The sequence below is a fragment of the Lentibacillus saliphilus genome, from assembly GCF_019093865.1.
Taxonomy (GTDB): domain Bacteria; phylum Bacillota; class Bacilli; order Bacillales; family Amphibacillaceae; genus Lentibacillus_B; species Lentibacillus_B saliphilus.
The window spans coordinates 115,344-441,201 of sequence record NZ_JABJXD010000002.1; the positions used below are offsets into that span (position 1 = coordinate 115,344).

Genomic DNA, 325,858 nt, shown 5'->3' on the forward strand with positions numbered 1-325,858 from the left:
TAAGTAGTAAAGAATACCGGCCCCTATAAAAGGAATGGCTACAGCCCCAACATACTTAAATACTGGGTCAAAAATAAAGTTCGTTACAGATATAAGTAAAATGATTAGGAAAAAAAGGATCACAAATACCATGCTCTGAAACCAGCGTTTTTCCAACAATGTCATCACACCTTTCAACGGTTACACGTCTCTAAGTCTAGCATAACCAAAATATATATCTTATAGTCTAACATATAGCATGATAAAATTCGCTCGTAGATTCTGCTGAGCTGGTCATGTAGGTCTATCATATGGAAAAGTAGTCTACGTTTTTTATGTAGGTTTTAAAAATACTTGAGTGAGCGTAATAACACTATTGTTAAAAATAGACAAAACGGGCAAAGTGTCACGTGGGAAATTTCGGTTAAATCCTTGACAGAACCCTATGAATCCCTCTCGTAGATTAAATAGACGTAATATGGTACTATTTTACCAAAGAAGACGATTTTTAAGGGGGAATTGTGGGAATGGCTACATGGCGGGAAGCATATCAAAAGTGGCTTACATTTGAGCATCTTGAACCACAGTTAAAAGCCGAGCTCGATCAACTGAATGGTGACGAGACCGCGCTTGAAGAAGCATTTTATAAAGATTTGACGTTTGGAACGGGTGGCATGCGTGGGGTGCTTGGCCCTGGTACAAATCGCATGAACATATATACAGTAAGACGAGCGGTTGAAGGCTTAAAAACGTATCTATTGCAAAACTGCGTTAACGTAAAAGACCGAGGGGTTGTCGTCGCCTATGATTCAAGGTATCAATCAAGAGAATTTGCAGTAGAAACAGCACGAGTACTTGGTGGTCATGGGATCAAAACGTACGTATTTGAAACGTTACGTCCAACCCCAGTTTTATCATTTGCTGTACGCCATCTCGGAACAGTCGCTGGCATCATGATTACAGCCAGTCACAATCCTCCAGAATATAACGGATTCAAGGTATATAATGAAGATGGTGGTCAAATTGTACCGTCAGAAGCAGAAGCGGTTATTGAATGTATCCGCTCAGTTGGTAATGAACTTGCCGTACCTGTTGCAGACGCGGCTGAACTTGAAGCAACTGGTTTATTGAAATGGGTTAATGGAGAAGTAGATCACGCATACTTAGAGAGACTGCTACACGTATCGAAGCTTTCAGAAGAAGAGCTGCAAAAATCAAAAAGCTTGGAAGTTGTTTTTACACCCTTGCATGGAACAGCGCATGACTTGGTGATGGCAGGCTTGAAGCAGTTGAACTTTACAAATGTGACAGTCGTTCAAGAGCAAGCTGTACCGGATCCGGAGTTTTCAACAGTCGCATCCCCAAACCCAGAAGAACATCAAGCCTTTACGATGGCCATTGCGGAGGGACATCGTGTTAATGCTGATATTTTACTCGGTACTGATCCAGATGCTGATCGCCTCGGCGTGGCTGTTAAAAATGCAGCTGGAGACTATTCTGTTCTCACTGGTAATCAGCTCGGCGTACTCATGCTCGACTATATTTTGTCACGTACGGATGACTATGTGCTCAAGAGTGCGCGTGTTCTAAAGACCATTGTTACCACTGAGTTAGGTCGTCAAATTGCAGCTTCGTATGGTGCTGAAACGATCGATACGTTGACCGGATTTAAGTTTATCGGAGAAAAAATTCGTCAATTTGATGCAACCGGTGAGACGTTTGTGTTTGGCTTTGAAGAAAGCTATGGCTATCTCATTCAAAATTTTGCCCGTGATAAAGATGCTGTACAGGCAGCCATGATCGCATGTGAAATGGCATACGAATGGAAAAAGCAAGGTAAAACACTGCTCGAGGCTTTGGAGCTGTTATATGAAAAACACGGATATTATCTTGAGGGAATGTCATCATTAACGCTTAAAGGCCTTAAAGGAACCGATCAGATTCAAGCAATTATGTCTAACGTCCGTACAGCACCGCCATCCGTCATTGGAGGTCTTCAGGTTGAAGCCATAGAGGACTATGAGGTCGGAAACCGGACGTATTTGCAGGGTGACAGAGAAACAGAGCTGATCAACCTACCAAAGGAAAATGTCGTAAAATTCTTGTTGGAGCAAAACAGCTGGGTCTGTTTACGTCCATCAGGCACAGAGCCTAAAATTAAATGCTATTACGGCGTCAATAGCGATGCTAAACAAAAAAGTAATGCCCAATTAGACACTTTAAAACATGAAATGGAAACATTAATGGACACGATTATCCATTCGCATCAATAAAAATAAATGTCATTGTAGTCATCTCAATTATAAATTGTCATGTAAATCAAAAGAGCTCTGCTAAATGACGAACATAGACACAATATATTAGGACAGAATGATTATATAGTGATCTATCTGTTGACATTTTTCGTCAAACGCGGTTTAATAATAATACATTTAAAGGGGAGTAGCTGCACAATCAAAGTCGTCATTACGAGATTTTTTCTCCGGCTTGATTGGCAACACCACGTTGTTTGCGAGACCTTTACCGTTGATGGGTAAGGGTCTTTTTTGATGGCCTTTTCCTGAAACAGTCTATTTACTAAAAGGAGAGACATCAAATTATGGAAATGCAATTACTACTTGAGTATTTATGGGTCGTCGTTGTCCTCATCGGTTTAGAGGGCTTACTCGCTGCTGATAATGCACTTGTTTTGGCGATTATGGTCAAACATCTCCCACCAAAGGAACGGAAAAGAGCATTATTCTACGGCCTGGCAGGGGCTTTCGTACTACGTTTCGGATCACTGTTCATCATTTCGTTTCTTGTTGATATTTGGCAGGTTCAGGCACTTGGTGCGGCATACCTACTATTTATTGCCATTAAGCACTTGGTCGATAAGTACCGTCATAAAGACGAAGTAACAAGTTCAAAAGGAAATGGTTCTGGTTTTTGGATGACGGTTTTGAAGGTTGAATTTGCGGATCTCGCATTTGCGGTTGACTCGATTCTCGCTGCGGTGGCAATTGCCGTCGCGTTGCCGCCTACAGGGATTGGAACAATTGGTAGCCTCGATACAGGACAATTCCTCGTCGTATTTGCTGGCGGTATGATTGGTTTAATCATTATGCGTTTTGCTGCCAATATTTTTGTTGATTTATTGAACAAGCGTCCAGCACTTGAAGTGGCTGCGTTTTATATCGTCGGTTGGGTCGGTGTCAAGCTTGCTGTCATCGTTATGGCACATGAGGACATCGCATGGATTCCACACGACTTCCCACATTCGACAACATGGAAACTCATCTTTTACGGTGTATTGGTTGCGATTGCTGCGACAGGGTGGTTTTGGTCATCAGGGAAGAAGGAACAACGCGACCAACCGTCTGTGTAACGTGTGAAAAAAATAAACAAATAAAGTTGGGCAGACCGTTATGTGCGGCTGCCTGTTTTTTTTGGATATCGTAAAGACTGCAGAAGAAAGCGTGAAGTTTTCAAGCAAATAGGGTATCGTCAGGTATGATTGATTCCCTTTGTAAATTATTTGTAAAAATACCCTTTCAAAGGTCGCAATATGTTAAATTGGTAGAAATATCATGTTTGGGAGGCGACTATGAAACGCACACAATCCTTACTCGACATTTTATGGACATCGCTTAAATTAGGCTTGACGTCATTTGGCGGTCCGGTTGCTCATCTCGGTTATTTTAAAAATGAATATGTAGATAAACGAAAGTGGCTAGACGATCGTACATACGCTGATATCATTGCGTTATGTCAGTTTCTGCCGGGGCCGGCGAGCAGTCAGGTTGGAATTGCTATTGGTATGCTACGCGGTGGGATTACCGGTGGTGTCGTATCTTGGTTTGGCTTTACGATGCCGTCTGTTATCGTGCTCGTGTTATTCGCTTTTTTATATCAATCTTTAACGATACAGGATGCTGCGTGGATTGTCAGTCTTAAGATCGTAGCTGTTGCAGTGGTTGCACATGCCGTTCTTGGTCTTGGGAAAAAACTAACGCCTGACAAGCCGCGGATTGCAATTGCTTTAGCAGCGGCGCTTGTGATGCTCCTATTTCCATCTGTTCAAATTCAAATAGCCGTTATTGTCGTATCTGGCATCATAGGCTGGATCTTTTATTCTAATAAAGTTGAATCCAAGGTCACACCTTTTTCGATATCGATCTCTAAAAAGCTCGGTATTGCATCACTTGCCTTACTCGGTGTTCTCCTTGTTGCATTACCAGTCTTGGCACGAATGACTGAAAACGTATTTGTAGGAATATTTGATACATTTTTCCGAGTTGGTTCACTCGTATTTGGCGGTGGTCATGTCGTGTTGCCGTTATTAGAGCAGGAGGTTGTACCGGCTGGCTTGTTAACGAGCGGTGAATTTTTGTCTGGCTATGGAATGGCTCAGGCTGTACCGGGCCCTCTATTTACGTTTTCCGGTTACCTCGGTACGATGATGCACGGCGTCGCTGGTGCAGCTGTTGCGGTTATTGCCATCTTTTTACCGTCGTTTTTACTCATTATCGGTACATTACCTTTTCTGGAAGCACTCCGAAAGCGTACACGTTTTCAAGGGATATTGACGGGTGTCAATGCTGGGGTTGTTGGCATTTTACTTGCGGCATTTTATAATCCTGTCTTCACGAGTGCCATTGTTGATGGTGTAGACTTTGCGCTTGCTGCAATATTATTTTCGATGCTTTATTTTTGGAAGCTACCAGCCTGGGCCGTTGTCATTGCTGGTGTTGTCCTAGGAACAGGCTTCGCAGCAGTTTTTGGATAGTTTCTTATGCGGCGCTTGTTGTTAATGATGATCCACAGTAGCACTCGCCTTTGCCTACGAACAAGAGGGTGCTACTGTATTTGTCTGTGAACAAAAGAAATTCCATACGCATACGCATATCCGCCCGCCGTGGCGCATATATCGTGAAGGAGCCGCATATCCGCAGGCCGCGCCGCATATATCGTGAAGCGCACGCATATCCGTCCGCCGCGCCGCATATATCGTGAAGCAGCCGCATATCCGCCCGTCGCACCGCATATGTCGTGAAGCGCACGCATATCCGCCCGCCGCACCGCATATGTCGCGAAGCGCACGCATATCCGCCCGCCGTGGCGCATATGTCGTGAAGGAGCCGCATATCCGCAGGCCGCGCCGCATATATGCAAAAGTAGCCGCATATCCGTCAGTCGCACCGCATATATCGTGAACCGCACGCTATCGGACCCTCGCGCCGCATATATCGCGAAGCAGCCGCATATATCGTAAAACAGCCGCATACCCACGCTCCACCCATTCTCAATGTTTATTGAGCAATGAGCTTTTCCAAGGCATCTAAACGCTGATCTGTACCTGCTTTAAAATAATGTGCCCATGGGCATCCCAGTGTTTGAATACGTTTGACGACATTCTTAATGGTGAATTGCTCTGGGCGCAGTTCTTCGTTTAGCTCTTCCCAAAAAAGCGGTGTCGCAACAGTCGCTTCTCCAGTACTACGCGGAGAATAAGGGGCGATAATCGTCTTATCCTTTCCGTGCTGAACATAATCAATGTAAAGTCGACCGTTCCGTTTGTCCTTCATCCTTTCTGTCGTGAACAGGTCAGGCTCAGCTTGTTCAATCGTTTTGGCGAGCGCTTCTGTAAAAATAGCCGTATCATCGTAAGTCAGTCTATTGTCAGGAAGTGGAATATGAATTTGCAAGCCTTTATTGCCTGACGTTTTTACAAATGCCTCGAGTTCAAGGCCATCAATCAAACGTTTGATCAAGTGTGCAGCATATACAGCCAATTGAAAATGCCCACGATTAGGTGGGTCTAAGTCAAACACAATGTCAGATGGTGTTGCTTCATTGAACGTTTGAAAAGGAATATGGTATTCAATGGCTCCATGATTGGCAAACCAAATGAGAGCATCAAGGCCATCGCAAAGAATCACTTTCTTGCCAGCCATTTTACCAGCCGGTATAAATTCGGGTGCATAATCCGGTAAATGCTTTTGGAAAAAGTGCGTTCCATTAACTCCGTCTGGAAAGCGAATGAGCGTTAGCGCACGCTGCTTTAAAAAAGGTAGCATATAAGGGGAAACCTCGCGCATGTACACAAGTAAATCACCTTTTGTGAGATCAGCATCAGGCCAAAATGGTTTATCCGTATTTGAAAGATCAACAGTTTGAGGTAACATCGCTAAATTCAGCTCTAATTGCTGCACCGTACATGCCAGTCGTTCGGTTAACGGTGAAATGAGGACGAATTCAGGCTCGCGTAATTCGGCATCTGTCATATCTAAAGTATGTATGGTCGCTGCAATTGCTGGCGGAAGTTGTAACGCACCGTTCTGATGGATGCCATCTTCTTGAAATAGCATCTGCAACGTCTTTTTTGTCGTGTCATCAAGCCCGTGCTTGCATTTCCCAATAGGAATCCAGCTTTGTTCGTCATTGACGCTGACTGTAAAATAACCATTTGAAGGATCATATGCAGTTAAGACACCGGTAACTGTTCGCCAATTTTTGATTTTAAACCAATCGTAATGCTTCTTTCCCTGATGATAAATGCTTTTTGTTCGTTTCGTAATCATCCCTTCCCCTTTGAAGTCAAAAATTGTATTCCAAAGATTGCGCATGTCCGTTTTCGCTGGTACATAAGCAATGATCTCCGACAATCCTTGTACGGCTTGATTGTTATGCATGTCTGCAATGACAGCTTTGAGCATTTCCTTTCGTTCAAAAAACATCTTATTCGCAAAATCATCTCCGTTGTAGAAGAGAATGTCAAAAGCCATAAAGGTCGCAGGACGTTGTCTAGCAGCTTCCTGAATTACTACTTCAGTTTTCATTCGACCACGTTTTTGTAACAACGAAAAATTTCCTTGATATGGATTGTTCAATATGACCAGCTCCCCGTCAAGGGTTATCGATTTCACATCATCTTTTGCTGCGAAAAACGCATGCATCACTTGGACAACTTCAGGGAATTGCGGTGTTAAGTCTTTGTTATGTTTACTCGTTAAGCTTAATGTTTGCCCATCCCAATCAAGTACACAACGAAAGCCATCATATTTCACTTCATAAACCCACTCATCTCCAACGGGGCTCTCTTGGCGCGCAATCGGCTTCATGACGGACTGTTTCAAGCCCATAACAGTTCCTCCTTCACGCAGAATTCTTTACCGTTATCATGTCCGTCTCAATAGACCTTTAATACAAGTGGATAAAACAAACCTTAAAGAACAAACTAAACATCAATGAATGCTGACTTTATAAAAGGAGGCGATCCGATGCACACGATGTGGAAAGGAACGATCAGCTTCGGTCTCGTAAACATCCCGGTGAAGCTGCATGCTGCTACCGAGGATAAAGATGTGAAGCTCAGACAGCTCCATAAAGAATGCCAATCTCCAATTAAATATGAAAAGGTGTGCCCAGTATGTGATCGTGAAGTGGCAAACGACGAAATTGTAAAAGGATATGAATATGCGAAGAATAAATTTGTCATGCTTGAAGAAAGTGATTTCGCAAAAATAAAAGGCGAAAAGGGCGAACAAGCGGTTGAAATTATTGATTTCGTTAAGCTTGAAGACATAGACCCAATCTATTTTAATAAAAGCTACTATTTATCTCCAAATGAAGGTGGAACAAAGGCATATGGCCTGCTACGCGCAGCCCTTTCTGACACGGGGAAAATAGGCGTTGCTAAAATGATGATACGGTCCAAGGAACAGCTTGCCGTCATTCGAATTTATCAGAATACGCTCGTCGTTGAAACGATTCATTATCCAGATGAAGTTCGCAGCGTGCAAGATGTTCCTAATGTACCTGAAAACATCGAGATGGCAAAAAAAGAAATAGACACAGCAAAACTGTTGATTGATCAGTTAACGACTGAATTCGATCCAGAAAAGTACCATGATGACTATAGAACAGCTCTCCTCGACTTGATACAGGCGAAGAAAAACAATGAACAGATCACAACTGCTCCGAAAGTGCCAGCTCAGGATAACGTTACAGACCTTATGGAAGCGTTGCAGGCATCACTAGAAAAGGCTAAAAAGGACAAGCCAAAGCCAAAACAGGCACAACCTAGACGTCGAAAAACGACAGCTACTGCCAAAAAGAAAACGGCATCGAAATAATATGGGAAAAAGATCGTATGGCCCTGTACGGTCTTTTTTATTTGCATTGTAGCGGTTGGGTGTTTTAACCAAAAGATAAAATGTTAGACAATATGTAAATAATAAAGGAATAAAATACAAAATATAACTAAACTTACAGATAATGATCCTAAAATAACAATTACTTCTCATTAGTTTCATAATCACTACAATTCATTTTCAAAAGGGTTAAATCACTCAGAACCTGTTGTTCTAACGATGTCCAAGGGTATATGCTACTTAAGGAAACAACAACCTATTGTGAATGATAAAGGTGATTGAAAAATGAGAGAAGCATACTTTGACAATGCGCGTGTCCTATTAATATTTCTCGTCGTATTTGGCCACGTTATTCAGCCTTATACAAGTGATTCAGCTGCGTTGAATACACTATACATGTGGATCTATACATTCCATATGCCGGCGTTTATTTTAATCGCAGGTTTTTTTGCGAAAGGCTCTGGTACAAAGCGTTATATCGCTACATTAATTAAAAAGCTTTTGATTCCTTATGTTATTTTTCAACTCATATATACTGGTTACTATTTTATGATTGGTAAAGCTGATTGGCAAGCCAGTCTCGTTCATCCGCAATGGTCACTTTGGTTTTTGCTTAGTTTGTTTAGCTGGCATATATTATTAATCGTTTTTAAAAGGTGGCCAGCACCGCTTGGGCTGCTCATATCTATTCAAATTGGACTTATCGCCGGTTATATTGGCGATATTGGTCATACGTTAAGCTTGTCGCGGACATTGGTGTTTTTTCCTTTCTTTCTAATCGGATATTGGTTGACGAAGCATCAGCTTATGCAATTGAAGCATATTCAAGTTAAGGTGGCAGCGCTTATTGTCATGACAACAGTTGCAATCGCCATAGCGCTCGCTCCAGAATTTAACTCGGGTTGGCTTCTTGCATCAAAGTCTTATGCGACCCTCGGTGAACCGACTTTTGGTGGGGTTGCGAGATTGCTCATTTATATCACGTCAGCCATAATGGTCGTTAGCGTGCTTGCTTGGGTACCACGCAGACGATTTCCGATTACCGAGCTCGGTGTGCGGACGCTATACGTGTATGTATTACATGGATTTATCATTCAGTTTCTACGTGTGACGGACATATCAGTTGCTCAATTTCACGGACCAATGGATGTTGCCATATATGTGTCTTTTTCAGCTTTAATCGTATATATTTTATCTAGCAAACCAATTAGAACACTGACAAAGCCCTTAATTGAAGTGCAGATGTACCATTTCAGAAAAGCAATACATTCCATCACGAAAAACGAATCGAGATCACCAACTTAATTTAAAGGTATCCTCAGTTGTGACACATGATAGAAAAAACGGTATGGTAACTGTAACCGATTTGATTCTGAGCAGAGGCATTTTGTGAACGGTGTCTATATTGTCCGTAGCTCCTTTTGCTCATTCCTAAAAATGATTGCAACCTAATCGCGATTAAAACGTATACTTAATTACCCCCTTAACTTTATAATAGAATCGACAGCAATTAACCATCCCTAACTGGGGGTGGTTTGTTTTTTGGATTTTAGTACTGTTAAATATCTAGGCAAGGTGCATGTTATCATTCGACTGCTTCCTCAGCACAACTTTCAATCAAACATTTGATCAATTGCTTATTAGTCTGAAAACATATATCATTCAGTTTATATAAGTTTGGCAGCAAGACCATGCTGTAGTTTTCCATCTGATTGACAAGATATTTCACAGGTGAGGAGATGAGACCATGCATTTGGCGGTTGAAGACATTTTGGAGTTACCTATTTTAAAAACAGCCACTGTAAAAACAGGCTCAAACGTACTGAGACACCGTCATGTTGAGTGGGTATCCGTAATTGAAGGGACTGTAGAAGACTTCGTACGTCAAAATGAGTTTATCCTAACAATTGGTATGGGCTTTGAAAACACACCTGAACAATTGCTTGAATTTGTAAAAGACATTTATGAGTCTGGTGCTTCTGCCTTAGCAATTGCAACAGGTCGCTACATATTTGAAATTCCGGACAATGTTTTACAGTATACTCGGCAACAGCAATTTGTTTTGATCGAGATCCCGTGGGAAATTCGGTTTGCAGATATTCAACGCACCGTTATGATGAAGTTGAATGAATGGCAGGACGATATATCACGTCACTCGCGGAGAATTCAGAAGCGATTGATTGATCTCGTCGTTCAAGGAAAGGATTTATCAGATATTGTGAAGTATGCTGAGAGAACTCTAGGCTGGTCGATCGTTTTTCGTGATGAGAAAGGACGCATAAAGCCTAACACAGAAAACGCACTGGACATGACACGACTGTGGGCTAATTTGGAATCGAGAGACGGCACACATATTGAAGAACCGGTATCACACCATATTGAAAAAATGGTGGTTAACGAATGTCATTTGATCAAAAAATCAATTTCAGCAGGTGGACTCGACCGAGGGAGCTTCATCATTCTTCTTCCGAAGGGCGTCCGTGTGACAGGTAATGTCCTGCATATTCTTGAGTATTTATCAGCAGCTGCCGCCCTTTGGAGCTCGCGTGAAGACGCCATCATTAAAACTGAAAATCGTCTCCGCAACGACTTTATTTGGAATCTTGCTAAGACCCCCGGATACGTGACAGACCATATACGAAACCGTGCCAAAATATTTGGTTATAACCTTTATTTGTCCTACGTATGTATTGTTGGATTACCGGAAAATATCGATGACCTGTCAGAGGATCGTTACCAAGACACACAATATGGCCTTCAAAGCTTGATCTATTATATGGAAGAAGAAATCCGTTATGCAAGTCAAGTCGTTGAGAAGCAAGTCGCATTTACGTTCGACGAGGATTTACTAATCATTTATTTAGAAGCAGACGATGATACTTTACAGGGGACAGTCCATTATTATCTCGACCTGGTGGAAAAGCGTTTAAATGCCATTATCCCAGGCGTCATATGCTCCTGGGGGATTGGTAAGCATGAGGATGGCGTTATGGTATTTAATGAAAGCTTCAAAAAGGCCCGATCAGCGCTCGATATGGGACGGCAACAGAAAGGTCAAGGACAGAGAGTTCATTATGAAGATACCCAGTTGAACCGATTGATGCTCAGTCTTGCCCATCACGATGAAATTCAGGACATTATGTTTACAACAATTTCCCCTCTTATTGAGTATGATCGTGAACGTGAAGCCAATTTAATTCAGACGTTCAACGTTTACGCCAATCAAAATAGCAATGTCAGCCGTTCTGCAAGACTATTAAATTTACACCGTCAGTCACTGTTGTATCGGCTTCGTAAAATTGAAACGTTGACAGGATTATCACTTGTTAATCCGGATGATATCTTTTTACTACAATTCAGTGTGAAATTATGGCAGACCGGTGTATGGAAAAATAAACTGTTCAATGATTAATGAGGAAATGCTTAAGGAGATGATCAGTCTCTTTCCACACATAAAAGACAACGCTTTCATACACTTTGTATAGAGTTGTTTCTGAAAGTTCATACATTATGTCAATGGTGCTATTTCGTTATAACACATATACTGACATAGAAGACGGTGAATGCCAGAAACACGGAAACAAGGGAGGTATGAATAGTGTTGTTCAGTCACGAAGAATATCAGGAGTACCAGCAGAGGTTTATGAATACAAAAAAACGTATGGAAGAATCAGGGGTAGACGTGTTGCTTATCACGAACCCATCCAACATGTATTATTTAACAGGCTATAACGCATGGTCATTTTACGTTGAGCAGCTCGTTATTGTGATCAACGATCGTGATCAACCGATCTGGTTGGGCAGATATATGGATGCAGCTGGTGCCAAAATGACGACTTGGATGGAAGCTGGTAATATTTTGTCGTACCCAGATGATTATGTGCAATCAATGACTCGGCATCCGATGACGTTTGTAGCCGACTTCTTAATTGACCAAGGTCTGTCACATAAGCATATCGGTGTTGAAATGGATGCGTATTTTTTCAGTGCGCTGTCTTATGAAAAGTTAAAACAGAAACTCCCTGATGCACACTTTAAACACGCTGGTCTTTTAGTGAATGAGCTCAGGATGATTAAATCTGATACAGAAATTGAGCACATGAAAAAGGCTGGTCAAATCGTTCAAAATGCGATGTACACAGCAGAAAAAGCAATTTATCCTGGTGCGCGACAATGTGATGCAGCAGCGGAAATCTACTATGATTTGATTTCAGGTACACCTGAATTTGGTGGTGATTATCCAGCGATTGTGCCGATGCTGCCAACCGGTGAACGCACAGCCGCTCCGCATATCACATGGTCGGATCAGCCGTTTAAAGAAGGTGAACTCGTTATTGTTGAGATGGCTGGCTGTTACAAACGCTATCATGCCCCATTTGCTCGAACGATTTCCCTTGGTAAACCGTCTGAAAAAATAGAGGCATTATCTAAAATCGTCGTTGAAGGCTTAAATGCCGCTCTTGATATTGTGAAGCCCGGTGTTACATGTGAAGAAGTTGAATCGGCTTGGCGTCAAGCGACGTCGCGCTATGGCATTGAAAAAGAAGCACGTCTTGGATATTCGACGGGTTTGAGTTATCCACCCGACTGGGGCGAGCATACGGCGAGCTTACGTCCTGGCGATCAAACCGTTTTACAGCCAAATATGACGTTCCATCTTATACCTGCATTATGGTTTGATTATGAAGGGATTGAAATTAGTGAAACGTTCCGAGTCACCGAGACAGGACACGAAGTCTTGTCACATTATACGAGGGACTTGATTATAAAGGGTGACCTTGATATAGCGCCAGTCATTAGTTAAATCAATACAAGCTCAGACAAACGCTATGCCCATTTTAGGCGAAAGGCACATATCGAGATCAATATTGAGACACATGAGGTGATGTATATGAAGACGAAAACAAAAGGCAGACGCATGTTCATTGGTGGTGAATGGGTGGAGCGTGATCATGTAATTGATATATATGATCCTCAAGACCATTCATTTATTACGACTGTTCCAAAGGCGACCGTGGAGGATGCATTGTTTACTGTTGAAATGGCTAAAAAGGGGGCCGAAACTGCTGCCGCAATCCCCGTGCACGAACGAATGGCCATATTGGAGCGAGCAGCACATTATGTTTCAACGCATCAAAAGCGGTTTGCTGAAACAATCGCCCGCGAAGGGAGTAAAACAATTCGTGAGGCGACAAGTGAAGTGGATCGATGCGTCCAAACATTACGGATTTCCCAAGAAGAGGCGAGACGTATTCATGGTGAAACGATTCCCTTTGACCAAATGCCTGGTCATGAAGATCGCGTAGGCTATTATTATCGTTTTCCAATTGGTATTATTGCGGCGATTACACCGTTTAATGATCCATTAAATCTAGTTGCTCATAAGATTGGTCCTGCCATCGCAGCGGGTAATGCTATTATTATTAAACCATCATCACTGACCCCGCTGAGCGCACTATTGTTGGCTGAAGCGTTTGTTGAGGCAGGCTTACCTAAACATGTATTAAGCGTTATTACAGGTAGTGGAAAGGATGTCGGTGAGACACTTGTGAAACACCCTGCCGTACGTATGGTGTCTTTTACAGGTGGCTTAAAAACGGGAGAACACATTGCACGACAGGCCGGGCTTAAAAAAATTGGCATGGAGCTCGGCTCTAATTGTCCGACCATTGTATTAGAGGATGCTGATATAGATGAAGCTGCTGCCGCTTGCGTATCAGGTGCTTTTTCTGCTGCTGGACAAAACTGTATTGGCGTGCAACGCATTTTCATACAGAAAACGGTTTACGATCAATTTGAAGCCGAGATTGTTAAAAAAGCCCGAACGGTTAAACTTGGTGATAAACAGCTCGAAAGCACAGATATGGGCCCGTTAATTAATGAGACGGAGGCCCGTCGTGTTGAAGCATTGGTTAATGAAGCGGTTGAAAAAGGCGCAACGCTATTAACCGGAGGGGTCCGTGAAGGTGCTTTTTATGCACCGACTGTTCTGTCCAATGTCCCAGATCATTGTCAAATTGCCGATGAAGAAATATTCGGGCCTGTTGTACTGTTGTATCAGGTGATCGATTTACATGAAGCAATTGAAAAAGCAAACAACGTTGATTATGGCTTGCAAGCTGGGATATTTACGAATCGGATTGATGATGCAATGACAGCCGCAAGGTGCCTCCATGTTGGCGGTGTCATGATTAATGACAGCAGTGATTATCGCATTGACGGAATGCCATTTGGTGGTGTAAAAGGATCTGGTCTCGGTCGAGAAGGGATACGATTTGCCATTCAAGATATGACAGAACCGAAAGTTGTGCAGTTTAATTTGAAGAAAGACCGTAATCGTCTATAAGGGGGAGTTATGATGCAGACAGCTTATCAAAATAAGCAACACGTTTATGATGAATTGGTGGCGCTGGATCAAGCGCATTTCCTTCATCCGACATCGTCGATTAAACAGCATCAAGCGGAAGGGCCTAGTCTCATTTTTACAGAAGGTGACGGGATTTATTTAACAGATATAACAGGGAGAAAATTACTCGATGGTTTATCCTCTCTTTGGAATGTGAATATCGGGCATGGACGAAAAGAGCCCGGAGAAGCAGCAGCGAAACAAATGGAAAAGCTCGCCTTCAGCTCAACGTTCTCGAATTGGAGTCATGAGCCAGTCATTCGCTTGGCAGCAAAAATTGCTACACTAACTCCTGGGGATTTAAATACAACATTTTTCACCTCTGGAGGATCAGAAGCAAATGATACGGCATTTAAGACGGTTCGCCATTACTGGAAGCTAAAGGGCAAATCGGGAAAGAAAAAAATAGTTTCACGGAAAAAATCCTATCACGGTGTGGCGATGGGGTCTACAAGTGCAACGGGTATTCAGCCATTTCATGATTTCACAACATCAATGGCATCAGATTTCTATCATGTGGGAAACACGGTTGATGACTTTCGGCAATTTATTGAACGTGAAGGTGCTGACACGATTGCTGCGTTTATAAGTGAGCCTGTTCAAGGGTCTGGTGGGGTCAACCTGCCGCCTGAAGGGTATTTTCAAGAAGTGCGTCAACTTTGTGATGAATATGATATTCTATTAATCATTGATGAGGTCATTACTGGATTTGGACGGACAGGGAAGATGTTTGGTATGGACCACTATGACGTTGTTCCAGATATGATGTGTATCGCTAAGGGGATTACGAGCGGTTATGCACCACTTGGTGGCATGGTAATGACTGATCGGTTACACGAAGAGCTAGCTGAATTGTCTGATGGGAACTTTATGCATGGCTATACGTACAGTGGCCATCCGGTCGGGTGTGTTGTTGCCTTAGAAAATCTCGCTATTATTGAGCGTGAAAATCTTGTTGAGCATGTTCGTGAGATGGGGTTAGAGCTATTAGCAGGGTTTGAATGGTTAAAGCGCGAGCATGAGCTGGTTGCAGACTATCGAGGACTTGGATTACTCGGTGCGATTAGTCTCGCTTCAGATGATCAGTCTGATCCAATTGCTCCAAAAGTTGTTGCTGAAGCGTTAAAGCGTGGCATGATTGGTCGGGCAATTGTATATCATGGTCAGGATACACTTGCCTTTGCACCGCCGTTTGTCATTACAAAGGCGCAAATAAACGACATGATCAACATCGTCCACGAATCATTACGAGTGGTTGAACAATCACTTTAGGAGATGATACGAGAGCATCCGCTTGGATAAGATGAAAGCGAGGCTGGGACATAACTTAAAGGTTAACTCAAAAGACGAACAATGCTCAGCATTAGCTCCGGAAATATACGTAGACTCCTGTGGGAGGAAGGCATAGGTGAGACCCCACAGTGCGGTAGGGGAAGGAAGGCTAAAGTCGCGACGACAATCGCCACGCCTTCATGACCAACGTCCTGTTGCCCCGAGGCTCACCAGCCGCCCACGGAAAGCGTAGTATATTTCCGGAGCGGTAGTATTGTTCGGATTTTCATTTGGTTAAACTCTTTTGTCCTAGCCTAATTTTCATCGTTAGCAGTTTATAGAAAATGCAATAAGATAACGTTCATTAATGAATCTTAAAAAATAATATGTGCACAGAGCACGACGATTGGAAGTGTAATGAGTGTCCGCAATAAGAATATGACGACGAGGTCAAAGAATGATACCGGAACTTTAGAACCGAGTAGTAATCCACCCATTTCAGACATATAAATCAATTGAGTAATTGATAAAGCGGCAATGATAAACCGAGTAATCTCAGCCTCAATTGAACCACCGATAATAGCAGGCAGAAACATGTCCGCAAATCCAACGAGAATTGTTTCAGAAGCTTCAGCAGCATATGGCACTTGCATAAGCTCTAAAAGTGGGACAAACGGGTATCCGAGCCAAGTGAATAAAGGTGTATAAGTAGCGATGATTAAACCAATTAAACCGATCGTCATAACAACAGGAGCGACCCCCATCCACATGTCGAGTACATTTTGGACGCCTTCCTTTAAAAACTTAGAAACACTTTTTTCACCTTTAGCGCGATCTAAAGCTTGTTTGTATCCAAAAGTAAACACGTTTTCGCCAGCAGGTATGGTTTCGTCAATTCCTGTAGCACCTTCAATAGCGTACGTATCTTTTTTTCTTGAGAGGGGTGGAATACGTGGCATAATGAGTGCGGCCACAATTCCGGCGAAAATGACTGTTAAATAGAAGGGGACGAACATGTGAGACAATCCAACTTCTGAAATAACGACAAGTGTGAATGTAATGGAAACGACAGAAAACGTTGTACCTATGACGATGGCCTCACGCTTCGTGTAAAAACCATTTTCATATTGCTTACTTGTTAGAAGGACACCGATCGTGCCATCTCCTATCCATGAAGCGAGTGAATCAACGGATGCACGACCAGGCAATTTGAAGAGTGGACGCATAATTTTCGTCATCATTGTCCCGAAAAGCTCCAAAAGGCCGAAGTTCGTTAACAGTGGCAAAAATATCCCGGCAAATAAAAAGACCGCAAACAAGACATGCAATAACCCATCTTCCCCAATAATAATAGCTCCAGTATCTCCACTATGTACGGCTTCAGGACCAATTTCAAAAACGGTCATCACAGCAAAAACAGCTGCAAGTATACGGGTTACCGTCCAAAATAGACTAACGTGAAATAATTGCTGGAAAAAGGGTGTCTTTTGTAAGCGGTCACGTCCAATAATTCTCGCGATAATTGTTATAATAGCTGTCAAAATAATAATAATCATCATAATAACAGATAATTGATCTGCTAGCAGACCTTGAACCCAATTAGCCATATAGGCAATTGGTATTGTCATACCGTCACCGTCATTTGTACTAATAGGTGTCATAAACAACAGAATTCCGATAAGCGATGGTAAGATAAAGCGTAAATGATCACCTAGCGAGTACGACTTATTTTTCAATGTGACTTCCTCCTTTTTAATAATAATTCCTTTTATTATAATGATGCAGGTATAAAAGTCAATGGTCAAAAACTGTTATTATCTCATGAAAGCGTTTTAATATCCAGTAATACCAAAATTTATATGTAAGCTATAACGTTGATATATAAGCTAAAAAGTAAAAGGCATGCAAAATACGAAAAAAATTTTATCATTATTTAAGTGGTCATATTTCATTAATATGTCTGATACTTTTGTGTTCAAACATTCTAAGAAATGAGTGATAGATCAACTCGGTTATCATTTAAAATCACCGATTATTTTTAGTATAATAAGGTTAAGAGGTACACACATGCGATGCTTTAATTGTGTACGATGGAATAGAAGATGGAAACAGTTCACAAGTCCGTTATGAGCTACGCATTCAATCTTTAGTCTTTGTGTATAACACATATTCAATACTGTTTTTGATGACGTATCTTGATAAAAGGAGGTGTGACCATGAGTGATATATTAAGAAAAGGATTCCTGTTGGGTCTCGGTGTAGCTGTCAGTGGAAAGGAACGGGTTGAAAAGGTACTCAACGACCTAGTGGATAAAAATGAGCTGACTCAAGAACAGGCAAAATCGGTCTTAAATAGTTTAATTGAGAAGGGCGAGGCCAAGGCAAGTGAATGGGATGTTAAACAACATGAACAAACACGAAAGCTCGCAGATGAACTCGGGTTTGCTTTAAAAGAAGACGTAGAAAAGCTAGCTGCTCGAATAAGTGTGCTGGAAGAAAAATTATATGATCATGAATAAATAACCCTTTTATAGACAATCACCAATGAACTCGAGCGATGTTCTTTGGTGATTTTTTATAGTAACTTGAAAAAAAGCGGGTCTTATACAGGAGTATGTCATTATTTGTTAAAATCATTGTCAACTTTTCACTTTATCTGTATTTTTAAAAAACACTATTGATTATCGTACGGGAAAACGCTACAATGGTAGGGGAAACGTATACAAGTCACGTTGTTTCAGGGGGACAAGGTAACGATGGATAACTTTGAGATGATTTATAAGGAGTTTGAATGTGAACTTGGTAGACAATTAAATGATAATGAAGTTGAATTCATTCTTTGGCTGTATGGGCGTTTTCAAGAGGACCAGAAGATAACCGTTTCGTGATCCCTACAACAACATCACGTATTAGTTATCAAACTAAATGTGACCGGCTTTTTCGTTGCGGTCAGATTTTGTTGTGGGTTGAGGATGTAAGTCAATCTCATACTTGTTGGAACTTGTCTTTCAAATAATAAATCAAGTATTAAAGGATACTTTGATTATATAGATTAATTGTGTATGCTCGGTCAATTCATTGCCCGGGATTTTTATATTCACGAGGTCCTTGTATGGGGTGCGCCTTTGTATGGTTCTTCTTATAACCATGTTATAATGATAACAGTTATTGGAAGGGGGTATTGACGTGAATGTGACCCATGAAACGATCATTGAAAAAATGATAGAGGAATTAAAAATTGCCCGTCAAGCCGGCTTAAGTGATAAAGAAGTTATTCAACACGTGGCAAATGTGCGTTTGCTTGGGGATTTACTCATTGGTGATACGCAACCATCAGCAATAAATAAACAACAAGGTGTTTCGCCATCTGACCATAAACAGGGCGCGTCCCAGCATTCTCAAAAAGGACTAACGTTGTCTGATTTTGACTTTGAAGACGATGACGTGTCCGATTCTCTATTAGACTTTTAACTGAAGGGTGTGCAATGATGATGAAGTTATTTCTATTAATAGGTGTCGTAAACGGTTTTTTGGCTGTAGCACTTGGTGCATTTGGCGCGCACGGACTTGAGGGTAAAATCTCTGCAAAGGCGTTAAGCATATGGGAAAAAGCGGTCAATTATCAAATGTTTCATACGATGGCACTGCTCGTTACGGGCATACTAGCTGGTAAAATTCAAAGCACCGGCATTATGTGGGCTGGGGGATTGTTCACAGCGGGGATTGTCTTATTTTCAGGATCACTCTATGCATACGCCATATGGGGAAGTAAATTTTTAGCGATGATTACGCCATTTGGTGGCGTGACGTTCTTAATTGGCTGGATACTGTTGGGCTATGCTGTTGTTAAATACCTATAAATAGCATTGTCGTTATGATAAAGAGCAAAATAGCTCTGGAAAACTGCTTTAACGCATGTGCTTGTTGATGTGTGTACATGGCGACCATGCCGTCAAAGATAAGGCTCGCTGCAATTCCATAAACAGCGATCACCAACAACAAAAAAAATCCTTTTACAATGGCTATAATACTGGTCAATATGACAATGCCCAATGCTGCGAGCTCCAGCTTCATAAATTTTTCAAACGGATGGTTCATATTGATCGCCTCTTTGTCACATGCATGTATTGTTAGGATCACCTTATAGCTGATCGTTACGTTAACAGATAATAAACAACAAATGTGATAAAAAAACGGCACAGCGTATCGTTCACCGTGCCGTTTTTGCTGTGTCTTCGTATATATATCGTTACTGTTTTATAAGTCTCCCAAAGGCGGCTGTGCTACCGTGGCTGGTATAAACTAAGCTGACCTTGTGAATTAAAAGGGTAGCTATAATTAATCTCTTCATCAAATGTAATGTAGTCGAGATAGATCATTAATAAAATGTACCGTTTACCTGTTTCAGGATCGCTAATAATGATATGGTCTCTGCCGGCAGCTTCAATAACACCTTTAAAAATTTTGGCATTCCATTTTTCGTTGTTTTCAAACGTCATGTAAATTGTAGCTACCTTACCTCTGTTCAAACGTAATATGTTTTCGACGTAAGATTGCTCCATTGGTAGCATCCCTGAGACACCACCAGGAATAGTAGGTGTTTGAAATTGTTGCGGCTGTTGCTGTGGCATTTGAGTATATTGGTATGGATAATAAGCTGGAGATGATTGTGGGTAATAGTAATTTGGATAACCGCTCGTATAAGAACCACTCATATATTGCTGCTGCCGACTTTCATTCTGATCTTGTTCACTCATGAAAACCCCTCCTTAATATCTTGTGCTTGTTGCAAGTCTCAACCGCACCACTCTCCTAACGAAAGACAGCGGGGCAGTTGGTTGCAGTGGGTGTATAAAAACAGTGTGCTTTGAATCTGCCACTGTTCCACTGGTTAAACCATTGTGCTGGGCAGCTTCCTTCTGGTCGGAAAAACCATAACGAATTCGAAGCTGGATGAAACCGTTCCCCTCGTATAACCCTTCTTGCTAGTTGTCTATCAGCCTCACGAGCCCGCTGATAAAAATAGCCCTTCTGTGTTGCTTCAAACCCTCCAGGACTTTGAAAAACCATATCATTGATATTTCTAAGGTCCGTAAAATCGAGACAATCTGATAAGACACGGTTGACTCCGACATTACCGACCATGAGCATGCCCAGTTGCCCGTCGCCTTCTGCTTCAGCGCGCATTAATCGTGCAAGCAGGTCAACATCATTATCTGTAGCCGCAACGACAGCCATAACAAACACCTCGTTTCATTAAAACTCAAGACTGCACTCAATTAAACGTATGCGTATGATCACTCTTATATGATAGCTATGTTTCATTTGAAGGAATATACATTAAAGGTCATAAAAACGAGCACTCTGTATTGTGAACAGAATGCTCGTTTTGGCGAATGATATTAAGATTTATACATGGAAATATCTAGGTAATTCCTCTTTGTCTAAATAATGACTAATGAAGAAATATCCAAACTCACCGTATCTTGAACTCACTTCGTCGAATCTCATTTCATAAACGATCTTCTTTAATTCTAGTACGTCATGAGCAAAAAGTGTGACGCCCCATTCCCAGTCATCAAATCCAATTGATCCTGTTATAATTTGCTTCACTTTTCCAGCATATTTGCGACCGGTCATGCTGTGCTCGTATAATAACTTGCCGCGATCAGCTTTTTCTAACGTGTACCAGTTATCATTGCCTTCTCGTCTACGATTCATTGGATAAAACGACATATATTCCCATTTTGGTAAGATAGGCTTAAGGCGTGCTTGTGTTTCTGGTAATGTTTCAGGGTCAACGCCATCTTTTTGTGGGCGATACTTAGCCAATTCAACGACTGACACATAAGAATGGGCGGGCATTAAGAAATCACCCATTTTTGATTTGTTCAGCTCTGTTTCCATTTCTGTTAGTTCTTCCATTGTCGGTCTCAGCAGCATAAACATTAAATCCGCTTTTTGCCCAACCACTTTATACAGCGCGTGGCTACCTTGTTGAGCATTCTCAACGGCTTCCCATTTTGTAAGTATTTTATTGAATTCCGTTAAAGCAGCTTCTCGTTCTTGGTGTGATGCGAGCTTCCAAGATGTCCAATCTATTGTCCGCATGTCATGCAGCGTGTACCAGCCATCCATTGTTTCCACAGCTTCAACCATGATCTATCTGTCTCCTTTATGTATAGTCTTATGTTCTCATTTCACTATAACATAATTGATAATAGGGGCATATCGAAGACGCCTAGACGGCGAAAATTGCTGTCTATTAAAACATATAAAGGATTCTTTGATGTAAGTCGTTGTTTAACAAGAACTTGAGATATGTGTCGTGAATGGGTAAGCGTCAATAGATTGTCACAGTTTCAGTTGTTTCGTGCTGAGAATTATGTATGAATGGTTTATCATGGAATTAGGGCAAACTTATTGTAAAGGTTGCTTAATGGCTTCATGCATTTTTAAAATTTCATCATATGATTACCTTATTGGAGGCATCGATATGGAACATTTAATCAATCATTTAACAGAAAAAGTACGTGGAAGAGAGCGATCGATTGTTTTTCCGGAGGCATTGGATGAACGTATTTTACTGGCGGCTAGTCAATTAAGTGCTGCGAACATTTTGCAGCCGATATTAATCGGTGAACGTGAAGCCGTTTTAGCTGAAGCAGAGCGGGTCAAAGTTGATATCGGTATGTGCAAAATTTTGGATCCACTTAATTATGACGGTTTTGATGATATGGTTTCTGAGTTTGTAAAGCTGAGGAAGGGAAAAGCGACCGACGCTTCGGCAAGAGAGACGTTACGTGATGTAAACTATTTTGGGACAATGCTTGTTCATATGGGTGAAGCGGACGGGCTTGTTAGTGGTGCAACGCATTCGACAGCTGATACGGTTAGACCTGCATTCCAAATTATTAAAACGAAACCAGGTATTCAAAGAACGTCTGGTGCATTTGTCATGATTCGTGAAAAAGAGGCGTACGTTTTTGCCGATTGTGCAATTAACATCGAGCCTGATAGCCAAACGTTAGCTGAAATTGCGATTAAAAGTGCCGAGACGGCGCGCGTGTTTAATATTGAACCTCGTGTTGCTATGCTCAGTTTTTCTTCAAAGGGATCGGCGCATTCTGAGGTGACAGAACGGATTGAGGAAGCATTGACGATTGCACGCGAAAAAGAGCCATCACTCATAATAGATGGCGAGCTGCAGTTCGATGCAGCCTATGTTCCGGAGGTCGCGCAACTAAAAGCGCCTAACTCGGTCATACAAGGCAATGCGACTGTATTCGTTTTTCCAACATTAGACGCCGGCAATATTGCGTACAAAATTACCCAGCGCCTCGGTGGCTTTAATGCACTTGGACCAATTTTGCAAGGACTCAACAAGCCTGTTAATGACTTATCACGCGGCTGTAGTGCGGAAGACGTTTTCAAAATTGCTTTAATTACTGCTGCTCAGGCTGAATAACGGTAAAGTGTAAAAGCTGCGTCACAGCAAGGACCTGTGAGCAGCTTTTATTTTTGTGGAATTGCTTTTAGTAATAGGGATAGAAGACGAAAATGGCTTAACATTGATCCTATCCAATAGCCCTCAGAGGCTGGGACATTACTTAAAGTTTACCTCAAAAGACGAACAATGCTCTATATCAGCTCCGGAAATATACGTGGACTCCGGCGGGAGGAAAGGCATAGGTTAGACCCCGCAGTGCGTTAGGGAAGGAAGGCTAAAGTCGCGACGACAATCGCCACGCCTTCATGACCAACGTCCTGTTGGCCCGAGGCTAACCGAGGGGATGTTCGATTAAATTCGGCGCGTCCTGCGCCAACATCGAACGACTAACCTCCTGTTAGCCCGCGGCCGACTAAGTTCGGTCACGTCCTGTGACCAACGTCGCCACTAAAACATCGTGTTTGTCGGTCGCGAAGTATATTTCCAGAGCGGTCGTATTGTTCGGCTCTTCATTTGATAAAACTTCTTTTGTCCCAGCCTCATAATCAGTCTTGCATCGCCAAAATATCTGCATTTCTTTGACACATTTGTGCATAACGTTTTTCGAAAATTTGACGTTCAAATGCATTGTTTTGCTGAAGGGTTGTCACCGTACCCATTTGTGAGAGCGTGTCTTCCGCGCGTTTTTTAACATCAGCAATTGTTAGATGTATGTTCAGCAGTTCATTGAGCGAAGCCATCACACGTGGATCGATTGCTGGATAAGTAAATGTAGTCGGTGCATCGCTTAGTGCAATGTTATAGAAATCACGAATTAAAGCCGCGCGCTTCAAGCTATCTCCGAAAATGTCCAAATAAATTTGCACAGCAACGGCATTGCGAATTCGACGTTGTGAAATGCCAGAAAACTTCCTCCCTTGAATACTGAGATCATAATCACCTGGACAATAGGATCCAACAATTTCATACGCTTCAATGGCGTCTGTTACATCAGCGAACATATTTTTTACGACCTTAACCATCATGTGATACCCATCGTCTATGGACACGTGCTTGGCATCAGGCAATACAAGCGATATATTCAGCACACCATCATCAAGCGCGACAGCAAGTCCACCTGAATTCCGGACGATGACCTGAAAACCATGCTCATTGAGATGTTTTACTCCTGCGCTAATGTTTGGAAGACGCGCATCAGGAATGCCTAGTACAATCGTATTATCGTGCGCCCATAAGCGCGCTGCTGCGGGTGAAGCGCCTTTACTCACCGCTGTTGCCAATGCATCATCAATGGCAAAAGACGCCAGCGCTGTATTTGGCGTTTCATAAATAGTGTCAACATCCGTATGGTCTAACCAGCGATATGTATGATTGGGTTTAATAGATGAATGTAAATGTACCATCTTATTTTTAGACCTTTCCTGACTCGATAAATAGTTTGTTATAAGAGCCCCTTTTTCTATATGTGTTTCTATTATATACTATATTAAAATCGTCTAAAAGAAACGGGTTGAAACCAATGGCATATAAAGATGAGCAATTGAGTGAAGAAAAAGTATTCAAAGACCCTGTCCATCGTTATATTCATGTGAAAGATCGCGTCATTTGGGATTTGATTGCCACGCCTGAATTTCAACGCTTGCGGCGCATAAAGCAGCTAGGGACGACGAATTTAACATTTCACGGTGCTGAGCATAGCCGGTTTAATCATTCACTCGGTGTCTATGAGATCGTTCGTCGTATCATTTATAATTTCCGTGATCGCCCGCATTGGAACGAAGAAAAAAGGCTGCTCAGTCTTTGTGCCGCGTTACTTCACGATCTCGGGCATGGACCATTTTCCCATTCGTTTGAAAAGGTGTTTAAATTAGATCATGAACAGTTCACCCAAGATATCATATTGGGAGATACATATATTCATGACATTCTTGAGCGTGTTGCACCAGGATTTAGCCAGGATGTCGCTGATGTCATCGCCAAAACGTATTCTGATCAGCTCGTTGTGAGTCTGATTTCGAGCCAAATTGATGCTGACCGGATGGATTATTTACAGCGCGATGCTTATTTTACAGGTGTCAGCTATGGTCATTTTGATATGGAACGGATCTTGCGGGTGATGCGCCCAATCGAAGATCAAGTCGTCATTAAAGCAACGGGTATGCATGCAGTTGAAGATTATATTATGAGTCGTTATCAAATGTATTGGCAAGTGTATTTCCACCCTGTTACGCGCAGTGCGGAAGTCATTTTGTCAAAGATATTTAAGAGAGTTAGGCACTTATATGACATCGGATATACGTTTAAGGTGGCCCCTACTCATTTTATGTCGTTTTTTAAAGGGAAAGCAGATTTGGATGCTTATTTGAAGCTCGACGAAGCCATTGTATATTATTATTTTCAAGTGTGGCAGGATGAGGATGACGCGATTCTAAGTGATCTCTGTGAACGGTTTATGAACCGCCGTTTATTTAAATATATTGAGTTTAATCCGAACAAACAAATGGAAGCATGGATGGAATTACATGCGTTATTCCGTGAGACTGGCATCGATCCAGACTATTATCTCGTAGTTGATTCGTCATCAGATCTGCCGTACGATTTTTATCGCCCTGGTGAAGAAGAGGAGCGTTTACCCATTCATCTCTTGATGCCAACTGGGGATTTGAAGGAATTGTCTCGTCAATCCGACATTGTTGAATCAATTTCAGGGAAGAAGCGGACTGATCATAAGTTATATTTTCCAATGGACATGCTTGATCAAGCAGATCATTCGGAGACGCTACTCCGAATTAAGAACATATTGAATGGACAAGGAGCTGTCACTGATGCTGAGTAATCATGTTAAGTTAATGCAATTTTTTTCAGACATCAAAGTGGTTGCAGGTAGAAAAAAGTTGCAAAAAATGATTTATATTTTACAAGCTTGTGGTGTGCCGTTTGAAGAGAAATTTGCGTTTCATAAATTCGGCCCATACTCTGAAGAACTGTCTCTTAGAATGGAAGAATTATGTAACCTCGGTTTTATTACTGAGGATAAAATGGAGAAAAGTAATTATGTGCAATATCAGTATACAATGACATCAGACGGGGTAGCTTTTCTAGAGCAATTTCCTCTGGACATGCCTGACCTCCACCCTTACGTTGAATTACTCCAAGGAAAAAGCTCGCGTTTTTTAGAGCTTGTAGCAACAATGCTTTATTTCCAAGATCTATCAAGACATGAGGTTCAGCAAAAGGTTCACATTGTAAAACCAAAACAAAAATATAATGACAAAGAATTTGCCGAAGCGTGGTCGTTGATTGATAAATTAGTTCAATAGCTGTCCCTAATGGTTATTTAAATGATATGAGCATATATGTGAATCACATAAATGATATGTGCTACAATAAATGGCAATTAAACGATTGAAGGAGGATCCTTTTATGAGTGCAGATCAATCTTCTGATAAAAAAAAGCGAGCACAGTCATTTACGATTGTAAAGGACGATTCGACTGATGGCCACGGAGGCTATGGCGCTGGATCAATCAGTCTTGAAAATATGTCTTCGGTCATCGTCGACCCTAATGAGAATAAAGCGTATGTAGATATGGCGGCGATGCATGCACGTAGTGAGCTTGAGCGACGTGTGAAATATGTGCAAGACAAGAGTGAGGTGCCTGATCCAAAGCAGTATTGGATCGTGTGGGTAACTGTTGAAACGGGAGAACATGGCCCATATTATGCCGGTGTTGGTGCAAGTGAGCTATTAGTCGATAAACCAAACAAGCGCGCATTTAAATCAATGGCAGAGCACGTCACCAATATGGAGAAATCGTTAAAGGGCAAAATTGTTGTTGACCGCATGGACGATCATTCCAAATCATTGCTCCGGGACTTTTTAGAGGAATTCGATGCGGCCATGTGGCTTAATTCGACGGATGAGTTGAAGCAGGCATTAGCTAAGTAACGTACTGTCCTTATTGAGTTTTAAAGTGTTTGGTCTTACGTTAAACGATGAACGTAAGATTAATTTTGGCTAAATTGTGAACGAATTATGAATAATTATCGAAAATGTTGAAGTTCATGAGAGAACTTTGTAGAATGAACATACATGGGCTACTCATGTTTTACTAGGACACTAAAGAAGCCGACAGAGCTTGTGGACGGACACCACATGCTCGTCGGCTTCTTTACGTTTGATGGAATTGGCTGGTGTATGGGCGGAGTCTCGTCGAAATCGGCAAGTACGCGCTCGTAATCGGCGGAACTGCGTTAAGAATCGGCAATCCCGTGCTTGGAATCGGCGGAACCGCATGAAAAATCGGCGAGCCCGCGCTTGTATTCAGTGGCCTTGCTCCCGCACTATGTGACGTAGCGCACCATAGCACCACGTCCTCCATTACAATCCAAATAGTATATCAAACCATTTTTCAAAAACACCTTTCTTATCATCGTCGACCTCGTCACGTGGATGAGGTATATCAAGCTCATCACTAGGCATATGTTGGGTGCAGTATTGCTGCGGCTCTGTTCCTTTTTCGAAATACATCACGCGACTTGTATCACAGTAAGGTGTGGCACGTAAGCCGCTATTCGGATCAATGTTTAAACTAATGATCCCTTCTGGCTTTTCAAAAGATGCTACAGGCTTACCTTCATGAGCACGCTCCATAAAATTAGCCCAAATGTCTTTTGCATACCCTGATTCTGCGACTCGGTCGATTGTGCGGTTGTCATCGTAACCATTCCAGACACCGGTAACGATATTGGGACTAAACCCAAGCATCCACCGATCTGATTCGGTTGAACCCGATTTGCCCGCATATTCACGTGTTAATTCATGCGCAATATCTGCGCCTGTAACGGTCATATGACCATTTAAACTTGTATCAAACATGCCTGTCATAAGCTGTGTTAAAATAAATGCTTTCTTGGGATCGAGTACAGTAGTAAGAGTATCATCGTTCACGTCCCGTTCGAACACAGTCTTTCCATCCTGAGAGACAATTTTTTGGATTGTATGGGCATCGACAGCTTTTCCACCGTTAGCAAGCCGGCTATAGGCTGTTGTCATATCTGCCATCGATACACTTGCCGTACCAAGTGCGAGTGACGGTACCTCAGGCAGCTCTCGTTCGATACCAAAACGGTGGGCCGCTTCAATTAAGGCATCTGTTCCAATAAATAAATTGGTTTTTACCGCGAAAATGTTGTCAGAGACAGCTAATGCCTGTGCCAGCGTGATTGGCTCATATGCATAGTAATCGTTGAAATTACTCGGCTGATAAACCTCACCGTTATCAAGCTTAAAGGCGGTAGGTTTACTAATGAGACGTGTTTTTGCATTGTAGCCATGCTCGAGTGCAGCATAATATAAAATCGGTTTAAAGGCTGAACCAGGCATTCGCTTCGCCTGAATTGCGCGGTTAAATTGACTATCCTCGTACGAACGACCGCCAACGAGCGCTTGAATGCCTCCTGTTTCCGGAGACATTGCGATAGCACCTACTTCAATATCGCTATCTTTTGCCACTGTGTTTTGAACCGTTGAATCAAGCGTCTTTTGTAACGTCTCTTCAAGTGTGGTGTAGATATGATAGCCCGATGAACGGACAAGCTCCGGATCCATATTTAATATATGTGCGGCTTCTAGTAGGGCTGTGTCAAAAAAGTGGGGGGCAAATCGCTTCTCAACTGTGTCTTGTGAGTCATTAAAAGACAGTTGTGCCCACTTGGCTAAGAATTGATCCTGCTCAGAGATCATCTCTTCATCGTACATATGCTGTAAGATGCGTTGCTGGCGCTGTTTCGCTTTATCAAAATCGTTGAATGGAGAATAGTACGTTGGTCCTTTCGGAATGCCAGCGAGCATGGCTGCCTCAGCTAGTGTAAGCTCTTCGGCTGTTTTGTTGAAAAAATGTTGACTTGCTGCTTCAATACCATAAGCACCATGACCAAAGTAAATCGTATTTAAATACCCTTCAAGAATTGTTTCTTTATCATAATGCATTTCAAGGCGGACCGTGTAAAATGCCTCACTTATTTTTCGCTTCCATGTTTTTTCATGTGATAAAAATAAATTTCGGGCATATTGCTGTGTAATCGTGCTGGCGCCTTCTCTTAAAGACATTGTCTTTAAATCAGTAAGCGCCGCACCGAATATGCGCTTTAAATCAAAGCCACCGTGATCAAAGAAATGCTGATCCTCCGAAGCGATAATGGCATCGATCATATGAGGTGAGATGTCGTCAATTGGAACATAATATCCCTGTTCAAGCCCTTGCTCTTGCCCAATGACATCACCACTTTTACTATAATAAATCGTCGTTTGTGCCTTTGATAGGTCTGGCGGACCGAGTATAAAGCTAAGCAAATAGATACCTGCCATGGCAATAATGCCAATTGAGATCAGTGCTGGAATGAAGAATTTTATGCCTTTGATCAGTATGGATTTCATTGTTATTATCCCCACCAGTTTGTCGTAAAACGAAATGAATTGAATACAAAATCGGTTGTGTTACGAAGCGTTATTTTTTAACAGTATGGGAAAACATCGACATAATTAAACACATCATGCTAAAAATATGAATAGTGATTGATTATAAGAGGGGATTGTCGTTATAATAGGGTATTATACGTATGTAGGAGAGGCTTAAAGATGAAGGTATCCATTGAACTGCGAACAGCGGTAGAGGACCAGGATCAAGTGGAATATCATACGACACACGCAATAGGAGATCTTTATCGAAAAGGTGCAACGGATGTGATTATGTTTGAAGAAAAGACGGATGATGGCACCATCCAAAATATGATGACGATTCAGGCAGATAAAGTGAGCATAAAACGTACGGGCGCCTTAACGATGCACCAGCAGTTCAAACACAAACAATCCACTGAGAATGTGTTGCGTCACCCGTATGTGACGATACATATGGAAACATGGACAGATGCTATCAATTATGACACGGAGCGTGGTCATTTATCCGTTTACTATACTGTTAAATTGAATGGACAGGAACCACGTAAGCAGCAATTGGACGTTTCGATAAAAGATCATCACACATCAGTGACTCACCATTGATGTGTACTGACATAACTAAGGAGGCACCATCATGAATATATTGGCCCAAACAGAAGAAACATTAAAACAAGCAATCGCTCAAGCCGTTCTTAATGCAGGACTGGTTGCTGAGGCAGACATGCCGAGTATTGTACTTGAAACACCAAAGGAAAAAGCGCACGGAGACTTTGCAACGAATATCGCGATGCAGCTTGCGCGTGTTGCTAAAAAAGCGCCACGTCAAATCGCTGAAGATATCGTAAGCCATCTCGATAAGAGTCGTGCGTCAATTCAACAGGTTGATATTGCTGGACCAGGCTTTATTAATTTTTTCATGAAACAGGACTATCTTGGTGATATTGTTGCGACAGTGCTTGAGGCCGGAGAAGATTATGGTCGCACGAATACTGGTGAAGGCCAGCGTGTTCAAGTCGAGTTTGTTTCGGTTAATCCAACTGGTGATTTGCACGTGGCCCATGCGCGTCATGCGGCTTTTGGTGATGTGCTTTGCAACTTATTTGACGCATCAGGCCATAAGGTTGACCGTGAATATTACATTAACGATGCAGGTAACCAAATTGATAACCTTGCCCGTTCAGTCGAAGCTCGTTATTTCCAAGCGCATGGCGTGGATATGGAAATTCCTGAGGATGGCTACCGAGGCGACGACATTATTGATATCGGCAATACGCTTTATCAAGAACATGGTGATAAATGGATTGAAGCTGATCCAGCCGAACGCCTCGCTTTCTTCAAATCTTATGGTTTAAAATTTGAATTGAACAAGCTTAGAGAAGACCTTGCCGAATTTCGTGTTCATTTTGATCGTTGGTTTTCTGAACAAAGCTTATATGATGATGGAAAAATAGAAGCTGCTCTTGACGTATTGAAGGAGCGGGAATATACGTATGAAAAGGATGGCGCTGTTTGGCTGAAATCAACTGAATTCGGTGATGACAAAGACCGCGTGCTCATTAAACAGGACGGTAATTATACGTATTTAACACCTGATATTGCGTATCATCAATATAAATACGACCGTGGTTACGACAAAATTATTAACGTATGGGGCGGAGATCATCACGGCTACATTCCCCGCATGCGTGCTGCCATTCAGGCGCTTGGCTATCCAGTTGAAAAGTTTGACGTCAAAATTATTCAGATGGTCAATCTTGTAGAAAAAGGTGAGCGCGTCAAAATGAGTAAACGTGCTGGTACGGCCGTATCGCTCCGTGAGCTCATTGGTGCCGCAGGAGTTGACGCTGTGCGTTATTATTTTGTGATGCGTTCTAACGAATCTCAGCTTGACTTTGATGTAGAACTGGCACGTTCAGAGTCTAACGAAAACCCAGTTTATTATGTTCAATATGCCCATGCGCGCATATCTACGATGTTGAAGCAGGCTAAGAATAAAGGATTTGAAGTGGATGGCGCTTTTGATGCCTCTCTTTTAACGGCTGATAAGGAGCTTGATTTACTTACAAAGCTAGGTGCGTTTCCACAAGTGATTGCTGAGGCAGCAGAGAAAGCCGCACCACAACGCCTAACCCAGTATGTATTTGATTTAGCATCTGCCTTACACAGCTTCTATAACGCTGAAAAGGTGCTTGACGGTGACAATCTGGAATTGACCAGTGCACGTATTGCCCTTATGAAGGCTGTTAAAATTACAATCGCCAATGCGCTGAAGTTACTCGGTGTTCGCGCACCAGAGCAAATGTAACACTTCTTTCGGGCACTTTTATAAATGAAATGGGAATTAAGTTGTCTGAACCAGTGTACAGCCTTGTGCCTTTTTCTGGTTAAACGTTAAATATTCGTAATATATGACCGACCGGTTTGCTGATCAATATGTCGCTAAACCAGTCGGTCTATTTATTGTATCTTTGTTCAAAAAAAGTGGACCATCTTCCATCATAAAGATAATGTTTGAGTTGACTGAATGATCATTCATCATTTAAAGTAGTACATAGGGGAAAATGAAAAAGTGTTTGTTTTTGTAATAATGAAAGGGCTATCATATCTTTATAACCTTATTGATAGACTGAGTACAAAGGGGGAGCGGGGATGGATACATTTTTAACAGTTAATTTAGGTGCGTTCATTGTCATCGCGCTGTATGGTATTTATTTGTTTGGGAGAGTTATAGCGACAAGACTCGCTTATATGAAGCTTGGACAATCATCTAAGTTTGACGGAGAAATCAAAGAACGATTGATAAAAGTGGGCACGATCGTATTCGGTCAATCAAAGCTGTTAAAGGATAAAAAATCCGGTATCATTCATGTCATGATGTTTTATGGGTTTATCCTTGTGCAATTTGGAGCCATTGATATGATCGTCAAAGGCTTGGCCCCAGGTAAACATTTGCCATTTGGTCCACTTTATCCTGGATTTACATTTTTTCAAGAGCTTGTCACGCTCATGATTCTTGTAGCCGTCGTATGGGCTTTTTACCGTCGTTATATTGAAAAGCTTGTGCGTCTTAAGCGTGGTTTTAAAGCGGGTCTCGTTCTGCTGTTTATCGGAACACTCATGTTATCCGTACTTCTCGGCAATGGGATGGCGCTCATTTGGCACGGGCATGATCCAGCGTGGACAGAGCCAGTGGCTAGTGTTATTGCGATGAGCTTTGGCTGGTTAGGTGAAACGTCTGCAATGGTGATGTTCTTTGTTTTCTGGTGGATACATACTTTGACCCTTTTGGCGTTTCTCGTTTACGTCCCACAATCGAAGCATGCGCATCTCATTGCAGCACCGATTAATGTGTTTTTATCTAAGCGTGTTCCAGGTAAGCTCAAGACGCTTAACTTTGATTTAGATGATATGGAAGACGGAGATGAAGCAGATATTTCATTTGGTGCTGGAAAGGTTGAGGACTTCGAACAATTCCAGATGCTGGACTTTTATGCATGTGTTGAATGTGGAAGATGTACAGATGTCTGTCCAGCATCCGGTACCGGAAAAATGCTGTCACCAATGGACATTATGGTGAAATTACGCGACCATCTAACTGAAAAAGGTGCTGCAATTACGGGGAAATCACCATGGGTTCCGACATATGCCTTCCGTCAAACACAAGGCAACTTAGCGGCAACAGGAACTGGAGAAGCTGCAGCTGGTATGGAAACGATCCAAATGATTGGTGATGTCATCACAGAGGAAGAATTGGCTGGCTGTACAACGTGCCGCAACTGTGAAGACGCTTGCCCGGTCATGAATGAGCATGTCGGAACGATTATTGATATGCGCCGTTATCTCGTTATGACTGAAGGGAAGATGGATTCCGATATTCAACGCGCTGTTATGAATATTGAACGTCAAGGCAACCCTTGGGGGCTTTCGAAAAAAGATCGGATCAAATGGCGTGATGAGGATGAATCAGCTTACATTCCGACTGTCAAAGAACTGAAAAAAGAAGACAAATCTTTCGAGTATTTATTTTGGGTCAGTTCAATGGGGGCCTATGATAGTCGAAGCCAAAAAATTGCCCTAGCATTTGCGAAGTTGCTGAATGAAGCGGGTGTCAGCTTTGCCATTCTCGGTAACAAAGAACAAAACTCCGGTGATACGGCACGCCGAATCGGAAATGAATTTCTTTTTCAAGAAATTGCCGAGAAGAACATTAAGGAATTTAACAAGCATGACGTGAAGAAAATTGTTACGATTGATCCACATGCTTATAACATTTTTAAAAATGAATATCCGGATTTAGGCTTTGAAGCAGAGGTGCTACATCATACGCAGCTTCTCTATGACCTTGTGAAAACTGGTAAGCTGAAGCCGCGGCAGGAGATTAATCAGCGCCTAACGTACCATGACTCATGTTATTTGGGACGCTATAACGGTGTGTATGACCCACCACGCGAGATTCTCACGGCAATACCAGGATTAGAACTTGTTGAGATGGATCGAACAAAGGAAAATGGTATGTGCTGTGGCGCTGGTGGTGGCCTTATGTGGGCCGAAGAAACGACGGGGCATCGGATTAATGTCGCTCGGACTGAGCAGGCGCTCGCTGTAAAGCCACAAATGATATCCAGCGCTTGCCCATTCTGTCTCACGATGCTTAGTGACGGCACAAAGGCTAAAGAAGTAGAAGAAGATATTAGTACGATGGACGTCGCAGAAATTCTCGCCTTATCTGTACTCGTTGAAACGGAAAAACAACCAGCTTAACGATCGTAACTGATTAAAGAAAAATTCAAACTGTTTTTTTGAAACGTAGATTATGGTTGTAAAATCGTTTCTAAAAAGAAATTGGTCATACATTTTCGTTATGATAGAATACAAGAATGAGAGGGGTCACACGTAGCCTCTCATTCTTAAGACCATCACCTGAGCGAACGTTCAATCAGTCTTTCGAAAGCGATTTCATTGGCGGGATGAATACATCTACGGAGATGCTCTTTAAAACGATGCGTGAACAAAAGATATGACATTTGAAAGGATGAGGATGAATGCGTAAAACAGTCATTGTGTCAGGAGCTCGAACCCCATTTGCAAAATTTGGTGGTGCTTTAAAGTCTTTAACAGCAGCCGAGTTAGGTGGAAAGGCAATTGAGGAAGCGGTCAATCGTGCTGAAATCAGTGGCGACAGCGTGAATGAAGTGATTATGGGACATGTGCTACAAGGTGGTCAAGGACAAATAACATCTCGTCAAGCTGCACGTGCTGCAGGTCTCCCATGGTCTGTTAAAACTGAAACGATCAATAAAGTATGTGCGTCAGGCATGCGCAGTCTTACACTGGCTGACCAACTCATCAGACTTGGGGAAGAGGACACGATCGTCGCTGGTGGCATGGAAAGTATGTCTCATGCGCCGTATTTCTTACCTGATGCACGCTGGGGGAACCGTATGGGTGATAAATCTGTCAAAGATATGATGATTCATGACGGATTGACCTGTTCCTTTAACGGTGTGCACATGGGCACATATGGTAACAGCACAGCAGAGGCATTTAATGTATCAAGAGAAGCTCAAGATGATTGGTCTTATCGCAGTCATCAACGGGCGATAAAAGCGATCGCAGACGGGAAATTTGCTGATGAAATCGTCCCAGTATCAGTTCCAAAACGGAAAGGTGATCCAATCGTAGTCGATACGGATGAAGCACCGAGACATGACACGACACCAGAAGCACTAGCTAAATTACGTCCAGCTTTTGATAAGGATGGTACCATTACAGCTGGTAATGCGCCTGGGGTTAATGATGGTGCCTGTGCCTTTGTCGTCATGGGGGATGATGTTGCAGAGAAGCAGGGGAAAACCCCTCTTGCAACAATTATTGGTCACGCTGAGGTGGCTGTGGAGGCAAAGGACTTCCCGCAAACACCAGGACTCGTGATCAACGAATTGTTGAAAAAAACAGGTCATTCCGTTGATCAAATCGATTTGTTTGAAATTAACGAAGCGTTTGCTGCAGTCTCTCTTGCAAGTGGGCAAATTGCCGGTCTAGATCCTGAAAAAATCAACGTTAACGGTGGCGCAGTCGCACTTGGTCATCCAATTGGTGCAAGTGGTGCACGTATCGTTCTAACATTGATTCATGAATTAAAGCGCCGTGGGGGCGGTCTTGGTGTTGCGGCGATTTGTAGTGGTGGTGGCCAAGGGGATGCCATAATGGTCGAAGTGCCTCAGCAGTAAGTCAACATCACACAATAGGGGGTAAATATAAGATGGAGATGAACACAATTATGGTCGTTGGCGCAGGACAAATGGGAGCGGGCATTGCTCAGGTCTGTGCACAATCGGGGTTTAACGTTCTGCTCAACGACATGAATGAAAACGCACTTGAAAAGGGTCTATCTGGTATAGAGAAACGCCTTCTTCGTGCTGTGGAAAAAGGTAAGCTGACGGATCAGGAAAAAAGTGACGCTTTGGAGCGTATTAATGGTTCAACAGCGTTAGAGGATGCTAAAACATGTGATGTGGTTATTGAAGCGATCGTTGAAAAGATTGACGTTAAAACAAAGGTATTTCAGACCTTAGATGAGCACGCGCCACCACATGCGATTTTGGCAACCAATACGTCAGCATTGCCAATTACAGAGATTGCTGCAGTAACACAACGTCCAGAGCAAGTGATTGGTATGCATTTTATGAATCCTGTTCCAGTTATGAAGCTTGTCGAAATTATTCGCGGCTTGCAAACGAGTGATGAAACGTACGCTGCAATTGACCAATTGACACATGCACTCTCCAAAACGCCTGTTGAGGTTAACGATTCACCAGGTTTTGTCTCAAATCGGGTCCTAATGCCGATGATCAACGAAGCGATTTATACGGTGTACGAAGGTGTCGCTACCCCAGAGGATGTGGATACGGTTATGAAGCTCGGCATGAACCATCCGATGGGGCCGCTTACCTTAGCTGATTTTATCGGCCTCGACACATGCCTTTACATTATGGAGGTTTTACATGACGGCTTTGGTGACAGCAAGTACCGACCATGTCCGCTTTTAAGGAAGTATGTTCATGCAGGCTGGCTTGGCAAAAAATCAGGACGCGGATTTTTCCAATATGAAGATTGATTCGACAGAAGCTCAATTATATTCGATATCATTCCTGCTCGATAGGAATAGGAGGCTTATTCATGCAGCTGACATTTACGGATGAACAACAAATGATGCAAAAAATGGTGCGTGATTTTGCGAGACAGGAAGTCGCACCAGAAGTAGAGCGAATGGAACGTGAGGACCGTTTTCCAAAAGAACTCATTCAAAAAATGGGTGACCTTGGTTTAATGGGTATTCCCATTCCTGAAAAGTATGGTGGAAGTGGCATGGATTTTACGTCCTACATCATTGCAATCCACGAGCTTTCAAAAGTAAGTGCTGCCTTAGGTGTCATTTTATCGGTCCATACATCGGTTGGGACAAATCCGATTTTGTATTTTGGGACTGAAGCCCAAAAAGCGCATTACGTCCCAAAGCTCGCGACGGGTGACTATCTCGGTGCCTTTGCATTGACAGAACCTGGTGCAGGATCTGATGCGGCCAATTTAAAGATGCGGGCCAAAAAAGACGGTGATGACTACGTACTATCCGGTTCAAAAGTATTTATTACAAATGGCGGTGTGGCTGATACATACATTACCTTTGCCCGAACGTGTGACATAGCTGGTGGAAAAGGCGTCAGTGCGTTTATTGTAGAAAAGGATACACCAGGCCTTTCTATTGGCAAACAAGAAAAGAAAATGGGGCTACACGGCTCTCAAACTGTACAGCTCACATTTGACGGCTGCCGTGTTCATCAATCGCAAATGCTTGGCTCTGAAGGGGATGGCTTTAAAATTGCGATGGCCAACTTGAATGTTGGGCGAATTGGGATTGCCGCTCAATCATTAGGCATTGCAGAAGCGGCCTTGGAGCATGCTTCAGACTATGCGAAAGAACGAGAACAATTTGGTCAGCCGATCGCTCGTAACCAAGGCATTTTATTTAAGCTTGCAGATTTGGCGACAGAGGTCGAATCGGCAAAACTCTTAACCTATCATGCGGCAACACGGGTGGCTCGCGATATTCCTTCAGGCAAGGAAGCATCAATGGCTAAGATGTTCGCTTCAAAGGTTGCCCGGAAAACAGCGATTGAAGCACTCCAAGTATACGGTGGCTACGGATATACCGAAGACTATCCGATGGAACGTTTTTTCCGCGATGCTAAGGTTTGTGAGATTTATGAGGGTACGAATGAAATCCAACATATTGTGATTGCCAAGCATTTAATGTCTTAGTGGGATGCCAGTCACCAGCATTTAAAAAGGTGTCAATAAAAGGGGGATGGGTCAAATGGATTTTCAATTAAATGATGAACAAGAGATGCTACGTAAAATGGTGCGTGATTTTGCAAAGAATGAAGTTGAGCCGACAGCAGCAGAACGAGATGAAGAAGAACGCTTTGACAGAGATATTTTTGACAAAATGGCGGAGCTCGGTTTAACCGGTATCCCTTGGCCGGAGGAGTACGGGGGGATTGGTTCAGATTACGTCAGCTATGTGATCGCAGTAGAGGAATTGTCCCGTGTCTGTGCGTCAACAGGCGTAACACTATCAGCACATCTCTCGCTCGCAAGTTGGCCAATTTATAAATATGGCAATGAAGCACAGAAAAAGACATTCCTTTATCGACTTGCGACAGGCGAGGCCCTCGGTGCTTATGCGCTATCTGAGCCTGGTGCGGGAAGTGATGTCGCATCCATGAAAACGATCGCGAAAAAAGATGAGGATGACTATGTTTTAAATGGTAGCAAAGTATGGATCACCAATGGCGGTGTGGGCGATATTTATATTGTTTTTGCCAAAACGGATGCTGATGCAAAGCATAGAGGGATTAGTGCCTTCATCGTTGAGAAGGGAACAGAAGGCTTTAGCTTCGGAAAAAAAGAAAAGAAGCTCGGGATCCGGTCATCTCCAACGACAGAGCTGATCTTTGAGAATTGCCGAATTCCAAAGGAGAATTTACTCGGAGCAGAAGGAGACGGCTTTAAAATTGCAATGACGACGCTAGACGGTGGCCGAAATGGCATTGCTGCTCAAGCACTCGGAATTGCGCAAGGGGCACTCGATGCATCCGTAGAATATGCAAAGGAACGTGAACAGTTCGGCAAGCCGATTGCTCATAATCAAGGCATTTCATTTAAGCTTGCTGATATGGCGACAGATATTGAAGCAGCACGTCTATTAACGTATCAAGCGGCATGGCTTGAATCGGAAGGACTTCCGTATGGTAAAGCGTCAGCGATGTCAAAGCTATTTGCTGGTGATGCCGCGATGCGGGTTACAACAGAAGCTGTGCAAGTTTTTGGTGGCTACGGTTATACGAAGGACTATCCAGTGGAACGTTACATGCGTGATGCAAAAATCACCCAGATTTATGAAGGAACCAATGAAATTCAACGCCTCGTCATCGGTCGCATGCTGACGAAATAACATCTTTTATTGAACAAGTGGTTGTCATAATTGAAGAAAGGATGTCGCAATATGCACCCAATCGTGGAACGGATCGCACAAAAAGACATTCGTGCATTAGCAAAAGCCATTACAATGGTCGAAAATGATGTACCTGATAAGTTGGATTTATTAAGTGATGTGTTCCAGCTCAAAGGCCATGCGCGCCTCGTTGGGTTAACGGGCTCACCTGGTGCAGGAAAAAGCTCTCTCGTGAATCGACTCATCACGAGGCTGCGTCAACAAAATAAAACAGTGGCCGTCATTGCTGTCGATCCAACAAGTCCATTTAGCGGTGGTGCTTTGCTCGGCGATCGTGTGCGTATGCATCAACATTTTACCGATGAAGGGGTATTTATTCGTAGTATGGCAACACGCGGGAGTCTTGGTGGCCTAGCACGCGCGACCAAGGATGCGCTTCGATTGTGTGATGCATTCGGGTTTGATGTTGTGATAGTAGAAACGGTTGGCGTCGGTCAATCAGAGCTCGATATTATGAAGATAGTTGATACAACTGCGGTTGTCGTGACACCAAACAGTGGCGATGTCCTGCAAATTTTTAAGGCGGGTATTATGGAAATAGCCGATCTGTTTGTGATTAATAAAGCTGATCTGCCAGGGTTCGGGAAATTAAAAGCGTTATTAAAAGAACTTGTCATGACGACAGCAACAACAGAGCATGAAACAGCAATTATTAAGACGGTTGCGACAGAAAACAAAGGCATTGATCAGCTCATTACAGCGATTGAAGCCCATCACACATTTCTGTACAACACACATACAGGTCAAAAGCGGCGCCTTGATCAATTGTCACTCGAAGTCCATGAATTAATACGCGAAGAAATTTGGCGTGATGTAGGCGCATTTTTAGATACAGAACGGGTTGAGTCCTATTTCAAACAAGAGACAGTAGACCCGTACAAATTAGCACAAGCGCTTTATGAAAAGTGGAAGCATAATGGAGGAAGCGACATATGAACAACAACGAGATGACTGTATCATCTGTTAAAGATGAACACCTTATAAAAAAACGTCGCGCCCAAATGATTAAAGGAGCACTCACGCTTTTCAAGGAAAAGGGATTTCATAAAACAACGACGCGTGAAATTGCCAAAGAAAGTGGTTTTAGCATCGGGACACTTTACGAATATATTCGGACGAAGGAAGATGTTCTTTATTTCGTCTGTGAATCGATTTATGAACAGGTGCATGAACGATTAGAAGCAACGATCGATCTTGAGCATGCATCTTTGAGTCATTTAAAGAGTGTGATGACATCTTACTTTTATTTAATGGATCAGATGCAGGAAGAAATTGTGATTATGTATCAAGAAGCGAAATCATTGTCTAAAGATACAAAATCATATGTGCTTCAAAAAGAGCGTGACATGGTCAGCATGCTTGAACGTGTGATCGTCGCTTCTGTTCCTGATCAGCTACCAAAGCGTGATGTTGCACTTATTGCGAATAATATTTTTATACAAGGACAAATGTGGGGGTTTAGACGGTGGATGCTGCATAATCAATTTACACTCGAGGCGTATATTGATCGGCAAATTCACTATCTTTTTCAGTCGTTAGGCATTGATTCAAAAACCGTCAATTAAAGCGGTGAAGGGACAATATAAAAAAGACGTTTGGAATGGGGAGGGGTTTTCATGCAAGATACGACGATTTATAAGCCGGTTCATCCTGTTCGTTTTGTAACCGCGTCTAGCTTGTTCGATGGACACGATGCATCCATTAACATTATGAGGCGGATTTTGCAATCGAGTGGTGCAGAGGTGATTCATCTAGGGCATAATAGATCTGTTGAAGAGGTTGTTCACGCTGCGATTCAAGAGGATGTACAGGGCATTGCCATTTCATCTTATCAAGGTGGTCATGTGGAATATTTCAAATATATGTATGATCTCCTAAATGAATTAGGCGCAGACCATATTAAAGTGTTTGGTGGTGGCGGTGGTGTCATCATTCCTCGGGAAATTAAAGAACTTCATGACTATGGCATTGCTTGGATCTTTTCGCCTGAAGACGGACGGGAGTTAGGTCTACAGGGAATGATTAATAAGATGCTAAAATTATGTGATTTTCTGCCGCCAGTTGATCTCGAGCGTGATCAGACAAAACTCGCTCAAGGCGACAGACAGACCGTTGCGCGATACATTACGTATATGGAAAATGAAGATACGGATAAAGCACGGCGCGATCAAGTGTTAAAAGAATTGAAAGCGCAATCAAACGATGCGCCAGTTCTTGGCATTACAGGAACTGGGGGTTCAGGTAAAAGTTCATTGACTGACGAAATCATTCGCCGGTTTGTTCATGAAATACCGGATAAAAAAGTGGCGATTATTTCGGTTGATCCAACGAAACGAAAAACAGGTGGGGCTCTTCTAGGTGATCGCATTCGAATGAATGCTATTTTTACTGATCGCGTCTATATGCGATCGCTTGCGACGAGAGACTCGCGCTCTGAATTATCCCGAGCCATTGAGGATGTCATCTCTGTCGTCCGTGCAGCGAATTACGATTTTATCATTGTAGAAACGAGTGGCATCGGACAAGGAGATGCTGCTATTACTGAAATTACGGATTTATCTATGTATGTGATGACAGCAGAATTCGGTGCGCCGACACAGCTTGAAAAAATAGATATGATTGATTTTGCCGATTTTATCGTCATTAATAAATTTGAGCAAAAAGGCTCTGAGGATGCGTTAAATCAAGTACGTAAGCAATATGAACGTAGCCACATGCTGTTCCATCAGGATAAAGCGGCATTTCCTGTTTTCGGTACGATTGCCAGTCAATTTAATGATTCTGGTACAAACGCCTTGTTTGCAAGCATGATTGATACGCTAAATGAACGGTACGGCTGGAAAGAGAAGGTTGACTTTAACAGACATGTCATTGCAGAAAAGCAAAACTTAATTATTACGAATGAGCGTCGTCATTATTTACGCGAAATCGCCCAGCACGTGCGCGCGTATCATAACCATACGAGGACGCAAAGTGAAGTTGCTAGAAAACTGTACCAGCTTAATGGTGCTAAGGAAGCGTTAGATAATGGGGAAGCATCTCAAGCGCTTGACAAGGCGATCGCAACATATGAAGAACAGCTTCATCCGCGTGCTAAAAAATTACTTGAAAGCTGGGATGAAACGAAAGCACGTTATGAACAGGATGAGATGACGTTTAAGGTTCGTAATAAGGACATAACGATGGCGCTCACAACTGAATCGCTAGCCGGATTAAAGATACCAAAAGTTGTATATCCGAAATTTAGTGATTGGGGAGAACGTCTCAGTTGGTTAATGCGGGAAAATGTGCCCGGTGCTTTTCCGTTTACAGCTGGAGTATTTCCATTTAAACGTAAGGGAGAAGATCCTACACGTCAATTTGCTGGTGAGGGGACGCCTGATCGCACGAATCGCCGGTTTCATTATTTGTCAAAAGGAGAACCTGCAAAGCGGCTTTCTACAGCCTTTGATTCCGTTACATTATACGGTGAAGATCCGGCACATCGTCCTGATATTTATGGCAAGGTTGGCGAAAGTGGTGTCAACATTTGCACACTCGAAGATATGAAAAAGCTTTATGCAGGTTTTGATTTGACAGATCCTAAAACATCGGTGTCCATGACGATCAATGGTCCAGCACCTATTATTCTTGCGATGTTTTTTAATACGGCAATTGACCAGCAAGTAGAGACGTTCAAACACGAGCATGATCGTAATCCGACGTCATCAGAATATGACACCATTAAAGCACAAACTATTTCAGTCGTCCGTGGAACTGTGCAGGCAGATATATTGAAAGAGGACCAAGGGCAAAATACATGTATTTTTTCAACTGAATTCGCCCTTCGCATGATGGGAGATATTCAGCAATACTTTATTGATAACGAGGTGCGCAACTATTATTCGGTGTCTATTTCTGGCTATCATATTGCTGAAGCAGGCGCCAACCCTATTACTCAGCTTGCCTTTACTTTAGCGAATGGTTTTACGTATGTGGAATATTACTTAAGTCGAGGAATGGACATTAACAAATTTGCACCAAATCTGTCCTTTTTCTTCTCGAATGGTCTTGATCCAGAGTATACGGTGATTGGACGGGTGGCACGGCGAATTTGGGCGATTACAATGCGAGACAAATATGGCGCTGATGAACGCAGTCAAAAGCTTAAATATCACATTCAAACATCAGGGCGCTCATTACATGCACAGGAAATTGATTTTAACGACATCCGAACAACACTCCAAGCGTTAATTGCCATTCAGGACAACTGTAATTCATTACACACAAACGCCTATGATGAAGCGATTACGACACCAACTGAACACTCTGTTCGGCGCGCGATGGCCATTCAAATGATTATAAATCGCGAGCTCGGTTTAACGAAAAATGAAAACTCGCTTCAAGGTTCATTTATTGTTGAGGAACTAACAGACCTTGTTGAAGAAGCGGTTTTGCAGGAATTTGAGCGGATGAACGATCGAGGTGGTGTTCTTGGCGCTATGGAACGACAATATCAGCGCGGGAAAATTCAAGAAGAATCTTTATACTATGAAGGCAAAAAACATACAGGTGAACTACCGATCATTGGTGTTAACACGTATTTAAATCCAAATCCACCATCAGAAGACGATATTAATGCAATGGAGCTTGCTCGAGCTTCAAAAGAGGAAAAAGAACAACAAATTTATGAACTTAACGTGTTTCAGGAACGACACGCAAAAGACACAGACGCTGCATTGGAGCGTTTAAAAGAAACGGCTTCCTCAGGTGGGAATATTTTTGCTGAACTAATGGAAACCGTTAAGGTCGCCAGTCTCGGTCAAATTACGCGGGCACTTTACGAAGTTGGCGGACAGTACCGCCGGAATATGTAGCAATTACAACTTTATGTTTCAATGTATGACGCATTTGAAGAAGCCTGGAAAGAGATGAATTTTTTCTAGGCTTTTTTTACTGGCATATTCACTTGCTCTTTGTTTATAATGTATGGTATGGTTCTGAACGTCTTATAAACTAAAAGCGATATACAGGTGAACAGATGCCTGAGATTTTATAAGGAAAAGGGAGTGCTTGACCGTGAGCTTAAAAACAGTTGGCCACGAAGAACTAAAGAAATATTCAATGATTGAACTGGCAGAGATGATTTTGCAAGAAGAAGGCAAGGCAATGGATTTTAAAGATGTGTTTGCCAAAATTAAAGCCATAAAAGGTTTTAAGGAAGACGTCAGTAATGATCGTTTGGCGCAATTCTATACGGATTTAAATGTTGATGGTCGCTTTTTAACGATTGGTTCAAATATGTGGGGATTAAAACGCTGGTATCCAGTTGAACAAATTGATGAGATCATAACAACTGAACCTAAGAAAAAGAAAAAGACGAAGAAAAAGAAAGCTGCTGCTAAAGAAGTTGCTCTTATTGAAGAAGATGAGCAGGACTTAGATACAGTAGATGATGATATAGATGAATTAACGCGCAATTTGGCCAAGGGCGATGAAGATGAGGATGAAGACTATGTCGCGCCTTACGATGATGACTACACTGAAGACTACGAAGACGAAGATTTTGACGAAGACTTTGAAGATGACGTAGAGGAAGAAGAAGAGGAAGAAGAAGACAATTAAGCATCTTGACTTTTTGGTGCTTTATGCTACAATTCCTATTGGGCTCTTTAAATTGATACCACTACGGCGTTTCCCCTTCTATGAGGGGGGAGCGCCTTTGTTGTTTGGTAATAGAAGATTTTGTGTACACTATAAAGATGTCGCTCAATTATTACTTTATATAGGAAAGTGAGAGGAATAAACATGACCAAATACATTTTCGTTACAGGCGGCGTCGTATCGTCACTCGGCAAGGGTATTACAGCTGCTTCACTCGGGAGACTTTTAAAAAATCGTGGCCTTAAAGTGACACTGCAAAAATTTGATCCTTATTTAAACGTTGATCCAGGCACAATGAGCCCATACCAGCATGGGGAAGTGTTTGTAACCGAGGACGGTGCAGAAACAGATCTCGATCTTGGTCACTATGAACGATTTATAGATATTAATTTGAACAAATATAGCAACATTACAACAGGTAAAGTATATTCTAGCGTTATTAAAAAGGAACGTCGTGGTGATTACCTTGGTGCAACCGTACAGGTCATTCCCCATATAACGAATGAAATTAAAGAACAAGTCTTTAGGGCTGGGCAAGCAACGAAGGCAGATGTCGTCATTACAGAAATCGGTGGTACGGTTGGTGATATCGAATCACTACCATTTCTTGAAGCTATTAGGCAGATCAAGAGTGATATCGGCAAGGACAACGTCATGTACATTCATTGCACGCTCGTTCCGTTCATTAAAGCTGCTGGTGAAATGAAAACAAAGCCGACACAGCATAGTGTAAAAGAATTGCGATCACTTGGTATTCAGCCTGATACGATCGTACTCCGAACTGAGCAAGAGATTAGTCGCGAAAATAAAGAAAAGATCGCTTTGTTCTGTGACATCAATGAAAATGCCGTTATTGAAATGCGTGATGCAGACACGCTTTACCGTGTGCCACTTGCACTTCAAGAACAAAACCTAGATCAATTAGTTTGTGACCACTTGAATTTAGAGTGCTCTGAAGCTGATATGACAGAGTGGAAGAGCTTGCTTGAAAAAGTGACGCATTTGTCCAAAACGGTCAATATCGGTCTTGTGGGGAAATATGTTGAATTACCAGATGCTTACTTGTCTGTTGTCGAAGCGCTAAAGCATGCAGGTTATCCGTATGATACAGACATCAATGTTCACTGGATTAATGCTGAAACCCTTGATGAAGGTACAATGACAGAAGCACTTTCAAAGGTAGACGGCATTCTCGTTCCTGGTGGATTTGGAGATCGTGGTGTTGAAGGAAAGATCACAGCCATTCGCTATGCGCGTGAACACCGCATTCCATTCCTAGGCATTTGTCTTGGGATGCAGCTGGCAACAGTGGAATTTGCCCGAAATGTACTCGGTCTTGAAGGTGCCCATTCAGGTGAAATTGATCGTCGTACACCACACCCAGTTATTGATCTACTTCCAGAGCAGAAAGCCATTACGGATTTGGGTGGTACGTTGCGTCTTGGCAGCTATCCATGCATGCTCAAGGATCATACGAAAACGAAAGCCGCCTATGGGAATGTAGATATGATTGAAGAGCGTCATCGTCATCGCTACGAGTTTAACAATACGTATAGAGAACAAATGGAAGGAAAAGGTTTTGTCTTTTCTGGAACAAGTCCTGATGGTCGTCTCATTGAAACAATTGAACTGAGTGATCACCCGTGGTTTGTTGCAAGTCAATTCCATCCAGAATTCAAATCACGTCCAACACGTTCGCACCCATTGTTTGCAGGATTTATTGGCGCGATTGTTAACGATAAATAACTATAACGAACGAAAAAGGCCTTGGCAGAATTAAATTGCTAGGGTCTTTTTGCTTAGCTATTTATGCTTATGATCTAGGTTTAGTCTATGTCTTTTGATCTAAAACGGCAAAAATTTCCTTTAAAGCAATAAATGTAGATTATCCCTTAAATGTAAAAACGTTCTTTAAAAAGAAGGTTTTTACATATTGTATCCCGAATAATGATATAATCAATGTATAGAGGGGGTCATATGATATATGTACAAAGATATACTGGTTGTGGATGACCAACCGGGCATACGTCTGCTGCTTCAAGATGTGTTAGCTAATGAAGGTTATAAGGTGGCGACACGAGAAACAGGACAGGAAGCATTAGAGGCACTTCGTAAGACATCGTACGCCCTTGTCATTCTTGACTATAAACTACCAGTTATGGATGGTGTGGAAGTCTTGAAGCAGCTTGAGGCAGAACAAAATAAGACACCTGCAATTTTAATTAGCGGCCTAGCGGAAGAAATGAGCCAAAGCCTGAAAAATATATCTAACTTAAAGGAAATTATTGCAAAGCCCTTTAATGTTCAACATATTTGTACAGTCGTTAATCAGATCATACAGCAATCATATACATAATTTTATCAATGGAATCGTACGATACTTATGGAGAGAGGCTGGGACAAAAGACGCTTAATCAAATGAAAATCCAAATAATACAGCCACGGAAACACACTTCGACCGACAACCAGGACGGTTTAGTGTCGATGTTGGTGCAGGACGCACCGATATTAATCGACCGACAACTAGGACGGTTTAGTGTTTGTGTTGGTAACAGGACGTTGCGATATTAGCCTTTCTCCCAGAAGAGTGTGCGTGTTTTTCTGAAGCTAATGTTGAGCAATGTTCGTCTTTTTACGTTAAACTTTAAGCTATGACACAGGCTCTTTAAACAGAAAACATGTCCATCTTCACAATGTGTACAAATCAATGGTCGAGACGAACGGTAATTTGTTGCCACTTTAATCTTTAGTTGGTATTCTTGTAGTATGAATCACATGAATTCATTATTGCTTTTAACTAAAAGGAGGATGCAGCATGCCATTGGTTTCCATGAAAGAAATGCTTGAAAAAGGTAAAGAAAATGGATATGCAGTCGGACAATTTAATGTGAACAACTTGGAGTATGCTCAAGCGATTCTTCAGGCCGCCGAAAAAGAACAGTCACCAGTCATTCTCGGTGTGTCAGAAGGTGCCGGCAGATATATGGGTGGTTTTAACGTTGTTGTCGCCATGGTAGAAGCTTTGATTGAGGCGTATAAAATAACTGTACCCGTTGCGATTCATCTTGACCATGGATCAAGCTTTAAAACGTGTGCTGAGGCCATTCACGCTGGATTCACATCTGTCATGATTGATGCCTCTGCAGAACCGTTAGAGGATAACATTGCACTTACGAAAAAAGTAGTTGAACTTGCTCATATTCACGGTGTATCTGTCGAAGCAGAATTAGGACGTGTTGGTGGTCAAGAAGATGATCTTATCGTTGATGATGCAGAACAGGCCTATGCCATTCCGTCTGAGTGTGAACGTCTCGTGAAGGAAACCAATGTTGATTGCTTTGCACCTGCACTCGGGTCTGTTCATGGCCCATATAAAGGAGAGCCAAACCTAGGATTTGACCGCATGGAAGAGGTCATGAATTTAACGAATGTGCCACTCGTGCTTCATGGTGGGACAGGCATTCCGACAAAAGACATTCAACGTGCAATCTCTCTAGGGACAGCTAAAATCAATGTTAACACTGAAAACCAAATTAAACAGGCTGAAGCGGTTCGTAAAGTCCTTGAAGAACAGCCTGAACAATATGATCCACGTAAATATCTCGGTCCTGGCCGTGAAGCCATTGAAGAAACAGTGATTGGTAAAATGCGTGAATTTGGTTCATCAAATAAAGCATAAATCGATAGGATATGTGAACGAAAGCGGATATATGTCTGCTTTCGTTCCTTTTCAATGTATAATCCCAACTCAAGAAAGGACGTTTTAACGTATGAAATTTTTCATTGACTCGGCGAATATTGCCGATATTAAAGAAGCAAATGCATTAGGTATTTTAGCTGGTGTGACGACAAATCCAAGTCTCGTTGCAAAAGAAGGTGTCTCCTTCCATGATCGTCTTAGAGAAATTACTGCAGAGGTATCTGGTTCTGTTAGTGCAGAGGTCATTGCTGAAGATGCAGAAGGTATGATTGCAGAAGGTAAAGAACTAGCCGCCATTGCACCGAACATCACGATCAAAGTTCCAATGACGCTTGAAGGGTTAAAGGCAGTAAAAGCATTTAGTGATCTCAATATTAAAACGAATGTGACGTTGATCTTTAATGCGAATCAAGCATTGCTAGCTGCGAGAGCGGGCGCAACATACGTCTCACCATTTCTTGGTCGTCTTGACGACATTGGCCATGACGGAATGGAACTCATTGCAACGATCGCCTCTATATTTGATCGCCACAACATATCAACGGAAATTATTGCAGCATCGATTCGCCATCCATTACACGTTATCGACGCAGCTGTTAATGGTGCGCATATTGCAACAATACCGTTTAATGTTCTTAGTCAGCTTGTTAAACATCCATTAACCGATCAAGGTATTGAAAAGTTCCTTGCAGATTGGAACAGCCAAAAATAACAAGCATATTTTTGGAAAAAACATGCAAACTAATAAATAAATTGAATGTGTGATTTTAAGGTGAAGTGGGGTATTCCAATTGCAAAAAATGTTAATTGAAGGCGGTCGAACATTAAAAGGAAAAGTCCGTATTGGTGGGGCTAAAAATAGTGCAGTCGCACTCTTACCAGCTGCGATTTTGGCTGACTCCGACGTTGTCATCGAAGGGCTGCCGGATATTTCCGACGTCTACACGTTGGGTGAGCTATTGGAGGAAATCGGTGGAACAGTCGACTGGGATGGACAAACCGCTCATATTGATCCTTCAAACATGGTATCAATGCCTTTGCCAAATGGTCAGGTTAAAAAACTCCGGGCCTCATATTATTTTATGGGTGCCATGCTTGGTAAATTTAAAAAAGCAGTCATTGGGTTACCAGGTGGTTGTCATTTGGGGCCGCGTCCAATCGATCAGCATATTAAAGGATTTGAAGCCCTCGGTGCGCAAGTGACGAATGAACATGGTGCGATTTATTTACGTGCTGATGAATTAACTGGCGCTCGGATTTATTTAGATGTTGTTAGTGTTGGTGCCACAATTAATATTATGCTTGCTGCTGTAAGGGCAAAAGGTCAGACGATCATTGAAAACGCAGCAAAAGAGCCTGAAATTATTGATGTCGTCACATTACTCACAAACATGGGTGCGAAAATAAAAGGCGCTGGGACAGATGTCATCCGAATCGAAGGTGTAGATCAGTTAAATGGTTGCAGACATACGATTATTCCAGATAGAATTGAAGCGGGTACATATGTCATCGCTGCAGCAGCAGCTGGTGAAGATGTCACGATTGACAATGTAATCCCCGAACACCTAGAATCGTTATTGGCCAAATTAAGAGAAATGGGCGTTTCCATTGAAGTCGGTGATGAGCATTTGCGCATCAAGCCAGCTCAACCACTGAAAAGCGTAGATATTAAGACGCTTGTTTACCCTGGTTTTCCAACCGATCTTCAACAGCCGTTTACATCTTTGCTTACAAAAGCGGATGATACAGGTGTCATTATCGACACAATATATGCAGCAAGATTAAAACATATTGACGAACTGAGGCGCATGAATGCTATAATAAAAGTTGAAGGTGGTTCAGTCATTGTGTCCGGACCTGTTCAGCTTGAAGGTGCACGTGTGAGTGCAAGTGATTTGCGTGCAGGTGCCGCATTGGTCATTGCAGGTCTCATGGCTGGTGGTATTACAGAAATAACTGGTCTTGAGCATATTGATCGTGGCTATGAGAATCTCATTGAGAAATTGACCAATTTGGGAGCCAATGTTTGGCGTGAAGAAATGACACATGAAGAAATTGAGCAACTACAAAATTCATAACGATGAAAGCGCCTAACGTGAATGTAAATGTGTTGCCCTCCACTTTTTGACATAAAATCTTCTTGGGATGAGGATATATTTGTTGAAAAGGGAGAGGTCTATTATGGAAAGAAGCTTGACGATGGAATTGGTGCGTGTGACTGAAGCGGCAGCACTTTCGTCTGCACGCTGGATGGGTCGTGGAAAAAAGGAAGAAGCAGATGATGCAGCGACGTCAGCCATGCGTAAAGTATTCGATACGATACCAATGCGAGGAACGGTCGTTATTGGTGAAGGTGAAATGGACGAAGCCCCAATGCTATACATCGGTGAAAAGCTAGGTGCAGGCAATGGTCCTGGTGTGGATGTTGCAGTTGACCCTCTTGAAGGCACTAGTATCGTTGCACAAGGGACATGGAATGCGTTGGCTGTCATTGCAATTGCTGACGAAAAAACATTATTGCACGCACCTGATATGTATATGAAAAAAATTGCCGTTGGACCACAGGCAGTCGGAAAAATTGATATTAATGCTTCAACATATGATAATTTAAAAGCAGTAGCCGAAGCAAAAAACAAACAAATAGAAGACCTTGTCGCCATAGTTCTGGATCGCCCGCGTCACACGAAATTGGTTCAAGAGATTCGAAAAGCAGGCGCTCGTATAAAGCTGATACCAGATGGAGATGTCGCCGCTGCAATTAACACAGCCTTTGATGATACAGGTGTCGACATTTTGTTTGGCATAGGTGGTGCTCCTGAAGGTGTTCTCGCAGCCGTTGCGTTAAAATGTCTCGGTGGTGAAATCCAAGGGAAATTAGTACCGTCAAATGATGACGAGCGTATTCGTTGTGAAAAAATGGGTATTAAAGATCTAAACAAAGTTTTCTATATGAATGATTTTTGTAAAGGCGATGATGCAATTTTTGCTGCAACTGGCGTTACTGACGGGGAATTGTTGAAAGGTGTTCAATTTAAGGGCTCCAAAGCGACAACACAAACCGTCGTTATGCGCGCTAAGAGTGGCACCGTCCGTTTTATTGACGGTGAGCACAGTCTACAGAAAAAACCAAATCTCGTTATGGAGTTATAACCTTCCATAATCTTCGAGAAGGGAGTTAAGTTTAACTTCCTTCTCAAATTCTTAAACATCTACTTTGGTGAATATAAACAGCCGTTTAGTATAGAGAGAGATTGGATATAATAATTACGGATATAAAAACCAAAACTTTTATTCTAGCTTCCGATTACTCTTCATATTACCTATAACATGGTGAGTCCCCATCTTTTGGCCAGCAATACCAACCAAAGCATATTGAACTCTTGAATATTGATTCTACAAAAATGAATAGGCATGGTGATAGAATGACTGCATTAACGATATCTAAATTGGAGTCGCTGACGTTAAAAGAACTTTATGCGCTGGCGAAAGAATACAAAGTCTCCTATTATGCAAAACTAACAAAAAGGGAATTAATTTTTTCAATTTTGAAAGGACAAGCCGAAAAAGACGGCTTTTTATTCATGGATGGTGTATTAGAAATTATTCCTTCTGAAGGTTTTGGATTCCTCAGACCGATCAATTACTCTCCAAGTGCAGAGGATATTTACATATCTGCATCGCAAATTAGACGATTTGATCTGCGTAATGGTGATAAAGTGTCTGGTAAAGTACGTCCTCCGAAAGAAAACGAACGGTATTATGGTTTGTTGCATGTGGACGCTGTCAATGGTGATGATCCAGAAGCTGCCAAGGAACGGGTGCATTTTCCTGCCTTGACACCGCTGTATCCAGATCGTTTTATGAATTTAGAACGCGCGTCTAGAAGTTTATCGACACGAATTATTGACCTCATGACACCAGTTGGTTTTGGCCAGCGTGGCCTTATTGTTGCGCCACCTAAAGCAGGTAAAACCGTCTTGATTAAAGAAATTGCCAACAGTATTTCAGAAAATCATCCAGATGCTAAGTTGATTATTTTGCTCGTTGATGAACGTCCCGAAGAAGTAACAGACATTGAGCGGTCAGTTCATCCAGGTGTTGACGTTGTATCTTCAACATTTGACGAAGTACCTGAGAGTCACATTAAGGTATCCGAGCTCGTTCTTGAGCGCGCAATGCGTCTCGTTGAGCATAAGAAAGATGTTATCGTTCTTATGGACAGCATTACCCGCTTAGCTCGTGCCTACAATCTTGTTATTCCACCGAGCGGCCGAACATTATCGGGTGGTATTGACCCTGCAGCCTTTCATCGCCCAAAACGCTTCTTCGGTGCGGCGCGTAATATTGAAGAAGGTGGTAGCTTCACAATTTTAGCTACGGCTTTAATTGATACTGGATCACGCATGGATGATGTGATTTATGAAGAATTCAAGGGTACGGGGAATATGGAGCTACATCTTGATCGCAGCTTGGCTGAACGAAGAATCTTCCCGGCGATTGATATTAAGCGTTCGGGTACGCGAAAAGAAGAATTGCTCGTGCCGAAAAGCCATCTTGATAAAATGTGGGCGATTCGTAAGACGATGCAGGATACACCAGACTTTATCGAACGCTTCTTGAGAAGACTAAGATCTTCTAAGAGCAATGAGGAATTTTTCCAAATGATGGAGGATGAAATGAAACGACGGGGGACGCGTAGCTAAACGCGCACCGAGCTTCATTGCATCATTATATGGCTCTGTTCGGAATGAAAAATCTGAATACGGTTCCCCTGTTGCAATCGATTCGTCAGACTGATATAATCTTTTTATGTGAGTTTAGATAGGTATTTATACCTTTGACGGCTCTTATAATAAACTCTGTTTCCAAAGGACTCAGGGCAAAAAGGAGTGGAAAGACATGAAAAAAGACATTCATCCAGAATATCGAAAAGTTGTATTTCTTGATACGAGCTCAGACTTTAAATTTATGAGTGGCTCAACGCTCGCATCTGATGAAACGATCGAATGGGAAGATGGTAACTCATACCCATTGATTCGTGTGGAAATCAGCTCTGATTCTCACCCATTCTACACTGGTAAGCAAAAAGCTGACAAAGTGGGCGGACGTGTGGATCGCTTCAAGAAGAAATACGGCATGAAATAATAGTGCTGCGATTATTAATTTGTCATTTAGACAATTCGGCTGTTAAGTAGGAGCTATATGTGAATACATGAAGCTATGCTTGACTGTCCTTCTTAAAAACAGGCAAACACGCTTTACTTGCCTGTTTTTAGTTTGTCTTATGTATGTTTGTTCGACGTTTTCTATTGCCCACGCCATGGATAATAGGTCCAATGGCAGAGCGTAACGCTATTTTTATTGATAATATGTAATCTGAAAAAGAATACATATGAACGCGTTTACATCAAAAACTGATGTTAAAATAGGTCGTTCACTCAAAAGTTTATGGCGATTCGGTGTGATAACGAATTGGATCGCTTAACATAAAGATGTGTCTCAATTCTTGAATTAGCATCCATTTAACTTCTTATGTTTATTCTCCTCGATCTTATATAAGTTTTAAATTAGAACTGTCTTGAAGGGAGCCACCTGTAAATGTATGAAATGAAGCAACCCGGCTGGGTAGAAGTCATTAGTGGCAGCATGTTTTCTGGTAAATCCGAAGAATTAATTCGTAGAGTGCGTCGTGCAACATATGGTCATTTAACAGTGCGTGTTTTTAAACCTGCCATTGACAATAGATATAAAAATGATGCCGTCGTTTCTCATAACGGCACGTCAACGATTGCACGTCCTGTGCAAAAAGCGATGGATATACTTGAATTTGTCGATGAACATGTTGATGTTGTCGGTATTGATGAAGCACAATTTTTTGATGATGCAATAGAGGCTATTGCTGAAAAATTAGCTGATTCGGGAATTCGTGTCATTATTGCCGGTTTGGATACAGATTTTCGTGGTGAACCATTTGGTATTATGCCGCGACTCATGGCGATGAGTGAATCAACAACAAAGCTTAATGCAATTTGTACGGTGTGTGGATCTCCTGCAAGTCGTACACAGCGACTCATTAATGATAAGCCGGCTTCTTATAGCGATCCAATCATTCTCGTTGGTGCATCGGAAAGCTATGAACCGAGATGTCGTCATCATCATGACGTACCCAATAAGCCAGCACACCCTCTTCTGCTCAAGGCAACAAACCAATCAAACTAATATCAAAGCACTAACATTACTTATTATTGACGTTTCACCTAGACAATAGCAGCACCATTTCATAATATGAGACAGCCAAATGATTCCCGTTAATGTGGAGGCTTTGGCTGTTTTTTAATTGTTAATACGATAATATGAACGCACTTCAGGTGAGAGACAACCGATAAATTCTATTCCCTTCATTCTTTTATGAAATTTACTTAATCAATGGTCATTATGCTGTAGATGAACATATTGTACAGGGGAGGGGAAATATCATGGGTGTCGTTTTGGCTATTTCATCGGCATTAATGTTCTCATTAAATAATATTATGATCAAAAAAGGGATCGCAAAGAGCAACAATGAGCGAAGTGACAATGGTCTGCTGATCACCGTGTTGATGAATGTGATCATCCTTGGAGTCATTCTCATGATCGTTTGGGAGATAAAAGGTGAGGCGTTGTATTTTTCAAAAGAAGGTGTCTTGTTTTTTATGGTTGCTGGGGTGTGCACCTCGGGGATAGGACGGATGACATTGTTCGCAAGTATTTCTTATATAGGTCCGTCTAAAGCGTCGGCAATACGTAATACGACACCTATATTTACTGCGATATTTGCATTGCTTTTCTTAGGTGAAGTCATTTCATTTTGGCCAGGGATTGGGATGATGCTTATTCTCTGGGCAATTTTGTTTGAAGGGTATCGTTCGTTTCATTATGATCGGCACGCTGGTCTCCGTCATGAGGGAAATTCTTCATATGGATTAGGGTTTGGACTTGCACTAATTTCTGCTTTTATTTTTGGTGTTGGGCAAGGATTTAGGAAGCTTGGTTTATTAGAAACAGATGATGCGTTTTTAGGTGCATGGATCGGGTCGATTACATCATTGCTTTTCGTTATCATATTACAAAGTAGACGGCAGAGCGTGAAAACGGTGATCGATCAGAGTATCCGAATATTTAATCGCTATTATGTAATTGCGGGTGTTTTGACAAGCCTTGGGCCGTTATCGTTTTTTTTAGCTGTTCAATATATGCAGGTATCTTATGTCAGTGTGATCGCTGCAACTGAACCGCTCTTAACTGTCTTCATTAGTGCTTTGTTTCTAAAAGGTCAGGAGAAGATGACAGTACAGACGTGGCTGACAATAGCACTCATTATATCGGGAGCGGTATTTATTGTGCTATTTGGCTAATTAATTGGTTATTGCTTGGCGATATGTTTGAATGAAGTACGTCTTAACGTCGTTATCTTTCACTGCAGGCGGACGCTTTCCACGGGCACGGCCTTAGCCTCGGGCCAACACGATGTTGGTCATGAAGGCGTTGCAACAGGACGTTGCGACCTTAGCATTCCTTCCTTTTAACCTCTGCGGGGTCTTCGGACACGTGCTGTTCCCGCTGGAGGCGCCGTCTTCCGTTCCAGGCAACTCAGCATGTGCGTCTATTTATAAATACACATAAACATTTTGACCTTGATACATGGTTATACTATAATTAGACTGTTAAACAAAAAGAGGTGACAGTGATGCTTGACCGTTTACAATCATTGCAAGATCGTTATCATAAATTAAATGAATTACTAAGTGATCCTGAGGTCATCAGCGACACGACTAAACTACGGGAATATTCAAAGGAACAGTCTGACCTAGAAGATGTGGTCCAGGCGTATAGTGAATATAAAGATGTGACGTCTGAGCTTAAAGATGCAAAAGTGATGCTTGAAGATACGCTCGATGATGACATGGTAGACATGGTAAAAGAGGAAATTTCTGAGCTTTCAAAGAGGCAGGTAGAGCTTGAAGAACAAATGAAGCTGTTGCTGCTTCCAAAAGATCCAAATGACGATAAGAACGTTATTATGGAAATTCGTGGTGCTGCGGGTGGCGATGAAGCCGCTTTATTTGCAGGTGACTTATATCGTATGTACAGCCGCTATGCTGAGAATCGTCGTTGGAAGATCGATGTACTAGAAACCCATTCGACTGGTGTCGGCGGCTACAAAGAAATCATCTTTATGATTAACGGTAAAGGCGCGTATTCTCAGTTGAAGTATGAAAATGGTGCGCACCGTGTACAGCGCGTTCCTGAGACAGAATCAGGTGGTCGAATTCATACATCAACCGCGACTGTTGCTGTATTACCGGAGACGGAAGATGTTGAAGTCGATATTCATGAAAAAGATATTCGTGTCGACACATTTGCATCTAGTGGTCCGGGGGGACAGAGCGTTAACACGACAATGTCCGCCGTTCGACTTACACACGAGCCAACAGGTGTTGTCGTTTCGATTCAAGACGAAAAATCACAAATTAAAAACAAAGAAAAAGCAATGAAGGTGCTCCGGGCAAGAATTTATGATATGTATCAACGGGAGGCACAGGCAGAATACGATGAAACGCGGAAATCAGCCGTCGGTACAGGTGACCGGTCAGAGCGTATTCGTACGTATAACTTCCCACAAAACCGTGTGACAGATCATAGAATCGGCTTAACGATTCAAAAGCTCGACCAAATTTTAGAAGGTAAGCTTGACGACGTTATTGATGCGCTGCTCCTTGAAGAGCAAACGAAAAAGCTTGAACAAATTGGTGAATAATGATGACATCTTCAAATAAACAATATGAAGTCCTTCAACGGGCTTCTCTTTTTTTACAACAGCATAACCGTGAAGAAGCTGTGGCAACAATTCTGTTAAACCACCATCTTGGTGTGTCTAGAAGTGCATTTTACACGATGATGCGTGAGGACGTTTCTGAAGAGATCGTGCGAGCTTTTTGGGATGATGTAATTGCCCATGCGGAATTGGGTGTTCCTGTCCAGCATTTAATGGGATATGCGAACTTCTATGGACGTGATTTTTCAGTGAGTTCGGATGTGCTCATCCCTCGTCCAGAAACAGAAGAATTAGTTCAGCACGTCATTCAATCCGTTGAACGAAACGTGGTCAACGAACCAGTGACAATTATTGATGTAGGGACTGGGAGTGGCATCATTGCGATTACACTTGCTTTGGAATTAAAACATGCCATTGTGCATGCAACCGATATTTCGAAGGAAGCGCTCCAAGTTGCCAAGCTTAATGCGGAACAACTTGGTGCCGATGTGATGTTCCACGAAGGCCATTTTTTGGAGCCAATTATTACAGCATCCGTTGATCCTGATATCATTGTGTCGAACCCACCGTATATTGCTCATTCTGAAAAACAATCACTTGCTGACACGGTGAAACATTTTGATCCACACTTAGCCTTGTTTGCTGATCATGATGGGCTCGCTGCTTATGAGATGATCATCGACCAAGCACAACACCATTTGAGCTCAGTTCATAGCCTTGCTTTTGAAATTGGACACGATCAAGCGATTCCTGTAACAGCTTTGCTTAAAGACGCTTATCCACATGCTCGTGTTGATACAGTAAAAGATATTAACGGTAAGGACCGTATGATATTTGCTTGTCAACAATAAACCCAACGGAAGTGACACCGTCGTTTGTCCACTTCCGACGGGTTTTTTGTTAGAAGCCTTAACTCAGCCAAACGCATAAATCACAATTCAGCCGTATAAAATGTAAAAGCAACGCATAACCCTTCATCCAGCCGCATATATTGAAAAAACGCCCCATAAACGTCACTTCGCACGCATAAATCGCCAAACGCCCGCATAAGGTGTTTACGTTTATCCGTTTGATTTGATTCTCTTCAATACTAAAAAAATGAACCTTTGAAACAGCCATCTATCTATCAATCTTAAATAAAAGTATCCACAATTAATGAAAGTCTTTTGAGATATAAACAAGATTATTGAGATTCATAGTTTAAAAGCGTTCTCTCCTGCCCATACTGTGGATAACACAAAGATAAAAGAGGGATGAGAGATGAAAAAGCTTATGTTTATTGTTATGATGACTGTTATTTTAATTTTTTCATTACCGAATACAGGTGTGAGTCAGGATGCATCCTCAGCATATGATTATGAAGTCATCCCTGATGATGCCATTCGTCTTCGCATCCTGGCGAATAGTGATCAGGATGCCGATCAACAATTGAAGCATGAAATACGTGATGCTGTGAACGCACAAATTACGGAGTGGGTTGAGGAAATGACAGATATTGATGCAGCTCGCAGGTTGATTGAATCAAAAATTCCTGTCATTAAAGAGACAGTTGAACGTGTGTTAGCTGAAAATGGATCTGATCAAGATCATACAGTTGAGTACGGCAGCAATGTGACCTTTCCGGTTAAATTGTACGGCTCTTTCTTATATCCAGCTGGTGAATATGAAGCGGTTTTAATTACACTTGGAGATGGTCAAGGTAGTAATTGGTGGTGTGTATTATTCCCACCTCTTTGTTTTCTCGATTTTTCCAATGGAACGAGCACTGCTGAGAATGATGAAGCCGAGCAACAGGAAGACTTAACAGCAGAATCAGAAGACATTAGCGATGCATCAGATGAAGAAGACGATGAAGAAGGTGGCTTTAAAATTAAATTTTTTCTATTTGATTGGCTCGGATTGTCATAGATTCTCTCCCTTAAGCATAGATTAGTAGAAAGGTGCAATTAAGCACCCATCTTCAGGTGCACGGGCGTGTAATCGGAGATGTACGTCTAGAAAAGGTGGAATCAATGGAAATTATACGAGCTAAAGAAGTAGAAGAGGCTAAAATTGAAACGTTATTAAACTTAAATCAAGCATTGGATAAAGACTTGTTGATAGAATGTGGATATGTTGTGAATATGTCCGGAAAAATCGCTGGCTGCTTTGTCCTCGATCCAATTGACACACAAGAATATTGGTTAAGGCATCTTTACTTAAAACCTGATGCAGCCTATGCGGTCATAGTGTTGTTGGAAACAGCTATTACGTTAGCGCGTCAAAACGACGCGGCAGTCATTTATGTGAATAGCCACCAATCAACAGTTAATACGTTACTAGAGGCGCTGCATTTTAAGCGTTCCCATATGGTACCTCAAATTACTTCTGAAGAAGCAACAGCAGGTATTTGGTGGACGTATCACGTTTCATAGTCTGCATTTAAAATTATACACATTATCCACAGGTACCTGTTGATATCCTGTATAAAAAGTGTGTAAAAACCCATTCATTTGTGCATAAGTTTAATATTTTATTTAAAGAGTATTGTTGTATAAGGATATTTTCCTGTGGACACATGTGGATTGTTTTTTTGAACAATCACATGTTTTTTTGTGTGCTAATTGCTTCTCAATGCGTAAAAAAAATCGTTCGTTTTCATATGAGAAATGATTGGTATATAATGAGTGAAGCTTGATTTTCCCGATAAAGCGTCACTTTAAAGGATAAATAAACATGTGTGACGTGTCCTTTTACAATAGTTAAATGCGTATTGGCGATTAACAGATAGAATATGTATCACATTAAGTTAGAAAGGCTGAAGCAAGATGAAGCAAACAAAAAGATGGATTGTGACACCAGTTCAACCACAATCATATAAAGAAAATGATCAAACCGATATAACAAAAGAGTTAAGCACGACGACGATGTCTAAACAAATGATACAAGAAGCAGCAACAATGCTTCGAGCTGGCTTTACGGTTGCATTTCCGACAGAGACAGTATACGGTCTCGGTGCTGATGCGACGAATGAAACGGCAGTTAACCGTATTTTTGAAGCGAAGGGTCGCCCGGCTGATAATCCCCTCATTGCTCACGTTGCGACAAAGGAACAATTAATGCGCCTTGTAGAGCCGTTGACGCCTTTAGCACAACTCATGATTGACACGTTCGCTCCAGGGCCGATTACGTTTGTGCTTAAAAGTAACGGGACTTGTGCGACGAATGTGACGGCAGGACTCCAAACAATTGGTGTTCGTCTCCCTGAACATCCAATAGCCCATGAGCTGCTCCAAGCATGTGATGTTCCAATAGCCGCTCCAAGTGCAAATACGTCAGGGAAACCGAGTCCAACGGCTGCAGATCATGTTTGGACAGATCTAAATGGTCGGATAGACGGTCTGTTAGACGGCGGCACAACAGGAATCGGTTTAGAATCAACGGTCGTGGACTGCACAGAAGACATTCCGATTATACTCCGGCCCGGCGCAGTAACGCGTGAACAAATTGAAGCTGTAGTTGGTCATGTTATGATTGATCCGGCATTGCTACGGTCTGATTCAAAACCGAAAGCCCCTGGTATGAAATATACCCATTATGCGCCAGATGTACCGCTTTGGCTTGTCGAAGGGTCGGTGAAAGCCATCCAAGACAGTATTAATGAGGCCCGTTTAGTGGGGAAAAAAGTCGGGTTGTTGGCCTGTGATGAAACAGTCCAAATGGTTGAAGCGGATCGCGTTTATCCACTTGGGACAAATATTCAAGAAGTCGCTGCACATTTATATGACGGACTAAGAGATTTTAAAAGAAGCGACGTTGATTTGATCCTCTGTGAAACCTTTTCTGAAGAAGGGCTCGGAGGTGCTGTTATGAATCGGCTCCGTAAAGCAGCGCAACGCGTCATTAATAGCGCAACAGAGTAGCTGGTTTATTAATAAGCTGGTCGTTAATCGCTTTAATGCCATCATTTTAATACCTGATATCATATATGCTCTTTTATGGCCATAGTGGCGTTTACATCACCACGCCTTTTAAATGTTCCCCGTCATATCCTGTCTTGGACATGCATAGAATGAACTAGCTTGTCCAAGGGGGCTTTAAGATGATGGTAAACGATGTAGGAGATTTTGTTTCGTTATTATTTATGGCTGTTGCACTAGGCATGGATGCATTTTCGGTTAGTTTGGGAATTGGAATGCAACGTCTCCGCTTGAAACGAGTTGCACTCATCAGCTTAACGATCGGTTTGTTTCATATTTTAATGCCTGCTTTAGGCATTGTCGCTGGACAAATGCTATCGACTAAAATAGATTCAATTGCGACACTTGCAGGTGGACTCTTGCTCGTTGCCATTGGCGCACAAATGTTTTTTTCAGCATTTAATGCTGAAATGCCAAATTTGATTGCTCCCGTTGGGTTTGGACTTCTAGCGCTTGCCTTTAGTGTGAGCCTTGATAGTTTTTCTGTCGGGCTTGGCCTTGGGATATCAGGCGTCAAAACCGCTATGGCAATAGCCATGTTTGGTTTTTTTAGCATGCTCCTCACGATGATCGGGCTGCTTCTCGGGAGAAAGGTCCGTGGCGTTTTGGGTGTCTATAGTGAGATGCTTGGTGGCAGTATTTTATGTGCATTTGGCTTAAATATCATTTTTGGATAACTATCATGCTTTCGTTTCGAAACACAAATTCCATATTCCAACCGTGCTCAGTATATATACATGAAACGCGTCTAACTGAGCTTGGTACATAACTTATAGTTTAACGCAAAGAACGAACAATGCTAAACTTTAGCTCCGAAAAGCGTAGTATATTTCCGGAGCGGTCGCATTCTTCGTTTTTTTATTTGGTGAAATCTCTTATGTCTCAAGTTCTATTTTTAATGGTTAAATTTCATAGCATCCATACAATGAAAAAGCGCGTTACATATACTGGTAAACCTAATATTTCTGTTACGCATATAGCAACTGTGATATATTATAAATAGTATAACGGATGCATTGAATCATACTCTGGAGGACTCACTATGAATATTCTGTTTATATGTACTGGAAATACGTGTCGCAGTCCAATGGCAGAAGCGCTTCTTAAAGATAAATACCCAGAAGCATCTGTGCAATCAGCTGGCATTTTTGCTGGCGAAAATGAACGAGCAAGCCCATTCGCTCTTCAAGCTTTGGCCAATCGTAATATGGAGCTTAATCATCGTACCCAACCGGTCGATGCCAGCTTGCTAAATTGGGCAGATGTCGTTTTGACCATGACAACGAGCCATAAGCAAACGTTAATTGTTGAATATCCAGAATACCAGGATATCTTTTATACCCTTAAGGAATACGTTTCAACGTCCGATGAAGAAGTATGGGCGGAATTGCGTAAACGATATGCCGACCTTGAGGAAAAGCGCGCAATATTTGTTCGCGATCATAAGCATGAGCTCGATTATACCAAGCTTAATCAAGCATTGCAGGCCCGCTTTAAAGACGATTTAGAACGCATAAAACAACTTGAAACGACATTAATGAGTTATGATATTTCCGATCCATTTGGTGGCAGTCAAGCTGTCTATGAAAAGACACTTGATGAGCTTGATATGTGCATTACGGCACTCGTAGAAAAATTAAAACATCACAATTTAGATATATAGAAAAAACATTGTGGGGGGACTTTTTATGAGGAAGAAATATCGGGCGGGGCTACGCCTCAAATTAATGATATTTACGACGGTCTTGGCAATTATTACATATTCAACGAGTGCGGTTTTTATGTACGTCATCTATGATTACGTGTCGGAATATTTGCAGATTTCATTTCAAGTTTACTCATTTTTAGTGTTAGCTGGTGGAATATTTTGGTCTGGTTTATTGGCTTATTTGGCAGCACGCTTTATTACGAAACCGCTAGAAAGCTTAGAGCAAGTTGCAACACAAGCTGCAGAAGGCGATTTGAATCAAGTTGTTCAAATTCACAAGTCTGACGATGAAATTCGATCGTTAGGAATCGCTTTTGATGCAATGTTGACGAATTTACGGACTATGGTTGATAACATAGATAACCATTTTGAGCATACGAATGAAACCGTTGTCCAAATTAAAACCGCTTCGAGTACCGTTTCACAGCATTCACAACAAATTAGTTCTTCGATTGATGATATTTCAAGAGGGGCAGAAAGCGCTTCTGAAGCAATACAACAAACCGTGGCTGCTGTTGAGAACACAACAGATTTGGCCGAAGATGTTCAAAGAAAAGCAAATGAATCAAAAGAAAAGTCTCAGGCGATGCTTCAAACGCTTAATTACAGTAAGAAAGTGGTTAATGAGTTGGTGCAAGGGATTCAAAAGCTGGCACATGAACAAGAAGCATCTTTGGCAGATGTTGATCATTTAAGAGAAAATGCCGAGCAGGTAGAATCGATTATTACAATGGTTGGAGATATTGCCGAACAAACAAACTTACTTGCTTTAAATGCCTCAATTGAAGCTGCAAGAGCTGGGGAACATGGTAAGGGATTTGCTGTAGTTGCTGAGGAAATTCGAAAATTGGCTGATCAGAGTGCCGGCGCAGTTCAACGCATATCTGATTTAATATTAGCCATACAGCAGGATGTGCATCAAGTTGTTGGCAAAATCAACAATCATGTATCGTATGCTAAACGAGAAGTTGAAAATGGAGAAGGCACAAATAAAACGATCGAGAGTATGTCGGATTCGGTACAAGAGGTTGCGAGTGACATCGACCTTATTACAGATTTGCTAGATCGTCAATTAGAGTCTATTCAAATGACAGCATCGCAATCGCAGGAGGTCGCTGCTGTAGCTGAAGAAACATCTGCAGGAGCAGAAGAAGTAAACGCTGCTGTACATGAACAGTCAAGTACAATTGAAACGGTTGACAGACTAGCCCATGAACTTGAGCAACAAGCTCACAAATTGAATAAGCAAATTAGTGTGTTTAAAGTATAATATAAAGACCATCATGATGATAGACGAAAACAAAAGGAGCGGATTGCTATGAAAGTTATCTTAACGTCTGATCACGCTGGCGTTACGATTCGTAATGAAGTGATTAAGTTGCTTGAAGAAATGGATATTGCCTATGAGGATACCGGCTGTGACTGCAGTACATCAGTTGATTATCCAGATTATGCATTCCCGGCTGCTGAACGTGTCGCATCTGGAGAGTTTGATCGCGGTATTTTTATTTGTGGCACGGGCATCGGCATGTCTATTTCTGCGAACAAAGTCAAAGGTATTCGTTGTGCACTAACACATGATGTATTTAGTGCTAAAGCAACACGTCAGCACAACAACTCAAATGTTTTAGCGATGGGTGAACGCGTTATAGGTCCAAGCCTTGCTAGAGAAATTACCAAAGTATGGCTTGAAACCGAGTTTGAAGGAGGACGCCATCAAAATCGCGTCGGTAAAATTGATGCATATGAAAACAAGTAATTTGGAGCTTTTATCTATAAAAGGGGGACATTCAGATGGAATTCCTAAATAAAGTCGAACAAGACATTGACGTTATCGTCACAAACTGGTTACATGGCGACCATTTAACTGATCAGGATGTATGTGTCATAGGATGTTCTACGAGCGAAGTGATTGGGAAATCTATCGGGACAGCAGGAAGTGAAGACGTCGCAAAGATCATTTTTCAGTCTATATCCAAGCTCGTTCTCCGTAAAGAAGTAAGACTTGCGTTTCAGTGCTGTGAACATTTAAATCGTGCACTTGTTGTTGAAAGAGAGACGATGCGTGCGTTAAATTTAACTGAGGTTACAGCAGTTCCAGTTCCGGAAGCAGGTGGATCAATGGCCACATTCGCCTATCAAAACATGAACGACCCAGTTCTTGTAGAATCAATTTCAGCAGATGCTGGTATTGATATCGGTGAAACGTTGATTGGCATGCATTTAAAGCATGTTGCCGTTCCATTGCGGTTTGGTCAAAATACCGTCGGAGAGGCTCGAGCTTCATTTGCCTTTACACGGCCTCCATTGATCGGTGGTTCACGTGCGCAATATCCCGGAAGAGCAACGTAACATCTTTTTACAAATCCGATGGTGAACATATATAACAGCACCCAAAGCACAACACATCTTTAGCCATAAATACACAATTATTGGAGGTCTCTATATGGAGCATTTACAGCATGCAGATCGAGAACTATTTTCAGCCATCACAAAAGAAAAGAAGCGTCAACAAGATAAAATTGAATTGATTGCCTCCGAAAACTTTGTAACCGAGGCAGTCATGGAAGCAATGGGCTCGGTGCTAACAAATAAGTACGCAGAAGGCTATCCATCCCGTCGTTATTATGGTGGATGTGAGTACGTTGATATCGTAGAAAATCTCGCGCGTGACCGTGCCAAATTATTGTTTGGTGCTGATCATGTCAACGTTCAGCCACACTCAGGTGCCCAAGCCAATATGGCGGTTTACTTTACCGTCCTCGAACCAGGTGATACGGTGCTTGGGATGAATCTAAGTCATGGTGGTCACTTAACCCATGGTAGCCCTGTTAACTTTAGTGGTACGTTATATCAGTTTGTTGACTATGGTGTGGATCCTGAAACAGAGCGGCTCGATTATGAGGCCATCCTGCAAAAGGCTAAAGATGTTAAGCCTAAGTTGATCGTAGCAGGTGCAAGTGCGTATTCACGTGAAATTGATTTTGCGAAGTTCCGTGATATCGCTGATGAAGTCGGTGCGTATTTAATGGTTGATATGGCACATATTGCTGGCCTCGTTGCTGCTGGCTTACATCAAAATCCAGTTCCATATGCTGATTTCGTCACGACAACAACACATAAAACGCTACGCGGACCACGCGGCGGTATGATTTTGTGTAAAGAAGAATATGCGAAGCGCATCGACAAGTCTGTGTTTCCAGGCATGCAGGGTGGTCCACTCATGCATGTGATTGCCGCAAAGGCAGTTTCATTTAAGGAAGCCTTATCAAATGATTTTAAGCTTTATGCTACGCAAGTTATTGAAAATGCTAAAGTGTTAGCAGAGGCACTTGAACAAGAGGGGATTCGGATCGTTTCAGGTGGCACAGACAACCATCTACTCCTCCTTGATGTTAAGCCACTCAATTTAACAGGGAAGATTGCTGAAGAAGTACTTGATGAAATTGGTATTACGACAAATAAGAATACGATCCCATTTGATACTGAGGGTCCTTTTATAACGAGCGGTATTCGCGTTGGCACAGCAGCTGTGACAACGAGAGGCTTCGGGACAGAAGATATGAAGGAGATCGCCGGTATTATATCTCACGCCTTAAAGCATTACGAAGATAAAACACAACTAGACGTTTGTAAAAGTCGTGTTAACGCATTAACCGATAAGTTCCTACTTTATGTGTAAAACAGTCTATAAGGGCATCCATTTAATGGGTGTCTTTTTCGTATACATTGACTGAAACAGCTACACTTGAGATTTTCACTAGTGTATGTGATGGCAAACTACTTTTATTTTAAACAATCATTTAAAAGATAGCTTGAATCAGTGCTTGTTTTTCTGTACAATTTACAGGATGCAAATAAACTAATTGGGAGTGTTGAACGATGGGACACGTACACGTACTTGATCATCCTTTAATCCAGCATAAGCTAACTTATATCCGCGATAAAAATACGGGAACAAAAGAATTTCGTGAACTCGTTGATGAAGTCGCCATGTTAATGGCATTTGAAATCACACGGGATTTGCCAGTAACTGAAAAAACGATTGAAACGCCAGTTATAAATACAGAGGCAAAAGTGCTTGCCGGTAAAAAAATCGGTCTTGTTCCAATTTTGCGTGCAGGCCTAGGCATGGTTGACGGCATGCGCAAGCTCATCCCCGCTGCTCGAGTTGGTCACGTCGGTCTTTACCGTGATCCGGAGACATTACAGCCTACTGAATATTATTTTAAAATGCCTTCTGATATTTCAGAGCGTGAATTGATTGTCATTGATCCTATGCTTGCGACGGGTGGATCAGCAAATGACGCCATTAGTTCCTTGAAAAAACGCGGTGCAAAACATATTCGTCTCATGTGTTTAGTAGCAGCACCTGAAGGGATAGAAGTGATTCAGGAGGCACATCCTGATGTTGATATTTATCTCGCTGCCCTTGACGAAGGTCTCAATGAAAAAGGTTATATCGTCCCAGGTCTCGGTGATGCTGGTGACAGACTGTTTGGCACGAAATAAGTAAGATTTAATGAGTTATATAACGTTTGATATTGGTGAGAAAGGCGTAAGTCGTCTTCCTCACCATACTAAATCAACAGTTGATTGTGTTGAAATCGATGATACATATAAGGAAACAGCATGATTCGTAGGATGATTTTTTGTTAGCGCTTAAGCAGTAGGTGTCTTGATCACGCCCTAATATTATTGAATAATGGAGTGGACAAAAATATGAGCAACCGCATTAAAGTGATGTCAATATTTGGTACGCGACCAGAAGCCATTAAAATGGCACCATTAGTCCTAGAATTAGAGAAGCGATCTGACGAGTTTGAGTCGATTGTAACGGTTACTGCCCAGCATCGGGAAATGCTTGATCAAGTGTTAGATATTTTTAATATTGAGCCGGACTTTGATTTGAATATCATGAAAAGTGGGCAAACGCTAGCTCAAATTCTGACACGAGCTCTTGAAGGATTAGATGCTGTCATGAAAGAAGCACAGCCTGACATTGTTCTTGTACATGGGGATACGAGTACGACCTTCGCAGCCTCGCTTGCGGCTTATTACAATCAAGTTGCTATTGGTCATGTAGAGGCAGGCTTACGCACGTGGAACAAGTATAGTCCATACCCTGAAGAACTGAACCGTCAGCTTACAGGGGTGATGGCAGATCTACATTTTTCACCAACGAATATGGCCAAGCAAAATTTGCTTGATGAAAATAAGGAAGCGAGTACAATTGTCGTGACAGGTAATACAGCAATTGATGCACTGCAAACAACGGTTTCCAAAGATTACAACAATCCGATTCTCGATGACATAGTAGGAAAACGTCTCGTGCTTATGACAGCTCATCGTCGTGAAAATCTCGGAACGAATATGGAGCAAATGTTTCGGGCAATAAAACGTTTAGTGGAAGCGTATGATGATATACATGTCATCTATCCAGTTCATTTAAATCCAGTCGTTCGTCAGACAGCTGATCATATTCTTGGAGATGATGATCGTATTCAATTAATTGATCCATTAAGTGTTGTTGATTTTCATAATTTTGCCGCACGATCACACCTCATCTTAACAGATTCTGGTGGTGTTCAAGAGGAAGCGCCTTCGCTCGGCGTGCCCGTTCTCGTCTTAAGAGATACAACAGAACGCCCTGAGGGGATTGATGCTGGGACACTTAAGCTTGCTGGTACAGATGAAGATACAATTTTTAATTTGGCGAGTGAACTACTATCAAACCAAGAGGCATATGACGCAATGGCTAAAGCCGCTAACCCGTATGGAGATGGTAAAGCATCTCGTCGCATTGCTGATGCCATTACTGATTATTTTAAAACTAAATAACGAACCAGTCTATATACTCAAAACGAAAAACAGCTCTATTCGGGCTGTTTTTCGTTTTGTTTATACATATTTTCACTCGAAACGCAGCATAATAGAAAACAAACTTGTAATAATGGGGACCTTTTAAATAGTTGAGAAAGTCCCCTGTAAGGAGATCAATGAATGCGTTCTTTATATGCTGTTCTCACATTATGCGTCACTAGCATGTTTCTCGGACTCCCGGAAGAACGTGCTGCAATGGCCCCTCATGAGCAAGCGGAACAATCTATGATTTTAGAAGTAGAAGGTAATCCTGTTGAACATGCAAACTACTTGAAAACGTATCACCCATTTATAGAAGTCGTTATGGTTTATGATGATTTGTTTAATGGTATTGCGATCAAAGGGACGATTGAAAAATTGGCGCGTATGGCCTCGCTCGATTTCATTAAAACAATCCATCCGGTTAAAACGTATGCCCATCCGGAAGTCATATCATCGTCCCATCAAAACAAAGCGCTGTATGATCATCAGCGGATGCCATTAAATTTAAAGCCGCCTGAACATCAAAAATTCAAATCAACAGAAGCTCAAATTAGTCCACAAGTGATACCGAATGCGTTAAATCCGACACCATATAAAGGAAGCGGTGTTAAGGTTGGAGTCATTGATACAGGTATTGACTTTAATCACCCAGACTTGGCGTCAAATTATAAAGGCGGTTACGACCTTGTTGACTTGGATGATGAGCCAATGGAAACGACTGTATCAGAGGGTGCGCCAACAATTCACGGAACGCATGTGGCAGGTATTATTGCTGCAAATGGTCAATTACAAGGTGTCGCTCCTGAAGCTGAGTTATATGCTTATAGAGCACTTGGACCAGGGGGACAAGGAACGTCCATTCAAGTCATTGCAGCTTTGGAACAGGCCGTAAAGGATGAGGTCGATATCATTAATTTATCGCTCGGAAATGCAGTCAATGGGCCCGATTACCCAACAAGTCAAGCAGTAAACAAAGCAGCAGAAAAAGGTATAGTGATTGTGATCGCAAGTGGTAATGATGGACCAGGGGATTGGACTGTTGGATCGCCAGCTACGGCTGTTGAAGCATTGTCTGTCGGTGCGACAACACCTCCAACAAAACATCCATATTTATATGCGCCGAGTATAGACAAGCGTATGGACATTGCGCCAATGATTGGTTCAGCATCGTGGGCTTTAAAAACAGATTATCCAATTCAGGCTATGGCTAATACAAAGACTGATTTGACAGGAATGATTGCTCTCGTAAAAAGAGGTGATACGCCGTTTTATGAGTTGGCACAGGATGCCGAAGCACGTGGAGCAGTTGCTGTTCTCATTATGAATAAGGAGGCTGGTCTCTTTCAAGGATCTGTCATCGGTGAAACGCCGTTATCAATTCCTGTAGCGGGTTTATCACAAAAGGATGGGCAACGATTAATAAATCGATTAAATAAGACGCCCCACCTATATGTGGAAACGATGTTTGAAAACAGAGATACAGGTATTGCTTCTTTCAGCTCTAGAGGCCCCGTTACTGTTACTTGGGACATCAAACCTCAACTTGTTGCACCAGGCGCAAATATTTTAAGTACAGTCCCTAAAGGTTATCAACAGCTACAAGGAACGAGCATGGCAGCACCACATGTGGCAGGTGCTGTAGCCGTTATAAAGCAAGCACATCCTGACTGGACACAAGCACAAATTAAAGCAGCATTAACGACAACTGCTCAGCCACTTTTAGATGAGGATGACAATCTTCTTCCGCCGACAAGCCAGGGGGCCGGTCAAATAATGCTTAAAGAAGCGATTCAAACAGAGACAATTGTCCATAATGCTTTTTTAACGTTTGGAAAAGTGACCGCGTATAAGCAAACAGACACGAAGGAAGTTGTCGTAGAGAATTTAAGTGAACAACCACAAACGTACACCTTTAACATTCCTGTAAAACAAAGCGGCTTAACGTGGAGCTTACCTCAAGCATTTACAATCAAAGCAGGTGAAAAAAAGTCTGTTTCAATTGAATTAAGTGTGACACCAATGTTGTTAAAGGAGGGCATTCATGAAGGCTGGCTTGAGCTACAGAATGGCGGGGACTTGTATCGGCTGCCATATTTGTTTATAAATGAGACAGCGGATTATCCAAAAGCAATGGGTCTCGGGATTGCACCGAAGCCGTTGACTCCTTCGACCTACGAATATTCATTTTACGTCCCTAATGATGTAGCTAAAGTAAAAATAGACTTGTACAATCCGTATACTTTAATTCATGATCGGACACTACTGGAATTGAGTGATGTAAGCTCCGGTTTAAATGAAGGAGAGCTGACTCAAAATGAAGTCGGTACACCAGGTGAATATAGGGGGCTGATTACAATGGAGATGGCTGACCGATCAATTGAAACCATGAACGTTGATATCTTTATTCCTCCTATTCAATAAACATGATGACAGACAGGGATAATAGAGGGACTTTTAAACATGTATAGTCATATATTTTTTACAAAAGTTCACAAGTCTGTCATCGTAAATGTTTGTGTTTTGCTTTATAATATTCTAGTATTCAAAATTCAAGCGAGCAATGACACAAGCGCTGATGATTTAGATGTGATGTGACGTCTAAAGTAATTGACAATCTACTATCGCTATTGGTACACTACTAGCGTGTAGGTAGAGGGGCTTGTCAATTCATAATAATGCGTTTTTTTTGTGCATTGTTATAATGTTAAAATAAGCCCTTTTCAAGTCGTACAACTGTGTGAATTTAACGGATTCGCGCGATTGTTTTACTTGAGATTACTGATCGACTTGAACAGCCATTTTAAAATTTACACCGTTTTCATGTGTGAAACGATGGTCGATTTAAGTTGACTTTCGGGGAGAAGAGACGATCATGTCGAATTATGAACGCATGTCTATTCGCCAGCGGAAATGGATGCTTTATCTCATGGCCCTTTTTGTTCTAGGAGCAGGTTTTACGCCGTATTCAACAATTTTTTACGGGCTCGTTCTGGGCAGTGCAGTAAGCTTTTATAATCTGTATCTGTTACAGAAAAAGATTGAGGAATTTACTGGTGCTGTTGTTGCAGAAACAAAAACCCGAGGTATTGGCACCATGTCGAGATTTGCCGCTGCTGCTTTTGCAATCATCATAGCGATTCGATTCGAAGCGCAAATTAATATGATTGCAGTTGTAATTGGATTAATGACGGCTTACATCGTCATTGTCATAGATTTTATCCTATTTAGAACTAAAGACTACGCTTGAAAAGGGGTGAAATAAATGGATCATAAAGCACCATTATGGGAAAATGTTTTTGGTATACCATGGCTTGATTTTAACCCGTCCAACATTCTTATGATACTTATTACGTCTGTGATCGTGTTCGTCTTATCTGTATTAGGCGCACGGAAGCTCGCGATGAAGCCGACTGGTGCTCAAAATGTGATGGAATGGGTTCTCGACTTCGTTAAAGGCATCGTGAATGACACGATGGACTGGAAAACGGGCCGAATATTTTTGCCACTCGCCTTAACGTTGTTTACATATATCCTTGTTGGAAACACGCTTGGCGTTATCATGAACATGTCTTTTGGCGAAGAACATTATATTTGGTGGAAATCACCAACCGCTGACCCAGGTATAACATTAACATTAGCCGGAATGGTTATTATCCTATCGCACTACTATGGGATCAAACTTAAAGGTGGTAAGGAATATTTCAAAGATTATTTCCGCCCCGTAGGATTTATGATGCCAATAAAAATCGTGGAGGAATTTTCCAACACGTTGACGCTTGGTTTGCGTCTTTTTGGGAACCTGTATGCAGGTGAAGTTCTACTCGGTCTATTAGTTAGCTTGGTTTTATCCGGTAGTGTCGTTGGCATTCTTGGATTTTTCCCATTATTGGTATGGCAAGGCTTTAGTTTATTTATTGGGGCAATCCAAGCATTTATCTTTACGATCCTGTCAATGGTGTATCTTTCACATAAAGTGGAATCACATTAAAGATCGTATTACACTATGTATCAATCCTTTTTTAATAGGCAACTATTGAAACAGGAATTTATTAACCAAACATAAACAATTTTTGAGGAGGATTTATATTATGGGAGCTTTAGCAGCTGCAATCGCAGTCGGAATGGGTGCACTTGGTGCAGGTTTAGGTAATGGTATGATCGTTAGTCGCACAGTTGAGGGGATTGCCCGTCAACCAGAATTAAGAGGTCAGTTGCAGACAACGATGTTCATTGGTGTAGGTCTGGTTGAAGCGGTACCAATCATTGGTGTAGTTATCGCATTTATCGCCCTGTTCCAGTAATAAAAACAAAACATCCACTCAAATGGCGAAGCTGATCTTCATAGGGAACCTTCGCCGTTGTTTGTGATGTCACATAGTAAGTGATGAAACAAGATTCTTTTAATTGTACTGAAAGCATTCGGAAGGAGTGACTCGTGTGCATGAATTAGCTAGTATGACAACGCTCTATGCAGTCGGTCGACTAAACGTCGGAGACATGCTCGTTCAGCTTTTCGCTTTTATTGTTCTACTAATTCTCGTCGGCAAGTTTGCTTGGCGACCTGTAGTAGACATGATGAAAAAACGTGAAGATCATGTTGCCAGTGAAATAGATGCTGCTGAACAAAGCCGTGCAGATGCTGAGAAAGATCGTGCAGAAGCAGCAGAACAATTGAAACAAACGAGGCAAGAAGCTCAAAAAATTATTGAAGAAGCTAAAAATGCAGGTGTTAAACAGCAAAAGGACATTGTACTTTCTGCTAGACACGAAGCAGAGCGCATTAAACAGGCTGCTCAAGAAGAAATACAAAATGAAAAAGAAAAAGCACTCCAAGCATTACAGGATAAAGTTGCGTCACTGTCCGTCATGATTGCCAGCAAGGTAATTGAGAAGGAAATCAGTGCACAAGATCAAGAAAAACTCATTGAGGATTATATTAAAGAGGCAGGAGAAGAGCGATGAGTGTCACTGTTGCAGCAAAACGGTACGCAGATGCACTATATCAGCTCGGACTAGAAAAAAACACGTCTGATCAACTCGTGGAAGAATTTCAAGTTGTGAAGACGGTTTTTGAACAAAATGACCAACTACTACCCTTTTTTGAACATCCACGCTTGAGTCTTGATCAAAAAAAGCAATTTGTTGATGACGTGTTTACAAATGTATCTGCTGATGTCGTCAACACAATTAAACTGCTTGTAGAACGTCACCGCACCGATATCATATCATCCATGGTTGATCATTTTACACAGCAGGTCAATGAAGCAAAAGGCAAGGCAGAAGCAACGATATATTCCGTTCGCAAGCTGTCTGATGAAGAATTAACTCATTTGGAAAGAACATTTGCTAAAAAGTTTGGCAAACAATCGATCACCTTTCATACGGTTGTTGATCCTGCAATTCTTGGCGGCATTAAAGTCCAGATGGGTAACACGATAATTGATGGAACGATCAGTGGCAAGCTGCAGCGCATTGAACGCAGCATGAGACTTGCGAACAATTGAGGATAGGGGTGAAATGGTATGAGCATCAAGGCTGAAGAAATCAGTACTCTGATTAAGCAACAAATCGAAAATTACGATTCAGATATAGAAGTCAGCGATGTCGGCACAGTTATTGAAATTGGTGACGGGATTGCACGTGCTCATGGTCTAGATAATGCTATGGCCGGAGAATTACTTGAGTTTTCCAATGGTGTTATGGGTATGGCTCAAAACCTTGAAGAATCAAACGTAGGTATCGTTATCCTTGGCCCATACACAGACATCAAGGAAGGCGATGAAGTGCGTCGTACAGGACGCATTATGCAAGTACCAGTTGGGGAGGAACTGCTTGGACGCGTTGTTAATCCGTTAGGACAACCAGTTGATGGTAGAGGTCCTATTGAAACTTCTAAAACGCGTCCAATTGAAGCACCTGCTCCTGGTGTTATGGACCGTAAATCTGTTGATGAACCTTTACAGACAGGACTCAAAGCAATTGATGCCCTTGTACCAATCGGTCGTGGGCAGCGTGAGTTAATCATTGGTGACCGTCAGACAGGTAAAACAACTGTTGCGGTTGATACGATCTTGAACCAAAAAGGTCAAGATATGATTTGTATTTATGTAGCGATTGGACAGAAGGAATCGACTGTTCGTGGCACTGTTGAAACGTTCCGTCGTTATGGTGCACTTGATTATACAATCGTTGTTACTGCAAGTGCTTCTGAACCAGCTCCATTACAATACTTAGCACCTTATTCAGGCGTATCAATGGGTGAAGAGTTTATGTATAATGGCAAGCACGTGCTTGTTGTTTATGATGACTTGTCAAAACAGGCAGCAGCTTACCGTGAATTATCACTCTTGCTTCGTCGTCCACCAGGTCGTGAAGCTTTCCCTGGTGATGTATTTTACTTACACTCACGTCTGTTGGAACGTGCAGCAAAGTTAAGTGATGCTAAAGGTGGCGGCTCACTAACAGCTTTACCATTCGTTGAAACACAGGCGGGCGATATTTCTGCCTACATCCCAACGAACGTTATTTCGATTACAGATGGTCAGATTTTCTTACAGTCCGATCTATTTTTCTCTGGCGTACGACCAGCTATTAACCCGGGTCTTTCTGTATCTCGTGTTGGTGGTTCGGCTCAAATTAAAGCTATGAAAAAAGTAGCCGGTACATTACGTCTTGACCTCGCATCATTCCGTGAACTCGAAGCGTTTGCTCAGTTCGGTTCTGACTTGGATAAAGCAACACAGTCGAAGTTGAATCGTGGGGAGCGTACAGTCGAAGTTTTGAAGCAAGGGTTGCATGAACCACTCGCAGTCGAAAATCAGGTTATGATTATCTATGCATTGACAAAAGGTCATCTCGATGATATTGCCGTGCCGGATATTACTCGATTTGAAGCAGAGTTTCATGCGTGGCTTGGCGAAAACGCACAAGATTTGCTTGCATCTATTCGTGACACTGGTAAATTACCAGCAGACGAAGACATGGTTCAAGCAATTAACGGATTTAAGGAAACATTCCTGCCAACAGAAAATTAATGGCTCAATGATAGATTTTTTGATAAAAATGCTGGAGCAAGAGGTCACTCGGAGTGTTGGACGCTTCATCAGCGTCTCGACCTCACCTCATGCTTCCGGTATCTGACCTCTGTTCAGGAAGGGCGGTGAAACAGCTTGGCATCACTAAGAGAAATTAAAGGGCGTATCGATTCAACCCAAAAAACGAAACAAATTACGAGCGCAATGGAGATGGTCTCTGCTTCCAAAATGTCAAAGGCAGAGCAAAATGCACGCGCGTTTATCCCATATAGTGATAAGATTCAGGAAGTCGTTGCGAATATCGCGAGCAATTCCGATGCGACACACCCAATGCTGGAAAAACGTGCCGTGAAGAAAACAGGCTACTTGGTCATTACGTCTGATAAAGGGTTGGCTGGCCCTTATAATAGTAGTATTTTAAGGCACTTACTGCATACGATTGAAGACAGACATACGTCAACATCTGAATATACGATTATTGCAATCGGTCGTGTTGGCTATGACTTCTGCAGAAAGCGTAATATGCCAGTTGCCAAAAGCATTATTGGTCTCGATGATCAACCTAATTTTGCCGAAATTAAAGAAATTGCCTCAGAAACGGTACATATGTTCAGTGATGGAGAAATTGATGAATTGAATATTTTCTACAATCACTACGTAAGTGCCATATCACAAAAAGCAACAGAGAAGAAATTGTTGCCTATAACCAATATGCATGATGATGCAGCGAAAAGTGAATATGAATATGAACCGAATGAGGAAGACATTCTTGAAGTTCTATTACCACAATATGCCGAAAGTTTAATATACGGTGCATTGTTGGACGGAAAAGCGAGTGAGCATGCTGCACGAATGACCGCTATGCGTAGTGCGACAGACAATGCGAACGAACTGATAGATGCATTAACATTGTCCTATAACCGTGCCCGTCAAGCAGCCATTACGCAGGAAATCACCGAAATTATCGGTGGCGTCGCTGCACTCGAATAGTTTCGTGTTATTTCCGATAGTCAGTGAGGAGGGAAATTGATGTCGAAAGGACATATTACTCAAGTCATGGGACCTGTTGTCGACGTGAAGTTTGATGACAGCAATCTCCCTGACATTTATAATGCTTTAACAATTAAGACTGATGCTGGTTCCGAAGTTGATATCGAACTTACTTTAGAAGTTGCCCTACACCTTGGTGACAACTCAGTACGTGCCATCGCTATGAATTCCACTGACGGACTTCAGCGTGGTATGGAAGTCACTGACACTGGCAGCCCAATTTCTGTGCCAGTAGGTGAAGTCACTTTAAGTCGCGTATTTAACGTTTTAGGTGAAAGCATCGACCTTGATGAACCATTACCTGAAAACATTCAAAAAGAACCTATTCACCGTGATGCACCAGCATTTGAAGACTTATCAACAGAAACACAAATTCTTGAAACAGGAATTAAAGTTGTTGATTTGCTTGCACCATATATTAAAGGTGGAAAGATTGGCCTATTTGGTGGTGCGGGTGTTGGTAAAACCGTACTTATTCAGGAATTGATCAACAACATCGCTCAGGAGCACGGTGGTATTTCTGTATTTGCCGGTGTTGGTGAGCGTACACGTGAAGGTAACGACTTATATTATGAAATGAAAGACTCCGGTGTTATCGAAAAAACAGCAATGGTGTTCGGTCAGATGAACGAACCACCTGGTGCCCGTATGCGTGTAGCATTAACAGGGCTAACAATGGCTGAATATTTCCGTGATGACCAAGGTGCTGACGTACTCTTGTTCATTGATAACATTTTCCGTTTCACACAGGCTGGTATGGAAATTTCTGCGTTGCTAGGCCGTATGCCATCAGCTGTTGGGTATCAACCAACACTTGCAACTGAAATGGGACAGCTTCAGGAACGTATTACATCAACAAATAAAGGCTCTGTTACATCAATTCAGGCCATTTACGTACCTGCCGATGACTATACAGACCCGGCTCCTGCAACAACATTTGCGCACCTTGATGCGACAACAAACTTGGATCGTAAATTGTCTGAGCAAGGTATTTATCCTGCTGTGGATCCACTTGCATCAACATCTCGTGCCCTTGACCCGGAAATTGTCGGTGAAGAGCATTATGCAGTAGCAAACGAAGTGCAAATGACACTTCAGCGTTACCGCGAGTTGCAAGATATTATCGCTATTTTAGGTATGGATGAGCTTTCTGATGAAGACAAAAAGACGGTTGCACGTGCAAGACGTATTCAGTTCTTCCTGTCACAGAACTTCCACGTGGCAGAACAATTTACAGGTCAGCCTGGTTCATACGTACCAGTTAGCGAAACAGTAAAAGGGTTTAAAGAAATTCTAGAAGGTAAGTATGATGATCTTCCAGAAGATGCCTTCCGTCTCGTTGGACGTATTGAAGAGGTTGTTGAAAAAGCACAAGGTATGGAACAGTAATATAACCTGTTTCATGCTTTATATGAACGACCAGTCTAAGGAGGGGTTTCATTGAAAACACTGACGGTGAGTGTTGTTACTCCTGATGGCCCGGTGTTGGAAGATCAATATGAAATGATCAGTTGTAAAGCAGAAAGTGGCGAATTAGGTATTTTACCAGGACATATTCCGATGGTTGCCCCATTGGCAATTAGTTCAATTCGTCTAAAACGAGACAACGATCAAGATATGGTTGCAGTTAGTGGCGGGTTTTTGGAGGTTCATAAAGACAAAGTTACTGTTTTGGCTCAGTCAGCTGAGCTTCCAAAAGAGATTGACGTCGAGCGTGCCGAGCGTGCAAAAGAGCGTGCCGAACGACGTCTACAGTCAAAACAAGACAACATCGACTTCCACAGGGCAGAAATGGCACTCAAACGTGCACTCAATCGATTGGACATCATCGGCTAAACGTATTTAATTTTGGCTGTTAAAAGCTGATATTTAGCTTAGTTTGGCGTTGTTGACGTCAATATGAGTCCATCATATATGTACCGATACACCACCCAAAAATGTTGCGAAAACAATATTTTTGGGTGGTTTTGATTAGGAGAATTATTGCAGCATGTATGAGACTGTTTAAATATGCCGTTATAAATAAGGAGACACAATCTGTCGATATTTCCCGGGAAATGAAGTGTTATTTTGTCACATTCGACGACATTGCTTCAATTATTTCGTATTCAAAGTCGGATTTTCTAGCTTAATGACATAAGGTACCATTGATTGACAAAGAGATAAAACAGTGGCAGAGTATCTATAGATATAAAAAACGATAACGTATATAAGGTGTGGTTTTGTGGATTCAATTGGAACGTTGGCACTAACAGGTTTACTTTCCCATATGATCTTTATTATAATAACTTGGCGTATCCTCCAAGTCATTAACTTTGAACCTCTACTGAGAAAAGGTCGTGGCACTGAAGCACGATTACTTCTACTGTTTCTCTCAATTGTGATTGGAACAGGAATAAGTCGTTTCTTTTTAGATGTTTTACAGTGGTCTCAAGACCTGCAATATTTACTTTAATTTATTTTAAGCCGTTTATAGCATCTCTTGCTTTAAACGGCTTTTTTTCTGAGCTTTTATGATGTCCTAAAAATGCTTGTAATCAAGTCGAAGCATCCCCGTGAGGACTTGATAAACACGCTTTTAATTGTGCCTTCCTAGTAGAAATCCTATTAATCTATTAAATGATGTATGATCAAGGTCTATTCGGTTAATAATGGGGACAACAAACCGATGAACTAGGGGGAATTGTCTCATGAGGAAGATTGTCGAATCCTGTCTAATGGTTAGCTTGATCATTTTGCCAATCCAAGCAACTGCTGCTATAAATACGTCAGACCCACTTGTTACGCTTGCACAATTTACAAAAGAAGAGCTGGGTGAAGTTGAAAAGTGGGAAGTTACGATGAAAGAAAAGCAACCGCGTGCTGATTTGAAAAAACTTCTAGACACAATCAAACAAAATGATCATAATGTCACTGTTGAAAAAACAAAAAACGCGGTATACTATAAATGGACAAATACACATCCAAAGCAATTTAATAAGGCTTCATTTAAAATCATTATTCCAACTAATCATGCGTATGATGCAGAGCTAATTGTAGCTATTTCAGGTAATTCGTGGAATGATGACGTCGAAGAAGCTTATCTTGCTGATATACGTCACATAAATGAAAACTACTTTACAAAAAATGTCTCTGTGTTTGCTTGTCTGACGACTAAAGAACGTGATATACTAAGTGATATGTATGTGGAGCAGGTTCTAAAAGAAAAGCTGAACTTGACATACATAACTGAGCAAACTGATGTTATACAACAAGGACAAACGAATACGTTCTACGGTTATACAAACATGTTGACGAACCAGATTGATTTAATGGACAAACCAATGAATGTTCAGTTGGTTGTTCATGATGTTTCAAATGATGGGCAACGGCAGAAATTGACTTTAGGCACACCCATCCTCATAAATGAATACTAATATAGAGAAATCGCATTTGAAGGAGAATTTAAATATGGATAAAATCATCGTAAGAGGCGGGAGGCAGCTTAATGGTACTGTTCGAATTGAAGGCGCCAAAAACGCAGTACTTCCGGTTATAGCTGCAAGTATTCTTCCAAGCCAAGGCAAAAGTGTCATTAAAGATGTTCCTGATCTGGCTGATGTTTATACAATTAACGAAGTCATCCGAAATTTGAATGCAGATGTGCAATTTATTAACGATACAATTACAGTTGATGCGACGAGCTCATTAAAAACAGAAGCCCCTTTTGAGTTTGTCCGTAAAATGCGTGCATCCGTCCTCGTTCTTGGACCGCTTTTGGCGCGACACGGGCATGCTAAGGTTGCTATGCCAGGAGGGTGTGCGATTGGATCACGTCCAATTGACTTACACTTGAAAGGTTTCGAAGCGATGGGTGCCTCTGTCCATGTCGGTAATGGGTTTGTTGAAGCCCGAGTACCAAACCGACTCAAGGGTGCCAAAATTTATCTTGATATGCCAAGTGTAGGTGCAACGGAAAATATTATGATGGCTGCTACCCTAGCAGAAGGACGAACAGTTCTTGAAAATTGTGCCAAGGAACCAGAAATTGTTGACTTAGCTAACTTTTTAAATAAAATGGGTGCTAAAGTTGTTGGCGCAGGTACTGAAACGATCAAAATTGATGGTGTTGAAAGTTTGAGTGGGGTCGAGCATGCCATTATTCCAGACCGTGTTGAAGCAGGGACGTTCATGGTTGCTGCTGCAATTACGAACGGAAATGTTCTCATTAATAACATCGAGCGAGAGCATTTAAGATCGGTCGTATCCAAACTAGAAGAAATGGGCGTTACAATTCGTGAAGAAAATGAAGGACTACGTGTTATAGGTCCTGAGCATATTAAGGCAACAGATATAAAAACATTACCTCATCCTGGCTTTCCGACAGATATGCAGGCACAAATGATGGCGCTGATGCTTTATGCCGAAGGGACGAGTGTCATAACTGAGACTGTATTCGAAAATCGCTTTATGCATGTAGAAGAGTTTAGACGAATGAATGCACAGATGAAGATAGAAGGTAGAAGTGTTATTATCGAGGGACCGAGTCGTTTGCAAGGTGCTGAAGTTGCTGCGACTGATTTACGTGCAGCGGCAGCCTTGATTTTAGCTGGCTTACGCGCCGATGGTTTAACGCGCGTCACACACTTACAGCATCTTGATCGCGGTTATGTAAACTTTACTGGAAAATTAGCACAACTTGGCGCTGATATCGAACGCGTTGATGAAAATGGTGATGTTGTGGAAACACAAACACAATCACCTGTGCTTGATGGGCAAGTTGTTGCAGAAATGAAAACACGATAAAGACGTATTCTATAATTTCTTGTATGAGAATTTAATGTAAAATAAATCTTACAAAAGATGCCTGCACCACTTATCGTTAAAAACGCTGATTGGTTAAGAGGGGTGTCCTTTTGTACAGTGCCTAATAAAAGAACCGCACACATACAGTATGCTTGCCGTATGTGTGCGGTTCTTTTGGTGTTTTGTTTACAATACATAAGTTGGAAAAGCTGAGCATACCTATGAACAAGCAGCGAAATATGATGATGTAACATCATCGTAAGGAGGTGGGGCATATTTGCTAAAATATATATTGAAGCGTCTTACCATCATGGGTGTCACACTTTGGATTATTATCACTTTAACATTTGTTCTAATGGTTAGTGTACCCGGTTCCCCCTTTAATGATCAGGATCGCAATACAAACGACATTGTTCAAGAAAACTTGGAGCGGCATTATAACCTCGATAAACCATACATCATCCAATATTTCCTTTATTTAAAATCGATTATAACCTTCGACTTCGGCCCTTCAATTAAACAATCCAATCATACCGTTAATGATTTGCTCAGTAGAGGGTTTCCCATTTCTTTTGAACTTGGAATGGTATCCATTGTTATTGCTGTTATATCGGGGGTTATTCTTGGGATATTTGCTGCCTTAAAACATAATGGCATCATTGACTATGCTGCTATGACGATCGCGGTTCTCGGGATCTCTATTCCGAATTTTGTTCTTGCGACATTGCTTATTCAAAAATTCGCCGTTGATTCGAATATGCTTCCTACAGCGCGTTGGGAAAGTGTCGCTCATATGATACTGCCTATTATTGCTCTTGCAACAGGACCTATGGCGATCATTGCCAGACTCACACGGTCTACTATGCTTGAGGTTTTAACACAGGATTACATTAAAATGGCGCGAGCAAAAGGACTATCCCCATGGAAGATTATCGTTAAGCATGCACTGAAAAATGCCCTCATGCCGGTTGTTACCATTATGGGTACACTCCTAGCGGGCATTCTGACGGGTACGTTCGTAATTGAGAAGATTTTTGCGATTCCTGGCATGGGGCGCTACTTCATCGAAAGCATTAATCATCGTGATTATCCAGTTATTATGGGTACGACCGTATTTTACAGCGCATTTCTCATATGTATGCTATTTCTCGTTGATATTGCATACGGACTCCTTGACCCACGTATTAAAATTCATAAACATGATGGTGATCGCCCATGAAGCAGTCGAAATATCAATCGACATATGATCCTAAGCACGTGCCAGATCGTTGGTTTGCCTGGCAAAAGCAAGACGGGCAATCAGCCGAAACCGTTTCAAGACCATCGCTGTCTTATTGGAAGGATGCGTGGCGCCGTCTATTGAAAAACAAGCTTGCTATGGCTGGGCTCATGTTCTTAATACTTCTTTGTGTTCTGGCAATTATTGGACCAATGCTCACGCCTTATTCTGTTAAGGAAACGTCTTTACCAAATCAATTTCAACCGCCATCTTATGAGCATTGGTTTGGAACGGACAATCTCGGGCGTGATGTGTTTACGCGAACGTGGTATGGCGCTCGGATTTCTTTGTTTGTGGGGATTATGGCTGCACTCATTGACTTTTTCATTGGGGTTATATATGGCGGAATTGCTGGTTATAAAGGCGGTCGCACAGATAATATTATGATGCGCATTATAGAAGTGTTGTATGGACTACCTTATTTACTCGTCGTTATTTTATTGCTCGTCGTGCTGGGGCCTAGTTTGTTAACGATTATTATTGCCTTGTCTGTAACCGGATGGGTCGGAATGGCTCGAATTGTGCGCGGGCAAGTCTTGCAACTAAAAAACAATGAGTTCGTACTCGCCTCTCGGTCGTTCGGTGCGAAAACACCACGTATTATTCGAAAAAATCTTCTTCCGAATACTATGGGACCTATTATCGTACAGATGACGTTAACGGTTCCAAGCGCAATTTTTGCAGAAGCATTTTTAAGCTTCATTGGCTTAGGTATACAAGCCCCTTATGCGAGCTGGGGTGTTATGGCAAATGATGCCCTCGGAGCCATTTTATCAGGGTATTGGTGGACATTGTTTTTCCCAGCATTTTTTATCTCATTTACAATGTTTGCGTTTAATGTGTTAGGTGATGGATTACAGGATGCGCTTGATCCGAAACTGAGAAAGTAGGTGCTCACGTCATGAATATACTTGAAGTCAATCATTTACATGTGTCTTTCTCGACGTACGGGGGTACTGTGGAGGCCGTTAGAGGTATTAATCTCCAATTAGAAAAAGGTGAAACACTAGCGATCGTTGGTGAATCAGGATGCGGAAAAAGTGTGACAGCAAATGCCATTATGCGACTCATTCCACAGCCGCCTGGACGCATTACCGACGGAAGTATTCTATTTAAAGGTCAAAATCTTGTGGATCAGTCCGAGCGCACGATGCGTCATATTCGTGGTCGTGACATATCAATGATCTTTCAAGATCCAATGACAGCATTAAATCCGACGCTAACGATTGGTACGCAATTAATGGAGGGTCTCAAGCAGCACAAGGCCGTATCTAAGGAGGAAGCACGTCAAAAAGCGCTTGATATGTTACGGCTTGTTGGCATACCGAATCCGAAAGAACGGCTCACTCAATATCCACATCAGTTTAGTGGTGGTATGCGTCAGCGTGTTGTGATTGCAATGGCGTTGATTTGTGAACCAGAAATTCTTATTGCAGATGAACCAACAACGGCCTTGGATGTGACCATTCAAGCCCAAATTATTGAATTGTTTGAGCGCATTCAACGTGAAACAGGCGTGGCGATCATATTAATTACGCATGACCTCGGAGTTGTTGCCAAAGTAGCCGATCGTATTGCCGTTATGTATGCGGGACAAATCATTGAAAAGGGTACAAAACGGGATATTTTTTATCATGCAGAGCACCCTTACACGCTCGGATTGCTGAAATCAGTTCCACGACTAGATATTAAGGAAGCACGTCTGACGCCAATAGACGGCACACCACCGGATTTATTTTCACCACCAAAGGGATGTTCGTTCGCACCGAGATGCCCGTATGCAATGGAGGTGTGTCATGAGGTACCACCTATACAAACAGAACTTGAACAGAACCATCATGTTTATTGCTGGCTCCAGGATAAAAGGGGAAAAGCGTTAATGGCTCAAACAGCCACTAAAAAATGAAGGGGGACATAGTCATGTTAAAAAAATGGGTCTTATTAGTTGTATTTGGCGTGATACTGCTAGGTTTAACGGTTGCTTGTACCGCGACAGACGATTCAGAGTTAGAGAATGATGCGTCTAATCAAGCTGGAGAGGATGAAAACGGAGCGAATCATGAGGGGAATAATGATTCAGCTGATGAAAAGGTGCTTCGAATCAATAATGGGAATGAACCGACATCATTTAATCCACCAAAGGGATTTGACTCTGTATCCTATAGTCCATTAAACAATTTGCTGGAAGGTTTAACGAGACTTGGAGAAGATCATACGCCACAGCCAGCAATGGCGGAAAAGTGGGACATCTCTGAGGACGGTACAACATATACATTCACCATTCGAAGTGATGCAAATTGGTCAAATGGTGATCCTGTAACAGCAGATGACTTTGTGTATGCTTGGACAGCATTACTTGATCCAGAAAAAGGCTTCCCTTCTGCCTTTCTAGGATATTTTATAAAAGGAGGAGAAGCATTTAATAGTGGTGAAGGATCTGCTGATGATTTAGGCCTTCAGGCGTTAGACGATAAAACCTTCGAAGTAACACTTGAGGCGCCGGCAGGGTTTTTCCTTAACCTCGTGACCAATCCAGCATTTTTCCCGGTTAATCATCAAGTCGCAAAAGAGAATCCGGATTGGCACGCTGAGGCTGATACGTTTGTTGCAAATGGCCCATTCAAGCTCCAATCTTGGGAGCATGATAATGAATTTGTTATGGTTAAAAATGATCGCTATTGGGATAAAGCGGCTGTTAACCTCGACGAAATACGTTGGTATATGGTGAATGAAACGACGACGGAATATCAAATGTTCGATAATGGAGAGCTAGATATGGCTTCAATTCCATCTGAAATGTCTGATCAGCTCATCAACAATGACAATGTTCAAATTGAAGATCAGGGTGGACTTGAATTTTTCCGGTTTAATTTACAAAAAGAACCGTTTCAAAATAAAAAAATCCGAAAAGCATTTGCATTTGCTGTTGATAAACAGCAAATTGCTGAATATGTCGTGAAAAATAAAGCAAAACCAGCGTTCGGTTTTGTTTCACCTGGGTTCCAATCACCAGAAGGGACGGACTTTCGTGAAGCCAACGGAGATCTCGTTCCGTTTGCACCAGATGAAGCCAAGAAATTGCTAGAAGAAGGCATGGCAGAAGAAGGCTATGATGAGCTTCCAGAGGTTGTTCTCTCTTATAATACGAGTGAAACACATAAGTCTGTTGCAGAAGCGATTCAGAGTATGTATAACGAGCATTTGGGGCTTGATGTGACACTGGAGAACAAGGAATGGCAAGTGTTTTCCGAAGAGCAAAAAGCGCTAGAACTGCAGTTATCACGAAGTTCATTTTTGTTTGATTATGCAGATCCAGTAAACTTTTTGGAAAGCTTTATTACAGATTCATCAATGAATCGGACTGGTTATTCTAATGCTGAATACAATGATTTGATTGAACAAGCCAAAACTGAACCGGAAGAAGAAAAACGCTGGGCGCATATGTATGAGGCCGAGAAAATGCTCGCTGAGAATATGCCAATATTTCCGATACGATACTATAATCAAGTATCGATCCAAAATCCTGATTTAACAGGCGTATTGCGTCATCCAGTAGGTTATTTGGAATTAAAGCATGCGGATATCAAGCAATAATTGTACGCCAACTTAATTTGGTTATGCCGCGTAAAAGAGCAGAAGGCAAGGGAGAATGTGTCATGACGAGACCGATGTTACAAGTGAATGCATTGAAAAAACATTTTCGTGTTGGTAAGAAAGATGTCCTCCAAGCCGTTAATGATGTGACGTTTTCTGTTGATACAGGCGAAACCCTCGGTCTTGTTGGAGAATCGGGGTGTGGGAAGTCAACCGTTGGGCGGACGATCATGGGGTTGTATGAACGTACGAGTGGTGAGGTCGTTTATAATGGGCAGCGGGTTCATGAATTGTCCGCAAAAGACCAGACCATTTTTCATCGCAGCTTGCAAATGATTTTCCAGGATCCGTATGCATCGCTGAACCCACGCTCAACGGTTAGGGAGATTATAGCAGAGCCGATGATCATTCATAAAATGACCATGACAAAAGCCGAACGACTAGAGCGTGTAATTCAGCTACTTGAGGAAGTTGGTTTGAATCGAGATCATGCCAATCGTTATCCACATGAATTTAGTGGTGGACAACGACAGCGAATAGGTATTGCCCGGGCACTTGCGCTTAATCCGGATTTTATAATAGCAGATGAACCGATTTCAGCGCTTGACGTATCTGTTCAAGCTCAAGTTGTAAATTTATTGCAACAACTACAACAGGAAAAACAACTCACATTTCTATTTATTGCTCATGATTTGTCTATGGTGAAGCATATCTCTGATCGAATCGGTGTGATGTATCTCGGGCATCTCGTTGAATTAACCGAAAGTCGCCACCTTTATGAACAACCGCGTCACCCTTATACACAAGCGCTTTTATCAGCGATACCGATTCCAGATCCTGATATTGAAAAAGAACGTGAGCGGATTATTCTTCAAGGCGACTTGCCAAGCCCAATCAATCCCCCGAGCGGTTGTGTATTTAGAACACGTTGCCCAGCGGCTATGGACATATGCAGTGTTCAAAAGCCAATATTCCGTGAGGTAGAACCTGGCCACCATGTTGCCTGTCACTTATATGAATAAGGCATATCGCTCTAAATGGGCGTTCTGTACAGCGCAGTACAGAACGCTTTTTTACGTTTTAATACTCCGAATTACAATTGGATCATTTAATCGTTTAAATTTCTGGCTTCTAATGCCAACTTAATCATATCGTCATAAAAATGCGTTCTATTTTTGCCTGTCCTTGTATATGAATATTAGTAGGGATAATAGAGAAACCGAATCGTTCAATCACCCATGTTGAACAGATTCGGTATATTAAAGTAATCTTAAAGGAGGTATCCGATGCCAAAACCGTACAAACCAAAAATAAAGTCGAAAACATGGCCGAAAAAACACCATAAAGTGAAGCAGCTTCAAAAACATTCTCATAGCCGTCCTCTTGCTAAGGGGCCAAAAAAATGGTCGAATCAGCAATCTTTGAAGCTTGCTAGCGTGTTTTTATTTGCAAGCTTAATGGCTATTATTCTCATTGTCCCGACATTAATCGTCATCCCATTTATGGATTCAGGACCACCACAGACGACAGCTGATGAACAAACAGAACCGATACAATTGTTAGATGGTGATTCACATTTATCAGTGAGTGTAATGCGGAATCAATCAAAAGAAATTGAAGAGATTCCATTAGAGCAATACGTGGCAGGAGTCGTTTCTGCAGAAATGCCAGCAGAGTTCGAAGTTGAAGCGTTAAAAGCTCAAGCACTTGCAGCTCGAACATATATTGTCAACCATCTTCTTCATCAAACAAATGAAGAAAACGCTAATATTACCGATACCGTAGATCATCAAGTGTACAAAAGTGATACAGAGCTTCGTGAACGCTGGGGAAAAGATTACAATTGGAAAATGCGTCGCATACAAGAAGCAGTCGCTGCGACAAAGGGCGAAGTTCTCACTTATGATGATGTTACCATTACACCTGCTTTCTTCTCAACGAGTAACGGGTACACAGAGAACTCAGAAGACTACTGGGAAAATGAGCTTCCGTATTTAAGGAGTGTCGCGAGTCCTTGGGATAAAGCATCTCCAAAATTTCTTGATCAAAAAATTTTCACACTTCAAGAGGTTGAATCAGCATTAGGTATTACGATACCGAATGACGGCAGTATGCAAATGACGATTACACGGACTGAAAGCGGTCGTGTTGAAACACTTAATTTAGGGGCTGTCGATTTTTCAGGGAGAACGATCCGAGAAAAGCTCGGATTGCGATCAAGTGATTTTTCTATTAAACAAAAAAATAATCATTTCATATTTACGACAAAAGGATATGGTCATGGCATTGGAATGAGTCAATATGGTGCAAATGGTATGGCGAAGGAAGGAAAGTCTTATCGTGACATTATTCAATACTATTACAAAGGGGTTGATATTAATCTACTAAGTGAAACGGCACCTACACTTGTCATGTCAGACCAGGAGCGCTCCAAACAATAAGTTAAATAGTTAAAAGCTATGTTAATCTTGTCGCATGTAACCATCTTACTGCGGCAAGATTTTTTTGACTTAAACCTTATACATTCTAGGTTTGAGGGGCGAGTTGAATATATATAGAAATATTTTCCTTTTTATGTATATAATCATTTCTTTTTGATCAGAATGGTTGTTGAGGTGATAACATATGAAGGAAGAACACAATTCAAAGTCCAAATGGACACGTATCTTTCGTAAAAAGTGGTTTTTTCCGGCTGTTTATCTAACAGTAGCTGCATTACTCTTAACGGGTGTTGTCTGGTATCAGAATCTCGACAATCAGATGCCTGGTTTGAATGATGACGAAGACGATATTGCAGACAACTATGTACCGGATCCATTTGACGAAGATGCAGACCCTGTCGTTGACCAGGATGAAATCATCCGAATGCCTGTATCTGAAGATGATCAAGCAGAAATCGTAACTAAATTTTATGATTACAACGCAGAAGAAGCGGATCGACAACAAGCGTTGATCCATCACAACAACAGCTGGTATCAAAGTACAGGTATTGACATTGCAACAAGTGCAGGTGAGTCGTTTGACGTTATGGCATCTTTAAGCGGTACGGTAGAAGGTGTGAAGCAAGATCCGTTGCTTGGTAACGTCGTCACTTTATCACATGGAAATGATGTCAAAACTTATTATGCAAGCTTAGATGACGTCAGTGTTAAAAAAGGTGACAAGCTTGAGCAGGGAGCAGTAATCGGTACAGCGGGTAAAAATTTATTTGGTAAAGAAAATGGCATTCACGTACATTTCGAGCTGCATAAAGGTGAGCAAAAGCTCAATCCAGAAGCATACTTTAATCAGCCGGTCAGTAAAATGGATGTCACACAATCAGATGAAACGGAGTCAGATGATGATACAGAAGCTTCTAGTACGAACGACTCTATGCCCGATACTTCTGATGATGTCGATGATGAACCTGACAATGAAGACAACGATGCAGAATAACTGAGGGATACCATCGATCATTATTATCCACATGATGTTCCCATAATCTACTCCAGCCGATAGAGCTGGAGTTATTTTTTTGTCAGAAGTTGTTGTTATACAAATGAAAAACGTAGTGAAGTTGACCCAATCCCACAACCAGACTAGATCTTTAGAACCATGAATAATGTCGAAAGAATTAAGGTAAATGTCGAACGATTATAGGTCTCTAGTCTGGTTAAGTATGGTACAATTACAATTGTGTGAATTAAGCATCAGATTATACCCACTTGACGTTTACATAGTGCCAGACGATGCGAGCTGGCTTCTTCGCTTTATTGTTTACACAACTTGTGACACCTGAGCCACTTCACAATAAATCCTCATAAATCATTTTTTGAAAGGAGATTGACGTATGGAATCTTCCCGGCCGATTCTAGATGATCCGTTAACGGCCAATGAACATCTCACGTTAGAAATGGTGATGTTTTTATTAACGACACAGCACTCTAAGGGAAAAGCAAATGAGCTGTTACGGCAATATTGCTTACAGTCACCAATTGCTGATGTTCAGAAAAAGGGAATGGAATTTCTCTATATGAACGGCTATACAGATGATTTACAGAAGCTTATACATAAGAATAAGACATCGAATGATCGATCAAAGCAGGAATGGTCAGAAGTTTATCAGTTTATGCTGGATCGTGACCAGCAGCATACGTACCCACTAAAAACGGTCATGCATCGGCTCAATGCAATTCGTACTTCAGAGCCGGAGCTTCAATGCTTATTAAAGTTTGCCCATATATCGATTAGCATGGATTCAGGTGATTACGAGTGTGTCGGTCACTTACTGCAACAACAACATGAGCTTGTTGAAAAAATATCGGATCGAATGTTAATGAATTTTTTTAAAACCCGTTTGTATACAAGCCTTTTTATGTACTATTGGCGAAGGAATGAGTTAATTATCGCCCGTAAGTTTGCTTTTCGAGCGCTCAATCAATCGACAAATTCACGTACAAAAATCGCCCTTCATGTGAACTTAGGCCTTACGTATTTGTTTGATACGTATGAGCAAGGGATGTATCATATGCGGGAAGCGTTAAAGCTAGCAAGAACGTATAAGCATTATGATTTAGAAGCTATCATTAACGAACAGAACATCCCCTTTTTAGCAGCTGAATTCGGTATTTCTGATCAAATCCAAACACAAGACAAAAGTGAACAAGCGCATTTAGCAATGGCTAACGGACATTATGACAAAGCCGAGCGTATTTTAAGCTCCGTTCCTATCAATACCCCTTTTCGATTGTATTATTTAGGGGTCGTTACACAAAATCGCCAATTGCTGTTACAGTCGTACAGTCATTTTATTGAAAAGAATAGTGATTATTTCTTTAGTCGTCTCCCTCTCAGAGCCATGCAGAAGATACATGATTAAAAACTGGTACCCCCTAAACAAGGATGTTTGGGGGGGGTTTTCATATACGCACTTATCTTTAAGAACAGACCATAACCCCTTCAATTTGTCTTCAACCCTTGTCCTTTTAGGCAGAAGCCTTAATTTTAATCATATTTCCTCTACTTTGATAATAAAATGTTACAAATCAATCCATCTTTAATGTCTGAGGTGAGATCATGTGTGGCTTACATGATAGCATGTGATGTCGTAGTTATTACAACACTGTGCAGATAAAAGAATCCTACTTTAATTGTTATACATATCTTTGTCATTCTTATTTTGACTTTCATTATTGGAAGGAGATACGTGCCGTCAGTCGCAGGCGTCCGTATAGACCTTCTAACTATAAAAATCGTCCCTTTTAGCACTACACTCAACCGCATAAATAATTTTAACAAGCCATATGAAAATGTATCACCTTGTCTCGATTCACACCTCGGAAATATCCAACTTAGGGAGGCGAACGGTGTGCACGATTACATCAAAGAAAGAACGATCAAGATAGGGAGGCAAGTCGTGGAGACGAGGAAAACCGTCCGTACGATTGCAAAAGAATTCGGTGTTTCCAAGAGCACGGTTCATAAAGATTTAACCGAACGATTGCCTGAAATCAATCCTGATCTGGCAAATGAGGTAAAAGAAGTGTTGAATTACCACAAATCGATCAGACATATAAGAGGAGGAGAAGCAACGAGGAAGAAGTACAAAGTTAAAACGACACAGGCGAGCTCAATTAAAGGAAAGACGGCAGCTCCCTCTTCAGATCGAGGCGTTAAGCCTGTAGGTTAACCCCACAATTTTTATCCCATATTGGCTTTCTTTAGCGAGCTTGAGTCATACTATGGAATTTCACTCTAAAGATGCGTCATATAGAACATAAGCTCAGGGAATATGCGGACTCCTATAACCAGAAAGGGCTCGTAATTATATTTCCGTAACGTGTCTTGTTGTTCAGAGGTTCTTTAGTTGAAATTCCGTGTGCCAGGCTCGTTTTTTGTTGTGTTCTTCAAGCAATACGATAATCTGATGAAGAGCTGGTACCTATAAAAAAGCAAAGAAACTCTAAACTTTTTTTGTTCTTTGCAGTTAAGCGTTGAATTTTGTGGTAAAATAGATTATTAGTAGAAGTATGCACGAAATGAGTCATAATTTGAAAACTGGGAGGTTTGCCTAAAGATGTTTTCTAGGGATATTGGAATAGACCTTGGGACAGCAAATGTGCTGATCCATGTTAAGGGTAAAGGCATCATTTTAAATGAGCCTGCTGTTGTTGCGATGGATCGTAACACAGGAAAGGTTCTTGAGGTGGGAGAAGCCGCACGTCGTATGGTTGGCCGTACGCCTGGTAATATTGAGGCGGTTCGCCCATTAAAAGATGGTGTTATTGCCGACTTTGACATAACAGAAGCAATGCTTAAGCATTTTATAAATAAAATAAATGTGCGTGGATTTTTAACAAAACCACGGATGCTTATTTGCTGTCCAACGAATATAACAAAAGTAGAACAAAAAGCGATTAAAGAAGCGGCAGAAAAATCAGGCGGTAAAAAGATTTATTTAGAAGAAGAACCGAAAGTCGCTGCAATAGGTTCAGGGATGGAAATATACCAGCCAAGCGGCAATATGGTCGTAGATATCGGTGGTGGAACAACGGATGTAGCCGTTTTATCAATGGGTGACATTGTTACATCTGAATCCGTCAAAATGGCTGGAGATAAGTTTGATATTGAAATTCTTCAGCATATTAAGCGGAAATATAAATTACTCATAGGCGAGCGAACGGCTGAAGATATTAAGATTAATGTTGCGACTGTCTATCCAGGTGCTCGTCATGAAGAGATGGACATTCGTGGTCGTGATCTCGTAACGGGTCTCCCGCGTACAATCACAATTTACTCTGAGGAAATTGAGGAAGCACTTCGTGAATCAGTTGCTTTAATTACCCAAGGCGCTAAATCAGTCTTAGAACGGACCCCACCTGAGTTGTCGGCAGATATTATTGACCGTGGTGTTATTTTAACGGGTGGTGGCGCGTTGATCCACGGTATTGACCAATTGCTCGCGGATGAGTTGAAGGTGCCAGTTTTACTTGCTGAAGAACCAATGAATTGTGTTGCAAAAGGAACAGGTATTATGCTCGAGAACATTGATAAAATTGACCGCAAAGGTATCGTATAAACGATAACCGGTCTTGTAAGAGGTCTAGCATATTCAATAAGTCAGCAATCATAACAGAAGGACCTTGTAAAAGGAGCGTGGACAAATGTTAAGAGGGTTTCATACCGTAGCAAGTGGCATGTATGCTCAGCAGAGACGACAAGAGACGTTAGCCAACAATATTACGAACGCACAAACACCAGGCTACAAAGCAGACGACGCTGCATTAAGAGCATTTCCGGAGATGCTTACATATCACATGGGGAGTCAAACCTTACCGACAACAAGACAATTTAAGCTGCCAATTCAACAACCAATCGGGTCTTTTAATACGGGTGTTTATGTCCAGGAAACGATTCCGAATCACCAACAAGGAGATATTCGCGAAACGAATCTGTCAACAGATCTCGCTCTTGTGAATGGAACGTTGTTAGACGAGACGGGCAGCTTGTTTTTCACGGTGCAAAATGAAGCTGGTGACGTTCGCTATACACGAAATGGTAATTTTACTGTTGATCAAGCTGGCTTTTTAACGACATCAGAAGGCTATTACGTTTTAGATAATAACGGCAATTCAATCCAAACGGGCGGCATGGACTTTTCTGTCTCTGAAAATGGTGTACTTGAAGCCAATGGGATAGCTGCTCAACTCGGAGTTGCTTATGCTGCGAATGTGAACGAGCTCGTAAAAGAAGGAAATGACTTGTTTCAAGGAGATGCAGGGGAGGTTCCAGCTGGAACGACGTTTTCCATTCAGCAGGGTGCACTAGAACGTTCGAATGTTGATTCGTTACAAATGATGACTGAGATGATGGAATCATATCGTCTGTTTGAAACGAATCAACGGGTGTTAAAAGCATATGATGAAAGTATGGGAAAAGCCGTGAGTGATATCGGTCGGATTGGCTAAGGAGGATGACATATGTCACGAACAATGATTCAAGCAGCGGTAACGATGAAGCAGCTTCAACAAAAACTTGATGTGATCGGTCATAATATGGCGAACAGCCAGACGACAGGGTACAAGCATCGTCAAGCGGAATTTTCTTCATTGTTATTTCAACAAATGAACAATATGAGCGATCCTGCTAATGCCCAAGGTCGCTCTACACCTGATGGTATAAGGATTGGTAGTGGTGCTAAGCTTGGAGGAATTAACATTGATTTGTCGCCAGGTGCAATTAAAGAAACAGAACGCGCCCTTGACATCGCCCTTTTAGAAAAAAACCATCTATTACAGTACACTGTTACTGAAAATGGCGTAACAGAAACGCGTTACACGCGAGATGGTGCGTTATATTTAAGTCCTAATGCAACGAACACGTCTATGTTATTGACAACAAAAGATGGACATCCGGTAATTGGTGAAAACGGACCAATTGAAATTGCGGCTGGTTTTGATGATATTTCTATAGCTCCGAATGGACAAATTACTGTTTCAAGACAAGGTGTCGTAGAAAATGTAGGGGCGCTTTCCGTTGTAGAGGCCGTGCGTCCACGGTTACTTGAGGCAACAGGCGAAAACGGCTTTCGCTTGCCTAATGACAATAATCTTGGTTACAATCCAGCAGAAGTGTTGCAGGCTGTCGATGCAACAGGCGATCTTGTGAGAAGTGGCTCTTTGGAGCATTCTAATGTTGACATGGGTAAGCAAATGACCGATCTTGTTATGACACAACGTGCCTATCAATTTAACGCTCGAACCATTTCAATGACAGATCAAATGTCTGGTCTTATTAATCAGTTAAGGTAAGATCGCTACCAATATATACATGTTTTATCTCGATGAACAGAAAAGCAATTCCTGACTTAACCAATTTTTACGTAAGAAGGAGAAACACATGATGTCAAATCATACCGATTCAAATGAAATGAGTAGGCGAACACAGCACATACAGTCTGAAACAGAACAGACTGAAACACATACTGACAAAACGGATGCTTCAGCAAAGACACGAAAGACGTTACGTCAAAAAGAATCTGATTCGCTTCAGGTGTCTCATCCTTCTTCGCGTAAAGAACGTAAAAAACAGAAGAAAAAGCAAAAGGAAGAGAAACGGAAGAACAAGCGACCGATCAGGCGTATTATACCTATATGGTTACGTATTTTGATCGTCCTTTTGCTCATTGCTGTTGCGCTTATATCAGGCCTTGCTGTCGGATATGGTGTTATTGGTGATGGGGTCGTTAAAGATGTGCTCAATTGGGAAACGTGGCAGCACATTCGTGATATTGTTAATAAAGAATAGGTATATCGCGTCAAAGGAGGCATACAATAGTGGATGTTGAACAAATTAAGCAAATCATTCCGCATCGTTATCCATTTTTACTCGTTGATAAGGTTTTAGAAGTAGAAGAAGGAGAACGTGTCGTTGCATTAAAAAACGTAACAGTCAATGAGCCATTCTTTCAAGGGCATTTTCCTGACTATCCAGTTATGCCTGGTGTTCTCATCGTTGAGGCGCTTGCCCAAACAGGTGCAATTGCCGTCCTAGGTCGTGAAGAAAACAAAGGTAAGATTGGTTTTCTCGCTGGAATTGATAAATGTCGTTTTAAACGTCAGGTCAAGCCAGGTGATCAATTGCAGCTAGAAGTGGAAATCACGCGCTTAAAAGGACCTATTGGTAAAGGTAGAGGTAAGGCGACAGTGAATGGCGAAATTGCCTGTGAGGCGGATATTATGTTTGCGATTCAATAAACGGATACGTTAAGTGAAGCTGTAGACGTTCAATCTAAATCAGGTTGAGCGTCTTTTGTCGTTCCCCATTGAGGAACAATATTTATGATAAATTTCCTTGAAAAAAAGGGTATCTATCTGCTTGTGTTGGTTAAACTACACGTGATACCGAATTAAATCAAGGAGGAATATAAATGAAAAGAAAATGGATGTTAAAATTATTTGTTCCATTTATGGCACTGGCATTTGTAACAGCTTGCGGCAACGACAATGATATGGATCCACTTGATGATGATAATGCACCAATGGATCAGAATGACAACGGAGATATGAATGACAACAACAATGATATGTTGGATGACAATGAAGATGGCGACATGAATAACGATAATCAAGACAATAACAATAATGGTACAGACGGAGATATGAACAACAATAATAACAATAATGACATGAATAACAATAACGAGTAATTGATAAAAGAGCTGACATCATCATATAGGTCAGCTCTTTTATCTAAATCCAGAAGTGTGTGGACCTTTATGTATATTAAAGTGAAATGTGGATGAAGCTTTGAAAAAGAGAGAGTGCGCAGGCTTACTCTCTTTCAACACGATTTTCATCTGCTTATACGGAAACATCGATCTGTTTACCAAGATCAGGATGCGGCGCAGGTGTACCAGACTGCTGAAGCATATCAATGAGTTGATTGCCTTGTTGCTCCATTAAGCTTTTTGTACGATTCATAATTAGAACACCAGCATCAGCTTTAACGTGTTGATTAGCCATCATAACAGATAGTGCTGCAATATCCATCGAAATCCCTCCAAAACATATGTGGACTGTTTACTCATGAAAATACCTTCATAAAAATACGATATATTCATCTTAACATAGTATGATTGTGCATTTCGATAAAACCGAAATAAAAGGATTTTATTTGAAATATATTTTATATATAGTAAAATTTAATTAGTTAAAATTAACACACCATTGTTCTATGCTCCAAAATCAATGAAAGAGTTGTGAATAGATGGCACAGTATGGATATTTGATTTCTCGAAATACGAAAGCAATTCTCGCCCATGATTCACCTTATTATAAGGCGCGTATTTTTGAAAGGGAAGAACCAGAAAACGTCATTAAATCCCCTCAAGTCATTTTAGAAGAAAATTGTATTATTTACGGCTCCTCACTACATGGGCGTCGTGAGTCTGTCAAAAAGCTACTTGGTCTTAAATATAAAGTCCCCATTCCCGTAGATCCAAAAAAAGACGTCTTCTTTTTCCCAACAGCTGCTTCCCGAAATAAAGACTGTGTGTGGCTCGCTTACTATCAAATTCAAAATTTCCGTGAAGAAGGTGATCGTTTAAAGGTTCAATTTTTAGACGGCACCTGTCTTTTAATCAACGTATCGTTACATGCTTTTAGCCAGCAGTACTTAAAAACGGCTCAAGTCATAACAATGATGAGTCGCCCCAGCTTCTACGATCATACCCAACCCTTCACATCTGTTAAGCTCGATCTACTCTCTTTTTTTCGAAAAAAATACTGACTAAAATTCACTTTTTAAAACATAACACATCATATAACCTCAGATTAACAGCATGACTAACCGTTCATTTTTACATTTTTTTAACTTGTAAAAAGCAATTCATCTGTATAAAATGGATTGTATGAAATTGCGTATGATTATGACTGACCAGTAAGTATAAAATATTAATGAGAATATGAAACACATGTAAATACATAAACGTAACAGTTAGGGGGATATGACTGATGAAAAATAAAGAGTTGCAGCTTATGAAATATGGCATGAAGTTATTCGCCCAAAAAGGCTATCATAATACGTCTATTCAAGAGATTGCTACAGCAGCAAGTATGTCAAAAGGGTCTTTTTATCTATACTTCCAATCAAAAGAAGATTTTATAACGCGTACAATTCATTATCATTATGAGGAAATCACGCACCGGATCCAAGCCACTAGCTCACGTGATGACTTAAATCCGAAAGAAAGCATGGCCGCTCAAATTGCAATCCTTGTAGATTATGTGTATACATACAAAGATTTTATTATGATGCACGTAAGAGAAAATATTCCTGCTGGACAACATACAGATCAGCTGATGTGGCAAATGAAAGTTGAAAATTTTCATTGGCTTAAAGATAATTTACAGGCGATATACAGGGATACTTTAGGTGAATATTTTATAGATGCGACAATCCAATGCGATGGGCTGCTAAATGGCTATTTTAAATGGATGGTTATGGACGATATCAATATCGATCCACATGTTGCCGGATCATATCTTATCAAGCGAATTGACAATTTAGTGAATGGCATGTTAGCGCAAGAAGATCCACCACTTATAAGCTGGGAGGCACTACCGGATGCTTACAAAATGGAAGAATCCGGTGAAGTGAAAGAGAAACTGATGATTAGGATTGATGAGCTAAAGCAAATGGTTGATCAAGTCGAATTATCGCAGGACAGAAAAGCACAGCTCAACGAAGCCGCTGATATTATTTTGAATGAGCTTCTTAAAGATACGCCCCGTATGATTATGGTCCAAGGCATGCTGGCGCATTTTAGACCGATTGCTGAGCTTGGCCCCTTAACGGAGGAAATTGCGAATCTGCTTGATGTTGAACTGTTGCAATAACTGGTATGACTGTCTTTTAAAAGATAGATCACTTAAGAAGGTTTTGAATCAAAGATATTTAGGAGGCGTTATATATGAAAAAGATTTATATGCTACTTATTGCTGCATTAACCATGAGCATAATGGCCGCATGTAGTAATGAGGATGAGAATACGACTGAACAGGATGATCAACGACCGATTCCTGTCGAAACAACTCAAGCAACAGAGGGCAATCTAATCATTAATCGACATGTCGTCGGTAGAGCTGTCCCATCGAAAACAACACCAATCATGGTGATACAGCCAGGTGAAGTGGATGAGCTTAATGTAGACAATGGCGATACTGTTGAAGAGGATGAACAGATTGCTATTGTTAATGCGCGGACAGGAAAGCAAACATTAAAAGCCCCAACAGCGGGTACAATTATACAATTAGACAAAGCGGAAGGCGATCTCGTTGCGACGGATAGTCCGTTTGCCGTTATCGCTAATCTTGATGAATTAACAATCCAACTGTCTGTAACAGCTAGCGTTCGTGACCTTATTGAAAAAGAGACGACATATGACGCCGTAGTAGACAATGGAACTTATGAAGCGGCTGTTACATCGATTGGTATTATGCCAAATGATCAAGGGCTTTATCCTGTTGAATTGAAGATGCAAAATGAAGATAGAAGCATTTTACCAGGGATGGTTGTGACGGTTAATGTTCCTGAAAAACGAGTCGATCATACGATTCTTGTGCCAACGGCTGCCATCGTTGAAGAAACTGACGGTGCCTTTGTTTACATCGTGTCAGATGGTCGTGTGACAAAAACAAAGGTTGATATTGCCGATGTTCAATCAGATCAAACGGCTATAGAGAGTGGTGTGAAAGCAGGAGACGAGATTGTTGTGAATGGTCAGTTATCGCTTCAAGATAAAAGTGAGGTCAACGTTGTGAAGGAAGGAGCGTCATCGTGAAATTAGTTCAAACATCTGTTAAACGCCCTGTTGGCGTGATCATGATTGTCTTAGCGATTATCGCTTTGGGCATAGTGTCCGTCCGCAGTCTTGCGATAGACTTATTTCCTAAAATAGACTTACCGATCGCTGTTGTTGCGACAAGCTATCCAGATGCTGCACCTGAAGATGTTGAAGAACTGTTGAGTCGCCCAATCGAAGGTGCCATCAGTTCGATCGAAGGTATTGATACCATTCAATCTCAATCACAGCCGGGTGCGTCACTTGTCGTCATGATGTTTAAAAATGGCACCGATCTTGATCAAGCCTTGCTAGATGTCAGAGAAAAAATTGATCAAGTGAAAGGCTTTTTACCAGAGCAAGCGAACGAGCCGAGCATTATTAGGTTTAGCCCTGATCAGCTTCCACTCATGTGGGTGAGCTTAACAGGGCAAGAAGCCGAGCAATTGACGGCAGTCGCGAATAACCAAGTTGTCCCTTATTTTGAACGACAAGGGGGCGTTGCTTCAGTCACTGTTGAGGGCGCGAAACAACGGGAAATTCGCGTCGTTCTTGACGAATCTGCACTACAGCAATATGGGGTAAATGCTCAGTCCATTGCCCAGGCGCTGAACAGCACGAATCAGTCAGCCTCTGTTGGCGTTGTTGAAAAAGGGAGTAAGGATTTACAGCTACGTGTTGTCGGTGAATTCACCTCTGTAAAAGATATTAAACAAACGCTTATCCAGACAGCTACAGGTGCGACAATTCATTTAGAAGATGTTGCGCAAGTATCTGATACATTTAAAAAGACGTCTTCAGAGACATTGGTTAACGGTAAATCGTCCGTTGTATTGTCGATTATGAAAAAGACCGACGGCAATCCAGTCGATGTCGCTCACAACGTCAAGGATGCCATTAATGAGCTACAAAATAATTTATCATCAGATGTCAATCTTGACGTCGTCATCGATACGTCAGAGTTTATCGAGCTATCAATAGACTCAGTCGTTCAAAATATTTTGATCGGTGGCGTTATATCAATTTTTATTTTGCTTTTGTTTTTAAAAAGCATCCGAGCAACAATCGTCATTGGCTTGTCCATTCCGATCGCCATTATTTCAACGTTTACGCTTATGTATTTTACAGGTGAAACATTAAACGTGCTGACCCTCGGTGGCTTGGCGCTTGGTCTCGGTATGATGGTCGATAGTTCAATCGTTATATTAGAGCATATTTATACGTACAGACAACGCGGCTACAATTTAAAGGAGGCTGCGATAAAAGGGGCGTCTGAGCTAGCGCCTGCGGTTATTGCATCCACAACAACGACATTGGTTGTATTCTTGCCAATCATTTATGTTGAGGGCATCGCCTCGGATTTATTTACGCCGCTCGCATTGGCAGTGTCGTTTGCATTAATTACGTCTCTTATTTCAGCGATTACACTTGTCCCGATGCTGTCATCGAAGCTTCTTGCGAAAGCGATGGGAGACGAAGGACGTCGCTATTGGTTCAATCGCTTTCTTGATAAATTAGGTAATGTCTATCAAGGGGGACTGCAGTGGGTGTTAAAGCACCGCAAAACAACCATTGCTGGAACAATTATCGTTATTGTTGGAAGCTTAGCCTTAACGCCAATGATCGGTGCAGAATTTATTCCGTCTGCCGATCAAGGTCAAATGCAAATAACTGTTGAAACAGAAGCAGGCACATCGTTAGAGGATACGCAAAAAGTTGTTGAACAAATTAATGAAAAAGTGATCGCTTATGACTCAGTCATCGAGACCAACTTCGTTACAGTTGGTGGTGGCGATCAGTTCGGTGGCAGTATGGTGGGAAGTGGCAATACAGCTTCGTTTATGCTGCAGCTGATACCAGCAGGAGAACGCGACCGTTCAACGACAGATATCGCGACAGCACTTGATGAAGATGTGCAAGACATCCCAGGAGCCGAAATAACTGTGAGTGCAATGGATGGCGGCATGAGTATGGGCGATCCGATTCAAATTCAGTTGAATGGTCCTGAACATAGTGTCTTACGTGAACTGGCAGCGGAAGTCGTTGAAGAGATTCAAACGGTAGACGGTGTGTATAATCCGCAAAGTGGTGCCTCAGAAGGTATTCCACAAATGACGATTAAAGTCGATGAAGCAGCTGCAGCGGCTTATGGACTTACAGAGCAACAGATTACAGCTCAAATCCAAATGACCTTGAATGGTCAAACAGCAACACGTTATCGTGAGGCAGGTCAAGAAATTGACGTTGTTATGATGTATCCTGAGGAGAATTACCGCACGATTAGCGATCTACAAGACTTGAAAATACAATCGCCAACTGGCGCAGCAATTCCATTACAGGATGTCGCAGAGCTTGTCCAAACTCAAGGACCAGCGACCTTGCTTAGGCAAAATCAACAACCACAGTTGAACATTACGAGTAGTGTGGTTGACCGTGATCTCGGAAGTGTTGTGAACGACATCGAAGCGACGCTTGATGACATGGCATTTCCTGAAGGCTACTCCTACGAAATGGGTGGGCAGGCAGAGGATATGCAAAAGTCATTCGCTGATTTAGCACTCGCACTCGTGTTCTCAATTTTTCTCGTATATGCGGTCATGGCTATTCAATTTGAGAATTTCTTGTTTCCGTTCATTATCATGTTCGCAATGCCTACGACCGTTGTAGGTGTCTTGCTAGGGCTATTCATTACCGGATTACCGCTCAGCATACCTGGCTTTATAGGTATCATCATGCTCGCTGGTATTGTGGTGAACAACTCGATTGTACTCGTTGACTACATCAACATTTTGCGTCGCAGAGGTATGGATCGCTATGAAGCCATATTAGAAGCAGGTCGCAGTCGTTTGCGCCCAATCATGATGACCACTTTAACGACAATATTGGCCTTGATTCCATTGGCACTTGCACTAGGTGAAGGTGCAGAAACACAGCAGCCGCTCGCCGTTACAATTATTTTTGGACTGAGTGTGTCTAGTTTATTTACATTGCTGCTCGTTCCAGTTATCTACTCATTGTTTGATGACTTAACAGCCAAACTAACAAGAAGAAACAAAAAGAAACGCGAAGCATAGATATTATTGATTAAACCCTCTGTTCAGTCAGAGGGTTTTTTGCATTTTTAAATTGGACAACAATTTAGATCGTTTTATCGTGAGAACGACGTTTTAAACGAACATAGAACGGGTATTCAAAAAAGAGTATTTTTATACGCATTAAGGTGAGGGAGGCATCCATATTTCATATGTAGCTCAAGTAGACGTCTAATAAGTACATCAGAACAAAAGGCATCAAATTCTTTTACCAAACATCAGACGAACAACTCAATATGAAGGAGATTAAGCATGAAACAACGAACAACACTGAAACAGACGCTGAAGCCTCATTGGGTTTGGGCAATTGCTCTTGGATCCTCTATCGGTTGGGGGGCTTTCGTACAGCCCACTGATTGGATGGCGACTGCTGGGCCGCTTGGCGTCATACTCGGCTTTATCATTGGTGCACTACTCATGATGCTCATCGGAGTCAGCTATGGATTTTTAATCAAAAGCTTTCCTGTATCAGGTGGGGAGTTCGCTTATGCATTCATTAGTCTAGGACGCTTGCACGCCTTTATTTGTGGATGGTTTTTAACGCTTGGCTACATATGTATCGTAGCGCTTAACGCATCTGCGTTTGCACTAATGTTTAAATTTGTATTACCATTTCTTATGGAGAACATTCACCTCTATACAATTGCAAACTGGGACGTATATTTAATGGAAATCATGATTGCATCAGTCACACTCTCTATATTTGGTTATTTAAATGTTAAAGGGACTGGAATATCTGGCCGTATGCAATTTATATTTTGCTTGATCATGATTTTTGGTGTTGTAGGTGTGTCGATATTGGTCGGTGTGCAGCCTACAACGACACTTTCGCATATCGCACCTAGTTTTCCAGCTGAAACATCTGCATTTGCAGCAATCATCTCCATTGTTGCGATCGCACCGTGGGCATATGTTGGATTTGATAATATCCCACAAGCAGCAGAGGAATTTCACTTTTCATCTAAAAAGGCCTTTTCTCTTATTATCCTCGCAATTTCTGTGGCGGCTGGCCTGTACAGTCTCATGATCGTGACGGTTGCGATGATCGAACCGTGGCAAAGCCTTGTCGCAAGCAATGCGGTATGGGGAACAGGTGCAGCGATTCAAGATCTTCTCGGTCCACTTGGTCTCAGTATTATTGTTGTCGCCCTTTCCATGGGGATATTTACTGGACTAAACGGATTTATCATTTCATCTAGTCGTTTATTGTTTGCGATGTCACGCGCAAAAATTTTGCCAGAAGCATTTTCTAAACTGCACCCAAAGCATAAAACACCTTATATTGGAATCATCTTCACGGTTATTCTAGCCATGTTTGCACCATGGTTTGGTCGCCAAGCCTTACTTTGGGTAGTCGACATGTCTTCAATTGGTGTGACGATCGCTTATTTTTATACGTGTTATACCGCTTTTACCTTGTTTAAGTGGTCACCTAAAGCGCCATTCAATCCGAAGATGCATGTTGTGGCACCTGTTAAAAAGACAATTGCCGGGTTTGGCATGTGTGCCAGCATTATTTTCCTCGGGCTGTTGCTCATTCCAGCATCTCCAGCTGCATTGGGGTTTGAGTCACGGCTAGCCCTTATCATATGGGTGTTAATAGGGACTGTATTTTACTTTTTGAAGCGAACAGAATTTAACAGCATTCCAAAAGAAGAGTTAAACTATTTAATTCTCGGAAATAAACAGATTGAAGCACAAAATCGTGGATAAGCTTTGGTGGTGTATGTCATAAAAACGGCTTTGAAAGGCTCAATCACCTTGTACATTGCTGCATGGTGATTGAGCTTGTATGTGTGCAAAGTCAGTGCAAAGTCATTACAAATAAAGTGGTGTTTTTCCACCAATATGTTCACATCGTAAACGCATCGTTCGAAGTCTCTCATAAGGTATTTTACCGACTGATTTTTCTGCGAGCTCTTGTCTCAATCGTCTGCATAACTTGATTGACGACCTCAGAAAACATAAGACCAATTGCAATGCCTCCGGACAGTAGTATCACTTTGGCCGACAGTTGAACACCTGTGAAATAATTATTTTCCACAAAGTGCCGCATTGCATCATAGGCAATGCCACCCGGAACGAGCGGAATAATACCAGATACATTGAAAATGATCACAGGGGTTTTATACTGTTTGGCAGCTAACCGACTTAATACGGCCACAAGCATAGCAGCAAGAATCGTTGCTGGGACAACGTCCAGCTCTTGCTTCACAAGACTGTCATATACAATCCACCCTGACATACCTATAAGACCACACATCACTAGTCTAGCCCTCGGCGCATTAAATAAAATCCCGAACCCCGCTGCTGCAATAAAACTCGTTATAAGCTGTATGATAATTGTCATCTATAAGTCCTCCATTTAAAAAGCTTACTGCTATGTAAGGCCCTGTATGGTGATTCACTGTTTCAAAACACATATAATCTGTAAGCGCCGCATACCTGCCGTTCCAGCCGCATAAATCGAAGAAGCACCGCATATCTGCCATTCCAGCCGCATAAACCGAAGAAGCGCCGCATACCTGCCGTTCCAGCCGCATAAACCGAAGAACCGCCGCATACCTGCCGTTCCAGCCGCATAAATCGAAGAACCGCCGCATACCTGCCATTCCAGCCGCATAAACCGAAGAAGCGCCGCATATCTGCCGTTCCAGTCGCATAAACCGAAGAAGCGCCGCATACCTGCCGTTCCAGCCGCATAAACCGAAGAAGCGCCGCATACCTGCCGTTCCAGACGCATAAATCGAAGAAGCGCCGCATACCTGCCGTTCCAGCCGTATAAACCGAAGAAGCGCCGCATATCTGCCATTCCAGCCGCATAAACCAAAAAGTGGCGTCTATAGTGAACGCACGTTATGAATAATACAGAGATCACCCTACATAAAGGCTATTGGCACAGCAACCCCCGCCCCAATTGCAAATGCAGTAAGTGTCGCTTCCATCCCTTTTGATACACCAGCGACAAGGTGTCCAGCTAATAGATCTCGCACTGCATTAGTAATATGGAGACCCGGTACAAGTGGCATAACTGCACCTATAATGACTTTCTCAAGACTTGCTCCCAAACCATAGTGAATCATAAAAATGGCCAAGGCTCCAATCACGACAGATGAAAAAAAGTCCGCGACAAATCGCATACGTACAACCTCATTAACAATGAGCATCGCCCCGTAACCAACTCCGCCTGCAATAAGAGCTGGAAGAAAGTCTTCGCCGCCTCCACCAAACATAATCGCGAACGCACCGCTTACGAGAGCGGCTGCCAGTATTTGCGTCCAATAGGAAAAAGTCATATCATGATGTTCCACTTTATGAAGTAGGTCTAATGCTTCTTCTAATGTTAAAGTTCCGGCTGTAAATTGCCTTGAAATATGGTTGACGTCAGCAATTTTTTGTAAATCGTTAGATCGGTTTGAGATTCTCATGAAGTGTGCCGCAGCTGAACGATCAGTTGAAAAATGAATTGCGGTAGGCGCTGCATAGCTTTGCACATCCATAAGTCCGTAAACGTGAGCCATTCTGTTCATTGTGTCTTCTACTCTATACGTTTCTGCACCACTCTCTAACATGATTTTGCCCGCCAACATACATACCTGTACGAGCTTGTCCTGATTTGTCATAGCATCACCAACTTATCCAATCTAACTGTATTGTGTAAAAAGATCCTTGAAATATAATACCATATATGAGCGATACATGTTTGTCCAGTTGGAGGGATTCAATTCATTAATAAAGATTGTTAACGTGAAGCGCTAAAATAATGCAGATACGTTTTATTTTTTATGAGCTCACCACTCGCACTATGTTTTGCTTATCATCAATTCTGTCCATACAAAATCGTTTGTGCAATGCCAATAAAATACTCAGACTCATCAACGATATGATCAATGACGACCTTTGCCGTATGATTATTAACGACAGCTTGACTTTCAGATTTAATTTTTCGACAAAATTGAATGAACGCAACACTTTCTTGCAAGCTGAAAGATACAAGCTCGAGTACTTGATTGTATAATTGTGGAGATAGCTGTTGATCACTCCGAATAACAGATTCTACATAGCGTTTTACATGCTGGTGTGTTGTCGTTAACACGTCCTCCCAATTTTTTAAAGCCTCAACGTACACGTCTTCCAAATTCGGTAAAAGTTCGCGCAGCACAACCGTATGCTCTGCTTCCTGCATCTTCCAAAACTCCGTCTCATCCAGTACTCTGAGCGGCATTTGACTCCCGTAATAAAATTGCATTCTAATAGCCCCCTCGAAAATAATATGTCCCAGTAAAATGTATGCAAGCTGGTGACATAAAATGCAATGCGCAAAAGTAGCATACGTTACATAATTGATGACCATCATAATAATTCTTTACATATAAAAATAGATCGGTTAATATATAAGTGAGTAATCACTCACTTTGCGGAAAGACGTATACACTGACCACGATTAGATGTATGTAGGTGAAATAATTATCGAACGTTATAAAAATAAATGTACATCATAATTAAAAAAAGACTGATGCCATATGAGGGAGGGCTATCTATGACTTATATAGAACTAAGCGATATTCAACATTATTATAAGCAGGAGCAGGTACTTAGAAATGTAGCGCTAGAAATCCCAAAAGGTCAATTATTTGGACTACTGGGTCCTTCAGGTTCAGGAAAAACGACATTGGTTAAAATTATGATTGGGTTGCTAGAGCCTAAAAAAGGAGAAGTATTGGTCAATCAAGTACCAATGCCGTCACTTGAAGCAATGCAGCATATTGGTTATATGGCACAATCAGATGCCCTTTACAATGAACTAACTGCTCGAGAAAACCTAGATTTCTTTGCCAGTCTATACAAAATGAAAAAGAAGGATCGCTCTAAACGCATAGAAGAAGTTGCTGCAATGGTTGATTTAACGAAGCACCTGGACAAAACAGTGGAGCATTTTTCTGGTGGGATGAAGCGACGGATGTCACTTGCCGTAGCATTAATCCATGAACCTGACTTACTGATTCTTGATGAACCGACCGTGGGCATTGACCCTGTTTTACGCGATTCAATTTGGAGCGATTTGAAAAAATTGCAACAGCAAGGTACAACCATCGTCATTACAACACATGTCATGGACGAAGCAGAAAAATGTAATCAACTTGGTTTATTGAGAGATGGCTATATCATTGCACAAGGTAGCCCTGATGAGCTTCGCAAGCAAAGTGAAACGTCCACATTGGAAGCCGCATTTTTGTATTATGGCCAACAAAAGAGTGAGGTGTAACGCATGAACGTTCAAGCGATTGTTAAACGCATTATTAAACAATTGGTCCGTGATAAACGCAGTATGGCCCTGATGCTCATGGCACCAATTTTTGTCATAACATTACTTTGGCTTGTGCTCGATATGGACGCATATGAACCGACCATTGCTGTCACGGATATTCCCGAGCACATGTCCATAGCTTTAGAAGATGGCGATGCTGAAATTCTTGAGATGACTGAGACTGGCGGTAAGGAAGCTCTCGAGAATGAAACGGCAGATGCTCATATAATACTAGAAGGTGAAACGCTACATGTTACAATGGAAGGTAGTGATTCACTAGCAACTACAGCCGTTCAACGTATTATTAATCAAGCTACAGAAGGTATCAACAAACAACCATTTTCATTAGAAATAGACTTTTTACATGGCTCAACAGATTTAAATATGTTTGATCATGTCGGTCCAGTTTTGATCGGATTCTTCGTATTCTTTTTTACATTTATAATCGGTGGGGTTTCATTCTTGCGCGAACGTACTCAAGGCACTCTAGAACGCCTACTCGCCACCCCACTAAAACGCTGGCAAATTGTCATCGGCTATCTCATCGGATTCGGTTTGTTTATATTATTACAATCCGTTTTAGTCACTATTTACTCAGTGTACGTCCTTGGTATGTATATGGAGGGCGCAATCATAGAGGTGCTCATAATAGCTTTACTTTTGGCAGTGTCAGCACTCAGTCTCGGTACATTACTATCGGCTTATGCTAAAAATGAGTTCCAAATGATTCAATTCATTCCAATTATTATTGTGCCACAAGTGTTTTTTGCTGGTATCTTTCACGTAGAATCGGTTGCCTGGATGGAGGCAATCGGTAAAATCATGCCACTTTATTATGGCGGAAATGCTCTATCAGAAATTATGCTAAGAGGGGGACACCTAGTAGACATCTGGTCTGATATCGCTGTTTTAGCAGCATTTTCCTTCGTGTTTATCTTGTTAAATATTTTTGCCTTGAAGCGACACAGAGCATTATGACGTTGAAATGGGAGATTTTATAGGTCCGAAATAAATAGTTGGCACCTAAATTTGTATATGCAGGAGGTTGGAGCGTGACACACGCAGATCAATCAATTTTCAATAACCTAACTGACACATTAAAACAGACGTCTATGACACCAAAGCAAGTAGATATTATAAAAGCAGCAATCGAATTAATCGCAGAAAAAGGCTATTACAACACATCAACAAGTGAAATTGCTAAAAGAGCGGGTGTTGCGGAAGGGACGATATTTCGGCATTATAAAACGAAAAAAGACCTTCTCGTTGCAATTGTGACACCTGTCATTACAGAGGTCTCAGCACCACTGTTCGCTGAAAAATTAGTAGAACAAGTCTTTAGTAAAACATACGGATCACTAGAAGAATTATTGTATGCATTCATTAAAAACCGTGTTGAATTTGCGAGAGCCAATCTACCGTTAATTAAAATTTTGCTACAAGAGCTGGCGTTTCATCCTGAAATCCAGGAAAATTATAAACAAACATTTTCTCGAAATATTCAACCGGCCCTTGACCAAACAATTGACTTCTTCAAGCAAAAAAGAGAGATTGACCCAACACTTCCAAATGAAGCAGTCATTCGAATGACCATTACAGCGGTTCTCGGTCTTATTATTACGAGGTTTATGATACAGCCAGATAAAGAGTGGGATGAAGAGGTAGAAATCAAACGCACCACCGACTTTATCGTGAAGGGACTTAGAGGAAGCGGATTGCCTTCTTAGGGTGTTCACCGATATAAGGGCTGTAAACGCGCTCTAATGCTGTGCTGGAAATCGGCAGGATCAGACTCACAATCGGCGGGAATGCTCCTGAAATCGGCAACCCTAGGTTCATAATCGGCGACTCGAGCTCAGAAATCGGCAATCCTGGGCTCATAATCGGCGACTTGTGCTCAGAAATCGGCAAGAGCGCGGGGTTAATTAACGAAAGCTAAGCTGAGATCTCTATAAAATAATAATCATATAACATGAATTGAGACTTTTAATGAATGATGTACTTCCTTCCTCTATTTTTCCCGACGGCTTTAAATTGAGTTTTTCTAAAAAGATGTTTCATTATATTTTCTGAAGTTACTCCTAAAAATTTGCGAGCCTCTTTATTCGTTATTTCCGGACCAAAAAGAAGGCTGTATTCATTGAGTGCATTTAGAAGTACCGTTTTATTCCTCATATTACAGCTAGGACAACGCCAGTGTGATTTTACTTGATTCATTATTTCGTTGCTGCATTCTGGACACCAGACACCATCCTTGATTTGAGAGCGCCGTATTTGTAGTTTGTCAATTATACGTGTCTGGTCAGGCTGATGTGCGTTAGCTAAAAATTTGCCGAGTTTTCTAAGTTCACTCATACTTACATGTTCTTCCTTGTACGATTTTTGTAATGAAGGCACTCGTTTTAAAAGCCCTTCTGCTAAAATAATATCAGTCGTTAATGGTTGATCAAGTTGTAAAATGACGTTTGAATTCGAAAATACGATTAAAGTGTGAATTGGAGCAGTTGGGAGATTATTGATTTTGAGGAAGTCAGATAAATGATGACGTTGGACACTCGCCTGTAATAAAGGATCTTTAAATCGCTCAAGTTTGCCGCTCTCAAGTTCTCTAACCATCTGCCCTAAATCAGATTGATACGTGATGACACCTGTATGATTTTTTACTTCTACGATAAGATAAAAATTAGGTAAGAGAAACAGAGAATCAATTTGAAAGAAGTGGTTGTTATGATGTAAGCGGAGACCATGTAGCGTAGGGAAATCGGTTATCTTTAATAGATTAAAATAATAATCTAATGATTTTTCACCTAAGTAACCTGATCGCTCACGATGAAGTCTATCAGCTAAACGTTGATATAATGGATCGTATTGGTTCAAACGCGGTAGTAAAACCTCAAGTTGTTGAAGAGAAGGTGTTTTTTGACGGGGTAGTAGAAGCAATGGCAAAACTCCTTGTTATTTTTATAATATTATAAAACATTATTATAGATAAAGCAAATAAGGCATCGATAAAAAATCTATACATTACAAAAAAACGAGATGACTCGACACTTATCTGCTAGTCTCAAAAATCGACAAGAAGCGTACCATAATCATTGAGAAAGGTATCGTAATTGGTGAAACCGTCCTCATAATCGGCAGGAATGCTCCTGAAATCGGCAGGATCGGCCTCACAATCGGCGGGAGTGCTCCTGAAATCGGCAGGATCGGCCTCACAATCGGCAGGAATGCTCCTGAAATCGGCAGGATCGGCCTCACAATCGGCGAAAACGCCCATGAAATCGGCAGGATCAGCCTCACAATCGGCGAAACCGTCCTCACAATCGGGAAGACCGCACTCCGACTAAGAGCACCACCCACTTAACTACTTAAAGCGACACCATAAAAAAACACGTTGAGCCAAATCGCTCAACGTGTTTTGTCTTAAGTTTTAACGTGTTCCCTTGATGTAAGGGATACCGTTTGCTTTTGGTGCATCGGCTCGACCAATTAAGCCAGCAAGTGCCAGAATGGTCAAGACGTACGGTGCAACCAATAGGAAGACCTGTGGTACATCTTGAAGAAGTGGCACACTTGAGCTTACAACACTTAGACTTTGTGCAAGTCCGAAGAAGATCGCAGCGCCCATAGCACCGAGTGGGTGCCATTTCCCAAAGATAACAGCAGCTAAGGACATAAAGCCTTGCCCTGCAATTGTTGCATGTGAGAAGTTTGATGCAATCGTTAAGGCGTAAACTGAGCCGCCGAGTCCACCAAGCGCACCCGATAAGATAACGGCGATGTAACGCATTTTATAAACATTAACACCGTTTGTATCAGCAGCCATTGGATGTTCACCAACGGCACGTAACCGCAGGCCGAATGGTGTTTTGAATAAAACGAACCAAGATGCAATCGCTAGGAAAATCGCCAAGTACGTCGTCATATACATACTTTGGAAAAACATCGGTCCAATTACAGGTATGTCTGATAAGAATGGGACATCTGTTGTGTAAAAAGGCTTGCTGACCATTTCAGTTTGCCCTTTTCCGTACCATTCTTTTGTTAAAAAGATACCAATGCCGAGTGCAAGCATGTTGATGGCAACACCACTAACAACTTGGTTAGCCCGAAGTGATACCGATGCAACAGCATGAATGATTGAGAAAATTCCTGAGACAATCATTGCTACAAATATCGAAACCCATGGGGTCCAATCGCCGAACACATCAGCAAATGTCAGGTTAAAGACGATTCCGACGAAAGCCCCCATAATCATTAAACCTTCAAGACCAATGTTAATGACCCCGGAACGTTCACTGAACACGCCACCCAAAGCTGTGAAAATGAGGGGGGCCGAGAAAAACAGAGCAGTAGGTATGATGGATTGTAAAATCTCCATTATTTACGTCCCTCCTTTGAGAAGCGAAGAATGACCCAGCGAATCATATAACTGGCTGCGACAAAGAATATAATCAATGCAATAATAATATCGACGAGTTCGTTTGGCACGCCAGCCTGTAATGGCATACTTAATGCACCGATCTTTAAGCCACCGAATAAGAAGGCTGCGAGAATAACGCCAGGTGCAGTGTTGGCACCAAGTAAGGCAACAGCGATTCCGTCAAATCCGAGGTTTGAGAATCCAGACTGTGTTGACATGTAACCAAATGTGCCGAGACCTTCCATTGCACCAGCTAGACCAGCAAAAGCGCCAGAAATAACCATCGCTAAAATGATGTTCTTTTTAACATTCATACCAGCGTATCTTGATGCATGTTGGTTAAATCCAACAGATCGCATTTCATACCCCATCGTTGTGCGGTTAATAACGACCCACATGACAAGTGCTGCGAAGAGTGCAATTAAAATACCATAGTGCAGACGTGAGCCTGTTGTCATCGTTGTGATCCAATCTGCTCTTAATGATACAGAATCAGGTATGGTATCAGTTGAATCACGACTGTCCGTTAAGACATATCGGATGACAGCGTTCGTACTGTACAGAGCGATATAGTTCATCATAATCGTCACGATAACTTCGTGTACGCCACGTGTTGCTTTGAGTAATCCAGGGATAAAGCCCCAAAGCGCACCAGCAACAGCAGCTGCAATGACAGCAAGAGGGATATGAATAAATGCAGGTGCATCAATTGCAAGACCAACCCATACAGCTGCAAGCCAGCCGATGAACACTTGACCTTCTGCACCGATGTTAAATAGCCCTGTTCGGAAAGCAAATGCAACAGCTAAACCGGTTAAAATGAGCGGTGTGACCTGTCTCAGCGTTTCGCCGAATACATAGGCATCACCGAATATACCATTCAAGAGCGCACCGTAGCCTTCGATTGGATTATAGCCAAAACCAATCATTAAGAATGCGCCTGCAATGAGGCCGAGAATGACTGATATGATTGGCACGAGTATATTGAACATACGATTTGACATCATTGCGTATCACCAACCTTTTCAGAAGAACTTCCAGCCATTAAGAGCCCGAGTTCATTTTCATCTGTTTCTTCAGGTTTGCGGCTTGCAACAATTTTACCGTCGAACATCACGACAATCCGGTCACTGACGTCAAGAATTTCATCAAGTTCAAATGAAACAAGGAGAACGGCTTTTCCTTTATCGCGTTCTTCAATGAGCTTTTGATGGATGAATTCAATGGCACCGACGTCAAGTCCACGCGTTGGCTGTGCAGCAATCAGTAGGTTTGGAGATCTGTCTACTTCACGCGCAATAATAGCCTTTTGCTGGTTACCACCTGACATTGAGCCAGCAGTTGCGTGTAGGCCAGACGTACGAACGTCATATTGTTCAACAAGCTCGCCAGCCTTTTTGTAGATGTTTTTGAAATTTAACATACCGTATTTTGAATTAGGATTTTGGTAATACGTTTGTAAAGCAATATTTTCGCCTACTGAGAAGTCTAGAACGAGTCCGAATTTGTGGCGGTCCTGTGGAATATGGCCGATACCACTTTCTGTTACTTTACGTGGTGATAGATTCGTAATGTCTTTGCCAGTTAGCTTAATTGAGCCTGATTGTGCTTTGGTTAGTCCGGTAATCGCTTCGATTAGCTCTGATTGGCCATTTCCGTCAACACCAGCGATACCAACAATCTCACCCGCGCGAATATCAAGATCTAAACCTTTAACCATGTCCACTTTACGGCTATCCTGAACGACGAGATTTTTCACTTCAAGTACCGTTTCTTTTGGTTCAGCTGGTTTTTTTTCAGTCGTAAAGCTAACTTCACGACCGACCATAAGTGAAGCGAGTTCATCGACGGTTGTATCAGGGACATTCACAGTACCGATACCTTTACCACGACGAATGACGGTACAACGGTCACACATGTTCATAATTTCTTTCAATTTATGTGTGATTAAAATAATTGATTTACCTTCGGCGATAAGAGACTTAAGAATATCACCCAACTCATCAATTTCTTGAGGTGTTAAAACAGCAGTTGGTTCATCTAAAATAAGGACATCAGCGCCACGATAAAGTGTTTTTAAGATTTCTACACGCTGCTGCATACCAACAGAGATATCGCGAATTTTAGCGCGAGGATCAACAGCCAAGCCATAGCGATCAGAAAGCTCTTGAATCTCTTTTTCCGCTTTTCGTAAATTAATATGACCTTTTGATGTTGGCTCACTGCCAAGAATAATATTTTGAGTAACACTAAACGTGTCAACGAGCATAAAGTGCTGGTGCACCATTCCGATTCCCAAACGATTTGCATCATTTGGCCCGTTAATATTGGCTTTTTCACCTTTAACGCGAATCTCACCTTGCTCCGGCTGATAGAGTCCGAACAACACATTCATCAGTGTTGACTTACCGGCACCATTTTCACCCAGCAAGGCATGGATTTCACCCTTTTTCAATTGAATTGTAATATCGTCATTCGCAACGACGCCCGGAAATTCCTTGCGTATGTTGAGCATTTCGATGACGTAATCCATGATATAAGTTCACTCCTTCTTATAAACATTGGTGTGAGAAAGAAAATCACCAAATGAAGAGGCCGGACGCTCAAGCTCTTAATTTAATGATTTTCGGGGATCAATCAAACCGAGTTGCCAGGGTGTTGTAAATGAGAGGAGGCCGGCTAGGCCAGCCTCCTCCGGACAACTTTTTTATTTTACAGGCTTTCCTCGTATTCTTCAAGGCCGTCGTACTTACTTGGTACTTCGATTTCGCCTGAAATGATTTTTTCTTTCCAGCTTTCAACTTCATCAATAATGTCTTGAGTCATAGCATCTTCGTTCGTTGTGGTATAACCAACACCTTCACTTTTAAGGTCGAACTTAAGGATTTCGCCACCTGGGAAGTTTCCATCCATTGCCATGTTGCTCACTTCATGAACAGCATTGTCAACACGCTTAACAGCAGATGTCAATGTGATGTTGTGGTCATCAATTTTACCTTCTTCATGCTGGTCACGGTCAACACCGATCGCCCAGATTTCACGGTCAGGATCGTTTTTCTTCAAGTCTTTTGCTTGGTTGAAAAGACCATTACCTGTACCACCAGCTGCGTGGAAAATAACGTCACGATCTTCGTTGTACATGCTTGAAGCGATCAATTTACCTTCATCAGCTTTATCAAATCCACCAGCATATTGTACTTTAATGTCAATGTCTGGGTTAACAGACATTGCGCCTGCGCGGAAACCAACTTCAAAGGCTTCAATGATATCAGATTCCATACCACCGATGAAACCAATTTTGTTTGTATTTGTCTTCAAAGCAGCTGCAACACCAACGAGGAATGAGCTTTCGTTGTCAGCAAATCCGATGCTTACGACGTTGTCTGCATCAACAACAGAGTCAACAATACCGAAATGCTTGTCAGGGAATTGCTTTGCAATATCAGCAATGCCTTTTTCAAGTTTAAAGCCAATTCCATAAATCAAGTCAAAATCAGCACGAGCTAATTGCTGTAGGTTAGGAATGTAATCAGCATCTGTGTTGGACTGTAAATAGTCAAAACCTTCACCTTTAGCAAGGCCGTGTTCTTCGCCCCATGCTGTAATACCTTCCCAAGCAGACTGGTTGAATGATTTGTCATCAACGCCACCTACGTCAGTAACCATGGCAACTGTATAGTCTGTGTCGCCACCTGCTTCACCTTCATCATTACCACTTGCATTATCGTTACCGTTTTGTTCCGTATCTGTACCATTGTCATTGCCATCTGCTGCATTGTTGTCGTCGTTATTGCCACATGCGGCAACAATTAAGCCTAATGTGAGTAGCATAACGAGAAGTAAAAAACGTTTTTTCATTTTGAAACCCCCTAAAAATAATTTTAATTGAAGTTAAGTACTGAAAATGGGCGACAATCCGTTATGAACTATTTATTGTCGAAACCACCTCCCTAAAGGCTTATGTATCGCCTGAGTCATTTTGAAACCCCTTACATGCGTTTTCGGACCAAATGGAAATCGACCATATCCGTCCGGAAATAGTTAACCGAGTAGAGAACTGGTTCGTCGTAATCTGTGTAATGCATCTGCTTTAAAAGCAGTAGGGGTTGGCTGCTTGGACAGTCGAGGACATTGTATATGTTTGGTTCATAACCGATTGCATCGATATGCGAGACTGCATAAGCAATCTGTTTATCGGCATATACATCCATAAGTTCAAATAAAGACTCTTCCCGACCTGCAACTTCAAGATCAATAAGATCACTCGGGATTTTATCGATACAAAAGACGACAGGTTTATTATTGGCTGTTCTAACGCGTTCAATTTGAATTAAGTTGCCAACGAGACGTGGTGCGAACTCTGCACAGTCTTCATCTGCTTGAACGATATGCTCTGCTTTTAAAATAGTTGAGCCTGCTTTTTTGCCAGATTGTTCGATCAGGGATGTAATACTGGTCAACTGTTCAATGCCTGATGAAAATAAAGGCTGCGGATGAACGAACGTCCCAACACCATGCTTGCGTTTGACGATATTTTCTTCTTCAAGAACACGGAGCGCTTCCCGTAACGTCGCTCGAGACACGCCCATCATTTTAGCGAGCTCGTTCTCGGAAGGAAGTCGTTCATTTTCCTTAAAGTGACCACATTTGATCTCCTGCTTTATTCTATCAATAACTTGTAAATACAACAAGCGTGAATCGACTTTAATAGACATGGCATTCCTCCCGCCCTTCAGACATCAGACCTCTGACGTTTATCAACCAAATTATAACACGTCTCTCTTGAATATGTAAGCGTTTTGTTAAATGAAAAGGGACGAATTATTGAACATATCTTTAGGCCTTATGGTATAGGCCTTTTGGTGAGTCCTGTTGTAACGTAATATATTCGTTTTTTCATTTGTATGACGTGATCTAAATGTTTTCTTATATCAACGTAAAATATTGGGCAATCTAAACACAAGTATCATTCGGTAAGAACGGGACAATAGTTGCTTAATGCGCCTTCCCTTAGATATAATAACGAATATACGTCTTATGGGACGATTTATTTTAAAAAACTCCATAAGCAGATTACATTCAAGTCGTTAATGTCTAGTTTAATTTTAAGCGGTCTGAACTGCACGATTTACAAATCATCAGTTTAATGGTCTCGCGATAGGGAGAAAAACATGTTTAATGAAGTACATCTCATCGTTTCCTTTGGTATTGCATTTTTATCAACACTGCTTTTAACATATCCTGTTAAGGCATTTTCAATAAGAATTGGAGCAGTTGATTTTCCGAACCATCGTAAAATCCATACGAAAATCACACCGAGACTGGGCGGTATAGCCATTTTCCTCGGTGCTCTTTTAGGTGCATTGGTTTTGCAGCCACATCATGAACACCTACCAGAAATACTGCTCGGAGCAATCGTCATCGTCATCACGGGTGCGCTTGATGATCGTTTCGGCTTGAGACCGGTTGTTAAACTGACAGGTCAACTTATTGCAGCTTCCTTTTTAGTGTCAGATGGTTTAATTATCGAACATATAACAATACCGCTATTTGGCCAAATCGAACTGGGCTTTTTGAGTGTTCTTGTCACAGTCTTTTGGATTGTCGGTATTACGAATGCGATTAATTTAATTGATGGACTTGATGGGCTGGCAACAGGCGTCTCCACCATTGCTTTAACAAGTATGTTAATCATGGCGTTTATCGACGGGCAAGTTGCAGCGGCATACCTATGTATTGTGCTCATTGGTGCGAATCTCGGGTTTTTATTTCACAATTTTTACCCCGCGAAAATATATATGGGTGATGCTGGGTCAAATTTCCTCGGGTTTATGATTGCGGTTGTGTCGATTATCGGTTTATTTAAAAACATCACGTTGTTCAGTTTTATTATTCCAGTTATCGTGCTAGCGGTTCCTATATTTGATACATTGTTTGCCATCCTAAGAAGAGCATGGAATAAGGAAGGGATTATGACGGCAGACAATAAGCATATTCATTACCAATTACTTGCAGCTGGCTATAGTCATCGCACAACCGTCTTAATTATATATGGTTTCAGTGCCATATTTGGTGGTTTGGCCATATTATTTTCCAACGCTAGTCAAACGGTGGCGCTTATTGTGACGATCCTTGTCTTATTTTTGCTACATATCTTTGCGGAGGTCGCTGGTATTATTATGGGAGGAAAGCGCCCTGTATTAGAATTTATCGGTAAATTACTTCGCATAAAACGTCTTAGAAAGCGTGATGATTAAAAAACGCATGGATCAGCTAAAGCCTTGATTATATTCAAGCATACTCTTAAATTGAACAGATTTCTTTACCATTTAAACAAAATCGTTCAATATAGAAAGAGAGCTCATCTGAAAAATACATGCGTTTTAACGAAAGGAACGAACATACATGACAAAACAACAAATTGGCGTCATCGGCATGGCTGTTATGGGGAGAAATCTTGCTCTTAACATTGAGTCCAGAGGTTATTCTGTATCCGTCTATAACCGTTCATCAGCTAAAACAGATGAAATGCTGGAAGAAGCACAAGGTAAAAATGTAAAAGGTACATACAGTATAGAAGCTTTTGTTGAATCTCTTGAAGCACCTCGTAAAATTATGCTAATGGTCAAAGCTGGTTCTGCAACAGATGCAACAATCGCAGCATTGCTACCTCATTTAGAAGAAGGCGACATATTAATTGATGGTGGCAACACGAATTTCCGAGATACACAGCGTCGAAGTGAGGAACTTGCCACAAAAGGCATTCATTTTATTGGGACAGGTGTATCAGGAGGCGAGGAAGGTGCTTTGAAGGGACCATCTATTATGCCAGGTGGACCGAAAGAAGCCCACGATCTCGTGAAACCGATTTTTGAAAGCATTTCTGCTAAAGTTGATGGTGCTCCATGTACAACATACATTGGACCCGATGGTGCAGGACATTACGTGAAAATGGTTCACAACGGTATTGAATATGGTGATATGCAGCTTATCTCTGAAGCATATGCCCTACTCGAGCATGTTATCGGTTTAGATGCAACAGAGCTTCACAACGTTTTTGCGGAGTGGAATCAAGGAGAGTTAGACAGCTATTTAATAGAAATCACAGCGGATATTTTTACGAAGGTCGATGAAGAAACGGGGCGTCCATTGATTGATGTGATCCTAGATACAGCAGGCCAAAAGGGCACAGGAAAATGGACGAGCCAGAACGCACTTGATTTAGGCATTCCTTTGCCAATTATTACCGAATCAGTATTTGCCCGCTTTATCTCAGCAATGAAGGAAGAACGAGTATACGCGAGCACGATGCTGACAGGTCCTGTCGTTAAGCCACTTGTCGGTGATAAGCTAGAGCTGATTGAAGCTATTCGTAAAGCATTGTATATGAGTAAAATTGTTTCATATGCTCAAGGCTTTGCTCAAATGCGGGCTGCGAGTGATGAATATGAATGGAACTTGCAATACGGTGACATCGCTATGATTTTCCGCGGCGGTTGTATCATCCGTGCTGCATTTCTACAGAAAATTAAAGACGCCTATGACCGTAATCCAGCGCTTGCTAACCTAATGCTAGATCCTTACTTTAAGGAAATCGTTGAAACGTATCAGGAAGCGTTGCGCAAAGTTGTTGTGCTTGCTGTTGAAAATGGCATCCCTGTTCCTGGCTTCTCAGCGGCACTATCCTATTACGATAGTTATCGCAGTGCCCGATTGCCAGCAAACTTGCTTCAAGCTCAACGCGACTATTTCGGTGCCCATACTTATGAACGCATCGACCGCGAAGGTACATTCCACACGGCGTGGATGGAAGATAATAATTAAGTGATTGTCTATATAAACACTGCATCTTAATCGGTGCAGTGTTTTTGTTTTGGTTTGAAAGTGAGGGAGGATGCCCAAAACCAAGTGCACATTGCGTAAAAGAAGGTGCTTATTGCGTAAAAAGGAGTGCATATTGCGAAAAAGAGGGTGCTGATTGCGTAAAAAAGAGATCACATTGCGAAAAAGGAGATGCTTATTGCGTAAAAAGGAGTGCATATTGCGAAAAAGTGGGTGCTGATTGCGTAAAAAGGAGTTCACATTGCGAAAAACGAGGTATGCATTGCGCAAAAACGAGTGCACATTGCGTAAAGAGTGGTACACATTGCGTAAAATCGAGTGCTTATTGCGTAAAAGTAAGTGCTTGTTACGTGAGCGTTGCTTGCTTAAAGTCAGTCGCTACATACAAAGATGGGAGCTCTTTATGAAAAGACAAAAGACATCCATTCATCCAGCGCTGCATATGAAGCGGTTTTTGGATGAACAGATGCCCTCGCCTGGCCATAATGAAAAATAATTAAAATACCGATATGCCTTCAAGCAATAGCACGCGTGCAGGTGATGCGTCGGTGCCTTCTATACGGAGCGGTGCTGCGACCATAAAGTATTCACCTTCATCAACTGCTGCAAGTCTTAAACCTTCAATGATAATAACATCGCGCTGGAATAAAGCACGGTGGGTCGGATGTCCAGGTTGACTCCGCTCAATGCCGAGTGCATCAACTCCAACGCCTTTTATACCAACCTCCGCCAAGTAAGCAGCTGCATCTTCAGCTAAAAAAATAAAATTTAAGTCAAACTCATCGACTAAGGAGTTTTTGGTTTTGAATAAAATGAAATCGCCTCGCTCAATTCCGAAGCCATCGATATCATCTTTCGTTATTCGATCCTCAATATGTGTCATGTCATACAATTTCACCTTGCCAACAAGACGTTCGATGTTAATGGATTCAAATGTCTTCCCGTTGTTCACCATATGCAGTGGTGCATCAACATGCGTTCCGCTATGCAAGTCCATGGAAATACGTGATTCAGTTACATGGCCATTGGTAACCGTTTCGATTTGAGGCTGCTTTTCCGGTTTATTTTTATAAACGGGCATTCCTTCATAAATCGGTGCTGAAATATCATATACATTCATTCATCATACACTCCTCAAATGATCATTATCTTGGTGTTCTATCGTCTAGTAGTTGTTCTCTCAAATTGGTTTCTAATTGACAAGCTCTTAATCGTTATCGACCAATGAACCAATCATATTATATGTTAATGCCATCTATTTCAAACGAGAACAGTTGCATCCGGCAAAGCCTACTTCTCGTTCTTACCGGTTACGTGCCACCAATGAAACCCATCCTCCTCAAGCAATCGTTCTGCTGCATCAGGTCCCATTGAGCCAGCTGAATAATTTGGAAAATCTACAGTCTGGTTCTTCCAAGCTTGAGATATGGAGTCAATGAAGGCCCATGACAGTGCAACTTCATCCCAGTGTGTGAAGTTCGTTGCATCGCCTAGCATGCAGTCATATAAGAGCTTTTCATAAGCTTCTGGTGTATTAATCGCATTATCGGCATCATGCGTATAAGCGAGCTGAATCGGTTTTGATTCGGGCTTTGTACCTGGTTTTTTTGCATTTAAATGAAGCGTCACGCCTTCATCCGGATGAATCGTAATGACGAGCAGATTCGGCTGTTTTTTTGCGCCGTTTGCATGGTATAAATTCATTGGAATGTCTTTAAATTCAACGACAATTTTTGTGACTTTCGCTTTCATACGTTTGCCTGTTCGTATATAAAATGGCACACCAGCCCAGCGATAGTTATCGATCATCAGCTTGGCAGCAACAAATGTCTCTGTATTCGACGCTTCGCCAAGTTCTTCCGCATAGCCGGGAACCTCTCGATCATTCATTTCACCGGCACCGTATTGTCCTCGAACAAAATAATCGTCTACTTGTTCAGGCTTCACAGGTCTGAGTGCTCGTAAAACCTTTACTTTCTCAGAACGAATCTCATCTGTCGTTAATTTTATTGGCGGCTCCATTGCAAGCAACGCAATCATTTGGAGCATATGGTTTTGGACCATATCACGAACGGCGCCTGCCTGATCGTAATAACGTGCCCGTTCCTCCACGCCGACGGTTTCACTGGAGGTGACTTGAATGTTTGCAATAAAACGGTTGTTCCACAAATGCTCAAAAATTCCGTTGGCAAAGCGAATGACTTCAATATTTTGCACCATTTCTTTACCTAAGTAATGGTCAATTCGGTAGATTTGTTCCTCATTGAACGCTGCGCGAATGTCTTCATTAAGTGCAATTGCTGATTTTAAATCGTGCCCAAACGGCTTCTCGATAACAAGTCGCGTCCAACCAGGCGATTCCTTTAAATCATGTGCTTGTAAATTTTCCGCGATGGTCCCAAAAAATTCTGGAGCCATAGCGAGATAAAACATCCGATTACCCTCTGTCTTGTAGGTCGCTTCCAGCTGACCTAAGAGGTGATTGAGATTTTGGTATGAAGTCGTATCTGTTACATCAAACGGTTGATAGAAGAAGTGTGATGTGAAACGATCACAAACGTCTTCAGGAGAACCAGCTTCGACGATGGATTCACACACCTTCTCACGAAACATATCATTCGTCCATTGACGTCGTGCAACACCGACGACTGCAAAATCGTTTCCAATTCTTCCGTTCTGATAAAGCTGATAAATAGAAGGGAACAACTTGCGTTTTGCCAAATCGCCAGTTGCTCCGAATATAACAATAATCGCTTTAGGTAGTTGATCGTGATTGTCCATTAAATGTACCCCACTTTTTCTCATAAATAAATCCGTGTATCTGCTTCTATCATTTTAAGCCTTACATGCATGTAAAGCAAATACAGTGATTTAAGGGGGAAGAGAACATACATTGATCTAATAAAAAGACGGAAAGCTTTAAAATATACAATCCAACCTAAGGGATTGATACTAATTATGTTTATCAACCTGTTCTAGCGCTTTGACAATATGTGCTTTTAAAGGTTCTGCAAGTGTCTTAGAATACAAAGTGCTAATATGATGTTGATCACGATAAACCAAAACATTTCCAATAACAGAGTGACAAGTGTCGTCATCACAGAAATAGTCAGATAGATCGGCGAAATACACGTTTTTCAGTGGTTCTTTTAAATTTTCCCAAGGAGGTATATCAGATAACCCCTCAGATCTCGGCACTCCGCAAGCTTCGGGTCCGTGTAATTCGACGCACGTTGGGGTATCTTCTTTCATTCTAGGGTTGTCACGAATAGCAAAGATTGTTGATATTCCTTCGAACTTTTTCCACATATCAAGATAACCCTGAGGTACATTCGGCTCACGATTAAGAGTAGCTGTTGTAAAAATTAAATCAGGCGGATCAGTCATTAACGAGTTAACGACTTTTTCATTCCATTCCATACATGTATCTGACAAGTTCCCATTAAAATCATCATTGGAAAACCTGCATGCATCTTTATTATATACATCTATTTTTAAATTTAGGTCTTCTGCAAATTGTTCTAAAGCTGGAAACCAATGTCCAGAATGTGATCCGCCCACAAGAGCGATCGTATAGTCTGGATTTTCTGTTTCTCCATATGAACAAACTTTTAAGCCGCTTTTATCCATAGGCACAAAACAATCATCTTCGTAAAACGAAGGTAATGGGCTGTTTGCATTTATAGGCGATGCTATTGGTGTGATTTCAGCTGTGGCCTCGACCGATTCATCATACAGTACACGTGCACCTGGATAGTCAAGAATATCAATTTGTTGTTGGAAAGCTTCTTGTGCTCTCTCGTGATATTGACTCCAAAATGTATTCATTGTTAAAAGGGGAATCATGAACAAGAGCAATATAATGGCTAATTTTTTCTTTGATTCTTTTATAGATAACTTTCTAATTGGTGATTCTATAACTTTCGTTGAAACAAAAGATAATATGAACGTTAATAAAAGGATGATTAGACCGTCACGAAATGAAACCTCGTCTACATTAAAGATAGCGTAATAGAAGATAAGTAGCGGCCAATGCCATAAATAAAAACCATATGAAATGCTACCAAAGAATAAAAAAGGCTTAGATCCAACAAACCGTTTTACGTTAAACTGACTCACGTTTTCTGCTGCAATAATAATGAGGATTACACCTGTAGTTGGAAGTAGTGCAGCATACCCTGGGAATACAGTAGAGACAGGAAGTAGAATGCCTGTAAATAAAATGATTCCTAATCCGATCCAACCTATAACCGTATTTACCATCTTATTAAAAACCAAATATGGAATAGTAAGCGCTAAAATACCACCTAAGCTAAACTCCCACACCCGGGCAAATGTATCGAAATAAGCCCAAGGCTGATTCGTTGTAGTGATGTAAATAGAATAGGTAAGAGAAGCTACGAAAATAGAACCTAATACAGCTAAGAGAGTTTTGCGAAAAGGTGTTTTAAATAATTTTCGGGCTAATACAAATGTCAAGCTTATAATAAGGGGCCAAGTCACATAAAATTGACCTTGTATGGAAAGTGCCCAAAAATGTTGTAAAGGTGTTGCTGCGTTATTTTGAGCTAAATAATCAACAGCATTAGCTGCTAACTGCCAATTTTGAAAGTAAAAGGCCGATGCAAAAACCTCGGCGATAATTTGTTTCCATTGAGTTTGCGCTAAAAGGAAATACGAGAAAATAATAGAAAATATAAGAACGATAAAAGCTATTGGAAATAGGCGTCTCCCTAAACCTAATATATATTCAAAAAAGTGTATTTTTCCTTGTTTTCCAATTCTTGATATCAATGATGTTGTAATTAAATACCCAGAAACGATAAAGAAGACATCTACTCCACCAGATACAGAACCTAGCCATATATGATAAATGGCGACTAATAATGCAGCTACTGCACGCACACCTTCTAATTCTGGACGAAATTTCTTTTCTGGTATGTTTAAATCTGACATATTTAGAGCTCCTTTTCTTCTCTACAAATTGGTGGATTTTAGAAATTTATAGCTCATAATCCATATGTGTATCATGCAATATAGTGTTTTTTAAATCAACTATAAATACATTAAAAAAATAAAATTAACATAAACTTTAATTCTATTCTGATTATCACTTTTTATTATTTGCCAAAAAATGGTACTTGTAAGTTGCATTCTATAAAAACAAGGTTATAATGATGAAAGAATGGTTATCATACTACTGTAACAAATAAGAATATTTCATTCAGTGAAACTCATTGATCTACTTTTCGTCTAATAACATAGTAGATTAATATATGGAGGACAATACATATGATGTATGTAGGTGCATTTGCTTTGTGTTTCATCGTTTCGGTGCTGTTAACGCCTTTGGTTAAGAAGTTTGCAATTAAAATTGGGGCGGTTGATTATCCGAACGGACGTAAGATTCATCAAGGACTCATGCCCCGTTTAGGTGGTTTGGCTATAGTTGGTACGTTTATGCTAGGTTTCATGATTTTTAGACCTGATTTACCTTGGGTATGGCCAGTGATAGTTGGTGGCTTTATAATAGCCTCTGTTGGTTTTTTGGATGATCGGTATGATGTGTCTCCGAAATTCAAACTGGTAGGTCAAATCGTGGCTGCTAGCATAGCTGTATTTGGAGGCGTACAAATTGATTTTATTACAATGCCTTCTGGTAATGAGATACAGTTCGGTTATTTCGCGATACCACTAACGATAATATGGATAGTCGGTATTACAAATGCGATTAATTTAATTGACGGTTTAGATGGCCTTGCAGCAGGTGTGTCAACGATCGTATTAATGACGATATCTGGTCTCGCTGTATCAATGGGAGCGCCATTAATTGCTTTGATGGGTTTACTCTTGTTAGGAAGCACCTTAGGATTTTTGTTGTATAATTTTTATCCTGCCAAAATTTTTATGGGAGATACAGGATCTTTATTCCTTGGCTATATGATTGCGGTTCTGTCTGTTGCAGGACTGTTTAAAAATGTAGCGATCTTCTCTCTCGCCATTCCAGTGCTAATTTTAGCAATACCAATTTTAGATACGTTCTTAGCGATTATACGCCGGTTTGTTAACAAGCAGCCTTTAACAGCGCCTGATAAACTACATTTACATCATTGTCTAATTAACATGGGTTACTCACATCGACAAACGGTTATATTAATTTATGGTATGAGTGGCTTTTTTAGTGTTGCAGCTATTGTACTTACCCGTGCAACATTATGGGGATCAACGTTATTGATTATTGGGCTATTAATACTTGTTGAATTATTTATTGAGTTGGCTGGGATTATTAGTTATAAATATCGCCCCCTTTTAAATTTATTTGACAAAAGCAGATAAATCCCTGTATGAAACAAAAGAGTGAGTTCAACTTTGAACTCACTCTTTTGTTTACATCGTTTTTATTTACATTAATATTGTATAATATTTACATTAAACTCATTAGAAAAGGTTGTCTAATAATTAAAAATCAATTAATATAAGTGAATAACATATTTTTACATTTATCATCAAAATACAGATAAGGGGTTTCTCTATGGAAGATATTTGCGTGATAGGGTTAGGGTACATCGGACTGCCGACATCAGGACATTTATCTAGCAAAGGGTATAACGTTTTAGGTGTAGATACGAATAGGGATATCATTGAGGCACTTAAGAATGGTCATGTACTTATTGAAGAACCTGATTTAAAGACGTTGATTAAAGATTCAATTCATCGGGGCAAGTTATCATTCTCTCTCGAACCGCAAAAATCAGATGCGTTTATTATTGCTGTACCGACGCCGATATTCGAGAATCATACGGCTAACCTAGATTATGTTAAACAAGCGATCAGAAATATTCTTCCATACCTTGAGAAAGGTAATTTAATTATTGTGGAATCGACAATTCCACCGCGAACGATTGATGATGTTGTCGTACCACTTCTTCAAGAAGGCGGTTTTTCACCTCAACTTGATGAAGTATTCGTGGCCCATTGTCCTGAAAGGGTCATACCAGGGCGGATTCTCGTTGAATTAAATGAAAATACGCGCGTCGTAGGTGGCTACACAGAACAAGCTACGCGTAAGGCTGCTAATTTATATCGAGACGTGATTCAAGGCGATGTCTATGAAACGAGTGCTGTAACAGCCGAGATGGTAAAGCTTATGGAAAATACGTATCGAGATGTCAATATTGCTCTCGCAAATGAATTAGCAAAGATCAGTCACCATTTAGGTGTAAATGCACATGACGTTGTCGAACTCGCGAATATGCATCCGCGTGTGAACTTGCATCAGCCGGGGCCGGGTGTTGGAGGACATTGTATCTCAGTAGATCCATATTTCATTATAGAAAAAGCCCAAGACTTATCTCCATTAATGCAAACGGCACGCAAGGTCAATTTGTCAATGCCTGATTTTGTCGTGGAGCAGATAGAGAATATGATTCATAAGAATAAACAGTCAACGATTTCAGTATTGGGACTAACATATAAAGGCAATACAGATGATTTGCGTGAGAGCCCAGCATTGATTATTGTAGATAAATTGATTTCCAAAGGCTATCACGTTAAATGTCATGATCCACATGTGAAGCAGAATATGACAGATTTAGACTTATTTTCATTAGAAGAAAGTTTGACTGGAGCAGATATCGCCGTCATTTTAGCTGATCATAATGCGTTTAAACGTATAGAATCAAGTATCTTCACAAAACATATGGGTACCCCGACAATTTTTGATACAAAAAGCTGTTTACAAGAGCTTAATGGGGTAAAGCTGTATCAAATTGGTGATTTAAGTGAATATAGTGATTCAAAATACATTAATCGGGTGAGTTCATGAAAGAAAGCTATCTAGGGGTAGATGTTTGTAATCATTCATATGTTTCTTTAACACATTTAATAAAAGATGATATTGATCGTAACAGACAATCGTGCATCGTTGCTGTTAATCCTGAGAAAGTTTTAAAAGCTCAAGCGGATGATAATTTACGTCAATTACTTAATCAAGCGACATACCAAATCCCTGATGGTGTAGGGATTCTAATCGCATCAAAATTCAAAAAAGGATTAATTAAGGAAAGAGTCACAGGGATTGACATGCTTTTGGCACTCTGCGAAATGGCAGAGAAGCATGATAAAACGGTTTTTTTGTATGGTGCTAAACCAGGTGTGGGAGAAAAAGCGCGAGAAAATTTGCTGAAGACATTTCCGAGTTTGCGCGTTGTAGGGGTCATGGATGGTTATGAAAAGAATCATCAAAAAATATTAGATACCATTAATCTTGCCAAACCAGATATTCTTTTTGTTGGATTAGGCAGTCCACGACAAGAATACTGGATTTTGGAGAACATGCCTCAATTGAACGTTCGTATATTCCAAGGGGTGGGGGGCTCATTTGATGTGTTGTCTGGTAACATTAAAAGAGCACCACGCTTCTTTCGAAAAAGTGGCTTAGAATGGTTGTATCGATTAGGGAAAGAGCCCTATCGGATCAAGCGTCAACTTAAGCTGCCATTATTTTTATTCAAGGTTTTGACAAAAGGATAGCAGCATGATCTCTTGTGCGATATTCGTTGATTAAATAGAACTTATATTTTTTTAGCTGATTTTTTCTGAAATTATTAAATTAAAAAACAGTGCAGATATAGAAGTCTCTTTAAGCTTGATAGCCTCATAGATAAATAGACGATAAGAGTTGAAGGAGGAAATAAGTTTATGACGTTCTCTCAGCCCTTGGTGAAAAAAGTGTTATATTTTGCGACGACGTATATTTTAGCTATGTTAATGCTTGCTTCACATCATAGTTATGCAGAAGATAAGACAGAATTTTTCTTTAAACAAGGTACTCATGATAAGCAGTTGACCGAAGATAAAACAGTCGCTGTATCTAACGCTTCTCCAAATTCAAAACTCTCAATCAAGCAAAGTGGGCGAGAGGTTTTCGCCAAACATTTGCAGTTGGTTCACGTTACGCACATAAAGACAATGGTTATAGATACACAAGAATATGCGGTTGTTGTTTATCGCCACTCTGGTTCTTCAAATGCGATTCAGTTTGATGTTTTAAAATTAACCAAATCTGGTGTAGAACTGCTCTATTCATCAAGTGCTTATGAGCGTGCACAAATTGATCTAGACAACCGTATCATTTCCATTAAATATCCGGAGTATGCAAGCAATGATGCTATGACAGAGCCATCAAAATTAGTGAGTCAGGATTTTACGATCACACATGATGGTATACAAATTGGTAAAGAAGTTACTGAGCCTGCTAAAATTGCTCAACCGCATTTTAGAAATCAACTCATGTCCATCAATGAGGATAATCCAACATATTCAGAAGTGAATAGAATTTTAACTGAAGAAGCTATAAAGGCAGGTATTTCACCAGAAATTTTGAAAGCTATTGCATCGCAGGAGAGCAGCTGGGAACAGTACTGGACAACCGTTCCTGAGCCAATTAAGCGCTGTGAAAAGGATGAAAATAGAGGAACACTTGCATATGACGGTACCAAGGTGAAGCTTGGCTATGATTGTATTGGTGTTGGCATTATGCAAATTTCTAATCATATGTACATGACAGAAGGTCCAGAAAAAGAAGCGTATATTGATCGCCTTAAAACAGATATGCGTTTTAACATTCAAGAAGGAATCAAAATCTTAAAGCAAAAGTGGAACTACGGCCAAACGGGTCTGATTCCGACTGTCAACGACAACGATCCGATGGTCATTGAAAATTGGTATTTCGCAATTATGGCTTATAACGGATTACTACCGCGTAATAATCCGTTGGAGAAGCCGTATGATGCTTATCAAGAACGTGTATTCAAACGGATGAAAGATTACAGTTTAATAGATTTAACGCCGTTTCCAACTCATACATTAAACCCTTATGTGCGTGAGGATGGCATTCTTTTGTTTGAAAATGATAATGTGACGATAAATGGTCCCGTTCATCTGTCTAGTCAGTCTCTTAAAACGGGTGATACAGCTTATGTAACAGTAAACGGTTTAAGACTAAGAAATGGTCCAGGTGGCGACGTCGTTGGTTCGATCGCTAAGGGAACTCAAGTAACCGTTACAGGTCAATATGCTGGAAACAATTCACGAACGAGTCAATATTTATGGTTCCCAATTCAAACAGATGATGGGCGAACAGGTTGGGTCGCGTCAAGCTATTTAGACAGAAATGACTATATAAAATCCTATTCATTAGAAGGGAAAACGCGGTACAACACAGCTGTTAGCGTTGCGAATCATGGCTGGCATATGGATCAACCTGATTCGATTATAATAGGGCGTGGGGATTTGCCAATAGATTCATTGACTGGTAGTGTTCTTGCTTCGAGCTTTACGTCTCCATTGTTATTAACGCAAAAAGACAAGTTAACTGCTTCTACAGCGAAAGAAATTGCGCGTTTACATCCAGGAAATATTTTCCTTCTTGGCGGAGAAAAAGGGGCGATTTCAGCTGATGTTGAACTTGAGCTGGAAGAAAGGTTTGGGCAGGAAGCAAATATAATTAGAATTGCCGGTAAAACAAGATATGAGACCGCCTATCATATTGCTGAAAAAGTGATGGAAAAGAGTAAGGCTAAAGAAATTTTTATTACAACCGGTGATGAAACATCATCAGATCCATTAGCAATTGCACCGTATGCCGGTGAAAATAAGACACCAATTTTATTAACTAGAAAAGATAAACTGAATGACCATATTAAAACGTTTATCCGTGATCATAATATTTCGAAGGCGACCATTATTGGAGGGGCGCGTCCGGTCTCTGAAGCGGTTGAAACGGAGTTGAGATCTATACTTGGCCACAACAACGTTGACCGGATAAAAGGGGCAACGAGATATGAAACAAATATGGCCATAGTGGACAAGTACTATAATCTTCAGGACACTAGTAATTTATTAATCGCTCAAGGTCTTAATACTATTGATGCTCTAGCTGGTGCTCCATATGCGTCTAAGCTTATGTCACCGATCATTTTGACACGAACGAATTCAGTTCCAACTGAAATTGAACAATTGCTAATAAACAAGGTCAAAGCTAAGCCAAATTTATATTTTTTAGGTGGATCAATGGCGATTGCAGATGATACGAGGCGTCAGTTTATTCGCTTGGTTGAATAGACTATGACACTACTATTAAAGGATTAGGATGAATAAACGATGAAACGATTCTACCAAAGTTATTTCGTGTTTTTTTCCATAGCTATCTTTTTGAAGGTTATATTGCTCCGTTACCTTCTCTTTAATGACTTTAGCTTAATGAATATTTTTTGGTATGAAATGAGTTTCATTCTAATGGTATTGCTTTTAATTGAATCTGTTTCAATTAAATTAAAATTCATCGCTTATTTTTTATTCGATTTTACGATATCGGTTTTTTTCTTTTCATTAGTGCTTTATGAGAGGTACTTTGGTGTAATCCCGACATACCATGATCTAGGACAGCTAGATCAAGCGGGGTCTATTAGTGAAAGCGCGATGATGATGATCTCTAAAATTGATGTATTGTTTTTTGTTGATTTATTAATGGTAATAATGATAGTGGTTATTCAATCTCTTAGTAAGAGGCGTTTCATTTCAGGGCATAAACTTATCAATAGCAAGTTATCTGTTGGTGTGATTGTTGTATGTGTAGCAGTATCATATGTGCATTTTTGGACAAGCAGAGATGAGTCAATATTGGACCATACGTTATTCGCGAAGCAAAATGGTGTATTTAATGCTCAATTAGTTAAATTATATCAAGATGAAGCGGTTAATGTGATAGCTGAGACGAACATCTCTCAAATGACTTCTAAAGATATTATTGAATTAAAAGGTAACGATTATATTCCTTTTTCACGGCATAATGATCATGGTATTGCGGAAGGGAAAAATTTAATAAACATTCAAATTGAGTCACTTCAAAATTTTGTTATTGGTATGTCGTTAAATGGGCAAGAGATTACACCAAATATCAATGATTTAATTGAAGACAGTATTTATTTTAATAACGTCTATCAGCAAATTGGTGCGGGAAATACATCTGATGCTGAATTTATCATGAATACATCTATTTATCCAATTGGTGATATACCGTCAACAAAACATGTTGGAAATAAAACGATTCCTAGCATGCCTCGCATTTTGAGTGAAGCAGGGTATACGACTGCTACGTTTCACGCACATGATATCACTTATTGGGACCGAAATATTTTATATCCTGCTCTAGGCTTTGATGAATGGTATGCAATGGATTACTATGATGAAGAGGATGTTGTAGGTTTTGGTCCATCAGATGGCTACTTTTTTAATAAAACAATGGATCAACTTAAAGCTTACCACCAAAAAAATGAACCGTTTTATGCACATTTATTAACCTTAACGAGTCACAGCCCTTTTGAACTACCGAGTGATAAAATCGCATTTGATTTGCCTAGTGAATATGAAGATACACTGATCGGCCATTATATACAATCCATTCATTATACGGATCATGAGTTGGGGTTGTTTATTAAAGGCCTGAAAGAAAATAACATGTGGAAAGACAGTGTGGTAGCTTTGTATGGAGATCATTCTGGTGTTCATGGACAGCTCATAACTGATCAAGATGTTGAGCTTTTAAAAAAGGTGCTTGGGCATCCATATTCATTGCTCGATCGGTTTAATATCCCTTTTATTGTGTCTGTTCCTGAGGAAATGTCAGTTTCCCAAGGTGAAATTGATACAATCGGAGGCCAGCTAGATATGATGCCGACATTATTAAATTTGTTGGGGATGGAGCCACCTGAGCTATATTTTGGGCAAGACTTGCTGCAATACGAGCATAACTTGTTCGGAATGAGGTATTACTTACCGACAGGGAGCCTTTTTAATGATGAAGCTTTATATATTCCTGAAACGAGTAAGAGAGAGACAAGGATATATGACTTAACGAGAAAAGATCGATTTAATAATTTAAGTGATCCTAAAGCTTATTTTAATGAGGATATAGAGAAAATGCTTCAAATATATGAATGGTCTGATGCTTATTTTGAAACGCTAGAGTGATGGTAGGGACGTTAGCAGTACCTATACTGTACAAATATGTAGTGACAACGAAAGAGCATGAGACAGGTCATATCAACAGAGACTAATACGATTATTCAGCGTAGAAAGAGGTTTTTCTTTGAAAACCAAACTTGGCTTAGCAAGCATCTTGTTTATAGGAACAGCTTTGCTTTTAAAACTATCCGGTTTGTTGCGTGATATTGTTATTGCATATTATTTTGGTGATAGCTATGTAGCAGAAGCATACCTTGCTGCATTTATCATCCCTAATATGTTTATTTTGCTACTGACAACTGGTATGAAGGATGCTTTCATACCTAGTTATATTAAAGCTTTTGAACAGCATCGAGGACAGGCGCATTTTGGACAGGTGTTTAAAGGTATTCTCATAGCAAGCTTAGCTATTTCTCTTATTGGGTTTGCTTTAGCCCCTGTTTATGTTCCAGTTTTTTATCCGGAATTTTCCGTTGAAGCTTCTCAGATAGCTGTCACAACGGCAATGATTTTTTTTGGTGCGATTGTTTTTGTTGGTATGAACTCTGTTCTTGAAGCTTTTCTTGACGCTGAGAATAAATTTTCGCTATCACAAGTGTCACAAATTATCGTTTTAATGACTTCAATTGCAGGTGCTGTTTTATTTGCAGATGATTTAGGAATTTATTCATTAGCTGTTGGTTATTTCGTTGGGGCCATCATATCACTGCTTTTTAAATTATTTTTAATCATTCCTCGAAATGTACTTAGTCTCAAAGGAAAAATTAATTGGTCTGAAATTAAACAGTTCTACTTAATATTTATCCCAGTAGGATTAACTGTTGCTGTTGGGCAAATTAATTTAATGATTGGTATGATGTTTGCGAGTCATTATGAGGAAGGTGCTATTACATACATTAATTATGCAAAAAACCTTGTTCATATGCCACAGGGGATTTTCGGTGTGACAATTGGTATGATTATATTCCCGCTTCTTTCAAAAGCCATTGCTACCAACAATATGTCATTATTTAGAAAAGGTATTGAGCGAGGCTTTACTTTGATGTATTTTATTTTGCTTCCAGCCATCTTTGGGATGCTCATTTTAATGCCAAACTTAGTTGAATTACTTTATGAACGTGGCGCATTCACCTCAAATGCAACGAAATCAACGACACAAGTCGCGTATTTATACTTTGGCTCTGTTTTGTTTTATAGCTTAAATAATATTACAAATAAGGGTTTTTATTCTTTAAAAAAGGGTCACATTATTTTAATTATAAGTGGTATATCGATTGTCATTAATATTATATTCAATTTTCTATTCACGAAACTCTTTGGTTATGAAGGCATTCCATTGGCGGCTTCAATAAATGGTCTATTTTGTGCGGGTGTTTCTTTTATTGTTTTTCGTAAATTAATGAAGGATTTAAACATGAAAGCCTTAGTAACGGAGTTTCTAAAAATTACATGTGCATCACTGATTATGGTTGGTGCCTTATATATTGTGTTGCCTTTATTCGATGGCATTGCTAATATCACACAAATAATTATTGTAGCGGTTTTAGGTGCTGCTTTGTATTTAGTAAGTGCGTATTTACTAAAAGCAAACTCTCTTAGTATATTATTTGATATATTTGTAAACAGAGAGCGTAAGAAAAACTGATTCAACGTGAATAACTCTACTACATTATTTAAGTAAAAGGCTAAAGAACTCAAAGGTGGTTGAATAAATGAATTATCCTAAAAGTCTATACACGCTCACTATAGCCACAATCATTATATTAAGCATATGTGTATTTATGCCGCCATCAATAACAGTATTGGTCTCAAGCCTATCATTTGCAATCATTGTTTGGAAAAAACCTAAGTGGATTATTCCTTTACTCATCATGTATTTTTCTGTGAGGCCATTTCTGCTTGAAATAAACGATGGTCTTAAACTCGCCGGTGATGCTGCAATCATAACGCTTTTTATAAGGGTGACTTGGGATGCTGTAAAGAAAAAGAACTTTAAACAGCTGTATCAGTTAGAGTGGTATGAATGGGCGTATATTCTATTCTGTACTGTAGGTGCCATTTCTGCTTTATTTACGGATGTTATGCTGGTTGCAATCATTTTTCAACTACGTAAGTTTTTAATTATGTATGTGCTTTTTTACGGTGTTAAACGCTTGGAATGGCAGCAACAAGACTTTTTTGCAATTATGAAGCTAACAGTGGGGGTCGCACTGGTTCTGATAGCGCACGGTTTTGTAGAGAAGCTGTCACAACGTCAATGGCTCTTACCAGAAACATGGGTCGATATGTTTTTATCTCCAGCAAATGCTGATCGAATTTATGGGTTACTTGGTAATCCAAATTCAATGGCAATGTATTTGTTTATAGCAATGGTTGCAAGCTTAATCTTATTAAACATAACAAAGCAAAAAATATGGTACATACCGGCAATATTAGGTTTTGGGACATTTTTGATGACGTATTCGAGAGGTAGCATGATTGCTATTTTCGCTGTAGTGGCATTTTATCTCTTAGTTACAAAAAGTAAGCAATTCCTAAAACAATTTATCATTATAGGCATATTAGGTTATGTTTGTGTGTTTACACCAGTTGAATTTATCGACAACGAGATTGAGAACATTCAGGGTACCGTTGAACAAGGAGATGAGAATTCCAACCAAAATTCTACAATTGGAGACCGTTTCGGCTCCTCATTCAGTGAGGAAAATATTTCACTTAGTGGTAATACAGGGCGCCTCTTTTTTGTGAAAAAGGGATTCGAAATTCTTTCAAGTCACCTTGTAATAGGGACAGGCTTTGGAACATTTGGCGACTCTGCTGCCCTAGTCTATTCGTCACCAATATATGAGGAATACGGTTTAAAGGGGATATACTCATATATAGGTAGGGATTTCTATTCTGACAATCAATATATACAAATTATTGTTCAAACAGGCATCGTAGGAACGCTTCTTTTTGCATTGTTTATGCTTAATATGCTCTGGCATATGTGGCAAACACGTAAAGAAAATGTTGCTTTTGCGAATATATTAATGTCATTATGGGTTTTCGTTGCGATTGTAGGAATCGTTTATAATGTATGGGAAAATCAAATGTTCACCTTCTGTTATTTTACGCTTTTAGCGTGGATGGAGATCGTTAGGAGAGGAAAGCTGAAGGGAATTACGAGAACCGACCACTAAGTTGTCTTTAATAAAGGAACGTCGTGAAAAGGAATGATACCGTTGGATGAAATAAAAACAAAGAACGTCCTTATATTAAGCAACATGTACCCTTCAAAACACTCTAAGACATATGGTGTTTTTGTTAAGAATCAAGCTGATGCATTATCAAAACGCGGGTTGGACATCGACGTTATTGCAATTACAGATCCCCGTAAAGGGAAGTTTAGGTTGTTACGTAAATACGGATGGTTTTTTCTCAAGAACGCTTGGCACCTTATCGTGCACGGTCGTAAGTATGATGTTGTCCACGTCCATTATATTTTTCCAACAGGATTGATCGGGATACTGTATAAAAAACTATTAAAGAAAAAGCTGATCGTTACGTCGCACGGTGGTGATATTGATCAAATGATAAAAAAAGCCGGTCTGGCAAGACGCATCACAGCAAACATCCTCGAAAAGTCTGATCATATTATTGCGGTAGGCGAGCGGCTGAAAGAAGATATGGTGAAGGAATTCCAAATTGCTGATGGCAAGGTTTCAGTCATTAATATGGGTGTTAATCGCGATATATTTCATGTTGGTGATCAATATGAAGCAAGAAAATCTTTACGTTTATCCACACAAAACCAAATTCTCTTGTTCGTTGGAAATTTAATCCGAGCAAAAGGTTTGGATGACTTAATTCAAGCATATCAAACAATAACGGACACTGAAAAGAACATTGAGCTTCATTTAATTGGTGAGCCAAAAGATCCTAATTATTATCAAACGATCATAAAGCGATTACCAGAACTCCAATCTGCACATATACACAATTCTATGCCACAAAAAGAAATTGTAAAATGGATGAATGCAGCAGATGTATTTGTACTCCCATCACATATGGAAGGCTTTGGACTTGTCGCATTAGAAGCAATGGCATGTGGCCTTCCGGTAGTCGGAACAGATGTAGGTGGGTTACATTATTTACTTAAAGACGAAACAGGCCTTTTAGTTCAGCCGCATAATCCTGATGAATTGGCTGAAAACATTAAAACGCTGCTTGTGGATGAGCAATTACGGTCTCGAATTATAAAAAAAGGCCACACTAAAGCCGAGGCTTATGATCAAGTTGTCCAAACCGATAAAGTCATGAAACTTTATTATAAATAAACATTTATAAAACCTCATGTGTGTTCTCTAAACCTGACTCTATTAAATGTGTCAGGTTTTTTAGTGTTAAATAGTGCTTATGATTTAAAGGAGGTAGGTATATTCTATCATTCTGAATTTTGTGTCACAAACAACACTCTGTGCAAGGATTTTATGTTATATTATTAACAATATTTTAAATAAAACTATTAAAGTGAATAGGAGGAATGTAATAGTGATGCAAAGGTATAGGGTTAAGTTATTATCATGCGCATTATCCGTATTAATGTTGCTAAGTATGATTGTTCCACACCTTGCGATTGCTGCACAATCATTTGATGAAACTGGCAGTACACTAACGAAAATACATCCTAGATTACATGAAGCATTTGAAGAACAGGAAGAAGTCAGGTACCTCGTGGTCTTAAATGAGCAAGTGAATACAAATGAAGTAGCGAGACAAGTTGAAGAAAAAGGCTACCGCCAAAGTCTCTCGAAACAGGATATCTCCAAAAATAAGCAAAAAGCTGTTGTATCAGCTCTAATGGATTCAGCAGAAAAAACACAAAAAAATATTATGGAACACCTTGACCTAAAAAAGAGGAAGGGTGAGATTCATTCATTCAAAAGTTTTTATATCGTTAACGCTTTAGCGGTAAAAGGTGATCTGGATTCAGCGGAAGACATTGCTGCCCGTCCTGAAGTCAAATCTGTTCTTCTTGATGAAAAGCAGTATGTCGTCCCTATGGAAGAAACAAACGACCAAAATGAGACAGACAGTGAAGTTGAATGGAATGTTGATCGAGTAGGTGCGCCATATTTATGGGAAGAAGGTATTGACGGTGAAGGCACTGTTGTAGCAAGTCTGGATTCTGGCGTTAACTGGCGACATCCAGCTGTAAAACGACAATACCGTGGATATAAATCTGATGACCCTGACAATCCAACGCATGAGTTTAACTGGTTTGATGCCGTTTCAGGTTTAGGAATGCCAATGGATTCTGATGGTCATGGCACACATACTGTGGGAACGATGGTGGGCCAAGAAGCGGATGGTACGAATAAAATAGGTGTTGCTCCTGGAGCAGAGTGGATTGCTACACGTGCATTTTATATGGGAGAAGGCTATGATTCATACATCCTAGCAGCTGCCCAATGGTTATTGGCTCCAACTGATGAAGAGGGTGTTCCACATCCTGAGAAAGCACCAGACGTTATTAATAATTCATGGGGAGGAAATCCAATAAACAACGATTGGTTCCGTCCCATGGTACAAGCATGGAGAAATGCAGGGATCGTGCCCGTGTTCTCAGTTGGAAATGCTGGGTTATTCATGGGACCAGATCCAGGAACTGCGTCTGCTCCCGCGAATTATCCGGAGTCCATTGCAGTAGGTGCAACGGATGGAAATGATCAATTAGCTGGTTTTTCATTAAGGGGACCATCGGAAACAGGTGTAATGAAACCCGATCTTACGGCACCGGGGGTATCGGTTCGTTCTTCTGTACCTGGAGAAACTTGGGACACCTACGAATATGCTGTTGCGAACGGGACATCAATGGCTGCTCCACACGTTGCAGCTACTGTTGCGCTGATGAAGCAAGTCAATAATGAACTGACTGTCGATCAAATTGATTCAATATTAAAATATACTGCTACAGCTAAAACGGACGATCAATACACAAATCATCCAAATAACGGTTTTGGTTATGGACTACTTGACTCAAAAGCAGCCGTTGATTTTGTGGAACAAGGCTTTGGAACGATTTCAGGTGAAGTAACTGGGGTGGGAACGGACACAGAAGCTCCTCGTTTCGAACATCATCCACGGAGAACAGTGTTTATTGGTGAAGATGAGGCATTCTCAATCAGAGCTATGGACAATATAAGTGTAAACAGTGTAACGTTAACGATTATCAATGAAGATCAAGTTGAAAAAACATATACAGCTGAACGTGTTAAAGGAGATCACCTTGATGGCGTATATGAAACAATCGTCCCGTCTGCTGATATACTAGGTTCAAGTTTACAATATGTTTGGAAGATAGAAGACTATAGCGGCAATATCGTTTCAACAGATGCGCATTCCGTTGAAATAAAAGAAGGCATCAGCGCTGGACATATTGAGGATTTTGAAAATAATCCAGACGGCTGGTATTCATTTGGAATATATGATTCATGGGAGTGGGGCGTTCCAGAATACGGCCCTGACCAAGCAACATCTGGACAAAAAGTAATGGGTACAGAATTACGCGCAAAATACCAGGCAAATGCGGATATGACATTGGTGACACCTCCGATTTTAGCTGAAGAGGGCCTGCAACTCAGATTTAAAAATTGGTATAGCTTAGGATGGTTTGGTGATCAAGGAACCATTTACGCTTCTGTTGATGGAGAGAACTGGGATCAAATCTATCAAATTACGCGTCAGAACAAAGAATGGCATGAGGTTGGTTTAGATTTATCTGATTATGCTGGACAGAAAGTATACATTGCTTTTAATTTAATGTCGATCGATAATCAATCTCAAGGCTGGTATATCGATGACGTACAACTGGTTCAAAATAGTCCCCAAGAGGCTAACAATCAATACAAAAGTCAACAAAAGGCATTCAGTGTGTCGAAAGCTCAAAATAAGACAAACCAAACAACATCTCATCAAATGACATCTAATGAATTGCCTTTAGATGCAACAATCACTGTTGAAGAAACTGGTTGGACAACAAAAGCAAATCCACAAGATGGAACGTTTATTATCTATCATCCGCCGGGTGAATATACGCTGAAAATTGAAGCTTATGGATATGAAACGACGACTGAAGTAGTCATTTTGCCAAATAATGAAACTGTAAATTCGAAAATAAACCTTAACAACCAATCAAAACAAACCATCTCTGGTGGCGTGAAGGATATATTAGGAAATCAAATATCCAACGCAAATGTTAGATTGCTAGAAGATGATAAGGTTGCACCAGTTTATACAGATGATCAAGGAGATTACCAGCTCCATGCACTAACAGGGGAGTATACTGTGGTTGTATCAGCTGAAGGGTATCAAACAACAGAACAAACGATTACAGTTGTAGAAGGTGAAGATCAGACGCTTGATGTTGTATTACAACCATTTTATAGAAATGAGTCAACAGAAATTAAATATGACAATGGATCATGGAGTAAGAACTTGGTGATGGGTAAAAAAAATAATGGGTTTGCAGTAAGAATGAGTTTGGAGGAAGATCAATCTTCTGCGTTGCTCACAGGCGCTAAGCTACAATTTTGGGCATCTCATATACCTGATCCAGGTGGCGACGATATCAACATTTCGGTTTATGATGCGACTGGAGAGGATGGAGCTCCAGGTCATAAAATCGCAGGTCCAATTGCCGCTAAGGCAGAGCGTGATTTATATTCTTGGACTGAAGTGGATTTATCTGAACATGGGATAACAGTCACTGGAGATTTCTACATTGTCTACACACAAGCAGATGATTATCCTCATGTACCAGGTTTCGTAGCAGACGGAGACGCAAAAAATGCTACCGGGAGAAGTTGGGATTATTTTGGCGGTCAATGGTTCCAGGCAAACACACGTTATGGTAATTATATGATTCGGGCAGTAGTTGACTATGGGAAAGATGTACCGGATATGTCAAAGCCGATCATATCATCTCCAGAACCAAATACGTTTACGAACGAGTCGAATATTACGGTAGAAGGAACAGCAAGTCCAGAAGTAGACCTTCAACTTAGAAACAATGGAGTTGAACAAGCACGAGCGGTTTCAGATGAAGATGGAACGTTCTCGTTTTCTACTTCAATTGAAGAAGGTGAAAATGCGCTGACTGTCGTATCACTCTATGAAGGAGCACCTGTTAACGCATCTGAAGTGACAACCATTATTAAGGATACCACTTTACCTGCACTTAATATTGAGTCGCCTGTAGATGGACAGATTACGAATAAAGAATCGGTGATTGTAAGCGGAACCGTCGGAGATGATCATCTTGAGGTTTTAAAAGTAAATGGTGAACAGACGGTTATAGAGAACAATCAATTCGAAAAACGCGTCTTGTTAGATGAAGGTGAGAATGTTGTTCATGTTATGGCCCAAGATAAAGCTGGAAACATGACAGAAGAAACAATTACCGTTCATGCTCAATTTGGAGATCCCCTTATTGAACATATTGAACCAAGTGATGATCAATACGTGCTGCCAGGAGATGAGGTATTGATCTCGTTTACAAGTTCTACAACAGGTGGAATAGCTAAATATAGTATTAAGTTTCCGGAATTAAACCAAGCCCAGGCGGAATCAGATGCTAACATGAACGAAGTAGAACCAGGGGTATATACTGGAAGCTGGACAGTGCCAAAGGGTATAAACTTAGAAGGAGCTATTATCGAGGTCCAGCTAACAGATCAAGCCGGTAATACAACAGTTACAGAAGCTCCTGGGAGATTGTATATCCATTCTCAACAATTAGAGAGAATTTCAGGGGAAAATAGATATGAAACAGCAATTGAAATTAGCGAGAATGGATGGAAATCAACAGATACTGTAATTCTTGCCCGTGGTAATGATTATGCCGATGCGCTTTCCGGCGTACCGTTAGCATATCAATACGATGCACCAATTTTATTAACATCAAGTGCTCAACTCAATCCACGGGTATTGGATGAAATTACAAGACTTAATGCCCAACACATCATTATTTTGGGGGGCACACAAGCTGTTAGTGAGGATATTGAACAAACTTTAGAAGATGAGGGATTAACAGTTGATCGTTTATCTGGTCAATCTCGATATGAAACAGCGAGCGCTATTGCAGAACATATCGCACCTAATGGTGTTGAAAAGGCCGTTGTTGTAAATGGCATGAATTTTCCAGATGCATTATCAGTTGCATCATATGCGGCTCAAGATCAAATGCCAATTTTGCTTACGAGAACAGACACTTTGCCTGAAGCGACTACGTCAATCATATCGTCACTTGGAATAGAGGAAACGATAATTGTTGGTGGGACGGTAGCTGTGTCTAATGAAGTAGCAGAAGTATTACCTCATGCTCAGCGCATTGAAGGTCATAATCGGTATGCGACAAATATAGCATTAGCAAACCACTTTGAGGTAAGTAATCCACATATGTATATCGCAACTGGTCGTGATTACGCAGATGCGTTATCAGGTGCTGTATTAGCCGCGAAGGAAGATAGTGCGATATTATTGACGGGATCAAATGTTCCCGATGAGCTTTCTGCTTATCTAGTAGAGCAAGACGTTCATCGTGTATCAGTTTTAGGTGGGAAGGTAGCTGTTAGCGATAATGTAGCTAATGAAATACTCGCCTTGATAAAATAAATTGAATTGATAGAACTCATCCTCATTAGAGGGTGAGTTCTATTTTGGTACTTAGCGAACAGCTCGTTCAATATAAGGCACATTTATATATAAGGTGAATTTTTACTATAGTTTCTTGGTTTATTTATAGTATACTTAGAAATAACAGAAAATTTATTATGGGTGGGAGATCTATGAAAAAAATTAGTCTTAGTATTGTTTTAATACTAGTTACCGTGCTCACACTAGTTATAACAATGACTTCTAATGTCGGCCCAAAAGAACATAGTCAAAAGCAAATAGATACTATTGGAAAGGATGATAACGAAATGAGAAAAAAGAAGATTATTAAACAAAAATTCAACCCTGGAGAAAACTCAAGTGGTCAAAACCTTGATTTGGATTTTAATTTAAATCTATTGGATGGCCAAACAAAAGCTCTATATTCTATTGAAAATACGGGTAATAATACAATCACACTTCATTTTACTACGAGTCAATTATATGACTATGAAATAACAGATGCTAATCAAAATCTAGTTTATAAATACTCAGATGGTAAGCGTTTTTTGCAGGTTTTAAAGGATGAGCGTATAGAGCCTGGAGAAAGCTTGGAATATGAGATTATGCTTCCAAAGCTAGAAAAAGGACGGTATACACTAGTTGTTTATTCAGCTGCCAAGGATCTAGCAAATTCAAGGGAAACCTTAGAACTAGAATATTAACTCGTGTCAGATTAGATTTTTGATTTTAAATCAAATAAATAGTTTGACCATTATAACTGTAAATATTATACTATACTGTATATATATGGAAGGGGGACGGTAGAATTATAGTTATCAGAATAGAACGAACACAAAGGGGAGGTAAGACGAGTTGAAAATTAAAAGAATACTAGTATTATTACTGGCGTTTATGCTCGTTTTTTCCAACAGCGCGATTGCGGCAACAGCACCCATATCTAAAGGGAATGTCCAATCAGGGGATATCATAAATAACAAAGAAAAATTCACTAAAGAAACGATCGAAAAGTCGACGTATAAAGCTGATGAAGAAGTAAGAGTAATTGTTGAAGTTGAAGGTGCGCCTGCAATTACATACGCAACTAAGAAAGGGAAAAAGTTCAGTGATTTATCTGAATCCCAAAAAACAAATTTGCAGAGTGACGCACTTAAGACACAACAAGCTGTAAAAAAAGATCTTGCAAACAAAAAGATTAACGTTGAATATAAAGAAAGCTTCACAACTGTTTTCAACGGGTTCAGCGGTATTGTTGAATTTGGCCAAGTTGACAGCATTAAGAAACTACCTAATGTTGTAAACGTAACGGTTGCGAACAAATATGAAAGACCTAAACAAGAGCCACAAATGAAGTATAGTAAAGATCTCATTGAGGCTAAGCGTACTTGGGATGAATACGGCTATGATGGAGAAGGTATGATCGTTGGTGTTATCGATACAGGGGTTGACCCTTCACATAGAGATATGGTATTAACAAATCCTGAAGAAGCTGCCTTAACTGAAGATGATGTAGCGAATGGCGACTATCCAGGAACGTACTTCACAGAAAAAGTCCCATACGGATACAATTATATGGATGAAAATGATGAAATTCTTGATCTTGGGCCTCAAGCAACGATGCATGGTATGCACGTAGCTGGGACTGTTGGTGCGAATGGTGATGAAGAAAATGGTGGTATAAAAGGTGTTGCACCTGAAGCACAAATATTAGCTCTAAAAGTCTTCGGAAATGATCCGATGATGCCGTCGACTTGGGGTGATATTTATATTAAAGCCATAGATGATTCAATTGAGATGGGTGCAGACGTCCTGAACATGAGTCTAGGCTCAACAGCAGCATTTGTTGACGCTGAATCACCTGAACAACAAGCGATTAAAAGAGCTGTTGATAATGGTGTACTGATGTCGATATCTGCAGGCAACTCAGCACATTTAGGAAATGGCTTTTTTAACCCTTACACAAGTAATCCTGATATTGGCGTTGTCGGAGCACCTGGCTTGTCATATGACTCTTTGCAGGTAGCATCCATTGATAACAGTCATATCGAGTTGGATGGTTTAACGTATAGCTATGGTGAAGAAACTGGAGAATCCGGTTATTTATCTGCTAGTAGCGTTCATCCACATGACGTTGAGCAAAAAACGTTTGAACTCGAGTATGCAGCATTAGGCGCGCCTGAAGACTTTGAAGGAAAAGACTTCGATGGCAAATATGCGCTTATTCAGCGTGGTGCATACGCATTTACTGAAAAGGCTTTGAACGCTCAAGCAGCTGGTGCAGCTGGTGTTATTATTTACAACAATACAGATGGTGTTGTAAGCATGGCAACAGATGATGCCATTATCATTCCACAATTGTTTATGCTAAAAGCTGATGGTGAGCGCTTAGCGGAGCAGTTAATGAATGAAGTAGCTGTATCAATAGAGTTTGGTGAAGAAAAGGTCACGATTGAAAATCCAACGAATGGTCAAATGTCTGCCTTTACGTCTTGGGGTGTTACGCCAAACTTAGATTTCAAGCCAGAAATAACTGCACCTGGTGGAAACATTTATTCAACCTTCCAGGATGATCAATATGGTGTCATGAGTGGAACTTCAATGGCCGCACCTCATGTGGCTGGTGGTGCTGCACTTATGATGCAGCGCGTAGATGAAGAGCTTAATTTGGAAAATCGCGATCGTGTTGAAATGGCGAAAAATATTTTAATGAATACGTCGCGTCCAGTAGTTGATAAGGGTGCTGCTCAAGCCATCTTAGGACAGGAGAATCCATACTCTCCACGTCGCCAAGGCTCAGGCATCATGCAACTTCACTCAGCTATGAGTACACCTGTCGTTGTAACTGAAAGCGAGACGGGCGAAGCAAAAGTTGCTCTGAAGGAAGTCGAGGATCAGTTCAGTATGACACTGACAGCGACGAATTTGAGTGATGAAGCCGTGACGTATGATGTAGATGCAAATGTTCAGACTGACTTTGCATTCTTAGGCTTGATCGGTAATGCGTACAAGACATTCTCTCTAGATGAACTCGAAGCTCAAGGCCTAGTAGGCGCAGCAGTGACGATTAACAACGGCGAATCAACTGTTGAAGTCCCAGCGAATGGCACTGCAACAATTGAAGTCGATGTTGATTTGTCAGAAGCGACAGTTTATAGCGAGGATGCAGAAGGAAATGCGATTGCTGTATCGCCAAATGAGATATTTGAAAACGGATATTTTGTCGAAGGATATGTGACATTAACTGATCCGACAGACGAAAATCCACAGCTTTCAGTTCCGTATGTAGGATTTAACGGTGACTGGAATGCACCTCCTGTATTGGATGAACTCGCATACGATGACAATAATTCGTTTTATGAAGAAGCAGCAATGTTGTATGAAGCTGAAGATGGTTACTATTATTTAGGATTTGATCCGATTAGTGAAGGGCGCTATACAGACCGCATAGCGATTTCACCTAACGGAGACGGTGAGCACGACCAAATCATACCACTTCTATCATACTTGCGTAATGCTAAGTCAGTTGAATATAACATCTTAGATGCCGATAAAAATGCTTTACGTAAATTAAAATCTGAAAACAACGTCAGAAAGAATTATTTTGACGGTGGAGCAGGTGGCGCATTACCATACAGACTAGATCCATCTATCCGATGGGATGGTACCATTGATGGGGACGTTGCTGAGGATGGTCAATATTATCTTGAAATAAAGACGGCAATTGACTACCCAGGAAAAGAAGCTCAGTCTTTACAAGTTCCTGTGTTTGTAGATACGACACCACCTAGTGTAGAGGCTTCATTAGATGGCAATATGCTAAGTGTTACAACAGAAGATGCTGTTTCTGGCGTTTCATACTTTAGCGTGTTGTTAGATGGGGAACCTTTAGATGAGATTTACGGACCTGACACAACAGAAGTAGGGTTGGATGGATCCCTTATTTCTGATGATACTGAGGTCGCAGTTGTAGCTTTCGATAATGCAGCTAACTCAGTCGTTCACGTTGTTGGTGACGGCGAAGGTCCGGTTATTGAAGTATATACACCGGAAACCTTTGAAATTTTAAATGACAATCTCGTTTATGTATTAGGTCTAGTGTCTGACGATACTGGTGTCGCTGAAGTGACTGTTGAAGGACAGCCAGTAGAATTGGAACCATTTGGTGGCGGAGAGTATCTGTTTGAAGCAGAAGTTGAATTTGAAGATGGCGTTCACCCAATTAATATCAAAGCAACCGATATTAATGGGAACACAACGTCACTCGCAAACAGCAGAAGTATTTTTGTTGATAGCACTGGACCTACACTAGAAGTAGAAGCTCCGGGATATGTTGGATATGATACAACCGAAGTTAATCTTAAGTCCTTTATATCAGATAACTTCGAAGAGCTTCGACTCAAAATTAATGATAGTGAAGTGTTCTATCATGAAATGCCAGGCTATGAAATGAATCAATATAGTACAACTGTTGATACAAGTGTATCTCTTGATCCAGGCGAAAACGTCTTTAACCTTGAACTAACGGATTTAGCTGGTAATGTCGCAACTAAAGAAGTGACAATCTATCGCGCTGAGTCAGGTGAGAATCGTGTGTCACGTGTATCTGGCGAAAGCAGATATGATACAGCTGTTGAAGTCAGTTCAAAAGGTTGGGACCAAGCTGATACAGTCGTCCTTGCGAGAGGAGACGATTATGCAGATGCATTAGCAGGTGTGCCATTAGCTAAGCAGCATGATGCACCATTGTTGCTAACGCATACAGATTCATTAACAGCGGCAACAAAGGCTGAAATTGAGCGATTGGGTGCCAAAACAGTTTATCTTCTTGGTGGTAAAGCTGCTATTAGTGGCGATGTTGCTACAGAGCTGAAAGAACTGGGCGTCTCAGTCAAGCGTCTTTCTGGTAAGGGACGGACGGAAACGGCTGCTGTAATTGCTAATGAGATAACCGGTGGTCAATCATCAGAGGTTGTCTTGGTTAATGGCTTCAATTTCCCTGATGCGTTATCTGTCGCTTCACATGCAGCAGAAAAAGGATTACCAATCCTACTCACAAAAGATGATCAGTTGTCACAGGCGACTGAAAAAGCGTTATATGATCTTAATGTGAATAAAACATTAGTAATAGGTGGTACAGTAGCTGTTTCAGAAGCTGTATTTGCTGAATTGCCAAATGCATACCGCGTATCTGGAAAGGATCGCTATGAAACAGCGGTAGCAGTTGCTAATCATTTCGGAGTGACGACGAAGCATTATAATGTTACAACCGGAAAAGACTTCCCTGACGCATTGTCAGCTGCAGCTCTAGCAGCTAAAGAGGGAACTGGTATTGTACTAGTAGGAAGTGATGTTCCTCAATCAGTTCACGACTTTGTATCTGAGCATGGTTTTGATACATTGTCCATTATTGGTGGTACAGTTGCCATTGACACAGAAATCGAGCATGAGCTTAATGAACTATTAAAATAGTAAGCTCTTGCCAAAATACAAAGAAGGCTGTCGTTTATATCGGCAGCCTTCTTTGTGTGTCTTTAAAGAACAAATAGGTAATATTTGTAATAATTAAATATGTGATTGATGTCAATCTACTAATCTGCCATAATGTGTGTATTAACTAGTTAATAAGACACAGAACTTTTGTCATGGGTTGTTTAAATCTAACATCCTATGGTGCAAAAGGTAGAAAGGTAACGATAATGAAAAAAATAATAATGAGTAGTTTGATTGGCATCTTTTTCTTTTATTCACTGTTTGCTGCTCCATCACAAGCAGCAGCTTTTTCAAATGTAAATGAATACATAGATAACAATTTACAAGAAACAGCACAAATTGAATACAATCATTTAACCCATTTACCAATTTTGAATTATCGCGGAGGCGTTGGAGCTGTAGAAGGCGTCGTTGCACATGAGACGGCAAACGACAATTCCACAATACTAGGCGAAATAGGTTGGATGTCTAAAAACTGGCAAAATGCCTTCGTTCATGCTTTCGTAGACGATGAAAGAATTATAGAAGTTCATCCGACAGATTATAAGGCATGGGGGGCTGGAAGATATGCCAATGAACGTTTTATCCATGTTGAGTTAGTTCGTACACATTCTTTTGAGGAATTCGCGCGTTCAATTAATAACTATGCCTACTATATTGCTCGAAAGCTTAATGCATATGATTTAAAGGTTATCAATGCGGAGACAACGGGCGTTGGGAGTCTGTGGTCGCATTACGCTGTTACAAGACATCTTGGTGGGACAACCCATGTTGATCCACATGGCTATTTCGCGAAGTATGGTTATAATTGGAACGCGTTTGTTGAACTTGTTAATAATAAATACCACGCACTTCAAATTGATCGGATATCAGGTAAAACACGTTATGCTACGGCAGTGGCTGTTAGTCAAAGAGGGTGGCATCAATCTGATACAGTTATTTTAACGCGTGGCGATGATTATGCTGATGCATTGGCAGGTGTTCCGTTAGCTAAAAAATATGATGCACCATTGCTTTTAACAAAGTCTGATCAATTAACGGATGTCACACAAGCCGAAATCAAGAGACTTGGCGCTCAAACTGTCTATATTCTTGGTGGGGAAAAAGCTATTAGTTCTTCTGTTGAAGCCACATTAAAGAAGATGAACATTAACGTACAAAGGTTAAGTGGGCAATCACGAACTGATACTGCAATAGCAATTGCGGAAAAGCTAGTGGCAGGTGCTCCCGTTGAAAAAGCCGTTGTTGTTAATGGATATAATTTTCCCGATGCCTTGTCTGTTGCCGCCTACGCAGCTGCTGAAGGCATGCCAATTCTATTGACAGAAGGGAAGACGATTTCCCGTGCTACCAGTGCATTAATCGATAGACTACATGTGAATCAGACATATGTCATAGGTGGACCTCTCGCAGTTCCAAAATCTATTGTTGAAAGTCTACCTGGTGCCGTTAGAATATCAGGCCCAACGCGTTATGATACGTCAATAGAAGTCGCTGAATACTTTAATTTAAATACTGCTCAAGTCTATGTCACAACCGGCACGCAATACCCAGATGCGATTTCCGGTGCAGCCCTCGCTGCAAAAGAAGGATCAGGTGTGGTCTTAGTTGGCAACCATATATCGGAATCCTTTAAAACACACATGAGAACACATGGGATAACAGATCCTAAAATCGTAGGAGGTAAGTCCTCTGTCGGTAAGCAATTGGAAGAAGAGCTCATTGATTTAGTGAAGTAATGATGAAAACAAAAGTGACAGGGGGGAGTTCCTCCTTCCTGTCACTTTTGTTTTTTTATTCATATCTACATTAATTTATGAGTAAGTGATCTTTTAAGGTTAGCTTCGTTTCATTTAAAGCTGTTTCATCGAGTTGGTATAAATACATGCCGCCTGGACCAGTTGCATCATGGCCTTTTAAAGAAAGCGCCTCTAGGTCTGGCCCGCCACCTTTCATACCGTATGAGAGGAACTTTTGCATTTCAGAGAACTCCATATTTGTTTCCATGTTCGAACCGATGCTTTCAATGATCTCACCGTACTTAAAAACCGATCCAAGAGAGAGAGACTTTTTCATGATCGCTTTAATAATATCCTGCTGCCGTTTTCCGCGTTCAATATCGTTATCATACTTTCGAGTTCTGGCTAGCGCTAATGCTTCTTCACCGTTCAATTCTTGTTCACCAGGTAAAAGGTGAATGGCGTTTTGTCGATCCTTTGAATCCTGTTCCCACAATTCATATGGTACATCAACATTAATGCCATTAATCGCTTCAACGACTTGAATAAAAGCTTCAAAATTAAGGGTAACATAATAATCGACTGGTATTTCAAGTAGCTCTTCTACTGTGTCCATTGCGGCCTTTGGACCGCCATAAGCAAGGGCATGATTAATTCTTGTTCTCTTATCATTGTAAGGAATGTAAACATAGGAATCTCTAGGTATACTGAGCAATTTAACACTTTTTTCCTTTTTATTTAAAGTTGCCAGCATCATTGTATCTGATCTCGGATTACCATTATTTTTCCTTTTCTCACTCATGTCAACGCCCATGATTAGAATGGATACATTGTCTTTTCCGGGGTCAACGGCTTTATCCCTCAACTCCGATTTATCTCTGTCAATATCTCGGACTGAATCTGAGAGAACTGCATCGGCCTTCAACCATAATGAGGCAGCATAGACAGCTACACCTATGAACGCAATAAGAAAAGGCATAAGAACAATTAATATTTTCCTTTTTTTTCGACGTTGTTTATCACGTCTCGCCATACGGGCATTCGCATGCTGTGACATGTTATTTCCCCTTTTCACACTTAAAGATCAAGATTTGCGCCTTGATGTCAAGTTATTTAATGATATTGTTGATGACTGAATATATACAGACGTTATCCAAGAACAAAAGGTTTCAATACGGTTGCTTTAAGTTATACTTCATTAAGTTTGACATTACCTTGCAACAGATTGACTCTCGGTATCAGAATGAATTAAAGTAGCGACATTCATGCTTGAAGCGCCTTTTGAGTAACGATTCCACATATTCGCAAAGCGCTTAATTGCTGCTTGGTCAAACTTCTGATTCTTAATCCAGTGGATAATATCGTCCGTATTCTGTACGATAGGGCCAGGAATTTCTTGTTCAAAGTTTGGAAGTAGACCACTTTTTTTCTTGTAGCTTTGTAAATCATACGCGTAAAAAATCATCGGTTTATCTAATAAAGCATACTCACATGGAATAGATGAGTAGTCAGATATTAGTATGTCCGTTAGTAATAGGATATGATTCGCGTCGTAATAATTAGATACATCAACTACAAATGATGAAAACTTTTGATCCAAGTTATATGTTACTGCGGGGTGGTTTTTTATAAACAGCACATACTCTTCACCTAGCTCACGATACATTTGTTCAATATCCAATTGAATCTGAAAATGGTTCAATTCTTCACTACGAAAGGTCGGCGCATATAATATTACTTTTTTATTTTTGATTATAGGCCATTTTTGCGCTAGATCTGTTTGGAGTCTTTTCTTTTCCATTTCGTTATAAAACATATCGGTTCTTGGAATGCCCGTGCGAACAATACGATCTGGATCCAGTGAGAAGCTTTGGCGAAAAATTTCCGCCATTTTCTCTGAACCAACCGTAACATAGTTGAACGTACTATACACACGTTTAAATCGATCGATTGCTCGATCGCTTCTTTTTGAAATAGACGGTTCCATTAATCCAAACTGTTTTAATGCACCAACGGCATGCCACAATTGCACACACGTCGTTTTAGATCGAAATTCAACAGCTGCTAGAAAACCAAAATAGTTATCTACCATTACGGTTGAAGCAGTAGCCAAATGATAGATTGATTGAAAATATGCAAACGGATGTCTAATATCAAAGGGAATCACCTTGTCTATTGTGCTGTCAAACGGATAGTTACATTGACGATCTTTTAAAACGATGATGTCCTCATTCGATACTTCCTTCAAGGCACGCGCTGTATAAAAAACATTGTCCCCAAAAGAAACGACACAAACGGTCTTTTTCTCTTGGGGGAACAATTTAAAAAAGGTAAAGATTATGCGAAAAAAAACAAGATATATAGAAATGAGTGTTTCTCTAACCATGGTTTTTTTGATTGAGGTCGTGTTTAATTTTTGTTGTAGAGATACCTATAGTACGTGGGAGATAAATGACCTCACAATAAGGTTTGAGAAAATCAAATTTCCCTTCCCAATCGTCCCCCATAACAAAAACATCAATATCGTGCGCTTGCACATCCGTGATTTTTTGATCCCATGTTTGCTCAGGAATTACTTCATCAACATAACGGATAGCCTCTAATATCATTTTTCTGTTTTCATAAGAATGATAAGACTTTTTATTTTTCAAAGCATTAAACTCATCTGTGGATAATGCGACAGTTAAATGATCTCCGTATTCCTTGGCGCGACGTAAAATATTTATATGACCTGAATGGAGCAAATCAAAGGTACCGTAAGTGATAACCTTCTTCATTTTATCTCAGTTCTCCTTTTTATATAGTACTTAAATACATCCCTATTATAATAACATAAGTTTGCATGAAGTTAACATTAAATTTACGATTGTGTTAAGGGAAAAGTTTTATTAAAAGTATTTGTCTTTAACTCTATACAGGTTATAGAATATAAAAATTAGCAGTTATTGATTTTCGCTAAGTTTATTATGCTGATTTTATGGTTGATAAGTATAATCATTATTTTTTAAATCTATTGTTGTTAGCAATAGTTACTATATAACTCCCGAATGGTAGTCTATTTATTAATCTAACAATAACTACGGAAATTGCTAAAACAAATACATACATTATTGGTAGAAATAAAGTATGATTATAAAAGAAATTAAAATAATCATATGTTCTTAAAAAAAAGAGTATCATTGGGTGCACCAAGTATATGCCCATTGATAAGTTCCCAAGTTCAATTATCACATTACGTACTTTATTTGTAGTAGATAACTTATGATAAACACCAATTAATGCTATAAATAAAAAAGGTAGATTTATCATATTAATACTTCTATTTGAGGTTACCCAACCCGAAAGGTTATATTCAATAATACCGCTTATTATTATAATAACACCTAAAGTAAGGCTGAAATTTTGATTTTTTTTAATCCAATTAATTAGTCTGTCCCAAAATAAAACTAGCACTCCTCCAAACAAAAAATAGAATATCCAATGTAATAAGAAAACCTTGTCATTAATGAATTCGTTTAATAATCCTTCACCAATATCAATATTAAAATTCACAAAAAAGTAGTTTACGAAAAAAGCTATGAATGTAAAGAATACAATTTTGTCCTTGGATTTTATAGTCTGTATAAAAGGAAACAATAAATAAAACTGTATGACAATACATATGAAATATAGATGATAATTACTTTGTCCAGTAAGAAAAAAATATAAGAAATCTAGTATATCATTTTTTGTAGATAACTTTGGAAATCTATATAAGCCATAAAGGGATTTAAGGAATAAATATAAAAAGCTCCAAACCAAGAAGGGAATGACTATCTTTGTAAAACGTGATTTAATAAACTTTCTTATATTGAAGTTTTTATTTATTGATTGATTAAATAACAGGAATCCACCAATTATTGCAAAAGCTGGTGTCCCATATCTAGTTATTTGATTTAAGAATCGAGTAAACAAATCGAAAGTATTTCCGTTTTCATGATAATATCCTGCAGTTACGTGTACCATAACTATACATAAACTAGCCACTGATCTGATGAAACTAATCTCTTGAAAAATCTTTCTTTTTTGGTGTAGAGTATTTGGATTTGTATTCATTTATGGGTTTTCCTTTCGTTGTGTTATTATGCATACAGTTAAGTCTTAAATAAGAAATTGAGAAAACCTTCCCATAGTATTGAGTTCTAAATAGGAGGATAATTTTCAAACATGATGCTTAATATGAATGACAACCCATTCATTGTGTTGAAGGTTGAATTATTCGACTATACCGCGTTTAGTATAATCGGTACTTAATGTAATGCTACTGTAGCATAAATTGGTATTTATTTCCTTTTAAATGTGATAAGGATCTATTTACAATAGAGTGAATAGATAATTCCAAAATATAGAAAACGTGTATTCTATTAACCTATATATTATTAATTTAATGTGGAAATAATTAATAGGAATCAATATACTTGTACTATGGCATCCAAAATATCATTAAAAGAGGTGATAAGATAAACATTTGCACTAAAAAAGTCGATACAAAAAGAAAAAGGGTGAAAATCAATTTTGCTTAAATCAAAAACAATATTATTATTATCTCTACTCTATATAATGTTTCTAATTGCTCCCGTTAATATAATCGAGGCAGCTTACGATAACTGGGAGGCCACCTTTTATCCTTCTGATAACTTTACCGGTGTACCTGTGAAAAAAAAGTATAAAGAAATTAATTTTAATTGGGGAAGTGGGTCACCTGACTCTAAAATACCAAGTGATTATTTTTCGGCTAAGTTTAATAAGGAATTTATTTTAGATGAGGGTGTGTACAATTTAAGAGTTTGGGCAAATGATGGAGTTAGAGTTTATGTTGACGGAAAACTTTATATTAATCAATGGAATGCCAAAAGTTTAAACTTTTTTGCTGAGCCAGTTTATTTAAAATCTGGCAAGCATGAAATAAGAATTGAATATAGAGAATTATCGGGTGTAGCGGAACTTCGTTTTGAAATAGATGATTTATTAAGGGATAATCGATGGTATGGCATGGCTTTTTCAAATCCGGATTTAACAGGAGATACTAGATTACTAGGTTATAAACCACAAATCCCAGAACTAGACTTTAATTGGGGTTGGGGTTCTCCTGCCAATAATATTCCAAACGATTATTTTTCAACAATATTTCAAAGAGAAATAAAGGTAGATGAAGGAATTTATAATTTAAGAGTATGGGCGAACGATGGTGTACAAGTTTATGTTGACGGGAAATTGTATATAGATGAATGGGATAATAATCAAGGACTAAAATTTTTTGCCAAACCAGTGTATTTAGAAAAAGGTACCCATAGTATAATGATAAAACATAAAGAGTTAGTAGGTGTAGCAGAACTTCGTTTTGAAATAGATGATTTATTAAGGGATAATCGATGGTATGGCATGGCTTTTTCAAATCCGGATTTAACAGGAGATACTAGATTACTAGGTTATAAACCACAAATCCCAGAACTAGACTTTAATTGGGGTTGGGGTTCTCCTGCCAATAATATTCCAAACGATTATTTTTCAACAATATTTCAAAGAGAAATAAAGGTAGATGAAGGAATTTATAATTTAAGAGTATGGGCGAACGATGGTGTACAAGTTTATGTTGACGGGAAATTATATATAGATGAATGGGATAATAATCAAGGACTAAAAAATTTTGCTAAACCAGTTTATTTAGAAAAAGGTACCCATAGTATAATGATAAAGCATAAAGAGTTAGTGGGTGTGGCAGAACTTCGTTTTGGATTGAACGAAGTTAATACTCAAAATAATTGGTATGGTTTAGCTTATTCTAATTTGAATTTTAATGGCCCTCCGACACCTATTGATGAAAAGTTATCAACAGAAAGTCTTTCTATTGATTGGGGCGATTCTTCTCCAGCAAATGATATACCTTCAGACAACTTTTCAGTTGTTTTACAAAAAGAAATTAATATAGAAAAAGGTGGACTTTATAACATTAAAGTTAAATCAGATGATGAGTTTCAATTATACGTAGATGGTGAACTGAAATTGGATAAGTTGAATAATAACAGTTCAGAACCACTACACGAAAAGATAATTCCTATTCAGCGAGGAAAACATAAGTTAGTAATTAAGTACAAGCATATCGAGGGTTTAGCGAAGTTGGATTTTGAGATTTTTGAAAAAATTCCAGAGGATTACTGGTACGGTTTAGCATATCCTTCTACTGATCTTACAGGTAGTCCACAAAAAATACGTGAAGAACCTAAAGATATAAGTTTTAATTTTAATTGGGGCTGGGGTTCGCCAGCTGATAAAATACCAAATGACTATTTTTCAACATCATTTCAAAGAAATATCAATGTAGATGAAGGTATATATAATCTAGAAGTTTGGGCAAATGATGGTGTACGTGTATATGTTGATGGAGAATTGTATATAGATGAGTGGGAAAATAACCAGGGTTTAAAGTATTTTAATAATCCTGTCCATTTAACTGGTGGTTCTCACAGTATTTTAATAATGTATAAGGAAGTTGTAGGTGTTGCAGAACTTCGTTTTGATATGACTCCAGTAAACATTGGTGATAAGTGGTATGGTTTAGCGTATCCCAATAGTAACCTTTCTGGTGTGCCGCAAAAAATAGGAGAAATTCAAAGTGTTGATTTCCACTATAATTGGGGCTGGGGTTCACCAGCCAATAAAATACCCAATGATCACTTTTCAACTTCATTTCAGAGAAATATAAATGTAGATGAAGGAATTTATAATTTAAAAACCTGGGCAAATGATGGTGTGCGAGTTTATGTTGACGGAAACTTATATATAGACGAATGGACAAATAACCAAGGTTTACAATACTATGACGAACCAGTTTTTTTAAAGAAAGGTACTCACAGGATAACTGTAGAGCATAGGGAAATTATTGGAGTAGCAGAGTTGCGTTTTCAATTGGAACAAATGAATTCAGAAACTAACTGGATTGGTCTAGCATATCCTACAAGTGATCTTACGGGGATTCCTCATAAGATAAACGAAGAACCAAAAAGTGTTAATTTTCACTTTAATTGGGGTTGGGGTTCAGCGGCAGGTGGTATACCCAGCGATAATTTTTCTACAATATTTCAAAGGGATATTAATTTATCTGAAGGAATTTATAATTTAAGAACGTGGGCAAATGATGGTATACGTGTATATGTTGATGGAGAGCTTTATATAGATGAGTGGGATAATGATCAAGGTTTAAAGTTTTATGCAAAGCCTATACTATATATCTTAAATCTGGTAAGCATAGAATTATGATTCAGCATAAAGAACTATTAGGTCTAGCTGAGCTTCGTTTTGAACTAGATGATCTATTGCGAGATAATCGTTGGTACGGTGTGGCATTTCCAAAAAATGATTTTTCGGGTGATCCAAAATTATTGGGGTACAAACCACAGATACCTGAACTAAACTTTGACTGGGGTTTTGGATCACCGATAGCAGGTATTCCAAATGATAATTTTTCAACATTATTTCAAAGATACTTAGTTACTGGGAATGGTGATTACCAGTTAAATGTTTCTGCGAATGATGGTGTACGTGTATATATAGATGGTAAAATAGTCTTAGACCAATGGAATAATAGAAGTAATGGTAGTTGGTCAAAAAAAATCAATTTAACATCTGGAAAGCATCATATTTTGGTTAAGAACTTTGAGTTGACAGGAGTTGCAAACTTGAATGTTAGCATAACTCCTAGTATTGTAGATACATTTATAAATTATAATTTATCATTAAAACAGATGGTTGATATACAAAGTAATGCAGGCCCACAAACTGATAAAAGGTATAAATTATGGCTTCGTGAAGACGGGTTTCAAAGTATAAATGAAGGGGAAGGTGTAGTTAAACCTGAGACTTGGAATTTAAGGAGAGGTCCGGGAACCAACTATATGGTTGGCGGAACAGTTAATGGTGGTGTCCTTCCTTTATATGACAGTGCTGAAGGAACAGGAGGATATACCTGGTATCATGTGAAAAATACATCAGGATGGGTAAGACCAGACGAAAGTGATTTACGTTATTATCTAAATCCTAGAAACTTTACGGATAACTTCAGGAATAAACTTCAATTTTTGAAACTTTCTCAATCGACTGGCATAAATGCGAAAGAAGTAAATGAAAAAGTATTGCTTAATAAAGGGATTTTGACTGGTAAGGCTGAAAGTTTCATAGATGCAGGGAAGGAAAATGGGATAAACGAAATCTACTTAATGGCTCATGCATTACTTGAAACGGGAAACGGACAATCTAAATTAGCAAACGGTATTGTGGTTGATGGTAACAAAGGTAAAAAAACTGTTTATAATATGTACGGAATAGGAGCCAAGGATAGCTGTCCACTAACATGTGGTGCCCAATACGCATATGATGCGGGGTGGTTTACCCCCGAAGCTGCTATTAAAGGCGGTGCAGCTTTTATTGGTAACGGCTATGTTCAAAAAGGGCAGGATACTCTTTATAAGATGCGATGGAATCCTGGGTTTGCAGAGAAATATAATTATGCCTCCCATCAATACGCTTCAGATATAGGATGGGCTTTTAAACAAACTGCTAAAATGAATGAGTTATACAACTTAATTGATCTATATTCACTTACCTTTGAAATACCAATTTATAGGTGAAACAAAAAACTGAGAGGGGAAACGACCTCTCAGTTTTTATTTTTAATGAGAATTTTATGTGCCTTATCCAATAATACCTTTAATAGGTTAACTTTTTTTAAATAAATACTTCCTTCATTTGTTTTTAAACCGAACTGAAACTTTATAAATGTAATAGGGAACTCTAATGTAAAACCGGAATATTTGTAATCCCTAACTGTAATATCCCATATTCTTAATTGTTTGTTGTAGTTGCGTTTTTTAGCGCGGTAACTTCGGCTTGAATCTTGAATGAAAATATAGTCATCTTTTTTCATTACATAATTATCGTCTGTAAAGTAGCCTTTTAAAACAATCTTTAGACCTTTAACTCTTCGTTGTGTTATTCTAATTGATGTTTCAGTGTTAACTTTCTTCAAACATTCTATGGGGTATGTTTGATTATATTTGATACTCATAAGAAATTCTTTATGAATATTTTTTGTGTTTTGTTCTAAAATATACTTGTCATCAATCTCTTGTAACAAGTTTTTTATATCAGTTAAAAACTCCTTTACTTCACTTTCGTTTAGAACATCCATTAAAATGGAACTGTACTTCTGAAAGGTATATAACTTTAAATGATAAATAATAAGATATTTCACATATGGAATCACATAACCAAAAACATCTATGGAGTAATTAATTAATGCGTAATATCCGTTGTGAACCAAATCGCTATAGCGAGACTTATTATACCATGCAGTATTTACTAAGGATTTTTCTGTTAGTCTCTGCCTATATAAATACCCAGTATCACTGATAACGCCGTAACATCCCTCTTTTACAATAATTCTGTTTACAAATAAGGCATCTTCCCAAAATGATAACTTTTCGTCAAAATAAAATGAGTTGCTTTTAATTTGATTAACATTTATGGTAACTCCACCAATATAAAATTGTGGGGACATATACTCATTAACAATATGTATGATGCGTGAACCGTTTTGGAATCTGCTATTTAATTTATGTTCACCAGTTTTTTGTTCGAAATAATAGACAGGTAAAACAGCAATGTTGATGGAATTAAAATCATGAAAGAATTTTTTTATTTTCTCCATAGCATTAATTTTAAGTTTATCATCAGAGTCTAAAAAGGTGACATATGTTGAATGTTTGGGAATCATTTGTATGCCGATGTTTCTAGCTCTAGAAGGTCCTAGGTTATGTGTTTTTTTATAAATAATGTTTTGGGGATAAATATGCATATATTTCAAGCAAATTTCTTCGCTTGAGTCTGTAGAGCCATCATTTATTAAGACTATGGTAATGTTTTCTTTGAAAAATAGAGTTTGATTAATAACGGAAAGTATGCATTCCTCTAAATAGTGTTCAGCGTTGTAAACTGGAATTATAATAGTGAATTTCAAGTTCAAGCTCTCCTTACAAAGATATACTTTATAGCAAATTTTAATACATGTATAAAAAAAGAGTGCATACCTAAGGTCGGGCATCGCTATTATAACATGTACTATCTAGATGTGCGGCTAACTGTAAAACTCTATTTTAGTTCAGTTGCCGACATAATGATTATACGTTAAATTTTTATTTATACAAATTTACTAACGTTCTCAAAGGGTTTGTTATGTCGGTGATGTACTACAAGTACTTCATATTATAGGTAATATCTGATATAATCATTCCATGTCAGATTGTGTTGTTTTTTGTAGAAAACTTGAGCCAGACTACATGCTAAGGTGAGGATTATTATGATATACGATATTTCGGTTGTTATTCCCACATATAATGCAGAATTATATATAACAGATGCACTTACCTCTATACTTAATCAAACATTTCAAGGATCGATTGAGGTATTAATTATAGATGATTGTTCTTCTGATGCTACTTTAGAAAAAGTAGATTATTTTATATCACAGCATCCTAATTTAAATGTTTTAGTATTAAAGCAAGAAAAGAACATGAGGCAAGGAACAGCAAGGAATAGAGGAATTGGCGAAGCAAGAGGTAAATATGTATTCTTTTTAGATGCAGATGATTTCATAGATCCAAACACTTTTGATAAGCTATTTGCAAAAGCTGAACTTCATTCATGTGATTTTGTATTGTGTGATTGGGCTTATTATTATAAAGATAAGGGCTTAGTATATGTTAATAATGATGATTTTTTGTTTGATGATATCTTATTGGGTGAAGAGGTCGAGTCTTTATTAAAAGCTAATACTTATTTTAGTGTAAATAAACTTTATAACAGAGATTTCCTTGTAGATAATCATATACGTTTTGGTGAAGGATATATATATGAAGATTTTGAGTTTTACATCCAGGTTGCTCAATTAGCAAACAATGTTGGAGTTGTGCAAAACCCTTATTATAGGGTTAGGGTAAATGAACATTCAACAACAAAAACAAATACAAAAACAAAATTACATGTTGAATCACTCTTAAAGTCGATAAATAGTACCGTTGCTGTTTTTTTACCTAGAGATGAATATTCTTATTATCATGTATACAAATACCTTATAAGAAAAACGCTTTATTATTTAGATCATAGGGCACCTAGAGGATATAAAAGAAATACATTAAAGAGGATACTTCATATTTTAAATAATAAAAGAACTAAGTATCCTGTTCCAAAGAAAGTGGTTCCACTTTATCATTTTTTATTTCGTAGGAAATATATTCAAAACTCAAGGGTAAGCTTAATACTTTTAGTTTGGTGGCTGCATTCTGTTGGGAAACTTAATCCAATTTTTTCTTTCGTTTTAAAGATTAAATGGAAAATTTTAGATTCAAAAATCGCTTTGAAAGTAAGAAAGAAAGCACGCATTAAAAAAATACAATCATTTTACAAAAAACCAATTAAGAAAAACATGGTACTTTTTATGGGTTTCGATTATAGATATGCAGGCAATTCTAAATACTTTTTTGACTATCTAATAACTAATGAGCGGTTGGATGTTTTCTTTGTGACAAAGGATCAAAATGTTCCCTCAGATTATAGAATTCCTCCTAGAAGTTTAAAATTTTATAAAAAACTTGCTCAATCAAAAATAGTTATTTTTGAAAGTTGGATGCCGCTTGCTTTTAAAAAGAGAGAAGGATCTATTTGGATCCAATTATGGCACGGTACTCCATTTAAGAAATTGTTCTTTGATAGTCATGAGTACTATATATCGAGTTTTAACAAAAATCATAAAAAGAAAAAACAAGAAGATATTAGACGTTGGGATTACTTATTGGCAGATTCAAAAGGGGGAGCAGATAAACTTTCTTCTGCATTCGCCTTCGATAAACAAGACATACTAACGTTAGGGTATCCAAGAGTGCAGTGGTTAAAAGATAATATTAAAAATAATACATTGAAACACCAAATTAAGAATGATTTAATGCTTACTGATAAACAGAAAATAATATTGTATACACCAACTTGGAGAGACTATAATTACAAGAGTTCAAACCCCGATTTGGATTATCTAATCGATATGGATAAATTGGTGGAATATTTACCTAATGATTATGTGATTTTATATAAAGAGCATAGTATGGGTAAATATCAAAGGTACAATAATCGAGTGATTATACCAAGTAATGATATAGAATTGCAACATTTAATCCTTATATCTGATATTATAGTAAGTGATTTTTCTTCAATTATTTTTGATGCAATGTCTGTTGATATTCCATTTTATCTTTTTATCAACGATTTCGAAAAGTATGCAAATGCAAGAGGGGTATATGACGATTTAAATGAGTTATTAAAGCCATTCTATGTTCATAGTGAGGAAGAACTCAGTAATAAAATTATTAATGATTATCTAGATGCTTCTTACAGAGAAGTAAAAAATACTTTTGCACAACATACAAATAAATCTAATTCTAACTTCTTATTGGAAAAATTCTTGCTTGAAAGTGTAGAGGATGAATAATATAAGGACGGGTTAAGTATATGCTTTTAAAGATAATGAAGACCGTTATTTTTAAACTATATAGATATATGTTCAAAATTTTTGGCTATCTACTACCGAAGAAACCAAATTTAATAATATTGGAGAGTTTTTTAGGTAAGCAATATAGTGACAATCCTCGAGCTATTTATGAGTATTTAATGAAATACTATCCGAAATATGATATGTATTGGAGTGTAGACGGTAGATATGTAAAAACGTTTAAGGAAAAAAATATAAAATATGTAAAAAGATTTTCTATCAGGTGGCTCTTTTTAATGACTAGAGCTACCTATTGGATTTCTAATAGCAGATTGCCATTATGGATATCAAAGCCGAGAAATACTGTTTATGTTCAAACATGGCATGGAACACCTTTAAAGTTGTTAGCAGCAGATATGGAAGAAGTTCATATGCCTAATACAAATACTGAAACATATAAGCAAAACTTTTTAAAAGAGTCGAGTAAATGGGATTTTTTGATTGCACCTAATGCATATTCTCGAGAAATTTTTAAGAGAGCATTTCAGTTTGACAAGAAAATGATTAATTCGGGTTATCCAAGAAATGATTATTTGATAAATGCAAACAACATAGAAAATATAAATGCTATAAAAAGATTATTGAAGTTACCTCCGGATAAAAAAATAATTTTTTATGCTCCAACTTGGAGAGATAATCAGTTTTACTCAAAAGGTAAATATAAGTTTGAGTTACAGATGGATCTGGATTTATTGAAAAAAGAGTTAGGTACCGAATATATAGTTGTCTTACGTTTACATTATTTAGTGGCAGAAACTCTTGATTTAAAAGCTTTTCAAGGTTTTGTATATGACTTTTCGAGTCATGAAGATATAAGGGATTTGTATTTGATTTCAGATATACTTATAACCGACTACTCTTCCGTATTCTTTGATTATGCAAATTTGAAGCGACCGATAATTTTCTTTGTGTATGACATAGAGGATTATAGGGATCAAATTCGTGGATTTTATTTTAATTTAGAAGAGAGAGCTCCTGGACCATTAGTAAAAACAACTAAAGAAATAATTGATGAAATAAAAAATATTAATAAGTATGGCTATATACTTACGCAAGAAATCGAAGACTTTTATAACACATTCTGCTACTTGGAAGATGGAAAAGCAACAAAACGAGTGGTTGATGCACTCTTCAAAGAGTAAGTTAAAGTATGGAAGTTGTCTTTAGCTAAGCCTATTTATATTGTTATTTTAAGCCTTTCCTTGTATAATTTTAGTTATAGAATGCTCTTTTTTATGAAAGGAATCACTTATGAAATCAGCCATAGTAATCGTTAAAGAACAAATACAAAATCTTTATTTGATAAGAAGGTTATCTTTATATGAATTAAAAAACCAAAATAAAAACAATTATTTAGGTATGGCATGGGAAGTCATCAACCCAGCTATTCAAATACTTATTTACTGGTTTGTTTTTGGTACATTAAGAGAGAGAGAGCCAGTTCAATTGCAGGGAGTCGAAGTTCCGTTTTTTAGTTGGCTTCTCTCTGCATTCTTTTTATGGTTATTTTTTTATCAATCCACAATACAAGGTTCTAAGTCAATATATAGTAGGTTACTTATGTTATCAAAAATGAATTTTCCTATGAGTGTTATACCAAGTTATGTTATATTTTCGAAGTTTTATGTCCATGTAGCGATGTTGATGTTGTCGACTTTGATATATCAATTTAGTGGGTTTAGTATAACTGTATATTATATTCAATTGGTGTATTTTGTCTTTGCTACGTTATGCTTGATATTTGCCATATCTTTAATTACATCTACGTTATCAACTATAATTAGGGATGTACATATGTTTCTGAATTCCATATTACGTATGTTCCTTTATTTATCTGGTGTATTGTGGCCAATATCAATTCTTAGTAAGGACCTTCCTTTTATTATGTCCTTATTGAAGTTAAATCCTTTAATTTATTTAATTGAAGGCTATCGAGCAGCTTTTTTTGGGACTGAGTGGTATTTTATAACTCAATGGGAGTATACTCTTTATTTTTGGGGTGTAGTTCTTGTTTTATTCATCTTTGGTTCTATGTTACATGTAAAATTTAGAAGACACTTCATCGACTACTTGTAAAGGTTTGTGAAAACAATGGCAAAGGCAATTATTGCGAAAAATATTACTAAAAGATATAAGTTATATAACGGCATGAAAGAGCGTCTTTTGGATCTGATTAGTCCTAAAAGCTATGGTGAGAATTTTTATGCATTAGAGAATGTTACTTTTGAGGCCAATAAAGGTGATGTTGTCGGTTTTGTTGGAATTAATGGATCTGGAAAATCTACTTTATCTAATATTATTGCTGGTATCGTACCAGAAACTTCTGGTTCAATACAAATAAATGGACAGGTATCGTTAATTGCTGTTGCTTCAGGTTTAAAAGGTGATCTTTCTGGCAGAGATAATATTGAATTGAAATTATTAATGCTTGGCTTTAATAAAAAAGAAATAAAAAAGTTAGAACCGAATATAATAGCTTTTTCCGAACTAGAAAAGTTTATAGATCAGCCAGTAAAGTCATACTCAAGTGGTATGAAGTCACGTCTTGGTTTTGCTATATCAGTAAATGTTGATCCAGATATTTTAGTTATAGATGAGGCTTTATCTGTAGGGGATAAGGCGTTTGCTGAAAAAAGTTTAGATAAAATGAAAGAGTTTAAGACAAAAGGGAAAACTATGATCTTTGTTAGTCATTCAATCGCTCAAATGAAGGAGTTTTGTGACAAGATATTATGGCTTGAATTTGGTATGGTAAAGAAATATGGAACTGTTGAAGAAGTTATTCCAGAGTATGAGCAATTTGTGAGTAAATGGAAAAACATGAATAGAGTAGAGCGCCAGAAGTATATTGATCAGTTGAAATGAATTTATTGAAAGCAGTAAATATTAATTAAAAATTAAATTTCTATATTAAAATATTCCTTATTTATAGTGAAAAACTGCAACCACTAAGGTTGCAGTTTTTGCTGATTAATACACACTATCTTCTTCTTCAGGCTGCGCTATCTCTTGATCGTACGTAGTACTGGGACTATCAGATACAATTGGTTCTAATTCCAAATGATTTTGAAGTTCTTGTTTTGTTTGGTCAAGTGCTAACGCATCTAGTTCCCAGTAGTAAGCTTTTTGGGGCTCATAAACCCATAAATCATTACCTTCCAATGACATTGTATCAAAGTTGAGGTTTCCTTTTGTTCCATAAGAAATGAAATTCTTCATTTCACTGAATGTCATGTTTGTCGTCATATTCTTTCCTACAGCCTCAATGATATCATCAAATTTCAAAAAAGAATTTAGGGATGCAGACTTTTTGACAACCGCTTTAATAATTTCCTGTTGTCTTTTACCACGTTCGATATCATTGTCCAACTTCCTTGTTCTGGAAAGTGCTAATGCTTCCTCGCCATCGAGTAGTTGTCTACCTGGCAACAAGTGAATGGCATTCGCAACATCCTGTGAGTTTTGTTCATATAACTCGTACGGTACGTCTATTGTGACACCATTTATTGCATCTACAACATCAATAAATGCATCGAAGTTTACTTTAGCCCAGTAGTCTACAGGTATATCTAGAAGCTGCTCGACAGTTTCAATTGTAGCCTGTGTTCCACCATATGCATGTGCATGGTTAATCTTTGTTTTTCGTCCTACCTCAGGGACGTACACGTATGAGTCCCTTGGAATACTAACCATTTTCACGCTATGATCTGATTTATTTAGCGTTGCCAGAATGAGAGTATCAGATCGAGCGTGGTCAGAATTGTCCCGAATTTCGCTCGCATCTACACCGATAAGAAGTATGGAAACATGATCTTCACTTGGATCTACAAGGTCCTGTCTGAGTTCTGATTTATCCCTTCCATCATTTACATGAGAATCAGATAAAACATCTTCAGCTTTCTTATATAGGCTTGTGAAGTATACGAGCCCCGCAGCACATATTAATAAAATTGGAACTAAGACTATTGCAATTCTTTTTTTTGCAAGTCGCTTTTTCTTTCTTTTTACGATGCGTTTACGTCCGTTATGTTCAGCCATTTCAATCTCCTTTTTACCAGAACTTAACAATGAATATAATAAACACTTAATTCAAGTGTAATATGAAAAAAGTAACAAACGTGGTATTATAGTTGAAAACTATTCACTATGTTACTATGAAAATGCCGTGAAGTAAATTAAATTTTTACAATGTATTCGAATTGTAAAGAAAGCAAATTGAACCAGTTGTTTTACGATATAAAAAGGTTCATATATAAGATATTATAACGAAGGGTTGCCTTTATTAATGGATACTACCAAGAGAATCCCAATCATGAATATACATTTTTTGAATACAACTAAAGCGAAGTTCATAACTGATTTTATATTCCCGCGCCTAGAAAGCAATGAAAAGTGTTTTATCGTAACTGCTAATCCAGAAATCGTGATGAAAGCACAGGAAGATTCATCTTATATGGATGTGATACAATCTGCTGACTATGTTATACCTGATGGCTCAGGCATTATTCTAGCATCAAAGTTAATCAATAAGCCACTACCGGAACGTATTCCGGGCTTTGAAATCATGATGGAGTTGCTTGCATTAGCTGAAAAAAAGGGGAAAAGTGTTTATTTACTTGGTGCAAAAAAACATGTGAATGAACAGGCGGTTAGAGAGGCGAAGACCGCTTTCCCAGAGCTGAAAATTGCGGGTCATATGCATGGTTTCTTTGATCTTGATGATGAAGCCGTTGCACATGAAGTGGTCCGTTCGGGAGCGGATATTATATTTGTTGCGCTCGGAATGCCTAGACAAGAGAAGTGGATTGCAGCGCATAAGGATAAATTTAACCACGGTGTGTTTATGGGAGTAGGCGGAAGCTTTGATGTATTAGCCGGAGAGGTCAAGCGAGCGCCCAAAAAATGGATTGATCTTAATCTAGAATGGCTATACAGGCTTCTTAAACAACCATTCAGAATAAAGCGGATCTTTAAGGTGGTTGAATTTATGGTGCGTATTATTTTTACAGGAAAGAAGCAGAGAGATTATCATGTCTAATACATTCAAATATGCTGTACCTACCATTTTGTTTACATTGCTTGTATATAATGCTGCTATTCATACCTATCTTCCGTTCAAAGAATCAGCATATACAACGTTATCATGGACATTTAATATAAGTTTTTTTGTAATGGTTGTTCTTATGTTGAGGAAAAAAGACATTTTGTTAAATACCCAGTACACCCTTTTTCATCTTGGGGTATCCATGTTTTTGATTGGTGTAGCAGTTATTGACCTTACAAAATCCCATGATCATAATAGTCTATTATTAATGATATTATATATAAGTTTTTTTGTGGCTATTTCATACATTAGTTGGCGTCCGAAACAACTCCAAATATTTGGTGTTTTAGCTGTAGTTTTTTTACTGTGGATTGTGTTTCAGTGGAGCCAAGCAGGGTATATAGATAATCGTTATTCAGGTTACTTTTACAATACAAATGTAAAAGGTATTTTTGTTGCGTCTTTAATTTTTTTCCCAATAGCAGCCTATCGCAACGCTCCAATATACCTAAGGATATTTTATACAGTGGGAATAATCGGTGGACTTGTGATGACTTATGTCTCGACTGCCCGCTCTGCTATGCTTTTACTGGTAGTTGCTATAGGAGCTTGGCTTGTTTTAAGATTTAGCAACAAACTGTTTTTTTATTTGTTTCATATCATTTTGCTTTGTAGTGCTTTATTTGTACTCGTTTATCATTTATTAGCAATGTCACGGTTTGCAACGGGCTTGAATGAGTGGTCCTTAGAGCAGTTTGGAAAGTCATTTTTTTCGGGTCGCCAGCATATTTGGGGAGAGTCTGTTCAATATGCGCTAAATGCCCCAATTTTGGGACATAAAGTGGGGATTGCCCCTAAAGATTTTATGGAAGGAACCCATTATGTTCATACTCATAATCAATATATCCAAATTTTCCTTGAAAGTGGCATTGTTGGTTTGGGCCTATTTGTTTTAATGCTTTATGGCATATGGGTTGTATTGCAAAAAAACCTTCAGTCGTCTGTCGTTCAATGGTCAGCCTGCTTTTTCCTTGGTATTTTAGTATATCAAACGGTTGAGATTTCTTTGTTTTTTAATATGAAGCCAATCGGACTCTTTCACTGGTTTATGATAGGCTTAGGCGTTAGTGGTGTTCTGTTTCACCAAAAACAATCAAATAGACGTATACGACAACACTATAAATGATTTATGTTTATATCCAGTAGGAGAGTGATACTATTGAAAACCATCACGATAACAGGTTATAAACCAATGGAATTAAATATCTTTAAGGAAGATGACCCACGCATTCAATTTATTAAAAAGGCACTTGAGAAAAGGCTCATCGCATTCATTGAAGAAGGCTTGGAATGGGTATTGATTTCTGGGCAAATGGGTGTGGAGCTTTGGGCAGCTGATGTCGTTATGGCGCTTAAAGATGAGTATGACATCAATGTGGCGATTGTGCCGCCATTTGAGAATCAAGATGCACGGTGGCCTGATGCTCTTAAAGAAAAATATGAAGAAATGACGATGTTGGCTGATTTTTTCCAACCGCTTTATAAGGGAGAATATAAAGCACCGTACCAATTTAGGGCAAAGGATACTTGGTTAATCGACAAAAGCGATGGAGTTCTTTTGCTTGTTGACGAAGATTATCCCGCAAGTGTCCAGTATTTCTTGGCAATTGCTCAATCGACAGAAAACTATCCCATTTTCACAATAACGCCAGCTGATATAGACGATGTTGTAGAAGAGATGCGTATGAGTGATCCGGCTTATTGGGATGAATCCTACTAATAGATTGAAGTCGTCCATGACTCGACAGTATTTCCCGGGAAATGACATATTTGCAATATCAGCCGCTTATTGAAATACACTTCGACATATTCATAACTTCTACTATACTGCCACAATTTTTCCACCATGTGAAAAGATGCTCCAACATTCTGAAGTGAAAAGTCATCTATACTTTTTGGCATACTTTCATAATGAACATGGTATACATGTTCTAAATGGTTGTTTTCTTTCTACCTAAAAAGGAGTGGATGGAATGACAGAGTTTATGGCTGAAGTGATTGGCACGATGATCCTAATGATACTTGGATCAGGCGTCGTAGCAGGTGTTACGTTAAAGCGTAATAAGTCAGAAGGTGCAGGATGGATTGTTGTGACGGTCGCATGGGGTTTGGCGGTTGCGATGGCGGTATATGCCGTCGGAAGTGTCTCAGGTGCTCATATTAATCCAGCGGTTACAGTTGGACTAGCTTCTGCTGGTGAGTTTCCGTGGGAAAAGGTACCGATGTATGTGATTGCGCAGATGATTGGGGCGTTTTTAGGAGCATTCATTGCTTATCTGAATTATTTACCTCACTGGCGCAAAACAGAAGATCCGGCTGTTAAGCTGGGCGTTTTTTCTACGGCGCCTGCTATTCGTCATCCGTTATCGAATTTGCTAACAGAGATTATTGCAACATTTATCTTGTTATTAGGCATTATGTTTATCGGAGCAAATGAATATACAGAGGGCTGGAATCCGTTATTAATCGGATTGTTAATCGTTTCAATTGGCATGTCGCTAGGTGGACCTACAGGGTTTGCGATTAATCCTGCGCGTGACTTAGCACCGAGACTTGCTCATGCGTTTTTGCCGATTCCTGGTAAGGGTGGCTCTGATTGGGGCTATGCATGGATTCCTGTTGTTGGTCCTATCATTGGTGGTGTCTATGGCACGCTTTTTTATCAGTCCATTTTTCAGAATTCGTATACAACACTGTTTTGGATCATGAGTGCGATCGTAGGCGTGATTGTTGTGATTGCAGTGATGAGCCAGATGTCGCATAATGGTGCAAAACAAACAGGGAAAAATGGCGTGGCTTAAATGCCTACTTCCATATAAGGGTACATCAGTATTGAAACACGAAAGATATAAAGGGAGGTTATATACATGAGTAAACGGTATATTTTAGCCTTGGATCAAGGAACAACAAGCTCGCGAGCGATCATATTCAACCACAATGGTGACATTGTCGGTACAGCTCAAAGAGAGTTCGAGCAATTCTTTCCCCAACCAGGCTGGGTTGAACACGATGCGAATGAAATTTGGACATCCGTTCTAGCTTGTATTGCAGAAGCGTTGCGCATCGCCGATGTTGCACCTGTGGATATCGCTGGAATCGGCATCACAAATCAGCGGGAAACGACGGTTATTTGGGATCGACATACCGGAAGACCGATCCATAAAGCAGTTGTTTGGCAGTCGCGGCAAACAGAGGATATTTGTGAGGCGTTACGTCAAGAAGGATACAATGAATTGTTCCGGAGCAAAACAGGGCTTTTGCTTGATCCGTATTTTTCCGGTACAAAGGTTAAATGGATTCTTGATCATGTAGATGGTGCTCGGGAAAAAGCTGAACGTGGCGATTTAATGTTCGGTACGATTGATACGTGGCTCGTCTATAAGCTATCTGGTGGCAAAGCCCATGTAACTGATTATTCCAATGCATCACGTACACTTATGTACAATATTCATGAGCTTAAGTGGGATGATGAACTGCTTGATATTTTAGGTGTTCCAAAAAGCATGCTTCCAGACGTGAGACCTTCCTCCGAAGTGTATGCGCATACAATTCAGTACCACTTTTTTGGACATGAAGTTCCGATAGCTGGAATGGCTGGTGATCAGCAGGCAGCCTTATTTGGACAAGGGTGTTTTGAAAAGGGTATGGCGAAGAACACGTATGGTACGGGTTGTTTTATGTTAATGAATACAGGTGATGAAGGGGTAACATCAGAGCACGGGCTGTTAACGACACTTGCCTGGGGAATTGATGGTAAAGTGGAATATGCACTGGAGGGAAGTATATTTGTTGCCGGGTCTGCCATTCAATGGTTACGTGACGGACTTAAGCTTATAGAGGATGCACCAGAGAGCGAATTGTTTGCGACGCAGGTCTCTTCTACAGACGGTGTTTATATGGTGCCGGCTTTTGTTGGCCTCGGTGCACCACATTGGGATAGTAATGCGCGGGGTGCGATATTCGGCTTAACGCGCGGTACGTCGAAGTCTCACTTTATTCGGGCAACGTTAGAGTCACTCGCATATCAAACGAAAGATGTCGTCGATGCGATGAGTGCCGATTCTGGTATTAACTTAAAGACACTCCGAGTAGATGGTGGCGCTGTAAAAAATGATTTTCTTATGCAATTCCAAAGTGACTTGCTAGGTGTACCGGTTGAACGCCCAGTTATACAAGAGACAACAGCGTTAGGTGCTGCTTACTTAGCCGGACTTGCGGTTGGGTTTTGGGAAAGTAAAGAGGACATTGCAGGACAGTGGAAAAACGAAAAAACATTTGAACATACGATGACAGATGACATACGTGATGACTTATATAAAGGCTGGCAAAAAGCAGTAGAGGCGACACGGGTTTTTAAATAAATGAAGTAAAATATAATTGAGCAAAGTTGTGTGAGTATTTAACTCGGTGTAGTTGACCCAGCTTATATTGTGTGACCATATCTTTATCGGAGGGGCTAATGTGAAGTTGGCTCCTTTCGTGTGTCTTCTGAGTTGTCATATAATCTATTTGGTCTATTGACATAAATAATAGATAAATTATAACTAGATTTTCTCATTTATGTTATAATTTCTTGTATAATGTCGAAATAAAGAGTAGGGCATTTTTTACATAAAATAAGCATCTTTTCATCTATCAATATGATATACTCATAGTTATTGTTAAAAGATGGCATAAGTTGAAGAAACAAAACGGAGGTACATTCATGGAAGAAACGATTTCATTGCAGGAGATATTTGTCGTCATAAAGAAACGGCTGCTCCTCATAATTAGTTTAGTGATTGGTGCAGGGCTGATTGCTGCTGGGATTAGTTATTTTGTATTAACACCAACCTATCAGTCTACCTCTCAATTTATTGTAAATCAAGGGCAACAAGATCCAACAGCACAATATAATGTTAATGATATTCGAACGAACTTAGAACTGATTAGTACATATAATGTCATTATTAAAAGCCCCGCTGTTCTTGATGATGTCGTTGCTGATTTAGACCTACCTTATTCATCAGGGGTTTTGGGAGAGAAAATTCAAGTCTCTAGTGAGCAAAACTCTCAAGTGGTCACGGTAACTGCGACAGACCCGAGCAGTTCGATGGCGACAGAAATAGCTAATACAGTTGTAGAAGTTTTCCAAGAAAAAATCCCTGTTTTAATGAATGGGGTTGATAATGTTAGTGTTCTGTCAGAAGCAAAGACAGCAGCCGATCCGACCCCAGTATCACCAAAGCCGCTATTAAACATTGCGATTGCAATTGTGCTCGGTGGCATGGTCGGTGTAGGACTCGCATTCCTTCTTGAATACCTTGATACAACCGTTAAAACTGAACAAGATATTGAAAAGCATTTAAAATTACCTGTGTTAGGTATTGTTACCCATGTGTCAGAAAGTGAATTAAGAGGTAATATTCCGTCTGCCAATAGACGTGAGAGGGGGAAAGGGCATGTTCCGCAAAAAAGATCGGTTTAAAAATAATAAAACGGCACGCGCCCTCATTACCAAATTAAACCCGCGTTCACCTGTTAGCGAACAATACCGAACGATCCGGACAAATTTACAGTTTTCATCTGTTGATGAAAACATGCAAACGATTATGCTAACATCATCAGGACCAGGTGAAGGTAAGTCAATGACAGCCGCAAATCTTGCAGTTGTTTATGCCAAGCAAGATAAAAAAGTTTTGCTCATTGATGCCGATTTGCGTAAGCCAACTGTTCACTACACATTTGGTTTGAACAATTTATCAGGTTTGAGCAACGTCTTGGTTGGTGAATCGAACTTGGAAGATGCGATTAGTATGACAGACGTGCCGGGTTTAGAAGTCATGTCTTGTGGTCCAATTCCGCCGAATCCTTCTGAGTTACTCGGCTCAAAGCGTATGAAGGCATTGATTCAGCACGCTAGACAGTCATATGATATGATTATTTTTGATACACCACCAGTTCTGGCGGTTACGGACGCACAAATTCTTGCAAACCAATGTGATGGTGCATTACTCGTTGTAAGAAGTAAAGTAACAGACACAGAAGGTGCTAAAAAAGCTGTTGAGCTGCTTAGTGCAGGCGACACGAAAATACTTGGAACGGTATTAAACGATGTAGAGGCTAAGAATTCAAACTACTACTATTACTACGGAACATAATAGAAACTATTAAAGGCAGCTTGCGTCTCATGATTTTTGAGGCTTAAGCTGCTTTTTTATTTTGTGTGCGCTTATCAAAACGTCCACATCTAATATGTTAATTATAAATGACAGAAAAAATAAACATCGTTTGACAAGAGAGCTCATGTAGTTGTATAATTTAACAAAATTAATTTAACTAATTATCTAATTCTGTTATTAGTGATCGTGGTCGATATAAGAACTTAGTTATATGGCGTTATAAGGCTAACATATCTTTTTATATATCCTTGTTTTTCTTGTTAATCATTTTGAACGCGGTTACATGTCTAAAAATTTAAAAGGTATCATATGATTAGCCATTATACATTAATTAACTTAAGTAACATATATATTTAAAACTATAGGAGGATCACAATGAGAAAGCCAAACATTCTACTGATAACAAGTGATCAGCAGCATTTTGATACGATCGGTGCGTTTAACGAGGAAATTTCATCGCCAAATTTAGATCGGCTTGTTCAAGAAGGCACAACTTTTTCCCGTGCTTATTGTCCCAATCCAACGTGTACACCATCACGTGCTTCAATCATTACTGGGTTATATCCGAGTCAACATGGGGCATGGACCTTGGGGACAAAGCTTATGGAAGATCGGCATACAGTAGGTGAGGACTTCAGTGAAAATGGTTATCGAACCGCTCTTATTGGTAAAGCCCATTTTCAGCCCCTACGTGCAACTGAGGAGTATCCATCATTGGAATCATATCCATTATTACAAGATCTCGAATTTTGGAAGCGTTTTAATGAACCGTTTTATGGGTTTGAACATACCGAATTGGCACGAAATCATACAAATGAAGCCCATGTAGGTCAGCACTATGCTCTTTGGTTGGAAGAAAAAGGGTGCATGAATTGGCGTGATTATTTTGTTAGTCCGACTGGCACAATGGATCGAACGATCGAACATAAATGGCCAATCCCTGAAGAATACCACTATAATACGTGGATTGCAGAACGAACAAATCTCAAAATGGAATCCTACGTTCAGAATGACGAGTCGTTTTTTATGTGGGCAAGCTTTTTTGATCCACATCCACCATACTTAATACCAGAACCTTGGGATACGATGTATGATCCGGAACAATTGACAATCCCTCAAGGTGTTGATGGTGAGCACGATAAAAATCCACCACATTTCCAGATGACGCAAGAAGAAGATCCAGATTTCTCTTATTACAATGAAACAAAAAAAGGCGCCCATGGTTATCATTCTCACAAAATATCAGAGGAACGCCATAAACGCATTACTGCAACCTACTACGGAATGGTTAGCATGATGGACAAATACATCGGAAAAATACTCGATAAGCTGGATGAGCTAGGGATAGCGGATGAAACAATTGTCGTCTTTACGACTGATCACGGTCACTTTTTTGGACAACACGGATTGCAGGCAAAGGGCGGCTTTCACTATGAGGATTTAATTAAATTACCATTCATTGTCCGCTATCCTGGAAACGTGCCAGCTGGTCGCATTTCGACTGCAATGCAGTCACTTGTTGATTTAGCTCCGACATTTTTAACGTTGGCGGGTATCCATGTTCCCCACCATATGACAGGCGTTGATCAAAGTAGTGTTTGGTTAGGAAATAAAGATGCTGCTAGAGATCATGTTATTTGTGAATTCCGCCATGAGCCTACCGCCATTCATCAAAAGACATATGTTGATGAACGGTATAAGATCACCGTATATTACAACGAAACATACGGTGAGATATTTGATTTGCAAGAGGACCCGGGTGAATTTGATAATTTATGGGACAATCCCGATTATCAGGCGTTAAAGCAAGACCTATTACTCAAATACATTTGGGCTGAGCTTGGTAAAGAGTCTATGCCTATGCCGAGAATTTGGGGGGCTTAGGTAAGAGAATCAAGTGATGAAATCCAGAAAGTCTTTATAAATGAAGAATATGTAAAGGCTTTCTTTTGGATAAAAAAGCGCAGCATTGAAAGGGGGCGTTGCGGTCAACACAAGTGAGCTATGCTAGGACACTGTTGTAACAACGTTGGTATAAAAAAATGGGGGAAATATTTCAAAAAAGGGGGAGATTTCTATGAAGTATGTAAAGCTTCTATTAGTAAGTATGCTCGTATTCATTTTGTTAGCAGCTTGTGGAAAGAAAGCTACGGAAGAGTACTCCGGTCCAACGGAAGAAGAATTAGAAAACCTTAATAAAGCTAATTTCCCTATTGTAAAGGATGAAATTACGTTAGACTTTTTCGCTGGCCAAGCTCCTGCAACGAACCCGAACTGGAATGACGTTATGATATTCAATGAATATGAAGACATGACCAATATTAAAGTCAACTGGAAGATGGTTCCTCACGAAACGTTAGCAGAACAAAGGAATCTAGCCTTTGGTGGAGGCAACTTACCCAATGCCTTTCATAGTGCATCAATAGGCGCTTCAGATTTAATGAAATATGGTGAGCAAGGGGTTCTCATTCCTCTTAATGATTTAATTGATGAGTTTGCTCCTAATTTTAAAAAGATATTAGAGGACTATCCAGAAGTAAAGAATTCTATAACGATGCCTGATGGTAATATCTACTCACTCCCATTAATGAGTGATCCAAACTTTTTATCGTATCGAATGGGACCTAAGCCTTTTATTAATAAAGAATGGCTAGATGAGCTAGGTATGGAAATGCCAGAAACAATTGAAGACTATTACACTTATTTAAAAGCAGTAAAGAATGAATCTCCAAGCAATGGTACCGTAGATGAAGTTCCATTTGGCGGTCCTTCTATAACATCGCTATATCAGTATTTATTGGGGTCATTTGGACTTGCAAACAAGGGCTCATCGGGTGGGCTACTCGACATTGATCCGGAAACGAACGACTATCGGTTCTTCCCAATTGCTGATCAGTACAAAGACCTTCTCGTATATATGAACAAGCTGTATAGTGAAGGATTGATCGAACAAAACATTTTTACAATTGACCACCATCAATACTTAGCGAATTCAGCTGCTGGAAAATATGGCAGCATTGTATGGTATAGCCCAACGCAAATCATGGGTAAAGAGGTTGGAAGTCAATATGTAGGTATGCCTGCACTTGAAGGTCCATATGGCGATAAAATGTGGACGACGTTGTATGATACTGTATTGAATCCAGGTGCCTTTGCTATTACGAGTGAAAATGAAAATCCAGCAGCAACTGTTAGATGGGTTGACTATTTTTACGGTGATGAAGGACTTAAGTTTTTCTTCATGGGTATTGAGGGAGAAACGTACGAAGAAGATGAAGACGGCAATATTGCTTATAAGGACCACATAATGAATAGTAAAGAAGGGCTTTCCTTTGAGGAGGAGCTTGCAAAGTATCTTACCTTTCCAGGTGGTGGCTTTCCGTCCATGACGAGTCAGAAATACTTTTTAGGTGCCGAAAGTTCACCAGAATCATTAGCTGTTGCTGAAAAGCTAGGTCAAAATTTGGCTGAGGACCGTTGGATTCGTATGCCACATACAAAAGAAGAAAATGATCAACTCAGAGGATTCGGTACGGACATTGAGAAATATGTAAGTGAAATGAGGGAGAAATTCATATCAGGTGCTGAGCCGATTTCAGAGTGGGACAACTATGTCAATGAACTAGAAAAAATGGGCTTAGAAGAGTATATGGACATTAAGATTGATGCGATTGAAAGGCAGTATGATGAATAAATTACAACAAAGAATGGAGCGGATTAACTATGAAACAACTAAAATTCTTACTCATAATCTTAGTTGCAAGTTCCATAATGCTATCAGCCTGTAGCAAAGAGGCTAATACGGAGTTCACAGGTCCGAGCGATGAGGAACTGGAAAATCTAAATGAAACTGATCTTCCAATTGTGAAGGAAAAGATTACCCTTGAGTTCTTTGCGCGACATGATCCTGCTTCGAATTCAAATTGGAATGACGTTATGATCTTTAACGAGTACGAGGATATGACAAATATTGATATTAACTGGAAGATGGTGCCACATGAATCGGTTAATGAACAGCTGAACCTAGCGTTTGGTGGCGGTAATTTACCGGATGCTTTTCATAGTACATTTATGGGCAGCTCGACGTTAATGAAATACGGTGATCAAGGTGTATTGATTCCACTTAATGATTTAATTGAAGACTACGCACCGAACTTCAAGGCGTTAATGGAAGAATATCCTGAGATCGAACAATCAATTACAATGCCTGATGGTAACATATATGCATTTCCGACGATGGGTGATCCAGATTTCCTAGCCTATCGTACAGCCCCAATGCTTTATATTCATGAAGAATGGTTAAATGAGCTAGGGATGGATATGCCCGAAACAACAGAGGAGTTTTATCAGTATTTGAAAGCGGTTAAAGAGCAGGGACCAAGCAATGGCGAGGTAGAAGAGGTGCCATTTAGCGCACCTACAATGGATCATTTTTACGCGAACCTAAGAGGTGCCTTTGGGGTTGCGAATAAAGGATCTCAGAGTGGCTACGTTGATTTAGATCCAGATACAAATGACTATCGTTTTTACCCAGTATCGAATGATTATAAAGCGTTGTTAGAGTACTTGAATAAACTGTATAGTGAAGGCTTAATTGAACAAAATATCTTCTCCATTGAGCATGATCAGTATCTAGCCAATTCTTCAGAAGGCAGATACGGTAGTACAGTTTGGTACAGCCCAACACAGGTAATGGGAGAAGAAGTCGGTAGTAAATATACGGGTGTTCCTGCTTTAGAAGGCCCGGACGGAGATAAGATGTTTGTGAATCTAAAAGGTGCTGTCAGAAGTCTAGGAGCGTTTGCCATCACAAATGAAAATGAATACCCAGCCTCTACGGTGAGATGGATTGACCATTTCTATGGGGAAGACGGGATCAGAATGTATTTCATGGGGATTGAAGGCGAAACGTTCGAGTATAATGCAGATGGAGAAGTCGAATATACTGATAAAGTTTTAGGAGATAAAGACTTATCATTTTCCGAACAGGTTTCAAGATTTTTAACATTCCCTGGTGGCGGATTTCCGACCATGTTAAAGGAAAATTACTTTAGAGGTGCTGAAAGCTCAGACATATCAGTCGAAGCAGCGGAAAAAGTAAAGCCTGACTTAGTTGAGGATCCTTGGCCATCGATTCTTCATACTGAGGAAGAAAATAAAGATCTGCAAGGATTTGGAGCCGACATCGAAAAATACGTTGCTGAAATGCGCGATAAATTCATTTCAGGTACTGAGCCATTTTCTAAATGGGACGCATATATAGGCGAACTGGAAAAAATGGGACTAGACGATTATATGGATATTAAGGTTACCGCAATCGAAAGACAAGTTGAACAGTAATTGAATGTAGGGGGGATCTTCCTCCCTTTTTTTATCATCCACTAAATGTTAAAAACCATTAAAAGATATTATTGACTTTAAAAGATGTACTTGCTAATATAAAAGTAAGTTAATTTAATAAAGTACACACAGAAGGTGCTTTTGAAGTTTTTTGATTATTAGTAATGGTGTTGTAGTAAGCCCTTCCAATGATCAGTTTACATTAGGTGTTTGCAATAACAGGGTATTACGTAATCGATTTAATGTAAACGTTTTTATCAGTGAATTTTCAGACAAGCGCAATCGTATAAGCGCATGGTTGAAACTATCGACGAATAAAGGAGTGTACGCAAAATGAAACAAGTCAGAATAGGTGTCATAGGTGCCGGACTTAGAAGTAACATTGCCAAACACTGGCATAATCCTGACGGAGATTCAATTGTAACAGGTGTAGCTGAGATTAAGCGTGATCGGTTGACGAAGTTTAAAGAAACGATTGCACCTGATTGCTTTACAACGACGGACTACAAAGAATTACTCGAAAGGGACGATGTTGACGCTGTAGCCATATTGTCACCTGATCATTTACATGAAGAACATGCCGTTGCTGCATTGAAAGCTGGAAAGCATGTGTATTGCGAAAAACCACTGGCCATTACAGATGAAGGCTGTGACCACATTATTAAAACAGCAGAAGAAACTGGAAAACATTTGATGGTCGGATTCAACATGAGATATATGCGTATGTTTCAGACGATGAAAGGCATTGTTGACTCCGGCATCATCGGTGATATTAAAGCTGTTTGGGTCCGCCACTTTGTAGGCTACGGTGGTTATTTTTATTATCACGATTGGCATGCGCTCAAAGAAAATACAACATCTCTATTGCTGCAAAAAGGCTCACATGACATTGATATTATTCATTGGATTACAGGGTCATATACGAAGCGTGTCTCTGCATTCGGAAGCTTGGACTTCTTTGGGGGGAACAAACCGAATGATTTAACGTGTCCGACGTGTGACGTGCGAGATACATGTACTGAAGCCAGCCCTCATACATTAATTGAATGCGCATACAGAGACGAAATAGATGTAGAGGACAATAATGTGGTCATTATGGAATTAGAGAATGGCATTAAAGCATCTTATTTGCAATGTCATTTCACACCTGACTATCACCGTAACTATACATTTATTGGAACAAAAGGTCGTATGGAAAATTCCGAGCCAGATGGAAAAGTATATGTTAAAACGAGAAAGTCAAATTCGTGGGAAGAATTTTCCGATCAAGTCTATGATATTAAACCGGCTGAAGGTGGTCATAGTGGGGCTGATCCAGTTATATGCCAAGACTTTATTGATCTCGTACTCTATGATAAACAACCTATCCCGACGCCTTTAGATGGTCGTATGAGTGTCGCTACAGGATGTGCGGCAACTGAATCCATTCGAAACAATGGACAGGTCGTTGATGTAAGCCGTCCTGAATAATTCTGCACGTTGTTTGCGAAATTAATCGATATTTGTCTTTCTCTTTCATTCATATACAAATTTGGGGGGTATTCAATGAGAGTTACAAGATTATTAATGATCATCATTGTATTTGGGGTGTTTTTAACAGCATGTGGTAAAGCAGAACAGCAAAGCTTTGAGGGGCCAACTGATGAAGAATTAGAGAATTTAAATGAAACAGGGATGCCGATCGTTGAAGAGCAGATTAGTTTGGAATTTTTTGCTGGTCAGGCACCCGCGACGAATCCCGATTGGAATGATGTGTTAGTTTTTAATGAATATGAAGAACGCACCAATATGGATATCAAGTGGAAAATGGTGCCGCATGATTCCATTGCTGAACAACGTAACTTAGCTCTAGGAAGTGGCTCCTTACCCGATGCATTTCATAGCGCTCAACTAGGCTTATCTGATATTGCGAAGTATGGGGAACAAGGTGTGTTTATTCCGTTAAATGATTTAATCGACAAATACGCCCCTAACTTCAAGAAGATTTTAGATGATCACCCCGTGATTAGAAATGCGATTACGATGCCTGATGGCAACATATATTCTTTCCCGCTCATCAGTGACCCCGAGTTTGCGTCACATCGGATTCAAGCCCGTCCATTTATTAATAAAAAATGGCTTGATGAATTAGGGATGGATATGCCGCAAACGACGGATGAATTCTATCAATTTTTGACAGCCGTAAAAAATGATTTAGGTGAGGTTCCGTTTGGTGGACCTTATATTAGTACATTAACACAGTATTTGTTAGGATCATTTGGTTTAGCAACCCGAGGTGGGTCCAACTCATATATCGATGAAGATCCCGAAACAGGTGATATCCGCTTTTACCCTGTATCAGATGACTATAAAGAGATGCTCGAATACGTCCACAAGCTATACGACGAGGAGTTAATCGAGAACAACATTTTCTCTATCGATCATCACCAATTTATTACAAACTTAGGTGATGGCAAATATGGAAGCGTTGTCTGGTTTGCACCTGAGGAAGTGGCCTCCAAAGAAAATGGTGGCAACTATATCGGGATGCCGACTTTAGAAGGACCGCATGGTGACAAGCTCTTAACGAAAATAGGCGATCCTGTACAAAGTCCAGGTGCATTCGTCATTACAAATGAAAATGAAAATCCAGCTTCAACAGTGAGATGGATTGACTATTTCTACGGCGAAGAAGGAATGGAACTATTCTTTATGGGCGTAGAAGGAGAAACGTTTGAAAAGGCTGATGATGGCAGCATTCAATTTATGGACCATATTACACAAAGCGAAGATGGTTTAACATTTGAAGAGGAAATTGCGAAATATTTAACGTTCCCTGGCGGTGGCTTCCCATCAATGGTTAACGAGAAATTCTTCCAGGGTGTAGCAAATGCACCACAATCACTTGAGGCGTCCGATAAATTGGAGCCTGATATGATTGATGACGATAAAATTTGGCCGACATTAACGTATACGAAAGAAGAAATCAATCAGCTGCAAGGCTTCGGTACAGATATTGAAAAGTATGTTGGTGAGATGACGGATAAATTTATCTCTGGTGCTGAACCGTTGTCCAAATGGGATGCGTATGTCGCTGAAATTGAGAACATGGGATTGGAGGATTATTTAGAGATTAAAGAAGCAGCACTTGAAAGACAACTTAAATAATCATTGACGGGTATGAGGGGGCGTTGTGCCCCTTTGTACCGGTACTGTCCAAGGAGGGGAAGTTATGGCTACGAAAAACGCAGCTGACCACGCTTTAACGACAAGCAGACGGCAAAATTTCAAAAAGCACTTTGGAGCAAATTGGCAAGTATATGCACTTTTAATGCCAGCAATAACGTATTTTATCATATTTAACTATATACCGATGTATGGGGTACAAATTGCCTTTAAAGATTATATCGCCAACCTAGGATTCTGGGGCAGCCCTTTTGTTGGTTTTGAGCATTTTGAGCGATTTTTTGATTCATATTACTTTTGGCGATTGCTTAAAAACACATTGATCTTAAGTCTTTATGAACTGTTATTATTCCCGCTACCAATTATCTTTGCCCTCGCTTTACATGAACTGAGCTATGGTAAATTCAAGCGTTGGTCTCAGACGTTAACATATGCGCCGCACTTCATATCTGTAGTTGTTGTTGTAGGTATGATTGTCGCATTTTTGGATCCGATTACAGGTCTTGTAAACCACATTATTGAATTCTTTGGTGGGACGTCACAGAACTTCTTGACAGATCCTAACTGGTTCCGACATATTTTCGTATGGTCAGGCCAATGGCAATCATTAGGCTGGGGAACGATTATTTACTTAGCGGCTTTAGCTGGTGTTAACCCAGAATTGTTAGAGGCAGCTAAAGTAGATGGGGCTTCAAGGCTCCAACGGATTATGCACATTAATATTCCAGCTATAATGCCGACAATCGTTGTGTTATTCATCTTGAACATGGGTAACTTTATGGCGATCGGCTTCCAAAAAGTCTTACTTTTACAGAATAACTTAAACTCAGAAACATCCGATATTATCGCAACATTTGTCTATGAAACAGGTATTCTAGAAGGACAGTATAGTTTTTCAACAGCTGTAGGACTATTTGAATCAGCTATTAACATCATCGTCCTCGTTTCAGCGAACTATTTAGCCAGAAAAGTTAGTGACAATAGCTTATGGTAAGGGGGAGAGCACATGTCCGATAAAACGTTTGATATACTTAATAAGATATTTGTTAGTATCATTGTGCTTATTATCGTTTATCCGTTGATATTCGTAATAAGTGCATCCATTAGTGATCCGGCTGCAGTCAGCACGGGGAAGATGTGGTTATGGCCGGTTGATATTACGTTAGACGGGTTTAAGATGGTCTTTCAAAACAAAGACATATGGATGGGGTACCGCAACACAATTATATATGTTGTTGTCGGAATTCTAGTGCATTTAGTGCTCTTACTTCCTTGTGCGTATGCACTGTCTAGACCTGAAGTGAGATGGAAAACAGGAATTTTGTGGTTCATTTTGTTCACAATGCTCTTTAATGGCGGCATGATCCCAACGTACCTGGTCGTCAAAAATCTTGGCATGCTCGATACGATGTGGGCTATTGTTATTCCTGGTGCACTAGGTGCCTGGTCTGTTCTTGTTGCACGTGCTTTCTTTCAACAGAATATACCGAATCAGTTGGTTGAAGCCGCGAAGATAGACGGCGCCTCTGATTTCTATATATTTTATAAAATTGCTTTGCCTTTATCGGTGCCAATTATCGCGGTTATGGCGTTGTTCCACGGTGTTGGATTATGGAATCAGTACTTCTCCGCTTTAATTTATTTATCTGATAGAAATCTATTTCCGTTACAGTTAATTCTGCGAGAGATTTTAGTTCTTAACGAGATGAGTACGGGTGAAGGTGTACAAGAAATCGCTGGAAGTGCCGGCTCGTTTGCTGATCAGGTCAAAATCGCTGCGCAGATCAAATATGCGGTTATGATTGTATCAACGTTACCGCTCATTATGGTTTATCCATTTGTACAACGATTCTTTGTACAAGGTGTTTTAATCGGTTCTGTTAAAGAATAAATGAGCTTGAGAAAATAAATTAAATGTTCATCTATCCTAAGGAGGTTTTTACGACATGAATGGATTTGCAAATGGATTTTATCGGGTCGCAGAATGGATTACACGCCTGGCATATATCAATCTCCTTTGGATAGCATTCACCCTTGCTGGCTTGATCATCTTTGGCTTTGCACCAGCAACAGCAGCGATGTTTGGTGTTGTCAGGAAGTGGGTTTCTGGTGATGACGACATCCCAGTATTTAAAACATTTTGGACGATCTATAAAAAAGAGTTTTGGAAAGTCATGGGGTTAGGCTTTATTTTAGCAGCGGTCGGTTACATCATCTATATTGAGTTCAGCATTTTAAGAACACAGGAAAGCGTCGTTTATTATATTGCGAGCTTCGGTGTGATCGCTCAATTTTTATTATATTTTATCGTTGCGATGTATGTTTTTCCGATATATGCCCATTTTGACTTGAAGTCATTTTCCTATATCAAGTGGGCCTTCGCCATTGGAATGAGTCATCCGATTTTAACAGTGTTTTTGGCTGTCGTGACAAATGTTTTGTTATACGTGGCGACGATGACGGTTCCAGTTCTGGTGTTTTTCTTTGGTGGTAGTGTGACAGCTTTTATTTTAACGTGGGGGATTTCGAAAACATTCCCAGCTTATGAGGAAGTTAGTGCTTGAGTTAAATTAAATACATGCACATAAATGACAAAGGGGGAAAATTGGTTGTCTAAACTGACCGTACAAGGTAAAGAATTATTTCTTAACGATGAACCAATACAACTCATTTCGGGAGCGATACACTATTTTCGGGTTGTACCAGAGTACTGGGAAGATCGTTTATTAAAAATGAAGGCATGTGGTTTTAACTGTGTTGAGACGTATGTGCCTTGGAATCTCCATGAACCAAAAGAAGGGGAATTTAACTTCTCAGGAATTGCTGATATAGAACGGTTTATTGACATTGCAAGTCAAGTTGGCTTGCACGTTATTATTCGTCCGAGCCCTTATATATGTGCAGAGTGGGAATTTGGGGGCTTACCAGCATGGTTGCTTGCCGATCGTAATATGCGTGTCCGTTCTCATTATAAACCGTATTTGGATAAAGTAGATCGCTATTATGATGTGCTGTTGGAAAAGCTGCGTCCTCTGTTGTCGACGAATGGTGGTCCAATTATAGCGATGCAAGTTGAAAACGAATATGGCAGCTTCGGGAATGATAAAGCCTATTTAAAACATCTGCGAGATGGCATGATTGCACGAGGAATTGATGTTTTACTATTTACATCTGATGGTCCTACCGACTTGATGCTTGAAGGTGGTACGGTTGAGGATGTGCTTGCAACGATTAATTTCGGATCGAGGCCACAATTGGCTTTTGACAAATTACAACAGCATTTTCCTAACACCCCTAATATCGTGATGGAGTATTGGAATGGATGGTTTGATCATTGGGGCGAGGAGCACCATAGACGTGATTCACAAGATGCTGCACAAACCTTTTCGAATATGCTTGAAAACGGTGATTCCGTTAACTTCTATATGTTTCATGGTGGAACCAACTTTGGATTTTACAATGGCGCAAACCATGGAAAGCAATATGAACCGACCATTACAAGCTATGACTATGACTGCCCACTTAGTGAAGCAGGGGACCTTACACCAAAATTCTATGCGGTCCGAGATGTTGTCGCAAAGCATAAAGATCTAGGTGAACTCGTTTTGCCAGAGCCAATTCCCAAAATAAACTATGGAGCTGTCAAGCTGAATCAGTCTGTCCGTTTATTTGATGTACTAGACGAGATTGGTCAATGTGTACATAGAGCGAATCCTGAAACGATGGAAGAATTGGGGCAGAACTACGGTTTCACATTGTATCGTACGTTTATAAAAGGTCCGAAAGAAAAAACACCATTAACGATTCAGGACGTGAGAGATCGTGCCTTGGTGTTTGTAAACCGCCAGTATGTAGGTGTTATCGATCGGTGGGACAATCACACGGTTGATATTGAAGTGCCTGAAGAAGGTGCAACACTAGAACTTCTTGTTGAGAACATGGGACGTATCAATTACGGGGCTCAGCTCTACGATGTTAAGGGTATCACGCGTGGTGTTCGTCTCCACTATCAATTTTTATTTGATTGGACAATTTATACGTTGCCGTTAGACAATATTGACCAGCTCAGCTTCAAACCATCGGATGTTGCTCAGAGCCATTCTCCAAGGTTTTACCGTGGAACGTTTGAAGTAGACAAGGTCGGCGATACATTCGTTGATTTACCCGGTTGGAAAAAAGGGGTCGTCTTTATAAATGGCTTTAACCTAGGAAGGTACTGGGAAATTGGTCCACAGGAAACCCTTTACTTGCCTGGTCCATTATTGAAGCAAGGCGAAAACGAGCTTGTTATATTTGAACTACATGATCATGACAACGACACGGTTGCGTTAATTGATGAACATAAGCTAGGCTAAATAAAACACTATGAGATCGCATTTTAAAGCGGTTTCATAGTGTTATTGAGTATGCTCTAAAATTTTAAGAGACATGTACGAGAAAGAAAAGGAGTGTAATCGAAATGAAACCGAATGTTTTGCTCATCATGGTCGATCAAATGCGAGCTGATTGCTTAAGCATATTAGATCATCCTGTCGTCGATACGCCAAATCTAGATCAATTAGCACGTGACGGAGTTTTATTCAGCAATGCTTATTCTGCGACGCCTTCCTGCGTCCCAGCACGGGCTTCAGTTCTAACAGGTATGTCACAGGCGAAGACAGGTAGGGTTGGTTATCAGGATAAAGTCCCGTGGCAGTATAAACATACGATTGCAGGTGAATTTACGAAAGCAGGCTACCATACACAAAGTATCGGAAAAATGCATGTGTATCCGACAAGAAATTTATGTGGTTTTCATAATGTCCAATTACATGACGGGTATATGCATTACAGCCGTTTTAAACATCATACGACGACGCTGGAGTCACAAGGCTATACAGATGATTACTTAAACTGGCTAAGAGAAAAGGCTGGTAGTCACGTAGACTTAACGGATTTAGGACTTGATTGTAATTCGTCAACTGTTGCCCGGCCGTGGCATTTACCCGAAGAACTTCATCCGACAAATTGGGTAACGACCCAGTCCATTGATTTTTTACGGCGGCGTGATTCAACAAAGCCATTCTTTTTGAAGATGTCTTATGTGCGCCCACACCCACCATTTGATCCGCCGGAAGTGTTTTATGACATGTATAAAGACCTCGAAATGCCAGAGCCGCCAGTGGGGGATTGGGCTGATCAAACTGATGATAGCCGGTCTGGTTTAAGCCCGATCACGTCAAAAGGTATTGTTCCGAAGCACCGCCTTACACGGGCGCAGGCAGCGTATTATGCGTTAATTACCCACATTGACCATCAAATAGGGCGCTTTATCAATGCCATGCAGGAATACGGTGTGTATCACAACACGGTCATATTGTTTGCGTCGGATCATGGCGAATTGCTCGGAGACCATCATTTATTCCGTAAGTCACTACCATATGAGGGGAGTGCTAACGTCCCATTCATTCTTGCAGATCCTGGCAATAACGTGCACCTACAAAAAAATTCGACTGCTGACCATGTAACAGAAATGCGGGATATTATGCCAACACTCCTCGATGCAGCAGACATCTCTATTCCGGATACGGTTGATGGCAAAAGTGTTATACCGCTCTGTAAGGGGGATAACGACATACCCCATTGGCGCTCTTATATTCATGGTGAACATGCCTTCGGAAAGGAATCCTTTCACTATATTACTGATGGAAAGGATAAATATATTTGGTTCTCACAAACAGGAAGAGAGCAATTTTTTGATTTAACAAACGATCCACAAGAAACATATGACGCCATTGCCGACCCAAACTATGCCAAGAAAATCGACGAGCGGCGTCAACAGCTCATATATGAAACAAAGGACCGAGAAGAAGGCTACTCTGATGGAACATCACTCATCGTAGGCCAACCTGTCAAAGCAACACTTAGTCATATTGGATCTTAAAGGAGACGTGAAAATGGAGCAGTCTGAACATCGTTTTAAAGCATTTAATCCGATTAGCGACAAAACCCCTTTCTTACTGCACGGAGCGGATTATAACCCGGAGCAATGGTTAAAATCACCTGACATTCTTGAAGAAGACATTCGATTAATGAAACAAGCTCATTGTAACGTCATGTCTATTGGCATGTTTTCCTGGTCAACATTAGAGCCGCAAGAAGGTCAATTTGAGTTTGATTGGCTCGACCACATCCTAAATCGACTTTCAGAAAACGGTATTTTTGTATTTCTTGCTACGCCAAGTGGCGCGAGACCAGCTTGGATGTCAGAAAAGTATCCTGAAGTGTTGCGAGTCAGTTCTAATAGAGTTCGTAATCTGCACGGACATCGCCACAATCATTGCTTGACATCACCTATTTATCGAAAGAAGATCGGCCTGATAAATGAAAAGCTGGCCAATAGATATTCAAACCATCCAGCAGTTATTGGCTGGCATATATCAAATGAGTACGGTGGTGATTGTCATTGTGAGGCCTGTCAACATGCCTTCAGAAACTGGTTACAGGATACGTATCAAGAACTGGATGCGTTAAACGAAGCATGGTGGACGACTTTTTGGAGCCATACGTATACAAGCTGGTCGCAAATTGAATCGCCTGCCCCACATGGAGAAATGATGGTCCATGGTTTGAATTTAGATTGGAAGCGATTTGTGACCGATCAGACAATTGATTTCTTTCGTCATGAGATCAAACCATTTAAAGCAGTGGATCCAAACATTCCAGTTAATACGAACTTCATGATGCTGTTCGATGGCTTAAATTATGCCAAATTTGCTAAAGAAGTTGATTTCGTTTCTTGGGATGCTTATCCGACGTGGCATGACAACACGGATTACAAGCAGGTGGCGGCTCATACGGCGATGAATCATGACTGGTTCCGTACATTAAAAAATGGTCAACCGTTTTTATTAATGGAAAGCACGCCGAGCGCTACAAACTGGCAGGAGGTTAGCAGGCTAAAAAAACCAGGCATGCACGTATTGGCTTCATTACAAGCGGTCGCCCACGGGTCAGATTCTGTCCAGTATTTTCAGTGGAGAAAGAGCAGAGGGGCGAGTGAGAAGCTTCATGGCGCAGTGGTTGATCACGTAGGGCATGAACATACACGTGTTTTTAAGGACGTCACACAAGTTGGTACTATCCTCGAGCAATTAGACGATATCGTCGGCACAACGGTTGAAGCCGAGGTGGCGATTGTTTTTGATACCGAAAACAGATGGGCGATCAATGATGCACAAGGTCCTCGGAATATCGGTATTAAATATGAAGAAACGGTTAGAACGCATTACCAAGCGTTTTGGGAACGGGGCATATCTGTTGATATGATCGATATGGAGCAAGATTTATCAAAGTACAAGCTCGTCGTTGCACCGATGCTTTATATGGTGAAGGCAGGCGTCGGTGAAAAAATAGAACGGTTTGTCGAACAAGGTAGCACGTTTGTCACAACGTATTGGTCTGGGATCGTTAATGAACATGATCTATGTTTTTTAGGCGGTTTTCCAGGACCTCTCCGGAAAACACTCGGGATATGGTCAGAAGAAATTGATGGCTTACATGATGGTCAAACGAATTCGATTCATATGGCACCAGACAATCACTTGGAACTGGCAGGTGACTACACAGCATATGAGCTTTGCGATTTAATCCATTCGGAAGGCGCTGATGTGTTGGCCGCATATCAATCAGACTTTTATGCTGGTAGACCAGCAGTGACCGTTAATCAATTTGGCAAAGGCAAAGCATATTATATTGCTTCAAGAAATAAGCCATCATTTCATAGTGATTTCTACGGGAAATTGATCAAAGAAATCGATATAAAAGGTGTCGTCAATGCTAGCCTTCCTGAAGGTGTGACAGCACAAAAACGAACTGATGGACAGAACAATTATATTTTCTTATTGAATTTCAGCGAAGAAAACAAACTAGTAGAATTGGATAATGGGAGTTATATAAATGTGTTGAGTGGCGCAGTTGTCAATGCAGCAATCGAGCTTTCACCATTCGGTGTTTCGATACTGAAGAGCCCTATTAATTGATGAAAAGGGAGTGAAGGAACTTGAAACAAAAGAGCAAGAAGCCGAATATCGTATTTATGCTATCAGATGATCAAGGCGCCTGGGCAATGGGGTGTGCTGGAAACGACGAGATTCGCACGCCAAATTTAGATCGCCTGGCCGAATCAGGCATCCGTTTTGAAAATTTCTTCTGTACGTCTCCAGTTTGTTCACCAGCAAGGGCATCGTTATTTACAGGGAAGATGCCATCGCAACACGGTGTTCACGACTGGATAAGCGGGGGGAATACGGGGGAACATGCGATTGAATATTTAGCAGGACAAACAGGTTTGACAGATATTTTAGCAGAACATGGCTATGAGTGCGGCATAAGTGGCAAATGGCATTTAGGCGATAGTCAAACACCACAGAAAAGCTTTAAGCATTGGTTCGTACATGAAAAAGGTGGTGGGCCTTATTATGGCGCAAGGATGGTTAGAAATGGAGAACTGGTCGTAGAGGAGGACTATTTAACGGACGTCATTACAGATGATGGGATTCAATTTATTAAGGAACATGCTCACGGAGAAAATCCATTTTACCTCAGTGTGCATTATACAGCACCACATGACCCGTGGATTGGCCAACATCCGGAAGACATTGTCGCATTATATGATGACTGTTTGTTTGAGTCCTGTCCACAGGAGCCCCTGCATCCCTGGACAATTCCTACAGCACCTGGACGTGATCAGCCGAGAGAGCATTTGAAAGGCTATTTTGCTGCTGTTACAGCTATGGACGCTAACATTGGCCGTATTATTGACACATTGGAAGAGGAGGGCATACGTAACGATACACTGATTGTCTTTTTAAGCGACAATGGCTTTAATTGTGGCCATCATGGCATATGGGGGAAAGGGAATGGTACGTTTCCGCAAAATATGTATGATACGTCAGTGAAAGTACCTGCGATCATGAGCCACCCTGGAACGATTGTTGAGCATATCGTGAGTGACGAACTCGTGAGCGGTTATGATGTACTGCCAACATTATTGGACTATTTAGGTTTAATGCATTTCACCCCAGAACACTTGCCTGGTCGAAGCATTTCACCAGTACTTCAAGGTGATGCTATAGAGGAGAGAGACAATGTTGTGATTTACGATGAGTATGGACCCGTTCGGATGATTCGAACGAAGGAATGGAAGTACATCCATCGATATCCATATGGCCCGCATGAGCTGTATGACTTAATAGACGATCCGGGTGAAAGGCATAATCGCATTGATGACACAGACTGTGAACAGATTGTAAAACAAATGAGAGGCGATCTTGAAGAATGGTTTTACACCTATGCTGACGCTGCAATTGATGGCACACGTCAACCAGTCTCAGGGCTAGGTCAAATTGGCCTTGCAGGTATTAACGGAAAGGGCAAAAAAGCGTTTGTAGATCCTAAATAAATGAGTAGGAAAAGGAGGATGAGGATGGCAATTCAAGCTCAGTTAGAAACGACATGCCTGAGTTCATTAACAAAGGTATTTCCAGATCAAGATCTATATGAATCGCCTTATATTAAGGGGTCTGCCCTCTTAGGAGAACGTTTTTCGTTTCAAATTGCTTATCGGGTAACGGGCCCCTTAATGAAGCACATTCAAGTGACGGCTCAATCAGATTTAAAAGAAGCGATTCAGATTAGAACCGTCGGCCTTGTTCCATCAGAATTTCCGTGTTATCACGATCATGATGACGATGTATTGCGGTCGACACCCGGGCTCTACCCCGATCCGCTTTATCCGATAACCGAGGAAGGAATAACAGCCTTCTCTAATCAATGGCGTTCATTATGGGTTACAGTTTCTGTTAATGAATACGTAACGCCAGGTGTCCATAACATTGATGTTCATTTTACATCACCGTCAGGACACCATTTGGCAACAGAAACGTTTTCACTAACGATTATTCCACTGAAGCTACCTGAGCAACAGCTGATTCATACACAATGGTTCCATACAGATTGCTTAGCCGATCAATATGACGTTGATATTTTTAGCGAACAACATTGGCAATTAATTGATCAATACGTTCAAACAGCGGTTGATAATGGGATTAATATGATTTTAACACCGTTATTTACCCCACCTTTAGACACGGCAATTGGAGCGGAACGGCCAACCGTTCAATTAGTTGACATCGAGAAGAAGGGTGAAAACTACCATTTTTCTTTTGATAGATTGCTACGCTGGATCGACATGTGCACCGAGCGAGGGATCCAATACTTTGAGTTCTCTCACCTGTTTACACAATGGGGCGCTTACCATGCACCTAAAATTATCGCCGTTGAGGACGGCGTTAGAAAACAAATTTTCGGTTGGGATACAGATACTGCCAGAGAAAGTTATCGAACCTTTTTAAATCAATTTTTACCAGAGCTTGTTACATTTATTAAACAACAAAAGCTTGATAACAGAGTCTATTTTCATGTGTCTGATGAACCGAGTGCTGATCATTTAACGTCTTATCAAAGTGCGCGTGACATCATCCAAACCCATCTCGGGGCATATCCAATTATGGATGCGTTGTCTGACTATGCGTTTTATGAAAAAGGCATCGTCAAGCAACCGATTCCTGCCAACGATCATATTGAACCGTTTTTGGCGCATGATGTTCCTGATCTATGGACTTATTATTGCTGTGTACAATATAAAGATGTGTCCAATCGCTTCTTCGCATTTCCTTCTTACCGTAATCGCGTTATCGGGATCCAACTTTATAAATTTGATATTAAAGGGTTTCTCCATTGGGGCTATAACTTTTGGTATACACAGTTCTCTAAAAAGTCTATTGATCCCTTTCGCCATACAGATGCTGGACATGGTTTTCCTTCGGGTGATGCGTTTCTTGTCTACCCAGGAGAGGATGGGCCCATTGAATCGCTCAGAATGGCAGTGTTTTATGAAGGCCTCCAAGATTTAAGAGCACTTCAGCTGCTGGAAGGAATGATTGGAAAAGAAAACGTTGTTGCCTTGTTAGAAGAAGATATCGACACGCCATTAACATTTAAAAACTATCCAAGACAACAAGACTGGCTATTAAACAAACGCGACGTCATCAATCATAAAATTGCAGAGCATATCACAGTATAAGGTGCGTTAGGTAGTATGTTACAAGAAAAATCCGAATCCGATTCATTAATAAAAATCGGTTCGGATTTTTTACGTTTGAGCCGTAACGACTTCATCTAATTCATGCTAGCAGCACTTTTCGTTGATGCGATCGTGTCTTAATGATCGGTATAACGGTTGTACGCATTTTGCTGAACGTCCATGTACTCATCAAGCCCCATCGATTCTATTTCATTCACATAGTCATCCCACTGGGAAAAAGGAACGTCACCGACAATAAACTTGTCTCGCATTTCTTCAACATATTTCTCAATGTCCGAGCCAACAGATGATAGCACACGATTTTCATCCTCTGTATAGGTGAATCTTGGCCACGACTCTTCAGATAAATAAGGTTTAAGCTTTTCAGTTGCATCTAACGACGATTGTGATGTTTCAGATCCCATAAAATAGTCTTGGCGCATAATTCCAGGAGGCCATAAGCCAACCCATGCAAGACGCTTCCTCAGTTCTTCATCTAAGGTAAGACCATTAGGGCTATTCGTGATTTCCTCAACATATTCATAGCCATCTTCAGTTTCAACATACGTTTCGCCTTCTACACCCATATATTGAAATCTAGAACCTTCTTCAGTGTAAAAGTAGTCTTGCCATTTCACTAACGCTCCAGGATTTTGAGCATCCTTCGTAATGACGAGCCCATCCATTCTTCCGACAGAATTGCTTTTACTGAATGATTGATAGCTTTTTGGACCTTTGAGTGGTAAGCCGCCTACGAAGACACCAGCCTCTGTTCCAAACGTATCATCGGGACTGTAAAAAACAGTGCTGCCATACATACCATTTGCACCATTTGCGAGAAATTGATCATTTTCTATCGTGAAGATATTTTGGTTAATCAATTTCTCTTCATACAACTTATTAATATACTCAAGCATTGCTTTATAGTCTTCGGATATTGGATTAAATCTTAAATCACCATTTTCCGGATCTAAATCAATGTAAGTGTGGCCTTGTTCACTGAGACCAAAGGACCCTCTAAGCCAACGAATTAACTCGGTAATATAGCGACCGCCATATGGAATTTCTTCAATAGCATCGCCGCCAGGATTGTTTTCTTTAACAGCTGTTAAATAATCATAGTATTCTTCAGTCGTTTCAGGTATGTCCATTCCGAGTTCGTCCAACCATTCTTGATTGAACCAAGGTCGTGCACCTACGAGAAGCGATAAAAACTTTGGATCCTGTATAGTAGGCAACGCATATATATTACCGTCAGGAAAGGTAATTGCTTTACGTACTTCAGGATATTGTTCAAACACCTTTTGCAAGTTTGGTGCGTAATCTTCAATTAAATCGTTTAATGGAATAAAAGTGCCTTGTTTACCATATTTAAATAAATCGAGTGTATTAATTCCAGAAGCATAAAAGGCATCAGGCAGATCCTTACTTGCTAGCGTGAGATTCCTTTTTTCTTCGAGCGTCGAGCTAGGTACTTGCTCCCATTCAACCTTTATGTTCGTCATCTCTTCATATTCATTCCAGATGAATATGTCATTCCAGTCGCCCTGATTGGGATTTGAAGCGGAGAACATGCTAACCGTTATGGGATCTTTTACAACCGGGAATTGGGTATCCGTCAAATTATCTATGGCTTCCTTGTCCATAATGGGTTGATCTGAATCGGTCTTAGTATCATTACAAGCTGCCAAAGTGATTAACGCCACAATCAATAATAACCATATAGATGCTTTTTTCATGTTTAAATTTGTCACTCCTTTTTAATCTGGATACTTACATAACGTCATAAAGCTCAGTCGATAGAAGCGTGGGTCGTACAGTTTTTTAATGACACAAACACGATCACCAATAATGTCATATCGTGACGCCTGAAAACACCCCCTCTCAGTGATGCATCGTTCTAATGATGAACCCCTCTTCATCATTAGATGTAGCGTGCAAAACCATTGATTTTATGTCTACACAGCAATGCAAAACGCTTTCATTTTAAGGTCATAAATGTTATAGTTTATTAAATTAATTATCTAACTAAGTCTACCATGTGAGGTGTATGTTGTAAACGCTTATATTTACAAAAGAAAGATAATTCAATGTGTTTCGGCTGATTTCGTAGAGTATACAAAGACTTTAAAAGCATGTAGATCAAAAAAAGATTAGTGAGGTGTGTCAGGTGATAAGCATAGGACTATTAGGTTCAGGAAAGCAGCTTGAACAACGTTTTGAAGCATGGACGAAGATCAATCATGTTAACATTGTTGCGATTGTTAAAAGTGATGATCAAGATGACGTACCAAAACAGATGAAAGACGTTAAGGTTAAGAACTTTGAAGATTTAAAAAGTGGTGAAATAGATCTCATCGATATTTGTGTTCCATTAGATGAACGAGCAGCACTCATTAGACAAGCAGCACAATTTAGCGTCAATGTAGCATGTGATATACCGATCGCACAGAGTATTGAGGAAATGATCTCTGTTATAAAGGTATGTCAGGCAAATGACGTTCACCTTTTCCCTGTGGGGACACTAAGGTTTTCACCCGTTTATCAAAATGCAACACAACAGGTGTTAGACGGTGCCATCGGTCAGCCAGGTGTGATGCGGTTAGCCTATGGTGATCAGCATCCAGGTCATGCAGCAGATATTTTCCTAGAGCTCGGTTGGCACCAATTGGACTGGCTGTTGGCGACGTTTGGAGATGTCGATCATGTCATTGCAAAGCAGGTTAAAACAACGCGTGCATCTGGCCAGTCGGTTGAGTATGCCGTCATGACAGTTCGCATGGCGGACAATTCAATTGCGCATGTGGAGTTGTCTTGGGCTGAAACCCAGCGGACATATTCATTTGAGTTTACCGGAGATGCTGGCATGCTTGAATTTGATTCATGTGCTAGTCAGCCGATTACCATTCATACAGATAAACCAGTATTGTCGAAGCGATCAAGTGATGCGACATTGACGGTGTCCATATTAGAGCGCCAGTTAGCGCACATTGTTAATGGCCTAACGGGTGTCGAAGCGCCGTTGGTAACGCCTGACGCTCTGTTGAAAGTGATGCGAGTCGCAATGGCAGCACGACAATCTGTGGAAACAGGGAAGCCTGTTTACATCGAAAGAGGTGGTTCAGTATGAAAATCGGAGTAATTAGTTTTGCGCATTTACATGCATATGCTTATGCGGACGTTGTAGCCAATCATCCTAATGCAGAGCTGACAGCAATATGGGATGATGATGCAACACGTGGTCAAGAAGCAGCAGCCCAATTTAATGCTCATTTTTATCAGGACTTGGATACGTTACTCACACAAGACATCGACGCTGTTATCGTATGCTCGGAAAATGCGCGTCATAAAGAACATGTTCTGAAGGCTGCTCAACAGAAGAAGCACATTTTATGTGAAAAGCCGATTGCGACAGAGGTTGCAGATGCATTAGAGATGATTCAAGCTTGTGAAGATCATAGTGTCACCTTACAGGTTGCTTACCCAGTTCGCTTTATTCCAGCAATACGTGAGACGAAGGACATCATCCAATCAGGTGAAATGGGTGAGATCATTGCCGTAAATGCAACGAATCACGGACAAATGCCAGGCGGGTGGTTTGTCGAAAAGGAATTATCAGGCGGCGGTTCTGCGACAGACCATATCGTTCATATTATGGATGCGCTTCGTTGGATGTTTCAGGATGAAGCGAAAAGTGTTTACGCTGAATTTGATACGCGCTTTTACGATATTGCTGTTGAGGATTGTGGTTCTGTACTTCTCGAGATGGAATCTGGGATGGTTGTATCGATAGATCCAAGCTGGTCCAGACCTAACGTCTACCCAACGTGGGGAAATGTGACGATGAAACTCATTGGAACTGAGGGAACATTATATGTAGATGCCTTCAAGCAGCATGCGCTTTATTACAATGACAAGGAAGGGAAGCTGTCTGAGCAGCCTTGGGCAGATGACATGAATGAGCAACTGATTAGCGATTTTATTGACTGTGTGAAGACAGGTCGGAAGCCATCGATCTCTGGTGTGGATGGATTGCGCACACTTGAAGTTGTCAAAGGTGCTTACGCATCCAATGACATCAAGAAACCCGTTCAGATTGAACACACATAAACGATTACTAATTTTAGGAGGGACACATAATGAAGCTAGGGATGAGTAGCTATAGCTTAGTTGGTGCACTGAATTCTGGAGACATGTCAATTTTGGATGTGATTGATTGGACAGCCGATCATGGAGGTGAGCATGTTGAGCTTGTTCCAATGGGCTATACGTTGACAGACAATCCTGATCTCGTTAAGGCGATTGTACAAAAAGCACAGGCGAAGAACATCGTAATATCGAATTATGCCATTGGTGCGGACTTTTTACCCGATACAGAAGAAGCCTTTGAACAAGAAATTGAACGTGTGAAAAAAGAAGTAGATATAGCCAATCAACTCGGAGCAAAGCGAATGCGGCATGACGTATCATTTAAACCGTCCGACCAAGCGTCTTATCGACAATTTGAAAAAGACCTCCCAAGACTGGTTGAAGCATGTCAGCGCATAGCTGATTATGCCAAGCAATACGATATCGTGACAAGCATTGAAAATCATGGTTTCTATATCCAAGCAAGCGAACGGATTCAGCGCATCATTCATGAGGTGGACCGTCCTAATTTCAAAACAACTTTAGACACAGGTAATTTTTTATGTGTGGATGAAGATCCGATAGCGGCTGTGAAACAAAATATTCATGAAGCGTCAATGATCCATATTAAAGATTTCTATTATCGCCCATCATCATGGTACAACCCTGGTGCTGGTTGGCTCGTAACGACTGCAGGTAACTATATAAGGGGTGCGATTACCGGTCACGGCGATATTGATTTGCGAGAAGTGATCAAAGTGATTAAAGCATCCGGATATGATGGCTATATATCAATCGAATTTGAAGGCCTGGAGCCGTGCCAAAAAGCAGCTCAGCTGAGCATGGAAAACGTCCGCAAAATTTGGGAAAGCGTGTAAGACAATAACATAATACGAAAATGGAGGGACTTTTAATGGGGACAATTAAAGTTGGTATTATTGGAGCAGGCTCTATTTCGGAATTTCATTTTGAAGCTTATAAGCACAATAACGAAGTGGATATCGTTGCAGTATGTGATTTAAATGAACAACGTGCCAAGGATAAAGCAGGCAAATACGGTGCAACGAAGCATTTTACCGATTACAATGAATTGCTGGCGCTGTCTGAAATCGATGCGGTCAGCATATGTACTTGGAATAATTCCCATGCGGAAATTGCAATCGCTGCCTTGAATGCTGGTAAGCACGTTCTGGTTGAAAAGCCTTTATGTAAAACGGTTGAAGAAGCACGACATATTGAAGCGGCTGCTAACGCGCATCATAATCAAATTTTCCAAGTCGGCTTCGTGCGACGTCATGGGACTAACGCGAAGGTATTAAAAAAATTTATTGATGCCGGTGACTTAGGAGACATTTATTACGCAAAAGCATCTTATATTCGGGCTTTAGGGAACCCGGGTGGTTGGTTTGCGGATAAAGAACGATCAGGCGGAGGCCCACTAATCGATATCGGTGTGCACGTCATTGACTTGTCCTGGTATCTTATGGGTAAACCGAAAGTTAAATCTGTAAGCGGTAATACGTATAACCGTCTCGGCAATCGCTCTCATATCGAGCATAAGTCATTTTATAAGGCGGCCGACTATGATCCAGATCAAAATGGTGTCGAGGATATGGTCAATGCACTCATTCGTTTTGAAAATGGCGCATCTATTTTGGTGGATGCGAGCTTCACGCTCCATGCCAAAGGAGATTCAGGCGAGCTTAAGATTTTTGGTGAAAAAGGTGGCGCAGAAATTGATCCAAGTCTTCATTTGACAGCAGAAAAACATAACACGATACTCAATGTCACACCTGAAATTGACGCTGTATCCTTTGATATGATGGACGGCTTTCAAAATGAAATTGATCACTACATTTCATGCATAAAAGGTGAAGCAGAAACAATCGCCCCTGCTGAAGATGGACTAGAAATTATGAAAATACTAGCAGGGATCTATGAATCTGCCGAAACAGGCAAAGAAGTTTACTTGAATTAATCGGGCTATTAGACTGGAATATAAGCTTGTAATTTCATAAATACCGAACACTACGACGGCTCTGGAAATATACTTTTCGACCGACAAACATGACGTTTTAATGGTAACGTTGGTCACAGAACACGACCGAACTCAGTTGGTCAAGCACTGCGTAGACTCACAGACCCCTTGAGTCCCTTTATATTTCCGGAGCTCATGTTGTGTATTGCTCGTTTTATTGAATTTTTAATTTATGTCCCAGCCACTTCAATTTTAGAGTTTAAGGGGTGAAAAACGTATGAGATCAAAGCATATTATTAAACCAACATTGAAACAGCTTGAATTTCAAAATTGGGGATTTGGCCTGTTTATTCATTTCGGGTTACGTACATTTTATGAAGGATATACGGACTTTGATGAGCGACCAATGTCACCTGACACCTTTTGTCCGATACAATTGAATTGTGAACAATGGATCGAAACAGCAAAAAAAGCCGGCATGAAATATGCTGTTCTCACAGCCAAGCATCATGATGGTTTCTCAAATTGGCCGTCTGCGTATACAACATTCTCTGTAAAACAATCGCCATGGAAACAAGGAAAAGGCGATGTTGTTCGTGAATTTGTAGATGCATGCAGAAAATTCGATATGAAGCCAGGTTTATATTACTCACCCTACGATGGAGCGGCTGATTTCTACACCAAGGATGCCAAAGCCTATGACGATTATTTTATTAATCAAATGACAGAGCTGTTAACCCAATATGGTGAGATTGATATTCTTTGGTTTGATGGCGCCGGCTCTGAAGGACATGAATATGATTGGCATCGAATTGTTTCACGTATTCGGTCGCTACAGCCGAATATCCTTATTTTTAATAGTGCTGATCCTGATATTCGCTGGATCGGAAATGAGGATGGGATTGCGCCCATTGAATGCTCCAATGTTGTTGATGCATTGGACTTTTCCATTTATACTGACGACCAACAACTATTAGAAGAAAAGCTATGGTTACCTGCTGAATGTGACGTGCAAATAAGAGATCGTTGGTTTTATAGTGACCATAATGAACATACGCTGAAAAGCTTAAAAGAATTGATGGGGATATATGACCATTCAATTGGTCGTGGCACAAACCTTTTATTAAACATTGGTCCTGACAGGAACGGATTGCTTCCTGAATTGGATGTAAAGCGTATTTTGGAGATGGGGGCAGCCATACGAAAACGTTATTGTCATCCGCTTGCGACTATGTGTGACTTTGTCGAGGAAAATGGGGCGTGGGTGTTCGAAACAGACGTACCTATACTCATTAATCACATCACCATTCAGGAAGATTTGACGGAAGGCGAAAGAGTGCGTATGTTTAAGATTGAAGTGATGACGGCAAAGACGGGAAAATACGTCACAGTGCATACGGGGACGTATATCGGGTCAAAACGTATCATATCAATTCCATTAATAAACGTACGGGGTGTTAAACTGACCATTTTAAAACGTCAAGGGAATCCATTGATAAAAGCGATATCGGTATATAATATAAATGAGTGACAGAGAGATACATACATATAAAAGCAACAGGGGGAAGTTTAGGTGAATGAAGTCGTTCGAATAGGGGTTATTGGTGCGGGCGCAATTGCAAGAGACGTCCACATACCAAATTATTTAAAGCTAGGAAATAAGGTGCAAATTGTAGCGATAGCAGACATTGTCCAAGAGCATGCGACACGTTTAGCCGATCAGTATCACATTCCGCATGTGTATACCAATTATCAAGACATGCTCCGAGACGTCCCGTTAGATGCCGTGAGCGTTTGTACACCGAATAAATTTCATGCTGAAGCAACGATCGCCGCTTTAAAAGCAGGCTGCCATGCCATCTGTGAAAAACCTCCTGCAATGACGGTTGCTGAAGCGGAGCAAATGGCTGAAGCGGCAACGAAAGCAGGAAAACAGTTAACCTATGGCTTATGCTATCGCTATACGTCAGAAGTGCAAGCATTGAAACGATTTATTGATGGTGGTGAGCTTGGAACGATTTATGCTGCGCGTGTCCACGCCATTCGCCGGCGCGGCATTCCTGGCTGGGGTGTTTTTACGAATAAGGCATTGCAGGGGGGAGGCCCGCTAATTGACATAGGTGTTCATATGCTTGATACAGCGCTTTATTTAATGGGATACCCCGAACCTGATACGATATTCGGTGTAACGTATCAAAAGCTCGGTACGAAAAAAGGAGTTGGCATGCTCGGTGACTGGGATTGGGATAATTTCTCAGTAGAGGATATGGCTCGTGGGATGATCACGTTTAAAAATGGGGCATCCATGATGCTGGAGACGGCTTTTGCAGCGAATATTGAGGATCACGATGACATGTCGATTGCGTTAATGAGGGATAACGGAGGGGCAGACGTATTTCCGTTGAAAATCTATCAGGAGAAATATGAGACACTCGTTGATATCACGCCGTCATTTCTACCAGATGTTAATAAATTCGAACAGCAATTTAGCCACTTTGTCGACAGCTGTTCTTCTGGCAATGCGCTTGACCCCATGAAGTCTGAAGGCATCAAACTGCAGAAAATCATTAACGGTTTATATGAATCTGCTGAAAAAGGTGTACCAATCAAGCTTTGATTTCAGGTGTCGCTTACAGCTGGTAACCGTAAAAAGTTGCTTATCGGAATGGTAGCTGAATGTGTATATATGGCACAGCATATGTGAAGGATGATTCATATGATATGTATGCGTATGGATACCGTTGAAACACACACAACAGCATGACGAGTCGAATCTATGAAGGCTAAAAAGGTTGTTTAAGCTAGAAAGAATCAAGTATAAACATGGTATAATAGATACAAGAGTTCATTGTAACGGAGGAATATTATGAAACGTGGTACGTTCCAGCTCATGAAATCAGTTAACAAATCACTCATTTTAAATACAATTCGTACGAGCGAACCAATATCTCGAGCGCAAATTGCTAAAAAAACCGAGCTTACGCCACCAACTGTTAGTAGTATTGTCAAGGAGCTACTAGAAGAGGAATTGGTTGTGGAAAGTGATCTTGGTGAGTCACAGGGTGGCCGAAAGCCGACGATGCTTTTAATTAATCATGATGCGTTTTATGTGATCGGAGTAGACGTTAGTCCAGATTCGATTAAATGCATTGCTGGTAGTTTGTCGGGTAAAGTCATTGTTAGAGCTGAACCGAAAGAGATCTCAAAACGCATTTCAAGTGAACAATTTTTAGATGAATTAATTGATACGATTCGGTCTGTACTCGATACACTCTCAACACCTGATAAAGTGATGGGCATCGGTGTTGCTATGCATGGTGTTGTTGATGTTGAAAATGGATTGTCACTTGTGGCACCGAACCTAGGATTAACAGACATCCCGATTAAAGATGTATTAGAGAAGGAATTCGATACAATTGTAAAGGTCGAAAATGATGTACGTGCAATGGCACTTGGCGAATCATGGTTTAGCACAAATGGTCATATTGGAAGTATGCTCACTGTTAATATGGGCAGCGGTGTTGGCGCAGGGCTTGTTATTGATGGCAAGCTATATCACGGCGCAGCAGATTTAGCTGGAGAGGTTGGGCATATGACGATCGATCTGCACGGTGAGGTCTGTACGTGTGGAAATAGAGGGTGTTTTCAAACGTTCGCCACATGTGATGCCATCATTAAACGTGCCAAGGCTGCTTTAATTGAAGCTGATGAGAAAGCAGGCATGGCAAAAGGTGAAGCAGAGCATCTTGTTCATGACCAGATCGGCTATCAGAACCTTACAATAGAAGACATATATCATATGGCGACAGCAGGAAATGAGATCCTCGCCAACGTATTACAGGAAACGGGCGAGGTCATTGGCATTGCTTTAACGAACTTGATCCACGTAATCAACCCTGAAAAAATCGTCCTTGGTGGAGAAGTTTGTAAAATGAGTGCGTTTATACTTCCTGTTATTAAAGACACGATCGTCCAGCGAGGACTGACCGCTGATGCGAAGCAAACGAAAGTAGACCTTATTAAATTAGGTCATGATGCCACACTAAAAGGCGCGCTGGCACTATTGCTTGTTGAAATATTTGAATAGGCAGGAAAGCCATGACGGCATATCCCTCATAGCGAGATAAATGGTCATGTTCGCTCAGAATATTCAAAAGCACATAACCATTTAATCATAGCAGCTAAATGAGAATACGGTTTCCGTTTTATAAGGTTCATCAGGACTGATCATAATAGACGGGAAGCCATCATAATGAAGTGCAGCGGGATGTGCCTGAGTTTCAAAACAAACACCTAAATGCTTACGTCCTGGTCCCCCATTCAGGACAAGCACTTCTTCAAGTGCATTTGCGGTGTACATCACAGCGCCAGGCTGGTTCGTTGAAATTGTTAGTAAGCGTCCACTCGATTCCTCCCGAACGCTAATTTGTTTTTTCTCTTGTTTTCGAAATAAAAAATAATGGTCATACCCACCACCTACTATGTCGTTTTGGTGGTAATCAGTTGTGTTTAAATTGCTGTCTTGGACAAGGCCATATTTGAGTGGCCGTTCACAGTTAAAATCAAAAGGCGTTGCTTTGACTGGTAGAAGGCGCCCTGTTGGTAATAGACTCGTATCCAATTCAGCAAAATGATCGCTTGACATCTTTACAATATGATCGTGAACCGTTTCCTTTAAGTCACCTGATAAATTGAAATATGAGTGGTTTGTTAAAGTGAGCACGGTTGGTTGATCTGTCGTAGCCTCATAAGAAACGCTGAGTGAATTGTCATTGTGTAACGTGTAGGTGACGGTTACGTCTACCTCGCCAGGATAGCCAGATGTCCCGTCTGGGCTTGTATGATGTAATGCCACCCCAACCGTTGAATCAGTTTGAAAAGGCGTTGTCTCCCAAATGACTTGATGAAATCCACTTGACCCACCGTGCAAGTGATTGGTATCCTCATTTTCTTCCAAATGGTGTACGGTGTTTTGGAGGTTGAAGGAAGCCCCTTTAATCCGACCAGCCACCCGACCAACAATCGCACCGAAATAATTCGGATTATCACGATAATCGGCAATATTTTCAAATCCAAGCACAACGTTTTCTATATGACCGTTTCGATCGGGTACTTTAATGTGGCGTATAATACCACCATAATTAAGGATGCCGACGACCATTCCGTTATCGTTTGTCAGGTTAAATAGTTTCCAGTTATTTTCAATAATATCCGTTGATATATTCATAATGTCATCTCACAATCTCGTTTTTTATGATCAACTTGAAGCGGTTATATCCGAGACCATCTTGGGTTGATTCTTACAGATAATATTAGTTAGCTGTGAGTTCTTTTGCCCCGTCTCCAATTGAAGCGGTATAAAATGTCGCTTCATAACCAACTGTTTTCTTATAGTGATCATTAACGCTCTGTTTAAATGATGTGACATGGTCGTTAGCCACGATGGCAATCGCACAGCCGCCAAAACCAGCCCCCGTCATCCGTGCTCCGATCACACCTGGCTGCTCCCACGCTGCATGTACGACAGTATCCAGTTCAAGTCCCGTCACTTCATAATCCAATGCAAGTGATTGGTGTGACGCGTTCATTAATGTGCCAAAACCTTCGAGATCGCCTTCATTTAAACGATTTAAGGCGTCTAACGTGCGGGCGTTTTCAGTTATAGCGTGCTTTGCGCGCTTTCGATTCGTACTGCTTCTAATGAGATGACTGTACGTGTCAAACTCTGCCGGTGTTAATTGACCGAGGCTGATGATGTCAAGCTCTGTTTGTAAATCTGCGAGTGCTTCTTCACATTCATTCCGTCGTTCGTTATATTTTGATCCAGCTAGTGTGCGTTGCTTATTCGTGTTTATAATGATAATCGTGTAGCCGTCAAGTGTAATCGGTGCGTATTGATACACCATGGATTCTGTATCAAGCAGTATCGCATGGTCTTGCTTTCCCATGCTGATGGCAAATTGATCCATAATGCCACTATTCACCCCTATAAAGACGCTTTCGACTTTTTGTCCAATATGGGCTAGGTCAATCCGATCAACGGTTAAATCAAATAGGCTTTCTAGCGCAACCCCTGTAACGAGTTCGATTGAGGCAGAAGAAGAAAGTCCAGCTCCATTAGGTATGTCCCCATAAAAAAGGATATCCATTCCTGAGGTAATGGCGTGTCCAGCCTCGACCATATACTGTATCATCCCTTTTGGATAATTCGCCCACCCATCATGATCATCGTAGACGAGGTGTGAGAGGTCGCACTCGATCATGCCATCGTCGGGAAAATTTAACGAATAAAAACGTAATACATTATCAGGGCGCCTTTTAACAGCTGCATATGTTCCAAAAGAAATGGCAGCAGGAAAAACGTGACCACCGTTATAATCTGTATGTTCACCAATTAAATTGATTCTCCCAGGTGCAAAAAACAGTTGAGGCTGTTCGTTAGACTGAAATATATGTTGAAACTGACGAATTAGATCATGATGTTTCATAGTAACCTCCTAGTAGGTCTGAATTTAAAATAATTCATATTTTGTAACCGCTTTATAATTGGAAGATGATAGATAGTGAGTCGTCGCGACACCTTATGAGAAGATTTAAATCTACAATATTTCTATTTCACGACAAGTTATTAGGGGAAATGCGCATACAGAAATCTGTATACGTCTTTACAGCGATACATACCGAATGTTAATTCGAGATCATAATGGTCGCTTCTAAGAGCGTATGTAGTTTAATTAATTAACTTAACTAAATAAAATTATAAAGGGGATTAGGGGAATAATCAAGTAAAATCCTTATAATCTATAGAGTGGCGGCTAGGATATAACTTAAAGTTTAGTCGATTAATGAACAATGCCCACATGAGCTCGGGAAATATACGTAGACTCCAGCGGGAAGAGCGGCATAGGTTAGGCCTTCCTTCATCAAACCTCTGCGGGGTCTTCGGACGTGTGCTGTTCCCGCTAGAGTCGCCGCTTTCGGTTTCAGGTAACTATAACTGGTCCAATTCTAAGTGGTCGTATGGCTCACTTTCCAATTGCAATCAACTTTATGCAGAGTGATAAAACAAAAAATTAAAATTAGTGTGAATTTATATTGATGCTATAACATAATTGTGATAATTTTGGAATAGGTGGATATGCTGACGTTGGGGTGGTTAAATTGAGTCGTAACAGAGCGACAAATGGTATTTACCGATATTCTGTAAATGACCGTAAAATGACGAGTTATCAATATGTAAATTCTGATTATGTTGGTCAATCTGTTGCGAAAACTGGTGCAACAACTTATGTAACTAGTGGGGAAATTGAAAAAAGAAACTGGAATGGTCATGTTAGAGATTCAGACGGAACGCGTCATTACTATCGTTATTTGAGAGAAGCCTCCTATAAGTCTGATGGAGGAGATAGTGGAGGAACCGTATATTGGGGGAACGAACTCCGAGGTATACACACTGCATCAAATGGAATATTTAGTCATATCCATTATGTGAATTCAAAAACTCCTGGAGCACCTAAAATAAATTAAACGAGAATCTTCAAAGGTTCTTAACTATTAGGAGGAATGCTTTTGTTAAAAAGGAACCTTTTTGCTGCCGCCATTCTGGTTTTAGGGATCATTTGGGTCGTCGGCTGTTCAGATAATAGCGATAACCATAATGAGAAAACGAGAGCTAATGAATCAATAGATGAAGAGAAAGCGAAAGAAATTGCTTTAAATGATGTTCCTAATTTCAAGTCTAACAATAGTAACTTTGAAGTCTATAGTGTAGAACGAACAGAGATGGGTTATCGCAATTCTAAGGTAACGTATGATTCATGGGTGGTTGTTATCAGCTCACAAGAACCGAATGAGGATAGCCCTTCTCCTAATATTTTATACCAAATTAACGCTAAAGATGGCACAATTATTGACAAAACAAATCATGCATTGGCAGAATAGTGCTTGATTGAAGACACCTCATATCCAATTTGGAAAAGATTTTGTCCGCATGCCAAAGTGTTCGAAACTATTTGACGGTTACAGAAGTATGTTGTTATTTGGTATTATGTTATGCCAAAGACACTTTGAGATATCATAATGACATGCACAAAATATCTTAACTGCTTACGTGATATAATATGTTTAGAAACAAAGTAAATAACCGTGGAACGGCCTAAACTTTAGCGGAGAAACTTCCACTAAAGTTTGTTTTTTTATGTTATCTAAATGCTAGGAGGGTGAAATAATGTCAAACATAGATGTTATCAGAAAATAAAAGATTATAGAGCAGATTTTCAAGTGCTATATAGAAGGAGAAAGCTCCATAAAGAATCCAGGACATGTATGGAAGATGTTATTACTTCGAACCTTTAACAGATTTTATCGTATGACTGGTTAGTTTAGTGCTGCTGTTTTTTGATAAATTGAACCCTAATCACTTCATACGTGTTTATTTTGACATATCACCGCAGGTCTTTTTGCCCGAACTGTTTTTATTTGGTTGGGAAGAGAATTGCCATACGTTTCGGCTTTTAAAACATTGAATTAGGGTGTTGTTTCATGTATAATCTTAATTAAGTTAATTTACCATAAAGTTACAACACCATTTATGTGCTTATTATTAATAATAGAAGGGGACTGTAAATATGTCATTTCAGGATTTGGAGAATTTAGAAATGCTCCAGCGCAATCGTGTTAACAGCCGTTCCTATTTTTTTCCGTTTACAAGTAAAAAGAAAGCGCTATCTTATGATCAGAATGTATCTGAGCGGTTTCAATCGCTGAATGGGGTGTGGAAGTTCAATTATTCAGAGAACCCGCATCAAGCTCCAATCGTTTCTTCAGAAGAGGCGCACGACTTTACAGATTGGCATGAGATTGAAGTGCCACATCATTGGCAATTACAAGGCTATGATGTACCACATTACACAAATGTGAATTTCCCATTTCCAGTTAATCCGCCCCATGTTCCGACCGTGAATCCGACCGGGTCATATTACCGGGAATTCTACATTCCACAGAATTGGGACGGGCATGAGGTGTTTTTGCGTTTTGAAGGTGTCGATAATTGTTTTCATGTGTGGGTAAATGGCCAGGAAGTCGGTTACAGTGAAGGAAGTCGTTTACCTTCTGAATTTAATATTACAAAGCACCTGAAACAAGGACAGAATACGTTAGATGTCCGGGTGTATAAATGGTCCGTTTCCAGCTATATTGAAGACCAAGATATGTGGTGGATGAGCGGTATTTTTCGCGATGTGTATGTATTGGCGCGACCATCTGCTTATGTTGAGGATGTCTTTATTCGCTCCTATTTAGATGATGCTTACCGAGATGCTTCAATGACTGTAGAGGTTGATCTTGCTTCAGCAAGTCAAAAAGCTCATGGACCAGTAAGCTTAGAATATTGTCTGCTTGATGCTCAATATAAAGAAGTGATGACTGGGGTACAAGAGGGGCTTGAGATTGCCCAAGATGGATCGAAAGTTGTCATTCAAAGGGATGTCGCCAATCCGCATAAATGGTCGGCAGAGGATCCGTATTTATACCACTTACTATTAACATTAAAGGATGGCAATGGCGACATTGTTGAGGTGATTCCACAGAAGGTTGGCTTTAGAAGCGTAGCCATTAAAGATGGCCTTTTACTTATAAATGGGGTAGCCGTCAAATTTAAAGGTGTTAACCGACATGACAATCACCCTGATTTAGGGCGAGCTGTCAGGCGGGAACATATGGAACAAGACATCATACTCATGAAGCAAAGTAACGTTAACGCCGTCCGGTGCGCTCATTATCCGAACGATTCACAGTTCTATGATTTATGTGATGAATATGGTCTTTACGTCATTGATGAAGCTGATTTAGAGACGCATGGCTTTGAAGTGACAGGCAATATTCATGAATTAAGTGATAACCCGAAATGGGAAGCAGCTTATGTTGATCGTATGGAAAGAATGGTAGAACGCAGTAAAAACCATCCATCCATTATTATGTGGTCTTTAGGAAACGAATCAGGCTATGGCTGTAATCATGATGCGATGTACGAGTGGGCACATAACCGTGATGATACAAGGCTTGTTCATTATGAAGGTGAGTGTCGTACGATTCCTTATTGGGAAGCTGATTCAACGGAAGAACCCGTTGCCTCTGACATATTCTCGTCTATGTATACGCCAATTGAACGCCTAGAAACACTTGGCAAGCGAACAGATTATAAGCGGCCGCACATCATATGTGAATATGCGCATGCAATGGGTAATGGGCCAGGCTCATTCAAAGATTATTGGGAGACATTTTATACATATGACCGCCTTCAAGGGGGATTTGTATGGGAATGGGCTGATCATGGCTTACGTGCACATACAGACGAAGGCAGTGAATACTTTGCTTACGGTGGGGATTTTGGGGACGAGCCAAACGATTATAATTTCGTCATTGATGGTCTCGTTATGCCAGATCGCACGCCTTCGCCAGGATACTTTGAGCATAAAAAAGTGATTGAACCGATTAAAGTGGCACACGTAGATGTCGCTAAAGGACAATTTGACATCATTAATCGTTATGACTTTATCAGCCTTGCGCATGTGCACGCATCGTGGAATGTAGAAGTAGAAGGCGATATTATCCAAAATGGGACATTGTCTGTTTCAGAAATTGCACCGGGATCTCGTCAGCGCGTCACGATTCCATTTCAAATACCAGAGGATGTGACATCAGACAGAGAATGTGTGGTTAACATTCGCTTTACTTTGGCAAAGGATACAAAGTGGGCAAAAACAGGTCATGAAATCGCCTGGGCACAATTTAAATTGCCCGAAACAAATGAAGTCCCTGTCGTAGATCACGCAGCCTCGGTTAAGGCACCGATAGCGGTATCAGAGGTGAATCATGTCCTCCACGTAGATGGGTACAACTTTGCGGTCACATTCAACACAATTACTGGCCAAATGCAGTCTTGGCACCATGAAGGACGCGCGCTCTTAACGACGGGACCAAAGCTGCAATTTTGGCGGGCGATGACGAACAATGATCATCGTTCAGAGCATGTATGGAAGAAGGTGGGTGTCCATTGGCTCCAGCAAAGAACAAAAGATGTGCAGTGGGACGTAGATGCAACACACTCAAGCGTCACTGTAACGGTGCGACAACGTATTGCACCGCCTATCCTTGCTTGGGGCATCGATGTCACGCTCGTGTACGTGATCGATGGCAACGGGGAGGTTATGATTGAGGTGACTGGTCAACCAGAAGGATCTGTGCCACGTACGCTTCCACGAATCGGTCTAGAAATGACCGTACCGAAAGCGCTAGATCAGGTAAAATGGTACGGAAGAGGTCCTGGTGAAGCTTATGCTGACACGAAGGAAGCCGCACGATTCGGTGTTTATACGAAAACGGTTGATCAGCTCATGACGCATTACATTTATCCTCAAGAAAATGGCAATCGCACAGATGTTAAATGGGTATCATTCCAAAATATATCTGGCATGGGCTATACAGTACAAGGTCAACCAGCTTTGAACTTCAGTGCACACCGATACAGTGTAGAAGATCTTGATCAGGCGCAGCATACGTATGAACTGAAGGAACGAGACGATATCACCATTCATCTTGACTATAAGCAGCACGGAATTGGTAGTGCGAGCTGTGGGCCTGATGTCCGACCTGAATATGAGTTATTAACAGAACCATTTCATTTTAAAGTGCGCTTTAATCCAGTGCAATAATGTGAAATATGACTTGCATACCGATATGGATAGGGGAAATCCAAGATGACTGATTTTGCAGCAACGACCGAGCCATTAAACCGTCCACACATCAATGGTGTCATGTGGAAAACAGTATCGGAGGCGTGTAACCTAGCATGTGACTATTGCTATTATAGTAGATGCAACGGAAAACCAGGCAAGATTAATCGTATTGCTGATGATGTATTAGAGAAGTTTATGCGTGAATATATGGAGCTAAAAAGGGGCATAGTGCCATTTGCTTGGCAGGGGGGCGAGCCATTATTGGCAGGCTTGGACTTTTTTAAAAAAGTCGTCTCGCTTCAGGCAAAGCATGCCCCTAAGAATACGATTATTAGTAACTCGATTCAAACGAACGGGATTTTAATTAATGAAGAATGGGCCGAGTTTTTTAAGACGTATAACTTCTTAGTCGGTGTGAGCTTAGATGGCCCAAAAGACATCAATGATGCCAGGCGTGTGACAGGATCAGGTAAAGGGAGCTTTGATCTCATTACGCGGGGCATTGATCATCTTCGCAATGCTGGCGTTGAGTTTAACATTTTGACAGTTATTCATGAAAATAACGTCGGAAAAGCAGCTGAGCTAATGGCGTTTTACGAACAAGAAGGCTATACACACGTGCAGTTCATACCGTGTATGGAATTTCAATCGCAGGATACATCTCAGCCAGGGCGCTATTTAATCTCACCAGAGCAATATGGCACATTTTTATGTGAGGCATTTGATCATTGGTATCGTGATGGTTCACCAACGATTTCGATCAGGTTTTTCGATAATATATTAAGTGTTTACTCAGGCTATTCAGCTGAAATGTGTGCGCATATGGAGACGTGCCCACGAACGATCATTTTCGAGCAAAATGGTGATGCCTATCCGTGTGATTTTTTCATAGACGATGACTTTAGGCTTGGTAATATTGCCCACGATTCTCTAGCACGTATGCTCCAAAGCGAGAAGATGGATCAGTTTCTGGCGATGAAGCCTGAGCTCAATGAGGCGTGCAAGTCATGTGAGTTTCTTCATCTTTGTCACGGTGGCTGTCCACGTAATCGCATTCAAGATGACGGTTCACGTGATGTGGAGTATTTTTGCGAAAGCTATAAGATGATATACCATCATGCACACAAGCGGATGGAACAACTCGGACAGACGATCAAAAAGAATCGATTGTTAGAATTGATTCATACAGGGCAGCCCCTACCAGGGCGGAATGATCTATGTATCTGTAACAGTGGTAAGAAGTTTAAGAAATGCTGTGAGCCGCTTTTGTAAGACTACAATAATAGCGTATTAGATTAAAAGTCTATTGAGGAGTTGAGCGTAAATGGGGAAACACAAACAACCGAATGTACTTTTCATTATGAGTGATGATCATGCGGCACATGCGATGAGCTGCTATGACAGCAAAATTAATGAGACACCGAATTTAGATCGAATTGCCAATGAAGGGATGCGCTTTGACAATTGCTTTTGTACAAACTCTATCTGTGCGCCTAGTCGGGCGACCATTTTAACAGGATTGTACAATCATAAAAATGGTGTCAAAACGCTAGGAGACAAATTTGACAGCCGTCAGCCAACCGTTCAAAAGACGATGAAGGAAAATGGCTATCAAACAGCTCTAATTGGCAAGTGGCATCTCGGATACGGCGGACATAGTAATCCATCTGGATTCGATTATTGGAATGTGTTCCCAAATCAGGGTGAGTATCATGATCCTGTGATGTATGACATGGGAGAAGAAAAGGTTTATAAAGGGTATGCGACAGACATTGTTACAGATCTGTCTCTTGACTGGTTGAAAAATAGAGATACAGAAAAGCCATTTATGCTAATGTGTCATCATAAAGCGCCACATCGTCCGTGGGATCCTGATGAAAAGCATATGCACATGTATGAGGATGTTGATATTCCTGAGCCACCGACTTTTCATGATGACTACAGCAATCGTGCGGAAGCGGCTAAGGAAGCACAAATGCGCATTGAACGAGATCTCAGAGAGCGTGACGTGAAGGCTAAGCCACCTGAGAATCTATCAGCTGGAGAGCTGAAAAGCTGGTATTATCAACGCTATATAAAAGACTATTTACGCTGTGTGGCGTCCATTGATGACAATGTTGGTCGCATGCTGGATTATCTCGATGAAGAAGGGTTAGCTGAGGATACAATCGTTGTGTATACATCAGATCAAGGCTTTTTCCTCGGTGATCATGGTTGGTACGATAAACGCTTTATGTATGAAGAATCATTGCGCATGCCTTTTGTGATTCGTTATCCACGAGCCATTAAGGCTGGATCTGTTACGAAGGATTTTGCACTTAATGTTGATTTTCCGGAAACGTTTCTTGACTATGCGGGCATCGACATTCCTGAGTTTATGCAAGGTAGGAGCTTGCGTCCTGTTCTCGAGAATAACACACCGGATGATTGGCAAACATCGATGTATTATCGCTACTGGGAGCACTTAAGCATTGAGCATCGTGTGGGCGCACACTACGGCTTGCGCACACACCAACATAAACTCATTTACTATTATGGGGAAGCGCTTGGAAGTGCTGATTCAATGGATGAGCCTAGAACACCTGAATGGGAATTGTTCGATTTGGAAAAAGACCCGTATGAGATGCATAACGTCTATCATGATCCAGAATATGCAGATACAGTTGAAGCGTTGAAGAAAGAGCTGTATCAATTAAAAGAAAAAGTTGGCGATCACGAATAACGGTTGAACCTAGTTTTGAAGGTGAAAGCTCTAGGTCATTTTTAAGAGCTCAATGAGAAGAACAAGATTAAACTTAGTTCAGAAGCACACGTGGGCTCAGGTTGAGGAAAGCGTGGAATTGGAACACCGAACACTAAGGAGGTCTGTTTGGTCAAGTGCCAAGCGGACCTTCTTCTTTATTGATGTGGCCGTGGAGATAGGCGATAGTGCGTGTTGAATCGGCAGTTGCGTGTTGAGAATCGGCGAGAATGCATGTTGAATCGGCAGTTCCGCAGAAAGCAGTCATAGGAATCAGACTTATACAGAACTGTCATTCTTTTGTTCTAGTCTATTTTAAAATCCTGATGTTTGATTGACACGTTCAAGTGAACTTGATATAATTTAATCAACTTAATTAGTTAGTTTAATTAAGTTAAAGTTTGAAAGCGTTGTCTTTCAAGGGTTCTAACCATATTTAGGAAAGGATTGAGGACAAAGACCGCTTAAAAGCTGTATATAAAGCGTGCTTAGAGACAAATACGAGGAGGGTCTTACAATGAAAATGAATAAACTATTAGTTACCTTCATGCTGCTCGCCTTAATTGGTTTACTTGCTGCATGTGGAGGCGATGATGATGCAGGTAAGCAAAAGGAACTCGATCAGGAAGCGTTAGACAATGTAAATGATAGCGGTTTCCCAATCGTTAAAGAGGAAATGACACTTAAAATGTTTACAGCTAAATCAGATGTCAATGCACCGATCGATTGGAATGAACTACCTGTTTGGAATGAATATGAAGAAATGACCAATATTGATCTTGATTGGGTTGAACAGGTAACGATGGACAGTCTCGCTGAGAAGCGTAATCTTGCGATCGGTGGTGGCGGGCTACCAGATGCCTTCTTTGCTTCAACACTATCGAACTCTGATTTATTTAAATACGGCGAGCAAGGTATCTTTGTTCGTTTGAACGACTTAATTGATGACTATGCACCAAATTTAAAAGCGATCATGGAGAATGACCCGAATATCGAGAAAGGGATGACGTTCCCGGATGGCAACATTTACTCGATGCCTGGTATAAGAGATAGCGACTTTTTATCAGTTAGAATTGGTGCACGTCCATGGATTGCCCAATCATGGCTTGATAAGCTTGATATGGATATGCCTGAGACGACGGATGAGTTTTATGACTTTTTAACAGCAGTAAAAGCAGCGGATGAAGATGTCATTCCATATAGCGGTGTGAATATGAATAACCTCATTTCATGGCTACGTGGTTCCTTTGGTTTAAACAATACAGGAGCCGACAACATTGATAAAGATCCTAACGGTGATGGATTACGTTTTATTCCAACATCAGATGAATACAGAGAAATGCTTGAGTACGTACGTAAGTTATATGAGGAAGAGCTTATTGAACAAAATATTTTCTCAATTGAATGGGGCCAGTATATGGCGAATGCCGGTGAAGGCAAGTATGCCAGCACAGTATTTTATGATCCATCATTAACATTTGGTAGTGATGACTTTGTTAGTGTCTCTGCTCTAAAGGGACCAAATGGTGATCAGCTTTATACAGGTGTTTTACCACCACTATTTAACAATGGACAATTTGTTGTGACAAGTGAAAACCCGAATCCTGCAGCAACAGTGAGATGGATGGACCACTTCTATAGTGATGAAGGTGCCAGACTAATGTATATGGGCATCGAAGGCGAATCCTATATAGAAGATAACGGTGAGTATAAGTATGTCGATGAAATCGAGAATGCAGAGCATAGAGAGCAGAAGATGTCTGAATATGTGCCATGGGTAGGGGTTAACCCTCCAGGTCTTGTTACATCAGACTACTTTAGTGGATCAGAAGCATCAGAAGCATCTGTAGAGGCAGCAGAAAAAATTAAGCCTTATGTTCCAAACGAAATTTGGTCCAAATTCACATACACAAAAGATGAAAACAAATTTATGAACTCAACAGGAACCGATATTGAAAAGTATGTTGGTGAAATGCGTGACAAATTTATTTCTGGCTCTGAATCTCTTGATGATGCCGGTTGGGAAAACTATGTAAAAACCATTGAAAATATGGGACTTGAAGAATATATGAACGTACAGACAGAAGCTTACGAGCGATACAGCAACTAAGTAATTTAAGCTGAGGCTGGGACAAACAGAAACGGTTAACTTCAAAGACGAACATTGCACTACACGTGCTCCGGAAATGGATCGAAGAAAAGGTGGCAAGCCTATTGCGGCAAAAAGCTTTAATTGCGCACCTTTTGATCTGTTTTCACCGAGCGCATATTTATCGCACAGTTCGGATGTTACTTTGATGAACCACGTTTGTCTCGAGCCTCCTTTTATAATCACATACATAAGCGCTAACAAAATATACTGGAAGGATGATCACCTTGACAGATGTTAATTCACAGGCAACGATCGCTTCACTTAATGAAATTGAGTCGCTAACCTATCATACTCAAACGATGAAGCTGCAAATTCCTGCCGCTCGCTTCGGTGTCATTGAGATAAAAGGGAGCAGCGCATTGCCGGTGATAGACCTTGATGGAAACGTATATGAGCCTTTGCACGACAAAGAGGTCAATATCACATTGCAGCTCACAAAAGATGGCAATCAGCATGAGATGAAGCAATTCCAAGTTTGTGTGACGGGGACATATGACAATGGCGGAGAGAACACTAAGCCAAAGGTCATTCCAGAATTAGCAGAGTGGTATGGGCTTGATGGTGTTATGCCAATAAATGCTGCAACAAAAGTCGTTGTAAAAGATGATCAATGGCTTGAAGCAGCGCTCATGTTGATCGCCGACTTAAAGGACATCGGCATTCATCTGTCTATGGGAGATGCGTCAGAAAGGCGTGATTCCGATGTGATCATCTTTGATGCGGACCATGAGCATGGGTTACAAAAAGAAGGCTACAGCATTTCCATTGCTAACAATAAAGTGGTTATTTATGCAGCACATCATATCGGTGCTTTTTATGCCACACGATCCTTACATCAAATGCTCAAAAACAGCGCAGATCATTGTCTCCCGAATGGCTATGCCCGTGATTATCCAAAATATCCAATAAGAGGATTTATGCTTGATGTCGGGCGTAAATTTACGAAGCTCGATCAAATTTATGATATGATTAAAACATTAAGCTACTACAAAATGAATGATTTTCAAATTCATTTAAATGACAATGCTATTTTTTTAGAGCATTTTTCTGATGCAAAAGAGGCGTTAGAAAAGGCATATACTGGCTTCAGACTGGAATCAGACTTGGAAGGTCATGGTCATACGTTAACAGCTCAGGATGGCTTTTACACGAAAGCAGCATTTCGACAATTGATTACGGATGCACAAAAGCTTGGCATCACAATTGTACCGGAGTTTGATACCCCTGGACATGCCATGTCGTTTGTTAAAATCCGACCTGAATTGATGTATCAAGGCAGTATTGTGAATGGCAAGATTGATCAGGAAAGAGCCGCCATGTTAAATTTGGAGCATCCTGAAACCTTACCATTCATCAAATCGATGTACAACGAATTTCTTGATGGTGACGATCCTGTTATTGGCAATGTTCCCGTCCACATCGGCAGTGATGAATATTATGGTGATGCCGAGGTTTATCGTGCTTATGTGAATGATTTATTAGCATTTATACGAGACGATAAAAAGAGAACGGCTCGTGTATGGGGCAGCCTATCAATCAAAACCGGAACTACACCTGTAACATCAAAAGGCATTCAAATGGACGTTTGGAACACGAATTGGGCAGACCCTAAGGAAATGCTTGATCAAGGCTTTGATATTATTAATATAGAAGACCATCAAGTATATATGGTACCTGGTGCTGATTATTATCAAGACTATCTTGATACAGAGGTTCTATTCCGAACGTATCAGCCGAACACATTTAATAACGGCTGTGTCATTCCAGAATCACACCCACAATTGTTAGGTGGTGCTTTTGCCTTGTGGAATGACCAAATAGACAAGCTGGAAAATGGCATTACATGCTACGACATGTTTGATCGTATATTTGACGCACTTCCAATTATTGCACAGCGGAATTGGGGTACGGATTCAACTATGACATACGAGGCGTTTCGCGCATTAAGTAAAAGCTTGGCTTACGCACCGAATACGAATCCACGCTTTCAAGTCCCATCAAAAACAGCAACCATTGTGCATTATGATTTTCACAAAGGTCTAAACGATCTTAGTGGAAACGAATATGACGTCATACAAGCGCATCAGGCTACACAAAAAAATGGCATGATGTTTAATGGCGAGGACGCTTTTTTAGAAACGCCGCTGACAGCTATCGGACCTGATGCCCAGTTGGATATTGAACTTGAATTAACGGACGTTTATGACAAGCAAGTTCTTTTGGAAGCCGATGATGGTGGTATCATCTATGCCGTGAATGCTGATGGGTATATCGGTTATGAGTTTGAGGCAAATACGTATTCATTTGATTATAAGCTGAAGCCGAATCAAAAGGTATTGTTAAGCTTTGTCACAACATTGCACCAAACGAAGCTCTTTGTAAATGATCAAGAGGTTAGGCTTACAGATGATACAATGAAGCCGTTCAACACACTTATTTTACCTCTGCAACGCATAGGAAGCTCACAAGACTCGCTTCATGGGACGATTTCGATGCTTAAATTAACAGTCAAATAGCATTGTTTTAATTTCAACTGTTGCGCGCTGTTCGGTTTTCTTATATGAACGACGAAACAGAAACGGATATGCGCAACAGATGATTTGCATATGAAACAGAACATTGAACAGCTTAATGTATCATGAGCTGTTCTTAAATTTTTTAATGAACAAACAGCTTAGGAGGTCGGACATCATTGCTTTACTATACTTAATTATCGGTTTAACGGCCTCTGTTTTCGGGGCGCTCGCCGGACTTGGCGGTGGCATCATTATTAAGCCTGTCCTCGATTTAATAGGACAGTATGATGTGGCAAGCGTTGGGATATTATCTGCTGCGACTGTATTTTCAATGTCGTGTGTATCTCTGTTTAATTCAACAAAACTAGACGTTAAAATAAATGTAAAATCAAGCCTCGTCATTGCGGCTGGATCTATTATCGGCGGCGTTCTCGGAAAATGGTTATTTAACATACTCGTTCACGAAATTAATGCCCCTGATAAAGTCAAGCTCATTCAAGCGATTATGATTGGGCTTTTGATGGTCATCATTTACATGTTTGTAAAAAACAAACAAAATATCAAAACGTATCATTTAAGCAATGCATTCGTCATATTTGCAATCGGACTGTGCTTAGGTAATCTCGCCGCTTTTTTAGGGATTGGGGGCGGACCACTTAATGTGGCTATTTTAGCGTTTTGTTTTTCGATGAGTGCGAGGGAGTCCGCACTCAATTCGATCTTTATCATTTTCTTTTCTCAGCTGTCAGCACTAATTTTCACAGCATTTTCAACTGGGTTTTCCCAATTTGATTTGTCTATGCTTCCTTATATGATTATCGGTGGTGTGTCTGGTGGGTTAATTGGAAGTAAGCTTGCACGGAAAGTGAAAGACGCTCACGTAGAAAAGATATTTACAGTGGGGATTGTCCTCATTATTTTAATTAATGTTGCCAATGTCGTTGGGTATTTTTATTGATAAATAGATAAGGTTTATTTTAGAGGAGGGATCGTGTGAAAGGGCATCAACAAAAGGGGTGTTGTGCGGCGTCACGATCTGTTGCGGAGATGACAGACAAGAAGGAGCTTGTTCAGCCAAAAACGCAGCTTGATCAATCGGCTAATCACGTTCATCATAATATGGTTTATATACCTGGTGGCGATTTTTTGATGGGAACCAATGACAAGAGTGGCTTTCCGGCTGATGGAGAAGGACCGATTCGCAAAGTGACAGTCAAGCCATTTTATATGGATGTACATACTGTAACGAATCAACAGTTTCAAGCGTTTATTGAGGATACAGGTTATGTTACAGAAGCTGAACAATTTGGGTGGTCATTTGTGTTTCATGTATTGATCGATCAAACGAATGCGCAATTTGTGCGTCAGCGTGTTCAGCAAACGCCATGGTGGCTCGTCGTTGAAGGGGCGACATGGGCACATCCTGAGGGACCTAACTCTTGTATCTCTGATCGGATGGATCACCCTGTTACTCATGTGTCTTGGCATGATGCCGATGCATACTGTCAATGGGCAGGTCTGCGTCTCCCGACAGAGGCTGAATGGGAATATGCAGCCCGTGGGGGACTTGAGCAAAAAACGTACGCATGGGGGGACGAACTAACGCCCAACGGTGAGCATTACTGTAATATTTGGCAAGGGCAATTTCCGACAACAAACACAGTTGCGGACGGTTATGTAAGTACTGCACCAGCAAAGAGCTTTCCTGAAAATGGTTATGGTCTGTTCAATGTTGCTGGGAACGTCTGGGAATGGTGCTCTGATTGGTTTGCAACGAACATTCATAAACGTGGCGGTCGAGAAAACCCAACTGGTCCGGTTTCTGGCACCTCACGTGTGATGCGCGGTGGCTCTTATTTATGCCATCATTCCTACTGCAATCGATACAGAGTAGCTGCCCGGACATCTAATACGCCAGATAGCTCAACAGGAAATATCGGCTTTCGATGTGTAAAAGATGTGTGACTGGCTCATGCTATGTCTTAAAGATTTAAATAAAATAAAGTAAATCTATAAGCGTGTAAGAAATTCGTAGCATATACGGTTTTTTACACGTTTATTAAAAGCCGGTTCCTGTTTATAAGAAGTACCTTAATTTTGTTTACGCCCTAACGTATCCATGCTATACTCGACTTATTAAAGTAAATATAAAAAGAGAGCTTGAATTAATTTAATTATCGGTGTATGAAGATGGTTATATTTGGTTTTATGGAGAGGAATAATCATCTTTTAAAAATATGATTAATAAGTTGCGAGTGACCATATTGATGGTGTGGAAGAAAGTAGAATTTTAAAATACATTTTTAGAAAAGGAAGAGGCGCGATGGTTTACGCAATAGGCATTGATATAGGTGGTACGAAAATTGCCATGGCCGTAGTCGATCAAACTGGCGCAGTAATAGACCAGAAGATCATCAAGACAGACATAACGGTTGAACCTGAGCAGGTGATGGAGCAGATTCATTCAGAGGTAAGTGGGTTGATTGCCAAGCATCCGGATAAGCCAATCAAAGGTATCGGCATCGGTGCACCAGGACCTTTAGACAGTCAGAAGGGCGAGATCACGTGCCCACCAAATCTCCCGTTATGGAAAGATGTCCCAATCGTTCAGTTAGTAGAGGGTCATTTTGAAATGCCCGTTAAGCTAGAAAATGATGCGAACGCCGCAACAATTGCCGAAAAATGGATTGGTGCCGGACGGGATTTCAACCATTTTATTTACTTAACGGTTAGCACTGGTATTGGTGCTGGGGTAGTCGTTGAAGGCACGCTCCTTCGTGGGCAAAACGGCAATGCGGGTGATGTTGGTCACACCGTTGTTGACCCTTCATTTGGCACATGTGCATGTGGCCAAGAAGGCTGTCTGGAGGTTGTTGCATCCGGTACAGCGATCGCGAAAAAGGGCTCAGAGATTATGGGCCAGACATTAACGACTGAAGACGTATTCAACCTATATCACGATGGACATCCACAAATTGTTGATTTAATTGACCGGGTCATGCAGCGTCTCGGCGCAGGCTGTGTTTCTTTAATTAATACGTTTGATACGGAAGCCATTGTTATTGGCGGGGGCGTTTCAAAAGTAGGTGCCCCATTATTCCAAGCACTGCAAGACTATGTTAAGAAATATGCGCTTAATCCGAAAGGACGTCAAACTAAAATCATACCAGCAAAGCTTGAGCAAAATCCCGGTGTCATTGGCGCAGCGGCGTTGATGTTTGACGTTTAATGTCTTAGGCGATCTGGCGCATGTTGTCATGATGTGCAAGGTTAGCTTCTGTTCACAAACGATGGTTTAATTTAACAGCGTCATCATACATGATATATACAAAGGAGCCATGATTCATGCAAAAGAACATACCTCAATCCATGCAAGCCTTGATTGAAAAGGTTGACACACATTTCCAACATGATGAAAAAATTAAAACGATGTTTAGAAATTGCTTATCAAACACATATGAAACGACATTACGCCCTCAAGATGACGGTACAACGTTTGTCATTACTGGTGATATTCCTGCCATGTGGCTCCGTGATTCCGCAGCTCAAGTTAGACCGTATCTCATGCTTGCGGAAACAGACGCCGACATGGCCGACTTGGTACAAGGCGTCATTCAAAAACAATTTGAATACATTGTTCACGATCCGTATGCCAATGCATTTAACGAGACAGCTAACGGCAACCGCTATCACGATGATATAACAGACATGACCCCGTTAATGTGGGAGCGCAAATATGAAGTCGATTCGCTCTGCTACCCCATTCAGCTCGCATATTTATTTTGGAAGGCAACAGGTCGGACGACACATTTTAATGACACATTTAAAGAAGCTGTAGCTGCCATTCTTAAAACGTGGAAAATTGAGCAACATCATGCCACACAATCAACGTATCACTTCGTTCGGGAAGGCTGCCCAGCCCAGGATACATTATCTCACGACGGATACGGCGCACCGGTTGACTATACTGGCATGACGTGGTCTGGCTTCCGTCCAAGTGATGATGCTTGCACATACGGATATTTAGTGCCGTCTAATATGTTTGCAGTTGTCGTGTTGAACGATTTGAGTGAAATCGCAACAGACATTTTAGCGGATGAGCAATTGGCGCAAGCAGCACGTGACTTGGCGAAAGAAATTGATCATGGCATTCAAACGTATGGTAAAGTCGAGCACCCTGAATTCGGAACAATCTATGCATATGAAACCGATGGCCTTGGCAACCACATTTTAATGGATGACGCAAACGTCCCAAGCCTATTGGCTATGCCGTATTTAGGCTACTGTGATGTCAATGATCCCGTGTATCAAAACACGCGACGCTTCGTTTTAAGTGAAGCCAACCCGTATTATTACAAAGGAAAAGTGGCGGCTGGCGTCGGTAGTCCCCACACACCTGAGCACTATATTTGGCATATCGCCTTAGCCATTCAAGGCATGACCGCAACGACCGAAGCCGAAAAAGCAGACATACTCGAAACATTCAAGGCAACCGATGCAGATACGAATTTCATGCACGAAGGCTTTCATGTCGATGACCCAGCTCAATTTACACGCCCATGGTTCTCGTGGGCAAACTCGATGTTCAGTGAATTCGTCCTTAGCCAATGTGGTCTACAAGTGAAAGCAAGCCCTTTGTCTAAATAAAATCAAAGCCAGAAGGAAGTGACCGAACATTTGTCTACTTCCTTCTGGCTTTTTTGTGTTTGAGGAATGCTCGTGTGGGAGCGGGTGCGCGGGGCGGGTGCTGGTGCGTAGGCTTGAGGCGGATGCACTGCCAGGAGCGGGTGCACAGGTCGGGGGCGGGTGCACAGGCCAAGGGACGCATATAATCGGTATTAGCCGCATATATTATCGTTCGCGCGCATATATCGCCAAGCGTCCGCATATCCTCAAAAGTGGCCGCATATATGATGGATGAGCCGAATATCGCGTGGTCCGCATGCATAAATCGAAAAAGCGCCGCATATCCGATCCGCGCTCAAACCGAAAACAAGAAGGAAGTGATCGAAGGTTGACCACTTCCTTCTATATCTTTAGCGTGTTGATGCCCAGTTGAGCTGAATCACTCACCATGTATGCGGCTTCCAGATGACATATGCGTCTGAATTTTAACATATGCGCCTCGCTCACGACATATGCGTCGCGCACCAAACATATGCACCTCGCTCACGAGATATGCGTCGCGCCCCAAACATATGCGCCTCCCTCACGAGATATGCGTCGCGCCCCAAACATATGCGCCTCCCTCACGAGATATGCGTCGCGCCCCAAACATATGCGCCTCCCTCACGAGATATGCGTCGCGCCCCAAACATATGCGCCTCCCTCACGAGATATGCGTCGCGCACCAAACATATGCGCCTCCCTCACGATATATGCGTCCCGATCCAAATATATCCGGTCCGCCCGCGTCCCCATGCGCAGCTAGCTCCAAGCAACAGCCAATCGTCAATCCATACGTTCAAAAATACGAAAGCCAAGCCCAGGCACGTCCACATTCACATCGCAACTCCCCATCGGACATTTTTCCAGCTGCCAGTCCTTGCTAAACCGCCACTCGGACCACGTTCCAATACAAAGGCGATCAAGATTGATGGTCAAATCATCTTCACCATTGTTAATGACGAACACCAACGTCTGCGCAGCGGCATCACCGTTTTCAAATGCCGCTGCTTGCCCGCCAGCATACGTGCTTTTTTCGTAAACGATGTAATCATCTTTCTCAGGTGCATCAAGTATTCTAAACGCACCGCGATTACCGAATGCAGGTTCCTCTTTGCGCAGTCGAATAAGTGCTTGTACGAACTGGAACATGTCGCGATCTTGTTTCGCCTCATTCCATTCCATGCAGGCGCGGCATCCAGGATCTTGTCCGCCATCCATTCCAATTTCGTCCCCATAATAGATACAAGGTGTGCCAGTATATGAGAGCTGGAACATGTATAAAAGCCGCACTCGATCACGCTTGCCGCCTGCCAATGTTAAAATACGCGGCGTATCATGGCTGTCGAGCAGATTAAAGGCGACTTCGTTGATATGATCCGGATACATAACTTGAACCTGTGTCATCGCATTGGCAAAATCAGAACTGCTCATCGCATGCTTAGCAAAAAAATCAATCGCATTGTTTGTAAACGGATAGTTCATTACAGCGTCGAACTGATCGCCCTGGAGCCAAGGCATGGCATCATGCCAAATTTCACCGAGAATATATACATCAGGCTTGATTGCTTTAACGACTTCTCGGAAATCACGCCAAAAGGCATGGTCCACTTCATTTGCCACATCTAGTCGCCAGCCGTCAATATCAAATTCCTCTACCCAATACCGGGCCACATCCAATAAATAGCGCTTTACGTCAGGATTTTCAGTATTCAGCTTTGGCATCCAACCACCAAAGGCAAATGTATCATAATTTGGTCGTGGTTCAGATACGACTGGAAAATCCCAAATGTGGAACCAATCTTTATATTTGGATGCCTCACCGTTCTCCAACACATCTTGAAAAGGTGGAAAATAAAAGCCACTATGATTGAACACTGCATCGAGCATAACGCGAATGCCGCGTGCATGACACGCCTCTACGAATGTCCGAAAGGTCTCTTTGTCCCCAAATTGCGGATCAATTTCCATATAATCAATCGTATCGTACTTATGATTTGAATAGGCTTTGAAAATCGGTGTTAAATAAATACCATTGATCCCGAGGTCGACCAAATCATCTAAATGGTCGATGATTCCTTGTAAATCACCACCAAAAAAGTTGTCAGGCTCAGGTGTAGCAGAGCCCCACTCCAAAGCCCCTTCTGGATCATTTTCCCGATCACCATTAGCAAAGCGCTCTGGGAAAATTTGATACCAAACTGTGTCTTTTACCCATTCGGGAGCTTTGAAGACGTCGATAGAGTTTAAAAAAGGAAAACAAAAATAAAACGCTGTATCCCGAGGTGCTTCCGTGTAAAAGCCGCGTTCTGTGTAATAAACAGTTTCTACTTCATCTGTACATGCAAAGCCGTAGCGCATCCGGCGGAAATTAGGCGTCACAGCAGCTTTCCAAAAGTCATGCAAAAGCGTTGAACCAACTTTTTCCATCGGTAATGTTTGAAATACCCATTGGCCCTCGTCCCAATCATAGGGGTCCCCGTAAATTAAGTTGACCGCTTGCACGTCATCTTTTTGAGATTGCAGCATGATATGTAACGTTTTGTCATCGTAAGCATAGGCGAAGTTATTTTTCGGACGGTGATAAATGGCTGCTTTTTGCAATTTAGACACTCCTTTTATGTACAAACGTTTGCGTAAAATGTCGTTTTAATTCATTTTACAAGGTTATATAACAAGAGTATATCAAGCATATTCATAAAATGAAAGCGTTTAATCATCTGAAAATAACTAAAAAGGCGATCAAAAATGGTTGATTTTAGAAAAAAATGGTGTATACTTTAGTCAAGGTGAATGTGCAAACGTTTGCCTAAAAGATGAAAACAAATCTGGGAGGGTAATTAAGATGAAAAAATGGCTCGGCGTACTTGCTGCTTTAATGTTGCTTGTCGGTGTGCTCGCTGCATGTGGACCTGATGATGCTGAAGGTACATCTGGAGATGCAAATGACAACGGTAATTCAGAAGAAAATGGCGACGCGAACGGTGAGGCTACGGAAATGCCAGCGAAGCCTGATAGCTTGACGCTTTGGGTGAACGCAGAAGAAAAACAAGAAAATGCTGTCAAAGAAATTGTCGCGAAATATACAGAAGAGACGGGGATTGATGTTGAACTCGTTCCTGTAGATATGCTTGATCAGGTTGAAAAGCTTGATGTAGAAGGACCTGCAGGCAATGGCCCGGACATTATTTTCCAGCCGCATGATCGAATTGGCGATTTAGCGATGAGAGGGCTCATTGAAGCAGTAGACTTGAGCGAATATGAAAGCGAATACACCGATATTTCTCTTGATGCGATGACATATGAAGGCAGTCATTGGGGATTCCCAGCTGTCATGGAAACATATACGATGTTCTACAATAAAGCGTTAATGGATGCACCAGAAACGATGGAAGATATTATGACGATTGCTAGTGATTATACAGATCCTAGTGCGGATGAATATGGCTTTTTAATGGAAGCAGCCAACTTCTATTTTGTTTATCCGTTTTTCTCAGGAAATGGTGCTTACGTATTTAATTTTGACGGAAGCGGATACGACATCAATGATATCGGCTTGGCGAATGACGGTTCTGTAGAAGGTGGTAACCTTGTTCAGTCATGGTTCGATGAAGGATATATTCCACAAGATTTAACGCCAGACATTATGAACGGTTTATTTAAAGAAGGTAAAGTGGCGTCTGTCGTGAACGGCCCTTGGATGGTACGTGAATATCAGGAGGCGCTTGGCGATGATCTTGGTGTTGTGACTATGCCAGTACTTGACAATGGTGATCATCCTAAGACATTCGTTGGCGTGAAGTCATACTTGCTATCAAGCTTCTCCAAAAATAAGGAATGGGCACAAGACTTAATGGCGTTTATTACGAATGAAGAGAATTCAATGACGTATTATGATATCGCTGGTGAAATTCCACCACGTCATGATGCGGTTGAAAATCCGATCATTGCTGATGACCCAATTTATTCTGTGTTTGCCGAACAAACGACGTATGGTGAACCAATGCCGAACGTACCGGCGATGCAGCAGGTTTGGGAACCAATTAACGATGCATTGAGCTTTATTTCAAAAGGTGAGCCTGTTGACGAAGTGCTTCAGGAAGCTGTCGATTTAATTGAAAGTAATATTGCAACATCAGGTGCTGGAGAGTAACACACATCTGAACGTGATACATGGGAGCTCATCAGTAGCTCCCATATCATCTTGTTCGTTTCATTATATGGTTGATCAACAACCGCCGTTTTTAGTGTTTATTCGGTTAGTTAGGAGGAACAGACATGGCACATAAAAAGAAGAAGGAAAGCCCCGGTCTTAAACGTCCACGTCATCTTGCCACACTGTTATCAGTCCTTGTTCCGGGACTGGGTCAGCTCTACAACCGTCGTATTTTAAAAGGAATTCTCTTGATGGTCATTACAGTTTCTTTTTTGATCACGACTTGGAACTACATCGATATTGGAATCTGGGGACTATTTACGTTAGGCACCGTTCCATTTGAACATCATTCGATTCAACTGTTATTGCAAGGATTAATTGCGCTTATTGTACTCATATTCGGACTAACCATCTATGCCTATAACATTATGGACGCCAGACGTGATGCAATTGCTAGAGAAGACGGGATGCCTAATCCGCCACTTTTAAAAGCAACTGCCGATTTTTATGACAGAGGCTTCCCGTATTTTATGATCTTACCAGGCTTAGTGATGCTGATCTTTATCGTCGTTTTGCCATTACTTTTCATGGTATCACTCGCTTTTACAGACTATAACCAATATAACGCACCACCACGAAATCTATTAAACTGGGTTGGGTTTGATAACTTTGTTAATCTTTTCAAGCTTGATATTTGGAAAGACACATTTTTTAATGTCTTTACGTGGACGATCGTCTGGACGGTCGTTGCGACATCATTACAAATTGGGCTCGGCTTTTTCTTAGCCTTATTGGTGAATGATAAACGGATAAAATTCAAACGAACGATTCGTACAGTGCTCATATTACCTTGGGCGGTACCTGCATTTGTATCAATTTTAATTTTTTCAGCACTGTTCAATCCGACGTTTGGGGCGATTAATCGTGATATTTTGAGTCAATTTGAACTGATGATTCCGTGGCTGTCTGATCCCTTTTGGGCAAAGATTGCTTTAATTATGATTCAGACATGGCTTGGATTCCCATTCGTTTTTGCGCTGTTTACCGGCGTGCTTCAAAGTGTGCCGGCCGATATGTACGAAGCGGCAGATGTGGATGGAGGAACGCGCTGGCAGAAATTAAAGCATATTACACTGCCACACGTGTTGTTTGCGACAGCACCGCTATTAATCATGCAGTATGCTGGAAACTTTAATAACTTTAACATTATCTATCTATTTAACGAAGGTGGCCCAGCCGTGCGCGGACAAAGTGCTGGCGGGACAGATATCCTTATTTCTTGGGTGTATAAGCTAACCTTCGAAACGAACAACTATAATATGGCTGCAGCGATTACGATTATTATGGGCATACTCGTCATGGGCTTTGCATTCTTCCAATTCAGAAAGACAGCAGCCTTTAAAGAAGAGGGGGAACGTTACTAATGGCTATGAAACCGCAAATGAAATCAAGAATTGAAGTGACGTTCATCTATATCTTTTTCGCGATTATGTTTGTCGTCATTGGCTATCCGCTCTTTTGGGCCATTATGATGAGCGTGAACCCGGGGACGAACATGCTCGTAACCGATCTTTTTCCTGACAATCCGACCTTAGAGCATTATAAATGGTTGTTTACCAGTCCTTCCAGTGATTATTTAATTTGGTATAAAAACAGTTTATTCGTTGCGATTTTGAATTCCGTTGGCTCGGTTGTTATCACATCGCTCGTTGCTTATGCGTTTTCACGGTATAAGTTTTACGGGCGTAAGTACGGCTTATACATGTTTTTATTACTTCAAATGTTCCCGGCTTTAATGGGGATGGTCGCGTTGTATATCCTGCTTAATACGATCGGTCTGACAGATTCGCTTTGGGGGCTATTGCTTATTTATCTCGGTGGGCAAATTCCATTTAACGCCTGGCTCGTAAAAGGCTACTTTGACACAATTCCGAAAGAGCTGGATGAATCAGCGAAGATCGACGGTGCGGGGCATTTGAAAATCTTTTGGACGATCATGCTGCCACTTGCTAAGCCGATATTGGCTGTTGTTGCGCTGTTTAACTTTATGGCGCCGTTTATGGACTTTTTACTGCCACGAATCGTGTTGACGAGTCCGGAAAACTTTACACTCGCACTGGGCTTATTCAACTTTATTAACGATCAGTTTTCAACGAACTTCACCCGTTTTGCTGCCGGAGCAATTTTAATTGCTGTGCCGATTGCGCTCGTCTTTTTACTACTCCAGCGTTTTCTCATATCGGGTCTAACGTCTGGTGCAACGAAAGGCTAACGTTTAGTGAAATGTTGCAATTTCAGCATTGGAGTAAGGCTCGTAGCGTCTTAACGGTTAGATTGTCCATCGGCACGCTTGTACACATATAACTTTTCATAGGAGGTACATCTATGCTACAGGATACGAGTTTTGCCATTCATCCAGGTCATGATCAGCAATCACGACCAATGATATATAAAGATATTGGAGCATTGATCACGAAAGAACAGTCTGGAAATCGTCATCAATTCACTTGTGAAAATGGCTTTGTTTCCACTGTATTTTACACAGATACGATCGTGAGGGTTGTCATGAATCCGAACGATACCCCTTCATTAACAGGTTCAAGAGCAGTCATTACAGAGACGGTGGACGTCGCTGTGACGGAAGAAGAGTCGGACACGGAGCTCATTTTAAAAACGAGTCGACTTGCGCTTCACATTACTAAAACCCCTTTTCGAGTGACTGTTAAGGATGCAGAAGGCTATGAACTCGTTGGTGAAGGTGAACGGGGCATGTCCTTCCAGGCAAATGGCGTGGTTGCGGCGTTTAAAACGATGCATCCTGCTGACCATTTCTACGGCTTTGGAGAAAAAACGGGTCATTTAGACAAGCGTGGTGAATCGTATGAGATGTGGAACTCCGACGTGTACGCGCCACACAACCCGGAGACCGATCCCTTGTATGAATCGATCCCATATTTCATGACGCTTCGAGAGGGGCGGGCCCATGGCGTCTTTTTCGACAATACGTTCCGAACGACATTTGATATGAAGTCATCAGAAGAGATGTATACCTTTTCGGCTGAAGGTGGCCAGCTCGATTATTATATATTCGCCGGGCCAGATCCGAAATCTGTTCTGGAACAATATACGTATTTAACCGGACGTATTCCACTTCCATCAAAATGGTCGCTTGGCTATCACCAATCACGTTATAGCTATGAGACGGAAGAAGAGGTGCGTGCTCTGGCACAACAATTTGTGGAAAAGGATATCCCAGTTGATGTGATTCATCTCGATATTCATTACATGGACGGATACCGCGTATTCACCTTTGATAAGGAACGCTTCCCAAATCCAGAGAAACTCATTGCCGATTTACGTGATATGGGCATCCGCGTTGTCCCAATTGTGGACCCAGGTGTTAAAAAAGACAGTGAGTATGCGGTTTACCAAGAAGGTGTTCGCGAAGATCATTTTTGTAAATATATAGAAGGCGATATTTATTTTGGTGAAGTATGGCCAGGTATCAGTGCATTTCCAGACTTTACGGACGAAAAAGTACGCAGCTGGTGGGGCGATCAACATGCGTTTTATACCGATATCGGTGTAGAAGGCATTTGGAACGACATGAACGAACCGGCTGTGTTTAACGAAACAAAGACGATGGATGTTACGGTCATGCATGGAAATGATGGCCGTCCAACAACACACCGTGAGCTCCATAACGTCTATGGCCTACTTATGGGTGAAGCAACGTATGAAGGCATGAAAAAACAGTTAAACGGCAAGCGTCCATTTTTATTGACGCGAGCAGGTTACGCTGGTGTTCAGCGCTATGCCTCTGTTTGGACAGGAGATAATCGGAGCTTCTGGGAGCATTTGCAAATGTCATTACCAATGGTGATGAATCTCGGATTGTCCGGTGTCGCATTCACTGGTCCGGATGTTGGCGGCTTTGCCCATGACACGAACGCTGAGCTTCTTACACGCTGGACACAGGTCGGTGCTTTCACACCATTTTTTCGCAACCATTCAGCGATTGGATTCCGTTACCAAGAGCCATGGCAATTCGGTGAAAAATACGAACAGATTATTAAAAAATACATTCAAATGCGCTATCAGTGGTTGCCGCAGCTTTATTCATTATTTTATGAAGCAAGCGTCACCGGCCTTCCAGTGATGCGTCCATTGTTAATGGAATTTCCGCATGATGAAAAGACATACAACTTAAATGATCAATTTATGATTGGCGACAACGTCATGATTGCACCGATTATGCAACCGTCAGTGACAGATCGTGCGGTATATATGCCTGAAGGAACGTGGGTTGAGCTTGCGACGGGAGAAGTGTATGAAGGCGGAATGACCCATCTCGTTCATGCCGAGCTTGAGGACTTACCGATTTTTGTAAAACAAGGGACAGCCTTCATGCAAGGGGATTGGACTTCGAACGTTGATAAACAGCCGCAAAACGTCACGTTGCATGTTGTTCCAGGGCAGCCGGGAGACACGTATCAAATGGTGTATTATGATGATGACGGGGAAACATTTGCCTACGAAACAGGTGTCTATATGCGACTTGATATTGAAGTCAGGACGACAGAAGATGGCGTTGATGTACGTGTCTTGAGCAAACAAGGGGCTTTCACACCTGCTTATAAAGCGATCAAAGTAGCTACTGTCGGACAAAATCCTGTTAAACATGTTATGATCAATGGTAGTGTTTCAAACGAACCAGTAATTGACCTGTAGTTTGATGTGCACACGGCCAAAACGGTTGAAAAAGGATTGCTGGACGTGTCATCATAGAACATGCAGCACTGTAATATATTGAATGTCATGAGGGGTGGGACATAACATAGAGTTTAGTCCAAACGACGAACAATGCTCATCACTAGCTCCGGAAATACACGCAGACTCCTGTGGGAGGAGGGCTTAGGTGAGACCCCACAGTGCGTAGGGAAGGAAGGCTAAGACCGCGACGTCCTGTCGCAACGCCTTCATGACCAACATCCTGTTGGCCCGAGGCTCACCAGCCGCCCACGGAAAGCGAAGTGTATTTCCGGAGCGGTCGTATTGTTCGAAATTTTATTTGGTTAAACCTCCTTTGTCCCAGTCGCCTGTCATTTACAATCCTCCAAGATCACACGAATATCCACCCTAAAACAAGAGGACTGAGAGGTTAAGAGCATGGTAACGATAAAAGATGTCGCAAAAGCGAGCGGTGTGTCACCGTCTACCGTTTCGAGAGTGATCGCCGACAATCCCCGAATTAGTGAGGAAACGAAGAAAAGTGTCCGAAAAGCGATGAAGGCACTCGGATATCATCCGAACATTAGTGCGCGAAACCTCGTCGCCAAATCAACAAAAGCCATTGCCGCTATTATGCCGTCGTCAGCAAACACGGCATTACAAAATCCATTTTTCCCAGAAGTTCTACGTGGCATCGGATCAGTTATCCATGACGCCCAATATTCGATGCTTCTATCTACTGGTCAAACAGATGAGGAAATTTTAGAAGAGGTGAAGCGCCTCGTATATGGCCGTTATGTTGATGGTGTCATCCTTCTTTATTCTCGACTCGATGATGCTGTAACACACTTTTTAGTCGAGCATGACTTCCCATTTGTCATCGTCGGAAAGCCATTTGAATATGAAAGTGAAGCCACTTATGTGAACAACGATAACGTAAAGGCTGGCAGGGAAATTACCAGCTATTTAATCGAGCAAGGTCATGAACATATCGCCTTTGTTGGCGGATCAACGGACTTGATTGTAACTCAGGATCGTGAAGCTGGATACGAGCAAGCCCTAAAGGCAGCTGGCATTGATCATGATGATACTTATAAAATCCATACAGAGTTTTTGAAATCAGGCGGACGTGGCGCCGTCGAATATATAATGTCTTTAGAAAAACGACCAACCGGCCTCGTCGTCAGTGACGATCTAATCAGTCTTGGAATTTTAAACCGTCTTGAAGAAGCTGGCATTCGTGTACCAGATGACATTTCAGTCGTTAGCTTCAACAACGTTTATTTATCCGAAATCACCCGCCCAGCCCTAACAACAGTTGACATTCACATTTATGAGCTCGGCATCCAATCGGCCAAAGCATTGCTGGAAAAAGCGAACAACGAGAACGAACCCGCCAAACGCATCATCATCCCACACACAATCGTCCACCGTGACTCCGTACAACCGAGGTGAGACGGCGAGGAAGTATTTATAAAAAATCATCCACCGCAATCTGGTGGGTGATTTTTTTTGTGTGGTTGGAATTTCGCAATGTGGGGCGGAATTCCGCAATGATGAGGTATTATTCCGCAATACGGGGGCGGAATTCCGCAATGCGCGCCCGAAATTCCGCAATGCGTGCTCGAAATTCCGCAATGAGGCGGTGTTATGCCGCAATACGTGCTCGAAATTCCGCAATGAGGAGGGATTATTCCGCAATACGTGCTCGAAACTCCGCAATGCGGGGGCGGAATTCCGCAATGAGTGGGCGTTATTCCGCAATACGTGCTCGAAATTCCGCAATGCGGGGGCGGAATTCCGCAATGAGTGGGCGTAATTCCGCAATACGGGCTCGAAATTCCGCAATGATGAGGTATTATTTCGCAATACGCGGTCGATATTCCGCAATGAGTGGGTATTATTCCGCAATGCACGCCTGAGATTCCGCAATGAGGTGGTGTTATTCCGCAATGCGTGCTCGAAATTCCGCAATGATGAGGTATTATTTCGCAATACGCGCTCGAAATTCCGCAATGAGTGGGTATTATTCCGCAATGCACGCCTGAGATTCCGCAATGAGGTGGTGTTATTCCGCAATGCGTGCTCGAAATTCCGCAATGATGAGGTATTATTCCTCAATACGTGCTTGAAATTCCGCAATGAGGTGGTGTTATTCCGCAATGTGCGCTTGAAATTCCGCAATGAGGAGGTATTATTCCGCAATGCGCGCTCGGAATTCCGCAATGAAGAGGTATTATTCCGCAATACGCGCTCGGAATTCCGCAATGATGAGGTATTATTCCGCAATGCACGCTCGAAATTCCGCAATGAAGAGGTATTATTCCGCAATACGCGCTCGGAATTCCGCAATGATGAGGTATTATTCCGCAATGCGCGCCTGAAATTCCGCAATGATGAGGTATTATTCCTCAATGCGCCTGAGACTCCGCAATGTAGATGTATTATTCCGCAATCCCCGCTCGAAATTCCACAAAGTATGATCTTAACGGTGCTAAGTGGATTCGTAGTTCGATGTGATACCACAAAGTGTGGTGTAATTTCATAATATGATGCAGAATTTTACGATTCTCTAAGTGGAATTTTCCGAATGCTAATGCGTGAGATTGTTTGAAGAATGGTGTAGAATATTGAATAAATATTGTTTAGGAGGGACTATTTTGCATGGTAAAAACAGAACAAAACCATTCATACTTTTAAGCTACGAGGCATTATTTAGGCGACTGAGACCGGACTATCGTCAAATTTCAAGAATTTGGAAGGATTATTTAAATTATTCGGCTGGTTATCAAGGTGAGAGAAATGTTGACTACACTACTTCTATTCACCCACTGCCACAATCAACAGTCTATCATGATATCCGCTTAAAATTTGGCAGCTATTTTTTTCAAATTGACACCCTCATTGTGACACCAACATTCATTTTAATCCTAGAGGTAAAAAATATGACAGGCGAATTGTCATATGACAGTATGCACGATCAATTTATCCAGACAATTGGGACAGAACGAAAAAGGCAACGTAATCCTATTCAGCAATCGTTGGCACAAAAAATTCAATTAGCCGAGTGGCTTAAAATGTTTAATCTACCTACTCCTCCCATCGAAACGCTATCCGTCATCAGTAACCCCAACGCGATTATTGTCAATCCGCAAGAATCCCCTACAGCTTTTGATCAGCTCATCCATGTAGAGGCTTTGCCTAAAAAATTACATGAAATTGCGACTAAACATTCACGTGTGGTTTTAGATCGCAGAACCCTTCATAAGCTAGATAACCTATTTAAAACATATCACACACCCAATCAATCGAATTTATTGCAGAAATACAACATAGAAAATAAGCACCTTATTAGTGGCGTTTCTTGTGAAAAATGTGGTCATTATCCTTTAAAACGTCCGTCTGTCAAATGGGTTTGTTCAAAATGTGGTTTTACCAGCAAAACTGCTCATGAACAATTAATATATGACTTCTTTTTGCTGCATAAACCGACGCTTACAAATTCAGAATGTCGCCACCTTCTTCAATTAGGGAACAGACATCAGATTTACTACTTGCTAAAAGGTTTAAGCTTAAGAAGGCAAGGAGTCAGCAGGAATATGAAATATCATGCACCACCTTTAGAATTTTTCCACAGGAGAGCATCTTGCCCAAAAGATACTCGGGAATGTAGTCAGGCGATTTGCCGAACTCCTAATGACTGAAATTCCGCAAAGTGGCGGTGTTATTTTGCAATGCGCGCTCGAAATTCCGCAAAGCGGTGGTATTATTCTGCAATGAGGGTGCGTTATTCCGCAATGTAGAGGTATTATTCCGCAATGCGCGCCCGAAATTCCGCAATGAGGTGGTGTTATTCCGCAATACGTGCTCGAAATTCCGCAATGCGCGCCCGAAATTCCGCAATGAGGGTGCGTTATTCCGCAATGCGCGCCTGAAATTCCGCAATGCAGAGGAATTATTCCGCAATACGTGCTCGAAACTCCGCAATGCGCGTCTGAAATTCCGCAATGAGTGGGCGTTATTCCGCAATGCGCGCCTGAAATTCCGCAATGAGGAGGTATTATTCCGCAATACACGCCCGAAATTCCGCAATGTAGAGGTATTATTCCGCAATACGTGCGCGGAATTCCGCAATGAGGGTGCGTTATTCCGCAATGCGCGCCTGAAATTCCGCAATGCGGAGGTATTATTCCGCAATACACGCCCGAAATTCCGCAATGATGAGGTATTATTCCTCAATGCGCCTGAGATTCCGCAATGTAGATGTATTATTCCGCAATCCCCGCCCGTTATTCCGCATTTAAGTCACCGAGCGTTCCGATTTGGTAATGTTGTTCAAAAATAAAAAAGGAAGCCTACTGATCAGGTAAACTTCCTCTATCCCTCTATTCGTTCCTCATCCATTCATCCACTCTTTCAATCAAATCCACCGATCGACATGTATTTTGTTTCCAGATAGGGCTCAATGCCTTCTTGGGCACCTTCGCGTCCGATGCCGCTTTCCTTCATACCGCCGAATGGTGCGTGGGCTGCGGAAATACCGGTGTCGTTCCAGCCGATGATGCCGTAGTCGAGTGCGTCATGTAGATAAGTGCCTGTTCGATAATCGTTGGTGAAAAAGTAGGCGGCGAGCCCGAAAGGTGTGTCATTGGCAATTTCAATAGCATCGTCCAGAGAAGAAAACGTCATAATAGGAGCAACCGGTCCGAACGTTTCCTCATGCATGATTGTCATATCGAGTGTGACGCCTGTCAAAACGGTCGGTTGAACGAAAAAGTAGCCCTTTTTTCGGTCGATTGTGTACTGATCGCCTGCTGTTACATCTGCGCCCTTATCAACGGCGTCATCGACTTGGGCTTTAATTTTGTCATAGCCTGCTTCATTTATAATTGGACCCACATCAATGCCATCTTCCAATCCATTACCAACCTTCAGCCCTTTGACTGCCACGGAAATTTTTTCGATAAATTCATCGGCAATCGATTCATGCACGAGGATTCGATTGGCGCACACGCACGTCTGACCAGCATTTCTGAATTTATTGGCCACCGTCTGCTCGACAGCGACATCAATATCGGCATCCTCCGCCACGATCACGGGTGCATGTCCACCAAGCTCCATCGTAACGTGCTTCACAGTATCAGCGCTGTTTTGGATCAACGTTTTACCGACAGATGTTGAGCCGGTGAATGAAATTTTCCGGACGTAAGGGCTTTTGGTGAAAAGCTCACCGGCTACTTTGCCCGAGGTGTTCACATATTGAATGACATCCCGTGGAATGCCGGCTTCATAGGCCAAGTCGATAAAACGCATGCCAGACAACGGTGTATCACTTGCGAGTTTGACGACAAACGTACATCCTGCTGCCAATGCCGGTGCAGCTTTACGTGCCATCATTGCAACTGGAAAATTCCACGGCGTAATCGCAGCCACCGGCCCTACTGGCTGTCGAGATACGATGATGCGCTTTGCCGGCGAATTGGCGGGTATCGTTTTACCATAAATTCGTTTCGCCTCTTCAGCATACCAGTCCAAATAATTCGTTGCGTAAGTGACCTCTCCACGCGACTCTTTCAATGGCTTGCCATTTTCACGCGTCATAAGCTCAGCAATCTCATCTTGATGTGCCTTCACCTTGTCCGCCCATGCTCGGATCAAAGCAGACCGATCGTGCGCATCACGAGACGCCCAAGGTGCAAACGCATCATGCGACCGCTTTAAAGCAGCCTCGATTTCAGCCTCTGAATGTAAGTGAATTCGATTAATAACATCCCCTGTTGCTGGATTTTTTATCGTCAACATATTTGCCATGCTTCAACCACTCCCTTTCATCTAATCGTACCATACCCTGGATGGTTGATAGATAAACAGAGAAGGAGGCGCAAAATACCGAGCAACCGCATATATCCGTGATGCGCCGCATATATGAGAAAAGGAACGCATAAACGAAAATCCAGCCTCATATAAGCAAATCGCCACGCATATATGAAAAACGCGCCGTATAACTGATCGCGCCACCGCATAACCGCCCACGCAGCCGCATAACCAGCCCGCGCCGCTCCCCCACAGCCCGCCGCAACCCAAAAGCCAAAAGGAAGTGTCCAAGTTTGATGACTTCCTTCTGGCCTTTGTGTTTGTGTAAGTAGGATACGAGCTAGCGCACACCGAGCAACCGCATATATCAGTGATGCGCCGCATATATAAAAAAAGGAACGCATAAACGAAAATCCAGCCTCATATAAGCAAATCGCCACGCATATATGAAAAACGCGCCGCATAACTATTCGCGCAGCCGCATATACGATCACGCAGCCGCATAACCGCCGCCCGCGCCGCTCGCCCCACAGCCCGCCGCAACCCAAAAGCCAGAAGGAAGAGTCCAAGTTTGATGACTTCCTTCTGACCATTGTAATTGTGTAAGTAGGATAGAAGCTAGTGCATACGAGCAACCGCATATATCAGTGATGCGCCGCATATATAAATAAAGGAACGCATAAACGAAAATCCAGCCTCATATAAGCAAATCGCCACGCATATATGAAAAACGCGCCGCATAACCATCCACGCAGCCGCATAACCGCCGCCCGCGCCGCTCGCCCCACAGCCCGCCGCAACCCAAAAGCCAGAAGGAAGAGTCCAAGTTTGATGACTTCCTTCTGACCATTGTAATTGTGTAAGTAGGATAGAAGCTAGTGCATACGAGCAACCGCATATATCAGTGATGCGCCGCATATATAAAAAAAGGAACGCATAAACGAAAATCCAGCCTCATATAAGCAAATCGCCACGCATATATGAAAAACGCGCCGCATAACCATCCACGCAGCCGCATATCCGCCGCCCGCGCCGCTCGCCCCACAGCCCGCCGCAACCCAAAAGCCAAAAGGAAGTGTCCAAGTTTGGTGACTTCCTTCTGGCCGTTGTAATTGTGTAAGTAAGATAAGAGCTAGCGCACACCGAGCAACCGCATATATCAGTGATGCGCCGCATATATAAGAAAAGGAACGCATAAACGAAAATCCAGCCTCATATAAGCAAATCGCCACGCATATATGAAAAACGCGCCGCATAACCATCAGCGCAGCCGCATAACCATCCATGCAGCCGCATATCCGCTCACGCAGCCGTATAACTGATCGCGCCACCGCATAACCGCCCACGCAGCCGCATAACCAGCCCACGCCGCTCGCCCCACAGCCCGACGCAATCCAAAAGCAAGAAGGAAGTGTCCAAGTTTGATGACTTCCTTCTGGCCGTTATACTTGGGTAAATAGTTTAAGAGCAGCTCAACCACTCACACCTCAGCCGAATAAACCACTTCACCCTTAATAATCGTCTTCTTAAGGTTGAGATCGACATCCAGCATAATAATATCCGCTAAATAGCCTTCTGTAATGCGCCCTTTCTTTAAATGGCTCAAGCCCAGTGCATTCAAAGGGCCCTCGGTCGCCATATAGACAGCGTCCTCAAGTGGCACCGAACAGTTTTCTACGATGTATTTCAAGCCCTTGTCTAATGTGATGGCACTGCCGGCGAGTGTGCCATTGTCTAACGTGACTGTGTTGCCCTTTTTGACGATATGTTTTTCGCGGAAATAGTATTGTCCGTCTTCAAGGTGGTCGTAGCCTGTTGAGTCAGAGATGAGCATCATCCGCTCTTTGCCCTTGTTTTTATACAACAAATCGATCACTTTAGGGTGAACGTGCAGGCCGTCAGCGATGACTTCGCACGTTAAAGCATCATAATATAAAGCAGCAGCGGCTGTGCCAGGATTGCGATGATGAATCGGACTCATCGCATTAAATGTATGAGTGGTCAGCTTGAGTCCATGATCGATTGCTGCTTCAATTTCATCAATAGTAGCGCGCGTATGGCCGGCAGATACGTTGATCCCTTCTCGACTTAAATAGCTGATGATGGTTGGATCATCTACTTCCTCAGGTGCCAGTGTAATCATTGAGATGACGTCTTTAAACGGTTCGATCACCCTTTCAACATCGCTCCACGTTAACGGTCTAATATAATGCTTTGGCTGTGCACCGCTAAAGTGCTGACTGATCCATGGCCCTTCTAAGTGGACGCCTAAGAGCTGTGCCACTTTTGAATCCTGGGAAACGATGCGGGCTCGTGCTGCTTGCAGCAATGCTTCAATGTCGTTCAACGCCCCTGTTCGAGATGTCGCTAAAAGAGAGGTAACACCACGCTTAGGGAGTCGCTCCGTAATTTCTGTAAAAGCGGATGCGTGATCCATAAAATCAAACCCGCCAACACCATGAATGTGGATATCAATCAGACCAGGACAAATATACCCGTCCGCAACGTCGAACACGTCCCAATTCGAATGTCTTTTCTGATCGCCAATGTAAGTGATCGTGTCGCCAGTGACCTCGACGAAACGGTCGGTCATAATCTTACCTTCAGTAATGACATGACCTTTTAAATAATACATGCTACACACCTTCATTTTTGATAAGCAAGCTTGCGCCGAACAAGCCTGCATGATTTTTAAGCTGAGCTTGCTTTACAATAACTTCAATCGGTGCATGCTCATCTAGAACAGTCACGAATTTGTCCCACCAATAAGCACTGGAATCGATGACCCCGCCACCGATCACAATTGCCTCTGGATCAAACGTATATTGTAAATTGGTGACACCGATTGCTAAATGATCGATGAACTGATCAACAATCGCCTGACATGCCGCATTATCACTGGCACACTCAAACACCTGCTGTGGTGAATAGTCAGCAATAGCCCCATCTGGATGTTCCGCAATCATCCGTTTGATTGCAGACCCTGATGCATATTGCTCCCAACAGCCCTTTTTACCGCATGGGCACTGTAACCCACCAGGAAATAAAGTCATATGCCCGACCTCACCGGCAAAACCGCTCCGTCCATTCACCACTTTTTCATTCAAAACGACTCCGCCACCAATGCCAGTGCCGATGGTCATACATACATAGCTGCTCATTCCTTGTGCTGCTCCGTATACACCCTCGGCCAAAGCAGCACAGTTGGCGTCATTGTTCAAAAAAACAGGAACATTGAAGACGCGCTCCATTTCAGCCTTAACTGGCACACCGACCAAGCTAGGTATGTTCGAAGCTTTTTTGATCACGCCGTTTTCAGCATCAATAATGCCGGCTGAGGCAATGCCAATTCCAGCGATATCAGCCTGGTAGTCAGACAGAAAAGTCTCACTTGCCGCAATCATCGCTTCTAATATCGCTTCTTTAGGGGTGGCAATTGTTTTCAAAAAAAGCAGTTCACCGTCTTGAAACAAACCGAACTGGATGTTCGTCCCACCGATGTCAATTGCTAACATGTGCATCGTTCATCCTCCTCTATGAAAGCCGACCTATAATTGAATCTTTTTCCCTAATCGATTGGATTCATAAGCAGCCAAAGCGACCTCAAGCGACTTCAATCCGTCAAAGCCGGTAATCGACGGACGCGCTCCAGACGTGACACAATCGATAAAATCGACAATGAGATCAAAATCTTTGTTATTACCGACAAACACGTGGCTCAGTGATTTTTCCCCTCGGGTAAAATGTCTGAGATGTTCATTGGAAACATTTACTTTTACCGTTTGTTTCGTTCCGATGACTTCAATTACAACGTCGCCCCACGCAGGATATTCTGGGAATCTTGACCAGCTGGCATCATGAGAGGCAATGATGCCATTGGCAAATTCCAGCGTCATAATGCCAGCATCGTCGACAGCGATGTTGTGAAAATAGGAATCGACAACAGCATCAACCTCAGTCACTTCCTGCCCTGAATACCAGCGCATAATATCGACCATGTGAACCGTATGATCAATGACCGCACCACCGCCGGATTGAGCCGCATCGATAAACCAGCCGTCCGGATTTTGACCGCGGTTCGTCGTCCTAAAAGCAACGATATCACCAAGTTCACCAGCATCTATCCTCGTCTTTAACGCTCTAATCGGGGCACTAAACCGCACCGGATAGGCAATTTGAAAAATGACATCCGCTTCTTGACAGACACGAATCATTTCTTTGGCATCTGCCACTGTTGTTGCGATTGGCTTTTCGCATAAAATATGCTTATTTGCCTTGGCAGCGGCGATCACCATGTCTTTATGACGGTTATTTTCGCTGCAGATGATGACGGCGTCAATGTCTGAGGCAAGGAAATCAGTTTGATCAGAATAATAAGTGGTCTTAAAGTCGGCAGCCATCTTTTTCCCGCGGTCAGGATCGTCATCAAAAATCCCGCCAATTTCAACATCAGGCAATGTCATCAAGCAGTTTGCGTAGCTATAAGCGTGCATATGGGCAAAGCTCATCATACCGATTTTCATCATTGGTCACCTCCATGAATCAGTTCGTTCAGCTCTGTTAACCGCGTCAAAAGTGCAGCATCCGCTTTATGAGCAGTCGATAGGATTGTCTTAATCTCATGAACGAGTGGGGAAGGGACCAAGTCAAACCCTTCAACCGGTCGCAAATGTTCACTATCAAACTCAATAATCCTCTCGGTACTGCTCCATTCCAATTCAATCCGCTCATCATCTGCCACTGTATATTCAAGATGGGCCATCGTTCCATTTTTCCAGCTCGCGATAACGATGGTGTACGGTACACGTGATGATGAATGTGTTTGTTTTACGTCAATCCGTTTTAATGCCCCGAACAGAGACAAGAGTACATAGAGGTCACCTGTAAAAATATCGCGCTGGTCATGCTGTTTCACCGTTCGTCGAAAGCGTAAAACGCCCTTTGGATCGGCTTCTTCTTGAATTAATTCCTTTGTGCGTTGGAAAAATGCATAAGCTTCAAGATCAAAATAGACATTTAACCCCTCGTATCTGTTTGTTGGTAGCAATGTCCATGGCATATAGGCGTCATTGTTGTTGTTCACTTTTTTCAATGCGTCCTCGGTAGCAGGTAAAATAGATACTCGTGTCTCGTCGCGTGTTACATGCTCGGCATTAACAAGCCGGTCGGACTTCATGAATACAATTGGTTTAGACATCATTTTGCCTCCTGTAAAATAGGCCCATAAAGAAACAGATCTTCATGGGCCGTATCATGATCCTTATAATATAATTTCCTTGCCTGTTCCAGCAGATTCATAGACTGCGTTCAGCATCTTCATCATTTCAACACCGTCTTCTACAGGTGCAATGGTTGCTGTGCCATTTTGGACGCAATCTAAAAAGTGATCGATTTCACATTTGAACGCATCATCGAAGCTTTGCTCGTCAATTTGTGGTGTTGTATTCAAGATCGTATTGTTCTTTTCCGATACGAGCATCAGCTCAGGTTCAAGCTCTGCGCCGCCTTTTTCACCGTATAACCGGGCACTCAGCTCGTCTTGTTTAGCATGGAGCGTAAAGCTGACATCGACAAATAAAGATGCGCCATTTTCAAAACGTATCAAAGCATTCGCCAAATCTTCTACATCATTTAAAGTCGGGTCATAATCAGCAGCTTTATAGAATGATAGATGCTCCACATGACTGCGGTTACCTAATTTGGCGTACGTATTGCCGCTAACGGAAACGGGCTTTGGCTTGCCCATTAAATACCAGCATAGGTCAATCATATGAACACCGAGATCGATCAGTGGGCCACCGCCTGATTTGGAATGATCGCTAAACCAGCCGCCAGGATTCCCGAGTCTTCTTAGGCATGATGCTTTCGCGTAATAAATGTCACCAAAATCGCCTTGGTCAACCATTGTCTTCACAATTTTAGCGTTCGTTCGGTGACGTCTAACGAAGCCAATTTGCACCACTTTATCGCTTTTTTGAGCAGCCTTTTCCACGGACTGTGCTTCTTCAACCGTCATCGCTAACGGTTTTTCCACAAGGACATGCTTACCTGCTTCGATCGCCGCGACAGCAATCTCGGCATGGGAATTGTTCCAAGTACAAATGCTGACGGCATCAATCGTTGTATCCGCTAACAATTCCTTGTAATCGGTATGCAACTGTTTGACGCCGTATAACGCCCCTTTTTCTGCTAACCGTTGTTCGTTCAAATCACAAAAAGCAACCAATTCAACATCATCTCGATCCACATAAGGCCGAATGTGCATGTCCGATATTGAGCCAACTCCGATTACGCCAACTTTTAACATAAAAACAGCTCCTTTTTTATTTAAATGAATCGATTCAACAAAAGAACAAAACCATTATAAAACCAGTAATGCAGAATATCTCCACCTAACATTAACTTATTTGGAAAAAATATTTTTGTCAAGTGGAAGCCTTATTCAAGTCAATGAAGGAAAAGGTAACCGTTGTTACATGTATGATCTGTAAATGTGACATTGGTTTAATATTCCATTTTAAGGCTTGACAAATTGTTCTAGGTGGCTTAATTTTAAATGCGAGCAGAGAAAAAATCCTTTTTATAGTTTAAAGGTGGTGATTATATTCATCGGTTAATAGAGATTTAAATGGTGTGCGCAGAGGTTTTAGTCATTTATTTTTTTGCATTTATGAAAGCGTTTTATTTTCGGAGGAACAAATCAGAAATATGACTACCAAAAGACTGGCAGAGGAGAATGCAATGTGGTTGTTTCCAAAAAAGCACCGATCATTTTTTTATTGACCATCTTAATGCTGCTACCGATTTTTTCATCAATGAACGTAAGCGCAGCCATACCGAATGATAATATCGATCAATTAGAAGGCCGAGGCATCTGGCTGACACCGCATTATGTCATGGAAAACGAGGCCGATGCAATAGAAGCTGTAGATACGATTGCCGATGCAGGCTTTAATACAATATATCTTGAGGTGAACACAACTGGTGGCTATGCAGAATATCATAGTGACATTCTGCCAGTTATGGACCGGTATAAATCATGGGATCCTGTTCAGGTCGTATTGGATTATGCCCATGAAAAAGGAATTGAAGTTCATGCTTATTTCCATACCCTCAATAATCCTTATATTTTACAACAAAACCCAGACTGGGCAATGGCAAAGAAAACAATTGATGCGAAGGTGCTCATCTTTGATGACGGCACTCAGATGGACATATCCGGCATTAACAGTGGACGCGGTGCTGAAGCATTAATTATGTATACGCCAGAAATGGGTGCCACAACAGGAACGAACCCGTATGGTGTTGAAATGATCGTTGAAAATGACGTTGTAACGGGTGTTGAGACCTTTGTTGGTGATGCGACAATTCCAGAAAACGGTTATGTGTTGTCTGGCCATGGCGCAACTGGGTCGAAATTATATGAAACGTTAAAAGTGGGCGATACTGTTACAATCGGTGACAGTGATCAACAAGTAACGTCAAGTGCGGCTTGGATTGAACCAGGTCATCCTGAAGCCGTTCAATACTTAGAATCGGTCATCGAGGAATTTATGACAAAGTATGATTTTGATGGCTTGAATCTTGATCATGTGCGTTACCCACCAACAGATGGGATGGTTGACGTCATCTTTGATCATATTTTAGAAGGTAATCCAACTGCTTGGTCGACAGATGTGTATGGCTACTCAGATATTAACCGTGACCGCTTTAAAGCACAGTTCGGTGTCGATCCATATGATATTACGACGAATGATGTGGATATGTTTAGAGAGTGGTGGGATTTTAGAAGTGACAATATAGCCGATATGGTCACAAAGCTCTCGGATAAAGCCCGTTCTATTAATGACGATTTAACGATTAGTGCAGCATTATACGTACGACCAGGCTATGATGACTGGGAAACGATGTATTCTGGTGTTGACTATCGCAAACTGTCTTATCCACTAGATGTTATGATCCCAATGGCATATCATGTTGGAGCTGGCGAAGCAGAGTTCCTTTATCCAGAGGACCGTGCTCTATGGGTTGGTCATGTGACGAAAGGGATATTAGAACGCATCGGTGATCGAGCGCTCGTTTATGCAGGTATTGGCGGTGCATCGGATAATCATGACAAGCTCACCGCGAATGAATGGAATCATGTTATTGACATTGCCCGTGATGCTGGGGCACACGGAACGGTTGCATTTGAATACTGGGTCATTGGTCATTTAGTAGGAGACCCAACGAACTTTGACGCCTTGGCAGCGAACGCTTATAAAAACCCAGCGGCACCAACGCATAGTGATCCGTCAATATTTAATACCATTCGCACAGAGAGTGCTCAAACACCACTATTAAATGTGACACAATTAAATAGTTTAATTGATTATGCAAAGACGTTCACGAATAACGATTATACGTATACGGCTGCTTCATTCGCTAACTTGCAGGATGAAATTGCAGCAGCGGAAGCAGGGTTATCAACCTTTAAATCCCAGTCAGCTGTTGACCAGGCTTGGCAGGATGTGCACACAGCGATTGCTGGTTTAGAGACGATCTATTTAGATGACCTTACGGCGTTATTAACTCAAGCTAAGGACTATTCAAATGAAGCTGGCACGTATACAGCTGCTTCATTTGCAGCTTTGCAAGAAGCCATTACAACCGCCGAAGAAGCTGTATTTGCGTCACAAGCAGAGGTTGATGCAGCTTTACAAGCACTACAATCAGCAATTGATGGTTTAGAAGCGGTGCCAACAGTTGATTTAGAGCCAGTGGAAACATTAATCGCTCATGCAAAAGCCTTGTCAAATGAGGCTGGCACGTATACAACCGAATCGTTCAACGCATTGCAAGCAGCGATTGCCAAAGCAGAAGAGGCGTTGCCGCTTATTAAAACAACTGAACAGCTTGATCATGTTAAAGCTGAACTACAAGCAAGCATGGACGGTTTAGTAAAAGTGACGCCACCGACTGATCAAGACAAAGACGAAGATAAAGGCGAAGATAAAGATAAAGACAAGGATAAAGACAAGGATAAAGACAAAAACAAAGACAAAGATGAAGTAGCTGGAAATGGCTCAGAAAATACACCAGCTGATCAAGCTGGCGGTGGTGAAGCCTTGCCAAGTACGGCAACAGCAATCTATCAATTTTTACTCGTCGGTCTCCTATTTGTAGGTACTGGAGCAGCTATGGCGGTTGTTTCAAGACGACGAAAGCTTAAGCAACAGACGCACACAATCTAGCATATTCAGCAAAATGATAGAAGTACCACAGACGCTACCTTTTCACTTTACTCAGGCGCTGCTCCTCGACATTGTCACGGAGACGCCTGGGTTCTTTATTTATTGAGGAAAAAAACGGTTCTTTATGTATTAAGGGAAAGAAAACTCGAATTGAATGATGTGACAAACAAACGAATTTTCATCACTTTTGGATAAAAAATTCATTTATTATATGCTACAAGGAGGAAAAAACCTACTTTTGTGCTATAATAGGACCGATTACACCTAATTGGTAAAAGGAGGGGATTTTATCCTGTATGAACGGATAGGATACCACTTCTGAATGAATGACAATTAAAGAGTGATAGACGTATTAAATAAGTGTTTGCCAAGGAGGGATTATTTTGAAAGTAAGCGTCAGCATGTATAGTGTGTTGTCTACGATTCAAAAAGAAAACTGGTCGATTATTGATTTTATCAATTACGCCAACAGCATTTCCCTTGATGGTGTTGAGCTGCTTGACATGTTTTGGACAGACAAAGCTCAAGAGATTGGTCCTGTGAAGGCAGCGCTCGACGAACATGGCTTATGTGTGTCTGCATATGACGTGACGAATAACTTCATTAAAGAAACGAAAGCAGAACGCGCGCAAGAAGTAGATGTCGTAAAAGATGGCATTCTCACAGCAAAGGCGCTCGGTACTAACGTTGTCCGAGTGTTTTGTGGAGATTTGTCCGGTGATTTGACGTATGAGGATGGCCAAGCCTGGATCGTTGAAGGTCTAAAGGCAAGTGCTGAGCTGGCCGAAAAAGAAAGCGTATTCTTAGCAATCGAAAATCATGGCTTGTTAGCTGGAAAAAGCGCACAGGTTCAAGAGATTATCAAGCAAGTCGACAGCCCTTATGTGAAGTCAACGTTTGACACAGGTAACTTTTTGCTCGTTCATGAAAAGCCGGAAGCGGCATTTGACCGGTTAAAGCACGACATTGCCCACGTACATTTTAAAGACTTCCGAAAAAAACGAACCGACGAAACCGTAACCGGATTTCGCTCTTTACAAGGGGACGAATTAATTGGTGTTATACCTGGAGATGGTGAGGTTCACTTAGCTTATATTGTCGAAGGATTAAAAACGATCGATTACGATGGATGGCTCTCGATAGAATATGAAGGATTAGAAGACGCCAAGCGTGCCAATGAAGAGGCCGTGCGCCGTTTAAGACAGTTAATTCAATAGGAGGGTGTATCAATATGGCTCATATCATCGCTGCTGATCCAGCACATTTGGATTGGCAACGCACAACAGTGCATACAGAATTCATTGATCAAATCGATGAAGCAGCTGAACGCGACGCCACTTATATGATCCCGATTGCAAAAGCGGATTTGGAGGATGAACGTCTTCTCCTTCCAGCCGCACAGCTTGACCTTGAAAAACTCACAATTGGACAGCGTGTATATTTTGACTTAGAGGTGTATCCGTTTTTTCAAAAGATCAAAGACGTTATGATGACGGACAATGATCGAAAGGGCGTTTGTCGTTTAAGGAGGGTCATTCCGGATGGCATCCATCATAGTTGGATCACAACAGATTTATACGTCCTTTCTCAAGTTCTTGGTACACCGGAATCCGTTTGGATCAAGCGCACTGATAGAGACTTGGATCCTTATCACGTTATTGCGACCGTTAATTTCGGTGGTGGCACGATGGCGCATTTGGATTATACATTTTCTCAAAAGGCTGACAAGCACCTTGCACTAGAATGGAGTGGCATGCATACGATCGTTGAATTCGATAGTAGCGCGACAAATCCTGTTTATCCAGCTGTCAGTTCGATACGCCCACTCGCTTATTCAGTTGATCAATTACTTGATTGTGCGCATGAGGTAGACGCAGCCATGCTGAAGACGTTAACAGCGCTTCATACAGACATAACTGGAGGTGACCGTTCATGAAAATTGGCATGATGAGTTTTGCCCATATGCACGCATACAGCTATGCTCAAGCTTTAATGGCCCTACCAGATGCTGAAATTGCTGGTATCTATGATGACGATGCAACGCGTGGACAACAAATGGCTAAGGACTTTAACACGACCTACTTTTCTGATCAAGCGGAATTCCTCGCAACAGACATCGATGCGGTTATTATTTGTAGCGAGAACAATCGTCATAAAGAGATGGTCATTGCAGCGGCCAAGGCGAAAAAGCATATTTTATGTGAAAAGCCGATCGCAACAACGGTTGCGGATGCCGAAGAGATGATTCAGACGTGTGAAAAAGAAGGCGTTCAATTACAAATTGCCTTTCCGGTGCGCTTTAGTTCAGGCATGCAGCATGTGAAAAAGATGATCGACGCTGGGGAGCTCGGAGATATTATCGCTTTCCGCTCGACAAATCGTGGTCAAAACCCAGGTGGTTGGTTCATTGATCAGGAACAATCTGGTGGCGGTGCTGTGCTTGATCATACCGTTCATATGGTCGACATTATGCGTTGGTATTTAAAAGAAGAAGTGAAGGAAGTTTACGCACTTGTCGATTCGTATTTTCATAACATCGACATTGATGATGCTGGTATCTTGACATTGGAATTTGCGAACGGTGTCATTGCCTCTCATGATCCGAGCTGGTCTCGTTTTTCCGAATATCCAGCTTGGGGCGATGCGATGATTGAAGTCATCGGAACCAAACAAACGGTCCGAGCTGATGCCTTCGGTGAGCATCTTGTTCAATATGGGAAGGATAAGGCGATCAATCACGTTCACTTTGGATTTGACATGGATTTCGGTTTAATTCAAGACTTTGTTCATGGAGCAGCACGAGGTAAAACACCGTCAATTACCGGCTATGATGGTTTGAAAGCAATGGAGATTGCTCTTGCAGCCTATGAATCTGCTGAAAAGAAAGCACCGGTTTATTTATAGAAGGAGGGGGGCTGGTTGTTCGGCCAGCCGCCTTATTGAAGTGCTGCGATGAGATCTGATAATAGGGGAGCCTACAATATGACGATGACCAATCACACCATATATAGTTCCGAACTAGACCGCCATTACACGTATAAAATACTGAAGTCTGATCGTCATACGCATAAGGGTACAATGGATGTTTTATACGTTCAAGACGGTGAGGATTATTTGGCGTTAGGTGATATAGAAACAACGTACGCTCAATTAATGAAACGTTATCCTAAGGTCGCTACACAGCTCGTGTTCGTTCTCATTCATCCAGGCGATTCGATGGAGAGGTGGCATGCTTATCATCGCGACGGACAGGATTTCAAACGGTATATCCAATTTATGAACGATACCTTTGTTCCGACAGTTGAGCACGAATTGCTAGATTCAGGGCGTGCTGAGATTGGAAAAAGAGGCTTATTGGGCGACTCACTCGCTGGCAATATCTCTTTAAATATTGCCATGACGAATCCTAAACGCTGGACACATTTATTGTTACAGTCAGCAGCCGTCACTGAACGTGAAGTCGATCAGTTAGCCAAGTGCAAGTCCATCAACTGGAACGTCTACCAAACCGTCGGCATTTATGAAGATGACTTCGTGTCGCCAATCACACATGACCAGTTGTACATCTTATCACGTAACCGCCAGCTGCATGATGCGTTTTCTGCTAAGCAGGTTAACGTGACATATGTCGAACAACAAGAAAGTCACCTATGGACATTTTGGAAAAAAGATCTAATGACAGCACTAGAGCACTTTGTCGTTTAGGCGAGGTGTGAAGCGGTGCGGTGGAATTCCGCAATGTAGTGTTGTTATTCCGCAATAGTGCCTTGGAATTCCGCAATGAAGGGCTGTTATTCCGCAATGTAGCCTCGGAATTCCGCGAAGCAGGGCTGTTATTTCGCAATAGCGCCTTGGAATTCCGCAAAGTAGGGCCGTTATTCCGCAATAGTGCCTCGGAATTCCGCAATGAAGTGTTGTTATTCCGCAATAGTGCCTCGGAATTCCGCAATGAAGGGCTGTTATTCCGCAATGTAGCCTCGGAATTCCGCGAAGTAGGGCCGTTATTCCGCAATACCGCCTTGGAATTCAGCAAAGTAGGGCCGTTATTCCGCAATAGCGCCTCGGAATTCCGCGAAGCAGGGCTGTTATTTCGCAATAGCGCCTCGGAATTCCGCAAAGTAGGGCCGTTATTCCGCAATAGTGCCTCGGAATTCCGCGAAGTAGGGCCGTTATTCCGCAATACTGCCTTGGAATTCAGCAAAGTAGGGCCGTTATTCCGCAATAGTGCCTCGGAATTCCGCGAAGTAGGGCCGTTATTCCGCAATACTGCCTTGGAATTCAGCAAAGTAGGGCCGTTATTCCGCAATAGTGCCTCGGAATTCCGCGAAGTAGGGCCGTTATTCCGCAATAGTGCCTCGGAATTCCGCAATGAAGGGCTGTTATTCCGCAATGTCGCCTCGGAATTCCGCAATGCGAGAGCATTTTTCCGCAATAGTGCATTGCTTTTTAACAAAGCACCGGTATTACTGTGGCGGAGGACGCGAGTTATTAAGCAAAGCAGCAGCCCCCGCACTACACCAGCTTTTTCCTACAAGAAGGGAGGAGGATGAATGTGAACACGTACAGTATTGGAATTGACATAGGTGGCACGAAGATTGCTGTTGGACTTGTTGACAGACATGGCGACATACTTTACAAGCAAACAACGCCGACACCGTCTGAATCACGTGCTTCCATATTAAACACGATAAAAGCGATCGTGCTGTCTTATATGAAGATGAGCGAAAAAGAAGGCTTCAAAATCAACGGAATTGGCATTGGCTCTGCAGGCCAGATTGATCCAAATAAAGGCGTCATCATATCTGGTACGAAAAATATTAAAGATTGGAATCAGGTGCCTATTCGCGATGTCCTGCAAAAGGCGACCAACTTGCCTGTATGGGTCGATAATGATGCAAACACATTCGCACTGGCAGAACATCGTCTCGGAAAAGGGAAGGACTTGAATCATATCGTATGCCTCACCCTCGGAACTGGCGTCGGTGGTGGTGTCGTATCTGATGGAAGCCTCATTCATGGAACATTTGGTGGAGCGGGTGAACTTGGTCATATGACCGTGAATATGAATGGCCCAGCCTGCAATTGTGGCTCGAACGGTTGTCTCGAAACATATGCATCCGGAACAGGCATTGCTCAAAGAATGCGCGATCAGCTTGCCAATATGCCGACGGACGATCTTCCAGCGCATATTGCCGATTACAAACAACATCTCGACGCACTAACGAGTAAGGAAGTGTTTCAGTGGCGGGAGGAAGGATACGAGCCTGCGGTTGCCGTCATTGATACGGCTGTTCAAGCGTTAATCTATGGCATCGTCAGCTTAATTCATACATTTAACCCGCAAGCGATCGTACTAGGTGGTGGACTTGTCGCACACTGGCCGAATTTAGCAGCGACGATTTCAAAGCAAATCAAAGACATTGGCATGGCATCTCTCGTTAAACCAGTAAAGATTTTCACATCTGAATTAGGTCGTGATTCGGGCCTGATCGGTGCAGCGATGCAAGTATGGCATGATGTTGAATGAATGCAAGGCACACCACAAGAGCTAGAAAACAACAACACACGATCGAACATCTCACTTAAAAGTTAGGAGGCTTTACAATGGCATTCACATTTAATGAAAACGCTCACGTTCTGTGGGTTGATTTTGAAGCGAATGGTCAACGTTTGGCAGATCCACATGAACAAGAGCGGTTAATATCGCGAGCGGTAGACGCTGGCATCACACACGTTGTCATTGATGCAAAAATACCCTTTGGTATGACGACATATCCGAGTGCATATTCTGGCCATGTTGCTGACTGGTCCAACGGTTGGTTCACAAGCTGGGAGAAAAGAGACTTTTTAAAAGAAATGACGACCCTCGCCAAACAAAATGGCCTCATCGTATGGGCAAATGTTAACGTCTTCTCAGAGGGAACAACATTATCAAAAGACGGAAACGCATACGACCACCCTGATTGGCATGTGCAATTTTATAGTGACGCGGTTGCGTCCGAATCCAATGCAGCAGAATATAGCGATGCTGATACGATATTTGTTAATCCGATCAATCCAGACGTTATGAATCAGGAGTTGAATATTATCCGAGAAGTCGCCACTTATGACATTGATGGCGTTGTACTTGACCGTTGTCGGTATCCGAATATTTATGGCGATTTCAGCGCATTGAGCAGACAAACGTTTGAACGCTACATTGGTGAAAAAATTACCACATGGCCACAGGATATTATGACCTTAGGTGCTGATAAATCTGTTCAATTTGGCCCTTATTTTGCAAAATGGATTGAATGGCGCGCCCTTAATATTAAACAATTTGTCCAAAAAGCGCGTGATGTTGTGAAGGCTAGCGGGCTTACGTTTGCCAATTACACTGGGTCATGGTACCCGTTATATTTTCACGAAGGTGTGAACTGGGCAAGTGAGACGTACAAAGCAGACTACGAGTGGGCGTCGGAAACGTATGGTGTGTCCGGGCTTGCGGAGCAGCTTGATGTCATGATGACAGGCTGTTATTACCCTGAAGTGACCATTTCCGAGGCAAGAGCGCATAACCGTCCTGCCGATTGGTACAGTGTTGAAGGCGCGATTGACTTGAGCTTGGACGTCATTCAAAACGCCACCCCTTATATCGGTGGGCTCTTTTTAAAGGATTACACGGATCAGCCCGAGCAGTTCCAAAGAGCCATCGCCATGTGTAAGCAGAAATCCCGCGGCGTCATGCTGTTTGACACCATTTATTTGGAACAATATGGCTGGTGGGATGTTTTAAAAGCTGCCTTAAAATAATTGATTACTGGGTCCTAAACTTGATGAAAATGAGGGATAATGATGACCAAAACGTTGGCTTTAATCCCGGTCGATGCGAGGCCGGTCACGTATGATTTGCCCAAAGATTTAGCGGAGATTGCTGGCTGGAACGTGCTCACACCTCCTAAAGAAAAGCTTGGATTTTTAAAGACACCAGCTGATTATTCAAGCTTGTTTAACTGGTTGGAATCGATTGCGTCACAAATCGATGGCTTGATCGTATCAATGGACATGATTTTATATGGTGGTCTTGTACCTTCAAGAGTGAACAGAGACGATGCTGAAACAATTGCCGCTCGGTTGAACCGGTTACGAGACATTAAAAAGCACTATCCTGATCTAAAAATCATGGCCTTTAGCTCTACGATGCGGCTATCGAATAGCTATGTTAATGAGGAAGAAAAGGACTACTGGAACGAATACGGCAAAGAAATTTATACGTATTCCTTTCATTACCACCGTTTGAAAACGTATGGACAAAAAGAAGATGCCGAGATTGTTAACGACATGATGGAAAAAATTCCAGCCACGATCCTATCAGACTATCTTGGCACCCGAAAACGCCATTTTAATATGAATCTATCTTTGATTGAACAGGTTACGAATGGTGTCATTGACTTGCTCATTTTCCCTCAGGACGATACGAGTGAATTCGGGCTGAACATTATGGAACAGGGGCAGTTAAAAGCAGAAGTTGCTCACAACAAGCTTTATGATCGTATTTATATTTACCCAGGGGCAGATGAAGTATCGAGTGTGTTGACGGCCCGAATGATTTATACATTAGAACAAGAAGCATTTCCGACCTTTTATCCGATATATAGTGGCTTACAAGGTTCTCTTTCTATCGCGATGTATGAGGATCGGTCCATCCAAGAATCGGTCAAGGGCCAAGTGTTTGCTTTTGGCGGTCATACGACAGAAACGCCTACTGAAGCAGATATCATTCTCGGCGTCAATGTGCCAGGTGGTCAGCAGGGTGATCTCGCATTACAAATCAAGCTGAATGACGTTGATACGAATAATCGCAATATCGGTGAATGGCTGCGGAAGTTGCGCTACTACTATGACAAAGGAAAGCCGTTAGCCGTTATCGATGTTGCTTATGCCAATGGGGCTGATCCTGCGATGATCCCCCAATTAAATATGCTATTTTCCTTAACAGATCTCGCAGGCTTTGCGGCTTGGAACACAGCTGGAAATACGATCGGAACGGTTGTTGCTCAAAGCGCACTTGTGCATCTTGCGAAAAAGCAACACCTACAAACGGACGATTTAAAGCATAAGCAGTTGTTACTCCGTCTTTTAGATGATTATGTGTACCAATCGATCGTTAGAAAACGTGTTCGTGAAGACGTCGATGAATCAACTATGACAGCCGAACGATTGCTAGAAAATGTCACCGAGCACTTTAAAGCAAAGGCAGACACAATCTTGGACAAATCAGGCTTTCGGATCAGCCATATTTATTTGCCTTGGGACCGGACGTTTGAAATTGGCATTGAGCTAGACGCAACAGAAAAATGAGGTGATCACATGAAAAAAGACATCGCGATCATAGGCGGAAGTGTTGGCGGCTGTTTAGCAGCATATACAGCTGCGAAGCTCGGTAAACGGGTTGTTTTAACCGAAGAAACAGCTTGGATCGGTGGTCAGTTGACGAGTCAAGCTGTGCCGCCAGATGAGCATCAATGGATTGAGGACTTCGGCTGTACACAAACGTATCGCGCGTTTCGCAATGAAGTCCGTAATTATTATAAACGTCATTATCCGTTAAAGGAAGAGGCATTCCGTAACGCTAAGCTCAATCCGGGGAATGCCTGGGTTAGTCGTATCGCACATGAACCACGCGTTGCATTGAACATTCTTTATGATATGCTGCAGCCTTATTTAGCAAATGGGATGATTGAGCTATTGCTCGAGCATAAGGTGACACAGGCTGAAGCGGCTCATGACACCGTTCAGCACGTCATCGTCACACATACGCACACAGGGCGTGACGTTTTAATCGAGGCAGATTATTTCCTTGATGCAACTGAGCTCGGTGACGTGCTACCACTTGCTGGTGTCGCCTACACGACAGGTGCTGAACCTAAAGAGGAAACAGAAGAACCGAACGCCCTACAAGGTGGCAATTCGCGTGATATACAATCGATCACGCACGTTTTTGCCCTAGAATACGCCCAAGGTGAAAACCATACGATCGCAAAACCAGAGCAATATGATGACTGGAAAAGCTATCGAGCCGCATTTCTCAATCACGATCAGCTCAGTGATTTTATGCCTGATCCCCATACAGGTTCATCTAAGCAGATACCATTGTTTACCAAAGGGAACGCTTTAGGGCTTTGGGAATACCGTCGCATAATTGATGCCAACCAATTTGAGCCAGGATTTTTCAAAGGTGATATCTCATTAGTTAATTGGCCGCAAAACGATTATTGGCTCGGATCGATTATTGATGATGTGCATAAAGAGCAGCATTTACATGATGCCCGTCAGCTCAGCTTGTCGCTCTTATATTGGCTGCAGACGGAAGCACCGAGAGACAAGCGACAAAAAGGCTATCCAGAACTCAAGCTCCGCCCTGATATCGTCGGGACAAAAGATGGCTTAGCGATGCATCCGTATATTCGCGAGTCGAGGAGAATCCGAGCGATGCACACCGTAACAGAGCATCCGATCAACGCGGATGTACGCGGGGATGCTGGCATTAAGCGGTATAACGATTCTGTCGGCATCGGTGCCTACAGAATTGATCTCCATCCGACGACCGAAACGAACCGGATGTTTTATGCTCGAAGCTATCCGTTTGAAATCCCACTCGGCAGCTTGATTCCGGTTAAGGCAAAAAACGTCATACCAGCCTGCAAAAATATCGGCACAACCCAGCTTACGAATGGCTGTTATCGTGTTCATCCTGCCGAATGGAATATCGGTGAAGCAGCAGGTGCGCTCGCTGTATTTGCCTTACGTCATGACCAAAGTCTTCAAGACATCTATCAAAACGCGGACATGGTCAAAGACTTACAGCAGCTTTTAACTGATTTAGGCATAACACTTCATTGGCCAGAGGTCGGTGCGTTTTAAGCCGTTTGCCGCAAAGAAAAGACCACTTTCGATAACGCTTACAATTTGTGTCATTTTAGACATATCTATTATAGAATCATGATTGACAAAGTATGTCTCCATAGATTATACTTTAGGTGAAGTTATTCTTCATTAATGTTTTTAAAAAAGGAGGCATATTCCGTATACGTTTTCATTGGGGGTTAAACAAGCTTTAAGCACATTTTAAAAATGGAGGAGATTTAGTGTGAAGACATTTAAATTAAACTACAAACTGTTGTTAACGCTCTTGCTCGGTGCTATGCTCGTATTTTTTACAGCTTGCTCAGATGAAGATGCTAATGCTAATCAAGATAACGCAAGCAACGATAACGGAGCAGCAGATAATGCAGATGGAGACAATGGGTCTGAAGCATTAAGTGGGGAAGTCGAATTTATGACGATTTCATTACGCCCAGCTTTTGACGACTATCTTGATGGTCTAAAGGAAGCATTCGAAGCTGAGCACCCTGATGTAACCGTTACCATCAATGACGTCCCTTACGATCAAGTTGAGCAGATCATTTTAACATCTGCGTCCAGTGGGAATTTGCCTGATGTCATGAACTTAAACAAAGACTTCGTTAAAAAAATCGCTTCCATGGGTGCGCTCGTCAATATGGACGAAGCAGCTGCTGACGTCAAGGACACGTTCTTTGAAGGGATCTGGGAAACAGGTGAAATCGACGGTTCTGTTTATGCCCTTCCATGGTACACAACAACGAACGGCTTAATCTATAACCCTGATATTTTGGCCGAGGCTGGCTTTGATGCACCGCCAAAAACATATGAAGAAGCATGGGAAATGTCAAAAGTCATTTATGAAAAAACAGGTGCATATGGAGAAGTTATTCAGCCAGAAATGCACATTCTTATGCCTAAAAATGGCATCAGTATTTTAAATGAAGATAGCACAGCCGCAGCCTTCAACATACCTGAAACTGTTGAGCTTTGGACAGATTATAAATCATATTATGAAGATGGGTTATTCCCAATCGACGTATTATTGAAGCAAACAGAGATGACTGAGCTATACGCTCAAGAAAAAGTCGCTTGGTGGGCAACAGGTCCACAATTGTTCCGATATATTAAAGATTTGTCACCTGAGGTTTATGAAAAATCTTTAGGTGGTGCACCGCTCGAAGGTAAAGCTGGTGTCCAAGCTGCTAACCCAATGAACATTGCCGTTTCAGCTAAAAGTAAATCTAAAGATGCAGCGGTTGCCTTCGCTAAGTTCGTTACAAATGCTGAGAACCAGCTTGAATTTGCCAAAGAAGCATCTGTTTTACCACCAGTAATCGACGCTGCTAATGACGAGTTCTTCTCACAAGGTGAAGATTCAGAGGATGCAACAGAACGTGGTAGATACTATGCTGCTCAAGCATTGCATGACGCCATGAACATGTCCTTGGATGTTAGCAATGTAACAGAAATTAACCAAGCCATTGAAGATGCATTCGTAAAAGTCATCCTAGAAGATCTTCCAGTAGAAGATGCTCTAGCTGAAGCTGAAGCAACCGTTAATGGCTTACTACAATAATGGCTTAGCATCTGACCGAATTTAAAGCGATTCAATAACGAATACGCACTAAATGTGGTCATGGATCCCCCAGGGTCCCTTTAAAGGGGGCCCTGGGTTTTGTTCAAAAGGAGGTTAGGATATGTATAAAACGAGGCATGCTTGGGGTTTTCTATCTATACCACTTTTGTTGTTGTTCGTGTTTACGTTTATTCCGGCCATCGCAGCGTTTATTTTAAGCTTTACCAATTATAATGTCTTTCAGCCGATCGAGTGGTTAGGATTAGACAACTACATGAGAGCATTTCAAGATGAAAAATTTATCAATGCGATGTTCAATACGGTTAAGTATTGGTTAATGGTTACCCCAGCGCTTGTCGTTGTACCAATTTTTGTAGCTGTACTCGTCAACCAAAAGCTGAGAGGGATTAAGATATTTCGGTTAATCTTTTACTTTCCGGTTCTCGTGTCAGTCGTTGTGACGGCACTCTTATGGAAATGGATGTTTGCTCAGGAAGGGATTATCAACTATTTTCTCAGTTTAATTGGCTTTGAAGGTGTAGGCTGGCTGATCAATTCAACAACGGTTCTTCCAGCCCTTGCTTTTGTCACAGTCTGGCAAGGCTTTGGTTACTATATGTTATTTTATTTGGCATCTTTACAAGGTGTGCCAGATGCTTTATATGAATCAGCTGAATTAGACGGCGCCGGATTTTGGAAAAAGCATCTTCATATTACGATCCCAATGATTAAACCAATGATTTTCTTTGTCGCTGTTATATCGACGATGTCAGCCTTTAAAGAATTTACGCTCATGCTGACGATGACAAAGGGTGGACCGCTTGATGCGTCGACCACAGCCGTCCTATTAGTGTTTGAAGAAGCATTCCAACGTTTAGACATGGGGTATGCCAGTGCGATCTCATTTATTTTGTTTATCATCATTTTGATTATTACACTGATTAATCAAAAACTATTGGATAAAAACCCCAATTAAAGAATGGAGGGGCATTATATGACGCAAGCATCAACCATTACGCGCACGGGACAAACGAAAAAAACGTTCAATTATCGTAAATTCGTCCGAAAATCCGTGTCTTATTTCTTTCTATTATTAATTACGTGTATTACGATCGTACCGTTTTTATGGACATTGTCGTCTTCTTTGAAGGGTGAACAGGATGTCATTTTCTCGATACCACCTCAATTCATACCTTCTAATATTACATTAGACAACTTCAAGACCGTTTGGACAACATTACCGATTCCAAGGTATTTACTGAATAGTGTTTTCTTAACATCATTCGGAATTGTGCTGCCTTTAGTTCTTTGTTCATTTGCTGCGTATCCGCTGGCACGTATGAAATTTAAAGGGCGGAATTTAATTTTTATGCTGATCATTGCCACAATGATGATTCCGAACGAGATCACAATGATTCCAGTATACCTCGTCATTAATAAAGTCGGTCTCATGGGCTCATACGCTGGTGTTATTATCACAGCAGCTGTCACACCGTTAGGGATTTTCCTTATGCGACAAGGCTTCATGGAGATTCCCCGTGAGGTAGAAGAGTCGGCCGTTATTGACGGTGCCAATGTTTGGCAAATATTTTGGAAGCTCATGTTCCCAATGGTCAAGCCAATGCTCGGTGTGCTCGCCATTTTGAGCTTTATAGGCGCTTGGAACAACTTCTTATGGCCATTGCTCATACTGGATGATCCGAATAAGTATCCAATTACACTCGGCTTGTATCAATTACAAGGAACGTTTACTGCGAACACAAGGCTGATCGCTGCCGGTGCGATTATCGCGTTACTTCCAATTATATTAGTGTTTGTCTTTTTGCAACGTTACTTTATTGAAGCTGCATATTCCAGCTCTGTAAAAGGTTAAAAAGGTGGTAGATGCTGATGAGTTCAGTTATGTCTGTCGTATTTAAAGGGTCAGATTGGTTTATGCGAATCGTCAAATTAAACGTCACATGGTTATTGTTTTCAGTCGTTGGATTATTGGTCTTCAGTGTGTTCCCAGCGACATATGCAGCCTTCGTCGTAACCAATCGCTGGGTAGAAGGAGATGCTGACATTCCGATTTGGAAAACGTTCGTTAAAGCATTTAAAACCGGATATTGGCGCTCACAGGTACTCGGTACAATCATCAGCATCGGGTTTTTAATCATCTATGTCGACATACAATTTTTCAAAAGTCTTGAAGCAGCTTTGCTCGGACAAGGCGTCCAAATCTTGTTGCTGATTTTATTGGCTGGCTGGATTATAACGTCCATATACGTCTTTCCAACAGCCGTGCAATTCGATTTATCGTGGACCAAGACGATTAAAACAGCCTTTTTCTCGAGTCTGTCCTACATACATTGGACAGTCATTAACGTTTTAGGTATCGCCGGAATTTTACTCGTCTCATATCGTTTTCCGGCATCCGTCTTCTTTTTAACCGGTGGCACGGTGATGCTATGGATCACATGCATGACATATATCGTTAAACAGAAGATTGCATCAAGATATGAGGATTCAGTGACTGAGCAGCATGTTATCCAGAAGAAGTCACATAACGCCATTTAAAAAGGGCTAAGGTAGAAGGAAACCTATTTTGATACGTACCATGTCATTTGGAAGCAACTGTGTGAAGGAGTCAGACATCGGGCATCATGTTGACAGCCACACCCGTTTGAACGAGATAAAGACAATAATCAGTCAGTGGTGATCATATGAAAAATACAACATTTTTACAGCAAATAAAAGGCAAGCTGATTGTGTCCTGTCAAGCACTTGAAGGAGAGCCATTATACGGATCAGACGTTATGGCAAAAATGGCTATCGCAGCTGAAATAGGTGGTGCCAAAGCAATCAGGGCGAATGGTGTTGCAGACATCATCGCCATCAAGCAGGTGACGGATTTACCGATCATCGGCTTGATCAAACAAAATTATCCCGACAGTCCAGTTTATATTACACCGACCAAAAAAGAAGTCGCAGCATTAATCGACGCGGGTGCAGATGTCATCGCAATAGACTCCACTGCACAAAAACGTCCAAATGACGAAAAGCTCTCAGATCTCTTTCAATACATTAAGGATAGGGGAAGATTGATCTTAGCCGACATTTCAACAGCCGAAGAAGGGTTAAACGCATTTGAACTCGGTGCAGATGCCATATCGACGACACTATCCGGGTACACAGACTATACAAAATCAGACATAAAAGGTCCTGATATCGCCTTAGTTAAAAAGCTGACCGAATTGACTGATCGCCCAGTCATTGCAGAAGGTAGAATTAACACACCCGAAGAGGCACGAGCATTAGTTGAATACGGTGCCCACGCCGTTGTTGTCGGATCAGCCATTACAAGACCAAGATATATTACCGCATCTTTTGTTGAAGCGTTAGGTCAATAACGCCGATCATCCGCTTTATTGATGCACGTGCGAAACAGCTTTTAAAGCATACTTCATCTGTTCTGCCAACCGTCTTGAGAACAATTAATTGTAGACAACTATAAAATCGGGTACGATAGGTCTACTGAGTTGTCGTTAATCCAATTTCCTGCATTTTGCAAAATAAGAACTGTGGCAATCTGTCAATTGATATATTGACATGAAATTAGATATAATAGAAGAATCGCAGTTCATGAACACCTTAACAAAAAAGAGTGTAAAAAAATGATTCTGCCGCAGTTCTTAGTGCACGCCCCACGATTGATTAAAATGAAAGACATGAATTGAAGTCATTGTAGATGAATGAATTAATGTATGAATTACATCATGCGTTAAAGTATGATTCAAAGTAAGAATTAAATTCATGATTAATGGATGACTCGAAGTATGAATTAAATCATGAATGAACGTGTGACTCAAAGCATGAATTAAATTATGAATGAATGCATGGATCAAAGCATGAATTAAATTATGAATGAATGTACGATTCGAAGTATGATTTGCAATTAAAGTATGCATTAAAGCAGGATATGAAGCACGTCATTTTAAGCAAGAGGAGGTAAGCAGATGAAGAAACCAATCGGAGAAATCATCAATAGTTACTATCCATCATTGACCAATTCCGAACAAAAAGTCGCATCATTCGTTTTAGACCATTTTGAAAAGGTCATTTACTATTCAGTAACCGATTTAGCAGATGAGGTAGGTGTCGGCGAAACGACCGTACTCCGCTTTTGTCGCAAGATCGGCCTGAAGGGATATCAAGAATTCAAATTAACGATTGCGCAGAATTTGGCTGAAGACAACAACAACATGACTTCAGAGCCCACAAACTTCATTCAATCCGTCTCACTCAACACCATCAAGTCGATCGAAAATATTGCGTCTATGATTGGCGAAGAAACGGTCAACGAGGCGATCGATATGCTGCACCGTGCCAATTCCGTGCACTTTTTTGGTGTGGGAACATCTGGCATCACAGCACTTGACGCCAAAAGCCGCTTTATGCGAATCGGCAAACATACAGAGGCCATCACCGATCCACACTTTCAGGCCATGTCCGCAGTCAGACTCTCTGAAAATGATGTCGTCGTCGCACTCAGCGTATCCGGCAGCACGACAGATACAATCGAATCGGTCAAAATCGCCAAGGAAAACGGCGCAAAAATCATTGCCATCACCTATTACTCCCGTTCTCCTATCACGCAATACGCAGACATTGTCTTATTAGGCGGCGCGAAAGAATCACCTTTAGAAGGCGGCTCACTCACCGCCAAAATATCCCAACTATTCGTCGTCGACCTCTTATGCACAGGTATCGCACTCTTGGAGAAAGAAACATCACTCGACATGCAACGCAAAACAGCCAAAGCCGTCGTAAAAAAGATTTACTAAAGAGAGACGATCTTATATGGAAGGAAGAAGCGCGCATCCATGCAGCGCTTCTTTTGTTTGTGCTCATCCGTCAAGAAGGAAGTGTCCATGTTTGTTCACTTCCTTCTTGCTGGAGGCGCGCTCCGGCCGTAGAACCGCATAAATCTCGGTTGCGCCGCATATATCGCGATGGAGCCGCATATCTGGCCGCCGCACCGCATATCTGCCGAATGCCGCGCATATATGCTGAAGCAGCCGCATACCCGTCCGCCACGCCGTATAAATCTCAAAGCAGCCGCATAACGAGCCACGCTCTGAGCCACCAACCCAAAAGCAAGAAGGAAGTGTCCATGTTTGTTCACTTCCTTCTTGCTGGAGGCGCGCTCCGGCCGTAGAACCGCATAAATCTCGGTTGCGCCGCATATATCGCGATGGGGACGCATATCTGGCCACCGCACTGCATATCTGCCGAATGCCGCGCATATATGCTGAAGGAGCCGCATACCCGTCCGCCACGCCGTATAAATCTCAAAGCAGCCGCATAACGAGCCACGCTCTGAGCCACCAACCCAAAAGCAAGAAGGAAGTGTTCATGTTTGTTCACTTCCTTCTTGCTGGAGGCGTGCTTCGGCCATCGAACCTCATAAATCACGGTTGCGCCGCATATATCGCGATGGGGCCGCATATCTGGCCGCCGCACCGCATATCCGCCGAATGCCGCGCATATATGCTAAAGCAGCCGCATACCGAGCCACGCTCTGAGCCACCAACCCAAAAGCAAGAAGGAAGTGTTCATGTTTGTTCACTTCCTTCTTGCTGGAGGCGTGCTTCGGCCATAGAACCTCATAAATCACGGTTGCGCCGCATATATCGCGATGGAGCCGCATATCTGGCCGCCGCACCGCATATCCGCCGAATGCCGCGCATATATGCTGAAGCAGCCGCATACCCGATCGCCACGCCGCATAAATCGCAAAAGAGCCGCATATCGAGCCACGTTCTGAGTCACCAACCCAAAAGCCAGAAGGAAGTGTCCATGTTCGTTCGCTTCCTTCTGGCCGTATGCGCGCTCGGGCCATAGAACCGCATAAATCACGGTTGCGCCGCATATATCGCGATGGAGCCGCATATCAGGCCGCCGCACCGCATATCCGACGAATGCCGCGCATATATGCTAAGGAAGCCGCCTACCCGCCCGCCGCCCCGCATAAATCGCAAAAGAGCCGCATATCGAGCCACGTTCTGAGCCACCCACCCAAAAGCCAGAAGGAAGTGTCCATGTTCGTTCGCTTCCTTCTGGCCGGATGCGCGCTCGGGCCATAGAACCGCATAAATCACGGTTGCGCCGCATATATCGCGATGGAGCCGCATATCAGGCCGCCGCACCGCATATCCGACGAATGCCGCGCATATATGCTAAGGAAGCCGCATACCCGCCCGCCGCCCCGCATAAATCGCAAAAGAGCCGCATATCGAGCCACGCTCCCACCAACCCACAAAAGCCAGAAGGAAGTGTCCACGTTCGTTCACTTCCTTCTGGCTTTTAAAAGTCTCAATCAAATATAACCCGTTTTCCAGTTTTGCCTGACTCATATACTGCAACGATCATTTTTTGTGTTTTCAACGCTTCTTTACCAGTAATGTCAGGCTGCTCACCTGCTTTTAAAGCATCATAGAAGTTATCAATTTGTTTGATATGATTGACGCCCCAATAGCTTTTGACGCCTTCTTCATATTCAAACGTTTCATTTGGATCATTTTCAGCTGAGAATGTCCGTCCGTCATTGAGTTTCACTTCAGCATAATCGCCAACCATGTTGACGATCCCATTTTCGCAATGGAGCTCAACTTCCACAGGTTTATCATATGAATAGTAGTTAACCGCATGGAAAGCTGTCACAACGCCATTTTTATATTTTATCGCGCCTTCTGCTGAGTCTTCCACTTCAATAAATTGGTGGACACGGTTGGCGATCGTCGCATCAACATAATCGATCTCGTCATCGATCAACCAGCGAACGATGTCCATCGTGTGGATTGCCTGGTCGATAATAACGCCGCCACCTTCTTGATCCCATGTCCCTTTCCAGTCACTCGATTGGTAATAATGATCCGAGCGATCCCATGACAAGGATAACCTACTCGATTTAATCGCACCGAGTTCACCATTATCGAGCATTGTTTTAACGAGCTGTGATGATTGATTATATCTGTTTTGGAAAATAACACCTAAAATCACATCATTGTCATCAGCCACTTTAACCATGTTTTCCGCATCTTCCATCGTAATCGACATTGGCTTTTCTGTTAAAATGTGAATGTGACGATTAGCAGCCTCAATTGTCACCGGTGCATGAAGGTTATGAGGTAGGCAAATATGTATCGCATCCAATTGTTCTTCCTCAAACATCGTCATATAATCCGTGTACCAGGCACAATCGTGCTTTTCGGCCGCTTTCTGAGCACGTTCTTCCTTAATATCACACACAGCAACCAAATCAAGATCTTCTCTTTTTTCTACAGGTAGTGCGTGCATTGGGAAAATCCGTCCACATCCTATAATTCCGACCTTTAATTGTCCCATCTGTCGTTCCCCTTCCTGTTGTTTAATCAGTGCATTTACTTTTGTAAGGGTATTCATAAACTCTCTACTAGTATATCAATTTATAAAATGTAGTACGAGCATAAAGAAGTAGATTACATGCATGTTCCGTCTGCATTTGTGTCATATTTTCAAACGATAAAAAAGACGACAATTAAACATAAGAGGGAAGTGTTCCAACTCGTTCACTTCCGTCTAGCTTTTAATGAGTTTAAGACGTTTAGTAGATGCTCTGCCGTTAGCCAATAGGCGGTGGTGCCGCATAAATCGTAATCGAGACGTATAAAATGAAATCAAGACGTATAAAACAATATCGAGCTCCATAAAAGCCCAATGTGCCGCAAATATTGAAATAGCGCCGCATATCCACTTATACAGACGCATATATAGAAAAAGAACCGCATAACCGCACGCACAGTTTGGTGATCCGACACAATTCGAGGGCGCAGGCACAATCAATCAAAATATCTGAACGTGCCGCATACGGTGCCATACGACCGCATATATCTGGACTGCGCCGCATACTCAGTCTTCCTCACCTCATATTCTCTGCCCCCGCCGCATATCCTCGAATCACACCGCATAACGACTACCTTCGCCGCATATCCTCGAATCCCACCGCATAACGACCGCCCCCGCCGCATATCCCCGAATCACACCGCATAACGACTACCTTCGCCGCATATCCTCGAATCACACCGCATAACGACCGCCCCCGCCGCATATCCCCGAATCACAGCGCATAACGACCGCCCCCGCCGCATATCCCGGAATCACAGCGCATAACGACCGCCCCCGCCGCATATCCCGGAATCACACCGCATAACGACCGCCCCCGCCGCATATCCCCGAATCACACCGCATAACGACTGCCTCCGCCGCATATCCCCGAATCACACGGCATAACGACTGCCTCCGCCGCATATCCACCGCCCCCTCTGATAGCACATTTACAAAGAGTGTGTCACATTTTATCAATGAGTGTCATAAAATCATTGACATCCTATTATAAAGGTATTATAGTCGATGTAACGGGTTACACGCAGCTTAGATAAAAGCACTTTAATGTGTCTATTTTTTTACATCATGATGTAACCCGTTACATTTTTATGATAATATTTTCAAACTGTATAACATACTAAACTCATATACGTACACAACATAATTCATCATTCTATAAAATGCTCCTTTCCACTCAATATAGAATCAAGACAAACTACAATAGACAAAACAGTATAGTGAGTGATTAATATGACGACGATCAGAGATGTTGCCAAATTGGCTGATGTGTCTGTTGCGACGGTTTCTCGCGTGTTAAATCAAACAGGAAATGTATCGCCAAAGACACTACAACGTGTAGAAGCAGCAATTTCACAATTAAATTATCAGCCTAACGATGTGGCACGCAGCTTATTTAAAGGTCGATCGAAAATGATTGCTCTGTTTGTACCCGATATTATGAACCCCTTTTTCCCAGAGCTGGCGCGAGCGGCGGAGGATGTTGCGAGCAAGCATGGCTACACATTTGTTTTGTGTAATACCGATGGTGATGGTGAAAAAGAGCTGACGTACTTAAAAGCATTAAAGCAAAAGTCTGTCGACGGTATTATCATTGTTTCGAGTACACTTTCAAAAGATGCAATGGCTCACTTGGACTTGCCAATCATTGCACTTGATCGGAAAATCGGCACGAATATCGCGGCCGTTACTGTGAATAATAGAAAAGCAGCCCAGCAAGCCGTGACACATTTGCAAGAAGTTGGTTGCAAACGAATTGCTCATATTCGGGGCCCTCAAGGTGCAAGCAATGCTGAGGACCGTATGGCGGGTTACATAGACATCGTTGGGCAAACGGATTGGTTTAACCCAAGCTTTATATGCGAAGGTGATTATACGGCCGATCATGCTTACAAAGCGGCACTTGATTTGCTCCAACAGCATCCTGAAATTGATGGGATTTTTGCCGCGAACGACTTAATGGGTGTCGGTGTGCTAAAAGCTGCTGCAGCCCTTGGCAAAAAGGTTCCCGATGAACTCGCTGTTATCGGATTTGATGGCATTGCACTTGGTGAAGTTACGATACCGACTCTATCGACGATGGCCCAGCCAACTTATGATATTGGCGCTCGGGCAGCGGAAATGCTCATTGAACACATTGATACATATGACTTGAACCGTTTTGTTGAGCCGGTTGAGTACGAGGTTAAACTGATCAAACGGCAGTCAACAGAAAGGAGAACAAACGATGACAAGTAAGACCCCTCATATTTGTGTGATCGGCAGCATTAATATGGACCTGACTGTCGAAACACCGATCATGCCTGAACAAGGTGAGACGCTTATCGGTAAGACGTTCGCCACGTATCCTGGTGGAAAAGGTGCCAATCAAGCTGTTGCGGCAGCACGACTCGGTGCTAACGTATCGATGATAGGTGCCGTTGGAGCCGATGCCTTTGGCGAAACCCTTCTGGATCATCTGAAGCAAGAGGGGGTTAGTACGGATGGTATTGCGACGATTCCCGACACGCCAACAGGAATCGCTAACATTATCGTATCTGACCATGATAACCGTATCATCGTCATACCAGGTGCCAACAAGCATGTAACACCAAGCCTTGTTGACGCACACCGTGATCTTATATTGGCCAGTGATATTATATTATTGCAATTTGAAGTCCCAATGGAAACAGTGGCGTATGCGGCAAAATTAGCCCACGAACATGGCATTAAGGTCATCGTAAATCCCGCTCCTTTCCAGCCAATGTCACAAGCATTAATTAACGATGCGACCTATTTAACGCCGAATGAATCTGAGGCGAAAGCGATGGTGGACGACACATCACATGACATGCCGTGGGAAAAAGTCATTTTAACGATGGGCGCACACGGCGTACAATATACAACAGAAAATCAACTGGTTCATCAAATTCCACCTTTTACCGTTGACGTTGTTGACACGACCGGAGCCGGCGATACCTTTAATGGCGCAGTAGCAGTGAAACTCAGTGAAGGTGAATCAATCACCGAAGCAGTCGCTTTTGCCAGCGCAACAGCAGCTCTCTCCATTACAAAAACAGGCGCACAAAATGGGATGCCAACAAAAGCAGCTGTCGAATCATTTATAAAGAATCAAATTACCAAATACAATGCAGGTGATTCAGCCGTTCCCGAAGAAGCAATCACCCCATTTATAAAAAAGATAAAATCTTAAAGTGCCAGTAAAAGCCAGAAGGAAGCGCCCCAGTTTGTTCGCTTCCTTCTGGCTTTTGTTTTTGCGCTTAGCCCACGCGCAGAGCAGAGAGTGACTCGTTTGCATAAAATCAGCTTCAGCTGCATATATCAAAATCGAGACGCATATATGCAAAACACGCCTCATATATCTTAATCGGACCGCATATCGTTCCAAGCAGCCGCATATATCTCAAAAGTGACGCATATCGCCCCAAGCAGCCGCATATACCTCAAAAGCCACGCATATCCCAGCCCGCGCAGCTCACCCCAAGCACGAATACACAAAAAAGCCAGAAGGAAGCGCCCCAGTTTGTTCGCTTCCTTCTGGCTTTTGTTTTTACGCTTAGCCCATGCGCAGAGCAGAGAGCGGCTCGTCCGCATAAAATAAGCTTCAGCCGCATAAGTCGAAGTTCAGCCTCATATATCAAAATCGGGACGCATATATCAGAATTGAGGCGCATATATGTAAAACACGCCTCATATATCCAAAACGCACCGCATATCGTTCCAAGCAGCCGCATATACCTCAAAAGCCACGCATATCCCAGCCCGCGCAGCTCACCCCAAGCACGAATACACAAAAAAGCCAGAAGGAAGCGCCCCAGCTTGTTCGCTTCCTTCTGGCTTTTGTTTTTACGATTAGCCCATGCATAGGACGGAGAGCGGTTCGTCCGCATAAAATCAGCTTCAACCGCATAAGTCGAGATCAAGCCGCATATATCAAAATTGAGACGCATATATGAAAAACTCGCCTCATATATCATAAACGAACCGCATATCGCTCCAGGCAGCCGCATATATCTCAAAAGCCACGCATATCCCAGCCCGCACCACTCGCCCCAAGTTGTCTGACCGTGCGCATATCCCAGCCCAACCCACTCGCCCCATCCACATAAACTAATAATCCTCCCGCATAATCACTCCCCCAACCGCATATCCACCATCCAAAACGCATAAAACGAAATTTTATCTTATACCTTGAATTCCATACGCATATCTCAACTTTTCGCCGCATATTATTTTAAAAACACAATAATCCTGACGATCACCCCAAGCAGAAGACCATTTTCACTCGACAAAAGAACGCCTCAATGCACCCACAGCACGCCTTTACAGTAGGAATTCCACCGCCAATGTCGTACATTACATTAAGATGGACAAACCCAAATAACCAAAACGAAGGAGTGATTTATTTGCCTGAAAAAGCAAGAACAAAACCGTATATGATACTTTGTTATGAGGCATTATTACGTCGCTTGAAGGGGCAATATCGAGACAACCCTATGATTCTGAAAGACTTTGCCAATTACATGGCTGGCTATCAAGGGGAAAAATACGTAGATTATGCCATCTCGACGACGTCCCTACACAATGCTGCCACCTATCGTGATATTCGCCTCATCAATGGTCGCACACCTTTTCAAATCGACACGCTCATCATCACCCCAACTCACATACTCATCATAGAAATCAAGAATATGAAAGGCGAGCTCATTTATGATAGTAAGCACGATCAATTCATTCAAGTTGTCGGTGCGGAGCGAAAGCGTCAACGTAACCCAATTCAGCAATCCATGATCCAAAAAATGCACCTCGAGACATGGTTACAAAACTTTAACCTACCGCCTGTTCCAATCGAAACGCTGTCCGTCATCAGCAATCCAAATGCGATCATCAGTAATCCTGATCAATCAAAAGCCGTATATGATGAGCTGATTCACGTTGAGAATCTGCCACAAAAATTGCTCGACATTGAACGGAAGCATGACAAACAGATATTAGACCAATCCACACGGCATCACCTAGATCGACTCATTCACAGCTATGATACACCGCACAGACCAGACCTTCTCACGTATTATAACCTATCGGATCAACACTTTATCCATGGCATCGCTTGCGACCAGTGCGACCAATATCCTATGCACCGCTCCCGCTTAAAATGGCACTGCCCTAAATGCGGCGCCCACAGTAAAAATGCACATGAACAAGTCATATATGATTACTTTCTGCTACATGGACCAACGCTCACAAATGCTGAATGCCGCCGCTATCTGTGCATTGAATCACGCGACGTAGCATACGGCTTCCTAAAATCGATGAATCTAAAAATCACCGGCACCCGAAAAGGCACAAAATATCATGCACCATCGCAATCACAATACCCCCAGCTATCTGCTTATCCCGGCGAACGCCAGCATTTTCGTAATTTCCAAATGCAATAACACACAAAAAATAGGAGGGAAGTGAACGAGATTTCCACTTTGTTCACTTCCCATTTATTTTAGTAACTGCTAAGCATGATTGCACAACTCACCTCAACCCCACAAGCGCATTATCTATGACCCCGCCGCATATCCGCCCGCCGAGCCGCATATCCCATCCCCAAGCCGCATATCAACGCCCACAACATATTCACTCTCCCAGCCGCATATTCGTCGACGTATCCGCATATCCGCACCCGCTGCGGCATATATCACCAGTCCACCGCATATATCACAGGCACGCCGCATATCTTGCAAAGCAACCGCATATCCGCTCGCCCCGCCGCATATCCCATCCCCAAGCCGCATACCCACGCCCACCACATATTCACTCTCCCAGCCGCATATTCGTCGTCGCCGCATATCCGCACCCGCTGCGGCATATATCACCAGTCCGCCGCATATATCACAGGCACGCCGCATATCTTGAAAAGCAGCCGCATATCCGCACGCCCCGCCACATATCCGCTCTCCACGCCGCAAATCCGCCCGCCCCGCCGCATATCCACCCGCCCCGCCGCATATCCACCCGCCCGGACGCATATCCCATCCCCAAGCCGCATATCCCATCTCCACGCCGCCCCCAGCCGCATAGCCGCCCACACACCCCACCTTTCGACATTATCCGACAATAAACCAAAAAAACTGCAAATTTAAAATTTTATCTTGCATTCTCTCACTTTTTATACTAGGCTAAAGGTAGGTATATAGCCTCGACAAAGAGGTCAAAAATCTAGGGGGATTTATATGATTGACATACACCGTCATATCTTACCAGGATTTGCTGATGGTCAGACGAGCATGGCAGCGAGCGTTAAAATCGCCTCACAGGCTGCCCAACAGGGGATCACATCAATTATTGCGACACCACATCATCCGGTTTATACAGCGGATGAAAGCAATGCAATTTATGATGCCGTCGAGGAACTAAATCACCGCCTAGCAGACATGCAAATACCAGTCGTTATTCAACCTGGACAAGGCACCCGTATTCATGGTGACATTGTCGACGATATCAATCGAGGAGAGATCATGGCCATTGGTGCAGCAGGCGTCCACATTATGCTAGAGCTCCCACATGACCATGTACCCGATTACACGACGAACGTCTTATTTGACATGCAAATTGCTGGGTATGTGCCCGTGCTGACGCAGCCTGAGCGCAATGATGAAATTATGAGCAATCCAGATAAGTTATATCGTATGGTGAAAAATGGCGCGTTGGTTCAGATCGGAGCGGCAAACCTTGCTGGAAAAGGTGGCGGGAAGGTGTCCAAGTTCGTTAATCGGATGATCGATGCCAATCTTGCACATTTCATTGCAACAGGCAGGCAGCCCCGTGCAAAAAACAAACTGTATTTTGCTGAAGCCTATCAACAATTGAAGAAAAATCATGATAGCCATACTGTCCGATATTTCCATGAAAATATCGAAGCGATGATGAATGGATATGATATTCAGGCCTATCCACCCGAACGGATGACACAAAAGAAGTTCCTATTTTTTAAAACATGACGATGTTAAAGCAATCGAAAAAGATGAACATGGGTCGAAAGCGAGGCCCTTCTTTAAGAGTCTCTACTAAATCAAAGACACACGACACAAACATCAACACACACCACTAACACAAGAACCTTTGAATTCATCCACTTGCTGGACACAAGGAAAATGGGGCTGCGTGATAGGGGGACTATATGCGTTGGAAGATAAGCCAGGTTGGAACATAAGAACAAGATCCATAAAACGAGTACGTGCGAAAACAACCTTTACAAAGTCGCCGCCAATGTATACCTACAATGATCGCCGCAGGCTTAATAAGGAAGTTCCCATCATAACGACACCCAAAATATGCACATAAACTGAAATCACACCATCCAATCGCAAATAAAGAATCCATGGTCGGCGTATTGAAAATACGAGATCACCATCGACTGCCGACGATTTCGTTATGGGCAAAAAACGATAGACCAAGCTTTTGAGTCTGGAAAACAATCAGTGTTAGCTATTAATCTTAATTAATTATTTTCATAAATTACCATTTATCCCCTTGCTTTTCCACCATAACTCCTATACTCTAAACATAGGCAAAAAAGCCTACTAAATACAAAATATAGCATTTTTCATACAATTAACGCTCGTTAAATCTATTGAACCACTTCCGTTGGCAACTGTGTCACAATTTGCTAGAATATGTATATACAAATGATTCAAAGGTTGCATACAATTAACGAGGAAGTGGCCACATGATAGATATACATAGTCATATACTACCAGGTGTAGATGACGGTGCTCAGACAGAAGAGGATAGTTTAGCGATGGCGCGAGAAGCAGTTCGACAAGGGGTTCATACGATTATTGCAACACCGCATCATCGTAACGGCAGCTTTGATAATTTAGGTGACACAATTATCCAGCATGTCGACATCTTGAATGAACTATTTAAAAACTTACCGCTCACGGTATTGCCAGGACAGGAAATTCGCATGAATGGAGATATTATTGATGAGTTAAAGCAAGGTGACGCACTCACGCTTGCCAACTCTAAATACGTATTCGTCGAGTTCCCCTCGCAGCATGTGCCCCATTACGCGGGACAAATGCTCTTCGATTTACAAGTCGCAGGCTATACACCCATCATTGTTCACCCAGAGCGGAATTCCGAGCTCATTGAACATCCGGATCGCTTGTTTGAATTCGTCCATAAAGGTGCACTGACGCAGATTACATCGGGCAGTGTTATCGGGAAATTTGGCAAGACGATTCAGAAGTTCACACATCAGCTTATTGACGCCAATCTCGCCCACTTTGTCGCGTCTGATGCTCATAATACGACATCGCGCAGCTTCTGGATGCACGAAGCTTATGACGTCATTCAGGACAAATACGGTGAACATACTAAATATGTCTTTATGGAAAACAGCCAATTGCTCATTGATGACATGCACGTACATCGTGACGAGCCGTTCCGAGTCAAAAGGAAAAAAATCCTCGGGCTTTTTTAACATGCGCTCAGTGTGCTTTCAAAGGACATCCGATCTGGCTGTCCTTGCTGCACATATAAACAAGCTGCCATGTAGACGAGAGGGTTGATCCTTCAATAAAAGATGAGCATCCCTCACCTTGACGCACTGTATGAAAAATAGATATACATATTTTTGTACACCCTTTTTGGTACGATACATCATGAAAGGTGTTTTAGTAGGTTCATAACTGCTTACAACATCAATGATAGACAATCACATACGTTAATTTCGCGCGCTCGTTGCGTTTGAAAGCGCAGTCTATGAGAATTGAAAGATGTGAATTTCTTCTGTTTTAAGGAGTGCCGTTCTTTCAACAGCTTCGTGCTTCATAGATTATCCCTAAACCAGGCAACGTTAGCAGTAAGAGCGATCAACACGACGCTACGCTTCTATTCAAAACATAGATGTAATCGTGCTCAGAACGTATATGTCATTCGTAAAAGGGGATCGTCATATGATAAACATCATGCTTGTTCAGGGTGAAAAGTTGTTTCGAGAAGCGTTGCAAATATTGTTTCAATCGAGGGATGATATGACTGTTGTCGCAACAGCTTCTAACGGGAAGGACGCGGTCAAACGTGCAACAGAGGCGCAACCAGACGTTATTTTACTCGATGTCCATATTCCGAAAATGGATGGAATCAGAGTAACGAAGCTAATCAAAATCCAATTTCCGGATATTAAGATCATTTTAATGCATCCAAAAATTGATGAAGAAACCATCATTGAAGGACTCATTAATGGTGCAGACGGCTTCCTACTTGAGAATCTGGATTTTGAATCCGTCACACAGTCTATTCGTCATGCGTATACAGGCCAAATTGTTTTGGCTGGTGAAGTCGCCCGCGTGTTAGCAAAGCGTATTGCTGAACTGAATTGGACGAAAAAGGACGTCCTCATGCGCAAGCTTGAGATGAGGGATATTCGTCTGTCTCCCCGTGAGCTTGATGTCGGGTACTGCCTTTTGGAAAACAAGCGCAACAGTGAAATTGCGAAGCAGCTGTACTTGAGTGAAGGTACGGTTAAGAATTATGTGAGTCAGCTCTATGATAAAACAGGCGTCAATACAAGGAAAGAACTTGTAAACTTTTTGCGCTACGTCTTGAATTAATTATCAGAAAAGACATCAATCGACAATTTATGAAAATTTAATGCAAATTCACTATGAATCTAACATTATATCTACTATAATGTCATTATTGCTAAATTTATGCAGGGATATAGTCAAAAATCTTCATTATTTCTATCCGTTCACAACGGGAAAGGAGGACAAAAGCCATGACATACCGAAAGAGACTTTTCATGCTTACTGCTCTGGACTCATTTATCGTCCTCTGCGCCATCTTTGCCGCCTCATGGATCGTCTACCCAAGCATGCCTGTTGGCTTTGCAACCCCAGTACTCATCATCACATCCGTCGCTTTGCTCGTATTTCATCACATTTTTGCACTTATATATAAATTGTATAATAAGGTTTGGGCATATGCGAGCGTTGGTGAGCTACTTGCCATCGTTAAAGCCGTTTCTTTAACAGTATTATCCGCCGGTGTCGTGCAGTTTCTCGTCAATGACTTCAGCATTTACCGCCGTGCACTCATCGTTACATGGCTCTTACATATAATTTTCATTGGAGGCTCACGCTTTGTTTGGCGTGTATTCCGCGACAGATACATCGTGTCCAGCCAAGATAAAAAACGTACCCTCATCGTCGGCGCTGGTTCAGCCGGAACGATGATCGTGAGACAATTAAAAAACACCCATGACAATGAATTGCTGCCTGTCGCATTCGTCGATGACGACACAGGCAAGCAATGGATGGAGATATACGGTGTCCCTGTTCTCGGGCGTATCAAAGACATCCAAACTGTAGTCGAAAACCATAATATTGATCTCGTCGTTATCGCAATTCCGTCACTTCAAAATGGCGAGCTATCCGAAGTCGTTGCCAAGTGCAACGCAACAAAAGCAACCGTACAAATGATCCCTAAAATTGAGGATCTTATGACCGGACGCGTCTCCGTTAACAACTTGAAAAACGTTGAAGTAGAAGACTTACTCGGCCGCCGTCCCGTTGAGCTTGATATTAATGCGATATCTGAATACGTCACAGGGCAAACCGTTATGGTCACCGGTGCTGGTGGTTCAATCGGCTCGGAGCTATGCCGACAGCTGATGCGCTTCACACCAGGGAAAATCGTCCTCGTCGGTCACGGCGAATTCAGTATTTATACGATTGATATGGAGCTGAAGCAACAATATGGCCATACTGAAACGGACATTGTTCCAGTGATCGCGGACGTCCAAGACAGAGATCGCATGTTTGAGGTCATCCATACACATCAACCAACGATTATTTATCATGCAGCGGCACACAAACACGTCCCGCTTATGGAATACAACCCACACGAAGCGGTGAAAAACAACGTCATCGGCACCAAAAATGTCGCTGAAGCAGCGGATGCCAATGGTGTCAACACATTCGTGCTCGTCTCAACGGATAAGGCTGTTAATCCAACGAACGTCATGGGCGCAACGAAACGGATCGCTGAAATGGTCATTCAAGATTTAAGCAAACGCAGTCAAACAAAATACGTCGCCGTCCGTTTCGGTAACGTTCTCGGTAGCCGTGGTAGCGTCATTCCGCTGTTCAAAAAGCAAATTGAACGCGGCGGTCCCGTCACCGTTACTGATCCCGAAATGACCCGTTACTTTATGACGATCCCAGAAGCGTCGCGACTCGTTATCCAGGCTGGTACCTTAGCAAGAGGTGGGGAAATCTTCGTTCTTGACATGGGTGAGCCCGTCAAAATCGTCGACCTTGCTCGTAACCTGATCCGCCTTTCAGGTTATAGCGAAGAAGACATTGAAATTCACTTCACCGGCAAACGTCCTGGTGAAAAGATGTTTGAAGAATTGTTAAATGAAAACGAAGTCCATCCAGATGCTGTTTATGAGAAGATTTATGTAGGACGCACAGTCGAGGTGGAATTGCATATTATTGAGGAGATGCTTGAGAATATGCTACATATTTCAAATGAGATGTTGAAAGATACATTGTTAGGGATGGTGTTTATGGAGCAGAAGCAACTTACAGGTTCAGGACGATAGAGTTAAGGGTGAATACGAGTCTTTTGTTTCCTATCGATTGATTTAGGTACTGAAAGTTGTTGATTCCGGAGTACTTAAAGAATAAAGTGTAGAAAGAGAGAAAAAGATATTGATAAGAAATTTAAGTTGGATATTTGGTGCGAATATAATAGTTTCGTTATCTAAATGGTTTATATTAGTTGTAATTGCTAGAATTTTAACTCCTGAAGATGTAGGTGCATATTCACTTGCTTTTGCTATTGGTAGCCCTATAACTCTTTTTGCAAATATGAAATTACGATCGTTGTACATTACCGAGACCATATATGGATTTTCTAATTACATGCATACCAGAAGTATTTTAAGCTCGATAGCTTTTATTTTTTTAGTTGTAATAGCTTTAGTTATCTATCCTCAGTATTTTTTAATTATAATCTTAGTTGGATTAAATAAAATATTTGATTTACAATCTGATATGTATTATGCCTTGCCACATAAAGAAGAAGATATGGATTATATTGGAAAATTAATGATTATTAAACATGTTATTACATTGTTAGGATTTTTCTTGTCACTGTTAACTCTTAAAAACTTAATTTTTGCTTTGATTATTCAACTAGTACTACAAACTTTGTTTTTATATTTTGTGGAAAAACGAAGTATTTATAAAAAGTATATAATAAGCACTAAACCTATAGAAATCAATAATATAAAACAAGTTTTACTTATAGGAGTTCCATTAGGATTTGTTCAGTTAATTGTTTCATTAAATACTACATACCCAAGATACCTTATAGAACATTTTGAATCACCAAAAACGCTTGGTTATTTTTCAGCTATAGCTTATATTTTGGTGATTGGAAACTTGATGATGAATGCCGTATCTCAAGCGTATATTCCTTTTTTAGCTAAACAAATTAAAAAAAGAAATTTTAAATCATTTAGATTAGATGTCTTTCTAAAATTAAATATATTTGCTACAGGATTAGGCGGTGTATTAATTGCGTTTTCTTTACTATTCGGTGAGTTCTTTTTAGGCTTTGTTTATGGTTCTGATTATGCCAACTATGCGGATATCTTAATACTTATGAGCATAGCTATGACTTTTGCATTTATAGGTTGGATATTTGATGTAGCTTTGATAGCTATGAGATATATAAGTATTCAACCTAAAATATCATTTGTCATACTACTAATAAATTTAATAATTGGATATGAATTAATTAAGGCATATGGAGTTTACGGGGCAACTTATACCTTGATAGTAACAAATATATTGCAGGTTATACTGAGAGCGTTTTTTGTAAATAGGAGAATAAATCACTTGAGAGACTCATATGCACAAAAAGGAGAAGTTTATGAAGAATAAAATAATAAAAATTAAAAACGGTGTATACTATCATATATTATTACATCTAGTACTTTTAATAACGGCATTACTCCCCAATCTAGGACTTTCTAACCGAATAAGAGGGTATTTAGTAAAACCCTTTTTTAAAAAATGTGGGAAAAATTTCCAACTCGCTAGAGGTGCAACTATTAACATGGTAAGAAATATAGAAATTGGTGATGACGTATATATAGCGCATAATGTATGGATAAATGGGACAGGAGGTTTAAAGATTGGTTCCGGTGTTATTCTTTCTCCAATGGTAGTAGTGACTACTACTAAACATGCTTATGACAATGGTAAGATAAGTAATACAAAAACTGAAATAGATAGAGTTATAATCGGAGACGGTACATGGGTTGCTAGTAATAGTGTGATTACTAAAGGCGTTGAAATAGGGAAGGGGTGCATAATAGGTGCGTGTTCTTCTGTGACTAAAGATGTTCAAGACTATACATTCGTCGGTGGTGTACCTGCGAAAAACATCAAATACTTGCTTTAACAGTCTAATTGCAAACATGTATTACAGGAAGAGAGCGTTTTATTTGAAAAAGTCTCTACAACTACATGGCGCGAACAGTTTTTCATGATAAGAGGTTTTTTTAAAAAATATCAGAAAAAATCAGATTGGACCTCTATTAAGTAATATAAATTAAAGTATTCAATTTTAGGATTAGTAGACAAAGGTGATTCTTACAAATAAAATAAAATATGTGCTATAAACTAGGTTTGATTTTTCATAGTACTGATGGGTAATCTATTATAACTTTCAAAGAGAATAGTTAGAAGTATATTGTTTCTTTTTTCGCTCTATAAGATAGTTGCAAAAGTAAGATACTAGTTGATAAATTTATAATAAGTTATAGTTTGGAGAGTAGAAAAATGAGAGGCAGAGAAAAATTTAACAGGTATAAAAAAGTTATTTCTTTTTTAGTTATCGTTTTTTCAATTCTCCCTTACCGGATAAGGGTCAAAATATTTGATAGTTTAAGAATGCTATCAGGAAAAAAAGGTCTCTTATTAAGATATATTTCCTTGAAAAGCCTCGCTAAGGATTGCGGTGATAATGTATCAATACATCAAAATGTTTATATTTTCGGTCTTGAGAACTTGTGTTTGGGTGACAATGTTAGTATTCATCCATTTTGTTATATAGATGCAACAGGTACAATAGAAATTGGGAGTGATGTATCAGTTGCTCATGCCACTACTATAATGTCTACTGAGCACAAATATGAAGATAAAAGTATAAACATTAAAGATCAAGGAACAAAAAAAATAAAGACATGCATAAAATCAAATGTATGGATCGGTTCAGGATGTCGGATTCTTGCGGGGTCAGTAATTAATGAGGGAACTATATTGGCTGCGGGTGCAGTTGTAAAAAAACAAGTACCTAAAAATTCGATATACGGAGGAATTCCTGCAAAGCTAATTAAGGAGAGATAGAAGTGAGAGCTCTTTTCGCACACGATCACATATTTTACAAAGTTGGAGATGCTTATTATAGTAATGGAGGATTGTCAGGAGAAGTACTTTCAAGATATACTGAAATATTTGAAGATTTATCAATTGTTTCTAGACAAGAGGTTGTTGATAAGCCTGATAATAACCTTTCATTATCTAGTATTCCAAATACTAATTTCATCAAAGTTCCTAATTTTAAATCAGTAAATTCGATAGTTAATTATAAAAAAGCCGAAGGAATAATTAAGCAAGCTGTTTTGGAGTGTGATTGTTTAATTGCCAGACTTCCGAGTTCAATTGGTGCAATCGCGGTAAAATTCGCTAAAAAATATAATAAATCTTTTCTAATTGAAGTGGTAGGTTGCGCTTGGGATGCTAATAAAAATTACGGTTCATTAATGGGGAAAGTTGTGGCTCCTTTTTCTTTTTTTTCAAACAAACGTTTAATAGCGAAATCTAATTATACTATATATATTACAAAGGAGTTTCTTCAAAAAAGGTATCCCTCAAAAGGGTTATCGATAGTTTGTCCAAATGTAAATATAACCCCTGTTAGTGAAGAAGTCCTTCAAATGAGAACAGCGAAAATAATGTCGCAAAGAGAAAAGATTAAAATAGGGTTAGTTGGTTCATTAAATGTGGATTATAAAGGACACGAAACAGTTATAAAAGCAATAAATTTAATTAAAGATGAACTTCCCCCATTCAAAATAGAATTTTTAGGTAAGGGTGACCCTAATAGGTGGGCAAGATTAATATTTGATAACTCTTTAGAGGATTGTATTGATTTCATTGGAACACTCCCTAGTGGTAACAAAGTTTATAATTGGATGGATTCGTTAGATTTATTATTGCAACCAAGCTCTGCTGAAGCACAAGGTAGAAGTATTATTGAGGCTATGAGTAGAGGTTGCCCTATTATAGCAAGTGAAGTAGGAGGAATAGTAGAACTCCTGGATAAAGACCGGCTAATTCGTCCAGGTGATTATAAATCATTAGCTAACAAGATACTAAATGTTATTTCTGATAAAGAAGATATGATTAATCAAGCTAAAAAAAATTATATTAATTCTAAGCAATACTATAGAAGTAATATAGACAAAAAAAGAAATGAATTCCTCCGTAATTTCAAGAACAGTATAGGTAATAAATAAAACACAGTCAATTTAAATGTTTTTTTAGTGGGTAAACACATTTCGGGAAGTAATATCACTTTGAAAAAAATAAATAAGTTCGGGTATTATTGTGCTTATAAGTGTACCAAATAGGAAGTGAATATAATGTCTACTACAGTTAATATAAAGTACAAAGATATAATTAGCTATATCTTAGTATTCTTTCTCTGCATGTTAGTATCTCTATTAGTATATTTTTTTGGTGATTATAATGGATATGAATTGCTTTTTACACAACCGATTATTTTTGGGTTATTATATGTAATTATATTAGGTAAATTTGTTCAAAGTGACAAGAGGAATCTCTTTTTTTTAGTGCTTATAAGTATTAGTTTTATCCGGTACGTCGTACTTCCATTATTTATCGTTATTTCAAATTACTATGGTGGAAGATCCGCAATAGAGCCAGAGAGTTTTTCTTTTTATAAAGCGATATTGCTAATGAATTATGAATTATTAGTCATATCATTTTTTATCTGGGTTATGGATAAAACAAGTACCAAAAAAATAGGTGTTAATAAAGAATCTTTTAATCAAGATATAACATCTAATGGTAATGATATAGTCTATATATTATCAAGCATTTTTGCAGTAGGAGGCATTATTTTATATCCTTCCGTGTTACATTCAATCAACTTTGTAATTCCAAAAGCAACAGATGTTGAGCTAAACTTGCTTGAAAACTTTATCGTATATCTTTTTATTATCTCTAAACAGTTGTTATTTATAATGGCGTCAAAAAAATTATTTCGTAAGTATATAAAAAGTAGAAGTCAAACTATTATTTTTGTGAATTTTCTCGTAGCCATTTTGAATATATGTGTCTATTATGGAACCAATCGTTCTGACATTCTTATTTCATTTATTGTTTCTTTTTTACTTTTGCACAAGTTATATGGGAAAAATATAAGGAAATACATAATAATAGGTGTAACATTAATCATATTAATACTTGGCGTTGTTACAACAGCTAGAGAGCATGCAAGTATAAGTGGGGGGACAAATTTCACAAAAGACCTTACTGATACACTTCAAGTTTATACTGGAGGTCCCTATAATGTAGCAATTGCTATAGAAACGAAACAATATTTCCCAGATGCTAATAATCCAAGCGTGCTCTTTTTTGATATATTTAGGCCTATGATAGGAGTAAATATTTTAGTAAAAAACTTACCTTTTGAATATTCTAACATATACTACAATAAGAGAATGTGGCTAGACATTGATAGAAGATCTCAAATACTCCCAATGATAGGACAAGGAAACCTTTATTTTGGATTCTTTCTAGCTCCTATATTTTCATTGCTATTTATTGGCCTTTTCTATCTTTTAAATAAAAGGATCCAAATAACTAATAATCTTGAAGTATATTATTTTTTAAGTCTTGTCATTGTTCGCCTAGGTTTTTTTATGGGACAGAATACAATGAATATGATTAATGATTTAAGTATGAACTTAGTTTTATTTTTATTTATATTCTATTTAAATAGGTTAGTTAAAAATTCTATAAAACTTTAACCGAATCTCTTATCTGTATCATCTGTTCAAAATAAATGATTAAAAATTTGTTAAATAGTTAAAAGATAAAAAATGTATGGAGTCGTCAGATTTAGATGGAATCCCAAGTGAAAAGAATAATGAATTTAAATACAATAAGTAAATCTTGTTCACGATTTTAAGTATGCAGCTTCTCGGTAATCCACACTAATTTTTAAATTTTCGGACGTGCGAGATGTCATAGTTTTTAGAAATACTCAATACCTTTTCTGTGGTATATCCTATTGAATTAAAGAAACAGTATCTTAAAGTGATTTCATTAAAGTGAATTAAAGGTTTTGTTCAAAAGTACATTTGTTTTATTTTAGTTATATTTACATTATTTTTAACTCAAATAATTTGTTATAAATGACTAATAATAAGATCTAAAACTAATACTAGACCTTAATATAGAAATAGGAGGAATATGATGTCAGAAACAATTTTAATAACAGGCGCGGCAGGCTTTATAGGCTCACATCTATCAAAAAGGTTATTAAAAGAAGGTCATAAAGTAATTGGAATAGACAACATTAACGATTACTATGATCCAAAATTAAAAGAAGCTAGATTAAAAAATTTAGAACATAAAAATTTTAAATTCGTAAAGACGGATCTCGAAGATTTAGATACGGTCAACCATGTCTTTCAAGAAAACAATCCAGATATTGTTATTAATCTAGCAGCTCAAGCTGGAGTTAGATATAGTCTTGAAAATCCTCATGTATATGTCAATTCAAATGTAGTAGGGTTTACTAACATATTAGAATCATGTCGCCATCATAATGTTAAACATTTAATCTATGCCTCTTCAAGCTCAGTATATGGCGCAAATACTTCAAAGCCTTTTTCAACAAGTGATAATATCGACCACCCACTTAGTTTATATGCTGCAACGAAAAAATCAAATGAACTATTTGCTCATACATACAGCCATTTGTATGGCTTACCAACTACGGGCCTAAGATTCTTTACTGTCTACGGACCGTGGGGGCGACCAGATATGGCACTTTTTCTGTTTACAAAAGCAATCGTAAATGATGAGCCGATTGATGTATTTAATCATGGTAAAATGATGCGTGATTTTACATATGTGGATGATATTGTTGAGAGTATCACGCGATTAATTGAAAAGCCAGCGAAACCAAATCTGAATTGGTCAGGGACTAATCCAGATCCAGGATCAAGCTATGCGCCATACAAAGTTTATAATATAGGAAATAATAGCCCAGTAAGGTTGATGGAATTTATTGAAGCAATTGAAAACAAATTAGGTAAAAAGGCAATGAAAAATTACTTGCCTCTACAAGCTGGAGATGTGCCTGAAACATATGCCAACGTAGAGGATTTGTTTAGAGATATAGATTTTCAACCGCAAACAACTATTCAAGATGGTGTAAATAATTTTATTGATTGGTACCTAGACTATTATAAGGTGGAGTTAAAATGATAGAAAAAGAGATTGCAGTAGTAGGGTTGGGGTATGTTGGTCTACCGGTGGCTGTAGCATTCGGTAAAAAACAACATGTTGTTGGGTTTGATATTAGTCAAGATAGAATAAACGGTTTAAAACAAGGGATAGATGTTACGAAAGAAGTGGAACCAAGTGATTTACAATCTGCAACGATTACATTCACGGCTAATCCATCGGATTTATCAAACACTGATTTCATTATTGTTGCTGTCCCAACACCGATAAATGAAAATAAACAGCCTGATTTGACCCCATTAATCAAGGCATCTGACATGATTGGCAAGCATATGAAAAAAGGCACAATTGTTATATATGAATCAACCGTATACCCTGGGGCAACTGAAGAAGATTGTATACCTGCGTTAGAGAAAGCATCAGGAATGACGTGTGGTCAGGATTTCTTTGTTGGATATTCACCTGAACGTATTAATCCAGGTGATAAAGAGCATACATTTACAACGATTAAGAAGGTCGTATCAGGTCAAAATGAGGAAATCTTAGAATGTATAGCTGAAGTCTATGGTAGTGTTGTGGAAGCTGGAATTCATAAAGCGAGTTCAATAAAAGTTGCTGAAGCAGCAAAAGTGATTGAAAACACTCAGCGTGATATTAATATTGCCCTAATGAACGAGCTCGCTGAAATATTTGAGAAGCTGAATATTGACACCTCTGAAGTTTTAGCTGCAGCTGGAACAAAATGGAATTTCCTTAATTTCACCCCCGGTTTAGTAGGTGGTCATTGCATAGGTGTAGATCCTTATTACTTAACACATAAGGCACAAAAGGTTGGACATCATCCCGAAGTCATTTTAGCAGGTAGGAAAACCAATGATGATGTTGGTAAGTTCGTAGCAACTACGTTGGTGAAACAAATGATTAAGAAAAATATGCCAATCCAAGGATCTACTGTAACAGTACTAGGTTTTACTTTTAAAGAAAATGTTCCTGATTTGCGTAATACAAGAGTTATAGATATTGTTCAGGAGCTTGAAGACTTTGATATCAATGTTCAGATTACTGATGCATATGCAGATGGTGAGCAAGCTAATAAAGAGTATGGTGTAAATCTAATATCATTTAAACAATTAAAGCCAGCAGATGCAGTTGTTTTTGCAGTGCCACATGAAAAGTATTTAGTTCAAGGATGGGACATGTTTGATCATTTGCTGAAACATGGTAAAGGAATTGTCTATGATATAAAAAGTAAATTGCCTAAGGACGAATGTCCAGAAGGTATTTGTTTACGGAGACTTTAAAAATGAAGGCCAAAGTATTACAAATTTGTGCAATCGACTTTACTGTAGATAAATTGTTAAAACCATTAATAGAAGAGTCTGCTAATAATGGTTATGAAACGCATGTTGCATGCACTGATACAGGTTTATTTAATAAGTTAAGTCCCGACGTTTCAAACCTCCACAATATCCATATAAAACGGTCTATTAGTCCAATATCAAACATTAAGTCAATAGTAGCCTTATATAAATTGATGAAAAGAGAACAGTTTGATATCGTTCATGTTCATACACCGATAGCTGCTTTGTTAGGAAGAGTTGCAGCGAAACTAGCAAGAGCTAAGCATGTTGTATATACAGCTCATGGATTTTACTTTCATGAAGATATGTCAGAGAAACAATATAAGTTTTACTATATGATTGAAAAATACGCTGCTAAATTTTTGACAGACTGGTTATTATTACAAAGTGAAGAAGACTACAGGCTGGCAATAGAAGACAGGTTTTTAAAAAAGGATAGGATTATTCATTTAAGTAATGGGGTTGATGTACTAAACAAATTCAATCCCGATCTAATAATTGAAAAAGAGTGTAATCAGCTAAAAGGGCAGTTAGGTATTAAGGAATCAAATGTAGTTTTTACTTTTATTGGTAGAATGGTAGAAGAAAAAGGTGTTCTTGAATTACTGCGTTCTTTTAAACTGCTAACTAAAGAGCATCCCAATGCAAAATTACTTATGATTGGTGATTTACCTGAAAGTGAAAGAGATACATCGTCTATACATGAGATAAAAGCTTTAATGAATCAGGATAATGTTCATTTTTTGGGCTATAGGGATGATATAAAAAATTTGCTTTCAATATCTGACGTATTTGTTTTACCATCTTATCGTGAAGGCTTACCTAGATCAATTATAGAAGCGATGGCTATGGAAAATGCCATTATAGCTACAAATATAAGAGGGTGTAGAGAACAAGTGATAAGCGGTGTGAATGGTTATCTAGTCAATAGAAGATCAATAGAAGAATTAAAGAGTGCTATGGAACAGATGTTGCGAAATCAGGTTGAGATAAAGGAAATGGCAAAAGAATCAAGAGTATTTGCTTTGGAAAAATTCAATGAGGAAAAGGTTTTAACAAAGCAGATGAAGCTGTTTGACCAACTAACTAATAGGTATACACAGGTAGGTGACAAATGTGAAAAGGATTTTTGATTTTACAGTATCATTTCTTATCTTGATTGTCGCTTCTCCTATAATTTTAATAACTTCTATCTTAGTAAAAACAAAACTAGGATCACCTATTATTTTTAAACAAAAACGTCCTGGTTTGAATGATAAACCATTTTATTTGTATAAATTTCGAACAATGACAGATGAACGTGATGAATCTGGTGAGCTTTTACCTGATGAACAAAGGTTAACTAAAACGGGAAAATTCATAAGAAGATTAAGCTTAGATGAGTTGCCCCAACTATTTAATGTCTTAAGAGGAGATATCAGTTTAGTAGGGCCTCGTCCCTTACTAATGGAATACTTACCACTATACACAAAAGAACAGGCACGGCGTCATGAAGTTAAGCCTGGTATTACTGGATGGGCACAAATTAACGGTCGTAATGCAATTAGTTGGGAAGAAAAATTCAAATTAGATGTATGGTACGTAGATAATCAATCTTTTGTACTGGATATAAAAATTTTATTGTGGACAGTTCTAAAAGTATTTAAATCTGAAGGAATTAGTCAGGAAGGACAAGCCACTATGGAGAAATTTAGAGGTACCGATACCCCAACTAAGAAGGTTTCTGGGAATGAATAAAGTTGTTTTAATCGGTGGTGGAGGTCACAGCAAAGTTATACAAGATATTATTATGTTACATCCAGATATGAAGCTATATGCGATTGTTGATGATGCATATAAACACGAATATGAAATAAATGGGGTTATTTATGCTCCAATTAATTTTGTGAATATGCTAGATGTTAACGATTTTTCCTTTTGTATAGCTATTGGAAATAATATAATTCGAGAACAAATTTATAAAAGATTACCTATTAAAGATGATCAATATATTACATTAATTCACCCAAGTGCTGTTGTTAGTCACAAATCAAAGATTGGATCTGGTACAGTTATTATGCCTAATGTGATTATCAATGCCGATTCAACGATTGGAAAGCATTGTATTATTAATTCAGGAGCGATTGTTGAACATGATAATATCATAGAAGACTATGCTCATATATCGCCACATGCTACATTGTCAGGTTCAGTAAGGGTGGGAAAAGGTACTCATATTGGAGCAGGGGCTACAGTGATTCCGGAAACCACTCTAGGACAGTGGAGTGTTGTAGGCGCAGGGGCAGTAGTTGTAAAAGATGTTTCTGACGCTATAACAGTCGTAGGGGTGCCTGCTAAAAAAATTAATTAGTTTTTAGAGAGAGAAAAGGTATTTTATTTAAGCGTATCATTAATAAAGTCTAGATTTTTGTAGAAATGAGTTGATACATCAATGCCTAACAATAGTCGAATTTTCCTTTCATCCCCACATATGAGTGGAAACGAACAAAAATACATACAAGAAGCTTTTGAAATGAATTGGATAGCACCTCTCGGAAATAATGTGGATGGTTTTGAGCAGGAATTAGCTGAGTATAATAATACCAAAGGGGCTGCAGTTGTCACATCTGGAACAGCTGCAATTCATTTAGCATTAAGAATACTCGGGGTAGAACAAGGGGATACGGTTTTTTGTTCTTCTCTAACTTTTGTTGCTAGCGTTAATCCAATACTCTATCAAGGCGCAACTCCTATTTTAATTGACTCTGAAATGGATACATGGAATATGTCACCTATAGCGTTGAGAAAGGCTTTTAAAGACGCTAAATCTAAAGGTAAACTACCAAAAGCAGTTATTATCGTGAATTTATATGGTCAAAGTGCCAAAATGGATGAATTATTGGCCGTTTGTGATGAATATGAAGTGCCAGTTGTTGAAGATGCAGCAGAGTCGTTGGGCAGTACATATAATGGTAGAAAGAGTGGAACCTTTGGCGAGTTTGGCGTGTTTTCATTCAACGGTAATAAAATTATTACAACATCTGGTGGAGGAGCTTTAGTAGCTAATGATGAAGTAGCGCTACAAAAGGCAAGATTCCTTTCTACTCAAGCACGTGATCCAGCGGTTCATTATCAGCACAGTGAATTAGGATACAATTATCGAATGAGTAACATTGTCGCCGGTATCGGGCGTGGACAACTCGAAATTCTGGATGAACGTGTCCAACAGCGAAGAGCAGTGTATCAACGTTATTTTACAGCTTTTAGTAATATTCCAGGTATAGAGTTTCAACCAGAATTAGAGAATAGTATGTCGAACCGGTGGCTGACAGCATTGACAGTTGATCCTGATGTTACGGGTGTGTCAAGGTATGAAATCATTGAAGCGTTGGCAAAGGAAAATATAGAAGCACGTCCAGTATGGAAACCTATGCATCTACAACCTTTATTTGAAGGTGTATTGTATTATCCCCATGAAGAAGAAAATAGTGTTTCTGACATGCTATTTAAATGTGGACTGTGCTTGCCGAGTGGTTCGAATATGACAATAGAAGAACAGAATCGAGTAATAGATATTATAATGGAAAAGTTAGTATGAAAAACGTAAAGACTGTCCCAAGTCCAAAAAGGTCAAAGGGACAGTCTGTTTTATGTTATAATCTCCAAAGTCCAATCTGATCCGGACGCGTTACATGATCTAATATCCCTTTCACATCAGCAACAGCACCTTTTTTGTCTTTTAATAGGGAACTAATTAAATCCCATCCCCCTGAGACATAAGGTTCATGCTGGACAGCTAAAACGATGGCATCAGCTGCTTCTAATTCATCTAAGTTTTTAAGGTCAACATCGTAAACTTGTTTAGCTTCCTCTTTATCTGCATACGGATCTGTTACAACAACGTTAACGCCAAATTCTTCAAGTTCACGTATAACATCAATAACTTTTGAATTTCTGATGTCAGGTATATTTTCTTTAAATGTTAACCCAAGTACCACCACTGTGGATCCTTGTATCTGCATATTTTGCTTAATCATTTGTTTGACAAGTGAACTTGCAATGAATTCACCCATGTTGTCATTAATTCTTCTACCTGATAATATAACTTCTGGATGATAACCGATGCTCTGAGCTTTGTATGTAAGATAATATGGGTCAACACCTATGCAATGACCACCAACTAGACCAGGTCTAAATTTAAGGAAATTCCATTTCGAGCTAGCTGCTTCAATGACTTCATTCGTATCAATGTCGAGAATGTCAAATATCATTGAAAGCTCATTCATTAGAGCAATGTTCACATCGCGTTGTGTGTTTTCGATAACTTTGGCAGCTTCGGCGACCTTAATTGAACTCGCTTTAAAAATACCACCTGTTACAACACTTGCATAAACGTCTGCTACGATGTTAAGAATTTCTTCATTTTGACCTGCTACAATTTTAGTAATTGTTTTGAATGTATTTTCTTTATCACCAGGGTTGATACGTTCAGGCGAGTAACCAACAAAGAAGTCCTTGCCACATACCATACCAGATTGTTCTTCAAGAACTGGAACACAGATGTCTTCGGTTGCTCCAGGAAATACAGTCGATTCAAAAACAACGATAGATCCCTTGGACATATGCTTACCAATTGTTTCAGAAGCACTGATCACTGGAGATAGATCAGGTTGTTTGCTCTCATTAATAGGTGTCGGAACTGCACAAATGATAAAATCATAATCTTTCATGCGTTCTGGATTAGTTGTATATTCGATGTCAGCTTTTACAAGGTCTTCGGGAGTAACTTCGTTCGTAAAATCGATACCTTGTTTCAGGGTGTTAATGCGTCTCTCGCTTATATCAAATCCCAATACGTGTTGCTTTTCCGCAAAAGCAACAGCCTCAGGGAGTCCAACATAACCAAGTCCAACGATTGCAATCTTTCTGTCCATAAAAATCCACCTCGTCTTTAAATTAATAATACTTACAACATCTACCAATCTTCATTTTATCAAAGATGATAGTAGTACATTGAGATTAATAGTGACGATTATGTGAATGCATTCACATATGAAGTGTGTTGCCCTTTATCAAGTGGTAATTTTTTGCGCAGCCAGGTTAAAAAGAATATTTATGATCTTCATCACACGGTTCCGGGGTTTGTAGAATAACAAAAACAGATTAACAGCTTTGAGAAACGAATCTGTTATTTCAGGAAACGCATTGACTAACTTTCAAAAAGTCGTTTTAAATATTATCTACATGATCACTTTTCTAATTTTTCTTTTTATTCATTGACATCTAAATATTGCTATGATAAATTGTTAGTAATTCTAACTAACTAATACAAAACAAAAATAATGGGGATTGCATATGGAGAATTTTTTAGAAAAAACAAAGGTGGGAATTAAAGAAAGGAATAAACGTTTAATTCTCGATTGTATAAGATCTAATCCATTAATTTATCGCTCAACGATATCAACTATGCTTAATCTAAGTAAACCGACTGTATCTGCGTTAGTCGAAGAATTAATTGATGAGGGGTGGGTAAAGGAAGAAGATAAAGACGTCCAGCATTTGAAAGTTGGCCGTAAGCCTATACGTCTTATTTTTAACGAACAGGCAGGATTTGTAATTGGTGTCGACATAGGTGGCTCAAATGTAGAAGTAGCTGTTTGCGACTTGAGTGGTCATCTTATAGAACAGTGCGTTTTTAATACCCAGGATTACGTTAATCAAAGCCTTTTGAAGAAAATTCAAGATACCGTTTTCCTTATATTGAAAAATGCAGAGATCGGTCCAGAAAAAGTCTTAGGTATGGGTGTCGGTGTACCTGGAATTGTGAATGCTGAAACGGGGATGGTGATTGATGCACCTTCACTTAACTGGATAAACTATCCTCTGAAGGCCGAAGCGGAAGTCATATTTGGTTGGGATGTTCACATTGATAACGACGTAAATGTAAGCGTTTTAGGAGAACAATGGCTGGGGCGTGCACAAAATAAAGAAAATGTCGTGTTGCTTTCAATAGGAACTGGTATTGGCTGTGGGATTTTACTAAACGGTAAATTATATAGGGGTTCAAACTGGGGTGCTGGAGAAGCCGGTTTTATCATTACTGACAAAAATAAAGCGGAAACAGACTATGCCAAACCATTTAGAGGCTATGGGTTTTTAGATAGTCAAGTAGGTGGTCCAGCGCTTGTTACAAGAATGCAAGAAAACGTTAATGGTGTTTCTGCACATCCTCTTCAAAACAAGCATGCGTTCACAGCCAAAGAGATTTTTGATTATGCAAAAGAAGGAGATGCTTTAGCAACAGAAGTCATTAATGAGTTTATTAGTGATCTGAGTGTTGCAATCATAAATATTGCTTCAATTCTTAATCCAGAAATTGTATTAATAGGGGGAGGTCTATCAAAAAGTGGTGATTGGTTTTTAGATAGGCTTATAGAAAAGGTGAATATATATACCCCGTTCCAAACGGATATTGCGATTGCGAAGCTGGGGGATCAAATTGGTGTCTTAGGTGCAGTCACGTTATTTTTAGAGGAAAATGAAAGCGTTTTAAAATAGTAATTGTAGCTGAAGGAGTGGGAAGCATGCTGCCGATTGATACGAGAAGTATACAACAGGAAATTAATAAATATATTGGTAAAGATATATATTTGCACATGGAAACATCAACGGGTTCGTATGTAAGAGTCCAGGATCCAGATACTTTACCCGCTTGTGCTTATATACGAAATGGACTTATTAATTTTTCTGAAGGTAAAATCGTGAAAAATGAAGCTTGGTATTCGGTTGGATTAAAAATAGACAATGGTTGGGTTTACACTGAAGGGCTCACGGATTGGGAAGTAACTGAAGAAGGGCAATTATTACTTGCAGGTCACGATAAAGAAGGCAATCTTAAAATCGGATTGCAATTAAGTGAAAAGCCTTTTAATTGTGGTGCATAGCTTCTAAAAAAGGGGGGATGACAAATGAGTTTGTCTGTATTAGCCGTTTTTCCACATCCAGATGATGAAACATTCGGCACTGCAGGTACACTGATTAAGCATGCTGACAAGGGGGATAAGGTCACGCTCGTTTGTGCAACTATGGGACAGATGGGTAGAAGGATGGGAAATCCGTTTTTTGCAAATCGTGAGACCCTGCCCAAGGTTAGAGAAGAAGAACTTAGAGATGCTGCTGCTCAGATTGGTATCGATCGCTTAATTTTGTGGAATATGCAGGACAAGACACTACAATTTCGCTGTACACAATATTTAGCTGATCGAATTTTGGATGTCATACAAGATGTTAGGCCAGATGTCTTGTATACATTTTACCCTGAACATGGTGTACATCCAGATCATGACGCATTATCAAAAGCAGCAGCGCTTGCTGTGTCTAAGCTGCCTACTGATTCAAGGCCAAAAATATACGGCGCAGCGATTACGAGTGATAGAGAAGAAAAGCTAGGATTGCCTCATAAAGTCATAGATGTATCAGATGTATTGGACAGAAAAATGGATGCTATGAGAGCGCATAGATCACAGTCAGAGCTAATAACGATACCTCTAGAAAATCGGATAAAAGAAACACCTGAGCTAAAGAATCAGATTTTAGACCCGTTCCGAACAGAGCGTTACTGGGTGTACAATGTGTCGCATATGACGCAATAAATTAAAAGGGGAGATTTCACATGAAAAGAGTCAAGTGGCTATTAATGGGGGTTTTAGCAAGTATGTTAGTGCTCACAGCATGTGGTGGGGCAAATGATACACAAGGTGATCCTGATAAAACAACAATCACCTACTGGCAGTATACGTATCCTTCAAAGGTTGAAGAGATTGAAAAGATTATTAAGGACTTTGAAGATGAAAATCCAGATATTGAAGTCATTGCACAGGATTATCCATATGATCAATATCAACAAAAAATATTTGCTGCGAAAAAAGCAGGAAAAGGCCCTGATGTCTTCAATATCTATTTCGGTTGGGTTCCAGAGTATGTTAACAGAGAATATATCCAGCCGATACGTGAAGAATTCATGACCGAACAAGAAATTAGAGATTATTATGTTGATTTTGTAGAACCAAATAAAGTTGATGGGAAATACTATACGCTTCCCATTGCTGTTCGATCGCTTGCACTATTTTGGAATAAAGATATGTTTGAAGAAGCAGGGCTTGATCCAGAGCAACCGCCTAAAACATGGGATGACGTCATTGAATATGGGAAAAAGATGACTAAGCTCAATGATGATGGCAGGTATGAACAGGAAGGCTACGGTTGGAACGTCGCTGGCCAGGGGCTTCATATGTTTCAGCAGGTCATGCTTCGACAGTTTGGTGTAGAGCCGTATAGTGAAGATGGAACGAAAGTACAATTTAATTCAAAACCAGAAGGATATGACGCGTTCGAATACTGGGTGAACATGAATCAAAAACATAAAATTGGTGATCCTGACTTCGGGAATAGTTATAACGAAGCGTTCATATCGGGTAAAGCCGGGATGATTGTAGACGGTTCATTTAGAATCGGCGATGTCCAAAGTGGGGCTGATTTTGAATGGGGTGTAACAACATTGCCGGTGCTTGAAGAAGGTGGCCTTGAATCAAACTATGCGTCATATTGGACAAACGCCATTGCTTCAGGTGTTGAAGGTGAAAAACTTGAAGCGAGTGAGAAATTTCTTGAATACCTGATTCAAGCTGATGTCCAAAAGTCGTGGATGGAAAATGTAGGAGAACTTCCAGCTGCTAAAGAAGTTGTTGCTGAAAAGTCAATCAAGGAAGATCCAGTATATGGCGCTTTTGTAAGAGGCCTTGAACATGCTCACGCAACATTCTTTGTTAAAGAAGATAAAGAGAGAGAAATTATTACGAATAAAGTCAATGAAATTAGATTAAACGGCAAGGCAATTGATGAAGCCTTTGATGAAATGGTGAAAGAACTTCAACAAGTACGTGATGAGTACTTTGATGAGGTCTCTAAGTAACATAATAAGAAGGGCATCCATCCGAGCTTGGGTGGATGTCCGTTCAAAGGAGGGTGCAGATGAATAATAATCGTAAAACATTGGATCAAATGATGACATTGCGAACGAGAAGAATGCTGATTGCTTATGCCTTCTTGTTTATTCCTGTTTTATTTTATTTAGGGGTAAGAATTGTGCCGGCAATTCAAGCATTATCAATGTCTTTTACACATGAAGGTTCATCTGTGTTTACACTTGATCATTACAAAATGCTCCTGCAAGATGAAGTATTTTGGATATCTGTTAAAAATACAATTCTATATGTTGTAATTGTAGTCCCATTACAAATGCTTCTAGGATTGTTAATTGCACTTGGAATAGAACGGGTCAATCGTTTTAAGTGGTTTTATAGAATCGTTTTTTTCTTACCTTATATGACGTCAATCGTAGCAATAAGCTGGGTATGGCGACTGATTTATGAACCAAATACTGGGTTACTAAATAAAGTTCTTGATTGGTTAAATCTACCTGTGCAAGGGTGGTTAACACATCCAGATACAGCACTCATTTCTGTAAGTATTGTCATCATATGGCAGATGATGGGCTTTTGTATGTTAATTTTCACAGCGGGTCTTCAAGTGATACCGAGACAGTTATATGAAGCTGCTGAGATCGACGGTGCTGGAAGGTGGAAGCGGTTTTGGATGGTCACATTTCCATTGTTAAATCCGACGATCGTGTTTTTAGCCATCATTGGCGTAATACAGACGTTACAAACCTTTACACAAATTGCAAACTTAACAGGTGGTGCAACCGGTGGAGGACTAGGGGGGCCTTTACATAGTACGTCAAGCGTTGTCGTGTACATGTACAATCAAGGCTTTCGAGACTACAATCTTCACTTTGCGGCAGCGAGTACGGTGTTCTTATTTATTTTAATTTTAATTGTGACATTAATTCAATTCAGAGTTCTGAATAAGAGCTACAAACTGTAGGAGGGATGAATATGAAGGAAAAATATACAATAGGGAAGTTCATTATTCATCTGATATTAATAGCAGGAATCGTGATTGTAGCCTTTCCGTTTATATGGATGATCATGTCTTCATTAAAAAGTTTGACGGATTTTTATGATTTCTCATTTTTACCTAAATCAATCGACCTGTCTGGTTATATTTATACATTTGAAGAAACTGGATTTTTGCGTTGGTATTTAAATAGCTTCATAGTTGCGGTAGTCGTTACAGTGAGTAATATTATATTTTGTTCTCTTATCGGTTACACCTTAGCAAAATTTAGATTTTTTGGGGCCAGAGGAATCTTTATTCTTATTTTAAGTACGATGATGATTCCAACAGAAATGCTTGTTATTCCGTGGTATGTACTCAGTAGCGACATGCAATGGGTCGATTCCTATTGGGGTATCATGTTTCCAGGTATGATGGAGGCATTTGGTATATTTTTGATGCGACAATTTATGGGCAATGTACCTGATGATATTCTTGATGCTGCCAGAATTGATGGTATGGGAGAGTTTAAGATCTGGTGGCGGGTTGCAATGCCTCAAGTTAAACCAGCTATTTCAGCACTTGCGATCATTACTTTTCTAGGTAACTGGAATGCGTATTTATGGCCTGTCATTGTTACGTCAACAGCTGAAATGAGAACACTTCCGGTCGGCATTTCACTTTACGGGACATCAGATGCTGGAGGCATTCAATGGAATACGATTATGGCAATGAGCACGTTAACGGTCATTCCTATGATTATCGTTTTCTTGATCTTCCAAAGGCAAATTGTTGAAGGTATTGCACTAACAGGTACAAAAGGTTAGTAGGGTTTGATTTGTTGAAATTAGTACGCAAGTGAGGGGAGAATATGATCACAAGAGAAGCATTTGTCAAAAGTGAAGGGTGTACATTTCCGGGTCAGTCTTATGTGGAAGCATTATTAAAACCAGTGTTTAATGATCAAAGAGATTACTTGTTCGAAGCGATGTTTGCTCTCCACCGTGCACATGTAATCATGCTTGCCGAACAACATTTACTTCACGGTGATGATGCTAAAACCATTTTAGAAGGGCTGAATGATTTAAGTAGAATTGATCGGACTAAGCTTCATTATCAACCTCAATATGAAGACTTATTTTTTACAATCGAATCAATGCTAGCAGATTTAATTGGGGAAGATTTAGCCGGTAACGTTCACATGGCGAGAAGTCGTAACGATATGGGGGAAGGAATGTATCGCTATGTTTTAAGGGAGCGGATTTTATCGTTAGTAAAGGATGTAGATCTATTAAGTGAAGCCCTCTTAGAACAGGCAGGAGACCATATTGAATCTGTCATGACTGCTCATACGCACACACAGCCTGCACAACCAACAACGTTTGGTCATTATTTACTGGCCATTTTTGATAATGTGCAGAGGGATCGAAAAAGGCTATTACAAGCATATGATACGGTTAATCAGTCACCTCTAGGGGCAGCGGCGATCACGACAACGGGATTCAATATTAGCAGGGAACGATTAGCTGAATTGCTTGGATTTGATGGTGTATTGGAAAATGCGTATGATGCTATAGGAACAGGTGATTATTTATTAGAAACTGCACAAGCAATTATCAGTTTAATGGTGAACATGGGGAGATGGATTCAGGAATTTTTGCGGTTTGCAACACATGAAGTAGGTCTGATTCGTGTAGCTGATCCTTACGTTCAAATTTCAAGCATAATGCCACAAAAAAGGAACCCAGTTTCAATTGAACATTCTAGAGCACTTGCGAGTCGATCAGTCGGAAATGCCAACACGGTCATTCAAATGTTGCATAACACACCGTATGGAGACATTGTTGATACGGAAGATGACCTCCAGCCTATGCTGTATAAAAGTTTTTCTGATGCTTCAAGGGCGATGAAGCTGATGCATTCAGTGATACGTACGATGAGCTTTAACAAGGACCATGCCGTAAGAGAAGCGCGCAAGAATCTAATTGTGATAACAGAATTTGCGGATGTACTAACCCGTGATCATGGCATATCATTTCGAAAAGCTCATAAAATTGCTGCACAGATTGCAAATGAGTCTGTCACTGCGAGAAGAGAGCTTTATGATTGGACGGTAGATGACATTAATCAATATTTAAATGGTGTTTCTCTTACGGATGAGGAGTGGAATGACATCATTGATCCGAATGTATTTGTTCAACGTCGTTCCGTTCTTGGAGGAACCAACTGTAATGAGGTCGAAAGAATGCTAGCTAATAGGCATGACGTGTTACGGGATCAACAATCTAAGTTGAACTTTTTGGAAGGTAAACTTGAGAATGCTGAGCGGAAGCGTGAAATGGCTTTTAAGTGATGTGGAATCGTAGCATTTGGTTAGAGAATGAATACGACTAGGGCAGTGCGATTGTGTTAATCGTAGAATCGTGATTCATTATGAGTCGTTTTAGCATTCGTTGGAATGGGGTGATATGGGGGTTTTTATAAAACGGTGGCTAGTCATATTTACTGCGTAAGAAGGAAAATGTCTATGTTTCTTTCTTGCGCAGTTTTTGTGTGGTGGATTAGAGCAAAATGAAGAATATGATAAAATTTAGAACACATTAACCTACACTTAGATTTCGTTATGACAGTTAATATAATGTAAACGATCTTTTTGTCACAGAAAACACACAACTCAAGAACCCCTTTTATGATAGGATTTTAAGAGAGTTATTTAAGGGGGTTATGTGAATGATTGAACTAATTGCAACTGCTGAATCAGTTGATCAGGCGAAAGCATTAGTAGATGCAGGTATCCATACTTTATATATTGGTGAAGATACGTTTGGACTGCGGTTGCCAACGTCATTTTCACGTGAAGATATACAAGAGATTACACAATATGCGCATGCGCAACAAAAATATGTTTGTGTAGCGGTCAATGCGATCATGCATAATGATCGGATCAAAAAGGTACAAGACTATTTGGCGTTTTTGGAGAACATCGGTGTTGATGCGATAACCGTTGGAGATCCAGGCGTTATTCACCTTCTTCAAAAGAATCAAATGACATTACCATATATTTATGATGCGCAAACATTGGTGACGAGCGCGAATCAAATTAATTTCTGGGCGAAACGTGGTGCGACTGGTGCTGTCCTTGCACGGGAATTGACATATGAGGAATTGACATTAATAGGCGAACAAGCGACTGTTCCAGTAGAAATGCTTGTTTACGGTGCGACATGTATTCATCAGTCCAAGCGTCCGGTTGTCGGAAATTATTTTAATTTCATAGAGAATGAGAAGCCAGAAGAAAAGCAATTGTATTTATCTGAGCCGAAAAAGCCTGAATCTCATTATCCGATTTATGAGGATATCAATGGGACGCATATTTTTGCGTCAAATGATATTAATTTAATGCCATTTCTTGACCAGCTGGCTGAATCAGGGCTGAAGCGGTGGAAGTTGGATGGGCTGTTTACACGCGGCGATCAATTTGTCGAAATTGCACGTCTGTTCGTTGAAGCAGCAGACATGATAGACAAAGGCATGTGGACAGCTGAGAAAATGGAAGCATTAAACGCGCAGTTAGTCGCCCTTCATCCAACGGAAAGAGGACTAGACGAAGGGTTCTTCCTAAAAGATCCAGCTGACGTAAAATAGATTAAATTGATTTCTATTATGTATACGAGTTACAAATGATAGGAAAAGGTAGGAATTTATGATGCGAAAAATATTAAAGAAACCAGAAGTACTAGCACCTGCTGGAACGCTTGAAAAATTAAAGACAGCGATTCGCTACGGGGCAGATGCTGTTTATATTGGCGGAAATATGTATGGCTTGAGAAGCAGGGCAGGGAATTTTACCTATGATGAGATGCGTGAAGGTGTTGCTTTTGCCAAAAAACATCATGCTCACGTATATGTTGCAGCAAATATGGTTGCGCACGAAGGTGATGTCGCAGGTGCCGGTGACTTCTTCCGGACATTAAGAGACATCGGCATCCGTGCTGTGATTGTGTCTGACCCAGCACTTATCGAAATATGCGCTATGGAAGCACCAGGCTTGCCGATTCATTTATCAACCCAAGCTTCTGCAGCAAACTATGAAACATTGAACTTTTGGAAAAATGAAGGGCTAGAACGCGTCGTACTGGCAAGGGAAGTTGGTATGGCGGAAATCAAGGAAATTCGTGAAAACACAGATGTTGAAATTGAAGCATTTGTTCACGGTGCGATGTGTATTTCGTATTCTGGTCGTTGTACATTATCCAATCACATGTCATCTCGGGATGCTAATCGCGGGGGCTGCTCCCAATCATGCCGCTGGAAGTACGGTTTATTTGAGATGGATGAATTCGGTGAACGCACTTCTTTATTAGGAGGAGAGCCAGAAGAGGCCTTTTCGATGAGTGCAGTTGATATGTCGATGATCCGCCATATCCCTGATTTTGTCGAAAATGGCGTCGACAGCTTGAAAATTGAAGGGCGCATGAAGTCGATTCATTACGTATCGACTGTTTCCAATGTATATCGACAGGTTGTTGATGCCTATTGTGAGGACCCAGACCATTTTGAGTTTAAACAGGAATGGGAAGATGAGCTATGGAAAGTAGCGCAGCGTGAATTGGCAACAGGCTTTTATTACGGAACACCAGATGAAAAGCAGCAATTGTTTGGGGCACGGCGCAAGATCCCTGTATATACGTTTATCGGTCAAGTGCTTGATTATGATGAGACAACACAAATCGCGACAATCCAGCAGCGTAACAACTTTGGCATTGGCGATGAGGTCGAGTTTTATGGCCGAGGCTTTACACATGTTCAGCAAACGGTAGACGCTTTATGGGATGAAGAGGATGAACCCATTGAGCGCGCAGCACATGCGATGATGACCGTGAAAATGAAGGTCGATGTACCAGTTAAGCCGTTTGATATGATGCGCAAGCGGAAGTGAGACTTGTGGTGAGGCTGGGATTGAGAAATGCTTAGGTTAGAGGTGCCTAGGCATTTTTTGTTTGGGCGTTTATCCTCGGTGGATGGATGTGGTGGGTGGCTTTTGTATAGTGGGGTGGAATTCCGCAATGTACGGGTGGAATTGCGCAATGTGGGGCTGAAATTCCGCAATACGGGGTTGGAGTTGCGCAATGTGGGGCTGAAATTCCGCAATGTGGGGCTGAGATTCCGCAATGCGGGGTCGGAATTCCGCAATGTGCGGGTGGAATTGCGCAATGTGGGGCTGAGATTCCGCAATGAGGGGTCGGAATTCCGCAATGTGCGGGTGGAATTGCGCAATGTGGGGCTGAGATTCCGCAATGAGGGGATGGAATTCCGCAATGTGGGGCTGAGATTCCGCAATGCGTGGCGGGAATTCCGCAATACGAGGTCCGAATTTCGCAATGTGGGGCTGAGATTCCGCAATGAGGGGTCGGAATTCCGCAATGTGCGGGTGGAATTGCGCAATGTGGGGCTGAGATTCCGCAATGAGGGGTCGGAATTCCGCAATACGAGGTCCGAATTGCGCAATACGAGGTTGAAATTCCGCAATGTGAGGCCCGAATTCCGCAAAGTACTATCGTTTTAGTCAATGTTCAATGGTAAGTATAGGCTTTTGTTTATTGGCGTAGAATAAGTGAAAAATATATAATGGATTAAAGAGGGTTTTTAGAAGAGAGTCTTGTTATGAAGGAATTGAAATTGGAATCCAAAGAGTTTTAGACGAATTCTACAAAATCTTAATTTGGAAAATGTTAAGCTTCATCCTGATTTGCAAAAAAAGGTGTTAACTTTGGTTAACTCAGGCGCAACAAAAACACCTAATGTTATTAAGGAAGAATTGAATTATCGTGAGAAAGTATAATGAGCAATAAAATGATCAATATTTATTAGAAGAAAATCTCCTTGGGATAAAAACGATACAGGAACCCACTATGTTACCAAATTTTTGGGTTAGTTCTGCTATTGGTGTGGTATACTCTTATGTTTTGTAAAATATTGTAAACTATACTGACGGGCTATTGTTGAGAGATTTGTATATTAGAAATTAATATTATCGTTAAATGGCATCTGAAGAGGGTGCCATTTTTTATGTCCGTATTCATATTTTAGGCTTTGTTATAAATATCAATTAGAGAATGGACCATGAAGACAACCACACCACAATATTCAAACGAAGTAAGGACTTATCGTATATTTAATTTTTATTACCAGTCTATTTTATTCGATTAATGCAATACACAAATATGCTTCCAGTGATTCAACAGCAAGTTTTTAATTATTTTTATAATGAATTATAGATGTTCATTTTTTTGTATACCAGTTGTTGTACCATGGAGATAAGGAAGAAAGTGAGCATGTTGGGCGTTGAGGTATTCATGCTTCTATCTTCGGTCGCTATGCTGGAGATTCCCCTGCATCATGTAAATAGATGTCATTTGATCGGTTTATTCGAAATATAATAAACATATCTGTATACTGTAATTAATACACATGTTCGATTTCAACTCACTCAATCACTAATGTCACGTATAAACCTTGGGGGCTAATAAATGTTTCGTAAAATAATGATCGGATTGATAAGTGCTATGGTTGTCGCCATCTGCGGAGTGTCTTATGTGTTGATCAATGACATGTTTTTCGACACGACCGATACGAACGAGGAACAAGAAGCTGACGCATCAGGAAATGAAAGAGCTGGAGAACAGCGGGACAAGATTCAAGGCATTGTAACTGATGATGAACTTGAGAAATACGAGCAGGAAGCGCTGAACCCTTTTGGAGAAAACATAAAAGCTGAGGATTTAAGGGATGCTGATTTTCAAGAATACATTCATGGCATGTCACACCAAAAAGTGCGGGCTGATATGAAATGGGGTTTTTATGAACTGCATCCAAATCGGGTAGAGTGGTTGCTTGAGGCTTTGGACGAGGAAACGGAGATATACTATGCGGATGACTATGAGCGTATTTTAAAGAAATGGCTCAAGAAGGATTTTTCCAGTATCGACAAGGATCATAACACGATTTGGAAAATGCAGGGCGGCACAGTAGGAAAAGCAACAGGTATTCTGTCTCCAGAAGAGGAAGCGGCTTATGTGGAAAGTCAGGGTGGGGAATGATTTTCAAGGCAACGTATTTCGCTTTCGCTATGTTCGTATGTAGTGAATGCTTATACAGCAGGCGAAGCATCAATTTTCGGTATTTTTAACCTAGTAAAACATAACTTTTTCGGATTTCCTACCAATGAAAAAATCCAATATACGGGTCAGACGCATGCGCCAACCGGAATATGCTGTCTGGCCTATTTATATTGACTTCTTAGTGTATCTGTTATATTATATGTATAACAGATACAACAAGGGCGCGAAGGAGTGTGAATTCATGTGTTTCTAACACTTGATTTAGAATCTGAAGATCCTATATATACGCAGTTAAAGCAGCAAATCATTGCGGGCATTGCCAAGAAAGAACTGACGCCTGGCGAGGCACTTCCATCGGTACGCGCACTGGCATCCGACCTCGGCATTAATTTACACACGGTAAACAAGGCGTACCAGCAGCTGAAGCAGGAGGGTTTCATTCTGATTCATCGACAAAAAGGCGTCGTGGTCCATCCAGAGGGTGTTGCCAAAGCGGATGAGGCATATTTTCAGCTTCTAGAAAAAACGCTACATCCTATTATTGCCGAATCAATTTGTCGGGACGTTTCAGAGGAGACGTTTATAAAGCTTTGTAAAGACATTTATCAAACTTATAAAAGTGAGGCGTGATCATGATGGGTTTAATGTTCATTTTTCTGACGGTTTTAATTCCGGTTTATATCATGACGATGTTTATTCCGTATTGGACGCGGAAAACAGAAAGCTTTGGTGTTACAATGCCAGAAGACGCTTATCAGCAGGAAAACGTCCGTCAAATGAGAAGACGTTATGCGCTTTCGACAGGCGTTTTATCTTTGCTGACTACGATCGGTTTACTCGTGATGGTTCCAAACTATAAGGAAGACGATGTGGTGTTGGGAATCGTGTTTGCTTGCTTGGTTTCAGCGTATATGGTGGTCTCATTTATCATTTATTTATATTTTCATGCGCAGATGAAAAAGCTAAAGCAGCTCCAGCCTGGCTGGTCCCAAAAAGCACAGCTCATTACCGTCAATACCAGCTTTCGTAAACAAAAGCTCACCTATTCGAGTCTTTGGTATGTCATCGGTTTTGTGATCGCAATTGCGATGATCGTTTTAAGTCTTGTGAAATATGATGCGATACCTGAGAGGTTTGCGACGCAATATGACTTTGCAGGTAATCCTAGCAGTTGGTCAGATAAATCCTACAGTAGTGTCTTGATGATGCCGCTTATGCAAGTGTATATGACCGGTTTGTTTGTATTGATTAATGTGATTATTGCTAAATCCAAGCAGCAAATCAACGCAGCCGACGCCGAACGTTCGCTTCAGCGTAATATTATATTCCGCAGACGCTGGTCATTATTTATGATATGGATGGGCAATGGACTTGTCGCATTACTTTCCTTGCCGCAATTATCCCTTTTCTATGACATCAATATCAAGTGGTCGATGTGGGGCATTATCGGCTTTTCCGTTCTAGTGGTTGTTGCCAGTATTGTCTTATCAATCACAACAGGTCAAGGTGGAAGCAAGGTTAAAGTAGGGGATGCTTCTGGTGGAGACGCTAGTGGGCTAGATCGCGATGATGACGAATACTGGAAGCTCGGTATCTTTTATTTCAACCGAAATGATCCATCTATTTTTATAGAAAAACGCTTCGGCATTGGTTGGACAAACAACTGGGCTCATCCCGTGTCATGGATATTCATGATCGCTGTTATTGGATTAGCCGTGCTGATACCGTTTTTGCTGAGTTGATGTGGTGTTAAGAGAGGGGCCAGCCAATAGTGTGGCTGGCCCTCTTGAATTTGAATGATGTAAATCGGTGGTGGGATTCCTCAATGTGGTGGTTGAATTCCGCAATGTGGTGGTGAAATTCCGCAATGTGAGGCGGGAATTCCGCAATGCGGTGTTGAAATTCCGAAAGCGGTGGTTAAATTCCGCAATGTGAGGCTCGAATTCCGCAATGCGGGGCTGAAATTCCGCAATGTGGTGGTGGAATTCCGCAATGTGGTGGTTGAATTCCGCAATGTGAGGCTCGAATTCCGCAATGCGAGGCTGAAATTCCGCAATGTGGTGGTTGAATTCCGCAATGTGCGGCTCGAATTCCGCAATGCGAGGCTGAAATTCCGCAATGGGGTGGTTGAATTCCGCAATGTGAGGTTAAAATTCCGCAAGGCGAGGTTGAAATTCCGCAATGCGGTGTTGAATTCCGCAATGCGGTGCTGAAATTCCGCAATGTGGTGGTTGAATTCCGCAATGTGAGGTTAAAATTCCGCAATGCGAGGTTGAAATTCCGCAATGCGGTGTTGAATTCCGCAATGCGGTGTTGAAATTCCGCAAGCAGTGGTTAAATTCCGCAATGTGGTGGTTGAATTCCGCAATGCGGAGCTGAAATTCCGCAATGTGGAGCTGAAATTCCGCAATGTGAGGCGGGAATTCCGCAATGCGGTGTTGAAATTCCGAAATGTGGTGTTGAAATTCCGCAATGCGGTGTTGAAATCCGCAATGCGGTGTTGAAATTCCGCAAGCAGTGGTTAAATTCCGCAATGTGGTGGTTGAATTCCGCAATGCGGAGCTGAAATTCCGCAATGTGGAGCTGAAATTCCGCAATATGAGGCGGGAATTCCGCAATGCGGTGTTGAAATTCCGGAATGTGGGGTTGAAATTCCGCAATGCGGTGTTGAAAATCCGCAATACGATGCTGAAATTCCGCAATGCGAGGTTGAAATTCCGCAATGCGAGGCTCGAATTCCGCAATGTGGAGCTGAAATTCCGCAATGTGAGGCGGGAATTCCGCAATGCGGTGTTGAAATTCCGAAATGTGGTGTTGAAATTCCGCAATGCGGTGTTGAAATTCCGCAAGCAGTGGTTAAATTCCGCAATGTGGGGGTTGAATTCCGCAATGCGGAGCTGAAATTCCGCAAGGTGGAGCTGAAATTCCGCAATACGATGCTGAAATTCCGCCATGTGAGGTTGAAATTCCGCAATGCGGGGCTCGAATTCCGCAATGTGGAGCTGAAATTCCGCAATGCGGTGTTGAAATTCCGCAATACGATGCTGAAATTCCGCAATGTGAGGTTGAAATTCCGCAATGCGAGGCTCGAATTCCGCAATGTGGAGCTGAAATTCCGCAATGCGGTGTTGAAATTCCGCAATGCGAGGCTCGAATTCCGCAATGTGGAGCTGAAATTCCGCAATACGATGCCGGAATTCCGCAATGCGAAGCCCACGCCGCATTGCACGTCCAAATTCCCCCCTTATAGGACGTTGGTTTTTACAAACGATCCTTTACTGCCTGTACTCTTTATCACGCGATCAACATTTTATCTAATCCGCCACTTCGGCATTGATGCGCGCTGCTGTTCTTGCTTCTCAAGTGCTGAGGAGCAGTTCGGGCATATGATTGCTTTTGATGGGATTGGCATACAGCAATAAGGGCATTCCTTTTTGGTCATCGAGTCTATCGGGAGTCGGGATGGGTTTTTCCAGCGGTTGATTTGCCGGACGACGACGAAGACCGCAAATAAGATAATAATGAACCGGATGGATGCCATCATAAACAAGCCATAATTAATCGTTACAGCTCCTGCCTCTTTCGCTTTTTCAAGCGATGGAAACACGTCGCCACTCAGGCTAATATACAAGTCCTGGACGTTGATCTTGGAATACAAAAGCCCAATCGGCGGCAAAAGAATATCTTTAACGAGTGAATCGATTAATCCACTAAATGCCGCTCCTAAAACGATCCCCACACCCATATCTACCGCACTGCCCCTTATTGCGAATTGGCGGAATTCCTTTAATAACCCCATACCATCAGCCTCCTCAACACTACAATATGAGAAAAGCGGACGAGCTAGAACAGGGGATGTGGGATGCCGAATCGTAAACCACTCCATTAAATAATCCCAAAGTTTTTCTTACCATTAAATAAAAAAACGCCGTGAGCACGACATATGCGCCCGCGGCGTTCCGTTCATATTGTTTATAAATTTTCCATTAGTCGTTTGGCAATTCTCTCATAATCATCCTTATCGATGCCAGGTGCGAATTCTTCGGGAAGATCATCTAAGTTTGGTATCGGGGCCCCTTTAGGTGCGCCTTCCTTAACGATGAGTTGTTCGCCATTTTCTGGATTGTCGCCCTTCCAAATTTGGCGAATATCGTTATAGTCACCTACATCATTCCACGTGTATAACACATTTCCTATGCCTTGCTCTTCAAATTTTTTCGCGTGGTCAAATTTCGTGTTGGATAGGTCTGGGATCGGAATGAGTTTCTTCACGTCAACGCCTGTTGCGATTTCTATTGCTTTGGCATAGGCTAACACATGTGTGCCACCACGAACTAATAAGTAACCGATCATTTCTCTTGCTGTGTCATGGTCTGTCATTTCGTAAACGCGCATTTTATGCGTGCGTGCACCGACCTCGAGGAAAAAGTTGTGCAGTAAATCTAAGACAAGGTTTCCGCTGCTGAAGACGTTATTTCCTGTCCAAGCATTTCCCATCGAATCGCCTGCAAGTGCCGTTTGGGCAGTGGCAATGAACTGATACGTGTTTCGACTATCTTTTCCTTCTCGTAATGGCGTGACATCTGGGTCTCCCGTGTAAAAGGTATTGCCTCTTGATAGGAGATTAATCGTGTTGGAAACGAGCTCTACGTGTCCGAATTCTTCGGCTGTAATACTGGCAACGAGATCATAAAAAGGCTTAAGCTTATCCTTCCGACGGAAATTAAACGATTGAAACATATAATTATTTAATGTAGACATTTCGCCGAATTTCCCGCCTAATAATTCTTGAACCGCTGCTGCCGCATTAGGGTCCCCGTGCTCAGGAATAGGTAGTTCAATCAACATACGATTTTCACGCTTAAACATGGTAAGCCTCCTTTTTACCCTCTCGGAATCACCCAGACAATTTGTTGTATACGAATAAAGAACGGAGAGCCGCCTGATTCTATAACAATATGGTCAGGCATCACAGTTGTTAGATTGCCAGTTACAGTTCCTTGTGTCGTTTGTACAACAAGGGTTGATCCAGTAACAGATTGCAATGTTTGGTATACGTAAGGGTCAAAAGCACTTGTAAAAGTTGTTGTTTGTGAATTCATCTTTCATCCTCCTTAGTTCATAATCACACTACACTAGACTATGATGGGGAAATGTAGGTTATGCGTTTGGACAAGGTGAAAGTGGGTGTGAATTTGTGTGCGTGTCTTTTATTTGGGTGTCAGTCGCTTCTCGAATGATTCTGCAGATTGTTGAAAGTGTATCGAGTCGTCTATTTGATAAGATTTTAAAATTAGATATGTTAAGATGATATTAAAATCGCAAACAGGAGGCGTTTCTATGAACTTGGCGATCGACTATATCATTTCTCTTACTCATTTATACGGTTTGGTTCACAAAGATAAAGTGGTTGAAATATATAATATGCAAAATGATGACCATATCAGTGTTGAGGCGTTAGTGGAGAATGCCCAAGACCATTCGGATGATTTGCGTGCGAAATTTGTAGAAATTTACAAAGATTATTTTGTTCATGAGACTATTATTGAATTTAATGATTTTGAATTAGAGTTGATGAAGCGTAAAGGAAAGCCATTTTACATTCCAAAACAACAGGAGCTTTTGAAATATAAGGATGACTTTTATTTTGAGCGCAACCGAGAATTTAAGGCATTAAATAAATATGTAGAGCGGAATTTTTTCAAAGGAAATACTTATACGGCTGAGATGGTAAGTGAAGAAATACGTGATCAATGTGAGTTTAATTTTTCACTGAATGAGATATTTGGAGTTTTTGAGAGACACGGTATTGTGTTTAACAGTGAGAGTCAGATAGGAGAAGTTATGGATCTCATTATGGACCTTGCGAACAACGTCCGCTTGTGGTCAAATAACGGTTTTACACCGTCTGAATTGAGTCGAATAAAGCGCGTTCAATCAGAAGATGACCGTGAAGAAGACAGTATGGCACAGAGTAAGAGTGCTTCAATAAGCAAAAAGGTAGGTAGAAACGATCCATGTCCGTGCGGAAGTGGGAAGAAATATAAAAAATGTTGTTTGGTGAAGGGTTAGGGCAACTGTCCTTCCTTGAAAATTTAATACGGATGCAATCTAGACCAACATCTTAAAAGGTGTTGGTCTTTTCGGGTGCTTTGGAAAGGATGGTTGTCTATTTCGTAATGGCGTGGGAGTCTTGTAAAGTATTGGTATTTTTTAAATATGCACGTCTGCATTTACAACTGGCTCACTTAAGTAGACCTCTCCCCGCTCCGAGAAGGCTTTTCCTTAATGAGTTTCAGCGTCGCAACAATCATGAAGCTGACGATGACTAATAAGATCCATGAACTTACTTTACCGAGACTTACAAGGCTCCAGGATTCAGTTTGGTTCGGGTATTGCCACGCCCCGAAGAATGTGGCAATATTTTCAGCTAGCCAAATAAAAAATCCAATGAGTATAAAAGATAGTGCGAGCGGCATACGGTAACGGACGCCACTAATCTCATAGGCTACCCAGGTCCGCCAGAAGACGATTACTACAAGAGCTGATAGCCACCAGCGAATATCGATCCAGTAGTGGTGGGTGAAAAAATTCAAATAAATTGCGGCGCCAAGTGGAATGGCAATAAGAAAAGGGGGCCATTGGATGAGTTCTACGTTTAACCGGCGCCACGCCTGGCACAGATAACTCGCGACACTTGCATACATGAACCCGCTATACAAGGGGACACCAAAGATCTTGAACAACCCCGGCTCTGGATAGGACCAGGAGCCCATATGTACTTTGAAGATTTCCAGAGCAAGTCCGATCAGGTGAAATAAGGTAATCACCTTGAGTTCATCTCGTGTTTCAAGCCCAGATCGGACCATCCACCATTGCATCACGAGAAAGAGGATGAGCAACCAGTCATACCGGGCCAAGAGCGGTAGTTCTACGATTTGAGTAAACGCTAAAGAAGCAAATACAACGACAGGAAACAGACAAGACAGAGCTTGCTCCCAGCCGAAATGGATGAGTTGACTTACAGACCTGATTATTTGGGCCTTGCGGGACTTTCGCGCATTTATGTTCATGTGTAGCACCTCTCTTACAGACAAGATTCATTATGAGCCTACTGATTTTCCTCGTCTTCTTCTGCTCGATATTCCAAAATATCACCCGGTTGACATTCTAAAGCCTTGCAAACAGCCTCTAGAGTTGACAATCGAATGGCTTTGGCTTTGCCGTTTTTTAATATGGAAAGGTTGGCCATCGTAATTCCGACTCTTTCTGAAAGCTCGGTAACACTCATTTTCCGCTTAGCCAGCATGACGTCTATGTTGATAATAATTGCCATTAAGTTTCACCTCATACCGTTAAATCATTTTCAGCTTTAATTGCGATCGCGTTGTAAAGAAGCTGTTGAAGCACAGCAGCAAAAACAGCTATAACCATCGATGCAAAAACAATGACCATACCTAGTAAAATGACCCCGGGCGCATCGTCTCGCTCTCCGATGAGATAAAAAACAGGCATGCCCACAACATACAATATACTAATCGCGATGGCGCAGAACTTGATGCGTTTTAAAGCACTTACTGATAAGTCGGAGAAAGCTTTTGCTTTGTCAATGTAGTTTAGTAGTTTGAAAGCCTGATACAGCGCAATGTAGTACGGAATTGCAGCCCCATACATAATGAGAAAAACAAAGTATTTTATATAAGATATATTCGGATATAAATCACTTGTATAATCTGCAATATTAGGCACAACAAAGATGCACAAGCCTATGACCGGTAGTCCGATTAAAATAATAGTCAGCTTTAAGAAAAGAGTTGTCCCTTGCTTCATAAAAACACCTCACTCAATGATATTGACTTGATTATAAGCGTTTATTTATCGAATTACAATAAAAATATATTGTTTTTAATGATGTTGCTTTCGGGAAGGTAAAACAATTGTGCTGTACAAATTTTGAAGAGTAATTTTTTTCTGAAGCAGCTTATGGATATAATGCAAAACTGATGCGCCATGCTCGTGACCTGTTATAATAAAAAAAGACAGCTTTGGGAGGTCAAATGAATGGCTATACATAAAAGGGGCAGTTGTTTATTATAACCTCTTAAATGGTAGTTCGGACATAGAGAAACAGCAATATGAATTGATAAATATGATTAATGCAATTGGTGGCATTCCGAAGCAGATATATACGGACATGACTTCTGCTCAAGTATTAACGCCATTGATTGAAACACTCAAATTAAATGTACAAGTACAAGATGAGTTGCCAATCATTAAAGACATTATTGAAGGAATGAGTGGAATGGGGGAAGGGTATTAGGGTCCTTGGTTCCGTAAATGGTGTTTTAAAATGAACTGGCCTTTTTTGGCATTCATTTATGTAAGAAGCACTGGGATTAGATGTCAACCATCAATCCCAGTGCTGTTTTTATATCTTTATATGCCTTTTACTTCTTTACCGAATTCACCTTCAAACACAGTTTCTGACAACGGCTTTCGTAATGACGGTTTTTCCCTTTCCTGGTATGGCTCTGGAAGCGCGTTTACTGCGCCTTGATAGCCGATGGCAGCCACATGATGTATCTCGAAATCGTCTGGAACTGACAAGACTTCACGGGCTTTTTCTCGATCTAATCCCCCCATGCCATGTGTGACAAGACCGAGCATTTTTGCCTGTAAGGCGATACTTGCCCAAGCCGCGCCTGCATCGATTTGATGAAACGGATTAGGGTTGCCGTCAGCCATCGTCTTTTTTGAAACGAATAATATGAGTACAGGTGCTTTTTCACACCAATTGCGATTCAGTTCATAAATAAATGAATGAAATTTTTCGCGATCAGCCTCCGTTTGAGCAACGATAAAACGCCACGGCTGTATATTCGAAGCAGAAGGCGCCCATTTCGCGGCTTCTAATACAGTGTATAATACCTCTTCTGGCACTTCCTTATCCAAAAAAGATCGTGGTGACCACCTTTCAAGAAATAAGTCATCAACGTCATATTCACGGCTGCGAATATCTGTAATTGATTGATGTGTTGTCATCCGATACCTCCTCAAATTAAAAGCATTTTCAATGGTTCCTATTTAATTATGCAGTAAATTCACGCTTTAATCACATAATATGCTTGGAGAGATTTGCACCATAAAAAAAACAGCTAAAAACATCTGCTTCATCTGCTTTATAACTTTTTTTATTCTATATAGAAAATGGTTCTCAAAGGATAAATAGAGATTCCATCTGTTTGGAATTCAAATAAGCTTAGAATATTAATTGTTATAAAATTTAAACTTATTATAAAATACATTGACCTGACTGACGTTAAATGGTAAATTTATCCTAGTAAATAAAACTTATTTATAAAGGTTGGTGTATGATGTCTAGGTCTAAAGTAGTGGTAGTTGGTCTTATGATGGTATTATTTTTGTTGACAGGTTGCGGCAAAATGGTTCTGGAGCTTGATAAGGATGGATCAGGTGAGGTTGAAATCGAAGTTGCTGCTAATGGAATAATTTCAAAAAAGACGATTGAAAATGAGATGAAAAAGCAGTTTGATGGTAAAGAAGGTGTTGAAGGTCTAAAAATCAAAGAATCAGGAGACAAGATTGACGTTCGTTTTAAATTTGAAAACGTTAGTAAGCTTGATTCAAGTGCTTATTTAATTCCAGTTAGTGATTATGCAGTTGCGAAAGATTCCCGGCTAGATGCACTTGCAACGATTGATGAAGATGTAAAACTCGATGAAGATAGTTCAAGTATTTTTGTAAAGCTTCCAAGCGATTTGAACGATTTTACGCAATCTAAGGTCGTTTTACCTGGAAATGTCGTTGCTTATTCTCAAGGTGTTGAAGTCATAGAAGATGATACGATCGAGCTATCGTCGGCTCAGGGAGACGTTTATGTTGTTTATGAACCTCAGACAGGTCTCGCAGCTTTAGCATGGGGCTTAGTACTTATTCCTGTTGGTGGCGGTGCATACTATTATGTGCGTAAGAAAAAAAGTGAGACGACGCCACATATTGGGGAAGAAGGTGATGTTGATGCGTAACTGGGTTGTTTTAGTAATTGTGAGTTTATTGCTATTCATCACAGCATGTTCATCATCAAATGGTGCGTTTCATGACCAGATTAAACAGGCGAATCAACTGATGAATGATATGAAGTATGAAGATGCGATTAAGGTATTCGCCGACATAGAGGAAAATATGTTACCTGGTGATACATATGAAGCAGGACGTATGGATTTAATTGAAGGATTGAAAAGCGAAGCCCAATATATGGTTGAGCATATCGATGAATTAAAGGAAGACTATGAGGATTCGATGGCACTCGTTAAGGACGTTAAGGCAAGTAAAACTAAGGATATTGATTTATATAGTGAGGCGATGTATCAATTAGATTATACGATTGATCGCTTCAATGACTTAACGCAATTAGACATGTACGAGGATCTTACTAAGGCGCGAGAAGAGATTGTCAGTGAGATTGAAAAATGGGTAAGTACATTGCAAAGTGGCGTTGATAGCGGCTTGGAATCAGATGATTTTGCACGTGTTGAAAGCCAATTAGACGATATGGCTTACTTAAACCAAGCATTTCCTGAACAAATGACTGACGAGATATTCACGCAATATGAGGAAAAAGTCACAGAGGCAAGAGAACGTTTTGTGTTTGTACCGGAGCAAGTTTATCAATGGAATGAAGTGATTCATGAAAATGAAGATGGTTCCATTCAAATTGAAGGGATTACTGATGCGGATGGGGAAGGTATTGAACTTGTCATCTCTTTTCAAGGCTATTATCATAAGTTGAGCGAGAAGATCGATTTGTCTCCTGAGCTGATCCTAACAAATGGTGATGTTTTATATGGATCTAGTCAAGAGGTCAGAGTATTGGATGATCAAGCTGTTAAGACGTATATGTTTTCAGCATGGGAAGAATACGGGATAGATGATATTGTCCGTTTTAATGTGAACCTTCCGTTTGTGCAGGAGGATGCCATTAAAGTGGCATTTGATGGCGTTGATCAAGAAAAGATGTATGAAATACCAGGAATCGAGTCCATAAAAGCTTTGCATCAACCTGAATGGACGATACAGGATGACGCATTCGAGGTCGTCATTGATAGATTTTTTGTAGACAATTATAACCTTGAAATTACGGGTGTCATTAAGCCAACTCAGGATGTTGTTGTAAATGATTTGTCAAGAGCTTATTTGCCCTTTACGAAAGAATCAAGTACGATAGGTCTTAGCTTTTTGGGAACGAACCAAACGGAATTGTATGCAGGAACTGAGAAGGAATTTGAAATCAACCACTCCTTTAATCGACCTATAACTGAATATCATGATTATATTGATTTACATCTGTATCATCATAATGTTTTAGTTGATCTTCAAGACGGGAAAATCTTTAAACAGGATGAGCCTACGTTTATAGAAGATTTGGATAAAGAAGCGCGTTATTTAGAAATGAGCTTTGATGAATCTAATCAAGAGGAGCTCATTACGCAATCGGGGAACAGAGCAGCGGTTGACTCAATAATGCTTTCTGGTTCATTAAAAAACACGTATGAATTAGATAAGCGGTTTAATACGTTTAAAACGACCGTCCATGTTCATAACGCTTATAGTGGCGTAGACTACGGGACAACAGAGTTAAAGATTTATTCTGTTGGAGAAGAAGACGATAAGGAATTGTATACAACAACAATTTCAGAAGACCATAAAGCGAAAGACATCGAGATTGATGTAAAAGGTGTAAAGACATTAAAAATCACAACCTCTCAAGACCGAGGATCAGAAGGAAGACAGCACATTATATTGGAAGAACCAGTCGTACAATAGTTTTTAGGGGTAATTATCACTCCTAGCAATATGTTGAATTATGAATCCAAGGCCAACAGCTCATAATGCTGTTGGCCTTACTTGGAATATGTCGAATGAATGTCCCTGCGTTTTATACCTAGATTGGTGGGTTCTATTTTCTAAAGAGCTGCGGTGTTGTTTTGCAAGATCGCTCACTTATTTGGAATAAATTGATCGTCTCTCACTGTCTAGCTATTATAAGATCTAGCCTTTATAATAAATAAAGTAGGCATATCGTTTTTAAGAAAAGGTTAATAGACATTATAACTCTATTTGCAGGTGGTGAGAGTGTTCGTTGAAACAGATCATGTTGAACCTTATACGCTGGACGGGGCGGCGTGTGGTGCTTGCTCCGAAAAGAGATAGTAGAAGTAGCGTCTTGTTTATCTTTGTTTGTTGGTTGGCAACGACGGCTGCGGCTATTGTTGTGGCGCTCGGTCATCCGACAGGGGCGAGCAATTTTTCACGTGCCCTTGATATAGGAAAAGCAATAGGGCTAAACAGCCTTGCTTTACTTGTTGCAGCTTTTATTTTGGCTGTAATGTTTTCAGTTATGTATATTCCGCTTCCACGTTTTGGACTTAGTAGTTTCATATATACATTATTAGTGAGTGTCGGCATACTATATTTCGAAAAAACTGGACTCCTGTTTTCGGTTGTTGCCGGTGGTGGATATAGTTTAACGGTCGGACTGCTCGGTCTTGTGCTCATTTGGATCATGCGTCAAGGAAGACGAAAATTGATCGTGTTCGCCATGACCGGAGCGGCTGCGCTTGTGGGGATTGTAACGATACTGTTCAATCAGCTTGACGATCAGCCAGCAACATTGCAGGTGTCGGGGGCATATCCTGATCCAATTTCAGCTGCGAACCCAGGGCAGCCTGGTGGTTATGATTTTACATTTTTAACGTACGGCAGTGGAGAGGACCTGCACCGTGAGGCGTTTGGTGAACAGGTTGATGAGGTCGTGCCAACTGTAGATGCGTCTCATTTTATTACAAAATGGGGTGTTAAACGAAAGGAATTCTGGGGATTCGATCCATCACATTTACCTTTGAATGGTCGCGTATGGCTGCCAGAAGGAGCGGGCCCTTTTCCAGTCGTATTGATGGTGCATGGCAATCATACGATGGAGGATTTCTCAACAGCTGGCTATGATTATTTAGGGGAGCAGCTTACAAGTAAAGGGTTTCTGGCCATTTCAGTGGATGAGGATTTTGTTAATTTTTCTAATGTGTCAGGGAGTCCGAATGATAATTATGAATTAAGGGCATGGCTCCTCCTGAAGCATCTTCAGCAGCTGCAAGTGATGAACCAGTCACCAGAGAGTGTGCTGCATGAAAAAGTAGATATTGAACAAGTTGCCTTGATCGGGCATTCAAGAGGTGGCCAGGCGGTAGCAATGGCTGCAGATTATCACTCTTTTGTTGAAGATGAAGATGTACTGGAAAGCATGTCAGCGGTGAATATTCGTGGTGTTGTTGCGCTGGCGCCAACTGATAAATCGGTTGATCAGCAAAAGCCTTATTTGCATAACGTCTCTTATTTGGCTTTACAAGGTGCGCGCGATGCGGATATTAGTGATTTTCGTGGTGATCGGCAGTTTTACCGAACATCCTTTGATCCTGATGTCGATGGCTTCAAGGCGACGCTTTACATTGCCGATGCAAACCACGCACAGTTTAATACGAGCTGGGGACGACTTGATCAGAGCTTGCCTAAAGGGGTGTTTTTGAATCAGAGACAGACGATGGCACCTCATGACCAACGTCAAATCGCAAAAGTGTATGTGTCAGCATTTATGGAACGTGTGTTCAACGGTGAAACGGTTTATGACAAGCTGTTTCAGGATTACCGTTACGGGAGAGATTGGCTGCCAGATACGATGCTCGTTAATAAATTCCAGCATGCTTCATACCGCTCTATCCTGCAGTTTGATGATGATGACGTGGAAACGCTCCATGTTAGAGGATTGTCAAAATCAGATGTGACAACACCAACTGACCGAAAAGGAAAGGATCAGTCGAGGGACGCCTTGGAGTTAGAGTGGGAAAAGGATGCATCATTGAGTTTTGATCTTGAATCAGAGGATTTGCGCACAGGTTTAGGTGAGTCAGCAGAACAGCTCGTACTGACGATGGCAAATATAGATGATGAAGCGGCTGGTGAGCAGTTATCAGATGTGACAATTGAGCTAGAAACAGCGGATGGCATCACTGTTCAGCTTCCATTAGACGCATTTATGCCATTGCCACCTGTTGTTATAACGGATTTTACCCATTTTGGCTTGTTCGATGACATGTTTCGCGAGGGGAAATATGAACGGTCCTGGGAGCCAGTTTACCAAACCTTCGAGCTCCCGTTAGCTGCATTTGAACAACAAGATTCAGCATTTGATCAACACCATATAACCAAACTCACACTTCAGTTCAAAGCAGCACCAGGGAAAATACTCCTTCAAGAAATCGGTGTGTGGTAGGGGGCTAGCACTTCCCGACGACCATAATAGAGAAAAGCAGCACAATGAGCAGAATAAACCGCGCTCATCGTGCTGCTTTTTATTTCTAGTGTGTCGAACTTAAACCCTAATCTTTTGTCCTGTGAATTAAACGGCTTCGTCATCGACAAATTGGCTGTTGTAGAGATCGGCATAAAAGCCATCCTGCTTCAACAGCGCTTCATGTGTGCCTTGTTCGATGATCGTACCTTGGTCCATCACGAGAATCAGATCAGCGCCTTGGATTGTTGACAGTCTGTGAGCGATGACAAAGCTCGTTCGGCCCTCCATAATACGATTCATCGCCTCTTGAATTAGCACCTCTGTTCGTGTATCGACACTTGACGTTGCTTCATCAAGAATCATGATCGGTGGATCAGCCAAAATCGACCGTGCAATCGTTATGAGCTGTTTCTGACCTTGAGAAATGTTCGAGCCTTCCTCGTTCAATATCGTGTTATAGCCGTCGGGAAGTGTGCGGATAAAGTCATCAGCACGTGCAGCCTTAGCCGCTGCCATAATATCCGCTTCCGTTGCATCGCTTTTTCCGTAGGCGATATTTTCCATGATCGTTCCATTAAAAAGCCAAGTATCCTGTAATACGATGCCAAAATGGGCACGCAGATCATGGCGTGACATCGATTGAATGTCCGTACCGTCAACTTTAATCGATCCGCTCTTAAGCTCATAAAAGCGCATCAGAAGATTGATCAATGTTGTTTTTCCAGCGCCGGTTGGTCCGACGATCGCAACCGTTTGTCCTGGTTTTACGTTTATGGTGATGTCTTTCATTAATAGGTCATCGCCATATCCAAACGCGACATGCTCAAATGTAACAGTTCCATCAGCAACCGGCGTTTGTTGTGTCTGTGTTTCCGGAACTTCTTCCTGTTCATCCAGCAACCCAAATACCCGTTCTGCTGAAGCAATGGTCGATTGAATGATATTGGCGATGTTAGCTGTTTGCTGAATTGGTTGCGTGAATTGCTTCGAGTACGTAATAAACGCTTGGATGTCACCAATTGAAATCGCGCGCTGTATGACAAGAATTCCGCCGACAATACTGATCAGAACGTATGTCAAGTTTCCAATGAAGGTCATAACAGGCATAATGATACCAGAAATAAACTGTGCGCGGCGTCCTGCTTCATACAATTCTTCATTGACCTCGTCGAACGTTTGCTGGGCATGAGGCTCTTGTCCGAATGCTTTTACGACCTGATGCCCGGTATACATTTCTTCTATATGTCCGTTCAGATTGCCGAGTGTATGCTGTTGCTCGGCGAAATAACGCTGCGACCTTTGTAGAAAAGGCCGAATCACAAATATCGACAGTGGCAGACTGATGATTGTAATTAAGGTCAGAAGTGGACTGATCGTGAGCATCATAATGATAATGCCGATGATCGTTATGACTGACTGAAAGAACTGGGCGATGCTTTGCTGAAGTGTGTTGCCGATCGTGTCAATATCATTGGTGACACGACTCAATGTGTCACCATGTGAATGGCCATCATAATATTTGAGCGGCAGTTTGTTCAGCTTCTTGAAAATATCCGTCCGTAAATCGTACACGGTATTTTGAGCAACACTTGCCATTAAATACTGTTGTACAAGTGTGAAGAGACTGCTGAAAACATACAACGCGCCAAGCAAGGCGAGCATTTGTCCTATTTTACTAAAATCAATGCCCGTTCCTGTACCGGATAGCTTGGCATAAGCCCCTTCAAACAGTTCGGTGATCGTGTCACCCATAATTTTTGGCCCTAAAATCGCAAACACCGTACTTAAGATCGTTGCTAAAAGAACAACGAACAACCGTTTTCGTCGCGGTGCTAAGTAACGGAGGAGACGCTTTAATGTTGCTTTTGACTGTGTTGGTTTATGAGACGGTTGCCCAGGATGCTTGGCAAACTGACCTGGACCTCTGTGTGCATGGCTCATGCAATCCCCTCCTCTCCATGTTGTGATGTAACAATTTCCTGATAGACGGCACTAGATTTGAGCAATTCATCGTGTGTACCAATGCCATCGACCTGACCATTATCGAGTACGATAATTCGATCTGCGTCTTTAACAGAACTGACGCGCTGACCGACAATGACGATTGATGCATCGGTGATCGAGTCTTTCAAAGCCTTACGAAGCTTGGCGTCTGTTTTATAATCAAGCGCAGAAAAGCTATCATCGAATAGATATATATCGGGCTGTCTGACGAGCGCACGGGCAATGGCCAAACGTTGCTTCTGTCCACCTGATAAATTAGCGCCCCCTTGATCGAGCTCGGTATCATAGCCTTTTTCCATATTAGAAATAAAGTCATCAGCTTGAGCAATTTTTGCCGCCTTAATAATGTCATCTAACGTCGCATCTTCTTTTCCGTAGCGAATATTTTCGGCAATAGTTCCTGAAAATAAAAATGCCTTCTGAGGGACAAGCCCGATTTTAGCGCGGACGTCCTTTAGTGAGAGATCGCGGATATCCGTGCCGTTGATGCGAATGGCGCCTTCTGACACATCGTAAAATCTTGGAATAAGGTTCACAAGTGTTGACTTGCCTGATCCGGTTCCCCCAATAACAGCTGTTACCTCACCTGGCTGGGAATGAAAATGAATGTCTGATAGTGCAGGCTCTTCTGCACCAGGGTAGTAAAATGACGCATGCTCGAATTCAAGTGTTCCTTTTGCTACCTGTTCATCTTGTGCTGAATGCTGAACCGGATCCTTTATAGATGGCTTTGTTTCAAGGACCTCGTTGATCCGATTTGCTGAAACAGCCGCTCTTGGTAACAGAATGAACATCATCGAAGCCATAAGAAGGGCGAACATAATTTGCATGACGTATTGAATGAACGCCATTAAATCCCCAATTTGCATACCACCATTATCAATCCGAATCCCACCGAACCATATAATGGCGACGATCGTCATATTCATAAGCAGCATCATAAGTGGCATCATGAATGCCATTAACTTATTCACTTTAATCGAAACGCTCGTCAAATTGTGATTGGCCCCTTGTAGCCGTTTTGCTTCTGTTTGTTCTTTATTAAAAGCCCGAATGACGCGAACACCGGTTAAGTTTTCGCGCATGACGAGGTTTAAATGATCCAGTCGTTTCTGAACAGCTTTAAATAACGGCATCCCTTTTCTCAAAATCAGCAGGATCGTTCCAACGAGAAATGGAATGACACCGAGCACGACGAGTGAGAGCTGGGCGTCCTTTGAAACCGCCATAATAATGCCGCCAATCATCATGAGCGGAGCGGTGATGACGATCCTTAACATGACCATAAGCACTTGTTGTACTTGGGTAATGTCGTTTGTCGTTCTCGTAATAAGAGAAGCTGTGCCAACTTGATCAAATTCATTTAAAGAAAATGTTTGGACATGGCTGAACACGTCCTTGCGTATGTTCCGCCCAACGCCCATGGCAATTTTGGCGGAATAAAAGCTTGCTAAGACTGAAACGATGACAGCAAGGGCAGAGACACCAAGCATGACGGCGCCGATCGTCCAAATATAAGAAATATCACCTGCGACAACCCCTTTATCGACGATGTCGCCCATGAGTGTTGGCAGGATTAAGTTGGATAGTGCTTGTGTGAAAACAAGTATGAATACGAGCACAAGCATCCATTTAAATGCAGATAATTGTTTGAAAAGCTTTGTCATTGTATGTCACCATCTTCAAGATAAGCTGCAATGTGCTGATGCATGTCAATTAAAGCGTTGAATTGTTCTTCTGAAAAAGAATTGACTGCATGTGTAAGACGTGTATGCACACTATCTGGCTGAGATTGAATGTCTTTAATGAGTTGATGTCCGGCTTCACTTAATGATAAATCCATTTCCCGCCGGTTCCCTTCAACAGGCGTGCGCATTAAATAGCCATTCAGGACGAGCCCATCGATTGCATGGCTTAATGTGCTTTTTGGGAAGTGTGTCCGTTCTTGGAGTGTCTTTTGGGTGATCTTACCTTTATGAGACATCGTGATCAGTATGCCGAATTGCGGCACTGATAATTCGTGATTGTGAGCGATTTGTTTTACTTGAGCCATAATGGCTTTTTTTAAACGCCAGAACGATTGTAAAATGTCCATAGATCGGCCTGGTTGATTGTTACATTCGTACATGTGCGCACCTCTTTTCAAAGTTCGTATATATTCAAGATAGAACTGTTCAAAAATGAACTATTAATGAATCATACGCCTCATATTGTATTGTGTCAACTTCTTTGATGACGAATAAATCCTCAGCTAAAAAACTTTAATATTTTGCGTTAATAATGATTAATATGTATAATAAAGTAAATTTTTTTCGTTTGGAGTGTCTAATGATGAAAAAAGGTGTGTCGTTGCTACCAATTGGGGTGCCTACTCAAGAGGCATTACAAATATTAGAGATTCTATCACAAGTTAATCATAAAGTTGGTCGTTTGGAAGAAAAAATCACGCATTCTATTGTGAGTAAAGCACTTGTTCAGATTCTATCTTTAAGTGAATCTGTAGAATCTACAAGAATTGAAGGAACTCAGGTAACGTTTACAGATATGGTTGAAGAACAATATGACACGAAACCACGCTGGGAAATTACAGAGGTTAATAATTATCGTCAAGCGCTTTATGAAGGATATGAACGTATTCGGAACGGTTATCCAATTTCAACTAGATTGATTAAGGAATTGCATGAAATTCTTATGGAGGGTGCTAGGGGATCTCAGCAGTCCGCAGGTGAATTTAGGAAGGTGCAAAATTTTATTGGTCCGATAAATCGTATGGAAGATGCAACATATATATCTATTTCTGCTGAGAAAATAGATGGTTACATGCAAAATTTGGAGTATTATATGAACCAACATCCTTATAAGGTATCATTCCCAGTAGATCATATCCAACAAGATTTATACGTTTTTCATGAAAAGGCAGATCCGATTATTAAGACTGCAATCATTCATGCACAATTTGAGTCTATCCACCCGTTTTTAGATGGCAATGGGCGTCTTGGACGTATATTGATTGTATTGTCACTCATTCAAGCAAACGTCATATCTCAACCAATTTTTTTTGTTAGTGAAGAATTGGAAAAAGAACGAGCAAGATACTACGACATGTTAAATGGTGTAAGAGGAGAGCATCCTTCTTGGGGAGAATGGATCTTATTCTTTTTAAAGGCTTGTAATCGAATGGCAGATCGTATTCATACAAAATTGGAAGATGCCGATGCCCTTGCTAAAGACGGATTACAACAGTGTCAACTCGAATCGGAAAAAAGGGTTTGGTTGTATACATTCTCTAATCCTTTTACAACGGCTAAGCAGGTTTCAGAAAGTATTGGTATAACGCCTAACACGGCTCGTAAAGCATTGAAAGCGCTTGTTGATAAAAAGTTGCTGTTCACAGATTCAGAGACAAAGCGAAATAAAAAATACCGAAACTATGATCTCATGCGAATTTTACGTGATTGAGCGAATAAACCACTGTCTGAGCAAGAAAAAGTTATATCACGTGTTCGAGACTGTGAACATGAAAAAGAGGACACGCGCGTGTCCTCTTTTTTGCTGTTATTTTTGCTCTCTTTTGCGCCTTTGTTCATTAATCTCACGGATGTTAATGTGGATCGTCGCCGATTTATAATCCTTTGATGCACGAATATCCTCACTCGATGCTTTCATGAATGACCATGCTAGCAGTACCATGATAAAGAGGACGGGAAATCCGGCGACAATGCTTGCGGTCTGGAGTGTTTTTAAATCACCAACATACATGAGAACGAGTGGCATAAAGGAAAGGGAAAACGCCCAGAAAAGGCGGTTCCATCTGAGTGGTTCTTTTTGTACCTTCTTTTGTACCACTGCTGCGAGTATGTAAGACGATGAATCAAACGTCGTCGCAAGAAAGATAATGGCTAATATTGTAAATGCTGCTACCATAATTCCAGCCATAGGCAATTGGTTTAAAATGGCGATAATGGCCGCCTCAGGACTGGTTTCATTCATAAATCCAACGACATCAAAGCTGCCGCTCACTTGTAAATAAAGACCAAAATTGCCGAGTACCCCGAAAAATAAGACACTGCCGAGCGTACCATAGATAATGGTACCAAGGATCATTTGCTGTATCGTTCGACCTCGCGAGATGCGCGCGACAAATAAGCCTACAAATGGTGCATACACAACCCACCATGCCCAATAGAAAATCGTCCAAGTCTCTGGGAATCCAGTGCCTTCAAAGCCTGCTACATTGGCTAACGGTTCTAACCAAGTGGCCATTTCGAAAAAGTTATTTAAAATGAGCCCTAAGCTTGTGAAGGTCGTCTCACTAATGAAAAGTGTCGGACCGAATACAAAAATAAAGGCAAGAACGATAACAGAAAGCCATAAGTTCACATCACTCAACACCTTGATCCCACGCCGCAAACCAGAATACGCACTAATCGCAAATATGGTTGTACATATGAGCATAATGACTGTTTTCGTCATTAAATTAGGTGGAAGTCCGGTAAGGTCATGAATGCCTTCCGCGATCATTGGTGTTCCAAGTGCCAGAGTTGTTCCTGCGCCTCCCATAAGACCGAACATAAACAGAATATCAATAACATTACCAAGTGGTGTGTCGACAGCTTTACCAAGAACCGGCCTTACTGCTTCACTAATTTTAAGTACCGGTGTTTTCCTCACATAATAGAAATAAGCGATTGGCAGCGCAGGCAATGTGTAAATCGCCCAAGCGATTGGACCCCAATGGAAAATGCCATATGATGATGCCCATTTAATCGCTTCAGTTGATTCAGGCGCTATACCAAAAGGTGGTCCCTCATAATAAAAAGCCCACTCAATCATGCCCCAATATAGAATGCTTGATCCGATACCTGCCGCGAACAACATCGCAGCCCATGACATCGTACTAAATTCACGTTTATCACTTTTCTCACCGAGCTTTATCTTGCCATTTTTACTGAAGGATACGTATAAGAGAAAACCAAATGTAATTAATCCAAAGACTAAGTAGACGACGCCTAGATTTTTAGTCATCAGATCGTTCGCTAAATTAACAATTTTTCTACCTTCCTCAGGAAACACAGCAAGAGGAATGGACACGCCAAGTAATAGAATTAATGCGCCAATAAACGTTGGCCAATCAATTAAACTCTTTTTCATGATGTTTCACCTTTTCTGCTATGTAATGTGTGTGTTAGTAATACGTATGGACTAAACAAAATCATGCCCTACTATCAATGAAATATGTAGGGATCAAGCAAGGTTATCCGTGATTAAGGTGCTATGTGAGAAGGACGGCAAAGCATATGGGAGGGGAAAATACAGACTGCATGATAACAACAAGAGCTTTTTCGACATATATTTATCATAACATACAAAAATCATTTAGAGACGTATGTCGTTTCTCCGAGTATTTATAACCATTGTTAAATTATGCTTTTCTATCCAACCGCTCTTTCTCCAAAATTACGGATATTTAACAAATATTAACATTTTACTCGCATGAAATTAACACTCGATTGATATAGTGGAGCTGACCATATAGAAAAGGAGAATCATAATTTATGAGACAGCGATGGCTTATAGTTGTTTTTGTATGGGTTCTAAGTCAAATGACGTTGGTATTGAATT

At 41.0% G+C, this 325,858-nt stretch carries 266 protein-coding genes and 1 pseudogene (1 of these 267 running past the window's edge); 212 read left to right on the forward strand and 55 right to left on the reverse strand.

What is annotated here, in order from left to right; genetic code table 11:
* Positions 1–165, reverse strand: partial view of an AI-2E family transporter gene (locus HPC67_RS04945; RefSeq protein WP_425514304.1) — the beginning only. It extends 924 nt beyond the left edge of the window; 165 of the gene's 1,089 nt are visible here — the first part of the coding sequence; its start codon is at positions 163–165; its stop codon lies beyond the left edge, outside the window.
* Positions 166–506: 341 nt separating this feature from the next.
* Between HPC67_RS04945 and HPC67_RS04950 the strand changes: the two genes are divergently transcribed.
* The 3 genes from HPC67_RS04950 to chrA all read left to right on the forward strand — a co-directional run bounded on the left by HPC67_RS04950 (position 507) and on the right by chrA (position 4,747).
* Positions 507–2,252 (forward strand): phospho-sugar mutase, encoded by a 1,746-nt coding sequence (locus tag HPC67_RS04950; protein ID WP_217586355.1) that lies wholly within the window; start codon positions 507–509, stop codon positions 2,250–2,252.
* Positions 2,253–2,578: 326 nt separating this feature from the next.
* Positions 2,579–3,346, forward strand: coding sequence for a TerC family protein (locus tag HPC67_RS04955; RefSeq protein ID WP_217586356.1), 768 nt, complete (start codon positions 2,579–2,581; stop codon positions 3,344–3,346).
* 219 nt (positions 3,347–3,565) lie between these two features.
* On the forward strand, positions 3,566–4,747 hold the full coding sequence (gene chrA / locus HPC67_RS04960; RefSeq protein WP_217586357.1) for a chromate efflux transporter: 1,182 nt from the start codon (positions 3,566–3,568) through the stop codon (positions 4,745–4,747).
* Between the two features lie 523 nt (positions 4,748–5,270).
* Here the strand turns inward: chrA and ligD are convergent.
* A complete protein-coding gene (gene ligD, locus HPC67_RS04965) occupies positions 5,271–7,103 on the reverse strand; it encodes a DNA ligase D (RefSeq protein ID WP_246569728.1) in 1,833 nt (610 codons plus the stop codon).
* A gap of 138 nt (positions 7,104–7,241) precedes the next feature.
* Here ligD and ku point away from each other — a divergent pair, with 138 nt between their 5' ends.
* From ku to HPC67_RS04995, 6 genes are all read left to right on the forward strand, one after another.
* A complete protein-coding gene (gene ku / locus HPC67_RS04970; protein WP_217586358.1) occupies positions 7,242–8,096 on the forward strand; it encodes a non-homologous end joining protein Ku in 855 nt (284 codons plus the stop codon).
* Positions 8,097–8,399: 303 nt separating this feature from the next.
* A complete protein-coding gene (locus HPC67_RS04975; RefSeq protein WP_217586359.1) occupies positions 8,400–9,419 on the forward strand; it encodes an acyltransferase family protein in 1,020 nt (339 codons plus the stop codon).
* Between the two features lie 442 nt (positions 9,420–9,861).
* Positions 9,862–11,526 (forward strand): PucR family transcriptional regulator, encoded by a 1,665-nt coding sequence (locus tag HPC67_RS04980; protein WP_217586360.1) that lies wholly within the window; start codon positions 9,862–9,864, stop codon positions 11,524–11,526.
* A gap of 231 nt (positions 11,527–11,757) precedes the next feature.
* Complete coding sequence (locus HPC67_RS04985; RefSeq protein ID WP_217586611.1) at positions 11,758–12,918, forward strand: M24 family metallopeptidase; 1,161 nt, start codon at positions 11,758–11,760, stop codon at positions 12,916–12,918.
* Between the two features lie 87 nt (positions 12,919–13,005).
* Positions 13,006–14,460: an aldehyde dehydrogenase family protein gene (locus HPC67_RS04990; protein WP_217586361.1), complete on the forward strand. Its 1,455-nt coding sequence runs from the start codon at positions 13,006–13,008 to the stop codon at positions 14,458–14,460.
* Between the two features lie 12 nt (positions 14,461–14,472).
* On the forward strand, positions 14,473–15,792 hold the full coding sequence (locus HPC67_RS04995) for an aminotransferase family protein (protein ID WP_217586362.1): 1,320 nt from the start codon (positions 14,473–14,475) through the stop codon (positions 15,790–15,792).
* Between the two features lie 374 nt (positions 15,793–16,166).
* Here the strand turns inward: HPC67_RS04995 and HPC67_RS05000 are convergent, their stop codons facing one another.
* A complete protein-coding gene (locus HPC67_RS05000) occupies positions 16,167–17,528 on the reverse strand; it encodes a YjiH family protein (protein ID WP_246569729.1) in 1,362 nt (453 codons plus the stop codon).
* 480 nt (positions 17,529–18,008) lie between these two features.
* Between HPC67_RS05000 and HPC67_RS05005 the strand changes: the two genes are divergently transcribed.
* The 4 genes from HPC67_RS05005 to HPC67_RS05015 all read left to right on the forward strand — a co-directional run bounded on the left by HPC67_RS05005 (position 18,009) and on the right by HPC67_RS05015 (position 19,652).
* A complete protein-coding gene (locus HPC67_RS05005; RefSeq protein WP_217586363.1) occupies positions 18,009–18,311 on the forward strand; it encodes a phasin family protein in 303 nt (100 codons plus the stop codon).
* 237 nt (positions 18,312–18,548) lie between these two features.
* On the forward strand, positions 18,549–18,680 hold the full coding sequence (locus HPC67_RS15855) for a hypothetical protein (protein WP_281417497.1): 132 nt from the start codon (positions 18,549–18,551) through the stop codon (positions 18,678–18,680).
* 298 nt (positions 18,681–18,978) lie between these two features.
* A complete protein-coding gene (locus tag HPC67_RS05010; protein WP_217586364.1) occupies positions 18,979–19,263 on the forward strand; it encodes a DUF5327 family protein in 285 nt (94 codons plus the stop codon).
* A gap of 20 nt (positions 19,264–19,283) precedes the next feature.
* Positions 19,284–19,652, forward strand: a complete 369-nt coding sequence (locus HPC67_RS05015) for a DUF423 domain-containing protein (RefSeq protein ID WP_217586613.1) — start codon at positions 19,284–19,286, stop codon at positions 19,650–19,652.
* Here the strand turns inward: HPC67_RS05015 and HPC67_RS05020 are convergent.
* From HPC67_RS05020 to hemQ, 4 genes are all read right to left on the reverse strand, one after another.
* Positions 19,639–19,890 (reverse strand): hypothetical protein, encoded by a 252-nt coding sequence (locus HPC67_RS05020; RefSeq protein ID WP_217586365.1) that lies wholly within the window; start codon positions 19,888–19,890, stop codon positions 19,639–19,641. The two genes, HPC67_RS05015 and HPC67_RS05020, sit on opposite strands and share 14 nt — an antisense overlap.
* A 185-nt stretch (positions 19,891–20,075) precedes the next feature.
* Positions 20,076–20,549, reverse strand: coding sequence for a spore coat protein GerQ (gene gerQ / locus HPC67_RS05025; protein ID WP_217586366.1), 474 nt, complete (start codon positions 20,547–20,549; stop codon positions 20,076–20,078).
* 55 nt (positions 20,550–20,604) lie between these two features.
* Positions 20,605–21,030, reverse strand: a complete 426-nt coding sequence (locus tag HPC67_RS05030) for a cell wall hydrolase (RefSeq protein ID WP_217586367.1) — start codon at positions 21,028–21,030, stop codon at positions 20,605–20,607.
* A 171-nt stretch (positions 21,031–21,201) separates the two neighbouring features.
* Complete coding sequence (hemQ, locus tag HPC67_RS05035) at positions 21,202–21,951, reverse strand: hydrogen peroxide-dependent heme synthase (RefSeq protein ID WP_217586368.1); 750 nt, start codon at positions 21,949–21,951, stop codon at positions 21,202–21,204.
* A 337-nt stretch (positions 21,952–22,288) separates the two neighbouring features.
* Between hemQ and pta the strand changes: the two genes are divergently transcribed.
* A complete protein-coding gene (gene pta, locus HPC67_RS05040) occupies positions 22,289–23,260 on the forward strand; it encodes a phosphate acetyltransferase (protein WP_217586369.1) in 972 nt (323 codons plus the stop codon).
* A 527-nt stretch (positions 23,261–23,787) separates the two neighbouring features.
* Here the strand turns inward: pta and HPC67_RS05045 are convergent.
* The gene (locus tag HPC67_RS05045; protein WP_217586370.1) at positions 23,788–24,645 is read right to left on the reverse strand and encodes a lipoate--protein ligase family protein; all 858 of its coding nucleotides are present in this window, start codon (positions 24,643–24,645) and stop codon (positions 23,788–23,790) included.
* Positions 24,646–24,761: 116 nt separating this feature from the next.
* Between HPC67_RS05045 and HPC67_RS05050 the strand changes: the two genes are divergently transcribed.
* The 3 genes from HPC67_RS05050 (at position 24,762) to HPC67_RS05060 (ending at position 27,190) form a co-directional block, all read left to right on the forward strand.
* Entirely contained in the window at positions 24,762–26,078 is a 1,317-nt protein-coding gene (locus HPC67_RS05050; RefSeq protein WP_217586371.1) for an HD domain-containing protein, read from the forward strand.
* Complete coding sequence (locus HPC67_RS05055; protein WP_217586372.1) at positions 26,068–26,562, forward strand: YwgA family protein; 495 nt, start codon at positions 26,068–26,070, stop codon at positions 26,560–26,562. The genes HPC67_RS05050 and HPC67_RS05055 overlap by 11 nt, the downstream gene beginning before the upstream one ends.
* A gap of 103 nt (positions 26,563–26,665) precedes the next feature.
* Positions 26,666–27,190 carry a YwhD family protein gene (locus tag HPC67_RS05060; protein ID WP_217586373.1) on the forward strand — a complete coding sequence of 175 codons (525 nt, stop codon included), beginning with the start codon at positions 26,666–26,668 and terminating at the stop codon, positions 27,188–27,190.
* Between the two features lie 432 nt (positions 27,191–27,622).
* Here the strand turns inward: HPC67_RS05060 and HPC67_RS05065 are convergent, their stop codons facing one another.
* On the reverse strand, positions 27,623–29,680 hold the full coding sequence (locus tag HPC67_RS05065) for a transglycosylase domain-containing protein (RefSeq protein WP_217586374.1): 2,058 nt from the start codon (positions 29,678–29,680) through the stop codon (positions 27,623–27,625).
* A 201-nt stretch (positions 29,681–29,881) separates the two neighbouring features.
* Between HPC67_RS05065 and HPC67_RS05070 the strand changes: the two genes are divergently transcribed.
* The 62 genes from HPC67_RS05070 to HPC67_RS05375 all read left to right on the forward strand — a co-directional run bounded on the left by HPC67_RS05070 (position 29,882) and on the right by HPC67_RS05375 (position 96,893).
* Entirely contained in the window at positions 29,882–30,304 is a 423-nt protein-coding gene (locus HPC67_RS05070) for a YwiB family protein (protein ID WP_217586375.1), read from the forward strand.
* 31 nt (positions 30,305–30,335) lie between these two features.
* On the forward strand, positions 30,336–32,006 hold the full coding sequence (gene argS, locus HPC67_RS05075) for an arginine--tRNA ligase (protein WP_217586376.1): 1,671 nt from the start codon (positions 30,336–30,338) through the stop codon (positions 32,004–32,006).
* A gap of 344 nt (positions 32,007–32,350) precedes the next feature.
* Positions 32,351–34,462, forward strand: coding sequence for a heterodisulfide reductase-related iron-sulfur binding cluster (locus HPC67_RS05080; protein WP_217586377.1), 2,112 nt, complete (start codon positions 32,351–32,353; stop codon positions 34,460–34,462).
* Between the two features lie 281 nt (positions 34,463–34,743).
* On the forward strand, positions 34,744–35,931 hold the full coding sequence (locus HPC67_RS05085; RefSeq protein ID WP_217586378.1) for an acetyl-CoA C-acetyltransferase: 1,188 nt from the start codon (positions 34,744–34,746) through the stop codon (positions 35,929–35,931).
* Between the two features lie 32 nt (positions 35,932–35,963).
* Positions 35,964–36,818 (forward strand): 3-hydroxybutyryl-CoA dehydrogenase, encoded by an 855-nt coding sequence (locus HPC67_RS05090; RefSeq protein WP_217586379.1) that lies wholly within the window; start codon positions 35,964–35,966, stop codon positions 36,816–36,818.
* A 62-nt stretch (positions 36,819–36,880) separates the two neighbouring features.
* The gene (locus HPC67_RS05095; RefSeq protein WP_217586380.1) at positions 36,881–38,020 is read left to right on the forward strand and encodes an acyl-CoA dehydrogenase; all 1,140 of its coding nucleotides are present in this window, start codon (positions 36,881–36,883) and stop codon (positions 38,018–38,020) included.
* A 55-nt stretch (positions 38,021–38,075) separates the two neighbouring features.
* Positions 38,076–39,215 carry an acyl-CoA dehydrogenase gene (locus tag HPC67_RS05100; RefSeq protein ID WP_217586381.1) on the forward strand — a complete coding sequence of 380 codons (1,140 nt, stop codon included), beginning with the start codon at positions 38,076–38,078 and terminating at the stop codon, positions 39,213–39,215.
* A 51-nt stretch (positions 39,216–39,266) separates the two neighbouring features.
* Positions 39,267–40,211 carry a methylmalonyl Co-A mutase-associated GTPase MeaB gene (gene meaB / locus HPC67_RS05105; RefSeq protein ID WP_217586382.1) on the forward strand — a complete coding sequence of 315 codons (945 nt, stop codon included), beginning with the start codon at positions 39,267–39,269 and terminating at the stop codon, positions 40,209–40,211.
* The gene (locus tag HPC67_RS05110) at positions 40,208–40,840 is read left to right on the forward strand and encodes a TetR/AcrR family transcriptional regulator (RefSeq protein ID WP_217586383.1); all 633 of its coding nucleotides are present in this window, start codon (positions 40,208–40,210) and stop codon (positions 40,838–40,840) included. The genes meaB and HPC67_RS05110 overlap by 4 nt, the downstream gene beginning before the upstream one ends.
* A gap of 51 nt (positions 40,841–40,891) precedes the next feature.
* The gene (gene icmF / locus HPC67_RS05115) at positions 40,892–44,131 is read left to right on the forward strand and encodes a fused isobutyryl-CoA mutase/GTPase IcmF (RefSeq protein ID WP_217586384.1); all 3,240 of its coding nucleotides are present in this window, start codon (positions 40,892–40,894) and stop codon (positions 44,129–44,131) included.
* Positions 44,132–44,333: 202 nt separating this feature from the next.
* Complete coding sequence (gene rpoE / locus HPC67_RS05120) at positions 44,334–44,879, forward strand: DNA-directed RNA polymerase subunit delta (protein WP_217586385.1); 546 nt, start codon at positions 44,334–44,336, stop codon at positions 44,877–44,879.
* Positions 44,880–45,062: 183 nt separating this feature from the next.
* On the forward strand, positions 45,063–46,664 hold the full coding sequence (gene pyrG / locus HPC67_RS05125; protein WP_217586386.1) for a CTP synthase: 1,602 nt from the start codon (positions 45,063–45,065) through the stop codon (positions 46,662–46,664).
* A gap of 238 nt (positions 46,665–46,902) precedes the next feature.
* Positions 46,903–47,274, forward strand: coding sequence for a response regulator (locus tag HPC67_RS05130; RefSeq protein WP_217586387.1), 372 nt, complete (start codon positions 46,903–46,905; stop codon positions 47,272–47,274).
* 459 nt (positions 47,275–47,733) lie between these two features.
* Positions 47,734–48,597: a class II fructose-1,6-bisphosphate aldolase gene (fba, locus tag HPC67_RS05135; protein WP_217586388.1), complete on the forward strand. Its 864-nt coding sequence runs from the start codon at positions 47,734–47,736 to the stop codon at positions 48,595–48,597.
* A 91-nt stretch (positions 48,598–48,688) separates the two neighbouring features.
* Positions 48,689–49,330, forward strand: a complete 642-nt coding sequence (fsa, locus tag HPC67_RS05140) for a fructose-6-phosphate aldolase (RefSeq protein WP_217586389.1) — start codon at positions 48,689–48,691, stop codon at positions 49,328–49,330.
* 79 nt (positions 49,331–49,409) lie between these two features.
* Positions 49,410–50,696, forward strand: coding sequence for a UDP-N-acetylglucosamine 1-carboxyvinyltransferase (locus tag HPC67_RS05145; RefSeq protein ID WP_217586390.1), 1,287 nt, complete (start codon positions 49,410–49,412; stop codon positions 50,694–50,696).
* Between the two features lie 103 nt (positions 50,697–50,799).
* Positions 50,800–51,768: a class II fructose-bisphosphatase gene (gene glpX, locus HPC67_RS05150; protein WP_217586391.1), complete on the forward strand. Its 969-nt coding sequence runs from the start codon at positions 50,800–50,802 to the stop codon at positions 51,766–51,768.
* 272 nt (positions 51,769–52,040) lie between these two features.
* Positions 52,041–53,321: a transcription termination factor Rho gene (gene rho / locus HPC67_RS05155; protein ID WP_217586392.1), complete on the forward strand. Its 1,281-nt coding sequence runs from the start codon at positions 52,041–52,043 to the stop codon at positions 53,319–53,321.
* 196 nt (positions 53,322–53,517) lie between these two features.
* Complete coding sequence (locus HPC67_RS05160; protein WP_217586393.1) at positions 53,518–53,763, forward strand: type B 50S ribosomal protein L31; 246 nt, start codon at positions 53,518–53,520, stop codon at positions 53,761–53,763.
* 453 nt (positions 53,764–54,216) lie between these two features.
* A complete protein-coding gene (locus HPC67_RS05165) occupies positions 54,217–54,837 on the forward strand; it encodes a thymidine kinase (RefSeq protein ID WP_217586394.1) in 621 nt (206 codons plus the stop codon).
* 257 nt (positions 54,838–55,094) lie between these two features.
* A complete protein-coding gene (locus tag HPC67_RS05170) occupies positions 55,095–56,012 on the forward strand; it encodes a DMT family transporter (protein WP_217586395.1) in 918 nt (305 codons plus the stop codon).
* A gap of 332 nt (positions 56,013–56,344) precedes the next feature.
* Positions 56,345–57,415, forward strand: coding sequence for a peptide chain release factor 1 (gene prfA / locus HPC67_RS05175; protein WP_217586396.1), 1,071 nt, complete (start codon positions 56,345–56,347; stop codon positions 57,413–57,415).
* Between the two features lie 2 nt (positions 57,416–57,417).
* On the forward strand, positions 57,418–58,284 hold the full coding sequence (gene prmC / locus HPC67_RS05180) for a peptide chain release factor N(5)-glutamine methyltransferase (RefSeq protein ID WP_343327810.1): 867 nt from the start codon (positions 57,418–57,420) through the stop codon (positions 58,282–58,284).
* Between the two features lie 409 nt (positions 58,285–58,693).
* Positions 58,694–59,341: a stage II sporulation protein R gene (gene spoIIR, locus HPC67_RS05185; protein ID WP_217586398.1), complete on the forward strand. Its 648-nt coding sequence runs from the start codon at positions 58,694–58,696 to the stop codon at positions 59,339–59,341.
* A gap of 104 nt (positions 59,342–59,445) precedes the next feature.
* A complete protein-coding gene (locus HPC67_RS05190; RefSeq protein ID WP_217586399.1) occupies positions 59,446–59,847 on the forward strand; it encodes a GNAT family N-acetyltransferase in 402 nt (133 codons plus the stop codon).
* Between the two features lie 393 nt (positions 59,848–60,240).
* Positions 60,241–61,335 (forward strand): L-threonylcarbamoyladenylate synthase, encoded by a 1,095-nt coding sequence (locus tag HPC67_RS05195; protein ID WP_425514301.1) that lies wholly within the window; start codon positions 60,241–60,243, stop codon positions 61,333–61,335.
* 179 nt (positions 61,336–61,514) lie between these two features.
* A complete protein-coding gene (locus HPC67_RS05200; protein WP_343327811.1) occupies positions 61,515–62,069 on the forward strand; it encodes a manganese efflux pump MntP in 555 nt (184 codons plus the stop codon).
* A 365-nt stretch (positions 62,070–62,434) separates the two neighbouring features.
* A complete protein-coding gene (locus tag HPC67_RS05205; protein ID WP_217586400.1) occupies positions 62,435–63,055 on the forward strand; it encodes a low molecular weight protein arginine phosphatase in 621 nt (206 codons plus the stop codon).
* Positions 63,056–63,080: 25 nt separating this feature from the next.
* On the forward strand, positions 63,081–64,370 hold the full coding sequence (locus tag HPC67_RS05210) for a methyl-accepting chemotaxis protein (RefSeq protein ID WP_217586401.1): 1,290 nt from the start codon (positions 63,081–63,083) through the stop codon (positions 64,368–64,370).
* 48 nt (positions 64,371–64,418) lie between these two features.
* Positions 64,419–64,859, forward strand: coding sequence for a ribose 5-phosphate isomerase B (gene rpiB, locus HPC67_RS05215; RefSeq protein ID WP_217586402.1), 441 nt, complete (start codon positions 64,419–64,421; stop codon positions 64,857–64,859).
* 35 nt (positions 64,860–64,894) lie between these two features.
* Positions 64,895–65,452, forward strand: a complete 558-nt coding sequence (locus HPC67_RS05220) for a TIGR01440 family protein (RefSeq protein WP_217586403.1) — start codon at positions 64,895–64,897, stop codon at positions 65,450–65,452.
* A gap of 94 nt (positions 65,453–65,546) precedes the next feature.
* Positions 65,547–66,782, forward strand: a complete 1,236-nt coding sequence (locus HPC67_RS05225) for a serine hydroxymethyltransferase (protein ID WP_217586404.1) — start codon at positions 65,547–65,549, stop codon at positions 66,780–66,782.
* A gap of 200 nt (positions 66,783–66,982) precedes the next feature.
* The gene (upp, locus tag HPC67_RS05230; protein ID WP_217586405.1) at positions 66,983–67,612 is read left to right on the forward strand and encodes a uracil phosphoribosyltransferase; all 630 of its coding nucleotides are present in this window, start codon (positions 66,983–66,985) and stop codon (positions 67,610–67,612) included.
* 210 nt (positions 67,613–67,822) lie between these two features.
* Entirely contained in the window at positions 67,823–68,941 is a 1,119-nt protein-coding gene (gene wecB, locus HPC67_RS05235; RefSeq protein WP_217586406.1) for a non-hydrolyzing UDP-N-acetylglucosamine 2-epimerase, read from the forward strand.
* Positions 68,942–69,103: 162 nt separating this feature from the next.
* Positions 69,104–71,386, forward strand: a complete 2,283-nt coding sequence (locus HPC67_RS05240) for a S8 family serine peptidase (RefSeq protein ID WP_217586407.1) — start codon at positions 69,104–69,106, stop codon at positions 71,384–71,386.
* Between the two features lie 451 nt (positions 71,387–71,837).
* Positions 71,838–72,212, forward strand: a complete 375-nt coding sequence (locus HPC67_RS05245) for an ATP synthase subunit I (RefSeq protein ID WP_217586408.1) — start codon at positions 71,838–71,840, stop codon at positions 72,210–72,212.
* 15 nt (positions 72,213–72,227) lie between these two features.
* Positions 72,228–72,953 carry a F0F1 ATP synthase subunit A gene (gene atpB, locus HPC67_RS05250; RefSeq protein ID WP_217586409.1) on the forward strand — a complete coding sequence of 242 codons (726 nt, stop codon included), beginning with the start codon at positions 72,228–72,230 and terminating at the stop codon, positions 72,951–72,953.
* Between the two features lie 100 nt (positions 72,954–73,053).
* Complete coding sequence (gene atpE, locus HPC67_RS05255) at positions 73,054–73,266, forward strand: F0F1 ATP synthase subunit C (protein ID WP_217586410.1); 213 nt, start codon at positions 73,054–73,056, stop codon at positions 73,264–73,266.
* A 154-nt stretch (positions 73,267–73,420) separates the two neighbouring features.
* Positions 73,421–73,927 (forward strand): F0F1 ATP synthase subunit B, encoded by a 507-nt coding sequence (gene atpF, locus HPC67_RS05260; RefSeq protein ID WP_217586616.1) that lies wholly within the window; start codon positions 73,421–73,423, stop codon positions 73,925–73,927.
* Positions 73,924–74,469, forward strand: a complete 546-nt coding sequence (locus tag HPC67_RS05265) for a F0F1 ATP synthase subunit delta (RefSeq protein WP_217586411.1) — start codon at positions 73,924–73,926, stop codon at positions 74,467–74,469. The genes atpF and HPC67_RS05265 overlap by 4 nt, the downstream gene beginning before the upstream one ends.
* Before the next feature lie 18 nt (positions 74,470–74,487).
* Positions 74,488–75,999 carry a F0F1 ATP synthase subunit alpha gene (gene atpA / locus HPC67_RS05270; RefSeq protein WP_217586412.1) on the forward strand — a complete coding sequence of 504 codons (1,512 nt, stop codon included), beginning with the start codon at positions 74,488–74,490 and terminating at the stop codon, positions 75,997–75,999.
* 135 nt (positions 76,000–76,134) lie between these two features.
* Positions 76,135–76,989 (forward strand): ATP synthase F1 subunit gamma, encoded by an 855-nt coding sequence (atpG, locus tag HPC67_RS05275; protein ID WP_217586413.1) that lies wholly within the window; start codon positions 76,135–76,137, stop codon positions 76,987–76,989.
* Positions 76,990–77,028: 39 nt separating this feature from the next.
* Positions 77,029–78,438, forward strand: a complete 1,410-nt coding sequence (gene atpD / locus HPC67_RS05280) for a F0F1 ATP synthase subunit beta (RefSeq protein ID WP_217586414.1) — start codon at positions 77,029–77,031, stop codon at positions 78,436–78,438.
* Between the two features lie 51 nt (positions 78,439–78,489).
* Positions 78,490–78,885, forward strand: a complete 396-nt coding sequence (locus HPC67_RS05285; RefSeq protein WP_217586415.1) for a F0F1 ATP synthase subunit epsilon — start codon at positions 78,490–78,492, stop codon at positions 78,883–78,885.
* Positions 78,886–79,273: 388 nt separating this feature from the next.
* Positions 79,274–79,504: a DUF1146 family protein gene (locus HPC67_RS05290; RefSeq protein ID WP_343327812.1), complete on the forward strand. Its 231-nt coding sequence runs from the start codon at positions 79,274–79,276 to the stop codon at positions 79,502–79,504.
* A gap of 235 nt (positions 79,505–79,739) precedes the next feature.
* Complete coding sequence (locus tag HPC67_RS05295) at positions 79,740–80,465, forward strand: YwmB family TATA-box binding protein (protein ID WP_217586416.1); 726 nt, start codon at positions 79,740–79,742, stop codon at positions 80,463–80,465.
* Positions 80,466–80,499: 34 nt separating this feature from the next.
* Positions 80,500–81,834, forward strand: coding sequence for a UDP-N-acetylglucosamine 1-carboxyvinyltransferase (murA, locus tag HPC67_RS05300; protein WP_217586417.1), 1,335 nt, complete (start codon positions 80,500–80,502; stop codon positions 81,832–81,834).
* Positions 81,835–82,111: 277 nt separating this feature from the next.
* Positions 82,112–83,053: an ABC transporter permease gene (locus HPC67_RS05305; RefSeq protein ID WP_217586418.1), complete on the forward strand. Its 942-nt coding sequence runs from the start codon at positions 82,112–82,114 to the stop codon at positions 83,051–83,053.
* The gene (locus tag HPC67_RS05310) at positions 83,050–84,003 is read left to right on the forward strand and encodes an ABC transporter permease (protein WP_217586419.1); all 954 of its coding nucleotides are present in this window, start codon (positions 83,050–83,052) and stop codon (positions 84,001–84,003) included. The genes HPC67_RS05305 and HPC67_RS05310 overlap by 4 nt, the downstream gene beginning before the upstream one ends.
* A gap of 11 nt (positions 84,004–84,014) precedes the next feature.
* Entirely contained in the window at positions 84,015–85,019 is a 1,005-nt protein-coding gene (locus HPC67_RS05315) for an ABC transporter ATP-binding protein (protein WP_217586420.1), read from the forward strand.
* 14 nt (positions 85,020–85,033) lie between these two features.
* The gene (locus tag HPC67_RS05320; protein WP_217586421.1) at positions 85,034–86,707 is read left to right on the forward strand and encodes a peptide ABC transporter substrate-binding protein; all 1,674 of its coding nucleotides are present in this window, start codon (positions 85,034–85,036) and stop codon (positions 86,705–86,707) included.
* A gap of 62 nt (positions 86,708–86,769) precedes the next feature.
* Positions 86,770–87,729: an ABC transporter ATP-binding protein gene (locus HPC67_RS05325; RefSeq protein ID WP_217586422.1), complete on the forward strand. Its 960-nt coding sequence runs from the start codon at positions 86,770–86,772 to the stop codon at positions 87,727–87,729.
* A gap of 264 nt (positions 87,730–87,993) precedes the next feature.
* On the forward strand, positions 87,994–89,148 hold the full coding sequence (gene spoIID / locus HPC67_RS05330) for a stage II sporulation protein D (RefSeq protein WP_217586423.1): 1,155 nt from the start codon (positions 87,994–87,996) through the stop codon (positions 89,146–89,148).
* 184 nt (positions 89,149–89,332) lie between these two features.
* Positions 89,333–90,142 (forward strand): stage II sporulation protein SpoIIQ, encoded by an 810-nt coding sequence (gene spoIIQ / locus HPC67_RS05335; protein WP_217586424.1) that lies wholly within the window; start codon positions 89,333–89,335, stop codon positions 90,140–90,142.
* Between the two features lie 394 nt (positions 90,143–90,536).
* On the forward strand, positions 90,537–91,565 hold the full coding sequence (locus HPC67_RS05340; RefSeq protein ID WP_217586425.1) for an AimR family lysis-lysogeny pheromone receptor: 1,029 nt from the start codon (positions 90,537–90,539) through the stop codon (positions 91,563–91,565).
* Between the two features lie 489 nt (positions 91,566–92,054).
* Positions 92,055–92,375 carry a sporulation transcriptional regulator SpoIIID gene (gene spoIIID / locus HPC67_RS05345; RefSeq protein ID WP_217586426.1) on the forward strand — a complete coding sequence of 107 codons (321 nt, stop codon included), beginning with the start codon at positions 92,055–92,057 and terminating at the stop codon, positions 92,373–92,375.
* A 387-nt stretch (positions 92,376–92,762) separates the two neighbouring features.
* Positions 92,763–93,764 carry a rod shape-determining protein gene (gene mreB, locus HPC67_RS05350; RefSeq protein ID WP_217586427.1) on the forward strand — a complete coding sequence of 334 codons (1,002 nt, stop codon included), beginning with the start codon at positions 92,763–92,765 and terminating at the stop codon, positions 93,762–93,764.
* A gap of 85 nt (positions 93,765–93,849) precedes the next feature.
* Positions 93,850–94,653 (forward strand): flagellar hook-basal body protein, encoded by an 804-nt coding sequence (locus tag HPC67_RS05355; protein ID WP_217586428.1) that lies wholly within the window; start codon positions 93,850–93,852, stop codon positions 94,651–94,653.
* Between the two features lie 12 nt (positions 94,654–94,665).
* The gene (locus tag HPC67_RS05360; RefSeq protein ID WP_217586429.1) at positions 94,666–95,496 is read left to right on the forward strand and encodes a flagellar hook-basal body protein; all 831 of its coding nucleotides are present in this window, start codon (positions 94,666–94,668) and stop codon (positions 95,494–95,496) included.
* Between the two features lie 88 nt (positions 95,497–95,584).
* Positions 95,585–95,992 carry a DNA-directed RNA polymerase subunit beta gene (locus HPC67_RS05365; protein ID WP_343327813.1) on the forward strand — a complete coding sequence of 136 codons (408 nt, stop codon included), beginning with the start codon at positions 95,585–95,587 and terminating at the stop codon, positions 95,990–95,992.
* A gap of 26 nt (positions 95,993–96,018) precedes the next feature.
* A complete protein-coding gene (gene fabZ / locus HPC67_RS05370; RefSeq protein WP_217586619.1) occupies positions 96,019–96,441 on the forward strand; it encodes a 3-hydroxyacyl-ACP dehydratase FabZ in 423 nt (140 codons plus the stop codon).
* A gap of 173 nt (positions 96,442–96,614) precedes the next feature.
* Positions 96,615–96,893, forward strand: coding sequence for a hypothetical protein (locus HPC67_RS05375; RefSeq protein WP_217586430.1), 279 nt, complete (start codon positions 96,615–96,617; stop codon positions 96,891–96,893).
* A 154-nt stretch (positions 96,894–97,047) separates the two neighbouring features.
* Here HPC67_RS05375 and HPC67_RS05380 read toward each other — a convergent pair whose 3' ends face one another.
* A complete protein-coding gene (locus HPC67_RS05380) occupies positions 97,048–97,236 on the reverse strand; it encodes a YjfB family protein (protein ID WP_217586431.1) in 189 nt (62 codons plus the stop codon).
* Between the two features lie 217 nt (positions 97,237–97,453).
* Between HPC67_RS05380 and HPC67_RS05385 the strand changes: the two genes are divergently transcribed.
* The 5 genes from HPC67_RS05385 to HPC67_RS05405 all read left to right on the forward strand — a co-directional run bounded on the left by HPC67_RS05385 (position 97,454) and on the right by HPC67_RS05405 (position 104,833).
* Positions 97,454–97,975, forward strand: a complete 522-nt coding sequence (locus HPC67_RS05385) for a competence protein ComK (RefSeq protein WP_217586432.1) — start codon at positions 97,454–97,456, stop codon at positions 97,973–97,975.
* Between the two features lie 224 nt (positions 97,976–98,199).
* The gene (locus HPC67_RS05390; protein WP_217586433.1) at positions 98,200–99,084 is read left to right on the forward strand and encodes a TetR/AcrR family transcriptional regulator; all 885 of its coding nucleotides are present in this window, start codon (positions 98,200–98,202) and stop codon (positions 99,082–99,084) included.
* Between the two features lie 74 nt (positions 99,085–99,158).
* Positions 99,159–100,028, forward strand: a complete 870-nt coding sequence (locus tag HPC67_RS05395; RefSeq protein WP_217586434.1) for an efflux RND transporter periplasmic adaptor subunit — start codon at positions 99,159–99,161, stop codon at positions 100,026–100,028.
* Entirely contained in the window at positions 100,025–103,102 is a 3,078-nt protein-coding gene (locus tag HPC67_RS05400) for an efflux RND transporter permease subunit (protein WP_217586435.1), read from the forward strand. Before HPC67_RS05395 ends, HPC67_RS05400 begins: the two co-directional genes overlap by 4 nt.
* A 270-nt stretch (positions 103,103–103,372) precedes the next feature.
* Positions 103,373–104,833 (forward strand): APC family permease, encoded by a 1,461-nt coding sequence (locus HPC67_RS05405; RefSeq protein WP_217586436.1) that lies wholly within the window; start codon positions 103,373–103,375, stop codon positions 104,831–104,833.
* 181 nt (positions 104,834–105,014) lie between these two features.
* On the opposite strand, the gene HPC67_RS05410 is transcribed toward HPC67_RS05405, so the two are convergent.
* From HPC67_RS05410 to HPC67_RS05425, 4 genes are all read right to left on the reverse strand, one after another.
* Positions 105,015–105,470, reverse strand: a complete 456-nt coding sequence (locus HPC67_RS05410; RefSeq protein ID WP_217586437.1) for a threonine/serine exporter family protein — start codon at positions 105,468–105,470, stop codon at positions 105,015–105,017.
* A 54-nt stretch (positions 105,471–105,524) separates the two neighbouring features.
* Positions 105,525–105,932, reverse strand: a complete 408-nt coding sequence (locus tag HPC67_RS05415) for a hypothetical protein (RefSeq protein ID WP_217586438.1) — start codon at positions 105,930–105,932, stop codon at positions 105,525–105,527.
* A 67-nt stretch (positions 105,933–105,999) separates the two neighbouring features.
* Positions 106,000–106,743, reverse strand: coding sequence for a threonine/serine exporter family protein (locus HPC67_RS05420; RefSeq protein WP_217586439.1), 744 nt, complete (start codon positions 106,741–106,743; stop codon positions 106,000–106,002).
* 197 nt (positions 106,744–106,940) lie between these two features.
* Positions 106,941–107,369, reverse strand: coding sequence for a DUF2935 domain-containing protein (locus HPC67_RS05425; RefSeq protein WP_217586440.1), 429 nt, complete (start codon positions 107,367–107,369; stop codon positions 106,941–106,943).
* A gap of 291 nt (positions 107,370–107,660) precedes the next feature.
* On the opposite strand from HPC67_RS05425, the gene HPC67_RS05430 reads away from it, so the two are divergent.
* From HPC67_RS05430 to HPC67_RS05440, 3 genes are all read left to right on the forward strand, one after another.
* Positions 107,661–108,386, forward strand: a complete 726-nt coding sequence (locus HPC67_RS05430) for an ABC transporter ATP-binding protein (protein WP_217586441.1) — start codon at positions 107,661–107,663, stop codon at positions 108,384–108,386.
* Positions 108,387–108,389: 3 nt separating this feature from the next.
* Positions 108,390–109,406: an ABC transporter permease gene (locus HPC67_RS05435; RefSeq protein ID WP_217586442.1), complete on the forward strand. Its 1,017-nt coding sequence runs from the start codon at positions 108,390–108,392 to the stop codon at positions 109,404–109,406.
* A 74-nt stretch (positions 109,407–109,480) separates the two neighbouring features.
* A complete protein-coding gene (locus tag HPC67_RS05440; RefSeq protein WP_343327814.1) occupies positions 109,481–110,155 on the forward strand; it encodes a TetR/AcrR family transcriptional regulator in 675 nt (224 codons plus the stop codon).
* Positions 110,156–110,414: 259 nt separating this feature from the next.
* Here HPC67_RS05440 and HPC67_RS05445 read toward each other — a convergent pair whose 3' ends face one another.
* The 6 genes from HPC67_RS05445 to HPC67_RS05470 all read right to left on the reverse strand — a co-directional run bounded on the left by HPC67_RS05445 (position 110,415) and on the right by HPC67_RS05470 (position 117,566).
* Positions 110,415–111,368 (reverse strand): nuclease-related domain-containing protein, encoded by a 954-nt coding sequence (locus tag HPC67_RS05445; protein WP_217586443.1) that lies wholly within the window; start codon positions 111,366–111,368, stop codon positions 110,415–110,417.
* A 490-nt stretch (positions 111,369–111,858) separates the two neighbouring features.
* The gene (locus tag HPC67_RS05450; RefSeq protein WP_217586444.1) at positions 111,859–112,809 is read right to left on the reverse strand and encodes an ABC transporter permease; all 951 of its coding nucleotides are present in this window, start codon (positions 112,807–112,809) and stop codon (positions 111,859–111,861) included.
* On the reverse strand, positions 112,809–113,858 hold the full coding sequence (locus HPC67_RS05455) for an ABC transporter permease (protein WP_281417499.1): 1,050 nt from the start codon (positions 113,856–113,858) through the stop codon (positions 112,809–112,811). The genes HPC67_RS05450 and HPC67_RS05455 overlap by 1 nt, the downstream gene beginning before the upstream one ends.
* The gene (locus HPC67_RS05460) at positions 113,855–115,384 is read right to left on the reverse strand and encodes an ABC transporter ATP-binding protein (RefSeq protein ID WP_217586446.1); all 1,530 of its coding nucleotides are present in this window, start codon (positions 115,382–115,384) and stop codon (positions 113,855–113,857) included. The genes HPC67_RS05455 and HPC67_RS05460 overlap by 4 nt, the downstream gene beginning before the upstream one ends.
* Positions 115,385–115,563: 179 nt before the next feature.
* Positions 115,564–116,709 (reverse strand): BMP family lipoprotein, encoded by a 1,146-nt coding sequence (locus tag HPC67_RS05465; protein WP_217586447.1) that lies wholly within the window; start codon positions 116,707–116,709, stop codon positions 115,564–115,566.
* Positions 116,710–116,840: 131 nt separating this feature from the next.
* Positions 116,841–117,566 carry a GntR family transcriptional regulator gene (locus HPC67_RS05470; RefSeq protein ID WP_217586448.1) on the reverse strand — a complete coding sequence of 242 codons (726 nt, stop codon included), beginning with the start codon at positions 117,564–117,566 and terminating at the stop codon, positions 116,841–116,843.
* Positions 117,567–118,022: 456 nt separating this feature from the next.
* Here HPC67_RS05470 and HPC67_RS05475 point away from each other — a divergent pair, with 456 nt between their 5' ends.
* Both HPC67_RS05475 and gndA read left to right on the forward strand, forming a co-directional pair.
* A complete protein-coding gene (locus HPC67_RS05475) occupies positions 118,023–119,108 on the forward strand; it encodes a glycosyltransferase family 4 protein (protein WP_217586449.1) in 1,086 nt (361 codons plus the stop codon).
* A gap of 148 nt (positions 119,109–119,256) precedes the next feature.
* Positions 119,257–120,675: an NADP-dependent phosphogluconate dehydrogenase gene (gene gndA, locus HPC67_RS05480; protein ID WP_217586450.1), complete on the forward strand. Its 1,419-nt coding sequence runs from the start codon at positions 119,257–119,259 to the stop codon at positions 120,673–120,675.
* Between the two features lie 514 nt (positions 120,676–121,189).
* On the opposite strand, the gene HPC67_RS05485 is transcribed toward gndA, so the two are convergent.
* The 3 genes from HPC67_RS05485 to HPC67_RS05495 all read right to left on the reverse strand — a co-directional run bounded on the left by HPC67_RS05485 (position 121,190) and on the right by HPC67_RS05495 (position 125,649).
* Complete coding sequence (locus tag HPC67_RS05485) at positions 121,190–121,813, reverse strand: cyclase family protein (protein WP_217586451.1); 624 nt, start codon at positions 121,811–121,813, stop codon at positions 121,190–121,192.
* A gap of 170 nt (positions 121,814–121,983) precedes the next feature.
* Positions 121,984–123,474 carry a glucose-6-phosphate dehydrogenase gene (gene zwf / locus HPC67_RS05490; protein WP_217586452.1) on the reverse strand — a complete coding sequence of 497 codons (1,491 nt, stop codon included), beginning with the start codon at positions 123,472–123,474 and terminating at the stop codon, positions 121,984–121,986.
* A gap of 171 nt (positions 123,475–123,645) precedes the next feature.
* Entirely contained in the window at positions 123,646–125,649 is a 2,004-nt protein-coding gene (locus HPC67_RS05495) for an acyltransferase family protein (protein ID WP_217586453.1), read from the reverse strand.
* A gap of 336 nt (positions 125,650–125,985) precedes the next feature.
* On the opposite strand from HPC67_RS05495, the gene HPC67_RS05500 reads away from it, so the two are divergent.
* The 12 genes from HPC67_RS05500 to HPC67_RS05555 all read left to right on the forward strand — a co-directional run bounded on the left by HPC67_RS05500 (position 125,986) and on the right by HPC67_RS05555 (position 150,605).
* The gene (locus tag HPC67_RS05500; RefSeq protein WP_217586454.1) at positions 125,986–127,029 is read left to right on the forward strand and encodes a glycosyltransferase family 4 protein; all 1,044 of its coding nucleotides are present in this window, start codon (positions 125,986–125,988) and stop codon (positions 127,027–127,029) included.
* 196 nt (positions 127,030–127,225) lie between these two features.
* Positions 127,226–128,518, forward strand: coding sequence for a nucleotide sugar dehydrogenase (locus HPC67_RS05505; RefSeq protein WP_217586455.1), 1,293 nt, complete (start codon positions 127,226–127,228; stop codon positions 128,516–128,518).
* Positions 128,515–129,225 (forward strand): WecB/TagA/CpsF family glycosyltransferase, encoded by a 711-nt coding sequence (locus tag HPC67_RS05510; protein ID WP_217586456.1) that lies wholly within the window; start codon positions 128,515–128,517, stop codon positions 129,223–129,225. Before HPC67_RS05505 ends, HPC67_RS05510 begins: the two co-directional genes overlap by 4 nt.
* Before the next feature lie 168 nt (positions 129,226–129,393).
* The gene (locus tag HPC67_RS05515) at positions 129,394–131,817 is read left to right on the forward strand and encodes a cell wall-binding repeat-containing protein (protein WP_217586457.1); all 2,424 of its coding nucleotides are present in this window, start codon (positions 129,394–129,396) and stop codon (positions 131,815–131,817) included.
* A gap of 39 nt (positions 131,818–131,856) precedes the next feature.
* Positions 131,857–133,725, forward strand: coding sequence for an LTA synthase family protein (locus tag HPC67_RS05520; protein WP_217586458.1), 1,869 nt, complete (start codon positions 131,857–131,859; stop codon positions 133,723–133,725).
* 118 nt (positions 133,726–133,843) lie between these two features.
* Positions 133,844–135,364, forward strand: a complete 1,521-nt coding sequence (gene murJ / locus HPC67_RS05525; RefSeq protein ID WP_217586459.1) for a murein biosynthesis integral membrane protein MurJ — start codon at positions 133,844–133,846, stop codon at positions 135,362–135,364.
* A 67-nt stretch (positions 135,365–135,431) separates the two neighbouring features.
* Positions 135,432–136,901, forward strand: coding sequence for an O-antigen ligase family protein (locus HPC67_RS05530; RefSeq protein ID WP_217586460.1), 1,470 nt, complete (start codon positions 135,432–135,434; stop codon positions 136,899–136,901).
* Positions 136,902–136,943: 42 nt separating this feature from the next.
* Positions 136,944–138,038: a glycosyltransferase gene (locus tag HPC67_RS05535; RefSeq protein WP_217586461.1), complete on the forward strand. Its 1,095-nt coding sequence runs from the start codon at positions 136,944–136,946 to the stop codon at positions 138,036–138,038.
* Between the two features lie 217 nt (positions 138,039–138,255).
* Positions 138,256–143,376 carry a cell wall-binding repeat-containing protein gene (locus HPC67_RS05540; RefSeq protein ID WP_246569777.1) on the forward strand — a complete coding sequence of 1,707 codons (5,121 nt, stop codon included), beginning with the start codon at positions 138,256–138,258 and terminating at the stop codon, positions 143,374–143,376.
* Between the two features lie 173 nt (positions 143,377–143,549).
* Entirely contained in the window at positions 143,550–144,080 is a 531-nt protein-coding gene (locus HPC67_RS05545) for a BsuPI-related putative proteinase inhibitor (RefSeq protein WP_217586463.1), read from the forward strand.
* Between the two features lie 151 nt (positions 144,081–144,231).
* Positions 144,232–148,845 carry a cell wall-binding repeat-containing protein gene (locus HPC67_RS05550; RefSeq protein ID WP_217586464.1) on the forward strand — a complete coding sequence of 1,538 codons (4,614 nt, stop codon included), beginning with the start codon at positions 144,232–144,234 and terminating at the stop codon, positions 148,843–148,845.
* Positions 148,846–149,072: 227 nt separating this feature from the next.
* The gene (locus HPC67_RS05555) at positions 149,073–150,605 is read left to right on the forward strand and encodes a cell wall-binding repeat-containing protein (RefSeq protein ID WP_246569730.1); all 1,533 of its coding nucleotides are present in this window, start codon (positions 149,073–149,075) and stop codon (positions 150,603–150,605) included.
* A gap of 70 nt (positions 150,606–150,675) precedes the next feature.
* On the opposite strand, the gene HPC67_RS05560 is transcribed toward HPC67_RS05555, so the two are convergent.
* The 4 genes from HPC67_RS05560 to HPC67_RS05575 all read right to left on the reverse strand — a co-directional run bounded on the left by HPC67_RS05560 (position 150,676) and on the right by HPC67_RS05575 (position 154,700).
* Positions 150,676–151,662 (reverse strand): LCP family protein, encoded by a 987-nt coding sequence (locus HPC67_RS05560; protein WP_217586466.1) that lies wholly within the window; start codon positions 151,660–151,662, stop codon positions 150,676–150,678.
* A gap of 153 nt (positions 151,663–151,815) precedes the next feature.
* Entirely contained in the window at positions 151,816–152,991 is a 1,176-nt protein-coding gene (locus HPC67_RS05565; RefSeq protein ID WP_217586467.1) for a CDP-glycerol glycerophosphotransferase family protein, read from the reverse strand.
* Positions 152,984–153,382, reverse strand: coding sequence for a glycerol-3-phosphate cytidylyltransferase (gene tagD / locus HPC67_RS05570; protein ID WP_217586468.1), 399 nt, complete (start codon positions 153,380–153,382; stop codon positions 152,984–152,986). Before tagD ends, HPC67_RS05565 begins: the two co-directional genes overlap by 8 nt.
* 220 nt (positions 153,383–153,602) lie before the next feature.
* Positions 153,603–154,700: an acyltransferase gene (locus HPC67_RS05575; protein ID WP_217586469.1), complete on the reverse strand. Its 1,098-nt coding sequence runs from the start codon at positions 154,698–154,700 to the stop codon at positions 153,603–153,605.
* 459 nt (positions 154,701–155,159) lie between these two features.
* On the opposite strand from HPC67_RS05575, the gene HPC67_RS05580 reads away from it, so the two are divergent.
* Both HPC67_RS05580 and HPC67_RS05585 read left to right on the forward strand, forming a co-directional pair.
* Complete coding sequence (locus HPC67_RS05580) at positions 155,160–157,901, forward strand: PA14 domain-containing protein (protein WP_217586470.1); 2,742 nt, start codon at positions 155,160–155,162, stop codon at positions 157,899–157,901.
* Complete coding sequence (locus HPC67_RS05585; RefSeq protein ID WP_217586471.1) at positions 157,898–159,268, forward strand: glucosaminidase domain-containing protein; 1,371 nt, start codon at positions 157,898–157,900, stop codon at positions 159,266–159,268. The genes HPC67_RS05580 and HPC67_RS05585 overlap by 4 nt, the downstream gene beginning before the upstream one ends.
* 29 nt (positions 159,269–159,297) lie before the next feature.
* Here HPC67_RS05585 and HPC67_RS05590 read toward each other — a convergent pair whose 3' ends face one another.
* The gene (locus HPC67_RS05590) at positions 159,298–160,656 is read right to left on the reverse strand and encodes a glycosyltransferase family 2 protein (RefSeq protein ID WP_217586472.1); all 1,359 of its coding nucleotides are present in this window, start codon (positions 160,654–160,656) and stop codon (positions 159,298–159,300) included.
* A gap of 339 nt (positions 160,657–160,995) precedes the next feature.
* Between HPC67_RS05590 and HPC67_RS05595 the strand changes: the two genes are divergently transcribed.
* The 4 genes and pseudogenes from HPC67_RS05595 to tagH all read left to right on the forward strand — a co-directional run bounded on the left by HPC67_RS05595 (position 160,996) and on the right by tagH (position 166,101).
* Positions 160,996–163,176, forward strand: coding sequence for a bifunctional glycosyltransferase/CDP-glycerol:glycerophosphate glycerophosphotransferase (locus tag HPC67_RS05595; RefSeq protein ID WP_217586473.1), 2,181 nt, complete (start codon positions 160,996–160,998; stop codon positions 163,174–163,176).
* Positions 163,177–163,190: 14 nt separating this feature from the next.
* A pseudogene (locus HPC67_RS05600) lies at positions 163,191–164,378 on the forward strand (CDP-glycerol glycerophosphotransferase family protein); the annotation flags it as partial.
* Positions 164,379–164,487: 109 nt separating this feature from the next.
* Positions 164,488–165,312, forward strand: a complete 825-nt coding sequence (locus HPC67_RS05605; RefSeq protein WP_217586475.1) for an ABC transporter permease — start codon at positions 164,488–164,490, stop codon at positions 165,310–165,312.
* Positions 165,313–165,327: 15 nt separating this feature from the next.
* Positions 165,328–166,101, forward strand: coding sequence for a teichoic acids export ABC transporter ATP-binding subunit TagH (gene tagH / locus HPC67_RS05610; RefSeq protein WP_217586476.1), 774 nt, complete (start codon positions 165,328–165,330; stop codon positions 166,099–166,101).
* 105 nt (positions 166,102–166,206) lie between these two features.
* Here tagH and HPC67_RS05615 read toward each other — a convergent pair whose 3' ends face one another.
* Complete coding sequence (locus HPC67_RS05615) at positions 166,207–167,274, reverse strand: LCP family protein (RefSeq protein WP_217586477.1); 1,068 nt, start codon at positions 167,272–167,274, stop codon at positions 166,207–166,209.
* A gap of 274 nt (positions 167,275–167,548) precedes the next feature.
* Here HPC67_RS05615 and HPC67_RS05620 point away from each other — a divergent pair, with 274 nt between their 5' ends.
* The 20 genes from HPC67_RS05620 to HPC67_RS05715 all read left to right on the forward strand — a co-directional run bounded on the left by HPC67_RS05620 (position 167,549) and on the right by HPC67_RS05715 (position 194,131).
* Entirely contained in the window at positions 167,549–168,274 is a 726-nt protein-coding gene (locus HPC67_RS05620) for a WecB/TagA/CpsF family glycosyltransferase (protein WP_246569733.1), read from the forward strand.
* Positions 168,267–169,466, forward strand: coding sequence for an O-antigen ligase family protein (locus tag HPC67_RS05625; protein ID WP_217586479.1), 1,200 nt, complete (start codon positions 168,267–168,269; stop codon positions 169,464–169,466). Before HPC67_RS05620 ends, HPC67_RS05625 begins: the two co-directional genes overlap by 8 nt.
* 33 nt (positions 169,467–169,499) lie before the next feature.
* A complete protein-coding gene (locus tag HPC67_RS05630; protein ID WP_217586480.1) occupies positions 169,500–170,060 on the forward strand; it encodes an SLOG family protein in 561 nt (186 codons plus the stop codon).
* 253 nt (positions 170,061–170,313) lie between these two features.
* On the forward strand, positions 170,314–171,141 hold the full coding sequence (locus HPC67_RS05635) for an MIP/aquaporin family protein (RefSeq protein WP_217586481.1): 828 nt from the start codon (positions 170,314–170,316) through the stop codon (positions 171,139–171,141).
* A 66-nt stretch (positions 171,142–171,207) separates the two neighbouring features.
* A complete protein-coding gene (glpK, locus tag HPC67_RS05640) occupies positions 171,208–172,701 on the forward strand; it encodes a glycerol kinase GlpK (RefSeq protein ID WP_217586482.1) in 1,494 nt (497 codons plus the stop codon).
* A gap of 344 nt (positions 172,702–173,045) precedes the next feature.
* On the forward strand, positions 173,046–173,807 hold the full coding sequence (locus tag HPC67_RS05645) for a YveK family protein (protein ID WP_217586483.1): 762 nt from the start codon (positions 173,046–173,048) through the stop codon (positions 173,805–173,807).
* Positions 173,782–174,480 carry a CpsD/CapB family tyrosine-protein kinase gene (locus HPC67_RS05650; RefSeq protein WP_217586484.1) on the forward strand — a complete coding sequence of 233 codons (699 nt, stop codon included), beginning with the start codon at positions 173,782–173,784 and terminating at the stop codon, positions 174,478–174,480. The genes HPC67_RS05645 and HPC67_RS05650 overlap by 26 nt, the downstream gene beginning before the upstream one ends.
* 396 nt (positions 174,481–174,876) lie before the next feature.
* Entirely contained in the window at positions 174,877–176,385 is a 1,509-nt protein-coding gene (locus HPC67_RS05655) for a sulfatase family protein (protein ID WP_217586485.1), read from the forward strand.
* 193 nt (positions 176,386–176,578) lie between these two features.
* The gene (locus HPC67_RS05660; RefSeq protein ID WP_217586486.1) at positions 176,579–178,195 is read left to right on the forward strand and encodes an extracellular solute-binding protein; all 1,617 of its coding nucleotides are present in this window, start codon (positions 176,579–176,581) and stop codon (positions 178,193–178,195) included.
* A gap of 29 nt (positions 178,196–178,224) precedes the next feature.
* Entirely contained in the window at positions 178,225–179,841 is a 1,617-nt protein-coding gene (locus HPC67_RS05665) for an extracellular solute-binding protein (RefSeq protein ID WP_217586487.1), read from the forward strand.
* Between the two features lie 333 nt (positions 179,842–180,174).
* Positions 180,175–181,311, forward strand: coding sequence for a Gfo/Idh/MocA family protein (locus HPC67_RS05670; protein WP_217586488.1), 1,137 nt, complete (start codon positions 180,175–180,177; stop codon positions 181,309–181,311).
* 75 nt (positions 181,312–181,386) lie between these two features.
* Positions 181,387–182,988 carry an extracellular solute-binding protein gene (locus HPC67_RS05675; protein ID WP_217586489.1) on the forward strand — a complete coding sequence of 534 codons (1,602 nt, stop codon included), beginning with the start codon at positions 181,387–181,389 and terminating at the stop codon, positions 182,986–182,988.
* 64 nt (positions 182,989–183,052) lie between these two features.
* Positions 183,053–184,000, forward strand: a complete 948-nt coding sequence (locus HPC67_RS05680; protein ID WP_217586490.1) for an ABC transporter permease — start codon at positions 183,053–183,055, stop codon at positions 183,998–184,000.
* 12 nt (positions 184,001–184,012) lie between these two features.
* Positions 184,013–184,897 carry a carbohydrate ABC transporter permease gene (locus HPC67_RS05685; RefSeq protein ID WP_217586491.1) on the forward strand — a complete coding sequence of 295 codons (885 nt, stop codon included), beginning with the start codon at positions 184,013–184,015 and terminating at the stop codon, positions 184,895–184,897.
* 55 nt (positions 184,898–184,952) lie between these two features.
* Positions 184,953–185,570, forward strand: a complete 618-nt coding sequence (locus HPC67_RS05690; RefSeq protein WP_217586492.1) for a YesL family protein — start codon at positions 184,953–184,955, stop codon at positions 185,568–185,570.
* 45 nt (positions 185,571–185,615) lie between these two features.
* Positions 185,616–187,361: a glycoside hydrolase family 35 protein gene (locus tag HPC67_RS05695; RefSeq protein WP_246569735.1), complete on the forward strand. Its 1,746-nt coding sequence runs from the start codon at positions 185,616–185,618 to the stop codon at positions 187,359–187,361.
* Positions 187,362–187,465: 104 nt separating this feature from the next.
* On the forward strand, positions 187,466–188,929 hold the full coding sequence (locus HPC67_RS05700; RefSeq protein ID WP_217586494.1) for an arylsulfatase: 1,464 nt from the start codon (positions 187,466–187,468) through the stop codon (positions 188,927–188,929).
* A 13-nt stretch (positions 188,930–188,942) separates the two neighbouring features.
* Positions 188,943–191,027: a beta-galactosidase gene (locus tag HPC67_RS05705; protein ID WP_217586495.1), complete on the forward strand. Its 2,085-nt coding sequence runs from the start codon at positions 188,943–188,945 to the stop codon at positions 191,025–191,027.
* A 20-nt stretch (positions 191,028–191,047) separates the two neighbouring features.
* Positions 191,048–192,448 (forward strand): sulfatase family protein, encoded by a 1,401-nt coding sequence (locus tag HPC67_RS05710; protein WP_246569736.1) that lies wholly within the window; start codon positions 191,048–191,050, stop codon positions 192,446–192,448.
* Between the two features lie 24 nt (positions 192,449–192,472).
* A complete protein-coding gene (locus tag HPC67_RS05715) occupies positions 192,473–194,131 on the forward strand; it encodes a DUF4091 domain-containing protein (RefSeq protein WP_217586496.1) in 1,659 nt (552 codons plus the stop codon).
* Positions 194,132–194,268: 137 nt separating this feature from the next.
* On the opposite strand, the gene HPC67_RS05720 is transcribed toward HPC67_RS05715, so the two are convergent.
* Positions 194,269–195,870, reverse strand: a complete 1,602-nt coding sequence (locus tag HPC67_RS05720; protein ID WP_217586497.1) for an extracellular solute-binding protein — start codon at positions 195,868–195,870, stop codon at positions 194,269–194,271.
* A 431-nt stretch (positions 195,871–196,301) separates the two neighbouring features.
* On the opposite strand from HPC67_RS05720, the gene HPC67_RS15935 reads away from it, so the two are divergent.
* The 7 genes from HPC67_RS15935 to HPC67_RS05755 all read left to right on the forward strand — a co-directional run bounded on the left by HPC67_RS15935 (position 196,302) and on the right by HPC67_RS05755 (position 204,324).
* Positions 196,302–197,261: a Gfo/Idh/MocA family protein gene (locus HPC67_RS15935; RefSeq protein WP_217586498.1), complete on the forward strand. Its 960-nt coding sequence runs from the start codon at positions 196,302–196,304 to the stop codon at positions 197,259–197,261.
* On the forward strand, positions 197,258–198,241 hold the full coding sequence (locus tag HPC67_RS05730) for a Gfo/Idh/MocA family protein (RefSeq protein WP_217586499.1): 984 nt from the start codon (positions 197,258–197,260) through the stop codon (positions 198,239–198,241). Before HPC67_RS15935 ends, HPC67_RS05730 begins: the two co-directional genes overlap by 4 nt.
* Before the next feature lie 29 nt (positions 198,242–198,270).
* The gene (locus HPC67_RS05735; RefSeq protein WP_217586500.1) at positions 198,271–199,137 is read left to right on the forward strand and encodes a sugar phosphate isomerase/epimerase family protein; all 867 of its coding nucleotides are present in this window, start codon (positions 198,271–198,273) and stop codon (positions 199,135–199,137) included.
* Between the two features lie 35 nt (positions 199,138–199,172).
* Positions 199,173–200,237: a Gfo/Idh/MocA family protein gene (locus HPC67_RS05740; RefSeq protein WP_217586501.1), complete on the forward strand. Its 1,065-nt coding sequence runs from the start codon at positions 199,173–199,175 to the stop codon at positions 200,235–200,237.
* 277 nt (positions 200,238–200,514) lie between these two features.
* On the forward strand, positions 200,515–201,768 hold the full coding sequence (locus tag HPC67_RS05745; RefSeq protein WP_217586502.1) for an alpha-L-fucosidase: 1,254 nt from the start codon (positions 200,515–200,517) through the stop codon (positions 201,766–201,768).
* A 42-nt stretch (positions 201,769–201,810) separates the two neighbouring features.
* On the forward strand, positions 201,811–202,854 hold the full coding sequence (locus HPC67_RS05750) for a Gfo/Idh/MocA family protein (protein ID WP_217586503.1): 1,044 nt from the start codon (positions 201,811–201,813) through the stop codon (positions 202,852–202,854).
* Between the two features lie 249 nt (positions 202,855–203,103).
* Positions 203,104–204,324, forward strand: a complete 1,221-nt coding sequence (locus HPC67_RS05755; RefSeq protein ID WP_217586504.1) for an ROK family protein — start codon at positions 203,104–203,106, stop codon at positions 204,322–204,324.
* Between the two features lie 81 nt (positions 204,325–204,405).
* Here HPC67_RS05755 and HPC67_RS05760 read toward each other — a convergent pair whose 3' ends face one another.
* Together HPC67_RS05760 and HPC67_RS05765 are read right to left on the reverse strand one after the other, a co-directional pair.
* Entirely contained in the window at positions 204,406–205,464 is a 1,059-nt protein-coding gene (locus HPC67_RS05760) for an aldose epimerase family protein (RefSeq protein WP_217586505.1), read from the reverse strand.
* Between the two features lie 85 nt (positions 205,465–205,549).
* A complete protein-coding gene (locus tag HPC67_RS05765) occupies positions 205,550–206,725 on the reverse strand; it encodes a galactokinase (RefSeq protein ID WP_217586506.1) in 1,176 nt (391 codons plus the stop codon).
* Between the two features lie 673 nt (positions 206,726–207,398).
* Between HPC67_RS05765 and HPC67_RS05770 the strand changes: the two genes are divergently transcribed.
* From HPC67_RS05770 to HPC67_RS05820, 11 genes are all read left to right on the forward strand, one after another.
* Positions 207,399–207,764 (forward strand): S1 family peptidase, encoded by a 366-nt coding sequence (locus HPC67_RS05770; RefSeq protein ID WP_217586507.1) that lies wholly within the window; start codon positions 207,399–207,401, stop codon positions 207,762–207,764.
* Between the two features lie 42 nt (positions 207,765–207,806).
* Positions 207,807–208,178, forward strand: a complete 372-nt coding sequence (locus HPC67_RS05775; RefSeq protein WP_217586508.1) for a hypothetical protein — start codon at positions 207,807–207,809, stop codon at positions 208,176–208,178.
* Between the two features lie 686 nt (positions 208,179–208,864).
* Positions 208,865–211,948 carry a beta-galactosidase, LacZ type gene (gene lacZ / locus HPC67_RS05780; RefSeq protein ID WP_217586509.1) on the forward strand — a complete coding sequence of 1,028 codons (3,084 nt, stop codon included), beginning with the start codon at positions 208,865–208,867 and terminating at the stop codon, positions 211,946–211,948.
* 45 nt (positions 211,949–211,993) lie between these two features.
* Positions 211,994–213,244 carry an anaerobic sulfatase maturase gene (locus HPC67_RS05785; RefSeq protein WP_217586510.1) on the forward strand — a complete coding sequence of 417 codons (1,251 nt, stop codon included), beginning with the start codon at positions 211,994–211,996 and terminating at the stop codon, positions 213,242–213,244.
* A 52-nt stretch (positions 213,245–213,296) separates the two neighbouring features.
* The gene (locus tag HPC67_RS05790) at positions 213,297–214,694 is read left to right on the forward strand and encodes a sulfatase family protein (RefSeq protein WP_217586511.1); all 1,398 of its coding nucleotides are present in this window, start codon (positions 213,297–213,299) and stop codon (positions 214,692–214,694) included.
* A 535-nt stretch (positions 214,695–215,229) separates the two neighbouring features.
* Positions 215,230–216,822, forward strand: a complete 1,593-nt coding sequence (locus HPC67_RS05795; RefSeq protein ID WP_217586512.1) for an extracellular solute-binding protein — start codon at positions 215,230–215,232, stop codon at positions 216,820–216,822.
* Positions 216,823–217,088: 266 nt separating this feature from the next.
* The gene (locus tag HPC67_RS05800; RefSeq protein WP_217586513.1) at positions 217,089–219,380 is read left to right on the forward strand and encodes a family 20 glycosylhydrolase; all 2,292 of its coding nucleotides are present in this window, start codon (positions 217,089–217,091) and stop codon (positions 219,378–219,380) included.
* 103 nt (positions 219,381–219,483) lie between these two features.
* Entirely contained in the window at positions 219,484–220,338 is an 855-nt protein-coding gene (locus HPC67_RS05805) for a sulfite exporter TauE/SafE family protein (RefSeq protein WP_246569739.1), read from the forward strand.
* Between the two features lie 89 nt (positions 220,339–220,427).
* On the forward strand, positions 220,428–221,345 hold the full coding sequence (locus HPC67_RS05810) for a formylglycine-generating enzyme family protein (protein ID WP_217586623.1): 918 nt from the start codon (positions 220,428–220,430) through the stop codon (positions 221,343–221,345).
* A gap of 358 nt (positions 221,346–221,703) precedes the next feature.
* On the forward strand, positions 221,704–222,609 hold the full coding sequence (locus tag HPC67_RS05815; protein WP_217586514.1) for an ROK family protein: 906 nt from the start codon (positions 221,704–221,706) through the stop codon (positions 222,607–222,609).
* Positions 222,610–222,725: 116 nt separating this feature from the next.
* Positions 222,726–224,027 carry a glycoside hydrolase family 125 protein gene (locus HPC67_RS05820; RefSeq protein WP_217586515.1) on the forward strand — a complete coding sequence of 434 codons (1,302 nt, stop codon included), beginning with the start codon at positions 222,726–222,728 and terminating at the stop codon, positions 224,025–224,027.
* 804 nt (positions 224,028–224,831) lie between these two features.
* Here HPC67_RS05820 and HPC67_RS05825 read toward each other — a convergent pair.
* On the reverse strand, positions 224,832–226,649 hold the full coding sequence (locus HPC67_RS05825) for a glycoside hydrolase family 13 protein (protein ID WP_217586516.1): 1,818 nt from the start codon (positions 226,647–226,649) through the stop codon (positions 224,832–224,834).
* A 241-nt stretch (positions 226,650–226,890) separates the two neighbouring features.
* Between HPC67_RS05825 and HPC67_RS05830 the strand changes: the two genes are divergently transcribed.
* The 9 genes from HPC67_RS05830 (at position 226,891) to HPC67_RS05870 (ending at position 237,277) form a co-directional block, all read left to right on the forward strand.
* Positions 226,891–228,198, forward strand: coding sequence for an extracellular solute-binding protein (locus HPC67_RS05830; protein WP_217586517.1), 1,308 nt, complete (start codon positions 226,891–226,893; stop codon positions 228,196–228,198).
* Between the two features lie 125 nt (positions 228,199–228,323).
* The gene (locus HPC67_RS05835; RefSeq protein ID WP_217586518.1) at positions 228,324–229,625 is read left to right on the forward strand and encodes a sugar ABC transporter permease; all 1,302 of its coding nucleotides are present in this window, start codon (positions 228,324–228,326) and stop codon (positions 229,623–229,625) included.
* 5 nt (positions 229,626–229,630) lie between these two features.
* Positions 229,631–230,473, forward strand: a complete 843-nt coding sequence (locus HPC67_RS05840; protein ID WP_281417503.1) for a sugar ABC transporter permease — start codon at positions 229,631–229,633, stop codon at positions 230,471–230,473.
* Positions 230,474–230,586: 113 nt separating this feature from the next.
* Entirely contained in the window at positions 230,587–232,932 is a 2,346-nt protein-coding gene (locus HPC67_RS05845; protein WP_217586520.1) for a glycoside hydrolase family 31 protein, read from the forward strand.
* Positions 232,933–233,370: 438 nt separating this feature from the next.
* Positions 233,371–234,387, forward strand: coding sequence for a LacI family DNA-binding transcriptional regulator (locus HPC67_RS05850; RefSeq protein ID WP_217586521.1), 1,017 nt, complete (start codon positions 233,371–233,373; stop codon positions 234,385–234,387).
* 61 nt (positions 234,388–234,448) lie between these two features.
* Positions 234,449–234,751 carry a hypothetical protein gene (locus HPC67_RS05855; RefSeq protein WP_217586522.1) on the forward strand — a complete coding sequence of 101 codons (303 nt, stop codon included), beginning with the start codon at positions 234,449–234,451 and terminating at the stop codon, positions 234,749–234,751.
* 120 nt (positions 234,752–234,871) lie between these two features.
* On the forward strand, positions 234,872–235,480 hold the full coding sequence (locus HPC67_RS05860) for a hypothetical protein (protein ID WP_217586523.1): 609 nt from the start codon (positions 234,872–234,874) through the stop codon (positions 235,478–235,480).
* Positions 235,481–235,592: 112 nt separating this feature from the next.
* Positions 235,593–236,636, forward strand: coding sequence for a nuclease-related domain-containing protein (locus HPC67_RS05865; RefSeq protein WP_217586524.1), 1,044 nt, complete (start codon positions 235,593–235,595; stop codon positions 236,634–236,636).
* Between the two features lie 11 nt (positions 236,637–236,647).
* Positions 236,648–237,277, forward strand: a complete 630-nt coding sequence (locus tag HPC67_RS05870) for a hypothetical protein (protein WP_217586525.1) — start codon at positions 236,648–236,650, stop codon at positions 237,275–237,277.
* A gap of 71 nt (positions 237,278–237,348) precedes the next feature.
* On the opposite strand, the gene HPC67_RS05875 is transcribed toward HPC67_RS05870, so the two are convergent.
* The 8 genes from HPC67_RS05875 to HPC67_RS05910 form a co-directional block, all read right to left on the reverse strand.
* On the reverse strand, positions 237,349–238,743 hold the full coding sequence (locus HPC67_RS05875) for an NAD-dependent succinate-semialdehyde dehydrogenase (RefSeq protein WP_217586526.1): 1,395 nt from the start codon (positions 238,741–238,743) through the stop codon (positions 237,349–237,351).
* Between the two features lie 17 nt (positions 238,744–238,760).
* On the reverse strand, positions 238,761–239,150 hold the full coding sequence (locus HPC67_RS05880; protein WP_217586527.1) for a hypothetical protein: 390 nt from the start codon (positions 239,148–239,150) through the stop codon (positions 238,761–238,763).
* A gap of 471 nt (positions 239,151–239,621) precedes the next feature.
* Positions 239,622–240,077 carry a hypothetical protein gene (locus HPC67_RS05885; protein ID WP_217586528.1) on the reverse strand — a complete coding sequence of 152 codons (456 nt, stop codon included), beginning with the start codon at positions 240,075–240,077 and terminating at the stop codon, positions 239,622–239,624.
* A gap of 149 nt (positions 240,078–240,226) precedes the next feature.
* Positions 240,227–241,381 (reverse strand): N-acetylglucosamine-6-phosphate deacetylase, encoded by a 1,155-nt coding sequence (nagA, locus tag HPC67_RS05890; RefSeq protein WP_217586529.1) that lies wholly within the window; start codon positions 241,379–241,381, stop codon positions 240,227–240,229.
* Between the two features lies 1 nt (position 241,382).
* Positions 241,383–242,267 carry an ROK family protein gene (locus tag HPC67_RS05895; protein WP_217586530.1) on the reverse strand — a complete coding sequence of 295 codons (885 nt, stop codon included), beginning with the start codon at positions 242,265–242,267 and terminating at the stop codon, positions 241,383–241,385.
* Positions 242,268–242,294: 27 nt separating this feature from the next.
* Positions 242,295–243,269 carry a Gfo/Idh/MocA family protein gene (locus tag HPC67_RS05900; RefSeq protein WP_217586624.1) on the reverse strand — a complete coding sequence of 325 codons (975 nt, stop codon included), beginning with the start codon at positions 243,267–243,269 and terminating at the stop codon, positions 242,295–242,297.
* Positions 243,269–243,943: a hypothetical protein gene (locus tag HPC67_RS05905; RefSeq protein ID WP_217586531.1), complete on the reverse strand. Its 675-nt coding sequence runs from the start codon at positions 243,941–243,943 to the stop codon at positions 243,269–243,271. Before HPC67_RS05905 ends, HPC67_RS05900 begins: the two co-directional genes overlap by 1 nt.
* Before the next feature lie 63 nt (positions 243,944–244,006).
* Positions 244,007–245,053: a Gfo/Idh/MocA family protein gene (locus tag HPC67_RS05910; protein WP_217586532.1), complete on the reverse strand. Its 1,047-nt coding sequence runs from the start codon at positions 245,051–245,053 to the stop codon at positions 244,007–244,009.
* A 436-nt stretch (positions 245,054–245,489) separates the two neighbouring features.
* On the opposite strand from HPC67_RS05910, the gene HPC67_RS05915 reads away from it, so the two are divergent.
* The 16 genes from HPC67_RS05915 to HPC67_RS05990 all read left to right on the forward strand — a co-directional run bounded on the left by HPC67_RS05915 (position 245,490) and on the right by HPC67_RS05990 (position 264,266).
* Positions 245,490–247,979, forward strand: a complete 2,490-nt coding sequence (locus HPC67_RS05915; RefSeq protein ID WP_217586533.1) for a family 10 glycosylhydrolase — start codon at positions 245,490–245,492, stop codon at positions 247,977–247,979.
* A gap of 383 nt (positions 247,980–248,362) precedes the next feature.
* On the forward strand, positions 248,363–249,196 hold the full coding sequence (locus HPC67_RS05920) for a sugar phosphate isomerase/epimerase family protein (protein WP_217586534.1): 834 nt from the start codon (positions 248,363–248,365) through the stop codon (positions 249,194–249,196).
* Between the two features lie 14 nt (positions 249,197–249,210).
* Positions 249,211–249,915, forward strand: coding sequence for a hypothetical protein (locus tag HPC67_RS05925; RefSeq protein WP_217586535.1), 705 nt, complete (start codon positions 249,211–249,213; stop codon positions 249,913–249,915).
* Entirely contained in the window at positions 249,912–250,883 is a 972-nt protein-coding gene (locus tag HPC67_RS05930; protein WP_217586536.1) for a Gfo/Idh/MocA family protein, read from the forward strand. The genes HPC67_RS05925 and HPC67_RS05930 overlap by 4 nt, the downstream gene beginning before the upstream one ends.
* A 78-nt stretch (positions 250,884–250,961) precedes the next feature.
* Positions 250,962–251,684, forward strand: a complete 723-nt coding sequence (locus HPC67_RS05935; RefSeq protein ID WP_217586537.1) for an alpha/beta hydrolase — start codon at positions 250,962–250,964, stop codon at positions 251,682–251,684.
* A gap of 20 nt (positions 251,685–251,704) precedes the next feature.
* Entirely contained in the window at positions 251,705–252,529 is an 825-nt protein-coding gene (locus tag HPC67_RS05940; RefSeq protein WP_217586538.1) for a hypothetical protein, read from the forward strand.
* Positions 252,530–252,531: 2 nt separating this feature from the next.
* Positions 252,532–253,506, forward strand: a complete 975-nt coding sequence (locus HPC67_RS05945) for an ROK family protein (protein ID WP_217586539.1) — start codon at positions 252,532–252,534, stop codon at positions 253,504–253,506.
* 77 nt (positions 253,507–253,583) lie between these two features.
* Positions 253,584–254,771 carry an alpha amylase family protein gene (locus tag HPC67_RS05950; RefSeq protein ID WP_217586540.1) on the forward strand — a complete coding sequence of 396 codons (1,188 nt, stop codon included), beginning with the start codon at positions 253,584–253,586 and terminating at the stop codon, positions 254,769–254,771.
* A 42-nt stretch (positions 254,772–254,813) separates the two neighbouring features.
* Positions 254,814–256,319, forward strand: coding sequence for a DUF4127 family protein (locus tag HPC67_RS05955; protein WP_217586541.1), 1,506 nt, complete (start codon positions 254,814–254,816; stop codon positions 256,317–256,319).
* Between the two features lie 9 nt (positions 256,320–256,328).
* Positions 256,329–257,882 carry an FAD-dependent oxidoreductase gene (locus HPC67_RS05960; RefSeq protein ID WP_217586542.1) on the forward strand — a complete coding sequence of 518 codons (1,554 nt, stop codon included), beginning with the start codon at positions 256,329–256,331 and terminating at the stop codon, positions 257,880–257,882.
* Positions 257,883–258,108: 226 nt separating this feature from the next.
* The gene (locus HPC67_RS05965) at positions 258,109–259,440 is read left to right on the forward strand and encodes an ABC transporter substrate-binding protein (RefSeq protein WP_343327816.1); all 1,332 of its coding nucleotides are present in this window, start codon (positions 258,109–258,111) and stop codon (positions 259,438–259,440) included.
* 121 nt (positions 259,441–259,561) lie between these two features.
* Entirely contained in the window at positions 259,562–260,416 is an 855-nt protein-coding gene (locus tag HPC67_RS05970; protein WP_217586543.1) for a carbohydrate ABC transporter permease, read from the forward strand.
* Between the two features lie 18 nt (positions 260,417–260,434).
* Positions 260,435–261,313, forward strand: coding sequence for a carbohydrate ABC transporter permease (locus HPC67_RS05975; RefSeq protein WP_217586544.1), 879 nt, complete (start codon positions 260,435–260,437; stop codon positions 261,311–261,313).
* Positions 261,314–261,330: 17 nt separating this feature from the next.
* A complete protein-coding gene (locus HPC67_RS05980) occupies positions 261,331–261,999 on the forward strand; it encodes a YesL family protein (RefSeq protein WP_217586545.1) in 669 nt (222 codons plus the stop codon).
* A 146-nt stretch (positions 262,000–262,145) separates the two neighbouring features.
* On the forward strand, positions 262,146–262,832 hold the full coding sequence (locus HPC67_RS05985; protein ID WP_217586546.1) for an N-acetylmannosamine-6-phosphate 2-epimerase: 687 nt from the start codon (positions 262,146–262,148) through the stop codon (positions 262,830–262,832).
* A 606-nt stretch (positions 262,833–263,438) separates the two neighbouring features.
* Positions 263,439–264,266 carry a MurR/RpiR family transcriptional regulator gene (locus HPC67_RS05990; protein ID WP_217586547.1) on the forward strand — a complete coding sequence of 276 codons (828 nt, stop codon included), beginning with the start codon at positions 263,439–263,441 and terminating at the stop codon, positions 264,264–264,266.
* Positions 264,267–265,797: 1,531 nt separating this feature from the next.
* Here the strand turns inward: HPC67_RS05990 and HPC67_RS05995 are convergent.
* Positions 265,798–266,886: a Gfo/Idh/MocA family protein gene (locus HPC67_RS05995; protein WP_343327817.1), complete on the reverse strand. Its 1,089-nt coding sequence runs from the start codon at positions 266,884–266,886 to the stop codon at positions 265,798–265,800.
* A 1,212-nt stretch (positions 266,887–268,098) separates the two neighbouring features.
* Between HPC67_RS05995 and HPC67_RS06000 the strand changes: the two genes are divergently transcribed.
* The 3 genes from HPC67_RS06000 to HPC67_RS06010 all read left to right on the forward strand — a co-directional run bounded on the left by HPC67_RS06000 (position 268,099) and on the right by HPC67_RS06010 (position 272,303).
* Positions 268,099–269,103: a LacI family DNA-binding transcriptional regulator gene (locus HPC67_RS06000; RefSeq protein ID WP_217586548.1), complete on the forward strand. Its 1,005-nt coding sequence runs from the start codon at positions 268,099–268,101 to the stop codon at positions 269,101–269,103.
* Complete coding sequence (rbsK, locus tag HPC67_RS06005; protein WP_217586549.1) at positions 269,093–270,058, forward strand: ribokinase; 966 nt, start codon at positions 269,093–269,095, stop codon at positions 270,056–270,058. Before HPC67_RS06000 ends, rbsK begins: the two co-directional genes overlap by 11 nt.
* A gap of 1,213 nt (positions 270,059–271,271) precedes the next feature.
* A complete protein-coding gene (locus tag HPC67_RS06010) occupies positions 271,272–272,303 on the forward strand; it encodes a nuclease-related domain-containing protein (RefSeq protein WP_217586550.1) in 1,032 nt (343 codons plus the stop codon).
* A 114-nt stretch (positions 272,304–272,417) separates the two neighbouring features.
* On the opposite strand, the gene HPC67_RS06015 is transcribed toward HPC67_RS06010, so the two are convergent.
* Positions 272,418–272,912 (reverse strand): hypothetical protein, encoded by a 495-nt coding sequence (locus HPC67_RS06015; RefSeq protein ID WP_217586551.1) that lies wholly within the window; start codon positions 272,910–272,912, stop codon positions 272,418–272,420.
* Positions 272,913–273,089: 177 nt separating this feature from the next.
* On the opposite strand from HPC67_RS06015, the gene HPC67_RS06020 reads away from it, so the two are divergent.
* From HPC67_RS06020 to HPC67_RS06090, 15 genes are all read left to right on the forward strand, one after another.
* Positions 273,090–273,857, forward strand: coding sequence for a tyrosine-protein phosphatase (locus HPC67_RS06020; protein ID WP_217586552.1), 768 nt, complete (start codon positions 273,090–273,092; stop codon positions 273,855–273,857).
* Between the two features lie 728 nt (positions 273,858–274,585).
* Entirely contained in the window at positions 274,586–275,344 is a 759-nt protein-coding gene (locus HPC67_RS06025) for a tyrosine-protein phosphatase (protein WP_217586553.1), read from the forward strand.
* Positions 275,345–275,819: 475 nt separating this feature from the next.
* Positions 275,820–276,476: a response regulator gene (locus HPC67_RS06030; RefSeq protein WP_217586554.1), complete on the forward strand. Its 657-nt coding sequence runs from the start codon at positions 275,820–275,822 to the stop codon at positions 276,474–276,476.
* A 167-nt stretch (positions 276,477–276,643) separates the two neighbouring features.
* Complete coding sequence (locus HPC67_RS06035) at positions 276,644–278,473, forward strand: polysaccharide biosynthesis protein (RefSeq protein ID WP_217586555.1); 1,830 nt, start codon at positions 276,644–276,646, stop codon at positions 278,471–278,473.
* A gap of 109 nt (positions 278,474–278,582) precedes the next feature.
* Positions 278,583–279,821, forward strand: a complete 1,239-nt coding sequence (locus HPC67_RS06040; RefSeq protein WP_217586556.1) for an oligosaccharide flippase family protein — start codon at positions 278,583–278,585, stop codon at positions 279,819–279,821.
* A complete protein-coding gene (locus tag HPC67_RS06045) occupies positions 279,811–280,344 on the forward strand; it encodes an acyltransferase (RefSeq protein ID WP_217586557.1) in 534 nt (177 codons plus the stop codon). Before HPC67_RS06040 ends, HPC67_RS06045 begins: the two co-directional genes overlap by 11 nt.
* 380 nt (positions 280,345–280,724) lie before the next feature.
* Positions 280,725–281,291, forward strand: coding sequence for an acyltransferase (locus HPC67_RS06050; RefSeq protein ID WP_246569743.1), 567 nt, complete (start codon positions 280,725–280,727; stop codon positions 281,289–281,291).
* Between the two features lie 2 nt (positions 281,292–281,293).
* On the forward strand, positions 281,294–282,463 hold the full coding sequence (locus HPC67_RS15940) for a glycosyltransferase (protein ID WP_217586558.1): 1,170 nt from the start codon (positions 281,294–281,296) through the stop codon (positions 282,461–282,463).
* 126 nt (positions 282,464–282,589) lie between these two features.
* Positions 282,590–284,002, forward strand: a complete 1,413-nt coding sequence (locus tag HPC67_RS06060) for a hypothetical protein (protein ID WP_217586559.1) — start codon at positions 282,590–282,592, stop codon at positions 284,000–284,002.
* Positions 284,003–284,450: 448 nt separating this feature from the next.
* Positions 284,451–285,470, forward strand: a complete 1,020-nt coding sequence (locus HPC67_RS06065) for an NAD-dependent epimerase (protein ID WP_281417500.1) — start codon at positions 284,451–284,453, stop codon at positions 285,468–285,470.
* Positions 285,470–286,750 carry a nucleotide sugar dehydrogenase gene (locus HPC67_RS06070; RefSeq protein ID WP_343327818.1) on the forward strand — a complete coding sequence of 427 codons (1,281 nt, stop codon included), beginning with the start codon at positions 285,470–285,472 and terminating at the stop codon, positions 286,748–286,750. The genes HPC67_RS06065 and HPC67_RS06070 overlap by 1 nt, the downstream gene beginning before the upstream one ends.
* Positions 286,751–286,752: 2 nt before the next feature.
* Positions 286,753–287,943, forward strand: coding sequence for a glycosyltransferase family 4 protein (locus HPC67_RS06075; protein ID WP_217586562.1), 1,191 nt, complete (start codon positions 286,753–286,755; stop codon positions 287,941–287,943).
* Complete coding sequence (locus HPC67_RS06080) at positions 287,918–288,547, forward strand: sugar transferase (protein WP_217586563.1); 630 nt, start codon at positions 287,918–287,920, stop codon at positions 288,545–288,547. The genes HPC67_RS06075 and HPC67_RS06080 overlap by 26 nt, the downstream gene beginning before the upstream one ends.
* The gene (locus HPC67_RS06085) at positions 288,540–289,160 is read left to right on the forward strand and encodes an acetyltransferase (RefSeq protein WP_217586564.1); all 621 of its coding nucleotides are present in this window, start codon (positions 288,540–288,542) and stop codon (positions 289,158–289,160) included. The genes HPC67_RS06080 and HPC67_RS06085 overlap by 8 nt, the downstream gene beginning before the upstream one ends.
* Positions 289,161–289,241: 81 nt before the next feature.
* Positions 289,242–290,387 carry a DegT/DnrJ/EryC1/StrS family aminotransferase gene (locus HPC67_RS06090; protein WP_217586565.1) on the forward strand — a complete coding sequence of 382 codons (1,146 nt, stop codon included), beginning with the start codon at positions 289,242–289,244 and terminating at the stop codon, positions 290,385–290,387.
* A 55-nt stretch (positions 290,388–290,442) separates the two neighbouring features.
* Here HPC67_RS06090 and HPC67_RS06095 read toward each other — a convergent pair whose 3' ends face one another.
* Positions 290,443–291,723 carry a nucleotide sugar dehydrogenase gene (locus HPC67_RS06095; protein ID WP_217586566.1) on the reverse strand — a complete coding sequence of 427 codons (1,281 nt, stop codon included), beginning with the start codon at positions 291,721–291,723 and terminating at the stop codon, positions 290,443–290,445.
* A gap of 421 nt (positions 291,724–292,144) precedes the next feature.
* Here HPC67_RS06095 and HPC67_RS06100 point away from each other — a divergent pair, with 421 nt between their 5' ends.
* From HPC67_RS06100 to HPC67_RS06180, 18 genes are all read left to right on the forward strand, one after another.
* A complete protein-coding gene (locus tag HPC67_RS06100) occupies positions 292,145–293,347 on the forward strand; it encodes an ROK family transcriptional regulator (protein WP_217586567.1) in 1,203 nt (400 codons plus the stop codon).
* Positions 293,348–293,373: 26 nt separating this feature from the next.
* Positions 293,374–293,733: a DUF1806 family protein gene (locus tag HPC67_RS06105; RefSeq protein WP_217586568.1), complete on the forward strand. Its 360-nt coding sequence runs from the start codon at positions 293,374–293,376 to the stop codon at positions 293,731–293,733.
* A 24-nt stretch (positions 293,734–293,757) separates the two neighbouring features.
* Complete coding sequence (bshB2, locus tag HPC67_RS06110) at positions 293,758–294,441, forward strand: bacillithiol biosynthesis deacetylase BshB2 (RefSeq protein ID WP_217586569.1); 684 nt, start codon at positions 293,758–293,760, stop codon at positions 294,439–294,441.
* A gap of 20 nt (positions 294,442–294,461) precedes the next feature.
* On the forward strand, positions 294,462–295,760 hold the full coding sequence (locus tag HPC67_RS06115; protein WP_217586570.1) for an extracellular solute-binding protein: 1,299 nt from the start codon (positions 294,462–294,464) through the stop codon (positions 295,758–295,760).
* A gap of 59 nt (positions 295,761–295,819) precedes the next feature.
* Positions 295,820–296,734: a carbohydrate ABC transporter permease gene (locus HPC67_RS06120; RefSeq protein ID WP_217586571.1), complete on the forward strand. Its 915-nt coding sequence runs from the start codon at positions 295,820–295,822 to the stop codon at positions 296,732–296,734.
* 11 nt (positions 296,735–296,745) lie between these two features.
* Positions 296,746–297,573 carry a carbohydrate ABC transporter permease gene (locus HPC67_RS06125; protein WP_246569745.1) on the forward strand — a complete coding sequence of 276 codons (828 nt, stop codon included), beginning with the start codon at positions 296,746–296,748 and terminating at the stop codon, positions 297,571–297,573.
* A 44-nt stretch (positions 297,574–297,617) separates the two neighbouring features.
* The gene (gene argH / locus HPC67_RS06130; RefSeq protein ID WP_217586573.1) at positions 297,618–299,099 is read left to right on the forward strand and encodes an argininosuccinate lyase; all 1,482 of its coding nucleotides are present in this window, start codon (positions 297,618–297,620) and stop codon (positions 299,097–299,099) included.
* A 380-nt stretch (positions 299,100–299,479) separates the two neighbouring features.
* Entirely contained in the window at positions 299,480–300,391 is a 912-nt protein-coding gene (locus tag HPC67_RS06135; protein ID WP_343327819.1) for a peptidase U32 family protein, read from the forward strand.
* Between the two features lie 61 nt (positions 300,392–300,452).
* Entirely contained in the window at positions 300,453–301,685 is a 1,233-nt protein-coding gene (locus tag HPC67_RS06140) for a peptidase U32 family protein (protein WP_217586575.1), read from the forward strand.
* A gap of 78 nt (positions 301,686–301,763) precedes the next feature.
* Positions 301,764–302,312: a hypothetical protein gene (locus HPC67_RS06145; RefSeq protein ID WP_217586576.1), complete on the forward strand. Its 549-nt coding sequence runs from the start codon at positions 301,764–301,766 to the stop codon at positions 302,310–302,312.
* A gap of 964 nt (positions 302,313–303,276) precedes the next feature.
* Positions 303,277–303,846, forward strand: coding sequence for a DUF6241 domain-containing protein (locus tag HPC67_RS06150; protein ID WP_217586577.1), 570 nt, complete (start codon positions 303,277–303,279; stop codon positions 303,844–303,846).
* Positions 303,847–304,110: 264 nt separating this feature from the next.
* Entirely contained in the window at positions 304,111–304,497 is a 387-nt protein-coding gene (locus tag HPC67_RS06155) for a GntR family transcriptional regulator (RefSeq protein WP_217586578.1), read from the forward strand.
* Between the two features lie 2 nt (positions 304,498–304,499).
* A complete protein-coding gene (locus HPC67_RS06160) occupies positions 304,500–305,609 on the forward strand; it encodes a DUF1648 domain-containing protein (protein ID WP_217586579.1) in 1,110 nt (369 codons plus the stop codon).
* Between the two features lie 67 nt (positions 305,610–305,676).
* Positions 305,677–305,802, forward strand: a complete 126-nt coding sequence (locus HPC67_RS15860; protein WP_281417501.1) for a hypothetical protein — start codon at positions 305,677–305,679, stop codon at positions 305,800–305,802.
* Complete coding sequence (locus tag HPC67_RS06165; RefSeq protein WP_217586580.1) at positions 305,781–306,080, forward strand: hypothetical protein; 300 nt, start codon at positions 305,781–305,783, stop codon at positions 306,078–306,080. Before HPC67_RS15860 ends, HPC67_RS06165 begins: the two co-directional genes overlap by 22 nt.
* A gap of 117 nt (positions 306,081–306,197) precedes the next feature.
* Positions 306,198–306,371 (forward strand): hypothetical protein, encoded by a 174-nt coding sequence (locus HPC67_RS06170; RefSeq protein ID WP_217586581.1) that lies wholly within the window; start codon positions 306,198–306,200, stop codon positions 306,369–306,371.
* 13 nt (positions 306,372–306,384) lie between these two features.
* On the forward strand, positions 306,385–306,768 hold the full coding sequence (locus HPC67_RS06175; protein ID WP_217586582.1) for a hypothetical protein: 384 nt from the start codon (positions 306,385–306,387) through the stop codon (positions 306,766–306,768).
* The gene (locus HPC67_RS06180; RefSeq protein WP_217586583.1) at positions 306,720–307,289 is read left to right on the forward strand and encodes a hypothetical protein; all 570 of its coding nucleotides are present in this window, start codon (positions 306,720–306,722) and stop codon (positions 307,287–307,289) included. The genes HPC67_RS06175 and HPC67_RS06180 overlap by 49 nt, the downstream gene beginning before the upstream one ends.
* Here HPC67_RS06180 and mscL read toward each other — a convergent pair.
* From mscL to HPC67_RS06195, 3 genes are all read right to left on the reverse strand, one after another.
* Positions 307,178–307,666: a large conductance mechanosensitive channel protein MscL gene (gene mscL / locus HPC67_RS06185; RefSeq protein ID WP_217586584.1), complete on the reverse strand. Its 489-nt coding sequence runs from the start codon at positions 307,664–307,666 to the stop codon at positions 307,178–307,180. The two genes, HPC67_RS06180 and mscL, sit on opposite strands and share 112 nt — an antisense overlap.
* A 173-nt stretch (positions 307,667–307,839) precedes the next feature.
* Positions 307,840–308,736 (reverse strand): manganese catalase family protein, encoded by an 897-nt coding sequence (locus HPC67_RS06190; protein WP_217586585.1) that lies wholly within the window; start codon positions 308,734–308,736, stop codon positions 307,840–307,842.
* 14 nt (positions 308,737–308,750) lie between these two features.
* On the reverse strand, positions 308,751–308,969 hold the full coding sequence (locus tag HPC67_RS06195; RefSeq protein WP_217586586.1) for a YuzF family protein: 219 nt from the start codon (positions 308,967–308,969) through the stop codon (positions 308,751–308,753).
* A gap of 238 nt (positions 308,970–309,207) precedes the next feature.
* Between HPC67_RS06195 and HPC67_RS06200 the strand changes: the two genes are divergently transcribed.
* Complete coding sequence (locus HPC67_RS06200) at positions 309,208–309,939, forward strand: YecA family protein (protein ID WP_246569748.1); 732 nt, start codon at positions 309,208–309,210, stop codon at positions 309,937–309,939.
* Positions 309,940–310,115: 176 nt separating this feature from the next.
* Here the strand turns inward: HPC67_RS06200 and HPC67_RS06205 are convergent, their stop codons facing one another.
* The 3 genes from HPC67_RS06205 to HPC67_RS06215 are packed head-to-tail and all read right to left on the reverse strand — an operon-like array spanning position 310,116 to position 311,697.
* On the reverse strand, positions 310,116–310,940 hold the full coding sequence (locus tag HPC67_RS06205; RefSeq protein WP_246569750.1) for a DUF817 domain-containing protein: 825 nt from the start codon (positions 310,938–310,940) through the stop codon (positions 310,116–310,118).
* Between the two features lie 38 nt (positions 310,941–310,978).
* Positions 310,979–311,203: a helix-turn-helix domain-containing protein gene (locus HPC67_RS06210; RefSeq protein ID WP_217586587.1), complete on the reverse strand. Its 225-nt coding sequence runs from the start codon at positions 311,201–311,203 to the stop codon at positions 310,979–310,981.
* Between the two features lie 11 nt (positions 311,204–311,214).
* Entirely contained in the window at positions 311,215–311,697 is a 483-nt protein-coding gene (locus tag HPC67_RS06215) for a DUF2975 domain-containing protein (protein ID WP_217586588.1), read from the reverse strand.
* Between the two features lie 241 nt (positions 311,698–311,938).
* Here HPC67_RS06215 and HPC67_RS06220 point away from each other — a divergent pair, with 241 nt between their 5' ends.
* Positions 311,939–312,187 carry a DUF6930 domain-containing protein gene (locus tag HPC67_RS06220; RefSeq protein WP_425514305.1) on the forward strand — a complete coding sequence of 83 codons (249 nt, stop codon included), beginning with the start codon at positions 311,939–311,941 and terminating at the stop codon, positions 312,185–312,187.
* Positions 312,188–312,303: 116 nt separating this feature from the next.
* On the opposite strand, the gene HPC67_RS06225 is transcribed toward HPC67_RS06220, so the two are convergent.
* Complete coding sequence (locus HPC67_RS06225; protein WP_217586590.1) at positions 312,304–312,909, reverse strand: nitroreductase family protein; 606 nt, start codon at positions 312,907–312,909, stop codon at positions 312,304–312,306.
* A gap of 365 nt (positions 312,910–313,274) precedes the next feature.
* Between HPC67_RS06225 and HPC67_RS06230 the strand changes: the two genes are divergently transcribed.
* The 3 genes from HPC67_RS06230 to HPC67_RS06240 all read left to right on the forward strand — a co-directional run bounded on the left by HPC67_RS06230 (position 313,275) and on the right by HPC67_RS06240 (position 318,211).
* Complete coding sequence (locus HPC67_RS06230) at positions 313,275–313,913, forward strand: hypothetical protein (RefSeq protein ID WP_217586591.1); 639 nt, start codon at positions 313,275–313,277, stop codon at positions 313,911–313,913.
* Positions 313,906–315,711, forward strand: a complete 1,806-nt coding sequence (locus tag HPC67_RS06235) for an NPCBM/NEW2 domain-containing protein (RefSeq protein WP_217586592.1) — start codon at positions 313,906–313,908, stop codon at positions 315,709–315,711. Before HPC67_RS06230 ends, HPC67_RS06235 begins: the two co-directional genes overlap by 8 nt.
* Positions 315,712–316,027: 316 nt before the next feature.
* Complete coding sequence (locus tag HPC67_RS06240) at positions 316,028–318,211, forward strand: poly(ethylene terephthalate) hydrolase family protein (RefSeq protein WP_217586593.1); 2,184 nt, start codon at positions 316,028–316,030, stop codon at positions 318,209–318,211.
* A 126-nt stretch (positions 318,212–318,337) separates the two neighbouring features.
* Here HPC67_RS06240 and HPC67_RS06245 read toward each other — a convergent pair whose 3' ends face one another.
* Genes HPC67_RS06245 through HPC67_RS06255 form a run of 3 tightly spaced genes read right to left on the reverse strand, consistent with a single transcriptional unit; the run spans position 318,338 to position 322,364 of the window.
* Positions 318,338–320,173 (reverse strand): ABC transporter ATP-binding protein, encoded by a 1,836-nt coding sequence (locus HPC67_RS06245; RefSeq protein ID WP_217586594.1) that lies wholly within the window; start codon positions 320,171–320,173, stop codon positions 318,338–318,340.
* On the reverse strand, positions 320,170–321,903 hold the full coding sequence (locus HPC67_RS06250; protein WP_217586595.1) for an ABC transporter ATP-binding protein: 1,734 nt from the start codon (positions 321,901–321,903) through the stop codon (positions 320,170–320,172). The genes HPC67_RS06245 and HPC67_RS06250 overlap by 4 nt, the downstream gene beginning before the upstream one ends.
* On the reverse strand, positions 321,900–322,364 hold the full coding sequence (locus HPC67_RS06255) for a MarR family winged helix-turn-helix transcriptional regulator (protein ID WP_217586596.1): 465 nt from the start codon (positions 322,362–322,364) through the stop codon (positions 321,900–321,902). Before HPC67_RS06255 ends, HPC67_RS06250 begins: the two co-directional genes overlap by 4 nt.
* A gap of 203 nt (positions 322,365–322,567) precedes the next feature.
* On the opposite strand from HPC67_RS06255, the gene HPC67_RS06260 reads away from it, so the two are divergent.
* On the forward strand, positions 322,568–323,695 hold the full coding sequence (locus HPC67_RS06260) for a Fic family protein (RefSeq protein WP_246569752.1): 1,128 nt from the start codon (positions 322,568–322,570) through the stop codon (positions 323,693–323,695).
* A 96-nt stretch (positions 323,696–323,791) separates the two neighbouring features.
* On the opposite strand, the gene HPC67_RS06265 is transcribed toward HPC67_RS06260, so the two are convergent.
* Complete coding sequence (locus tag HPC67_RS06265; protein WP_217586598.1) at positions 323,792–325,387, reverse strand: BCCT family transporter; 1,596 nt, start codon at positions 325,385–325,387, stop codon at positions 323,792–323,794.
* Positions 325,388–325,858: the final 471 nt, after the last annotated feature.

Coding starts and splice junctions, on each gene's coding strand:
- HPC67_RS05820 (WP_217586515.1), top strand. CDS start 222,726: ATGCAAAAGAACATACCTCAATCCATGCAAGCCTTGATTGAAAAGGTT.
- HPC67_RS05720 (WP_217586497.1), bottom strand. CDS start 195,870: ATGAAAAAAGCATCTATATGGTTATTATTGATTGTGGCGTTAATCACT.
- HPC67_RS05315 (WP_217586420.1), top strand. CDS start 84,015: ATGAATATACTTGAAGTCAATCATTTACATGTGTCTTTCTCGACGTAC.
- pyrG (WP_217586386.1), top strand. CDS start 45,063: ATGACCAAATACATTTTCGTTACAGGCGGCGTCGTATCGTCACTCGGC.
- HPC67_RS05745 (WP_217586502.1), top strand. CDS start 200,515: ATGAGATCAAAGCATATTATTAAACCAACATTGAAACAGCTTGAATTT.
- HPC67_RS05690 (WP_217586492.1), top strand. CDS start 184,953: ATGAATGGATTTGCAAATGGATTTTATCGGGTCGCAGAATGGATTACA.
- HPC67_RS05265 (WP_217586411.1), top strand. CDS start 73,924: ATGAGTGTCACTGTTGCAGCAAAACGGTACGCAGATGCACTATATCAG.
- HPC67_RS05200 (WP_343327811.1), top strand. CDS start 61,515: ATGATGGTAAACGATGTAGGAGATTTTGTTTCGTTATTATTTATGGCT.
- HPC67_RS05830 (WP_217586517.1), top strand. CDS start 226,891: ATGAAAAAATGGCTCGGCGTACTTGCTGCTTTAATGTTGCTTGTCGGT.
- pta (WP_217586369.1), top strand. CDS start 22,289: ATGGAACATTTAATCAATCATTTAACAGAAAAAGTACGTGGAAGAGAG.
- icmF (WP_217586384.1), top strand. CDS start 40,892: ATGCAAGATACGACGATTTATAAGCCGGTTCATCCTGTTCGTTTTGTA.
- HPC67_RS05080 (WP_217586377.1), top strand. CDS start 32,351: ATGGATACATTTTTAACAGTTAATTTAGGTGCGTTCATTGTCATCGCG.
- HPC67_RS06085 (WP_217586564.1), top strand. CDS start 288,540: ATGAATAAAGTTGTTTTAATCGGTGGTGGAGGTCACAGCAAAGTTATA.
- HPC67_RS06200 (WP_246569748.1), top strand. CDS start 309,208: ATGAACTTGGCGATCGACTATATCATTTCTCTTACTCATTTATACGGT.
- HPC67_RS05795 (WP_217586512.1), top strand. CDS start 215,230: ATGAAAATGAATAAACTATTAGTTACCTTCATGCTGCTCGCCTTAATT.
- HPC67_RS06210 (WP_217586587.1), bottom strand. CDS start 311,203: ATGGCAATTATTATCAACATAGACGTCATGCTGGCTAAGCGGAAAATG.
- HPC67_RS05390 (WP_217586433.1), top strand. CDS start 98,200: ATGAAAAATAAAGAGTTGCAGCTTATGAAATATGGCATGAAGTTATTC.
- HPC67_RS05505 (WP_217586455.1), top strand. CDS start 127,226: ATGGAAGATATTTGCGTGATAGGGTTAGGGTACATCGGACTGCCGACA.
- HPC67_RS05575 (WP_217586469.1), bottom strand. CDS start 154,700: ATGAATACAAATCCAAATACTCTACACCAAAAAAGAAAGATTTTTCAA.
- HPC67_RS05160 (WP_217586393.1), top strand. CDS start 53,518: ATGAAAAAAGACATTCATCCAGAATATCGAAAAGTTGTATTTCTTGAT.
- atpA (WP_217586412.1), top strand. CDS start 74,488: ATGAGCATCAAGGCTGAAGAAATCAGTACTCTGATTAAGCAACAAATC.
- HPC67_RS05935 (WP_217586537.1), top strand. CDS start 250,962: ATGACGATGACCAATCACACCATATATAGTTCCGAACTAGACCGCCAT.
- murA (WP_217586417.1), top strand. CDS start 80,500: ATGGATAAAATCATCGTAAGAGGCGGGAGGCAGCTTAATGGTACTGTT.
- HPC67_RS05700 (WP_217586494.1), top strand. CDS start 187,466: ATGAAACCGAATGTTTTGCTCATCATGGTCGATCAAATGCGAGCTGAT.
- HPC67_RS05475 (WP_217586449.1), top strand. CDS start 118,023: ATGTTTAATGAAGTACATCTCATCGTTTCCTTTGGTATTGCATTTTTA.
- argS (WP_217586376.1), top strand. CDS start 30,336: ATGAATATATTGGCCCAAACAGAAGAAACATTAAAACAAGCAATCGCT.
- HPC67_RS06245 (WP_217586594.1), bottom strand. CDS start 320,173: ATGAGCCATGCACACAGAGGTCCAGGTCAGTTTGCCAAGCATCCTGGG.
- HPC67_RS05635 (WP_217586481.1), top strand. CDS start 170,314: ATGACAGAGTTTATGGCTGAAGTGATTGGCACGATGATCCTAATGATA.
- HPC67_RS05715 (WP_217586496.1), top strand. CDS start 192,473: ATGGCAATTCAAGCTCAGTTAGAAACGACATGCCTGAGTTCATTAACA.
- HPC67_RS05420 (WP_217586439.1), bottom strand. CDS start 106,743: ATGACAAATCAGGACAAGCTCGTACAGGTATGTATGTTGGCGGGCAAA.
- HPC67_RS05205 (WP_217586400.1), top strand. CDS start 62,435: ATGAATATTCTGTTTATATGTACTGGAAATACGTGTCGCAGTCCAATG.
- HPC67_RS05430 (WP_217586441.1), top strand. CDS start 107,661: ATGACTTATATAGAACTAAGCGATATTCAACATTATTATAAGCAGGAG.
- atpF (WP_217586616.1), top strand. CDS start 73,421: ATGACAACGCTCTATGCAGTCGGTCGACTAAACGTCGGAGACATGCTC.
- HPC67_RS05685 (WP_217586491.1), top strand. CDS start 184,013: ATGTCCGATAAAACGTTTGATATACTTAATAAGATATTTGTTAGTATC.
- HPC67_RS05850 (WP_217586521.1), top strand. CDS start 233,371: ATGGTAACGATAAAAGATGTCGCAAAAGCGAGCGGTGTGTCACCGTCT.
- atpD (WP_217586414.1), top strand. CDS start 77,029: ATGTCGAAAGGACATATTACTCAAGTCATGGGACCTGTTGTCGACGTG.
- HPC67_RS05030 (WP_217586367.1), bottom strand. CDS start 21,030: ATGGCTGTCGTTGCGGCTACAGATAATGATGTTGACCTGCTTGCACGA.
- HPC67_RS05960 (WP_217586542.1), top strand. CDS start 256,329: ATGAAAAAAGACATCGCGATCATAGGCGGAAGTGTTGGCGGCTGTTTA.
- HPC67_RS04980 (WP_217586360.1), top strand. CDS start 9,862: ATGCATTTGGCGGTTGAAGACATTTTGGAGTTACCTATTTTAAAAACA.
- HPC67_RS05520 (WP_217586458.1), top strand. CDS start 131,857: ATGAAACGATTCTACCAAAGTTATTTCGTGTTTTTTTCCATAGCTATC.
- HPC67_RS06250 (WP_217586595.1), bottom strand. CDS start 321,903: ATGACAAAGCTTTTCAAACAATTATCTGCATTTAAATGGATGCTTGTG.
- HPC67_RS05840 (WP_281417503.1), top strand. CDS start 229,631: ATGAAACCGCAAATGAAATCAAGAATTGAAGTGACGTTCATCTATATC.
- HPC67_RS05470 (WP_217586448.1), bottom strand. CDS start 117,566: ATGTCTATTAAAGTCGATTCACGCTTGTTGTATTTACAAGTTATTGAT.
- HPC67_RS06050 (WP_246569743.1), top strand. CDS start 280,725: ATGAGAGGCAGAGAAAAATTTAACAGGTATAAAAAAGTTATTTCTTTT.
- spoIIQ (WP_217586424.1), top strand. CDS start 89,333: ATGAAGGAAGAACACAATTCAAAGTCCAAATGGACACGTATCTTTCGT.
- HPC67_RS06060 (WP_217586559.1), top strand. CDS start 282,590: ATGTCTACTACAGTTAATATAAAGTACAAAGATATAATTAGCTATATC.
- HPC67_RS06020 (WP_217586552.1), top strand. CDS start 273,090: ATGATTGACATACACCGTCATATCTTACCAGGATTTGCTGATGGTCAG.
- HPC67_RS05625 (WP_217586479.1), top strand. CDS start 168,267: ATGTCTAATACATTCAAATATGCTGTACCTACCATTTTGTTTACATTG.
- atpB (WP_217586409.1), top strand. CDS start 72,228: ATGGATCATAAAGCACCATTATGGGAAAATGTTTTTGGTATACCATGG.
- HPC67_RS05970 (WP_217586543.1), top strand. CDS start 259,562: ATGTATAAAACGAGGCATGCTTGGGGTTTTCTATCTATACCACTTTTG.
- HPC67_RS05995 (WP_343327817.1), bottom strand. CDS start 266,886: ATGAATACCCTTACAAAAGTAAATGCACTGATTAAACAACAGGAAGGG.
- HPC67_RS06205 (WP_246569750.1), bottom strand. CDS start 310,940: ATGAACATAAATGCGCGAAAGTCCCGCAAGGCCCAAATAATCAGGTCT.
- HPC67_RS05680 (WP_217586490.1), top strand. CDS start 183,053: ATGGCTACGAAAAACGCAGCTGACCACGCTTTAACGACAAGCAGACGG.
- HPC67_RS05485 (WP_217586451.1), bottom strand. CDS start 121,813: ATGAATGTATATGATATTTCAGCACCGATTTATGAAGGAATGCCCGTT.
- HPC67_RS05560 (WP_217586466.1), bottom strand. CDS start 151,662: ATGTCACAGCATGCGAATGCCCGTATGGCGAGACGTGATAAACAACGT.
- HPC67_RS05360 (WP_217586429.1), top strand. CDS start 94,666: ATGTCACGAACAATGATTCAAGCAGCGGTAACGATGAAGCAGCTTCAA.
- wecB (WP_217586406.1), top strand. CDS start 67,823: ATGAGCAACCGCATTAAAGTGATGTCAATATTTGGTACGCGACCAGAA.
- HPC67_RS05020 (WP_217586365.1), bottom strand. CDS start 19,890: ATGAACCATCCGTTTGAAAAATTTATGAAGCTGGAGCTCGCAGCATTG.
- HPC67_RS05455 (WP_281417499.1), bottom strand. CDS start 113,858: ATGATGTCAAATCGTATGTTCAATATACTCGTGCCAATCATATCAGTC.
- HPC67_RS05585 (WP_217586471.1), top strand. CDS start 157,898: ATGATTCAGCATAAAGAACTATTAGGTCTAGCTGAGCTTCGTTTTGAA.
- HPC67_RS05930 (WP_217586536.1), top strand. CDS start 249,912: ATGAAAATTGGCATGATGAGTTTTGCCCATATGCACGCATACAGCTAT.
- mscL (WP_217586584.1), bottom strand. CDS start 307,666: ATGGGGTTATTAAAGGAATTCCGCCAATTCGCAATAAGGGGCAGTGCG.
- HPC67_RS05070 (WP_217586375.1), top strand. CDS start 29,882: ATGAAGGTATCCATTGAACTGCGAACAGCGGTAGAGGACCAGGATCAA.
- HPC67_RS05495 (WP_217586453.1), bottom strand. CDS start 125,649: ATGTCAGATTTAAACATACCAGAAAAGAAATTTCGTCCAGAATTAGAA.
- HPC67_RS06140 (WP_217586575.1), top strand. CDS start 300,453: ATGCGAAAAATATTAAAGAAACCAGAAGTACTAGCACCTGCTGGAACG.
- HPC67_RS05985 (WP_217586546.1), top strand. CDS start 262,146: ATGAAAAATACAACATTTTTACAGCAAATAAAAGGCAAGCTGATTGTG.
- HPC67_RS06035 (WP_217586555.1), top strand. CDS start 276,644: ATGACATACCGAAAGAGACTTTTCATGCTTACTGCTCTGGACTCATTT.
- HPC67_RS06105 (WP_217586568.1), top strand. CDS start 293,374: ATGCTGCCGATTGATACGAGAAGTATACAACAGGAAATTAATAAATAT.
- HPC67_RS06100 (WP_217586567.1), top strand. CDS start 292,145: ATGGAGAATTTTTTAGAAAAAACAAAGGTGGGAATTAAAGAAAGGAAT.
- HPC67_RS06015 (WP_217586551.1), bottom strand. CDS start 272,912: ATGGGATATGCGGCTTGGGGATGGGATATGCGTCCGGGCGGGTGGATA.
- HPC67_RS05195 (WP_425514301.1), top strand. CDS start 60,241: ATGAAGCAAACAAAAAGATGGATTGTGACACCAGTTCAACCACAATCA.
- HPC67_RS06115 (WP_217586570.1), top strand. CDS start 294,462: ATGAAAAGAGTCAAGTGGCTATTAATGGGGGTTTTAGCAAGTATGTTA.
- fba (WP_217586388.1), top strand. CDS start 47,734: ATGCCATTGGTTTCCATGAAAGAAATGCTTGAAAAAGGTAAAGAAAAT.
- HPC67_RS06255 (WP_217586596.1), bottom strand. CDS start 322,364: ATGTACGAATGTAACAATCAACCAGGCCGATCTATGGACATTTTACAA.
- HPC67_RS05410 (WP_217586437.1), bottom strand. CDS start 105,470: ATGACAATTATCATACAGCTTATAACGAGTTTTATTGCAGCAGCGGGG.
- HPC67_RS05220 (WP_217586403.1), top strand. CDS start 64,895: ATGGAATTCCTAAATAAAGTCGAACAAGACATTGACGTTATCGTCACA.
- HPC67_RS06260 (WP_246569752.1), top strand. CDS start 322,568: ATGAAAAAAGGTGTGTCGTTGCTACCAATTGGGGTGCCTACTCAAGAG.
- rbsK (WP_217586549.1), top strand. CDS start 269,093: ATGACAAGTAAGACCCCTCATATTTGTGTGATCGGCAGCATTAATATG.
- HPC67_RS05165 (WP_217586394.1), top strand. CDS start 54,217: ATGTATGAAATGAAGCAACCCGGCTGGGTAGAAGTCATTAGTGGCAGC.
- HPC67_RS05760 (WP_217586505.1), bottom strand. CDS start 205,464: ATGAATATATCAACGGATATTATTGAAAATAACTGGAAACTATTTAAC.
- HPC67_RS05975 (WP_217586544.1), top strand. CDS start 260,435: ATGACGCAAGCATCAACCATTACGCGCACGGGACAAACGAAAAAAACG.
- tagH (WP_217586476.1), top strand. CDS start 165,328: ATGGCAAAGGCAATTATTGCGAAAAATATTACTAAAAGATATAAGTTA.
- HPC67_RS05190 (WP_217586399.1), top strand. CDS start 59,446: ATGGAAATTATACGAGCTAAAGAAGTAGAAGAGGCTAAAATTGAAACG.
- HPC67_RS05645 (WP_217586483.1), top strand. CDS start 173,046: ATGGAAGAAACGATTTCATTGCAGGAGATATTTGTCGTCATAAAGAAA.
- ligD (WP_246569728.1), bottom strand. CDS start 7,103: ATGGGCTTGAAACAGTCCGTCATGAAGCCGATTGCGCGCCAAGAGAGC.
- HPC67_RS05950 (WP_217586540.1), top strand. CDS start 253,584: ATGGCATTCACATTTAATGAAAACGCTCACGTTCTGTGGGTTGATTTT.
- HPC67_RS05325 (WP_217586422.1), top strand. CDS start 86,770: ATGACGAGACCGATGTTACAAGTGAATGCATTGAAAAAACATTTTCGT.
- HPC67_RS15855 (WP_281417497.1), top strand. CDS start 18,549: ATGGATAACTTTGAGATGATTTATAAGGAGTTTGAATGTGAACTTGGT.
- HPC67_RS05730 (WP_217586499.1), top strand. CDS start 197,258: ATGAAAATCGGAGTAATTAGTTTTGCGCATTTACATGCATATGCTTAT.
- HPC67_RS05605 (WP_217586475.1), top strand. CDS start 164,488: ATGAAATCAGCCATAGTAATCGTTAAAGAACAAATACAAAATCTTTAT.
- mreB (WP_217586427.1), top strand. CDS start 92,763: ATGTTTTCTAGGGATATTGGAATAGACCTTGGGACAGCAAATGTGCTG.
- HPC67_RS04975 (WP_217586359.1), top strand. CDS start 8,400: ATGAGAGAAGCATACTTTGACAATGCGCGTGTCCTATTAATATTTCTC.
- HPC67_RS05980 (WP_217586545.1), top strand. CDS start 261,331: ATGAGTTCAGTTATGTCTGTCGTATTTAAAGGGTCAGATTGGTTTATG.
- ku (WP_217586358.1), top strand. CDS start 7,242: ATGCACACGATGTGGAAAGGAACGATCAGCTTCGGTCTCGTAAACATC.
- chrA (WP_217586357.1), top strand. CDS start 3,566: ATGAAACGCACACAATCCTTACTCGACATTTTATGGACATCGCTTAAA.
- prfA (WP_217586396.1), top strand. CDS start 56,345: ATGCTTGACCGTTTACAATCATTGCAAGATCGTTATCATAAATTAAAT.
- HPC67_RS05620 (WP_246569733.1), top strand. CDS start 167,549: ATGAATATACATTTTTTGAATACAACTAAAGCGAAGTTCATAACTGAT.
- HPC67_RS05170 (WP_217586395.1), top strand. CDS start 55,095: ATGGGTGTCGTTTTGGCTATTTCATCGGCATTAATGTTCTCATTAAAT.
- HPC67_RS05465 (WP_217586447.1), bottom strand. CDS start 116,709: ATGAAAAAACGTTTTTTACTTCTCGTTATGCTACTCACATTAGGCTTA.
- zwf (WP_217586452.1), bottom strand. CDS start 123,474: ATGGACAATCACGATCAACTACCTAAAGCGATTATTGTTATATTCGGA.
- HPC67_RS05130 (WP_217586387.1), top strand. CDS start 46,903: ATGTACAAAGATATACTGGTTGTGGATGACCAACCGGGCATACGTCTG.
- HPC67_RS05655 (WP_217586485.1), top strand. CDS start 174,877: ATGAGAAAGCCAAACATTCTACTGATAACAAGTGATCAGCAGCATTTT.
- HPC67_RS05845 (WP_217586520.1), top strand. CDS start 230,587: ATGCTACAGGATACGAGTTTTGCCATTCATCCAGGTCATGATCAGCAA.
- HPC67_RS05450 (WP_217586444.1), bottom strand. CDS start 112,809: ATGGAGATTTTACAATCCATCATACCTACTGCTCTGTTTTTCTCGGCC.
- HPC67_RS05595 (WP_217586473.1), top strand. CDS start 160,996: ATGATATACGATATTTCGGTTGTTATTCCCACATATAATGCAGAATTA.
- HPC67_RS05740 (WP_217586501.1), top strand. CDS start 199,173: ATGGGGACAATTAAAGTTGGTATTATTGGAGCAGGCTCTATTTCGGAA.
- HPC67_RS05005 (WP_217586363.1), top strand. CDS start 18,009: ATGAGTGATATATTAAGAAAAGGATTCCTGTTGGGTCTCGGTGTAGCT.
- argH (WP_217586573.1), top strand. CDS start 297,618: ATGATCACAAGAGAAGCATTTGTCAAAAGTGAAGGGTGTACATTTCCG.
- HPC67_RS06230 (WP_217586591.1), top strand. CDS start 313,275: ATGATGGTATTATTTTTGTTGACAGGTTGCGGCAAAATGGTTCTGGAG.
- HPC67_RS05650 (WP_217586484.1), top strand. CDS start 173,782: ATGTTCCGCAAAAAAGATCGGTTTAAAAATAATAAAACGGCACGCGCC.
- HPC67_RS05225 (WP_217586404.1), top strand. CDS start 65,547: ATGGAGCATTTACAGCATGCAGATCGAGAACTATTTTCAGCCATCACA.
- HPC67_RS05555 (WP_246569730.1), top strand. CDS start 149,073: ATGAAAAAAATAATAATGAGTAGTTTGATTGGCATCTTTTTCTTTTAT.
- HPC67_RS05515 (WP_217586457.1), top strand. CDS start 129,394: ATGACGTTCTCTCAGCCCTTGGTGAAAAAAGTGTTATATTTTGCGACG.
- lacZ (WP_217586509.1), top strand. CDS start 208,865: ATGTCATTTCAGGATTTGGAGAATTTAGAAATGCTCCAGCGCAATCGT.
- HPC67_RS04955 (WP_217586356.1), top strand. CDS start 2,579: ATGGAAATGCAATTACTACTTGAGTATTTATGGGTCGTCGTTGTCCTC.
- rho (WP_217586392.1), top strand. CDS start 52,041: ATGACTGCATTAACGATATCTAAATTGGAGTCGCTGACGTTAAAAGAA.
- HPC67_RS06065 (WP_281417500.1), top strand. CDS start 284,451: ATGTCAGAAACAATTTTAATAACAGGCGCGGCAGGCTTTATAGGCTCA.
- HPC67_RS06195 (WP_217586586.1), bottom strand. CDS start 308,969: ATGAATTCACAAACAACAACTTTTACAAGTGCTTTTGACCCTTACGTA.
- HPC67_RS06190 (WP_217586585.1), bottom strand. CDS start 308,736: ATGTTTAAGCGTGAAAATCGTATGTTGATTGAACTACCTATTCCTGAG.
- HPC67_RS06150 (WP_217586577.1), top strand. CDS start 303,277: ATGTTTCGTAAAATAATGATCGGATTGATAAGTGCTATGGTTGTCGCC.
- fsa (WP_217586389.1), top strand. CDS start 48,689: ATGAAATTTTTCATTGACTCGGCGAATATTGCCGATATTAAAGAAGCA.
- gerQ (WP_217586366.1), bottom strand. CDS start 20,549: ATGAGTGAACAAGATCAGAATGAAAGTCGGCAGCAGCAATATATGAGT.
- HPC67_RS05295 (WP_217586416.1), top strand. CDS start 79,740: ATGAGGAAGATTGTCGAATCCTGTCTAATGGTTAGCTTGATCATTTTG.
- upp (WP_217586405.1), top strand. CDS start 66,983: ATGGGACACGTACACGTACTTGATCATCCTTTAATCCAGCATAAGCTA.
- HPC67_RS06215 (WP_217586588.1), bottom strand. CDS start 311,697: ATGAAGCAAGGGACAACTCTTTTCTTAAAGCTGACTATTATTTTAATC.
- HPC67_RS05500 (WP_217586454.1), top strand. CDS start 125,986: ATGATGTATGTAGGTGCATTTGCTTTGTGTTTCATCGTTTCGGTGCTG.
- spoIID (WP_217586423.1), top strand. CDS start 87,994: ATGCCAAAACCGTACAAACCAAAAATAAAGTCGAAAACATGGCCGAAA.
- HPC67_RS06265 (WP_217586598.1), bottom strand. CDS start 325,387: ATGAAAAAGAGTTTAATTGATTGGCCAACGTTTATTGGCGCATTAATT.
- HPC67_RS05660 (WP_217586486.1), top strand. CDS start 176,579: ATGAAGTATGTAAAGCTTCTATTAGTAAGTATGCTCGTATTCATTTTG.
- glpK (WP_217586482.1), top strand. CDS start 171,208: ATGAGTAAACGGTATATTTTAGCCTTGGATCAAGGAACAACAAGCTCG.
- HPC67_RS05060 (WP_217586373.1), top strand. CDS start 26,666: ATGAGTGCAGATCAATCTTCTGATAAAAAAAAGCGAGCACAGTCATTT.
- HPC67_RS05545 (WP_217586463.1), top strand. CDS start 143,550: ATGAAAAAAATTAGTCTTAGTATTGTTTTAATACTAGTTACCGTGCTC.
- atpE (WP_217586410.1), top strand. CDS start 73,054: ATGGGAGCTTTAGCAGCTGCAATCGCAGTCGGAATGGGTGCACTTGGT.
- HPC67_RS05990 (WP_217586547.1), top strand. CDS start 263,439: ATGAAGAAACCAATCGGAGAAATCATCAATAGTTACTATCCATCATTG.
- HPC67_RS05510 (WP_217586456.1), top strand. CDS start 128,515: ATGAAAGAAAGCTATCTAGGGGTAGATGTTTGTAATCATTCATATGTT.
- HPC67_RS06030 (WP_217586554.1), top strand. CDS start 275,820: ATGATAAACATCATGCTTGTTCAGGGTGAAAAGTTGTTTCGAGAAGCG.
- HPC67_RS05045 (WP_217586370.1), bottom strand. CDS start 24,645: ATGGTACATTTACATTCATCTATTAAACCCAATCATACATATCGCTGG.
- HPC67_RS05245 (WP_217586408.1), top strand. CDS start 71,838: ATGTCGAATTATGAACGCATGTCTATTCGCCAGCGGAAATGGATGCTT.
- HPC67_RS05405 (WP_217586436.1), top strand. CDS start 103,373: ATGAAACAACGAACAACACTGAAACAGACGCTGAAGCCTCATTGGGTT.
- bshB2 (WP_217586569.1), top strand. CDS start 293,758: ATGAGTTTGTCTGTATTAGCCGTTTTTCCACATCCAGATGATGAAACA.
- meaB (WP_217586382.1), top strand. CDS start 39,267: ATGCACCCAATCGTGGAACGGATCGCACAAAAAGACATTCGTGCATTA.
- prmC (WP_343327810.1), top strand. CDS start 57,418: ATGACATCTTCAAATAAACAATATGAAGTCCTTCAACGGGCTTCTCTT.
- rpiB (WP_217586402.1), top strand. CDS start 64,419: ATGAAAGTTATCTTAACGTCTGATCACGCTGGCGTTACGATTCGTAAT.
- HPC67_RS05355 (WP_217586428.1), top strand. CDS start 93,850: ATGTTAAGAGGGTTTCATACCGTAGCAAGTGGCATGTATGCTCAGCAG.
- HPC67_RS05065 (WP_217586374.1), bottom strand. CDS start 29,680: ATGAAATCCATACTGATCAAAGGCATAAAATTCTTCATTCCAGCACTG.
- HPC67_RS05735 (WP_217586500.1), top strand. CDS start 198,271: ATGAAGCTAGGGATGAGTAGCTATAGCTTAGTTGGTGCACTGAATTCT.
- HPC67_RS06045 (WP_217586557.1), top strand. CDS start 279,811: ATGAAGAATAAAATAATAAAAATTAAAAACGGTGTATACTATCATATA.
- HPC67_RS05310 (WP_217586419.1), top strand. CDS start 83,050: ATGAAGCAGTCGAAATATCAATCGACATATGATCCTAAGCACGTGCCA.
- spoIIR (WP_217586398.1), top strand. CDS start 58,694: ATGAAAAAGCTTATGTTTATTGTTATGATGACTGTTATTTTAATTTTT.
- HPC67_RS06125 (WP_246569745.1), top strand. CDS start 296,746: ATGAAGGAAAAATATACAATAGGGAAGTTCATTATTCATCTGATATTA.
- HPC67_RS06235 (WP_217586592.1), top strand. CDS start 313,906: ATGCGTAACTGGGTTGTTTTAGTAATTGTGAGTTTATTGCTATTCATC.
- HPC67_RS05110 (WP_217586383.1), top strand. CDS start 40,208: ATGAACAACAACGAGATGACTGTATCATCTGTTAAAGATGAACACCTT.
- HPC67_RS05340 (WP_217586425.1), top strand. CDS start 90,537: ATGGAATCTTCCCGGCCGATTCTAGATGATCCGTTAACGGCCAATGAA.
- HPC67_RS05210 (WP_217586401.1), top strand. CDS start 63,081: ATGAGGAAGAAATATCGGGCGGGGCTACGCCTCAAATTAATGATATTT.
- HPC67_RS04985 (WP_217586611.1), top strand. CDS start 11,758: ATGAATACAAAAAAACGTATGGAAGAATCAGGGGTAGACGTGTTGCTT.
- HPC67_RS05765 (WP_217586506.1), bottom strand. CDS start 206,725: ATGAAACATCATGATCTAATTCGTCAGTTTCAACATATATTTCAGTCT.
- HPC67_RS05810 (WP_217586623.1), top strand. CDS start 220,428: ATGACAGACAAGAAGGAGCTTGTTCAGCCAAAAACGCAGCTTGATCAA.
- HPC67_RS05615 (WP_217586477.1), bottom strand. CDS start 167,274: ATGGCTGAACATAACGGACGTAAACGCATCGTAAAAAGAAAGAAAAAG.
- HPC67_RS06160 (WP_217586579.1), top strand. CDS start 304,500: ATGATGGGTTTAATGTTCATTTTTCTGACGGTTTTAATTCCGGTTTAT.
- HPC67_RS05895 (WP_217586530.1), bottom strand. CDS start 242,267: ATGCACATGTTAGCAATTGACATCGGTGGGACGAACATCCAGTTCGGT.
- HPC67_RS05880 (WP_217586527.1), bottom strand. CDS start 239,150: ATGCGTTCCTTTTTTTATATATGCGGCGCATCACTGATATATGCGGTT.
- HPC67_RS05375 (WP_217586430.1), top strand. CDS start 96,615: ATGAAAAGAAAATGGATGTTAAAATTATTTGTTCCATTTATGGCACTG.
- HPC67_RS05755 (WP_217586504.1), top strand. CDS start 203,104: ATGAAACGTGGTACGTTCCAGCTCATGAAATCAGTTAACAAATCACTC.
- hemQ (WP_217586368.1), bottom strand. CDS start 21,951: ATGGTTGAAGCTGTGGAAACAATGGATGGCTGGTACACGCTGCATGAC.
- HPC67_RS05380 (WP_217586431.1), bottom strand. CDS start 97,236: ATGGATATTGCAGCACTATCTGTTATGATGGCTAATCAACACGTTAAA.
- nagA (WP_217586529.1), bottom strand. CDS start 241,381: ATGTATTATTTAAAAGGTCATGTCATTACTGAAGGTAAGATTATGACC.
- HPC67_RS05705 (WP_217586495.1), top strand. CDS start 188,943: ATGGAGCAGTCTGAACATCGTTTTAAAGCATTTAATCCGATTAGCGAC.
- HPC67_RS05530 (WP_217586460.1), top strand. CDS start 135,432: ATGAATTATCCTAAAAGTCTATACACGCTCACTATAGCCACAATCATT.
- HPC67_RS05785 (WP_217586510.1), top strand. CDS start 211,994: ATGACTGATTTTGCAGCAACGACCGAGCCATTAAACCGTCCACACATC.
- HPC67_RS05910 (WP_217586532.1), bottom strand. CDS start 245,053: ATGTTAAAAGTTGGCGTAATCGGAGTTGGCTCAATATCGGACATGCAC.
- HPC67_RS05540 (WP_246569777.1), top strand. CDS start 138,256: ATGCAAAGGTATAGGGTTAAGTTATTATCATGCGCATTATCCGTATTA.
- HPC67_RS05905 (WP_217586531.1), bottom strand. CDS start 243,943: ATGTCTAAACCAATTGTATTCATGAAGTCCGACCGGCTTGTTAATGCC.
- HPC67_RS05085 (WP_217586378.1), top strand. CDS start 34,744: ATGCGTAAAACAGTCATTGTGTCAGGAGCTCGAACCCCATTTGCAAAA.
- HPC67_RS05100 (WP_217586381.1), top strand. CDS start 38,076: ATGGATTTTCAATTAAATGATGAACAAGAGATGCTACGTAAAATGGTG.
- HPC67_RS06075 (WP_217586562.1), top strand. CDS start 286,753: ATGAAGGCCAAAGTATTACAAATTTGTGCAATCGACTTTACTGTAGAT.
- HPC67_RS05050 (WP_217586371.1), top strand. CDS start 24,762: ATGGCATATAAAGATGAGCAATTGAGTGAAGAAAAAGTATTCAAAGAC.
- HPC67_RS05395 (WP_217586434.1), top strand. CDS start 99,159: ATGAAAAAGATTTATATGCTACTTATTGCTGCATTAACCATGAGCATA.
- HPC67_RS06000 (WP_217586548.1), top strand. CDS start 268,099: ATGACGACGATCAGAGATGTTGCCAAATTGGCTGATGTGTCTGTTGCG.
- HPC67_RS05665 (WP_217586487.1), top strand. CDS start 178,225: ATGAAACAACTAAAATTCTTACTCATAATCTTAGTTGCAAGTTCCATA.
- HPC67_RS06090 (WP_217586565.1), top strand. CDS start 289,242: ATGCCTAACAATAGTCGAATTTTCCTTTCATCCCCACATATGAGTGGA.
- HPC67_RS04950 (WP_217586355.1), top strand. CDS start 507: ATGGCTACATGGCGGGAAGCATATCAAAAGTGGCTTACATTTGAGCAT.
- HPC67_RS05955 (WP_217586541.1), top strand. CDS start 254,814: ATGACCAAAACGTTGGCTTTAATCCCGGTCGATGCGAGGCCGGTCACG.
- HPC67_RS05835 (WP_217586518.1), top strand. CDS start 228,324: ATGGCACATAAAAAGAAGAAGGAAAGCCCCGGTCTTAAACGTCCACGT.
- HPC67_RS05095 (WP_217586380.1), top strand. CDS start 36,881: ATGCAGCTGACATTTACGGATGAACAACAAATGATGCAAAAAATGGTG.
- HPC67_RS06095 (WP_217586566.1), bottom strand. CDS start 291,723: ATGGACAGAAAGATTGCAATCGTTGGACTTGGTTATGTTGGACTCCCT.
- HPC67_RS05875 (WP_217586526.1), bottom strand. CDS start 238,743: ATGGCAAATATGTTGACGATAAAAAATCCAGCAACAGGGGATGTTATT.
- HPC67_RS05435 (WP_217586442.1), top strand. CDS start 108,390: ATGAACGTTCAAGCGATTGTTAAACGCATTATTAAACAATTGGTCCGT.
- HPC67_RS05055 (WP_217586372.1), top strand. CDS start 26,068: ATGCTGAGTAATCATGTTAAGTTAATGCAATTTTTTTCAGACATCAAA.
- HPC67_RS05015 (WP_217586613.1), top strand. CDS start 19,284: ATGAAGTTATTTCTATTAATAGGTGTCGTAAACGGTTTTTTGGCTGTA.
- HPC67_RS04995 (WP_217586362.1), top strand. CDS start 14,473: ATGCAGACAGCTTATCAAAATAAGCAACACGTTTATGATGAATTGGTG.
- HPC67_RS05925 (WP_217586535.1), top strand. CDS start 249,211: ATGGCTCATATCATCGCTGCTGATCCAGCACATTTGGATTGGCAACGC.
- HPC67_RS05385 (WP_217586432.1), top strand. CDS start 97,454: ATGGCACAGTATGGATATTTGATTTCTCGAAATACGAAAGCAATTCTC.
- HPC67_RS06025 (WP_217586553.1), top strand. CDS start 274,586: ATGATAGATATACATAGTCATATACTACCAGGTGTAGATGACGGTGCT.
- gndA (WP_217586450.1), top strand. CDS start 119,257: ATGACAAAACAACAAATTGGCGTCATCGGCATGGCTGTTATGGGGAGA.
- HPC67_RS05460 (WP_217586446.1), bottom strand. CDS start 115,384: ATGGATTACGTCATCGAAATGCTCAACATACGCAAGGAATTTCCGGGC.
- HPC67_RS04990 (WP_217586361.1), top strand. CDS start 13,006: ATGAAGACGAAAACAAAAGGCAGACGCATGTTCATTGGTGGTGAATGG.
- HPC67_RS06225 (WP_217586590.1), bottom strand. CDS start 312,909: ATGACAACACATCAATCAATTACAGATATTCGCAGCCGTGAATATGAC.
- tagD (WP_217586468.1), bottom strand. CDS start 153,382: ATGAAGAAGGTTATCACTTACGGTACCTTTGATTTGCTCCATTCAGGT.
- HPC67_RS05900 (WP_217586624.1), bottom strand. CDS start 243,269: ATGAAAATCGGTATGATGAGCTTTGCCCATATGCACGCTTATAGCTAC.
- HPC67_RS05090 (WP_217586379.1), top strand. CDS start 35,964: ATGGAGATGAACACAATTATGGTCGTTGGCGCAGGACAAATGGGAGCG.
- HPC67_RS05675 (WP_217586489.1), top strand. CDS start 181,387: ATGAGAGTTACAAGATTATTAATGATCATCATTGTATTTGGGGTGTTT.
- HPC67_RS05790 (WP_217586511.1), top strand. CDS start 213,297: ATGGGGAAACACAAACAACCGAATGTACTTTTCATTATGAGTGATGAT.
- HPC67_RS05565 (WP_217586467.1), bottom strand. CDS start 152,991: ATGGTTAGAGAAACACTCATTTCTATATATCTTGTTTTTTTTCGCATA.
- HPC67_RS06120 (WP_217586571.1), top strand. CDS start 295,820: ATGAATAATAATCGTAAAACATTGGATCAAATGATGACATTGCGAACG.
- HPC67_RS05670 (WP_217586488.1), top strand. CDS start 180,175: ATGAAACAAGTCAGAATAGGTGTCATAGGTGCCGGACTTAGAAGTAAC.
- HPC67_RS05365 (WP_343327813.1), top strand. CDS start 95,585: ATGATGTCAAATCATACCGATTCAAATGAAATGAGTAGGCGAACACAG.
- HPC67_RS05815 (WP_217586514.1), top strand. CDS start 221,704: ATGGTTTACGCAATAGGCATTGATATAGGTGGTACGAAAATTGCCATG.
- glpX (WP_217586391.1), top strand. CDS start 50,800: ATGGAAAGAAGCTTGACGATGGAATTGGTGCGTGTGACTGAAGCGGCA.
- HPC67_RS05240 (WP_217586407.1), top strand. CDS start 69,104: ATGCGTTCTTTATATGCTGTTCTCACATTATGCGTCACTAGCATGTTT.
- HPC67_RS05425 (WP_217586440.1), bottom strand. CDS start 107,369: ATGCAATTTTATTACGGGAGTCAAATGCCGCTCAGAGTACTGGATGAG.
- HPC67_RS05320 (WP_217586421.1), top strand. CDS start 85,034: ATGTTAAAAAAATGGGTCTTATTAGTTGTATTTGGCGTGATACTGCTA.
- HPC67_RS05415 (WP_217586438.1), bottom strand. CDS start 105,932: ATGGCAGATATGCGGCGCTTCTTCGGTTTATACGGCTGGAACGGCAGG.